The organism is Sulfitobacter faviae (genome assembly GCF_029870955.1).
GTDB lineage: Bacteria > Pseudomonadota > Alphaproteobacteria > Rhodobacterales > Rhodobacteraceae > Sulfitobacter > Sulfitobacter faviae.
In genome coordinates, this window is record NZ_PGFQ01000001.1 from 169,383 (window position 1) to 618,998 (window position 449,616).

Consider the following 449,616-nt stretch of genomic DNA (forward strand, 5'->3'; position numbering starts at 1 on the left):
GAACCGCCGCGCCCGTAGTGGCATTGAGACGGCAATCTAGCCACCCATCAGACCCCGAAGGGAGCCCGCCATGACAATCCAAGTCGGTCACGACAGTGCCAAGACACGGAAAACCCTCTCCGTTGGCAGCCAGAACGTCGCCTATTACTCCATCCCCGCCGCCGAAGCGGCTGGTCTGGGCGACTTCTCCAAACTGCCAGCGGCGTTGAAAGTCGTTCTGGAAAACATGCTGCGTTTTGAAGACGGCAAGACCGTCACCCAAGACGACATCAAGGCTTTCGCCGAATGGGCGACCAAGGGCGGCAAGAACCCGCGTGAGATCGCCTACCGTCCGGCCCGCGTGCTGATGCAGGACTTCACCGGCGTGCCGGCGGTGGTCGACCTTGCCGCGATGCGCGACGGTCTGGTGGCGCTTGGTGGCGACGCCGACAAGATCAACCCGCTGAACCCCGTCGACCTCGTCATCGACCACTCGGTCATGATCGACGAGTTTGGCAACCCGCGCGCCTTCCAGATGAACGTGGACCGCGAATATGAGCGCAACATCGAGCGCTATACCTTCCTCAAGTGGGGTCAGAAGGCGTTTAACAACTTCCGCGTTGTGCCCCCGGCACCGGCATCTGCCACCAGGTGAACCTTGAGTACCTCAGCCAGACCGTTTGGACCGACAAGGACCAGAATGGCGAGGAAGTGGCCTACCCCGACACGCTGGTGGGCACCGACAGCCACACCACCATGGTCAACGGCGCCGCCGTTCTGGGCTGGGGCGTCGGCGGGATCGAGGCCGAGGCCGCGATGCTGGGTCAGCCGATCTCCATGCTGATCCCCGAGGTCGTGGGCTTTGAGCTGACGGGCCGCATGATGGAAGGCACCACCGGCACGGACCTCGTGCTGAAAGTGGTCGAAATGCTGCGCGAGAAGGGCGTGGTCGGCAAGTTCGTGGAATTCTACGGTGACGGCCTCGACCACCTGCCGCTGGCGGACCGCGCGACCATCGCCAACATGGCGCCTGAGTACGGTGCCACCTGTGGCTTCTTCCCGATCGACGACGAGACGCTGCGCTATCTGACCAACACCGGCCGTGACAAGGATCGCGTGGCGCTGGTCAAAGCCTATGCGCAGGAAAACGGCATGTGGCGCGATGCGGATTACGCACCGGTCTACACCGACACGCTGAGCCTCGACATGGGCACCATCGTGCCTGCGATCTCGGGCCCCAAACGTCCGCAGGACTACATCGCACTCGACAAGGCGCACACCGCTTTCGCCGAATACGTCAAAGGCATCCGCGAAGGCAAAGACACCTCCGCGAACTCCGAAATCCGTTGGGAAGGCGAAGGCGGCCAGCCCGAGCCGCAGGAAATCCCCGGTGACGAGGGCCACCACAACCGCGGCTATGTGATGACCGACGATGGCCATTACCAGCTGCATGACGGCTCCATCGTGATCGCCTCGATCACCTCCTGCACCAACACCTCGAACCCCTATGTCATGATCGGCGCGGGCCTCGTGGCGCGCAAGGCGCGTGAACTGGGCCTGACGCGCAAGCCTTGGGTCAAGACATCGCTGGCACCGGGCTCGCAGGTTGTGTCGCATTACCTTGAGGCCGCGGGCCTGCAAGACGATTTGGACGCCATCGGCTTCAACCTCGTCGGCTACGGCTGCACCACCTGCATCGGCAACTCCGGCCCGCTGGAAGCGCCGATCAGCAAGGCGATCAACGACTATGACCTGATCGGCACCTCGGTGCTCTCTGGCAACCGCAACTTCGAGGGCCGCATCAGCCCCGACGTGCGCGCCAACTACCTCGCCTCCCCGCCCCTCGTGGTGGCCTATGCGCTGGTAGGTGACATGAACCACGACCTGACAAACAGCCCGCTGGGTCAGGATAAGAACGGCAATGACGTCTACCTGAAAGACATCTGGCCCTCGACGCAGGAAGTCGCCGAACTGGTCGAACAGACCGTGACGCGCGAAGCCTTCCAAGAGAAATACGCCGATGTCTTCAAGGGCGACGAAAAGTGGCAGGCGGTCGAGACCACCGACAGCAAGACCTACGATTGGCCGCCGCAGTCGACCTACGTGCAGAACCCGCCCTACTTCCAAGGCATGTCGCCTGAGCCGGGCACCATCTCGAACATCGAAGGCGCGAAAGTGCTGGCGGTACTGGGTGACATGATCACCACCGACCACATCTCGCCTGCCGGTTCCTTTAAGGAAACCACGCCCGCGGGTCAGTATCTGACCGAGCGTCAGGTGCCGGTGCGGGAGTTCAACTCCTACGGTTCGCGTCGTGGCAACCACGAGGTCATGATGCGCGGCACCTTCGCCAACATCCGCATCAAGAACGAGATGCTGGACGGCGTTGAAGGCGGCTACACCAAGGGCCCCGATGGCGAGCAGACCTCGATCTTCGATGCCGCAATGGCGCATCAGGAGAACGGCACCCCGCTGGTGATCTTCGGTGGTGAACAGTACGGTGCGGGCTCCTCGCGCGACTGGGCCGCGAAGGGCACCGCCCTCTTGGGCGTGAAGGCCGTGATCGCCGAGAGCTTTGAGCGTATCCACCGCTCCAACCTCGTTGGCATGGGCGTCATCCCCTTCGAGTTCACCGGCGGCGACACCCGCAAATCTCTGGGCCTCACCGGGGATGAGACCGTCTCCATCGAAGGGCTCGACACCATCAAGCCGCTGCAGGAAGTGCCCTGCAAGATCACCATGGCGGATGGCAGCACCAAGGACATCACCCTGAAGTGCCGCATCGATACCGCAATTGAGATCGAATACATCGAGCACGGCGGCGTGCTGCACTACGTGCTGCGCAATCTGGCGAAATCGGCCTAAGCGCCAAACGCCACTGCGACACAATTCAAGGAGCGGCCCCTGCGGGCCGCTCCTTTTTCTTTGCCTCAGGGCCTTGAGCGGGAACCTGCCCGCGCATCACGGGTTGCCTTTCTAAGACGATCGCGTTCGAGGAAGGCACAGCAATGATAGCAGGTTACGCGCTAGGCGCTTTGGGCGCGGTGATCCTTGTTATCGTCCTGCTGGATTTTCTCTATACCGCCATCGGCGCGGCCCCTGTGGCGCCCCTGTCGGAACGGGTGGCGCGGGCGGCGTTTTCTCTCTTCACCAAACTCATGCCCAAGGGAAACGCCCGGCACCGCCTGTCCGGCCCGGTGGTGATGACGACCATCGCGGTGACTTGGATCGTGCTCGTCTCCCTCGGCTGGACCTTGGTGTTTCAGATGAGCCGTGAGGCGGTGGTGATGTCGGACAATGCAGAGCCTGCGGGTTTTGTCCGCGACTCCGCCTTTGTCGGCCATCTGCTTTCGACCCTCGGCGGCGGGCCGCTGCAAACGCAAAGCCCCTTCTGGCTGGCGATGTCGGTGCTTGTCGGGGTCAATGGGATGGTGATCCTCACCCTTTCGGTCAGTTTCGTGCTGTCGACCACCACCACCGTCGCGCAAGCGCGGGGGCTTTTGAGCAAGGCATCGATGTTCGCGGCGGACAGCGATGAGATGAACACGATCATCATGCCCGCCCTCGCCGATCTGGTGTCGAACCTCAATGCGATGCAATTCGCGCTTTACTACAGCGCCGAACACCCCGCCCGTCGGGTGCCCGCAGGAATGGTAGAACTGGCCGAGCGGGTCGCCCCTACCCCGAACAGATGCGCCGCCTGCGCATCGCGCTTGAGCCGCTGCCCGGTTTCACCGCACCCGAGGGCCGCTTGGACCAACTGACCAACGCCCAATTCGTCGACCGCCTGCGCGAATGGGCGCGGCCCTATTCGCTCTGACCCCGAGGAACAGAAGACCGGGAATTCCCGTTGATCCGAAGCACCTCGTGAAAGGAGATACCATGAGCCCGAAAATCACCGTTCTGTTCTATTCCACCTATGGGACCAACCACGCCATCGCTGAGCGAGCCGCCCGTGCCGCCGAAGAGGCAGGCGCCGAGGTCCGACTGCGCCGCTGCGCCGAGACCGCCCCGCAGGCCGTTGTCGATGGCCAAGACGCGTGGCGTGCCCAATTGGACAAGATGCAAGACATCCCCGAGGCCAAACCCGAGGACATGGAATGGGCCGATGGCTATTTCATCTCGGCCCCCACCCGCTTTGGCGTCGCCGCCAGCCAATTCCGCGCTTTTATCGACACGCTGGGGCCGCTCTGGCAGTCAGGGGCGCTGGCCAATAAGGCGATCACGGCGACCACTTCGGCGCAGAACCCGCACGGCGGGCAGGAAACGACGCTTCAGTCGATCTATGTCACCGCGATGCACTGGGGTGCGATTATCGTGCCGCCGGGCTATGCCGATGGCGTCAAATTCGAGGATGGCGGCAACCCCTACGGATACTCCTGCGAACCCGGCCCGCTGAGTGAGACTGGCAAGAAATCCATCGCCTATCAGGCGAAACGTTTGGTTGAATACGCTGCCAAAATCAGCGGGTGATCGCATCCCGCAGCGCCGGGAGGAACCGCTGTTCGTAATCGCTGCCGACCAGCGGCCCGGCAAAGCGGAACAACACCGTGCCGTCCCCGTCGACGATGAAGGTTTCCGGCGGGGCGGTCACGCCCCAATCAATCGCCACGCGCCCCTGCGGGTCGAAACCGACCCCGGCAAAGGGGCTTTCTTCGTCTTCGAGATAGGCAGTCGCGTTCTTCTCGGTATCCTTGAAATTGACGCCGATGATGTTCATTCCCTCGGCCTGCATCTCAAGCAGTTTGGGGTGTTCGGCACGGCAGGGCGGGCACCAGCTGGCCCAGAAGTTCACCAAGCTCACTTGCCCACCTCGCAGCATGTCATCTGTGGCCTGCGGATAGCCGGGCAGCGTGTCTGCGGGCATGGCAGGCGCCTGTTGCCCCACCAGCGTTGAGGGCAGCCCCTCGGGATCGTCGCGGTACATGCCCACGGCGGCCAGTGCGACGAAGGCGGCAAAGATCACCGGTGGTGCGATCATCATGGGTGAGAGTTTAGCCACGGCGTCCGGCCTCCTGCTCTGTCTCTTCCAAAGCCCGGCGCGCCGCGCGGCCGCGCCAGAGGGTCAAGCCGATCAGAGCCGCCAGTAGCAGCAGGGATACGGCATAGGCCGAGAGCACCTCGGCCGCGTATTTTCCAAGATCCGGCATCACGCCCCCTGTTCATCCGCGCCCTGAGCGCCGCCGTTCGGCGCAGGCGAATTTCGGTACCCGTGCGGTAGACCACCAGCGCCAGAAACAGCAGGCCAAAGCCCAGCATCGCCAGCACCAGCGGGTAAAAGAAAACATCCGCCACGCTGCGGTTGCCCGTGGCCACGGGGATCGAGGTGCCTTGATGCAACCCTTGGTTCCAGAATTGCACCGCATAGCGCGACAGCACGGCAAAGACCGATCCGACAAGGCAGAGAACCGAGGTCAGATCGGCAGCGGTGTCCGGATCCTCCACCGCCTGCCACAGCGCGATATAACCCAGATAGAAGAGGAAAAGGATCAGGAAGGACGTAAGCCTCGGATCCCATGCCCACCATGTCCCCCACATCGGCTGGCCCCAGATCGCCCCCGTCACCAGCGCGATCAGCGTCATCACCAGCCCCACGGGGGCCGCGGCCTTGGCCGCCAATGCGCTGACGTGGTGACGGCGGATCAGCCAAATGAGCGAGGCCACCAGCATCATGAACCACGCATTGATCGCCATCAGGGCGGCGGGCACATGCAGGTAGATGATTTTGACCGTGCTGCCTTGCCGCGCGTCATCAGGCGTGCCGAAGAACCCCCAGAGCAAGCCCACGCTCACGAAGGCCGCCGCCAGCACCCAAAGCGCAGGTTGCACGCGCTGCGAAAGCGCAAGGAATTTAACCGGGTTTGCGTATTGCCAAAGGGACATGCAGACTACCTATCGCGCGGTTGGGTGGTGCTCAATGCACGATTTTTCGGGGTCATCGCAACCCCATCCGTAGCACGGCGGCTGCGGCAAATGGCATCAAGGCCACCACGGCCAGCGTCAGCCCCGCCAGCATCAAAAGCGGCGTCGTGGCCTCCAAGCCCGCCGCCCCGCGCCGGGCGACTTCGGCCCGAAAATCAGCGTCGGAATGTAGAGCGGCAGCACGAGTAGCGACAGCAGCAACCCGCCGCGTTTGATCCCCACCGTCAGCGCCGCGCCGAACATGCCGATGACCGACAGCGCAGGCGTGCCGAGCGCCAGCGAGACCAGCAGCCACAGATGACCGGGCGCCGCGAGTTGCAGCATCACCCCAGAAAGGGCGCCGCCAGAACCAGCGGCAGCCCGGTGGTCAACCAATGCGCCAAAGCCTTGACCGCCAGCGCCCCTTCCAGCGGCAGCGGGGCGGTCAGCAGCAGCTCCAACGAGCCGTCTTCGAGATCGAGCGCCAGCAGACGGTCGAGCGACAGAAGACAGGCCAAAAGCGCCCCGAGCCAAAGCACACCGGGCGCAATCGCGCGCAGCAGCGTGGCCTCTGGCCCGACGCTGAAGGGCACCAGCATCGTCACGATCAGAAAGAACGCCAAACCAAGGCCAAAGCCCCCGCCCGCCCGGAGCGCTAAACGCAGGTCTCGCAGCAGCAACGCCTTCATAGGAAGGCCGCATCGCTTGCGCCAAGATCGGCATCGGGGGCCGCGCGGTAGGCGCTGATGTCGAGCATGCGCGCCTCCACCCCCAGATCGATATGCGTGGCCATGAGGGCCGATCCGCCCGCCGCCAAATGCCCGCGCAGGACAGCGCCGAACAGCGCCACCGCATCCGCGTCGAGCGAGACCGTCGGCTCGTCCAAGACCCAGATCGGCCGCCCCGTCACCAAGAGCCGCGCCAAGCCCAAACGGCGCTTCTGCCCGGCGGAAAGGGTCGCGGCCAAACGGTCCGCCAAAGGGCGCAGCGCATAGCCATCAAGTGCTGCGGAAATGCCAGTGTTGCCAAAGACCTGCGCCCAAAAGCTCAGGTTCTCGCGGACGGTTAGCATGGATTTCAGCCCATCCGCATGGGCGGCATAGGCGACCCGGTCCTCCGCCCCCTCGATCTGCCCCGTGAGCGGCGCTTGCAGCCCGGCGATACAGCGCAGCAGCGTCGTCTTTCCGGCCCCGTTCGGGCCGCGCAGCACCAAGGCCTCCCCCGCCGCCAGCGCGAAGGACAGGCCCGAGAGCACGGGCACCCCGCCGCGTGCGACGCTAAGGTTGCTGACTTGCACTGGCCGCGCCGCTCCGCCCTTAGACCGGCAAGAGAGCCAGCGCGATGCGCCGCCCCTCGCTCAGCAGAATGTTGTAGGTGCGGCAAGCGGCGGGAGAGGACATGACCTCGACCCCCAGCCCGGCCTCTTCCAAGGTCTCACGCAGGTCATCGGGGATATGCGCCACCTCCGACCCGGTGCCGAGGAAGACGACATCCACTTTGCCCGCCAGCGCCAGCACTGGCGCGGGATCGGCCAGACCGCCCCAGCCGGTGATGCCCTCAGGGCCGATCACCTGCGCACCCTCGACAACCTCTCCGTCGATGCGGAAAAAGCCGGGGCCGTAGCCGTCGATCGGTTTGGCGTCGGTATAGGTGATCTCGTTCAATCGCATGTCACGTCCCTCACAGGCTCAGATACTCCACAGCGGCAGGCCGAGGATAGCCGATGCGGCGATGACGATATAGGCCACTGCGCGAAAAAGCCGCTCTCGCTTTGGGTCAAATAGCCGCGCCCCGATGATATTGGCGATAACATTCGGCACCCCGGCCAAGAGGCCCAGCCACAGCACCGGCCTGACCACCTGCCCCGTCGCCGCCAGCATGGCAAAAAGCATCAGGTCGAGCCCCAGAAGATAGAGCAAAAAATTCGCCCGGATCACCGCAGCGGGCCTGCGGCTTGCCATATAGAGCAGGATCACCGGCGGCCCGGCGATGCCCGCAAAACCGGTCATAAAGCCACCCAGAGCGCCGGTGGCCGTCACCAGCTTCGCGCCAAGTGGGCCGTGATAGCGCCAGCCCGCAAGCAGCTGCGCCAGAAGCCCCAGCACCACGCCCGAGACTATCCAGCCGAACCCTTCGGGCGAGATCAGCGACAGCCCCAGAGCCCAAGCGGCATCCCGATCAGCACGCCGAGGAGCAGCCGCCCCACTTCGCGGGGCGCGCCTTCGCGCAGGGCATCGGGGAGGTTTGGCAGGGGGCCGATCAATTCGGCAGCGGTGAGAAACAGAATCGCTTCGACCGGGGAGAGGACAGAGGCCGCGACGGGCATGATGATCATGGCGGAGCCGAAACCGGCGAAGCCGCGCACCAGCCCCGCCACCATCACGGCCAGCGCAAGCCATGCCACCCCGGGGGTGGCGATGGCCTGCGCCAGCAGGTCAGGCATCAATATTGGCGAATTGCGTGCCCGCGCCCGCGTCGGGCTTGGACCAGTCGCGCTTCACGCCAAGGTAGAGCACCACGTTCTTGGCCACATAGACCGAAGAATAGGTGCCCACGATCACGCCCCATGTGATGGCAAAGACGAAGGCCCGGATCACGTCGCCGCCCAAGATCAGCAACGCGATCAGCGCCAGCAAGGTGGTGCCCGAGGTCATCAACGTACGGCTCAGCGTCTCGTTCACGCTGAGGTTCATCACATCGCGCAGGGGCCGCTTTTTGTATTTGCGCAGGTTCTCCCGCAGGCGGTCAAAGATCACCACGGTGTCGTTGATCGAATAGCCGATGATGGTCAGGATCGCCGCCACGACTGGCAGGTCGAAACGGATCTGCAGGAGCGAGAACAGCCCGATGGTCAGCACCACGTCGTGGAACAGCGCCACCACCGCGCCGACCGAGAATTGCCATTCGAACCGCAGCCAGATGTAGATCAGGATCGCCGCCAGCGCCCCGCCCACGGCAAGGAAGGCGGTCTGGATCAGCTCACCCGAGACCTTGGGCCCCACGGATTCGACAGAGGTGAACTTGATATCGGGGGCGACGCTTTGCAGTGCCGCTTCGATGGTTTCGATCGTGTCGGTGGTCGCCGCCTGCTGCCCTTCTTGGGCCTGCACGCGGATCATCGCCACATGGCGGTCCGCGCCGAAACCGGGGTCAAAGACCTCGGAGATGGTCACGTCGCCCAGCTCCAGCGGGGCCAACGCATCGCGGTAAGCGCCTACGTCGACGGCTTGGGAGCTTTCGGTCCGCAGGGTGGTGCCGCCCCGGAAGTCGATGCCGAAGTTCAGACCCATCACGCTCCAAGCGATCAGGGACAGGACCATCAACACCACCGAGGCGCCAAAGGTGATCTTGGCATAGCCGAAGAAATCGAAGTTCGTATTGTCGGGTACCAGCTTCAGTCGCATGTCAAACCTCGATTGTCTTGGGACGGCGGCGTTCAAACCAGATCACCACCAGCAAGCGGGTGACGAAGAAGGCGGTGAAAACCGATGTGACGATGCCCAGCCCCAGCGTGACGGCAAAGCCGCGCACCGGGCCAGAGCCGAGAGCGAAGAGGATGACCGCCACGATGAAAGTCGTGATATTGGCATCCAGAATGGCGCTGAGCGCGCGCTCATACCCCAGTGAGATTGCCCGCGCAGCGCCTTTGGCATTGCGTTGCTCCTCGCGGATACGCTCGAAAATCAGCACGTTGGCGTCAACGGCCATGCCGACGGTCAGCACGATCCCGGCGATGCCCGGCAGCGTCAGCGTGGCCCCGATCAGGCTCAAAAGGCCAAAGATCAGCCCGACGTTGATAAGCAGCGCTATATTGGCGAAAAAGCCGAACAGCCCGTAGGACGCCCACATGAAGAACAGCACGGCGACGAAGGCGACCATGGTCGCGATCTTGCCTGCGTCGATGCTGTCTTGGCCCAGTTCCGGGCCAATGGTGCGCTCTTCGACAAAGCTCAGCCCCGCGGGCAGGGCGCCCGCGCGCAGCAGCACGGCAAGGTTGGTGCTTTCCTCAACCGAGAAGCGCCCGGTGATGATGCCCGACCCGCCGGGAATATGGCTCTGGATCGTCGGCGCGCTGATGACTTCATCGTCGAGCACGATGGCGAAGGGAGAGCCGATGTTCTCAGCCGTGTAATCGCCGAACTTGCGTGCGCCGGAGGTGTCAAAACGGAAGGACACGGCAGGCGCGCCGTTCTGGTCAAAGCTTGGCTGCGCGTCGACCAATTGCTCGCCGGTGACGACGGGGGCGGTCTCGATTGTGTAGAAGACGCCTTCTTCATCCGCCGCGGGCAGGATGGCGTTGCCAATGCCGGGGTTGTCGTTCTCATTCGAGCCGCGGTTGACCACCGGGTTGAAGGTCAGCTGCGCCGTGGTGCCGATGATGGCTTTCAACTCGGCCGCTGAGCCGATGCCGGGGACTTGGATCAGGATGCGGTCCGCCCCCTGACGTTGAATCGTCGGCTCACGGGTGCCGACCTCGTCGATGCGGCGCCGCACGATTTCGAGGCTCTGCTGCATGGTGCGTTCGTCGGTCGCCTGTTTTTCGGCATCCGACAGGGTGATGGTGATGATGCCATCGGCCCCGCTCACGTCGATGTCGCTGCCGCCTGCGCCGGTCACGGTGGTCACGGGGCGGGCCAGATCACGGGTGATCTGCAGCGCCTCGGCCATTTTCGACGGATCGTTCAGACGGACCCGCAACTCCCCCGCTGGCGCCTCTTGCCGGCGCACCGGTGTCAGGCTGCGCAGAGCGTCGCGCACCTCGGGCCATTGCGCTTCCATGCGCGAGGCATAGACATCGGCCAGTTGCACTTCGGCCAGTAGATGCGCACCGCCGCGCAGGTCAAGGCCAAGGTTCACCAGCCCCGAGGGCATCCATTCGGGCCAAAGCGCGCGCTGCGCTTCCAGTTCGGGCGTGCTGCCCTGAACCTCGATGGCCGCAACGGCGTCATTGTGCTTTTCGACAGGAGCGTAAAAGGCATTGGGAAGCGCCAGCCAAAGCCCTGCCAGACAGGTCAGGACAATGACAATCCGCTTCCACAGATCAATCTGTAGCATAGTTCCGCCTTTGGGTTGCGGCCTCGGGGTAGGGTTTATTTCGCCGGTTCGGTCTTGGAGACCACGGTGGCGATGGTGGCCTGCACCACGCGAATTTTCACGCCTTCGGCGATTTCCACCTCAATCTCACCATCGTCTTTGACCTTGGAGACCTTGCCGATGATGCCGCCTTGGGTCACGACCTGATCGCCCCGGCGCAGACCGGCCACCATGGCCTGATGTTCCTTCGCCTTCTTCTGCTGCGGGCGGATGAGCAGAAAATACATGATCGCGAAGATCAGGATCAGCGGCACGAATTGCTGGATGCCTTCCATGGGGGTCGTCCTTTTCGATGGGTATTGGGCCGCAAAATGGGCCTTGAGAATTTGGCCAGAACCTATGCGCGGTGGCAGCGGGGTGCAAGGTGGAAAGCCGATGCCGCCTGCCCGCCCGCACGGGGCCAATCGCCGCATGGTTGCGGCCCCTACCCCCGCACCGCACATTAAGGCATAAGGCAGCAAAACCGACTCACCCGATCTTGAGGACAAACCCATGCACGACATCCGCGCCATCCGCGACAATCCCGAGGCTTTTGACGCCGCTCTTGCCCGCCGGGGCGAGGCGGCGATGTCGCAGGCGGTGCTGTCCCTTGATGCCGCGCGCCGCGCCAAGATCGCCGCCGCCGAGAGCGCCAAGGCCGAGCAGAACAAGGCCAGCAAGGAAGTCGGCGCCGCCAAAGGCCGTGGGGATGAGGCCGAGTTCGAGCGCCTGCGCGCGCTGGTCAGCGACAAAAAGGCCGAAGTCGCCGCAATGAACGCCGAGGCGCAGGAGTTGGACGCGAAGCTGACCGACATGCTCGCCCGCATCCCCAACAACCCCGCCGATGACGTGCCTCAAGGCGATGATGAGAACGACAATGTCGAGGTGAAAAGCTGGGGCGAGAAGCCCGCCTTCGATTTCAAACCGGTCGAGCATTACGAGATCAAAGGCGTCAAACCCGGCATGGATTTCGAGACCGCCGCCAAGACTTCGGGCGCGCGTTTCGTCATGCTGAAAGGTGCCGTGGCGCGGGTGCACCGCGCGCTGGCGCAGTTCATGATTGACACCCATGTCGACGAGAACGGCCTGACAGAGGTGAACTCCCCCGTGCTGGTGCGCGACGAGGCGATGTATGGCACCGACAAACTGCCGAAATTCGGCGAGGACAGCTATCAGACCACGGATGGCTGGTGGCTGGTGCCGACCTCTGAAGTGCCGCTGACCTATTCGGTGGGCGGCGACACGCTGGAGCAAAGCGCCCTGCCGATCCGTCTCACCGCCCATACGCTCTGCTTCCGTTCCGAGGCCGGCAGCGCGGGCCGCGACACCGCTGGGATGCTGCGTCAGCACCAGTTCGAGAAAGTCGAGATGGTTTCGATCACCCACCCGGATGAGAGCGACGCCGAACAGCAGCGCATGGTGGCTTGCGCCGAGGGCATCCTCGAGAAGCTCGGCGTGCCCTACCGGACGGTGATCCTCTGCACCGGCGACATGGGGTTCGGCGCGCGGCGGACCTATGACATCGAAGCCTGGGTGCCGGGGCAGGATTGCTACCGCGAGATCTCCTCGGTCTCCACCACCGGCGATTTTCAGGCGCGGCGCATGAACGCGCGGTTCAAACCCGAGGGCGGCGGCAAGCCGCAGTTCGTGCATACGCTGAATGGCTCGGGGCTGGCGGTTGGGCGTTGCCTGATTGCGGTGCTGGAAAATGGCCAGCAGGCGGATGGCTCGGTGAAGCTGCCCGAGGCGCTTGCGCCCTATCTGGGGGGAAGACGACCCTCACTGCGGAAGGTGTGCTCGCCTAAGGGTCAGCCACCGCTAGGCCCGATCCGCCCCGCAGGGGTCGGGCCATCGCCTGCCCGCCCCGCCCCGCCGGGGGCGTGCCAGATTATGTTGGACGCACCTTTGGTGCGACCTTGGTTGCCGTGGCGCGCGGGCGCTCTAGGATCAGCTGTAACGCAACAGCCAATCCCGCGAGGCCGACCTTGCCCAAATCCTCCCGCACTCTGATCGCCGTGCTTGCCCTGCTGCTCAGCATCGCCTTCGCAATCTCGCCCTTTTTCGTTCCCAGCTTCTCGGGCTTTGATCCGAACCAATTCCCCATTCCGCAGGACAACCCGCCCGCGCAGCCTGCGGGCTATGCCTTTTCCATCTGGGGGGTGATTTACCTGTGGCTGATCGCGGGCCTTGGCTATGGCCTGCTGCGCGCGCCGCGGGATGGGCAGTGGCACGACATGCGCGTGCCGCTCTGCCTGTCGCTCGCCGTGGGGACCACATGGCTCGCCGTGGCCACCATGAGCCCGGTCTGGGCCGCGATACTGATCTGGATCATGCTGATCACCGCCCTCGTCGCCCTATTCCTCGCCCCGGTCGAAGACCCGCTCTGGGCCGCCGCGCCGGTGGGGCTCTACGCGGGCTGGCTATCTGCCGCCTCCTGCGTGTCGCTGGCACTGCTGGCCGCGGGATACGGCTATTTGGAAGAGCAGACAGCAGCGGTGGTCTTTGTCGGACTGGCGATTGCAATCGGCGCCATCGTCCAGACCGCTCTGGGGCGGACACCGACCTATGGCATCGCGGTGATCTGGGGGCTGGTGGGCGTGGTCGTGACCAATTGGGGCGAGACGCCCTTGGTCGCCTATCTGGCGCTCGGGGGCAGCGTCATCGTGGCGCTGCCCACCGTCAGGGCGTTTCGGCGCGGCTGAGCGCGCTTAGTCCTTGCGGCGACCGTCGGTGTGTTTGCGCAGCTTCGACGGTGCCGCTTTCTTGCGGTTCTTATAGGGGTTGGCGTCGGACTGGCCGCGCATCCACAGACGGATCGGCGTGCCGGGCATATCGAAATCCAACCGCAAGCCGTTGACCAGATAGCGCGTGTAGCTGTCCGGCACCTTGTCGGGATGGCTGCACATCACCACGAAGCCTGGCGGGCGGGTCTTGGCTTGGGTCATATAGCGCAGCTTGATGCGCTTGCCCTGCGGCGCGGGGGGCGGATGCGCCTCCATCATGCCCGAGAGCCAGCGGTTCAGCTGCGCGGTGGTCACCCGGCGGTTCCAGACCTCATAGGCGCGCATGATCGCGGCCTGAAGCCGGTCGAGGCCCCTGCCCGTCTTGGCCGACACGGTGATCAGCGGCGCTCCGCGCAACTGCGGCAAAAGCCGCTCGAAGCTCTCCTTAAGATCGCGCAGCTTCTCCTGCCGGTTCTCTTCGATGTCCCATTTGTTCACGGCGACGACCACGGCACGGCCCTCACGCTCGGCCAGATCGGCGATGCGCAGGTCTTGCTGCTCGAACGGGATTTCGGCGTCGAGCAGAAGCACCACAACCTCGGCGAATTTTACCGCGCGCAGACCGTCACTGACGCTGAGTTTTTCCAGCTTCTCCTGCACCTTGGCCTTTTTGCGCATGCCCGCGGTGTCGAAAATGCGCATCGGCACAGGCTCACCATCCGGCCCGGCCCATTCGGTGGTCAGCGAGATCGCATCGCGGGTGATCCCGGCCTCTGGGCCGGTCAGCAGACGGTCCTCACCCAGAATCTGGTTAATCAGCGTGGATTTGCCCGCATTGGGGCGGCCTACTACGGCGACCTGTAGCGGCTTGGCGCGGGTCGGCATCGGCAGGGATTCGGCTTCGAGATCGGCGTCATCCTCAGGCAGGTCCACATCCGTCTCGGGCGCGTCTTGGGTGGCACGTTCGGCATATTCATCCGCCAGCGGCATCAGTGCGGTGTAAAGATCGGTCAGCCCCTCACCATGTTCGGCGGACATGCGAATAGGCTCACCCAGACCCAGCGAATAGGCCTCGATCATTCCGGCGTCGGCGGCCTTGCCCTCCCCTTGTTGCCCGCGAGAATCACATGGGCGGATTTCTTGCGCAGGATCTCGGCAAAGACCATGTCAGAGGGGGTCACGCCGACGCGTGCGTCGATCATGAAGAGACAGACATCGGCCATGTCCACCGCACGTTCGGTCAGGCGGCGCATCCGGCCTTGCAGGCTATCGTCGGTGACCTCTTCCAGCCCCGCGGTGTCGATCACGGTAAAGCGCAGGTCGGCCAGTTTGGCCGCGCCTTCGCGCAGGTCGCGGGTCACGCCGGGCTGGTCATCGACCAGCGCCAGGCGCTTGCCGACAAGGCGGTTGAACAGCGTGGATTTCCCGACATTGGGACGGCCCACGATGGCAAGGGTAAAGGACATAATTCAGGCTCCGGGCCCCGGTTGGGCCAGTTCAGACACGCGCCTTAGCCTATTTGCGGCCTAACGGAAAGCGTGCAATTGCCCCTTGGTGGAGACGACATAAAGCGTGCCGCCCGCCACGACCGGGGCGGTGGTTGCCCCGCCGGGGATTTGGGTGGTGCCCGTCAGCCCGCCGCTCACGGGGTCAAAGCTGCGCAGCACCCCGTCGTTGGAGGCCACGATCACGCGCCCCCGGCGATGATCGGGCCGTAATGGGCCACCACTTCGGATTGCTTCTTGGGCTTGTCCTTGACGAAATTCGGCAGCGGCGTGCCCCAGATGCGGCGACCCGTGCTGGCGTCGAGCCGGACCAGTTCGTTCAGGTCCGTGACTGCAAAGACAGAATCGCCCGCAGGCCAAACCGGCCCAATCGCCCCGTCACGTGCGACCCACTTACGGTCGCCGCTGTTGACATCCAGCGCGGCCAGACGGCCCGAATGATTGCCCACATAGACGGTCCCGTTCGAGACCACAGGCGCGCTTGTCACATCGCCCACAAAGCTCAGCGCGCGGCCCGGACGTTTGCCCAGAACGGAGGTCGACCACCGTTCAAGCCCGCCTTGGCGGAACAGCCCCTGCACCTCGCCCGAGCCGAAGGCAAAGATCGCCAGATCGCTGGTGACGGCGGGCGCAGGCGCGCCCAGCACATTGCTGAGGCTGGTCACAGCGCCGGTCTGCCACTGGATGCGGCCAGTGGTTTTGTCGAGCGCCCAGCCGGTATCGTCGCCCGCCGTGAGATAGACCAGATCGCCCGAGACGGTCGGCGTGCCCGAACCGGTGGCGTCAAGGTCTTGGGTCCAGCGCACGCCGCCGGTTGTCACGTCGAGCGCGGCCAAAACGCCAAAGCCCACGGAGACATAGAGCGTTTCCCCATCCACGGCGAGGCCGCCGCCGGTGGCTTGGCCTTCGCGGTCGGATGCGGGGGTGAGGTCACGGGTCCAGAGCGTTTGGCCCGAGGTCGAGGTCGCGGTGACCTGCGCCCCGGCGTCGAGCGTGAAGACACGCCCGCCCGCCACCACCGGATCGGCGGTAATACGTTGTTTGCGGCTGTCGCCCGCGCCAATATCGGCGCTCCAGACCGGCTGCAACGCGGTCCGCAGCGCGGGATGGCTGATGCGGGTCGCGGCGGTGCCGATGCTATGGGTCCAATTGGCGTTGTTCACCGTGCCGCCCAGAGCGATGGCGCGGCTGGCATTCTCTGGCACGGGACCGGTGGCCGCGTCAAAGGCAGGGTCTTGCACGCCGGGGTTTTGCAACACCGCGCGCACGTCTTCGCGTTTGCCCGGCAGATAGGTTTGCTCATCCGCGCAGGCCGTCAGCAACAGCGCGGCACCGATGGCCCCCGCCACGCCCAGACCCCGCAGACCCGCTTGCCCGGGTTCGGTTTCGCGATGCTTCGTCATGGACCTGCTCACTTTCTGTCTTTCCTCAACCTTCACGCCCCCGCCATTTTTGGCGGGTGGATATGTGTCAGTCACCCGTTGCTTCGGGGATCTCCAGCGCGGCCTCTGCGGCGGCGCCCTCATCACCCGGTTCTTCACCCAGGGCCACAATCACCTGAAGGGCGCGTTGTTGCAAGTCCGGGGTGGTTTCCGCATCGGAGAGAATGGACTGGTAGCGCGCCACGGCCTTGTCGGTCTCACCCTCTTGGATGTCGATCAGGGCCAGTTGCTCTTCGGCCAACAGGCGCAGCGGGGCACCGGGCTGGGCCAGCGCTTCGAGCGCTTGACGCCGCTCGGCCACGGGCACAGATTGGCCCTGAAGGGTCACGATCTTGAAATGCGCCAAGGCCCGGTAGATCGGCGCGAGGTCACCGTCGAGCGCCACGGCATCAAGCTGCTCCACAGCGGCATCGGTCTCACCCGCTTCGGCCAGCGCATCGGCGCGCATGAAGTTCAGCACGGCGCGGGCACCGGGGCCATCGGCCTCGATCGGGGCGAGCGCTTCGGCGCGGGCATTGCTGGCATCCGCTTCGAGCGCGGCAAGCATCGCATCCCCCAGAGCTTCGGCCTCGGCCCGCTCCTGTGCTTTGCTGTATTCGTTCCACGCGGCACCACCAACGATGGCCACCACGGCCAGCACGGCGATCCAACCGTAGCGGCGCAGGTAGCCGTATAGCCGGTCGCGGCGGACCTCTTCGTTCACTTCGTCAATAAAACTGTCGGTATCGCTCATCGCGCCCTGCCCCCGGCCTGATTTTGCCCCTCTTACCGCGCGTGGCCAGCCAAGCCAAGACCCAGCGAACCGCAGCGCCTTTTCGCCGACCGCTTGGCCCGGGGGCGCGTCACGCTAGGTCTGGGGCAGAATGCAGCGAAAGGAGACGACGATGAAAGCGATTGCACTGGCGGCAGGTGTCGTGATGGCGGCCATGCCCGCATTGGCGCAGGATTTGGTGGCCAAGGTCTCACCCCATGACGTGCCCACGACGATGGACCGGCTGGAAAGCGCGGTTGAGGCGGCAGGGGCCGAGGTCTTTGCCCGGGTCGATCACGCCGCCGGGGCCGAAAAGGTCGAGATGGAATTGCGCCCGACGCAGCTTTTGATCTTTGGCAACCCAAAGCTCGGCACCCCCGCGATGCAAGATGCCCAGACCGCCGGGCTGGACCTGCCGATGCGGGTGCTGGTCTACGCCGATGGCGAGGGGGCCGTGCATGTGACCTATGCCGCGCCTGAAACGCTGGTCACCGCCCACGGCCTGCCCGAAGAGGCGGAATATCTCACCAAGATGACCAAGGCGCTGGACAATCTCACCGCCAAGGCGATCGGCGAGGAATAACGCCCTCTCCCCGCCCGGCCTCTTAGGATTTGGGCGGGGTGTTCTGCGCCTTGATCAGGTTTTCCAGATCGGTCAGCCGCGACATGACCTCATCGCGGTAGGTGTTGGTCTGCTCGTTGCTTTCCTCATGATGCGCGTCTTGCATCGAGTTCACGATCAGACCGACCAACAGGTTCACCACTGCGAAGGTGGTGACCATGATAAAGGGCACGAAGAACATCCAGGCATAGGGATAGACCTCCATCACCGGGCGCACGATGCCCATAGACCACGACTCGAGCGTCATGATCTGAAACAGCGAATAGCCCGACTGGCCCAGCGTGCCGAACCACTGCGGGAAATCCGCGCCAAAGAGTTTGGTGGCCATGACGGAGGCGATGTAAAAGATCACCCCCATCAGCAAAAAGACCGACCCCATGCCGGGCAGCGCGTTGACCAACCCCTCCACCACGCGGCGCAGCGAGGGCGCGACCGAGACGACGCGCAGCAGCCGCAGGATGCGCAGGGCCCGCAGAACGCTGAGCCCTTGGGTGGCCGGGATCAGCGAGATCGCGACGATGACGAAGTCAAAGATGCTCCACCCGCGTTTGAAGAAATCAAACCCGCGCCCGAAAAGCTTGATCGCAATTTCGATGACGAAAATGGCAAGACAAATACGGTCCAGAAGCAGGATCAGCGGCCCGACCTGCCCCATCACCTCGTCCGAGGTTTCAAGCCCCAAGATCACGGCGTTAAAGAGAATCACGCCCAGAATGAAATTCTGGAACGAAGGGCGGTCGGCCAGCCGGGCGGCGCGGGCGCGCAGCGAGGTCTGCGAGGGGGTCGAAAGATCGGTCATGGCGGTAGATATCATGCGCCGCCCCGCACAGTGCAAGAGCAGATCGCCCGCAAATGCACCCCTCGGCGGCAATGCCCCGCCTGCCTGCCGAAACAGAAGGCGGGGCCAGCTTCTCCGTCTACTCTTCTTCCGCCTGCTGACGCTGCCAAAGCTGGGCATAGCGCCCACCTTGGGCGAGCAGCACCTCATGACTGCCCTGTTCAATGATCTCGCCCTTCTCCAACACGACGATGCGGTCGGCCTCGGCGATGGTCGAGAGGCGGTGGGCGATGGTCAGCACCGTGCGCCCTTGGCCCGCGCGGCGCAGCGCATCTTGGATCTCATGCTCCGTCTCGCTGTCGAGCGCGCTTGTCGCCTCATCCAACAACAGGATCGGCGGGTCTTTCAGCAGGGTCCGCGCGATGCCCACGCGCTGTTTCTCACCGCCCGAAAGCTTTAGCCCCCGTTCGCCGACCATGGTCTTATAGCCCTGCGGCAGTGCCATGATAAAATCGTGGATCTGTGCTGCGCGCGCGGCGTCTTCGACCTCTTCCTGCGTCGCCCCATCGCGGCCATAGGCGATGTTGTAGCCAATGGTGTCGTTAAACAGCACCGTATCCTGCGGCACCACGCCAATCGCCATATGCAGCGAATGCTGGGTCACGTCGCGCACGTCGTGCCCGTCGATCTTGAGCGCCCCGCCCGCGACATCGTAGAAGCGGAACAACAGCCGCCCGATGGTGGATTTGCCCGAGCCGGTCGAGCCGACGATCGCCACCGTCTCTCCGGGGCGCGCCTCAAGCGAGATGCCTTTGAGGATTTCGCGGTCGGTGTCATAGGCAAAGCGCACGTTTTCAAGCGTCACATGGCCGCCCGTCACCTTGAGATCCGGCGCGTTTGGCTTGTCGTCAATCTCGGCCGGTTGTTCGAGCAGGCCGAACATCTGCCCCATGTCCACCAGCGCCTGACGAATCTCACGGTAAACGGTGCCAAGGAAGTTCAGCGGCACGGTCAGCTGGATCATGTAGGAGTTCACCATGACGAAGTCGCCGACGCTCAGCTCGCCGCTTTGCACGCCCATCGCCGCCATGACCATGACCCCCACGAGCCCCGCGGTGATGATCAGGGCTTGGCCAAAGTTCAGGAAGGCCAGCGAATAGTTCGTCTTGATCGCCGCGTTCTCATAATCGGCCATCGCGGCGTCATAGCGCGCGGCCTCGCGCCCCTCTGCGCCAAAGTATTTCACCGTTTCATAGTTCAGCAGACTGTCGATCGCCTTTTGGTTGGCGTCGGTATCGCTGTCATTCATCTGCCGCCGCAGGCGCACGCGCCATTCGGTGACGGCAAAGGTGAACCAGACGTAGAGCGCAATGGTCACCGCCACGACCGCCAGATACCAGACGTCAAAGAGCACGGCGAGGATCACGCCCACGAGGATCAGCTCAAGGATCAGCGGCCCGATGGAGAAGAGCAGAAAGCGCAGCAGAAAGTCGACACCTTTGACCCCCCGCTCGATGATCCGGCTGAGCCCCCGGTCTTGCGGGTGATGTGATAGCGCATCGAGAGTTTGTGGATGTGCTGGAAGGTCTCAAGCGCCAGCATCCGCAGGGCGCGCTGCCCGACGCGTGCAAACACCGCATCGCGGACCTGTTGAAAGCCCACCCCCATCAGCCGCGCCATGCCGTAAGCCACGGTCAGACCAATCGCGCCAAGCGCCAGCATCGGCGCGCCCTCGCCCGCCAGCGCATCCACCGCGTCGCGGTAGAAGAACGGCGTGGCGACGATGATCAGCTTCGACACCAGCAGCGCCAGCATGGCCAGAACCACCCGGCGTTTCACCCATGGCATATCCTTGGGCCAGAGGTAGGGCGCGACCTTGCGCAGCACCAGAAAGCCCGACTGCCGCTCGGCGGCGTCGATCATCTCGGCCTCTGTGGGGATGCGTTCGGGCTTGGGCGTCTTGCGGTCGCGCCGCCGCGCGGCGTTAGATTGGTCTGTATCGGCTGGCATGGGAATTCCTGAAGTGATTACAGGCTACATAGGCCCCATGGCCTTGGGTTGCCAGTACCGGGCGGCGCACAGCCGCTCTGCGCGCTGCGAATGCCGCCCCGGTTTTGGCCGCTTAGATCACTCCGATGCCGGGTCTTCGGGCAGGTCGAAAACCTGTCCGGGGTAGATCAGATCGGGGTCGCGGATATTCGCGCTATTGGCCTCGAAAACCTTCACATAGAGCAGAGGATCACCATAGCGCGTGCGCGTGATTGCCCAGAGTGTATCGCCTTTTTGCACCGTCACCGCGCTGAGCGGGCCGGTCAGCCCCTCGGTGGCGGCGGCCAGCACCTCGGGGATTCGCGTTTGAAGGGGGTCTCTACCCGGCTGGTCACATCGCCGCCGCGGGAAAGCTCATCTACGCGCAGGGTATAGACGCCCTCATCGACATTGGGCAGATCACCCCGCCAGCGGCCCTCTTGATCGACCGGCAGGCTGATCACGGCGTTGTTGTTCAGATAGACGCGCACTTCGCGGGTGTCCGGCTGGGCACGGCCCGCCAGTTGCACATCGCCCTGATCGGAGTAACCGATGGTGTCGAGCGCCACATTGGTCATCACCTGCGGCGGCGCGGTGTCAAGCCGTTCGACCCCTTCGGCGGTGGATTTCAACACCGGCGCGGGCGCGGGCGGCTTCGCCGGTGCGGCGATGGTGTCGGGCTCCTCCGCAGGGGCGGGGTTCGTGGGCTCGGGCGCCGATGGGCTGCGGTCGGCGAGGTTCGGGGCCTCGGTCGCGGCGGCGGGCGGTGTTTGCGCGAGGGTGGCGTCTCTCTCAGTAGTTCCCGTCTCTGCCAGCGGGGTGGCTTGAGATGGCGCCTCACCGTCAGCGTTTGGCGCGGCGGTGTCGCCCTCATCGGTGCCGGTTTCCGCCACCGGCGTCGCTTGAGAAGGCGTGGCGCTGGTGCCTGCCCCCTGATCGGCGGCTCCGTCTTGGTCCCGCGGCGCGGCGTTCACGTCTTCAGCCGTACCCGTTCCCGCCATTGGTGTGGTTTGGGCCGGAGCGGTGCTGGTATCTTCGCCCTGCTCGGCGGCATCGTCTTGCTCTACCGTCGCGGCGCTCACGTCTTCGGCGCTGCCCGTTCCGGCCATTGGCGTCGCTTGGGACGGCGCGGTGTTGCTATCCGCGCTCTGCCCGGCGGCACTGGTTTGATCCAACGCCGCCGCGCTTTCGTCCTCCGCGGTGCCTGTTTCGGCCATCGGCATCGCTTGAGAGGGTTGCTCCGACGTTCTGCTCTCTACGTCAGCGGTCCCGGTATCGGAGAGCGGGGTGGCCTGAGCGGGGGCGGAGCCGACCTCCTCTTCGGCGATAGCCGGGTCTTGCTCTCTCGATGCGATTTCGTCCACCGTGTCAGCCCCCTCTGAAGTCGACTGGTCTCGGTCCGCCTCGACGTCTTGCGCGTCCGCATTGTCGGTCGCAGCGCGCTCCGCCTCTGCTGTGGCCGTTCCGGCCAGAGGGGTCGCCTGCTCCGCCTGCGCAGCGGCTGGGTTTTGACCCGTCGCTGCCGCGCTCTCCTCTTCAGCGTCGTTCGTAGTTGCCGGGATCGGCTCTTCCATCGTGGTCTCAGAGGTTTCAGGCTCCGCCGTATCAACCGACTGTGTGGCCCCCTCCTCAACCGACGCAACCGGGCTTTCCTCCGGCGCGATATCGGCCTCCGCCAACTGCACCGGCGCTGCGCGAGGGGTGAGAATAATCTCCTCTTCCGAAGCAAGCTCTGCCGCGCCGTCCTGGCCCAAAAGCGTCAGCACATGGCCCTTGCCATCGGGCGGGATCATGGCGAGGGTCGCGAATTTCCCGGCCCCATCGGCGGTAGCGCGGGCCACCTCTTCGCCATCCTTCAACACGGCCACGGTGCTGCCGGGCGCCGCGCGGCCCGCGATCACCGTCATCCCGTCGCTTTCGCGGCGCACTTCGTCAAAGGCCGGGGCCTGCGGCACCGCCTCGGGCTCCGTCGCCGCCTCACCCTCGGGGCCGACCGAGACACCTTTCACAGCATCTGGCACCAGCGTGGCATTCTCAAGGGTGGCATCGCGTTCGGGGAGCACGGCCACCGTCTCAGAGGCTGCCTCCTCCGGCGCGCCGCGCTTGCTGCCGATCCAAGCGCCAAGCGCCAGCACCGCCGCCGCAAAGGCGCCCGCCGCCATCGCCCCCATGCCGCCAAACCGGCCAAATCCCTTGAACATTCTCTACTTCCCCTGTGGTTGAGCCTTTTTAGCAAGCAGGCTAACAGGGGTCAAAAGCGCAGACGATCCGCGCCGAATTTTCCTAATCAACAGGACACTTTACCATGCAACATTCTGTCTGTGTCTATTGCGGCTCCCGCCCCGGCGACGACGAAGCCTTCACCCAAGACGCCGAAACACTGGGCCGCGGTCTGGCCGAGGCCGGGCTGCGGCTGGTCTATGGCGCGGGCGATGTCGGGCTGATGGGCAGCGTTGCGCGCGCCGCCCAAACGGCAGGCGGCGACACCTTCGGCGTGATCCCCGCGCATCTCGTGGCATGGGAAGTCGGCAAGACCGATCTGACCCGCTATATCGTGACCGAAACGATGCATGAGCGCAAAAAGGTGATGTTCATGAACTGCGATGCCGTGGCGGTCCTGCCCGGCGGCGCGGGGTCATTGGATGAGCTTTTCGAGGTGCTGACATGGCGCCAATTGGGCCTGCATGAAAAGCCTATTTTCCTTGTGAACACAAACGGATACTGGGATCCCTTCATGTCGCTGATGAACCATGTCGTGGCCCATGGCTTTGCCGATGCGACGCTGCTGGATTACGTCACCGTAGTGCCGGATGCCGATGCCGCTCTCAGCGCTCTGCGCCGCGCCTTGTCCTGACGGAAGGTGCTGACGGAATAGACCGCCAGCGCGCACCAGATCAGCACGAAGGCCTGCACATGCCAGCCCGTGAAGGGCTCGCGAAACAGGACCACGGCGCAGAAAAACTGCAAGGTCGGGTTGATGTAGCTCAGCAATCCGGCCGTCGCCATCGACAGCCGCCGTGCCGCATAGCTGAACAGGATCAGCGGCGTTGCGGTGATCGGCCCGGCGAGTATCAGCAGCGCCGTATCGCGGAAGGAGGCCCGAAGGCCCCCGCCCCATTGTCACCCGTTTGCCACAGCACGAGCACCGCAAGGGGCGATAACAGCAGCACCTCAGCGGTGACGGAGACGACCGGCCCCACCGCCAACCTCTTTTTCGCCAGCCCATAAAGCCCAAAAGACGCCGCCAACGCCATGGCGAGCCAAGGCGCAGTGCCCAAGCCATAGGTGAGCAGCGAGACCGCGACCGTCACCAGCCCCACCGCGAAAAGCTGTACGGGGCTCAGCCGCTCGGCAAAGACCAGACGGCCCAGCAGGACCGAGACCAGCGGGAAGATGTAATAGCCCAAGGCCGCCTCCGTCGCCTGCCCGCTCTGAACCGCCCAGATGAAGAGGTACCAATTCGTCGCGATCACCAGCGCCGCGAAAGCAAGCAGGCCGAAGGCCCGCGGCCCGACCATCGCGTCAAGGATCGCGCGCAGCCGCCGCTGCACCGCCAGCACGATCACGAAGAACACCAGTGACCAGAGGGTGCGATGGGCCAGCACCTCGGCGGCGGGCACATGCGACAGCATTTTGTAGAAGATAGACGACAATCCCCAGATACAGCAGGCCGCGATCATAGCGGCGAAACCCTTGGTGGTGTCGGTCATGGGAAATCCTTGGCGCGGTAGACTGCTTCCTTGTGAAGGCAATCAATTCCCGCGCCAAGGGAAAAGTCAGGCTTGGGCCAATTCCCCGGCCACGATCTTTTCAATCTCGTCGATGGGGTGGTTGGTCAGGGTCTTGGGGATTTCCCCTACCACCTTGCTCTGCACCTCTTTGTGGAGGTCATCGCGCAGGTCGCCCAGCACTGCCGGAGGGGCCACCAAGACGATCCGATCAAAGCGGCCCTTATGGGCCAGTTTGTAAAGGATGTCCGACAAGTCTTTGGCGAAGCGCTCTTTTTCCAGCTCATGCCAATCCGTGTCGTCAAAGGCAGAACGGTGCCCGCTCGGACCATCGCTCATCCGGCCGGGGCGGTTGGCGGCTTGCTCCCGCGCCGGTAGGTTCTCCTGCTCCTCCTTGCGCACGACCTGAAGATAGGGGTCTTCGCCGTCCGTGTAGTTTTGCAGGAAAAGGGCCTTTTCGCCATCCGCGATCAGCACCCATGTGTCTTGGCTGAGTTTGGTCATGAAGGCTCTCCATGGTTGCGTTTGTCTTCGCCGGTGACGCGGGTCACGCCGTCTTCGCCCTTTTCGGCGCGGCGCATGGCGTCTTGGGTGCCAACGTCCTTTTGCAGATCACCCCCGGCGCGGCCACCTTGGTCTGGCGTCTCGGTATCGGAGAGGAATTTTTCCGTCTCCTTGCTACCGTCGTTGGATCGCTTCCGCTCGGCCATGTTGTCCTCCTTTTTTTGTCGTGAAGTCTCAGGAGAAAAACATCCGCGAAGGGTCTTGGGTTCCAACGAAAAACCCCGCAGCAGGCTGCGGGGTTTCTGTCTTGTTCGGGCTAGCCGTAAGGCCGCACCGTCATATCACAGACGCTAGGCGACGTTGTCCCAGTTCACCCAGCCTGCGGCGTAGCCGTGGGCGTCGGTGACTGGGAGAGCGCCACACGCATCAGGCGCGAGCGGCTCTCGCACGCGCCGCCGCTAGATCACAGGCGCGACGCGACGTTGTCCCAGTTCACCCAGCCTGCGGCGTAGCCGTGGGCGTCGGTGACTGGGAGAGCGCCACACGCATCAGGCGCGAGCGGCTCTCGCACGCGCCGCCCCTAGATCACAGACGCGACGCGACATTGTCCCAGTTCACAAGGTTGTCGAGGAAGTTCGACAGGTAGTCGGGGCGCGCGTTGCGGAAGTCGATGTAGTAGGAATGCTCCCACACGTCACAGCCGAGCAGCGCAGTCTGGTCAAAGCAGAGCGGGTTCACGCCGTTCTCGGTCTTGGTGACCTTCAGGCTGCCGTCTTTGTCTTTCACCAGCCATGCCCAGCCGGAGCCGAACTGGCCTGCGCCCGCGGCCTTGAACTCATCCTTGAACTTGTCGACGGAACCAAAGCTCTCGGTGATCGCCTTTTCCAGCTCACCGGGCATCTTGTTGTCTTCGGGGCTCATCATTTCCCAGAACTGGTTGTGGTTCCACAGCTGAGAGATGTTGTTGAAGATGCCGGACTGGGCCACGGCGTTCGGGTCATAGGTGCCCTTGATGATCTCTTCGAGGTCTTGCCCTCCCACTCGGTGCCCTCGATCGCCTTGTTGCCGTTGGTGACATAGGCGTTGTGGTGCTTGTCGTGGTGGTATTCCAGCGTTTCCTTGGACATGCCCTTGGATGCAAGCGCGTCGTGGGCATAGGGGAGATCGGGAAGTTCAAAAGCCATTTCTGGGCCTCCTCGTTTGGAAATTTCGCTGCGGCCACTTGATGGGGATCAAGCGGCAACGTCAAGGTCAACGTCTGCAAATCACATCCGTTCCGAGAGAAATAGTCAGTTTTTCTCCCGACTTACGCCGTTTGGAAATGGCCGACCGCGCTGCCGGGCTGGGCCGCGACGCAGAGCTGGTCGAACATATACTGCGCCACCGAGCGAAAGCAGATCACCTCAAAGGCGCCATCGTCCCGCAGCCAAAAGGCGGCGGGCACCTGCCCCATCCGCGTGCGGCGGAACATGCCGGGGGTGAATTGATCCGGGGCGAGGTCGACGGGGGCGAGCTTGGCCAGCACCTCCCGCGCATGGGGGCCTTCGACACGAAACGCCGCCCGCGCGCCAGAGACATCCATGGCGGTGGTATGGGTATCCTCGAAGGCCGCATGCAGCCGCGCCAGCACCTCGGGCACCTGCGCGTGGGGGCAAAAGAGCAGCAATTCATCGGGCGACATCCAAGCGGCCCCAGCATCCCCGGCGAAGCGGCATTGCCCCCGCTCGGGGCGCTCCACCCCGGTGAGTTTCTTGGTCACCTTGCGCAGAGAGGGCGTGTCAAGGTCACCGCGCATGGTGATCATGCCCATGGGTGCCACTTCGGAAATCACAGCGATACCAGCGTCATAGCGGGCGTTCTTCAATGCGCTTACGGGTTCAGACATTCTGTTTCTCCCCTTTGGGATCATAAAACACCGGATCGACGATCCGCGCCTCATAGGTCTTGCCATCGGTGCCGGGGAAGGTCAGCACCTCGCCCATCCGGTCCGGTCCATGCAGCACCAGCCCCATGGCGATGCCCCGGTCCAGCGTTGGGGAGTGATAGGAGGAGGTCACCCGCCCCTGCATCACCTTCTGGCCGTTCTCGTTCTCTCCTTCGCCAAGCGCATAGGCCCCATCCGGCAGGGTGCTGCCATCTGTGGTCTCAAGCCCCACGAGTTTCCAGCGGGTCGGGTCTTGCATATGGCTGCGCTCTTGCGCGCGTTTGCCAAGATAGTCGTCTTTCTTTTTCGAGATCGCCCAGTTCAGGCCAAGGTCTTGAGGGATCACCGTGCCGTCGGTCTCATCCCCGATCATGATAAAGCCCTTTTCGGCGCGCAGGATGTGCAGACATTCCGTGCCATAGGGCATCACGCCCAAATCATGCCCGGCGATCAGCAGCGCGTCCCAAAAGGCTTGCCCCTGTCCGGCCTCAACGGCGATCTCATAGCTCAACTCGCCTGAGAAAGAGATGCGGAAGACGCGGACCTTGAAGCCGCCCAATTCGCCCTCGGTCCACTCCATGAAGCCAAGCGCCTCGCGGCTCAGATCCATCCCGCCGAGTTTCTCCAGACATTTCCGCGCATTGAGGCCGACCACGGCCACCTGCGCGTAATGTTCGGTGGCGTTGACCACATGCACTTTCCAATCCCACCACTCGGTCTGGAGCCATTCCTCCATATGGGCATGGATGCTGTCGGCCCCGCCGGTGGTCGTGTGGCAGAGGAAGGTCTGCTCATCCAGCCGCGCCACAACGCCATCGTCGATCAGGAAACCATTCTCGTTGCACATCAGCCCGTAACGGCATTTGCCGGGTTTCAGCGTCGACATCATATTGGTGTACATCATGTCGAGGAACCGCGCCGCATCCGGGCCGCGCACGATCAGCTTGCCAAGGGTCGAGGCATCCAGCAGGCCGAGGTTCTGGCGCGTGTTCGTCACCTCACGCATCACCGCGTCATGGGTGCTTTCGCCGTCTCGCGCATAGGCGTAGGGCCGCCGCCACTGGCCGACCGGCTCCCAGACCGCGCCATTGGCTTCGTGCCAGTCATGTAGCGGGCTGCGGCGGATCGGCTGGAAGGTATCGCCCCGCGCCGCCCCCGCAATCGCGCCCATCGAGATCGGGTGATAAGGCGGGCGGAAGGTGGTGGTGCCGACGCTGGGGATCTCTGCATCCAACGCCCCGGCGAGCGTGGCCAGCCCGTTGATATTGCTAAGCTTCCCCTGATCCGTTGCCATGCCGAGCGTGGTATAGCGTTTGGCATGTTCGACCGAGACAAAGCCCTCTTGCGCCGCCAGCCGCACGTCCGAGACCTTTACGTCGTTCTGGTAGTCGACAAAGGTCTTCTCGCGCAGTTTGACGCTGGCGCCCTGTGGCATTTGCCAGACCGGCATCATCGGCGCTTCTTCGCGCCGGGCCGCCGTGGGCCCGGTCAGATCGCGCGGCAGTTTGAAGCCGAGCGATGTCGCCACCCCATCTGCGGCGGCATGGGCGTCATGCAGCACGTCGTCGAGGGCAAAGACCCCGGCTGCCGCCCCCGCTGGCGTCACGAAACCATGGCCGTCTGCCCCGGTGGGCGGGTGGTCCTGATCGGGGCGGAAACAGGCTTTTGCCCCATCCCACGTCAACTTGCCGCCGCAGTGCGACCACAGGTGCACCACCGGCGACCAGCCGCCCGACATCGCCACCGCATCGCAGGCGATCTCTTCCAACACGGCCCCTTCGCCTGCCTGCGAACAGACGGCCACACCGGTCACCCGCTTGCCCCCTTGAACCGAGGATACCGCATGGCCCATGACCACCCGAATGCCAAGCGCGCGGGCTTCGGCCACCAATTCGCTGTCTTGCGGCAAGACGCGGGCATCCAGCACGGCGGGCACATCAAGCCCCGCCTGTTTCAGCGCAATCGCCGTGAGATAGGCGTTGTCATTATTCGTCACCACCACGGTGCGGTCACCGGGTGAGACCCCGTAATTCGCCACATAGTCGCGCATGGCCGAGGCTAGCATCACGCCCGGCACGTCATTGCCCGCAAAGCTCAGCGGCCGTTCGATCGCGCCGGTGGCGGTGATCACATGGGCCGCCCGCACGCGCCAAAGCCGATGACGTGGGCCTGCGCTCTGGGGCGCATGATCCCGCAGCCGTTCATAGCCCAGCACATAGCCGTGATCGTAAACCCCTGCCCCCATGGTCCGGTCGCGCAGGTCCACATTCTCCATGCCGCGCAAATGGTCGAGCGTTTGGGCGATCCAGTCCTCCACCGGCGCATCGTCGACCGTGCCGCCGTCAACCGGCGCCCGCCCGCCCCAATGGGCCGACTGCTCCATCACGATGACACGCGCACCGCTCAGGCCCGCGGCCAAAGCAGCCTGAAGCCCCGCGACACCGCCGCCGATGACCAGCACATCGCAGAAGGCGTGGAAGTGTTCATAGGTGTCGGCATCTGCCGCCTTGGGCGCTTTGCCCAGACCGGCGGAATGGCGGATGATCGGCTCATAGAGATGCTTCCACAGCGGGCGCGGATGCATGAACATTTTGTAGTAGAAGCCCGCGGGCAGAAAGCGGCTGAGGTGTTTGTTGATCGCGCCCACGTCGAACTCAAGGCTCGGCCAGTGGTTCTGGCTTTCCGCGGCCAACCCCTCGTAAAGTTCGGTCGTGGTGACGCGGGCATTGGGCTCGAAATGCCCCTCTTGGCCAAGACCGACCAAACCGTTGGGCTCTTCGGGGCCGGAGGTCACGATGCCGCGCGGGCGGTGGTATTTGAACGAACGCCCGACCAGCACCTGATCATTGGCCAAGAGCGCCGAGGCCAGCGTGTCCCCCTCATAGCCGCGCATCTGCTTGCCGTTGAAGGTAAAGCTCAGCGGTTTGCTTTTGTTCAGCAGGCGGCCGCCTGTGGCCAGTCTTGTGCTCATCGTGGAAAACCTTGCGGGCTGAGGATGGGGTGAATACCGGGGCGAGAAACGAGGTCGGGGGTTAACTGGCGCGCTGCCACTGCCAATCAGGATGGCGTTTGCGGATCGCCTCAACGATGTGATCCGGCGGGGCAAGGGTCTGTGCAGGATAGCTGCCAAAGACTTCGAGCGTGGCGGTATCGCGGGCCATGTGGAACCACTTGCCGCAGCCATAGACATGCCGCCAACGCTCAAGATGCACGCCTTTGGGGTTTTCGCGCATGAAAAGGTAGCGCTCGAAATCCTCTTCGGAGCCGCCGGGGCCGATGCGTTTCAAATGCGCCTCCCCGCCGCCGTGAAACTCCGTCTCTTCGGCGGTAACATGGCAGCAAGGACAGGTGAGGATCAGCATGGGCAGGCTCCTGCGCGGGTAGAGAACGGCAAAACGCCGCCCCGGCGCGACAGCGCGGAGCGGCGTGAATCGTGAAAAGGCGACGCTGCGCGCGTGGCCGAGGGGGTTTTACTCGGTCGGGGTTGCGGCCTCATCGACGGCATCCGCTGTGCCTTCGGCAGCGCCCTCAATGGTCTCGCCAGTGCTTTCGGCTGCGCCTTCGATATTAACGTTGACGTCATTCGCGCCATCGAGGTCACCGCCCGCGAAGAGGAAATAGGCCAGCAAAGCCACCACGACGACGACCGCGCCCACGATGAAAGCAAGGCCGCTGCTGCCGCCGCGATCCGTCGTGGTCGTGGTTGTGGTGGTGTTGGTATGATCGACGTGATCCGTGCGGTTGTGATCCGGGGTTGCCATTGTTCAGCTCCGTTATATTCAATGTCTGAACGGGTAACCCCGTGCCGGGCACTGGCGTTCCCCCCGCGCTGAGCAGCGGCGAATTGTGGCCGATCCACATCATCAATGCGCCACCCCGGCGGCCACGGATTCGTCGATAAAGCGGCCTTCGGCGAAACGCTCAAGCCCGAAGGCGTCGGTCAGGGGCGAATGCCCCTTGGCCATCAACTCCGCAAAGCCCCAGCCCGAACCGGGGATCGCTTTGAAGCCGCCCGTGCCCCAGCCGCCATTGATAAACACCCCCTCGACCGGGGTCTTGCTGAGGATCGGAGAGCGGTCGCCGGTGACATCCACGATGCCGCCCCATTGCCGCAGCATCTTGAGCCGCGAGATCATCGGGAAGGTCTCGACCAGCGCGCGCACCGTCTCTTCGATATGGTGAAAGCTGCCGCGTTGGGTGTAGTTGTTATGCCCGTCCGTGCCGCCGCCGATGACCATCTCGCCCTTGTCGGACTGGCTCATATAGCCGTGCACCGTATTGGCCATGACGACGACATCCATACAGGGTTTGACCGGCTCCGAGACCAGCGCCTGCAAGGCCACGCTTTCGATCGGCAGACGAAAGCCCGCCATATTCGCCAGCTGGCCCGAATGCCCGGCCACGACGATCCCCAGCTTGTCGCAGTCGATAGCGCCGCGTGTGGTGCTGACGCCAGTCACCTTGCCGCCCGTCTGGCGCACGCCGGTCACCTCGCATTTCTGGATGATGTCCATGCCCATATCTGAGCAGGCCCGCGCATAGCCCCAAGCCACCGCGTCATGCCGCGCGGTGCCGCCGCGGGCCTGCCAAAGCCCGCCCAGCACCGGGTAGCGCGGCCCGTCGATGTTGATGATCGGCACCAGTTGTTTGACCCGGTCCGGCCCGATGAACTCGGTCTGTACGCCTTGCAGGGCGTTGGCATGGGCCGTGCGTTTGTAGCCGCGCACCTCATGCTCGGTCTGCGCCAGCATGATGACACCACGGGGGCTGAACATGACGTTGTAGTTCAGGTCTTGGCTCATCGTCTCGTAAAGACTGCGCGCCTTTTCGTAGATCGCAGCCGAAGGGTCTTGCAGGTAGTTCGAGCGGATGATCGTCGTGTTGCGCCCGGTGTTGCCGCCGCCAAGCCAGCCCTTCTCCAGCACCGCGACATTGGTGATGCCGAAGTTCTTGCCCAGGTAATAGGCCGTCGCCAGCCCATGCCCGCCCGCGCCCACGATGATCACGTCATAGCGCTTTTTCGGCTGCGCATCCCGCCATGCGCGGGTCCAGCCCGTATGATGGCGCATCGCCTCTCGGGCCACTGCGAAAACGGAGTATTTCTTCATCACGTCACTTCCCGGCAAGGATTCGGGCCGCGCGGGCGGCTGTGCTCAGTTCTGAGCCTAGGAGCAGATATACGAAATGACCACCACGGCATTTGGACGCGGTTTTGCGACATGCGGCGCGATTGGTGAAAAATGCCGCAGGGCACGCGGCATTTGCGGGCTTTTGTCGGGGCCGGTCAAAGGTTAGGTAGAGGCCATGATATTTTGGTTTCTCTCTGGCGCGATGGCGCTTGTCGTGGGCGGTCTTTTGGCGCGGGCCGCTTGGCGCGGCGCGGATACGCCTCTGCCCGCTCAGGCGGACTATGATCTCAAGGTTTACCGCGACCAGTTGGATGAGGTCGAGCGCGATGTGGCACGCGGCATTGTCCCCGAGGCCGACGCCGCCCGCATCCGGACCGAGATTTCGCGCCGCATCCTCGCGGCCGATGCCGCCCGCGACGGTGGCCCTCAAACCGCTTCGCGCCCCGCGCCCTTGGTGCTGATCGCCGGGGTCGTAGCCTTGGGCGCCGGGTCTTTGGCGCTTTATTGGCATCTGGGGCAGCCCGGCTATGGCGATCTGGCCCTCGCCGACCGCATCGCCTTTGCCGAGGATATGCGCCGCAACCGGCCCAGCCAGCAAAGCGCGGTGGAGAGCCTGCCCCCCAGCCCCGCCACCGAAGGGCTGAGCGCCGATTACCTCGCCTTGATGCAACAGCTGCGCGCCACGGTCAAAGACCGACCCGAAGATCTGCAAGGGCAAACCCTTCTGGCGCAGAACGAAGCCCGCATCGGCAATTTCGCCGCCGCCGCCGAGGCGCAGGCCAATGTGCTGCGTCTCAAAGGCGCCGACCGCACCTCCAAGGATATCGCGGATTATGCCGAACTCTTGGTGCTGGCAGCGGGCGGCTATGTCTCGCCCGAGGCGGAAACCGCCCTGCGCGAGGTGTTGAACCGCGATGAGCAGGATGGCCGGGCGCGCTATTACCTCGGCCTGATGATGGTGCAGACCGGGCGGCCCGATGTGGGCTTTCGCATCTGGGATGCGCTGCTGCGGCGCGGGCCTGCCGATGCCCCGTGGATCGAACCGATCCGCGCGCAGATCGCTCAGGTCGCCGCCCTTGCCGGGGTGAATTACGAGATGCCGCAGATTGGCACTGGCACCCCGCGCGCGGCCCTTCGGCCGAAGACATCGAAGCCGCCTCGGAGATGAGCGCGGATGACCGGATGGAGATGATCGGCGGCATGGTCGCGGGGCTGTCGGACCGTCTGGCCAGCGAAGGCGGCCCGCCGCAGGACTGGGCGCGGCTGATCACGTCGCTAGGGGTCTTGGGCGATACCGATCAGGCCCGAGCGGTCTATGACAATGCGCTCGAGGTCTTCTCGGGCGACAATGCGGCGCTGGACATGATCCGCAGCGCCGGAGAACGCGCAGGGGTGGCAGGATGATTTACGACGAAACCGCAGATTTCATCGCCGCCCTGCCCCGATGCAGGCGCTGATCGGGCTGGACTTGGGTGAAAAGACCATCGGCGTGGCGGTGAGCGATAGTTTCCAATCCGTCGCCACCCCGCTGGAAACCGTGCGCCGCAAGAAGTTCGGCGTCGATGCCGCGCGGCTGACCGAGATCATCGCCGAACGCCGGATCGGCGGGCTGGTTCTGGGGTTGCCGCGCAATATGGATGGCACCGAGGGGCCGCGCTGCCAGTCGACCCGCGCCTTTGCGCGCAACTTCGACCGGCTCAGCCCGCTGCCGATCACCTATTGGGATGAGCGCCTGTCGACCGTGGCCGCCGAACGCGCGCTTCTTGAGGCCGACACCACCCGCAAACGCCGCGCCGAGGTCATCGACCATGTGGCGGCGGGCTATATCCTTCAGGGGCTTCTGGATCGTTTGCAGGTGATGCGCCGTGACTAAAAAGGTTTGGCAACGCGATGAGGTCGAAAGCCCCTGCATCAACATCTGCGTGGTGCATCCCGAAAGCCGTCTCTGCACCGGCTGTCTGCGTTCGATCGACGAGATTGGCCGCTGGTCCGCGATGAGCGCCGAGGAACGCCGCGCCATCATGGCGGAACTGCCCTCACGCGAGAGCGCCCATGCGAAACGGCGCGGGGGCCGCGCGGCGCGGCTGGCCCGGCGGCGCGACTAGGGCGGGCTCAGGCGCCGCGGCGCTGGACGATCTGGTTCAGGAAAATAAGGGCCGCTTCGCCGTTTGTGACATCCTGATACCCCACCGGGGCCGCGTTGTAGTTGGCGGCAGGCACAGCGGCGCGGGCGAAGGTCAGGCTGGTCTCACGGGTGAACATCCCATCGAAACGAAACGCCCGACGGCCCCGGCGCGCAGGTTTCCAATAAGCGAGGTCGCTGCCCTGCCCTTTGAGAATGATCGCTTTGGTCCCGCTTCGGCGCATCTCGTCACGTCCCTTGGTTCGGATGATTCTGCGTTTGTTATGGCATTTAGCCCGCGGTTTGTGTCGAGATTACGGCAATTTAGTGAACATTGTCCGAAATTGGGCAAAAAGAGCCGTATTTCGGCAGGAGTAAGGTCAAAAACGGGACGCCTCAGCCCCAAAGCGCCTTTCTGAGCATATTCAGCGCCACCAGTACGAGGAAGACGGCAAAGACCCGCCGCAGCGGTTTGGGGTCCATCGCATGGGCCAGCCGCACGCCCCAAGGCGCGGTGATCAGCGTCATCGCCACGACAATTCCAAAGGCTGCGAGGTTGACCGCGCCGAGGGTCAGCGGCGGGCGGTTCTGGCCGATGTCGACAAACAGAAAGGCAATCACCGAAGGCACAGCGATCAAGAGGCCAAAGCCCGCCGCCGTGGCCACAGCCTTGTGAATGGGCCGCCCGTGCAATGTCATCAGCGGCACGCCAAAGCTGCCGCCGCCGATCCCCATGAGCACCGACAGAAAGCCCACCATCGGCGACAGGAGCGCGCGTTTGAGGCCGCGCGGCATGGTCTCCCCCAAGCGCCACTCGCTCCGTCCAAAGCCGAGGTAGAGACCCACGCAAAGCGCCAGCCCGCCAAAGATCACCTGTAGCGTCTGGGTCCGCAATTGCGACACCAGCAGCACGCCCAGTATGGCCCCCAGCATGATCCCGGTGCCCAAGTGCGCAGAATCTCCCAATCCACCGCGCCCTTCTTGTTGTGCGCATGAACCGAACGCGCCGAGGTGACGATGATCGTCGCCAGAGAGGTCGCAAGGCAAATCTGCATCAACTGCGGCCCGCCGTAGCCCAGCGATTGCAGCACATAAAAGAACGCCGGGACCAAGACGATGCCCCCGCCGACGCCCAAAAGCCCTGCCAAAATCCCGGCAAAACCGCCGATCAGGGCGAGCAGCACCAGCATCGGCAATAGATCGTTCAATTCTGGCATGAGCCCCTCCCCGGCTGTCTTTGGCTCTATCAAGCCGTTTCGCGCGAAGGGTTCAAGGCGATAACGCCGGGGTTGCACTTTGCCCAAGGCCGGTTAGGTTGCCCGCGACTGTGGGCCCCAAGCGCACCGACCGTTTGCCGCCTGCCCCATATGGCCCCGGCCATCCCATCCGAAAGGACATCTCGTGCTACGTTCAGCGCTCATTCTCGGGTTGCTGGGGCTGGTCGGCCCCTTCGCCATTGATATGTATCTGCCCGCCATGCCTGCCATCGCCGCCAGCTATGGCGCCTCTGAGACGGCGGTTCAGGCGACGATCACCGCCTATTTCATCGCCTTTGGGCTGGGGCAGCTTTTCTACGGCCCTTGGGCCGATCAGGCGGGGCGCAAACTGCCGATCATGGTCGGGCTCGCGCTGTTTCTGGTCGCCTCTTTCGGGGCGGCCTTCGCCCCTTCGATGGCGGCGCTGACCGGTTGGCGCGCCCTGCAAGGGCTGGGTGGCGCGGTGCTGATGGTGGTGCCCCGCGCGATCATCCGCGACCAATATACCGGGACACAGGCGACGCGCTTGATGGCGATGTTGATGTTGGTGATCTCGATCTCGCCCATGCTGGCCCCGCTGGCGGGCAGCGCGGTTCTGGCCTTGGCCGATTGGCGCGCAATATTCATCGCCCTTGGCGTTCTGGCGGTTGCCGCGCTGGCCCTCACCGCCACCGCCCAGCCCGAGACCTTGCCCGCAGAGCGCCGCGTTCGGATCAACCCGCGCAGCCTTTGGCGCGGGGCGAAAGTGCTACTGAGCGATCCGATCTTCATGGGCTGACCTTTATCGGCGGCTTCGCCATGGGGTCTTTCTTTGTCTTCATTGCCTTCGCCCCCTTCGTCTATACCGGGCAATACGGGCTGGGGCCGACGGGCTTCTCGCTGGCCTTCGCGGTCAATGCGGTGGGCTTCTTCTCGGCCTCGCAATTGGCGGGATGGCTGGGCGAACGCTGGGGCATGCGCAGCCTCGTGCGGCGTGGCGTCGCGGGCTTCGTGCTCTTCTCCGCCGCGATCTTTGCCACCGCGTTGGTTACCGAGCCGGGCCTCTATGTGGTGATGGCGGGTCTGTTCTGCGCCAATGCCTGCCTTGGCGTGGTGGTGCCGACGGTGATGGTCGTGGCGCTGGACGACCACGGCGATATCGCGGGGCTGGCCTCGTCCTTGGGCGGCACCTTGCAGATGGTGGCCGGGGGCCTTTCCATCGCGCTGGCCGGGCCGTTTTTCGACGGCAGCGTCACGCCGATGTTGGGGGCCATCGCGGCCTGCGGTCTGGTGGCGGCCCTGCTCACATTGGCGCTGCTGCGGCCCCGCCCTGTGGCTGAACCCAGCGTCTGACCCTACCCCGCCGCGGCCACATCCTGCGCCGCGGCGACTTCGGCCAAAGCAGCCTCGACCAGTTCTGTACCCGCGCCGGGCTTATGCGCCCCTTCGGAAAGGATACGCCGCCACTGCCGCGCACCGGGCCGCCCGGCGAAAAGCCCCAGCATATGCCGGGTGATCTGCCCCAGCCGCCCGCCGTCCGCCAAATGGGCCTCGATATAGGGCAACATCCCCTGCACCGCCGCCTCAGCACTGCTGTCGCCGCCCTGCCCATAGATGCGCCGGTCTGCCGTGGCGAGGATATCCGCAGGCGCGTGGTAGGCGCTGCGCCCCACCATGACGCCGTCGAGCCCCGCATCGAGAAAGGCTTCGGCCTGATCGAGCGAGGTGATCCCGCCATTGACCGAGATGTGCAGGTTCGGGAACAGCCCCTTCATTCGGTGGACGAGGTCATAATCCAACGGCGGAATATCGCGGTTTTCCTTGGGGCTTAGCCCCTGCAACCAGGCCTTGCGCGCATGGATCGTCACACGGGTGCAGCCCGCCGCTACGATCCGCGACAGGAACTCGGGCAGGATCTCTTCGGGGTTCTGATCGTCCACCCCGATGCGGCATTTCACCGTCACCTCGACATCGCAGGCCGCGCGCATCGCGTCGACGCAATCGGCCACCAGCCCCGGTTGCTGCATCAAAACGGCCCCGAATGCGCCCGATTGCACCCGGTCAGAGGGGCAGCCGCAATTAAGGTTAATCTCATCATAGCCCGCCGCGGCCCCCAACCGCGCCGCCTGCGCCAGCTCTTGCGGGTCTGACCCGCCCAGTTGCAATGCAACCGGATGTTCCGCAGGGTCGTGATCTAGCAGATGCAACGCGCCGCCACGCACCAAGGCGGGGGCGGTCACCATCTCGGTGTAAAGCAGGGTCTCGCGGCTGAGCAGACGGTGGAGGTAGCGGCAATGGCGGTCGGTCCAATCCATCATGGGTGCCACGCTCAGGCGCGCGGCGCGGTAAACCTCGGCGTGAGTGAGTTTTTGGTCGCGCATGCGGCGGGCTCCGTCTTTGGGTCACGGCCTTCTGCACGCCTTTGCGGGGGTGGCGCAAGCTGTTCTTGTGCCACCCCCGCCCCGCGCGGGATGTCGCGGAGGCGGGCGCGCCGCGTTACATCGCTGTCGCCGTTTCCGTCTGCGCCAGAATGCCCAACCGCGTGAAGGCCCGTTCGAGGTCGCGGTCACCGAAAGGTTTTTGCACCACGGCGCAGCGGCCCAGCGCTTCGGCAGCGGGCACTTCCGCTTGGCCGGTGGCAAAGATGATGGGCATATCGGGATGCGATGCCCGGACCCGGGTCGCCACTTCTTCGCCTGAGATATCTGGCAGGCCCACGTCGATCAGCAGCGCGTCGTACGCGCCAGCCTGCAGCCTGTCCAAGGTCTCCTGCCCCGAGGCGGTTTCCGTGACTTCGGTGCCAAGCCCGCTGAGGATATCCGCCAGATCGAGCCGGATCAGCGCGTCGTCTTCGCACAGCAGCACATGACGGGGCCGGTCGGGCTGTTCCTGCGCCGGAGTCTCGGTCTTGGTCGAGGCGACCGGAGCCGACGACAGCGCATCGCGCACCTTGATCGCCAAAGCGTCTTTGGTGAAGGGTTTGGCAAGGAACTGCACCCCGGCGTCGACCCGGCCATCGCGCACGATCGCATCGCGCGAATAGCCCGAGATGAACAGGATCGGCAGATCGGGCCGCTCGGCCTGAAGGGTTTCGGCCATCTCGCGGCTGCTGAACTCGCCGGGCATGACGACATCCGATATCACAAGGTCGAAGTCCGGCGCTTGCCGCGCTGATTTGAGCGCCGCCGCGGGGTCTTCTGCGGTGCGCACGCTATAGCCCAAATCCGTCAGCAAGGCGGCGGTGGCATCGCGCACCTCGGCGTCGTCTTCGACCAGCAGCACGGTCTCACTCCCGCCTGCGATCTCGGATGGGTCGTGCCACTGCAATGGCTCCGCCGCCGTCTCGGCCCGCGGCAGCAGCAGCGTCACCGTCGTGCCCGCGCCGGGGCGGCTGGCGATGGTCACCCGCCCGCCCGATTGCCGCGCGAAGCCATAGACGGTGGACAGGCCCAGCCCGGTGCCCTTGCCCACGGGTTTGGTGGTAAAGAAAGGGTCAAAGACCTTGGCCAGCGTCTCGGCCGGGATGCCGGGCCCGTGGTCGCTGATTATGACCTCAACGTAGTCGCCCGCCACCATGTCAGGCTCACCAAAAAGCTCTTCGGGGCCGACGTGCCGGTTTTCGACAGCGATCTTCAGCTTGCCGCGCCCCTCCATCGCGTCGCGCGAATTGATCACAAGGTTCAGCACCGCGTTCTGGGTGCTGGCCGCATCGGCATAGGCGGGCCAGAGGGCCTCGGGCGTGTCGATCTCGACCTCCATCCCCTCGCCCAAGGCGCTGCGCATGATGTCGTCGATATCCCGCAGCAGATCGCGCAGGTCGATCGAGCGGGGCTGCAACGGTTGCCGGCGGCTGAAGGCGAGCAGTTGCGAAGAGAGCGAGGCACCGCGCTCCACCGCGCGCATCGCCGCATCGATCCGCACCCGCGCAGGCGAATCCGCGGCGATCTCGCGCGCGGCCATGGTCAGGCTGCCGGTCATCACCTGCAACAGATTGTTGAAGTCATGGGCGATGCCACCGGCAAGATTGCCCACCGCCTCGACCCGCTGGCTCTGCGCCAATCGGTCATGCAACTCTTCCAGTTCGCGGTTGCGTTTCTCGACACGCTCTTCCAACGTCGTATTCAGATCGGCCAACTGGCGCGACAGTTCTTTTTGTTCGTGAATGTCGGAATTCGTGCCGACCCAACGCATCAAAGCGCCTTGGTCGTCCCGAATTGGTGCGCCCCGCACCAGATGCCAGCAATAGGCCCCATCGGCCCGCCGCAGGCGAAACTCGGTCGCATAGACCGTACCGGTCTCTACCGCATGGGCCCAAGTCGCAATCGCCTCTGCGCGGTCGTCGGGGTGAATGATCGTCGGCCAAGCGTCGCCCACCAGACTGCCCGGTTCCGCGCCCGAAAAGGCGTAGACCTGATCGCTGATCCAATCGAGCCGCCCATCGGCGGTGGCGGTCCAGACATGAACCGGCATGGTATGGGCCATGGTGCGGAACCGCTCCTCGGCCTCGCTCAGCCGGGTTTCGGCAAGCTTATGGGCGGTCACGTCATGGCCTTGGATCATGATCCCGATCGTCTCGCCATGGACGTTGTCGAGCGGTTGGAACACGAAATCCACCACGACACGCTCCGCCGGACCATCGGCGCTGCGCCGCACCCATGCCTCGGCTCCATGTTGGCTGACGGCCTCCCCGGTCCGGTAAACTTCGTCGAGCATTTCGAAGAAGCCTTGGCCCGCGATCTCGGGCAGCGCCTCGCGGACGGGTTTGCCGATGAGGTCCCGTTGGCCAACCAGTTGCATATAGGCGGCGTTGACCGTGCGGAAGACGTGGTTCGGCCCCATGAGGGTGACCATGAAGTTCGGCGCCTGTTCGAAGATCATCTTGAAAAGGCTTATGCCGGTATCAAGCTCTAGGTTCTGCTGCGTCACCTCATGTGCACGGCGCATCACGGCGGCATGGGCAGAGCCCGTTCGCTCTTCGCCGGGGGTTTCTGCGATATAGGCTTCGGTCACATCCTGCGTGTGTTGCAAAAGGAATTCCACCTCCCCTTCCGGGCCCAGGATCGGCGTATGGGTCGCACTCCAATAGCGGTCTTCGGTCGTGCCGTCGGCCGTGTCGATCGGATAGGGAATGACCGGCAGGTGATCGGTGGTGCCGTCGCGAAACACCCGTTCGAAAGACGCCCGCAACATTCGCCCCGACTCGCTTTCGGGGTCCGAGGGGAACTCTTCGAACAGGACTTTCCCGATAAGCCGTTCCAACTGGCGGTCCGTGACCTGCAGATAGGCGTCATTGGCCCAGACCACCCGAAGCTCACTGTCCAACAATACGAAAGGCGACGGCGCTGCTTGGAGGATTCTTTCAAAGTCGTGGTTCATCTTGGGGGGTCTTCTATCCAATAGAAAGTGCTGATCGACAGGCCGAGGGCGCAAGGACGCCCGCAGCTGACAAGCGGTGCCCGCCACGCGGGGCGGATTTCGAATGCGGGTCTACATGGTATCCTATCTCGGAACTGCCGGGTTTGGGCAATGGCGCCGCTGCGTTTTAAACGCGTTTCGGGCATAGTTAGCGCGCAATCTACCGAGTGCCAGAAATTCGCGCATATTTTGCATGGCCTTGCACTCCGCGCTGAGTTTGCGATGAATGGGGTGGCAGCGATGGGCCGCCCCGGCTGGCCGCGCGGCCGATCGACCATTGCGCTAGCCTATTTCACCCCCGCCCTTCGCCAAAGCCATTCAGGACCCCCGCATGACATTCCGCTTCATCCACGCGTCCGACCTGCATATCGGGCGCAAATTCGCGAATATTCCGCAAGCGCCTGACGGCAATATCCGGGGGCGCCTGATGGAAGCGCGGCATGGCGCCATTGCCAAACTGGCCCAGGCCGCGCGGGGACACGGGGCGGCGCATGTGCTCTTGGCGGGCGATACATTCGACACCGCGACACCCTCGGCCAGCGTGCTGCGGCAGGCGCTCACCGCCATGGGCGAGGCGGCGGAGGTGACATGGTGGCTCCTGCCCGGCAACCACGACAACCTGCGCGATGCCGAACCCCTGTGGGAGGTCATCGCCCGGGATGCGCCGCCCAATCTGCGTGCCCTTACCGAAAACGCCCCGGTCGAAATGGCCGAGGGGGTCAGCCTGCTGCCCTGCCCCGTCGCCTTTCGCGCAGGCGCCAGTGACCCAAGCGCCCCGCTGGACCGGATGCACAGCCCCGAAGGCCATATGCGCATCGGCCTTGCCCATGGCGGGGTCACCGATTTCACCGACAGCGGAGAGGCCATCGCGCCGGACCGGGACCAGCGCGCGCGGCTTGACTACCTCGCCCTTGGCGATTGGCACGGACGGATGGCCGTCTCTGACCGGGTGCACTACTGCGGCACGCCCGAGCAGGACCGGTTCAAACACGGGCGCCGTGGCGTCTGCCTTGCGGTCGAAATCGCAGGCCCCGGCGCGCGCCCCAAGATCGAAGGAGTCGAGACCGGCAGTTTCCTGTGGTCTGAGGCCGAGGTCACACTGCATCCCCGGCAAGATGTCGCGGCGGCTTTGCAGACGCTCTTGCCCGAGACAGGCCGCCGGGACCACCTCCTGCGCGTCAAGGCGGGAGGCTGGGCAAGCCTTCCCGATCGCGCGGCGCTGGCCCACGCGGCCCAAGCCTGCGCCCCCGATTTTGCCCATTTCGAACTGCTGACGGACGGATTGGGCACGCAGTATGAGGCCGCGGACCTTGATGAGATCGACCGCGGCGGCGCGCTGCGCATGGCGGCGGAAACCTTGGTGAACGAGGCGCAGTCCGAGACCCTTCCCCCATCCGACCGTGACGTGGCCGCCGATGCGCTGGCCCGGCTTCACGCCTATGTGCAGGGGGCAAAAACATGAAAATCCGCGCCATCACCCTCAACAACGTCCGCCGTTTCACCGACCCCGCGCAGGTCACCGGGATCGGCGATGGGATCAATGTCCTGAGCGAGCCGAACGAGCACGGCAAATCCACCCTCTTCGACGCGATACAGGCGCTGTTCTTCAAACCCTTCGGTTCGCGCGACAAAGAGGTCTCGGCCCTGCGCCCCCATGCGGGCGGCGCGCCCGAGGTGACCATCGAGGTCGAGACCGAGGCGGGCCGTTTTGCCCTGCACAAACGCTGGTTTCAAAAGCCCCTCGCCACCGTGCACCGCGAGGGCAAGCTGATCGCGCAGGCGGATGAGGCCGAAGCATGGATCGCGCAGCTTTTGGGCGGCGATGCGGGCGGCCCCTCGGGGCTGATCTGGGTGCGGCAGGGGATGACCGCGCTGACCGGCGGCTCGACCAAGGAAGAGAAACTGGCGCTGGAAGCGCGGCGCGATCTGATGACCTCGGTCGGGGCCGAGGTGGAAGCGATGACCGGCGGGCGGCGCATGGACAAGGCGCTGGCGCAATGCCGCGAAGAGTTGGCCCAATACGCCACCAGCACCGGACGCCCCCGCACCGGCGGGCCGTGGAAAGAGGCGCAGGATCAGGTCGAGGCGCTGACGGCCGCGCGCGATCAATTAGCCGCGACCGCACGCGCGTTGCAAGACGCTTTGGCCGAACGCCAGCGCGCGCGGCGCGCCTTGGCCGAGCTGGAAGCGCCCGAGGTGGTCGCCGAACGCCGCGAGAAACTGGAGGCCGCCCGCGCCGCCCATGCAGCCGCGACCCGCCACGCAGAAGAGATGGAGGCGCTTGACCGGGCCGTGGAACTGGCCCGCCTCAACGCCGATAATGCCACATCGCGTCTCAACAACTACCGCGCCGGAGAGGCCGAGCAAAAGGCCGCTCGCCGCGCCGAGGCCGCAGCACGCGAAGCGGCGGAAGCGGCCCGCGCCGCCCTGTCAGACCGCCGCGCCACGTTGGAGGCCGCAGAGGCCGCCGCCGCCGAGGCCCGGACGGCGCTCAAAGCCGCCGAGGATGACCACCGCCACGCCCTCCGCGCCCGTGCGGCCCGCGATGGTGCTGACCGGCGCCAAGCGCTCGAAGCGCGTATCAAAGAAGCCGAAGATGCCCGCCGCCGGATGGAGTCCGCAGCTGCCGCCGCCAAATCCGGCCCGGACGCCGCGGCGCTGCAACGGTTGGAAAGGCTATCCGCCGAACTCTCCGCCAGCCGCGCCGCCCGCGATGCGGCAGCCCCGCAGGTGACAGTCCGCTACGCCCCCAATCAATCGGGCGCCATCCACGGCAATGACGGCCCCTTGGCCGATGGCATCCCCTGCCCCTGCCACGTCGCACCACCCTGCGGATCGACGGGATCGGCGATCTGGAGATCGAGCCCGGCGCGGGGGGCGGCGAGGACGGCTCGGTCGACGCCGCCACGACCCGGTTGCAAACCGCCCTTGACGAGATCGGCGCGGCGGATCTGGCGCAGGCCCGTGCCGCCGGGGCGGCGCGGGTCGAGGCCGCGGCGCGGCAGGGAGAGGCGAAAGCCGTGCTCGCCAGCCTCGCCCCCGATGGGATCGACGCGCTGCACCAAGCCCTCGCCGCCATTCCTGCGCCGGAAGAGGTCTCGGGCGCACCCGATCTCGCGCAGGCCGAAGACGCGCTGCAAACCGCGCAGGCCGCACATGAGCGCCGCCGCATCGCGCGTGAGACTACCGCCGAGGCGCTGGCCGATGCCAAGGCCGATGCGGCGGGCAAAGAGGCGCAGCTTGGCTCGCTCACCGACCGGTTGCAGCGCGCCGAGGCGCAGCAGGCCAAGCTGGGCGACGTCACAGAAAAGGACCTCGCCGCCCAAACCGTCACCACCGCCGCCGCGCTGGAGGCCGCCCGCCTCGCCCATGCAGAGAAGGCCAAGGACGCGCCGGATGCGGCCAGCCTTCAGGCCGCGCTCACCCGCGCGGAATCGGTCGAGACGCAGGCCCGAGAAGAGATCGCCCGCCTGCACCCCCTGCTCGCCCGGCTGAGCGAACGCATCACCCGCGCCTCTGGCGACGCGGTGGAGGAACGGCTGGCCGAGACCGAAGACCAATTGCAAGCCGCCGAAGCGGCCCTTGCCCGGATCGCCCATGAGGTCGCGGTGCTGACCCGGCTGCAAGAGGCTTTGCAGGACGCAAGGAACGAGGCGCGAGAGCGCTATTTCACCCCCATCGTCAAGGAACTGAAACCGCTGCTGCAACTGCTTTGGCCCGATGCGGAACTGACATGGGGCGAGGAATCGCTCCTGCCCCATGCGCTGATCCGCGAGGGCCGGGAAGAGCCGATCGAGGTGCTTTCGGGCGGCACGCAGGAACAAGTGGCTCTGCTGGTGCGACTGGCCTTCGCGCGGATGCTCGCCCGGGCGGGGCGTATCGCGCCGGTGATCTTGGACGACGCGCTGGTCTTTACCGATGACGACCGGATCGAGCGGATGTTCGACGCGCTGCACCGGCAAGCGGGGGATATGCAGATCATCGTCCTGACCTGCCGCCAACGCGCCTTTCGCGCCCTTGGCGGGCAGGCTTTGCGTCTGCAAGCGGTGGTCCCCTAGCCGCGAATGAACTTTTCCCCCCGTTCGGCGTTAGCCTCCTGACGTATGCGCAGGGCATCTGGGGGAAGACATTGAACGATATCGCCGCGATCAGACGGCTGCTGGAGGTGCTGGTTCTGATCGCCCTCTTCGTGACGGCCTATTTCGCTAAGGACTTGCTGCTGCCGATCCTGCTGGGCTTCCTCCTTGCGCTGACGCTCAGCCCGCTGATCCGCTCTTTCGAGAAATTCGGCATCTCCGCCCCATTGGGTGCCGTGCTGCTGATTGGCTGTGTCGGGCTGATCATCTTTGTTCTGGCTGGCCTGTCGGCGGGCACCGTGGCGACTTGGTCCGACGAAATTCCCACCATGGGCAACGAGATACGCCGCAAGCTCCAAGGCTGGGCGCAAACGGTCGAGGATGTCCGCTCGGCCACTGAACAGGTCGAACAGATCGGCACCGAGAATGGCAGCGGGAGGCCCGAAGAGGTGGTGGTCAAACAGCCCGGCTTGCTGGACAACGCCATGAACACCGGCGCGCGCATCGGGGGCACCGTGGCGGTCGCCTTGGTCTTGGCGCTGTTCCTGCTTGCCTCGGGCGATCTGTTCTACCTCAAGCTCGTGCAGTCCTTTCAGACCTTCACCGGCAAGAAACGCGCCTTGAAAGCGGTCTATGACGTAGAGCGCCGCGTCTCGCGCTACCTGCTGACCATCACCATCATCAACGCAGGTTTAGGCATTTCGGTGGGGCTCTACCTCTTCGCGCTTGGACTGCCCGTACCTTACGTCTGGGGCTTGGCGGCGTTTTTGCTGAACTTCCTGCCCTATATCGGCGGGGTGATCGGCGCGGTGCTGGTGGGGGCCTATGCCATCGCGACATTCGACAGTGTCGGCTATGCCATCCTCGCCCCGCTTGGCTATCAGATCCTCACCGGGATCGAGGGACAGTTCATCACCCCCTACCTCGTCGGGCGGCGGTTGGAGTTGAACACCGTGGCGGTGTTCCTCACCGTGGTCTTCTGGGGCTGGCTTTGGGGGATTGCGGGCGCGCTCGTGGCGGTGCCCTTCCTCGTGGTTTTCAAGGTGATCTGTGAGAACGTGACCGCGCTCAACATGATCGGGCATTTTCTGGATAAATCCGCCCCCGATGTGGCGGCAACCGCGGCGGATGAACCCGCCGCGGAAAAGCCCGGTGGCTAGGGCCGCTTATCCCGCGAGGGACGGCAGCCAAAGCACGATTTGCGGGAAAGCGACCAAGAGGCCGATGGTGACCGCGTCGGCGATGAAGAAGGGCGTCACGCCGCGGAACACATCCTGCACGCTGAGGTCGGGGCGCACGCCCGCGACGACAAAGCAGTTCAGGCCAATGGGCGGGGTGATCAGACAGAACTCCGCCATCTTCACCACCAGAATGCCAAACCAGATCGCGCACATCGGACCCGACATGCCAAAGGCGCTGTCGGCGGCCGAGACCATCTCGCCCCCGTTGAGTGCCATGACCGCCGGATAGACCACCGGCAGCGTCAGCAGCAGCATCCCGATGGCGTCCATGAACATGCCCAGCACGGCGTAGGCCAAGAGGATGCAGATCAGGATCAGCATCGGCGAGGTTTCGAGCGAGGAAATCCAGTCGGCGAAGGCACCGGGCAGATCGGCGAAGCCAAGGAAGCGCACATAGATCAGCACGCCCCAGATGATGGTGAAGATCATCACCGTCAGCTTCGCGGTCTCCAGCAGCGCGTCCTTCAACTCGGCCAGCCGCATGCCACGGAAGACGGCCATGCAGAAGACGATAAAGGCGCCCACGGCCCCGCCCTCGGTCGGGGTGCCCCAAGCGTCGCCGAAGGGGTTGTAGACGAAAAAGATGATGATCACGACCACGGCGACAATCGGCATCGCAGCGGGGAGCGAGGCAAAACGCTCGCCCCATGTAAAGCCGCGCACCGGCGGGCCGACGCTTTTCCAGATCATCGCGATGCCGATGATCAACACCGCATAGACCACCGCCGAGAAGGCACCGGGCACGAAGCCCGCCAGCAGCAGCTTGCCGACGTCCTGCTCAACGATGATGGCATAGATCACAAGGATCGCCGAAGGCGGGATCAGCGAGGCCAGCGTGCCCCCTGCCGCCACGACACCGGCTGCGAATTGCTTGTTATAGCCGATCTTGAGCATTTCGGGGATGGCGATACGGGCAAAGACCGCCGCCGTCGCGACCGACGCGCCAGACACCGCCGCAAAGCCTGCGGTGGCGAAAACGGTCGAGACCGCCAAACCGCCCGGCACCCAAGCGAACCAACGTTTCGCCGCCTCGAAGATCGCCTTGGTCAGACCCGCGTAATAGGCGAGAAAACCGATCAGGATGAAGGTCGGGATGAGCGAGAGGGTCTGGCTCGATACCTTAGAGTGCGGCACTTGGCCTGCGGTCTTGATCGCCACGGTCAGCGCCCAGCCAAGCTGGTCCCACTCCATGCCCTTCTTGGCCCAGAAAATCCAGATCAGGCCAACAAGCCCCGCCATGGCCGCGGCAAAGGCCACCCGCATGCCAAGCACCACCATGACGAGCATACCGCCCGAGACCCAAAGGCCGATTTCAATAGGATCCATCAGTCACGTCCATCCAGTTGTTCGGCCTCGGCCATTGCTTGTTCCGCCGCCGATTGCACCAGCGGCACGGCCACGGGGCGTTCCAGCCCCAGCACCAAGGCCCGGCCATAGCCCCAAATCTGCAGGCAAAGCCGCAAAGAGATCACGACGAAAGCCAGCGGCACCACCAGTTTGCTGGGCCAGATCGGCAGGCCGATGTCGATCGAACTGTCACGGCTCCACATCGGGGCGTTCATGTCAAAGCTGCGGTCGAAATGCGCCCAAGCGCCCCATGTCAGCGCCAGCATCAGCAAAAGGATCAGCACCACCGACAGCAGTTCCGCCGCCCAAAGCGCGCGGCCCTTCAGCTGGCCGATCAGGATGTCCATGCGCACATGACCGCCCATGCGTTGGGTATAGGCGATGCCCATGATGGCGATGAAAGGCATCGCCGCTTCGATCCAGTCGACATAGCCCGCCAGTGGCGTGGAAAAGAACTTGCGCCCCCCACGGACCAGACGGCCAGTATCATCAGTGAGAAAACGGCAAGCCCCGAGATCAGGGCAAAGAAGGTTTCCAGCTTCAGCAGGCCCCGGTCGAGGCGGCTGAGGAGGCTGCTGTCCTCCAGCACGGCGGATGATCCGGCCATCGGCTCTCCTTTTCAGAAAGTCTGTTTGTTGCGTTTTGGAACTCGAAAGGGCCGCGCGGTCAATCCGCACGGCCCTCACAGTCATGCCCGGCTGGGCTTAGTTCGAGGCGCGCTCTTTTTCCAGCGTCTCCATCACGAGGTCATAAAGTTCCTGACCCGGGATGCCCTGCGCTTCCATGTTTTCGATCCATGCTTCGCGCGCGGGATCGGCCGCTTTCTCTTTGAACTCGGCGATGACTTCGGGGAATACTCAACCTTCTCCACGCCTTTTTCTTCGAGAACGGAATCCCATTTCTCCAGCAGTTCCGCATAGTTGGCGAGGTAGTGATCCAGCGCCTCATCGACCGAGCTGTCAAGCGCTTCACGCTCTTCGTCGCTCAGCATTTCATAGGCGTCGATGTTCACCACGACAGGGCAGTTCACGGTGCCGGGGTTGAGGTTCGCGGTCCACCAGTCGGCCTTGTTGATGGTGCCAAAGGACAGATGCGCGTGCTGGGCGAAGGCCACGGTGTCAACGACACCCGATTCCATCGCGTTATAGGCTTCGGTCGCGGTCACCGATGTGGGCACGGCGCCGACGGCTTCAAAGGCTTTGCCCAGACCGCCGGTGGCGCGGACACGCATGCCGTCGAAATCTTCGAGCGTGGTGCGCGGATCGCCGGTGCCGACAAGGTTGTACTGCGGCATGGGCGAGGTCATCAGCATTTTCGCGTTCCACTGCGCCATCTCCTCGGCGACGGCGGGGTGGTCATAGACCGCTTTGGAAACCGCGACTTCCTCTTCAAGGTTGCTCACCCCCAGAAACGGCAGTTCCAGCACGGTGATCGCGCGGTTCTTATCGGCGTGGTAGCCGGCGCAGAACTGGGCCATCTCGAAAGCGCCGATGGAGATACCATCGAGGTTTTCGCGGTTCTTGGACAGGCCGCCGTAGCTGACGTTGATGGTGAATTCGCCGTCGGTCTTCTCAGAGACCAGTTCGGCAATCTTTTCCACATGTTCGGTGAAGGCGCGGCGCTTGCCCCAGACCGAGGCGTTCCATTCGGTCGCGGCAGCTTCGCTTACAAACGCGACAGTCAGCGCACAGGCGGCGGCACCGCTCAGCAGATTTTTCATGATGGCTCTCTCCCATAGTTGCCGCCCTTGGGTGGGCGGATTGGCGCACAGGCTACCCCGCGGGGCTGGCCTGCCAACCCCGTCATGCCGCGCAAATACGACAGCTGCAAGACAGTTGCGCCAAGTTTGACTGGCAAGGCTTTGAAAAACCGCGCCAATCACCGGGGAAGAACGGAAAATTTACAGAAATCACCCCAATCGGGAAAAACCTTTACAGGCAAGCCCTTGTAATCCAGTTGCTTATTCCCTTCTTTTCACGGGCCGCTATGATCCGGCTGAGGAGGACGCCACGGCCACCGGGTTAGACCCGCGCCCCGTGGTGATGCGAACATCAAGGGAGGAACCACCATGTCCGACGCCACCGCCAAGACCTATCCGCCATCCGCCGACATGGCCGCCCGGGCCCATGTGGACGCCCAGACCTATGACAAGATGTACCAAGCATCGGTCACCGACACCGATGGGTTCTGGCGCGAACAGGCGCAGCGGATCGACTGGATCAAACCCTTCACCCAAGTGCGCGACGTGAACTTCGACCTCGGGTCGGTCAGCATCAATTGGTTCGCGGATGGCGAGCTGAACGTCAGCGCCAATTGCATCGACCGCCATCTTGAGTCGCGCGGCGATCAGACCGCGATCATCTGGGAGCCGGACAGCCCCGAAGATGAGGCCAAACATATCAGCTACCGCGAGCTCCACAGCGCCACCTGCCGCATGGCCAATGTGCTGCGTGATCTCGGCGTGGGCAAAGGCGACCGCGTGATCATCTATATGCCGATGATCCCCGAAGCCGCCTATGCCATGCTGGCCTGCGCGCGGATCGGGGCGATTCACTCGATCGTTTTCGCCGGCTTCTCGCCCGATGCCCTCGCCGCGCGAGTGAATGGCTGCGAGGCGAAGGTGGTGATCACCGCGGATGAGGCCCCGCGCGGTGGCAAGGCCACACCGCTTAAGGCCAATGCCGACAAGGCGCTGGCGCAATGCGATGCCAGCGTTCAATGCCTCGTGGTGCGCCGCACGGGCGGTGACGTGGCATGGGACGATGCGCGCGACCGCGATTACAACGCACTGATCAAGGATGCCGCCGAGACCTGCGAAGCGGAGGCGATGGGCGCCGAAGACCCGCTTTTCATCCTCTACACCTCAGGCTCCACCGGTCAGCCCAAGGGCGTGGTCCATACCACCGGCGGCTATATCACCTATGCGGCGCTGACCCATGAGGTGACGTTCGATTACCACGACGGCGACATTTACTGGTGCACGGCGGATGTAGGCTGGGTCACCGGGCACAGCTATATCGTCTATGGCCCGCTGGCCAATGGCGCCACCACGCTGATGTTCGAAGGCGTGCCCACCTACCCGGATGCCAGCCGGTTCTGGCAGGTCTGCGAAAAGCATAAAGTCACGCAGTTCTACACCGCCCCCACCGCGATCCGCGCGCTGATGGGGCAAGGCAATGACTATGTGACGAAAAGCGATCTGTCCTCTCTGCGCATCCTTGGCACCGTGGGCGAGCCGATCAACCCAGAGGCGTGGAACTGGTATCACGAGGTCGTCGGCCAGAACCGTTGCCCCATTGTCGACACGTGGTGGCAGACCGAGACCGGCGGCCATCTGATGACCCCCCTGCCCGGCGCGCATGACATGAAACCGGGGGCCGCGATGAAGCCCTTCTTCGGCGTCAAACCGGTGGTGCTGGACCCGACATCGGGTCAAGAGATCGACGGCAACCCCGCCGAGGGCGTGCTCTGCATCGCCGACAGCTGGCCGGGGCAGATGCGCACCGTCTGGGGCGATCACGAAAGGTTCGAAAAGACCTATTTCGCCGATTATCCGGGCTATTACTTCACCGGGGATGGCTGCAAACGCGATGCCGATGGCGACTACTGGATCACGGGCCGCGTTGACGATGTGATCAACGTCTCGGGCCACCGCATGGGCACCGCCGAGGTGGAAAGCGCCCTCGTCGCCCATGACAAAGTGGCCGAAGCCGCCGTGGTCGGCTACCCGCATGACGTCAAAGGCCAAGGCATCTATTGCTATGTCACCTTGATGAGCGGGGAGGAGCCTTCCGAAGAGTTGCGGGCCGAGTTGCGCAATTGGGTTCGGCAAGAGATCGGCCCCATCGCCTCGCCCGATCTGATCCAATGGGCACCGGGCCTGCCGAAAACACGTTCGGGCAAGATCATGCGCCGCATTCTGCGCAAGATCGCCGAGGATGATTACGGCGCATTGGGCGACACCTCGACGCTGGCGGACCCCGGCGTGGTGGACGATCTGATCGGCAACCGCATGAACCGCTGACACCCTGCGCGGCGCGGGCGGCTACCTGCCCCCGCCGCGTTGCATGAGAAAGAGAGACATGGACCAAACAGCCCCCCAAGTGCCGCCCCCGCCTCCGCTGCGGAATGCGACGCCGCCCTGCAAGATATCCTCGCCGCGCCCAAGGATGGCGCCGTGATCGAAGAACTTTGCTTTCGCCCTGACTATGGGGAGCGGGATTTCCGTGATGAACTGGATCTGACCGTGGCCCAAGGCATCCTTGGCGAACGTTGGACCGAGAAACCTTGGCTGACCCTGCCTGACGGCAGCCCCGATCCGCGGATACAGGTCTCCATCCTGCCCAAACGCGTGATGGATCTTTGCTGGCGCGACCGCGCAAACACGCCGCACCCCGGCGATACGATGATCGTGGACATGGACCTTGGCCATGAGAACCTGCCCGTCGGCACGCGCCTTCAAGCCGGGTCTGCGGTGCTGGAGGTGAGCGACAAGTTCAACACCGGCTGCATCAAATGGCGCGACCGCTATGGCCAAGACAGCCTGCGGTGGATCAACCGAAAGGAAAACCGCCCGCATCGGCTGCGCGGCGTTCTGTGCAAAATCGTGCAAGACGGCACCGTTCGCCGTGGGGACCGGCTGACCAAGCTCTGACGCCTCTCATATACACATGGGCCGCCCCCAAGGGACGGCCCGGTTCGTTATTTGAAACGTTTTCGCGTGGGGTTACCCTTCGACGCGCTGCAGGTTGATCTCACCCACGCCCACGGCAAAGTTCACGCCGGTCTGGGTGTTCACGCTCAGCGGCTGAAGCGCCAAGGTGTTCTCGGAACCACCCGTCATCAGGTTGGCCCCCGCGCCGACACCAACGGTCGCCTCGGCGGAAACGCCTTTGTAGCTGCCGTTCAGCCCGCCTTCGGAATATTCCTGCTCGGTCGGGGCCAGCACCAGCCATGACATCTGGCCATTCTCGGTCTTGCCGATATCGACGCCCCAGCGGTTGATCTCGCCCACATAGGTCTCATCTTCGAGACCTTCTTGAATGGGGTTGAAGGTGCAGGTCAGCTCACGGGTGGAGCCGAAAACGAAGCCAGTGCCCTCGCCCACATCGCAAGACAGGGAGCCGATCTCGACGTGGTCGACGGTCTCATTGTCATCGGCCATCGCGGTGGAGCCGAAGGCGGTGGCGCTCAGAAGGGCCGCGCCGAGGGTGAGTTTGCTTGCATGCATCATCTTAGTCACTTTCCGGCGCGACGAGATGCGCCTTTTCTGCTGTGAACGGCATTCGGGTGCCTTGGACAGACGGCGCAGACCTCCTGCGCCGCCCCTTTCAGACAGCCAGCATCGACACCAATTGGGGCCGATGATGCCTCTCATCGCTGGCCCAACGCCGGGCCTTGGCGGCGGTTCCTCGGCCCAACCGCGGGCGCGAAAATCCGCGCAAGGGGCCGATGCGCAACGCCCCGGCACCGCTGGACAAATCAGCCGCCACATGGCACCGCTTGTCGCTATGAGTGATGATCTGATCCCCTTCTCGCCCGACAGCGGCGATGCCCCGGCGCTGCGCCGTGCCTTCGGGCGTTTCGGCACCGGCGTGACCGTGGTGACCGTAAAAACCGCCCAAGGCCCCTTGGGGATGACTGCGAATTCCTTCGCCTCGGTCTCGCTCGACCCGCCTTTGGTGCTGTGGTCGCCTGCGATCTCTTCCAAACGGCACGACAGTTTCACCTCGGCGGCGTCCTTTTGCATCCACGTCCTCGGCGCGGATCAGGAGGATTTGGCCCAGCGTTTCGCAAGCCAAGGCCATGATTTCTCTGGTTTCGATTGGACGGAGGACGCCGCCGGCGTGCCCACTTTCGCAGGCTGCCTCGCCCGGTTTCACTGCGCGACCTATGCCGTGCATCCGGCGGGCGATCATTCGCTGATCTTGGGCCATGTGCAACAGGTCGCCCTGCGCGAGGATGGCGCGGCGGGCCTGATGTTCGACCAAGGCCGTTACGGCCACTTCACCCCCGCGACGACAGCTAAGAAAAAGGGCGCCCCGTAAGGCGCCCCTTTCAATTAGTAGTCCCGCTCGAAGAAGATGCCGATGCTGCTGTCGCCGTCCGAGCCCAAGGTGCCCTTGGCCGTCAGGCTTTCGGTGATATCGAGGTTGAGCGACACCTCCCCCGTGCCATCCGAGGCCGCCGTCACATCGGTATAGATGTTGTCGGTCAGATATTTCCCCAGCCTCAGCGCGGTCTCGCCATCCTCGGTGGTGGTCACGTCCAGATCGTCGAGGCCAAAGCCCTCACGCAGGTTGCCGATCACCCCGTCGCCGCCGCGCCCTGCGAGAGTCGCTACCGCACTGGCCAATTGCAGCGCCTGAAAGGCCGAGATTTCCGAGATGTTGCGCCCAAAGAGGAGTTGCGACAGCACCTCGTCCTGCGGCGCGGCGGGGGTGGATTCAAAAGTGACTTCGGGCTCATTCGCCGGGCCGCTTACGATGACACGCACCTCCCCCGCTTCGGTATCGGTCGAGGTGACGAACCGGATATAGGGGATGAAATCACCCTGAAACTGGACCGACCCTTCGTCGAGCAAAAAGCGTTTACCCAGAATATCGAGCCGCCCGCGGATCAACTCGAACCGCCCGGCCGAGATGATGCGGTTGGTCGTGCCGCTGAGGTTCAGCGCGCCGCCCAGTTCCGCATCCAGCCCGCGGCCCCGGACGTAAATCCGGTTCGGCGCGTTGAGTTGCAGGTCCAGCCCGAACCCGCGGCCGGACGCCTCCGCCGCAGGATCATCCCCGGCCTCGGCCCCCTCCAACCCGGCCTTGCGGCGGGTCGCCAGCACATCGGCGGGCGCGTTGACATGGGTGATCTGCGGGATGTCCCCGATTGAGGTCAGACCCGTTGCGGGCACCTGAATATTCGTCTCGCCCGCGTTGATCACCCCGGTGATCTGCGCCCCCCCGCTCAAGGGACCGGCAAGCCGCAGATCGCCGTTCAGCGTGGTGCTGTAAAGGCTCGGGTCCGCATAGACGAGGTTGCGCAGGGTCACGTTGATATCCGCAGGCAAGGCCGGTGTCAGGGTGATCGCCCCCGCCACGCGCAGCGCTCCGCCATCGACGGCCTGACCGGTCACATTGAGCTGCGCCCGGTTACCCCCAAGCTGAACATCCGCGTCGATCCCCCGCAGCGCCACCCGCAGGTTCGGCGCGGTGAAGGTCGCGCCGCTGGTGGTGATCTGACCGCTGACCGACGACAGTGCCGCCGGGCCGTTGATCTGCAAATCAAAGCGCGCCTGCCCCTGCAAATTGCGCGGGGCAAGGAAGGGGCGCGACAGACCAAGCGGCGCATTGCCCGCGATATCGAGGTTCAGCGTCCCATCGGGGTTCACCAGCCCTGCCACGGTCGCCTGCGTGCCTGCGGGGCCATTGGCATTGGTGTCGATGCGCCAGGCCTCCCCCTCGCGCCGGGCCGAGCCTGCGACGCTGAGCGGGCCGTTCACCTGTTCCACCAAGGCGCCGATGTCAGGCATGTTCAGCTGGAAATCGACCGCCGCATTGGGGCCGGTGACCAAGCCTTCGACCGTCGCCCGCGCGCCATAGGGGCCGCTGGCGCTGGCATCGAGGAGCACGCCGTTCTCGGTCTGACGCGCCACGCCGTTGGCGGCGAAAGAGCCCGAGACACTGGGCACCAGCGGGTTCACGTTGGGCACCGAGACATCGAACCGCAGAGAGACCTCTCCGGTCACCAGCCCTTCGACCATGGCGCTGCTGCCGTAGGGCCCATCGGCGCTGACATCCACGGCGATTCCGTCATCGGACTGACGGATGTCGCCCGTGGCCGAAAGCGGACCGTTCACACCGGGCGCGAGGGGGCTGACGTCGGGCACTGAGAGGTCAAAGCTGAGCGCCATATTCGGGCCGGTGACCAGCCCTTCAACCACGGCGCTGCTGCCGTAGGGGCCACGCGCGGCGACATCCACGGCAATGCCGCTCTCCTGCTGGCGCACCGTGCCTTGGGCCGCCAGCGGCCCGTTCGCCCCGGGGGCCAGCGGGCTGACATCCGGCAAGGTCAGGTCAAAGCGCAGCGCCATGTCAGGCCCCGTCGCCAAGCCTTCGACCGCGACGCGGCTGTCGTAGGGGCCATTGGCAATGGTATCGACGACAAACCCCTGTTCGGTCTGCTCAAGCGTGCCCCTGGCCGCGACCCCGCCGTTGATCTGCGGGACGAGGGGTTGGATATCGGGTAGTGACAGGTCAAAGGCCACATCGACGCGCGGTGTGACCAGCCCTTCGACCGAGGCCTGCGCCTCCAACGGGCCGCTGGCTTCGGTGTCGATCTCCCACCCCTGCGGCGTCTGGCGCAATGCGCCTTTGGCGGTGACCGGGCCGGTGATATCCGCCTCGGGCAGGAAATCTTCGATCCGGGGGATATCGGCGGTGAAGTCGATCTGCGCGTCCTCGCCCGTGGCCAAGCCCGAGACGGTCAGCGCCGCGTCATAGGGGCCATCGGTGACCGCGTCGACAACCCATCCGCGCGGCTCTTGCACCGCTGTCGCTTTGACCGCGATGGGGCCTTCGTATTGCGGCAGCACCAGCCCAACATCGGCGAGCGTGAAGTCCAAGGCCGCGCGGCTGTCTTCGCTGCGCAGCTCGACATCGCCGGTCAGGTCCAGCGCATCGTTCTTCAACTCAAGATCGCGCAGGAAAGTCCCCGTCTCGTTGCGTTTCGCCACCATGCTAAGGCTGGTCCGCCCCGCGAGAACCGCATCGGCCTGTTCGATCCCGATCTCAAGGTCATCGGTGCCCCCGGCAATGGCCAGATCGAACATGCCGCCCAAAGGCGTGACCGTGCCGTTCAGCGCCAGCGCCGTGGCACCCGCGATATCGCGACCCGCCAGCGCGGAAAAGCGACTGATATCTTGGGCTTCGAGCGTCATCTTCAACTGGGTGAGCAGCCCGGTGTCGACCCCGTCGATCGCGGCTTCGCCGGTCAGGCCATAGTCTTCGCCCGATAGGGTCAGCCCGTTGATCTCAATCGGTTCACCTTCGACAAAGCGGATCTCGGCGCTGCCGGTGATCGCATCGCCGATGGCCTCGGCACTTGCCGGATCAGTCAGCGTCAGCCCCTCGGTGGCAAAGGTCACGTCGCCGAGGAATTGCCCCAGACTGCCAAGGTTGCCTTCGAGAATACCGTCGAGCGCCAGTTGCGTCTGCGCGATTTGCAGCGCGCCCGTGTCCAGCCCGGTGATGTCGAAGGCGCTGTCGAAACGGTCGCCATCAGCGGCATCGTAATCCACCCGCAGGGTCACGGCCTCGACCCGCGTGCCCTCACCCGAGATCGGCAGAAGGGTCGAGGTGCCATCGGGGTTTGCGATCCGGCCTGAGATGTCGATCAGCGTCGGCCATTTCTCTTGGTTCAAGGTGACCTGCCCCTGCAGATCGACGGAGTTCGCGGCAAGGGCAAAGCTGCTGACCTCAACCGCACCGTTGCTTTCCAGAAGTGCATCCAGCGCCAGCCGCACGTCCTCGCCGAAGAAGTCGCGGTAGCGCGGGGCGAGCAGCGCAGTGATGTCGCCGCCGATATCGGCTTGAATGCGGCGGTCCGGTGTATCGCTGGCACGGCGCGGGGCCTGCGTGCCAAGGGTCACCTGCCCCGCCAAACGCTCTTGCCCATCGGTGGCGATGGTCACATCGGTCGCGAAATCATCCAGCGGCCCTGCCCCTTCGACGGTCATCTGCACCGAAGGCTGCCCCGGCAGGTTCAGCAATTTCGAGGCGATGCCTTCGGGGTCTTCGGTCAGGTTCAACAAGAGGTCCAGCACGTTTTCGGTGCGGTCAAAATCGGCCTGAATGTCGAACTCGCCCCGTTTGCCATCGGTGCGGCGGGCCTGAAAGTCGACGATGCCGACCGTATCGGTCAGCCGCGCATTGGCGCTTACCGAAAGCTGCGCCGCCTCGCCCAAGATCGGCTCGCCCAGGTTGATCTCATCCACCGAGAAATCCGCGATTTCGATGGAGACAGGCAGATCGGGCAAGGCAAAGGGTTTGGCCTCGGCATCGGGCAGATCGACTTCGTTGCTGACCGGCAGGCGCTCGACATCGAGCCGTCCGGCGGTGAGTTGCTCCACCTCCAACCGTCCGCGCAGCAGGGCCGAACGGTTCCAATCCAGCACCACGTCATCAAGCGTCAGCCAAATGCCATCGTCATCCGCAATCGTCATCCGGTCAAAGGAGGCCTCCGAACTCAGCGCCCCTGCGAATCCGTCGATGCTGACGGTTCGGCCCGCGCCGCTCAACGCGTCTTGAATGGTCCGGGTGAGAAAGCCCTTGTCGTCATCCTGTGCGGCAGCCGGTGTGAGGCATGCCAGATAGACAAGGCTGGCGGTGAGGATCTGCAAAAACTGTCGCATTAAAACGCCTGTCCAATCCCGATATAGACTTGGAAATCTTCATCCACTTCCGGCCCCGATGTGGGCACGGCCACGTCCAGCCGGATCGGCCCGATGCCCGTGGCATAGCGCAGCCCCAGACCTGCGCCCGAGTGCCAAGTGCCTGATCCGTCGTAGAATTCTTCCGACCCGATATAGCCCGCATCGGCAAAGCCCACGACGCCGATCTTCTCGGTCAGGGCCACGCGCGCCTCTGCCGATAGCCCGACAAAGCTGCGCCCGCCCACGGTGTCGCCGCTCGGCAGCTCAACCCCAAGCGTTTGATAGGGTTGCCCGCGCACGCTGCCGCCCCCGCCGGAGTAAAAGAGGTAATCCGCAGGCGCTTCCGACAGGTCCGGCCCCGCGACTGAACCAAGCTGCCCCCGAAAGGCCAGCGTCACCGGGCGCTCCGTCCCGAAGCTGCGGTAGTAGCGCGCATCAAGATAGCTGCGCAGCCCGCTTTCAGACCCCGACAGAGCGACAAAGGGCGTGAGGCTGGCGTCGATGTAATAGCCATCGGTCGCGTCCAACTCATTGTCGCGGTAGTCGAACTCGGCCCCAGCGGCAGGGTCAGAAGGGTGTATTGGTTGGTGCCGAAGGCATCCTCGGTCTCAGCCACACGCAGGCCGAGGCCCGCGGAATAGGTGCGGTTCTGGTTGGCAATCCGCTCGATCCCCGCCTCCAGATCCAACTGGCGGGAAAAGTAATTCACCTCGTCCAGCTGTTCCAACGTGGCCAGCGCGTAGAAATCGGTGTCTTCGTTAAAGGTCGCCGGACGTTCGAACCGGGCAGAGAGCGTATAGTCTTCGCCCCCCGAATTGCCGCCGATCCCTTCGATCTCAGCCGAGAGGCGCAGACGTTCGGCCCCGCCCAGCAGATTGCGGTGCAGCCAGAAAGTGCTCAGCGTCAGCCCTTCGAGCGAGGACAGTTCCGCACCAAAGCCAAAGCGCCGCTTGGGCGCTTCGGTCACCTGCGCGGTGATGGGCAGCGTGTCGTTAGGACCAATGCGATCCGCTTCGATGAGCGCCACGGCGTCGAACGCGCCGGTGCGGCGCAGCCGTTCGGTGGCCAGTTCCAACTCTTCGGGCGAGAAGACCTCCCCATGTGGCAGCCCTGCGATTTCGATCAGCCGCGCGGTGCGCACGTCTTCGTTGCCGGTCACAGTCAGCGCGCCAAAGCGCAGCTTTGGCCCCGGGGCCAGCCGCAGGGCGGCGTCGATCTGGCGCTCACGGTGTTTGGCCACAAGGTCTTGATCTGCCAATGCCGCTTTCGCGTGGCCCACGTCACGCCAACCGCTGACCCCGGCCGAGACGGTTTCCTTCAGCACGCCAAGGCTCGCGGTCTCCCCCGCGGCAAATCCGTCCGGCAACTCGGTGCCCGGTGCTACGGGCGCGATGCGGGTCGCGCCAAAGCGGAACTTCGGCCCCGGGTCTACCGTGATCACGGCCCGGTCGATGCGGCGCGGCGGTTGCACAGGGGGAATCGCGGCGGCATCGACGCCATCCAAGGTGATCTTGAGCGTCGGCCCGAAATACCCGTTGTCGTAAAGCAGCGCCAAAAGCCGCCCATAATCGGCCTGCGCCGCGGCAACCAATTCCTGCGGCGTGGCAGGCTCGGCATCCTCATCGGTTTGCTCGGCCAGCAAGGACCCATCGCGCAGGGTGGCATAGAGGTCCGAATCCGCCGCGATGCCGGTGATGGCCAGTTCCGCGGCCTGTGCCGCAGCCCCCCGCCAAGAAGTAGTCCAAGAGCGAGACAAAGCGCCGCCCCTTGAGTCTGCCCTTGTTGCGCCACGCGCTACCCTCCTTGCGTTCGTCACCCCGGTTTTCGCGCCGGTTCTCCTTTGCCCGCCCAAACGGGCCTTATTCTTAGCAACCGTTAAACGGCATTGCCGACTTGGCTGCAAACACTCTGCCGGGGGAATCGCGCGATGAGAACGGCCTGCCCCGCCCCGTGCAGGTGTCACGCGCGGAATCGGCAAGATACCGCGCAGCAAGAGTGTAGGCTGACCACGGCCCGAGACGAGGGCAAAAACGTTTTTTCTTTCAGGGGGTCCGACCATTGCTCTGCATTGCAAAGCATGGTGGTGCGGTCGGAGAGACTCGAACTCTCACGGGTGTTACCCCACAGCGACCTCAACGCTGCGCGTCTACCATTCCGCCACGACCGCACGCCATGGTTGGTGGGCGGGGTTTAGCCAAAGACCAAGGGCTTGTGAAGAGGCAATCAGCAAATTTTTTCAATGCGTTTCAGAAAGCGGGTTCAGCCCCCGATTTTCCGCAGCCGCAACCCCGATCACAATCCCCTTACCGCCCTGCAATCTGACGGCTCAGCCGTTGAAAGCGCGCGTTCGGCGGGCCATCTGTGACGCAAGCAAGAAGGAACACGCCATGCCCGCAGATACCGCCACCCCCACAGATACCCCCACCGTACAGATCGACATCGTATCGGATGTGATGTGCCCTTGGTGTATCGTGGGCTACAAGCAACTTGAGCAAGCGCTCGGCGCGGTTGGCGTCGGCGCTTTCTTGCGTTGGCACCCCTTTGAATTGAACCCGCAGATGCCAGCCGAAGGCCAGAACATGGCCGAACATCTGGCCGAGAAATACGGCTCCACCCCTACCCAATCGGTCGAGAATCGCAAACGGCTGACGCAGATGGGCCAAGATTTGGGCTTTACCTTCAATTTTTCCGACGACACGCGGATGCAAAACACCTTTGCCGCGCATCAACTGCTGACATGGGCGCAGGTCCAAGGGCTGCAACACCCGCTGAAGATGGCCCTGTTCGACGCGCATTTCACCCAAGGGCGCAATGTGAACGATACCGATGTGCTTGCCGATGTGGCGGCCTCCGTCGGGTTGGACCGGGATGAGGCGCTGGAGGTGCTCCGCAGCCGCAGCTTTGCCGAACAGACCCGCGAAGCGCAGCAATTCTGGACTTCGCGCGGCATCTCTGGCGTGCCGTCGATGATTTTCGAGGGCAAATACCTGATCACCGGAGCGCAGGGAGCTGAAAACTACGCCCAACTCCTGCGCAAGGTCTTGGAGGAACGCGACGCCGCCGCCTGACCGGCGCCTCTGGCGGTGCGGCGCGGGTCTTGCTAAGGCATCCCCATGGTTGAATGGATCATCACCGACGGCTTGACCGATTACCGCAGCGCCGAGGCGTGGATGGAGGCGCGTGCCACCGCCATCGCCGCCGGCGAGGCCGAGGAATGCATCTGGCTGGTCGAACATCCCCCGCTCTACACCGCCGGCACCTCGGCGCGGGCCGAAGACCTAACGGAGCCTGACCGCTTTCCTGTCTACCCCACCCGGCGCGGCGGGCAGTATACCTATCACGGGCCGGGCCAGCGTGTCGCCTATGTCATGCTCAACGTCGCCGCCCGGGGCGCGATGTGCGCTGTTTCGTGCGCCAGCTCGAAAATTGGGTCATTGCCACATTGGATCAGTTCAACCTGCGCGGCGAAATCCGCCCCGGTCGCGTCGGCGTTTGGGTGCAACGGCCCGAGAAACCCGCCCAGCCCGATGGCAGCCCCGCAGAAGACAAGATCGCCGCCATTGGAATCAGGCTGCGCAAATGGGTCAGCTTCCACGGCATCAGCATCAATGTGGAGCCTGACCTCAGCCATTTTGGCGGCATCGTCCCCTGCGGCATCACGAACCACGGCGTGACCTCACTGGTCGATCTGGGCCTGCCCGTCACGATGGACGATGTCGATCTCGCCCTGCGCGCCACCTTTGATGAGGTCTTTGCCAGCGCCCCCACAGGCAGTTGCGACATCACCCCCTAACAGCAGCAAAGCACGCGCCAAGCACCCCAAAGGCCGGATTTTACGGCGATCGCCACAGCGCAAAAAATACCCACCCTGCGACCATCGCGCCCATTGCCCCCGCGAGACGGTCGCTCTAAAACGGGCGCGACACCGCATGTGCCGCCTATGGCGCCATGTGTCCAATTCATTTGCAGGAGGCACCGCATGGCAGACGCAGCCATTCACGGCCAAGATCATCACGACGACCGGGGGTTCTTTACCCGGTGGTTCATGTCCACCAACCACAAAGATATCGGTATTCTGTACCTTATCGTCTCGGCCTTGGTCGGTCTTATTTCGGTGGCATTCACCGTCTACATGCGCCTCGAGCTCATGGATCCGGGCGTTCAATACATGTGTATGGAAGGCGCGCGTTTCATCGCGGATAGCTCTGCCGCCTGTACGCCAAACGGCCACCTGTGGAACGTGCTGATCACCGGCCACGGCATCCTGATGATGTTCTTCGTCGTGATTCCCGCGCTCTTCGGCGGTTTCGGCAACTACTTCATGCCGCTGCAAATCGGCGCGCCGGACATGGCCTTCCCGCGGATGAACAACCTCAGCTTCTGGCTCTATGTCGCGGGCACCACCCTCGCGGTTTGCTCGCTGCTGACACCCGGCGGCAACGGCCAGCTCGGCTCCGGCGTGGGCTGGGTGCTCTACCCGCCGCTTTCGGTCCGCGAAGCGGGCATGTCGATGGACTTCGCGATCTTCGCGGTGCACGTCTCCGGCGCTTCCTCGATCCTCGGCGCGATCAACATGATCACCACCTTCCTGAACATGCGTGCCCCCGGCATGACCCTGTTCAAAGTGCCGCTCTTCGCTTGGTCGATCTTCGTTACAAGCTGGCTGATCCTCCTGTCCCTGCCGGTTTTGGCGGGCGCGATCACCATGCTCTTGATGGACCGCAACTTCGGCTTCGCCTTCTTCGACCCCGCAGGCGGTGGTGACCCGATCCTCTACCAGCACATCCTGTGGTTCTTCGGCCACCCCGAAGTCTACATCATCATCCTGCCGGGCTTCGGCATCATCTCCCACGTCATCGCGACCTTCTCGCGCAAACCGGTCTTCGGCTACCTGCCGATGGTCTGGGCGATCATCGCGATCGGCGCATTGGGCTTCGTCGTCTGGGCGCACCACATGTACACCGTGGGCATGACCCTGAACCAGCAGGCCTACTTCATGCTGGCCACCATGGTCATCGCGGTGCCAACGGGGGTGAAGGTCTTCAGCTGGATCGCCACCATGTGGGGCGGCTCCATCGAGTTCAAAACCCCGATGCTCTGGGCCTTCGGCTTCCTGTTCCTCTTCACCGTCGGTGGCGTCACCGGCATCGTGCTGAGCCAGGCCGCCGTGGACCGCGCCTACCATGACACCTACTACGTCGTGGCGCACTTCCACTACGTGATGTCGCTCGGCGCCGTCTTCGCCATCTTCGCGGGCATCTACTTCTACCTGCCCAAGATGACGGGCCGCATGTACCCTGAATGGGCCGGCAAGCTGCACTTCTGGGCGATGTTCATCGGTGCAAACCTGACCTTCTTCCCGCAGCACTTCCTGGGCCGTCAGGGCATGCCGCGCCGCTACATCGACTACCCTGAGGCATTCGCCTACTGGAACCAGTGGTCCTCGATCGGCGCCTTCCTCAGCTTTGCCTCCTTCCTCTTCTTCTTCGGGGTGATGGCCTACACGCTGACCCGCGGCGCACGCTCCACCGCAAACAACCCGTGGAACGAATTCGCGGATACGCTGGAATGGACCCTGCCCAGCCCGCCGCCCGAACACACGTTCGAGCAGCTTCCGAAACAGGAAGACTGGGACAAGCAGCACAGCCACTAAGTTGACCCAAACCACAAAGGCCCCGCTCTCCCGCGGGGCCTTTTCTTTTGCCCCCACTCCTCTGACAGCCGCCCCCTCCCCCTCCAACTTCATCCTTTCTCAAATACCCTCGGGGGTCCGGGGCAGAGCCCCCGCCTTACGCAAATTTTTCCACCAGAAACCACATTTCCCTCTTGAAGCCCCCCGCCCCAATAGGTATCTCGCCCTCACCAGACGGTAAGCGGGCGTAGCTCAGGGGTAGAGCATAACCTTGCCAAGGTTAGGGTCGGGCGTTCGAATCGCCTCGCCCGCTCCATCTGGACTTCACAGGGTCGCATCTTCGGATGCGGCCCTTTGTGTTTTTCGGCCCCCAAAACCACCGCGAAAAAAATTTCCCCGCGACGCTTAGATCGCTTCATTTCCCCCTTGCAGCCCCCTGCGGGAATGGGTATTCCCCCCTCACCAACCGGATGCGGGCGTAGCTCAGGGGTAGAGCATAACCTTGCCAAGGTTAGGGTCGGGCGTTCGAATCGCCTCGCCCGCTCCAGGTTGATCCTACCACCCCGTAGGAAACGCAAAGCCGCCCTTCGGGGCGGCTTTTGTGTATCTAGCCGCAGAAAAAAACGCCCCATGATGAACACGGGGCGTAAGGTACGGAACGAGGGACAGTAGGTGGCCGGCAGGCGTTCCGGGCCTGCGGTCACCCTTAAATTTAGGAAGCCTTGGCCGTTTTCAAAGGGGCCGGGCCCGGCCGCCCCGCCCCTTGCTCGGATTTAAGCCAGTTCTTGCCGATTCTCAGCCGCCCACCCGGCTGGCATAAAGCGCGATGGCCGCCGCGTTAGAGACGTTGAGCGAGCCGAATCCGCCCGCCGCATCGATCCGCACCAGTGCGTCTACGGTCTCGCGGGTCTTCTCACGCAGCCCAGGCCCCTCGGCCCCCAGAACAAGCGCCACGGGGCGGTCACGGCGGCCCTCTACGGCCTCCTCGATGGTCTGCGTGGCCTCGCCATCGAGCCCCAGCACCAGATAGCCCATCTCCTGCAGGGCGCGGATCGCATCGGCAAGGTTGCGGACCCTCAGATAGGGCTGCCGCTCCAGCGCGCCGCTGGCGGTTTTTGCCAGCGCCCCGGTCTCGGGCGCGGAATGATGTTTGGTGCCGATGACCGCCGAGGCGCCAAGCACTTCGGCAGAGCGAAGAATCGCACCAACGTTATGCGGATCGGTCACCCGGTCGAGCAGCAAGAGCCGCGGCGCGGAAGCACCGATGGCCACATCTTCCAACCGGCCCCAGTTCAGCGGCTTCACCTCCAGAACGGCACCTTGGTGGACCGAGTTCGGATCGAGCGGCGGGCGGAACTTGCGCGGGTCCACGACCTGCGGCGTGATTCCCGCCTCGGCGATGGCCTCTTCCAGCTTCGCCTGCGCGTTCGGCGTGACCATCAACTGCAATTTTTCACGCCGCGGGTTCATCAACGCATCGCGGACCGCATGCAGGCCGAACAGCCAGACCGTCTGCGCCGCTTCGGCCTTCTTGTCCTGCTCTTTTTGCACGACCCATTTGGGTTTCTTCATCTCTTTATCCTTTCGTGCGATTTCCCCAAGATTTCTCAGGAATTCGCCTTGACGCTTCTTTGGCTCGCTTGTAATCACGCCCCCACGTCAGGTGCAATGCACCGGGACAAAGTGGGCGACAGGCCGCAAGGTGTGGCAGGGGACTGTAACTCCCTCGCGGAGACGCACGCCTGGTTCGATTCCAGGGTCGCCCACCACTTTCTCCCCCCTATTTTCAGACATCGTAACATGCTGGCGCCGAGCGGATGGCCACCGATCGATCCCCCGGATCGATCCTGCGCGGGATAGCCATGTGGCAGGGCCCGCCTGCGGCTCCCTCGCGGAGACGCACGCCTGGTTCGATTCCAGGGTCGCCCACCACTTTCTCCCCCTCGCGATAGTTCGTATGCGCAGTTAAGGCGCGTTCGTGGCGACCGATCAAAGCCGGGCCCGAAGGCTATCACGGGATCAGCACACCGCTCCGCAAAAAACCCTCAATCGCCATTCCCAAATCGTCGTAAACCAGTTGAACCCGAACCCTCTCAACCGACCCGAGGTCAAACACCAGGTAAGGCTGCGGATCCCCCTCCAGAGCCGCATTCGGCGTCGGCAATGAATCGTGGCAGGGCGGCATCGGCAGATTCCGCATCGGCGCGTCGTTCACCGCGATTGCCATGGCGGCCAGCCCGCAGCGCCAGCTCCACAGGTGGGTCACATAGAGGAAGTCTCGCCCATCATACTCTCGCACGGCGATCCAATTCCCGCGGGTGGCGTTCAGGATCGGACGCACCTCTGCGGCGGTGGTGAAACGGCCCGTGGGCGTCTGGTCTTCGGCGACCAAGCCGGGGGGCACGGCATCCATGTAGAACGCAGGCGGCGGGGCCGCGGGCGCCGCCGGGCTGGCCGGGGCTGCGGGGCGTGCCGGAGCCTGCACCGTCATCGGCGCATCCGGTCGGCCTACCCCGTCCGAAGGCGCAGAGTGGCCGCCCAAGCTGATCACGATCACGGCAAAGACAAAATCGAACATTCGAACCCCTTTCGCAGGCCGCTCAAATTGCTGGCTTTTGCCGACAGAGCCCTGCCCCTATACTGGTCGAAAACCAAAGGCCGCAGTTAAGTATGACACGCAATTCGCGTATCCCGCAAATTTTCAACGTCGTCATTGTGGGCCAAGAGGGGCGGCTGGCCTATGAGGCGCTGCTCTTCGCCGCCTCCCTGCGCCATTCCTGCCCGGAGTTCCAAGGTCGTTTGCTGATCGCCGAGCCGCAGCCCGGCCCGCTTTGGGACAGTGACCCGCGCATCACCGACAGCGCGCTGCGCGAGGCGCTGAACGAGCTTGGGGCGGAGTTCGTCCCCTTTGACAATCAGCATTTCGGCAGCACCTACCCCAATGGCAATAAGATCGAGATGCTCAGCGCCCTGCCCGCGGGCGAACCCTTTGTTTTCTTTGACACCGATACGCTGATCACCGGCGATCTGTCGGCGGTGCCGTTTGATTTCAACCGCCCCTCGGCCTCTCTCAAACGCGAGGGGACATGGCCCGAGCCGCAGCTATACGGGCCGGGCTATAGCGCATTGTGGAAGTCGCTTTACGACAAGTTCGGCCTCGACTTCGCCAGCAGCCTCGACCTGAGCCAACCGGATGAATATTGGCGGCGTTATCTCTATTTTAACGCAGGGTTCTTCTACTACCGCTGTCCGCAGGAATTCGGCGATCTCTTTCTGCGCTACGCGCTGGCGGTGCGCGACGCTCCTCCGGTCGAGCTTTGCGCGCAGAGCTTTGACCCTTGGCTCGACCAAATCGTGCTGCCGCTGGTGATCCACGCCCTTGGCGGCGGGCGGGGCACCCTGCCTTCTGGGCTGTTGGATGGCACGGTCTCCTGCCACTATCGTTTTCTGCCCCTGCTCTACGCGCGGGAGAGCGATCATGCCATCGAGGTGCTAGAGGCCATCACCGCCCCCAACCGAATGAAAAAGCTGCTCAAGCAGCGCGATGCGATCAAGCGGATGGTCTATCAGGGCCGCGGGGCCAAGGTGCGCGCGCTTTTCGATCAAGACAACCTGCCGCGCCGCGAACAGGCGATCCGCAACCGGATCAAATCAAACGGTTTCTGGATGCGCTGAGCCCCGCCTGCCCCGTTGTCTGGACGGGTCTTTGCGCCTAGGCTGCGCGGGAACCATTTTCTGAGAGGACAGACCAATGGCCGACAGCCCCACCCCACATTTCGACACGCTGCAAATTCACGCAGGCGCCAGCCCCGACCCGGCCACCGGCGCGCGGCAGACGCCGATCTATCAGACCACGGCCTATGTCTTTCGCGATGCCGATCACGCGGCGGCTTTGTTCAACCTTGAGGAAGTCGGCTATATCTATTCGCGCCTGACCAACCCCACCAACGCGGTCCTGCAAGAGCGTATTGCCACGCTCGAAGGCGGCGTCGGTGCGGTCTGCTGCTCATCGGGTCATGCGGCGCAGATCATGGCGCTGTTCCCGCTGATGGGGCCGGGCAAGAATATCGTCGCCTCTACCCGTCTCTATGGCGGCACGGTCACGCAGTTCAGCCATACGATCAAACGCTTTGGCTGGTCCTGCAAATTCGTCGACTTCGACGATCCGCAGGCCGTGGCCGATACGATCGACGACGACACCCGCGCGGTCTTTGGTGAGGCCATCGCCAACCCCGGCGGCTATATCATGGATGTGCGCGCCATTGCGGATGTAGCCGATGCGGCGGGCATTCCGCTCATCATCGACAACACCAGCGCCACGCCCTACCTCTGCCGCCCTATTGAACACGGCGCGACGCTGGTGGTGCATTCGACCACAAAATACCTCACCGGCAATGGCACCGTCATGGGCGGCTGCGTCGTGGATTCGGGCAAGTTCGACTGGTCTGCCAATGACAAATTCCCCTCCCTCAGCCAGCCTGAGGAAGCCTATCACGGCATGAAGTTCCACGAGACCTTCGGCCCCATGGCCTTCACCTTCCACGGCATCGCCATCGGGCTGCGCGATCTGGGGATGACGATGAACCCACAGGCGGCGCATTACACGCTCATGGGGATCGAAACCCTGTCGCTGCGCATGGAGCGGCATGTGCAGAACGCGGTGAAGGTGGCCGAATGGCTCGAACAGGACGACCGGGTTGAGTATGTGACCTATGCCGGGCTGGAATCCTCGCCCTATCATGAGCGGATGCAAAAGGTCTGTCCCAAGGGCGCGGGCGGGCTTTTCACCTTTGCGGTCAAGGGCGGCTATGACGCCTGTGTGAAACTGGTCAACAGCCTTGAGATCTTTAGCCATGTGGCGAACTTGGGCGATACGCGCTCGCTGATCATTCACTCGGCCTCTACCACCCACCGGCAACTGACGGCAGAGCAGCAGGAAGCGGCGGGGGCCGGTCCGGGTGTCGTGCGCATCTCCATCGGGACGGAGGACGCCGACGATCTGATCGCCGATCTCGATCAGGCACTGGCCAAAGCGACCAGCTAAACCACCTTCCCCCGCCGATCACCTCGGCGGGGGTTTTCCATCCGCGGCAGCTTACTGCCCCGGGGCAATCGCAAAGGTCATCGACACCTGCGCCCGCACCTCGACCTCGCCTTCGGCCACGGCGCTGTCCATCGCCATCCCCATACGGGCGGATTCAAACATCTTGGGCTGCGCGTGGGAGTTTTCGGTCATGCGGATCAGCGTGCCGAGCTCCACCCCTGCCGCCTCGGCCAACTGCCGCGCGCGTTCGGTGGCATCCGCAACGGCGGCCTTGCGTGCCTCGGCCAGCGCATCTTTCGGGTCTTGAAGTCCGAAGTCCAACCCGTTGAAATCATTCGCACCCTCGTCGATCACCGCATCCATCATCGCGCCCAAGCGGTCCAGATCACGCACTTTGACCGTCACGGAGTTGCCCGCCTGATAACCGGTGATGCGCGGCGGCTGGCCGTTCTCATTCGCGCGGCGGTCATGCAGCGGGCGCAGGTAGAAACGGCTGGTCTGGCGGTCCTTCGCCGCGACGCCCTGCGCGTCGAGCTGGGTCAGGATCGCGCTCACGGCGGCATTCACCCCGTCCATCGCGGCCTTGGCGGTTTCGGCCTCTTCGGTCACGCCCAGAGTGATCGTCGCCATGTCGGGCGCGGCGGCGATGCTGCCTTGGCCGGTGACGATAATCCCCTCTTCCGGTCCCTGCTGGGCCGAGACCAATCCGGCCCCCGCCATCCACGCCAGCGCCACCCAATTCATCAGTCGCATGTTCGTTCCTTTCCGTGCATCAATGCGCCGCCATTTGCCCATCGCGGCCCGGTTCTGACAAGCACCCGCACGGTGCGCACCCTTCCCTTGGGCGAACTCCTGCTCTATCCTTCGCGATGACTGCGGCGCGTCTGTAAGTGCGCCCGACCCCATGCTAAAGTCGACCGCGATGAAGCCGAATTTTACCCTCTCCCTGTCGTTCGACGGCATTCGTTTGCTCCACCGCACATCGGGCGGATGGCAGCTTGTTGGTGAAGTGGCGCTCGACAGCGCCGATCTGGCGGCGGAACTGGCGGTCTTGCGCAAAACCGCCACGGCGTTGGAGCCCGGCGGGCTGCGCAGCCTGCTGTTGATCCCCGACGCGCAGATCAAATACCTTACCCTCGACACGCCGGATATGGACCCCGCCGCCCGCCGTGCGGCAGCGGCAGAGGCGCTGGAGGGGGCCACGCCCTATCCGGTTTCCGATCTGGTGTTCGATGTGCATGCCGATGGCGGGCAGAGCCATGTGGCCGCCGTGGCCCGCGAGACCTTGGACGAAGCCGAAGCCTTCGCCGTGGAGCATCGTTTCCACCCGGTCAGCTTTGCCGCCGCCCCGGCCAGTGAAAGCTTCGATGGCGCGCCGCACTTCGGCATGACGAAAGCCGCGTCAGACCTGCTGGAACCCGGCGAAACCGTGGAGCCTGAGACGGCCCCATCGTGATTTCCGGCGTGATGAACGCGCCCGAAGGGCCGGTCGTGGACACGGATGAGACGCCCCCCGTGGCCGAGCCTGAACTTGCCGCTACACCGGAAGAGACCCCGCCGCCGGTAGAGGAAGACCTGCCGGAGTTGGGGTCGACCGAGGACGCTTCGGAAGCCTCCCCCTCGTTGGAGCCAACCCCCGAAGACACGCCACCGCCCTTGGACGAAGACCTGCCCGCCTTGGACGCTGCGACGGAAACGGAGGCGACGGAAGACCCGGCAGAGGCCGAGCTGGCCCCACTCCAGAGGAAACCCCACCGCCGTTGGCAGAAGACCTGCCCGCGTTGGAGCCCCCGCGCCAAGCGAGGAACCGGAAGAGACGGAGGCGGACGCGCCGCCCGCCCCCACGGGCAGCGTTGCGGCATCCGCAGCCCCCCTTGCGGCGGCGGCCAGCACGCAGACCGCGCCGCAGCCCGAGCCTTCGCGCAAGGTTGATTTCTCGGCAACGCCCTCGCGCAGCGCCCCTGCCGCCGGTTTCGCAAGCCGCCGTGGCGGATCAGACAACGCGCCCAGCCTTGGCGGCGCGAGCCGGGAGGCACCCCCGCCCCCCCCCGCCTGCCGCCAAAGCGGAACCGACGCCCGCGCCCGCCCCCAGCACAGCCTCCCTGCCCGTCGGCGCACCTTCGCCCGCCGCGGCCCCGCTTGCGCCGCAGATGCCCGTCGAACCGGCCACCGCCGCCGCCGCCGCGACGGAAGCCGCAGCCCCCCAGCCCGACAGCAGCTCGCTGACGCCCGAGACGACCACCTCGACCGGCACCTTCCTCAGCCGCCGCAAACCCAAAGCGTCGAAAGACCGCCGGACCGCCCCTGCCAGCCCCGCCGCGGCCACCCCGACATCAGAGGCCGAGCGGATGACCGTTTTCGGCGCGCGCCGCCGGAACGAAGTCGGCGGCAAGCCGCGTTTCCTTGGCCTGATCCTGACAGCGGCGCTTTTGGTCTTCTTGGCCGGTGTCGCGGCTTGGGCCTCGATCTTCCTCGACGAGGGCAGCGCGCTTTCGCGGCTCTTTGGCGACCGCAGCCCGCGCAGCACAGCCGAAGCCTTGGCCCCTGCGGAAACCCCTGAGGTCGAAAATGACATCGCCGTTTTGCCCCCCGAACCGGCAGAGCCTGACGCGATAGAAACCGCCGCCTTGGACGCTGGTCTGACCGACGAAGACGGTGCCGTCCTCGACGCGCTGCGCGACCCTGAGCCGCGCCCCCTGTCAGAGATGACCGAGGCCGAGATCGACGCCAAATATGCCACCACCGGCATCTGGGCCCGCGCCCCGGACGTGCCCCCGGCCCCGGCAGCGGCGATTGATATCGACGATCTCTACCTCACCAGCATCGACCCGATCAGCAGCACGACAGACGCCGTGGCCCTGCCGCCCGCCGATGGGTTCGGCACCGACATCGCCCCCGGCGCGGTCAGCTCTCCGGCGGCGGCGGGCACGCGCTTTGCGCTGGACGCGCGCGGCTTGGTCAAACCCACGGCGCAGGGGGCGCTCAGCCCCGATGGCCATTTGGTTTACCTCGGACGCCCCGCCGTGCAGCCCCCGCCACTCTGACCCGGCCCGAAGCCGAACCGGCCGAGCCCGAGGTCGACAGCGCCTTGGCCGAGGTCCGGCCCCGTCTGCGCCCCGACGATTTGGCAGAGACGACCGAACGCGCCCAGCTTGGCGGGCTGACACGGTCCGAATTGGCCGATCTGCGCCCGCAACTGCGGCCCAAATCCGTTCAAGAAATCGCTCAGGAAGCGCTCGCCGCTGCCACGCCTGAGCCCGAGGTCGCCCCCATCGACACCAGTGGCGCGGTCGCCGCCGCCCTCGCCACGCCGCCCGCAATCCAAAACGCGACGAAACAGGCCACAACCCAGTCGCGCCGCCCCGATACCCGGCCCCGCAATTTCGACCGGATCGTGAAACGCGCCGCCCGCCGGGCCGCGCCTGCACAGGTCGCGAGCGTGGCACCCAAGGCCGTGCAGCCGCGTTTCCCCTCGAAGACCTCCGTGGCGAAACAGGCCACGGTGAAGAATGCGATCAACCTGCGCGACGTCAATCTGATCGGCGTCTATGGCAAGCCCTCGAACCGCCGCGCTCTGGTTCGGCTCAGCAACGGGCGTTATCAAAAGGTTGAGGTCGGCGACCGGATCGACGGGGGCCGCGTCTCGGCCATCGGCGATAGCGAGCTGCGCTATGTGCGCCGGGGTCGGAATGTCGTGCTGAAGATGCCGAACTAGGTTTCAACACAAAAAAGGGACGCCGCAGCGCCCCTTTTTCCCTCCCCCGGATGTACTTCTGATTAGGTGGCCTCAAGCTCGCCATTGTCGATCTGCTCTTGCTCGATCGATTCAAAGAGCGCCTTGAAGTTGCCCTCACCGAAACCATCGTCGCCCTTGCGTTCGATGAACTCAAAGAAGATCGGCCCGATCACGGTTTTCGAGAAAATCTGCAACAGGATGCGCGTCTCGCCGCCGTCGACCACACCTTCGCCGTCGATCAGGATGCCGTGTTTCTGCATGCGGTCCAGCGGCTCTTCGTGGCCGGTCACCCGCTCTTTCGACATCTTGTAATAGGTCTCAGGCGGCCCGGGCATGAACTTCAGCCCATTGTCGGCAATCGCATCGGTGGCGTCATAGATGTTGCGCGCACCAACGGCGATATGCTGGATGCCCTCACCGTTGTATTTCTTGAGATAGGCCACGATCTGCCCGGTTTCGCCTCGGTCTTCGTTGATCGGGATGCGAATGCGCCCGCAGGGCGAGGTCAGCGCGCGGCTGGTGAGCCCCGTATATTTGCCCTCAATGTCGAAGAAGCGGATTTCGCGGAAGTTGAACAGGTCGCCGTAGAACTTGAACCAGACGTCCATATTGCCCTTGTGCACGTTGTGCGTCAGGTGGTCGAGGTAGTAGAACCCCACGCCCTCGGGTTTCGACTTGGCGATCCAGTCGTATTCCCAATTGTAGGGCGAGGTATCGTAATATTGGTCGACGAAATAGATCAGCGAGCCGCCGATGCCCATGATCGCGGGCACGTCGAGCACCTTGCCATCGCCCTTATATTCCTCGGCCCCATTGGCCACCGCGTGCGCCAGCGCCTTTTGCGCATCCACGACGCGCCAGCCCATGGAGGGGGCGCAGGGGCCGTGCTCTTCGACAAAACGCGCGGCAAAGCTCTCGGGGTCGTGGTTCAAGACGTAGGTGATGTCGCCCTGCTGCCAAAGCTCGATCTTCTTGGTCTTGTGGTTGGCGACATGGGCATAGCCCATTTTGGTGAAGACATCGCGCAGCGCCTGCGGGTCGGGGCTGGCAAATTCGACAAACTCGAAACCATCGGTGCCGGCGGGGTTCTCTGCCGTGATCTGCGATTTCGGGGCGTCATGCGGGAAAGGGCCCATGTCAGTCTCCTCTGCTTTGGGATTTGCCCCAGTCTACGCCGCAACCGCCGCGCGAATTGCGCGTATCGCAGCATTCAACTGGTCAATTTCGCACAAGCGACGCATACTACCTCCAAACCATGCGGAGATCGCGCATCATGCTCGATGAGATCGACAGGCGGCTGCTAACGGCGCTGCAAAAGAACGCCCACCTCACGGCGCAGGAGTTGGGACAAGAGCTGAACCTCTCCCCCAGCCAAGCGGGGCGCAGGCGTCAGCGGTTGGAGGTCGAAGGCTACATTCGCGGCTATCACGCGCGGCTTGATCCGGTGCGGATGGGGCTGAACGTGCAGGGCTTCGTGCAGGTCCATCTGGGCACCCACGGGCCGGAACATTCGGCAAGCTTTGCCCGGCTCATGGCCACCCGTCCCGAGATTGTGAGCGCATGGACGATGACGGGGGATGCGGACTACCTCCTGAGGGTCTATTGTGACGATCTGCCGAGCCTGAACAGGCTCATCCACGACGTTCTTCTGCCCCATCAGGCCGTGAGCCGGGTGCATAGCCAGATTGTCATGGATCAACTGAAACAGGACGGGCCATTGCCCACCTGACTCTGAAAGAGGACCGCAATGGAAGGTTTCCTGTTCCAAGCCTCCGTCTATCTGGCCGCCGCGGTGATTGCCGTGCCCATCGCCGCGCGATTGGGGCTGGGGTCGGTGTTGGGCTATCTGGCGGCGGGCATTCTGATCGGGCCGGTGCTGGGCCTCGTCGGGTCCGAGACGAAGGACGTGCAGCATTTCGCGGAATTCGGCGTTGTGATGATGCTCTTCCTGATCGGGTTGGAGTTGGAGCCGCGCGCGCTCTGGGACATGCGCCACCGTCTGCTGGGCTTGGGGGGCTTGCAAGTGCTGCTGTCGACGGCGGCACTCATGGCCATCGCCATGGCTTACGACCAGCCGTGGCGCGTGGCGCTGGCAATCGGGCTGACGCTGGCGCTGTCCTCGACGGCCATCGTGTTGCAAACCCTTTCGGAAAAGGGGCTGATGCGGACCCAAGGGGGCGCTCCGTCTTCTCTGTCCTGCTGACGCAGGATATCGCAGTGATCCCCATCCTCGCCTTCCTGCCGCTGCTGGCCACGGGCATTCCGGGCGGGCTTTTGCCCGATGGGTCCATCTCGCTCGACCCTGAGGCGGTGGAGAATGCCCATCACGGGGCCGAGGGCAGCCACGCAGGCGACGTCGCCCATGCCGCGCAGACCTTCGTGCAAAGCCTGCCGGGCTGGGGCGTTACGCTGGTTACTATCGGAGCGGTCGCCGCGATCATCCTCGTGGGCATCTACCTGACCCGTCCGGTGTTCCGCTACATCCACCTCGCCAAGCTGCGCGAGATGTACACCGCGCTGGCGCTGCTGATCGTGGTGGGGATTTCCTCGCTGATGACCGTGGTCGGTCTGTCGCCCGCGCTCGGCGCCTTTCTGGCGGGCGTGGTGCTTGCCAGCAGCGAGTTCCGCCATGAGTTGGAAACCGACCTCGAACCTTTTAAGGGGCTGCTCTTGGGGCTGTTTTTCATCACCGTGGGGGCGGGCATCAACTTTGTCCTGCTGTTCGAAAAACCGCTGATCCTGATCTGCATGGCGCTGTTGGTCATCATCGTCAAAGCGCTGATCCTGATGGTACTGGGCCGCCTCTTCCGCCTCAAAGGCCGCGACGGTTGGCTTTTCACGCTGGCGCTGGCGCAGGCCGGGGAATTTGGTTTTGTGCTGGTCAGCTTTTCCCTCGCCACCGGCGTCATGCCCGACCCGATTGGCGAGACGCTTTTGCTGGTCGTGGCCCTAACCATGCTGATCACGCCGCTGCTTTTCATCCTGCACGACCTGATCAGCCGACGCCTTGACGACGGCGGCCCCGTCATCGCCGATGAGATCGACAGCAGCGGCCCGGTGATCATCGCGGGCGTCGGTCGCTTTGGCCAGATGGTGAACCGGATGGTCCAAGCCAGCGGATTTCAAACCGTCGTGCTGGACCACAACCCCGAGACCATCGCCGTCATGCGGCGCTTTGGCTTCAAGGGGTTTCTGGGCGATCCGACGCGGCCCGACATCCTGCGCAAAGCGGGGCTGCAAGACGCCAGCGTCTTGGTGGTGGCCCTTGATGACCCGAAATCGGCAGTCACTCTCATCTCCTACGCGCGGAAAGAGAACCCGAACCTGCATATCGTCAGCCGCGCGCGCGACCGGGAGGAGGTCTACCGCCACTATCAGGCCGGGTCGAATGACATCGTGCGCGAAATGTTCGACAGCTCGCTTCGGGCCGGGCGCTATGTGTTGGAAAACATGGGGCTTTCAGATTTCGAGGCGAATGAGGCACAAAAGCTTTTCTACGCCCACGACCGGGTCTCGGTCCGGGAATTGGCGGCGCTTTGGCGGCCCGATGTGCCGCCCTCGCAAAACGCCGCCTATGTGGCCCGGGCGAAGGAGTTGCAGAAGGATTTGGAGACCGCCTTTCTCAATCTTGGCGAAGACAAGGGCAAGGAAAGCGCCTGAACCGGGCAGCCCTTTGGGGGGCCGCCAGCACAGCCCTATGCGTCGCTGACGCCCGCTTCGGCGAAGGTGGCCATGCCCGCGTGACAGGCAAGCGCGGTCTTGAGGATGCCAATCGCCAAGCCCGCGCCAGAGCCTTCCCCCAGACGCAGGTTCAACTCCAGCAGCGGCTCCTTGTCCAACGCGCCCAAGAGCCGCCGGTGACCACTTTCCGCGCTGAGATGCCCCGCGACGCAGTGATCCAGCGCGCCGGGTGCCGTGCGCGCGAGGCTGAGCGCGGCGGCACAGCAGATGAAACCGTCGAGGATCACCGGGATGCGCAAGGCCCGCGCCCGCGCCAGTGCTCCGGCCATCGCGGCCAATTCCCGCCCCCCGAGGCGGCGCAGGGCCTCTAGCCCATCGCCCTTGTCCGCATGCAGGGCGACCCCCTCGGCCACGACCTCGGTCTTCAGTGACAGGCCCGCGTCATCCACCCCGGTGCCGCGTCCGGTCCAAAACTCCGCCCCGCCGCCCAAAAGCGCCGTGGCAAGTGCCGCCGCCGAGGTGGTGTTGGCGATGCCCATCTCACCCACGACAAGCAGATCGGCCTCGGGATTGACCGCCTCCCAGCCCGCCCGCAGCGCCTCGACGAATTCGTCTTCCGCCATCGCGGGCGCGACGGTGAAATCCTGGGTGGGCCTGTCCAAGGACAGCGGCACCACGTCGAGGCTCGCGCCATTGACCCGTGCGATCTGGTTAATCGCCGCCCCGCCCTGTTCGAAGTTCGACACCATCTGCGCCGTCACCTCTGCCGGGAAGGCCGAGACGCCCCGCGCGGCGACCCCGTGGTTGCCTGCAAACACGATGATCTGGGGCGCGGCGATCTCGGCCCGCGCCCCGCCGCGCCAGCCGCGATACCAGACGGCGAGATCCTCCAACCGGCCAAGCGCGCCGGGGGGTTTGGTCAGCATGGCGTCATGCGACCGCGCCTCTGCCATCGCCGCGTCGTCGCAGGCGGGCATCGCACGCAGCAGGCTGCGAAATTCGGTAAGACTGGCGAAAGACGTGTTCATATGCGGCCCTTTGCGGATTGATATTCAATCGTTTCTAGCCTTAGCCTGTCGGCGCTGAAAGTGCCGAAGGGGCGAAATAATGGCCATTCCCGACATCACCGCCCTGAGGCAGGCCTTCCGGCCCCGCGACATCGCCGTGGCCTTTGCCTTGCTGACCCGCCTGCCCCTGCCGCATTTCCATTTCCCGACCGAGCCGCACCGCCCCCGGCCCGCAGCGCTTGGGCCTATCCGCTGGTCGGGATCGTGCTGGCGCTGATTGCCGGGGCCGTCGGTGTGGCGCTGACGCGCTTAGGCGCGACGCCGCCGCTGGTCGCCGCCTTCGTGCTGCTGACACTCGTGATGCTAAGCGGGGCGATGCATGAGGATGGCCTCGCCGATTGCGCCGATGGGTTCTGGGGCGGCTGGACCCGCGAAAAGCGCCTGAAGATCATGAAAGACAGCGTGATCGGCACCTATGGCGTTGTGGCGCTGGTGCTGTCGCTTTTGCTGCGTTGGTATCTCATCAGCGAATTGATCACAGATGAGGCGCTGATCTGGGCGCTGGTCGTCGCCTCCTGCGCATCGCGGGCGGCGATGGTCTGGGTGATGGACAGCCTGCCCACCGCCCGCCGCGATGGGCTGTCTGACCGCACGGGCCGCCCCGGGGAATTGGCGACGGCGGTGGCGGTGCTGATCGGCGTGGTCGTGATCGTGCTGGCGCCGGATTATTCCGCATGGCGCTTGGCGCTTTTGGCGCTGCTTGCCGCATTGGTGGTCCGCCAGATCGCCAAACGCAAGATCGGCGGACAGACCGGCGATGTCTTGGGCGCGACCCAACAGGTGACCGAAATCGCCCTGCTGACTGGTTGCCAGATGATGGCCTACGGCTGGCAGGCCATTCCATAAAAAAACCGCGCCCCCGGAAGGGACGCGGCCTTATCTTAAATTGTGCCCCGCTTAAGCGGCCACACGGCTTTCCAGCACATCGCCGACCTGCTTTGCGGCAGCGAGTTCATCGCCGCCCGATACGGCGGCCACTTCACGGGTCAGGCGCTCAAGCGCTGCTTCGTAAAGCTGACGCTCGGAATAGCTCTGCTCGCGCTGGTCGTCGGTGCGGTGCAGGTCGCGCACGACCTCGGCAATGGCAATCAGATCGCCGGAGTTGATCTTTTGCTCATACTCCTGCGCGCGGCGGGACCACATGGCGCGCTTAACCTTGGCCTTGCCCTTGAGCGTCTTCATCGCGTGGTTGATTACATCGGGCGTCGACAGGGCGCGCATGCCGATTTCGGTCGCCTTATGGGTCGGCACCCGCAGGGTCATCTTGTCTTTTTCAAAGGAAATTACGAAGAGCTCCAGCGCGATGCCGGCAACTTCCTGCTCCTCAATCGAGACGATCTGCCCCACGCCATGCGCAGGGTAGACGACGAATTCATTGGGGCGGAAATCAAGCTTTTTCGATTTGGTCATATAGATCGCTCCTTGGCGCGCGGGGGAATCCCCGCCATTAACTCAGACACCTGAACAGCACGTAAAACGCATGCGAAGCGCAGCCTGAGCGGTCTGCGTTCGGGTGCGTTTGAGTTAGAAATGTGAGGTCAACCTTGGCAGCAGGGTCGAAACATTATCAGGCTCGTGTGTTACAGCTTGAAGACACTATAGCACAGAATCACGCCTTTCGGAAGCGCCCCCGAGCCGCCATCGGCGGTTTCCCGGTCAATTCAGCGGGTTAACACCTAAAGTTGAGGTCACAGAGGCGCAACAAAGCGCGAATCGCCGTGCCTTAGCCGCCCTCGCCCGGTTTTTCCGAGAAGAGCTCCATCTTGCCCTCTTTGCCATCCATCTCTTCCGCTTCGGGCAGCGGGTCTTTCTTGGTGATGATGACAGGCCAAAGTTCGGAATACTTGCGGTTGAACTCCACCCATTTCTCCATATCCGGCTCGGTGTCCGGACGGATCGCATCGGCGGGGCACTCAGGCTCGCAAACGCCGCAATCGATGCATTCATCGGGGTGGATCACCAGCATGTTCTCGCCTTCATAGAAGCAGTCCACCGGGCACACTTCGACGCAGTCGGTGTATTTGCAAGCGATGCAGGCGTCATTCACAATATAGGTCATGCGGAAACTCTGGCTGGATATGTGAGGGACTAGCTAAACCGGAGCGCGGGATCATTCAAGGTGGCGCGCCTTAGAAAGATCAAGCTGCCTGCGGTCGCGCTTGGTCGGGCGGCCCTTTCCCTCAAAACCGGGATTTTCGGGCTGTCTGTCCTTTGATTTGGGCTGCGGCGGGGACAGATCGGTGTAGAGCGTCTGCGCTTCGGGGGCCGGGCCGCGGCGATGGCCGATCGCCTCGATGCGGATCACCCGCACATGGTTGCCTTGCGGAAAGGTTAGCACATCGCCGGGGCCGACGTTGCTGGCGCGTTTCTGCGTCGGCGTGCCGTTGATCCGAACCGCGCCGCCCGCCACCTGCGCGGCAGCGAGCGAACGGGTCTTGAAAAAGCGGGCGTGCCACAGCCATTTGTCCAGCCGCAGTTTCGCGCCCGCCTCCACTTACTTGTCGTCCTTCAGCCCCATCAGCGCGGCGGCAAAGGGGTTGTCAGGGTCGATCTGCTTTTCCTTGCGCGGAGGACGGGCCGAGAAGTTCTGCGACTTGCCGCCTTTGTCACCGCCGGGCTTGCGCCCCTTGCCCTTGGCAGGTTTGCCACGCGGCTTGCCCTGCCCTTGGTTGCGATCCCCGCCGCGACGGTTGCCACCGCCATTGCCACGCGGGCTCCGGGCCCATGTGAAGATGTAATAGGTCTCCATCTCCGGCCCGGCGACATCGGCGTCGGGCGCGGTGCCCTGCGGGATTTCTTCCGCTGGCACTTCGGGGATGTTGGTGTCGACCTCAGGCTCTTCGGAGGCCACATCGGCCATGGGCGCGATGCCATCGTCGGGCATCTGCGCCACATCCGCAGGGCGGTCATCGGGGTTAGTCTCATCCGAAGGGGTTTCGATGATACCGCCTGCAGGTTCATCGGCGGCGACATCCATGATCGGCTTGTCGGCCGCGTCGTCACCGGGCAGATCGCTGTCAATTTTCTCGGGCACCACGGTATCGGCGGAGGGGGCCATCGCGTCATGGCTGCCGTCTTTGGGCATCACCACATCGACGGGTTTCACCTTGGTCCGCTCATCCTTCTCGGCCTTGTAGCCCAGACCTTCCATCAGGTCGGCGAATTGCTCAAGCGTCATGCCGGTGATCGACAGCATGTCAGGCTTGGCCTCGAACCCACCGCGCGAATCTTCGGCCCGCAGCATATCGGCGAGACGTTCCAGCATGTCGATGCGGATCGCGCGTTTGCCGGCGTTGCGGTAGCCCGACATGGTGTCGGCCCCGGCGGGTGCCTCGGCTTCAACCGGAATGGTCACCAGACCGGGAGGGGGGATTCAGGGAATTCGTTCAGCCCTTTGGCCAGCGACCAGAGCACCAGACGCAACCGCGTCGGCGCGGGTTTGAGCATTAGCGGCATAAAGATGGTAAACTGGCCGAACCGGATGCCATGTTTGCGCAGCGCACCGCGGGCGTCTTGATCCAGCGCCTTCACATCCTCGGCCACTTGGGCGCGGGGCAGAATGCCGAAATTCTCAACCAGTTGGAAGGCAAAGCCACGGGCCAGCCCAGTCAACGTGTCATCCTTGCTCAGCCCCAGAAGCGGCTCGAACAGGGCCGCGACCTTGCGGTCGATGAAGTGCTGGAGGCGGCGTTTCACCTTCTCGGCCACTTCAGGCCCGGCGATATCGTCGACAAAGACTTCGACCTGCGGCTTCAGCGCGTCGCTGCCAGCGGTCAGTTTGCCCACCGCAGCGCTGCCCCACATGAGGCCGCCCTGTTCGGTGAAGTCAATCTCGGTGTCCGGGGCGTTGTAGAACCGGTCGGCGCGCAGATGGAACTGCGGAGCCAAGGCCTGCAATGCGGCGGTTTTCACCGTTTTGTCTTCAGCCGCACCCGCGCCCTTGTCCACCCGAAAGCGGAACCCGTCCAGCTTGCCTACAAATTCACCTTCAACGGTGACTTCACCGGTCTCGTTTACATCGGCCACCATGGCTTCCTTCTGTCCAAGCCGGCGCAGCAATACACTTGTGCGCCGATCTACAAATCTTTGAGTCAAACGCTCATGCAGAGCGTCCGACAAGCGGTCTTCTACGACACGCGTCGTGTCGCGCCAATGGCTTTCGTCCTTTGTCCAGCCCTTGCGCTGCGCAACGTAGGTCCATGTGCGAATAAACGCGAGTCGTTTGGACAACGCATCAATGTCGCCATCGGTTCGATCAATTCGTTTGATTTGTCGTGCGAGCCAATCATCGGGGATATATCCGCGCTGGTGCAGATCGTTGAAAATGGTCTCGAGCAGCCCCGCATGTTCCGCATGGCTGATGCCGCGGAAATCGGGAATGCGGCAGACATCCCACAGGAGCCGCACCGAAGCGCCATCCGTGGCCCGGGCAAACACCTCATCCACCTGCGCCAGCGCCTTGAGTGCCCTCAGATCGTCGGATTCCCGCGCCCTGACCAGCCGCTCGTCTTCGGGCGGCATTTCCAAGGTCCTGATCAGGCGGTCAATGCTGCCGAATTGCAAAGCGTGGTTGCGCCAGTTGATCTTGTTCTGCGGGGTAAAGTTGTGATCCATGATCGCGCGGGCAACGTGATCGTCCAGCGCAGGCGCGTCCCCGGTGGTGCCAAAGGTGCCAGATTTGAACCCGCGCCCTGCCCGGCCCGCGATCTGCGCCAGTTCATTCGGGGCCAAGGGCCGCATCCGCCGCCCGTCGAATTTGCTGAGCGCCGAGAAGGCCACATGATCGACGTCAAGGTTCAACCCCATGCCGATGGCATCGGTGGCGACCAGATAGTCGACCTCTCCGTTCTGATACATCGCCACCTGCGCGTTGCGCGTGCGCGGAGAGAGTGCGCCCATAACCACCGCCGCACCGCCCTTTTGGCGGCGGATGAGCTCGGCGATGGCATATACATTCTCAACCGAAAAGCCGACGATTGCGCTGCGCGGCTTCATCCTGCTTATCTTTTTCTGACCTGCATAGATCAATTCGCTCATCCGGTCGCGGCGCATGAAATCGACCCCCGGAACCAGCGCCGCGATGGTGCCGCGCATGGTGTCGGCCCCCATGAACAGCGTCTCATGCAGGCCCCGCGCGCGCAGCAGACGGTCGGTAAAGACATGGCCACGCTCGGGATCGGCGCAGAGCTGGATCTCGTCGATGGCCACGAAATCCGCACCCATCTCCTGCGGCATCGCCTCGACAGTGCACACCCAATACTGCGTGCGCGGTGGCACGATCCGCTCTTCGCCCGTGACCAGCGCCACCACCGAGGGACCGCGCGCCTTGACGATCCGGTCATATACCTCACGCGCCAAAAGCCGCAGCGGCAGGCCGATTACCCCGGTCCGATGGGCCAGCATCCGTTCGATTGCATAGGTCGTCTTGCCGGTATTTGTCGGGCCGAGAACGGCCACGACGCGCTTGTTGCCTGCCACCTGTCTATCCTTGAATTAAAGCTCGCGCCCGATGCCGTCCCGGCGCAGCCCTTCAAGGGCCGCGCGGGCGTCTTCGTGATGCGGGTTGAGGGCGAGCGTCTTGCGGTAAAGTGCGGCCGCGCGGCCCAGATCTCCGAACTCCTGTATCATCACGGCAAGGCCGAAGATCGCATTGTAATTGTCGGGGTTCAGCGCCAGCGTCCGCTCTAGATCATCCAGCGCGGGGCCATAGAGATCGGCCCCGTAATAGGCCTGCGCCCGGGCATGGAACCCTTCGGCGAATCCGGGGGCGTGATCGGTCAGCGCGGTCAAATGCTCGATCGCCAAACGTGCATCGCCATCCGCCATCGCCTCCCGCCCCCGCGTCAGCAGCAAATCCATCGCAGCCGAACCGGAGCGCTGCCAATGCGCCTCGATCTCATGGGCGATTCTGGGGGCCTCCTCCGCCGGGGCCTCGCGCAGCTTTTGCATCAGCTCGGGCGGGGCCTTCTCGGCCACGGCCATGCCCGCAAGCAACACAAAGCTACCAACTGCCGCAACGGTATGTTTGAGGTTGACGGGTATGATGCGCATAACAAAACTGAATGTAACAGGCTGCCGCCGCAATTCCAGACGTAGCGGGGCCAAATGCCAAAAAAGGGCGAGCGATGAGCGATATTGTGAACGAAGCGGTAGTGGTGCTGAACGAAAAGCTGGCCGGCAGCGATTTTGACGGCACGGCCAAGTTCGACATCGAAGGTGAAGGCACCGTGATGATGGACGAAAACGGCGCCCGCGCGGCGGACGAAGAGGCCGACGTGACGCTGAGCGCGGATGCCGAAACCTTCCAGTCCATCCTCGAAGGCGACACCAACCCCACATCCGCATTCATGACCGGCAAGCTCAAGATCGACGGCGACATGGGCATGGCGATGAAGCTCGCCGCTGTTCTCGGCTGATGCATCTGGACCCGGCCCCGCTCTACACCGATATCGCCCCCGGCCCCGATGGGGGCCAAGCCCATTGGGCTGAGACATCGGATGGCAAGCGGATCAGGCTGGGTCATTGGCCCTGCGCAGGCGCGCGGGGCACGGTGCTGCTCTTCCCGGGGCGGACTGAATATATCGAAAAATACGGGCTTTGCGCCGCCGATTTCGCGCGGCGCGGCCTTGCCACCATGGCGATCGACTGGCGCGGTCAGGGTCTGTCGGACCGGCTGTTGCCAGATACCCGCATCGGCCATGTGGATGTGTTCAGCGACTATCAAAAAGACGTTGCCGCCATGCTGCGCGCCGCGCGCAGCCTGAACCTGCCGCGCCCCTATTTCCTGCTGGCCCATTCCATGGGCGGCTGCATCGGCCTGCGTGCCGTGATGGAAGGGCTGCCGGTGCAGGCCGTCGCCTTCACCGGCCCGATGTGGGGCATCTATGTCGTCCCGCATCTGCGCGCGCTGGCGTGGTCCTTGGCGCAATTCATGCCCCGCGTCGGACAGGGCCACCGCTTGCCGCCGGGCACCAAGATCGAAGCCTACCCTGCCATCGCCCCTTTCGAGGACAACCTGCTGACCACCGATCCGCAGATGTACGACATGATGCGCGATCAACTGGCCGCCCACCCGGAGCTAAGCCTCGGCGGCCCGAGCTTCGTCTGGCTGCGCGAGGCACTGGCCGAGACGAAACACCTCGCCGGACGCTCCGCGCCCAACATTCCCTGTATCACCTACCTTGGCAGCAACGAGCGTATCGTCGCCACCGACCGCGTCCACAAGCGCATGGCGCAGTGGAAAGGCGGGCGGCTTGAGATCGTACCGGGCGGCGAGCATGAGGTGCTGTTGGAGAGGCCCGAGTTGCGCAAGCCGATCTTCGACGGGCTGGAAAAGCTCTATCTGGGCAATATCACCGGTTAACCCCGCGCCTTAACCCCGCGCCCGCGTCATTTTCCTGTGCAATCGGCCCGCGCCGCCTAGATTGCTTGGGATGACACGCGACCCCGTCCTCAGCTTCACCGAAAACGGCATCTACTGCGCCGCTGGTGACTTCTACATCGACCCTTGGCGCCCCGTCGCCCGGGCGCTGATCACCCATGGCCACGCCGACCATGCCCGTGACGGCATGGGCAGCTATCTGGCTACCCATGCCGCGCTCCCGGTGATGCGCCACCGGTTGGGCGAGATCGCCATCGAGGGCATCGCCTATGGCGAGACGCGCCAGATCGGCGGGGCCACGGTCTCTTTCCACCCCGCGGGCCATGTCCCCGGCAGCGCGCAGATCCGGGTGGAGGTCGGTGGCGAGGTCTGGGTTGCCTCGGGTGACTACAAGGTGATCGACGATGGCATGTCCGAGGCTTTCGAGCCGGTCCGCTGCCACCATTTCATTACTGAGAGCACCTTTGGCCTGCCGGTCTTCCGCTGGGCCCCACAGGCCGAGGTGGCCGCACAGATCAACGACTGGTGGGCGAGCTGCAAGGCGGCGGGCAAGACTGCCTTCCTCGGGGCCTATTCGCTGGGCAAAGCACAGCGGCTCCTGTCGATGCTCGACTCCGAAATCGGGCCGATCCTGACCCATACGGCGGTGGAGAACACCAACGAGGTGCTGCGCGGCCAAGGCATCGCGCTACCCGAGACCACGCTGGTCACGCCCGAACTGGCGCCTAAAGAACATCCCGGCGCGCTGGTGCTGGCCCCGCCCTCGGCACTTGGCAGCCAATGGGCGCGGCGGTTCGGCGCGCAGGAGAGCGCCTTCGCCTCGGGCTGGATGACGCTGCGCGGGGTGCGCAGGCGGCGTGCGGGGGACCGGGGGTTTGTCATTTCGGACCATGCGGATTGGCATGGGCTGCTCTGGGCGATCCGCGAGACCGGGGCGGAAAACATATATGTCACGCATGGTTACACGGATATCTTCACGCGATACCTGAACGATCAGGGCTGGAACGCCGAAGTCGTGCCCACCCAGTTCGAAGGCGACGGGGGCGACAGCGAATGAAGGATTTTGCCGCGCTTTTCAACGCCGTCGACCAGACCACCAAGACCACGGTGAAAGTGGCCGCGCTGGCCGAATATTTCACTACGGCCGCCGAGGGTGACCGCCTCTGGACCGTCGCGCTCTTCTCGGGCCGCCGCCCGAAACGCGCCGTGACAATCACGCGCCTGCGCGAATGGGCTTCCGAGGCCTCCGGCGTGCCGCTGTGGCTTTTCGAGGATAGCTACGCCATCGTCGGCGATCTGGCCGAGACCATCGCGCTGGTCCTGCCACCGGTGGAGAGCGAGGACACCGGCACGCTCACCTCGTGGATCAACGCCCTGCGCGGGTTGAAAGACGTCGACGACGCCGCGCGCAAGGAATTCGTGCTGTCGGCGTGGCAGCAACTCGGCGGCACCGAACGGTTCCTCTTTAACAAGCTCATCACCGGCGGCTTTCGCATCGGCATCAGCCAGAAGCTGATGACCCGCGCCCTCTCGCGCGCCACCGGGCGGCCCGAGGCGGAGATGGCGCACCGTCTGATGGGCAATTGGCACCCCGACGACGTCACATGGCACAGCCTGATCGAGGCCGAAGACGCCAGCGCCGACGCCTCGCGCCCCTACCCCTTCTACCTCGCCTATGCGCTGGAGGACGGGCCGGAAGGCTTGGGCGAACCTGAGGACTGGCGGGCGGAGTGGAAATGGGACGGCATCCGGGGCCAGCTCATCCTGCGCGACGGCGACTATTTCGTCTGGTCGCGCGGCGAGGAGTTGATGACGGACCGTTTCCCCGAATTGGCCCGCGCCGCCGATCACCTGCCCCCGGGCACGGTGCTCGACGGCGAATTGCTGGTATGGCAGGCGGGCGCGGAATTCCCCTCCTCCTTCAATGCTTTGCAAGCCCGCATCGGACGCAAAACGGTGCCGAAGAAGCTGCTGACGGAAGCCCCTGTCGTGCTGCACGCCTACGACCTGCTGGAATGGCAGGGCGAAGACATCCGCGACCGCCCCTTTGCCGAGCGCCGCGCCCTGCTGGAAGAGGCCGCCGCCGATCTGTCTGAAGACGCACCCGTGCGCCTCTCGCCCCAACACCAGTTCACCGACTGGGCCGAATTGGCCACCCTGCGCGAAACGGCGCGTGAGGCGCAGGCCGAGGGGCTGATGCTGAAACGCGCGGACAGCCCCTATCTTTCGGGCCGCAAGAAGGGCGACTGGTGGAAATGGAAGCTCGACCCGCTGACCATCGACGCGGTGATGATCTACGCGCAATCAGGCTCGGGCCGCCGCGCGAACCTCTTTACCGATTTCACCTTCGCGGTCTGGAACGGCAACGATCTGGTGCCCTTCACCAAGGCCTACTCCGGCCTCACCGATGCCGAGTTCCGCCAGATCACCGCATGGGTGCGCAAGAACACGCAGCAGCGCTTCGGCCCCGTGCGGCAGGTTACGCCGCACCACGTCTTCGAGATCGCCTTCGAGGGCATCCAGCCCAGCCCGCGCCATAAATCCGGCGTCGCCCTGCGCTTTCCGCGGATGCTGCGCTGGCGCAAGGACAAGCCCCTGCAAGAGGCCAACACCCTCGACGATCTGAAAGAAATGCTGCGCATCTACGGATAGGTTGTTCCGGCCCGCCCGGAGGCATAGATGTGACGAAACGCAAATGAGGTACACCGATGTTTCAGCTTCCCTTCCCGCTTCACGATGCCAACGCCAGCGCCGGGGGCAAAGACCTTGGCGATCTGCCGGAATGGGATCTGAGCGATCTCTACACCAGTGAAGACGCGCCCGAATTGAAACGCGACCTCGACTGGCTGGAGGAAGCCTGCGCCAGCTTCGCCGCCGATTACGAAGGCAATCTGGCCACGCTGGATGCCAAGGGTCTGCTCGACTGCGTGCTGCGCAACGAGAAAATCAATCAGGTCGCCGGGCGCATCATGTCCTTCGCGGGCCTACGCTACTACCAGCAGACCACCGACGCGGGCCGGGCCAAGTTCATGTCCGACATGCAGGAGAAAATCACAGACTACACCACGCCGCTGGTCTTCTTCACGCTGGAGCTCAACAAGCTGCCCGACGATCACCTCGCCAAACTGCTGGATGAGAACCCCGACCTCGCGCGCTACAAGCCCGTCTTCGACCGCATCCGCGCGATGAAGCCCTACCAACTGTCGGACGAGATGGAGAAGTTCCTGCATGACCTTGGCGTCGTCGGCGACGCATGGGAGCGGATGTTCGACGAGACCATCGCCGGGCTGGAGTTCGAGGTCGATGGCGAGACGCTCAACATCGAAGGCACGCTGAACCTGCTGACCGACCCCGACCGCGCCAAGCGCGAGGCGGGTGCGCGGGAACTGGCCAATGTGCTGGGCCGCAACATCCGCACCTTCGCCCGGGTGCACAACACGCAAGTGAAGGAGAAAGAGGTCATCGACCGCTGGCGCGGTATGGAGACGCCGCAGACGGGCCGTCACCTCAGCAACCACGTGGAGCCCGAGGTCGTCGAGGCGCTGCGTAACGCGGTGGTCGAAGCCTATCCGAAGCTGAGCCACCGGTATTATGAGCTCAAGCGCAAGTGGCTGGGCCTTGACGTGATGCAGGTCTGGGACCGCAACGCGCCGCTGCCGATGGAAGACCCCAAGGTGGTCGACTGGGCACAGGCCGAAGCGACCGTGATGGAGGCCTACAACGCCTTCGATCCGCGCATGGGCGAATTGGCCAAGCCGTTCTTTACCAAGGGCTGGATCGACGCGGGCGTGAAGCCGGGCAAGGCGCCCGGGGCCTTCGCGCATCCCACCGTGACGGACGTGCACCCCTACGTGATGCTGAACTACCTCGGCAAACCGCGCGACGTGATGACGCTCGCGCATGAGCTGGGCCACGGCGTGCACCAGGTGCTGGCCGCCGATCAGGGCGAAATGCTGTCTTCAACGCCGCTGACACTGGCCGAAACCGCTTCGGTCTTCGGCGAGATGCTGACCTTCCGCAAGATGCTCGACAAGGCCCAGACCCAAGCCGAGCGCAAGGTGCTGCTGGCCGGCAAGGTCGAGGACATGATCAACACGGTCGTGCGCCAGATCGCCTTTTATGACTTCGAGTGCAAACTGCACGAAGCGCGCCGCGGCGGGGAGCTGACACCCGACGACATCAACGCGCTGTGGATGAGCGTTCAGGCCGAGAGCCTCGGGCCGGCATTCGAGTACATGGAGGGCTACGAGACCTTCTGGGCCTATATCCCGCATTTCGTGCATTCGCCCTTCTACGTCTATGCCTATGCCTTTGGCGACGGCCTCGTGAACGCGCTCTACGCTGTCTACGCGGAAGGCGAAGAAGGCTTTGAAGAGAAGTATTTCGACATGCTGAAAGCGGGCGGATCGAAGCACCACAAAGAACTGCTCGCCCCCTTTGGCCTTGATGCCAGCGACCCGGCATTCTGGGACAAGGGCCTGTCGATGATCTCTGACATGATCGACGAATTGGAAGCGATGGAGGACTGATGTCCCGCGCCGAGCGCATGAAAGAAAGGTTCGCCCCCTTCTTTGTCTGGATTCAGCGGCGGGTGCCGCCCGGATTTAGATTTGCGCTCGGCCTGCTGCTCATCTGTGGCGGCATCCTCGGGTTCTTGCCGATCCTCGGCTTCTGGATGCTGCCGCTTGGCCTCATGGTGGCGGCGATGGATGTGCGGCTATTTCGGCGCTGGCGCTCTCTTCGCCGCAGACGGCGGGCAGAACGGCCTTGAGGTCACTTCAATTGGCTGTCTTTCGAGCCCCGCCGATTGATCCCACCGCGCATCTGCGCCTGCCCGTCTCGTTCCCGCACGCAGTCGATACAAAGCTTTACCCCCGGCAGCGCCATGCGCCGCGCCTCTGGAATCGGCTCTTCGCATTCCGCGCAATGGGTGCGGCTCTCGCCCACCGGCGCGCGGCGCGCTTTCAGCCGCGCCAATTCGTCGGAAATGGAGGCTTCGATCTGCTCGCTCACCGCGCCATCGCGCGTCCATCCGCCTGCCATGTTGCGCCCTCCTCATGCGGTTCACTTCATAGATATGGGGCGCAGCGGCGGCTTGTCACGGCTTCACCCGGGATATGTCCCCCGCCCCAAGGGTTATTAAATGGGGTCGCGCAGACAAAAAAACACCCCCAAAAGGGGGTGCAGTTGCTAGGCATTGGGCTGTGAGTCAAGCAGCACGCAGGGTCGTATCTCCTCCATTCAAGCGGTTTAGCAGAGTGGACAGGGTGACGGCGCTTTGAATGAGCCGTCGGCGAAGCTCTTGTCGCTGGCCGGCAGGGCGCAGCGGAACGTTGGTGCGCAGGTAGACCCTTTGCGGCATGGCGGCGGGATGGCAGGTATAGGTCACTTCAACCATCGCCTCGACCCGGCCAAAGTCGCGGGCATACTGTACACTGTGAAATCGGGCGTCGCAGATGGTAAGTGTGACGGGGCATTCATCGGACGGGTGACCAAGGGTGACGGGATCATAGCTGCGTTTGCGGCGGAGAATGTCACCTGCATTGAGGGACGTGATGGGGCCGAGTGTTTCTGGCGCGGTGGAGCGGCTTGGCATATCTGATCCTCTTCCTAATCGTCTGGTCGCTTATCTTCCCTTTCTATGGGCCTTTGCGTTCCCTGAGGTGCCGCTTTTGCCCAACCTGTATACATGTTGTCGGGCCCAATTGTGGCGTAAATGTGGCAACAACTTGCCGACAATGGGGCAAACGTATAATTCGCCAAACTTTTTTCACATTTCCTATGCGAAGGGGAGGTTTACCTCTCCTTTTCGACCTCTAGCAGCCAGTTCTCCTGAAGCTGGGTTTCGATCGCTTCAGGGAAATGACTGCGCACCAAGGCGATGGCTTCCGCAGCGGGCATTCCGGCCCCAATCAGCAACCATGCCGCGATCAGCCCACTGCGCCCCGCGCCGTATTGGCAGGAAAGGGCAACCGTCTCTCCCGCCTCTAGCGCCGCCTCGAAACGCACCCGGTGTGCAGGCCATTCGGCTAGGAATCTGTCGCAAGGGACGTTGAAATCTTCGATCGGCGCGAAGGAGAGCCTTAAACCAAGAGACTGTGAAGTCTTTAAAATCAGGGGAAAAGCTCCGTCAGGAAGCTCGACCTCCTCGGTAAGAACCAACAACTCACGCGCCCCAGCCGCGCGCAGGCCTTCCAAGGTTTCCCGCATCTGTTGAGGATCGAGGTAAGCGCTGCCATCCACATGGGTCAACAGCCCCGGAAAACCCGTCATCGCCAGATGCCCGCCGCGGGGGTGGGGATAACGGCGCGTATCGAGGTCGCTTCAGGATCGAAAAAAGGCACATCACGAGACATAAAAACATCCATAGAATTTGAGTAACGGCAACGTCACCTGTATACATGTTAAATAGGTAAAATCGAATAGACGAAGGATGCCGGGCAATGTCTAACCAAGTCAAATCCAGCGCGGCGATTGCAGAGGCGCTTCGGACGGACATCTGCCTGAACCGCAATATCGCCGACGGCATGCTGCATGAGGTGGCCCTCGCCCAGCGTTTCGGCGTGTCCCGCACGCCCATCCGGCAAGCGTTGCAACGTTTGGCCTACGAACGCATGATCGCCGTGAAGTCCGGCGTGGGGTCTGTCGTGACCCCTTTGGACGCGCCCATGCGCGCGGATGACATACGCGCGGCTGGGGCGATCATCGAAGCTGCTGGCAAATGTGCAGTGCTCTCCCCCGCCCCACCGGCGCATTTCATGTCACTCGCCGGGATACTGGGCATGATGGACCTCGCCCCGCTGGACAATGCCGAGGCCTTTTTCGACATCCGCGCCCGGCTTTTGAACGCCCTATCGGAAATGATCGAGAACCCGATCCTCAGCGACGCCTTTCGCGCGGCCTATTGGCGGCTGATCAGGTGGTCCCTGCGTGATTTCGACACCGCGCCGGAACCTCAGATCGCGCATCTGCGGACGGTGCTGCAAGCCGCTGCCCGGGCGATGCAGTCGGGCACGATCGCCGCCTGTTTTGAAGAAGTCGCAAGGCTCGAAAGCCAGCTCATCGAACCCCAAATTTAATAGAGAAAAGCCCCGCTCCATAGAAGCGGGGCCCTCTGCATCATCGGGATCAGCCGTTAGCTGGCCGCCAACATGCCCTTTTCCTTCGCCAAGTCGCGCATCCGCTTTTGCAGCTTCTCGAAGGCCCGCACTTCGATCTGGCGGATCCGCTCGCGGCTGACATCGTATTGCGCCGAGAGGTCTTCCAGCGTGACTGTCTCGTCCGACAGGCGACGCTGGGTCAGAATGTCCTTCTCGCGCTCGTTCAGCACGTCCAAAGCCTCTGCCAGCATCTCACGCCGGGTTTCCAGCTCGTCACGCTCGGCATAGTCGCCGGCTTGGTCGGCGTCTTCATCCTCCAACCAATCTTGCCACTGCATCGTGCCTTCGCCTTCGGACCCGACAGTCGCGTTGAGCGAGGCATCCCCGCCCGACATCCGCCGGTTCATGGAGACGACCTCATCCTCGGTCACGCCGAGTTGCGTCGCGATCTCTTTCACGTTTTCGGGGCGCAGATCGCCCTCTTCCAGCGCGCCAATCTTGTTCTTGGCCTTACGCAGGTTGAAGAACAGCTTTTTCTGACCCGAGGTCGTGCCGAGCTTAACCAGCGACCACGACCGCAGAATATATTCCTGAATGGAGGCGCGGATCCACCACATCGCATAGGTGGCAAGGCGGAAGCCCTTCTCTGGATCGAAACGTTTCACCGCCTGCATCAGGCCGACGTTCGCCTCCGAGATCACCTCGGACTGCGGCAATCCATAGCCGCGGTAGCCCATCGCGATCTTCGCCGCGAGGCGCAGGTGAGAGGTAACCATCTTATGCGCAGCTTCGGTGTCTTGCTCTTCGACCCAGCGTTTGGCCAGCATGTATTCTTCCTCAGGCTCCAGCAGCGGGAACTTGCGGATCTCTTGCATATAGCGGTTCAGCCCGCCTTCGGGCGTTGGTGCGGGCAGATTTGCATAATTTGCCATGTCTTGTCCCTTTCCCCAGTTTAATCGGGGCCTATGTTATTTCGCTTAACATGCAATATGGGCGGCCCCCTTCGTGCTTTCAAGACAGAAGCATTCACGCTTTTGTTCATGTCTGCACAGTTTCTGTGAACAAAACGTAACCGATCCTTAGGCGGTTCCGCGGGGTGGCGGGGTCACGCCGATGGGGCGGTGGGGCCGTCGCGCAGCAGGTCCAGCAGGGCGGCCATATCGGGCGGCAGCGGTGCTTCGAAACGCAGGTTCTCACCAGTCACCGGATGTTCGAACCCCAGAACGGCGGCGTGCAGCGCTTGGCGGGGGAAGGCGCGGATTGCTTCGGCGGTGGCCTCAGGCAAGGCCGACTTGGCCAGCTTGCGCCGCCCGCCATAGGTGGCATCCCCCACCAGCCCATGGCCCGCGTGGGACATATGCACGCGGATTTGGTGCGTGCGACCCGTCTCAAGCCAGCATTCCAGCAGCGCCAGCCCGGGCGGGGTGCCGAAACGCTCGACCGTGCGGGCGCGGGTCACCGCGTGCCGCCCGCCTTGAAACAGCACCGCCTGCCGCTGGCGGTCGGTCTTGTGCCGCGCCAGTTGGGTGGTCATCCGCAGGATATTCCCCGCCTCGAAGGACGCGCCTTTGACGCCCCGCAGGCGCGGGTCATTGGCATCCGGCACCCCATAGACGAGGGTCTGGTAATAACGCTCTACGGTATGTTTCTCGAACTGGGCCGCCAGCCCGTGATGCGCAGCATCAGATTTGGCGACGACGAGCAGGCCGGTGGTATCCTTGTCAATCCGGTGCACGATGCCGGGCCGCTTCATTCCGCCCACGCCTGAGAGGTCATCACCGCAATGCGCCAGCAATGCATTAACGAGGGTGCCGGAAGGCGAGCCGGGCGCAGGATGCACCACCATGCCCGCAGGTTTGTCGATCACGATCAGATCGTCGTCCTCGAACACCACCGACAGCGGGATGTCCTCGGGCAGGATGTGGCTTTCCGCCGCTTCTTCAACCGTGATCTGCACCGCCTGCCCTTCGGCGACTTTGGCGCGGGGGTCTTGGACCACGACACCGTCGAGCGTCACCGCGCCCTCGGTGATCAAACGGCCCAAACGGGTGCGCGACAGGTTCGCTTCCTCTGGCACATCGCGGGCCAGCGCCTTATCAAGACGGGCGGGCGGGCTATCGTTCAGAATGAAATCAATGCGGCGGTGAGACATGGACACGGACAACCCTGATGAACCGACGAACCTGCGGTTTCTGCGGCGGATGGTGACGGTCTTGACCGTCGTGATGATTGGCGGGGTTCTAGTGCTGATCTTCGTGCTTGTCACCCGCCTGAGCGATCAGGGCCCGACCATGCCGCGCAGCATCACCCTGCCCGATGGCAGCAGCGCCCAAGCGTTCACGCAAGGCCGCGGCTGGTATGCGGTGGTGACGGATGCGGATGAGATCCTGATCTTTGACCAGTTGACCGGCGCATTGCGCCAGACGGTCGTGATCGAGTGATCAGCCGCGGATCGTCTTGGCGAAGGTCGAATAGATCGGCTCGTTCGCGCAGATGATCTCACCATGTTGCAGGATGTTGCGCTCAGGGCGGATCGGCTCGACAAGGCCACCGGCCTCTTTAACGATCAACATGCCCGCGGCCACATCCCAAGGCTTCAGACGACGCTCCCAGAAGCCATCGTAACGGCCCGAGGCGACATAGGCCAGATCGAGCGATGCCGCGCCCCAGCGGCGCACACCGGCGCAGACGGGCAGCAAGCGGCCCAAATCCTTGAGCGTTTCAGGCAGATCGGCACGGCCCCCGAAAGGCAGCCCTGTGGCAAAGATCGACTCGATCATACGGTGACGGCCAGAAACCCGCAGGCGGCCTTCGTTCATCCAAGCGCCGGTGCCCTTCTCGGCAAAGAACATCTCGTCTTTGGCAGGGTCAAAAACCACACCGGCGACGATCTCGCCCTTATGCTCCAGCGCGATAGAGATGGCCCAATGCGGCAGACCGTGCAGAAAGTTCGTCGTGCCATCCAGCGGGTCGACGATCCAGCGACGGGTCGGGTCTTGGCCCTCTTCCTCGCCCCCCTCTTCGGCCAGCCAGCCATAGGTCGGGCGCGCGCCCATCAGGTCGTCTTTGATAATCTTCTCGGCGCCAATGTCGGCTTTGGTCACGAAATCGCCCGCACCCTTGACCGAGACCTGAAGGTTCTCGACCTCGCGGAAATCCTTGACCAATGCACGCCCCGCTTTGCGTGCCGCCTTGATCATGATGTTGAGATTCGCACTGCCGATCATTGTTCGCGCCCTTTGATGGATAAGGCGGGACGTATAGGGCGCAAGAGCGCAATTGCCAAGGGGCAGAAACCTGCACCGCTTATTGATTCTTGCGCACCTCACGGGTTGCATTCAGGGCGCGAGGGAACACCTTGGACGCTGTAGCAACCAGCACGAAGGAAACCCCATGTCCGACCAGATGCAGAGAATCGTCCTCGCCTCCCGCCCCGATGGCGCACCGACGCCCGAGAACTTCCGCCTAGAAAGCGCGGATATCCCGCAGCCGGGCGATGGCGAAATTCTGGTCGAAGTGCATTACATGTCGCTCGACCCATACATGCGGGGCCGGATGGACGATGCGAAATCCTATGCCGAACCTGTGCCGATCGGCGGGCTGATGGAAGGCGGCAGCGTGGGCAAGGTGATCGCCTCGAATGACCCAAGCTTTGCCGAGGGCGATTTTGCCTTTGGCGCCTTCGGCTGGGCCACCCATGGCGTCGCCCCGGCGAAACAGTGTCAGAAGGTCGATGCCGAAGGCGTGCCGATCACCGCCTCCCTCGGCGTGCTGGGCATGCCCGGCCTGACCGGTTGGTACGGTTTGAACGACATCGGCCAGCCGAAAGAAGGCGAGACCCTCGTCGTGGCCGCGGCCACCGGCCCCGTCGGCTCGATCGTGGGGCAATTGGCCAAGGCCAAAGGGCTGCGCACCGTGGGCATCGCAGGCGGCGCCGAGAAATGCGAGATCGCCACCCGCGATTTCGGCTTTGACGTCTGCCTTGATCACCGCGCCTATGACGATGCCAAATCCCTGCGCGCCGCCCTGAAAGAGGCCGCGCCGGATGGCATTGATATCTATTACGAAAACGTCGGCGGCAAGGTGCTGGACGCGGTGCTGCCGCTGATGAACCCCCATGGCCGGATCCCGCTTTGCGGCATGATCGCGTGGTATAACGCGGGCGCGCTGGGTGCCGATGCCGAAGGCGCTGGCCTCACCGCGCCGCGGCTGTGGCGCACGATTTTGGTGAACTTCCTCACCGTGCGCGGCTTCATCATCTCGAACCACTGGGACCAGATGCCGAAGTTCCAGCGCGAAGTGGCGCCGATGGTCGCCGATGGCCGCGTGAAGGTGAAAGAGGACATCACCGAAGGGCTGGAGAATGCACCGCAGGCCTTCATCGACATGCTGAATGGCGGGAACACGGGCAAGGCCATCGTTAAGGTGAAGTAAGCTTTGGAATGCGTCGTTCGGCCTTGTAGAACGGCGCGTTCACCCACCCGGCCCGGCGTCAAGCCGCAGACGCCGGGCCATCGCCTGCCCGTCCTCCGGGTAGGCGATGGCCCTCGGTACCCCGCTTAGGCCCGCTGCAACTTCCGCGCCTCCTGCCCGGCCAGCTTTAGCAACTCATCCATGAACGGCTTGCCCAGATCATCCCGCCGCACTGCCGCATAAAGCCGTCGCGTGATCCCCTCGGACGTCAAAGGCCGCGTCACGTAATCGGAGGAGTATTTCACCTCCCGCACCACCCAATCCGGCAGGACCGAGACCCCGCGGTTGGACGCCACCAGCAACAGGATTACCGCCGTCAGTTCCACCTGCCGGATCGTCGCAGGCTCGACCTTGGCGGGGATCAACAACTGGCTGAACACGTCCAGCCGGGTCCGCTCCACTGGATAGGTAATCAGCGTCTCCCCGCGAAAATCAGCCGCCTCGACAAAGGGCTTCTCCGCCAAAGGGTGGTTCTGCGAGGCCACGAAAACTGGATTGTAATCAAAGAGTTCGACAAATTCGACGCCCGGCAATTCCTCAGGGTCCGAGGAGACCACCAAATCAACCTCTTCCCGCAAAAGCGCGGGCAGCGCGTCGAAGGCGAGACCGGGGCGGATATCGACGTCCACATCCGGCCAATGGCGGCGGAACTGCTCCAACACTGGGAAGAGCCACTCGAAACAGGCATGACATTCGATCGCAATGTGCATCCGCCCCGTGCTGCCCGCCCGCAGGCCCGAAAACTCGTCCTGCAAGGCTTCGACCTGCGGCAAGACCTGCTGCGCGAGCTTTAACAACCGCTGCCCGGCAGGCGACAGCTTCAACGGTTTCGAGCGCCGCACAAAGAGTTCGACCCCCGCCTGATCCTCCAACCCCTTCACCTGATGACTCAACGCCGATTGCGTGATATTCATCTGATCCGCCGCGCGGGCCAAGCCGCCCGCCTCGTGGATGGCCTTGATTGTGCGCAGGTGACGGAACTCAATGTGCATTTGAGGCATTACTCATGTTCAAGATGAATGTTATGAGTTTGTCTCACAAGCCTAGATGTGAGACAAGACGTGAAACCGCCAAAAGGATCTCTCAATGACCACGCCTGCCGTTTCCTTCGAAGTCTTCCCGCCCCGCACCGTCGGCGCGGCGTTCAAACTGTGGGATGCGGCGCAGGCATTGGCCCCGCTGGCGCCGCGCTTCTTTTCCGTCACCTACGGCGCGGGCGGCACCACGCGCGATCTCACCCATGATTCGGCGCATGTGCTGCACCGCACCTCGGGCCTGCCCGTCGCAGGCCACCTGACCTGCGTCGGCGCCAGCCGGGCGGAGACGCTCGACGTGGCCGATAAATTCGCCGAAGCGGGCATCAAAGACATCGTCGCCCTGCGCGGCGACCCGCAAGCGGGCACCGACAAGTTCGTACCCCACCCCGAAGGCTTCGCCGACAGCTGCGAGCTGATCGAGGCGCTGGCGAAAACCGGCAAATTCACAATCCGCGTCGGCGCCTACCCCGACCCGCACCCCGAGGCGGCGGATCAGCAGGCCAATATCGACTGGCTGAAACGCAAGTTCGACGCGGGCGCGGATGAGGCGCTGACCCAGTTCTTCTTTGAGGCGGAGACCTTCCTGCGTTTCCGCGACGCCTGCGTAAAAGCGGGCATCGACAAGCCGATCACGCCGGGCATCCTGCCGGTGGTGAACTGGACTTCAGCCCGTAAATTCGCCGTCAAATGCGGCACGCCGGTCCCGGAATGGGTCGACCAAGCCTATGAGGCCGCGATCCGCGATGACCGGCACGATCTGCTGGCCCAAGCCATGTGCACCGAACTGTGCAGCGAGTTGATCGACGAAGGCGTGGATGCGCTGCATTTCTACACGCTCAACCGCGCGGAACTCACCCGCGATGTCTGCCGCGCCATCGGTGTGACCCCGCAGGTCGATCTCTCGGACGTCGCGTAAGCGCTGTCCCTCCGGCAGGGGGGCTTGCCCCTGCCCCGCGCGGGCGTATCCTCCGGCGAAATTCACTTGCCGGAGAAGACCATGCCCCGCATCGCCCAAAGCCCTGCTGACCTTTTGTCCCAATCCGAAGCGCTCAAGCTTTCGGGGCTGGAGTTCATGCAGGCCATTCTCGACGGCACCAACCCCGGGCCGCCCATCGGCCAGACCATGGGCTATGCGCTGCATTCGGTCGAAGAGGGCCGCATCGTCTTTCGCGGCGCACCGAGCTTTGCCATGACAAACCCGATGGGCACGGTGCACGGCGGCTGGTACGGGACGCTGCTCGATTCAGCGATGGCCTGCGCGGTGATGACGAAAATCCCCCGCGGCTCGGTCTATACCACTTTGGAATACAAGATAAATATCCTGCGCGGCCTGCCTTTGGGGATGGAGATCGACTGTATCGGGGTGACCGATCACGTGGGCCGTTCGACCGGTGTCGCACATGGCGAGATTCGCGGCGTCGAGGATGGCAAACACTACGCCACAGGTTCCACCACTTGCATCGTGATGAAGCTGGCCTAAGCCCATTCACGAAGAACCCCGGCGCGGAAAGCTCCACGCCGGGGTCCAAGAATTCAACTTAAGCGTTAACCGTCTAAATTAGTCCCAGAAGCCTTCGTCAACGCCGGGCAGTGCTTCGAGTTCTTCTTCGCTCAGACGCGTGACATAGGCGTAGGTCTGGTCATCGACGGCCACGAGGTTCACATCGGGTGTCGAGATCATGACGTGTTTGTCACCGATATCGAGGAAACCGCCCACTTCGGCCACGATGCCGACCATCTGACCGTTTTTGGACAGAACGATGTCTTCGATCTCACCGATCTCGTTCCAGTCGGCGCCGATTTCATTATAGGCCGTATTGGGGCTCCATTCGTCGCCGGCTTCGTTGAGGGTGTAGATCTCACCGCCAGTGATATCGCGCGAGCGGATCAGATCGCCGCGCATTTCGTTCATCTGCATGCTGTCGACGTTGGAATAGTCGGTCATATGCGTTTCAGCGAAAGCGGCGGTGCCTGCGAGTGTCAGGGCAAAGGTGCTGGCTGTAAGCGTTTTCATGTCTCTCTCCTCTTCGTTATTTTCTATGGTCACAACGAAAGCTCGGACAGAACGTTCCAGAAAATCTAAAATTTACGATGGGTTACGGTGCCAGCGCGCTGGCAGCATCATGCGGCGCGCCGCGCAACCCAGCCGTTCGCCCCAGGGCGCAGATAGAATGAAATTGGGGGGGGTGGTACCACCTCCTGGTCTCGAACCAGGGACCTCTTGATCCACAATCAAGCGCTCTAACCAACTGAGCTAAGGCGGCACTGGGGCGGATTTAGCGCCCGTGGCGGAGGAATGCAAGACCTCAAAGTCAGAAGAAATGCCGGTTTCCGTCAGATTTTTCGCGCGCCCGGTGTCATCGGCACTCCTGCGGGAAACGCGGGTGGATGACGCGGCGATTCCGCCCGCGGTCTCCAAGCTGCGCGTCGCGGCAATCTCCCGATCCGCCAGACCGGCACCCCACCCTCTTGCAGAACGGTGATGACCCATCCGCCACCTAAGGCCAACGCGCCCCCTCTGCCCTGCGTCGCAACCCGCCAAGATATCTTGCCTTTCCGCCCATGCCGCGCTAGCGATAAGCCCCACCAAACCGGAGGCTCCCATGGGCATCGACACCGAACGCGACATCGAAGCAAACCTGCAAATCGGCCCGACAGACAAGGGCATGGTCCGCCTTTTCGTCGAAGGCGGCGGCGTTGAAATTCCGATGGATTTCACCCCGGAAGAAGCCCGCGAAATCGCGGAAGAGATTATGGCCGCCGCAAACCGCGCGGGCAAACAAAAGCGCTAAGCCGCCTAAAAGCGGGTTCGCCACGCCTTAGGGATATGCGCGAACAACCTCCGTCCCCCTTTCAAGACCAGTTCGGCGCCATGTCGGGATCGCGTAGACGATGCAGGCGCCGGGCGGCATGGGTCGCGAATTTCTGCACCATCACCTTGCGCCGGGCGGGCGCAAGCTTGGTCTCATCGCACATCCTCACAATCTCGGCCCCATAGGCGTCACCGATGATGAGGCCGCTTTCCTCGGGCAGCAGTTCTACCGGGAAATCACTGTCCACGGCCCAAAAGAACCGGTCGGCCCATTCCAAATAGCCCTCCCATTTTGCGTCGCCCATGAAGTCGGCGCGACTGGATTTGCATTCGACGATCCAAATCTCCCCCTTCGGGCCAAGCGCCATCACGTCGACCCGCAAACCGCGCGTCGGCACAAGCTCCTCGACCGAGGCGAACCCAAGATCGGCCAGATGCCGCATCACCCCCCGCGCCAGTAATTGGCCGGGTTGGAGCTGTCGTATGTCATTCTCCATCATGGCGACAAATATGAACATTTGATGAACATCCACAAGGGGCAGCACCGGAAAGTTTGGTAATTTCCCCGCGACCCCCTATCTTCACCCCAGCAAAGCGAGGGAGGCCCATGGCACAACGCGAACCGATGAGTGAGACGCAGGCGCGCGGGGTGCGTTACGCCCGTGAATTGGAGGGCCATCTGACATGGCTCGATACATTCTCGGGCACAGCGCTTGGCGTTCTGGCCGTGGCCTCGGGCATTTACACCTATCTTGGCGTCTCGTCGCTGCTGGATGACAACGGCGCCATGTCGGCCTTTGCCGCGATCGCCTATTCGGTGGCGGTCTCGGTAGGGATTTTCGTCTTCTGGTCCTATCTGCTGAGGCTCTTCCCCGCTGTGCGCACCACGCGCGCGCGGATGGGGCTTTTGGGGGCCATGGGGCTCGGCTCCGTCGCGATCATCGCGATGTCAAGCTGGCTGAACGCCGCCGCGCTCGCCGGATCGGCGGCGGTGGAGCAGCATCTGGCCGAGACGGTGCAAGATTACCAAGGCGCGTTGGAGCGCACACACGAGATTGCCTTGTCCGCTCAAGGGCTTGAGCGGGACGTGGCGCGGGTCAGACAGAGCTTTGAGGACCTGAGCGAGCAAGAGGCGGCTGGCAGCCTGTCGGGCCTTGCGGGGCGCGGCGCGGTGTTCCGGGTGCTGCGGCAGAAATCGGCGGAACTGGGCGCGCTGGAGGCGCAGATCGCCACCCAGACCCCGCTGGTGAATGACGCCTTCGCCGAGGGGAACCAGATCCTCAGCCGGATGCGCGCCCTGACGGTAGAGCCCGGCCCGGTTCAGGCGCGCTCGGTCGAGTTTTCCGAACAGGCCGTGCGGCTTGCAGGTCTGATCACCCGGCTACGGCAGCTTTCCGTGGCCCCGCTGGTGGAACGCGCAGCGCAGGATTTGGCGGCCTCCGTCGTGCTGCCTGAGCTTGACGGCAGCAACGAAGAACAACGCGGCGCGCAAGGGGCGACAATCACCTCGGTTCTTGAGGTGCTGGCACAGCGTGCAGCGACATTGGAGCGCGCGGCGCAGGATGTGCAGGCCATGCCACCCGCTGCCGACACGACCTATACGCCGATCTCCAGCGCCGATGCGGTGATCCTCTACGCGCGCAATTTCGTGCCCTCCTGGGCCGGGGCCATCGCGATTGACCTGTTGCCCGCCGTTCTGGTGCTGATCCTCTCCATCACACAAGGGGCGATCCGCTCCGGCCGTGAAGGGGCCGCGGTCGAAGACACGCTGACCCTTGCAGAACTGCGCGCCGCGCTGGCCGCCGTGCGTGATGTTGATGTGGCGATGCAGGAAAGCCCCGCCCACAAACGCCCCGCCGCCGAAGCGCCGCGCGCGGATGCGACCGATGAACCGGCCCCCGGCCCCGTCACATCGATCAAAAGCACATGAGCGAGGAGACCCACCGGAGGCCGAAGCCCCCACCGGAAGCCGATTGTCGGGCGGGTGCTGATCGGCGTACTGATCTTTCAACTTGGCCTTGCGGTGCTGCTGTTCTGGGGGATTTGGGCGCAGGGCTGCGCCTGCCGGGCTTCGGCCCGCGCGCCCCGGAACTGACCGAGCCGATCCGCCCCGGCGACCAGACCCGGCGCTTCCGCCCGAACGCGCGCCAACCCCCGGCCAGCCGATGCCCGAGACCGCCCTGCCCGACCGGCTGGTGCTCACCCCCGTCTCGGGCGGGCGGGCGGCGCTGCTGGAAGGGGCCATCGAGGCAGGCGATGCGGAGCGGATCGTCAAACAGTTGAGCGAACTGACCCCCACGCCCGAGGAAATCTACCTCAATTCCCCCGGCGGATCGGTCCGCGACGCTTTGGAACTGGGCCGCTATCTTCGGCGCGAAGAGCTGAACACCGCACTGCGGGAGGGGGACATCTGCTATTCCGCCTGCCCCTATCTGCTGGCCGCCGGCGCGGCACGGGCGGTGCCCGAGAGCGCCTCGGTCGGGGTGCATCAGCATTACTTTGGCGAAAGCACGATCCTGCCCGCCTTTGTCGCCGTGGAGGACATCCAGCGCGGCCAAGGTGAGGTGATGCAATACCTCGATGATATGGGCATTGATCCGATGGTGATGCAGCATGCGCTGGTCACGCCACCCGATGAAATCTATGTGCTGCTGCCCGAAGAATTGCGCCGCTACGGCTTTATCCCCGCCGAAGATTGAACGGGGCAGAGAAGTTTTGCAAATCCACTTCCGCCCCCTTGCCGCAGCCCCACTTGGCCCCTACATCGGGGGTCGACGGGTTCTGCCCTGTTCGTGAACGTTACATTCCAGTGGCCTTAAGCAAATCCGAGGGAGCTGGCTCTGTCCGAGCCCTGGTTCGGTTACCTGGCGCCCACCTGTACATACAGGTCCTCGGGAATATAAAACAGCAGCGGCAGGCGCGGTTCCCGTCACTTTCCCAAGACATCAATGTGGTAGATGGCCCCCTCGGGGCCACTTTCCCGCGCGTTTAGAACGCTTCGGGGCGCGCCTCGCGGGCCATATGGTCAAGTACGGCGTTGACAAAGCTCGGCTCGCGCCCATCGGGGAAGAAGGCATGGGCCACGTCGACATATTCCTTGATCACCACGCGCGGCGGCGTGTCGTCATGGCGGAACTCGGCCCCGGCGGCGCGGAACAGCGCGCGCAGGGTCGGGTCGATCCGGGCAATGGCCCATTTGGCGACGATGGCGCGGTTGGCCATCTGGTCGATTGGCGCTTGATAGTTCACCGCATCTTCAAGCACGCGAGAGAAGTGGTCGACATCCCCCTCCTGCATCTCATCGCCCTCATAGACGGCACCGAAACGGTGGTCGATGAATTCGTGACGCACGACATCGACCGTCTGCGCGGAATGCTCCATCTGGAACAGCGCCTGCACGGCATAGAGCCGCGAGGCCGACTTCATCTTACGTTTCTGGTTGCCCGAAGGCCCGTTGCTGGTCATGCGATGTTTGATCCATCCGTGTCGCCGGCCATCAAAGTGTCCTGCCCGAATGGCTTGAACCCGATGCCCTTGCTCTGGCGGCCCCATTTACGAGCGAGCGCGATAAGATGCAAGGCCGCAGCGGCCGCGCCGCCACCTTTGTTTTGCCCCTCGGGGTCGGCGCGCACTTCGGCCTGTTGTTTGTTCTCGACCGTGAGGATGCCATTGCCGATGCAAAGCCCTTGCAAGCCAAGCAGTTGCAAGGCACGGCTGCTGTCATTGCAGACGGTCTCATAATGCGTGGTCTCACCGCGGATGACGCACCCAAGCGCGACATAGCCGTCGAAATGGCTGCCCCGGTCGGAAATGCCGATGGCGGTGGGAATCTCCAACGCGCCGGGCATTTCGATCACCTCGTAACTGGCGCCCGCAGCCTCCAACTCGGCCTTGGCGCCGGTTAGAAGGCCGTTCGCAATGTCCGAGTAATAGGGCGAGACGACGATCAGCAGTTTCACCGGTTCGTCAAAGCTGGGGCGCGGCAGGATGGTATGCTCTTCGGCGGATGCCATGGCGATTACTCCGTAGTGATGGGCCGGGTGCCCACGATTTCCAACGCATAGGCGTCGAGGCCCAGATAGCGCGTGTCTGGATTGTCGGTCAGCAGGACCAGTTCATGCAGCCCCATTGTCGAGAGGATCTGCGCGCCAAGCCCAGTGCGTTTGATCGTGCGCGGGCGGTCGTCATCCTCTGGGTCGAGTTTGAGGCGCGGATAAGGATCGCGGAAGAGCACCACGGCCCCTCGCCCCTCTTCGGCGATGATCTGCATGGCACGGGGCAACTCATCCGCCGGGCTGGGGCCGAGCCCGAGAATATCTTCCAGCGCGTTGATCGCATGGGTGCGGATCAGCACCGGCTCGGGGGTTGAGATGTCGCCCTTGGTCAGCACCACATGGTCGGTGCCGGTGATTTGGTCGGAGAACACCCGCATCTGCCAGTCGCCGCCATAGGCGGAGGTCACGGTGCGGCTGTCGCGCTCCACCAGCAGGTTGTCGTGCTTGTGGCGGTAGGTGATGAGATCGCTGATCGTCCCGATCTTGAGCCCATGCGCGGCGGCGAATTCCACCAGATCGGGCAGACGGGCCATTTCGCCGTCGTCCTTCATGATCTCGCAGATCACGCCCGAAGGGTGCAGCCCCGCGAGGCGCGAAATATCGACCGCCGCTTCGGTATGGCCTGCCCGCACCAGCACGCCACCATCGCGGGCGCGCAGGGGGAAGACATGGCCGGGGGTGGCAATATCTGCCGAACCGGATTGTTCCGAGATCGCCACGGCCACGGTCAGCGCACGGTCGGCGGCAGAGATGCCGGTGCTGACACCTTCCCGCGCTTCGATGCTGACGGTAAAGGCCGTCTCATGCCGCGAGGAATTGTTCACCGCCATCATTGGCAGGCCGAGGTGATCGACCCGCTCCGCCGTCATCGGCAGACAGATCAGCCCGCGCCCATGGGTCGCCATGAAGTTGATCGCCGCAGCATCGGCAAACTCAGCCGGGATCACCAGATCGCCTTCGTTCTCGCGGTCCTCATGATCCACCAGAATGAACATGCGACCTTGGCGGGCGTCTTCGATGATCTCTTCGATGGGCGAGATCGCATCGCTCAGCCCTGTCTCGACCGGTCCGGGTTTGTCAAATTGCATCGGCTGCTTCCATCTATCTGTTGCCCGGCTCTTAGCCTGACCCGCGCCGCTTGGCCAGAGCGCGCCCCGAAGGGCGCAGCGTCACATCTCGTTCAGGCGTGCCACGTAACGGGCCAGCGTGTCGATTTCGAGGTTCACCAGATCGCCGACGCCTGCATCGCCCCACGTCGTCACCTCCTTGGTATGCGGGATGAAGTTGATGCCGAAATCGCAGCCATCGACATCATTCACCGTCAGCGAGGTGCCGTTCAGCGCCACCGAGCCTTTGGGCGCGATGAACCGCGCCAGATCCTCGGGCGCGCGCAGGGTCACGCGGGTGCTGTCGCCCTCGTCTTTCATCTCAATGATCTCAGCCACGCCATCGACATGGCCCGAGACGATATGCCCGCCCAACTCGTCACCCACCTTCAAGGCGCGTTCAAGGTTCACGCGTTTGCCCTCGCGCCAGTGCTGGCCGAGGTTTGTCTTAGCCACGGTCTCGGCGCTGATCTGCACCTCATACCAATCCGCGCCCAGCCCCACGACGGTCAGGCAGACGCCGTCGCTGGCGATGGAGGCGCCCATGTCGATGCCTCTGGTGTCATAGCCGGTCTGGATGCGCGCGCGCAGGTCGCCTTCCTGCTCCAGCTTGGTCACGGTGCCAACGTCTGTGATAATGCCGGTGAACATGGGGTAGGCTCCTTTGCTGGTTCCGCGCAGTGGTAAACCCGGTCACCGCCACAGGCAAGAGCGGGTGACGCCACATTGTCGCCCCTATTATATGGTGGTTGAAGGGCAAATGCCCACCGAAGGACCAGAATGACCGTGACCGCCGCCCCGACCAGAACCTTCCTGTTCCTGCAAGGACCGCATGGCCCTTTCTTTAACAGTCTGGGCAAGATGCTGCGCCGTGCGGGGGCCGAGGTCTGGCGGGTGGGCTTCAACGCGGGCGACCGGGCCTTTTGGTTTCACCCGTCGACATACATCCCCTATCGCGGCAGGGTCGAGGATTGGCCGCGCGTCTTTGCCAGCCTGCTGGACGACAAGCAGGTCACCGACATCGTGCTTTACGGCGACACCCGCCCCATCCATGCCGAAGCGGTGGCCGAGGCAAAGCGCCGTGGCATCACCGTCCATGTCTTCGAGGAAGGCTATATGCGGCCCTATTGGGTCACCTATGAGCGCGGCGGATCGAACGGCAACTCTCGGCTGATGGAGATGACCATTCCCCAGATGCAGGCCGCGCTCGCCCGCTCAGACATGGAAGCCCCCCTGCCCCCCGGCCATTGGGGCGACATGCGCCACCACATCTTTTACGGCGCGCTTTACCATTGGTTCGTGATGTTCCGAAACGGCGATTACCGCAATTTCAAACCCCACCGCAGCCTGCCGGTGACCAAGGAATTCCGCCTCTACCTCAAGCGGCTCGTGCTGATGCCGGTGCTGGCCGCCGACCGCCTGCTGGCCACGCTGAAGATCCGGCTGGGCGGCTTTCCCTATCATCTGGCGCTGCTGCAACTGGAGCATGATTCCTCCTTCCAGAAACATTCGCCCTTCAACACGATGGCCGATTTCCTTGAACTGGTGATCGAAGGTTTCGCCAAGGGCGCGCCGCAGCATCACCACCTCGTCATCAAGGCGCATCCGCTGGAGGATGGCCGCGTGCCGGTGCGGCGCGATGTCAAACGGCTGGCCCGCGCGCATGGGGTTTCCGACCGTGTGCATTTCGTGCGCGGCGGCAAGCTGGCACAGCTTCTCAATGACACCCGCAGTGCTGTCACGGTGAATTCCACCGCCGGGCAACAGGTGCTTTGGCGCGGCATCCCCCTCAAGGTCTTTGGCCGCGCGGTCTATTCCCAGCCTGAGTTTGTCTCGGACCAGCCGCTGCCGGAATTCTTTGCCACCGCCAACCGCCCCGACAACCGCGCCTATAAGGATTACCGCCGCTATCTGCTTGAAACCTCTCAGGTTCCGGGCGGTTTCTATGCCGCGCGCGGGCGGCGGCAATTGCTGCGCCAAGTGGTCGATATGATGCTCGCCGCCGAGGATCCCTATAACGCGCTGGAACAGGGCACCGCGGCCCCTCGGCAACAGTTGCGGGTCGTCACCTGAGTTAACCCATTCCGCCCTGTAGATTTTTTCGCTAGGCTGCGCTAAGTTGCAAAGTAATACGTCAAGACAATTGGCGATTTCGAGGCAGATATTTCAGGTCGAGGAGACCGGGCAGTGAAATCCGTATCTTTCCGGTGGGCGCGCCCCATCGCAGCGCTGGCGGCGGTGGCCGTCGTCTCATCATGTGGTTTGCCGCAGGTCGGGCCGAACAAACGGCAAATCTACGCAGGCTCTGTTCAGCGCGAGGGCGATGCCTTTGTCGTCAGCGTGAATGACCGTGTGACCCGCGCCACCGCCGTGGCCCCGGCGCTTGGCTTTTCGGAAAGCTTCAAGAATGCGGGCCGGGTCGGTTCCGACACGATCCAGCCGGGCGATATCCTTGGCATCACGGTTTATGAAAACGTGGACGATCCGCTTCTCGGCGTCGAAGGCGCCCCAGCCACCATGCTGGAAGAGGTGCAGGTCGACGGCGCGGGCTTTATCTTTATCCCCTACGCGGGCCGCATTCGCGCTGCGGGCAACACGCCCGAAGCGATCCGCCGCATCATCACCAACAAGCTGGGCGAGCAAACCCCCGACCCGCAGGTCGAAGTGCGCCGCGCCGCCGGTGACGGCTCGACCGTCTCGCTCATCGGTTCCATCGGGGCGCAGGGCGTCTACCCGATCGAGCGCCCCACCCGTACGCTGGCCGCCATGCTGGCACGCGCGGGCGGTGTGACCATCATCCCCGAAATCGCGCAGGTCACCGTGATCCGCGGCGGGCAGCGCGGCAAGATTTGGTTCCAAGACCTTTATGACCACCCCGAGCTCGACATTGCCCTGCGCCCGGGCGACCGGATTTTGGTCGAGGAAGACACCCGTTCTTTCACCGCGCTTGGCGCCACCGGCGGGCAGGCCCGCGTGCCCTTTGAATCGCAAAACCTCTCGCTCTTGGAAGGCATCGCGCAGGTGGGCGGTCTCAGCCCCCTCTCGGCCGACCCCACGGGCGTCTTCGTGTTCCGCAATGAGCCTGAGGAAGTCGCCGAACAGGTGCTGGGCCGCAGCGATCTGACCGGTGCGCAGCGCATGGTCTATGTGACCGACCTGACCAAACCCAACGGCATGTTCATGGCCCGCGATTTCGTGATCCGCGACGGCGACACGATCTATGTGACCGAAGCGCCCTTCACCCAGTGGAGCAAGGTAATCTCGGCCATCACCGGCACGGCGGGTTCGGCGGATAGCATCACCTCGCTGACCGAATGATCCACCCCGGTGGCATTCGAAGCTGACCCATACCAATACCCCGCCGCCGGTCCCGAAAGGAGCCGGCGGCTTTTCGTATATAACGGTGGATTTCTGACGCAGCGCCGCCTGCGGCGCATCCTGCAACTGTCGGGCCATTCCCTGCGCCTTGGCCTGCCCGGGCCGGATGATGCGGTGGCGGTCTGGGGTAACTCCCCCACCGCGCATCGCGGACTGGCCGTGGCGGCCAAACGCGGCGTGCCGGTGATCCGGGTGGAGGACGCATGGCTGCGCTCGCTCCACCCCGGTCGCGCGGGCGAGCCGCCCTTGGGCCTGCTGATCGACAGCCGGGGGGCGCATTTCGACCCCGCCCAGCCCTCAGACCTCGAAGAGCTACTGGCCCATCACCCGCTGGACAACACCGCCCTTCTGGACCGCGCCCGGGGCGGCATGGCGCAGATGGCCGAGGCGCATCTGACGAAATATGCGGGCTTTGACCCCGACCTGCCTGCGCCGGAGCCGGGCTATGTGCTGGTGATCGACCAAACCCGCGGCGACGCCTCGGTCACCGCTTCGGGCGCGGATCGTGCGCGGTTTCTGGAAATGCTCGTCTTCGCGCAAGAGGAACACCCCGGCGCGCGGGTCATCATCAAGAGCCACCCCGAGACCGCACAGGGCTACCGCGCCGGGCATTACGGCCCCGAGGATACCAACGAGCGGATCACCCTGCTGACCAATTCCATCAGCCCTTGGGCACTGTTCGAAGGGGCGGTGGGTGTCTACACCGTCTCATCGCAAATGGGGTTCGAGGCGATCTTTGCCGGTCACAGGCCGCGCGTCTTCGGCCAGCCCTTCTATGCCGGTTGGGGGCTGACGGAGGATGAATTCCCCGTCCAACGCCGCCAGCGCCGCCTTAGCCGCGCGCAACTTTTCGCCGCCGCGATGATCCTCTATCCGACGTGGTACGACCCCTATCGCGACGAACTCGGCAGTTTCGAGACGGCCCTTACCGCCCTCGCCGCGCAGGCCCGCGCGTGGCGAGAGGATCATCGCGGCTGGGACGCATGGGGCATGCGCCTGTGGAAGCGCCGCCCCCTGCAACAGTTCTTCGGAACGACCACGCCCCTTCGCTTTCGCAAAGGCGCGGCAGAAGCCCCCAAGCCGCCCCGCCGCGCCATGGTCTGGGCCAGCAAGGCCGAGGTCGCGCCCCAAGATGCGCTGCGGGTCGAGGACGGGTTTCTGCGCTCGCGCGGGCTGGGGGCCGAACTGGTCCCGCCCCTGTCGCTGGTCTGTGACGATCTGGGCATTTACTACGATCCCCAAGGACCGAGCCGGTTGGAGAAATGGATCGCGAAACGCGCAGACTTGCGCCCCGATCAACTGGCCCGCGCCCGCGCGCTGATCGCGGCGCTCACCGGGGCGGGCCTCAGCAAATACAACCTCGGCGGTGCCGCGCCCGACCTGCCGCCGGGGCGGCGCATCCTTGTCCCCGGACAGGTCGAAGACGACGCCTCCATCCTCACCGGCACGGGCGATGTGTGCAGCAATGCGGCCCTGCTGGCCGCCGCCCGCGCCGCAAACCCGGATGCCGTGATCCTCTACAAACCCCACCCCGATGTCGAAGCGGGCCTGCGCAAAGGCGCGACGGAGGCGGGCGAGGCCGATCTGATCCTGCATCACGCCGACCCGGTGGCGCTTCTCAGCCAAGTCGACGCGGTTTGGACCATGACCTCCCTCTTGGGGTTCGAAGCGCTCCTCCGCCGGGTCCCGGTGGTGACCTTGGGCGCGCCCTTCTACGCAGGCTGGGGGCTGACGGAAGACCGGGGCGATGTCCCGCCCCGCCGCCGCGCGACACCGACGCTCGAAGGGCTTATTCATGCCGCGCTCATCGATTACCCGCGCTACCGCGACCCGGTCAGCGGCTTGCCCTGCCCCGTCGAAGTGGTGGTCGAACGGCTGGCCACGGGCCGTCTGCCCCGCGCCGGGCTGGGCAACCGAATGCTGTCGAAGCTCCAAGGGGTCTTTGCCAGCCAGAGCCACCTCTGGCGGCGATAGCGCTTAACCGGCTGCGTTGCGCCGCCAGATGTGCAGAAGGTCCGGCCCAATCTGCTGACTGGATTGCAGCGCAAAGCGCGGGGCCTCGGCCAGCCGCGACAGGCCAAGCGCCCCGATGCCGGGCAGACCTTCGGCCCCGATCACCAGCCCGGCGGTGAACCCCACCAGCCGGTCGACCAAATCCGCCTCGATGAGCGAGGCGGCCAAGGCGCTCCCCCCCTCGCAGAAGATCCTTGTGAGACCATGCGCCGCCAATTGCCGCATCACATCCTGCGGGTCCAACTGCGCCCCGCGTGCGGCACAGGGCAGCAGTGTCGCCCCAAGATCGGCCCAGGCTTTGACCAAAGCCGGATCGGCATCCGCACCGTGGCAGAGGATCAAAGGCACCTCAGCCGCCGTGCGCGCCAGTTGCCCCATCAACGGCAGGTCGAGCCTGCGCGAGACGACGACGCGCGCCGGTTGCTGGGCAAGCCCGAGACCACGCACCGTCAGGCTTGGGTCGTCCTTGCGGGCGGTGCCCGCCCCGACCATCACCGCGTCATGGCGGCTGCGCATGGCATGGGTCAGCCGCCGCGCGGGGGCGTCGGTGATCCACTGACTTTCGCCCGTGCCGGTGGCGATCCGCCCGTCAAAGGAATTGGCCAGTTTCAGCGTGAGCATCGGGCGCCCCAGATCGGTGCGGCAGAAAAAACCGGCGTTATCCGCGCGGGCCGCATCTTCGTGCAGCCCGACCGAGACCTCGATCCCGGCATCTTGCAACATCGCGATGCCGCGCCCGTTGACCCGCGCGTCGTCATCTTGGGTCGCGATCACCACGCGGGCCACGCCTGCGTCGATCAGCGCCTGCGCACAGGGCGGCGTTTTGCCGTGGTGGGAGCAGGGTTCAAGCGTAACATAGACCGTCGCCCCCCGCGCCGCCGCACCGGCCTGCGCCAGCGCCTGCGGCTCGGCATGGGGGCGCCCGCCCGGCTGGGTCCAACCGCGCCCGACGATCCGCGTGCCTTGCACGATGACACAGCCCACCGCCGGGTTGGGCCAGACATTGCCCTGCCCGCGCCGCCCCAAGGACAGCGCCAGCGCCATATACCGCGCGTCGCTCACCCGCTCGCCGGTCACTCTTCCGGCAGGGCGTCGGGCCGCAGTTCCTGAACGAATTTGTCGAAATCGTCCGCGGCTTGGAAGTTCTTGTAAACAGAGGCGAAACGCACATAGGCCACGGTGTCGATCCGGGCCAGCGCCTCCATTACGATCTCACCGATATGTTTTGAGCTGATGTCGGTCTCGCCCATGCTTTCCAACCGGCGCACGATGCCCGAGATCATCTGATCGATACGTTCGGGATCAATGGGGCGTTTCTGCATGGAGATACGGATCGAGCGTTCCAGCTTGTCGCGGTCAAAATCCTCGCGCTTGCCGGAGGTTTTGATGACCACAAGGTCGCGCAGTTGCACCCGTTCATAGGTGGTGAAGCGGCCCCCGCAGGCCGGGCAGAACCGTCTGCGCCGGATCGAGACGTGATCCTCGGCCGGGCGGCTGTCTTTCACTTGGGTGTCGATATTTCCGCAAAACGGGCAGCGCATCGGCCGTCCCCCTCTTCATCCTGCCTCACTTGTGGGGCGCGCGGCCCTCTTGTCAAAACTTATAGGGGAGCCGCGAGGTTTTGGGTAGAGAAGATTTCCACAGCTATATCTTGCGTTCAAATATGTGTCATGGACCCAACGGCATGCCCCTGCGTTGGTCAGCGAAGGCTATAAACGGAGCATGTTATGACCAAGACACTTTTCCTGACCGGCGCCTCCAGCGGGATCGGCGCCGCCACCGCCCGCGCCGCCGCGAAAGCGGGCTGGAACATCGGCCTGTTTGCCCGCAGCGAAGACAAGCTGAACGACCTCGCCGCCGAGATTGGCGACCAAGCACTCGTGCTGGTGGGCGACGCTACCGACTACGACGCGCAGAAACAAGCGATCGACAAACTGGCCGATCACTTCGGACAGGTCGATGCCGCCTTTGCCAATGCCGGGCGCGGCACCAGCCCAGCGGGGACAGAGAATGGCGACCCGCAGGATTGGAAAGCGATGGTCGACCTCAACATCATGGGCGCACTCTATACCGCTCATGCCGCCATGCCGCATCTGCGCAAGACCACGGGGCAATATGTCGTCACCGGCTCTGCCGCCGGGCGGCGGCATATCCAAGGGTCGATCTACGGGGCGACCAAGTGGTTTATCCACGGCTACGCAGGTAACTTGGCGGATGAGATGGCCGAATGGGGTGGCCGCTGCATGGTGGTCTCACCCGGCATGGTCGACACCGCCTTTTTCGACGAGGCCAAACCCGACAAGTTGCAGCCTGAGGATGTGGCAGATGCGGTGATGCATGCGCTCGAAGCGCCCGCGCGGGCGGCGGTGCGTGAAATTCACCTGATGCCGACAGGGTGACCCCTGCCCGGTCCGGCGTCAGTCGGGCCGGAAATGCGCCGCGATGCGCCGCTCATGCGGGGCGTCGCGATGCTCGAACAAGTAGATGCCTTGCCAAGTCCCCAACATCATCCGCCCCCGCGCGACGGGGATGCTAAGGCTGACCGGCAGGACCGAGGCTTTGATATGCGCAGGCATATCATCCGGCCCTTCCATCAGATGCGTGAGATAGCGCATTTCTGGCGCATCGGCGGGCGGCACCAGCCGGGCGAAATAGGCCAAAAGGTCGCACTGCACATCCGGGTCTGCGTTCTCTTGGATCAGCAAAGAGGCCGAGGTGTGCTGCACCAAGAGCGTCAGCAGCCCGTCCCCCTGCCCCGCAATCCAGCGGGCCACGTCATTCGTGAACTCGTAGAGCGCCTGACCGCGGGTTTGAATGGTAAAGACTGTCTGCATCTCAGCAGGCCCCCCAGTGCTGCGCCTCAGCGTCCCAACATTGGCCAGCCGCCTCTTTCGCGTCGCTTATGGCAAAGAGGCCCAGTTCCGTTGACCCCCTGTCGCAAGAAAGCGAGGCGATCTCGCGCCCATTCTCGCGCACCGTCACCCCGCCATCGCTGACCTGATCGAGTTTGTCGAAAGAGCTATGGACCTCATATGTAAAAGCGCCATTCCGAAAGGTCGTGCTCTCCCAGATGGCGCGACTTATGCCCGGCCAAGGCTGATGCGCCACCTCCGTGATCGGGGCGCTCAGGATCAGATCGGGCGCGTCAGCCGGGCCGAAGCGGTAGATCACCTCTTCCCCGTCGAGGCAGACCTCCAACTGTTTTGCCCCTTGATCAATCGTACAGGTTAGAACCGTGGCGCTGCGCTGATGGCAGTGGGCAAGGGCTTGGCTGATGCCAAGGGTCAGAAACAGGCTGGCGAGCAGAAAACGCATGAGAAAAATCCGTCGTAACAATACCCGCAGAATAAGCCCGCCACCGCGTGAAAACAACGGCTTCCCCGGTTCAGAAATCCCGCAACTCAATTATGCGATCCAGACAGAACTGCCGCGCATGGTGGCTGGGCAGGTTCTCTCCCGCGCGGTTGATCGTGACGGAATAGGACTGCCCCCTGTCGCCGCTCGCCCGCTCAGGATTGGTGGTGTAAACGACGCCAGTGCGGCCCACGCCGCTCACCGACGGGCCGCGGGGGTTTTGATATAAAGCCGCTCCCCGCGCGGAAGGCCCAGAACGTCCTGCGCAAACTCCGCTGCGGCGCACCAGATGTGACGCGCGCCTGCGCCGTGGTCTTCGATCACCTCGAACTCCTGCGCGGTAAGTGGCACGACGATCAGCCGGTTCTCGGCCCGGTAGGCCTGTGCGGCGGCTTGCAGCGGCAGCATAAGGCAAAGAAGGGTAAGGACAGTTTTGCGCATCATGGGAACCTTCTTGGGATACCCCCTTGATGTAAGCGGCGCGGGCGGCAGGTCAAAGACCCGCCCCGCAAAAGAAAACGCGGCCACCGGGGCCGCGTTTTGGTTTATTGATCAAGGAAGCTGCGCAGCTTGCGCGAGCGGCTCGGATGTTTGAGCTTGCGCAATGCTTTGGCTTCGATCTGTCGAATACGTTCGCGCGTGACCGAGAATTGCTGGCCGACCTCTTCGAGCGTGTGGTCGGTGTTCATGCCGATGCCGAAACGCATCCGCAGCACGCGTTCCTCGCGCGGGGTGAGCGAGGACAGCACCCGCGTCGTGGTCTCCTTGAGGTTTTCCTGAATGGCACTGTCGAGCGGCAGCACGGCATTCTTGTCCTCGATGAAATCGCCCAGCTGGCTGTCTTCCTCGTCGCCGATGGGCGTCTCAAGGCTGATCGGCTCCTTGGCGATCTTCATCACCTTGCGGACCTTTTCGAGCGGCATTTGCAGCTTCTCGGCCAGTTCCTCCGGCGTCGGCTCGCGGCCAATCTCGTGCAGCATCTGGCGACCGGTCCGGACCAGCTTGTTGATCGTCTCGATCATATGCACCGGGATGCGGATGGTGCGCGCTTGGTCAGCAATCGAGCGAGTGATCGCCTGACGAATCCACCATGTCGCGTAGGTGGAGAACTTGTAGCCGCGGCGATACTCGAACTTATCGACAGCCTTCATCAGGCCGATGTTGCCTTCCTGAATGAGATCAAGGAATTGCAGACCGCGGTTCGTGTATTTCTTCGCGATGGAGATCACGAGGCGCAGGTTCGCCTCGACCATTTCTTTCTTGGCCTGACGGGCTTCTTTCTCACCCTTCTGGACCTGCTGCACGATGCGGCGGAATTCAGAGATATCCAGACCGACATATTGGCCAACCTGCGCCATGTCGGCGCGCAGTTCTTCGACCTTTTCGGAGGAGCGTTCGATGAACATCTGCCAGCCACGGCCCGACTTCTCGGCCATCCGCTCCATCCAGTTGGGATCAAGCTCATAGCCGCGATAATTGTCGACGAATTCCTTGCGGTTGATGCGCGCCTGATCGGCGAGCTTCACCATGGCGCTGTCGATCTGCATGATGCGGCGGTTAATGCCGTAAAGCTGGTCGATCAGCGCTTCGATACGGTTGTTGTGCAGGTGCAGGTCGTTCACCAAAAGCACGATTTCCGACCGCAGCTTCTGATAGGTCTCTTCCTGTTCCTTGGTGAAAGAGCCGTCTTCGTTCAGCGTGGCCGAGATGCGGCTGTCCTGCATCGCGCTGAGCTTTTCATAGTCATCCGCGATGATGTCGAGCGCTTCCAGAACCTGCGGCTTCAGCGCCGCTTCCATGGCCGCAAGGCTCATGTTGGCCTGTTCGTCCTCGTCGTCGTCGTCATCCGACGAGATCGGATTGCCGTCGGCGTCATACTCGGGCTTGGACTCTTCGGTCTTGGTCTCGGCCCCGGCGGCAGGGGCGACGACCGGAGAGGTCTCCTCCTCATCGCCCATCTGCGTGCCAAAGGTGGCTTCAAGGTCGATTACATCGCGCAGCAGAATGTCTTCAGACAGAAGTTCGTCGCGCCAGATGGTGATCGCCTGGAAGGTCAGCGGGCTTTCGCAAAGGCCCGCAATCATGGTGTTGCGGCCAGCTTCGATCCGCTTGGCGATGGCGATCTCGCCCTCGCGGCTCAAAAGCTCCACGCTGCCCATTTCGCGCAGGTACATGCGCACCGGGTCATCGGTGCGGTCAAGCTTCTCGGAGGTGCCGGAGGACAGCGCCACATCGCGGTTGGACTCAGTGGTCGCAACCTCGGTCGAGCCTTTGTTCTCTTCCTCTTCGGCTTCCTCGTCTTCGATGATGTTGATGCCCATCTCCGAGAGCATCGACATCACGTCTTCGATCTGTTCCGAGCTGACCTGATCGGGCGGCAGCACCGTGTTCAGCTGATCGTAGGTGATATAGCCCTTCTCCCGGGCCTCACCGATCATCTTCTTCACGGCGGCTTGGCTCATGTCGAGCGAGTGGCCGGCCTCTGAATCGTTGCTCTTTGCGTCGTCATTCGTATCTTTGGCAGCCATCTCATGCTCCTTCAGCGCGTCAGCGCGAATCATCCGCAGACGATTCGGTTTTCCGAATCATGCGGGGTTATGGGTGATTCTTAAACCCGTTGCCCAGCATTTTCAAAAAGTCCTGCAAATGGGCCACGCCGATGCTCATCCGCGGCCCTTTGACTTGTCATATTTAATCGCTCCCAACAGCGCGTCCAATGCGCTGCGCTCATCGCGGTCCATCGTCATGCCGTTGTCGCCCACGTCGAATTCCCCGTTGCTTTCTTCCTGTGCGCTGCGGCGGGCAAGATCGGCAGCACGGGCCGCTTCGCTCAAGCGCCAGGTGACCCCCTCATCCGCCGGGCCGCTGAGGTCTTCGACGGCTTCGGCGATCTCTTCGTTCAGCCCACGGGCGGCATCCAGTTTGGCCAGTTCCTCGGCCACGGTTAGGCGGGTCATGTCCACGTTGCCGGGATTGCGGATGCAGGGCGTGATGGCAACGTGGCGTTGCCCCTTCATATTTTCAAGTGTCTCCCAGCCGAGGGAATAGGAAATCTCCTCGCGCAGCGTCTCTTCGCCCGCATGGCCAAAGCGCAGCAGCAGATCGCGCAGCCGCGCGTGATCAGGGTCATCGCAGCGCATCGCCTCCAACCCGGTCTCGAAGGTCTCGATCAACTGCGGACAATCGACAAGGGCCACGAGGATCACCGCCTCGCGCAGATGCATGCCCACCTGCTCATCGCTCATCGCCACAAGGGCCGATGCTTTGGTGCTGGCCAGCGGGGCCAGCGGCGCGCCCCAAGCAGCGCCCTTGCCGCCTTTGCCCTTGCCCGACGCTTTGCCCCCGACGGGGCGGAATTCGGGCCGTTTCTTTTGCGGGCGGAACAGTTCCCACCGCAGGTCCTTGATCTCTTGCCCATAATGGCTGCGGATCGACGGGTCGCGGATCAGCTTGATCTTTTCGCGCAGGCTTTTGTCCAGCGCGGCCTTGCGTTCGGGGCTGTCGAAAACCTTGCCTTCGGTCTCACGCTGCCACAGCAGGCGCACCATGGGCAGGGCATTGTCCAAGAGCTTCTGCAAGGCCCCCGCCCCTGCGCGCGCAGCAGATCGTCGGGGTCCTGCCCCTCGGGCATGACCGCGAAACGCAGGCTCTGCCCGGCCTCCAACAGCGGTAGCGCCAGATCGATCAGCCGCAGCGCCGCGCGTTGGCCCGCCGCATCGCCATCCAGCGTGATGATCGGCTCAGGCGCGATACGCCACAACATCTGCAATTGGTTCTCGGTGATCGCGGTGCCCAAGGGGGCCACCGCACCTTCGAACCCCGCCCCATGCAGGGCGATCACATCCATATAGCCTTCGGCCACGATCAGCGGCTGCCCCCGCCCTGCGGCGGCGCGGGCGTGTTTGACGTTATAAAGGCTGCGGCCCTTGTCGAAGAGTTCGGTCTCGGGCGAGTTGAGGTATTTCGCCTTATCCTCGGGGTCCATCGCGCGACCGCCAAAGGCAATCGCCCGGCCCCGCGCATCGCGGATCGGGAACATGATGCGCCCCCGGAACGTGTCATAGGGCTTGCCGCCTTTGGAGGAGGGTTTCGCCAGCCCCGCGCCGAGGATCAACTCATCCGCCACGCCCTTTGACTTGAGCGCATCCCAAAGCCCCTGCCAACTGTTCGGGGCGAAACCAATCTCCCAATGGGCCTGCGCCTGTTCCGACAATCCGCGCTTGGCCAGATAATCGCGCGCCGCCCCCGCCGCCCCGGTGCGCAGTTGCAGGCGGAACCATTGCACCGCTTGCTCCATCACCTCGGCCAGTTGCGTGCGCTTGTCGGCCTTTGCCTGCGCGCGGGGGTCTTGCTTCGGGATCGGCATGCCGACTTCGCGGGCGATGATCTCCACCGCTTCCATGAAGCTCACATTCTCGGTCTCGCGCACGAAAGAGATTGCATCCCCCTTCGCGTGGCAGCCAAAGCAGTAGTAGAATCCTTTGCGATCATCGACGTGAAAGCTGGCGGATTTTTCCTGATGGAAGGGGCACGGCGCCCACATGTCGCCCTTGCCCTGATTGGACTTTCGGTTGTCCCAAATGACCTTGCGCCCCACCACCTGAGACAGGCTGGCGCGGTCACGCAGTTCTTCCAAAAATCCGGGGGGCAGGCTCATGGCTTCATATACCGGCTGGGCCAGTTCAGAGTCCAGAGGAGGCGGCGCGGCAGCGGGCGGTAAAACGCCCCTTTTGCCGGGCAGCGCCCCCTGCCCGGCACGGCGTTGGTCAGCCTATTGGGCGAGGCACATTTCTTTCCACGCGGCGGCGAGATCGTTCTTTTTAACGTCGCGCATCTTCATCTCGTAAACCCAAGGGGTCACCAGCGGGATCGCGGTGTTAAAGCTTTCGGGCCATGTTGCCTTGGCCTTCACGGCGGCGGGGACTTGGCGCTCTTTCACGCGGTCGAGGCGGGCCTGCTGCACGGCGGCGACCACGGCGGCCTGATGCATGCAGCTCGTCTCTTTCTTCGAGGCCGCCAGCGCCGGGCCCGAGACCGCCATGCTGATCGCGGCCAATGCGGCGAAAATCGTTTTGTTCATGTCTATGCTCCGTTGTTTGCCTAACGGGGATTCGGGCCCCTGCCGGACAACCTAGCGCCGCGATGCCACCGCTTCCATAGCGCGGCGCAACTCCTGCACCAAAGTGGCGGCCATCGACCGATAGACCATCAACAAGAAGCCGGTGTCGGTGCGGGTGATCGCGCCGGGCATGTCGCGCAAGGGGCTGCGCAGAGTCTGACCGGGTTTGAAGGCCGCCGCGCGCAGGTCCACCGGGGCCAGCCGCGCCAGCACATCTTCGGCCCCCGGCCCCTGCAACTCCGCCACTGCCCATCCGTCCGAGACATCGACAAGGGCTGCATGTTCCGCCAGCGCCTCATCCGGTGCGGGCCCGACAAGCAGCGCCTCTTCCCGGCCAAACCAAAGGCATCGGACATCGCCCTTAGCGGTGCTCTGAAGCGGCTCCGGCAGGGCAACCCCATGGGCGGCCTCTAGCGTGTCCGACAGGCCAGCCGGATCAAACACGCCCAGCACGGTCAACTGGCCCAGATCGCGGGCCGCCATCGTCATGTCACTGATGTGCAGCGGGAGCAGATCGCCAAAGGGTGTTTGCGCTTTCAATTCAACCACGGGTCCGCCCTCCTTCAGGGTCCACAAAGACCGGGTCGCAGATCTCCACCTCCGCCTCGATTTCGCGCAGATGGTCGACCATGCGCATCACTTCCCCATGCCGTGCGCGGCCCCGGGTGACGAAGCCCAGCCCGATAAAAGTGCCAACATCTGGCGAAAAGCCGACCGAGGTCGTATGGCCTTGCGCATTCTCGCGGCTGGCCTCGGCCCCGGCCTCGAACAGAAACGCCCCTGCCGTAAGTTGTTTCACCGCGCCGACGGGCCGCAGCCCGACCAGTTGCGCGCGGTTTGGGTCGCGCAGGCCGGGGCGTTCGGACATGGTCTTGCCGATGCAATCCTTAGCATCCGACAGCATCCGCCCCATGCCGATATCCTCTGCCGTGGCGCGGCCGTCGATCTCTGCATGGGTGATATGGCCCTTTTCCAACCGCAGCACGTTGAGCGCCTCCATCCCATAGGCGCCGCCCTCCAACGCCTCGGCCCGCGCGACCAGCAGGTCGAACAGCGCCGCGCCATAGCGCGCGGGTGCGGCGATCTCATAGGCATGTTCGCCGGAGAAGGAGATGCGGAACAGCCGTGCCGCCACCCCGCCGAGCCGCACATCGCCGCAGGCCATGAAGGGGAAGCTCTCATTGTTGATCGGCTGCTCCAGCAGCCCGTTCAGCAATTCACGAGACTTCGGCCCTGCCACGGCGAATTGCGCCCATTGTTCGGTGACCGAAGACAGATGCACCTGCCATTCGGGGTGCAGACATTGCGTGACGAATTCCAGATGGCGCATCACCTCACCGGCAGCGCCGGTGGTGGTGGTCATCAGGTAATGCGCCTCGCTCAAGCGCGCGCAGGTGCCATCGTCCATGACGAAACCATCCTCGCGCAGCATCAGACCATAGCGCACCCTACCGACCTTCAAGGTGCTGAACTTGTTCGTATAAACCAGATCGAGCAGCTTGGCCGCATCCGGCCCCTGAATGTCCATTTTGCCTAAGGTCGAGACATCGCAGATGCCCACCGTCTTGCGGACAAAGCCGATCTCGCGGTCGCAGGACTGACGCCAATTGCGCTCCTGCCCGCGCGGGAAATAACTGGGGCGATACCACAGCCCCGCCTCCACCATCGGGGCGTTCATGGCAAGGCTGGCCGCGTGGCTGGTGGTCAGCCGTTCGGGCGCAAAGCCCTTGCCCTGCCCGCCCGCGCCCATCGCTGCAATCGCAACCGGGGTATAGGGCGGGCGGAAGGTGGTCGTCCCCGTCTCGGCAATGCCGCGCCCGGTGGCATCGGCCAGCACCGCCAGCGCCGCCACGTTGGAGTTCTTGCCCTGATCGGGGGCCATGCCTTGGGTCGTGTAGCGCTTCATATGCTCGACCGAGCGGAAGCTCTCTGCCGCCGCCTGCTGCACGTCCTTCACACAGACATCGTTCTGGAAATCCAGCCACGCGCGGCCCTTGCCCGGCACTGCCCAAAGCGGGGCAAGGCGGTAGGGCGCGTCATCGGCTTGCGGCAGATCGATGGGCACTGGCTTGCGGCCCAAAGCCGCCAGCGCGTCCCCTGCCGCCGCCACACCCGCCGCAAGGCAGCCGTGGGTCGAGAAACTGCCGTTGCAGGCCCCCGCCGCATGCATCCCCGGCACCACGCCGGGGGTCGGTACAAAGGCGTGGATCTCGGGCGACCACGTCGGTCGCCCGTTCATATGGCAGGTGAGATGCAGCGATGGGTTCCAACCGCCCGACATGGCCAGACAATCGGCCTGTATCTTATGCACGCCCCCGGCGGTGCGGATCGACACCGCCTCCAACTCCTTGCCGCCCGAGGTGTTGCAGACCACCGCCCCGCTCAGCACCGGGAAATCCGCGCCATCGCGGCTGATCCCCTCGCGACTGTCGATCAGTGCGGCCACATGCACGCCTGCCGCGGCCAGATCGCGGGCCGTGCGATGGGCGTCGTCGTTATTGCCGAAAACCGCGACCTGCTTGCCCGGCGCCACGCCCCAACGGTTGAGATAGGCGCGCACCGCGCCCGCGGTCATAATGCCCGGGCGGTCGTTGTTGGCGAAGGCCACGGGGCGCTCCAAAGCACCTGCCGCGAGGATGGATTGCTTGGCTGCGATGCGCCAGAAACACTCAAGCGGCGCGCCCTCGCCCCGCCGTGCGCGGTGTTGGTTGACCCGTTCCAACGCGCCGAACATGCCGCCGTCATAGGCGCCGGTCACCGTCGTGCGCGGCATCAGCCGCACATTGTCCATCGCCGCGAGTTCCGCGACCACGCCCACCGCCCATGCATGGCCCAGCTCACCTTCGACACGCTCGTTCTCGGCATTCAGCCGCCCGCCCATCAGCGCATCTTCGTCGGCGAGGATCACATCCGCCCCCGCCCGCGCCGCCACCAGCGCCGCCATCAGACCCGCCGGGCCTGCGCCGATCACCAAGAGATCGCAAAAGGCATAGGCTTTCTCATAGGCGTCCGCATTGGGCTGGCGGCTCAGCCGCCCGAGCCCTGCGGCACGGCGGATCACCGGCTCATAGACGCGCCGCCAAAAATTGCGCGGCCACATGAAGGTCTTGTAATAGAACCCCGCCCCGAGGAACGGCGACGCCAGATCGTTCACCGCCATGAGGTCAAGATCGAGGCTCGGCCAAGCGTTTTGGCTGCGCACCTGCAAACCTTCGTAAATCTCTTGCATGGTGGCGCGGACATTGGGCTCTGACGCGGGGCCGACGCCGGTGGTCACCAGCGCGTTCGGCTCTTCGCTGCCCGCGCTCAGCACCCCGCGCGGGCGGTGGTATTTGAACGACCGCCCCATCAGCCGCTGCCCATTCGCCAGCATGGCCGAGGCGACCGTATCGCCCGCAAAGCCCCCGTAGCGCCGCCCGTCGAAGGTAAAGCTGACCGGCGTCTCCCGGTCGATCAATCCGCGCCCTGCAATCCTCATGCCATGGCCCTTTTCACATCCGATGCCAATTCCACCGCCCGCACCGCATGGGTCACCGTATCGCGGGTGACGACAAGCCACGCCCCGCAGCCGGTCTCATGCTGCCACAGGTCGCGGGTCTCTCCCGCAGGGTTGTCGCGCAGGTGCAGATAGGCGTCCCAGTCCTCATCCGAGGCATCGGGCGCAGGCCGGGCCAAGGCGATGGCATCGCCGCGATAATAGAACTCCCGCCGATCCCGGCTGCCGCAGATGGGGCATTCAATCCGCATATTGGCCCTCCCTCAGTGCAAGTTGTGCTGAGACCCGGTGGCCTCTTCATCCATCAGGCCTTCGCCCGAACGGAACCGGTCGAGCCTGAAGCCCGCCGCCGTCTCATGGGGCTGCCCGGTGGCCATCAAATGCGCCAGCGCATAGCCCGAGGCAGGCACCGCCTTGAAGCCGCCGTAGCACCAGCCGCAGTCGACGAACAAACCCTCGGTCTCGGTCTTGTCGATGATCGGGCTGCCATCGGGCGTCATGTCCATGATCCCACCCCAAGAGCGCAGCACGCGGGCCTTGCCGATCATCGGCATCAGGGTCATCCCCGCCTCCATCACATGTTCCATCATCGGCAGGTTGCCGCGCTGCGCGTAGGAGGCATAGAAATCCAGATCGCCACCAAAGACCAAACCGCCCTTGTCGGACTGGCTGATATAGAAGTGCCCCATGCCAAAGCTGATCACATGGTCGATCACGGGCTTTAACCCTTCGGAGACGAAGGCCTGCAAAACATGGCTCTCAATCGGCAGGCGCATCCCGGCCATCGCCGCCACCTGCCCCGAGCGCCCTGCCGTGACGATCGCCACCTTCTTGGCCCGGATCGCCCCGCGCGTGGTCTGCACGCCGCGCACGCGGCCGTTCTCGATGTCGATGCCGGTGACTTCGCATTGTTGGATCAGATCGACGCCGCGCTGGTCCGCGCCGCGCGCATAGCCCCAAGCCACCGCATCGTGGCGCGCGGTGCCCCCGCGCCGGTGCAGCAACCCGCCGTGGATGGGAAAGCGCCCGTTGTCGTAATCCAGATAGGGCAGCAGTTTGCGCAGGCCGTCGCGGTCGAGCAGTTCCGCATCGTCGCCTTGGTTGATCATCGCATTGCCGCGCCGGGCCGAGGCATCGCGCTGCGCGTCGGAGTGAAACAGGGTGATCACGCCGCGCTGGCTGAACATCACGTTATAGTTCAACTCCTCCGACAGCCCCTCCCAGAGTTTCAGCGAATGGCTGTAGAACTCGGAATTGCCGGGCAGAAAGTAATTGCCGCGCACGACGGTCGTGTTGCGCCCGACGTTCCCCCGCCGAGGTAGCCTTTTTCAAGCACCGCGATATTCGTCATGCCGTGGTTCTTGGCGAGGTAGTAAGCCGTGCTCAACCCATGCCCGCCGCCGCCGATGATCACCGCGTCATATTCCGCTTGCGGCTCTGGATCGCGCCATTGCGCCGTCCAACCCCGATTGCCGGTCAAGCCTTCGCGCAACACCCGCAGTCCTGAAAATCGCATCTTTCGCCTCCCCCGGTCTTGGCGCAGTCAAGCAACTTGGGGCGCAAGTATCAATGACCGAAAACGCCTCTCGCTCCCCCTCGGCCCCCAGACGGCAAAAAGGGGCGCAGGACGCCCCTTTTTCGGTCACTTCAAGAGAGGCGATACGCCCCTCAAAGCCCCTTGGCGTGATAGCTCGCCGCGACCTTTTCGATTGAGACGAGATAGGCCGCCGTGCGCAGATCATCGACATCGTCGCGGCTGTGCCAGACATGGGCCATCGCCTCATAGGCCGTGCGCATCGTGTCATCGAGACCGGAGCGGACCAATTCCAACTCCCCCGCACCGCGCAGGTACTTCTCTTTGAAGTCGGGGCTCAGCGTCCAGCCAAGGTCCTTATCCGCGCTCAGCCGCTCAAGCTCATCCACCACCAGTTGGTGACGTGATTCCTCGGCACGGCGCTGCATGCGGCCAAAGCGGATGTGGCTGAGGTTCTTGACCCACTCGAAGTAAGAGACCGTCACACCGCCTGCGTTGGCATACATATCAGGCACGATCACCGTGCCCTTCTTGCGCAGCACCTCATCCGCCCCGGCGGTCACCGGACCGTTCGCGGCTTCGATGATCAGGGGCGCTTGGATACGCTCGGCATTGGTGAGGTTGATCACCCCCTCCAGCGCGGCGGGGATCAGGATATCGCAATCCGCTTCCAGAAACTTGGCGCCATCCTCTTCGAACTTCGCATCGGCATAGCCTTTGATCGTGCCATGCCTTTCGATCCACTTATGCACCGCCTCGACGTTCAGCCCGTCTTCGCTGTGCAGCGCACCGTCGCGTTCGATGATCGCGGTGATCTTCGCGCCATCTTCTTCGCTGAGGAACTTGGCGGCGTGATAGCCCACGTTGCCGAGACCCTGAATGATGACCCGCTTGCCGTCGAGCTTGCCGGAAAGGCCCGCTTTCTTCAGGCCCTCGGGATCGCGGAAGAAGGCTTGCAGCGCATATTGCACGCCCCGGCCTGTCGCCTCGGTCCGGCCTTGGATGCCGCCCGCGTTGATCGGCTTGCCGGTGACACAGGCCACACCGTTGATGTCGGTGGTGTTCATGCGTTTGTACTGGTCCGCGATCCAAGCCATCTCACGCTCGCCGGTGCCCATGTCGGGGGCGGGCACGTTCTGCGCGGGGTGGATCATGTCGCGTTTGATCAGCTCATAGGCGAAACGCCGGGTGATCAGTTCAAGCTCATGTTCATCGTATTCGCGCGGATCGATGCAGAGCCCGCCTTTGGAGCCGCCAAAGGGCGCTTCTACCAGCGCGCATTTATAGGTCATCAGCGCGGCCAGCGCTTCGACCTCGTTCTGGTTCACGGCCATGGAATAGCGGATACCGCCCTTCACAGGCTCCATATGTTCGGAATGGACCGAACGGTAGCCGGTGAACGTATGCATCCGGCCCCGCAGACGCACGCCGAAACGCACCGTGTAGGTGGCGTTGCAAACGCGGATTTTCTCTTCGAGACCGGGCGGCAAATCCATTAGCGCGACCGCGCGATTGAACATCAGGTCCACACTGTCGCGGAAACTCGGCTCATTGGCTGGATTCATCGGTCTCTCCTCTTCTTGTCCGGTCGCGGTCCCTTTGTTTGCGGGCGCGACTCATCTGGCTGCCCTAGGGGCATGCAGTCGCACCGTAGGACGCCTCATAGCGGGGCGCGACCCAATTCCTCGCGATTTGCGAAACTTTATCAACCGTGGGTAGGGGCGGCCCGCGCCACCCTCCCCGCCCGGTGGAAATCGGCCGAAAATGCCCCCGAAAACCGGCCCCAAGCGCCGCCTATTGCCCCAGACGCGCCAAACTCTGGACACTTTCCCGCAGCACAACAGGGCAAGGCAAATGCCGCCCATTCCCTTTGGCGCCCGCAGGACGCCACAGGAAGAGAGGTTGATGACAATGCGCGATAGCACTCACAGTTCGGAAAATCCCCCGCAGCCCCTGCCCGCGCTGCTGCGCCGCTTCGCGCGCGAAGAAGACGGGCTGGTCACGGTCTTTGCCATTCTGATGATCCTGCTGATGATCCTCATGGGGGCATCGGCGTGGACCTGATGCGCCATGAACGCGAACGCGCGAGGGTGCAGGCCGTGGCTGACCGCGCCGTGCTGGCGGCGGCGGACCTTGACCAAACGCTCAGCCCCGAGGCCGTGGCCCGCGATTATTTCGACAAGGCGGGGCTGGCCGAATATGTATCCAGCGTGACGGTCGACGAAGGGTTGAACTACCGCCGCGTCACCGTCGATGCCTCGCGCACGCTCAACACGATGTTCATGAGCAAGTTCGGCCAAGACCGGCTGCATGTCCCTGCCAAATCCACGGCGGAGGAAAAGGTGAACAAGGTCGAGATTTCCATGGTGCTCGATATCTCCGGCTCCATGCGGGAGAACGGCAAAATGGCCAACCTCCATGACGCGAGCGATGCCTTCATCGACACCGTGCTGAAGCCCGAAAACGCGGACCTGATCTCAATCTCCGTCGTGCCCTATACCGCGCAGGTCAACGTCGGGAAGGACATCATGGATGAGTTGAACGTCACCCAGCTGCATTCCTTCTCCCATTGCGTTGATTTCGACGACAGCGAGTTTGACCTCACCGCCATCAGCCAGACCCGCAGCTATGAGCATATGCAGCACTTCGAGGCGGGCTATAGCTGGAACGGTTATCACCGCGACAACACCGGCCGTTATGACAACATCTACAACCCCGGCTGCCCGAAGCAGGATTACGAAGAAGTCGCGCCCTATTCGCAGAACGCCGCCGCGCTGAAAGCCCGGATTTCCAATTTCCAGCCCCGCGCGAACACCGCCATTCATCTGGGCATGAAATGGGGCGTGGCGCTGCTCGACCCGTCCTTCCGCGCGATCAATCAAGCCATCGGCGGCGATGCGGCTTTCCAAGGGCGCCCGGCTGACTACGGCGATATCGACACGCTGAAAACGGTGATCCTGATGACCGACGGGGTGAACGTGACCACCCGCCGGATCAACCGCCAAGTCTATGCCAACCGGGACCACTACCGCCATTGGAGCGATTACCCCTTCTACTGGTGGCTGAACCGCAATGTCCGCTCAAGCGAGCGTCACCGCTGGTATTGGACGAAATACAGCGCATCGCAGGCCGATACCCTGCTCGACAACATCTGCGATGCGGCCAAGGCCAAGGGCATCGTAATCTGGTCGATCGGCTTTGAAGTGACCGACCATGGTGCATCGGTGATGAAGAACTGCGCCTCCTCCGACAGCCATTTCTTCCGCGTCGAAGGGGTGGAAATCGTCAGCGCATTCGAGGCCATCGCCCGCCAGATCAACCAGTTGAGGCTGACGCAATGATACAGCGCTACATCAAAGCATGGCGCCGGTTTCGGGGCGATGAAGATGGCTCGGCCATGTTGATGGAATTCGCCATCCTGTCGCCGCTCCTGTTCGGCTGCCTGCTCATGTCTGTTGAGATGAGCTTTTACGCCATCCGCCACATGTTCCTTGACCGGGGGCTCGACATGACGGTGCGCTACATCCGGCTGAACACCAATACCCCGATGACGCATCAGACCATCAAGGACAAAATCTGCGAGGCCGCGATCTTTTTGGATGACTGTGAAGAGACCCTGCGCCTTGAGATGATCCGCGTGGACCCGCGCAATTTCGCCAGTTTCGACCAGTCGCCCGATTGCGTCGACACTTCCGAAGACCCCAGACCGGTGCGCGGCTGGACCCTTGGGGTCGAGCATCAATTGATGCTGCTGCGCGCCTGCGCGCGGTTTGAGCCCTTCTTTCCGACCACCGGCCTTGGCTATGCCCTTGAGAAAGACGGCGCAGGCCGTGTTTCCATGGTCTCAAGCGCGGCCTTCGTACAGGAGCCGAATTAATGCGCGCTCTCCGCAGTTTGCTGGCCCAGTTCAAAGGGCGCGAAGACGGCTCCATCGCCGTTGAGACGGTGATCATGTTGCCGCTGATGTTCTGGGCCTATTTGGCCATGTATTCGACCTTTGACACCTTCCGGATGTACAACCTTAACCAGACGGCGGCCTATACCGTAGGCGATGCCATCTCGCGCGAGACGCAGGCGATTGACGCGGATTATCTGCGCGGGATGCAACAGCTTTTCGAGTATCTCACCCGCGGCACCGGGCAAACGGCCCTTCGGGTCAGCTCAATCTGGTATGATCAGGCAAACGACCGCTACCACGCGGATTGGTCGCAGGTGCGCGGAACGGTCCAGCCATTGACCAGCGACGATGTGCGCAATTGGCATGACAAGCTGCCCGTCATGCCCAACAACGAACGCGTCACGCTGGTTGAGACATGGCGTGACTTCGAGCCGCTGTTCAAAACCGGGTTGGAGCGGCGCGACATTCACAACTTCGTCTTCACCCGCCCGCGCTATGCGCCACGCACGGTCTGGTCGGACGGTTAAGCGGCCTCACGCTCGGCCAGTTTGGCGCGGATGATCTCGGCGATGAGCTTGGTTTCATTGGCCGGGGTCATGCCGCCCACGCCGATCCGGCGGCCAAGGCTCCACCACAGGCCCAAGCGCCAGCCTCGCGCCACGCGGCGGTTGGTCTTGAGCAGGAAACCGTTCGAGGGTTTGACCGCAAACGCACCCTGATCAATGCGCGCGATCTCGTCCATGCGGACGATCACCCGGCCATCTGCATCGCGCAGCGCCTCTTCGGTCAGTTCCACCGCGCTGGCGGTGGCGCGGCGCATCACCTCGGCAATCGCGATAAAGCCCAGCCCCATCAATACCAGCACGGTCTGCCAGACCGGATCGGGCGAGCGGGTTAGCGCGGAGTAGATCAGCAACAGCCCCAGCCCCGCCAGTGACAACAGCCCCACCGCCCGCCGCGCGGGTGACGCCTTGGCCGTGGCCAGCACGGTTTCCGCGCCGCTGTGGATGCTGTGAGGGGTATCGGTCATGGGCCGGGCTTTCTAAGAGGCAAGAGGTCGGTTAACGCCGCCCCCTGCCGGGGTCATTCGCCCTCGGCCTAGCCCGCCGTCCGGCAAAGGGCAAGACCGGGCAGCGGCGGCGCCCGGCCAGCTCACCGTTCGGGCTTGCCGTCGCGTTTGCCTTTCTTGCGCGGCGGCCCCGCTTCCAGCCGCTGTTGCAACTTGTCGGCATAGTCTTGACGGGCGGCGGCATCCATCGCGCTGACCTCGGCCAACCAAGCGTCATGGGCGACCTGCTGAACACCCGCGGCGGCCTGCCCTTGGGCGGCGAGCACCGCGGCGGCCACATCCGCCTGAAACGGCTCGGCCCGAAGCGCGGCAAGCATTTCGTCGTAAAGCGCGCGCCGCGCTTCCCGGTCGAGGTGATGCGCCTTGCCGCTGGCGCGCATTTTGCCGTGCAACCCGCGCCGCGCCTCTGGCGGCAGCGCCTGCACATAGGGCGAGGCATAGCTGCGCAACCCCGGCAAATCACCCCCGCCATGCGGCCCCGGCCCGCCGTGACGCCACATCGCCCCGCCAAGCGCGCCGAGGATCATCACGTTCAGCGCAAGCGACAGGCCAAGGGCCACCCGCATGAGGCGCCTGCGCCGCGGTGTCGGATCCTGTGTCATCTCAACTTTCCTCCATGTCCCAGCCAAATCCACCGAATTCGCTGCCCGTGTCAGCCGCCGTGAGGTCCGAGGTCTCGGTCTCCCATGTGCCGGTCACGAACTGCCCGGCCAAATCCGGCATGCCCTCGGGCGGTGCCACGCCGACCCAAACCCCGACAGCCGCGGCAGTGGCAAGACCGCTCAGCCCCGCCGCACCGCCCAAAAGTTGCCAGAGCGCTTGATGCCACGGCTGGCGCGGCGCTTTGGGCATATGCGCTTCGGCATCGGCCAGAACGCGCGCCTGCAAACCGGCCGAGACCTGTGGCGGATTGGCCCGTGCTGCGGCAAAGAAATCTTCCAGATCGTCGACGTCACTCATTTTCAAACCCCAATGCGTCCCGTTGTGCCGACAGTTGCGCGGCCAATGCCCGTTTGCCCCGCGCGGTCAGGCTTTCCACCGCTTCGACCCCGATGCCCAGCACCTCGGCGATCTCGGGATTGGCCATACCGTCGATATGGCGCAACACCACCGCTTGCCGCTGGCGGTCGGGCAAAGTGGCCAGCGCCTGTTGCAGCGCGTCCACACGGGCGGCCTGCTGCATCTGCTGCGCGGCACCGGGGGTCGGATCGGCAGGTTCCGCCACATCATCGAGCCCGGACACCCCCGCCCCCGGCGGCGCAGACGATCGGTGCAGAGGTTAGCCACGACACGGTAGAGCCAAGTGGTCACCTTGGCTTCGCCCCTGCGCCACTTCGGCGCCTGACGCCAAAGCCGCAGCATCGCCTCTTGGGCCACATCCTCGGCCTCGGCCCGGTCACCGAGCACCCGCAGCGCATGGCCGTGGAGGCGCGGCACCAGCCGCGCGGTCAGCAACCGCGCCGCCGCCGCATCGCCATTGGCATAGCGTTGCAACAACTCGGCATCCGCATCTTGCTGCGCGTTGGGCAAATCCTGCATCCCGTCCATGGCTAAGGTCCGGGCGCGCCATGATCAAGCGCGCCCGAGGCTTCATTTAATCGCGCTGCGGCTTGTCATGGTCCATTTTGTCACCCTTGTGGTGCCGTTTGCCATGCATTTTTTTCGCCGCTTCGAACTCTTCGGCGCTGACGCTGCCGTTGCCGTCTTTGTCCAGACGCTCGAACATCTTGGCCGGATCGTGGCGCTGCGTCATCTCTTCCATCGAGAGTTTGCCGTCGTCATTGGCGTCCATACGCTCGATCATGCGGGCGCCCTTGTCACCGCCCTTATGACCGTGCTTGCCGCCCTCTTTGCCGCCGCGCTTGCCACCGTGTTTATCGCCCATGGCTTCCAATTCGGAAGCGTCGAGGCTGCCGTTGCCATCGGTGTCGAAACGCTCAACCATCTTGGCGGCGCGATCGGCGCGGCGTGCATCGCCTGCGGCCTTCAGCTCTTCGCCGGTCACGAAACCGTCGCCATCGGCATCAACCTTGGCAAAACGCGCCTCGGCATGGGCCTGAAACTCTGCCTGCGTGATCGCACCGTTGCCATCTGCGTCAAGCTGCTGGAACCGGTCCTGCCCGCTTGGCTGGGCGGTGGCGGCCACGGCACCCACGGCCAACAATCCGCTGAGGGCTGCGATCTTCATATTGGTACGAATGGTCATCTTGATACTCCTCGTTTTTTAAAGATCGTCTCACGCTTTTGCGCCGCGATCACAGGGTCAAACGGCGGGGCCCGAAACTTCCGTCGCAGGTTTTCAAACTTTTTTCGAGAAAATCGGCCAAGCCCCACCCTGCGCGACATGGCGCCGCAACGGCAACCTCCGGTCTTTTCATTTCACGCCCCAGACTGCATCTATCCCTCAACCAGAGGATCGCCCCATGTCACAAACCCAGCAATTGTCCCCCGACACCGCAGAGACCGACGCCAGCGAAGAGCGGCCCCGCCTGCCTGCCATGCTGCGCGGCTGGCGTGGCAAATGCCCCTCCTGCGGGGGCGGAGAGCTGCTGCATGGCTATCTGAAGGTAAACGACGACTGCGCGGTCTGCCGTCAGGAGTTCCACCACCACCGCGCCGATGACGGCCCGGCCTATCTGACGATTCTGTTGGTCGGTCACCTTTTGGCACCGGGGCTGCACATCGCCTATGTTGTCTGGCGGCCCGAACCTCTGACCCTGTTCACCATTTTTGCGGTTGGCTGCACGGCGCTGTCGCTTTACCTTCTGCCCAGACTGAAGGGGGCCATGATCGGCTTTCAATGGGCCAAAAGGATGGGCGGCTTCGGCCGGTCAAGCTAAGGCGGCCTGCCCTTCGGCCCCTGACTGCCGGAGCGCTACCGCATGACCATCGACAAGACCAAAATCCGCAACGCCGCCACGGTGATCGTGCTGCGCGACCGCCATGAGACCCCGCATATCCTGATGGGCCAACGCGGGGCCAAGGCGGCCTTCATGCCGAATAAATTCGTCTTTCCCGGCGGGGCGGTGGACGCGGGTGATGCCGATGTGCCCCTTGCCGCACCGGTGAACGCGCTTTGCCACGGCAGGCTCTGCGATGATGCCGAGCCGTCGCTCGCCCATGCCATCGCCGTTGCCGCCATTCGTGAACTTTGGGAAGAGACCGGTCTGGTGCTGGGCCGCAAGGGCGCATGGCAGGGGATGTGCCGCCCGACTGGCAGAGCTTTGCCGCCACGGGCCATTTGCCCGATGCCTCTGCCCTGCAATTCGTGTTTCGCGCCCTGACCCCGCCGGGCCGCCCACGCCGCTTCGACGCGCGGTTCTTTCTGGTGGATGCCGACGACATCGCCAGCGACCCCGATGATTTCGATGCCGCCTGTGATGAGCTGTCACATCTGCAATGGGTGCCGCTGAGCCGGGCGCGGTCTTTCGACATGCCCTTCATCACCGAGGTCGTATTGGCCGAGGTCGCCGCCCGGGCGCGCGACACCAGCCCGCCTGCCTCGGTCCCGTTTTTCAAGAACAACGACGAAGAAAGCCTGTTCCTGCGTCTGCATGGCCGCCCGATGACGGGCTAGGTCACCAAAACCAGCATCAGGATCGAGACCGCCAGCACCGCCATGCCAGCCCACTCCCGGCGCGAAATTCGCTCGCGAAAGAACAGGGTCGTGGCCGCGATGCTCAGCATCAGTTCCACCTGCCCCAAGGCTTTCACATAGGCCGCGTTTTGCAAGGTGAAGGCGATGAACCAACAGAGCGACCCGCCCATCGAGGTCAGACCGATCCAAACCGCCACCCGCCGCGCGGCCCAGACCCGGCGCATTTGCCCCGGTTCGCGCAGGCGCAGCCAAAGGGCCATGATCAGCGTCTGCATCAGCACCACCGCCGCCAGCGTCACCCCTGCCCGCAACAGCGGATCGCCCGAGGCCACGGCGAGCGAGGCGCCGCGATAACAGACCGCCGAGATCGCGAAGAGAAAACCCGAGGCGATGCCCAGCCCCGCCGCACGGTTGCGCAGATCGCTAAGGCGCAGCCCCTGCGCCTCGGCCCCGCCGGACAGAAGCAGCAGCCCCAGCACGCCAAGGGCGATGGCCGCAAAGCCCGCGCCCGAGACGCCCTCGCCCAGCACGATCCAGCCCATCAGAACGGTCTGAATCACCTCGGTCTTCTTGAAAGTGATGCCCACGGCGAAATTGCGCTGCTTGAACAACAGCACCACGCAGACCGTCGCCATGATCTGCGCCGTGCCGCCCATCGCCCCGTACAGCCAGAAGCCCGCCCCAAGCGGCGGCACCCCCTGCCCGCTCAGCGCCAGATAGAGCGGCAGCAACAGCGCCACGAAGGGCGCGGAATAGAGAAACCGCGAAAAGGTCGCCCCGCCTGCCGAAAGCGTATCGGTCGCCAGATGTTTTTGCAGCATGAAGCGCCCGGTCTGAAAGACGGCGGCGGCGAGGGTGACGAGGATCCACAGATCGGGGGCGAAAGCACTGTCCATAACAGCCTATAGGCCGAAGGCGGGCGGCAGGGCCAGTGCCTTAGGGTCTCATCTCTAGGGCCCCGAGGTCATAGCCGTTGAAGGCCAAGATCTCCTGCGCGGCGGCGATCCGGTCCGCCCCGCCTGTCGCCTGACGGTCGAGGATCCAGCCATATCCGCCATCGGGGCTGCCGATGACCGCCGTGCGGAAGCCTTCGTCGACCCAAAGCACCCAGAAAGGCCGCTCGGCCCCGCCGACGGCGGCTCGCATCATGTAACGGCCCGGCCCCTCTGCGCTCAGCGCCCAAAGGGTGCGGGTGTTGCGGCATCCGGCGCTGTCGCAGGTCTGGCGCTGTTCGATCAGGGTCGGCCCTTCCGGCGCGAAGGTCACGGCCTTCAGGTCGGCGTCACCGGGGAATGCCGCCCGGACCTGCCACTCGCCGCCAAAACGCGCCGCGTCATAGCGGCTGGTGGCCCCGATCAAAGCCTCCGCATCGCGAAACCCGGTCTGCGCGGGCGGCGCCTCGCCGCCGCTACACGCCGCGAGGGCGCCCAACAGCAGCAACATGCCCCCCCGCCGCGCCAAATGCATCCCGAAGCGGGCCATCAATAGGGCATCGGATGGGCTTTATGCGCCGCGTCGAGATCGGCCATCACCTCATCGCTCAAGGTCAGCTCCGCCCCGCCAAGCGCCACGTCAAGCTGCTCAAGGCTGGTCGCGCCAAAGATGACCGAGCCCATGAAGGGCCGTGTCGCACACCATGCCAGCGCCATCTGCACCGGATCGAGCCCATGTTTCTCAGCTACATTGAGATAGGCCGCGACCGCCTCAAAGGCGCGGGGGGTGACCCGACCGCCCAGATCTTCGTTCAGCGACAGGCGCGACCCGGCGGGGATCTTCCCGCCCTGATATTTCCCGGTCAGCAACCCCGCGGCCAGCGGAGAGAAGGCCAGCATGTCAATCTGCTCATTGACGCAGGTCTCGGACACATCGGTATCGGCCAGTCGGCACATCAGCGAATATTCGTTCTGCACCGAGATCGGGCGCGGCCCGCCCACCCGTTCGGCCACGGCGGCCCATTGGGTCAGCCCCCAAGCGCTTTCGTTGCTAAGGCCGAAGGCGCGGATCGTCCCGCGTTCGACCTCACGTTGCAGCACGCCAAGCGTGTCTTCCATATGCGCAATGGTCTCGGCCCGGTTCTGGTTCGACGGGTCGTAGTGCCAATTCTTGCGGAACATATAGCTGCCGCGGTTGGGCCAGTGGAATTGATAAAGGTCGATGTAATCCGTCTGCAAGCGCTTCAGCGAACCTTCGATGGCGCCGGGGATCGTGTCGGAGGAAATCGGCGCACCCTCGCGGGCGTGCTGCATCCCCTCGCCGGAGTGTTTGCTGGCCAGAACCACCTCGTCCCGCCGCTTGTCGCGGGCGAACCACTGGCCGATGATCTCTTCCGTCCGGCCAATCGTCTCGGCGCTGATCGGGTTCACGGGGTACATCTCGGCGGTGTCGATGAAGTTGATCCCGGCCTCCAGCGCGCGGTCGATCTGCGCATGGCCCTCCTCGGCGGTGTTCTGGGTGCCCCATGTCATGGAGCCCAAACAGAAATGCGAGACCTCGATATCGCTAGAGCCGAGCTTTTTCATCTTCATCTTTTGGTCCTCGCTTGTGTTTTGCCCGCAACCTAGCCGCCTGCCCGGCCTTCGCAAGGGCAATTGGCCCGCGCCGATCCTAGCACCCCGACAAAAGCGCGGCCTCGGTGCTTTCGGCCTTCCGTTTGGGCAGCAATGGACGCAATCTGCGCCCATGCGCCTGCTCATATCCTTCGCCGCCCTGTTCTTCTCGGTCATCCTTCTGCAACTCTCCACCGGGGGTGTGGGGCCGATCGACGTGTTGTCAGGCGCGCAGCTTGGGTTCAGCCGACAGGAAATCGGTATGCTCGGCTCGGCCCATTTTCTGGGGTTCTTCATCGGCTGCTGGTGGGCGCCTCGGTTGATGGGCAGCGTCGGCCACAGCCGCGCCTTTGCCGCCTTCACCGCCGCCGGATCAATCGGCCTGATGGCGCATATGATGGTGGTGGACCCTTACGCATGGGGGCTGATGCGTGTCGCGTCAGGCATGTGCGTGGCGGGCTGCTATACGGTGATCGAAGCATGGATGCAGGCCAAGGTCACCAATGAGACCCGCGGGCGCACCATGGGCGTTTACCGGGTGGTGGACATGAGCGGCTCGCTCGCCGCGCAGTTGATCGTGGGCGTGCTCGCCCCGGCGTCTTACGTCTCTTACAACCTGCTGGCCATCGGCTGCTGTGCTGCCCTCTTGCCGCTGACGCTGACCAAGGTCCGCCCGCCCGAAACGCCCAGCCAGCCACGGCTGCGCCCACGCCTCGCCTTTGACCGCTCACCGCTGGCGGCGGCGGGGGTCATCGTGGCCGCCGTCTCCAGCGCGTCTTTCCGCATGGTCGGGCCGATCTACGGTCAAGAAGTCGGCCTCAGCGCGCCGCAAATCGCGTGGTTCCTTGCCGCCTTCGTGCTGGGCGGTGCGCTTGCGCAATACCCCATGGGGATGCTGGCCGATAAGTTCGACCGCCGCTGGGTGCTGATCTGGCTCTCGGTCGCTGCGATGGGCGGCTGTGCGGTCACCGTGATGGGCGCGGGCTATGGCACGGCGGGGATCATGCTCTCGGCCGGGCTTTTCGGCGCCACGACCTTTCCGATCTATTCGGTCTCTGCCGCCCATGCCCATGACTTTGCCAGTTCCGACGAGCGGGTAGAGCTTTCCGCCGCCCTGATGTTCTTTTTCGCTCTGGGTGCCATCGGCGCGCCCTATCTCGCCTCGGTCCTGATCGACAATTTCGGCGCGGCGGCGCTTTTCGCGATGATCGCGGCGGCGCATGGGGGTTGGTGGTCTTTGGCCTTGCCCGGATGCGCGCGCGCCCCACCTTGGCCGAGCGGACGCCCTACGTCTACGCGCCACGGACCAGCTTTCTCATCGGGCGGCTCTTGGGCCGCGCGCGGGACCGCGACTGACCGGTCCCGTCTTTTGCTGGAACTGGCGCAGCCCTTGCGATAAGGCTGCGCCAAGCACGGGAATATTTATATGACACGCCACCTCATCACCTCCGCCATCCCCTATATCAACGGGATCAAACATCTGGGTAACCTCGTGGGCAGCCAGCTGCCTGCGGACCTCTACGCGCGCTATCAGCGTGGCCGGGGGCAGGATGTTCTGTTCCTCTGCGCCACGGACGAGCACGGCACCCCCGCCGAGCTTGCCGCCGCGAAAGCGGGCAAACCGGTCGATGAATATTGCGCCGAGATGTATGAAACACAGGCCCGCATCGCCGAAGGGTTCGGCCTGTCCTTCGATCACTTTGGCCGCTCGTCCAGCCCGCAGAACCGCAAGCTCACGCAGCATTTCGCAGGCGCGCTGGCCGACCGCGGGCTGATCGAAGAGGTCTCCCAACGGCAGATTTATTCGCCGACCGACGGGCGCTTCCTGCCCGACCGCTATGTCGAGGGCACCTGCCCCAACTGCGGCTTCGAGGATGCGCGCGGCGATCAATGCGACAATTGCACCAAGCAACTCGACCCCGAGGACCTGATCAACCCGCGCTCGACGATCTCGGGCGCCACTGATCTGGAGATGCGCGAGACGAAGCACCTGTTCCTCAAGCAAAGCCAACTCAAGGACGAGCTCGACGCTTGGATCGACAGCAAGACCGACTGGCCCGTGCTGACCACCTCCATCGCCAAGAAATGGCTGCATGACGGCGACGGGCTGCAAGACCGTGGCATCACCCGCGACCTGAGCTGGGGCGTGCCGGTGAAACGCGGCGATCAGGATTGGCCGGGCATGGAAGGCAAGGTCTTTTACGTCTGGTTCGACGCGCCCATCGAATACATCGCCTGCGCGCAGGAATGGGTCGATGCGGGCAAAGGCGTCGATTGGGAAAGCTGGTGGCGCACCGACCGCGGCGCCGAAGACGTGCGCTACACCCAGTTCATGGGCAAGGACAATGTCCCCTTCCACACGCTCAGCTTCCCCGCCACGATCAAGGGCTCGGGCGAGCCGTGGAAGCTGGTGGATTACATCAAGTCCTTCAATTACCTCAATTATGACGGCGGTCAGTTCTCCACCTCGCGTGGGCGCGGCGTCTTCATGGATCAGGCGTTGGAAATCCTGCCGGCGGATTACTGGCGCTGGTGGCTCTTGAGCCATGCGCCTGAGACCTCGGATGCCGAATTCACTTGGGAAAATTTCCAAGCCTCGGTGAACAAGGATTTGGCCGACGTACTGGGCAATTTCGTCAGCCGGATCACCAAGTTCTGCCGCTCCAAATTCGGCGAAGCGGTGCCCGAGGCCGGCGAATACGGCGAGGCGGAACAGGCGCTGATCGAAGACATCACCGCCCGCGTCGCCCGTTACGAGACGCTGATGGAGGCGATGGAGGTCCGCAAGTCCGCCGCCGAACTGCGCGGCATCTGGGCGGCGGGCAACGAATATCTGCAAGCCCAAGCGCCTTGGACCACCTTCAAGACCGACCCCGACCGCGCGGCGGCGCAGGTGCGGCTGGCGCTGAACCTGATCCCGCTCTACGCCGTGCTTTCCGCACCCTTCATCCCCACGGCCTCGGCCTCGATGCTGGCGGCGATGAAGGTCGAAGACATGCCCTGGCCCGACGATGTGCCCGCGGCCTTGGGCAAGCTTGCCCCCGGCCACGGCTTTGAAGTGCCCGAAGTGCTTTTTGCCAAGATCAGCGATGAGGACCGCGAAAGCTGGGCCGAACGTTTCGCCGGTAAGCGCGACTGATCAGAAATGTAGGAACAGCGGCGCGGGTTGTGCGCCGCTGTTTCGTTCTACGGCGAAGGCGCTCGGCTAACCGCTCCGCGCGCGCTTTCCGCCTGAGACCGCGCGCACCGGCCCCACGCCATTCGCCGCCGCTTCGACACCCCGAAACCGGACGCCATGCCGCCGCCCCTCGGGATCCCGCTCCGCCGTGAGCCAGCCGTGGACAATGCGGGCCGTCTCTTCCCCCGGGTGCATCTGAAAGCCGCCCTGCGGCGCCAGCCCCTCAAGCGCCTGCGCCCAAAGCGTGCCGATCTCAGCCCCATCGCAGAGCCGCGGCCCGAACAGATCGCTGATATGCTGCCCGATCAGGCAATCCCCCAGCCCATAGGTGACACCGCAGGCCGCCTCATTGGCATGGCAAACGCGCCCATCGGGAGAGAATACCACGTCGATTTCGGCCATATCGGCCTTGACCGGGGATAGGATGGCCTCACCCGCGGCCCCCTTCCCGCCCGCGGGGCCGGGAGAGGGCACAAGCGCTCCGCGAAGCCCTCCCTTGGGCCGACCATCAAGGTTCTGCCTAAACATGCGCCGCTCTGCCGCGAAAACGATGGAGATGAGCGGGAGTTGCCCTGAGGTAAGGCTGTCCTCCCCAGCAGCGGTATCTCCGTCTGACATGCTCACCCTCTCACGCGGCCCGTCGAGCCTTGCCGCGCCGCACCACCCAACGGAGCCCAGCATCCGAGCAACATAGCCCCGCAGGCAAAAAACCATGCGCCGTAAGAGGTTAAACGATCGCCCTCCTTTCCCTGAACCTGCCATCTGCCGCCTCTACCTCGTCCCGCCCCACTGCCGACCTTGGGAGAGGATTAGCGGCAAGGTCTTACCACGGAGTTAAAAAATGTAGGCACAGTGTGAACTTGCGAGAGACTTATTTTCGCCCTATTCCGACAGCAATTAACCAAGTGTTAATATCAGATAGGATAAAGATGTTCCGGGTCGCCCATACAATTCATCACGATCACGACCTCGGGCTCGTGCTGCTTGCAGCACTTCTTTGTATCTTCGGCAGCTGGGTGGTGGCACGGCTCTATCGGCATGTGCTTGAACAGCCGCGTCGCCAGGCGTTGATCTGGTGCTATCTGACCGCGATGACAGCGGGGGTGACGATCTGGTGCACCCATTTCATCGCGATCCTTGCCTATCAGCTCGACGCGCCGGCGACGTTCCATTTCTCGCTCACCTTCCTGTCGCTGATCATCGCCATCGTCGGCTCGATCTTGGGCGTCGTCATCGCCGGGCTGCTCAAATCCCGACGGGCCACGGTTCTGGGCGGGACGATCTTTGGGCTGGCGATTTCGGCCATGCATTACACCGGCATGGTGGCCTATCGCGTGCAGGGCGCGATCCATTGGGACATGGGGTATCTGACCGCCTCCGTCATCATCGCGGTCGTCCTTGCAACCCTCGCGCTTGGCGCAGCGGGCCGTGGGGGCAAGGGCAGCGTGGTGTGGATGACCGCGCTTTTGGCGATGGCGATCATCCTGCTCCATTTCACCGGCATGGCTGCTTTTCAGGTCACCCCGCTGGCCGCGCAGCCGCTTTACGCCAACCCAGTTGAATATAGATTAATCGCGCTGATCATCGCCGGCACCGCCGCCATCATCGCGCTGGCCGCGCTCTTTAGCTATGTTGTCGAAAACCGCACTCGCAACGAAAGCGTCGAGGAACTGCGAAAGGCCCGCGATGCCGCCGAAAGTGCCAGCCGGGCGAAATCGGAATTCATGAGCGTGCTCAGCCACGAATTGCGCACCCCGCTGACCATCGTGATCGGCTACGCCAGCTTCCTGTCGGAACTCAAACGCCACAACCTCGCCAAGCTGGGCCCTGAGGAGCATCCCGGGTCCGAGCATTTCAGCAAAATGGGTGATCAGGCGGAACTCTACGGCCAGCGCATCAAATTCGCGGGCGGGCAATTGTTGACCATTATCAACGACATCCTCGACTATACGAATATGGAGTTGAACGACCTCGCGCTCGACAAGACGGCCTTCGACACCCGCGCGCTTTTGGAGGAAGTGGTCGAAGAGCACCACGGCGCCGCGCATGACAAGACCGCTACGCTGCATATCGACACCCCGCCGCTCACCGTCACCGCTGACCGCCGCCGCAGCCTGCAACTGCTGGGCCATATCGTCGGCAATGCGCTGAAATTCTCTAAGGCGCGGGACATCTATCTGCGCGCGCGCCTGCACGCGGGCGGGTTTGTTTTCGAGGTCGAAGACAATGGCGTCGGCATCGCCGCGCAGGATTTGGACCGCATTTTCGAGGCTTTCACCCAGATCGAAGACGCCGATGACCGCGCCGAGGGCGGCACCGGGCTGGGGCTGGCGATCTGCAAGAAACTGGCCCTTGCCCATGGCGGCGACATCACGGTCAAAAGCACGCTTGGTCAGGGCACGACCTTTACCGTCTTCATCCCCGGCGCCACGCAATTGGCAGAGCCTGCGACGCTGGCCCAAGCAAGCTAAGCCTTTGAAAACAGTGGTGCGGGCGGTGGGACTCGAACCCACACGGGGCTACGCCCCAACAGATTTTAAGTCTGGTATGTCTACCATTCCATCACGCCCGCATCGGGGCGCACAATAAGCATCACGCGGGCGGTGTAAATGGGCGAATGCCCCCGGCCCCATGGTTCTGGCACGATGCTTCAGGCCGTATCGGCCAGCATGGTTTCCTTCACCGCCTCCATCGCCACATAGGTCGAGGTGCTGGCCACATGCGGCAGGGTTGAAATCACCTCCCCCAGAAAGCGACGATATTCTGACATGTTCCGCGTGCGCACCTTGATCAGATAGTCGAAATGGCTCGCGATCATATGGGCCTGTTCGATCTCTGGCACCTTAGCCACGGCAAGGTTGAAGGCCCGCAAGGCCGCCTCGCGCGTGTCGTTCAGGCGCACCTCGACAAAGGCGACATGATCCAGCCCCAGCCGGATCGGGTCCAAAAGGGCGCGATAGCCAAGGATCACGCCGCTTTCCTCCAACCGGCGCAGACGCGCTTGGGTGGGGGATTTCGACAGGCCGATGCGGCGGGCAAGATCGGTGATGCTGATGCGCCCGTCCTCGGCCAACACCGATAGAATCGCGCTGTCGAACCGGTCCAGATTGAAAAGTTCATTTGACATGCGGTGACCCTCTCGTTCAGTCCCAACGACTATCATGACAGACATATTAAGTCGATTAGCCTGCTCAACATGCGGTATTCTGGTCCAAACATCAACTGGAGCTTGCCATGGCCCTCGATCACGCCCCCGCCCTTCGCCAAACCATCGACGCGCGCACCTATGCTGAGCCTGACGCGCTGCTGACCGAGCTCAAGGCGCAGGCCGATCTTTCGCCCGAGGACCGCGCCAAGATCACCGCCGATGCTGCGGGTCTGGTGCGTGACATCCGCGGCACCTCGGCCCCCGGCATGATGGAAGTCTTCCTTGCCGAATATGGCCTCAGCACCGAGGAAGGCGTGGCGCTGATGTGTCTCGCCGAGGCGCTGCTGCGCGTGCCGGATGCCGAGACCATCGATGCGCTGATCGAAGACAAGATCGCCCCGTCGGACTGGGGCCGCCACATGGGGCATTCGACCTCGAGCCTTGTCAACGCCTCGACATGGGCGCTGATGCTGACGGGCCGCGTGCTGGATGATGACCAGCCCGGCCCGGTGCGCCACCTGCGGGCGGCGATCAAACGTCTGGGGGAGCCGGTGATCCGCACCGCCGTCAGCCGCGCCATGCGCGAGATGGGCCGCCAGTTCGTGCTGGGCGAGGACATTCAGGCCGCGATGAAACGCGCCCGCGGCATGGAGAAGAAGGGCTTCACCTATAGCTACGACATGCTGGGCGAAGCCGCGCGGACCGAGGCCGATGCCAAACGCTATCACCTCAGCTATTCCCGCGCGATCTCGGCCATTGCAGATGCCTGCACCCATGACGACATCCGCAAGAACCCCGGCATTTCGGTCAAGCTCTCGGCCCTGCACCCGCGTTACGAGTTGGCGCAGGAAGAGGCCGTGATGCGCGATTTGGTGCCACGCCTCCGGGCGCTGGCGCTCTTGGCGAAATCGGCTGGCATGGGCCTCAACATCGATGCCGAGGAGGCCGACCGTTTGGCACTCTCGCTCGAGGTGATCGACACGGTGATGGGCGAGCCCGCGCTGGCCGGTTGGGACGGTTTCGGCGTGGTCGTGCAGGCCTACGGCCCGCGCGCCGGCGTGGTGATCGACACGCTTTATGACATGGCGCAGCGTCATGACCGCCGCATCATGGTGCGGCTGGTCAAGGGCGCCTATTGGGACACCGAGATCAAGCAAGCGCAGGTTGAGGGGATCGACGGTTTCCCGGTCTTCACCCGCAAGGCGGCCACGGATGTCAGCTACATCGCCAATGCCCGCAAACTCTTGGGCATGACCGACCGCATCTACCCGCAGTTCGCCACCCATAACGCCCATACCGTCGCCGCCGTGCTGCATATGGCCGACGACCCCGAGGCCTACGAGTTCCAGCGCCTGCATGGCATGGGCGAGACGCTGCATGACATCGTTATGCAGAAACACGGCACCCGCTGCCGCATCTACGCTCCCGTCGGCGCGCACCGCGATCTGCTGGCCTATCTCGTCCGGCGTCTGCTGGAGAACGGCGCGAACTCCAGCTTCGTGAACCAGATCGTTGACGAGGACGTGCCGCCAGAAGTCGTGGCCGCCGACCCCTTCGACCAACTTCAGGACAACGCCCCAACGATCCCGAAAGGGCCAGAGGTGTTCCAACCGCAGCGCGCCAATGCGCGGGGCTTCGATCTGGCGCATACTCCAACCCTCGCCGCGATCGAAGAAGCCCGCGCCCCCTTCGCGGACGCCACATGGGAAGCCGCACCGCTGCTGGCGGGCGAAGCTGCGCCCGAGGCGGATGAAACCGTCGCCAATCCCACCGGGGGTGCCTCTCCCGGCACGGTGCGCCCTGCTTCCGAGGCCGATGTGGCCACGGCGCTCGACAATGCCGCGCCTTGGGACGCCTCGCTGAACACCCGCCGCGCCACGCTTCTGCGCGCCGCCGACATGTTCGAGGACCGCTATGGCGAGATCTTTGCCATCCTTGCCCGCGAAGCCGGTAAGCAACTGCCCGACTGCGTGGCCGAGCTGCGCGAGGCGGTGGATTTCCTGCGCTACTACGCCGGTCAGGCCACCAACGAGCCGCCCGCGGACATCTTCACCTGCATCTCGCCGTGGAACTTCCCGCTGGCGATCTTCTGCGGGCAGGTCACGGCAGCATTGGCCGCAGGCAATGCCGTACTGGCCAAACCGGCCGAACAAACCCCGCTGATCGCACAGCTTGCCGTCAAGGTGCTGCACGAGGCCGGCGTGCCGCGCGCGGCGCTGCAACTGCTGCCGGGCGGCGGCGAGGTGGGCGCGGCACTCACGGGCGACGCCCGCGTCAACGGCGTGGCCTTCACCGGCTCCACCGCCACCGCCCTGCGCATCCGCGCCAACATGGCCGAACACTGCGCCCCCGGCACCCCGCTGATTGCCGAGACCGGCGGTCTTAACGCCATGATCGTCGACAGCACCGCCCTGCCCGAGCAGGCCGTGCAGGCGATCGTCGAAAGCGCCTTCCAGTCCGCGGGCCAGCGCTGCTCCGCCGTGCGCTGCCTCTACGTGCAAGAGGACATCGCCGAGGACCTGATCACCATGCTCAAGGGCGCAATGCAGGCGCTGCGCATGGGCGATCCGTGGCATCTGTCGACCGACGTGGGCCCCGTCATCGATAATGCCGCGCGCCAGACCATCGTCGATCATGTCGAGGCCGCCCGCGCGGAGGGCCGGCTGATCGCCGAATTGAAAGCGCCCGAAGGCGGCACTTTCGTCGGCCCCGCGATCCTGCGGGTGAACGGCATCAGCGACATGAAGCGGGAAATCTTCGGCCCCGTGCTGCATGTGGCGACCTTCAAGAGCCATGAGCTCGACGCCGTGATCGACGCGATCAATGCAACCGGCTACGGCCTCACCTTCGGCCTGCACACGCGGATCGACGACCGGGTGCAGCATGTCTCGGAGCGGATCGAGGCGGGCAATATCTATGTGAACCGCAACCAGATCGGCGCCATCGTCGGCAGCCAGCCCTTCGGTGGCGAGGGGCTTTCGGGCACCGGGCCGAAGGCGGGCGGGCCGAACTATCTGGAGCGTTTCGCGGCGCCCGACCATCAGGAGGCCGCGGGCACATGGGACAACGCGCAGCAGAGCCTGCCCGACCTCCCCGCGCATCCCTCCACCGTGCTTGAAACCCAGTCGATGCCCGGGCCGACCGGCGAGAGCAACCGCCTCTCCACTCTGCCCCGCCCCGCGCTTCTCTGCATGGGACCGGGGGCCGAGGCGGCCACGGCGCAGGCCAAGGCCGTGCGCGCCCTCGGCGGTGTCGCGGTTGAGGCCACAGGCCGCATCGACCCCGAAGGGCTCACCACCGGCCCGGCCTATGGCGGCGTGCTCTGGTGGGGCGATGAGGAGACGGCGCGGCAGATCGACAAGGCGCTGGCGGCCCGCGAGGGGGCGATCATCCCGCTTCTGCGCGGCAAGCCCGACACCGCGCGCGTCCGCGCCGAGCGCCATGTCTGTGTTGACACCACCGCCTCGGGCGGCAATGCACAGCTCTTGGGAATGATGGCCTGAACGGGCCGCGCAATGAGGGGAGCGCCATGCTGACGAACCGCGATATCGAAGAGTTGACGCAGTTTCGCAGGGCGCTCCACCAATACCCCGAGATCTCGGGCGAGGAAGTGGAGACCGCCCGAACCATCGCGGCGGAACTGGAAAAGCTCGCGCCTACGCGCATCCTCACCGGCCTTGGCGGGAATGGGGTGGCGGCGGTTTTCGATAGCGGCAACCCCGGCCCCACGGTGCTCTTCCGCGCGGAACTCGACGCCCTGCCGATCCCCGAGGAACATGACATTCCTTGGGTCTCTAAGGTGCCGGGCAAGTCCCACGTCTGCGGCCACGACGGTCATATGACCATGCTCTTGGCGCTCGGTCGGATGATCGGGCGCCGCCCCGTCGCAAAGGGCCGCGTGGTGCTGATGTTCCAACCGGCCGAGGAGGACGGCAGCGGCGCGCGGGCGGTGGTGAACGACCCCACCTATGCCGAGATCGCTGCCGATTACGCCTTTGCCATCCATGTCGAGCCGGGCCGCCCCTTTGGCCATGTCGACACCGCGCCCGCGCTGATCAACTGCGCCTCGAAAGGCATCTCCATCGCCCTGCACGGCAAGACCGCCCATGCCGCCAGCCCCGAGGATGGCACCTCCCCCGCCCTTGCGCTGGCCGAGTTGATCCCGGCGCTGCAAGCGCTCGGCCCCGGCGGGCCGCTTGACGATGACTTCCGTCTCGTCACCCTCACCCATCTGCGCATGGGCGAGCCGACCTTTGGCGTCGCCCCTGGCGAAGCGGCGCTCTATGCCACCCTGCGCAGCACCCGCGACGATGCGCTGGCCGAGATCGAAGTGGCCCTGCACGCCGAAGTCGCCCGCGTGACCGAGGCCCATGGGCTGACGGCAGCTTTCGCGGAATCAGACCATTTCGCCGCCTCCATCAACCACCCCGAAGCCTACGCGATCGCCGCCGCGGCGATGGACGCGCTTGGCGTGTCGCACGGGCAGAAAAACTTGCCGATGCGCGCCTCCGAGGATTTCGGCCTGTTCGGGCGCGATGCCAAGGCCGCGATGCTCTGCCTTGGCCCCGGCGAGGGCTACGCCGCCCTGCACAATCCCGATTACGATTTCCCCGATGATCTGATCCCCTTAGGCGCCGGTATTTTTGAGCGGATCGCACGGGATTTGCTCGGTTCCGCTTGACAGAAGCCCCCGCGGGCGCAGCTAAGGGCATGACGATCCCCCGCGCCGCTTGACGCTGCGGACGACTTGGCAAAGGCTGGCCCGCATGTTCCCGATCCGCGATCACAACCCCTCGGGCCGAACGCCCTTCGTCACCTATGGGCTGATGGCGCTCAACATTGGGGTGTTCCTGTCGTCCCTGTCGCTGATGGCGGATGAGCGCGCCTTGGCCGAGTTTTACTACAGCTACGCCCTGCTGCCCGCGCGGCTGAGCCATGGGGAGGGGTATTTCGGCCTCATCACCTCGCAATTTCTGCATGGCGGCTGGATGCATCTGGCGGGTAACATGCTGTTTTTGTGGATATTCGGCGACAATGTCGAAGATGAGATGGGCCATGGGCGCTATCTGCTGTTCTACCTTGCCTGCGGCATCGCCGCGGGTCTGGGCCAAGTCGTGACAGAACCGCTCTCATGGGTGCCTATGGTCGGGGCCTCGGGCGCGATTGCGGGGGTGATGGGAGGCTACCTGCTGCTCTTCCCCCGTGCCAAGGTCGACATTCTGGTGATCTTTATCGTGTTTTTCCGCATCTTCGCGATCCCGGCGTGGATCATGCTGGGCCTGTGGTTCGGCATGCAATTCATTGGCGGGATCGGGGCCACGCCGGGCACCGGCGGGGTGGCCTATTGGGCCCATGCGGGCGGGTTCATCGCGGGGCTGCTGCTGACCTTGCCGCTCTGGCTGCGGCGGGGCGGCTTTGCCTTTTGGCGGCAAACCCACGGCCATCCGCCCCATGCCGCCGCAGACTATGACCTGAGCGAAAGTCGCATTCCGAAAGTGAGACGCAAATGACCGAAACCTCCGAAACCCGCCGCGCCTCTTGCCACTGCGGGGCCGTGGTGATCGAAGCGCTGTTTCCGCGCGGTCTGGCCTCGGCCGCGCGCTGCACCTGCTCCTTTTGCCGCCGCCGCGGCGCCGCCACGGTAACGGCTCCGGTCGAGACGGTGACCGTGTTGAAAGGGGCCGAGAACCTCACGCTCTACACTTGGGGCACGCATACGGCGCAGCACTATTTCTGTAAGACCTGCGGCATCTACACCCACCACCGCCGCCGCTCGAACCCCGATGAATGCGGCGTGAACCTTGGTGCGATCGAAGGGGTCCTGCCTTGGGAGATGGAGCCGCTGCCCTATAGCGATGGCATCAACCACCCTTCGGACCGCGACCCCGGTTAGAGGCTGGAAATCACCCCCTGCATCCGGGCCAGCAACCCCGGTTGTGGCGCGGCTTGTTCGCGGCGCTGCTCCACGCTTTCGTGCAGCCGCTCGGACGGGTCCGCGCCCACCACCCGGCGGCGGCGGGTCACCAGCATCTTGCCATAGCCGCGCCAGCGCCCGATGGAGGGCGCGGCGGGATCTTGATCGAACCGCGTGGCCCAACCTGCGGGCAGTGGCAGGCCGCTTTCCTCCATCCGCGACAGCAGCCAGACCAGCGGGATATTGGCCAAGGGGCGCGCGGCCTCATGCCCGCCCAACTGGCCGCCCACGTCGCCATGGGTGCCGGGGAACCAGACCTGCTCAAGCCGCCCGTCATAGCCCTCGGGCGTGGTCCATAGCACCGGGGCATAGGCGACGCGGGTCTCGTTCAGGGCCAGCGCCTGAAAGCCGTTCTTCACGTTGCGGCTCAGGTCGTGGTTGTGGAACATATGCAGCGGCTGCGAGAACCGCCAGAACAGCGGCGCGTTGAGTCCCAGCGACTTGACCGTATCCCAAACGCCAATCGCCTCGATCTCAACCTCGGGGTGGCAGTTGGCCCGGGCAAAGAGTTCGCCCGCCTTACTCAGATGATGCGCCTCATAATGGCGGTAAACATCGCGGATGTTACGCTCTGTCGCCACCTCGGCGCGCAGAAGCCCCACCCGGTCGATCACCCCGGCGAGGGAGCGTACCGCATAGCCGCCGCGCGAATAGCCCAGCAGGAAAATCCGATCTCCGGGTCGGTAGCGCGAGGCGAGATATCCATAGGCGCGGCGGATTTGCCGGTTGATCCCGCGGCCCAAGATCACATCCATAGCGCTGCGCCAATCGCGCCATTGCAGCCCCGGCTCGTAATAGATCGACAGGGCGCTGCCCATCTCGCGGCAGAGGCCATAGGCAATGCCCGCATTGGTCTCGCGCCCCAGTTCGAGCGAGGACATGGTCCCGTCGAGGATGATAACATGGGTCACCGCCCCCCGGCGCGGGCCGAAGTCGCTTTCAGGCCGCCGCCAGAACCGCCCGAAGAGCCGTTGGAACAGGGTTTTACTCGGCTGCGATTGCGGCACCTTGCAGCATCTCCCAGACCCGGTGCGGGGTGAACGGCATATCTGCCTGCCGCACGCCGCGTTCCCACAGGGCATCTTGCACCGCATTCGACACCGCCGCCAAGGCGCCAACGGTGCCCGCCTCCCCGCAGCCCTTCATGCCCATGACATTGGCCGTGGAGGGCACCGGTTCGGAGGTGAAGGAGATCATCGGCAGATCGGCCGCGCGGGGCATGGCGTAATCCATGAAGGTGGCGGTCAAAAGCTGGCCGTCCTCGTCATAGACCACCCGCTCCTGCACCGCTTGGCCAATGCCCTGCGCCACACCGCCATGGACTTGCCCCTCGGCCAGCATCGGGTTGATCAGATTGCCGAAATCGTCGACCACCGTGTAACGGTCGAGCGTCACCACCCCGGTTTCGGGGTCGATCACCACCTCGGCCACATGCGCCCCGTTGGGATAGCTGCGCCCCGGCAGGCTGGCGCGTTCGTGATGGCTCAGCAGATCGTCCCGGCCCTTGGCGCGGGCCATCTCGGCCACCTCAAGCATGGTCGGGCTGATGTTCGACCCTTCCGCGCGAAAGCGTTCGTCGTCAAAGGTGATATCCGCAGCAGCGACGCCCAACTCTTCGGCCAGAAAGGCGGTGAAGACTTCGGTGATCTTCGCCACTGTGGCCAAGGTCGCCGTATTCTGCGTGGTGACCGAGCGCGAACCGCCGGTGCCGCCACCCTTCTTGATCAGATCGCTGTCGCCCTGCACCACGTCGATCCGCTCGGCGGGGATGCCAGTCTGATCCGAGAGGAACTGCGCATAGACCGTCTCATGCCCCTGCCCATTGCTTTGGGTGCCGACATAGATCGTCACCCGGCCATCGCCCTCGAAAACCACTTTGGCCCCTTCGGAGGGATCGCCCAAAATGCTCTCGATATAGTAACACAGCCCCTGACCGCGCAGCAGGCCGCGCTTGGCATCCGCCGCCCGGCGCGCGGCAAAACCGTCGCGGTCGGCCTCTTGCCCCACACGGGCCAGCAGCCGCGCGAAATCGCCCACGTCGTAAAGCTCGCCCGTGGCAGTGGTATAGGGGAATTGCTCAGGCTTGATGAAGTTGATCCGCCGCAACTCCCACGGATCGACGCCCAACTCACGCGCCGCACGGTCCATCAGCCGCTCCAGCACATAGATCGCTTCGGGCCGTCCGGCCCCACGGTAGGCGTCGACCTGCACGGTGTTGGTGTAGAACCCTTCGACATGCAGATAGGTGTCTTGCACGTCATAGACGCCCATCAAGACCTTGGAGAAGAGCTGCGACTGGATCGGCTGGCCGAACTGGCTGTTATAAGCCCCAAGGTTGCAGCGTGTATCGACACGGTAGGCGGTGATCTTGTGGTTTTCGTCAAAGGCAAACTCGGCCCAAGACAACAGATCGCGCCCCCCGTTGTCGGTGAGCATGGCTTCGGTCCGCTCCGACATCCAGCGCACCGGACGGCCCAGCGCCCGCGCGGCTTGGGCCACGCAGAAATACTCCGGGTAGGTCATCGCCTTCATGCCGAACCCACCGCCCACATCGGGATTGGTCACGCGCACCGCGTCTTCGGGCAGGCCGAAGGCTTTGGTCAGAAACCCCTTATGCGCCCAGACGCCCTGCCCGCCCAGCGCCACATGCAACCGGCCCTCTGTCCATTCGGCATAGCAGCCACGCGGCTCCATGGAGTTGACGATGATACGATTATCCCCCACCTCCAGCTTGACGCGATGGGCGGCCTTGGCAAAAGCCGCCTCGACCTTGGCCTCATCGCCCATATGCCAGTCAAAGGCGCGGTTGTCGGGGGCCTCTGCATGCAGGGTCTCACCGCCCTGGGCGACATCCATCTTGGCGGGCAGATCGTCAGCGTCGAAAAGGATCATCTCCGCCGCGTCGCGGGCCTGTTGCAAACTCTCGGCCACCACCAGCGCCACCGGCTCGCCCACATAGCGCACGCGGTCCTTGGCCAGCATCGGACGCAGCGGTGCCGCCCCTTTGCTGCCATCACGGTTGTCGACGACCGTATGCGGCAGGGCGATATTCAGTCCCGCCGCCTCCAGATCGGCGCAGGTCAGCACCAGATGCACGCCATCCGCCGCGCGGGCATCGTCTACGTCCAACTCAGTGATCACCCCATGGGCCACGGGCGCGCGGAAAAAAACGCCATGCAGCGCCTCGGCGGGGCGATATCATCAACATAGCGGCCCGCACCGGTCAGGAAGCGGTGGTCTTCCACCCGTTTGACCGGCTGGCTTTTCCCGAACTTTTCCATCTGACACCGCCCTTGCTGCCCTGCCTCTTTCAGCGCAACAGTAGCGGGCGCGCCGCCAGTGTCCAGAGGCTCAGGCCGCCTTGCGGGTAAGCGCGCCTTCAAGGCTTGAGACCAGTGTCACCCCTGCCAACCCATAGCCGTTGAAGGCGGTCGACATGGCGATGGAATAGGCCCCCATGCCGCCGAACAAGAGGTAATCCCCGGTTTGCGCATCTTCGGGCAGCGGCAGCCCATCGGGCAGACGGTCCAGCGAATCGCAGGTCGGGCCGAAGACCACGCGCGGCTTGGCTGCCCCCTGACGCCGCATGCCATCGGGGCCGACCACATCGACAAGCCCCGAAAGCCCCATGTCGCGCAGATCAGGCAGCCCGCCATAGATACCATCGTTCAGAAAGACAGTCCGCCCGTCGTTGCGCATCCCCTTGATGCGGGTGGCCAACACGGCGGCATCGGCCACCATCGCACGGCCCGGCTCGCAGAGCAGCGCAGGCGCACCCGCGCCAAAGCTCTCGGCCAGCGCCGCTTTGACGGCGGCAAAGACGGCTCGGTGGTCCGGCGCGTCAAACCCACGGTCCACGGCGAAGCCCCCGCCGATGTTCAGCCGGTCGATCGAGACACCGGCCATGCGCAGAATATCCGCCGCCGCATGGACATATTGCACCCAAGCCTGCGGATCGTTGCACTGCGTGCCGGGGTGGAAACACATCGACGGCGTGAACCCCATCTCGACAACCGCGCGCAACAGCACCGCCGCCTCTTCAGGGACCGCGCCGAATTTTGAGCCGAAGTCATAGGCCGCGCCCTTCACCGGCAAGGCAAAGCGCACCGCCACCTCATTGTCGCGCGGCACGTCGCGCAGCTTGGCCAGTTCCGACATGTCGTCGACCGACCAGCTATAGACCCGCGCCGCGATCCCGGCCTCCACCTCGGAGGTCGAGCGCACGGGGTTGTTGTAATGCAGCACCGCCTGCGGGCAGACCGCCCGCACCGCCGCCATCTCTGCCGGAGAGGCGACATCGAAGGTGGTGATCCCTGCCGCGACAAGGTTCGACAGCACCTCCGCCCGGTCGTTCGCCTTGATCGCATAGGTCACCAGCCCGTCGAAATCCGCCTGAAACCGCCGCGCGGTGGCTTGCAGCACCGAAGGGGCCAGAAACAACGCCGGCGCGTCGGGGCGGTGTTTCGCCAGATAGGCTGTGGGCGTGTCGGAAAGGGGAGTGATATGCTGCATGGGGGCCTCTTCACTGCTTTTCCCCAGTGAAGCGCGAATTTTGGTCGATTCATCGTGTCATACCGCCTAAAGTGATGCGAACTTTGGGCGAAGTGACAGCATGACGGCACAACTTGACGATACCGACCGCGCTTTGATCGCGGCGCTGCAATCCAATGCTCGCCAGCCGGTCGCCGATCTGGCGCGCGGCCTTGGCCTTGCCCGCACCACCGTTCAAGCCCGGCTGGAACGGTTGGAACGCGGCGGCGCCATCCTCGGCTATACGCTGCGTTTGGGCGAAGCGGCCCGCGCGCCGCTACATGCCACGGCGCTGGTCAATATCGAGCTGCGCGCAGGCCCCGCGGTTTTAGCGCGGCTGCGCAGCCTGCCTGCGGTGCAGGTGGTGCATACCACCTCGGGCCGCTTTGACCTACTGGTGCAGATCGCGGCGCAAACCACGCAGGAGTTGGACGAGACCCTCGACCGCATTGGCGAGACGCGCGGCGTCAAGGGCAGTGAGAGCCTGATCCACCTCAGCACCAAGATCGACCGCAGCGGCTGAGCCCTGCCCCCGCGCCTCAAGCCCCTGTCAGGGGTCTTTCCCTTACCGCGCCAGAGCGCTAAACGGGGCGCAACAAAAGGGATCATGACCATGGCACTCGAAAAGACCTTCAACGCCGCCGAGGCGGAAAGCCGCATCTACGCCGATTGGGAGACCAAGGGCGCGTTCAAAGCGGGCGCGAATGCGCAGCGGGACGCGCATTTCTCGGTGATGATCCCGCCGCCGAATGTCACCGGCTCGCTGCACATGGGCCATGCCTTCAACAACACGCTACAGGATATCCTCGTGCGCTGGCACCGGATGCAGGGTTTCGACACGCTGTGGCAGCCGGGTCAGGACCACGCGGGGATTGCCACGCAGATGGTGGTGGAACGCGAATTGGCCGCCACCGGCCAGCCCGGCCGCCGCGAGCTGGGCCGCGAGGCTTTCACCGCCAAGGTCTGGGAGCAAAAGCAGAAATCCGGCGGCACGATCATCGACCAGCTGCGCCGTCTGGGTGCCTCCTGCGACTGGTCGCGCAACGCCTTCACCATGTCCGGCGCGCCCGGCGCCCCGAGGGCGAGGAAGGCAACTTCCACGATGCCGTGATCAAGGTCTTCGTGGACATGTACAACAAGGGGCTGATCTACCGCGGCAAGCGGCTGGTCAACTGGGATCCGCATTTCGAGACCGCGATCTCCGACCTCGAGGTCGAGAGCACCGAGGTCGACGGCCACATGTGGCACTTCAAATACCCCCTCGCGGGCGGTGAAACCTATACCTATGTGGAGAAGGACGAAGACGGCAACGTGCTCTTCGAGGAAGAGCGCGACTATATTTCCATCGCCACCACCCGGCCCGAGACCATGCTGGGCGACGGTGCTGTTGCAGTTCATCCATCAGATGCGCGTTACGCCTCAATCGTCGGTAAACTTTGCGAAATTCCCGTTGGCCCGAAAGAGCAGCGCCGCCTCATTCCGATCATCACCGACGAATATCCGGACAAGAACTTCGGCTCGGGCGCGGTGAAGATCACCGGTGCGCATGACTTCAACGACTACGGCGTCGCCAAGCGCAACAACATCCCGCTCTACGCGCTGATGGACACCCAAGGCCGGATGCGCGCCGATGGCTTGCCCTACGATCAGGCCGCCGCCCGCGCGCAGGCCATCGCCGAGGGCTCCGAAGCCGCGCCCGAGGACGCAACCGAGATCAACCTGGTTCCGGAAGCCTACCGTGGCCTCGATCGTTTCGAGGCCCGCAAGCGCGTGGTCGAAGACGTGACAGCCGAAGGCCTCGCCGTGATGACCGAGGCGACCGATCCCCGCCTTGGCCGCGCCGCCAAGAAGGCCCCGTCGAGCCCGGCGAGGGCGGCGAGATGCGCACCGAGGAAGAGAACCTCGTGCCGCTAGTGGAGGCCAAGAAGATCATGCAGCCCTTCGGCGACCGCTCCAAGGTGGTGATCGAGCCGATGCTGACCGACCAGTGGTTCGTCGCCACCGACAAGATCGTGCAGCCCGCCATCGACGCCGTGCGCTCGGGAGAAGTGACGATCCTGCCCGAACAGGACCGCAAGGTGTATTTCCATTGGCTTGAGAACATCGAGCCGTGGTGCATTTCGCGTCAGCTTTGGTGGGGCCATCAGATCCCGGTGTGGTTCGACGACGAGGGCAACGAATATTGCGCCCCCACCGAGGAAGAGGCGCAGGCCATGGCGCCGGGCAAGACCCTGCGCCGCGATCCCGACGTGCTCGACACGTGGTTCTCCTCCGGCCTCTGGCCCATCGGCACGCTGGGCTGGCCCGAGCAGACGGCGGAGCTGGAAAAATACTTCCCCACCTCCGTGCTGGTCACCGGCTTCGACATCATCTTCTTCTGGGTCGCCCGGATGATGATGATGCAATATGCCGTGGTCGACCAAAAACCCTTCGACACCGTCTATGTCCACGCGCTGGTGCGCGACGAGAAGGGCAAGAAGATGTCGAAAAGCTTGGGCAATGTGCTCGATCCGCTGGAGCTGATCGACGACTACGGCGCCGACGCCGTGCGCTTCACCCTGACCTCGATGGCGGCGATGGGGCGCGATCTGAAGCTCTCGACGCAGCGCATCGCGGGCTACCGCAACTTCGGCACCAAGCTGTGGAACGCGCATCGCTTTGCCGAGATGAACGGCGTGTTTGAGGCCATGCCCGCCGCCTTGCCGCAGCCCACCGCCACGCTGAACAAGTGGATCGTGGGCGAGACCGCCCGGGTGCGCGAGGAGGTCGATGCCGCACTCGGCAACTTCCGCTTCAACGACGCGGCCAACGCGCTCTACGCCTTTGTTTGGGGCAAGGTCTGCGACTGGTATGTGGAGCTGTCGAAGCCTCTGTTGCAGGACGACGCGCCCGAGGCTGCGGAAACCCGTGCGACCATGGCTTGGGTGCTGGAGCAATGCCTGATCCTGCTTCACCCGATCATGCCCTTCATCACCGAGGAGCTCTGGCAGACCACCGCCAAGCGCGATGAGCTTCTGGCCCTCACCGATTGGCCCGCCTACACCACTGCCGATCTGCTCGATGCCGACGCGGACCGGGAGCTCAATTGGGTGATCGGCCTCATCGAGAGCATCCGCTCGGCGCGCCAGCAGATGCACGTGCCCGCCGGGCTGAAAGTGCCGATGCTGGTGACAGAGATGGACGAGGCAGCACAAGGGGCATGGGACCGCAACGAGGTGATGATCAAGCGTCTGGCGCGGGTTGAGAGCCTCGAGAAGGCCGACAGCTTCCCCAAGGGCACCGTCTCGATCGCGGCCCCGGGGGCGAGCTTCGGCCTGCCCTTGGCCGGCCTCATCGACATCGACGCCGAGAAGGCGCGTCTGCAGAAATCGCTCGACAAGCTGGGCAAGGAGATCGGTGGGCTGAAGGGGCGTTTGAACAACCCCAAGTTCGCCGCCTCCGCGCCGGAAGAGGTGGTGGCCGAAGCGCAGGCGAACCTCGCGGCGCGTCAGGAAGAGGCGGACCAATTGCAGGCGGCACTGGACCGGTTGGCGGAACTGGGCTGAGACCAACAAAGCCGGGCAGCGCCAGACCGCGGGATGGCGCTGCATAGGGGGCAGTTGGGCAGTTTATCTCCGCCGCGTTTACGCCAAGTTCGCAGGAATGCACTTCGATTGCAAAAGAGCCAGCCCGGGGGCGGTCTGGCGCTGCCCGGCGGCCTTGCGGCCTTGTTTCCGGGCTGTAGCGAGACGGGCAATCGGCGTGCTAGCCGGGGAGTGCCAGACCGCGGGTTGGCGCATCTAACGCGCCAGTTGGGCAATTTATCCCCGCAGCACTTACGCCAAGCTCACAGGACAGCACTTCGGTTGCAAAAGCGCCAGCCCGTTCGGGCGGTCTGGCGCTGCCCGGCGGCCTGCGGCCTTGATTCCGGGCTGTCAGGCGCAAGGCCAATGCCGCGCTTGCCGTCCTACTTAAACACCGCAGGCCGCTTGCCGAACTCCGCCGCGATCACCTCCATCTGCTCGGGCTTGCCCAACAGCGCCGCCTGCTCGCGCGACTCGGCCTCAAGCACATCCAAATCCGACGCCCCCGACTCCGCATAGCCAATCAACCGTTTCGCCGCCTTCACCGCGTTCGGCCCCTTCCCCGCGATCACCTGCGCCAGCTCCAACGCCGCCGCCTGCGGGTCTTCGGCGACCTCGGTCACCAGCCCCCAACGCTCGGCCTGCGTGGCCTCCACGGGCGCGGCGGTATAGGTCAACCGCCGCAACACGTCCGAGCGCACCAGCCGCGGCAGCAGCACCATACCGCCCATATCCGGCACGATGCCCCATTTCATCTCCATCACCGCGAGCTTCGTATCCGGCGCGGCAATCCGAATATCTGCCCCAAGCGCCAGCTGCATCCCGGCGCCGAAAACCACCCCATGCAGCGCCGCGATCACCGGGATTTCCAAACGGTGCCAAACCATCGACACCTCTTGCCATTTGTTCGTCGAGCCCTCGCCATGGCTGCGGGGCATGATCAGCGCCTCAACATCCTGCCCCAGCATCCCCGACAGCCCGCCAATATCAATGCCCGCGCAAAAGCCTTTGCCCTCGCCCGAGAGCAACACCACCCGGGCGTCCGAGGCCGCAACCTCCTGCCCTGCCGCGATGATCGCCTCGATCATCTCATCATCCACCGCGTTCATCTTGTCGGCGCGGGTGAGGGTGACATGGGCGATATGGTCTTCGATCCGGGTGGTGACGCGGGGCATGGCTGTTCTCCTGAATGTTTGGCGCAGTTCACCGCAGATCACCGCGCGGCACCAGCAAAACGTGGCGGCAGGTGCTGCGGCACTTGCCCTCTCACGGGCCCGCCCCTACACCTTGGCGCATGACATATGCACGCCTCACCCCCTCGCCCAACGCCTGCCCGCCAATGTCCCCTTCGTGGGCCCCGAAGCGCAGGAGCGCGTCCTTGGCCGCCCCTTCAAAGCGCGGCTTGGCGCCAATGAAAACGTCTTTGGCCCCTCGCCCCGCGCCATCGCGGCCATGGCAGAGACCGAGATGTGGAAATATGGCGATTCTGAAAGCATGGAGTTGCGCGCGGCGCTGGCCGAACTGCACGGCATCGCGCCCGAGAACATCATCGTCGGCGAAGGGATCGACGGGCTGCTGGGCTATCTCGTCCGTCTGCTGGTGGGCGAAGGCGATGCGGTGGTGACCTCCGAAGGCGCCTACCCGACCTTCAACTACCACGTCACGGGCTTTGGCGGCGTGCTGCACAGGGTGCCCTACCGCGACGATCACGAAGACCCGGCGGCGCTTTTCACCAAGGCGGCGGAGGTGGATGCCAAGCTGGTCTACCTCGCCAACCCCGACAACCCGATGGGCACTTGGCATGAGGGCGCGGCACTGGCACGCGCGCTCGACGACCTGCCCCAAGGCAGCCTGCTGTTGCTGGATGAAGCCTATATCGAATGCGCCCCCGAGGGCACCGCACCCGAACTTTCCGCCGATGACCCGCGGGTGATCCGGATGCGGACCTTCTCCAAAGCCTACGGCCTTGCCGGGGCGCGGATCGGCTATGCCATCGCCGCGCCCGAGTTGATCACCGCCTTTCACAAGGTCCGCAATCACTTTGGCCTGAACCGCGCGGCGCAGGCGGGGGCTTTGGCGGCGGTGCAGGATCAGAGCTACCTGAAAGAGGTTCAGACCAAGATCGCCGAAGCCCGCCGCCGGATCGCCCAAATCGCCGAAGAAAACGGGCTCAGCACCCTCCCCTCTGCCGCCAATTTCGTCGCGGTCGACTGTGGCCGCGATGGCGCTTTCGCCAAGGCGGTGCTCGACGCGCTGGTGGCGCGGGGGATCTTCGTGCGCATGCCCTTTGCCGCCCCGCAAAACCGCTGCATCCGCATCAGTTGCAGCACGGCGGAGGAGCTGGATCACTTCGCCGCCGCCTTGCCCGAGGCCTTAGCGGACGCGCGCGGGGCTTAAGCCCCGCCGATCACCTCCGCCGCCGCCTGCAAGGCGCCCGGCCCGTGGTCGATCTTCAGCGCCGAAAGCCCGGCTTCGATCCCGCCAAGCAGCCCCATGATCATATGGCCATTCACATGGCCCATATGGCCAAGGCGGAAGAACCCGTGCCACGCAGGTTCCCCCGGCAGGGCCATGCCCAGACCCACGCCCAGTGTGAGCCCCAAATTGCCCTGCACCCAATCGCGCAACTCGGTCGCATGGGGCGCTTGCAGCCGCAGCGCGGTGACGGCATGGCTGCGCAGGGCGCGGTCTTCGATGTTGAACCGCAGGCTGCCCTCAGCCGACCACGCCTCACAGGCCGCCCAGACCGCCCGGGCCAGCGTTTCATGGCGCTGCCAGACCTGCTCGATCCCTTCTTCATGGATGATATCGAGGGCGGCGCGCAGGCCGTAGAGGTGATGCGTCGGCGCCGTGCCGCCGTGGTATTGATAAAACTCCTGCGCATGGGCGCGCGGCGACCAGTCCCAATAGCGGCTCACGCGGGGCAGACGCGCACGGGCTTCCTCGGCCCGGTCGTTGAAAAAGACGAAGGCCATGCCCGGCGGCACCATCAGCCCTTTTTGCGAAGCGGTGACCATGACATCAACGCCCCAAGCGTCCATCTCAAAGCGCTCACAGCCCAATGACGCGATGCAATCGGCCATCAAGAGCGCGGGGTGGCCCGCCTCATCCAACAGGCGGCGCAGGCCCGGCACATCGTTGCGGACCGAGCTTGAGGTGTCCACATGCACCGCCATCACCGCCTTGATTTGGTGGCCGCTGTCGGCCTTCAGGCGTTCGGCCACCTGTGCGAGGTCGACGGGCGCGTTGCGGCCAAAGTCGAGGATATCCACCTCCGCCCCCAGCCCCGTCGCCATTTCGGCCCAGCCATGGCCGAAACGCCCCGTGGCCAGCACCAACACCCGGTCGCCGGGGGCTATGACATTGCTCAGCGCGGCTTCCCAAGCGCCGTGGCCGTTGCTGATATACATCGCCACATGACGATCTGTACGCGCCACGCGCTTCAGGTCAGCGGCCAGTGCAGGCATCATCTCGACCAACTCGCCTTCATAGATATTGGGGGCCGCGCGGTGCATCGCGCTCAGCACCGCGTCGGGCATGACCGAGGGGCCGGGAATGGCGAGGTACGAACGACCGGGGGCGAGTTTATTCTGCTTTATCATGATATTGGCTGCCGTTTTGAAAATGCGTGACCGGGGGACGGTCGCGCGCAGCTTACTGCCCGGCAGGCCGGGGTCAACACGCGATCGGACCTTAGGTAAGGCGCGCCCCCGCGCCGCCCTTCCACGCGCGCAGGCCACCCCCTGCCCGCCTTGCGCGCCCTGCGCGATGCCTTGCCCTGCCTGCGCGGCTTTCGTACACGGGATCAGACTGCCCAAAAGGATCAGGCACCGGTATGAATGATGACAGTTACACCTCCGCGCAGTTGATGCGCTGGCTTTGGCGGGACTATCTAAAGAAACACACCGGTCTGATGGCCATCGCGGTGATCTTCATGATCATCGAAGGCTCCACCTTGGGCGTGCTGGCCAAACTGATGGAGCCGATGTTTGACCGCGTCTTCGTCGGCGGCGACCGTGGGGCGCTGGTCTGGGTCGGTCTGGTGCTGGTGGCGATCTTTGCGCTGCGGGCGCTCGCCACGGTGGTGCAAAAGGTGCTGCTGACCCGCGTGGCACAGCGCACGGCGGCGGATCTGCGCATCGACCTGCTTGACCGGATGATGCAGCAAGACGGCGCCTTTCACCAAAGCCACCCGCCCGGCTTTCTGGTGCAACGCGTGCAATCGGATGTGAATGCGGTCAGCGATGTCTGGCGTGCGGTGATCACCGGCGCGGGGCGCGATCTGGTGGGGCTGGTGATCCTCATGGGCGTGGCCATCGCGATTGACCCGATCTGGGCGCTTCTGGCAATGGTCGGCGTGCCGCTGATGGTGCTGCCCGCCGCCATCGCCCAGCGTTTCGTCCGCGCCCGCTCGCGCGAGGCGCGCGATATCGGAGCCAGCCTCTCGACCCGGCTGGACGAGGTTTTCCACGGCATCGTACAAATCAAGCTCAACGCGCTGGAGGACTACCAGGCCCGCCAGTACCGCGAGTTGACCCGCACCTTTATCCGCACCGAAGTCCGTGCCGCCTTTGGCAACTCTGCGATCCCAGCGATGATCGACATCATGTCGGGCATCGGCTTCATGGCCGTGATCGTCTATGGCGGTTCCGAGATCATCGCGGGCAACAAAACCATTGGCGAGTTCATGACCTTCTTCACCTCGCTGGGGTTCATGTTCTCCCCCTGCGGCGTCTCGGGGCGATCAGCGGCCTATGGCAGATGGCCGCCGCCGCGCTGGAACGGATCAAAGAGCTGCTCGACGCGCCCCTGCACCTGCGCAGCCCGGACAAAGCGCAGGCCGCGCCCGATGGCCCGCCCGATGTGACCCTGACAGATGTCTCGCTCTCCTATGGTGACACGAAGGTGTTGAACGGCTTGGACCTGACCGCGAAAGCGGGCCAGACGACCGCACTGGTCGGGGCCTCGGGGGCGGGGAAATCGACCATCTTCAACCTGCTCACCCGGCTGGTGGACCCGCAAAGCGGCAGCGTGCGGATCGGCGGGGTCGACACCAGCGCGATGACCATACCGGACCTGCGCGGCCTCTTCTCTGTCGTGACGCAAGAGGCGCTCTTGTTCGATGAAACCCTGCGCGAAAACATCGTGCTGGGCCGCGAGAATGTCACCGATGAAGAGCTCGACCGGGTGCTGAAAGCCGCCCATGTGGCGGACTTCCTGCCGCAGTTGGAACAGGGGCTGGAAACCCGCGTGGGCCCACGCGGCTCAGCCCTGTCGGGCGGGCAGCGCCAGCGCGTGGTGATCGCCCGCGCCCTGCTGCGCGACACGCCGATCCTGCTGTTGGATGAGGCCACCAGCGCCTTGGACGCGCAATCGGAACAGGTCGTGCAGGATGCGCTTGATCGCCTCGCCAAGGGCCGCACCACCATCGTCATCGCACACCGGCTGTCGACCATCCGCAGCGCGGATAAGATCGTGGTGATGGACCGGGGCCGCGTCACCGATGAGGGCACCCATGACGAGCTGATGGAACGCGGCGGCATCTATGCCGACCTCTACCGCCTGCAATATCGAGACGGAAAGACCGTATCGGATGCCCGCGGCCTCAGCGCCCTCTCCGCGAAGAAACGCCGCGAAAGGGCGCGCCAGCCCAATCTGCTCCAGCGGATCGGGGCGGCGTTCTTTAATTGAATGCGCGGGGCGTGGGCAAACCCGCGCCCCTTTCACGAACGCCGGTAGCTTTCGGCGAGCGCCTCGGGGCTGGCCCCCATCGCATAGCGCGCCAGCGTCCAGAGGTTGCGCCCCCCGCGCCGCAGCCAGCCCTGACGGCGGTATTTCTCGGCACTGGTCACGGCGACGCCATTGAGCCGGGTCAAGCGGCCGCGCAGGGCGCGGGCGAGCGCCACATCCTCCATCAGCGGTTGATCGGGATAGCCGCCCACCGCGTCATAAAGCGCGCGGGGCAAAAGCAAACCCTGATCGCCATAGGGCAAGCCAAGAGCGCTGCGCAGGTTCGCCCAGCCCGCCACCAAACGCGGCGCCAAACCGCGCTGATCGAAGCGCAGGCGAAACCACCCCGCGCCTTCGGCTCTGTGCGCCATGTGATCCTGCACCGCATCGCTCCAGCCCGGGGCCAGCACCGTGTCGGCGTGCAGCACCAAGAGCCACGCGCCCTGCGCCGCGTCGCAGCCACGCCGCAACTGCCCGCCCCGCGAAGGCGCGCCCGAGACGACCTCAGCCCCCCAGCCTTCGGCCAGCGCGCGCGTGCCATCCGTGGAGCCGCCATCGCTCAAGATCACCTCGCGGATCAGCCCGGCCTGCAAGCCTTCGACGAGCGCGGCGAGACAAGCGGGCAGCCCCGTGGCCGCGTTGAGACTGGGAATGACGACAGAGATCGGCGCGCGCATGGTTGCCCCTTTTGGATGGCTTTGACAGGTTATATGTCATGGCCAGCAATCAAAGGACACCCGCATGACCCCGCGCCGCATTCTGCGCCTCTCCGGCCCCGACACCCGCGACTTTCTGCAAGGAATCGTGACCAATGACGTCGGCAAACTGGACCAAGGCCCGATCTATGCCGCCCTGCTGACGCCGCAGGGCAAATATATGGCCGATTTCTTTCTGATCGCCGAGGGCGAAGGCGTTCTGCTGGACGTGGATGAGAGCCTTGGCGATATGCTGACCCAGCGGCTGTCGATGTATAAACTGCGCGCAAAGGTAACAATCGCGCCCACCGATCTGCACCTGCACCGCGGCACCGGGCCTGCGCCCGACGACGCCTTAGCCGATCCGCGGCATCCCGAAATCGGCTGGCGCGCCTATCGCGACACCCCGCAAACCGAGGACGCGACCGATTGGGACGCCCTGCGCGTGGCCCATCTGATCCCCGAGACGGGGATCGAACTCACCCCCGATACCTTTATCCTTGAGGCGGGGTTCGATCGGATCAACGGGTTGGATTTCCGCAAAGGCTGCTATGTCGGCCAAGAGGTGACCGCCCGGATGAAACACAAGACCGAGTTGCGCAAAGGGCTGACCCGGGTCGAGGTCAGCGGCAGCGCCGCCCCCGGCACGGCAATCACGGCAGAGGGGAAACCCGCAGGCACGCTCTACACCCAAGCGGGCGGCCAGGCTTTGGCGCATCTGCGGTTCGACCGTGCCAAAGGCCCGATGCAGGCCGAAGGCGCAGAGGTCACTTGGCCCGGCCCTGCGACCTAAGCACCGCGCGACGCTAAAAGGCCCCCACGAAACAAAAAGCCCCGGCAAAGCCGGGGCTGATCTCCTTTACCAAAGATGACGTTGCGTCAAGCGCGTTCGACATATTCCATGGTTTCCGTGTTCACGACGATGTCTTCGTCTTGGCCCACGAAGGGCGGCACGGTGATCTTCACACCGTTGTCGAGCACGGCAGGTTTAAAGGAATTCGCCGCCGTTTGGCCCTTCACCACCGGCTCGGTTTCGGCCACTTTGCAGGTCACCTTCTGCGGCAGGGAGGCGTTCAGCGCCTCTTCCTCGTGATATTCGACCACGATCATCATGCCGTCCTGCAAGAAGGGGCGACGCTCGCCCAAAAGCTCGGCAGGCAGTTGCACCTGCTCATAGGTTTCGGTGTCCATCACCACCAGCATACCGTCGTCTTCATACAGAAATTGCTGGTCTTTTTGCTCCAAACGCACGCGCTCGACCTTGTCGGCGGAACGGAAGCGTTCGTTCAATTTGGAGCCGTTGCGCAGGTTGCGCATCTCGACTTGGGCAAAGGCGCCGCCCTTGCCGGGCTTCACGTGATCGACCTTCACAGCCGCCCAGAGGCCACCGTTATGTTCAAGGACGTTTCCGGGGCGGATCTCGTTTCCGTTAATCTTGGGCATGTGACAAAACCACGACATAAGGTTGATGATATGATGTTCGGGTCTATATCGGGAGGGATGGTCCCCTGCAAGCAGGCGTTATTCTCTGCTGCCACACCAACTAGATATGCGCAAGCTGCATGGGAGATATGCTAAATAGAGGTATCCGAATCAAAAGATATCCGTCATAAGGGCCTCCACGCCCGAATGACAAGAGCAAGAATAATCGAAAGGACGACGAGATGAAAGATTTCGTTGATGGCACCGCTTTCAACAACGAGCAAGGCAACCGCGCACGCAAGCTCTTTGCTGCTGTGGTGCTAGCTGCTTTGGATGACGCAATTGCCGATGACAAGAAATATGGCAACGGCCCGGAACAGATCGCCCGCTGGGCCCGCTCGCGCGATGGCCGCGAGGTTCTGAGCTGTGCCGGTATCGACCCCAACGAGCGGGTCGTCGAAGGTTTGATGGAATTCGTCGGCAAAGGCGTGCGGACATCCGTCGCCCTGTCGCGTGAAGAATCCGAGCGCCGCAATGCCGCGCTTCAGGCCGAAGCCGCCTAAGAGATATTCGCCAAGCGGCGCAATTGACGCAGCCTTCGGGCTGCGTTTTTTTGTGTCTGCCCCTCGGCGATGGGCTTTCCCCTGCCCCTGATTTGCGCCAATTTGCGCGAAACCAAGGGCGAGCAGACATGACCAAAGCCATCATGATCCAAGGCACCGGCAGCAATGTCGGCAAGTCGATGATCGTCGCCGGATTGATCCGCGCCTGCACCCGGCGTGGCCTGCGTGTGCGCCCTTTCAAACCGCAGAACATGTCCAACAACGCCGCCGTCACCGAAGACGGGGGCGAGATTGGCCGCGCGCAGGCGTTGCAGGCCCGCGCGGCGGGCGTGGCCCCGCATACGGATATGAACCCGGTGCTGCTGAAACCCCAAAGCGCCACGGGCGCGCAGGTGGTGGTGCAAGGCAAGATCGCAGGCCAGCAAGAGGCACGGGAATTTGGCCGCAACAAAGCCAGCCTGATGCCCGCGGTGCTGCAATCCTTTCACCGTTTGGCCGAAAGCTGCGACCTAATCGTGATCGAGGGTGCGGGCTCTCCGGCTGAGACGAACCTGCGAGCCGGCGACATCGCCAATATGGGCTTTGCACGCGCCGCCGGGGTGTCGGTGGTGCTGATGGGCGATATCGACCGCGGCGGGGTGATCGCGCAGATCGTCGGCACACAGGCCGTGCTCTCCCCCGAGGATAACGCGCTAATCCGCGGCTTTGCGGTGAACAAATTCCGCGGTGACCGCAGCCTCTTTGACGCAGGGCGCGATGACATCGCCGCGCGTACCGGCTGGCCGAGCCTTGGGGTGATCCCCTGGTTCGACGCCGCCCACCGCCTGCCCGCCGAAGACGTGATGGACCTGCCCGCCCGCGCCCGTTCAGGCGGTTCGGGCTGCGTTATCGCCGTGCCGCGCCTGCCCCGGATCGCCAATTTCGATGACCTCGACCCATTGGCCGCCGAGCCGGGCGTCGACCTGCGGATGATCATGCCGGGCAGCCCCCTGCCCGCTGACGCCGATCTGGTACTGATGGTCGGCAGTAAATCCACGATCTCCGACCTCGAAGCCTTCCGGGCCGAGGGGTGGGACATCGACCTTGCCGCCCATATCCGGCGCGGCGGCCATGTGCTGGGGCTTTGCGGTGGCTATCAGATGCTGGGCAAGACTATCACCGATCCGCAGGGGATCGAAGGCCCGGCGGCGCGGGTGGCCGGGCTGGGGCATTTGGACGTCGAAACCACGATGGCCCCGCTGAAACATCTGTCGGAAAAGTCCGGCCAGCACCCAGCCAGCGGCACCGCCCTCACCGGCTATGAGATCCATATCGGAGAGACCACCGGCCCCGACTGCGCCCGCGCGTGGCTGACTTTCGACGGCACGCCCGAGGGCGCGGCCTCCCCTTCGGGCCGGGTTCAGGGCTGCTATATGCATGGGATTTTCAGCTCGGATGCCTTCCGCCGTGCCTATCTTGGCGGCTTCGGCGTCTCCTCATCGCTGGACTTTGAATCCGGCGTCGAAGAGGCGCTGGACGCGCTGGCCGATCATGTCGAGACCTATATGGATGTCGACCTGTTCCTCTCCCTCGCGGCAGAGGTCTAGGCTGGAGAGCGCGCAGCCCTCCAGCCCAACGCTTAAAACTCGACGACCGCGCGGATCGATTCACCCTTGTGCATCAGATCGAAGCCTTCGTTGATCTGATCCAAAGTCAGTTTGTGGGTGATCATCGGGTCGATCTCGATCTTGCCGTTCATGTACCAGTCGACGATCTTGGGGACATCCGTCCGCCCCTTGGCCCCGCCAAAGGCGGTGCCGCGCCAGACCCGACCGGTGACCAGCTGGAAAGGCCGCGTCGAAATCTCGGCCCCCGCGGGTGCCACGCCGATGATGATGCTCTCGCCCCAGCCCTTATGCGCGCATTCCAGCGCGTCGCGCATGACTTTGGTGTTGCCAGTCGCGTCAAAGGAGTAATCGGCGCCGCCCTTGGTCAGTTCAACCAGATGCCCGACCAGATCGCCGTCAACTTTCGTGGGGTTCACGAAATCGGTCATGCCGAAGTAACGCGCGGCAACTTCCTTGTCGTCATTGAGGTCGACGCCCACGATCTGATCCGCCCCGGCCATGCGCAGGCCCTGAATGACGTTCAGACCGATGCCGCCCAACCCAAAGACCACGCAACGCGCGCCCAGCTCGACCTTAGCAGTGTTGATCACCGCCCCGATGCCCGTGGTGACGCCACAGCCGATGTAGCAAATCTTGTCAAAAGGCGCGTCCTTGCGCACCTTGGCCAGCGCGATTTCGGGCACCACGGTGTGGTTGGCGAAGGTCGAACAGCCCATGTAGTGGTGGATCGGCGTGCCATCCAGCATGGAGAACCGCGTCGTGCCGTCGGGTAGCTTGCCTTGGCCTTGGGTCACGCGGATCGCCTGACACAGGTTGGTCTTGCCGCTCAAGCAATATTCACACTCCCGGCATTCTGGCGTGTAGAGCGGGATGACGTGATCGCCCGGCTCCAGCGTGGTGACGCCCTCGCCCACTTCCAGCACGACGCCCGCCCCCTCATGGCCGAGGATGGCGGGGAAGATGCCTTCGGGATCGTCGCCCGAGCGGGTGAACTCATCGGTATGGCACAGGCCGGTCGCCTTGATCTCGACCAAGACCTCGCCCCGTTTCGGGCCTTCGAGGTTCACCTCCATGATTTCAAGCGGTTTGCCGGCTTCCACGGCAACGGCGGCACGGGTTCTCATCATGGGTCTCTCCTTCGGGTGTGATCTCTGCTGCTTTATGAAGCACGCATGCGGCAAATGTCCAACGCAGAAAACGCCGCTCTGATCGCCTCAACCGGTGATCGGCGCGTCGGATTTGATCTGCCGTAGGATCACATTCGTCGTGGCCGAATTCACCGCCGGATGCAGGAACAGAAAGCTCTCCAAAAAGGCGTTATAGGCGTCGATATCGCGACACAGCACGCGCAGGTGATAATCTGCTTGGCCCGTGGTGGCGAAACATTCCGTCACCTCTGTCCGGCTTTGGATCGCCCGGATGAAACTGGCGAGGGCCGAGGCGTCATGCCGGGTCAGATGCACATGCACCATCGCCTCGAACCCCAGCCCCATCGCCTTGGGGTCGACCACGGCGGCGTAGCGTTTGATCACCCCCGCCTGCTCCAACGCCTTGACCCGCCGCCAGCAGGCGGAGGCGGAAATGTTCAGCTTTTCTGCCAGTTGTGCGTTGGGCAGGCGCGAATCCTGCTGGAGCAGGAAGACAAGCTGTCGGTCAGTCGCGTCCATTTCATTCATCGGGTAAATCTTTCACTCAGCGGAGTACCTGCGGATAATTTATCCGCGCATCCGCGACAAAGCCAGCAGAATGGGTGCAAAAATTCGCGCATCCTGCGGTATACTTCCCAGTGAGGAGACCCCCATGACAGAACAACCGCGCGAATTTACCACTTATAAACTTGATGACCGCTATGATCAGTCCGAAGGCCGCGTCTTTCTGACCGGGACGCAGGCGCTGGTGCGCATCATGCTAGATCAGGCCCGGCGTGATCGCGCGGCTGGGTTGAATACCGCCGGGTTCGTCTCGGGCTACCGTGGCTCGCCTCTGGGCGGGCTCGATCTGGAATACTGGCGCATCAAGGACCGCGTGGCCGAGGCGGGGGTGAAGTTCCTTCCGGCGGTGAACGAAGACCTCGGCGCCACCGCGGTCTTGGGCGCGCAGCAGGCGCATCTCGACCCGCAGGCCGAGGTCGAGGGCGTCTTCTCCATGTGGTACGGCAAGGGGCCGGGGGTGGACCGCTCGGGCGACGCGCTGAAACACGGAAACGCCTATGGCTCCGCGCCCAAGGGCGGCGTGCTGGTGGTGGCGGGCGACGACCACGGCTGCGTGTCGTCGTCGATGCCGCACCAGTCCGACGTGGGCTTCATGTCGTGGTTCATGCCGACGCTGAACCCGGCTTCCGTCGCCGAATACCAAGCCTTCGGCGAATACGGCATCGCGCTGTCGCGTTTCTCGGGCACATGGGTCGGCTTCAAGGCGATCTCGGAAACCGTGGAGAGCGGCGCCTCGGTCGAACTCACGCCCGACCGTGTGTTCAAGCAACCTGACTACACCGCCCCCCAGGGCGGGCTGCATGTGCGCTTGGGCGATCTCCCCTCCCCCGAGATCGAGACGCGACTGCACCACAAGCTCGACGCGGTGCAGGCCTTCATGCGCGCCAACCCGATCGACCGGCATATCTACGAGACGCAGGACGCCTCCTTCGGCATCGTCACCACTGGCAAGGGCCATCTCGACACGATGGAGGCACTTCGGCTTCTGGACCTTGATGAGGCCGCCTGCCGCCGTCTGGGCATCGATATCTACAAGATCGGCATGGTTTGGCCGCTGGCGCTGGACGATGCGCTCGACTTCGTGAAGGGCAAACGCGAAGTGCTTGTGATCGAAGAGAAACGCGGCATCATCGAAAGCCAGTTCAAGGAGGCCTTCTACGACTGGCCCGGCTCGAAACCGGCGCGGATGGTCGGCAAACATGACGAGAACCTCGAAGAACTGGTGCCCTGGACCGGGGAGCTGTCGCCGCTGAAGCTGGTGCCGATCATCGCAGCACGTCTCGACGCCTTCTTCCCCGAAGAGAAGCTGCTCGAAAAAGCCCGCGCCCTGACCGACCAGCCGCCGGTGCTGCTGAACGTCGAGGGCGCCACCCGCACCCCCTATTTCTGCTCCGGCTGCCCGCATAACTCCTCCACCAAGCTGCCGGAGGGGTCGAAGGCGAACTCCGGCATCGGCTGCCATGTCATGGCCTCGTGGATGGACCGCGAGACGGCGGGTTTTGCCCAGATGGGCGGCGAAGGCGTGCCGTGGATCGCGACTTCGATGTTTAACGGGAACAAGCACGTCTTCCAGAACCTTGGCGAGGGCACTTGGTATCACTCCGGCTCCTTGGCGATCCGGCAGGCGGTCGCGGCGAAGACCAACATCACCTACAAGATCCTCTACAACGACGCAGTGGCGATGACCGGCGGCCAGCCGGTGGACGGCCCCGTTTCCGTCGCCGCCATCGCGCAGGCCTGCCGCGCCGAGGGCGTGGAGCGGATCGCGCTGGTCTCGGACCGGCCCGAACTGCTGCCCAAGGGCGACTTCCCGGAGGGCACCACCTTCGATCACCGCGGCGATCTTGACCGCGTGCAACGCGAGCTGCGCGAGATCCCGGGCGTCACCGTGCTGATCTACGAACAGACCTGCGCCACCGAGAAACGCCGCAAGCGCAAACGCGGGCTGATGGACGACCCGAAGAAATTCGTGATGATCAACGATCTGGTCTGCGAAGGCTGCGGCGATTGCAGTCTCGAGTCGAACTGCCTGAGCGTCGAGCCCAAGAAGACCGAGTTCGGCACCAAACGGCAGATCAACCAGTCCACCTGCAACAAGGATTACTCCTGCCTTAACGGCTTCTGCCCGTCCTTCGTCACCGTCGAGGGCGGCAGCCGCCGCAAGCGCTCGGGCGCGGGGCTGGACGTGGCGGGTCTGTCGGCGCAGCTTCCGATGCCGGAGTTGCCCAAGCTCGACCAACCCTTCAACCTGCTGGTGACCGGCGTCGGCGGCACCGGCGTGGTGACCGTGGGCGCGCTCATCACCATGGCGGCGCATCTCGAGGGGCTGGGCTCCAGCGTGCTCGACTTCACCGGCTTTGCGCAGAAATTCGGCACCGTGCTGGGCTATGTCCGTCTGGCGAAACGGCCCGGGGAGGTGCATCAGGTGCGCATCGATCAGGGCGGCGCCGACGCGGTGATTGGCTGCGACATGGTGGTGAGTTCCGCGCCCAAAGCCTCGGCGCATTACCGGCGCGGGACGCAGATCGTGCTGAACCGTGCCGAGATGCCCACCGGTGATCTGGTGCTGAACCGCGACGCCGACCTGCGCATCGACGACCGCGAGGCGGTGATCGCGCAGGCCGTGGGGGCCGAGAACCTCGCCGCCTTCGACGCCAACGTCATGGCCGAGAAGCTGATGGGCGACGCGGTCTTTGCCAACGTGATGATGCTCGGTTTCGCTTGGCAGAAGGGTCTCGTGCCGGTCTCGCTCACAGCACTTGAGCAGGCAATCGAATTGAACGGCGTGGTGCCCGACAAGAACCGCGCCGCCTTTGGCTTTGGCAGGGTCATGGCGGGCAACCCGCAGGCGATCGAGGCGCATTTCGCCCCCGCGCCCGCGCCCGACGACAGTGTCGAAGGCCTGATCGCGCGGCGGATGGAATTCCTCACCGGCTACCAGAACGCCGCCTACGCCCAGCGCTACAAGGACAAGCTCGACGCGCTGGCGGGCAAGCTGCCCGAGGGCGCCGACGACCTGATGCGCGCGGCGGCGAAATCGCTGTTCAAGCTGATGGCCTATAAGGACGAATACGAGGTCGCGCGCCTGCACCGTCAAAGCGGTTTCGAGGAGCGTATCGCCGATACTTTCGAGGGCGACTACAAGGTGCATTATCACCTTGCCCCGCCCGCTTGGCCCACCGGCACGGATGGTCGCGGACGCCCCAACAAGCGAAAGTTCGGCCCCTGGATGGGCCGCGCCTTCGACCTTCTGGCGGCGATGAAACCGCTGCGCGGCACATGGGCCGACCCGTTCAGCTACGGTGCCGACCGCAAGCTCGAGGTCGGTCTGATCGGCTGGTACGAGGAGGTCATGGCAAAGGCCCCCGCCCTGCCACATGACGCGGCGCTGGCGGTGCTTTCCGCGCCGATGGAAATCCGCGGCTACGGCCCCGTGAAAGAGGCCGCAGCCGAGAAAGTGCAGGCCGAGGTGGCCGCGCGCCTAGGCTAAAAGCGTCGTCGAGAAATCACCGCGCAGCCCGGCTTCGAGCAATTCGAGGTCGGGCGAGCAATCGCTATATTGCGCCACCATGCCCGGCGGGATGACGAAGGCATCGCCTGCCTCCAATTTGCGCGGCTCCTGCCCTTCGGCGTTCAGGGTCATGCTGCCTTCCATGACGAAGCTGAAGTGAATGTCGGCGTCGTGCTTCGCGGGCGGCGGCATGCCGCCGTCGAAACGCGCCACCTGAATGCCGGCCACGCCCTTGGTGCCCTTGGTGATCCCGGTGTCGCGCGCGACGAAGCCGGGGATGCGGAAGGGCTGCCACTCGGCCCCCTCCTTCACGTGATGCACGAAGGTCTGGCCGTCCCATTCGCGGGCAGGGTCGCCTTTGCCGTTGGGCAGGGTCATCTCGTGGTCGATGGTGGTGACATGTTCCGCAGGCACGCCGATCTCGATCACCTCGATCGAGGGCGAGGCTTCAACCACACGATGACGGATGCCGGGTGGCTGGGTCACGCAATCGCCGGCATGGAGCCGGATCACATCGCCCTGATCCTCGTAAAGCACATCAACCCAGCCCCGGTAGCAATAGATCAGTTGGAAGCCAACGGTGTGGTAATGGACCATGTCCGGCACCGGGCCGCCATCGGGGATGCGGATGTGGCTGGCGATGATCGAGCCGCCGAGGCGCGACGGGATGAGATCGCGGTAGTGCATCCCCGCGCGGCCGATCACCCATGGGGCCTCATCCGCCAGCCGCCGCACGGCGAACTCATGCTGTGTCTCGGGCTGGTCCACGCGCGGGCTACGCGGCAGGATCTTGATCTTCGTGCCATTGGGTGCGGTGAGTTCCCGCTGCCCTTCTGCGATGCTGTCGGGCGCATCGGTCAGCAGGCGCAGATGCCCCGGTGCCACATCCGCCCCCGTTCAAGCCTCACTTGCACCCCATGGCCCGAAAAACTTGCCACCGAAGGATCATCCGCGGGAAAGATCGTCTCAAGCCGCATGCCCAGCACTTTGGTGAAGAAAGGCAAATCCTCCCTAAGCTCCCGCGTGGGCAACAAGAATTCCGCCAAAACATCATCGGGCAAACGCATTTAACTGATCCTCTTCACGTATCGCGCCGCAGTTGAGCGCGCGACAAGCAAAGCGTCAACTGGGGGTTACGCACCACAGCCGATAAAGTTCCCCCGACCGCTCATTTTCGACCAGCGAGTCGCAGCGCAAAATTCGCGCGATCACAAGAACCGCAAATTCTCGCCCCGATTTCGCACCCTCACGCGCCCAATAGCGCCTGAAAGCCTGCACAATTTCCACGCAATCACCTCCCGCAATGCGGGAAAGAAAGGGGCCATGGCCATCTCTCTTCGCCAATTCAATGGTTTCGCGAGGCTTCAAAATATGGTTAATAATTTATGCAACGGCACAAGGTATTGGTGCAGAAGCGTCACAATTTCGCCGGGTTTATAGGACTAGATGTGAACAGTTTATAAAGACACCCGGACTGCCCGTCTGCCCCACGAAAGAGGTGCCAAAAATGAAAATTCTTGCTGTCGACGATGACCCATTTATCCGCGAATTGCTGCCCGTTGTTTTCCGCGAAGCCGATTACCCCCATTTGACATTGGCCGCCTCCGGCGCTGCCGCTCTGGAACTGCTCGAAACCACCAAAGAACATTTCGACTGCCTGCTCTTGGACATCGAGATGCCCGAGATGGACGGCATCACCCTATGCCGCCGCATTCGCACGCTGGAAGCCTATCAAGACACGCCGATCCTGATGGTGACCTCGCGCGCCGACGCGACCGCGATCGAAAGCGCCTTTGCCGCCGGGGCCAACGACTATGTGACCAAACCTTTCGACGTGAAGGACATCGCAACCCGCGTGCATATCGCCGAGCGCATGCTGGAGAACACCCAGCGCGCCCCGCGCCTTGATCCGCAGCATTTGAAAGACGTGGGCGAGCCCGGCGTCCACGATTTTGCGCTGGCCGATCCTGTGCATATCAATGGGGTCGATCAATTGGTGCTGCCCTTCTCCTTGGGCAATTACCTGTCGCAGCTTTCACGCCAACACCTTGATATCTGTCAGGTCTTCGCGGCCAAGATCGAACATATCGATGAGCTTTACGCGACCTGCAACACCGCCGAATTCGCCCGCGCCATCGCCGCTGCGGCCGAGGCCATCGCGCGCGTGGTCGATTGCCCACAACTGCTGATGACCCATAACGGATCTGGCACGCTTCTGTGCATCGCGACAGGTGACAGCCTGCCCGCTTGGCCCGAGATCGAGGTGCTCATCCAAGGGGAGCTGGACGGCATGGACCTGCGCCATGACGACAACAGCCCGATGACGGTGATGCTCTCCGTCGGTGGCCCGATCCAGCCTAATGCGAGCCGCACTCAGCGGGTCAGAAAGACATTCGACCGCGCCATTCGCCGCGTGGCGATGCGGCAGAAGGTCAAGCTCGACACCCCCCGACCGAGAAACCCTCCGTCTCCGCCGCCCATTGACGGCAAGGCAATCGCCTCAAGAAAAACCCGCCTCATGGGCGGGTTTTCGCATTCAGTTGATGGGGAATTGCACCAAACAGCGTTCGGCGATGCGGCGGTAATCCTCAAGCGTGTCGGGCACGCTGCGCCGATCACGCATCACCTCCATCGCAGCGCGTTTCTGCGCCCAAGTTCCCTCAACATGGCGGTCGAGAATGCGCACGGTCACGCCCAGCATCACATTCTTCTCTCCCTCGCCAATCAGTTCCGCCGCGGATAGTGCCACAGCCGTCAGCGCCAGCGTATTGGCGCAGCGCAGCGCCGCGGCTTCGCGCCCCTCATAGACCCGCGTGCCCGCCTCAGCCGCGCCAGAAGAGGCCACGAGCGAAGAGATCAACAAAACGGAACAGACGGCTGCTGTCAGAACGAAGCGGCGCGCCACCTCAAAAGACCTTGAAGGTCATCGTGGTCAAAGACCGCTCAATGCCTTCGATGTCCAACAGATTGTCATTGATGTAGACGCCCACATCTTCGCCCTTGGGAATATAAAGCTTCATCAACAGGTCATATTCGCCTGAGGTGGAATAAAGTTCGGAATGGATTTCGCGCAGGGCGATCTCTTCGGCCACACGATAGGTCGTGCCCGGTCGGCAGCGGATCTGGATGAATACGCAGGTGGTCATGTCGCGCCTCTTTCTGGGATTTGGTTCAAGCTGACATATGGGCCCTGCCCCCGCAATCCCCCATCGCGCTGTCCCTGTCTAAAGGCGTTTCACCGCTTGGGCTTGGCGCGGCGGCAGGCCCTGTTATAAGGGCGCAGCAATTGCCTTCGGAGATGCCCCATGCGTCGCAGCACCCTGACCCGCACCACTGCCGAAACCGACATCACGGTCGAGATCAACCTCGACGGCACCGGCAGCTATGACAATGAAACCGGCGTCGGCTTCTTTGACCATATGCTCGACCAGCTGTCGCGCCACTCGCTGATCGACATCAAGGTGCGTGCCAAGGGCGATCTACACATCGACGACCACCACACCGTCGAAGATGTGGGCATCACGCTGGGCCAAGCACTGACCCAAGCGCTCGGCGACAAACGCGGCATCCGCCGCTACGGATCCTGCCTGCTGGCGATGGACGACGCACAAATCCGCTGCGCGCTCGATCTCTCCGCGCGGCCCTTTCTGATCTGGAACGTGGATTTCCCCACCAGCAGCATCGGCAAGTTCGACACTGAACTGGTCCGCGAGTTCTTCCAAGCGCTCAGCACCCACGGCGGCATCACCCTACATGTCGACGCGCTCCACGGGTTCAACAGCCACCACATCGCCGAAGCCGCTTTCAAATCCGTCGCCCGGGCCCTGCGCGAAGCGGTCGAGACCGACCCGCGCAAAGCGGACGCCATCCCCTCCACCAAGGGTGCCTTGTGAACCGATGCTGACAGCAATTATCGACTACGAATCCGGCAACCTGCACTCCGCCCATAAAGCCTTCGAGCGTATGGCCCGCGAGCATGACGCTGGCGAAGTCATGGTGACCTCGGATGCCGAGGTTGTGGCCCGCGCTGACCGTCTGGTTCTTCCCGGCGATGGCGCTTTCCCGGCCTGTATGGCTGCCCTGAAAGGGGCCGGCGGCCTCTATGACGCGATGGTCGAGACGGTCGAGGAAAAAGGCCGCCCCTTCCTCGGCATCTGCGTCGGCATGCAACTGATGGCCAGCATGGGCCGCGAATATGAAGACACCCCCGGTCTGGGCTGGATCGGTGGCGAGGTGACCCAGATCACGCCGAAAGACCCGAAGCTCAAAGTCCCCCATATGGGCTGGAACGACTTGGTGATCGATCACGACCACGCTGTCTTCACCGGGCTGCAAACCGGTGATCACACCTATTTCGTGCACAGCTACCACATGGCCGTCGCCGACCCCGCCGAACGTCTGGCCCATGTCGAATACGGCGGCGAAGTCACGGCGATCATCGGCCGGGACACGATGCTGGGCATGCAGTTTCACCCGGAGAAAAGCCAAACCACCGGCCTGCGGCTGATCTCGAACTTCCTGACTTGGGCGCCTTAACCCATGCCGCGTCTATTGAAACGTCGGAAGGTATTTAAGAAAGGATGAAGATGAAGAAAGACCCTCTTCAACTTCATCCTTTTACAAATACCTCTGCGCTGCGCTTTCCTCACGCAAAACGCAATGAAGGCGCGAAGGTCTGGCCCCGCGCCTTCCGACCTTGGCAGAAGTGAACTGCCCTTACTTGATGCGCGCCCAGGTCTGTTTCGAGCAGATCAGCCCGCCCGCGACGCAGCCCGAGAGTTTCAGCGAGTTGCCTGAGACATTCATCTTCCCGATGTAGATTTTGCCGTTTGACGGGCGCCAAACCTTACCGGCGTATTTGCCGCCGCCCTGAGGCTTCATGTCGATGACGAGTGTTTTGCCGATATTGGGGGATTTATATTCGCCGCTGCCGTTGAAGGTGCGCGCGATGGTGCCGCAGATCGCCCCGCCGCAGGGGGCCATTTTCACATGGGCATAGGCGCCGTCATCCACTTGGGTTTTCCACGTACCGACCGCCGGATCCGCGGCATGGGCGGCGCCGCTCAGGCCAAGGCCCAGAAGGGCCGCTGCAAAAAGCTGTTTCATGATCTCTCCTCCCGATCTGGCTTTAGTGTTAGCCACAACTTTCAATCGGGCAAGACTGACCTCGGGTCGCGTTGCAAAATCCCTGGCGACGTGCAAAAGGAAAGCGACTTCTCTAACAAGGGCCCGGCCATGATCCTTTACCCCGCTATCGATCTCAAAGACGGTCAGGCCGTGCGCCTTGTGCATGGCGACATGGACCGCGCCACCGTTTTCAACGACGATCCCGCCGCACAGGCGCTTAGCTTTGTCGAAGCGGGCTGTGATTGGCTGCATCTCGTGGACCTTAATGGCGCTTTTGCCGGGACCCCGGTGAACGCCGCGCCAGTGGAGGCGATTTTGAAAGCCTGCAAGGTGCCTGCGCAATTGGGCGGTGGCATTCGCGATATGGCGACGATAGAGAGTTGGCTGGATAAGGGGCTCGCGCGTGTCATTCTGGGCACCGTGGCGGTTGAGAACCCCGAACTGGTCCGCGAGGCGGCGCGCGCCTTTCCCGGGCAGGTAGCGGTAGGAATCGACGCGCGGAACGGCAAGGTCGCGACCAAGGGTTGGGCCACAGAGACCGATGTGATGGCCACCGACCTCGCGAAATCCTTTGAGGATGCGGGCGTCGCCGCGATCATCTACACTGACATCATGCGCGATGGCGCGATGGGCGGGCCGAATGTGGAAGCGACAGCCGATCTGGCGCGGGCTGTCTCGATCCCGGTGATTGCCTCGGGCGGGGTGTCATCGCTCGAAGACTTAAGCGCGTTGCGGGACACCGGGGTCATCGAGGGCGCGATCTCGGGGCGCGCGCTTTATGATGGCGCGATTGATCTGACCGACGCCATGAAGATGTTGAAGGGCTGAGCCATGCTAAAGACCCGCATCATCCCTTGTCTCGACGTGGCCGATGGCCGCGTGGTGAAGGGTGTGAACTTCGTCGGCCTGCGTGATGCGGGCGACCCGGTGGATGCCGCGATTGCCTATGATGCGGCGGGGGCGGATGAGCTTTGCTTTCTCGACATCCACGCCACCCATGAAAACCGCGGCACGATGTTCGATCTGGTCACCCGGACCGCCGAGCATTGCTATATCCCGCTGACCGTCGGCGGCGGCGTGCGGACCGTGGCGGATGTGCGGGCCTTGCTGTTGGCAGGGGCTGACAAGGTCAGCTTTAACTCCGCCGCTGTGGCGAACCCGGATGTGATCGCCGAAGCGGCGGATCACTTTGGCAGCCAGTGCATCGTCTGCGCGATTGACGCCAAGACCGTAAGCCTCGGCAAATGGGAGATTTTCACCCATGGCGGGCGCAAGCCCACGGGCATCGACGCCGTGGAGTTCGCCCGCACCGTGGCCGCCAAGGGCGCAGGTGAAATTCTGCTGACTTCCATGGACCGTGATGGCACCAAACAGGGGTTCAACCTGCCCCTGACCCGCGCCATTTCGGATGCCGTGTCGGTGCCCGTGATCGCCTCTGGCGGGGTCGGCAATTTGGATCACCTTGTCGATGGGGTGATCGAAGGTGGCGCTTCGGCGGTGCTGGCAGCCTCCATCTTTCACTTTGGCGAATATACCGTGCAGGAGGCCAAACAGCATATGGCCGCCGCTGGCATTCCAATGAGGCTTTCATGACACTTGATGACCTATACGCCACCATTCTGAGCCGCAAAAGCGCCGATCCTTCAAGCAGTTGGACCGCGCAACTGCTGGCCAAAGGGCCAGAAAAATGCGCTGAAAAGTTCGGCGAAGAGGCGGTCGAGGCAATCATCGAGGCGGTAAAAGATGACCGCAAAGGTCTGACCTCCGAAGCTGCGGATGTGCTCTACCACCTGTTGGTGATGCTGGCGGCGCGGGATGTGCCGCTGAGCGATGTGCTGGATGAGTTGGCGCGGCGGCAATCGACCTCCGGCATCGCCGAAAAGGCCGCGCGGAAATAATCAGCCCATAAGGCGCGGGATTTCCACCTTGGGGCAGCGGTCCTGGATCACGTCCACGCCGCGTGCCTCGGCCTTGGCCGCAGCTTCGGCATTGGTGATGCCCATTTGCATCCAGATGGTCTCAAGCTCGGGGAAAGCCTCCAGCGCTTCGTCCACGACGGGGGGCACATCCTCGGAGCGGCGGAAAATATCGACCATTTGCACCGGCGGGTCGATCTCGGCCAGAGTGGCGACGATGGTCTCGCCAAAGACTTCCTTGCCCGCGTGCACCGGGTTTACCGGCACCACGTCATACCCTTTTTGGGCAAGGTATTCAGCGACATAGTGGCTGGGCCGCGCCGGATTGGGGGAAACACCGACCACCGCAATGCGGCGGGTGCGGGTGAGAACGTCTTTGATCAATGCATCTGTCATAGGCTGAACTTAAGCGCCTCCGCGCGGGTTTCAACGGCTTAATGACGTGGCGTAAAGCCTGCCACCCCCTGCCCGCGATTGGCAAGGCCGCGGCGATTGCATAGGCTCGCCCCAAAGGGCCGCCTGTGGAGGAACCGGGCAGCACCGCGAACCATCATCACCGGGAGCATAGGATGATCGATCAGACCTTGGATATGAACAATCTCGAAATGTCGGAGAAGGCCAAGCCGCTGCTGGCGGCGGTCATCAAGCACATCCGCGAGAATGTCGATCCGATCACTGAGGAGTTCTTTCGCCTTGGCGAAGGCCGCGCCGACCGCTGGTCCTATGCGCCCGGTCAGTTGGAATTGCTCGACGGGGCCAAGCAAAAAGCGCGGGAGGCTGGGCTGTGGAACTTTTTCCTGCCCAATGCCGAAACCGGTGAAGGGCTGGCGAACCTCGATTACGCCTATATCGCCGCCGAATTGGGCAAAAGCCCGCTGGCGCCGGAAAGCCTGAACTGCTCCGCCCCGGATACCGGCAATATGGAGGTGTTGGAACGCGTCGGCACGCCCGAGCAGAAAGAGCGCTGGCTGAAGCCACTGCTCGCGGGTGAAATCCGCTCGGCCTTTGCCATGACGGAGCCTGATGTCGCCTCTTCGGATGCGCGCAACATCTCGACGAGCGCGGTGCTGGATGGCGACGATTGGGTGATCAACGGCGAGAAGTTCTATATCTCGGGCGCGGGCGATCCGCGTTGCAAGATCATGATCGTCATGGTGAAAACCTCACCCGAGGCCGAGACTTTCCGCCAGCAGAGCCAGATCCTCGTGCCGATGGACACGCCGGGGGTGGAAATCCTCGGCCCGATGCATGTCTTTGGCCATGACGACGCGCCGCATGGGCATATGCATATCCGTTTTTCCGATGTGCGCGTGCCGCGTGAAAACGTGCTTTGGGGCGAAGGGCGTGGCTTCGAGATCAGTCAGGTGCGGCTTGGGCCGGGGCGGATTCACCACTGCATGCGCTCTATTGGTGCGGCGGAAAAGGCGCTGGACCTGATGATCGAACGTGGGCTCGGGCGCGAGGCTTTTGGCAAGAAGATCATCGACCTCGGCAAGAATATGGAAACGATCAGCCGCGCGCGGATCGACATCGAAGCCATGCGGCTGATGGTGTTGAAAGCGGCCAAGGCGATGGATGTCTTGGGCAATAAAGAGGCGCGCATCTGGGTCAGCATGATCAAGGCGCTGGTGCCGGAAAAGGCCTGCGAGATCATCGACGCCTCCATGCAGGTGCATGGGGCCACGGGGATGAGCCAGTGGAGCCCGCTTTCGGGCATGTACACATGGCAGCGCGCGCTGCGCTTTGCCGATGGGCCGGATGAGGTGCACCATCAGGTGATCGCCCGGGCCGAGGTGAAGGCCTTTCAGGCGTCGAACGCGCGCGGCTCTGGCAGCGACAGCTGATATGGAGCTCGCGGGCCGCGTCATCGTCATCACCGGGGCCGCCAGCGGCATCGGGCGGGCACTGGCGCTGCGCTTTGCTAGGGAAGCGCCTGCGCATATCGTCTGCGTGGATATCGACAGCGCGGGGGCCGAGGCGACGGCGGCTGAGGTCGGCGGCACGGCCTTCCGCGTCGATGTCGCGCGGGAGGCGGAGATCGCCGCGCTGATCGACAGCGTCGAGCGTGACATCGGGCCGATTGATCTTTTCTGCTCCAACGCCGGTATCTCGGTCGAGGGCGGCGTCGAAGTCCCGGATGCCGACTGGCAGCGCATTTGGGAGATTAACGTGATGAGCCATGTGCGCGCAGCACGGCATCTGGTGCCGCTGATGCGGACCCGCGGGGGTGGCTATCTGCTCAACACCGCCTCAGCGGCGGGGCTGCTCAATCAGGTCGGCGCTGCGCCCTATGGGGTGACAAAACACGCCGCCGTCGGCCTCGCCGAATGGCTGGCGATGAGCTATGGCGACGACGGGATCAAGGTCTCTGTGCTTTGCCCGCAGGCGGTCCGGACCGAGATGATGCGCGGGCTAGAGGATCATGTCGCCGCGATTGACGGCATGTTGGAGCCTGAACCGGTGGCCGAAGCCTGCGTGCAGGCGATCCGCGATGAGGTCTTTCTGGTGCTGCCGCATCCGCAGGTGCGCGACTATATGCGAGGGAAGGCGCAGGATTATGACCGCTGGATCGGCGGAATGCGCAAGCTGAACCGGCGGTTTGGGGCGGCGAAAGAGAGCTAGCGGCCCTTAGCTCTCCCCTTGGGCCGGATCGGGCGCAGCAGCCCCTCCTGCGCCACGCTCGCCACCAACTGCCCGTTTTGATTGTAGATCATCCCACGGTTGAACCCCCGCGCCCCGCCGGTGAACGGCGCGTCGAGCGCATAAAGGTGCCATTCGTCAAAGCGGATCGGCGCGTGAAACCACATGGCGTGGTCAAGGCTGGCCGTCATCACCTTGCCCTGAAACCACGTCAGCCCATGGGGCCGCAGAGAGGAGCCGAGCAGGTTCATGTCCGAGGCATAGGCAAGCAGAGCGTGCTGCATCACCGGGTTCTGCCCTTCGGCGGCCCCCATGCGGAACCACAGATAGTTGCGGTCGCTCACTTTTTCCGGCGTCATGAAATCGCGCGGCTCAACCTCACGGATCTCAATGGGGCGCTCGCGCAGGAAGTCCCCACGGTATTTCTCGGGCAGCTTCTCGGCAAAAGCCTCGCGCAATTCGGGCCGGTCCGGCCAGTTCTCAGGGGCCGAGACCTGCGGCATCTCATGTTGCCAATCGAACCCCTCTTCTTCGACCTGAAAAGAGGCGGAGAGGTTCAGGATCTGCTTGCCATGCTGGATCGCCACCACACGCCGGGTCGTGAAACTGCCCCCGTCGCGGGCGCGGTCAACCTGATAGATTACCGGAATTTTCGGGTCGCCGGGCCGGATGAAATAGGCATGGAGCGAATGGCAGGCCCGGTCTGGCACGGTGCGGTAAGCCGCCATCAGCGCCTGCGCGATGACATGACCGCCGAAAATCCGCATCGAGGTCTCACCCCCAGCACCCGTGCCCCGAAACAGATCGACCTCAAGCTGTTCGATATCCAACAGATCAAGCAATTGCCGCGCAGCATTGGTCATGGGTCATCCTTTCGGGCCGGGGTATTTCGGCCCTAGCAACAGGTTTTCACCGCAAAGCTCAAGCGCCAAACGCCCCGCCGCCCGCTTAGCGGTCGCGATCCAGCGCCTCCAGCCCGTGGCGCGCAAAAATTGGGACATATTGCCCTAATTTCAACCCGTATTCGGGGTTTGAAGCGTTGCCCTCCAAGGCGCGTTTCAACACGCCTTGGATGATCGCCGCCATGCGGAAAAAGCAAAAGGCGAGGTAATAGCCGAAATTGTCGATGCCCTTCAGCCCGCGCCTGCGGCAATAGGCGGCGATGAATTCGGCATCGGTGGGCAGGCCAAGCGCCTTGCGGTCCACCCCGGCCAAGCCGCGCCCCTCGGCCCCCACGGGCATCTGCCACTGCATGATGACGGCGGCGAGATCGGCAACGGGATGGCCGATGGTCGATAGTTCCCAATCCAGAACCGCACGGCAGGCGGTCCCATGGGTGTCGAAGATCATATTGTCGATCCGGTAATCGCCATGCACCAACGTCCGCTGCCCGTCGTCCTCGGGCAGCTCCGCGCTGAGGCGCTGCATGAGCCTATCCATATCCGGCTGCGGCTCGGTCTCCGACGCGCGGTATTGTTTCGACCAGCGCGCCACCTGCCGCTCGAAATAGTTACCCGGCGGGCCATAGTCTGACAGCCCCGCCGCGTCGATATCGACCTCATGCAGCGCAGCCAGCACGCCATTCATCTCATCCATGACCGCGCCACGCTCTGCCGGGGTAAGCTCTGGCAGCGTGGGGTCGTTGAAGTTGCGCCCTGGGACATGGTCCATGACATAGAACATCGAGCCGATGACGCTCTCGTCTTCGCAAAGCAGATGCATCCGCGCGACAGGCACCTGACTGCCCGCCAAAGCCTTCTGCACCCGAAACTCCCGATCCACCGCATGGGCCGATTTCAATAGCACCCCCGGGGTTTGCGGCGCAGCACATAGTCATGCGCCGGGGTCGAAAGCAGGAATGTCGGGTTGGATTGCCCGGCCTGAAACTTCGTGACCTCCAGCGGCCCGGCAAAGCCCGGCAGGTTCGCCTCCAACCAGCGGCAAACGGCGTCCTCATTCAGAGTTTGGGTATCCGTGCTCACTGTGCGAACTCCGCTGCCAACCTTGCGCCAGCGGCGCGATACTCCGCCTCGATACGGTCCACCAGGTCGGCCGCGCCGCCGATCTCTTTGACAGCGCCAATCCCCTGCCCCGCGCCCCAAATTTCCTTCCACGCCTTGGGTTTGGACGACCCCGAGCCAAAATTCATCGAAGAGGCATCCGCCGATGGCAGATTGTCCGGGTCGAGCCCCGCCGCCACGATCGAGGGGCGCAGATAGTTGCCCGACACCCCGGTGAAGAGCGACGAGGTCACAATGTCATCCGCCCCGCCCGAGACGATCATATCCTTGTAGCCCGGCACGGCGTTCGCCTCTCGCGTGGCGATGAAGGCCGAGCCCATATAGCCCAAATCGGCCCCCATGGCGCGGGCCGCCAGCAGCCCCTCGCCCGTGGCCAAGGCGCCGGAAAGCAGGAGCGGCCCGTCGAACCATTCGCGGATTTCGCGGATCAGCGCGAAGGGCGATTGCGGCCCCGCATGGCCCCCGGCCCCCGCGGCCACGGCAATCAAACCATCCGCGCCCTTTTCGATCGCCTTGCGCGCGAAACGGTTGTTGATGACGTCATGCAGCGTCACGCCGCCACAGGAATGTGCGGCCTCGTTCACCTCGACCCGCGCGCCAAGCGAGGTGATCCAGATCGGCACCTTATGTTTGACGCAGATCTCAAGATCACGCTCCAAACGCGCGTTCGACCGATGCACGATCTGGTTCACCGCGAAAGGGGCTGCGGGCCGGTCGGGGTTCTCTTGATTGTGCTTGTCCAAGGCTTCGGTGATCTGGGTCAGCCAAGCATCCAACAAGGGCGGCTCGCCCTCTGCCTCCCGCGCGTTCAGCGCCGGGAAAGACCCGACGATCCCCGCCTTGCACTGCGCGATGACAAGCTCGGGCCCCGAGAGGATGAACATCGGCGAGGCGACCAGCGGCAGGCGCAGGCCGCGCAGAGCTTGGGGTAGATGGCTGTCGTCACGCATATGGGGTCTCCGTTCGGGGTCTATCGCTCGGCATCACAGTGCCTTTTCAAATATATTCGGTCCCGACATCACATTGATGCCGCCGCTGACCGGGATCACGGCCCCGGTGACATAGGCGCCGCCGCGTCCGCAGAGAAACAGCATGCAGCCCGCGATATCTTCATCCCGCCCAACACGGCCAAGCGGGACATCCTGCCCCACCGCGGCCCGCGTCTTCTCATCGCCCGTGGCGAATGCCGTCATGCGCGAGACGAAGGGCCCCGGCGCCAATGCGTTCACGGTGATCCGCTCCCCGGCCAATTCCTTGGCGAGGATTTTGCTCAGGTGAATGACCGCCGCCTTGGACGCGGCATAGCTATAGGCGCCGTCGCCCATCTCGCGCTCCCCCATGACCGACCCGACATTAACGATCCGCGCGGGATCATCCGCCGTGGCCACGGCGCTGAGAAGCGGCAATAGCTTTTGCGTAAGATCGAAGAGCCCGGCGACATTGACACCCATGACCTTATCCCAAGCCCGGTAAGGGAACTGCCCCAAAGGCGCACCCCAAGTCATCCCCGCGTTGTTCATCAAGATATGCAGCTGATCGCTGCGCGCCTGAACCTCAGCCACGAACGCATCCACACCAGCCTCAGTCCCTACATCGCCCGCAAACCCTTCGGCGCTGCCCCGGGCGCCAAGCGCATTCAGCTCATCGGCCACAGCCGCGCAGGCCTCTCCGTTCCGGCTGGCTAAAAGGACCCGCGCCCCGGCCCGCACCAAAGCCTCCGCCGCCATCCGCCCGATGCCCGTGGCCCCGCCGGTAATCAAAGCGGTCTTTCCCTCCAAGCCAAAGAGCGTATCGATATCCATGCCCCGCCTCCCAACGTCGACTGTTGCCGCTACTGTGACAGGGCTTCGGGCAGCGTCAAGCGGATGCCAAAGGCAGGCCCCGGTAACCGGGCGTCATATGGTTCTTGCTGGTCGGGAGATTACCCCCTCAAACGCAAAACCGCCGCAGCTTTGAGCTGCGGCGGTTTTGTTATTCTGATCATCGTAGAGAGATACTGTTTTGCTCTAGGAACTTATTAGGTTTGGCGATGACCTACTCTCCCACGTCTTAAGACGCAGTACCATCGGCGCTACGGCACTTAACGGCTGGGTTCGGGATGGGACCAGGTGTTTTGCTCGCGCTATGATCACCAAACCGAATAAATTCCTAGCAGCGCTCTGCGCAGCAGAGCGGCGGCGGGAGGCAGGGTATCCGAAGGATGCCCGTTCCCGCTCCGTCTCCATTGGAGCGCAAAGCGTGTTTGTCCAAGTCATGTACGACTGATTGTATGTGTATGCTTTTGATCAGTTTAAGCAGTCTTGCTTCTACTGGATCAAATCAAGCCTATCGAGCAATTAGTACCAGTCAACTGAACGTATTACTACGCTTACATCTCTGGCCTATCGACGTGGTGGTCTACCACGGCTCTCAGGGATACCTTGTTTTGAGGGGGCTTCCCGCTTAGATGCCTTCAGCGGTTATCCTGTCCGATCATAGCTACCCAGCACTGCTATTGGCATAACAACTGGTCCACCAGTGGATCGTTCACCCCGGTCCTCTCGTACTAGGGGCAACTCCTCTCAAGTATCCTACACCCACGGAAGATAGGGACCGAACTGTCTCACGACGTTCTAAACCCAGCTCACGTACCTCTTTAAACGGCGAACAGCCGTACCCTTGGGACCTGCTCCAGCCCCAGGATGAGATGAGCCGACATCGAGGTGCCAAACACTGCCGTCGATATGGACTCTTGGGCAGTATCAGCCTGTTATCCCCGGCGTACCTTTTATCCGTTGAGCGATGGCCCTCCCACTTGGGACCACCGGATCACTATGGCCGTCTTTCGACTCTGCTCGACTTGTCAGTCTCGCAGTCAGGCTGGCTTCTGCCATTGCACTCAACGAGCGATTTCCGACCGCTCTGAGCCAACCTTCGCGCGCCTCCGTTACGATTTAGGAGGCGACCGCCCCAGTCAAACTACCCGCCACACAGGGTCCCGGAACCGGATAACGGTCCGCGGTTAGACATCAAGCAGAACAAGGGTGGTATCTCAAGGGAGGCTCCACCGAGACTGGCGTCTCGGTTTCAAAGCCCACCACCTATCCTGCACATGTTCGGCCTAATGCCAGTGTGAAGCTGTAGTAAAGGTGCACGGGGTCTTTCCGTCTAACCGCGGGTAACCGGCATCTTGACCGGTAATTCAATTTCGCTGAGTCTATGTTGGAGACAGCGGGGAAGTCGTTACGCCATTCGTGCAGGTCGGAACTTACCCGACAAGGAATTTCGCTACCTTAGGACCGTTATAGTTACGGCCGCCGTTTACCTGGGCTTCAATTCAGAGCTCTCACTCCTCCTTTTAACCTTCAGGCACCGGGCAGGCGTCAGACCCTATACGTCGTCTTGCGACTTCGCAGAGCCCTGTGTTTTTAATAAACAGTCGCCACCCCCTGGTTTGTGCCCCCAGCCCCTAGTTGCCTAGGAACCGGGCCTCCTTCTCGCGAACTTACGGAGGTATTTTGCCGAGTTCCTTCAACATAGTTCTCTCAAGCGCCTTGGTATTCTCTACCTGTCCACCTGTGTCGGTTTAGGGTACGATCTGATGATGGAGCTATTTCCAGGGACCGCTCAGCAGCCCATCCAATCCGATAAGGATGAACTACCTCTGCGATCCGTCACTTCCATCTGGCCCAGGAATATTAACCTGGTTCCCATCGACTACGCCTTTCGGCCTCGCCTTAGGGGTCGGCTTACCCTGCTCAGATTAGCTTTAAGCAGGAACCCTTGGACTTTCGGCGAGAGTGTCTCTCACACTCTTTGTCGCTACTCATGTCATCATTCTCACTAGTGATCTCTCCACCGGATCGCTCACGCGCCGGCTTCACAGAAAGCTCCTTGTGTCCAATACGTCCCGAGGGACGATAAGGACACATGGAACTATGTCACACTACGCTCTGCTACCATGCAATAAATGCATCCTCGGCTTCGGCTCATGGCTTGAGCCCCGTTACATCTTCGCCGCAAGACAACTTATTTAGACCAGTGAGCTGTTACGCTATCTTTAAAGGATGGCTGCTTCTAAGCCAACCTCCTGGTTGTTTTGGTCGTCTCACCTGCTTTCCCACTTAGCCATGAATTAGGGGCCTTAGCCGGAGGTCAGGGTTGTTTCCCTCTCCACGACGGACGTTAGCATTCGCCGTGTGTCTGCCATCCAGTACTCCTCGGTATTCGGAGTTTGGTTAGGATCAGTAAGCCTGTGGGGCCCCATTACCCATCCAGTGCTCTACCCCGAGGGTATTCGGATGACGCTCTACCTAAATAGATTTCGCAGAGAACCAGCTATCTCCGAGTTTGATTGGCCTTTCACCCCTAGGCACAGCTCATCCCGATCTTTTTCAACAGATGTGGGTTCGGTCCTCCAATAAGTGTTACCTTATCTTCAACCTGGCCATGCCTAGATCACTCGGTTTCGGGTCTGATCCCACGAACTCGACGCCCTATTAAGACTCGCTTTCGCTGCGCCTACACCTAACGGCTTAAGCTTGCTCGTGAGACCAAGTCGATGACCCATTATACAAAAGGTACGCTGTCACATCGCAAGGATGCTCCAACTGATTGTAGGCGTTCGGTTTCAGGTACTGTTTCACTCCCCTCGTCGGGGTGCTTTTCACCTTTCCCTCACGGTACTGGTTCACTATCGGTCAGTAAGGAGTACTTAGCCTTCGAAGGTGGTCCTCCGATCTTCAGACAGGATTTCACGTGTCCCGCCCTACTTAATACGTCCAATCATGCTTCTTATACGGGACTATCACCCACTTTGGTTGCGCATTCCAACGCATTCTAATCACACTCATGGCTCGGCTGGTCCCCGTTCGCTCGCCGCTACTAGGGGAGTATCAATTGATTTCCTTTCCTCCGGGTACTTAGATGTTTCAGTTCCCCGGGTTTGCCTTTTTAAGCCTATATATTCAGCCTAAAAATACCTGGTCTTACACCCTGATAATCACTTCGCTGGCGACCACCCAGTGTTTTGATCGAAGATCAAAATGTACCGACCAAAGGTCGGCACGGAGTGTTCATTGCGAAGCAATAACAGAGTATAATCAGGTGGGTTGCCCCATTCAGAAATCCATGGATCAAAGCTTATTCTCAGCTCCCCATGGCTTATCGCAGAGTATCACGTCTTTCATCGCCTCTTACTGCCAAGGCATTCACCAAACGCCCTTTTCGCGCTTGATTTGATCCAGAAAAAGCAAGACTTAGCGCCTCGCGCGAAGATCAGAAGCTGGTAAGAAACTGACCCTCTTATTCTGCATCAAAAGCATACTTTACCCGCCCAGACTGTCGTCTGGACAATGAGCGATGCAGATAGCTGCCGTCCGTGCAGGAGGCAGCGTCACCGCTCTGGTTAGTGTACTTGACTTGGACAACATATTCGTTTCAGCCGCGATATGCTTGAAAGACCGAGGAAACAGCCCGTCAAACACCGGCCCCGAAGGGCAGCAACTGAGATCATCCCCTCACGCGGGGCGATCAAACATGTTGTTAGTATCTCTCTTTACGATGTCAATCACGTGCATCCGAAGGATGTCACGCTACCGTCTGTGAAACAGACGTTCAAACACACGATATGTGCTTGAAGGTATGTTCCATATACCACCCTAGGAGGGGTGGTGGGTCGAGGAGGACTTGAACCTCCGACCTCACGCTTATCAGGCGTGCGCTCTAACCACCTGAGCTACCGACCCAGCTGATTTGCCGAAGGCAAATCGGCGTCGCCCGTCAGGGCATTCCGAAGGAATGTCCCGGGAGGGCCAGCGTGGTTAAGCTGGTCTCGATGGGCTGATTGCTGCCCTTCTCGCACGTCCGTTGGACGGGCAACCAGGGCGACGCCTTTTGCTTTGCAAAAGGCTTGGTGGAGCCTAGGAGGATCGAACTCCTGACCTCCTGAATGCAAATCAGGCGCTCTCCCAGCTGAGCTAAGGCCCCAAACTATTGAGACCCACGCGTTCAGCGCAGGACCTATTTCTGAAGAGATATGAGGACGGCTCGGTTCTATATATTGACCGGCTTTGTTTGCCGATCTGCTAAGTGTTCCACGAGTTGAGCGAGGCTCAACTGGCTAGGAACATCCTTAGAAAGGAGGTGATCCAGCCGCAGGTTCCCCTACGGCTACCTTGTTACGACTTCACCCCAGTCGCTGATCCTACCGTGGTCCGCTGCCCCCAAAAGGTTAGCGCACGGCCGTCGGGTAGAACCAACTCCCATGGTGTGACGGGCGGTGTGTACAAGGCCCGGGAACGTATTCACCGTGGCATGCTGTTCCACGATTACTAGCGATTCCGACTTCATGGGGTCGAGTTGCAGACCCCAATCCGAACTGAGACAGCTTTTGGGGATTAACCCATTGTCACTGCCATTGTAGCACGTGTGTAGCCCAACCCGTAAGGGCCATGAGGACTTGACGTCATCCACACCTTCCTCCCGCTTATCACGGGCAGTTTCCTTAGAGTGCCCAGCCGAACTGCTGGCAACTAAGGATGTGGGTTGCGCTCGTTGCCGGACTTAACCGAACATCTCACGACACGAGCTGACGACAGCCATGCAGCACCTGTCACTGCGTCCCCGAAGGGAACGTCCGATCTCTCGGAGTGGCACAGGATGTCAAGGGTTGGTAAGGTTCTGCGCGTTGCTTCGAATTAAACCACATGCTCCACCGCTTGTGCGGGCCCCCGTCAATTCCTTTGAGTTTTAATCTTGCGACCGTACTCCCCAGGCGGAATGCTTAATCCGTTAGGTGTGTCACCGAACAGTATACTGCCCGACGACTGGCATTCATCGTTTACGGTGTGGACTACCAGGGTATCTAATCCTGTTTGCTCCCCACACTTTCGCACCTCAGCGTCAGTATCGAGCCAGTGAGCCGCCTTCGCCACTGGTGTTCCTCCAAATATCTACGAATTTCACCTCTACACTTGGAATTCCACTCACCTCTCTCGAACTCTAGACTGATAGTTTTGGAGGCAGTTCCGGGGTTGAGCCCCGGGATTTCACCCCCAACTTTCCAATCCGCCTACGCGCGCTTTACGCCCAGTAATTCCGAACAACGCTAACCCCCTCCGTATTACCGCGGCTGCTGGCACGGAGTTAGCCGGGGTTTCTTTACCAGGTACTGTCATTATCATCCCTGGCGAAAGTGCTTTACGATCCTAAGACCTTCATCACACACGCGGCATGGCTAGATCAGGCTTGCGCCCATTGTCTAAGATTCCCCACTGCTGCCTCCCGTAGGAGTCTGGGCCGTGTCTCAGTCCCAGTGTTGCTGATCATCCTCTAAAACCAGCTATAGATCGTAGACTTGGTAGGCCATTACCCCACCAACTATCTAATCTAACGCGGGCCGATCCTTCTCCGATAAATCTTTCCCCCGAAGGGCGTATGCGGTATTACTCACCGTTTCCAGTGGCTATTCCGCAGAGAAGGGCACGTTCCCACGCGTTACTAACCCGTCCGCCGCTAGACCCGAAGGTCTCGCTCGACTTGCATGTGTTAGGCCTGCCGCCAGCGTTCGTTCTGAGCCAGGATCAAACTCTCAAGTTGAAACGCATTACTGCGTATCCTTGACGTCGAACCTCTGCACATCGACCTGCATCCATTACTGAAAGATGCAGACCATTCTCTGTTTGTTGTGCTTCAGCTACAAAGTAGCGAAAGCCGTCCAAACAGTGAAGCTGACACTCTATCATCGGCCGAGGCCTAAGAGCGCGATATACAGACGTTGATCCATCGAATGAACCAAACCGCCCACATATCTCTTCAGATATCAAATTTTCAAACAGCGTTGAGACAAAAGAAACTGAGATGCGCCCTAACTTCTTGGCGCGCCCCGCCTCTAATACCTCGAATTCTTATCCGCCTCGTGATCCGAACCACCGCGTCTCCGCTGCCGTCCGCCCCGTCTGGCGCCCCAGCGGTGCGTCTCAGCGCCGCCGGTAGAGGGGTTCTAAGGTTAGTGGGGCAAAGCCGCAAGCAGAAATTTGAGAAAAGATGAGATTTCGAGGAACTTTTCGGCAAGATGCTGAAATGGCGTGCTAATTTCCCGCATCTAACGCGCGGGAGCTGGCCCCCCTGCCCTATCTAAGCCGATACCCTCACTGCCGGCCCATGAATCGACCGCGATTCACGGGATCACAGGGCAAAATCGGCGACTCGCGGCGCAGGCCCTACCCCTCCCCTGCATCCTCCTCCGCCCGACTGAGCGGAAGCGGCTCTTTGAAGGTGAGCGTGCGGTAAGGGAAAGGAATCTCCAGTCCAGCCTCGTCCAGCGCCCGTTTCACCGCGGTCACCACCTCATCCCGAGAGCGGCGCTGCTCGACCGGGGCTGAGCCTGTCCACCAAGTCACCTCGAAGTTGATGGAGGACTCCCCGAACTCCTGCGCAAAAACCTGAATCGGATGCTCCCCTGCTCTACCGTCTCGCAGCGCGCGACGGCCTCGGAGATCACTGCCCGCGCCTCACCCAGATCGACATCATAGGCCACCCCGCAGATCACGGTTTGCCGACGGTGCTTTTGATCCGTGCGCACATAGACGGGGTTCTTGAAAAGCATCGCATTGGGCACGATCACCAGTTGCCCGTCTGTCTGGCGGATATGACTTTCCCTGATGGCGATATGGGTGACCTTGCCCTCGATCCCCTCGCATTCGATATGATCCCCCATGCGCATCTCACGGCGAAAGAGGATGATGATCCCGGCGAGGAAATTCTCAAAGACGTCCTTGAAAGCGAAGCCAATGGCGACCGACCCGATGCCGAGCCCCGCCAGAATGCTGGCAGGTGTGAGGCCGGGAAAGACGATCACGGCCGCGATCATGATGCCAAAGACCCAGATGAGGATAGATGTCAAAAGGGTAAAGAGGTCGTGAAGGCTCGGGCGCAGCTTGGTGCGGGACAAGGTTCTACTGACCAGCGACCGCCCAAGCGCGGCAATGGCCCAGGTCAATATCAATACGAGGGTTGCGACAGCGATCTGTGGCAAGAGTGCGATTGCATCTCGCGCCATCTCCATGATCTGGCGCCACATGATCCTGACTGGCTCCACCCTGCCCCTCCTCTGGCTGTTTGGTAGATTGCCGCAAAACCCATGCTGCGGCGAGTGTTAATTGCGCGCCCCTCAACGCGCCACCACTGGCCGTGTGATGATCGGGGGCTAGCTTAGGGCAAGGTTTAATCTGTTTGGAAAGGAGCCCGGCGCACCCGGCGTGACACTATGGACATCATTCGCATCATCATCGCTATCCTACTGCCCCCTCTTGGGGTGTTCTTGCAGGAAGGTCTGGGAAAGCACTTCTGGATTAACATTCTCCTGACCTTGCTGGGCTACCTGCCCGGGATCGTCCATGCGCTCTATATCATCATCAAAAGGTGATGGCGCGGGCAGCAGCCCGAATAGAAAAAGCGCGCCTCCGGTAAGAGGCGCGCTTTTGCAATCAATCAGATAGTTTGTCCTTGGCGTCACCGACACCCTTTTGCACTTTGCCCTCGGCCTGATCGGCCTGACCTTCGTGCTTCAGGTCTTCGTTGCCTGTGGCATCGCCAGCTTCTTCTTTCAGCTTGCCACCGATGTCTTTCGCCTTGCCTTTTGCTTGGTCGTCATTTGCCATGGTTGCTCTCCTCTATCTAGGTAGGGGAACAACGTTGGGCAGGAGGCGCGGGTTCCGTTGCGGGTGAGGGAAATCACGCGCTGATGGTGGCGAGGGTGTGGTCTGTTTGATTTGGTCTGAAATGGTGCCCGGGGGCGGGAAATACTTTTCCTTCAAGATGGGCATTGGGACGTTGTAGCGTCATCGTCCTATGCCTATGGTCCCAGAAAAACTGAGGTCCAAAATGCTGACAGGCACCATCCGCTCGCAAATCGATCAAATCTGGAACGCCTTCTGGTCCGGTGGCGTCTCAAACCCGCTTTCAGTAATCGAACAGCTGACATTTCTGATGTTTATTAAGCGGTTAGATGACCTGCAAACGGTCGAGGAGCGAAAGGCCGAAGATCTGGGCATTCCAATGCAGCGCAGCATCTTCCCAGAGGGCGCAAACGACAAGGGCGAACCGTTCGAGAACCTACGCTGGTCGCGCTTCAAGCATTTTGAAGCTCGGGAGATGATGAGGATCGTGGACGAGCACGTCTTTCCGTTCCTGCGGGCCCTAGGTGAAGAGGGCTCGTCCTACGGCACCCACATGAAAGACGCGCGATTGGGTTTCTCCAACCCCAACCTGTTGGCCAAGGTCGTTCAGATGCTCGACGAGATTCCGATGGAGGACCGCGACACCAAGGGCGACGTTTACGAATACATGCTTGGCAAGATCGCCAGCGCCGGCCAGAACGGCCAGTTCCGCACGCCGCGCCACATAATTGAATTGATGGTTAATCTGATGGCGCCCACGCCCACTGACGTGATCTGTGACCCTGCTGCGGGCACCAGCGGTTTCTTGGTCGCCGCGGCCGAGTATCTGCGCACGCACCACCCCAAATGCTGCGCAACACCGAAAGCCGTGACCACTTTCACAACCAGATGTTTCACGGATTTGACTTCGATGCGACCATGCTTCGGATCGGCGCCATGAACATGACACTGCACGTGACCTGCCCCCACTGGTCCCTCGTTCATGACGAGAGCCTGCGGGTTTGATTTTGATAGTCGTCGGTTTCGGGCTTGGCAAGCGCGCCGGGCGCGGAGCCCTCAAATTGCTCAAGCGTCCGGCGCGCTTCGGCCGGTGTTTTGTTCCCGAGCGATGAGTGCGGCCTGACGGTGTTGTAATCGTAACGCCAGAGCGCCAGCTTCCGGCGGGCGTCGTCCAGGGTGTCAAATATCTCCTCGTTCAGCAGTTCGTCGCGCATGCTGCCGTTGAATGACTCGATAAAGGCGTTCTGCTGCGGCTTCCCTGGGTCGATATAGTGCCACGGAATTGCGTTCTGATCGGCCCACCTCAGAATGGCCCGGCTCGTGAACTCCGTCCCCCTCGCCATTGTCTCTCGGACCAATGGCGTTCCAATGGCTCGATCGCTGACTATGCATCCGGGTTTACCGTAGATCCGCACCAACGCATCCAGCTCACGCGCAACACGCGCGCCGGAGATGCTGGTGTCAGCAATCAGGCACAGGTTTTCGCGGCTGCAATCGTCTATCACTGCCAGGATGCGGAGTTTCCGGGATGGGCCGAAGCTGTCAGCCAGGAAGTCCAGAGACCAGCGCGCATTGGGATACGCAGCCTCCGGCATCGGGGAGCGCGTTCCACGGGCCCGCTTGCGGCCGCGCCGCCGCTTCACTGACAGCCCTTCTTCCCGGTAGAGCCGATACAGTTTCTTGTGGTTCATTCTCATGCCCTTGCGCTCAAGCAACACGCCAATCCGGCGGTAGCCGAACCGGCGCCGCTTTCCGGCGATCTCCTGCATCTCCTTGCGGATCTCAGGGCAGTCCGGCGGGCGTTCGCGCCGGACTGTCTTTGGGTCGACACCAACAAGCCGACAGGCCCGGCGCTGCGAGATGCCGTGATCCCGCATCGCCCTGAGCGCCGCCTCTCGCCGCTTGGTCAGCGTCGTCAGTTCTTTCCCAGAAGATCCTTCAGAACCACATTGTCCAGCATCGTATCGGCCAGCAGCCGCTTCAGCTTGGCGTTCTCGTCCTCCAGCGCCTTCAGCCTCGCGGCCTCCGACACCTCCATGCCGCCATACTTGGACTTCAGCTTGTAGAAAGTTGCCGGGCTGAGCCCGTGCCTGCGGCACACCTCCGCCGTCGGCATGCCTGCCTCTTGCTCCTTGATCATCCCAATAATCTGCGCCTCGGTAAAACGGCTTTTCCGCATTCGTCTGCTCCTTCAGGGTTGGGCAGACTCTACATCATGGTGAGGGATTTCGCGGGGGGCAGGTCACACGGGATCGAGAACCCCGACATCTCTTATCGCGATAGCCTTGCCGAGGAGCACGGCGAGGACGCAGGGCGCTATTCCCTTATCCTCGCCAACCCGCCCTTTGCCGGTTCACTGGACTATGACACGACGGCAAAGGACCTGCTGAAGGTCGTCAAAACAAAAAAAACCGAGCTGCTGTTCATGGGTCTTTTCTTGCACCTGATGCGCACTGGCGGACGGGCGGCTGTGGTTGTGCCGGATGGCGTGCTGTTCGGCTCCTCTAAGGCCCACAAAGACATCCGCGGCATGCTGGTCGAGGATCACAAACTCGACGCGATCATCAAGATGCCCTCAGGCGTGTTCCGTCCCTATGCCGGAGTGTCCTGCGCCATTGTGGTGTTCACAAAGACTGGACCTGTCGCGTTTTTGTGCCGCCCCACGTGCTCGTTTAGGCCACTTTCCTTTCGAAAGCGACCGGGCTTTTCCAACCCAGTGCTGAGTGCCGCCTTCGCGGATTGTAGAAGCCGTTGATGTATTGGAAGATGGCCAGCTCTGCTTCTCTTCGCGTATGCCATGGTCTCCGCCAGATCAGCCTTGATCGTCTTGAAGAAGGTCTCGACGGCAGAGTTGTCATAACAATTGCCCTTGCCGCTCATCGATACCATGAACCCATGGTGGCGCAGAAGCTTCTGGTAGTCGTGCGAACAATATTGCGACCCACGGTCGGTGTGATGGATGCAGCCCTTGGGCGGCTGCCGCAGCGCAACAGCCATTTTCAATGCCCGGATTGCCAGGTCGCGCTTCATCCGGTTGCTCACCGCCCAACCGATCACCCGGCGTGAATGCAGATCGAGGATAACCGCGAGATACAACCACCCTTCACGGGTCCACACATAGCTGATGTCACCTGCCCACTTCTGATTGGGTCCCTCCGCCTGGAAGTCACGGTTCAGCAGGTTGGGCGCAATGTTGAAGGCGTGATTACTATCCGTTGTCACCTTGTATCTCTTCGATCTCTCGACCCGTATGCCATTCTCACGCATCAATCTGCCAACCCGACGATGGCCGACATTCAAGCCCAGCTCTTTCAATTCTTCCGTCATCCTCGGTCGTCCATAGCTGCCCAAGCTTAGACGGGATTGCTCCTTGATGTGGGCCAGCACGACCATGTCAGTCCTCTGTCTTTGGCTGGCAGGGCGGTTGCGATAGGCGCGCAGGCCGCGTGAGCTGACACCCAGCACGTCACACATCCGCTTGGCGCAGAAGGCGTGACGGTGTTCTTCGATGAACCGAAACCTCATGGCTTTTGCCCCGCGAAGAACTGCGTTGCCTTTTTTAGAATCTCCCTCTCCTCCTTGAGAATGCGGTTCTCTCGCCGAAGCCGTTCATTCTCCCGGGCAAGTTCCAAGTCCTTGTCAGGCACCACATTGGTGTCACGATGCGCCGTCACCCACTTGTTCAGCGTCGATAAGCCAATACCCAAATCTGAGGCAACTTGCCTGCGTGTCAGCCCGCTTGTCAGCGCGATCCGCACCGCATCAGCGCGGAATTCGTCCGTGCGTTTCGTTCCCATAGTTCGTCTCCTTTGCTGCAATAAATGCTATCAAAGGAGCGGCATCAAACCGTGACACGTCCAGCACGTGTTGTCGCCTGCGTCCGCCTTTAGCCAGTTGAGCATTTCCTCCCGCGAGCTGGCGTTGTAGCTGCCGTCGATATGGCGAACTTCGGTGCTTAGATGACGGTCGTCGTCGATCAGGTCGTTGCTAACGTATTCGTCGACAACCTGCGTGAACTCATCTTCGATGATCTCGGATTTCTTGATGCTTTGGCAGAAGGCCAGAGCGCGCTTCATGGGGCGCGGGTCAAACTCCAAATCCTTCGCGAGGTCGCTTTTCGTCAGCGCCTTATAGCACCCGATGATTTTCGTCGCGTCATCCAGTGTCAGCTCTGGGCCGTCCTTGAGGCGGTTTTGGATGGTTTGAGAGACCAAGCCTTCGTCAACAGCAAGTACGACGACCTTGTAGTCTGTGAGAAGCTGGTTCTCCACCGCCCAACCAAAGCCACGATGGAAGAGGTCTTTGCCGAACTTGGTTTCGTCATCCATCGACGCCAAGCGGGCGTCGTAGTCGTCTGCCTTACGCTTGGCCGTATCAGCAAAGATACGAGGCGTCGCGGTCATATAGAGGCGCTTCTTTGCCGCGACATAGTCGTTGTCGTGGATGCGAACAAAGTTGCTGTCGTCCTCATCCTTCAGTGTAACGCCTGTGGTTCGGTGTGCCTCGTCGCAGATCACCAAATCGAACTCTGGTAGTTCGTGGTTCTTTTGGGCGCGCGTAAGAACGTCAATCGAATGGTAGGTCGAGAAGACTACCGTCATCTGATCTGAGGGTGCGGATAGGACCTGACGAGCAAGTTTTTCAGGGTCTGTCGTCGCCGGGAAGGCCAGATCATGCACGTTTAGATCAAGACTGTCAGCGTCAGTTCTTCGCCCCACCTTCGAGTCAGAACAGGCAGAAAATGCCGTGAACACGTCTTCGCTGTCGTTCTTCCATTCCCGGACGGTTTGGGACATCAGCGCAAGCGATGGAACCATGAAAAGAACGCGCTTTCCCGACCCTGCCAGAGTTTCCGCAATTCGTAGGCCTGTGAAGGTCTTGCCCGTACCGCACGCCATGATCAGCTTGCCGCGATCTGCGGCTTCCAGCCCTGCCTGCACTTCACGCAATGCGTCTTGCTGGTGATCTCGCAGTTGTTTCTTGGGTGCTAAACTAACTGTGCCAGAACGAATAAACTGGGACCAATCAATGCGGCTTGCCTCAAGTTCGGCAACGCTAATGCGGTTCCAATCCTTTGAAAGTTTACCCAGCGTTTCCCGCGTGTTGCGGCCTAACTCTTTAAGAGTTGTATCCGCGATGACCAATCGGGTGAACAGATCATTGGATGCCGCCGAAATGAAACTGTCTATATCGGATTTCTGAATGCTGTGATTGGGCGCGTAGAACTTGCACTGAATCGCCGCATAGCCTGACCCGTCAGACAGCGTTCCAACAAGATCGATACCGGTGTCCGCGTTGCTCCAGCCTTGAGACGTCGCCCAATCGGCGAACGGCTCAACCTTTGAATAGTACTGACGTTGAGTGTCGTCGTTTTCCATAAATACCCGAACAAGGCGTTCAAAATAGTCGCCCTTTTCGCGTTCGGTCCGCGCTGACGCGCGATACTCATCCAAAATGTCTTGTAGAAGCACCTGCAGCGACCTCAGCTTATTGATTTTGTTGTTATGGCTATTCGCCTTACCGTAACCCTAGCGTGCGTTGGGCGGACCGTCTAGCAAACCGAGACAGCGGGCGAAATGAGTGCCGCCGAAAACTACAGACGGCGAACCGTACATAGAGCTGTACATAGCAACAATCGGCACACCGCCTAGGTTGTTGTTTTTTATAGCGTATTCTATGATGAATGGTGCCCGGGGGCGGAATCGAACCACCGACACGAGGATTTTCAATCCACTGCTCTACCCCTGAGCTACCCGGGCACGGGTCACCTCTTTCGAGGTCGGGTGAGCGGGTTCTAGGACCTGTGGCGCGGGGTGTCCAGCCCCATTTTGCCCTGAAACCCACTTCTTTTCAAAAAACGCAAATTTTCCTGTGTTAATGGGGCTTTGCGGGGCGGTCTTGTGCCGCTTCGGCGGCGTCGATGGCGGCTTCCACGTCTTCGGGGTCGCGCGAGGGGACGGCGTAGCTGCCGTTGAACCAGCGGCCCAGATCGATGTCGGCGCAGCGGCGCGAGCAGAAGGGGCGATGCGCCTTGACGGTTTCGGCTTTGCAGATCGGGCAGCTCATTGGCCTGCCCCTGTCAGCACCTCCGCCAGCACCGGGCGGGCGCGTTTGCGTTGCAGCTCGTAATGGCCCAGAGGCGTCCAGCCGACCAGCGTCGTATCCACATCGTCGGCGCGGAAAGCGGCGCGCAGGGCGCTTTCAAACGTCCGGCGGTCCTTCTTGGGCATGGGCGCAAGGTCGAGCGTGATCTGCCCGCCCAACCCGCGCAGACGCAGGGCACGCGGCAGCGCTTTGGCACAGGCCATATTGGCCTTCACCCCGGCGGCGAGCGAGGCATCGTTGCCGGTGTTCACATCGACCGCAACCAGCGCACGTGTCGGCTCCACAAAGATCGACGCGCCGCCGCCGAGCGGCACCTGCGCCGAGGCCACGCGGTCGAGCTCTTCCAGAACGCCGTGGTCGTCAAAACCACCGACCTCGGTCACCACCTCGGCGGGCGCGGTCCAATCGCGCCAAGCGAGCAGATGCGGGCCATCGCCTTCGCTCAGCACCTCCATCTGTTGCGCGTCATCATTGGCCACGGTATCCGCCAAGCTGAGCATATTGGCGATATCCTCGGCGATATCCTCCGCATCGGCACCGGCGCAGGAGGACCGCAGGATCAAGCCCAGATCGGCCCCGCCCGCCACCTCATGGGCGATTTCGAGCAGCCGGTCGCGCTCTTCCTCGTCCTTGATGCTGCGCGAGATGTTCAGCCCCGGCGCATCCGGCGTCACGATGGCATAGCGCGACTTAAAGAGCAGCTTATTGGTCACCGGGATCGCCTTGCCCGGCTCGGCATGGCCCGAGACCTGCACGAGAATCGTCTGACCCGGGGCCAGCCCCTTGATCTGACGCAGGAACGCCGGGCCATCGGGGGTCTTGAGGAACATGCCCCCCTGCCCCTTCACCGGACGATCCGCAATCGCGCGGTAAACGGTGCCGACGCGCGGCCCGTCACTGTCGATCAGAAAATCATCCAGCTTGCCGTCCACCATCAGGGCGGCGGCCTCGATATCACCGAGATGGTCGAGAATAATCGTACGGCCCTTCATGGCGTCCTTCCGTCAAATGGGTAACCTGCGGCTTGCAGCAGGTTCGCAGCCTCGGCCAATGGCAGGCCGACGATTGCAGTGAATGAGCCGCTAATCCATGGGATCAGCGCGCCCGCGGGGCCTTGGATACCATAGCCGCCCGCCTTGCCGCGCCAATCGCCGGTGGCGAGGTAACGGCGAATTTCGGGCTCGGACAGAGATTTCATCTTCACATTGCTCTGCACATCACGCTGCCAGAGCTTTTCGCCGCGCTTCACGGCGACGGCGGTGACCACCTTATGCCGACGGCCCGACATCAGCCGCAAAAAGGCTTCGGCCTCGGCCTCATCCTCGGGCTTGCCGAGGATGCGCCGGCCAAGCGCCACGGTGGTATCGGCGCAAAGCACGATATCCTCCGCCCCCGCGGGCACCGCCGCCACTTTCTCGCGCGCCATTCGGGCGCAATAGGGGCGCGGCAGCTCGGCCTTATGGGGGGTCTCGTCGATGTCGGGGGCGCGAATGGCATCGGGGGTCACGCCGATCTGGGCCAAAAGCTCCAACCGGCGCGGCGATCCTGATCCAAGAATGAATTGCATCTTATGGGCCTCTTTGCCTGAGGCCGGCGGCCCGGTCGGGGCCGCGCACGGCCCCGCCTGCGCCGCGCAACGCGCGAACGCGGTGCCGCTTACTTGAAGCGATAGTTGATCCGACCCTTGGTCAAATCATAGGGTGTCATTTCCACCTGAACCTTGTCGCCAGCCAGAACACGGATGCGGTTTTTCCGCATCTTGCCTGCCGTATGCGCGATGATCTCATGGCCGTTTTCCAGCTCGACCCGAAACGTCGCGTTAGGCAGGAGTTCCTTCACGACACCGGGAAATTCGAGCGTATCTTCCTTGGCCATGGTCTCTCCTTGAGCACAAAACCCTCCAAAACGAGGGCGCAGGCTTAAATGGGCGCATTTTTGCGCTTTTTCAAGGGGGATTCAGCGCAAAGCGACGTTTATCGCCTTTCCGTCGCGGCCAATCTGGTCTTGCCAGTCCCTTCGGTTAAGCACGATGCCATCCGCGCGCACCTCGGCGACCTGCGCCAAATCGGCGTCCGCCACGGTCCAGCCGGGGGCGTTAACCTCGCGCATGCCCAAAATCCCCGTGGGCGGGAAGCCGCGATCCGGGGGGCAGAAAATCCCGCCCGCGCCATAGGATTGCCCCAAAGCCTCGGACCAATCGGCCTTGCCTACGACCGAGGACATGGCGGTGATGCACTGATTCTCAAGCGCCCGCGCCATGGAGCCGATGCGCACCCGCCAATAGCCCGCGAGCGTTTCGGTCACACTGGGCACGCAGATCACATCACATTCCGCCAGCGCACGGCCCAGCAGGGGAAACTCGCTGTCATAGCAGATGAGAATCCCGATCTTGCCAATGGCCGTGTCAAAGACCTGAAGCGCATTGCCCCGATCACACCCCATTCCTCGCGCTCGAAACGGGTCATGATCTGCTTGTCCTGCACGCCGATCTGCCCCGTGGGCGTGATCAGCCGGGCACGGTTGACCGGGCGGCTCTCAGTCGCTGCGGGGCCTGAGCCGGCCACGATATGCACGTTATGCTCGGCGGCGAGTTTCACATGCAGCCGTTCCGCCTCCTCAAGCTTGTCCGACACCGCAAAGAGCGACCGTTCCAAATCGCCCGCCACCTCGGCCCCGTCGAGCGTCGCCAGTTCCATCGCCGCATATTCAGGAAAAACCAGCAGTTCCGCCCCCTGCACTGCCGCCTCGGCGACCCAATGGGCCAGTTTGTCTTCGTATTGCGCCCATGATGTCAGAACATCGAGCGGATAGGCGGCTGTGGCGATCTTCATTTGAATGGCTCCTAGTTTCCGCGCAGTCTGCGCAGCTTTACCGATGGCTTCAAGACCGGCAGCACCGCTTTCGTGGAACCGCCCGAGAGGCTGCCGCTCGCTTGGGCAAAGGCTTGACCTGACCCGCGCGGGGTTTCACAAGATCCGAAAGAGATGGGACCATATGCTGAACAAGGGCATCACCCTGCGGGGCATCGAAGTGTTTGAGGCGCTGGCGCGGAGCGGGTCGGTGGCGCAGGCGGCCGAGGCCACGGGGCTCAGCCAGCCCGCCGTCAGCCAGCAGATGCGCAACCTCGAAGCGGCCATCGGCGCGGAACTGGTCGACCACACCCGCCGCCCCATGCGATTGACCCCAGCCGGGCAGATGTTCCTGCGCCGGGCCGAACAGGCGCTCAGCGAATTGCGCCAAGCGCAGAGCGAAGTCACGGTGATGGATTTGGCCCATCTGGAGGCGCTGAACCTCGGCGTGATCGACGATTTCGACGATGACCTGACCCCGCGCCTTGCCACGATCCTTGGCGACAGCCTGACCGGCTGCCGCTTTCGGATGATCACCGCGGGCAGCAATGAATTGGCCGGGGCACTGCGCGACAAAAGCCTGCATATGGCACTCTCGGCGCAGATCGACGAACCGATGGCGGGGGTTCTGGAATATCCGCTGGCCCGCGATCCGTTTATCCTCGTCACCCCCGCGGGCACCTCTGCCGATCCCGACGCCCTGCTGCGCGGCGCCACCGATCTGCCCTTCCTGCGCTATGCCGCCGATCAGTTGATCGCGCGGCAGATCGAGGCGCATCTTGCATCAGAGAGACACAACCTGCCCGCCCGTTTCGAGATTGGCAGCCATCTGGCCCTGATGGCCATGGTGGCCCGCGGCATCGGCTGGGCGATGACCACGCCCTTGGGATACATGCGCGCCGCCCGTTTTCACGACCGCCTCGCCGCGCACCCCCTGCCCGCGGCGGCACAGGCCCAACCGCCTGCGCGCACCATCTCTCTCTTCGCGGGCGCGGAATGGTCCGGCCCCGTGCCGCGCGACATCGCCCAGACCCTGCGGCAGTTGATGCAGACCCATATGATCGCCCCCGCCATCGCGCAATTGCCCTGGCTGGCCGACGGCTTTCACCTGCTTGAAGACATGGACCCTATCGGAGAATAATGCCCCATGACCAAGATCGTGATCCTCACCGGCGCGGGCATCTCTGCCGAAAGCGGGCTTGAGACCTTCCGCGCCTCAGATGGCCTCTGGGCGCAGCACCGGGTCGAAGACGTGGCGACGCCCGAAGGTTTCGCCCGCAACCCCAAACTGGTGGTCGACTTCTACAACGCCCGCCGCGCGCAGGCCGCCGAAGTGGCCCCCAACGCTGCGCACCGCGCCCTTGCCCGGCTGGAGGCCGAGTTGCACGGCGAGGTGGTGGTGATTACCCAAAACGTCGACGATCTGCACGAACAGGGCGGGTCGCAGCAGGTCATGCATATGCATGGCGCGCTCAAAGGCGCGCTCTGCGCCGCTTGCGATCACCGCTGGCCCGCGCCCATGGTCATGGCACCGGGCGATCCCTGCCCCGCCTGCGGTGCCCCCGCCGCGCGGCCCGATATCGTCTGGTTCGGTGAAATGCCTTATGAGATGGACGCGCTTTTCGATCATCTGGCCGAGGCGGATATCTTCGCCGCCATCGGCACATCGGGCAATGTCTACCCCGCTGCCGGTTTCGTCGCCGAGGCCCGCCGTGCCGGGGCGCATACGATTGAGTTCAACCTCGAACGCTCCGCCGTGGGCAATCAGTTCGCCGAACATCGCATCGGGCCTGCCAGCCAGACAGTGCCGGAATGGGTGGCCGAAGTGCTTGAGGCGCGCCGCTAACCACCGGCGCGCCACAGGCCGTCAGCGCGGTTCGCTGCGCAGCCCTTTGTAGATCGTGTAACACATCACCAGCATCAGAATCGCGAAGGGCACCCCCGTCGCGGTGACCCCGGCCTGCAACGCCGACAGCCCGCCGCCGATCAGCAGCACGATGGCGATCAACCCTTCGACAATGCACCAGAAGATGCGCTGCGGCACCGGGGCGTCAATCTTGCCCCCCGCCGTGATCGTATCGACAACCAGCGACCCCGAATCCGATGAGGTGACGAAAAACACCAACGCCAGAAGGATCGCGATGGTCGACGCGATCTTGGTAAAGGGAAGCTCATTCAGCATCCCGAAGAGCGAGAGTTCCGGCGAATAGCTGTCGATCACATTGGCCTTGACCAGCGATGTCTCAGGGCTGGCAAGGATCTGATCGATCGCGATGCCGCCAAAGACGCCCATCCAGATGAAGATGATCAGCGACGGGATCAGCAACACGCAGATAAAGAACTCCCGCACCGTGCGCCCGCGCGAGACGCGCGCGATGAACATGCCCACGAAAGGCGCCCAAGAGACCCACCACGCCCAATAGAACGCGGTCCAGCCTTCGCGGTAGGAATCATCCTCCCGTCCGAAGGGATTGGAGAGCGGGATGATCTCTTGCGTATAGGCCAACAGACCGGTCCAAAACCCGTCGAGCCCCACCAGCGTCGGGCCGACGAAAAGCACGAAGAGGAAGAATAGGACCGCCACGATCATGTTCACCTCCGACAGGATCTTCACCCCGCCATCCAGCCCGCGCCAGACCGACACCAGCGCCACGGCGGTCACCAAGAGAATGATGATCACCTGCACATTGGTCGAAATCTCAAGCCCGAAAGCGAAGTTGAACCCTGCATTGGCCTGCTGCGCGCCAAGGCCAAGCGATGTGGCAAGACCAAAGAGCGTCGCGAAAACCGCCAGAATATCAATGATATGCCCCGGCCAGCCCCAGACCCGGTCACCCAGCAGGGGGTAGAAACAAGACCGGATCGAAAAGGGCAGCCCCTTGTTATAGGTGAAGAGCGCCAAGGCTAGCGCCATGATCGCATAGACCGCCCAACCGTGCAGCCCCCAGTGATAAAAGGTCGCCGCAAGACCCATGGCGCGGGCAGCCTCCACATTCTCGGGAATGATCGAGCCATCCTCGGCAATCGGTAGGGGCACCCCAACGGGCCGGAGACGTTCATATGATACACCGGTTCGAGCACCCCAAAGAACAACAGGCCAATCCCCATGCCCGCGGCAAAAAGCATAGCGAACCACGCCAGATAGGAATATTCCGGCACGGCCTCTTGCCCGCCGAGCCTGACCTTTGAAATCGGCATGAAAATCAGCGCAATGCAGAACAGAACGAAGATGTTCACGATGATCATGAACAGCCAATCCAGCTTGGTCGTGGCGAAATCGCGAACGGCGAGGAAGACCACCCCGGCCTGATCCGGGAAGAGCATGGTCAGCAGCACAAAGGCCACCGCCGTCAGGCCCGAGACCATGAAGACCGGGTTGTGAATATCAAAACCCAACGGGCCGAGGGATCCGTCGATATTGTCTTGGCCGACCTCGAAATCAGTCTCAATCTCATTCATATCGGGTGGCGTAGTGGAACTGGGCGTGCCGGGTGTGGGGTCGGTCATGGAGTCTCCGATCTTGATGCACTGTCTGAACCCCGCTCGGCAGGTAGCATGGCCAGAACAACAATTGTCGGAAGATCAATTAGCGCGCCTTTCCAAGGTTTCCCGAATAAAAACATGCCCCTGCGCAAGAAAATTACCCCGAGCCGCCACGGCCCTAGCCCCTGATAGGCCGGAAACCCTAACAAAACCCTAAACCCAAAACGAAAAAGGCCCCGATCCTTTCGGATCGAGGCCCCAATCTCTATGCGATAAGCCTTAGCTCAGCACATCGGCTGTCGCGCTGGATTTCGCGATGGCCTTTTTGATTTTCAACGCGTTGTCGGACAGTTCAACGTCTTTGGCTTTTGCCAGGAACTTGTCCAGACCACCACGGTGGTCAACGCTGCGCAGGGCTGCGGCAGAGATGCGCAGCTTGAACGCGCGGCCCAGTGCTTCGGACTGCAACGACACGTCGTTGAGGTTCGGCAGGAACCGACGGCGTGTACGGTTGTTGGCGTGGCTTACGTTGTTGCCCGTCATCGGGCCTTTTCCGGTCAATTCGCAACGGCGCGACATGGGTTCATCCTTTTGCTGTTGTGTCTTTCCAGCGATCCGGAAACACACATAACGTGGGGGCCGCGCAGAGCCGACCCTGAATTGGTTCGCTGGCTTTAAGGGGAATCGCGCTAGCCGTCAACCCGGTGCGCGGGACTTGGCCATATTTCCTGCGCCCGCCGCCGATCGCGTCAAGCATAGCTGCCCCGCCCTGCCCCGGCTACGCTGGTTTTTGCCATCGGGGCCAGAGTTTCCTTTGCATCCCCCCGGCGGATTTGCGATGCAGACGCATGACCATACAGATGCGCGCCCTCTTCGTTCACCTTTTCACTGCCACCGGAGCAGTGCTGGCCATGCTCGCCATGCTCGCCGCCGTGGAAGAGAAATGGGACCTCATGTTCCTATGGCTGGTGATCGCCTTTTTCGTCGATGGCATCGACGGGCCGCTGGCGCGCAAATATGATGTGAAGACCAACGCGCCTGAGTTCGATGGCGTCTTGATGGATCTGATCATCGATTATCTGACTTACGTCTTCATCCCGGCCTTCGCGCTCTTTACCTCGGGGCTGATGGATGGCTGGAGCGGTTGGGCGATGATCATCATCATCACCTTCGCCAGCGTCATGTATTTCTCTGACACGCGCATGAAAACAAAGGATAATTCCTTTAAGGGCTTCCCCGGCTGCTGGAACATGCTGGTGCTGGTGCTCTTTGCCTTGCAGCCCGAATGGTGGATCAGCCTGATCGTGGTCACGATCCTTGCCGCAGCGATGTTTCTGCCGATCAAATTCGTCCACCCCGTCCGGACCGAGCGGTGGCGCCCCGTGACGCTGCCCATGGCGCTGGCTTGGACCTTCTTTGCGGGCTGGTCCGCTTGGGTGAACTTCCACCCCGAAAGCTGGGCGCATTGGGGTCTGGTGATCACCTCGGTCTACCTGATCTGCGCCGGTGCCGCGCAGCAGTTGATCCCGTCGGGCGACGACTAAACCCGCCATTGCTCCTCAAATCAACAGCCCCGCCGCGCCTTCATGTCGCAGCAGGGCGACCTTGGTCTCCACCCCGCCCGCGCCGCTGAAACCGGTGAGCCCCTTGGCACCCATGACGCGGTGGCAGGGGATGAGGATCGGAATCGGATTGCCGCCACAGGCCCCGCCCACGGCCTGCGCTGGCACGCCGAGGTCACGGGCGATCTCGCCGTAGGTGCGGGTGTGGCCGAAGGGAATGGCCGCAATGGCGGCGCAAACCGCGCGCTGGAAATCGCTGCCGGTGACGCGCAGCGGCAGGTCAAATTGCTGGCGCTGGCCTGTGGCGTATTCGTTCAGTTGGCGCAGTGCGGTGTCAAGCAGCTCCGAGCGCTGCTGGCGTGCCGCCTGCCCCCAGCCGAGCGCCGTGATCGCGCCATCCTCTTCAGTGACGATCAGATCGCCGAAGGGCGTGGAGAGGGAAGCTTGTTTCATCACTCTACTCTGCGCCAGAATTCACGCCTGCGAAAGAGCGCTGAGGGCATCGCCCTCCCTGGGGGCGATACGCCCTATCTGGCGGGCAGATAGGTGCGTGACAAGCTGACCAAGCAATGCGCGCAAACGCTGCAAAATCGCCCCCCGGGGGAGGGAGGGCGATGCCCGTGGTTCCCACGGGCGGGGCATTGGCGACCTGACAAACGAAAACGGGCGCCGGTTTTCCCGACGCCCGTTTTATCAGTCTCTTAGAAAGCCTCAGGCTTCCGCCAACGCCTCACGCACTGCCTCATCACAGCGCCCGCAGACGCCGGGATATTCATGTGTGCCGACATCCGGCAGCACCTTCCAGCAGCGCTCGCATTTCGCGCCCTCGGCCTTTTCAAAAACCACGGCCACGCCGTCGGTCTCGGGCATGCGGAACGCCTCGGCAGGTGCCGGATCGCCGGTCACGGTGATGTCTGAGGTGATGCTGACATCCTCGAAGGACACGCTCTCCAGCGCCTCGCGCTGCGCCGCGTCCTCGACATGTACCACGGGGGCCGCCTCGAGCGACGCGCCGATCACCTTCTCGGTCCGCTGCACTTCGAGCGCTGCGGTCACCACCCGGCGCGCGGCGCGGACCTTGGCCCATTTCGCCGCCAGTTCCGGGTTCAACCATGCTTCGGGCGTCTCGGGCATGTCGACCAGATGCACCGAGGAGTCGTCGCCCGGGAAGCGTTCCAGCCAGACTTCTTCCATGGTGAAGACCAGCACCGGGGCCAGCCATGTGGTCAGACGGTGGAAGAGGATATCCAGCACCGTGCGCGCGGCACGGCGGCGCAGGGTGTCGCCATCGCAGTAAAGCGCGTCCTTGCGGATATCGAAGTAAAAGGCCGAGAGATCGACCGTGGCAAAGGTGAAGACCGCTTGGAACACGCCTTGGAAGTCGAAACGCGCGAAACCGTCGCGCACGACCTTGTCGAGTTCCGCCACCCGGTGCAGCACCCACTGCTCCAGTTCCGGCATCTCTGCCGGGTCCACGCGGTCCGCCTCGGAGAAGTCACTCAGCGCGCCCAGCATGTAGCGCATGGTGTTGCGCAAGCGGCGATAGCTGTCGGCCACGCCTTTGAGGATCTCATCCCCGATGCGCTGGTCGGCGGTGTAATCGGTCTGCGCCACCCAGAGCCGCAGGATATCCGCGCCATATTGCTGCACGATCTTCTCGGGCACGATGGTGTTTCCGATGGACTTGGACATCTTCATGCCCTTGGCATCCAGCGTGAAGCCATGGGTCACCACGTTGCGATAGGGCGCGCGGCCCGTGGTGCCGACGGATTGCAAGAGCGAGGAATGGAACCAGCCACGGTGCTGGTCGGTGCCTTCCATGTAGACATCGGCGATGCCGTCCTCGGTACCGTCCTCGCGGTCGCGCAGGGTGAAGGCATGGGTCGAACCGCTGTCGAACCAGACGTCGAGGATGTCGGTCACCTGATCGAATTCCGTCGGGTCGACGATGCCCGAAAGGAACCGCTCCTTGGCGCCATCGGCATACCAGGCGTCCGCGCCTTCGGCCTCGAAAGCCTCCACGATGCGCTGGTTCACTTCCTCGTTGCGCAGCAGGAAGTTCTCGTCCGTGGGCGCCACGCCCTTGCGCACGAAGCAGGTCAGCGGCACGCCCCAGGCGCGCTGGCGGCTCAGCACCCAGTCGGGCCGCGCCTCCATCATCGAATGCAGGCGGTTGCGCCCGGATTTCGGCACCCAGTTGACCTTGTCGATGCAAGTGAGCGCACGCTCGCGGATGGTTGTGCCGTTTTGATCCAGACCGTCGCCCACCTCCTTGTCGATGGCGGCGAACCACTGCGGCGTGTTGCGGTAGATCACCGGCGCCTTGGAGCGCCAGCTATGCGGATAGCTGTGCTTGATCTTACCGCGCGCCAGCAACCCGCCGACCTCCACGAGCTTGTCGATGATGGCGGCATTGGCGTTGCCCTCCTTGCCGTTGGGCTTAAGGATCGCCTTGCCGCCGAAGAACGGCAGATCGTCGCGGAAACGGCCGTCTTCCATGACGTTGTAGGTGATAACCTGCGGCAGCATGCCGAGATCGCGGTAGAGCTCGTATTCCTCCAGACCGTGGGACGGCGCGCAATGCACGAAGCCGGTGCCCTCGTCCGAGGTGACGAAATCGGCGGCACGGAAATCGCGCAGATCGTCCCATTCGCCGTTTGCGCCTTCGGCACCGGCCAGCGGGTGACGCAATTTCAGCCCTTTTAGCTGATCGGTCGGGACCTCCCGAAGACGAACCCAATGCTCGTCGCCAAGCCGCGCTTTGGAAAACACATCAGCCGCCAAATCATCAGCGAGAAGATACCGGTCGCCCACGTTTGCCCAGCATTCGTCCGGCGTACCGGTGACCTCGTAAAGACCATAAGAGATGCCCTCGCCGTAGACCACGGCCTTGTTGCTTGGCATTGTCCAAGGTGTCGTTGTCCAGATTACAACGTATGAGTTAAGCAGATCATCGGTATTCGACTGCTTTTCTGCAATGTTGTCTTTCGACGCATCGCTCAGCTCTTGGTTTGTCACCTCAAACTTCACCCAGACGGTATGGCTTTCCTTGTCGTGATACTCGACCTCGGCCTCGGCCAGCGCGGTCTTCTCGACAGGCGACCACATCACGGGCTTGGAGCCTTGGTAGAGCGTGCCGTTCATCAGGAACTTCATGAATTCCTCGGCGATCACCCGCTCGGCGTGGAAATCCATTGTGAGATAGGGATTTTCCCAGTTGCCGGTGATGCCAAGGCGCTTGAACTCCTCGCGCTGCACGTCGACCCATTTGGCGGCGAAGTCGCGGCATTCAGCGCGGAACTCGTTGACCGGGACCTGATCCTTGTCGCGGCCCTTCTTGCGGTACTGCTCTTCGATCTTCCACTCGATCGGCAGGCCGTGGCAATCCCAACCGGGGATGTAGCGCGCGTCATAGCCCATCATCTGGTGGGAGCGCACGATCATGTCCTTGATCGTCTTGTTCAGCGCATGGCCGATGTGCAGGTTGCCGTTGGCGTAAGGCGGGCCGTCATGCAGAGTGAAAGGCTCCCGCCCCTCCTTCTCGCGCAGGCGGTCATAGACGCCGATCTTCTCCCAGCGTTCCAGCCAGCCGGGTTCGCGCTTGGGCAGTCCGGCGCGCATGGGGAAATCGGTTTTGGGCAGGTTCAGCGTGGCTTTGTAGTCGGGGGTCTCGGCGCACATGGGGGGCGTCCTTTAGGCATTTGGGGGTTATTCAATCTCGGTCGGTGCGAATGGCTCAAGCACCTCGGCCCGGCGTCTCAATTGCTTAGAGCGCCGGGAATATAATTCGAATAATGATCGCGGTGAGGCGTGTCATGGGCCCGCTTATAAACAGCCCCCCTGCCCCGACAAGCCCCGGAAGACGCGCGACAATCGGGGCTGAAAACACTGCCACAGTCGCCGCCCGACGGACTTAACATTTTTTATGATCCCCGGCCTTCGCTTGAATTTTTCGGCGAAAACAGCATCATAAGGTATTCGACAAAGCTTTATTACCGCGGACTCCGTTTTGGGGAAACCGCGACAATTCTAATGGGCAGAAAGACCTGCGTGTGACCATCAAAGACACCTTTTATCACGATATGGCCGTAAAACCGTCGGGCATGGTCGACCACCTAAGCGGCGCGCAATGGGCCAAGCTTGCCCCGCTGATGACCCAACACGAGCGTTTCACGCCCGGAACCGTGATCAGTCGCAGGGGGATTTTCTGGATCACAGCCTGTTGCTGCTCGATGGGTTGATCGCCCGCAGCGTGCCGCGCGGACAGCGTGCCCGCAGCACCTTCGTCGCTCTCCAATTCCCCGGTGAGTTTGTCGATCTGCACGCCTTCCCGCTGAAACAACTCGACCATGATGTGATCTCGCTGACCGATACCCATGTCGCCATCATCTCGCATGAGCCGCTGCGCGAGTTGCTCAATGGCGATGTCGAGATGGCCCGGAAACTCTGGCTGATGACCTTGGTCGATGCCTCCATCCACCGCCATTGGGTGATGCGCAACAGCGCCATGCGCGCGCTGGCGCGGGTGGCGAATTTCCTGAGCGAATTCGATGCCCGCATGACCGCCGCCTATGGGATGGAGCGTCAGAGCCTGCCCTTCAGCCTGCGCCAGACCGATATCGCCGATGCCACCGGCCTCACCTCCGTCCATGTCAGCCGCACCCTGCGTGAGCTGCGCGAGCATGGCTGCTGCGCCGTGACGGGCGGCAAACTGCTGATCCACGACCGCGCGGGGCTGCATAAAGTGGGCCAGTTCGAGCCTGCCTACCTCTATATGCCCCGAGCCGAAGCGGCGCTTTAGCCCGCCTCTGCCAGAGGCTGCGGCGCACCTTCCACCTGCAAAGCAACCGCCGGATAGGTTTTACGCGGCAGCGCGACATCCCTCTGCGCCCGGGCCGCGTGATAGAGCCGTTCGAACTTCGTCACCATCGCCTGCGCATCAAAGAGCCGTGCCACACGGGCGCGGGGCACTTCGGCGGGAATATCGCGCGCCTGTAGCAAGGCCTGCGCCAAGGCAGCCGCGCCATCCCCCGCCGCGATGACACCCGCCTCGCCAAGCACCTCCTCAACCGCGCCATGCGGGGTCGCGGCAACAGGCAGGCCCGTCGCCATCGCCTCCACCGCGGCAAGGCCAAAGGGTTCCTCCCACTGCGGGGTGAAGAGCGCCACCGAGGCCCGCCCATAGGCCGCCCCAAGCGCCGCCGTTTCCAGGTGCCCGACATAGGCCACATCGCCATAAAGATGCGGTCTTACCATATCGTTAAAGTAATCCTGATGCTCGACCACCCCGTAGATGCGCAGGGGCACCCCTGCGATCTGCGCCGCCTCTGCCGCCAGATGGGTGCCCTTGGTCGGGGTGATCCGCCCCGCCCAAACGGCGCTGCCATCCCCCGGCCCGCCTTGGGGCCATTCGTCAAGGTCGATCCCGTTGTGCACCACATGCGACGTGTCGGGCGCGCCCTCGGGCCACCAGATGCCGCGTTGCCGGGCCGAGACGACAGAGGACAGATGCCATGGCGCCGCCCCATCCATCAGCGCAGCGCGCAGCACTTTGAAGGGCGGAATATGCAGCGAGGTCACCATCGGCAGCCGCTCCGCCCGCGACAGGCGCGGCAGGAAGCGGTGCAGCGCGTTGTTGTGCACCACGTCAAAGCCACCCTCCAGCAAGAGCCGCGCAGCGCGGGCATAGCAGGCGTCGAGGTGGTCGTTCAGCGCGTCGGTGCCGTGAAAGTCATGCCATGGAAAACGCGCGTCGTAATGCGCGTCACAGATCGGCAGCAGCTTCACCCCCGGCGGCAGGCTCGCCGCGCTGTCCTCGCTGGCCAATAGGGTCACCTCATGCCCGCGTTCGGCCAAGATTCGGGCAAGACCGTGGGTAAACGCCTCCATCCCGCCCTTGAAGGGGCGGCGATGGGATGGCGAATATGGCCGACGATGGCGATGCGCCGGGTCATTCCGCCGCGATCCGCTCTTCGCCGCGCAGATAGCGCAGCACCCGCGCGGTATTGGCGTAAGGCTGATCCGACTGCTGCTCGCAAAGCGCGAAGTCATCCGCATCCGGCTCGCGCAGCTGCACCAGCGCGTCACCGTCGCTCCCCACCAGCCCCATCAGGCGAAAGGCGGTGAGCCAGTGGTTCATGGTGCGGTGACCCCATTTGTCGGCGAAAATCTCGGTATTGCGCAGGATCGACGGGATGTGATGGATCGGCGGCATGCAATGCGGGTGATGCTGGTGAAACACCTTCGCCCCCTTCGCCCAGTGGATCGGCACGCCGCGTTCGTCCAACTCTCGGCCAAAGTCGGTATCCTCACCTCCGTAGCCGGTGAAACGCTCGTCAAACCCGCCGGAGCGGTCCCAATCTTCGCGGTGGATGGCAAAGTTGAGCGACCAGAAACAACGGTAGTCGTTGCAGCGTTTCAGCCCCTCGGCGGGCGGCCCCTGACGGTCGGAATGGCGCACGGCGACGGCTTCCAGTTTGGGATAGCTCCAACCTTCGGTGGCCGTGCCTGCAGGCAGGTAGTTGACCTCGCCCATGATCAACCCGTTGCCCGGCACCGCATAGCCCATATAGTCGGCGATCAGCTCCGGCGCCGGGATGCAATCCACGTCGAGAAAGACCAGACAGTCGCCCGTGGCCTCTGCCGCGACGGTATTGCGCGCGCGTGAGAGGGGCAATTCGCTGCCCGTCACCTGAACCTGCCGGATCGGGAAATCGGTCTGCGGCAGGTCGTCGTAAAGCCTATCCTGCATGACCCCGATCACCAGTTCATCCGGCTGCCGGGTCTGACGGGTCAGGCCAAGGATCACATTGCGCAGATGCGCCGCCCGCCCCCGCGCGAGCGTCAGCGCGCTAACTGTGGTATTCTCAGGCACGGATGGGGTGAACGACGTCATGTAAGTCTCCGGTATCTTTGGGTGTTTCTAATAGCAGCTGGTCGGTCAGGCCGATCAGCCAATTGGCCGTCTCTACGGCGGCATCCTCATTGACCAAGGCCCGTTGCAGGGCCGGGTCATGGGCATCGAAGGTGTCTTGAATCGCGCAGCGCCATGCCGCGGCGGAAGACGGAAAATGCGGCAGGTGATGCGCCGCCCCCGCCCGCGCCAGCGCCTCGGCCTTTTCGACCTGTTCGTCGAAATAGCGCCACTCCGGCACGGCGAGCCACGGGGTCTCTGCCGCGAGGATCTGGTGGCAGGTGGTGTTCCCGGTCGAGGCCACGACCATATCCGCCGCCGCCAGATAATCCGCCGCGTTATCGACCCAGCCGTGATGGCGCAGGTTGGCGGGTTCGGTCGCATGCCAATCACGCGCCATGCGCCCGATGGTGATGAAAGCCGTCTCGGGCATCGCCCGCGCCGCGATGCCGAAGGGGGCGGAGGCGAACCCCGTGCCGCCCCCGCCCGACATGACCAGCACCATGCGCTGCTCTGGCCCGACGCCAAGCCTCTCGCGCAACCTGTCCCGCCGCGCGGGATCGGGGCGTTTCACATCGACGCCCAAGCCCCCGGCGAAATGCGTCTTGGCCATATGCCGCGCGGGCCAGTCCGGCTGCGCCAGCGCCTTGGCGGCGGGACAAAGCAACCCGACCGCCCCGTCATAGGCCGCCCGATGCCCCGGATCGCCGCGCTGACCGTGTTGCAGCACCTTCACATGCGGCACCGAACAGATCCGCGCAAGCTGCGCCACCTCAGCCGAGACATCGCTGATCATCAGCACCGGATTGGCGCTGGCGAACCAAGCGGCCAGTTGTGCCATGGCCTGCCGGATGCCGGGCCAGCCAAGCGGCGCGCAATGCACCATATCCGGCGCGCTGGTGGTGTCGTTGATGTCCTCGGCCCCGGTCGCCTCGAAAAGTGATGGCAGGGTGATGACCTCCACCGCCCGGGTGAAGGTGGGGAAAATGTCCGGTTTCGCGCAGAAGACGGTCACCGGCTGGCTCTCGGGCAGCGCGTTGACGACCGCCGCGCAGCGCTCCGCATGGCCGCGGCCCTGATGGTGGACGAAGTAACCGATGGGCCGCGTCATTGCGCCACCATCTTCACCGGCGGTTCCATCGCGTTGAGGGCGAAGCCGAAGGTTTCCAACCCCTCTAAGACCCCAGCCGCATGGGCCGCGCGGGCGTGGTAGAGCCGTTTGCCGCTTAGGCGTTCGCGCAGCCCGTCCATCGCATTGCCGACCAAGATGCCCCGACCCGGGCCATCCTCCACCGCCTGCAACATGTCGAAATCATTGCCACTGTCCCCGGCCACCACAACCCGGTCCATCGGCATGCCCAACCGCCGCGCGGCGGCACAGACGGCAGGCCCCTTGCCCGCCGCCAAGGGCAGAACATCGATCAGCCGCCCATGCGAAGCCACGATCTGCGCCGCAGCACCGCGCCGCGCCAGATGCCGCTCCAACCGGCGCGCCGTGCGCATGTCGCCGAAACCGCTGAGCTTCCACCGCCGCTGCTCGACCGGCGCTTGCCAGTTAAAGCCGAAGTCCTTCAGCGCCCGCTCCACCCCGGCCCGGTCCCATCCGGCGTCAAGCTTTTGGGCAAAACGCTCATCCAGACACAGCCGCCCCTCGGCATCGGGCAGGTAGACCTCGGTGCCGACAGAGGTGATAAAGACGCGCGGGCTGGGTAGGTTCCAATCGCGCAGGATGCGGCGGGCTTCCGGCAGGCTGCGGCCCGTGGCGACGGCAAAAAGCGGGCGGTCGCGGGCGATCCATGCGTTGAAGAGGGCTGCGGAAGGTGCACAGCCCGTCAGCGTGTTGTCGATATCGCTGGCAAGCAAGACCGGCGCAGGCGTCGTCACTGGCGCGGCGTGGCGGATATCTTCGCAGATGTGCTGCACGTCCTCGGCCCATTTCGACCAGTCGTAGCGCCCGACATGGGCGCGCCCGGCCTCAGATGCCTCGGCCCAGAATGCGCGATCGTCCAACAGCTTCAACAGCGCCGCTTCAATCGCATCCATGTCACGCGGCGGCACACACAGACCATGGCCAAGGTCCGCCACGATATCGGCAGGCCCGCCTTCGCGCGTGGCCACCACCGGCAGGCCATGCGATGCCGCCTCCAACATGGTCAGGCCAAAGGGCTCATGCAGTGCGAGGTTAACAAAAACCCCACCGGTCTGCGCCGCGCGGTCATAGAGGGCCGCCACATCGCCCTGCGTATGGCTCGGCGGCAGCGCCACTTTGCCGCGCAGTTCCGGCACCTCCAACGTCTGGCGCAGGCGGATCAGCTCCGCGCGGGCCTCTGCATTCGCCTGAAGCGCATCGCCATGCTGGCCGGCAAGGATCACAAGGTTCGCCCGCGCCTGCAAAGCGGGGCTTTGCGCATAGACCCGCGCCAGGGTCGCAAGGTTCTTGCGGGCCACGGGGCGCGCCACGGCAAGCAGCGTCGGGCGGTCGGGGTCGCTTAACTGATCGGCCAAAAGCGCACGGCCCGCCCCCGCCTCAGCCGGGCGGCGCAGCGACACGCCCGGAGAGACGCGGTGCACCCGCGCCTGCGCATCCGCCCCATAGGCCGCGACCTGCACCTCGGCCTCATCGCGCGAAGAGAGCACCACCGCATCGGCCTCCAACAGCGCGCGGCGCTCCGCCGCCACGCGCGGGGCATCCACCTTAGCCCCTGACTTGCTCAAAGCCAGCGAATGGGGGGTATAGATCACCGGAATGCCGAACCGCGACCGCGCCGCCAGCGCCAATTGCGCCGCATCGGCGAAATGCGCGTGGATCACATCCGGCAGCCGTTTGGCCTGCGCCAAGTCCTCAAGAAACGCCTCAACCAGCGCGGGGATTTCCGCGGCGAGGTTTTCCTTGCTCAGATACCCCCGCTCCGCCGTCCAAAGCCGCCGGATCGACAGGCTGCGGCTGACCTGCTGCTCGGTCTGGGCATGCACGGCCCCAAGGCTCGGTTCATCGAAAGCACGGGTCACGATCTGCACCGCATCCACATCGCCCCGCGCCGCCTGCGCGCGGGCCGCCCCAAGATATAGGCGATGTGACCGCCGGTATCTTCGGTCACGCCATAGTTGACAGACGGCGCCGTGAGGCAGCCCCCGAGGGCAATGTGACAAATGAACATGAATGGGTCTCCTTATGGAGGGGTGACCCCCCTCACGGGCCATCCGTTCCGATAACAAATGTTAATGCATACATCGCTGGACAGCGCGGTTGGACGTCCTAGCTGCCTGCCATTGAACCCCGCCTCTCTCCCCCCAATCAGAGCCGTCGTGATGCCCTCAGAAATCCCCCGCGCTACCTGTTCATCGGCGGGCTGCACCGCTCTGGCACCTCGCTGGTCAACCGCTTGGCCAATGCCCTGCCCGGCGCGGGCGGCATCACCGGATCGGCGGCGCCCGAGAATGAGGGGGCCTACCTGCAAGGGGCCATTCCCCATACGGCGCAATCCGGGCGGCCCATGCATTTCGCGACCAACCCTGAGGAACATCTGACCGAGGCGCATCCGCTCAACAGTTTGGAGACGAAGACCCGGCTGGCGCAGGACTGGGCGCCGTGGTTCGCCCCGGACCTGCACTGGCGGGTCGAGAAGTCGCCGGTGAACCTGACCCGCATGCGGCTGATGCAGCAACTCTTTCCCATGTCGCAATTCATCGTGGTCCTGCGCCACCCCGAGGCCGTCGCCGGCTCGGTCGCGTCATGGGTCGATGCCCCGGCGCAGGCGTTGATCGATCATTGGATCGCGGCGCAAGCCCAGATGCTGGATGACCTGCCCTATCTGCATGCGGTGATGGTTCTGCGCTACGAGGATATCGTCGCCGACGCCCCCCGCGCCCTGCGCCGGATCGCGCGTTTCGTCGACTTGCCTGAGGCGGCATTGCCCGAAGGCATCGCGGATGGAAACCAGACCTACGCCGGAGCTACGCAGATGACGAAGGCACAGGCGGCTGAGGCCGCGCGATGGGGCTATGCCCCCGGGTTGCAGGTCTCGCCTTGGCCCGGTCTGGTCCAGCACCCGCTGCGCGCCGTGCGCGAAGCGGTCGAGGCAGCCTGATCGGTCAGCCCTCGCCGAGCACCCCGGTCAGCGCGCGTTTAATGATGCCCCGCACCCCGGGGCGTTTTTCGCGGGCAAAGGGCAGCGGGCGGCAAACCTCGATCGCGGCCACGCCGACCCGCGCGGTCAGCGCCCCGTTCACCAGCCCCTCGCCGAAACGGCGGCTCAGCTTGGCGACGATGGACCCGCCCAAGAGCGGCTCGATCAGATCATCCCCCACGGCCACGGCGCCCGTCGCCACCAGATGCGACAGCACCGCGCGGGTCAGCCGCCACGAGCCGAAAAAGCCTGAGCGCCCGCCGTAGATTTCGGCGATGCATCGGATCATACGCAGGTTGCTGCTGAGGGCGGCGGCAACATCGGCCAGCGCCAGAGGCACCAGCGCGGTCACGGCGGCGACCTGCCGGGCTGCGGCCTCGACCTCGCGGGTGGCGGCACGGTCCAGCGGGGCCAGAACCTCGCTCTCAGCCAGCCCCAGAAGCGCTTCGGCATCGAATTGATCGCCCCGCAGCTCCGTCAGCCGGTCGCGGCCCCAGCGGGTATCCTCACGGTGTTTGTAAAGCGCCTCAAGCCGGTCCGTGACGCTGCGCGCGGCGGTCAGATCGCCCTGCGCCAGCGCTTCGCCCGCGTCATGGCGCAGCCCGTCGAGCCGCGCGAGCCGTCCAAAGGCCGCCATTTCGCGCAGCGACAGCAACAAGAGGACCAGCAGAAACGCCCCGATCAGCAACGTCATCGCCCAGCCCAGCAACGGGTAGCGCGCCATCAGGTCGGTGACGAAAGTCCAAGCCGCGATCGACACCAGCGCGGTGACCAATGCCCCCGCCAGCGCCCAGAACAGCCGTACCAAGCGCGACGGCTTGCGCGCGGCAAGCCGGGCGGCGATCTGCATCGCTTGGCCCTTGGGCGGTGGAGCCTCGACGTCCAACTCGGGCACGGCGGGCGCATCGGCGACCGAGGGCTGCGGCTTGGTGTCTTCCTCAAGGTCGAACAGGATCGGTCCGCGGGCCATTAGGCAGCCTCCCTTTGCCAGTGCAATGTCAAATCGGGCAGCCCTTCGTCATTGGCGCTGCCATCGCTGCGCGCGGTCTCGGCAAACCCGTGTTGGCGGTAGAAGGCGATAGCCCGCGCATTGGCCTGAAAGGTCCAGCAGGTCAGCGACTTATGCCGTGTCTTTAACGCGCCCAGAAGGGCCGAGCCGATGCCCTGCCCCCGGGCCGATTGCGCCACGAATAACGCGTCCAATGCGCCGCCCTCACAAGCCGCGAAACCGGCCACGCGGCCCTCCCGCTCGGCCACCGTGACCCAGCCCCGGGCGATCATCGCATCCGCATGGGCGATATCCTCGGCACCGGTATGAATGCGCGGCAACCAGGCTGTATCGCGGGCGAAATCGCTCATGATCCCGCCCACGGCGCCTGCGTCGAGAGGCTGCGCCGGGCGCAGGGTGGCGGGGCCTGTCACAACCGCGCTCAAAGCCGGTCCCCAATCAGGAATTCCGCCGCGCGGTCGAGCCGGATATGCGGCGGCCCATCGCCGGGCCGCAGGTCCAACACCGCAGGGGCAAAGCGCATGATCTGATAATCCGCCCCCAGCCATTCCTGCGCGCCCTGCCGCGCGGGGGTCAGCAGGTGCGCCGGATCTTCGGGCAGTTCACCGGGATAGAAGGCTGCCTGCCGCCCGCGCGTCTCATCCTCGTTCAAAAGCGTGCCGCGCACCACGTCGAGCGGCTCTCCCCCATGGGTCATCACGTCTTCGGTCGTGGCGCGCAGGCTGGCGATGGCCATGGCCCGCGTGCCCGCGCCCGCATATTGCGCCCGGTCCCGCGCCTCACGGATCAGCGCCTGCATGATCCCGCTCAGCCGGGGATGCTGGCTGTGGTGCAGATGGTCGGCCTTGGTCGCGGCAAAGAGGATTTTCTCGACCCGTTTGCCCCGCAGGAGGGTGGTCAGAAAGTTATTCGTTCCCGGCCGGAACGCGCCCAGAATATCGGCCATGGCGCCGCGCAGGTCTTCGACCGCCTGCGGCCCTTGGTGGATCGCGCCAAGGGCGTCAACCAGCACCACTTGCCGGTCGATCCGCGAAAAGTGATCGCGGAAGAAGGGCTGCACCACCTGTTTCTTATAGGCCTCGAACCGCCGCGCCATTTCGCGGATCAGCGATTTGCGCGGCGCGCCTTCCGATCCCGGCAGCGGCGCAAAGGTCAGCACCGGTGAGCCTGCAAGGTCACCGGGCAGCAGGAACCGCCCCGGCGTGCAATCGGAATAGCCATTGGCACGGGCGGTTTGCAGATAGTCGGCAAAGCTGTCGGCAAGCCTGCGGGCGGTGGTCTCCTCCAACTCGGCATGGGGATCGGTCTGCTCGGCCAGTGCGCGGTAGCCCGCCGCCTCTTCACGCGACGCAATGCGTTCAATGACCTGCGCCGACCATTCGGCGTAGGAGATATCCATCAACGCCAGATCCAGCAGCCATTCGCCGGGGTAATCCACGATATCCAGATGCAGGGTGCGCGGCCCTTGAAAGCCCGCCAGCAACCCATTGGGCCGCACCTTGAGCGAGAGCCGCAGTTCCGAAATCGCCCGCGTGCTCTCGGGCCAATGAGGCGTCTTCCCGGTCAGCGCGGCAAGGTGGGTCTCATACTCGAACCGGGGCACGGTATCGTCGGGCTGGGGCTGCAGAAACGCCGCCTCGATCCGCCCCTCAGAGGCCGCGAGCAGCCCCGGCATCCGCCCCCGGTCCAGCAGGTTGGCCACCAGCGAGGTGATGAAGACCGTCTTGCCCGAACGCGCAAGCCCCGTGACCCCAAGCCGGATCACCGGCTCGAAAAACGTCTCGCCCACCGTGTCGGTGACATTCTCAAACTGCCGCCAAATCCCGTCGGCAATGCCTGTGATACCCAAAGCTGCGCCCGTCCTTCTTTCTTTGGCCTCAACATAGGGCCGGCAGGCAGGGATTGCCAGAAGCGCCCGCCCGCGCTAAGGCCCCGGTCATGCCCAGATATGCCCTGAAAATCGAATACCACGGCGCGCCCTTCAACGGCTGGCAGCGTCAGGTTGACCAGCCCACGGTGCAAGGCGCAATCGAAGCCGCTTTGGCCAAGCTGGAACCCGGTGACCACACCATCGCCGCCGCCGGGCGCACCGATACCGGGGTGCATGGGCTGGCGCAGGTCGCGCATTGCGACATGGCCCGCGATTGGTCGCCCTTCCGGCTGGGCGAGGCGCTGAACTACCACCTTAAGCCGCAGCCCATCGCGATCACCGATTGCGTGCTGGCGCCCGAGGATTTTCACGCCCGCTTTTCGGCGCTTGAGCGGCGCTACCACTTCCGCATTCTCAGCCGCCGTGCCCCGGCGGTGCATCAAGCGGGGCTGGTCTGGCAGATCAAACACCGCCTAGATGTCGCGGCCATGCAGGCGGCGGCGGATATTTTGGTGGGCAAACATGATTTCACCACCTTCCGCTCGACCGTTTGTCAGGCGGAAAGCCCGGTGAAAACACTCGACCGGTTACAGGTCTCGCAGGTCGAGACCATGGTCGGGACGGAGTATCATTTCGACGTGCGCGCGCGGTCCTTCCTGCACAATCAGGTGCGCAGTTTCGTCGGTTCGCTGGAGCGGGTCGGCGCGGGGTCTTGGAGCGTGGCGGATATGGGTGCAGCACTTGCGGCGAAGGATCGGGCCGCCTGCGGGCCGGTCTGCCCGCCGCAGGGGTTATACTTGGCGCATGTGAGCTATCCGGTGGACCCGTTCGGCAAGGCGTGACGAGGACCATCGCCTGCCCGCGGGGTGGCGATGCTTCAGTCGGTTCATGCCACTTTATCGTGCAGCCTCGGGGCGCGTTGCCCAGAGGACACCGCCCTTGGCGAGTTCGCCTCCCCGACCGGGCGGGCAGGCGATGGTCCGGCGTCTTCAGCTTGATTCCGGACCTATAAGCCCTCTTACGGCAGAGGCGTCCACGTCCCGTGGAATTTACCCTCTTCGCTGATCCGCTCAAACCCATGCGCACCAAAGAAATCGCGCTGCGCTTGGATCATATTCGCCGTGCCCCGCGCCCGGCGCATGCTGTCATACCACGCCAGCGCCGCCGACAGCGCGGGCAGCGCGACACCGAGCAGAGCGCCCGCCGCCACCACCCGGCGCAACGCCGGAATGCTTTCTTCCAAGCGTTTGCGCATGGCGGGGGCGAGGATCAGATGCCCGCCGGGCAATTCGCCCCGGAAGGCATCGGCAAATTCGTCCAACAACGCCGAGCGGATGATGCAGCCTGCCCGCCAAATCTCAGAAATACGCGCCATGTCGAGCGACCAGTCAAACTCCTCCGACGCCGCCGACAGGATGCGAAAGCCCTGCGCGTGGCCGATGATCCGCCCCGCCAAAAGCGCCATCTCAAGATCCGCCACCTCGGGCAGCGGCGCGTCCTGCACGCCTTCGGGTAACAGCGGCTCGGCCATTTCGCGCACAGCCTTCTCGCTCGACCATCCGCGCGCGCCGACGGCGGCTTCGATGGTATTGGCCGATTGCCCCATCTTGAGCGCTTCGATCAAGGTCCAACGCCCGGTGCCCTTTTGCCCGGCCTGATCGCGGATCACATCGACCATCGGCGTCCCGGTCTGGGTGTCGACCGACAAAAGCGCCGCGGCCGAGACTTCGATCAGATAGGAGTTCAGCGGCCCTTTGCGCCAATCGGCAAAGAGGTTGCCAATTTCCACCGCGCCCTGCCCGCCGGCATCGCGCAGCAGGCCGTAGACTTCGGCGATCATCTGCATGTCGGCATATTCGATGCCGTTATGCACCGTTTTGACAAAATGCCCCGCCCCGTCGGGGCCGAGATGCGCCACGCAAGGCGTGCCCTCGAATTGCGCGGCAATCTTCTCGGCCATCGGTTTGAACTGGGTCCAAGAATGCGCGCTGCCGCCGACCATCATCGACGGACCATTGCGCGCCCCGGCCTCGCCACCCGACACGCCCATGCCGACGAAATGCAGCCCCGTGCCTTCGAGTTCGGCACTGCGGCGGCGGGTGTCGTGGAAATCGGCGTTGCCGCCGTCGATCAAAGTGTCGCCCTCATCCAGCAGCGGTTTGATCGCCTCGATCATCGCATCGACCGGCGCGCCGGAGGGGATCATGAAAAGAATGCTGCGCGGGCGGGCGATGGCGGCGACGAACTCCTCAAGCTGCTCAGCCCCGATCAGGCGCTCGGCCAGCGGTCCGGCCTCATCAAGGAACGGCGCGATCCAATCGGCCTCGCGGTTGCTCACCGCCACAGTAAATCCATTATCGGCCAAGTTCAGCGCCAGTGCCGAGCCCATGGTGCCCAGACCGTATACCCCGATATCGGCGCCTGCGCCCTGTGCCGCGCCCCGTCCGCCTGCGTGCCAGTTGCCATAACGATCATGCCTCATTTCTAGCCTGTCATACTGCCAAGCCCGCCCATCCGGCAGGCCGCAGTTTGATTTGCGTTCGGGAAGACTATATAATGTGCGGATAACAAGAAAAACACCCGACCGAGGCATAGTTCTGTAATGACACAAGTATTTAGACGCGCATGGGAGGATATGGTCCTTCCTATTTTTAAACGTCCCCGCCGTGTGCAGGTTGCCGCCCTGTGCTACCGCGACACCGAGGCGGGTAAAAAGGTCCTGCTGATCACCAGCCGCGACACGGGCCGCTGGATTTTGCCCAAGGGCTGGCCGATCGACGGGTTGGACGGCGCCGGAGCCGCCTTGCAAGAAGCATGGGAAGAGGCCGGGGTGACGAAAGCCGATATCGAATCCGATCCGATGGGTATTTTCGACTATGACAAGGGCCTCGGCGAAGGATTGACCGTGCCCGTGACCACACAGGTCTACCTCACCCGCGTGCGCGATCTGAGCGAGGAATACCCCGAAGCGGGCATGCGCAAACGCGCGTGGTTCACCCCGCAAGAGGCATCGGAACTCGTGGATGAGCCTGATCTTAAAGCAATCTTATCCGCCTTCCATTAAGCCCCTTCGGCACCGGGCCGCTGTCCGGTGCCATATCCCCCCTGCCCCATTGCCGCCCCTGCCCGTTTCGGGATGTTACAATTTTGTGACAGGGTGACTTGCGCCCTCGGTAGCCTTATGTCACCCCCCTGAACGTTAGGATCGGAGATCATACAGGAATGGCAACGGAACCGCAGGGCAGCCAGTGGAAGACACTGGACAAGGACCTCAACCGCATTTCGCAAGTCGAACTGGCCGCGACCTATGTCGCCCGCCCCCTCGTGGCGCCGGGCATCGCGCTGGCCTTTATCGTGGTGGCAGGTGCCGTTGCGGCGGTAATCTTCGGGCAACAGCCCTCCAGCTTTGTCGTGATCGCCGCGGCGGTCTTTGGCGCCTATATGGCGGTGAACATCGGCGCGAATGACGTGGCCAACAACATGGGCCCCGCCGTGGGGGCTAATGCGCTGACCATGGGCGGCGCCATCGTTATCGCGGCCTTGTGCGAATCCGCCGGGGCCTTGCTGGCGGGGGCGATGTCGTCTCGACCATTTCCAAGGGCATCATCGACCCGGCGAGTGTCGCGGACACGCGCATCTTCATATGGGCGATGATGGCGGCGCTGGTCTCCTCCGCGCTCTGGGTCAACCTTGCCACATGGGTCGGCGCGCCGGTCTCGACCACCCATTCGGTCGTCGGCGGGGTCATGGGCGCGGGGATCGCGGCAGCGGGCCTTGGCGCGGTGAACTGGAGCTCGATGAGCATGATCGCCGCAAGCTGGGTGATCTCGCCCGTATTGGGCGGCGCCGTAGCGGCGATGTTCTTGGCCTTTATCAAGGCGCGCATCCTCTACCAAGATGACAAGATCGCCGCTTCGCGCACTTGGGTGCCGGTGCTGGTGGGGCTAATGGCCGGGGTCTTTGCCGCCTATCTGGCGCTCAAGGGTCTCAAAAAGATCATCAGCATCGATATGCCGGTCGCCCTGATCATCGGGCTTGTAACCGGGCTGGTGGTCTATGCCATCTCCGCCCCGCTGATCCGGCGCGCCTCGGAAGGGATGGAGAACCGCAACCGCTCGGTCAAAACGCTCTTTGGCCTGCCGCTGGTCCTCTCTGCCGCGCTGCTCAGCTTTGCCCATGGGGCCAACGACGTGGCCAATGCGGTCGGCCCGCTGGCGGCAATCGTCCATGCGACCGAGTTCGGCGGTTTCGAGGATAAGGTGAGCATTCCCACATGGGTGATGATCATCGGGGCCTTCGGCATCTCCTTCGGTCTGTTCCTGTTCGGGCCGAAACTGATCCGCATGGTCGGCAGCCAGATCACCAAACTGAACCCGATGCGCGCCTATTGCGTGGCGCTTTCGGCGGCGATCACGGTGATCGTGGCAAGCTGGCTCGGCCTGCCTGTGTCCTCCACCCATATCGCTGTGGGCGGGGTCTTTGGCGTGGGCTTTTACCGTGAATGGCATATGGAGCGCCGCCTGCGCCGGATCGGGGCCAAGACCGGTGAGGTCAAGCGTATCGCCAAGGAAGAGCGCCGCCGCCGCAAGCTGGTGCGCCGCTCGCATTTCATGACCATCGTCGCGGCTTGGGTGATCACCGTGCCCGCAGCAGCGCTGCTCTCTGGCATCGTCTTTTGGGTGCTGAACGCCTTCGTAAACTAAGGTCAGGCGCGGGCGCGCCTCACCCCTCTTGCCGGTCCTGCCCTGCCGCCATTTCGGCCCGCAGGGCGGTGACCGGCAAATGCGGCAGCCCTTCATCCGCAAGCTCTGCCCAGCCCATCACCCGCAGCACCATATCCGTCACCGGCGTCGCGCGGCCAAGCGCCCTTGCGCGGCGCTGCACCTCGCCTTGGAGCGCGTCGATCTCGGTCGGGCGGCGGGCGGCGAGGTCTTGCGCCATGGAGGTCCGTGCCTGCGGGTCGATCTGCAACATGGTGGCGGCGACGCGGGTAAAAATCAGCGTCGGCAGGCGCAGGAGTGTCGGCACCAGCCGCGCCGGGATCGGCGTGGTCATGGCGGGGCGGATCTTGTCGGCGCGCAGGACCGCCAGCGCCTCGGCCCATTGATCGGCCATCAGACGCCGCCACGCCCGATCCTGCAACTGCGCTTGGAGCGGCAAGCCGCTCAGCGCATTCAGGGCGTTGTTGAGGTTCATCAGAAACTTGCCCCATTGCAGGGCGGTGATATCGGCGCGTTCCTCTACCTTCAGGTCCGGCAGCGAGAGGCGCGCGGCCAGATCAGCCGGGCCCGCCTCGATCACCAGATCGCCCGAGCTTGCCCGGTGATAGCAGCCCTGCCCCATGGCCACGACGTTGAACGGCACCAGCCCCGCGCGCAGATCATGCTGCGGCAGGTGCCGGGCCAAGGCCGCGCGGTTGCCCATGCCGTTTTGCAGGCTGATGACCTGCACGCCCGGCGCGCTGTGGTGGGCGATCAGCCGGGCCATGTCTTCGGTGTCGCGCGATTTGACCGTGACCAGCACGATATCGGCATCGCGCAGGCAGGTCTCATCCCCCGCAAGGTTCAGATCATCCGGCGAGAGGTAGCGCGCCATGCCGCCGAAATCCGTCAGGGTCAGCCCATGGGTGCGGATTTCGGCCTGAATGCGGGGCCGCGCCAGCAGGGTCACAGCATGGCCCGCCCCGGCCAGCAGCCCGCCGACAAAGCAGCCCACCGCCCCCGCGCCCGCAACAACGATGCGGGGGCCGTCGCTCATGCGCCCAGACACCAGCGCATGACGGCTTTCTGCGCGTGCAGACGGTTCTCGGCCTCGTCAAAGATCACCGAATGCGGCCCATCCATGACCGAGCTTGTCGCCTCGTCATCGCGGTGCGCGGGCAGGCAATGCATGAAAAGCGCATCCGGCTTCGCCAGCGCCATCAGCGCATCGTTCACCTGATAGCCGCGCAGCTGATTGTGCCGCCGCTCCCGCGCCGATTGCGGATCATGCATGCTGACCCAAGTGTCGGTGACCACCAGATCGGCGCCCTCCACGGCCTTCTGGGGGTCGCGCTCGGTGGTATAAAGCCCGTCGAGCGCGCGCTCGGGGTCGAGCGGCTCAGGCCCGGTGAAGACAAGATCGAAGTCGAACTGCTTGGCCGCATGGGCGAAACTGGCAAAGACGTTGTTGCCGTCGCCCGACCAGACCACCTTGCGCCCTTTGATCGGGCCGCGGTGTTCTTCAAAGGTCTGAATGTCGGCCATGATCTGACAGGGATGCGTGCGGTTGGTCAGCCCGTTGATCACCGGAACGGAGGCATATTCCGCCATCTCCAGCAGGGTCTGCTCCTCAAAAGTGCGGATCATGATCATATCGACATAGCGCGACAGCACGCGGGCGGTGTCGGCGATGGTCTCCCCATGGCCAAGCTGCATATCGGCGCCCGAAAGCACCATCGTCTGCCCGCCCATCTGACGCACGCCCACGTCGAAGGAGACACGCGTCCGGGTCGAGGGTTTCTCAAAAATCAGCGCGACCATGTGATCTTTCAACGGCTGGTCATCATCCGGCGCGCCGCGCGGGCGGCCATTGCGCGCGGCTTTCATGGCGGCGGCATTGTCGATGATCTGCCGCAGATCGGCGGGGTCGGTTTGGTGGATATCGAGGAAATGGTTCATCTGTCGTCTCTGTCTTGCGGGGTCCAAGGCCACGGCCTTGAAAGCCCGAGGAATGTTTTGGGGTGAATGGCGCTCAGGCCGGGGTCAGGTCACGCGCGATGGCGTCAAGGCGGGTCACCGCCTCGGCAATCTCATCGTCGGAAATGGTCAGCGGCGGCAGCAGGCGGATCACATTGTCGGCGGCGGGCACGGTGATCAGCTCATGGGCATAGCCCGAGGTGACCACATCGGCATTCGCCACTTTGCATTTCAGCCCCAGCATCAGCCCCGCGCCGCGCACCTCTTCAAAGACCTCCGGGTGCTCAGCAACCAGCCCTTCGAGACGTTGACGCAGCAGCCCCGCCTTGCGGCTCACCTCGGCCAGAAAGGCCGCGTCGGCCACCACATCCAGCACGGCGCAGCCCACGGCACAGCCCAGCGGGTTGCCACCATAGGTCGAGCCATGGGTGCCTGCGGTCATGCCCGAGGCCGCCTTTTCCGTGGCCAGCACCGCGCCCAGCGGAAAGCCCCCGCCGATGCCCTTGGCGACCATCATGATGTCGGGGGTGATCCCGGCCCATTCATGGGCAAAGAGCCGCCCGGTCCGGCCCACGCCGCATTGCACCTCATCGCAAATCAGCAAAAGCCCATGGGCGTCGCAAAGCGCGCGCATCTGTTGCAACTCGGCATCCGGCACGGCGCGGATACCGCCTTCGCCCTGTACCGGCTCAACCATGATGGCGGCGGTCTTGTCGGTGATGGCGGCCTCAAGTGCGGCGCTGTCGCCAAGGTTGAGATGCACGAAACCCGGCAGTTGCGGGCCGAAGCCTTTGGTCATCTTCTCAGACCCCGCCGCCGCGATCCCGGCGGAAGAGCGGCCGTGAAAGGCCCCGTTGAAGGCGATGATCTCGACCCGCTCGGGCTGGCCCGCCTCATAGAAATACTTGCGCGCCATCTTCACCGCCAATTCGCAGGCCTCGGTCCCCGAATTGCAAAAGAAGGCTGTGTCGGCAAAGGTCTCGGCCACCAGCCGGTCGGCCAGCGCCTCTTGCTGCGGAATGTGGTAGAGGTTCGAGGTATGCCACAGCGCCTGCGCCTGATCGGTCAGCGCCTTCACCAGCGCCGGATGCGCATGGCCAAGCGCATTTACCGCGATCCCCGCGCCCAGATCAAGAAAACGTCGCCCATCCGCCTCGATCAGCCAAGTGCCTTCGCCTTTGACGAAGGTCAAAGGAGCGCGATTATAGGTTGGCAGAACGGAAGGGATCATCTGTTTGTCCTTGAAAGAGGGCCGTGTCACGCCGGTAAAAGGGCATGGGGCTGGCGCAGGGTCAATGGGATTTGCTTGTTTTTGAAAGGATGCAGCACGCAGGCTGCGAGATCAGGTCATCACGCCGCCCCAAAGGGGGCACCATGTTATCGGACGAAGCGTCGTCGGATGGAATATGCGGCAGATTTGATCATGGCTCTTGCATAGCCGCCCTTCATCCCCCACGTAAAGCCCCAATCGCAGCGCCCCGTGCCCAGAGGGCATCGGCGCTTGCACCTGCGGCCCCAGAAGATAAAATGGGGGCCGATACACTGACAAAGCGGTCCGGGCTAGGGGGCCGCTTTTTAACTGGGGAACCCCGTATGTCCTGGACTGATGAGCGCGTAGAGACACTGAAAAAGATGTGGGGCGAAGGCCAGTCCGCCAGCCAGATCGCGAAGGAACTGGGTGGGGTGACGCGCAACGCCGTGATCGGCAAGGTGCACCGTCTGGGCCTGTCGAACCGCACCGCGGGCGCGCCTGCCGCCGCGGCGGCGGCGACTGCCAAGCCGGAACCCAAGGCCAAGCCCGCAGCCCCCAAGGCCGAGGCAAAGGCAAAGCCCGCCGCCAAAGCCGCGCCCGAGCCGGAGGCCGAAGCCGCCCCCGCGCCCGAAGCCGAAGAGCCCGCCGCAGCCCCGGCACCCAAGCCCAACCTGCCCGCGCGCAAGCAGATCATCCCCGCAGGCCAACCCCTGCCGCCGCAGCCGTCGGCGAATGAGATCAGCCCCGAGGCGCTTGCCAAGGTCAGCGAAGTTGAGAAGAAGGCCAAGAAGATCGGCCTGATGGAACTGACCGAACGCACCTGCAAATGGCCCGTGGGCGACCCGGCGACCGATGATTTCTGGTTCTGCGGCCTGCCCGTGCAGCAGGGCAAACCCTATTGCGAGGCCCATGTCGGCGTCGCCTTCCAACCGATGAGCGCCCGGCGCGACCGCCGCCGCTAAGACCGGCGGGATAAAATGAAAAAAGGCGGGCGGGCCTGAGTGCCCTGCCCGCCTTTTTCTTTGCCTCAGGTCAAGATCAGCGCAGCTTCGGCGGCTTCGCCGGATCGCTGCCCGGGGCCATCCGGGGCGTGTTCTGCAAAGGCTCCATCTGTGGCAGGTCAAACCGCAGGCCGACGCGGGCCAGCTTCTCGACCACCGCGTCATTGGGGCCGAAGAAGCCGACATCCATCGCCCCCGCCTCGATCCCCGAAAAGGTCAGCGCCTCGGACGCCGCGCGCACCAGCGCGTCTTGCGCGCGGGGATCGCGCCGACGAAGGCCAGCAGATGCCCGCGCCCGCCGCCGCTGTATTCGACACCGACAAGGAAGGCCCCTGCCGCCATGCCCGTGGCCGTGGCGAGCTTTGCGTCAATCGCGGCGATCAGCGTCTCAGGCAAGCCCTGCGGCGGGAACACACGGTCGATGCCCGCCTCCACCTCGCCCGGCGCATGGGCCAATGTGCTGCGCAGCCAGTCCATCGCCTCGGCAGGCAGCAGGATCTCGGACGGGGCCACGCCGATGTTCACCGCCATGCCCAAGGGCTGCCCCTCCAACATCGCGGCAATCGCACGCCCCGAGAGCGCCACATAAGGAGATGCCTCCCCCACATGGGCCGAGAGCCGCGCCGCGCGGTCGAAGACCATGACATAGCTGTCGTCAAGCAGCACCGGGCTGATCTGATCGCCCTGCGGCTCATCCTCAAGCAACATGAACAGCTCGACATCCGCGATACGCTCGTAAAAACGCAGCCGCGCCGCGTCGTCGTCAGGGGCGGAGGTCATCGCAGCATGGGCTTGGTCGAGCGGGGTCGGCTCGGTCTTGGGGTCAGTTTGGCGGTCGGTCATTCATCACCTCGGACACGGCGGCGCGCAGACGGGGCAAGACCTCTTCCGCGAACCAGGGATTCTTGTTCAACCATCCGGTATTGCGCCACGACGGATGAGGCAAGGCAAAGACCCCCGGTGGATGATCCCGCCAGCCCGCCACGGCCTCGGTCACATTGCGAAATCCGGGGAGGTGATATTTCATCGCATAGGCCCCAATCAACACCGTCAGCCGCAGATCGGGCAGCATCTCCAGCACCGGTTTGCGCCAAGTCTGCGCACAGATACGCGGCGGTGGCAGGTCGCTGCCCTTGGCGTCATAGCCCGGAAAGCAAAAGCCCATCGGCACGATGGCGACCCTGTCGCGGTCATAGAATGTCGCCTCATCTAGCCCCAGCCAGTCGCGCAGGCGGGTGCCGGACATATCCCAAAACGGCTTGCCCGCCTCATGCACCCGCTTGCCGGGCGCTTGGCTGGCGATCAGCAGCCGCGCGCCGGGTTTAAACCAGACGATGGGCCGCGGGCGATGCTGGGTGGCGGTCACGGCGAAACGCTCGGCACAAAGGCGGCAGGCCGCCAGATCATCTCGGATATCCTTCATGAGCAGGAGATAAGCGATAGGGCCAAAAGATAAAGGGCGGCGAGCCGTCACTTCGACAATTATCGAAATAAACCTTGCATCGCGCTGACGTTTCGATATTTCTAGAATCATGAAACAAGAATCCTCAACCCCCGCACTCACCCTTGCCGCCAGCAGCTTTGCGGCGCTTGGATCGGAACAACGCCTTCTGGTGCTGCGCACGCTGGTGCGCGCCGGATCAGAGGGGCTGAACATCGGCACGCTGGGCGAACGCACCGGCGTGACCGGCTCGACCCTGACACATCATCTGAAACTTTTGGCCTCTGCCGGTCTGGTGAAACAGGAAAAACAAGGCCGCAGCACCATCTGCGCCGCCGTCGCCTATGAAGAAGTGCAAGCCTTGGCGAATTTCCTGCTGACCGAATGCTGCGCGGACGCAATCGACGGCTGCACGGAGCATACCCATGGCTGATACCACACAAACCCTCCCCGCGTTGCACCGCTTGGCCTTTCTGAAAGGCGCTTGGGGCATCACGCTGGCGCTCTTGGCGCTGATTGCGCTGCTGGATCCGCCGCAGGTCATGCCAACAGTCATTTTCGCGTCCGAGGCGCTTTTGCACACCGCGCCCTTCATCGCCTTCGCGGTGCTGGCCGTGGCCTATCTCAAAGCCAGCGGAGCCGAGAGCCTGCTTGCCCGCGCGTTCGAGGGCAACCCGGCACGGATGGTGGTAATGGCAGCGGCGCTTGGCGGCCTGTCCCCCTTTTGCAGCTGCGAGGTGATCCCCTTCATCGCCGCGCTGCTGGCGGTCGGCGCCCCGCTCGGCGCGGTGATGGCCTTTTGGCTGGCCTCCCCGCTGATGGACCCGGCGATGTTCGCGATCACCTCGGGCACGCTCGGCTTCGACTTCGCCTTGGCGAAAACCATCGCGGCGCTTGGCGTCGGCATGTTCGGGGGTTTCACCGTCATGGCCCTGTCCCGCACGCCGATTTTCAACGCCCCCCTGCGCCCGCAGCCTGCGAAAAGCAGCTGCTGTTCTTCGGCCAAACCCTTTTCCGGCGCGCCGGTCTGGAAGTTCTGGCAAGAGGCCGAGCGCCGCGCGAGCTTTGCCGACACGGCACTGACCAATGCGCTGTTCCTCGTCAAATGGTTGACCCTCGCCTATGTGGTCGAAGCCCTCATGCTGACCTATGTGCCCGCGGAATGGATTGCCAATGTCTTGGGCGGCACCGGGATCATGCCGATCATTCTGGGCGCATTCGTCGGCGCGCCGGCCTACCTGAATGGCTATGCCGCCGTGCCCCTGATCGACGCGCTGCTGGCGCAAGGGATGACCCAAGGCGCGGCCATGTCCTTTGTCGTGGCGGGCGGGGTAAGCTGCATTCCGGCGGCCATCGCGGTCTGGGCACTAGTGAAACCGCATGTCTTCGCCGCCTATATCGGCTTTGCCTTCGTCGGAGCGATCTTTGCGGGTGTGATCTGGCAGTTGGTGGCGTGACCGAATCAAACTGACGACCCGAATGCGGGGGCGGGAGAAATGCCGCCCCCTTTTTTCGTTTCGACTGTTACTGAGGCGAGGGCAGATGCCGCCCACGCCGAGAGGCCGGGTAGCGAGGCGCTCGCGACTTACGCCGCCGCGCGCTCCCCATCTGGCTTGTCAGAAGCCTCATCCCCAATCGGCCCCTCGCCATTCACCATATCTTTGACAGCCATCCCATGGGGCAATTCCTTCCCCGTACCATTGCCCAAGGGCATATCGATATAGAAGGTCGTGCCGGGGCCATCGTTCTTGAAATAGTCGATCTGCCCGCCCAAGGCTTCGATGATCCGTTTGGAGATGTTCATCCCCAGCCCGGTGCCGCCAACGGCCCGCTGGTCCGAGGAATCGATTTGCGAGAATTCATCAAAGACCTTCTCGCGCTCGGATTCGGCAAGGCCGATCCCCTCGTCGATCACGCTGATCCGCACCTTGTCGCCAAGGTTGACCGAGGTGACCTTGACCGTCGACCCGGCGGGCGAGAATTTGGCCGCGTTCGACAGAAGGTTGGACATCACCTGTTGCAGGCGTTTCTCGTCCGTAGCGATCCCTGCAGGCTCCGACGGTTTGGCATAGCGCAGCGTCACGCCAAGATTGCCTGCAAAGGATTGGTTCAACTCAATCGCATCTTCGATGATGGTCTGCACCTCAAGCGGTTCGATATCAAAGCTGATCTTGCCCGCCTCGAACTTTTGCAGGTCGAGAATCTCGTTAATGATCGACGTCAGCCGCGCCGAATTGCGCTGTGCGATCTTTAGAACTTTCTCCATCTGCGGGGTCATTTCGCCCAAAACCCCGGCGCAGGCCATATCAAGCGACCCTTTGATCGAGGTCATCGGCGTGCGCAGCTCATGGCTGATGGTCGAGACGAATTCAGTCTTCACCTTGAACGCGATCTTGGTTTTCTCATGCTCGACCTTGAGTTCTTCAAGCTGGCGCAGATTGGTGCGGTACATCTTCAGGAAGATGCGAGAGCAATCGACGATAAAATAGAGGACGAAGACCACGGTGAACAACTGGGTCCAAAGCTCGGATTCGATGCTCGCCCCCGTGCGCACGATATCCCAGATCGGGATGAAGAGGAATGTCGCGCCATAGATCGCAAGCCGCAGCATCAGCACCGGCAGGATATGGTGGTTGTTCATCGAGGCGAAGAGCGCCGCGGCAAAAAGGAAGAACAGCGGCAGGAAATGCGTCGTCGCCCCCTGCTGAAGCGCGATCCCAAGGGCGAAATAGCTGATCACCCCGGCGCTCAGCACCGTGCCGATATAGATGCGGTTCATGAACAAACGCGCCAAACGTGGGCTGCGCCCCCGCCAGCGGGTGATGCGCAGGAAAAGCAGATAGTCAAAAGTCTCAGAAATCGCGATCAGGATCACGGTCGAGATCGACAGCCACAGATCGTAATAGAACGCAGACAGGAAAATGGCCGCCGCAAAGATCATCTGCCGCTGCCAGAAAAGGTTAACACCGACTTGGGAGTAGTCCCGCATCTGCTGTACCTTTGTCGCGTCTGCCAGATGCGGCGTTTGAATCGGGCCGTATGTTACTTTTTCCTGCGACATCGCTCTCGTTTTCTTCGGTCGGCTGCTCGAATGCCGGCATTCTGCCGACAAACGCCCTTAACATGTTGCATTTAGGCATCGAAGCACATGTTAGACGCGATCATCTTCCCTTCTACACCCGGAAATGGGACATAAGTATGGCCATTTCATGCAACTAGAGGTTAGCCTCTTGATAAGAGGTATTTTTACAGCGAATTTTCGAGGTCCAACATGAGTCTGCAAGGACGGAGCTTCAGTGGAAAATCTTGGCAGGATGTTCTTCCCGAACTGACGCCACAGGACGCTAAGGCGCTGGAAGTAAAGAACAACCGCTTTCCGCGAAAGCTGCTTGGCAGCAAATCGACAGAGACTGATCCCTATAGCCCCGAAGCCCTTGCGCGGGCCAACCCCTATATGCGTGCCACAACTTTGTCATTTTTGAACATGCATCAGCACGGGGAATTATTCGTTAACTTCCTCCGGGCGCGGCGCCGAATCTTCATCGACGACAAGCAATGGGATCTCCCTCAGGTTGATGGGATGGAGTTTGACCAATACGACACGCCCCGCGCGCGTTGGATCGTTTTGCATGAATATGGGGAGGTCATGGGCGGCGTGCGCCTAATGCCCACCACCTCGACCTGCGCGCAATACAGCTACATGCTGCGTGATGCGCAACTGGGGATGCTGCCGGACATTCCGCAGGACGTGCTGTTTTTCAAAGCGCCCGTGCGCGACGACATCTGGGAAGCCACCCGCCTGTTCCTGACCAGCGCAGTCCCCGCCCAACGCCGCATTGCCGTGCAACGTATGCTGATGAACCAGATGGCCGGTGCCGCCTATGCCATGGGCGCAAGCCATGTTCTGGGCATCGTGCCCGCCACCTTCAGCCGCTGGATGACCCGGCTCGGCTTGATGAGCGCCGTGCCCGTGGGCCCGGTGCAAAACATCGACGGAGACCGCACGCAGGCGGCCTTGATGAACGTCAGCTACATCGGCGAGATGGCCCCGACCGAGAGCACCCACACGCTGCACTGACCCCCGCGCGGGCGCGGGCCGATATGCCCTTCCCTTATGCCCCCTCCCCCGCAGGATACCCGTCCTGCGGGCAGCAGGTTTTACCGTTACCAAACAGCCCCTCACGGCGCCCTGCCCCAGCGAACGCCCGCGTTTCGACATATTGTGGTCAAATTCCGTGAATAAACGGTTAAGATACCTCTGATACCAGAGGCGCCGCGACGCCCCGCTTAGCACCAACCGGAGCAGCGAATGCTGGAATTTGAAAATGTGTCCAAGTCCTTTTGGACGGGATCGCAGCACAAGGTCATTCTTGACCGGGTGTCTTTTCGCGTGGAGCTTGGCAACTCCTTGGGCATTCTGGCCCCCAACGGCACCGGCAAAACGACCCTGATCAACATGATGGCCGGGCTAGAAAAACCCGACGAAGGTGAGATCAGGCGCGGCTGTAACATCTCGTTTCCTTTGGGTTTTATGGGCGGGGTGGTCAACAAGGTCTCAGCCATGGAGAACGCCCGCTATATCGCGCGGCTCTATGGGCTTGACCCCGATTACGTGGAAAGCTTTTGCCGCTGGCTCTGCGGTTTGGGGGAATATTTCGACCAGCCGCTCGGCACCTATTCCGCCGGGATGCGGGCGCGTTTCTCATTCGCGCTGATGTTGGCGCTGGATTTTGATATCTATCTGATTGACGAAGGCATGCCCGGCACGACAGACGTGGAATTCAACCGCAAGGCGGGTGATATTCTGAAAGAACGGCTGCGGACCACCACGATCATCATCGTCTCGCATCAGGCCCATACGCTTGAGAAATTTGCCCGCTCCGCCGCTGTCCTTTTGGACGGCAAGCTACATATGTTCGACACCTTGGAAGAAGCGAAACAGCTCTATGACTACGAAACCCAAGGCTAGAAAATTCCGCATCCGCAAGGCGCCGCCCCCCTCGGGCAGCAGCACCGCGCCGAGCAGCACCGAGAAGGCGCAAGCGGGCCAGACGGACGCCGAAAAGGCCGCGCGCAAGGCCAAGCTGCGCGCCGTCGCCGATGCGACCGAGGTGGAACCCTCGCACAGCAAGGAAGCCTTGGAACATGCTGCGCGCAGCGGCAAAGCCCCCCACTCCGAAAGCGCCCGCTCGGGCGAGGTGTCTTCCGCCAATGAAGTCTCAGCCGAGCAGGACATTGACGCGATCCGCCGCGAGGGGCTGACAGGCCGCCAATTGCGCATGGCGCGTCGCGTAGCGCAGAAACACGGGCTGGCGCCGACCTCGGATTTCGACGCGGTGCGCCTTTTGCGCGCCAAGGGGATCGACCCGTTTCAACGGTCCAACATGCTGGAACTCGTGGTCCCGCAATCGGGCGATCCGGCGGACAGCGGCCTGCCCGCCACCCGCGGCCAGCCCGGCGATCCAAAGGTGCAACTGCCCCAGACCACGCCCCGCGGCCCGCGCGGTCTGCCCTCGACCGATGTCAGCCCCGCCGAACGTCGACAGCGCGAGATCTCGGACATTCAGCGCGACATCACCCGCCGCCGCCGCCGCAAAGCGGCCATGCTGCTGGTCCGGCTGGCCTTTTTCGTCATGCTGCCGACCATCGCCGCGGGTTATTATTTCTACAAAATCGCCACACCGATGTATGCCACCGAAAGCCAGTTTCTGATCATTCAGAACGAGGGTGGCGGCGGCTCCAGCCCCTTTGGCGGGCTGCTGCCCACGCAATTCGCCAATAGCGCCGACAGCATCGCCACGCAGGCCTATCTGCAATCGAAAGACGCGATGCTGCGGCTCGACGAAGACGCAGGGTTTCGCGCCCATTTCGCCGACCCTGAGATCGACGCCATCCAACGGCTTTCGGAAAACCCCAGCAACGAAGAAGCCTATAAGTCCTACAAGAAGAACGTCAAAATCGGTTACGACCCGACCGAAGGCGTGATCCGGATGGAGGTGATCGCCGCCGATCCCGAGGTCTCGGAAGAATTCTCGAAACGTCTGCTGACCTATGCCGAAGAGCGGGTGAATGACCTGAGCAAGCAAAAGCGCGAAGACGGCATGCGCGACGCGCTGGAGGGTTATGAAACGGCGCTGGAGAACCGCCGCGCAGCGCAGGAGGCGCTGATCAAATTGCAGGTCGACAACAACGTCGACCCCGAGGCGATGATCGCCTCGATCCGCACGCAGATCACCAATTACGAGACCCTGTTGATCGAAAAGGAACTTGAACTCGCCGCCCTGCTCGACAACCAGCGCCCGAACCAAGCCAAGGTCGATGGCGCGCGCGGGGATGTGCGACGGCTACGCGAGCAGCTCACCAAACTGCGTGAGCGGATGACCGCCGCCAACGAAGGCGAAAACTCGCTGGCGCAACAGGCGGTCGCCGCCCAGCTTGCGCAGGCCGATCTGGCCTCTGCCGACATGGTGCTGCAAAGCGCGCAAACCGCAATGGAACAGGCCCGAACCGAGGCCGGGCGGCAGGTTCGCTACCTCACCGTGGCGGTCAACCCCGTGGCCCCGGACGAGGCGACCTACCCCCGCAAGTTCGAAAACACGATATTGGCTTTCCTTATCTTTGCAGGCATCTACCTGATGTTGTCTCTGACAGCGTCCATTCTAAGAGAACAGGTAACTTCATGACCCAGCTGCGCATTGGCAATCTGACCGTCGGCAATGATCGTCCCCTCACCGTGATCGCTGGCCCCTGCCAGTTGGAGAGCGAAGACCACGCGCAGATGGTCGCGGGGTGTTGAAAGAGGCATGTGACGCCGCAGGCGCGCAGTTCATCTTCAAGGGCAGCTATGACAAGGCCAACCGCACCTCCCTCTCGGGCAAACGCGGTTTGGGCATCGAAAAGGGGCTGCAAGTCCTGCAATCTGTGGCCCGCGCCAATGAAGTGCCGGTGCTGACGGATGTGCATAATGAGGCGCAATGCGCGCAGGCCGGTGACGTGGTCGACGTGTTGCAAATCCCCGCCTTCCTCTGCCGCCAAACCGACCTGCTGCTCGCCGCCGGGGAGACCGGAAAGGCGGTGAACGTGAAGAAGGGTCAGTTCCTCGCCCCTTGGGAAATGCAGAACATCGTCGACAAGATCGAAAGCACCGGGAACCGCAACATCCTGCTGACCGAACGCGGCACCACCTTTGGCTACAACACGCTGGTTGCCGACATGCGCAGCCTGCCGCAGATGGCTCAGACCGGCTACCCGGTGGTGATGGACGCGACCCATTCCGTCGCCCAGCCCGGCGGCAAGGGCGGCTCTTCGGGCGGCCAGCGTGAGTTTGCCCCGGTCATGGCCCGCGGTGCTGCCGCCATCGGCGTTGCGGCGATCTTCATGGAAACCCACGAAGACCCCGACCGCGCGCCTAGCGACGGGCCCAATATGATCTACCTCGACCAGATGCCGGGGCTGATCAACCTGCTGATGCAATTCGACGCGCTGGCCAAAAGCCATCCGCTGACTTTCTAAATTTATCTTAAAAAGCGAGTATTTGACGTGAGTAAACCGGCCTCCACCGTGACCCCGAACACTTGGGAATTTCTGCGCGATGCGATGATCACCCCGACAGGTTTTCGCGAATATGACGCGCGTTGGAAATACCCCGATGACATTAACCTGCCCGGCATCACCGCCCTTGGCCTTGGGCTTGGCACGCAGATGCATGCGCGTGGGATTGAGCCTGTCATCGCCGTGGGCAATGACTATCGCGACTATTCGCTCTCGATCAAAAACGCGCTGATGCTGGGGCTGATGCAGGCCGGGATCACGGTCAAGGATATCGGCCCGGCGCTTTCCCCAATGGCCTATTTCGCTCAGTTCCACCTCGATGCCCCCGCCGTTGCCATGGTCACGGCGAGCCACAACCCGAACGGCTGGACCGGCGTCAAAATGGGCTTCCAACGCCCCCTGACCCACGGCCCCGACGAGATGGCCGAACTGCGCGACATCGTCCTGAATGGCCGTGGTGAACGGCGTCCGGGCGGGGCCTACGAGTTCGTCGAGGGCGTGCGCGAAGCCTATCTGGATGACCTTGTCGGTGACTTCAAGATGACCCGCAAACTGAAGGTCGTCTGCGCCACCGGCAATGGCACCGCATCGGCCTTCGCGCCCGAATTGTTCCGCCGCTTGGGGGTCGAGGTCGTCGATAGCCACAACACGCTCGACTACACCTTCCCCCATTACAACCCGAACCCCGAAGCCATGGAGATGCTACATGACATGGCTGACAGCGTCCGCGCCTCCGGCGCTGATCTGGCGCTCGGTTTCGACGGTGACGGGGACCGCTGCGGCGTGGTGGATGACGAGGGCGAAGAGATCTTCGCCGATAAGATGGGTGTCATCATGGCCCGCGATCTGGCCAAACTGCACCCAACCAGCACCTTCGTCGCGGATGTGAAATCCACCGGGCTCTTCGCCTCGGACCCTGAGTTGCAGAAGCACGGGGCCAAGGCGGACTATTGGAAAACCGGCCACAGCCACATGAAACGCCGTGTCAAAGAACTGGGCGCGCTGGCGGGCTTCGAAAAGTCCGGCCACTATTTCTTGGCCGAGCCGATTGGCCGGGGCTATGACTGCGGCATGCGCGTCGCGGTGGAAATCTGCAAGTTGATGGACCGCAACCCCGACAAATCCATGTCGGACCTGCGCCGCGCCCTGCCCCAGACCTATTCGACGCCCACCATGTCGCCCTATGCCTCGGACACCGAGAAATACGCCATCCTCGACCGGATCGTGCAAAAGCTCACCGCCAAGGCCGAGGCCGGGGACAAGATCGGCGGCCGCGCGATTGCCGAGGTCATTACCGTCAATGGCGCGCGCGTCATGCTGGACAACGGCGGCTGGGGCCTCGTGCGGGCTTCCTCCAACACGCCGAACCTCGTCGTGGTCTGCGAAAGCCCCGAATCTGACGCGGAAATGCGCGCGATCTTCGCTGATATCGATGCGGTGATCCGCACAGAGCCGGGCGTGGGCGATTACGATCAATCGATCTAATCGCCAGTTACGGCACCAGAACGACAAAGGCCCGGGGCATCGCCACCGGGCCTTTTTTCTTTGAACTAGAAGGTCTTACTTCAGCGCCGCTTCGCAGAAGGCGCGGATGCGTTCGGCATCCTTCATCCCCGGCGCGCTCTCAACCCCCGAAGAGACATCAACCTGTCGCGCCCCGGTGAGGGCAATCGCCTCCCCCACATTCTCGGCGTTCAGCCCCCCGGCGAGCATCCAAGGCTTCGGCCAGCGCCGCCCGGCGATTAGCCGCCAGTCAAAGGCCAGCCCGTTGCCCCCCGGCAGCACGGCATCCTTGGGTGGTTTGGCATCGAGCAAAAGCTGATCCGCGACGGTGACATAGTCGTTCAGCAGCGCCAGATCATCGCGATCGGCCACGCCGACGGCTTTCATCACCGGCAGTCCATAGCGCGCCTTGACCTCGGCCACCCGCGCCGGGCTTTCGCTGCCGTGCAGCTGTAGCATGTCCAGAAAGGGCACCGCGGCCAGCAGCGCATCCAGCGCCGCATCGTCGGCATTGACGGTCAGCGCGACCTTGCAAATGCCGTCAGGCACCGCCTCGGTCATATGCGCCGCGGCCTCCAGCGACAGATGGCGGGGGGATTTTTCGAAAAAGACGAACCCCAGCGTGCGTGCGCCCGCCAGAAGGGCGGCGGGCACATCGGCAGGGTCGGTCAGACCGCAGATTTTTACGTTAACGTTCTCAGGCATGGGTGGGGTTTAGCCTGCTTCGTCGAGCAGCGCCAGCACCTCATCCTTGCCCTGATGCTTCTCTTCCTTGAGGCGGATCACCTCACGCTCCAACCGGCGCCGCTCGCGTGCCTGCCGCGCCAGTTCGGCCCGGTGGCCGTGTTCGCGGATCCATTCCCAAACGAAGCCCACCAAAAGCCCTACGATGATCCCGCCAAGGATCACGATAAAGAGCGGCAGTTCGATAGAGGGGTTCACGGCAAACCAACCTGAAATCTCGGTCGGAAGCACTTGAAGTGTCACGATGTTCCGGTTCGCCAGAGCAACGGAAACCAGCGCAATCGCGAAAAGCGCGATGCAGGCATAACGAATGTAACGCATCAGCTTTTCCCGTTCAGCCGGTCACGCAAGAGCTTGCCCGTCTTGAAGAAGGGCACATGCTTTTCTTCGACATTCACCGTCTCACCGGTGCGCGGGTTGCGCCCCACTCGGGCATCGCGTTTCTTAACGGAAAAAGCACCGAAGCCGCGCAATTCGACCCGGTCCCCACGCGCCATGGCGCCCGTGATCTCATCAAAGACCGTGTTTACGATCCGCTCAACATCACGTTGATAAAGATGCGGATTGTCGTCAGCGATCTTCTGGATCAGTTCCGACCGGATCATGGCACGTCCCCCGAGAATTTATTGATGTCTTACCCGACTATAGGAAATAACGCCCCACACGGGAAGGTGTTCCACCAGCGCCGCGATAGATTTTTCGCAGCGAAACCCCTGTTATTTCGGCCCTTTTCCGCCGCCTGCCGCCGCTGAAGGCCAAGGCGCGTAGGGATTGGGCATAAGGGCTAAAACCCGCTTCGCGATTCGACCCCGCCCCCGGAACAGCAAAAGGCCCCGCATGTCGCCATGCGGGGCCTTCGCTAAGGTCACATATTCAACGTGGAATATGCTTACTCGTCGTCGCCTTTCAGCGCCGCACCAAGGATGTCGCCCAAGCTCGCGCCGGAGTCGGAGGAACCGTACTGCTGTACCGCCTCTTTCTCTTCCGCGATCTCGCGTGCCTTGATGGAGACGCCCAGACGGTGTGCTTTCGCGTCGACGTTGGTGATGCGCACGTCGACCTTGTCACCGACCGAGAAACGCTCGGGCGCTGTTCGGCACGGTCACGGCTGAGGTCGGAACGACGGATGAAGCTCTTCATGCCTTCGTATTCGACTTCGATGCCGCCATCTTCGATGGAGGTCACGGTCACGGTCACGATCGAGCCGCGCTTCACGCCGCCCACGGCTTCGGCGAACTTGTCACCGCCGACGTTCTTGATCGACAGCGAGATGCGCTCCTTCTCGACGTCCACTTCGGAGACAACGGCCTGAACCACGTCACCTTTGCGGTAGTCTTGGATGGCTTCTTCGCCGCGCTGGTCCCAGCTGAGGTCGGAGAGGTGAACCATGCCGTCGATGTCACCGGGCAGGCCAACGAACAGACCGAATTCGGTGATGTTCTTGACTTCGCCTTCGACCTCGGTGCCCTCGGGGTGGGTCTCAGCAAAGACTTCCCATGGGTTGCGCATGGTCTGCTTCAGACCAAGGGAAACGCGACGTTTGGCGCTGTCGATTTCCAGAACCATGACTTCGACTTCTTGCGAAGTGGAGACGATCTTGCCGGGGTGCACGTTCTTCTTGGTCCAGGACATCTCGGAGACGTGGACCAGACCTTCGACACCGGGCTCCAGCTCGACGAATGCGCCGTAGTCGGTGATGTTGGTCACGCGGCCGCTGTGCACGGAACCCAGCGGGTATTTCGCGCCAACCAGATCCCACGGATCTTCCTGCAGCTGCTTCATGCCGAGGCTGATGCGGTGGGTCTCTTTGTTGATCTTGATGACCTGAACCTTGATGGTCTCGCCGATCGACAGGATCTCGGACGGGTGGTTCACGCGGCGCCATGCCATGTCGGTGACGTGCAGCAGGCCGTCGACACCACCAAGGTCAACAAACGCACCGTATTCGGTGATATTCTTGACCACACCATCGACGGTCTGACCTTCGGTCAGGTTGCCAATGACTTCGGCACGCTGTTCGGCGCGGGACTCTTCGAGGATCGCACGGCGCGATACAACGATGTTGCCACGACGGCGGTCCATCTTGAGGATTTGGAACGGCTGCTTGAGACCCATGAGCGGGCCTGCGTCGCGCACGGGGCGCACATCGACTTGGGAGCCGGGCAGGAATGCAACTGCGCCGCCGAGGTCGACGGTGAAGCCACCTTTGACACGGCCAAAGATCGCGCCTTCGACACGCTCTTCTGCGGCATAGGCTTTTTCCAGACGATCCCAGGCTTCCTCACGGCGGGCCATTTCGCGGCTGATGACGGCTTCGCCACGCGCGTTTTCGACTTGGCGAAGGAAAACTTCGACTTCGTCGCCAACTTCGATTTTGGGGGATTCGCCGGGATCAGCAAATTCTTTCAGCTCAACGCGGCCTTCCATTTTGTAGCCGACGTCGATGATGGCTTGGCCCGCTTCGACAGCGATCACCTTGCCTTTGACGACTGTGCCCTCTTGGGGCGTGTCCATTTCAAAGCTTTCGTTAAGAAGCGCTTCGAATTCGTCCATTGCTTTAGTCATGTAGCTTTTCGTATCCTTATCAAATGTTTCTGGCCGCGCGGTTGTCTCCGCCGGTCTGGAGTTGCAATTGGTCGTTGTGGTGGCACCGTGCCGTTCTTGTCAGAGAAGCTCCGACATAAAAGCACAGCGGTTGACCCGCAGCCGAACGCAAACAAAAGAGGGCCGGTTAGTACCGACCCTGCCCGCTATATCGCGTCCGAAGCTGTAACCGCCCCTTAGACAAGGCGCGTATAGGCGAATTTTGACGCTCCTGCAAGGGCTATGGCGTGCTGGCCGGGGATATGCGGGGTTCTGCCGGGCAAGGGTTCCATAGCACGCCCGGGGATAGAGGGCACCACAACTGATCAGGGCCATCGCGGCGCTGCAACCTCTTCATAGCGATCTGCACGGCCTCCGCCGCGGTAAGCCTGCCGCTCACCCGCCCCAGCCCGCGCCCAGCCCCGGCGCGGGTTTCGGCGGATCGGCAAGATCGCCTTCGGCAAGGTCACTGCCTTGATAGCTGGCAAGGTCCTCAACAAACTCCCACAGACGCAAGAAAGTATAGTCGACCTTCCCCAACGCCTCCGCCACGGCGGCGGGGTTCGACCGGTCCAAGGCGCATAGCGCGCGCATGTTCTCATTCATCATCGGCTTGATATCCTGCGCGCATTCCTCGGTGAACCGCCGTAGAACGCTTCGCAGTTCAGACCGTTTTTGCTCCTGCGTGGCCACGCCCAGTTGCAGCGCGGTCTTGTGAAGCGCGTGAAAGGCGGAACGCCTCAGCGTGCTTTGCGAGAGTTCATCCTTGGCGATATAGTCACTACAGCCGCCGCGCAGCGCTTCGATTGCGACGTCGCTCTGCTCCGTCCCGGTGACCATCACCGTGGCCACACCGCCGTTGCGCGGGTGGGCGCGGATCATCTGCAAGCCGCGCAGGCCATCCCCATCGGGCAGGTTGTAGTCCAGCAAGATGAGGTCAAACGCCCCCTCATCCAACTGCTGAGCAAGGGCGGCGACGCTCTCTGCCTCGGTCAAAGAAACCGGAAAGTCCAAGCCACCGCAGAGCCGTTTGATCCGCATCCGATCAAAGCGCTGGTCATCGACGATCAGGATACGCGCCGCCGCCAAAGGCCCCGCCGCGCCATCCGCCCTATCGCCTGCACCGCTTCCGCGCCTTGCCACGCTCATCAGCCGTCCCCCTGCTTTGCCTCGGCATTTAGACCCACGGAGCCTAACAAATGGTTAACCCGCCCCTATTCGCCGCCAGCCTTGCAGAGGAATGTTGCGGTGGCGCGGCGGGGCCGCTACATGAGCCGCCATGAGTGATACAACACGCCCCCGCCGCAACTTCTATGGCCGCCTCAAAGGCAAAGCGCTGAAGAAGTCGCAAAAGACCTATATTGACGAAGACCTCGACGCATTGTCGCCGGGGGCCGTCGATTGGGAGAGCAATCCCGACCGTAGGCCCCTCGACCTCGATACGCTGTTTGGCGGGCGCAAGGTCTGGCTGGAAATCGGCTTTGGCGGCGGTGAGCATCTGGTGCATCAGGCCGGGCAGAACCCCGATGTGGGCATCATCGGCTGCGAGCCCTATATCAACGGCGTCGCGATGTTGCTGGGCAAAATCCGGCGCGCGGGCGTGGACAACCTCGCCATTCATCCCGGTGACGTGCGCGATATGTTCGACGTGCTGCCCGAAGCCTCCATCGACCGGGCGTTCCTGCTTTATCCCGATCCTTGGCCGAAAACCCGTCACCACCGCCGCCGTTTTGTCACGCCCGAGCATCTGGAGCCCTTGGCCCGCGTGTTGAAACCCGGCGCGATCTTCCGCGTGGCGACGGATATCGAAGACTACGTTCGCCAGACGCTCGAACAGGTGCCGCAGCATGGGTTTGATTGGCTGGCCGAAGGGCCTGACGATTGGCGCGCGCCTTGGGATGACTGGATTTCGACCCGCTATGAGCAAAAGGCGCTGCGCGAAGGGCGCACCCCGCATTACCTGACCTTTCGCAAACGCTAAGTATTTGCAGCTGATACCACCCCGTTTCCAATCCATCGCACGCGCGGCGATGGACGCTGCCGCCCGCCTGCGATAATAGGAACCTTGAGCAGATCAGAGGTACCTCATGTCCAGTCACGGCAGCCCCATTCCCATGTCATCGCGCGCCTGCGGGCCGCTTAGCGGCACCGCCGAAGTGCCCGGCGACAAGTCGATCTCGCACCGCAGCCTGATCCTTGGCGCTATGGCTGTGGGCGAGACCACGATCACCGGGCTTTTGGAGGGGCAAGACGTGCTCGACACCGCCAAAGCCATGCGCGCTTTCGGGGCCGAGGTGGTCGACCACGGCGGCGGTTCCTATTCCGTGCATGGCGTGGGCGTCGGCGGCTTTGCCGAGCCGGACAATGTGATCGATTGCGGCAATTCCGGCACTGGTGTGCGGCTGTTGATGGGGGCGATGGCGACCTCTCCGATCAGCGTGACCTTCACGGGCGATGCCAGCCTCAACAGCCGCCCGATGGCGCGGGTGACCGATCCGCTGGCGCTGTTTGGCACGCAATCCGTGGGCCGCGCCGGGGGCCGCCTGCCGATGACACTGGTCGGCGCCGCCGAGCCTGTGCCGGTGCGCTACACCGTGCCCGTGCCTTCCGCGCAGGTGAAATCCGCGGTGCTGCTGGCGGGGCTGAATGCGCCGGGCAAAACCGTGGTGATCGAGGCCGAAGCCACCCGCGACCATACCGAACGGATGCTGGCGGGCTTTGGCGCCGAGATCACGGTTGAAGAGACCGACGAGGGCCGCGTCATCACCCTGACCGGCCAGCCCGAGTTGAAGCCGCAGCATATCGACGTGCCGCGCGACCCCTCCTCCGCCGCTTTCCCGGTTTGCGCCGCGCTGATCGTGCCCGGCTCGGACGTGCTGGTGCCGGGCATCGGGTTGAACCCGACCCGCGCAGGGCTGTTCACCACCCTGCGCGAAATGGGCGCGGATCTGACGTATGAAAACGAACGTACCGAGGGCGGCGAGCCTGTGGCCGACCTGCGCGCAAAGTTCTCGCCCAACCTCAAGGGGATCGAAGTCCCCCCGAACGTGCGGCGAGCATGATCGACGAATACCCCGTGCTCTCTGTCGTTGCAGCCTGTGCGACGGGCGAGACCGTGATGCGCGGCGTCAAGGAACTCCGCGTCAAGGAAAGCGACCGGATCGAGGCCATGGCCAGCGGCCTGCGCGCCAATGGGGTCGCGGTCGAAGACGGGCCGGATTGGTGGACTGTCAAAGGGCTGGGCCATGGCAATATCCCCGGGGGTGCGACCTGCCAAAGCCATCTCGACCACCGTATCGCCATGTCGTTCCTGATCCTTGGCATGGTCGCACAACAGCCGGTGCAGGTGGACGATGGCGGGCCCATCGCCACCTCCTTCCCGATTTTCGAGCCGCTGATGGCCTCTTTGGGTGCACAGGTCGAACGGTTGCCTGCGTGACAGGCAACCGGCTGATCTGGCTCAGCCTTTGCGCTGCACTGGCCTTTGCAGCCCTTGCGGGCTTTGCCGAGACAGATCTGCGCGCGGCGGGCATGGGCGTCTTGGACGGGCGGCTTCTGGGCTATGATCTGCCCGGGGCGCGCGCCTATCTGTCAGCACTCAGCCCCGAACAGACGGCGCTGTATCTCGGCCAGTTCCGGCTGGCCGACACCGCGTTTCCTGCCCTCTTGGCGCTTGCCCTGCTGCTGTGGTTCCGGCGCTGGTCGTCGGGCGGGCTGCGGCTGGGGCTGACGCTGGCCGTGGCACTATATCTGGGGGCGGATTACACCGAAAACATGCTGATCGGGCGGCTGGTCGAATTGGGGCCGGACCGGATCACCGCACAGGCCGTCGCAACGGCGAGCCTGTTCACAAAGGCGAAATGGGTGATACTGGCGGGCTGTTTCACGGCGGCCCTGCTGCTTGGCCTACGGGCCCGGAACAAAAGGAATTTGCAATGACAGATAACAGAACCAACGGCATCACCGTTGCCATCGACGGCCCCGCCGCTGCGGGCAAAGGCACCGTGGCCAAGGCGGTGGCGGCGCATTTCGGCTTTGCGCATCTCGACACCGGGCTTTTGTACCGCGCGGTCGCGGCCAAGACCCTCACCGGGATGGACCCCGAGGAAGCGGCCCAGACCCTCGCCCCCGTCGATCTGGAAGACCCTACTCTGCGCAGCCCCGAGGTGGCCCAAGAGGCCAGCAAAGTGGCGGTGATCCCCGCAGTGCGTGCCGCCCTTGTGCGGTTCCAGCGCAGCTTTGCCACCCGCGCGGGCGGCGCGGTGCTCGACGGGCGCGACATCGGCACGGTGATCTGCCCCGACGCGCCGGTCAAACTCTTCATCACCGCCAGCCCCGAAGTGCGCGCACAGCGCCGTTTCGCCGAACTGTCGGGCAAGGGGATCGAGACCAGCTATGAAGATGTGTTGGAAGATGTACGCCAGCGCGACCTGCGCGACATGAGCCGGGACCAAGCGCCGCTGAAACCCGCCGAGGACGCCAAACAGATCGACACAACGGAAATGGCGATCGAAGATGCGGTGGCCGCCGCCGTGGCCTTGGTCGAGGCGAAACGGGGCTAACCCCGCTGCGAAAAGGGTGGGCGCTGTCGCCCACCCCCTCAATACTTACACAGCCGTTTTCAACTGATCGACCAGATCGCGGCGCTCCCAGCTGAAACCGCCATCCGCGTCGGGCGCGCGGCCAAAGTGGCCATAGGCCGCCGTGCGCTGGTAGATCGGCTTGTTCAACTGCAAATGCTCACGAATGCCGCGCGGGGTCAGGTCAATGATCTGGCGGATCGCCTTTTCGATCGCCGCGTCATGCACGTCACCGGTGCCATGGGTGTCGCAATAGATCGACAGCGGCTCGCTCACGCCAATCGCATAGCTCAACTGGATGGTGCATTTGTTCGCCAGCCCTGCCGCCACGACGTTCTTGGCCAGATAGCGCGCCACATAGGCCGCCGAACGGTCGACCTTGGTTGGGTCTTTGCCCGAGAACGCGCCGCCGCCATGCGGTGCGGCCCCGCCATAGGTATCGACGATGATCTTGCGCCCGGTGAGGCCCGCGTCGCCATCCGGCCCGCCGATCACGAAAACGCCGGTGGGGTTCACGTGCCAGACGGTGTCGGCGTCGATCCACCCCTCGGGCAGCACCTCACGGATATAGGGCTCCACGATCTCGCGGATATCGGCGCTGGTCTGGCTTTCGCTCTCATGCTGCGTCGACAGCACGATGGAGCTTACGCCCACCGGTTTGCCGTTCTCGTAACGCACCGAGAGTTGGCTTTTCGCATCGGGCCGCAGGGTCGGCTCGGTCCCGTCTTTGCGCACCTCGGCCAGACGGCGCAGGATCGCATGGGCGTAGTGGATCGGCGCGGGCATCAACTCGGGCGTCTCATCGGTGGCAAAACCGAACATGATGCCCTGATCGCCTGCGCCCTCTTCCTTGCCATCGGAGGCATCGACGCCTTGGGCGATATGCGCCGACTGCGGGTGCAGCAGATTGGTGATCTCACATGTCGCGTGGTGGAACTCATCCTGCTCGTAACCGATGTCTTTGATGCAGGCGCGGGCGATATCCTCGACACCCGCCAGATATTCATCGAGCTTGGTCTTGTTGGCCAGCCCGACCTCGCCCCGATCACGACGCGGTTGGTGGTGGCAAAGGTTTCGGCGGCGACCCGCGCTTCGGGTTCCTCGCTGATGAAAGCGTCGAGGATGGCATCGGAAATCCGGTCGCAGACCTTATCCGGGTGCCCCTCGGAAACGGATTCCGAAGTGAAAGTATAGTTCTGACGGGACATGTAGTGCTCCAATAAAAATTACGCACCACGTCAGGAAGCCGTTGTGGTGCTCTCCCAACGGCTTAGACAACCGCTGGTGGATGGTCAATCGGCATTCCCGGGCTGCGACGGCGGGCCACGGCAAGCCCGGCAAGGCAGAGGGTCAGAAGCAGGATCAAAGGCAAATCACCGCTGCGGCTGTAGAGCGTGGGCGCCAGTGGCGCCGGCAGCGGCGCGTCGATGAAGCCTGCGGAATTGAGCGGCAGCGAAGCGATCACCCGCCCCTGCGGGTCAATCATCGCCGAGATCCCGGTATTGGCCGCCCGGGCCATGGGCAACCCCTGCTCGATCGCGCGCATCCGCGCTTGGGCCAGATGCTGGCGCGGGCCTGCGGCCTTGCCGAACCATGCGTCATTGGTGACCTGCATCAGGAAAGCGGGCCGCGCTGGCGCGGCGTTCACGTCATGGGCAAAGACGGCCTCGTAGCAAATCAACGGCAATGCGGCGCCGAGCGGCCCCAGATCCAAAACCTGCGCGCCCGGCCCGCTGGAAAAACCGTTCCCCTCCTGCGCGGCGAGGCCGTGGATCCCGAAACGCGCCATCAGATCGCCCAAAGGCATATATTCGCCAAAGGGCACGAGGTGATGTTTGTCATAAAGCTGATCGACCGCGCCGCCTTCGTCCAACACAACAAGCGAGTTGTAATAGCGCATGTTCGACCGACGCTGCACGCCCAGCACCACCGGCACGTCCGAGGCTGCGCCGATCTCATCCAAGGCGCTCCCCGCCATGTCCAACGACCATGGGATCGCGGTCTCGGGCCAGATCACCAGATCGGGGGCGGCGCCTTTGTCCTGCGGCGCGGCGGCGGTGTAGTCGAGCTGGCGGGAGAAATAGAATTCAAAGGTATCGGGGTTCCACTTGTCGCGTTGCGCGGCATTGGGCTGCACCAAACGCACCACGTTCTCGGTCAGCACCGCGGGCGTCGCTTGCGGGGGCAGCAGCAACAGCAGCACCGTCGAGAAGGCCAACGCCCCCTGCCCCAACCGCAGGCTCAAAGGGCCGCGCAGCAGCAAGATCGCGGCGATGGCGAATAGCCAGAGGTTCAGCGCATAGGGGCCGACCCAAGCAAGGCCCTGCCCCGCCATCACGCCGACCAGTCCTTGAGCGGGCATGGCCCATGGAAAGCCCGTGAAAATATAGGCCCGCAGCAGTTCCACCGCCGCCCAAGTCAGCGCCAGCGCTAGCTCACGCTTCGGCGCGATCCAACGGGCGAGGCCAAAGGCCAGCCCCCAGAACAGCGCCATGCCAGCGGCCAGCAGGATCAGCGCAAAAGGCGCCATCCACCCATGCCGCGCCACATCGACCATGAAGGGCGAGACGATCCACTGCAGCGCATGCAGGAAATAGCCAAAGCCAAAGCCCCAGCCCAAAAGCGCCGCGCGCATTGGCCCGCCAGATTGCGCGCGAAACAGCCAAAACGCCGCCACCAGCCCGGCAAAGAGCAGAATAGGCAGTTCATAAGGCGCTTGCCCGAAGGCTGCGATGGCCCCGGCGAGGGGGCCAGCAGCAACCGGCCCCGCATCGCCAGCCGTTGCCTCATCCCCGGCCCCTTGGGTGCGGACCCGCAACCGTTTGATGCGGCGCGGGTCGGCGTCGATCACCTCGAACTCCGGCCCATCGGGGTGCAAGACCACCTCGCCCCGCGCAGGCACGCGGCCCGACAGCATGAAGACCAAGCCGCCAAGCGTGTCGATCTCTTCTTCGTCGACGGTTTCATGATCGGTCAGGGAATGGCCAATCTCAGCCTCAAAATCCCCAGCGGGGTCTTGGCGAGTGCCAGATAAGTGCCGGGCTTTTCGACCGTCCAATAGGTGCCCTCGTCGACGTCATGTTCGTCTTCGATCTCACCTATGACCTGTTCGATCAGGTCTTCGATGGTCACCAGCCCGTCGACACCGCCATATTCGTCGATCACCAGCGCCATATGCCGCCGCTCGGCCTGCATTTTGGTGAGCAGCACGCCGATGGTCATCGACGGCGGCACATAGACCAAGGGCCGCAGCAGGGTGCGCAGATCGAACTTGGTGTTTTTGCCGTTGAAACCGTGGTTTAGCGCCAGGTCTTTGAGGTGGACCATGCCCACGGGCGTATCGAGCGTGCCATCATAGACCGGCAGGCGGGTCATCCCGCTTTCCTTGAAGACCGAGACCAGCTCATCCAGCGTGGCGCTGACCGGCACGGCGGTGATATCCGCCTTTGGGATCGCCACGTCATCGACCCGCATCCGGCGCAGGTTCATCATGCCATGGCCCGTGGGCCGCTCGGCCTCTGCCGAGGTCTCTGGCGTGTCGTCCTCGCTGTCCGATGGGCTTAGCGCCTCGAACACCCGAGAAAAGAAATTACCGGTGCGCATCGCGCCATCATCCGGCTGCTCATGTCTGTCTTCATCTGTCAGCGCGCTCTGCGCCGCGTCAGATGATCCGTCTGTATCGCCCATTGGGTCCCGTCTGTGTTACAAAGCCCCTCAAGGCCCATTTTCCTTATATGGGTCATCATAACCCATTTTGCCAAGTATTTCGCGCTCCAACCCCTCCATCAACGTCGCGTCGGGGTCATTTTCATGGTCATAGCCCAGAAGATGCAACAGCCCGTGCACGATTAAATGGGTCACATGGGCATCTAATGGCTTCTCCGCCGCCGCGGCTTCGGCGGCGCAGGTCTCGAAAGCCAAGGCGATGTCGCCCAGTTCGAGCATCCCGTCAATGCCGGGGGCGACAGGCAGCGGATCGCCGCCCGGGGTGACCGCGCCGCGTTCCTCCGCAGGCCAGCTCAGCACATTGGTCGCCCGCGCTTTGCCGCGAAAGTCTTCGTTCAGCGCGGCGATGCGGCTGTCGTTGCAGGCCAGCAGGGTCATCTCAGCGGCTTCGGCATCAAGGCCGAGATGGCCCAGAGTAGCCCGCGCCGCGGCATGGGCGCGCGCCTCAAGGTCGACCGCCGCCCAGCGGTCGTCTTCGATCACGATGGCGAAATCTTCCAGCATCACGTCAAGCGGCACCGCTATCGGCCTCATATGCTTCGATAATCGCGGCGACCAGCGGATGGCGCACCACGTCCTTGGACGAGAAGTAGTTGAAGCTGATGCTGGGAATTTGCTTGAGCAAGCGCTCCGCATCCTGAAGCCCCGACTGCACCCCGCGCGGCAGGTCGATCTGGGTTCGGTCGCCGGTGATCACCATGCGAGAGTTCTGCCCCAGCCGGGTCAGGAACATCTTCATCTGCATCGAGGTGGCGTTTTGCGCTTCGTCCAGCACCACGAAAGCGTTCGACAGCGTGCGGCCCCGCATGAAGGCCAGCGGCGCGATCTCGATGCGCTTTTCCTCCAGCAGTTTGGCCAATTGCTTGCTCGGCAAAAAGTCGTTCAGCGCGTCGTAGAGCGGCTGCATATAGGGGTCGACCTTGTCTTTCATGTCGCCCGGCAGGTAGCCCAGCTTCTCGCCCGCCTCGACCGCGGGGCGGCTGAGGATGATCCGATCCACATGGCCGCCGATGAACATCGACACGCCCACGGCGACAGCCAGATAGGTCTTGCCGGTGCCCGCAGGGCCGATGCCAAAAGCCAGTTCGTTGTCGAAGAGCGATTGCACATAGGCTTTCTGCGCATCGGTGCGCGGCTCCACCCGTTTTTTGCGGGTCTGGATCTCGATCGCGTCCGAGATCGGCATCTCCAACTGGTCGCCCTGACGCACGCCGGTGCCCGCGCCGGAGTTGCCCATGCGCAGCAGCCCGTCCACATCCGCAGGTTCAACCGCGCGGCCACTTTCCAGCCGGACATAGAGTGCATTGAGCAGGCTCTCGGCCTTCTCAACAGCCTCGCCCTCGCCCAGAATTTGCAAGTGGTTGCCACGCCTTATGATCTGCACCTCAAGCGATTTTTCGATGGCCGCCAGATGCGCGTCATAGGCGCCGCAGAGGTCGATCAAAAGGCGGTTGTCGGGAAATTCCACCACCCGTTCGGCCGCGGTTTCCGGTGTCATCAGATCAGTTGAAGGCAATGCGCGTATCCTTTGTGAAGCACTAAATGTTGAAATAGTCAGACCAGATCGATTTACCAACCCGTCGCGACAAAAAGGGCCGAAGCGCAACGCGCTCCGGCCCGGGGTCTGTGATATGGCCCGCCAAGGTCAGTTCGGGTCTTTGATGTTGGAGCCACCCTTGAAGTGGCCCGCGGTATGTGTCGGTGGCGCCACGCCCGAGCAGACCGGCTTGCCGAATTTATCGAGCCGCGCCGAAAGATAGCCCTCGACCCCGTCGTCGATGATCCAGTGGTCGCAACCGTTGGGATCGACCCAGATGCCCGCCTGAAGGTTGCTCAGGTGCTTTTTGTCGATGCCCCGGTCAAAGGTCTTGTCCGAAGGGTAGCCCCGGCCCAGACCGCCTTCGTAATCGGTACAGGCCGAAAGGCCGACGGCACAGGCTGTGACCATGAGAAGTTTCGTCTTAATCACTTTTACGGTCCCTTCAGCGAATGCAGATGATTTCGACACGGCGGTTCTTGGCCATGTTCGCAGCGGAATTGTTCGGCACGGCGGGCATCCGTTCGCCATAGCCCCGCACATCGGCGATCTTGGCACCCACTTGATTGGCGATGCGCGCCACGGCATTGGCCCGGTTGTAGGACAGGCGCATGTTATAGGCGTCCGACGCGCGGCTGTCGGTATGGCCGGTGATGATGTAGGACACCGCCCCGGTCGATTGGAAGAAGTTCGCCAGACGCGCACGACCTTGCGGCGAGATGCTGTATTTGTCGGTGGCAAAGAACTGATCCGCCTCCATCACGCCGCAGACATCGCCGCGGCGGCACACCGGAATGCCCTGCCGGGTGACATGGGGGGTCATATAGCCCTCGGCCCCGTCATCCATAACCCAATGTTCACAGCCATCCGGGTCGACCCAGATGGTCGGCGTGTAAACGCCCTTGTCACGGCCCTGTTGCGAGGGTGTCTGCGCATCGACCGAGGTGCTGGCCACGGTCAGCGCCGCTGCCATCGTCAGGCTGGCCATGGCGCGCAGTGCTTTGGAAATAGTGGGTCCCACAGCGTTTGTCCTATTCTAATTTCTGGTTCTTATCTTTGGCAAATGCGACCCCTCCCCGGACCCGCGCCTTTTGAGTATAGGGTCAGGTTAGGTAAAAACGGTCTCGCTGTGAAGCTGTGAAATCAACATTTTGTGGCCGAACCTTAGCGGCTTACAACGAATCCGCCGCGGGGTAGCGGCAAAAGGGCTTCGGAGCGCGGCCATTTCACCCTGCCCCGATCCGCCGAAAACGGGCCATTGAAGACGGCTTGGCGACAATCCCACGCAAGCACCTGGGATTGTTCGCAAACACCGGCCCCTGCCATTGAATCTTCTTGAAAACCGCACCTTTAGACCTAAACCTCTTTCCATCGGATCGCGAGGGTGGGACTTCGCGCGGCTTTGCCGATCTTGATTGCTGCAATGAGAACTGGGGGACCAACTTATGATGAGAACGCTACTCGCCACCGCCGTCACCGGCCTGCTTGCCCTGCCCGCTTTCGCGGGGGTGTGAAATACGCCTATCACAACCAAGGTGTGGCCCATCCCACGGGCAATGTGATCCACGTCAGCTGCTACCGTGGCCCGTGGAACGACGTGATCTGGGACCGGCCAAACTCGGTCTTCGTGGATAGCCTCGTGGCCGTGGGCTATGACTTTGCCACCGCCCATGCCGTGGCAGAACGGGTCTGCCGGGATCACACACTCGTCGGCAACCCCGAGGGGCTGAAAGCGACGATGAAGCGGATCTTTGCGGATGCCGCATCGCACCGCAAACACAACTACTGACAAGCCAAGGGTGCGCGGCGACGCGCACCCGTTGCAGACCCTTTGGGGCTGCGGATCAGACCAGAACGGCGGCCAGAGAGTTCGTCTTGGCCTCGGTCACCCGCACGCGCTGGATGTCACCGATCTGCGCTGTGCTATCCTCGATATGCACCGCATGCAGATACTCCGACTTGCCCAGCATCTGACCGGGTAGACGGCCCTTCTTCTCAACCAGAACCGAGACTTCGCGCCCCACCATCGACTGCTGGATTTCCTGCTGGTGCTGGGTGATCAGCCCTTGCAGACGCTGCAACCGGTCATCGGCCACGGCTGGATCGACCAGCGGACGTTCGGCGGCCGGCGTGCCGGGGCGGGTCGAGTATTTGAAGGAATAGGCATAGCCGTAGCGCACCTGCCGGACGAGCTCCATCGTGGCCTCGAAATCCGCTTCGGTTTCTTCCGGGAAGCCGACGATGAAATCACCCGACAGCACGATGTCGGGCCGTGCTTCGCGGATGCGCTCGAGCAGCTTGAGGTAGCTCTCGGCGGTGTGGCTGCGGTTCATCCGTTTCAGGATATGGTCGCTGCCCGACTGCACCGGCAGATGCAGATAGGGCATCAGTTCGGGCACCTCGCCATGGGCCGCGATCAGGTCATCGCCCATGTCGTTGGGGTGGCTGGTGGTGTAGCGGATACGCTCCAGCCCGTCGATCTTGGCCAGCGCACGGATCAACCCGGCGAGCGTCATGCCGCCGTGGTAGGCGTTGACGTTCTGACCCAGCAAGGTGACCTCGCGCACGCCGCGCTCGACCAGATCGCGCGCCTCGTCCAACACCTTCTCGGCGGGGCGGGAGACTTCGGCGCCGCGGGTATAGGGCACCACGCAGAAGGCGCAGAACTTGTCGCAGCCCTCTTGCACGGTCAGGAAGGCGGCGGGGGCGCGTTTCGCCTTGGGGCGGCCCTTGAGGTGGTCGAATTTGTCTTCCGCCGGGAAATCGGTGTCGAGCGCGCTTTGCCCGCCCTGCACCTTCGCCTCCATCTCGGGCAGACGGTGGTAGCTTTGCGGGCCAACCACCAGATCGACGGCAGGCTGGCGGCGCATGATCTCTTCGCCCTCGGCTTGGGCCACACAGCCCGCCACGCCGATCTTCAGATCGGGCCGCGCGTCTTTCAGCGGTTTCAGACGGCCCAGTTCGGAATAGACCTTCTCCGCCGCCTTCTCGCGAATGTGGCAGGTGTTGAGCAGGATCATATCCGCGTCATCGGCGCGGTCGGTGGTGACATAGCCTTGCCCGCCCAGGCTCTCGGCCATGCGTTCGCTGTCATAGACGTTCATCTGGCAACCATAGGTCTTGATGAACAGCTTTTTCGGTTGGGTCATGGCGGGCATCCAAGGGTTTTGACGGATTTCGGGCAGATGGCGTCGTCTAACAGCGGTGGCCGCGTCTTGCAATGCACCCGGAATTGGCCGACTTTACCGGCGGCAAATTCCAGCGGGGGCCTATGCGGTATCGCGATCTCGACCAGCTTATCCAAGAGGGCCGCACGGCGTTGAACACAGGCCCTATCGCCATGATCTTGGTCGAGGATAAGGTTGAGGTCGACACCACCCTGCGTCACCACCAACAGGCGGGGTTCGACAGCGTCGTGGCGCTGATGCCCCCGGTTTCGACCTGCCCCGCGACTTAGAGGAAAGCGTGCTGCGGGTCGACTATGACGCCACCGCCGAAGCCGCGTTGGAGCGGGCAGTGAACCGCATGATCGCGGCGGTGCCGGGGCAATGGATTTATTACTGCTACAACGCCGAATATCTGTTCCACCCCTTCAGCGAGACACGCAACGTCAAGGAATTGCTGGCCTTTCATAGCGAAGAGCGGCGCGATGCCATGCTGGGCTATGTGGTGGACCTCTATGCGCTGGACCTTAAGCAATACCCCGATGCCGTTTCACTCGATCAGGCGCATTTGGACCGATCGGGCTATTACGCGCTGGCGCGCAAGGATGCGGCCCGGCAGGGGCACCCCAAGGAACGGCAGCTTGATTTCTTTGGCGGGCTGCGCTGGCGGTTCGAGGAACATGTGCCGCTGCAAAGCCGCAAGATCGACCGTATTCCGCTGTTTCGCGCCAAACCGGGGCTGAAGCTGCGCGGCGACCACACGCTCAACGACGAGGAATACAACACCTACGCCTGCGAGTGGCATCACAACGTCACGGCGGCGATCTGCTCGTTCCGCACGGCCAAGGCGCTGAAGCGCAATCCCGGCAGCCGCTATGACATCCCCACATTCCAATGGCACAACTCCGAACCGTTCGAGTGGCATTCCCGGCAGTTGATGGATCTGGGTTTGATGGAGCCGGGGCAGTGGTTTTGACAGGCTCCCCCTTTTAACTGACCCGCCCGGTGGCACACCGGGCATCGCCCTCCCTCCCCCCGGAGGGCGATCTTGCAACGTTTCGGTGGACGGGCCAGTCAGGGTCCAGAATGACTGTCCCTACATCACGCAAGCGCTCATCGCCCCCCAGGGAGGGCGACACCCTCAGCGCATGGCGGCTAACATTTTCGATGCCCGGACAAGACGCCGCCGGTATCCGCTACCCTCACCGTTCAGCCCGCAACCGCCCAAAACCCGCGCCCGTCCAAAACCTCCTTGCACTCACCTGCCATGCACCTATGACGGAAGACAGCCTGAACGGGAGGGTCCGATGGCCGTCAACTTGCTCGATACATTCATCAAACCGATGCACCGCGAGGGCATCAAATTCGTGGCGATCTTCGCCGCTGTCACGCTGGTGCTCTTTGCCATCGAAGAAGTCCTCGGCTGGATCGGCGTCGGCCTGACGATCTGGTGCTACTACTTCTTCCGCGACCCCGAGCGCGTCACCCCCGACCGGCCCGACCTGATCGTCAGCCCTGCCGACGGAATCGTCTCACTCATCGAGCCTGCGGTGCCGCCCGCCGAACTGGGGATGCCGGATGTGCCGCTGACCCGCGTCAGCGTCTTCATGAGCGTCTTTAACTGCCACATCAACCGCGCCCCCGTCGCGGGCAAGGTGCAGGCCGTGGCCTACCGGCCGGGCAAGTTCTTCAACGCCTCGCTCGACAAGGCCAGCGCCGACAATGAGCGCAACAGCCTGTGCATCCGCATGGGCGACGGGCGCGACATTGCCGTGGTGCAGATCGCGGGCCTTGTGGCGCGGCGCATCGTCTGTTTCGTGAAATCCGGCGACGGGCTTGAGGCCGGCGAACGCTTCGGCTTGATCCGCTTCGGCTCGCGGCTAGATGTTTACCTGCCCGAAGGCGTCGACCCGATGGTGCGCATCGGGCAGACCATGGTCGCCGGGGAAACCGTGCTGGCCGAGTTGAAACAGCCGGTCATAGAGACCGCCCCGCTTTAGGAAAGACCCCATGCGCCCCCTTCTGAAAAGACCGGCGCAGACCTTGCGCTGATCCAGCTTCTGCCCAATGCGCTGACGATCACCGCGATTTGCGCAGGGCTTTCGGCGATCCGCTTTGGGGTGCAGGGCAACTACGTGCTGGCGGTGCAGCTGATCCTTTTGGCCTGCGTGCTGGATGGGTTGGACGGGCGGCTTGCGCGGCTCTTGCGGTCTTCCAGCCCGATGGGGGCGGAATTGGACTCGCTGGCCGATTTTTTGAACTTCGGCGTGGCCCCGCCGCTGATCCTCTATTTCTGGGCGCTGCAAGACATGCGCAGCGCGGCTTGGATTTCCGTGCTCGTCTACGCGGTCTGCTGCGTGGTGCGGCTGGCGCGGTTCAACGTCAACGACAAGGCCGAAGCCGCCAAGGCCAAGAACGGCGATGCGGTGGGCGAATCCGGCTCCTTCTTCACCGGCATCCCCTCACCCGCAGGCGCGCTTTTGGTGCTCTTGCCGATGACCCTGTCCTTTGCCTTTCACAACCGGCCCATTCTGCCGGATTGGATGATCTGCCTGCATATGGTGCTGATCGGTTTTCTGATGATCAGCCGCATCCCCACATGGTCTTTCAAAACCACCAAAGTCTCCCGACGTCATGTGAAATACCTGCTGGTAGGCGTGGCAATTTTCGCCGCCGCCCTGGCCACCTACGCTTGGACCACGCTCGTCGTGCTCTGCTTGGCCTATATCGGCATGGTGATCTGGGGGCTTTTGAGAGCACGGAAAACGAGTTTAACCAAAAGGAATTGAAATGGACATCAAGGCGGTCGAGACATCCTATGCCCGTTGGGCACCGATCTACGACAAGACCTTCGGCGCGCTGACCAGCGGCGGTCGCCGCCATGTCGTGGCCCATATCAACAAGGGCAGCGGCTCTGTCCTCGAAGTGGGGGTCGGCACCGGCCTGTCCCTGCCCCACTACGCGCCGCATCTCTCCGTCACGGGCATCGATTTCAGCGATGAAATGCTTGCCAAGGCCCGCCAGCGCGTCACCCGCGAAGGGCTGCAACATGTAGCTGACCTGCGCCAGATGGACGCGCGCGACCTCGACTTCCCCGATGCCAGTTTCGACACGATCGCCGCGATGCATGTGCTGTCCGTGGTGCCCGAGCCAGAGCGGGTGATGGAGGAAATCGCCCGCGTGCTGAAACCCGGCGGTCAGGTGGTCATCGCCAACCATTTCATGCGCACCACGGGGCTGCTGGGCTTTCTGGAAAAAGTCTCGGCCCCCTTTGCGAATACGCTCGGCTGGCATTCGGATTTCGAGATGGAAACCGTGCTGCAACAAGATGCGCTGGAGGTCGAGGACGAACGCGCCCTGCCGCCAATGGGCATGATGACCTTCCTGGTGTTGCGAAAACGCGGCTGATCACGCAGGCGGCAGGGCCTGCCCCGCCGGTTCAGGTCTTCCGGCGCAGCCGGATCACCACATCGACCGAGGCAATCTCGGCCCCTCGGGCGCGTCGGGAAGCTGCGCGATCACCAACTCTTCCGAGGGCGCATCGGTCAGCTTGCTGTCGTCTTCCCAAAAGAAATGCGGGTGATCGTGGGTGTTGGTGTCGAAATAGCTTTTCGAGCCATCCACGGTCACCTCCTGCAACAGCCCCGCATCGCAGAACGCCCGCAGCGTGTTGTAGACCGTGGCCAGCGACACGGCCTCGCCCTGCCCCTTCGCAGCCTCGAACAGGCTTTCGGCGGTGACGTGACGGTCTTGCCCATCGCCTACCAGAAGACTTGCCAGCGTGACACGTTGGCGCGTGGGGCGCAGCCCGGCCTGAGCCAACCAGCGCGTTCCGACCTCTTGTACCTCTGCGGACATCAGTTCCCTGCCTTTCAGGGTCATATAAAGGAGGAAATCCCCGGTTTTCAATTGAAAACCTCGCACCAATCGTCGCAGCGTCCCTGCCGCGCCCTTGCGGCACGCGGCGGCGGGTGCTAAACGGGGCCGGATGTTATAACAGAGCAGCAGGAGAGCCGCAGGATGGCCGACTACCCCACGAGTTTCGACAAGGAAGATCTGCTGAAATGCGCCCGCGGCGAGCTTTTTGGCCCCGGCAACGCACAGCTTCCCGCCCCGCCGATGCTCATGATGGACCGGATCACCGATGTCTCGGCCGATGGCGGCGCCCATGGCAAGGGCCATATCACCGCCGAGTTCGACATCACCCCGGACCTGTGGTTCTTTGAGTGCCACTTCCCCGGCAATCCGATCATGCCCGGCTGCCTCGGCCTCGACGGTCTGTGGCAGCTCACCGGCTTCAACCTCGGCTGGCGCGGCTGGCAGGGGCGCGGCTATGCGCTTGGCGTGGGCGAGGTGAAGCTCACCGGCATGGTGCGTCCGGACCGCAAGATGCTGACCTATAAGATTGATTTCACCAAGGCGATCCAAACCCGCCGCCTGACCATGGGCGTGGCCGACGGCATCGTCGAAGCCGATGGTGAGGTGATCTATCAGGTGAAAGACATGAAAGTCGCCCTTAGCGAGAGCTGAAGCGCTGCGACTTTACGGATATGAAAAGGGGGCCACACGGCCCCCTTTGGCATTGTCGCTCAAAGCGTCTGCATTTCCTGAACCTTACCGTCATGACGCCCGGTCACTGCGGCCTCGGCCAGCACGGCTGCCACATCGGCACGATGCGCCTCGCCCTTCTGATCGACACCCTCGCCCAGATTGACCGCATTGGTCTTGGGGTCATCGGTCAGCGCCACGGGCCGCAGGATCGAATGGGTCAGGCCAGAGGCTTGCAGATGTTCATCCGCCGCCTGTTTCGCCTTGAGGTAATGGGTCATCTCATGATCCTCCGGCGGGTTGTCAGCGCCCACGGAACTCAGCATTACAAAGCGGTCGACCTCGGCCTCGCGGGCCAGATCGACCAGACGCTGCGCGCCTTCGCGGTCGACCTTCTCAGTCATCTCCGGCCCCGTGCTGCCGCCCGACCCGGCGGCGAAAACAACGGCGTCGACACCGTCGCACACGCCCGTTTGCAGGTTGGTCAGATCGCCTTTCCGCTCTTCGGTGCCCTCGGGCAGAACAGAGGTATCGGAGCCGTCGCGCACCAGTGCGATGGGCTCGGCCCCGCGGTCTTTCAATTCACTGACGAGCAGACGCCCGGTTTTGCCGGTCGCACCGGCGACAAGTACTTTCATGGTCATATGGAACCTCTCCGAATTTAGTTTGATACGGGCGAGCGGCATTTCGCGCCGCCCGCCCTTTGCCGGTTACGACGGCAGGAAAATCGACTTGGCGTTGACGAACTCTTTCATGCCAAAGCCGCCGTGTTCGCGCCCATAGCCGGAATTCTTCACCCCGCCGAAGGGCATATTCGGATCGGCGGCGCCAAAGTTGTTGATCCGCACCATGCCGGTGTCGAACTCATCCCGCGCAAGGCGCAGGGCGTGTTCTTCATCCGTGCAGAAGATGCCGCCGCCCAGACCATAGCGGCTGTCATTGGCAATGCGCATCGCGTCTTCGTCATCCTTCGCCCGGATGATCGAGGCGACGGGGCCGAAGATCTCATCGTCATAGGCTGGCATGCCCGGCTTGACCTCGGCCAGTACGGTTGCGGGATAATAGGCACCCGTGCGGTCGGGCACTTCGCCACCGCAGAGCACCTTGGCCCCCTTCTCAACACTCTCTTTCACCTGATCGCGGACGGATTCGAACTGCTCTTGGCTCGACAGCGGCCCGAGCTTGGTGTCTTCGTCCATCGGATCGCCCATCGGGATCGCCTTCATCGCATCGACATAGGCGCTCACGAAAGCGTCGTAATTCTTCTCGGTCACAATGAAACGCTTGGCCGAGACGCAGGTCTGGCCGTTGTTATAAAGCCGCCCCATGGTCGAGAATTTCACCGCCGTTTCGATATCGGCGTCGTCCAGCACGAGATAGGCGTCGTTCGAGCCCAGTTCGAGCACGGATTTCTTCAGATGTTTCGCGGCCTCGGACCCGATATGGCTGCCCGCGCTGTCAGAGCCGGTCATGGTCACGCCGCGCACCAGCTTATGGCCGATCAGCTTGTCGGAGGTATCGTGGTCGATGATGATAACGTTAAACAGGTCTTTGGGCAGGCCCGCTTCTTCGCAAAGCTCTTTCAAACGCAAGCCGCTGCCGGTGCAGATTTCCGCGTGTTTCAGGACGCAGCCGTTGCCGGTCATCAGGTTCGCGGCCAGCACGCGCACGGGCTGGTAGAGGGGGAAGTTCCACGGCTGGATCTGATAGATCACGCCGATGGGCTGATAGGTCACCACACCGCGCTTCTTGCCGCCGGCGTGTTTGCGCTCTTCGTCCTTCAGCATTTCGGGGCCGTTCTCGGCGGTGTATTCAAAGATCTGCGCGCAGAGTTCGACCTCGGTCAGCCCGTCTTTGTAGAGCTTGCCGACCTCTCGGGTCATCAATTCCGACAGGCTTTCCTTATTCTCGCGCAGCTTCTCGGCGATCTTTTTCAGATAGGGCGCGCGTTCTTCATGGGTCAGCTTGCGCCATTCCTTGAACGCCTCATGCGTGGCCTCGACCGCTTGGGTCGCTTCGGTTTCGGACATCACGTCATAGGTGTCGAGCACCTCTTCAGTGGCGGGATTTACCGTATTGATCTTGGGCATTCTAATCTCCTTTATGTCTCGTGAAGCCAACACCGCCTGCCATTGCCCCGTTCCATCACAGAACCTTGACCGCGACCTTCGCGCGCAGAGGATCGGCAAACCGCTTGCGCCGTATGGGCGTGCTGGCATACACCGGGGCTGCCAAAACAAAGGAGTGCTGCGCATGCGCCGCGTCGTCGTCACAGGGTTGGGGATTGTCTCATCCATCGGAAACAACGCCGAAGAAGTGCTCGAAGCACTGAAAAACGGCACCTCCGGGATCGAAGCCAGCCCGGAGATGGCCGAACACGGGTTCCGCAGCCGCGTCGCCGGGACGCTGAAGATCAATCTGGCCGATCACATCGACAAGCGGACCTTGCGTTTCATGGGGCCGGGCGCGGGCTATGCCTATGTCGCCATGGATCAGGCGATCAAGGATGCGGGCCTCGACGAGGCGCAGATCAGCAATCCGCGCACCGGTCTGGTGGCAGGCTCCGGCGGGCCGTCGACCTCCGCCATGTTCGCCGCGCATAACATCGTGAAGGACACCGGGGCCACCAAGCGCATCGGGCCCTTCGCCGTGCCCAAGTGCATGTCTTCGACCGTCAGTGCGAACCTTTCGACCGCCTTCAAGATCAAGGGCATCAACTATTCCATCACCTCGGCCTGCTCCACCTCGCTACATTGCATCGGCAACGCGGCCGAGCAGATCATGCTGGGCAAGCAGGACGTGATGTTTGCCGGCGGCGGCGAGGAGTTGGACTGGACGCTCAGCTGCCTCTTCGACGCGATGGGGGCGATGTCCTCGAAGTACAACGACGCGCCCGAGACGGCGAGCCGCGCCTTCGACGCGGACCGCGACGGTTTCGTGATCTCCGGCGGCGGCGGCATGCTGGTGCTGGAAGACCTCGACCACGCGCTGGCGCGCGGTGCGAAAATCTACGCCGAGGTGACCGGCTATGCCGCCACCAGCGACGGCCATGACATGGTCGCCCCTTCCGGCGAGGGCGGCGAGCGCGCCATGCGACTGGCGCTGGAGACCCTGCCCGAGGGCCGCAAGGTTGGCTACATCAACGCCCATGGCACCTCGACCCCGGTGGGCGATGTGGGCGAGATCGAGGCCGTGCGCCGCGTCTTCGGTCAGGGCAACACCCCGCCTGTCAGCTCCACCAAGTCGATGACTGGCCATGCACAAGGCGCTGCCGGCGCGCTGGAGGCGATCTTCTCGCTCCTGATGCTCGACAACGATTTCATCGCCAAGTCAATCAACGTGCAGAACCTCGACCCCGCGCTCGATCCGTCCGAGATCGCGCTGGAGCGGGTCGACAACGCGGGTCTCGACTCGGTGATGACGAACTCCTTCGGGTTCGGCGGCACCAACGGGTCGATGATCCTGTCGAAGTACCAAGGCTGAGGGTTGGGCATGTCTGGATTGCTTGCAGGAAAACGCGGCCTCGTCATGGGTGTGGCCAATGAACGCTCCATCGCCTGGGGCATCGCCAAGGCGATGGCCGAGGCCGGGGCGGAACTGGCCTTTACCTATCAGGGCGAGGCCTTTGGCAAGCGGCTGGAGCCGCTGGCGCAGAGCGTCGGCTCGGACTTCATGGTCGATGTGGACGTGACCGACGATGCCTCGCTCGACCGCGCCTTCGAGGAGCTGGGCGCGCGTTGGCCCACCATCGACTTCGTCGTGCATGCCATTGCTTTCTCGGACAAATCCGAACTGACGGGGCGGTTCTTGAACACCAGCCGGGCGAACTTCAAAAACTCGATGGACATCTCGGCCTATTCCTTCATCGACGTGGCGCGCCGCGCGCATCCGCTGATGGTCGAGAACGGCGGCACGCTGATGACGCTGACCTACATGGGGTCGAACCGGGTGACGCCGAACTACAACGTGATGGGCGTGGCCAAGGCGGCGCTGGAAAGTGCGACGCGTTATCTGGCGAATGATCTGGGGCCGGAAGGCATCCGCGTGAACGCGATTTCGCCGGGGCCGATGAAGACGCTGGCAGGGGCAGCCATCGGCGGGGCGCGCAAGACCTACAAGCACACGGATCAGAACGCGCCGCTGCGCTCGAACGCGACGCTCGAGGCTGTGGGCGGCACGGCGGTCTATCTGGCATCCGACGCAGGCGCCTGCACGACGGGTGAGATCATCCGCGTGGATGGTGGTTTCCACGTGCTGGGGATGCCGCAGGCGGAGCATCTTTAACGAAGCACGAGGGCCATCGCCTGCCCGCGGGTGGGCGCTGGCAACGGCTGGACCTTGCCACTTTATGGTTCAGCCGTGACGTGACTTCGCCAAGTCGCGTCCAGCCTCACCAAATCGCCTACCCGTCCGGGCGGGCAGGCGATGGCCCGGCGCCTGCGGCTTGATTCCGGGCCAAGTGGCAGCCTCTACCGCAACGCCTCGGTCTGCCAGAGCCAAATCTTCATCCCGCCATGCGCAATCGCCGGCCCCTGCCCCTTCCAAGGCAGCCCGGTCGCCTTCGCAAGCGGCGGCTCCGAGGTCACGAGCCCGACACGCCAGCCACGGAACCGCGCCTTCAGCGTCTCGCCCAGCGTCCCGTAGAGCGGATAAAGCAACTTCTTGTTCCCGATCCGCCCGCCGTAGGGCGGGTTCACAATCACCAGCCCCGGCGGGCCTTCGGGCGGCTGCACCTCCCCTGCCCCGTGGCAGGCGAAGTGACACCACGCCCCCACCCCGGCACGGTCGGCATTGGCCGTGCTCATGCGGATCGCGCCCGCGTCCCGGTCAGAGCCGTGGAACCGCACAGCAGGCTCGACCTCCGCCCCGGCAGCGCGCATCTCTTCCCACGCCCCGGCATCGAAACTCGCCAGATCCTCGAAGGCGAAGCGCCGCGAGCGCCCGGGCTTCAACCCCGCCGCGATCTCGGCGGCCTCGATCAGGAACGTCCCCGAGCCGCACATCGGGTCGACCACCGGCTCACCCGGCACATAGCCGCAAGACCGCAGCATCAGTGCCGCCATGTTCTCGCGCATCGGCGCCTTGCCCACGGCCTCCTTGTGGCCGCGCTTGTGCAGCGCCTCGCCGGAGGTATCGAGGCTGAAGGTCACCTGATTGTCGTGAATGCGCACCTTCAGCACCAGCGCGGCCTCGGCATCGACAGTGATGCCATGTCTCTCGCGCAGCGCCGTCTCCACCCGCTGGGCTGCCGCCCCGGCATGGTAGATCTTCGAGGCCTTGGTTGTCACCTGTACCTTCACCGGCACATCGGCCCGCAGCACGTCGCCGAAGGGAAACTTGCGGCAGCGTTTGTCCAACTGCGCCAGATGGAAGGCCATGAAACCGCCGATCCGCGCCAGCACCCGTGCGGCGCCGCGCAGCTCCAGATTGGCGCGCCAGACCTCGGGCCAGCCGCCCTGAACGGTCACGCCACCGGGCTGGGCCTGCGCTGCTGCAAAACCTTTTTCCTGCGCTTCGGCGCAGAGCAAATCCTCAAGCCCGGGCGGGCAGACAAGGAAAATCTCGAATGTATCTGGGGTATCTGGGGTATCCATGGCCCCTGCATAAGCGCCAATGCGCGGGCGTGCGAGGGGAAAAGACGCCGGAGACGTCTTTGGGGCGGGCCGGGGGAAGCCCCCGGCCACCGATATCAGGCCGCCGGAGCGATCTTGACCAGTTCGATGTCGAACTGCAGGTCTTTGCCCGCCAGCGGGTGGTTGGCGTCGAGCGTGACGGTGGTCTCGTCAACCTCAACCACGGTCACCGGCAGCGCCTGACCTTCGGGCGTCTGCATCTGCAGCTGCGTGCCGGGATCGAGCGGGATGTCCGCCGGGATGCCCTCGCGCGGCACGGCCTGCCGCATCTCGGGATTCACGGGGCCGTAGGCCTCTTCGCTGGGCACTTGAACGACCTTCTTGTCGCCCTCGGTCATGCCGGGCAGCGCGCTGTCGAGGCCGGGGATGATCTGGCCCGAGCCCACAACGAACTCCAGCGGGTCACGGCCCTCGGAGCTGTCGAATGTGGTGCCGTCTTTCAACGTGCCGGTATAGTGAATCTGTACTGTGTCGCCGGATTTGACCTCAGCCATCGGGTGTCTCCAATCTGTAGGGGGAAAAAGGGAAGGAGGCCGCGTATCTGCGCGGGTGCTCCAAATTCCGCGACAGCATGAAGATTGTGACCCCGAGAGTAAACCCCCCGTCCGGGTCGATCGCGGAATTCGCCCCTTTTCGCCGCCGCGCCTGCGTGCCACTCTGCCGCGACACGGAAAGGGAGAGCCTGTCAGATGCCCATCACCACCTGCGTTTTCGACGCCTATGGAACCCTCTTCGACGTGGCCGCCGCCGCCCGTGAGGCCGCAGCCGAACCCGCTTTTGCCGCCATCGCCGAGACTTGGCCGGAACTGGCAGAACACTGGCGCCTCAAGCAGTTGCAGTATTCATGGCTGCGGGCGGTGACCGGGGCGCATGACGATTTCTGGCAAGTCACCCAAGAGGGGCTGGATTGGACGCTGGAGAAGATGAACCTCGCCGATGACCCCGCCTTACGCGCACGCCTGCTGGCGCTTTACTGGGAGCTTCGCGCCTATGACGAGGTGCCCGCCATGCTGCGCGCGCTGAAAGACGGGGGCCTGAACACTGCGATCCTGTCCAACGGCGCCCCCGCGATGCTGGACGGGGCGGTGCAATCGGCGGGAATCGGTGAACTTTTGGATGTCTCGCTTTCGGTCGAAAGCGTCGGCGTCTTCAAACCGCATGCGTCGGTCTATGACCTTGTCGGAGAACACTTCCGTTGTGCCAAGGACGAGGTGCTGTTCGTGTCCTCCAACGGCTGGGATGCGGCGGCGGCAACGGGCTATGGGTTCACCACCGCATGGGTGAACCGGGGCGGCGATCCGGTGGACCGGCTGCCGTGGAAACCCGCGCATCAGTTGCGCGAGCTGAGCGGCATTCCCGCATTGGCGGGGCTCTGATGCCGCGTTTCACCACCTCCGACGGGCTGTCGCTGCATTACACGGATGAGGGCAGTGGCTTGCCGATCCTTTGCCTTGCCGGTCTCACCCGCACCGGCGTGGATTTCGACTACCTCGCCCCGCATTTGGCCGACCACCGGCTGATCCGCATGGACTACCGCGGGCGGGGCCACTCGGATTTCGACGCGAATTGGCGGAATTACACGCTCTCGGTGGAATGCCGCGACGTGTTGGAATTGCTGGCGCATCTGGATTTGGAACAGGTCGCCCTCATCGGCACCTCGCGTGGCGGGCTGAATGCCATGGCGCTGGCGATGATCGCTCATGATCACCTTTCGGGCGTGGCGCTGAATGACGTGGGCCCCGCGCTTGACCCCAAGGGCGTTGAATTCATCATGGGCTATCTGGGCCGCAACCCCGCCGCCAAAACCTATGAAGAAGCCGCCGCCGCCATGGCCCGCGCCTTCCCCGAGTTTCACGGCGTGCCCGAGAGCCGCTGGCTTGAGGAGGTCAAACGTCACTACAGGGCGACCGACGATGGGCTGAAAATCACCTATGATCCGCATCTGCGCGATGCCGTGGCCGCCGCAGGCCAGCAGGCTGTTGACCTGTGGCCGTTCTTCGATGCGCTGCAAGGGTTGCCGCTGGTCACGATCCGCGGAGCCAATTCCACCCTGTTCAGCCGCGAGACGCTGATGCAAATGCAGGCCCGCCGCCCCGATATGATCGTGGCCGACGTGCCGGACCGCGGCCATGTGCCCTTTCTCGACGAACCCCAAGCGCTTGCCGCGCTGCACGAATGGATAGGACAAATCAAATGAACATCGACATGATCCGCGCCGCCGCCGACCGCGCCAAGGGCCATGTGCGGCGCACGCCGCTCTTGAACTCCCCCTTTCTGGACGAGATTGCGGGCCGCCGGGTCTGGGTCAAACCCGAATGTTTGCAGCATACCGGCAGCTTCAAGTTCCGCGGGGCGTGGTCGGCCCTGTCGGCCCTGCCGAGCGCGCAGCGCGCCAAGGGTGTCATCGCCTATTCCAGCGGCAACCATGCCCAAGGCGTGGCGCTGACGGCCAAGATGCACGGCGCGCCTGCCGTGATCGTCATGCCCGAAGACAGCCCGCGGCTGAAAATCGCCAACACCCGCGCCTATGGCGCCGAGGTGGTGCTCTATGACCGCGCGAATGAGAGCCGCGAGGAGATCGGCGCCGGTTTGGCCGAGGAACGCGGGCTCACGCTGATCAAACCCTATGACGAGCCGCAGGTGATCGCCGGGCAAGGCACCACGGGGCTGGAAATCGCACAGCAGGCCGCCGAGGCCGGGATCGAAGAGGCCCAGGTGATCGTCTGCTGCGGCGGCGGTGGACTGACCTCCGGCATCGCGCTGGCGCTGGAGGCCGAGGCGCCGGGGTTCCGCGTGCGCCCGGCGGAGCCCGAGGGTTTCGACGATGCGGCCCGGTCACTGGTTTCCGGCCAGATCGAGCGGAATGCGAAGGCGCTCGGCTCGATCTGCGACGCCATCGTGACGCCTGCGCCGGGGGAGCTGACCTTTCCGATCATGCAGCGGTTGGTGGGGCCGGGGCTGGTGGTGAGCGACGATGAGGCGTTGCAGGCGATGGGGCATGCGTTCAACCGGTTGAAGGTTGTGGCTGAGCCGGGCGGTGCCGTGGCGCTTGCCGCGGCGCTGTTCCGGGGCGGAGAGATTGAAGGGGACGATGTGATCGTCACCATCTCCGGCGGGAACGTTGATGCGGATATGTTCGCCCACGCGCTGCAGACGCTGGGGTAGCGATTAGGGCAGCGCCGGCCCGCGGGGTGGTGCTGAAAGCGCCGCCCCAGGGGGGCGGGTCGGCGCTGCCCGGCCTACGGCCGGGCGGGGCATTTCTGAAGCCGAGACGCTTTGACCTCCGCCACCCGCACGATATGCTGCACCCTCAACGCCGCCCAAAGGAGACCCCCATGCAGATTTTCGACACCGGCGAGGTGCAGCTGCACTACCGTGTCGACGGCCCCGAGGACGGCGCGCCCGTGGTCTTCGCCAACTCGCTCGGCACCGACATGCGCCTGTGGGACCCGATCCTGCCGCTGCTCGCGCCCGGTCTGCGCATCATCCGCTTCGACAAACGCGGCCACGGCCTGTCGTCCTGCCCGCCCGCGCCCTATTCCATGGGCTCGCTTATCACCGACACCGAACGCCTGCTCGACCACCTTCAGGTGCGCGATTGCGTCTTCGTCGGCCTCTCGATCGGCGGGATGATCGCGCAGGGCCTTGCGGTCAAACGGCTCGACATGATCCGCGCGCTGGTGCTGAGCAACACCGCCACCAAGATCGGCAACCGCGACATCTGGGATGCGCGGATCGCGGAGGTCGAAAAGGGCGGCATCGAAAGCCTTGCCGATGCGGTGATGGAGCGTTGGTTCTCGACCGGGTTCCGCGCCACGCCGGAACTGGCGCTCTGGCGCAACATGCTGACGCGGCAGCCCGACGCGGGCTATGCGGGCTGTTCGGCGGCGATTTCGCACAGTGATTTCATGACGCCGACCTCCGGCCTGCGCCTGCCCGCGCTTGGCATCGCAGGGTCGGAAGACGGCTCAACCCCGCCGGATTTGGTGCGCGAGTTGATGGACCTGATCCCTGCCTCGAAATTCAAATTGATCCGCCGCGCGGGCCATCTGCCCTGTGTCGAGCAGCCGCAGGAATACGCCGAAACGCTGAACGATTTCCTCGCCAGTGTCGGACATATCCCGAAGGCGCAGGGCTGATCGTGGCGGCAGGTGTCTCTGGCGGCAAGCGGGCCATGCGCCCGCAACGCCTGCCGCATTCGCGCCCTATCGCGACGTTCACTCTTGCCTTCGCCCCCTGCGCGGACCAAATCTGACCGAATGCCGCTGCCACTGATCTTTATCCTTGTGACGGTGATGATCGATGCCATGGGCGTCGGTCTGATCCTGCCCGTCATGCCCGACCTGATCCGCGAAGTTCGCGGCGGTGGGCTGAGCGATGCGGCCCTTTGGGGCGGCGTGCTGGCCACGGGCTTTGCTGCGATGCAATTTCTCTTCGGCCCGGTGCTGGGGGGCTCTCCGACCGTTTTGGCCGCCGCCCGATCCTGCTGCTGGCGCTGATCGTGATGACGGTGGACTATGGCGTGATGGCACTCGCGGGCAGCATTTGGCTGCTGCTGATCGGGCGGCTCGTGGGGGGCATCACGGCGGCCACCCATGCCACGGCCTCGGCCTATATGGCCGATATCTCTCCGGCGCAGGACCGCGCGGCGCGTTTCGGGCTGATCGGTGCAGCCTTTGGCGCGGGCTTTGTTCTGGGGCCGCTGATGGGCGGCGTCTTGGGCGAATATGGCACCCGCGCGCCCTTTTGGGCGGCGGCGCTGCTGGCGGCGGGCAATGCGGCGCTCGGCTGGGCCGTGCTGCGCGAAACCCTGCCCCCGACGCAACGCCGCGCTTTCGACTGGCGGCGGGCCAATCCGCTGGGCGCGTTGCGCGCCCTTGGCCGACTGCCCGAGGTTGGCAGGCTGCTCGCGGTCTATTTCATCTACCATGTGGGCTTTGCCGCCTATCCCGCGGTCTGGGCCTATTTCGGGGTCGAGCGTTTTGGCTGGTCGCCGACGATGATCGGCCTGTCACTGGGCCTTTTCGGCGTGTTGATGGCGCTTGTCCAAGGCGTCTTGATCGGCCCCGTGATCCGCCGCTTGGGCGCGCGCGCCACGGTGATCTTGGGCCACATCTTTGCCCTTGCCGCCTTTGCCGCGCTGACCGTGCTGACCTCGGGCACTTGGGCGCTGATCATGACCCCGCTCGCCGCGCTGGCCGGGGTGATCCCGCCCGCGCTTCAAGGCATCATGTCGGCCCGCGTCAGCGCCGATGCCCAAGGGGAGCTGCATGGCGCGCTCAGTTCCTCCACCGCGCTGGCGATGATCCTCTCACCGCTGACGATGACGGCGGTCTTTGCCTATTTCACCGCACCGGAAGCTGCGCTTTACCTGCCCGGCGCGCCCTTCCTACTGGCGCTTTTGCTGACCCTTGGCGGCTTGGCGATCTTTGCCAGCCGCCCTACCCCCACGTCACAAGGTGAAACTTCCCCGCAGTAGGCCCATTCCCCGTCTTGCGCCACCGGCCCATCCGCGTCAGGCTGGCGAAAATTGAAAGAAAGGGACAGGCCATTGCAAACCATCAAAGCCGCCGTCTGCCATGCCTTTGACACACCGCTAAGCGTCGAAGACATCCGCATCAAGGCACCGCAATCGGGTGAGGTTGAAGTGACCTTGGATGCCGTGGCGATCTGCCATTCCGACATTCTGTTTGCCGAAGGCGGCTGGGGTGGCACCCTGCCCGCCGTCTATGGGCATGAGGCCGCAGGTCGGGTCAGCGCGGTGGGGCCGAATGTGCAGGGTCTGGCCGAAGGCGACAGCGTGGTGGTCACCCTGATCCGCGCCTGTGGCAGCTGCCCCAACTGCGCCTCGGGCCAGCCGACGATCTGCGAAACCCCGCAAGCGCCCGAAGGGCCGCTGCAAACGGCGGAGGGCGCACCGCTCGTTCAGGCCATGAACACCGGCGGTTTCGCCGAGAAGGTCGTCGTCGATCGGTCGCAGGTCGTGAAAATCTCGCATGACATCCCCAAAGACGCCGCCTGCCTGATCGCCTGCGGCGTGATCACCGGCGTCGGCGCCGTGGTCAATGCGGCGGGCCTGCGAGCGGGACAAGACGTGGTGGTGATCGGCGCGGGCGGGGTCGGCCTCAACGCGATCCAAGGGGCGCGCATCGCGGGCGCGCGGCGGATCGTGGCGGTCGACATGACCGAAGAAAAACTCGCCATCGCCCGCGAATTCGGCGCGACCGACACTGTGCTCGCCACCGAGGCGAAGCCGTGGCGCGCGGCCTTCAAGGCCATGGGGCGCGGGGCGGATGCCGTGATCGTCACCGTGGGCGCGATCCCCGCCTATGAGACCGCGCCGCGCTACCTTGCCGCCGGGGGCCGGGTGATCATGGTCGGCATGCCCCACAGCGGGGCCGAGGCCAGCTATGAACCAGTGGTCCTCGCCGCCCTAGGGCAAGGCATGGTCGGCTCCAAAATGGGCGATGTGGTGATCCAGCGCGACATTCCGTGGATGGTCGACCTCTATCTTCAGGGCCGCCTGCAACTCGACAGCCTGATCTCTGGCCGCTGGCAGCTGGATCAGATCAACGAGGCGATTGCCGACACCAAGACCGGCGCCGCGCGGCGCAATGTGATCGTCTTCGACCGGTCCTAAATCGGCCCCGAGGCGGGCGGACGCTACGGCAGATCGCCGATCAGAAGGGCGCGAAAATCATTTACATTGGTCCCGGTGGGGCCAGTGTGAAACAGCGCATCAATCGCCTCGAAGGCCCCAAAAGCATCGTTGCGCTGCAAAGCGCCGCGCGGGTCCACCCCCGCCGCGCGCATCGCAGCCGCCGTGCCCGCCTCGACAAAGGCGCCCGCGTTATCCTCTGACCCGTCGATACCATCAGTATCGGCGGCCAAGGCCGTGATCCCATCCTGCCCTTCGAGCGCCAGCGCGAGGGACAGCGCAAACTCACTATTCCGCCCGCCGCGGCCCTTGTGGCGCAGGGTGACCGTCGTCTCACCACCTGAAAGGAGCACCAGCGGGGCGGGATGGGGAAAACCGCTTTCCTGCGCCTGCCGCGCGAGGGCCGCATGGACCAACGCCACCTCCCGCGCCTCGCCCTCAATCGCGTCCGACAGTATCCACGCGTTCACCCCCCGCGCCTGCGCGGCCTTGGCCGCGGCGGCAAGCGACAGACCGGCAGAGGCAATGACATGGGTCTGCGTAGTGCTTGGCGCGTCCTGCAACGGTTGCGCGGCGGCCTCTTGCAGAAAAGCCATACAGCGCTCCGGCAGTTCCAACCCCCGCGCGGCCACCTCTTCCAACACCCCCCTCGCAGTACGCCGCCCCGGCACTGTGGGGCCAGAGGCCACGGCCCCCGGATCATCCCCCGGCACATCCGAGACGACAAGGCTCACCATCCGCGCGGGATGGGCCAGTTCCGCCAGACGTCCGCCGTTGACCGTGCTGAACTGCTTGCGGATGTCGTTCATGACAGAGATCGGCGCGCCCGAGGCCAAGAGCGCCGCGTTCAACGCCTGCAAATCCTTTAGCGTCAGCCCCTCTGGCGGGGCGGGCAAAAGCGATGAGCCGCCGCCGCAGATCAGCGCGATCACCTGATCCTCCGGCGCCAGACCTTGCACCGCTTCCTGCAAGGCGCGGGCAGCCTCGATCCCGGCCTGATCGGGCACCGGGTGGGCGGCCTCCAGCACCTTGATCCGCTGACAAGGCGCGCCATAGCCGTAGCGGGTGACCACAACACCGTCATAGGGATGCGGCCAGATGGCCTCGAACGCCTGCGCCAATTGCGCCGCCCCTTTGCCCGCACCGATCACCACCGTGCGCCCTTTGGGCGGCGGCGGCAGCTGGTCTTTCAGGATCAAATGCGGATCGGCGGCGGCGACGGCGGTGTCGAACAATTCGGCCAAGAACTGGCGTTTCGGGTCATTGAGGTTGGACATAGGGCACTCCGACTGCTGCGGCGATCATGGCGGCCCGGTGCCTGCTGTCAATCCGGCAGGGGGCGTTCGTGTTGGACAAACAGGCAGTTGCGCGCGCCCAGCAGGCCAAAGTCGGGGTCGCTGCACAGGCCCAAGGGCATCGCCGCGCGCCATTTGCTGTGCCGCCCCCCTGCGTTGAAGGCGGCGAGGAAGCTGTCATCCAGCATCCACTGGTTCTGCTGCGCCACGCCCCCCGTGATGAAGACCCCGCCGCGCGCGCCCATGACCAAGCCCAGATCCCCGGCGACCCCGCCAAGATACTGCACCATCAAAGCAACCGCGCGACAGGCGCTCGCGTCCCCCCGGCCTTGGCCGCCGCGAAAATCGCCGCCGCCCCCTCCAAATGCGCCGCCTCGCCCCGCGCGGAGGCGATGGCGCGATACCAATAGGGCATGCCGGTGCCCGACAGGATCGCCTCGGCCTCGACCGCTAGCGCTTCACCCATCTGCACCTCGGGCCAAAGCGCGATCAGGGCTTCGAAATAGGCCACTTCCTCGGCGCTATGGGGGTGAGCCGCAGATGCCCGCCTTCGCCCGGCACCGCCGTGGGCCGCGCGCCCTGCCAGACCAGAGACCCGACGCCAAGGCCCGTCCCCGGGCCGATGATCACCCGCGCCCCTGGTTGCGGATCGGGCCCGCCCTGAAGATAGGTCACTTTCTCCGCATCCAGCGTGGCCAAGGACCAAGCCGCCGCCTCGAAATCATTGAGCAACAGCACTTTGGCGGGGCCCAAACCGCAGGCCCGCGCCAGATCATCCCGCGAGATGCTGCGCGCCGCATTGGTCATGCGCACCTGCCCGTCGACAACCACCCCGGCCACCGCCATGGCGACCCCTTCGGGCGGGCGGCCCATCTCGGCACAAAGCGTCGCGCAGGCGTCGGGCAAAGTGGTCAGCCCGTCGGTGGGATGGGTGCGGCGTTCTACCACCGCCCCGCCGGGTCCACCGCCGCGAGGCGCAGATTGGTGCCGCCGATGTCCCTACCAAATACCACATGTGCCTGCCCTGCTGCCCTTGATACCGGTGCAAGATGGCCCGCACGCGCGGCCAAGGTCAAACAACAAAACCCGAAAGCCGAGGCTTCCGGGTTTCGCGTCTGACTGCTGTCCGTTTGGATCAATCAGGGGCGATCGGCACCGATGCTGCATCGTCGCCTTCAATGGCGTTTTCCTCGTCGACGATCACTTCTTCTTCCGCCTCGGGCGCGGTGGCGACTTCCTCGCCCGTCCAATAGACGATGATCCCGACGCCAAAGATCACCACAAGCGCCATGCCGATCAGGGGCCATTTATGACGGCTTTCCTGCTTTTTGAGGTTCGTGTCTGGTGGACTCATGATCCGCTCCCTTTCGCTGTCTTCGGGCTGTGCCGCGCAGCACTTCGCGCGGTCCTCGTTACCGGGCCAACCCGGCAGGCCGCGCCAAAGTTCCCGAAAAGAGAAGGTTTCACAAAAGCGCCATCACCGCTGCCATGGCGCGACGGTAACCCGCCACGATCCGATCCCGCTGCCGGTGCCGCCCGCCCGTCACTGCATGGCGGCCCGCTGACCACAGATCGGTTACCACCCGGTCCTTGGCGGCAAAGGCCAGACCGTCGAGCAATTGGTCGGGCCGCAGCGCGCAGAGCGCCGGGTCTTGGCTGTCGATCGCCACAAGATCGGCCCATTCGCCCACGGCAATCTCGCCCCGGCCCCGGCCAAGCGCCTGCGCCCCGCCACGCGCCGCGCCCGTGTAAAGCGCCGCCCCGACCGAACCTTCGCCCGCCACCATCACGTTGCGTGCCAAATCCCGCAGACGTTGGGAATATTCCAGCGTGCGCAATTCCTCGGTCAGCGAAATCAACACATTGGAATCCGATCCGATGCCAAACCGCCCCCCGGCGGCAAGGTAGCCCGGCCCGTTGAACGGCCCATCGCCTAAATTGGCCTCCGTCACCGGGCAAAGCCCTGCCACCGCGCCGCTGCGGGCCATGGCAGCGGTCTCACCTTCCGTCATATGGGTAGCGTGGATCAGGCACCAGTTCTCGGCGACCTCGGCATTGGCCAGCAACCACTCGACCGGGCGCGCGCCAAGCCAAGCGGAGATATCCGCGACCTCTTTGGGCTGTTCGGCGATGTGGATATGGACCGGCACATCGGGATGGGCGGCCAGCACCTCTGCCAATTCCGCCGGGGCGGTGGCGCGCAGCGAATGGGGCGCGATGCCGACGCGGCAATCGGGGGCAGGTCCCGCACCGCCCGCTGCGCCTGCTCAACCAGCGCGCCGAAGCGCGCCACCCCATTGCCAAACCGCGCCTGCCCCGCCTGCAAGGGCTGCTGCCCCGCCCCGCCATAGGTATAAAGCACCGGCAGATGGGTCAGCCCGATCCCCGTCTGTGCCGCCGCCGCCGCGATCCGGGCCGATAGCTCCCCCAGATCGTCATAGGGCGTGCCGTCGGGCTGGTGGTGGAGGTAGTGAAACTCTCCCACGCTGGCGAAACCGGCCTCTTGCATCTCTAGGAAGACGAAGGCCGCGATGGCTTCGATATGCGCGGGCGTCAGATGGGCGGTGAAGCGATACATCAAATCGCGCCATGTCCAGAAACTGTCCTTCCCGGCCAAGCGCGTCTCGGTCATCCCGGCCATGGCGCGTTGGAAGCTGTGGCTGTGCAGATTGGCCAGCGCGGGCAGCAGGGTGTCGACACGGGCGTCATCGGCCTGCGGTGCCTGCCCGGTCTCCACCTGTGTCACCCGCCCATCAGCCACCGTGATCCGAACGTCACGCGCCCATCCCTGCGGCAGTTTTGCATGTGTAGCGAAAATCATTTGACGGCCCTCTACTTCTTTATGTATAGACATATAGCAAATAAAACCGATGTAGAAAAGCGAAACCTTAGGAGGAGGCGATAGGATGACAACGCAGGATCGGGTCTTGGTCGACCTCGCGGCGGCGACGATGGATGGCCCACAGCCCTATGGTTTGATCGAAGATGCGGCGATCGCGATTGCCGAGGGCCAGATCGCATGGGTCGGCCCGCGCGGTGATCTGCCGCAAGGCTACCGCGCCCTGCCCGCCGAATCGCTGGGCCAGCGCCTCGTCACCCCCGGGCTGATCGATTGCCACACCCATATCGTGCACGGCGGCGACCGCGCGCGAGAGTTCGAGATGCGGCTGGAGGGGGCCAGCTATGAGGAAATCGCCCGCGCCGGGGGCGGCATCGTCTCAACCGTCACCGCCACCCGCGCCGCCGATGAGGCAGAGTTGCTGGCCGATGCCCTGCGCCGCGTCGACGTGCTGATCGCCGAAGGGGTCACGGCCATCGAAGTCAAATCCGGCTACGGTCTGGATATCGAGACCGAGCTGCGCATGTTGCGCACCGCCCGCGCCATTGGCCAGCAGCGCCCGATCCGCGTCTCCACCACCTTTCTCGGCGCCCATGCGGTGCCTGCCGAATACGCAGGCCGCGCGGATGCCTATATCGACGATGTCTGCCTCCCCGCCCTGCGTGCCGCCCATGCCGAAGGGCTGGTCGATGCGGTCGACGGGTTCTGCGAGGGCATCGCCTTTCAGCCCGCCCAGATCGCCCGGGTCTTTGACCTGGCGCGGGAATTGGGCCTGCCGGTGAAACTCCATGCCGAGCAATTGTCGAACTTGGGCGGCGCGCGGCTCGCGGCTTCCTATGGCGCGCTCTCGGCGGATCATATCGAATACCTTGATGAGAGCGGCGTGATCGCGATGGCCGAGGCGGGCAGCGTGGCCGTTCTACTGCCCGGTGCCTTCTATACATTGCGCGAGACCCAAGCGCCGCCCATCGACCTGCTGCGCCGACATGGCGTGCCAATGGCACTGGCGACGGATATCAACCCCGGCTCCTCGCCGCTGAACTCGCTGCTGCTGACGCTCAACATGGGCTGCACCCTGTTCCGCTTGACGCCGGAAGAGGCGCTGCGCGGCGCAACGCAGCACGCGGCCCGCGCGCTCGGGCTGGCGGATTGCGGCATGATCCGCCCCGGCCTGCGCGCCGACTTCGCCGTTTGGGACATTAAACACCCGGCCGAGCTTGCCTATCGCATCGGCTTCAACCCGCTTCACTCCCGCATTTTCGGAGGCCAATCGTGACCACCCTGACCCTCACCCCCGGCGCGGCCACATTGGACGATCTGGCCCGCATCTACCGCGAAGAGGCATCGGTGCGGCTCGCCCCCGCCTGCCGCCCCGCGATCGAAGAGGCCCATGCCCGCATCGCGCGGGCCGTGGCGGGGGAGGATGCCGTTTACGGCGTGAACACCGGTTTCGGCAAGCTCGCCTCGGTCAAGATCGCGGCGGAGGATACGGCGGCGCTGCAACGCAACCTGATCCTGTCGCATTGCTGCGGTGTCGGCCCCGCGATCCCGCGCGGCCATGCACGGCTGCTGATGGCGCTGAAACTGCTGAGCCTCGGGCGCGGTGCCTCGGGCGTGCGGCTGGCGGTCGTGGACCTGATCGAAGCCATGCTGGCGCGTGGCGTGACCCCGGTGATCCCGGCGCAAGGGTCGGTCGGGGCCTCGGGCGATCTGGCCCCCTTGGCGCATATGGCCGCCGTGATGATGGGCCATGGCGAGGCGGAGTTCGAGGGCCACGTCATGACGGGTGGCGCGGCGCTGGCCGCCGCAGGCCTGACCCCGTTGGAGTTCGGCCCCAAGGAAGGGCTGGCGCTAATCAACGGCACGCAATTCTCCACCGCTTTCGCGCTGGCGGGGCTCTTCGACGCATGGCAGGCCGCGAACTCGGCGCTGGTGATCTCAGCCCTGTCGACGGATGCGATCATGGGGTCCACCGCGCCCCTACAACCGGAAATCCATGCCCTGCGCGGCCATCGCGGCCAGATCGAAGCGGGCGAGACCATGCGCGCCCTGCTCGAGGGTTCGGAGATCCGCGAAAGCCATGTGGCGAATGATGCCCGCGTCCAAGACCCTTACTGCATCCGCTGCCAGCCGCAGGTGACGGGGCGGCGATGGACGTGCTGCGTATGGCCGCCGCCACGCTGGAGGTCGAAGCCAATGCCGCCACCGACAACCCGCTGGTGCTGACGGGCGCGGACCTCATCGTCTCGGGCGGGAATTTCCATGCCGAGCCGGTGGGTTTCGCCGCCGATATGATCGCCCTCGCCCTGGCCGAGATCGGCGCCATCGCGCAGCGCCGGGTGGCGCTGATCGTCGATCCGGTGCTCAGCTTCAACCTGCCGCCTTTCCTGACGCCGACGCCCGGCCTCAACAGCGGCTATATGATCGCCGAAGTCACCACCGCCGCGTTGATGAGCGAGAACAAGCATCTCGCCAACCCCTGCGTCACCGACAGCACGCCGACCTCGGCCAACCAAGAAGATCACGTCAGCATGGCCGCCCATGGCGCAAGGCGGCTGGGGCAGATGGTCGAGAACCTGAACCGCATCCTCGGGGTGGAACTGCTCTGCGCCGCGCAGGGCATCGACTTTCGCGCGCCGCTGGCCACCAGCGAGACCTTGCAGCGGGTGGTCGCGCGGGTCCGCGAAGAGGTCGCGACACTGGAGGAAGACCGCTACCTCGCCCCCGATCTGGAACGCGCGGCACGGATGGTAGCGGGCGGTGAGATCACCCGTGCCGCCGCCTGCGACATGCCGGGGCTTTCCACATGACCCCCGCTGAGATCACACCCGTCGAGATCACCCGCGGCGACAGCCCCATCGTGCTCGGCCTGCCCCACACCGGGACTGACCTGCCCGAGGCCATCCGGCGCGACCTGAACCCCCGCGGGCGGGAACTGGCGGATACCGATTGGCATATCGACCGGCTCTACGACGGGTTGCTGCCCGGCGCGACCACGGTCCGCGCGACCTTCCACCGCTATGTCATCGACGCCAACCGCGACCCATCGGGCGCATCGCTATATCCGGGGCAGAACACCACCGGGCTGGTGCCGCTGACGGATTTCGACGGGCAGGACATCTGGACCACCCCGCCCGACGCAGCCGAGGTCGAGGCCCGCCGCGTGGCATACCACGCGCCCTATCACGCAGCGCTCAAGGCCGAACTGGCCCGCGTCCGCGACCTGCATGGGGTCGCGATCCTTTATGACTGTCACTCGATCCGCTCGCTCATCCCCTTCCTCTTTGACGGCCCGCTGCCCGATTTCAACATCGGCACGAACCTCGGCGCCACCTGCGCGCCTGCGATCGAAGCCGCCGTCGCCGAGATCTGCGCCGCCGCAGCCGGCTACACCGCCGTCAGCAACGGGCGCTTCAAAGGCGGCTGGACCACGCGCCACTATGGCCGCCCTGCCGAAGGGCTCCACGCGATCCAGATGGAACTGGCGCAAAGCAGCTACCTCGGCGCCGAGGCGCCGCCTTGGCCCTATGACCCCGACAAGGCCGCGCGGCTGCGCGTCCATCTGACCGATATCCTGACAACTCTGGCCGCACTGGCCCCTACCCTGAAAGGCACAGCATGAGCGATCCGCGCAAGAACACCCGTGACGTCTATCCCGCCACCGGCACCGAGCTTTCGGCGAAAAGCTGGCTGACCGAAGCGCCCCTGCGGATGCTGATGAACAACCTGCACCCCGACGTGGCCGAAAACCCGCATGAGCTGGTCGTTTACGGCGGCATCGGGCGCGCGGCGCGGACGTGGGAGGACTATGACCAGATCGTCGCCTCCCTGCGCGCGCTGGAAGAAGACCAGACGCTGCTGGTGCAATCAGGCAAGCCCGTGGGCGTCTTCCAAACCCATAAGGACGCGCCCCGCGTGTTGATCGCCAACTCCAACCTCGTGCCGCATTGGGCGAATTGGGACCATTTCAACGAACTCGATAAGAAGGGTCTGGCGATGTACGGCCAGATGACCGCCGGATCGTGGATCTACATCGGCAGTCAAGGCATCGTGCAGGGCACTTATGAGACCTTCGTCGAGGCGGGCCGCCAGCACTATGGTGGCGACCTCAAGGGCAAATGGATCCTCACCGGGGGCTTGGGCGGCATGGGCGGCGCGCAGCCCTTGGCGGCGGTCATGGCCGGTGCCTGCTGTCTGGCGGTGGAGTGCAATCCCGACAGCATCGATTTCCGCCTGCGCACCCGCTACGTCGACGAGAAGACCGACAGCCTTGATGAGGCGCTGACGATGATCGAGCGCTGGACTGCCGCGGGCGAAGCGAAGTCCGTGGCGCTTCTGGGCAATGCGGCAGATGTCTTTCCCGAACTGGTGAAACGCGGGGTCCGCCCCGATATCGTGACCGACCAGACCTCGGCCCATGACCCCGTGAACGGCTACCTGCCGCAGGGCTGGACGATGGGCGAATGGCGCGAGAAACGTGAGAGCGATCCCAAAGCGGTCGAAAAAGCCGCCCGGGCCTCGATGAAGGTGCAGGTGCAGGCGATGGTCGATTTCCACGCCGCGGGCATCCCCACGGTCGACTATGGCAATAACATCCGCCAGATGGCGCTGGAGGAAGGGTTGCAGAACGCTTTCGACTTCCCCGGCTTCGTGCCCGCCTATATCCGCCCGCTGTTCTGCCGCGGCATCGGCCCCTTCCGCTGGGCGGCGCTGTCGGGCGATCCTGAGGATATCTACAAGACCGACGCCAAGGTTAAGGAGATCCTCTCTGAGGACACCCATCTGCACAACTGGCTCGACATGGCGCGGGAGCGTATCTCTTTCCAAGGGCTGCCCGCACGGATTTGCTGGGTGGGCTTAGGCGTGCGCCACAAGCTGGGGCTGGCCTTCAATGAGATGGTCCGCAATGGCGAACTCAGCGCCCCGGTGGTGATTGGCCGCGATCACCTCGACAGCGGCTCCGTCGCCTCGCCCAACCGCGAGACGGAGGCAATGAAGGACGGCTCTGACGCCGTGTCGGACTGGCCGCTGCTGAACGCGCTTTTGAACACCGCCTCGGGGGCGACTTGGGTGTCGCTGCACCACGGCGGCGGGGTCGGCATGGGCTTCTCGCAGCACTCGGGCATGGTGATCTGCTGTGACGGCTCCGAGGACGCCGACCGCCGGATCGAGCGGGTGCTGTGGAACGACCCGGCGACGGGCGTGATGCGCCATGCGGATGCGGGCTATGACGAAGCACGCGATTGCGCCCGCGAACATGGGCTGAACCTGCCGGGTATCCTTTAAGGGTTGCACGCCGCCGCCCACCCGCGGCGGCGGCAGCTTAATAGCGCGTGGTCAGGCGGTGGCCGGGGCGGTAGGACAGCCGCACATAGGTCACCGCCTGCCCCTCCCACCACGTCGACCGCTCGACGGTAAAGACCGGATCGCCCAAGCCGCAGGCGAGGTATTCGCTCAGCCGCTGATCGGCCAAACCGGCGGAAAGGCTGATCTCCACATCCGAAAAGGGAATGGCCGAGATCAGCCATTCGTTCGGCCCGACCTCGGTGAAACTCTCCTCCCGCGCCTGCGGCAGGGTGGCGAGGTTGATCCAACGGTCCTCAAATTGATAGGGATCGCCATCGGCGTAATGCATGCAGACCAGATGCAATGCCTCGCTCCCCGCGCCCAGTTTGAGCCGGGCGCGCAGCCAGTCGGGCGCAGGCTCGACCCGGTGGCTCACCCGCGAATACCGGTAGTCGGCGCCCTTCTCTTCGATCTCGGCCCGGACCAGCGGAATGTCGAAACGCGCCTGCCGCAGCGGGGCCATGCGCACCCGCGTCCCCGCCTTGCGCCGCCGCTCAATGAAACCCTCTTCGGCCAATTCGCGCATGGCGCGGTTGACCGTCGCCCGGGCGCAGCCATAGGTCTCGGCCAGATCGACCTCATTGGGCACAAGGCTGCCCAACGGCCATTCGCCCTTGGTGATCTTTGACAGGATGTCGGTCTTCACATCCCGGTAGGTGACTTTCATAGGGCGGCCTGCTGCGATCATGACTGTTTTACCAAGCATTACACTAGATTAATCCCCAGCCCAAGCGCCCCCGCGCGCCCGGCCCAGAGGGAAACCGCCGGAGCCGGGCGCGGGTCTTGCCTCCCGCCGCATTTGCTGGAAAATTACGTGCCACCTGCCCCTCAGCCAGAAAGGCCGCCCATGCGCGTTCAGCCCCCGAAGATCCGCACTGCCGCTTTGCTCTTGAGCCTTGGCCTGCTCGCCGCCTGCGGTGGCAAACAGACCGAAGTCGTCGCGGTTCCGGCGGATGAGGTGGAGTGTATGGCCCGCGCGATGTATTTCGAATCCAACCGCTCCAGCCGCGACGGAATGGTGGCCGTGGGCACGGTGGTGCTGAACCGCGTCCACTCCGACGCCTTTCCTAACACGGTCTGCGGCGTGGTCGGCCAGCCCAATCAATTCGCCCCCGGCGTGATGACGAAACCGATGACCGACCGCGGCGCCCCGTTGGCCCGCGCCACGGCGCTGGCGGTGCTTCAGGGGAGCGGCACCCGAAGGTCACCCGCGCCAAATTCTTTCACGCGGCGTGGTACAATGCAAACTACAACAACATGCACTATGTGGTGACCGCAGGCGGCAATGCCTTTTACGAAAAGCGCCGCGCCCATCTTGTGACCGCGCCCAATCCGCTGCCGCCGCTCGAAGGGATCACCCCGCACTGAGGGTCACAGAACCCCGCGGGCGATCAGGATCAGCACGAGGTAACGCCCGCCCTTGGCGAAGCTGACGATCAGCAGAAACCGCCAAAGTGGTTCGCGCAACATGCCCGCGGCCAAGGTCAGCGGATCGCCGATGATCGGCACCCAACTGGCCAGCAGGCTCCAATAGCCCCACCGCCGATACCAGCCAGAGGCGCGGGCCATCTGCTTGGCCGAAAAGGGAAACCAGCGGTGATCGGCGAAATGACTAAGGTAGCGGCCCAGCCACCAGTTCAGCAGCGATCCGAGCACATTCCCCAGCGTCGCCACCAGCCACAGAAGCGCCGTGGCATGAGCGCCCGACCACATCAGCCCCAATAGCACCGCTTCGGATTGCGCGGGGATCAGGGTGGCCGCCAGCAGCGCCGCGAAGAACAGGCTCAGCAGGGCCAGCATGTCGGCGACAAAAGTGGGCAAAGACGGCAGGGCATGGCGCGTCAGTAATGACGCCGCGCCCACAGGGCAAGCCGCGCTTTGGAACAGCGCGCAGGCTTATTTGGTCAGGATCAACTTGCCCGCCCGCGTGATGCGCAGCGTATAGGTCTGGCCGTCCAAGACGATATTCGCGGTCGAGCCATTGGGCACCAAGGCGCGGGCATCATGCACAGCCTCTTGGGCCGGTTGAGCGGCGGGCGATGGATCGGGCAGTTTTTGCATCAGGCTCATGCCATCTCTCCCATTTGGCGGGCGCGTTGCAGATCGATGAGATGCTCCAGCCCGAAACCGTCGCAGGCTGCGGCATCGTTGCTGCCAAGCGCGATGTCGCGCCAGCTGTTGTTGGATGGGGTCTGTAGCCGGGCATGGGCCATTGGCTCGGGCGTGGTCACGGGTGTCCTCACGGGGCGGGCTCCTTTCCATTGACATCCGGGCTTCCGACGCGCGGTGGCTTGGACGGTTTCGGCGTAAAGTCGTTCATACCCCGGCGAAAAGCCCGGGCTCCCTTAACGGCTACTTAATCCGATTATTTTAGTCAAGTATAGAAACCCCGGCCCTCCCGCGTTATTCCGCGTCGATCTTCTGAATGGCGCTAAAGCCTTCGAACCGCGGTGCACCCTCATGCAGCTTGCGGGTCTGCCCCGCCCGCGCATGGGCGGCGCGAAAGGCATCGCTGGTGGTCCAAGCCCGAAAATGCGCCTCGCTCTCCCAAACGGTGTGAGAGGCATAGAGGATCGTCCCCTCCGCCTCGGGCCCTTTAAGCATGTGGAAGGAGACGAAGCCTTCGCTCTCCTTCAGGTGGCTTTCGCGGTTCAGCCAAAGCGCTTCGAAAGCGGCGGCATTCTCGGGCAAGACGGTGAAACGGTTCATGGCAAGATACATGGGCCTGTCCTTTACTTCTTGATTAGGGCGTTGCAGGGGTCGTCGTGCTCAGCGGGCGGGATGAGACGGGTCTCATCGAAAGGCACCGCGGTCTCGGCCTCTACAAAGCCGATGGCATGGGTCGTGACCTCGGGAGCGGCTTGGGCGATGAGGGCGGGAATGCCCCAATCGGTGCGGGCGTGGCCATTGCCGGTGATCACTGCCACGGGCGGGCCGTGGACTTTGAGCGCATCGAGCGCGGCGCGGGCGAAGGTGGCGTCGCGGTAGCGCTGCACGGCGACCATCCCGCCCATCATCTCGCGCGGCATGGCTTCGCAATGGGCAGCGAATTGCAACTCTACCCGCGCGGCCTGCTGATCCTCCGGCAAGGGCTGGTCAAGGCCGAAGCGCGCCGCCTCAGGCCCGAAGAGCGCGGCTGCCCCCTCGCGGTACACGCGCTGCACCGCCTCACGCGGGGCGGCGGCACCGATAATGCGGGCGTCTCCCAAAGCGTCAAAGATCGGGGCATAGATATCGAAGTGCTGCCACCCGCTCGCCGCCCAAGCCTGCGCAATCTGGCTGCGATCGGCGTCGGCCTTTGCCGCCTCTTCGGCGGTGAGCATCTCGAACACGACGGCAGTGGGGCGGAGCGCCTCTAGGGCAGCGGCCTGTTCGAGATGGGCATGGGGATTGTCATGCACCTCGCCAAAGATCACGATCTCGGCGGGGGTGTCAGCCTTCGCGGGCAGCGCCAGCCAGAGCAGCAGCGCGGCGCAAAGGCGCTTCGCGCTCACGATTTGCGCTCATCCGTGTCATTTTTGATCTCGGGGTCGTTGTAATCGTTGGGGTCAAAGTCTTCGGGGTCGAACGGGTCTTCGTCTTCGGCGATGCCGCTGACATGGGTGGTGCCGCTTTCCTCGTCAAAGACCAGCCCGTAGTTCGCCTTGCCCTCGCTTTTGTAGCGCCGAAACTCGTGGATGCCTGCGTAGACGAAAACCAGCGTGATCGGCAGCAGAATCAGAAATGCGATAACTTGGGCGTCCATGAACGCGCTCCTTTGAATGCTTGTCGGGGCCTGTCTCACCATAGGGGCGCGGGTGGAGGACACTGCGCGCGCGGTGATCCGGCCAAAGATCTTAACGGTCGCTGCGCCAATTGCGCGGCCTGACCAGATGCGGCCCTATCTGAACCGCCTTGTGAGAGAAAGCATTAATCCGCGCAGTTTGTTCCGCAAGCTCTATTTCGCAGGCCCTTGTTTTATTGCGTTCCACCGGCCCTTCGGCCCTCGCAGCCCCGCTCGTTTGACCCATGCGCAGCACCGGCAGCATCGCACAATCGCCTATAAAACAAGCACAAACGCGCAGGCTTAGGCAGCCGTTCCGCAAAAAGGGACGCGTTACAAAAGCTTCGTCAAACTTAAACATTCGTGACATTCACCGCTGCGATAGCTCGCCCCGCAAACCCCGGGGACTTATGCTCGTCATTTCTGAACTGACCAAAACATTCGGCGCGAACACAGCGGTGGCCCGCGCCAACCTAGAGGTCGACAAGCCGCAGATGATCGGAATCATCGGGCGCTCCGGCGCGGGGAAATCTACCCTGCTGCGGATGCTCAACCGGCTGACCGATGCCTCCTCGGGGCAGATCCTGTTTCAAGGGCGCGATGTGACCGCCCTGCGCGGCGCGGCCCGGCGCGGCTGGCAGGCGGAATGCGCGATGATCTTTCAGCAGTTCAACCTCGTCCCGCGAATGGATGTGGTATCGAACGTGCTGCATGGCACGCTCAACCGTCGCTCGACGCTGAGCAGCATCTTCAACCTCTACCCCGATGCCGACATCACCCGCGCCATCGAAATCCTCGACCGGCTGGGCATCGCACAGCACGCGCCCAAACGGGCCGAGGCGCTTTCTGGTGGGCAGCAACAGCGCGTCGCCATCGCCCGCGCCCTGATGCAGGACCCGCAGATCATTCTGGCGGATGAACCCATCGCCAGCCTCGACCCGATGAACGCGCAGGTGGTGATGCAATCGCTGCGCCGCATTCACGAGGAAGATGGCCGCATGGTCATCGCCAACCTTCACACGCTGGATACCGCGCGCCGCTACTGCGACCGCGTGGTGGGGATGCGCGACGGCAAGATCGTCTTTGACGGCACGCCCGAACAGCTGACCACCGGCATGGCCCGCGAAATCTACGGTGCGGACAGCAGCTTTTCCGAAGCCGCCACCTCAACCGAGATCGAAACGCTGGACAAAGTGCCAGCCTGACACGACCCGCCCCAAAGGGCATTTTTTGCAAACGGAGACGACACAATGAAAAAGCTCATCGCCGCCGCCTTGGCAACCACGGCCCTCACCGGCACCGCCATGGCCCAAAGTGCCGAGATCGACGAATTCCGCATCGGCATCCTCGGCGGGGAAAACGCGCAGGACCGGATGAACTCCTACGAATGCCTGCGCGGCTACACCGAAGAGCGCCTTGGCGTTCCGGCCAAACTCTTTGCCCCGGCCGACTATAACGGCGTGATCCAAGGTCTGCTGGGCGGCACGCTCGACATGGCATGGCTGGGCGCCTCGGCCTATGCCGCCGTGCATCTGCAAGACCCCGAAGCGGTCGAGCCGGTGCTGGTCAAGATCAACCTCGACGGCTCCTACGGCTATCACTCCATCGGCTTTGCGCGCAAAGACGCGGGCATCGAGAGCCTCGAAGACATGCAGGGCAAGGTCTTTGGCTTTGGCGATCCGAACTCCACCTCCGGCTACCTGATCCCCTCCATCGAAATCCCCCAGACCACTGGTGCCACGATGGAATCCGGCGACTACTTCGGCGAAGTGAAATTCACCGGCGGCCATGAGCAGACCATCGTCGCGGTCAACAACGGTGACGTCGACGGCGGCGTGACATGGGCCGACGGTCAGGGCAACTGGGAAGACGGCTACAACTCCGGCGCGCTGCGCAAAGCCGTGGACGCGGGCCTCGTCGACATGAACGATCTGGTGGAAATCTGGCGCTCCAAGCCGATCCCCGAAGGCCCGGTTGTGCTGCGCAAGGCCCTGCCTGAAGAGGTCAAGGCGACGATGACCCAACTGGTGGATGAACTGCACGAGATGGACGCCGATTGCGCCTACGGTGTGGCCGCGGGCGAGAGCCTTGGTTTCGATCCGATCGCGCATGACGCCTATGTTTCCATCGTCGAAGCGCGCAAGGCGAAATCCAACTGATCGCAGCGATTACAAGACATCTGGCAGGTCCCGACAACGATTGTCGGGGCCTGTCGTCATAGGGGGACGACAGATGCACCAGACCACCACCGCACCAGATATCACGGCGGATTACCTTGCCCAGACCCGACAAAAGCGGGTGATGAACATGATCCTGCTGGTCGTTTTCCTGGCCCTGCTGATCGGCGGTTTTGGCACCGCCAATGCCCGCAACGCAGGCGGGTTCTGGAACGGGCTGCCCAATATCTTTGACTTCCCCGCCGATGTGCTGGGCGAGGCTTGGGAGCGTATCCATCTGCTGCCCGGCTATTTCGTGAAATACCTCCCCTCTCTGATCGAGACGGTGAACATCGCCGGGGCCGCCACGCTGATCGGTGCGCTGCTGGCCTTCTTCGCTGCCCTTCTGGCCACCCGCGGCCTTGCCCCGGCCCCGTGGCTCGTAGCGCCGCTGCGCCGCCTTCTGGACGTGCTGCGCGCGGTGCCTGAGATCGTCGTCGCGCTGGTGCTGATCTTCTTGCTGGGCGGCGGCCCGGTGCCTGCGATGATCGCCATCGCGCTGCATACCGTGGGCGCGCTCGGCAAGCTTTTCTCCGAGGTGAATGAAAACGCCTCTCTCAAACCTGTCGACGGCCTTGCCTCTGTCGGGGCGGGCTGGCTGCAACGCATGGTGCTGGGCGTCGTGCCGCAGGTCGCGCCCAACTACCTTTCCTACGCGCTGCTGCGGTTCGAGATCAACATCCGCGCCTCGGCCATCCTCGGCTTCGTCGGCGCAGGCGGCATCGGCTATGACCTGCGCAACACGATGTCTTGGGGTCAAGGTAAATTCGACGAGGCGGCGGCGATCTTTCTGCTGCTCTTCGGCACCATCATCATCGTCGACCAAGTCTCAAGCCATTTCCGCGATCGGCTGACCCATGGCCGCGCCTATAAGGACAAGGGAGCCATCCTGTGACCGACCTTACCGCTTCCACCCTCCCCGCTCAGCAGGTCGCCAGCCGTAGCTTCCGGCGCAAACGCATGGCGAGCCTTGCCGCCCCGGTGCTGATCCTTGCCTATCTCACTTACGTCTTCTTTGCCTTCGACGTGGCCGGTCTGGGTGACCGCATCAATGTGTCGAACATGAAGACGCTGGTGGCCGACAGCTATAGCTACAAAACCCATGTCGCCCGCGACAACCGCAACGGCGAGATGGAGATCGCCATCGAAGGCGAGCGCAAGGGCCGCTATGCCCCCGGCACCGCCCCCGATTGGGTCACCTTGGGCGAGACGACCCGCGTCGAGTTGGGCAACGGCCATACCGTCGAACTGGGGCCAGAGGTGCGCTATGACGTGCCGGGCTACGGGCTGATCACCGCCACGCCGGGGCGCAGCGGCGTTAATGCCACCCTGCCCGATGGCCCCTTGCCCGCGTGGATCAACGCCTCGAAAAACCGTCTTGCCGTGACCACGGAGGCAGGCCGCCTGACGATCACCCGCAACCGCGCCGAGGTCTTCCGCTATTTCAACGGGTGGGAGCTGTTCTTCTTCACGCTCGACAGCCCCTACTACGGCATGTCCCCGCTTGAGCTGCTGCGCAGCGGTGAATACGGCGCGATCTGGCAGGACTTTTGGACCAACAAGATGTGGCGTCACGGCGATGTGGCTTGGGCGCTGGTCGAGACCGTTCTCATGGCCTTCCTCGGCACCTTTGGCGCGGCGATGATCGCCCTGCCGCTGGGGTTTCTTGCGGCCAAGAACTTCTCTCCGCTCGGCGCGCTGCGCTTTGCCGCGCGGCGGCTCTTTGACTTCCTGCGCGGGGTCGATGGGCTGATCTGGACCATCGTCCTGTCCCGTGCCTTTGGCCCCGGCCCGCTCACCGGCTCGCTGGCGATCCTGCTGACCGATACCGGCACCTTCGGCAAAATCTTTTCCGAGGCGCTGGAGAATGTGGACGACAAGCAGATCGAGGGCATCGCCTCTACCGGGGCCACCCCCGTGCAGCGCTACCGCTTTGGCGTGATCCCGCAGATCACCCCGGTTCTGCTGAGCCAAGTCCTCTACTATCTGGAGTCCAACACCCGCTCTGCCACCATCATCGGCGCGATCACCGGCGGCGGCATCGGTCTTTTGCTGACCCAAGCGATCATCACCCAGAAAGACTGGGAAGAGGTGAGCTATTACATCGTGCTGATCATTCTGATGGTCGTGGCGATGGACAGCTTCTCGGGCTGGCTGCGCCGCAAACTGATCGCGGGCAATGAGGCGGGCCACTGATGGCGCGTCTCAAACCCGATGCGCCCTTCCTTCACCCGGACTGCGAAGTGACTGACACGCAGTTCGGGCGCTATGTCGAGATCGGGCGCGCCACGCGCCTCGCCCATTCCGAGATCGGGGATTACTCCTATTGCGACCGCTGGTGCGACATCGCCAACACGCAAGTCGGCAAGTTCAGCAATATCGCCGCCAGCGTGCGCATCGGGGCCACCGATCACCCGATGGAAAAGGCCAGCCTGCACCACTTCCACTACCGCGCCGGGGATTACTTCGACGAGGCCGAGGATGACGCCGACTGGTTCGCCTTCCGCCGCAGCCGCCGCACGGTGATTGGCCATGACACATGGTTGGGCCACGGCGCGCAGGTCCGGCCCGAGGTGACCATCGGCCACGGCGCGGTGGTGGCGGGCGGAGCCATCGTCACCCGCGATGTCGCCCCCTATATGATCGTCGCCGGCATCCCCGCCAAGCCGCTGCGCCGCCGCTTTTCCGAAAGCATCGCCGCGCGGATAGAGGAATTGGCGTGGTGGGATTGGCCCCATGATCGGCTGCAAGCATCGCTCAAGGACTTCCAAACGCTATCCGCCGAAGCGTTTTTGGAGAAATACGGCTAGTCGCCGGGGTTGAGCGTCAGCGTCACCCGGTCACCCGCGAACCAAGTCACCCCGTATTCCACCGGCACGCCCTCGGGGTCCACGTTGATCCCCGCCGAGCGCAGGATCGGCGCGCCTTCGGACAGCCGCAGATGCAGCGCCTGCGTGGCAGTGGCAAGCTTCGCCGTCAGCCGGGTCGAGGCGCGGGTGTAATCCGCCACCCCGCCCTGCGCCAAGGCGGTGGTGACGGAACGGCTGGCCTCAAGCGCCGCCAACAGATCGGGAAACCGCGCGGCGGGAAAGATGCTGCGGAAGATCGCGATGGGCTGCTCATCGGCCAGCGACAGCCCCTCATAGACATGCACCTGCGCCTCGCCCTCCAGCCCCAACTGCGCGGCCTCATGGGCCGAGGCGGCGCGTGTCTCCAAGGTCAAGACCTCCTTGGCTGGCACCCGCCCCGCCGCCGCGAGGTTTTGGTGAAAGCGCACCCGTTTGCCGATGGGATAATCCGTGGGCCGCTGCGCCACGAAGACCCCCGCCCCCCGGCGGCTATAGGTCAGCCCGCTCTCGTTCATGTCGCTGATCGCGCGGCGCACCGTGTGCCGGTTGACCCCAAAGCGCGCCGCCAATTGCGCCTCGGTCGGGAGCCGGTCACCGGGGGCGTATTTCCCCGTGGCGATGTCATGGGTCAGGGCGGCGGTAATGGTTTTCCAGATCGCAGTACGGGCCATGTCGCAGAAGTTTCACATATCCAAGCTTGCGCCAGCGGAAGGCCAGCGGCTAATACTTGTCTAGTTGTATAGTAAATTAGACAAATGCACAAGGTGTCTAGATGACGGTTGAAACCAAGGAAAAGACCCGCGACAGGCAGGCGTGGATGGGCCTGCTCGCACGGGCCGAGGCCCGCGATCTCGCCCGGCTTTGGGAGGGCTTCGGCCCCCTGCCCGCCCATGAGGTGCTCCGCGCGCCTGAGATCGGCGGCGTCATGCTGCGGGGCCGGATGGGCGCTGTGGGCGATGCCTTCAACATGGGTGAGATGTCAGTCACGCGCTGTTCGGTCCGGCTGACGGATGGGCCAGACGGGCACGCCTATGTGCAGGGCCGCAGCCGCGACAAGGCGCTGCAAGCAGCCCTTGCCGACGCGCTGATGCAGGGTGATGCGGCGGATGAGGTCCGCGCGAAACTGCTCGACCCGCTGGCCGAGATCGAGGGCCAGCGCCGCGCCAGCCGTGCCGCCAAGGCCGCCGCCACCAAGGTCGACTTTTTCACCATGGTCAGAGGAGAAGACTGATGCAGACCCTATCGCTGACAGGTGGGTTTCGCGACGCGCCCAAAGACGCCGCTTTTGCCTTTCGCGCGGTGATGAACGCCATGGCCAAACCGGGGGAGATCAACAGCGTGACCGGGGCCGAACCGCCTGCGGGTCTCTCCACCGCCGCCGGGGTTGTCCTGCTGACGCTCTGCGACCCCGAAACGCCGCTCTACCTCGCGCCCGGCTTCGACCGGCCCGAAGTGCGCGACTGGATCACCTTCCACACCGGCGCGCCCTTCGCCCCCGCAACTGCGGCGCAATTCGCCTTGGGCGCTTGGGACGATCTGCCGCGCGGCGACTTCCCCCTCGGGACCGCCGCCTACCCCGACCGCTCTGCCACGCTGATCGTCGAGGTGGATGATCTGCACGGCGATGGCGCGACCCTCTCCGGCCCCGGCATCAAAGACAGCGCGGCATTGTCTCTGCCCGAGCGCGCCGCCTTCCAACAAAACGCGGCGCTCTTCCCGCGTGGGCTGGATTTCATTTTCACCTGCGGCGACCGTCTGGCGGCGCTGCCCCGAAGCACAAAGGTGTCCTGATGTATGTAGCGGTAAAAGGCGGCGAGCGGGCGATCGACAACGCCCACGCATGGCTCGCCGAAGAGCGGCGCGGTGACGCAAAGGTGCCCGAACTCAGCGTCGCGCAGATTCGCGAGCAGATGACGCTGGCGGTGAACCGGGTGATGGCCGAAGGCTCACTCTATGATCCCGACCTCGCTGCGCTGGCGATCAAACAGGCGCGGGGCGATCTGATCGAAGCGGTGTTTCTCATCCGCGCCTATCGCACCACCCTGCCGCGTTTCGGGGCCTCGCGCCCGATGGACACCGGAACCATGGCCTGCGACCGCCGCGTCTCGGCCACCTTCAAGGACGCGCCGGGCGGGCAGGTCTTGGGGCCGACCTTCGACTACACGCACCGGCTGCTGGATTTCAAACTCGCCGCCGATGGTGAGGTGCCCCCGGCCCCCGAAGCGCCCGAGGCCGAACCGCCCGCGGAGACGCCGCACATCATGGAATTCCTCGACCGCGAAGGGTTGATGCAGCGCGACACGGACAGCAAGACCCCGCCGCGCGACCTGACCCGCGAGCCGCTGGAACTCCCCGCCACGCGCGACCTGCGCCTGCAAGCGCTGACCCGTGGCGACGAGGGCTTTGTTCTCGGCATGGCCTACTCCACGCAACGCGGCTATGCGCGCAACCACGCTTTCGTCGCGGAACTGCGCATCGGCAAAGTCGCGGTCGAAATGGATATTCCCGAACTGGGTTTCGCCATTGAGATCGGCGAGGTCGAGCTGACCGAATGTGAGACGGTGAACCAATTTGCAGGCTCCAAGACCGAGCCGCCGCAGTTCACCCGCGGCTATGGGCTGGTCTTCGGCATGTCCGAGCGCAAGGCGATCTCCATGGCGCTGGTAGACCGGGCCTTGCGTTGGGAGGAGTTGGGCGAAGACAACCTCGGCGCGCCGGCGCAGGACGCGGAATTCGTGCTCTATCACGCCGACAACATTCAGGCGACGGGGTTCTTGGAGCATATCAAACTGCCCCATTACGTCGACTTCCAATCCGAACTCGAACTGATCCGCAAACTGCGCCGCGAGGCGACAGCCGCGGCGCAAGACGCAGCACGGGAGGCCGCGGAATGAACCTTGCGATGACACAGAGTGACCAAGACAGGCATGAGGACCGGGGCATGAACGACTACAATTTTGCCTATCTGGACGAGCAGACCAAACGGATGATCCGCCGCGCGATCCTGAAAGGGCTGGCGATCCCGGGCTATCAGGTGCCCTTTGCCAGCCGCGAGATGCCGATGCCTTACGGCTGGGGCACTGGCGGGGTGCAAGTCTCTGCCGCGGTGCTGACGCCCGAGGATACCTTCAAGGTGATCGACCAAGGGGCCGATGACACGACCAACGCCGTCTCGATCCGCCGCTTTTTTCAAAAGACCGCCAGTGTCGCCGTGACCGAAGCCACGACCGAGGCCAGCGTCATCCAAACCCGCCACCGCATCCCCGAAGCCACGCTGCGCGAGGATCAGGTGCTGGTCTATCAGGTGCCGATCCCCGAACCGCTGCGCTTTCTTGAGCCTTCGGAGGTCGAGACCCGCAAAATGCACGAGCTGGAGGAATACGGGCTGATGCATGTGAAACTTTACGAAGACATCGCCCAGCACGGCGCGATTGCCACGGCCTATGCCTATCCGGTCAAGGTCGAGGGGCGCTACGTGATGGACCCATCGCCGATCCCGAAATTCGACAATCCGAAACTGGAAATGGCCGCGATCCAACTCTTCGGCGCGGGGCGCGAGCAGCGGATCTATGCGCTGCCGCCCTATACGCAGGTCGTCTCGCTGGATTTTGAGGACCACCCCTTTGAGGCGAGCAAGGCCGACCATCCTTGCGGCCTCTGCGGGGCCGAGGACAGCTATCTGGATGAGTTGATCGTCGATGATGCAGGTGGGCGTTTGTTCATGTGCTCCGACACCGATTATTGCGCGGCCCGTCAGGCCGCCGGGCATCGCGGCGCGGATGCGGCACCTGTGGTGGAGGGCATGGCATGACCCCCTTGTTGCAAGTGGAAAACATCGCGAAATTCTATGGTGCGCGGATCGGCTGCACCGATGTCAGCTTTGACCTCTTCCCCGGCGAAGTCATGGGGATCGTCGGGGAAAGCGGCTCGGGCAAGTCGACGCTGCTGAACACGCTGGCGGGGCATCTGACGCCGGATCGCGGGGCGGTGCGTTTCGACACCCGCGCCGACGGGCTGCGCGACACGGTGACGATGAGCGAGCCGGAGCGCCGGATGCTGTCGCGCACCGATTGGGCCTTTGTCCACCAGCACGCCCGCGACGGGCTGCGCATGAACGTCAGCGCAGGCGGCAATGTCGGTGAGCGGCTGATGGCCGTGGGCGCGCGGCACTACGGCGACATCCGCGCCAGCGCCACCGATTGGCTGGGCCGGGTTGAGATCAACGAAGACCGGATCGACGACCGGCCTTCGGCCTTCTCTGGCGGGATGCAGCAGCGTTTGCAGATCGCCCGAAACCTTGTGACCGGACCGCGGCTGGTCTTCATGGACGAACCCACAGGCGGGCTGGACGTGAGCGTTCAGGCGCGGCTGCTCGACCTGCTGCGCGGGCTTGTGCGCGAGATGGGGCTGAGCGCCATCATCGTGACCCATGATCTGGCGGTGGTGCGGCTCTTGGCGGATCGGTTGATGGTGATGAAAGACGGCCATGTGGTGGAAACCGGCCTGACCGATCAGGTGCTCGACGACCCGCAGCACGGCTATACGCAGCTTTTGGTCTCTAGCGTGCTACAGGTGTGAACATGCAAAGAAAACCATTCAATTTCAGAATTATACCGAGCAAGGCTAAACCATGATACGCGTGGAAAATGTAAGCAAATCCTTCACCCTGCACAATCAGGGCGCTGCGGTGATCCCGGTGATGCGCGGCGGTGAGTTGACCGTGGCGCGGGGCGAATGCGTGGCGCTGACTGGCGCTTCGGGCGCCGGGAAATCGACGCTGATGCGGATGATCTATGGCAACTACCTGACCGCCTCGGGCCGGATCATGGTGGGCGATCTGGATGTCGCCCAAGCTGCCCCACGCGAGATACTGGAGCTGCGCCGTCATGTGCTGGGCTATGTCAGCCAGTTCCTGCGCGTCGTGCCACGGGTAGCAACGCTGGATGTGGTAGCCGAGCCGCTGCGCGCGGTGGGCAGCAGTGAGGCCGAGGCACGGGCCCGCGCCGAAGAATTGCTGGCACAACTCAACATCCCCGAACGGCTTTGGCAGCTCAGCCCCACGACCTTTTCCGGCGGGGAGCAGCAGCGGGTGAACATCGCGCGCGGCTTTGCGCATCCCTACCCCGTCCTGCTGCTGGACGAGCCGACGGCGAGCCTTGATGCCACCAACCGCGCCACGGTGCTGGCGCTGATCGAAGAGGCCAAAGCCCGCGGCACGGCGATCTTGGGCATCTTCCATGACGAAGCCGCCCGCGACCAAATCTGCGACCGCGAAGTGGACGTGACCCGCTTCACCCCCGGATTGGCGGCATGAGCGGGCGTTTCATCGCGGTTGTGGGGCCGTCGGGCGTGGGCAAGGACAGCGTGATGGCAGCGCTTGCCGAGGCGCAGCCCGACCTCTTCCTCGCCCGCCGCGCCATCACCCGGCCCAGCGAAGCGGGCGGCGAAGACTTCGACGGGATCGAAGAGGACACGTTCCTGCGGCTGGAGGCCGAAGGCGCCTTTGCCCTCAGCTGGGCCGCGCATGGGCTGCGCTACGGCATTCCCATCGCGGTCGATATGGCGCTGGCCGAGGGGCGCGACGTGCTGGCCAACCTCTCGCGCGCGGTGCTGACCGAAGCGAAGCTCAGGTTTGACCGGTTCGAGGTGCTGTCGCTCACCGCCGCGCCCGAAGTGCTGGCCGCGCGGCTGCGGGGCCGTGGGCGCGAGAGTGAAGCGGAAATCACCGCCCGACTGGCCCGCGCCGAACGGGCCTTGCCCGACCATATCGCCGCCATCGAGATCGACAACTCCGGCCCGCTGAAGCAGACCGTGGCACAGGCGCTGGCGGCGTTTTATCCCGAAAGGGCCGCGCGGTGAACCTCATGGAACATACCGTCTTCGGCCTGCCCCACCAGTGTCAGGCTGTCCAGCACGAAGGGCTGCGGCAGATGCGGCGTGATATAGGGGGCGAGCGCTGCGGTGACCTGCGGCAGATCGGCCTTGGGCAGTTTGCCGGTCAGGGTGATGTGAAAGCGGAACGCCTCCATCACATAAGGATAGCCCCATTGGCTGAGGTTGGCCTCCTGCTCTGGGGTCAGATTGGCCTGACGCCTGCGGGCCAGATCGGCCTCGGTCGGCGGCGCGCGGAAAGTATCGAGGCCGCGCACCACCTCGGCGGCAATCGCGTTGAGCGCGGCGGTGTCCCCCTCGGGCGTCAGCGCCAGAAACCGGCCCAGCGGGGTCAGCGCCAGCCCGTCCAGCGTGACCGGCGCAAGCCGCTTGCAAAGCGTCTTGAACTCGGTCAACACCCCGTCAGCCGTGGTGCCTTCGGCCAGCACGAACGGCGGCTTGACCGTCGCGTGCAGCCCGTATTTGCGCGGCGTTTCGGTCAGGGCGGCCACGTCCAGCCCCGCGACCTCAGGATGCGCCACGGCACGCCCGCGCGCCAAATCCCACCCCAGCCAAGCGGCCCCAGCCTCGGCCAATGCGCCCTGTGGCGTGTAATAGATCGCGTAGCGGTCGAACTTCATTCATCTTCTCCCTGCATCCATGGATGCGCAACAAGCGTGACCTTCACATGACAAAAGAAACCATTCTCGCCAATGCCAAAATTATCCTGCCCGATGCGGTGATCCCCGGCAGCGTGGTGCTGCGCGACGGGGTGATCGCCGAGATCGCCGAAGGCACCGCCCTGCCCAAAGGGGCGATCGATTGCGAAGGCCGCTACGTCGCCCCCGGGCTGGTGGAGCTGCATACCGACAACCTAGAGCGCCACATGAAGCCGCGGCCCAAGGTCGACTGGCCGCACCGTGCCGCTATCATCGCCCATGACCGCGAACTGGCGGGCACCGGGATCACCACGGTTTTCGACGCGATCCGGGTGGGGTCGATCCTGTCGGACGAAGGGCGCAAACGTTACGGAAAATACGCCCGCGACATGGCCGATGAGATCCTGATGATGCGCGACAGCGGGGCGCTGGCGATCAGCCACCACATCCACCTGCGCGCCGAGATCTGTTCCGAAACGCTGGAGGAGGAACTGGCCGAGTTTGGCCCCGACGATAAGGTCGGCATCGTCAGCCTGATGGATCACACCCCCGGCCAGCGGCAATTCCGCGACGTGCAAAAATTCGAGGATTACGTCTGCGGCAAGAACGGCCTGCCGCGGGAGGATTTCGGCGATTACGTCACCTTCCTACATGGGTTGCAGGACCGGCTTGGCGCGAAACATGAAGCGGCCGCGGTGGCGGCGGCGGCGCGCTATGGCGCGGCGCTGGCCAGCCATGACGACACCACCGCCGCACAGGTCGCGACCAGCCATGCCCATGGCGTGCGGCTGGCCGAATTCCCCACCACCCGCGAAGCGGCAGAGGCGTGCCATGCCCAAGACATCGCCACGATCATGGGCGCGCCGAACCTCGTGCGCGGCGGCTCACATTCGGGCAATGTCGCGGCCAAGGAACTGGCGGAACTGGACCTGCTCGATATCCTGTCGTCCGACTATGTGCCCGCAGCCCTTTTGCTGGGCGCAGTGCAACTGGGCAACCTATGGGGCGACATGGCACGCGGGCTCGCCACCGTGACCCGCACGCCCTCGCATCACGCAGGGTTGACCGACCGGGGCGAGATCGCCCTGGGCGCGCGGGCCGATCTGATCCTCTTTGACATCATGAAAGACGCGCCGATTTTGCGCGCGGTCTATGCCATGGGCAACCGCGTGGCGTAACCGCGCCCTGCCCCCTGCGCATCCGCCGGTCCCGGCGGGTGCCCCTCCCACCTATTTGCGCAAAAACCCGCCCCTTGTACGAATGTGGCTTTTTGCCCTCGTCTTGTCCCTCCATAAGGCTAGGTTAAACAAACCTGCATCTTGCAGTAATAATTTAGCCGGTCATCATGGCCGACAAGTTTGAGGAAAATGGTGCGAGAAGCATTCAGATTGGCGAGTGATCGCCTTGGCCAGATCGTCGAAGATGCGGCCAGCGAAGTTTACCTGTTTTCAGTCGAAGATTTCACCTTCACCCTCGCCAATCGCGGCGCGCGGGAGAACCTTGGCTATTCGATGGATGAGCTGCGCGGCATGGCGGCTTGGGACATCAAGCCCGAACTCTCGCGCGAGGCCTTTCTGGAACTCGTCCAACCGCTGCTGAGCGGTGAGAAGACGATGTTGGAATATGAGACGATCCACCAACGCAAGGACGGGTCGCGCTATAACGTGCTGACCCATCTGCAATTGATCGTGACTGAGAATGACACGGTCCTCTACGCGGCCATTCAGGACATTACGAAACAAAAAGAGGCCAACGCGGCGCTGACCAAGGTCTCGGCCCGGCTGGACGCCATCCTGAGCAACACGACGATGGCCATCTTCATGATGGACGACAAACAGCAATGCGTTTTCATGAACCGCGCCGCAGAAGAGCTGACCGGCTATCGGTTCGAGGAAACCGCAGGCCGACCGTTGCATGATGTGATCCACCACACCCATCCCGACGGGCGGCATTTCCCCATCGAAGACTGCGCCATCGACCGGGCCTTTCCCGAGAACCACCAGACCCAAGGGGAAGAGACCTTTGTCCATAAGGACGGCAGCTTCTACCCCGTGGGCTTCACCGCCTCCCCGATGAAGGACGAGACCGGCAAGACCGTGGGCACGGTGATCGAGGTGCGCGACCTGCGCGAAGAACTGCGCGCCCGCAATGCCGAGATCGAGTTCAACAACGCGCTGAAAACCAAGATCGAAGAGGCCATGGCCGAGCGGGACCGGCTTGAGGCGCAATTGGTGCAGGCGCAAAAGATGGAAGCCGTGGGCCAGTTGACCGGCGGCATCGCGCATGACTTCAACAACTTGCTGCAAGTGGTGGGCAGCAACCTGCAACTCTTGTCGAAAGAACTGCCCGAAGGCGACGCCAAGCGGCGGTTCGTCGACAATGCCATGGCAGGCGTGTCGCGCGGGGCCAAGCTCACCGCGCAGTTGCTGGCCTTTGGGCGGCAGCAGCCCTTGGAGCCGAAACCGCAGAACCTTGGCCGATTGGTGCGGGGCATGGACGACATGCTGCGCCGCACGCTTGGCGAAGGGATCGAGGTCGAGACGGTAATCTCGGGGGCCTGTGGAACTGTCTTGTCGACCCGGCGCAGTTGGAGAACGTGATCCTGAACCTCGCCATCAACGCGCGCGATGCAATGGCCCATCACGGCAAGCTGACGATCGAAGTGGGCAATGCCGCGCTGGACGATGCCTATACGCAGAACCATCCGAACGTGGCGCCGGGCCAATATGTCATGCTGGCGATCACCGACACCGGCGCGGGCATCCCGCCCGAGATCATGGAAAAGGTCTTTGACCCCTTCTTCACCACCAAGGAGACCGGCGAGGGCACGGGGCTGGGCCTTAGCATGGTCTACGGTTTCGTCAAACAATCCGGCGGGCACATCAAGCTCTACAGCGAAGAGAAGCAAGGCACGACCGTGCGGGTCTACCTGCCGCGCACACAGCGCAAGGAGGAAAGCGCCCCGCTGCCCGCCACCACCGACACGCCCACCGGCAGTGGCGAGGTGATCCTTGTGGTCGAAGACGATGCCGCCGTGCGTGAGACTGCCGTCGATCAACTGCGCGATCTTGGCTATGGCGTGCTCACCGCCGAGAATGCGGACAGCGCGCTGGCGATCGTCAAAAGCGGGGTGCAGATCAACCTGCTGTTCACCGATGTGGTCATGCCCGGCAAAATCCGTAGCCCCGAGCTTGCCCGCGAGGCCAAGGCGCATCTGCCGAATGTCGGCGTGCTCTTCACCTCGGGCTATACGCAGAACGCCATCGTTCATGCCGGACGGCTCGACGAAGGGGTCGATCTGCTGAGCAAACCCTACACCCGCGAACGGCTGGCGCTGAAAATCCATGAAATCCTCTCGCGCCAAACCAGTGCCGACACCGCCCAGCCAGCGGCGGAGGCCGCGCCGAGCACCGATGACGCGCCGAAGGTGCTGTTGGTCGAAGACGATGCGCTGATCTGCATGGCCACGGCGGATATGCTCGCTGATCTGGGCTATGTCGTGACCGAGGCCGACAGCGTCGCCGCCGCGGAACGCAGCCTTCAGGCAGAACGGTTTGATGTCATGTTCACCGACCTTGGCCTGCCCGATGGCTCCGGCATGGAACTGGTGCAGCATGTGACGCAGCTGCGCCCCGAGATCGCCGTGATCATCGCCTCGGGCGCCGATCCGCGGGAATATGCCGAAGGCGATGCAGAGGCGGGTCGCTATGTCAGCTTGATGAAACCCTATGACGAACATTCGTTGAAACGGGCGTTGGAGCAGTGCAAGGCGGCGGCGGAATAAGGCGGCTAGGATCAGCCCGGTTTTCGATCTATGAGAAAGAAAACAAAAGAGAGGCAGATCATGCGCAGCATTACATTCGCAGCCGTTTCCACCGCCATGTTCATCGCCGGTTGCGCGGGCGTGGCCAGTGACCGCGTCATGGTGCACCGCACCGGGCCGGATGAGCTTTTAAAACTGCGGTCCGGGCCGGGTTTGGACTTCGGGATCATCATGGGGCTGCCCGACGGCACCATCCTGAACCGCCGCGATTGCGTGACCGAGATCGGGCAGTTGTGGTGCCGCGTCTCCTTGGCCGATGCGCCTGAGGTGCAGGGCTATGTCTCGGCGGATTATATCTCTGACATCTGATTTATGAACTCGGGTGGCCCGTTTGCCGGGCCGCCGCCCCCGACGGGCGCGGCTCTAGGGCCGCGCTGCCGCGTCCCAAGTCGATTTTCGCGCGCCTTGCTCTATCTCAGCCCTTCACACCCTTTTTCGAAGTCGCTGAAATATCTCAAGAGTAAGGAAAACCATGTGCCGCTTCCTCGCCTATATCGGACCTGAACTGCCAATCGAGTCGCTGCTCCTTGCGCCTGAGAACAGCCTGCTGAACCAAAGCCTCGATCCGGAACTGCACCCAAGCCTTCAACTGGCCGGATGGGGGTTCGCCGCCTGGAGCGACCATCTGCTGCATCCCGAAGCACCGCTGCGCTACCACCGGCCCAAGGCCGCCTTTCACGACGACAACGCCAAATCGGTGATCCCTAGCCTACAGGCGCACACGCTGCTGTCGCATATCCGCGCGGCCTCTTATGACGCCAGCGTGGTGCAGGCCGATGAGAACTGCCACCCATTCTCCTTTGACCATACGCCGTGGATCATCGCCCAGAACGGCGCCCTGCCCCATTGGCGGCAGTTGCAGCGTGAACTCCTACCCCATTGCAAGGATCGCTACCTCACCCAGATGCGCGGCACGACGGATACGGAATTCCTTTATGTGCTGCTGCTGTCCCTGCTGGAGGGCGACAGCGACGAGGACGTGCAGCGCGGGTTTGAAAAACTGTTGCAGGTGATCTGCAAGGCTGCCCGCGACCTCGACCTCGCCGCGCTCACAAAGCTCAAGATCGCGCTGGTCAGCAGGGAGCGGATCATCGGCGTGAACTTTGGCTGCGGCCATGAGGGGGAGACGGATGTCACGGGCGATTGGCAAAAGCTGCGGGATGAGGGCCTGCCCCTGTCGATGCTGCTTGAGCCGATCTACCTGCTCACCGGGGCGAATTTTCAGGACTATGCGAACACCTATGACATCGACGCCTGCCCCGAAGGGGGGGCCACCTCGGCCATCCTCGCGTCGGAACCGCTGACCGAAAACGCGGAGGAATGGCTGAAGATCGAATTCGGCGAGATCGTATTTCTGGAGCGGAAGGACGGGCTGATCCGCAAAACGGTCCGCAAGCTCGACGTGTAACCGCCATTTAACAGGAGCCTTTATGGCAGATCGCTTCCAGAATTTTGCCGACCTCTCCGCTGAGATGAACGCGGGCGTCGATTACCGCATCCGGGCCGAGGACCGCGGCAGCGCGGTCGTCATTCTGGCCCCGCATGGCGGCACGATCGAACCCGAGACGGGCCTGATCGCCGAGGCCATCGCGGGGCGCGACCTGTCGCTCTATGTCTTCGAGGCGCTAAAGCCCGGGGCGCATGGGGATTTTCACATCACCTCGCACCGTTTCGATGAGCCGCAGGCGCTGGCGCTTGTCGGCAGCGCCGAGGGGGCCGTCGCCGTACATGGCCGCAAGGACGATGGCACAGAAACCGTATGGCTCGGCGGGCGGGACAAGGCGATGCGCGATGCCATCGGCGCCGCCCTGCGCAAAGCGGGCTTCGGGGCAGAGGTGAACACCGCCCTGCCCGGCCTACATGAGACGAACATCTGCAACCGCACCGGCAAGGGCGCGGGGGTCCAGCTTGAACTGCCCCGGTCGCTGAGGCGCCATCTGGCAGAGGATGCGGATTTGCTTGAAAGGTTCAGCCGGGCGGTGCGTGCCGCGCTTTAGCCGGATGTAGCAGGCCCGGCTGGCGGGCCTGCCGAGGGGGATTAGCCCTTTTTCTGGAACAGGATCACCAGCAGCGCCAAAAGCGACGAGCCCAGCATCAAGAGCAGCGACACGGCGTTCAGCAGCGGGGTCGACCCCTCTTTCAGCCGGTCGAACATGGCGATGGTCAGCGGCGCGTCGGAGCCCACGAGCATCAGCGTGGTGTTGAAGTTCTCAAAGCTCATCAAAAACGCCACCACCACGGCACCGACCATCGCAGGCGCAAGGAACGGCAGCGTGATCGTGCGCACCGCTGTCAGACGGTCCGCGCCAAGGTTCAGCGCCGCCTCTTCCAAGGTCCGGTCGAATTTCTGCAACCGGGCCGAGATCACCAGCGTGGCGATGGTGGTGATAAAGCTGAACTGCCCGAGGATCACCAAAAGCAGACCGGGGCGCAACGCCTGTATGTCGATCTGCGCCAAGTCCCAAACACCATTGGCCAGCGTCGAAGAGAACACCAGCACCGAGATGCCCAAGACGATGCCGGGGATCACCAGCGGCAGCAGCATCAGCACATAGAGGAACCCCTTGCCACGGAACTCATAACGGTTGAACAAAAAGGCGTTGGTCGTGCCCACGCAGACGGAAAGCACCGCCACGCAAAGCGCCACAAAGGCCGAGGTGCCGACCGCGCGCAGAATGCCGCGTTCGTGAAAGACGCCGATCTGCGGACGCTCCTCGCCAAAGAACCAATTCCATGTGAACCCCTCCCACGGAAGAGAGGGGAACTGGCTGTCGTTGAAGGCAAAGACCGCCACCACGGTCAGCGGCAGGGCCAGATAGAGAAAGAACAGCGCCACATAGCCACCATAGACAATGCGAAAGCTGCGCGATTGCGGGATTGTCGGGATCATTGGATCACCCCATCGTTTCCTTGAGGGTCCGGCCCGTCAGCCAGAGCATCCCCCAGACGATCACCGAAGACAGCACCAAAAGCATAAAGCCAAAGGCGGCGCCCAGCTCCCAATTGGAGCGCACGATGAACTGGTTATAGATCATTTCGGTGAACCACAGACTGTCCTTGCCGCCCAGCATCGTCGGCGTCAGGTAGTTGCCCAAGCTCAGCATGAAGACCACGATACAGCCCGACACGATGCCGGGCATCGCATGGGGGATGATGATCTCACGCAAGACGGAAAGCCCGCTGCCGCCCAGATCATAGCCCGCCTCGATCACGCTGTCGTCGAGGCTTTCCAGCGTGGTGACAAGCGGCACCACCATGAAGAGCATAGAGGTATAGACCAGCCCCACCATCATCGTGGCATCCGTATAAAGCAACTCGACCGGACGGTCCGCCAGCCCCACCCATTGCAACAGGTTCGAGACGAGACCCGTCTCGCGCAGCAGGATCATCCAGCCAAAGGTGCGCACCAGTTCGGAGACGTAAAACGGGATCAGGCAGAGCAGGAACAACACCTGCTGCAAGCGCCCCTTCGCCATTTTGGCGATGTAATAGGCCACCGGAAAGGCGATCAGCAGCGTCAGCGCGGTGGCCAGCACGGACATCACCGCCGTGCGCCAGAAGGTGCGCAAGTAAAGTGGCTCGGTCAGCGCCTTTTCATATTGCACCAGACTGGTTTCATAGACGCCGAAACTGATCCGCTCGCGCAGCGAAATCAGCAGCATGTCGATATGCGGGATGATGATCAAAAGCCCCAGCCACAGCACCAAGGGCGTCAGCAGCAAGTAGAATGTCAGTCGAGATTGGCTGCGCATCACGCGACCCCAAAGCAGGTCGCCTGCCCCGCGCCCCAGCCGATATGGACCACGTCGCCGCGTTTCAGGCTTGAGAACTCTCCCGATTGCGGCAGCGTGACTTCGAGCGTCTCACCCACATCATCCTGCACCAAGACGCGGGAAGCCGCGCCATTGAACAACAGGCTGGTGACGGTGCCCTTTAGCTGATTGTCGAACCCCGACAGCGCATCGGCACTGGCAGCCAGCCGAATGGATTCGGGCCGCACGAAAATCTCGGCCTTTGCCCCTTGGACAAGGCCCGCGCCGGTGGCGCGCATGGCAAGCCCGCTGTCGGTGCGCAATTGCAGGGCGTCGCCCTCCACCCGTTCGATCCGGCCTTTCCAGCGGTTCGACTCTCCGATGAAACCGGCGACGAAGGGCGTTTCGGGGCGGTAGTAGAGATCTTGCCCCCGGCCCACCTGCTCGAACTGGCCATTGCTCATCACCGCGATCTGGTCAGACATCACGAGCGCTTCGGATTGGTCGTGGGTGATATAGACGAATGTCGTATCAAAGGCGGCTTGCAGGGCCTTTAGCTCAACCTTCATATGCTCGCGCAGCTTGAGGTCCAGCGCCCCCAGCGGCTCATCCAGTAGCAGCACGTCAGGCTCCAGCACCATGCAGCGCGCGATGGCGACCCGTTGCTTCTGCCCGCCCGAAAGCTCATCCGCCTTGCGCGCGCCGATGCCCGGCAGGCCGATCCGGTCTAGCGCCTCATCGACTTTGCGCGCAATCTCGGCCTTGGGCATGCCGCGACGGCGCAGCCCGTAGCCGATGTTTTCGGCAATCGTCATCATCGGGAAAAGCGCCAGATGTTGGAACACCATGTTCACCGGGCGCTTGTTCGGCGGCGTATCGAGCACTGAGCCGCCCTTGATCCGAATGTCACCAGAGGTGGGGTCGAGAAACCCCGCGATCATCCGCATGATTGTTGTTTTGCCGCAGCCCGAAGGCCCGAGGATGGAGAAGAAACTGCCGGGCGGCACCGTGAAGGAGACGTTGTTAACAGCGGTGGTATCGCCGAACCGCTTAACGAGGTCGACGCATTCCAGATCTGGGGTCATGTGAATTCCGTATAAAGATGCGACACCCCCAATATGAGGGTGCCGCTCGTAGGGTCAGTTATCAGTTGGCAGCTTGGACGCGGTCCAGCACTTCGCCTTCGATGGTTTCCAGACCGGCGGGCACCGGCGGATACCATTTGATATTGTCGACGGCTTCTTGCGGGAAGCTGTTCTGATACTTGGCTTTCAGGCTGTCTTCGGCAAACTCATCCGCGCCTGCGGAGGCGGTGAAGTTACCCGCCGCTGCGGTGATCATCGCCGCGATTTCCGGCTGCATGACGAAGTTGATCCATTCATAGGCCACATCGTCGGCCTGCCCTTTGGCGGGCAGAACGAAGGTGTCGATCCAGCCCAGCGCACCCGAGGCCGGGGCCACGAAGGTAATGTCGGCGTTGTCGTCGTTCAGCTTCCAGCCGCCGGTATCCCATGCCATGGAGGCGGTCACCTCGCCCGAGCGCAGCAGGTTCATCAGCTCATCGCCGCCACCCCAGTAGGTTTTGACGTTCTCTTTGCATTCGATCAGCTTCTCTTCGACCTTGCCCATGATCTCAGCATATTTCGCTTCGTCGTCATAGGCGGCAAAGGGGTCTTCACCCATGGCGAAGGCGAAACCGATGAGCGTCGGGCGCTTCAGGCGGTAGGACACTTTGCCTGCCACTTCGGGCGCGCAGAGGTCGGTGTAATCCTTGACGGTGTCACCCGCTTCGGCGGTGTTCATCACCAGACCGGAGGTGCCCCAGACATGCGGCACGCCATAGACATCGCCGTTCACGGTGGTGTTGGCCATGGTCGCGTCGAGCATGGAGGGGATGAAAAGCTCTTTGTTCAGCTTGGAGACATCGATCGGCTTGTAGATGCCGAATTCCATCTGCGGCCCCATGATGCGGTCTTGCGAAGGCTGGGCGAGGTCGAAACCACCGCCGCCCGTGGCGCGCAGCTTGGCGATCATCTCTTCGTTGTTGGATTTCGTGACTTCGACGGTATGGCCGGTCTCTTCTTCGAATTTCGCGACCACGTCCTCAGGTGCGTAGCCGCCCCATGTCAAAAGGCGCAGCGTGTCGGCTTGGGCCACGGAGGCGAGCCCCGCCAGCATGGTGCCAGCCAGCAGAATGGTTCTTGTCATGGGAAATCCTCTTTCTAGTGTACTCATTGTCGGCAGAATGCGCGCGTTAGACCAGTTGGTCAATTTATACTTCGGCGCATCGCGGCTCCTTGTGGCCTGAGAGTGCAAAAGATTTGTGACAATGGCGGAAAATGCCGTTTGTTTTGGCAGGGTTGCTATCGGCGGAAGCGGTCATGGGCCGGACGGCTGACGAGGCCGCCTGCGCTTTCGGGGGCAAAGGGAATTGCACCTCTTCGCGGTCCGAGCCGCCCCTTCTAACAAGGTGATCCACGGCCCCGCACCCGTGCTGCCACCCACTTCCTTTACCCAAAAGACACAGGCAGCCCCCCGCCAAAATCATGCCTCTTGAGATTCCTGACAGTTTCTATAAGGAATCGCCGCAACGCCGTCCGGGGGTGCTTTTCCGGGTCCGGGCCGTTTGAGTAAGGGGAAATTTGATGAAGCCGACACATGCATTTGCTTGCCTTGCCGCGGGGATGATTCCCGCCGCGGGCCAAGCGCAGAGCACTAACGACGAAGCCTTTCTGGGGACCATCGTTCTTGAGATGCCAGCCGTTCCGGGGATGGAAGACGATGACATCTCCATCTCCAGCGAAGGGCTGGCGCTGAGCAATCCTGCGGACCTGTCCGAACTTTTCGTAGCCGAGCCGACCATCGCGGTGGGCAGTTCGATCCCGATGTCGCAAAAGGTCTATGTCAACGGGATCGAGGAGAACAACCTCGCCATTTCCATCGACGGCGCGCGGCAGAACAACAAGGTGTTCCACCACAACACCACCACGCTGATCGACCCCGCCCTGCTGAAAGCCGCCCGCGTCGACCCCGGCGTGGCCCCCGCCGATGCGGGCCCCGGCGCCTTGGGCGGCGCGCTGGCCTATGAGACCAAGGATGCGAGCGATCTGCTGGCCCCGGACGAGAGTTTTGGCGGGCGCTACAAGCTGGAATACGACAGCAACGGCGACATCTTCTCGAACAGCCTGTCGGTCTATGGCCGCGAAGGCGGGTTTGAATACCTCGGCTTTGCAAAGGTCGCCGAAGGCGGGCTGCGCGAAGATGGCAATGGCGACGAGATCATCGGTTCGGGCACTGACCTGCTTAGCGGGCTGGGCAAACTGGCCTATGAAGCGCAGAGCGGCGACCGGGTCGAGCTGTCGTACGAACGGGTGGTCGACGATGAAATCCGCCCCTACCGGGCGAACCTCGGTGCCATCATCGGGGGCCGCCCGCTTCCTGCGGACCGCCCCTATGATCTGGAGCGCACCAATATCGTCCTGAGCTACAGTGACACCACGCCCACAGCGATGTGGAACCCCACCGCACGGCTGGCCTATAGCGGGACCAAACTGGTTAACGACGAGTCGGCGCTGTCGACCAATTCGATCACCAGCGGTGAGACCGTGAGCCTGAGCGGCGAATTCTCAAACCGTTTCGCACTGAGTTGGGGTGAGTTGAACGCAGGTCTCGACTTTTACTCCGATGAGGCCGATCTGGACTATCGCGACCTCTCCTCCGGCGCGCGTGAAGCGGCCACGGAGAAACTCAGCAACATCGGTCTTTTCGCCCAAGCGCGGATAGAGCCCACGCCCAATGCGCGTCTGTCCTTCGGCGCGCGGGCCGATTTTCAGGATTTCGAGGGCACCGATGGCTCCTCGCAGTCTGAATCGGGCCTCTCGGGCAATATCTCGGGCGAATATGACCTCTCGGACGATCTGACGATCAGCGCGGGCTATTCCCACGTCTGGGGCGGTCTGGAACTGGCCGAGAACTATATCCTCAACCCCGCATGGAACTATGGTTCCGGCATCGAAGAAGTCACCGCCGATAACCTCTACCTTGCCGCGAATTACACCATGGGCGCATGGGTCGTCGACGGTAAGCTTTTCGCCACCAACATCGACAACGCCCGCGCTGCCAGCTATCGCGGTGGCCCGGCCTTCACGGCGGATGTGCAATCGCGCGGCTTTGAACTGGGTCTTGGCACCGCATGGGAAGACGGTTTCTTCCGCGCCGGTTTTGCCCGCATCGACACCGAGATTGATGGCCGCGCGGCCGACTCCTACTATGGCAACTACCTGACCATGCCGATGGGGGATTTCCTGACCTTCCAAGTGGCGCATCGTTTGAACAACGGGGTTCTCTTGGGTGGCGATGTGCAGGTGGCCTTCGACTTTGACGATACTTATGACGCCGCCACAGGCGGCAGCGGGCCGGAGTTGGACGGCTACACGATCGCCAATGTCTTTGCCGAATACACGCCCAAGCGGATGGACAACCTGACCCTGCGCGCCGAGGTAAACAACCTCTTTGATGAGCAATACAGCAGCCGCGCCACCTATGGCCAAGAGTTCGTGGGCGAAGTGGAGCCGCTGACCGAACCCGGCCGCTCCATCCGCCTCAGCGCCGAGATCATCTTCTGATCAGAGGCTAGGCTTGGTCGAGCCCCGGTTCGGCCTTTTACCCGGCGCCCATTGCGGCGCCGGGATTTTCTGTGAAGGGGCGGCCTATTCGACCGTCCAAACCATGTTCTTTTCTGTTTCCCGGAAGGCAAAAGTTTCAAGATGCCGGTCAATGACACTATGCAGCGCAGGCACCATCTCGGGATCGTCGAGCGTCGCCGTGACGGTGAGGCCCTTGCTGTCCGCCGTCATATAGGCCGTGCCCATCTCGAAAGCGGCCCAGCCCTTTTCGCTGTCGTAAGATGTCTCGATCTTATGGCCGAAATGCTTGCACAGCTGCTGCAAGTATTTCGAGCCGTTCTCGGTTTGGTAAAATCCTGTGGTCGTCGGCATGGCGCTCTCTCCGGATGCATTTTCTGCCTTAGTCCTAAGCCGGGCCATGGAAATGGTAAACACCGGCCCGGCTTCCCCTCCCCCCTGATGAAAGAGTTACCGCTATGATCAAACCCCTTGCCCTTTTGGCCCTGCTTTTCGCCACGCCCACGCTGGCCGAGACCGTGACGGTCGACACCGCCCGCGGCCCTGCCGAAGCGCCGCTCACCCCCGCCACGGTGGCGGTCTACGATCTGGCGGCCTTCGACAGCCTCACCGCGCTCGGCGTCACACCGCAGGGCTTGGTGCGCCCGGTCTATCTGCCCTACCTCGAAGAGACGGCAGAGGGGACCGAGGTCATCGGCTCCCTTTTCGAGCCGGATTACGAGGCGCTTTTTGCCCTGAACCCCGACCTGATCATCGCCGGGGGCGCAGCACCGAACAGGTGCCGGAACTGGCGCGGATCGCGCCCACCTTGGACATGACCATTTGGCAAGACACCATCGGCGAAGGGCTGGCCCGGCTGGAGGCATACGGCAAGGTTTTCGACAAAGAGGAAGAGGCCGCAGCCCTGACGGCGGCTTTTGAGGATAAGCTCGCCCAGACCAAAGAGGCGCTGGCGGGCAAGGGCCGCGCGCTTATCGTGATGACCAATGGGCCGAAGATCAGCGCCTATGGCATCGGCGGGCGGTTTGGCTGGCTGCATGAGGCGCTTGGCCTGCCCGAAGCGGTGCAGGATGTCGAGATGGCCAACCACGGTGAGGCGATCAGCTTTGAATTCATTCGCGAGGCCAACCCCGACATCCTGCTGGTGATCGACCGGATGGCGGCCATCGGTCAGGAAAGCGAAGGCGCGCGTGCGACGCTCGACAACGCATTGGTGCATGAGACGACCGCATGGAAAACCGGCCAAGTCGTGCACCTAAGCGCCGCGCCCATCTACATCGCAGGCGGCGGCATCCAGTCGATGACCCGCACGCTGGATGAGATCAACGCCGCCCTGACGGAGCAGTAAGCCTGTGGCGTTTGCCCTTGCCTGTCTCCTCGTGATCCTGTCTGTCGCCTCGCTTTTCGTCGGGGTGATCGACCTGTCTTGGGCGGCGCTTTGGTCTGATCCGGCGGCCTTGGAGCTGCTGGTGGTCAGCCGCGCGCCGCGCACCATCGCCGTGGTGATCTCGGGCGGGGCTTTGGCGGTGAGTGGGGCCATCATGCAGATGCTGGTGCGCAACCGTTTCGTCGAACCGATGACCGCGGGCACGGGCCAAGGCGCAGCGCTTGGCATTCTTTTGGTCACCCTCTTCGCGCCGGGGGCCTCTATCTTCGTCAAGATGGTCCTCGCCTCCCTCACCGCCCTTGCGGCGGGCGCGGGGTTTCTGGCCATCGTGCAGCGCCTGCCCCCAACCCAGCCCCTGCTGGTGGCGCTGGTGGGGCTGATCTACGGCGGCATCCTTGGGGCGGCGGTCACCTTCATCGCCTATCAGGCGGACCTGCTGCAATATGTCGAGATCTGGATGAACGGTGAGTTCTCCGGCGTGTTGCAGGGCCGGTATGAGTTGCTTTGGCTGGTGGCGCTGGTGGCGGCGCTGACCTATCTCGCCGCCGATCAATTCGCGATCATCGGCATGGGCCGCACGGCCAGCATCAACCTTGGCCTGAACTATGGGCAGACGATGGTGCTGGGGCTGCTGGCAATTTCCATCGTTACCGCCCTGACCGTGGTGACAGTGGGGCTGATCCCCTTTGTCGGGCTGGTCGTGCCCAATATCGTGGCCCGGCTGGCAGGCGACAATCTGAGGCGGAGCCTGCCGCTCACCGGGATGACCGGCGCGGGACTTGTGCTGCTGTGCGACATTCTCGGGCGGCTGATCCGCTATCCTTATGAGATCCCCGTGGGCACGGTATTCGGCGTGGTGGGTGCGCTGCTGTTCCTGTGGTTGCTGCATGGGCCGAAACGCCATGTATCCTAAGCGTCTTTGGTGGCTTCTGGCGCTGCTGGGCCTTTGCATCGCGCTCTACCTCGGGCTGGGGGCGCGGGGAACTGGGGCTTTGTCCTATCGTTTCGCGCCAATAAATTGATCGCCCTGCTGCTGGTCGCCGTCTCGATCTCGACCGCCACGGTGCTGTTCCAGACCATCACCCGCAATCACATTCTGACGCCTTCGGTCATGGGGTTCGATGCGCTCTATCTGCTGACCCTGACGGTGCTGATCTTCGTGCTCGGCGGCCAGACCTTTACCCAACTGCCCGAGATCGCGCAGTTCCTCGTGAACAGCCTCCTGCTGATGGGGGCCGCCTTAGCGCTTTTCGGCACGCTCTTGCGCCGCGGCGGACATGATCTGTTTCGCATGATCCTGACGGGCATTATCTTTGCCGGGCTGTTCCGGTCGGTCTCAAGCTTTCTGCAACGGGTCATCGACCCCAATGAATTCATGGTCGTACAGGCCAATGCCTTTGCCCGTTTTGGCCGGGTCGACACGCCCCTTCTCACCCTCGCCACCCTCTTGACCGGCGGCGCGCTGGTCGCCGCTTGGCGGATGCGCCAGCGGCTTGATGTGCTGTCGCTGGGCGATGAAAGCGCCGTCAACCTCGGCGAAGACCCGGAGCGCGGCATGTTCCAAGTGCTGGTGCTCGTGTCGATCCTCGTCTCAGTCTCGACCGCGCTGGTGGGGCCGATGGCCTTTCTCGGCCTCTTGGTGGTCAGCGTGGCGCGACAGATCACCCCGGTGATGTTTCATAGCGTCATGCTACCCTCGGCGGGACTGGTCTCGGCCATCACGCTGGTCGGCGGGCAGATGGTGCAGGAGCGCGCCCTGCGCTCCTCGACCCCGCTTGTCGTCATCGTCGATGTGCTTGGCGGCCTTGTCTTTCTAATCCTGCTGCTGCGGAGGAAACCCAGATGATCATCATCCGTGACCTGAACCACGACCGGGACGGCAAGCCGACCCTGCGCGAGATCGATCTGACCTTGCAGAGCGGCGGGATCACGGCGCTGATCGGCCCCAACGGGGCGGGGAAATCGACGCTTTTGTCACTAATCGCCCGGCTGATCCCGCTTCAGCACGGGCAGATCATGGTCGATGACCTGCAAATCGGCGCCTGCGCGAACGACGCATTGGCCCGACGCTTGGCCATTCTGCCCCAAACCAGCGATGCGGCCCCCCTGCTGACGGTTCGCGAGTTGGTGAGCTTTGGCCGCTACCCCTACCACAAGGGCCGCCCGAGCGCGGAAGACCGCGAAAAGGTAGAGGCGGCACTGGCGGCTTTCGACCTTGCCCCCCTCGCCGAGCGCCGCCTCGATACGCTGTCAGGCGGTCAACGCCAGCGCGCGCAGGTGGCCATGACCTTTGCGCAGGAGACCGATTATATCCTGCTCGACGAGCCGCTGAACAACCTCGACATCGCGGCCTCGCGCGGCTTGATGCACACATTACAAGACCTCGCCCGCACCCATGGCAGGACCATCGTGATCGTGCTGCACGATATCAATTACGCCGCCGCCTATGCCGATCAGATCGTGGCGATGAAGGACGGACGGATCACGCATCACGGCGCAGCGCGCGAGGTCGTGACGGATGCGATGCTTTCGGAGGTTTATGGGACTTCGGCGCGGGTGCATCGAATTGGGGAGAAGGTTGTGGTGGCTGTTTGAGGGGGGGTGTTTGAGAGGGGGGCTGTTCAGGGGGCGATTGGCCGGGGGTTCCCCTCCCCCCTACTGCCCCCTCCACTTCCGCTTTCAGCCGCTGCGCTGCCCCGCCGGGGGCAGCCCCCCACACTGCGATCCAGAGATAGAAGATGGGTGTCAGGAACAGCGTAAGAACCGTGACAAAGCCTAGGCCGCCGACGATCACCCAACCGACGGCAATGCGGGCCTGGGTCCCTGCGCCCGAGGTCAGGATCAATGGCAGGCCGACAAAGACGGTGGAGACCATCGTCATCATCACAGGCCGAATGCGCAGGCGCAGCGCGCTTCGGATGGCGCTGTCGATATTACCCCCTGCTTCGCGCAGTTGGTTGGCGAATTCGACGATCAGGATGCCGTTCTTGGCCATTACCCCGATCAGCATCACACGGCCGATCTGGCTGAAGTAGTTCAGCGAGCCATCCGTGATGGAGATCGCCAGCAAAGCAGCGGCAAGGCCAAAGGGCACTGTCATTATGATAATGACCCCGCTGGCGAAGCTTTCGAACTGGGCCGCGAGCACCAGCAGAACCACGATCAGCGCGACGCCGAAGACCATGTAGATCCCGCCTTGGCTATCACTCAGCGTCGCTGCCTCTCCGGCAAAGGTGATCCCCAGCCCCTCGGGCAGCACTTCTTTCGACAGGGCCAGCACCCGGTCCATCGCCGTGGAGAGGTCAACACCTTCACCTAGGTTCGCCTGCAAGGAGACGGTCAAGGCACCGCCCAAAGGCTTGATCTGCGCCTCGCTCACCACCATGTCGAGCGTGGCGACCGAGGAAAGCGGCACATAGACACCGTTCTCGAGGCGGATGGGCATGGTGGCGATATCCGATGGATCGTCGATCGGTTGCCCACCGGGGACGACATTCACGTCAACCTCGACATCATCGGAAAAGACGCTGACCGCCACATCGCCTTGCACCATGGCACGCACGACCGAAGAGACATCGGAGCCGTCAAGCCCCATATCGCCCGCCGCGCTGTCATCCACCGTCACCTCCAACTGGGCATTGACACTGTTGTTGGACAGTTGCGGGTTCACGAAAGTGTCATCCTGTGCCATCGCCGCCACGAGCCTGCCTGCCGCCTCAGTCACATTGGCAAGGTTCGTCCCGGTCACGGCAAAGCTCAGCCCCCCGCCCGCGCCACGGATGTTGAGACTGTTGGTCGACCGCGCGCTGACCTCCACACCGGGGATCGAGGCCAGCTGACCACTGATCTGGCCAATCAACTCTTGCTGGGTAAAGTCACGCTCGGCCCAATCCGGCAGGCGCACGACAATAAAGGCGCTGGTGCCGCCGCCGCCGCCGCCGCCGATGATGCTTTGCACCGTCTCGATCTGCCCTCTCTCGCGACGGGGAGCGAGGATATCTTCGACAAGCGCGACCTGCGTATCGAGGTAATCGGTGGTCGTGTCAGAGGCGCCGCGCGCCTGCACGAGGAAGAAGCGCCGGCCCTCTACCGGCGTGACGGCGGACGGCAGGGTCATCGCGGCCCCCATCGCGATCATGGCAAAGCCGATCGCGACCGATAGAACCAGCAGCGGCGTGCGGATGGCCAAATCCATCACCCGGTCAAAGCCGCGCACCAAGACGCCCGGTGCGGCACCGTCGGCGCTGGTCAGCGTCTTGCCGGGGTCGAGCAGAGCGAAAAGCACAGGCGCAAGCGTGAGCTCGGTGATCGATGACAGGGTGACAGCAAAGGCCAGCACGAAGCCGAATTCGGAAAAGACGCCCCCCGCCTGCCCCGGCAGGAAGGAGATCGGGATGATAACGGCGGCGAGCGTCGCGGTGGTGGAGATCACGGCGAAGAACACCTCAATCGTGCCCGAGGCCGCAGCGGCGAAGCCCCCCATGCCGGACTTGCGCTTGCGCATGATATTCTCATCCACCACGATGGCATCGTCCACGACCATCCCCGTCGCCAGAACCAGCGCTTCCGCCCCAAAGGCGCGTCACCTCAGCGGGCAAGCCGAATGCGACGCTATAGGCGCCAGCGATGATAAACAGGGAGAAAACGGCGTCGGATAATTCTCTCAATTTCTTCTTTGCTCCTAAACAGCGCGGCAAATGGGCTTCATGCGTCTGCCAACTGCGCGTTTTGCAAAGGCGCCTCCCCAAGCGGGCGGTACGTTGTACTCCGGTCAGTTTGGAATTGTGCGAGTTTTGGCGGTGTAGAGGGACCCTGTCATGCTGGTGCTCCTCCTGATACGGAGGGGAAAGAACATTCCGTCGCTCAAAGATGAGATTTTATTCGCGGGAGAATGCGTCGGCGGACAAACCCATAAAGGCCGCAGCGCGTCGCCCTCGCGGGACCGCCCTGATATTTGCAGTCGATTTGATCCAGCGCAAAGACCACGCTACCCCGCCCCTCTAAACCAGTGCCATGGAACAGATACAGATGCTCGAGGCTCTCGGCCTCTTCGACGCGCGCGTGCCGCGCTACACCTCCTATCCCACCGCGGCGGCTTTCACCCCCGCGGTCGGCGCCGCGTTTCAGGGCTCAGCGCTTGACGCGTTGGACCCCGGCGCGCCGGTCTCGGTCTATGTTCACATCCCCTTTTGCGAGCGGCTGTGCTATTTCTGCGCCTGCCACACGCAGGGCACCAAGACGCTCAGCCCTGTCGAGCGCTATATCGAAGCTCTTGAGGCCGAGCTTGAGCTTCTGCGCGCTGCGATGCCTGCGGGCATGCGGATGGGGCGGATGCATTGGGGTGGCGGGACACCGACCATCCTACCGCCCGCCCTCATCGACCGCCTGAACCGCGCCCTTCATCAGCGCTTCACCCCGACCGAGGATTTCGAGTTCTCCGTCGAGATCGACCCCACCCAGATCGACCCCGCCAAAATCGCGGCCCTGCGCGCTGCGGGCCTCACACGGGCCTCTATCGGCATTCAGGATTTCGACCCTGAGGTGCAGCAGGCCATCGGGCGCCTTCAGTCCTTCGAGGTCACGCGCCGCTGTGTCGATCAGTTGCGCGCCGAGGGGGTCACCTCGCTAAATACCGACTTGGTTTACGGCCTGCCTCATCAGACCATGGCGCGGCTGGAGGATACGATCGACAAAACCCTGTCACTTGCGCCGGATCGCGTGGCGCTTTTCGGCTATGCGCATGTGCCCTGGGTCGCGAAACGGCAGAAACTCATCCGCGAGGCGACACTGCCCGACGCGGTCGCACGCTATCACTTCGCCGAGAAGGCCGCGGCACGCTTCGCCGCTTCGGGCATGGAGGCAATCGGCATTGATCATTTCGCCACGCCGCAGGATGGGCTGACCCAAGCAAAAAACAACCGCCGCCTGCGCCGGAATTTCCAAGGCTACACCGATGACAATTGCCAAACCCTGATCGGCCTCGGCGCCTCGTCAATCTCGCGTTTTCCGGGGGCTACGTACAGAACGCCCCCGCGACGGCGGCCTACACCGCGCGCATCGCGGCTGGCGACCTGCCCGGTACGCGCGGCTACGCCTTGAACGACGCGGACCGCCTGACCGCGCGGGCGATCGAATGTCTGATGTGCGACTTCACCCTTGACCTGAACGCCTTGGCAGAAACCTTCGGCGCGCGGGCCTTCGATCTCGCACCCGATTTAAAGGCCATCGCGACCCGCTACACCCCATTCGTGCGCTTGTCCGGAACGCGCCTCGACATCCTGCCCGAAGGTCGCGCCCTGACCCGCATGATCGCATCACTGCTGGACCGGGAGGTGCCGGCAGGCATGCGCTATTCGCAAGCTTCCTGAGCTATGACCGGCTCGCCCGAGGCGCGGGCCGTTCGGACACTGACAAGCTGACGGCAGACCGATCGGCGCGCGCCTCGCCGACCGTGGCGGACCGCTGTGACCCTTGGGAACAAAGCGCGCGCGGGCCGGTTTCTTCCCAGTATTGGATTGGGAAAGAAAATGTCTTCATCGAAATCGAAGGACGAAATCTGGGGCGAGTGGCGCGATCTGGTCAACATGGCACCGGCGGAGCTTGAGGACTGGCTGGAGACCGAGGACTCCAAGTCCGTGGGCGACAGCGGAACCGGTGAAAGCACCGGGCACAAATCCGGCCGCCGGATCGTCAAGATCAAACGCACCAATAAGGACGACCTGACCGACGATCAGTGGGATCACATGGCGACCGTCGTCGGCTATATCAAACGACATCTCTCCCAAGGCGGGCCGAAGGATGGCGTTGAAGACTCGAAATGGCGCTATTCGCTGATGAATTGGGGCCATGATCCTTTGAAAGGCGATAGCTGACGCACTGCGCCTTGCCCGAGAGATAAGGGGATGGACCTTTGATCGGGCTTCGACATTGGCGAAGGCGCGCAGACAGTTGCGTTTCTTCGCATCTCAAGCGTCGATATCTTTCGCCCTCTATGGCCTGCGATCCGCGCATCGCAGAACTGGTTGCGGGGCGCAGCGAACCTGCCGCATCTACCATCTTCCCATATCTTCGACCTCGCAAGACCGAAGCGGCCCGCCGTATTGGTCCCTAAGAGCCACCCAACAGCGAACCCCATTCTCGACAATGCCGTAGTGTGCTGCCACAAAGTCACCCAAAGGCAGTCCCGCACCTGTTTCGCCGGGAGATCGTTCGCCTTGCGCTTGGAGGAGGAAAAACCATGAATGCGTTGAGACAAACTATTTGCGCGGCATTGGCCCTGGGGCTTGTGGGGGGCGCCGCAAGCGCCGAGACCCGTGTGACCTATAAGTCGGCCAAATCGGGCTCGTCCTACTATCAAATGGGCGTGGAGCTTGCCGAGGCTATGAAAGCGGGCAGCGGCGGAGACATCTCGGTTACCGTGGAAGAGAGCCAAGGATCGGTTCAAAACGTCATGGAAGTCCGCGCGCGCGGGGCCGACTATGTCTTTACCACCCCGCCCTCGCTCGTTGGTCTGGCCCAGAACGGCAAGGCCATGTTTGAAGGCAAGACCGCACCTGCTTTCGATGAGATTCGCGCGCTTTTCCCGATCCCATCGCTGACCATGCATTTCGTGATGTCTCAGGACAGCGGCGCCAACGCGCTCGCGGATCTGGAAGGCAAGAGCATCCTGCTGGGCAAAGGGTCTTTCGGCGCGACCGAAGGTGCGAAGTATCTGGATATGTTCGGGCTGGCAGACAGTGTGGAGATCGCTGATGCGGAATTGAGCAACGCCGTGGCCGCTTTGAAGAACGGGCAGATCGACGGCTTTGTCACCGCGGGTTCATTCCCGGCGCCAAACGTCGTCGAAGCCGCCGCTTCGACCCCCGTGACCGTGGTCCCGTTGTCGGACGAGCAGATCACCCAATCCAAACGGACCCGCATTGTCATTCCGGCGGGCACCTATGCGGGCCAAGAGCAGGATGTGACCACAACGTCCCTGCCCGTCGCCGCTTTCACGACAACCAAGATGGACGATGAAACGGCTTATCAGCTGACCAAGACCTATTGGGAAAACAAGGCCAAGATGGCCGATACATCGCCTTGGTGGGGCAATGTCACGCCTGAGTTGATGGCCAATATCACCACTGAACTGCACCCCGGCGCGCTGCGCTATTACGAAGAAGCCGGGATCGCGACAGAGACCTCGCAATAAAAGGATGCGCGGCGCGGGTATTCCGCGCCGCGCTTGCCCAGCCAAAGCCGGACCCCCATAGATGACAAACCTCCCCGAAAGCCGACTGGCGGCGAGTTTCTGGATCGCGCTGGCCATCGCGCTGGTCAGCTATCACTTGGCTTTGGTGTTTTCGGGTCTGGTGCCGAACCTGATCAGCAGGCCGCTGCATATGGCCTTCATCCTGCCCTTCGCTTTGGTCTTTGACGCGCAGACGCCGCTGCGGCGGATCACTGGCAGCATCTTGGCGGCATTGGGCATCGCCGCAGCGCTTTGGGTGGCCTTCAACAGCGATGCGCTTGGCGATCAATATGGGTTCATCGAAAGCAACTTCCAGCTCGCCGTGGCGGTGACCCTGCTCTTGGTGGTGCTGGAAACGGCGCGGCGCGTGATCGGTTGGCCCTTGCCACTGGTCGCGGCAATCGCCCTGCTCTATGGCCTGTTCGGGCAGCATATTCCTGGCGAGTTCGGCCATTCCGGCACGCCAATAGAAAGCTATTTCGGAACACTGACCATCGCCGAGGGCGGCATCTGGGGAACGCTCACCGGTGTCTCGGTCTCCGTCGTGGCGATCTTTGTCATCTTCGGCGCAGTTCTGAACGCTGGCGAAGCGGGGCAAGGCTTCATGAATGTCGCCGCCGCCGCGGCGGGGCGGCTGAAAGGCGGCGCGGCGAAGGTGTCTGTTTTGTCGTCGGCGCTCTTTGGGTCAATCTCCGGCTCGGCCTCCGCAAATGTCGCTTCCACCGGCGCGATCACCCTGCCCGCAATGACCAAGCTCGGCTATCCCAAACGCCTCGCCGCCGCGGTCGAGGCCGTGGCCTCCTCAGGCGGACAGATCATGCCGCCCCTGATGGGCGCGGGCGCCTTCGTGATGGTCGAGCTGACCGGCGTGCCCTACACCGGCATCATGGCTGCCGCCGCGCTTCCGGCGGTGCTTTACTTCGTGGCGGTCTGGGTTGGCATTAACGCCTACGCGCAGCGCTTCGCCCTCAAAGGTATTGCAGAAGCGGATCGCCCCACATTGCGCGACGTGGTTGTCACATCGCTCTTCTTCCTCGTCCCCTTCTCGGTCCTGCTATGGGGGATGTTCGTCGCGCAGTTCACGCCGGAATATGCGGCGGCTATGGCGATCCTCGCAGCGGCGCTGCTCTTGTTCTTCAACGCGCGGCTCACTTTCGAGCCGCGCCAGATCGCCACGCGAATAGCAAGTGCAGTTCTCAATGCCGCGCGGCAGGTTGCCCTGATCGCCTCTATCATTCTTTGCGCCTCAGTCATCATCGGTGTCCTGTCGATCACCGGGCTCGGCGTGAAAATCACCTCTCTCATTCTGGCGGGGTCCGGGGGCTTCTTTGGCCGTCCCTGCTGCTCACGGCGCTTGCCTGCCTCATCCTGGGCATGGAAGTGCCCACCACGGCGGCCTATGTGATCTGCGTCTCCGTCGCCGGGCCTGCGCTCATCGAACTGGGTCTTTCGCCGCTTCAAGCGCATCTCTTTGTCTTTTGGTTCGCGCTTCTCTCGACAATCACGCCCCCGGTCTGCGGCGCTGTTTTTATCGCCGCGGGGATGATTGGCGAGAATTGGTTGAAGGTCGCTCTGACAGCGATGGCGCTTGGCATTGGGCTCTACATCATTCCACTGGGTATGGTCGCGAACCCGGATATGCTGAGCCTTTCGGACGCCCCATTGGCAGCACTCTTGGCGGCTGGTCGTGTCGCATTGGGGTTGACCCTGCTATCATACGGTTTGATCGGAGCGCGACGGCCCTTGCCAACGCTCGCGCTTTGCGCAGGTGGACTGGCTGTTGTGTTTTCTGGCCTGTGGATTTGAGCGCGCGGCGTTAGAAGCGGGCGATTAGTCTTGTGATATCAGATAGCGCGTCGTGAAGTATCAAGGCCAGCATTAGAATCATTTGAGCGCAAATGGTGCAAAACCCTTCGAGCGTCCGTCCCACTAACGCTCAACCGTGGGTTTCCCTGCGGCTGGTATCAATTCCTTATCCCTACGGGGAGGCTGGGAGATTCGGTTGAAACGGTACGCCCAAGATTTTTATCTAAGGCGTACGCAAAAACTATCTCAGTTCGATTCACCCGCTTGAGGCGTCACTTAATAGCATCCTCAGGCAACAATGCTTCAGGCATATTCTGATAGCACACGGGGCGAAGGAAGCGCCGGATCGACAGGGTGCCCACCGAAGTTGCGCCAAAGTTGGTAGAGGCGGGATATGGCCCACCATGTACCATGCTATTGGCCACTTCGACGCCGGTTGGGAAGCCGTTGATTAGCAGACGCCCGGCTTTGCGCTCGATGATCGGCATAAGACGCCGCGCCGCGTCGGTGTCCGCGTCATCCATTTGCAGCGTGATCGTAAGCTGGCCGTCCAGCCCTTTTGCCAGCGCTTCCATTTCTTCAATGGAACCGGTCCGAACAACGAGGCCAAGGGGGCCGAAAACCTCCTCTCCCAACTCATGATCTTGCAGATACGCTTCGGTATCCGTCTCATAAAGGTTGGGCAGTGCTTTGCGGCCTTCGCTTTCGGTCGACAGACGCGCCTGCACCGCATTGCGCCGATCAAACCGGTCCTTTCCGTCGCGGTAAGCCTGCGCGATGCCATCGGTGAGCATCACCTGCGCGGGCGCGTCTTTTAGCGCTGTCGCTGCAGCTTCGACGAAGCTGTCGCCCTCAGCGCCTTTCGGCACGACTGCTATGCCCGGATTGGTGCAGAACTGCCCTGCACCCATGGTCAGCGATCCCGCCCAGCCTTCACCAAGCGCGGCACCGCGGGCTTTGATGGCCTCGGGCAAAACGAACATGGGGTTCACAGAGCCCAGCTCGCCGAAAAATGGGATCGGCTCGGGACGGGCCGCGCAGAGGTCGAACAAAGCGCGCCCGCCCCCCAGCGAGCCGGTGAAGCCCACGGCCTTGATCAGCGGGTGCTGCACCAGAGCCTGCCCAACCTCGCGGTTGCCGCCTTGGATGAGGGAGAACACACCTTTGGGCATATCGCATTTTTCGATTGCCGCATGCACGGCCTCGGCCACGATCTCGCCCGTGCCGGGATGGGCGGAATGGCCTTTTACGACAACCGGGCACCCTGCGGCCAGCGCCGCGGCGGTGTCGCCACCTGCGGCGGAGAAGGCAAGCGGGAAGTTGGAGGCGCCGAAGACCGCGATTGGCCCAATCGGGCGCTGAACCATGCGCAGGTCGGGGCGTGGCAGGGGCTGACGGTCGGGAAGGGCCGGGTCGTGCCGGGCATCGAGGTAGTCACCCTTGAGGATATGATCGGCAAAAAGCCTCAGCTGCCCCGTGGTGCGACCGCGTTCGCCATTCAGACGGGCTTCGGGCAGGCCCGTTTCACGGGTGCCAATATCGGTGATCGCCTCGGCGCGAGCTTCGATCTCATCGGCAATGGTGTTCAGGAATGCAGCGCGTGTTTCGCGGCTGCTATAGCCAAAAGTCCAGAAGGCATCTTCCGCCGCCGCGCAGGCCTGATCGACGAGCGCCGTTGTCCCGACGCTGAAATCATGCGCCGGACCGTTTGCGGGTTCGGAGGCAAAGGTCTGGTCAGAGCCGATCCATGTGCCGGCGATCAGATGTTTACCATGCGGGGTAAAGCTCATGCTGCTGTCTCCTTTTGCGAATTGCGGACCATCTTGCAGGCGATTTCAAACGCGGCGCGGGTGGCCCCGACATCGGCATTGCCTTGGCCTGCAATGTCGAATGCCGTGCCATGTGCGGGGGTGGTCACCGGAACAGGCAGCCCGCCTTGAACCGTCACACCGCGGTCGAATCCAAGTAGTTTGAGCGCGATCTGGCCTTGGTCGTGATACATCGTGACGACGGCGTCGATCTCGCCGCGCGTGACTTTTAGGAACACCGTGTCGGACGGCAGCGGGCCTGTAACGGCCATCTGACCGCCTGCCATGTGCCGCACCGCAGGTTCGATCACGTCAATCTCCTCCCGGCCAAAGTTGCCGCCGTCTCCGGCATGGGGGTTGAGCGCGGCCACGGCGATGCGCGGTCTGGCGTGGCCGGCTTGACGCAGGGTGCGGTCGATCAGGCGGGTGGCTTCTTGGATGCGGTCGGGGGTGATGGTGTCGGCCACGTCCCGCAGGGCGATATGGCTGGTGACCCGGCTGGTCCACATGTCGTCGAGCGTGTTAAGTTCCGAAATATAGTTCGTCACGCCCAGCTTCTCGGCGATGTAGTGCAACTCATCCGAATGACCGATCCCGGCCATATGCATCGAAGCCTTGTTAAAGGGCGCGAAGACAATCGCGTCGATCACCCCTTCCTGAACAAAGGCGAGCGCTTGGTCGAGGACTTGGAGCGTAGACCGGCCCGAGGCTTCGGTGCTTTGGCCAATAACGACATCTCCGGGCGCGATGGTCTGCATCTCATGCAATGCGACTGGCGCGGTCTCGGTCCAATCCTGTGCAGCCGCATCGACCGCCGTCATCGCATGATCGCATCCGGCTTGGCGCTGGCCCGTCTCAAAGACATGGCGGTCGCCGATCAGCAGGATCTGCGCCTGATCGCAGCAGTCATCGGCCAGCAGCCGGGCGACAAGTTCCGGCCCGATGCCGCTGGGGTCACCGGGGATAACTCCAATTCTTGGCGTCATGTTCACTCCGTTTCTGTATTCTGGTCTTTGGCTTTGCCGTCTTCCTGCAAAGCATTTTTCGTATTCGTAACTGCCGAGGCGAGGTGATGGCGCAGTGCCTCGGAGGTGGCTTTGGCGTCGCGCCGCGATAGCGCGTCAACGATGGCACGGTGTTCGGCCAAGGTCTGGCCGCGGCCCGATTGACGTTGCGAGGACTGAAACCGCGCCCGCCACAGCCGCGCGTTGAACTTGAGGTGCGTATCTGTTGATTGTCACTGAGAACTGACCCGGTATTTTCACCGAGATTTGACCCACCCTCAGTTATGCGTCGTGGTCTATGATGCGGTCAATGTTTTGGCCTCCTTTGCAGTTTTCTTTGCTGCCTCAGAACTGACCTTGAAGCGGTAGCTGTCGTTTCCGGTTTCGAGGATGTGGCAGCGGTGGGTAAGCCGATCCAAGAGAGCGGTGGTCATCTTTGCATCCCCGAAGACCTGCGCCCATTCTGAGAAGCTAAGGTTGGTGGTGATGATCACACTGGTGCGCTCATAGAGCTTACTGAGCAGATGGAAGAGCAGCGCCCCGCCAGATGAACTGAACGGCAGGTAGCCGAGTTCGTCCAAAATGACCAAGTCGACCTTCGTCAGCGTCTCAGCCAGTTTCCCTGCCTTTCCAAGCGCCTTCTCCTGTTCCAACGCATTGACCAATTCTACGGTCGAGAAGAAGCGGACCTTGCGCCTGTGGTGCTCAATCGCTTGGACGCCAATTGCAGTGGCCGTGTGGCTCTTGCCCGTTCCGGGACCGCCGATCAAAACGACATTTTCGGCCGCTTCGATAAACTCGCATCGATGTAGCTGCCGCACTGTCGCTTCGTTGACCTCACTCGATGCAAAGTCGAAGCCCGTCAGATCCTTGTATGCGGGGAAGCGGGCGACTTTCGTGTGGTAGGCGATAGACCGTACCTCGCGTTCGGCGATCTCAGCCTTGAGCAGCTGTGACAGCATTGGTGTGGCAGCTTCGAACGCTGGCGCGCCCTGGGCGACCAAGTCTTCAATCGCATTTGCCATGCCGTACAGCTTGAGACTGCGTAGCATGATCACGATAGAAGCTCCTGCTGGGTCATGACGCATGGCGCTTCTCCTTAGTCTGTCGCAACCCGTCATAGCGATCGACGTTGGCCTCTGGCGTTGACTGCAATGCCAGTGCGTCCGGCGGATCGACCTCGGGGTGATCTGTCGGTCTGCGGTCGATCAATCGATGCAACAGGTTCAGGATGTGCGTCTTGGTGGGGACGCCCGCTTCAAGTGCCAGCTCCACTGCGCACAAAACGTCATCTTCGTTGTGCTGAAGGACCAGAGACAGAATGTCGACCATCTCTCGGTCACCGCCTTCTTTACGCAGCATGTGATCCTGAAGTTGCCGGAAGGCATCCGGCATCTCCGTGAACGGCGCACCATTGCGTAAGGCACCTGGTTTGCGTTGGATGACAGCGAGATAGTGACGCCACTCATAGATGACCTTGCCGGGCTTGCGATGAGATCGCTCGATGATCCGCGCATGCTCGCAAACCGTTTGCCCTTCAGCGACCACGACCAGCCGTTCGGGATAAACATGCAAACTGACACGTCGGTTCGCGAAGCTGGCGGGAACGCTGTAGCGATTGCGTTCGAACGTGATCAGGCATGTGGGTGACACACGCTTACTGTGTTCGATAAAGCCATCGAATGCCGGCGGCAGTGCCATCAGCGTGGGCTTCTCGGCCTCCCACACGTCAGCGATGGACCCCGGCAAAGCCTTGTGCGGTGTCTCTGCCCAAAGGGCGATACAGCGATCTTCAAGCCATTGGTTCAGCTCGTCCAGATCGGCAAAGACCGGCATGACTTGCCACATGCGGTTGCGCGCATCCTGCACGTTCTTCTCAACCTGGCCTTTCTCCCAACCTGCGGCTGGATTGCAGAACTCGGGCTCAAACACGTAGTGGCTGGCCATAGCCTTGAAGCGTGCATTGACGTCCCGCTGCTTGCCTCTGCCCACACGATCAACGGCGGTCTTCATATTGTCATAGATCCCGCGACCAGGCACGCCGCCGAAGACGCGGAATGCATGCCAGTGGGCGTCAAACAGCATCTCGTGCGTTTGCAGCGGGTAGGCCCGCACCAAGAAAGCGCGGCTGTGTGACAGTTTGATATGCGCGACCTGAAGTTTGGCGCGCTCACCGCCAATGTTGGCCCAGTCCTCGCTCCAATCGAATTGGAAGGCTTCGCCGGGCGCGAACACCAAAGGCACGTAGGTGCCGCGCCCCGTCGTCTGTTCCGCTCGATGCCGATCTTCACGCCATGCCCGGGCGAAAGCTGCTACGCGTTCATAGGAGCCATCATATCCCAGCTTCACCAGATCAGCATGCATTTGCTTCACTGTCCGCCGCTCTTTGCGTGACTTCCGCGTCTGGATTAAAAGCCAGGCTGACAGCCGATCCGAATAGGGATCCAGCTTGCTTGGACGCTTGGGCGTCTTGAACTGCGGTTCCACCGCACCTTCACGCAGATACTTCTTTATCGTGTTCCGAGACAAACCCGTCCGCCGGGCAATCTCCCTGATTGGCATCTTGTCACGCAATGCCCAGCGTCGAATGACACTCAAAAATCCCATGTCGATCACTCCAAATCCCCCAACCAAAACCGTCGGGGAAGTGTGTTCACATGGGTCAATTCTCAGTGACAATTTATGGGGCTACCGGGTCAGTTCTCAGTGACAATCAACAAGGGCATCCAGGAATCGGGAGTGTGGACCAGTGTGGGCACGCAACTGTGCACCAGTTTGTGCACGTGCACAGGTGGCTCGGACTCTGGCCGGGGCCTTGCCAATAAAATCAACCACTTAGGGGAAATTGGCTCCGGCGGTAGGGATCGAACCTACGACCAATTGATTAACAGTCAACTGCTCTACCGCTGAGCTACGCCGGAATGCCTATGTCTGTCTTTCGGGCAACGCCCTCGGACAGCGGCTCTTTAACGCGGGCGGTCCGGGGTGCGCAAGAGCAATTGGCCGATTGAAGCGATTTTTTTTCGATTATCTGCAAACGCCCGTGAAATGCGTCCCTCGCTACGGTTCCCTACGGGGCTCAGCATCACAGGTCCGTGACACATCCCCTCCTCCGGCGCTTAGGGCTGGACGGGTTGCGCGGGCTGCGGTTGAAACTGGGCTCATATGAACAACTCAATGTCCTGAAAGGGAAAACATGACCTTCCTCTCCCCCTACCAGCCGCAGATACTCTCGCTTTTCCGCATCATGTCGGGGCTCTTGGTGCTGCAACATGGCACGACCAAGGTCCTTAGCTTTCCAGCCGGGCCGATGAACGGCGTGTCGATCGCCTCGATGGGTGGAATAGCGGGCGTGATCGAATTGGTCTTTGGCGTCTTGCTGGTGATCGGCCTGTTCTCGCGCCTGTCAGCCTTTATCCTGAGCGGCTTGACGGCGGTTGCCTATTTCATCGCGCATATGCCGCAGGGGTTCTTTCCGCTGCTGAATGGCGGTGAACTGGCGGCGCTTTACAGCTTTGGCTTTCTCTACCTCGCAGCCGCCGGGCCGGGGCCGTGGTCGGTCGACGCGATGCGCGGGCAAGGCTGAAAACAAAACGGCATGGCCCTGGAACGGGCCATGCCAAACTCACAGGGGTAGCGGCCCTGATCAGAAACCCGCCGCCTGCCCGTCTTTGCGCGGATCGGACCCGGCGGAATATCCGCCCTCGGGCAAGCGCTGCACCAGCTGCGCGCCGCCGAAGCCGAACGCGTTGTCCGGCGCTTCGACATGAACGACATGGCCCAGATCGCGCAGCCCTTGCAAAAGCTCGGGCGCCATCGCAGGCTCGCAAGCCACTTCCAGCCCTGACAGAATGCGCCAGCGCGGCGCATCGGCGGCGACCTGAACGTCCTGCCCCAAAGCTGCGTACGCAGCAACAGTTGCATATGACCTTGGGCCTGAATCGGGCCGCCCATCATGCCATAGGCCATCAGGGGCTGGCCGTCCTTCATCGCGAAGCCGGGGATGATCGTATGGAAGGGCCGCTTGCCCCCCGCCACGATATTCTGATGCCCCGGCTCGGTGGTGAAGCCAAAGCCGCGGTTCTGCATCGACACGCCCGTCCCCGGCACCACCACGCCCGAGCCGAAGCCTGCGTAGTTCGACTGGATGAAGCTGACCATCATGCCCGAGGCATCCGCCGTGCTCATCAGAACCGTGCCGCCTTGCTTGGGCGCGCCCGCGCCAAAGTCCTGCGCCTTCTCGGTCGAGATCAGCGCGGCGCGGGACTTGAGGTATGCGGGATCGAGCAGCGCCTTTTCGTCGACCTCCGTCATGGCCGTGCGATCCGCCACATAGGCATGCAAATCACTATAGGCGAGTTTGCAGGCTTCGATCTGCAAATGCACCGCCATCAGGTCGTCTGCGCCATGCGCGCGGATGTCGCTATGCTCCAGGATGCCGAGCGCCATCAGCGCGGCGATCCCCTGCCCGTTTGGCGGAATTTCATGCAGCTCTACATCGTCGAAGCTCTGGCTGATCGTGCCGCACCATTCGGGCTTATTGGCCGCCAGATCCGCCATGGTCATCGCGCCGCCATTGGCCTTGGCATGGGCCACGATCTCTTCGGCAATCTCCCCCTCATAAAAGGCGCGGCCATTGGTCTCGGCGATCAGCCTCAGGGTGCGGGCCGCGCCGGGATTGCGGAACCGCTCCCCCGCTTTTGGGGCGCGGCCCTCCGGCAGGAAGGTCTCGGCAAAGCCCGGCTGTTTGCCCAGAACCTCGGCCCCGCGCGCCCAGAGTGTCGCGATGGTGGGCGAGACGAGGAAGCCCTCTTCGGCATAGCGGATCGCCGGGGCCAGCACCGTCGCCAGATCAAGCTTGCCGAACTTCTCCATCAATTCGACCCAAGCGCTGACCGCGCCCGGCACGGTGACACTGTCCCAGCCATGCTCGACCATGCCATCGGGGAACCGCTCAGGCGACCAAGCGGCAGGCGCGCGGCCCGAGGCATTGAGCCCGTGCAGCTTCTCCCCGTCCCACAGGATGCAGAAAGCGTCAGAACCCAGCCCGTTGCCCGTAGGCTCCACCACCGTTAGCGCCGCGGCGGTGGCGATCGCCGCATCCACCGCATTGCCCCCTGCTGCATCATCAAGAGACCGGCCTGCGTGGCCAAGGGCTGAGAGGTCGCGACAACGTTGTCGGCAACCACAGGAGATCGGTGGGACGGGTAAATGGGATCGTGACGAAACATGGCTGTCCTTTGCTTGGGTAAGGCCAGCGGCGCGGTCAAACCGGCCGCCTGCGGCATTGCCGGCAAAGTGAACGTGAATGCATCTGCATGCAACTGCCCAGCGGGAGAATTCGGCGGGGATAACGTGCTTGTTGGCGGCTTTGTTACCCGCCGCTGCCCGCGGAGCTGCGCGCCTTGAGGCGGAGCATCTTGCGGTGGTGGCGGAAGCTCCGCTCGCAATGGCCCGGGGTAAAGACCATGACCCAAAGCGCCCAAAGAACGCTCTCCTCCCGGTATTGCCACGCCCTTGCACAGAGCGACTGATCGGCATCGGAGAAGATGCAATTATGCAGGATGCGAGACCAGTCTCTTACGTTAACCAACATCTGGAACCTCCCTTTCGCTGAGCGATGATGCGTCTCGCCGCCATCGCCAAGGATCTGGTCCCCCGGATGTTTAGAATGCTGGCCGAAAATTCTGCCGAGAATAAGGCGGAGGGCTGGTGAGACCGTGCCGGGCAAATGTTACAAAGTTGCAAAGCGGGGGTACGCTGGGGGCGCATGCGATGACGGCCCAGATGGGGGCGGTGCTGTCGTGCAGGTGTGGGTGGCGGAGACGAAGGGATTCGAACCCTCGAGACCCTTCCGGGCCTACTCCCTTAGCAGGGGAGCAGCATGTGATTTATCGTATGATTTTGTTTGAAACTGCCGCCGTTTGCGCCTGTCGATGCTATAAAGGGGTTATCGGAGGCTGGTCGAGAGCGATCTGAGCGGCATCAGGATGTCTCCACGTCACTTGGCCCCGGATCTTTTGGATCTGGGGCTTTTTTTTGCGTTCAAATGTACGCTGGGCAACTCCCCTTGCTTATAGTATGAAAATCGTATGAAGTACGTTGACATAAGACCGACACGTGCTACCTCTTGATTATCAAGAAAGAGGGAATAGAGATGGCTCATTACCAGATGCAACAGCTTGAGACGACCTCCGCGATTATTACCGCCAACCTCATTGTGCTTGGCGGTGACCTCTTCGAGATCCTGTTGACCATCGCCGCCGCAGTTGGTGCGCAATGACGGCCGACAAGCTGACCGTCTACACTCTCCCCGGCGATCGCTCAGAGATGTGGAATGACGGGCTCGAGGGAGAGCTGCGCAAGACATACCTCAAGCGGATGGACATCATCGGCGAGATCCTCCGGAGATATGACCTGCACATCGATGACCTTGCCTATGTTGACCCCGGCGATTTCACAGAGCCCAAGGTGCGGCCGCATGACTTCTGTGGCGCTGACGATGTCGCGCTCGCCCAAGCAACAGCGGAAATCCACGGCTATCTCGCCGGCAAGGCGCTGCTGTTCTCCTGTGATGGCACGCTTGAGATGCTCTGCAAATCTGTCCGCTCATTCCTGCGCATCTCCAAGCCTGTTCAGGATGCCCTGTCAAAGCACGTCGAGGAGAATGTGCGCCGGAGCCACCCCGGCCCCCTGCCGCTCGACAAAGACAAAGACCTCAAGAATTTCCTGGGCGGCTCATCTGGCCCTCTTCCTCTCGCTGGTCCACGCTCAACACATGAGATCGATGAGATCTTTGCGCGCGTCCATGCACGGGCGCCTTGGCTAAGTCATGCGACTAAACGGATCTGGCGACATGCGCGCGGCCGGGCGGCGGCGGGTGTTGTCGGATACTCCGCGCCTCCCTTCATGCTCTGGGGTCCGGGCGGCACGGGTAAGACGGAGCTGGCGGCCATCATTGCTGAAGAGGCCGGGGCACCATCTTTGGAAATGGACGCCGGGGTCGGATCTGCGGCTTTCCGGATCACGGGCGTGGAGAGCGGCTTTTCAACGCGCCAGATCGGCGAGCCCCTGCGGCTCATCGCTGAGCGCGGTATCGCCAACCCGATCATCACGATCAACGAGGTCGAGAAAGCCATGGGCGGCGTGAACACAACAAACGGGCTCAACACATCCATGATCTCGGCGCTCTTGCCGATGCTCGAGCCGTCCACCGCGGCCAGCTTTCGCTGCCCGGCCTCTGGCTTGATTTGCGATATGTCGCGGATCAGCTGGATGATGACCGGCAACGCCATCCACATGTTGCCCGCGCCCTTCTTGACCCGGATCGAGGTGATCGAGGTGCCAGGCTTGAGCCTCGAGGACTATCTCCAAGCCGCCGATATCCTATGCCCCGACGATCCTGATGTTAAAAGCCTCGTCGGCCGCTTTGTGATGGATGCACACCAAAAACCCGGGTTTAGCTTGCGCAATATCATCCGTGTCATCGAACGGCTGATCCCCACAAAAGAGGGTTATCTTCTTCATTGAGCGTTAATCTCGGCCACCTTACGGCAGCGCGCCCAACCGCTGACCGCGTGAGCATGCACACGGCCGAGATCACAGACATTGCTGTCAAGGCGACTTTTGTATGGTCCAGCTAAGGCTGGGCACCAGACCAGCACCTCCGGCGCTCAATACTCAGCCTCCATAACCAAACCGCGTCCTGCCGGCGCGACAGCCAATCTAATAGCCCTGCCGGTTCTCTTTTCGCCGCTTCAAGAACTGCTCATGCGGCTCCCACGCGCAGCATTCCTCGCGTGAAGCGTCTGCCAACTGATCTAGCCGTTTTCCTGCGCGTCTGCCGCGAGCCGTCGAGACACGAATGCCTGTTCTGCCCGGCGCACAGCTTAACCGTCCATATCTTTCTTTGGAGATGTAACTTAGACATACCCAAGTTGCTCCGCCAGCTACTTCTTGGAGGAAGTCCGTGCTCGATGACCAGCGGCAACCGCGTGGCGCATCACCTTGATATACTTCTCAGTTTAATCTCCACGCACGTTCGCAGAATTGATCGTGTGGGTAGTCTGATTGAGGTTGGTCGAGATGTCCTGCAACTGTCTCGGGATACCTCGCGACATGGAATGGCTAGGCAACCGCTGTCGGGATTCAGGCCCCAAAACCTGAGATCTGACACGATCGGAGGGCGATCTCGCGGCTTTCGTCTGAAATTCGCGAAATATCTTATCCGCAAAATTGTCGTCCACCTCAAAATCGGCTTCGAACGGGATCGAGGTGGGGAAATCGATGAAAAATGCGGAGATATCCCTCCTCTCTACCGAAGCAGTAGGACTGTGATGATGAGGGCCATAATGCCCCGGATGCTCAACGAAAGGACCCTACGCTTACGGCTGAGTGCGACTATTCCGGCGACTACGCGTTATGTGACACGAGCGTAGTTGGGTCTTTACATCGTGTGGTGCCGGACGCAAAGCGCGGCTCTTAGCTCGTCGGGGTACAGCCGCGTACCCGTCTAAAGAGTTCGAGAACGACATGTTCTACTACACCACCATACCTTATGTCGTATGCCCCGAAAATCCGTCTGCGGTAATCAAACCACGCTTTTGGGCTGAGCGCTGTATTATATCGCTTGATATTGTCTGTTTTCGTGTTATTCATGCGGTATGAAAAACACTTCTGGAGAGCTCGACATGAATGACATTGGCGACGAACTTCCCATCTATGCTCAGAATCTGCAGCGCATTCTGCGCGAACGGAACCTCCAGCAATCCGAAGTGGCCGAAGCGTCTGGACTCAAGCGAGATGGCTTTGGCCGCTATTACCATGGCAAGACCAAGCCTCCCGCGAAGAAGTTAATTGCGATTGCGGCAGCGCTGAAGGTCAAGCCATCCGACATCGATCCTGAAAGTGTATCGCTCGACAACATCGAAGCCGAGCATTCAGCTGATGAATTTGCCTATCAGATGACGCCCGCAATGAGCCGCAGGCCCGGCTATCTGACGCTACGTGTCAACGTCGAGCTTCCAGCTGGAATGGCAGTGCGAATAGCTGAAACGATCGAGAAACAGCTCAACGCCGAGCAATATGAAAATAAAATGGATGCGAGCCTACTCGAGATGCAGATGAACAGAGGGTTTGATGACTAAAGCGCAACGGACACCCTATCTCGTCAAAGTCCCGCGCCGCGATGCGTGGCATATCAGAGATGGCAAGTATCGACGCTCGACGGGCGAGACTTCGAAGGCCGCAGCGACGCGCGTCCTGCTCGGGTATATCGAGAACAAAGGCGGCAAGATTTCCACGTCGGAGCCGGAGACCATTGCCGAAGTCATCGACTATTGGGTCGAGGTTAAGAAGCCGGGGATGCTGGAGAACGGTCAGTGGAATAAGAAATGGCGTTTTGTGGTCAATACGATCAAGCGCCATGCTTCTGATGCCCCACTCGTCGATGCTGGCTTCGCATGGTCGCGAAAATACATTTCCGGCCGTCGTGCGGAAGGGGTCGGAGGCCCAACGATCCGGCAGGAACTGTCGACGATCAGGGCCGCATGGAAGCTCTGTTGCGACCACGAGTTGCTGTCGATGAGTCCGAAAAAGTTCGATTTACCTGCGCAGAGCAAACCGCGCGAGCGGTGGTTGACGCGCCACGAAGCGGCACAGCTGATTGATGCATGCCAAAAGCCGCATACTAAACTGTTCGTGGAACTGGCCCTCGCGACGGCAGGTCGACACGGCGCTTTATTGGAGCTTCAGTGGAGCCAAGTGCATTTTGAAAAAGGGCAGATTGATTTACGCGTGAGCCCCGATGATCACGAAGAGAAAGAGCGCGGTCAGCGCAAACGCCGGGCCCGGGTCCCCATCTCAGACAGAGTCGTGGACATCCTCCGCGAGGCTCGAGAACGGACCGCAGGTGATCATGTGATTGAATATCACGGTGGGTCAATCCGGTCGTGCCGCGACGGCGTAAAAGCTGCCGCAGATCGCGCGGGTATCCCTGGCGTCATCACGCCGCACATCTTGCGCCACACAGCCGCGACTTGGATGTGCCAGTCCGGGATCGACTTGTGGCAGGTCGCCGGCTTCCTCGGACATAGCTCAACGAAAATGGTTGAGCAGACATACGGACATCACTGCCCTGATCATATGTCAGCTGCGCGAGACGCCTTGGAAGGTCCGCGCGACGCTGGCTGATCGTTATGCACATCGCTTAATAAGCGCTACCGGAGGATTCACCAACAGTGAAAGAGCTAATTGCTGAAGTAGATGGCGATCTTCCCGACTTTGATCTCGGTGAACTGACCTCTGAACCCGCGTCCTTCTGCGCAATTTTGTCTGGTTCCTGTGCGGAGCCGATTTGGGCGCGCCAGAACGCCGACGCCTCATAAGGATGGAAGTACGAGGAGTTCGTGAAAAAACTTAGAAACTATTTTCTAAAAATCTTCAGACCAAGCCAGACGTTGTCCTCTAACATCTTTTTCATCGCCGATTGCCGGCCATGTTCTCGCTACCAGGGTTAGCGCCGGGAGCAAATCATCGAATCCTAACTCAAAGGCCCGCTCGGCCATTCGTTCTGGGCGCTTATCAGTAAGACGTCTGGCAAAGTGCAAAGGAACACTAAGGACATCGGGTGCCAACACCACGCAGTACCCCGCAACCGGGGCCTCTGGGAACGCTTCCGCGGTATCTGTCGCGAACGGCACTCGGAGACCTTTGAACTTGAAAAAACTGTTTCCTGAGTCGGAAAGCGCTTTCATCGCAGCCGAGCACGTGGACATGATTCAGGCAATAGCGGCAATTTTCCTTGATAAAAACGAATCGCTGAGCCGAGCTCGCGTTTAATCATAGGTTCACGAACGTCGCGACCGCCCGTTCCCTGAACTTGCTTCGTTCGACAACTATCCATAGGACTCTAAACGCTTCAATCCCCTAGAAGGGTTCGACGAGGTTCTTGGGACTGACCTTAGCGGAGAACTGTTAGACGATAGTCTTTCCCCGTTATCCACGAAAAGAAGCGCGGGCAGAGTCATAGCTATGAAAACCATAGAAAAACCTCGGACCTGTCACCGTTTCGCGCGAAATGGACTGTTCCCTTCGGGAAACAGGTAGTTGGCCAATATTGTCGGCTCCCAGTCATTGGAGTGCCGACATGATCACGGAACTGAAATCCGTCAGGGATATCTGGAAGAAGATGCCGAGCGAACATCACGGGCGCGTCTTCCTCGAAGAAATGATCTGGCCCACCGGCCGGTATTGCCCACACTGCGGCAGTGTGCGGTCTGTGGCGCTTCGATGTCAATCTGCGCGTGCCGGACTGTATCAATGTTCCGAGCACGAATGTCGTCGTCAATTCACCGTCACCACAAGAACGCCAATGCACTCGACCAAACTGGATCTTCGGGTGTGGATTGCCGCGATTTTTCTCGTGCTGACATCAAGCAAGGGGATCTCCTCGGTCGTCATGTCACGAATCCTGGGCGTGAATCAGAAAACTGCTTGGAAACTCGGTCATGCAATCCGCGAACTGATGGACGACAGAGAGGGGATCGCCAGTCCGTTGAGCGGAACAGTTGAAGTCGATGAAGCCTTTGTCGGAGGGGCCCCCAAGTTCAAGAAAGGGGTCAAAAACAAGAGGGGGCGTGGCACCAAGAAACCTATCGTGCTTGTCGCCGCTGACCGCAACGGTCAAGCCAAGGCGACCTTGGTTCCGAATGCCCAAGGCGCAACGCTCGGCCCGATCATGACAGAATGGATGGACACACAGTCTATTCTGATGACTGATGGCAATAGGGCCTATCGCAAAATTGGCAAAGCATTTGCTGCACATCATAGGGTCAATCACGGTGCCCGACAGTATTCCCGCCCCAGCCTCGGGGCGCACATCAATACGGTGGAAGCCGTCAATTCTCAGGTCCAGCGCGCCCTTGTCGGGGTCTATCATCGCCTTGGACGAAAGCACCTTCAGCGATATATCGACGAGATCCTCTGGCGCTGGAACCATCGTCAGCCAGTTGTGAAAGTCCGGCGAAAATCAACGAAGTCAGGCACCAGGACCGTCACAGCCACGACTTGGAAGCCGTTACCTGTCGTCGAACAGATGCGCGGGCTTCTCTGCATCGCGATTGGGCGGCAAATGCGCCGCACGCCTGAATGGGGATTGAGCTGGCCATGAAATAGGCTGATGCCTTAACGGCAGCAACGAGCCCACATTGACCGAGTGAGGGGCGGAGTTCTTCGCAGTTGCAGCATGGGCTGCGCCTGCAAGAGCGGCCCACAGCTGACCTTAGCAGGGTCGGCAGCGAACGTCTCCTTGGAAGACAATTCAACACATCAAAAGTGCGGATGTTGTCCTCCCAAAATGGACGACGCCTCAATGAGCCGTCAGATGTATGTGTGTTGCTTCTTCTGTCATCGTAACACTGGTCCGACGAAAGTCGCGGTTTAGTGCAGAGCCGTCGAAGAGCGGGATGCCCGTTTTCATGACTCGCGGCACTATTCGTAGGTAGATTTCGTCCAATTCTCCACTGGCCATGGCAGATTGCGCGGCGCTTGCCTCGCCGATGATCATAATGTCACGCTCGCCGCAGGCTTTGCGGGCAGCCGCCAAGGCCGCATCGAAGTTCGGAAGGAAATCGATTGAAATGCGTCCGTTTCCAGTTGGTTCTATCGAAGGGGGATATGCGCTAATGACGAATATGGGAACCTGATACTCATAGTTGTCGGCATACCAGTTTGGGTCGCTGGCCATTTCGAATGATGCACGACTCATTACAACAGCACCGGTGCGCAAGACCAAAGGCGCAATCAAACCGGCATGGTGCATTTCCTCGACGGGAAAGATGCTGCTGCCATTCTCATCAGCCCAAAAGCCGTCAATCGACATTCCCACGTCTAAGACAACAGCACTCATTCTGCGATCCCCCTTGAAGCCCTTTATCCACTCGGTTCAGAGTAACAGTCATTGAGCCGCTCGCAACTGACGTCGACTTTGTTCGCTCAGTCGACGTTGCTGTAGAACGCAGCAAACGACCGCTTCTCGCCCTCCCTGCCGCCGCCCTTCGCTGGCGCGGCACAGATTGAGCAGTCGCAGCTAACGAAAGGAATGTCCGCTGAGCCGCCATACGAGTAAGAGGCCGGCCCCGGCTTCTTTTTGTGGATAATTGGGTAGTCTTTTCGCTGGCACAGTGCTGGGCTGATATCGCCGAAAGCAGCGAAACGGACACTATTCGCAAGCTCAACCACCAGGGCGGGATGGTCGGCAGGAGGACCCGGGTGCAAACACTGTGCTCGGCACACGTCCGATCTTCAAGCTTGGTCTGAAACATGAACCCAGCCTAGTCCGATGCCGCGATTGGCCCTCAAACCGGGCATTGCCCGCACTCAACTGATCTTAACAAAAAGATGAACCGCACTATCATTGTGGATACAGTGCAGATTGACCTACCCCCCCGAAATTCGGACACTGACTTAAGCTACTACCAAAGCACAACGCGCTGAACATCCGGAGGGGGAGCCCCGTGGGATAGATCAATCGCGCCCTGCCAGACCTCTTTTGCCCGCAAAATAGGCGTTTCGCGCGCTGTGATGGCTCTCCCGTCCGGCAGGTGCAGCGGAGCGTTCCAGTCCTGATCGGTGAGATCGCGCCATTCAACGTTGAGATGCACCTCTGCATGGCGAAAGAGGCTGCGCAAGGCGTGCGGTGGCAAGGTGGCACCAAGGGCGGTCTCGGTATCGAGGTTCTCGGCAATAGGCTGCGACATTCCGGTGCGTACGGCCTCGAGCAGATGTGCAAAGAACCGGGCGTGGTAGCAGATATGGGCCACGATCTGAGCGCAGGTCCAGCCGTCGCGAAGGGCGGGGCCCGAAAGTTCAGCATCGCTCAACTCGTTGAGCTTGCGCGCGAAATAAGCAGTGCCGCGACGGGCCTGTAGAAGATCACCATGCGGCGCCGCCTCGGCATCATAGCGGGCTCCGCCACCTTGGCGGGCGCGCAACGCGTTACGGGCGGCGGTGTCTTCCGGGGTCATTTGCCGTCGACCATTCTACGCATGAAATTCAGGCGTTCGATGATCGGAGCGTCGGAGAAACCGAACAGGTCGAACTGCGTCTCGGCCTGCAGCGACCAGCTGACCCAGGAGGGCACGACGAAGATGTCACCTTTCTCCAGCTTGCGAGTCTCGCCGCCCAGAACCACCGTCCCCGAGCCTTCGAAGACTTGGAAGACCGAAGAACCAACCTCCTGCCGCAAGGGCGTTTCGGTGCCTGCTCGCAGCCGGTGAAACTCGCAGCGGATCGTCGGCATCACGTCGCCGCCGGTGGTAGGATTGGTGTAGCGCACCGCCGCGTGGCCGAGGCTCACCGTGGCGGGCTGGCCCTCGTCCTCAAGCAGCAGCTGTTCGGTCAGGGCGCGGTCGGTGTGCTCCCAGCGGTAGGCGCCGATCGGCGAAGATACCGTATCTTGCAGGCCCGACAGCGGGCGCAGACCCGGATGGCCCCACAGCCGCTCGCCTTGGCTGTAGTTTGGGGTGGCATTGTCGGTGACACGCTCCGCGCCGAACTCGAAAAAACCCACATCCATCTGCTGGCTGAACGGAATATCCAGCCCATCAATCCAAGCCATCGGCTCAGTAGCGACGTTGTGATGTCCGTGGAAAGCCCAACCCGGCGTCAGCAGCAGGTCGCCGCGCGACATGCGCACCGGGTCGCCGTTGACGACGGTCCAGACGCCCTCGCCCTCGACCACGAAGCGGAAAGCGTTCTGCGAATGGCGGTGCTCGGGGGCGTTCTCACCAGGCAGGAGATACTGGATCGCGCACCAGAGCGTCGGCGTGCAATATGCGTGCGGGGCGAGGCCGGGGTTGGCCAGCCCGATGGCGCGGCGCTCGCCGCCGCGTCCGACCGGCACCAGGTCACCGGATTGCTCGGCCATAGGCAACAGATCGGCCCACCTCCAAACGTAAGGCACCGCTTTGGGTTTGGGGTGTTGCGGCATGAGGCCGGCGGTCTGGGTCCAGAGCGGGTTCATGTGGTTCCGCTTGAAGCCCTCATAGAGCGCGCGCAGTTCCACGGTATCCTCGGGTTGCATGGCGTTGTCCATCATGGGTCTCCTTGTTGGCTAGGCAGCGTCGGGTTGGTTCGGCGGCGCGGCATTAGTGAAGGCGGGGAGCTGGTCGAGCTCCGCGAAGATACGCGCGATGGTGGGCCAACGGTCTAGCGCGATGTCGAAGCGCTTGTTGTTCCAGACCTGCGCGTAGAGACAGATATCGGCCAGCGTCAGTTGATCGCCGTGAGAATAGCGCCCGGTCTCAGGACTGTCGGCCAATGTCGCTTCCAGCGCGTCGAAGGTGAGCGTAACCCAATGGGTGAACCATTTCTTCTGGGCCGCCTCATCTGCACCGAATTCGTCGCGGAGGTAAAACAGCACCCGCAGGTTGTTCAGTGGATGCACCTCGAGCGCCAACATCTGTGCCAGCGCCCGCACCCGTGCCCGGCCATCAGGATCGACCGGCAAAAGCGCTGGCTCAGGGTGGGTCTCCTCAAGCCATTCAATGATGGCCAGCGACTGTGTCAGGTGGCTGCCGTCTTCGCGCTCCAGTGTCGGAACAAGACCCTGCCGGTTACGGTCGAGGTATTCCGGCGTTCGAGTTTCGCCGTCCCGCAAGACGTAAGGCACGTAGTCGTAATCCAGTCCCTTGAGGTTCAGCGCGGCGCGCAGCCGGGTTGAAGTTGAAGATCGGAAGAAGTTGTGAAGCCGCAGGGACATGAGAGCCTTTCCTTGTCTGAGGTGACGCGGGGGGCCGACGGCCCCCGCATTGGTTCAGGCGCGCGGACCGATCGGGGTTTCGATGGCGCCCAGGCCTTCGATCTCCACCCGGCAGGTATCGCCTTCGACCAGCGGGCCGACACCGGCGGGGGTGCCGGTCATGATCAGATCGCCAGGCCGCAGCTCCATCGAATGGGACAGGATCGAGATCACCTCGGGCACCGACCAGATCAGGTCAGCCAGATCGGCGTCCTGCTTGATCTCGCCGTTGACTGTCAGCCGGATCGAACCCTTGGAAGGATGGCCGACATGTGCGACCGGATACACTGGGCCGATCACTGCAGAGCGGTCAAAGGCTTTACCCCAGTCCCAAGGGCGCCCCTTCTCACGCGCTTCCAGCTGCAGATCGCGGCGGGTCAGGTCGTTGCCGACGGCATAGCCCCAGACGTGATCGAGCGCGTTTTCTTCGGCAATGTTCTTGCCCCCCCGCCGATCACGACGACCAGCTCGGCCTCGTAGTGAAAGTTCTCTGTCTGGGGCGGATAGGCTACCGTCTCCCCGGTATCGACCACCGCATCGGCGGGCTTAGTGAAGAAGAATGGCGGATCGCGGTCCGGGTCCTTGCCCATCTCGACAGCGTGGGCGGCGTAGTTGCGCCCAACACAGAAGATACGGCGCACCGGCAGGCGGTCATCGCTCCCGTGAACGGCCACGTCAGCACTCTCGGGCGGGGTGAAGACAAAAGACATTTAGTTTCCTTTTCTAAGTTTGAGGGCCTTTTCAGCCCTGTCCATTTTCCGTTAGCGCGGGGAGTCATTGCGCTCCGCCCGAGCGGTGATCCAGAGCAGAGCAAGCACTGCAAAACCTGCCGCGTTGATCCACAACGTATGTGCTCCGCCGATACCCGGCGGCAGCAGGAGCGCTACCCCGGCGAGGCCAATGAGAGCTCTGCGCCCCTGCCCTGCCGGGCCGTGGAACCAGCCAACAAAGGCCGCCGAAATCGCGTAGACCCCTAAGACAGCGCTCGTGACGGCAATGGCGATCTCCATTGGATCACCGATCAACAAGAGCGCTGGCGAGAAGACAAAGAGGAAAGGCACGATATAGGCAGTCCAGCCGAAGCGCATAGATTCCCAAGCCGTGGCCATGGGCGAGGCCTTGGCGATGGCAGCGGCAAAGAAGGCGCCGATGCCGATAGGCGGGGTTACCATCGACATCATGCCGAGGTAGAAGATGAACAGATGCGCCGCGATGGGCTCGACCCCCGACTGAACCAGAGAGGGCGCGATCAGCACGGCGAGCAGCAGATAAACCCCCACCGTGGGCATCCCCATGCCGAGGATCAGACAGACTAAGGCCGAGATCAGCAGCAACACAAAGACATTGCCCTGCCCCAGATCTACCAGCGCGAAGGTCGCGGCAAAGCCCAGACCGGTGACGTTCAACACGCCGATGATAAAGCCCGCCGCCGCCGAAATCATGATGATCTGGGTGATCGACTTGCCCGCCTCGACAGACGCTGCCCAGAGGTCACGCAGCACCATGCGGGTCTCTCCGTAGCCCACGGTCAGCCCAATCACGAGTGCCGCCGCCCCGCCCCAAAGCGCAGAGGTTTCGGCCGGTTGGTTGAACCAGAAAAGCGCCGTAACGATGGCCGCGAAGGGCAGGATGAAGACCCAGCCGCGTGATAGGACAGTGGCGGTTGTCGGGGCGTCGCTGAGGTCGAGCGGCTTGATGTCCTGTTTCGCCGCCTGTAGGTCGGCCTGCACGAATAGCGCCACGTAATAAAGCAGCGCCGGCACGATAGCGGCGACGACAATCTCGGAATAGGGTTTCTGAAGGATGTCAGCCATCAGGAAAGCCACGGCCCCCATCACTGGCGGCGCGATCTGGCCGCCGGTGGACGCAACCGCTTCAACAGCGCCAGCGGTGGTACGACGAAAGCCGGACTGTATCATCAGCTTGATGGTGACCACGCCAGTGGCGACGATGTTGGACACCACCACGCCTGAGATCGAGCCAAAGAGGCCGGACGCGACAATCGAGATTTTGGCCGCGCCGCCACGCTTGTGTCCCATGGTCGACATGGCGATATCATTGAAAAAGTCCGCCCCGCCGGAGCGCAGCAGCAACTGGCCGAAGAAGACGAAGGCCACAACCACGGTGGCCGCGACGTTGAGCGTGAGGCCGAGCAAGCCGTTCGGGTCGAAGGCCAAATAGACCGCCAGCCGCTGTGGCGCGACCTCGCGGGTTTGCAGTGCCCCGGGCACCAGATGACCGATCATGCCATACCCGACGATTACGAGGACCACGATCACCAGAGTCCAGCCCACCGAGCGGCGCAGGCCTTCAAGCACTAGAAAAAACAGCGCTCCGCCAACCAGCAGCGCGTCCCAAGGCAATGACATCGCCTGCGATACGAGGCTCGGATAGGCCAGCATCACGTAGAGTGAGAGGCCAAGCCCTGTAACTGAGAGCAGCCAATCGAGTGCCGTGGCGCCTCCCGAGCGCGCGCGTTCCTTGTTCTCGCCAGTAACAAGGAAGATGATCGCCAAGCTCAACCCAAGCACCAACGCCAGGAATTGCTCAGTGTAGTAGGAATACCCCATGCGCGACGGCAAGCTCGCGGCCTGTGCCATCGCAGCGATGGTCAGAGTGCCGGCCAGAGCGCTGACAACGATGTTCTTTACGCACAAGGCCTTCGGAGAAGTCACGTCCTGTTCCACAGCATTCCCTTTCGATTGAAGGACGGGGCGGCAAGGACGCCCCGTCATTGCGTCACTGGTCCGAGGTCATCTCGACACCGCGGTCCTCAAAGAAAGCCACCGCGCCAGGGTGATAATCGACGCCGGGAAACTCTTTAAAAGCTGTCTCGAGGTTGAGTGCATTGAGCGGCGGATAGGCAGCGCCGATGGCCTCGCGCTCGTCGAACAGCACCGCCAGTAGCGATTGCACCTGCTCGTCGGAGACATGCGCGCCTGCGACAAGAACGTTGTCCCAAGTCACGAACATCATCGGCTCGGCCACGCCAACGCGGACCGGAGCCGGCGTGACTTCGGAAAAGTAGAACGCGGGCCGCACCTCGCGGATTTCCGCCAGCGTTTCGTCATTGGCCGCGATCCCGAGGAAGCGCACGCCGCCCACCGAGGCGTCGACCTCGGCCACCTTGGGGCCACCCACAGCGAAAAAGGCGCTATCAACGCGCCCCGATGCCATGTCGTCGGAGCCGCGGATCAGTTCCGGGACCGGCACCTGTTCGACATCGTCCCAGCCGATACCTCCAGCGGCAAGGATGGCCGAAATATGCGACCGCGCGATTGGAAAGGCATCCCAGCCGGAAGGCACGCTGCGGCCTTCGAGGTCCGCGACCGAGGTCAGCCCCGAGCTTTCCTTGACGTAGAGGCCCACCGGAAACGGGTTGATCCGCGCCACAATACGCAGGTTGGGCATCGCGGCGGTGTAATCGCCCGAGCCCTGAACCGCGGTGATCACATCATTTACATCATTGAGCGAAAACTCGGCCAGTGCCTCGTTCACCGCCTGCATCATCTGCGCATTGCCGCCATAGGGCTGCACGACAAGGCGCATCCCGGCGCTCTTGCGCGCCTCGCCTGAGATGACCGAGGCCATGGTATTCCAGACCGAGCCCTGCGGCGGTGTGGAGAAGGATTGCACCTGCGCCTGCACGGCGGGGGCAAGCCCCGTGGCCAGCAGCGCAGCGGCGGCGAGTGTCTTAAGCAGTGTCATGTAAGTTCCTCCCATTGAACTGTGAATCAAGCGGTTTCCGGTTTGCGGATCAGCGCCTGACGGTCGATCTTGCCGGTGCCCGTCTTGGGCAGATGGGGCAGATAGTCGAAGAGACGCGGTGCCTTGTAAGGTGTCAGATGCGTCTTGATGTGATCGCGCAGCCGCTGTGACTGCGCCTCGTTGCCCGTGCCTCCCTGCACGAGGCTGACGATGGCGCGCAGCGCGGTGCGCTTGTCGTCCAGTTGCTCGGCCAAGACTGCGCATTCATTAACATCGGGGTGTTCGTTCAAGCAGCGCTCGACCTCGAGCGGCCAGACCCATTGACCGGAGACCTTAACCAGATCATCGGCGCGGCCTTGGAAATAATAGAAGCCGTCCTTCTCGACGAAGCGGTCACCGGTGTGTATCCAGTCGCCGCGCATGGTATCGCGAGTCTTGTCGGGCCGGTTCCAATAGGTCGGCGCGGAGGAATGGCCGCGCACAAACATGACGCCCTCCTCGCCCGGCTGGGCGGGCCTGCCCTCGGGCGTCTCAAGTCGGATTTCATAACCCGGTACCCGCGCGCCGGCAGCACCCAAACGGTGATCGTCGAGCCGGTTGCTGAGGTAGATATGGAGCATTTCGGTGGAGCCCAGCCCTTCGGTGGGGCCGTGGCCGACCTTGCCTTCCCACGCAGTATAGACGTCTTCCGACAGGATCTCTGCCGCCGACATCGACTGCCGCAGCGAGGTGAGGTCCCGGCTGTCGATATCAGGCGCACGGCACAGCGCGGTATAGAGCGTCGGCAGGCCGAAAAGCACCGTAGGCCGGTAGGTCTCGATGGCCTTCAACACCGCCTCGGGGCGGGGCTGGTCTGGGACCAGCAGTGTGGTCGCACCGACGGCAAAGGGGAAGACTAGAGAGTTGCCGAAGCCATAGGCGAAATAGGCCTTAGGCACCGAATAACATATATCGTCTTGGCTCAACTTCAGCACATGCGCGCCGAAGCTGTCGTGGATATAGGCCGCGTCGTGATGCAGATGGACGATGCCCTTGGGCCGCCCGGTCGAGCCCGAGGAATACATCCAGAATGCCATGTCATCGGGGCCAGTGTCCGTGGCGTCGAGAACCGTGTCACTGCCATCGAGAAAGCTCTCCGCCTCAATCGACTTGGCAAGGTCGGCACTCCCATTGGCGATGACCAGCCTGTCCAATTCGGTGCCTGCCAGCGTCTCATCATTGAACACCTCGTCCAGTTGCGCCTCGACTAGCGCAATGCGCGCGCCGCTGTCCTTCAGGAAGTAATTCAGCACGTCAGGCTTGGTCTGGATGTTCAGAAGCACCGGAACTAGGCCCGCCCGGACCGCCCCGTAAAAGGCCGCCGGATAGATCGGTGTATCATCAAGAAAAAAGGCAATCCGTTCGCCGCGCGTCAGTCCCGCGCGGGTAAAAGCATGCCCCCACCGCGCCGCCTCGGCAATCAATTCACGATAGCTGAGGCTGCCGTTCGGACCGGTCACGGCGGTCTTATCGGGGTTGCGCGCGAGGTTCTGCCACAGAATGTCCGAGCAGTTGCGATGCTGCGCTTTATCAAAACCGATCTCTTGCGCGCCCGCCGCATTCAGAGCGACCGGATCGGTGAGCGGGGTCTTGGGGTTCGATCCCTGTGACATGGTGTTTTCCTCCCTCGGCCGGAGCCCCAGGTGGGGACTGCGCAGGCCGTGATGTTCCTACGTTAAATGAAGGGGCCGAGCCGTTAGTCCGCCATGGTCCGTTTGGCGGCATAGTCCGCGGCGAATTGCGGCGCGATCTTGCGCAGCCGCTCTTCGGTCATTCGCCCGGACCGCATCAGGTAGTCGAAAGCAAAATCCATCGGGGCTAGCTGCATCTTCTGGCCGAAACTGTCGTACCATTCTGCCGAGGTATTGGCCGCATTGACGATCTTACGCGCGATGGGCTGGCGGTGGTCTTGGTAACTGGCGAGCGCCGTTTCTAAGTCCGGTTCCGTCGCCAGGGCCTGCACCAAGGCAATGGCGTCTTCGAGCGCCAGCCGGGTTCCCGACCCGATCGAGAAATGCGCGGTATGCACTGCATCTCCCAACAAGGCATACTTCCCGGCAACCCAATTCTCGCACCAAAGCCGGGGGAACTGCCGCCACATCGACTTGTTGGTGATAAGCTTGGTACCCTTCAACACGTCCGAGAAAAGCGCGGCGCAGCGTTCGGCGCCTTCTTCCTCGGTCATCTCGCCGAATCCAGCCTTACGATAGGTTGCTGCCTCGCATTCAACGATGAAAGTGCTGCGGTCGGGAGTGAAGCGGTAATGGTGGGCGTTCATCGGGCCGTGTTCAGTTTCGATGAAAGTCTGGGTCAGTGTGTCGAATGGGATTCGCGCGCCAAACCACGCGAAGTGATTGTCGAAATAGTCGATCTTTGGCCCGAAACTCTCCTCGAAGGCGCGCCGCACCAGCGAGTTCAGCCCATCAGCGCCGATAACAAGATCGGCCTCCAGTTCCTCCACTTCCGTAATTTGGGTATCGAAGCGGATGGGAATGCCGAGGGCACGCGCCCGCTCAGTCAGGATCTGGATCAGGTTCAACCGGCCGATGGCAGTAAAGCCCACCCCATCCAAGGTCACCGAACCATCGGGCAGGTTCAACGTCATGTTTTGCCAGCGCTCCATATGCGGCGCCACTAGGTCATGGGTCTCGGGGTCATCGGCCTTGAGAAACTCTAGCGCCTGATCGGAAAAGACCACGCCGAAGCCAAAGGTGGCACCTTCTGGGTTTTGCTCGGTAACCCGGATACGCAGCTGCGGCATCAAACGGCGCAGCAGGATCGCGGTGTAAAGGCCCGCGGGCCCAGCACCCAGAATCTCTACGGTGGAAAGCTTTGTCATAGGTCCTCCCAAATCTCCTCGACCTTTTTCGAGGATTACCGTACATTTTTAAATTATACAATTGATTTCACAATAAGGAACAAACAGATGGCTGCGGCGCAAGACTTCGACATCACATTCGGCGACTGCGATCCTGCCGGAATTGTCTTTTATCCCAATGCATTTCGATGGATGGATGCAGGCTTTCACACCCTTCTTAGACCTGCCGGGGGCCACGCGACCCTTTGCCGAAATCTGCAAGCTGTGGGGCTGGGCTTGGTCGATGCCTCTGCTGAGTTCCGCCATCCGATGCGCGATGGGGATCGCCTCTCGTTGCGAATCACAATCACCGAATGGTCACACCGGACGTTCACTCTGAACTATGACGGCATTGTTGAGGGCAAGCGGGCTTTCCGAGGTCGCGAAGTGCGCTGCCTTTTCAGTCGGACCGAAAGCGGTATTGTGGCCGCTGACGTCGCGCCGCTGCGCGCGCTATTGGAGATTGAAAATGTCTGACGAAACTGCACACGGTCAAGGATTAAAGTCCCTGGATACAGCCCTCAGAGTGCTGTCCTATCTAGCTGATCAGGGTGGACCGCAGACGCTGTCCGACATTGGCCGAGGCTGCGGCATGCCGCCCAGCAAGGTGCATCGGTATCTTGCTTCTTTCGTAGGCGCGGGGCTGGTACAGCAACAGGGGCGTTCAGGGCAGTACGATCTTGGGCCAGGGGCGCTGCAGCTCGGTTTGGCGGCCCTGGCCCGGCACGACTTTGTCAACACCGCCGCTGATGGGCTGGCCGGACTGTCCGCCGACACCGGCATGACTGTGCTACTGTCGGTCTGGGCCAATCAAGGGGCAACCGTGGTCCGGTGGGAGCGCGGCGCAGCCCCAACGGACACTTCGATGGGTCTGGGGACCACCCTGCCTCTGCTCACATCGGCCACGGGACGCGTATTTTTAGCATGGGGCCCTCCCCGCGCCATCGCTCCAGTGCGCGACACCCAGCTGCGTCGATTGATGCGACAGCCCAATCTGTTGCTCGATATAGAACCGTCGAGGTCTAGCGTTGCCGCAATGGCAGAGCGTACCCGCGCGCGCGGTTTTGCGTCGGTAGAAGGCCGCTTCATCCCCGGCCTCGTTGCGGCTGCAGCACCCATCCTCGATTGGCAGAACGAAGCCCAAGCTTCTGTCACCCTTGTCGGTACCGACCCGGGCGCCATTGCCGAGGGTACCACGCAAACCGACTTTCTGCTGACCTACTGCGCGTCGAAATCCGCTGTCCGCGCGAATTCCCCAGCCTAGGATGGGATAGGTGCTGTTTACCCAACTTAATATTTTCCCAGCTTACCGAAATTGTGAAGCAGAAAGAAGACACGAAGCTTGCTGCCCTTCCTGGATCGGCACCTCGCCTGCCTCGGCCCATCATCGCCTTTTAACAAACATCATGCACAAGGCCAGCATCGAGCTGTAGCGCGCGATCAACGCATGAATTGGGGGTCAACGCCACACAGGCATGACCGGTCAGATCAGCTAAGGTGGACAGGCTCAGATCAATCCCCTCCGGTGCAATGCGCTCGGATTTCCGGTTCAACGGTTGATGTTGTCCATACTTGTCGAAGGCGATCATCGCGATCAGTTGCGGCTCTGCCCAGCCGCGCGGAATGACGTGGAACGGAAGCCGGCGGTTGGCTGATCTTCTCGCAAGCTCGGCAGGTGAACTTCTAACGGACCGTCTGGATCACCTTCCACTGGAGTGGGATGACCTCCAGTGTCTCCGAAATATCCCCGCCCATTTTGATGATCCGGTCTGAACCACAGCAGGTGCAGCTGGTTGGGACCTCTACCACCACACGCTCGCGCGGTAGATGGGCGGGAAAGGGTTTGCGCACGGGCTTGCGTCGTGTAAAGGCACGCTCGGTGCTGGCCTTGTCCGCAGCCTGTTCAGCTGCCAGCGCCTCCTCGGTTGCGGCCGCCCTTTACGGCACCTGACCAACGGCGGCGACGGCCGGTATCAGAGACAGACAGAACTTGAATACGGGGGTGTCTTCGTGTGCGTCCATAAGGACACTCGATAAACGACCTCACGGCCCAACAGTCAGACGGCCCTCGACGGAGGTTTAATTTTTTTCGGAGCCAAGCCGAAGAACCTTAAGAACCATTATAAAGCCAGTTTGCTATGTAAAGCATCCCGCCAGAATCTTGGATCGAGGGTTTTCCCACTGATCGTTTAACAATTAATTTAGCCTCGATTGCATTATTAAACGACCACGCACCACCCCGCCTCCAGGGTGGCGCAGCACCAATCAGGGCAGAAGGTCTGGCTGCAACGCGTAGACTCTCGTCTGCGAAGGGTAGTCAGGAAGCTGCACCTTTTTCTGAAGGTGACGCCCATCACCCGGAAGCAGCGCTCCTGAGGCTTTGGCGATCTTGACCATCAGACTCGGCGCATGGTCGCCACATACTTCACGGTTCCAGGCTTCGGGCAGGACATAGTAGAGCCAAGCGCCATCCGGCTGCTGTACGCGATATCCGCAGCGATCCCGGACCACGAAATCCTCGCTTTTCTGACCGACCTTATTTGGATCCTTGCGGATGATCCGCTCGAAACGAGCCGCGCCATGAGCCTCAAAGAAATACTTGAGATCCCGGAGAGCATTCAGTTCGTCTTCGGACTTTCCTCCTCCACGGTGGGACTTCCAGCCCTCAAAGCAGGCCGTGGTCGCCTTGAGAATGCTGCTGCTCTGCATTGGCAAGATCCCAAGCTCTGCGGCAAGAATGCCTGCCGCACCGGCTAGCGCAAAACGCTCGGCTACACGCCGCACCTGCGGATCGTCAGCGACGTTGGTTAAGCTGGGTACGATTTCTTCACGAAGAGCCCGAGCTCGCCCAATCAGATGATCCTGATCGTTGACGAGCTCGGCCACGAATGCGCGTCCGGCATGGCCGTAATGTGTCTTTGCGATCGAAGACATCCTATCCGCCAATTCTCCGGGATGGGCAAAGGGGCGTAGGTCTCAAAGCTTACGCCCGGCTCAATCTCAATGGGAATATCCACCATGCGCACTGCAAGACCTCCGGTCATCCGTGTCTTGCCGCGCCCCTTGTCGATCTGGTGTGCCGAAGTATTTTCGCCCGAAGACACGACCAGGGCTTTCCATTGCACAGTACCCGCGCCGGTGCCATCCTTTTTGGCCCGAGCCTTGCCGTGGCCGTTGGCAAGCATGTAGTAGAGCTCGGCCGCCATTTCGGGGCGACGAGCGTCAACTCGTCGAGCGGAAGCAAGATGTCGTTGTGATCGGCGATCAGTGCCTCCGCTCCGTTATCAGTCATCCGCCAGTTGCGCACGAACCCATCATTCCCGCCTCCGCCCCAGACAGAACCCGCGATGGTAAGCAATGTGGTCTTCCCCCGGGAGGATTGGCCCCAAAAATGGAAACCGCCACCGGACATATTGAGGGGCCGCAGCAGCGGTGCGGCAAATGCGACACAGAGGGCAAAAGCGACCCGGCTGTTCGGCTCCGCGAGGCGCGCAAGCTCGTGCCACTTTTCGATACTGCCGGCAGAGGTAAGATAGTGCGACCGCCCACCAAGATCGAGAACGACATTCCGGCTTTCAGCTTCAGATACGATCATGCCGTCGGGATGCGCAAACGCCTTGTCAGTCCAGCCCACACGCCTTGTCACTTCGATGATCTTGCTCATCTGTGCATAGCCGATGTATTCAGCTAAGGCCCGACGACCGGCCAACTGCTGCGGCACGACGAAGCCAGCCTCGGCCAAGAGTTCGCGCATTTCTCGTCCGTCTCCCGCAAGCAAGGAAGCGGGAATGCTGAGCGTGTCCCAGTCACCAGCCGGCGTGCGGAATGCGACGAGGTATCCCCACCCTCCACGTGTGCCTGCCGCTCGGGTGCGGCCAAGCACCACAAGCGGTGACCCTGCATAGACCTTCACTGGCTCTCCATAACGATCAAATTCGGTCTTGATGATCCCGACTTCAGTGAGTTCGAAAACCTCCGGCAGCTCCGCGACAAAAGAGAACCGGTCCCAGATTTCGTGATAAACGGGATTATCCGGGAGGTTCGGCCTGATACTCAGGTCCCTGACCGCCGTGGGTCGCTCGAGCCGAGCAGCAAACTGCGGTTCGCTCAAACCGGCATCAATGGCGTCGGCAATGTCATAGCCCGTGACATCGATGGCACTCATGTCTTCTGCCAACTTTGCGATATCCAGCACCCGGATACGGGCATCAATCCCGGTCAGAATGCGTGCAAGCTCCTCCGTGGCCTTGGTCCCGGCATTATCATTGTCCGGAAGGATGAACACATCCCGTCCGGCCAGCGGTGTGAAATCGGTTTTGGCCAGCGCGTTAGAGCCACCCATCCAAGTCACGCTGGAGAAGCCGCGGAAATTGGCGGTGGCATCGGCACACTTCTCACCTTCGGAGATCAGGACTGGCAAATCAGGGTTTGCCAGCAGATCCGCAAGGCGATAGAGCGGACGGTCTTCAGGCAGCCCCTTACAAACCCAGCTCATCTGCCCCGCGCCGTTGCGCCAGACCGTGGCAGGCCGGAGGATCTTTCCTGCATCGGTCTGATAGCGCGCGATCAGACACGCGAGAGTCGCATCTGCATTGCGGTACTCGTAGACGGCGACTGGCAATTCGCCCTGCCAGCGCAAGTCCGGCTGCGGAAATGGGAAGGGAATGCTGCGGACATGCGTCATATCGTCGGAGATGGCGCTTGCCGGCAGTGGGCGCAGGCTAGGAGGAGAAATTGCGTTCATGCGTTCACCCCCAAGATATCGGCCAGTTCACGTGCGGCCTCGATCTGGCTTTTGCAATGCAGGTAGGCGTAGAAGGAGATGATGTCGCCACCGGCATCATCAGTTGCGAAATCCGCCCAAGCACCGGTCCTGACATTGATGCCGAAAGACCCGATGGACTTGTCCACCCGGGTGGGATTCAAGGCCATCAGGTTACTGCCGCTCATACGCGTGTGGGGCAACCAGCGCTCGGCCAGAGACCTGATCTGTGAATGGGCGGCACTTTTGACTTCAGCAAAGATATCGCACTTGTGCGGTTTGGGCTTGGGCTTGGGCTTGGGCTTGGGGCGGTGTACGCCGATTTCGGAAGGATGCATCCAGGCACTCCATTTTATGCGACGTTCTTGTCGCCGAGATTGAGTTATGAGACAGTGCCAGAAGAGACCTGCGGGGCGGGCGAAAGCGTGGAAACTGGTGCCCGTCCTGCACCCTGACTTTTGTCTTTGTCGTGAAGACAATATTAGAGATAACGACGAAATTTTCTATCCCGCCGCCATCTGGTTTATGTGGATAAACTTTCTGCCCGCAGAGAATTTAACTACAACACATTGATATTGTTAAATTATTTTTCAGGACCCCATTCAAGCCGACCGTTGGTTCCGGTGAATGAAAATCCCACATTTCCCACAACTCCCACCGGAAAGACCGGGTGATAAGCCTCGTGAAGGCTTCAACCTGTAGAGCAAAAGACAGCGGCTATCCCGGCTAAATGTGGGAATGTGGGAAGCGATCCGTGCAGAACGTGCCGCTCGCGATCCTAGCAATCCCCCGGTCAATGCATTTTTCGAGTGAAGTTTCGGTTGGGCAGTTGCCATGAAGGAAGCGTGCATCAAAGCGGATCGGAGGTCGCGAGATGGACGCAGCGCCGGAATCCGTCCGACGTGACATCCTGAAACCCGAGTCCAGACGGATGTCCAACTCCACGCTTCGCTAGTGTTTCCGCGACCATGCACTAACATTCAGACTGGACTACCCAATGGGGGTACACCACCAGACAGATGTTTCTCTGGAGATACCATTAGTGGCTGCCCTTGCCTATGTATCATGGCTGGGCAGTAGGTCAGAACTACTGGACGATCATTCCATATCAGCGGCGCCGAGCCATTGAGCGTTGCTCGCGAATGCTGCATGAAGCAGTTTTCGAATCGCAATTTTCGTTTTTGCCACGCGGCCTTCAATCCGCAAGTTTCTGGCGTGCTACAGTAAGCTACACTGTGCTAGCTACCCTAATTCACTCGGTAAATTCCACCCGCACCGCATCTGTATGCTGGCCGAGCGCGGGCACGTCGCCTAGTTCAGGTACTTGACCGTCGGACACCGCACCGGGTGCAAGCATCTTAATCGGTCCTGTGGGACTGCCCACTTCAACAAAGCGGATTTGCGGATGCGCGGCCAGATCGTCCATCGTACTGACCCGCCCGTAGGCGATGCGCGCAGCCTCCAATTTGGCCACCATCTGATCGCGGGGCACTTGTTCGAATACCCGGCGAATGATCGCGTCCAGCTCGGCGCGATGCGCAACCCTATGAGAATTACTATTAAAGCGCGGATCCTGCGGTAGGTCCGCCAGCCCTAGAATGTCGGCACAGAAAACACGCCATTCTCGCTCGTTCTGAATGGAGAATAGCACATCTTTGCCGTCCGCGAGCGTGTAGGCCCCGTAGGGCGCGATAGTCGGATGGTTCAGACCGCTGCGCACAGGCTCCTTGCTGCCATAGACGTATTGAAGATAGGGCACGTTCATCCAGTCAGTCAGCGCATGAAACAACGATATCGACAAGTGCCGACCTTGCCCCGTGACGCCGCGCCCGATCAAGGCTTGGAGCACCGCCTGATAGGCCGTCATGCCCGCTGCTATATCACAGACCGACACCCCCACACGGGTTAGCCCGTCCTTGGTGCCGGTGATCTGGGACAGTCCGCTTTCAGCCTGCACCAGAAGGTCGTAGGCCTTAAGGTCTTTCAGCGGCCCCTCTTCGCCATAGCCCGAGATCGCCACCGTGATCAGGCGCGGATACCGTTTGCGCAGTACGGCCTGATCAAAGCCAAGACGGGCGATAGCGCCCGGCGCAAGATTCTGAATAAATACATCAGCGTCGGCCAGCATGCGATCCATCAGCGCCTTGTCATCGGCGTCGCAAAGATCGAGACAAACTGACTCCTTGCCACGATTAAGCCAGACAAAATAGGCGCTTTCGCCATGTACCAAATGATCATAGCCGCGAGCGAAATCGCCCTCGGGGCGCTCAACCTTGATGACACGCGCACCCGCCTCCGCAAGACGACTTGACGCATAAGGCGCGGCGACGGCCTGTTCGACCGAAACCACCAAAAGCCCATCCAGATCACCCGCCATTTTGTCGTCCTCTTCTTCATTCAGCGCGATGATGCCTGAATATACGCGCGCCCGGAAATAGCCGAAAGGCGGGGGGGGCATAGGAGAGAGCTATACCTTGCAGGTCTAGCGGCGAAACCGCCGACCCGTTAGCCTACAGCGGTCAATCCTGATACCGGAGTGCCTCAGATGCCCGCGCCGATCGACCGTATAAACTTGCCCCTCTTTGTCCCTGCCGACCGCCCCGATCGCTTCGCCAAGGCCGCTGTCGCAGGCCCGGATGCGGTGCTCGTCGATCTGGAGGACGCGGTCGCCCCCATGGCACGCACGTCGGCCCGCGCAAATCTGACCGAGGCGCTGATTGCCATTGACGCCCCTATCTTTCTTCGCATCAACGCCGCCGGAACCGAATGGTTCGATGCCGATCTTGCCGCGGCTGCCACGTTGCCCCTTGCCGCCGTGGTGCTGGCGAAGGCTGAATCAGCCGACGCCTGCGCCCATGTCGCGCGTAAGACGGAAATGCCGGTGATCGCGTTGATCGAAACGGCGCGCGGGGTCGCCTCGTTGACCGAGATCGCGAGCGCATCTGCGCGTATGGCCTTTGGGTCAATCGATTATGCCGCCGATCTGGGGATGGGACACACGCGCAACTCGCTAATGGCAGCGCGATCCGCGCTGGTGCTGGCCGCTCGGGTGGCGGGCCAGCCTGCCCCGCTGGACGGCGTCACTACCGCCACCCGAGACGACGTCCTGATTGAGGCGGACTGCCGCCACGCGGTTGAAATGGGGTTGACGGGCAAGCTGATCATCCACCCCGCGCAGCTTGCCCCGGCGCGGCGCGGCTTTGCGCCCTCTGATGATGAAGTGGCATGGGCCCGCCGGGTTGTCGCAGCGGCAATAGAAGCTAACGGCAGTGCAGCGGCACAACTGGGTGGCGCCATGATCGACGCTCCGGTCATTATCCGTGCGCAGCAGATCCTGGCCCGAAGCGAACTTGCCGCATGAGCGCGCGCATTCTGGAGGCCGATCTGATTACTAGCATCACTGATGCGCTTCAGTATATCTCATACTATCACCCGCCCGATTTTATCACCGCCATGGCCGACGCCTACACCCGCGAACAAAGCCCGTCCGCCAAGGCCGCAATCGCGCAAATCCTGATCAATTCGCGGATGTGCGCCACAGGGCATCGCCCAATTTGTCAGGATACCGGCATCGCCAATGTCTTTGTCGAGATCGGCGTCGAGGCGCGTACCAACTGGACGCGCCCGCTACAGGATATGATCGACGACGCCGTGCGCGCCGCGTGGCGTGTCGAGACGAACCCCTTGCGCGCATCCGTCATCGTTGATCCGCTGGAGGCTCGGCGCAATAGCGGCGACAATACCCCCGCTATGGTGCAGGTCCAGATGGTCGAGGGCGACGCTGTGCATGTCACCGTCTCAGCCAAGGGCGGCGGCTCGGAAAACAAGACTCAGTTCGCGGTGCTGAACCCTTCGGCCAGCGTAGGGGACTGGGTCGTGGACCGTGTCGCGCAAATGGGCGCGGGCTGGTGCCCACCGGGGATTCTAGGCATCGGAGTCGGCGGCAGCGTGGACAAGGCGATGACAATTGCTAAGGCCGCGCTGAACGAGCCGATTGACATCACAGAGCTACGCGAACGTGGGCCATCGACGCGGACCGAGGAAATGCGGCTAGAGATACTGAACCGCGTCAACGCGCTGGGCATTGGCGCGCAGGGTTTGGGCGGTCTCACCACCGTGCTGGACGTCAAGATCGCGACTTATCCCACCCATGCTGCTTCGATGCCCGTCGCGTTGATCCCCAACTGCGCCGCCACCCGGCATGTTGATTTTACGCTGACCGGCGATGGTCCTGCCCTGTTTACTCCGCCGGATTTGTCGCTGTGGCCACAGATCGACGGCCAGGGGCCGGTCGGGCGGCGATTGTCGCTCGACGATCTAAGCGAAGATGTGCTGGCAGAATTGAAGTCCGGCGAGACGCTCTTGCTGTCAGGCACGCTTTATACGGGTCGCGATGCCGCGCATAAACGCATGGTTGACACCTTGCGCGCAGGTGGCGACCTTCCCCTCGACCTAAATGGGCGTGCGCTGTACTATGTGGGTCCTGTCGATGCCATCCCCGGCGAAATCATCGGCCCCGCCGGTCCCACCACATCGACCCGCATGGACGAATTCACCGACGAAGTGCTGGCCGCGACCGGCCTCAAGATCATGATCGGCAAGGCGGAACGCGGAGCCGAGGCGATAGAAGCAATTCGCCGTCACGGCGCGGTCTACATGATTGCCGTGGGCGGCGCGGCCTATCTAGTGGCCCAGTCGATCAAGGCGGCGCGCGTTGTGGCGTATGACGATTTAGGAATGGAAGCGATCCGCGAGTTCACGGTTTTGGACATGCCGGTGACCGTTGCCGTCGACAAAACCGGCACCTCAATTCATGAGACAGGCCCGCGTCAATGGACGCGGGCCTGAATGTAGACCTAGATAGGATGGAAATTAGATGGTCCGTCCGCCATCAACCTCCAGCACAACGCCTGTGATGAAATCGGCATCACCCGATGCAAGATAAAGCGTTGCATTGGCGATATCACGCGCCTCTGACAGACGCCCCATCGGCACGGTAGCGATGAATTTTTTACGATTTTCAGGCGTGTCTTCCATACCCATGAACTGCTCCAGCAGACCGGTGGCGCCCATGACGGGCGCCACGCAATTGACGCGGATGTTATCCGGTGCCAGTTCCACCGCCAGCGATTTGGTCATCAGATTGACCGCGCCTTTGGATGAATTGTACCACGTCAAGCCGGGGCGCGGGCGGATGCCCGCGACTGAGCCGATATTGATCATTACACCGCCGTTTTGGCTACGCCATACCGGCACGCAGGCCTTGGTCATGTGGAAAATCGACAGGACGTTGATGTCATAAATCTTTCGGAATGTCGCCTCGTCCGTCTCCATCAGCGGGCTGTTCTTGTTGGTCCATCCCGCGTTGTTGATCACGATATCCAGCTGCCCGAACGCCTCGGTTGTTTGCTTGACTGCCGCCGCCACCTGCGCGCCGTCCGCCACGTCGCAGCCGATCGCGATAGCCCCATCGCCCAGACTGGCGGCAACATCACGCGCGCCTCGCTCGTTCAGGTCAACGATAGCAACCTTGGCGCCCTCGGCCACAAACAGTTCGGCAATCCCCTTGCCAAAACCCGACGCAGCACCCGTTACCAGCGCTACTTTACCTAAAAGTTTCATCGTTCTATCCTTAGTCGTGTTTATTAATGATCGTTTTGATCTGTGAAAACTCCAGCAGCGCCGCGAACCCTTTCTCGCGGCCATGCCCGGATTTGCGCACACCCCCAAACGGCAGTTCGATACCGCCGCCCGCGCCGAAACCATTGATATAGACCTGACCGCCGCGCAGCTTTTTGGCGACACGCTGTTGACGCGCGCCTTCGCGGGTCCAGACTGATGCCATCAGGCCATATTCCGTATCGTTGGCGATGCGGATCGCGTCCGCCTCATCCTTGAACGTCATTACGCACAGAACGGGGCCGAACACCTCTTCTTGCCCGATCTTGGATTGCGGATCGACCGGTCCGAACAACGCGGGAGCCACGTAATATCCCCCTTGGGCGCCCCTTCCCGCACCGTGCCTCGTGCGATTAGCGGAGCGTCGGCACCCTCGATATAGGCCTCGACCCGCTTTTTCTGCTTAGCCGAGATGACGGGGCCAAGGGCTGCCTCTTCCGAGACGTCGGACGCTACTAACGCTTCGAAACGGTCTTTCAGGCCTGCGACAACTTTGTCGTAGACGCCTTCCTGAACCAAAATGCGCGACCCGGCCGAGCAGGTCTGCCCCGCGTTGGCGATGATCCCGCCCACAAGAAACGGCAGTGCCGCATCTATATCAGCATCCTCAAATACGATTTGCGGAGATTTGCCGCCCAGTTCTAGCGTGCAAGGGATATAGTTTTTAGCAGCGGCGATCTGGATCATCTGGCCCACTTCCGGCGAGCCGGTAAAGGCGATGAAATCCACGCCGGGGTGCTCGGACAGGGCCCTGCCCGCCACGTCGCCACGCCCAGTGACCACATTAATCGCACCATCCGGGAAGCCGACTTCACCCGCCAGCTCTGCCAAGCGCAGGCAAGTCAGGCACGCATCTTCAGCTGGTTTCAAGACAGTGGAATTGCCTATCGCCAGCGCAGGCGCTAGCGCACGGGCAAACATCTGCGACGGATAGTTCCACGGGATAATGCAGGCGATTACGCCATAAGGCTCACGTGTGACCTGAACGTTGTAGCCCTTCATGAACGGGATCACCTCGCCGTGAACCTTGTCGGCCGCGCCGCCGTAGAATTCGAAATAACGCGCGCACGCTGCCATATCGGCGCGCGCCTGTTTCAACGGCTTACCATTGTCGCGGGATTCCAACTGTGCCAGCGACTCGGCCTCTTCCAGTATGCGGAGGCTGAACTTCAGCATTAGACGCCCGCGCTCGGCAGCCGTAAGCTGACCCCAGGCGCCAGTGTCAAACGCCTCGCGGGCCGCCATGACGGCCGCGTCCACATCGTTTGGCTGCGCAGCTGCAATGGTCGTGAAAACCTCGCCGTCCAAGGGCGAGCGCACATCCATTTCGTCGCCTGATGCGGCCGGCACCCATTTGCCTGCAATAAGGTTCAGCGGTTTGGGTAGGCAGATTTCGGTCGGCATCATGCTGTCTCCTTCTTTTCGTCAAGCGACCCTTCTGCGACCGCGCCCCGTTCGATGACAAAGGTCAGGCTAGCAAAGCCGCGCAACAGGGACGGATTCGATTCAGTAATAATTAGCGTTACGTTCGGATCTGTATCGCGCAGGTCTCGCAGCGCGTCCGCATAGCGTTTGGCCAATGCGGGCGCGAGCCCCTGAAAAGGTTCATCCAGCATGATTAGTTTCGTGCCCAGCATCAGCGCCCGCCCAAGCGCCACCATCTTGCCCTGCCCGCCGGACACGTTCCCGGCGGGACGATCTCCCATTACCTTTAGTTCCGGCAGAATGTGGTAAACGCGATCAAGGCGCGATTGAGTGGTTTGCGCATCCAGCTTGGCGACTTGCGCAGGCAGCAGGATGTTTTCTTCGACCGTAAAGGCCGAAAACAGACGCCGATCCTCGGGCGCATAGCCGATACCAAGGGCAGGACGTTTGGCTGGTGCAATGTCGGTAATGTTCTGCCCGTCAAAACGAATTTCGCCGATAACATTAGTGAATCCCATGACCGAGCGCAGCAGTGTCGTCTTGCCCGCGCCGTTGCGGCCAATCAGAGCAACGGTGCCAGAGGCCGGTATAGTGAAATTCAGACCGCGCAAAATGGGGATTTTTCCGATTGACGCATTAGCATTATGAAAACTTAACATTAGACAACCTCCCCGATCACATCACGGATCACATCGGGGTGCTCCAACACTTCGGCAGGCGATCCGCGCATTTCGATCTTACCCATGTTCCACACGGCAACCTCGTCGGCATACTGCTCGACGATGCCCATATCATGCTCGACAAACACGGCGGTGACTTCTGCCTCGCTCAAGGCATTTACTAGAATTTCCATCACCTCGAACTTCTCAGAGCTGGCGACGCCGGATGTCGGCTCGTCCATCAACAGCAGCTTGGGCTTCAGGGCCAAGGCCACAGCAATGTCAATCAGCTTGCGCTGACCCTCCGACAACTCATCCACCTGACGGTGTGCAACATCGGTACAATTAATCATGTCCAAAAGGTGCATCATCTCGGACCGCTGGCGCGTGTCTTTCAACGCGCGGATCGGATTGCGGAGCTGGTCACGCGCAGCGGCAGCAATGAGTAGATTTTCCAGCGCTGTATGTTCGGTGAACAACTGAGGAATTTGAAATGCGCGCGCAACACCGCGCCGCGTAATCTGTCGAGGCGACAAGGGTGTAACGTCGTAACCTTCGAAATACACTTTGCCCTTGGCCGGTTTCAGCCAGCCAGTGCAAATGTTCAAAAAGGTAGTCTTGCCCGCGCCGTTGGGTCCGATGATGGCAAGGTTCTTGCCCGCGTCGATCTGCAACGAGATATTGTCGGCGGCTACGACCCCGCCAAAGCGGATTTCCAACCCTTTGGTTTCAAGTAGATGGGTCATTCGCCATCCTCCTTCGTTCCAGCGATGCGGTCGATCAAACTGTTATAGATTCCGGCGATGCCGCCCGGCGCAAAGAGAATGATGATCAGTAGGAAACCACCCAGCACCATCTGCCATACATCCCCCGCAAAGGCCGAGGCATAGGTCCGCACGATTTCATAAATCGCAGCCCCTACCAAGGCCCCCGGCACCGATCCGGCGCCACCGAGGACGGCAATGAACACCATCTCGCCCGAGCGGATCCAATAGGCGTATTCCGGCGTCACAACACCCTGAACCAACCCCATCAAAATGCCGCCGGTGCCGCATAGCATGGCAGACAGCACATACCCATTCATCATTACGCGTTGAGGTGACATGCCCAGATATTGCAAACGTGTTTCGTTCGTTTTGAGGGTGCGGAACAGCTGTCCGGCGGGTGACTCCAGCCAGCGCATCGAAAACCAGCCAAGGCCAATCGCCAGCGCTAGCGAAAGGTAGAACATAAGAAGCTCATATGCGCCACGCTCCATTTCGAACCAGAAAACGGTGGGACGTGGCAAACGCATTCCGTCCGCGCCGCCGGTGTAGTGGTAGAACTTTTCCAGGATCGACCAGAAGATCATGGAAAATGCGAGGTTGAGCATCGCAAAGAAGATAAAGCGATAGCGTGCCACGAATAGGCCCACAAGAATGCCCGACAGAACCGCCGCCAGCACGCCCAACAAGAAAACGACAATCAGATCGGCACCGGGCATGAGCATGAGGGTAAACGCGCCGCCATATGCCGCGATCGCAAAAAACAGCGCATGACCGAATGATACCTGACCGCTGCGTAACAGGACGGTGATGCCCATGACGGCGATGCCCTTGGCCAGCGCCAGCGTCAGCAGCACCTGCAATGTCTGCGCCACGAACGGAACCAGTGCCAGCAGGAGCAGCAAGATTGCGGGGATAATGATACGGATTGACATTATCTAGCTCCCTTCAAATCTTGCGAGCCGAAGGGCTGCCAAACAGCCCCTCGGGGCGAACCAGCAGCACGGCAACCATAATTAAATATGGAACCAGCACCTGCGTCTCGGGCCATACATAGACGGCGAAAGAGCGGCCGAGACCAATCAGCAGTGCAGTCAGCGCCGCGCCTTCAATTTGGCCTAGTCCGGCGGTTGCGACCACCGCAAAGCTAAGCACGATCATATCCGCGCCGATCCCCGGCAGAATGGAAGTGGTCGGCGAAGCCAGCGCCCCACCGAGGCCTGCAAGGCCCGCGCCCACGATAAAGGTCAGAAGAAACACCTTATCGGCGTCAATGCCGATCGCCTGCGCAGCTTCGCGGTCCTCTGTCGTGGCCAAAATCAGCTTGCCTGCCACCGTGCGGCGCAGGAAAAAGCGGAGCCCCAAAAGAAGGGCGATCGCGACCATAGGCAGCAAGATTAGCTGATAAACTGTGTAGTTGACCGAAAACGCCCGGACATTCCCCATCAGTTGTAGCGCGGTCGATTGAAATATCGGCTGCGTGCCCCAAATCAGACGCTGAACATCTTCGAGGATCATGAAGATCGCGAAGGTAACCAACAGTTGTAGCACTTCGGGTTTGTGATAAATGCGCCTAAGCAGCAGCCACTCCAGTGGGCCTCCCAGTACTACGCCGATCAGGACGGCCGAGACCAGCATGCAAGGAAACGCAAAGATTGGCGGCAACCCAGCCGCAAGAACGAATGTAGTTAGCGAGGCCGTCAGATAAGCGCCCATCGCATACAGCGAGCCATGCGCGACATTGAGAATTCGCATTACGCCAAAGATCAGCGTCAAGCCGACGGCAACAATAAAGACGAGAGCGGCATAGGCGATACCGTCGAACAAAGCGAGCAGGAACAGGGTTAGGTTCATTGGGGTCCACACTGTTTGGGGCGGAGTTTGTACGGCAGTAATCGGGTAGACACCGCCAAAAAGATGAGATCGAAGACAAGGGTAAACGGGGCCATCGACTGGCGAGGGCCCCGTCTCCGAACAAATCCGAGATCAGTTCCCGAATGTTTCTACGGTTAGGCTATCGGCCCAACCCGGCTGAAGGGTGCCAACCCAAGCGACCGACTCCTCGCCCACGGGTGTCGTCAGTTCCGCACCGTCAAAGATCATCATGTTCTCAAGCGTTGCAAAAGGAAGGTCGCCGTTTTGAACCGACGTGCCCATCAACTGTGCCTCAATGCCCTGATGATCCTCACGCAGCGTCACCGGACGACCCAGACCCTGGAATTCCAACCCGGCCATCGCCTCAATCACCTGATCCTCATTGGGCCAGTTGCCGCCATTCGCCTCGGCAGCCTTGTCATAGGCGGCTTGAATTGCGGCCATACCTTGGCTCATATGAAAAACAGGGTAGATCGCCTTTGCACCGGTCTTCTCTTCGAATTTCGTCATAAACGCTTGGAAGTCAGCGTCGCCGCGACGTTCGGGGTGATCCCAATAGTGATCGCCACGCGCACCAACGATATGGCCGGCAGGAAGGGCCGATCCAAGACGCTCAAGCGAACTTTCGGCCAGCGGCAGAACGAATGTCGATGTATTCGTCAGACCCCGCTGCGAAGCTTGCTGAACGAATGTGTCCAGATCGCCGCCCCAACTTGTCGACAGGATAACATCAGGCTGAAGGGCTTGAAGGCGCGAGATTTCAGTCGAAAAGTCAGCCGAGCCGAACTTGGGAAAGAACTCACCGACTACTTCGACATCGGGACGCAGGGCCGTTAGTGCAGCACTGAAGATATCCCAGCTGTCACGGCCCCAAGCATAGTCCTGATTTACAACTGCGATAGTTTTAAAGTCAGGCTTTGTCTTGAGCAGATAGGCGACTGCGGCGAGCATTTCGGTACCGGCATGCGCACCCGAACGGAACACGTATTTATAGTCGTCTTCTTCAAAGATTTTTTGCGTACCGCAATCCCACATGATGTTGATGACTTTGAGATCTTCAGCCAGCGGTGCAAGTGTTTTACAGTTGCCCGACGAAATCGCCGCGAGCATGACATCGGCTCCACCTTCGACAATACGGCGGTATTCGGACGTCAGAACCTCGGTGCCCGCGCCCTCATCAATGAAGGTCAATTCAACAGGAACCCCCTGAATACCACCCGCGGCATTGATGTCCTCGACCAGAATTTCGGCCGCTGCTTTAGCTGGCACGCCAAAAACTGAAGCGGGACCGGTCAGAAAGGACGTAACGCCAACCTGTATTTTCTCGGGCTTATCCTGCGCAAATGCCGCAAGCGGCAGCAGAGCACTAGCTGCTGTAGCCATAACTAGTTTTTTCATTGATTTCTCTCCCCTTCTTTTGTTTTGGACCGCCTTGGCCTGACCAGTGCGGTCCGATGGCCGATCAGCGGATGGCGATCGGATTGATAATCATTTGAACAGCACCCTGGATGCGGGCCTGACCCATTACGAATAGAAATTCATGGACCCCGTCTGCAGCCAGTTCGCGGGTGTCCATATTCTCTAAGATATAGATTCCATGTTCGGGTTGCAGGATCTGGTGCGCGCGAAAGGCCTCCCCTTCTTTTTCGGCTGGCACAACCTCCATGCCCCAGGTGTCTGCGCCAACGGCCATAACGCCGAGCGAAGCAAGATATTCCGCACCGCTGACACCAAGACCTGGCTCGGCACTGCCAAACCGCGCGGGATCGGCATCATCTCCGTCCAGCAGGTTCATCCAGTTGGAATTGAAAAGTACGATATCACCCTCTCCGATGCTCACACCCTGCGCCTCGGCGGCGGCCTTTACGTCTTCCTCAGTATAGGGCGTGCCAGAAGCGACCATTTCCACATCAAAATGCTTGGCCATGTCCAGCATGACACCGCGCCCTACAAGGCCCGGCAATTTTTCCAGACCCAGCTTGCTTAGACCTGCGGCCCCGGCAAACTCATCGTCGGTATGGCCGTTGTAATACATGTGGTCGACGCCTGCGTGGCCCAAACCGTCAATCTGCGAACCGATGCCTAACCAGCCCATGAAAATGTCATCGTTGTAAGTGAAGGCATTTTCGCCCAAGCCGCTGGTCGACACCTGATTGGGCTGGAGCACCGTGACCGATAGCGAGCGCGGCGCAAACGCGGGAGTATCGGGGCCAACGACCATGCCAAGACTATAGACCTTCCCCGTTGTCACGAGCTCCGCTGCAGATTTGACCCGTTCAGGCGTCATAGTGTTGGCGGCACCCAACTCATCCTCCGCGCCCCACGGCGATTCAGTCCAATCAGGTTTGGTATTGTCTTGCGCAACAGCAGCCGCACCGACGCAGCTGATCATCGCCGCAAGGGCGGTTGTTCGTGTAAAAGACATAGTCTTGCCTCCTCCCAAAGTGTGACTGAGGGAAGCATATGCGTCATCGCGAGGGGATCGCTAATAGTTTGTACCTTTACTGGTTAAAGCCAATGCCTATCCCTTGTGGCGCACAAGTCTCTTCTGCATTAAGCTTAACAAGTGCAAAACTAATTGGTTGGCCAACAGAGGCGCGCATGGCGCGATATTGGGGAAAGGTTACTATGAAAATCACAGCAGCCGTGCTGATACGCGAGGGAACTACCGAAAATTTTGCCGTCGAGGCCCCTCTGGAGGTGCGCGAGGTCGATCTTGCACCGCCAGGCCGGGGCGAGGTTCTGATCCGCGTCGGCGCGGCCGGCGTCTGTCATTCGGACCTATCGGTCATTAACGGTACCCGCCTGCGCCCCCTGCCGATGGTTCTGGGCCACGAGGCCTCAGGCTATGTCGAGCAGCTCGGCGAAGGCGTCGATGACCTGAAGGTCGGCGATCATGTCGCATGCATTTTCGCACCCGGCTGTCGTCAATGTACCCCCTGCGCGGAGGGCCGCCCCGCTCTATGCGAGCGCGCTGCCAGGCATCATGGCGTTGGCGAACTGATGACCGGTGCGCGGCGGCTGTCAATGGGGGCCAACCGATCAATCACCACGTCGGCGTTTCCGCCTTTGCCAGCCACGCAGTGTTGGACCGTCGCTCGCTGGTCAAGGTCGACCACGATGTTCCAACCTACGTTTCGGCCCTGTTTTCCTGTGCAATGCTGACCGGTGCGGGCGCTGTGTTCAACACCGCACGCATCTTACCGGGCCAGACAGTGGCCGTGATCGGTCTAGGCGGCGTCGGTCTCTCGGCTGTCCTTGGTGCCGCAGCGGCAGGCGCGGGTCGGGTCGTCGCGATTGATCCGTTGGAATCTAAAATGGAAGCGGCGCGCAGCATGGGCGCAACCGATTGCATTAAGGCGGACGGCGACACCATTCAGGCAGTGCGCGATTTGACCAATGGCGGCGTTGATTGCGCCATCGAACTAGCCGGTTCCGTCAAGGCGCTGGAGACAGCGTATGAAATAACCCGCCGCGGAGGCCTGACCGTCACCGCCGGACTCCCCGATCCCAACCAGCACATGGCCCTACCTGCGCTGAAACTGGTCGCCGAGGAACGAACCCTGAAGGGCAGCTATATCGGATCGTGCGTACCGCAGCGCGATCTGCCCCGCATGTTCGCTCTGTATAAACAGGGCAAACTGCCGGTCGAAAAAATGCTCAGCCACCGGGTACGCCTAGATGATATCAACTTGGCTATGGACCGTCTAAACGATGGCACTGCGATCCGCCAGATTGTAGATTTTGACTGAGGGTTCTCCGGACTAAATCTTGACTAGTTCTTAGGCCTTTCCTTCAGCTGTTTTAATATAATCAAGTGGTCTCCTATGGATATCCGTCAGCTTCGCTACTTTATTGTCATAGCCGAGTCCCCATCACTTTCGGTTGCGGCCAACATTCTGGGCGTTGCGCAGCCGTCACTGTCGCAGAACGTTGTACGTATGGAAGAAGAACTGGGCTTGCGTCTGGTCGAGCGCAGCCCGCGAGGCACGGTCCTCACCGATGATGGAACGCTATTGTTGAAGCATGCTCGCACTGTCTGCGCCGCGTTCGAAGATTGCTTGGACGAGTTGCGTGAGGCAAGCGGCGCGCTGCGTGGCAAGGTGGGCTTTGGCATGCCGCCCTCTGTGTCGATGGTCATGGCCGTTCCAATGGCGGAAACGGTCCGGGTGGAATTTCCCGATTTGCGGTTACAGGCGATCGAAGCGATGAGCGGTTATATCAAAACGTGGATTGAAGATGGCACCGTTGATATCGGATTTATTTACGACCTGGCCAATGCCGATCATTTTCGCACCACCCATGTTCTCAACGAAAGACTGTTTTTCTTCTCGGCGTCGGATGCCTGGCCCCTTGATACACCGCCCGGAACGCCCGTGCGCTTGCGCGACCTGCAAAAACTGGAACTGATCCTGCCCAGCCCATCCCATGGCCTCCGTAAGACAATCGAAAGTTACGCCCAGCCCCGAGGCGTCCAATTAGATGTGACCATTGAAATGGACGCGATGACCCAGATCAAGGAACTGGTGGCACGCGGGTCAGGCCACACCATATTTGCCCCGGCCGCCGCGCATGATTTCGTTGTACGCGGAGAGTTGGTAAAGGCCCCAATCCAAGACCCGGAAATGGTGCGCCCAGTCTACCTGGCGACCAATCCTGCTCGTAAAAGCAGCCGCGCTTGCCAAGCCATCGCTCAGGTCACTTTAGATGTCGCGCGTGACCTCGTACAGCGTGGTATTTGGGAGGGAGAACTACAGACATAAGCCGCTTCTATAGACGCCAGAGGCCAAAGCTATTGGCCGAACCACATTCATTGCGGCACATATAGCGCAACAGATTTGGCGAGGTAGCTCTATGACACCCTTTCACCCAGCAGCCGAGTATCAGGACATCCGCGATGGAATCGCGGCGGTATGCGCCGAATTTCCCGGCTCGTACTGGCGCGATCTGGACGCCCGCCGCGCCTACCCTGATGAATTTGTGCAGACTCTGAACTGCAAAGGATATCTTGGCGCTATGATCCCAGAGAAATATGGAGGCCTTGGCCTGCCCCTTACGGCCAGCGCCGTCATCCTGGAGGAAATTCATCGCAGCGGTGGCAATGCGGCAGCCTGCCATGCACAGATGTACACCATGGGCACTGTGCTGCGCCACGGCAACGATGCACAAAAACAGCAGTATTTGCCCGGCATTGCGGACGGTTCGATGCGGCTGCAAGCCTTCGGCGTAACGGAACCGACCAGCGGCACCGATACAATGTCGCTTAAAACTACTGCTAAGCGCGATGGAGACGATTACATCGTCACGGGGCAAAAGATCTGGATCTCTCGCGCCGAACATTCCGATTTGATGGTGCTGCTGGCCCGCACCACTCCGGTTGATAAGGTCGAGAAGAAAACCGATGGCCTGTCGGTCTTCCTGATTGATCTGCGCGAGCTACGGGGAAACGGCGTAGAAATTCGGCCAATCCGAACGATGATCAACCACGCCACGACTGAGATCTTTTTCGACAACGCGCGCATTCCCGCCTCGGCCCTTATCGGCGAGGAAGGGAAGGGGTTTCGTTATATCTTGTCTGGCATGAATTCCGAGCGAATTTTGATAGCCGCCGAATGCATTGGCGACGCTAAGTGGTTCCTTGAAAAAGGCTCAAATTATGCGCGCGAGCGTGTAGTTTTTGGCAAACCCATCGGGACCAACCAAGGTGTGCAATTCCCGCTGGCGCGCGCTCACGCGCACATGATGGCCGCCGAAGCCATCGTTTATCGCGCTGCTGCAATGTATGATGCGGGGGAGAATCCGGGTGTCGAGGCGAACACCGCCAAGATGCTGGCTGCCGATGCTAGCTGGGAGGCCGCCGAAGCCTGCCTGCAAACCCACGGCGGTTTCGGCTTTGCCGAGGAATATGACATTGAGCGCAAATTCCGCGAGGCGCGGCTGTATCAAGTAGCTCCTATCTCGACAAACCTAATCCTGTGCTTCATCGCCGAGCGCGTTTTGGGCCTGCCAAAGTCCTACGGCGCATGAGCGGCCTGAATGCGCTTCTTGATCTGGCCGAGCTGCCCGACGCGCAGATTCCCCAAACGACCCTAAACACCGCTCGGCTCTCGTTGATGGACTGGCTGATGTGTGGGCGTGCGGGCGTGGACGAACCCGTGTCAGAGATCTTGCGCAGCATGGCCGACCACGAGGGCGGCGCACCGCAATCCGCCATTTTCGGCGGTGGCCGCGCACCTGCGCGCATGGCAGCCTTGATCAATGGCGCCACCTCCCACGCGCTGGATTATGACGACACGCATTTCGCTCATGTCGGGCATCTGTCGGTGGGCATTTATCCTGCAGCGCTAGCGGTGGGTGAGGCCGGAAACCTTAGCGCCGAAGCCGTCTGCGCCGCATTTGCAATCGGCGGTGAGGCGGCGATCCGAGTCGGGCTAGCGCTTGGCCGTGCGCATTACGAGCGAGGATTTCACCAGACCGCTACTGCTGGGGCTTTCGGCGCAACGGTCGCCGCCGGGCGGCTAATGGGACTGACGCGCACCCAGATGCGAACCGCCATCGGCCTGTGTGCCACCCGCGCCACCGGCCTGCGCTGTCAGTTTGGTACAATGGGCAAGCCCTATAACGCGGGCATTGCCGCCGCTGCGGGTGTGGAGTGCGCTCAACTGGCTAAGGCCGGAATTACCGCTCCAGACGACGGTCTATTCGGGCAAAACGGCTATCTCGCTACCCATAGCGACGCGCCGGGCGACATCGCTATGGTTCACGATGTTTGGCTGCTGGATGAAATGAAGTACAAGCTGCACGCCTGCTGCCACGGCACCCATGCCATGATAGAGGCGCTGAAGGGCCACGATATTGGTAGCGTCAGAGCCCTGCACCTGCGCACCAATCCCAGATGGTTGACCGTGTGCGATATCAAGACCCCTCGCAGCGGACTGGAGGTAAAATTCAGCTATGCTTGGCTGGCCGGCATGGCCCTTCGCGGGGATTCCACTGGCAGCGACAGGGCGTACACGACCTCGCTGGCTAATGATCCTGATCTTGCGACATTCGCCCAATGTGTGAAGGTCTCCGGCGACAGCGCCCTGACAGACATGCAAGCCGCAGGCGAAATTCAGATGCAGAATGGCAGCATTCAGGCTTTCGCCTACGACATGGCCACGCCAATTCCCATCAGCGATTTGACAATAAGTTTGCGCAGTAAAGCGCGCGCGCTGCTGGGACCGACCGGCGACGAACTCTGCGATGCGCTGGCGTCGCTTGACGGGAAGATGGCCCACGGTCTGGCAGCTTATCTGGAGCATCGTGCATGACCGACTATTCTAATTGGATCGGTCGAAAAACCCTGCATACCGAAACTCTAACTCCGCGCCTCATAGCCGAGTTTCGCGTGACGTTGGACGGCGTATTGGCCCCCTGGCCGTGCCCCCCGGTGTCGAATTCTGTCTTGCTCCGGACATCTGTACGCCGGACCTTCTCGGTCGTGACGGCCATCCTCGCACCGGGATCTACCTGCCGGACCTGCCTCTACCTCGCCGGATGTGGGCCGGTGGTCAGATCAAACGCGTTGCCCCTTTGTCAGAAGGCGAAACCATTACTAAGATCTCGACCATCGAAAACGTCACGTTCAAGACAGGCCGCAGCGGGCGTCTGGGCTTTGTTACCCTGCGCAACCTATATCAAGTAGACGCCAAGACTCGCATAGAGGAGCGGCAAGACATCGTCTATCGCGAAGACCCCAACCCTGGCGCGCCTCTGCCTGCTCCGCCACAAGCAGATCCATGGCTAGATGCCGAGACCCGCGATATCACCACGAGTCCAACGCTACTTTTTCGGTACTCTGCGCTTACATTTAACGGCCATCGCATTCATTATGACGCGCCCTATGCGCGCGAGGTCGAAGGCTATGACGGCCTTGTCGTGCATGGCCCGATGCAGGCAATCTGGATGCAAAACTTGGCTACTATGCTGTTGGGTCATGCGCCTACGCTCTTTGAATACCGCGGGACAGCTCCGTTGACCTGCCGCCAACCGGTGCGTGTAGAAGCCAGGTCAGGCCCAAGAGGACTGGCTCTGCGGGTGCGCCGCACCGGCGACAACATCGTTACTATGCAGGGCACTGCAACCGTCTAAGATTAGGGACCATAGACTAAAGCCAACGAGAACGCGTTATTCGTGCGAAAGTCATCTAAGCTAGGCCGGATTATTCGACGGCAAACACAACTCAACCTTCCGAGGACCTAATGGACCCATTCGAATTCAACACCACAAAGTCAATTGTTTTTCGCCCCAGCGCCTCAGCTGAACTAGCCGATATTTCGGGTTCGCTGTTAGGCGCAAACGTGCTCTTCATCACCGATCCCGGGCTGCGCAAATTGGGATTGTGCAACAACGCGCTGGCCTCGCTTGAAGCAGCGGGCATCGCCGTGACTGTGTTCGATCAGGTAGAACCGGATCCGTCACAAGCTACACTGAAGGCGGCGCTTGCGGCCGGGGATGCGGCAGAGGTTACCGGCGTCGTCGGTTTTGGCGGCGGCTCATCTTTGGATATTGCAAAAGTTGCCGCGCTGCTCCTGGGTTCACGCGAGGATCTGGACAAGGCTTGGGGCGTTGGAGTGGCCAAAGGGCCCCGCATGCCACTGGTGTTGATCCCGACCACCTCCGGCACTGGCAGCGAAGTCACACCTGTCTCTATCATCACCGTCGGCACCGAGGAAAAACGCGGCATTTCCAGCCCAATATTGCTGCCCGACATCGCCATTCTCGACGCTGAACTTACCCTAGACCTACCTTCTGCGATCACCGCTGCAACCGGTGTGGACGCGATCGTCCATGCGATCGAAGCCTACGCCTCGGCCAATTGTAACAACAATCCCCTAAGCAAGGCTCTCGCGCGCGAGGCCCTGCGCCTTCTGGGGGCGAACATCGAAACCGTCGTCGCCGAACCCGGCAACGTCGAGGCTCGCGGGGCGATGTTACTGGGCTCCATGCTGGCCGGGCAGGCGTTTGCTAATTCTCCAGTCGCCTCGGTGCATGCTCTGGCCTATCCGATCGGCGGCACTTTCCACGTGCCCCACGGCCTGTCCAACGCGTTGGTTCTGCCGCATGTCTTGCGGTTCAACGCTCCGGTCGCCTACGCGACCTATGCCGAAATCGCAGCCGACGCCTTTCCGCACCTTGCCGAAGTCGAAGGTGCAAAGGACCGCTGTGCCGCCTTGATCGACGCGCTGGCTGGCCTGTCAAACCGTCTGGGTCTGCAGACCCGTCTTCGCGAGGTCGGTATCCCCAAGTCCGCGCTAGAGAAAATGGCCGCTGACGCAATGCTTCAGACCCGGCTGCTAGTGAATAACCCACGTGCAATGTCTGAACAGGATGTATTGAAGATCTACGAGGCCGCATGGTAGCCGCTCCTACCCGCACGTCCCGCGCCAAGTATCCCATCTTTCGATCGCTTACGACGCGCTGGAATGACAATGATGTTTATGGGCACATGAACAATGTGGTGCATTATTCGCTATTCGACACGGCAGTAAACGGCTGGCTGATCGAAGAGGGACTGATGGATCCGAAAACCAGTGACACCATCGGACTGGTCGTGGAGACCGGATGCAGGTATTTCGGCGAAATGGGTTTTCCCGATACGGTGCATGCTGGCATCAGGGTGGCCCATACAGGATCATCTTCGGTCCGGTTCGAAATCGGTCTGTTTCGTAACGACGAGCAGACGGTCACAGCCGAGGGGTTTTTCGTCCATGTTTATGTAGACCGCTATACCCGCCGTCCCAGCCCGATTGTCGGCGCCCGCCGTGTCGCTTTTGAGGCACTTATGGTCTAGGGTCAGGATGCATTGATTTTCGCTACGTTGCGTGGTTCACGGCTCGGAAAACGGAGCGGTGACATGAGCGACCTTTACTGGCAGAGCGACGAGCAGATGGCCAAGCTTTCCCCTTTCTTCCCGAATGTCCGTCGTCAGGGTTTCTGGAACCAATGGCGGCCTAAACTAAGAGAGAGTTTGGCTCATCTGGTTGGTTTGATTATGCGGCGTGCTGTCGGTGATGCAAGCGTCGCGCTTCGAGTGTCTTTCGTTTGATCCTTTCCCTTTGCTGTAGAGTGGCTGTGTCACATCCGAAGTAGACGTCGGCGGGTGTGACGTTGTTCAGGCCCTCGTGGTAACGCTGATGGTTGTAATGATCGACGAAGGCTTCGATTTGCGCTTCGAGGTCACCCGGCAGGAAGTAATTTTCAAGCAAGATGCGGTTCTTCAATGTCTGGTGCCACCGCTCAATCTTGCCCTGCGTTTGGGGACGATACGGCGCACCGCGCGAGTGCTTCATGCCCTTGTCTTGCAGCCATTCAGCCAGGTCCCCTGAGACGTAACTGGATCCGTTGGCGCTGAGTAGACGTGGCTTGTGAACAACATGAACTTGGTCGCAGCCAGACGCCTGCAATGCGAGATCCAGTGTATCGGTAACGTCTTCGGCCTGCATGTTAGTTCAGAGCTTCAACGCCCGCTTCCGGGATGAGTTGCTCAATGGCGAGGTGTTCACCACATTGCGCGAGGCTCAAATCCTGATCGAACGGTGGCGTCGCCACTACAATACGGTCAGGCCGCACAGCGCCTTGGGCTACCGACCGCCTGCGCCCAAAAGCATCGTCCCGATAGACCAAAGGCCAACCATGCACTAACATTCAAACTGGACCACCCAATGGGGGCACACCAGGCTTCATCGGTCGCGAAATCAGCCCAAGCGCCCGTCTTGACATTAATACCGAAAGACCCAATGGACTTGTCCACGCGGGTGGGATTCAAGGCCATCAGGTTGCTGCCGCTCATACGCGTGCGAGGCAACCAGCGCTCTGCCAGTGACTTGATTTGCGAAAGGGCAGCATTGTTGACTTCGGCAAAGATATTGCGCTGGTACGGACCCCGGGGCTTGGGGCGGCGTACGCCGATCTCGGAAGGATGCATCTTGGCACTCCAATTTATGCGACGTGCTTGTCGCCAAGGTTGAGTTGTGAGACAGTGCCAGAAGAGACCTGCGGGGCGGGCGAAAGCGTGGAAACTGGTGCCCGTCCTGCACCCTGACTTTTGTCTTGTGGTAAAGACAATATTAGAGACAATGACGAAACTTCCTATCCCGCCACCATCTGGTTTATGTGGATAAACTCTCCAGCTACGCTGAGCCCCCGCCAAGCTATTGAAATGCCCATTTTTTTAACTCCCATTTGGGAATGAGGCGTTAGCTCCGAGAAGTGGTAATCCCACATCCCCCCACAATCCCACAGGAAAGACCGGGTGATAAGCCTCGCGAAGGCTTCAACTTATAAAGTATTAGGCAGCGGCTATCTCAGAAAAATGTGGGAATGTGGGATGCGATCCGTGTGGAACGTGCCACCCGCGATCCTAATATTCTCCGTGGTCATTACGTTTTTCGAGTAAAGATTCGGTTAGGCTCAGGACTCATAGCCAGTAGATGACAGTAGCGGCGAGAGCGATGGCTGAGAGGAAGACCTTTGGGCATCGGTCGTAGCGGGTGGCAACGCGCCGCCAGTCCTTGAGTCTACCGAACATGATCTCGATCCGGTTGCGGCGTTTGTAGCGGCGCTTGTCATACTTCACCGTCGCCTTTCTCTGTTTTCGTCCGGGGATGCAGGCGCGTATCCCCTTGTCTTTTAGTGCTTCTCGGAACCAATCGGCGTCGTAGCCGCGATCTCCGAGCAGCCAATCGACATCCGGAAGACTATCGCAAAGCGCCCGCGCACCTATGTAGTCGCTCACCTGTCCTGCCGTTACGAACAGGTTGAGTGGGCGCCCCCGGCTATCGCAGATTGCATGAAGTTTGGTATTCATGCCGCCTTTGGTTCGTCCAATCAGACGTCCACGCCCCCCTTTTTGACGCCCAAACTGGACGCTGTGCGATGAGCCTTCAGGTAGGTAGCATCGATCATCACGGTATTCTTTTCGCTGTGCTCGGCGGCCAGTCCTACCATCATCTGTGCGAAGATGCCTTTATCGCTCCAACGCTTCCAGCGGTTATAGAGCGTCTTGTGGGGGCCATACTCCTTAGGCGCATCTCGCCATCGCAAACCATTGCGATTGATGAAAATAATCCCGCTTAAAACCCGCCGATCATCGACACGTGGTTTGCCATGGGATTTCGGAAAGTAGGGCTCCAGCCGCGCCATCTGCGCATCGCTCAGCCAGAAAAGATCAGACATATCACCGCTCCGTTTTTGGACGGTGAATCATGCGGCTCCACGATAATCAATGGGTCCTGAGCCTAGGCAGTTGCCATGAACGCAGCCTGCATCAAAGCAGATTTAGGCTCACCGGACAGACGGAGCGTCGGAATTCCTCCGACCATTGCTCCTAGCGTGATGTTACTCGCGGCGGACCGGATGCTTTCGACGGGCCGAGCTGTTCGGCGGTCTGAGTTGCAGGCGGCCTCCCGTTTCACTAGACACCCATGCGGCTTGTGTGTTGGCCTTAATAAATTGGGGCGGCGAGCACCATGCAATCCTTAAGCCCCCGGAGGCGAGCTAAGGTGTCCGGTTGAAATGGAGGCCAGTTCAAAGATACGGGAAGCGCGCTTTCTATCGAACTAAGGATAGCCGCGCTATTCTTCTTTGCAGTTTGTAAACCTTCAATACCAGTGAGCGCAGGCCAATGACGCTGCCACAATAATCCCATTGGAGTTGCGACTTTCGTGAATTCGTTACGCAGCAATGTTAGGCGGGATTCTAGGCTAAATCCCCATATTGATTTCTGCCTTCCGCAACGCCGACCACTTTGTTTCGCTCAGTGGTTCCCCAAGCGCCTTGCGGCTTTAGTGAGAAAATGCACAACAATTCCGACGATGACACCCCAGAACGCGGCGCCGATTCCAAAAAGACTGGCGCCAGATGCGGTAAACATGAAGGTCAGAATGCCGGCCTGAGGATCGTCCGAGTTTAACGTATCAAGGGTGAACTTCATGATCGGCTGCAGTAGGGCAAGACCCGCCAACAATGCGATGAGCGCAGAGGGTAGGATGATCAAAAGGTCGATGATACTTCCCGAAAACAGGCCGCCGAGGCAGAAAAACACGCCGCAGGAGATGCCCGCGACATAACGGCGGCTCGGGTCGGGGTGGCTGTCTGGCCCCGCACAGAATGCTGCTGTGATTGACGCCAACGCCGTCGTGATACCGCCCATTAGCGCTGCGATGACGGATACCATAGCCCCCGCGATCAAGATGGGGTTGGCCGATATCCCATACCCATTCGCCCGCAAAATCGCCATTCCCGGAAGATACTGACCACTGAGCGTGGTGATCAGCAAAGGCAGCGCGAGACTGAGCATGGCTTGGGTGGAGAACTGAGGCGCTACGAACTCTGGACTGGCGAATGTGGCCTCTAATCGGCCAATCGAGGCATCGTAGAAGACCGCGCTTACCAACATGGCCGCGATTAACAGAATAAGCATCGCATAGCGGGGAAGAAGCGTGGTGCCGAGGGCGAAAACGAGGACGAGCACGGCCACAGCTGCAGGATCCGTTGCGAGCCCTCCCGCAGCCCTGAGGCCAAACCCGAACAATATGCCTGCCATCATCCCATTCGTCACCGAGGCAGGCAGAAAGCTCACCAGCCGTTCAAAAACCCCTGTGATCCCGATCAACAGCAACGTAGCGGCGACGACCAGATAGGCGCCCACCATTTCCGCAAGTGACATCGATTGGCCTAGGCCGAGCAAAAGCACGGTGCCCGGCGCCGACCATGCCATTGCCAAGGGCATGCGGTACCAAAGGCTCAACCCGATGCTCGAGATGCCTGCGGCAAGCGAAATCGCAAAGACCCACGAAGAGAAGCTGTCTTTTGAGACACCCATTGCCTCTGCCGCGCTGAGATAGATGAGCAAAGGACCAGCATAGGAGACCAGAACAGCCAAGAACCCCGCCCCTATAGCGGAGCCCGACAGATCACCCAAACCGGGCCGAGGGCTGTGCGCCACATCAGACATATTGCCCCTTTCGATGAGTCCCGTCACCGCGATAGCTTAGGCAACCACAGCATCTAAATTGGCGACCTTATCTAAAGCCTCTACAAAGAAGGGACGAAACCCTTCTGGGTGCTCGCTCATAGGGAAATGTCCAAGCTCATCCATAACGGACAGGGTCGCACCCGGAATTGCCTTTGCAGTACGCGCGGCATCCTCTGGGGTACAGGTCAGATCATAGGCTCCGACGATGATATGCACCGGCGTGCGGTCTGTATCGATCTGCGGCAATCGCGCGATGAGACTGTCGTCCTTGGTGTAAAAGCTCAGGTCGCCGCGGAATACGCCGGGGCCACTTTGCATGAACATCCAAAGCGTATTCGCTCGCTCCGCCGACGGCGCATAGGGGGAGATATTGGCCGAGACCAATGCGGCACCCATCTCTCCGCCATGGGCATCGGGGCGGTGGAACCAGTCAATGTCGTACCACGCAGGCTGGAAATCTGAGGCTTCGATGGCGATGAAACCGCTGAACTTTTCAGGATGCAGAGCGGCAAGCTGCAATGCAATACGCCCCCCCATTGAACAGCCCGCAAGGATAGGACGATCCAGCCCCAGCCCCTCGATCAACGTGAGGATCGTTTCGATATATGCTTCGGTGGTGAGGAGGTATTCCTCGGTTTCGAACCCTTCGGGCGGCAAGGATTTCCCGTGCCAGGGCATGTCAAATGCGATTAATCGGTTTGCAGCGGTAATTTCGGCATCGTTGAGCAGATGGCGCCATTGCCGCGTATCAGCTCCCGCTGTGTGTAGGCAAAGTACAGGGCGGCCCTGTCCGGCTTCTTCAAAATAGATGCGTCGGGCGGCGCCTGCGACCTCAATGGTAACGTAGCGGCCAGTGATCGGTTCGATGCTCATGCTGTGACGCCCTCCTGCGCACGTGGGATGCCTAGAACTTCCTTAAAGAAACGAAGATTTTTCACGAGACACAGGATGTCGCCATCAATTCGCCCCCGTCCTATCTTCACCAGACCGAAAATGTCATGAAATCCCGGCTCGGGCCGCGCCTGCCAGAATTTATCCAATGCTTCCGCGTCGGTGCGAAGCGCGAAGCGCCAAGGGGTTTTCCGGCTCGGGCCTTCTTCGATCCGGGCAATCTGTCCCTTGTCGAAGGACAGGTAGTATTCGTCGCCATCCACTTCGATGAGGACAGTTTCAGAGAAGAGCAGCCCGAGCTGCAAAAGATGCGGCGACGTCGCAAGTGTGGCCTGAATACGCTTAAAATTCTCGATCACCTGAGCCTCCCATACATTCGCAGGATGCAAGCTTGGTGCCATGATCACCCCTTTGCGCGCCATGCCACCGGAGGTATGGGGTAATACTTTAAAACAGGTACCTCCGCTCAGCGCGCTCCGCGCTGTGCGGTATCACTCAATACCAAGACAGGCATTGGGCAAAGCAGCTCGATCGCGGATGCTCGGTCCGATGGGGACGCACTGCACGCGCAGATCGCTCCTAGACTGCCAGGAGGAGGAAACCATGGGCATCGTTAATCAAGACAACATCACCGCCGTCGTGACAGAGAGCCTCGGAAAGCACGGGGATATTACCGGCCGTGAGCGCGAAATTGCAGCATCAATGATCAAGCACCTGCACGGTTTCATTAAGGATGTGAAACTCCAGCACCACGAGTTCCTCGCCGCTTGCGACTACCTCGCGCGCGCGGGCAAGCTGTGCGATGACAACCGGCAGGAATTCATCCTGCTGGGCGACATCTTGGGTCTCGAAGTCCTTGTCGACATGATGACTAACCCGGTCGAAGGCAAAGAGAGTGAATCCACTGTGCTCGGCCCCTTCTATCGCGAGAACCCACCGGTTCTGCCCAAGGGCGCATCGATCATTCAAAAACACTTTGAAAACGAAGAAACCGTCTTTTTCGAAGGTCACATCAAAGACGAAAATGGCAATGGCATCGCCGGCGTGACGCTCGACGTATGGGAAGACGCGCCCAACGGTATTTACGAGAATCTTGACCCCGACCAACCGGAATACAACCTGCGGGGCCGTTTCGAGACGGATGAGAACGGTCATTACGCCTTCATCGCCGTGCGTCCGGTCCCCTACCCCATTCCCGATGATGAAACCGCCGGCGAGTTGCTGCGCTTTATGGGCCACCACCCGAACCGCCCCGGCCATATGCACTTCATGATCTCAAAAGATGGCTATCGACCGCTAATCAGCCAGATCTACGATGCTGACAGTGCGTGGCTTGACGATGACAGTGTCTTTGCCGTGAAAGAAAGCCTGATCGGAAAGTTCAACCCCGCTAGCCAAGACTTGGGCACGGATCTGCATTTCGAGTTCGATTTTGTCCTCAAAGAAGGTGCGGTTTCGCAGGCCGTGGCCGCCGAGTAATCTTTCACACCTCCCTGTGAACTGGCCCCCGTGCTTCGGGGGCCTTTTTTTGTGGGTGGGGATCACATATCATCAGCCTTCGGGGGAGCGTCACAATGAATTTCAAGCAGCTCAGCTACTTTATCGCCGTGGCGGAGGAGCTTCATTTTGGCCGCGCCGCAGAGCGTCTGGACATGGCGCAGCCGCCTTTGAGCCGCCAGATTAAGCAATTGGAAGAAGACCTCGGCGCGGTGCTTTTCAATCGGGGTCGAAGTTCCATCAGCCTGACACAGGCCGGTGAACGGCTCCTTCATCGCGGCAAATCGATCATCGCTCAGTTGGATGATACGCGGTTGGAGTTGCGCCGCCTCGGCCAAGGGGCAGAAGGCAGATTACGGATTGGTTTCGTCGGGTCGGCGACCTATGGGATTTTGCCCAATATTATCAGGTCCTACCGCGCCAACTACCCTGACGTTAACCTCAGCCTCATCCCCATGAACAACGCGGATCTTCAACGTGCTCTGGTGTCGCGCGAATTGGACGTGGTGTTTGCCCGGCCCACTCTTAGAGACCCGGAGTTTCTCTCGAAGCATCTTGCCGAGGAAAAACTGATCCTCGCCCTCCCTGATGTCGTCGATACCGGAGGGCGCACGGTTGCCCGGCTTGAAAGATTGATGACCCACAACCTCATTTTATACCCAGAACGGCCCCGCCCAAGCTATGCCGATATGGTCCTCAATGCGGTCAAGGAGGCAGGCTTTGAAGCGCCTCTCAGGTTGTGGTGCATGGATTTGCAGACAGCCCTCAGCCTCGTGGCCGTAGGCGAAGGGGTCTGCATCGTGCCTCAGTCCGTCTCAAGCGCACCGCGCAAGGGCATGAAGTTTCTCAAAATCGAACCCGAAATTGCGCGCACCGAGTTGTCAGTAAATTACCGGCTCGATGATCAGGGGGTTCATGTCAAAAACTTCGTCAATGTCGCCCAAAAGGTTGCCAGACACAGCCCTCTGAAGAAGTAGGTTGAGGCCAGCCCCGTCGTAAGCCCAGGCCTGCCCCCTGCATCACACGCCAAGCCAAGTATGCTGAACCTCTTCGTCTGCCCTGATCTCGGCTGAGGTGCCGGACCAAACGATCTGTCCCTTTCCAACGACCACGACATCGTCCGCCAATGATGTGGCAAACCCAAAGTTCTGCTCGACAATGACCATCGACAGACCGGCGTCTCGCAGTTCTTGCAGCTTATCATGTAACAGTTTGACGATGATCGGCGCCAACCCTTCGGTCGGCTCATCGAGTATCAGGAGTTTCGGGTTCATCAGCAGACCGCGCGCAATCGCCAGCATCTGTTGCTCACCGCCCGATAACTGAGCACCGCCGTTATCCATGCGTTCTTCGAGCCGGGGGAAAACCTCCAGCACGCGCTCCATTGTCCATTCGGCCTCCGGCCCACCGAACCGCTTGGCCGCAAGCTCGAGGTTTTCGCGCACTGTCAGAGACGGAAAAATATCGCGCGTTTCAGGGACATAGGCGATCCCGGCCTTGGCAATATCAAAAGGCTGGGCGGCAATCGGTTTGCCATCAAAAACGATGTCTCCTGACTTTAGCGGCAGCAGCCCCATGATCGTCTTTAACGTTGTGGACTTGCCTGCTCCGTTGCGCCCGAGCACGGCCAGTACCCGGCCCCGCTGCGCGCTTAACGAAACACCATAGAGAACCTGAGTCTCACCATAGCCGGACTCGACAGCATTGAGTTCAAGCATCTTCCCAACTCCCCAGATAAATCTCTTTTAACATACGCGATCCCCGCGCCTCTTCCGGCAGACCGTCAAAGACCATCTCGCCGTAGTTCAGCACGGTGATCGTATCCGCAACGTCGAACGCCAAATCCATGTCGTGCTCAATAATGAGCATCGTCAGATCACGAGGCAAATTATTGAGCAGATCGTGAAATCCTTTGGCCATCTCCGGCCCCACGCCGCTGGTGGGTTCATCCATCAACAGCACGAGCGGCCGCGTGGCTAGCGCTACGCCGACTTCAAGCTGCCTTCGCACCCCGTAGCTGATTTCTGACACTCTAGCATCGAGATAGGGCAGTACATTAACCTGTTCGGCAACTTCTGCGACAATCTCGCGGACCTCCGGTTTTGCAAGGCTGTCTGAGAACAGGCGCGTCGCGTGCCCGGTATGAACTGCCGCGGCCAGCCCCAGATTGTCCCGGACGGTCAGCCCATCGAAAAGTGTATTTTTCTGGTAGCTGCGCGACAGACCGCGACGAACCCGTTTGGCAACCGGCAGCGTGGTTACATCCTCGCCCGCAAGATGAATGCTCCCGCTGCTCGGGGTCAGTTCACCGACCAGCTGATTGAATAACGTCGTTTTACCTGCGCCGTTTGGGCCGAGGATCACCCGACGTTCGCCGCGCTCCAGCTTCAGGGACACATCCCGCGTCACATGGACTGCACCGAAACTCTTGTTAAGATTACGTGTCTCAAGCATCGCTTACAGTCTCCCGTGTCACGTGATTGTGCGGTATCTTCGTGTCTCGGCGGTTTTGCCAGATAACCCAGCGCCCCTCGAGCCAACCATAGATCCCATTTGCCCGGCTCATCACCACAGCGATGAGGACAACGCCCACCACAAGGTGCCAATAGGTGGTGACAGCGCTCAGTTCATGCTTGAGCAAGACAAAGGCTACGGCGCCCACCAGTGGACCCACCAAGGTGCCTAATCCACCGAGTATAACCACAACAAGCGCCTCGCCTGACACGGTCCAGCCAAGCAGGCCGGGCGAGATATACATGATATGCTGAGCCGTCAGCGCCCCTGCGAGGCCGGCAATCATGCCCGACAGACCGAAGACGTCCGCCTTAACCCGCCAGACCGTCAGCCCAAGCGCCCGCATGCGTTGTTCGTTATGCATGACGCCCGTCAGCGAACGGCCAAGACCCGACCGCAAGATCAGGACCGACATCAAGTAAACCCCTGCTAGCATCGCCAGACAGAACAAGGCAAAGCTGCGGCTGTCGTTAAGGTCAACGCCGATTATGCTGAGGTCGAGACGCGAGATGCCGCCCAGCCCGTCGTCCCCCCAAAGAGGGGCGCTTCGAAGATATAGGAATAGGCCATCTGACCGAAAGCAAGCGTGGCCATGATGAAGTAAATCCCATGGCTGCGCGAACAAACCGCACCAATCACCCAAGCAGCCGCGCCCGTAATGACAATCGCCACGCCCATGGCCATCAACGGTGTCGCCCCAAATTGGGTGGAAAGAAGCGTGAAGGCGTAGGCCCCACCCCATCAGAGCGCCATGGCAAAGCGAAACCATACCGCCAAAGCCCGCGACGATATCGAGCGCCAGAACAAGCATGGCAAGGATCAAAATCTCGGTCAGGACCTCAAGGCCGAAATACTCTGCGGCAAAGGCCTGAAACAGCGCGCCGCCCAAGAGCATGAGCAAGACTATGTAGCGAAGCGTATTGTGGCTGAACATCAGCTTATCCTTTCGCTGGGAAGAGGCCCGGCTTGATCACGAGGACCGCAGCCAAGAGCGCGTAAATGAGAACGGAGGCCAGCTGCGGGGCGAGCACAGCGCCAAAAGTCTGGACGCAGCCATAGATCAGTGACCCGGCGATAGCGCCTTTAAGCGAGCCAAGCCACCGATCACGATCACGATCAACGTCGGGATCAGAATTTGCAGCCCCATATCAGGTGTGACACTCAGCAACGGTGCGGCCACCGCCCCTGCCAAGCCTGCGAGCGCACAGCCGACGCAGAAAACAATGAAAAACAGCCGCTCAACGTTTATCCCCAAGCAGGCGGCCATCACGTCGTTATCGACCCCGCTCGGATCATCGCACCAATTTGTGTGCGCCGCAGGACAAAACCCAAGGCGGCCAAGACTGCAAAACCAAGGACGATGATGAAGAGCCGATACGTCGGGTATTCCACCCCAAGAAGCGCCGTGCGCCCTTGGAAAATGTCGGGCACCGCAATGCCAAGAGCCAGATCGCCCCAGAAGATGCGCGTGAGGTCGAGCAGTGCGAAGATCAATCCAAAGGTGACCAGAACTTGCGCCATCGGACCGGATTTGCGCATTCGTTTGATCAATCCTGAATACAGCAGCATGCCGACCCGGCGACCGCAACCGGCGCGAGGAAAAACCAGCCAGTAGCCACCTACCGCCGCGAGGGATGCTGCGAAATAGGCACCAACCGCGTAGAGCGATCCGTGCGCGAGATTCACGAAATGCATCAGCCCAAGATGACAGTCAGGCCGATGGAAAGAAGAAACAATAGCATGGAAAGCTGCAACGCATTCAGCGCCTGAAGTATCCAAAAGCCAAGGTCGTGTGACATGAGATGCCCTCTTTGTTGGAAAGAGCCGGCGCACCGGTGCGGCCGGGCTACTGGCATTAGTTTGAAACGGGAGCCATCTCACAGCCGTTGGCTGGGTCCGCTTCTGCGGGAAGCTTTGCCAACACCTTTTGCGTCTGCCCGCCATCGCCTGCGACCGTTTCATAGACATAGATCGGCTGACGATATTGTTTCCAGCCAAGCAGGCCGGGCGAGATATACATGATATGCTGAGCCGTCAGCGCCCCTGCGAGGCCGGCAATCATGCCCGACAGACCGAAGACGTCCGCCTTAACCCGCCAGACCGTCAGCCCAAGCGCCCGCATGCGTTGTTCGTTATGCATGACGCCCGTCAGCGAACGGCCAAGACCCGACCGCAAGATCAGGACCGACATCAAGTAAACCCCTGCTAGCATCGCCAGACAGAACAAGGCAAAGCTGCGGCTGTCGTTAAGGTCAACGCCGATTATGCTGAGGTCGAGACGCGAGATGCCGCCCAGCCCGTCGTCCCCCCAAAGAGGGGCGCTTCGAAGATATAGGAATAGGCCATCTGACCGAAAGCAAGCGTGGCCATGATGAAGTAAATCCCATGGCTGCGCGAACAAACCGCACCAATCACCCAAGCAGCCGCGCCCGTAATGACAATCGCCACGCCCATGGCCATCAACGGTGTCGCCCCAAATTGGGTGGAAAGAAGCGTGAAGGCGTAGGCCCCCACCCCCATCAGAGCGCCATGGCAAAGCGAAACCATACCGCCAAAGCCCGCGACGATATCGAGCGCCAGAACAAGCATGGCAAGGATCAAAATCTCGGTCAGGACCTCAAGGCCGAAATACTCTGCGGCAAAGGCCTGAAACAGCGCGCCGCCCAAGAGCATGAGCAAGACTATGTAGCGAAGCGTATTGTGGCTGAACATCAGCTTATCCTTTCGCTGGGAAGAGGCCCACCGGCTTGATCACGAGGACCGCAGCCAAGAGCGCGTAAATGAGAACGGAGGCCAGCTGCGGGGCGAGCACAGCGCCAAAAGTCTGGACGCAGCCATAGATCAGTGACCCGGCGATAGCGCCTTTAAGCGAGCCAAGCCCACCGATCACGATCACGATCAACGTCGGGATCAGAATTTGCAGCCCCATATCAGGTGTGACACTCAGCAACGGTGCGGCCACCGCCCCTGCCAAGCCTGCGAGCGCACAGCCGACGCAGAAAACAATGAAAAACAGCCGCTCAACGTTTATCCCCAAGCAGGCGGCCATCACGTCGTTATCGACCCCCGCTCGGATCATCGCACCAATTTGTGTGCGCCGCAGGACAAAACCCAAGGCGGCCAAGACTGCAAAACCAAGGACGATGATGAAGAGCCGATACGTCGGGTATTCCACCCCAAGAAGCGCCGTGCGCCCTTGGAAAATGTCGGGCACCGCAATGCCAAGAGCCAGATCGCCCCAGAAGATGCGCGTGAGGTCGAGCAGTGCGAAGATCAATCCAAAGGTGACCAGAACTTGCGCCATCGGACCGGATTTGCGCATTCGTTTGATCAATCCTGAATACAGCAGCATGCCGACCCCGGCGACCGCAACCGGCGCGAGGAAAAAACCCAGCCAGTAGCCACCTACCGCCGCGAGGGATGCTGCGAAATAGGCACCAACCGCGTAGAGCGATCCGTGCGCGAGATTCACGAAATGCATCAGCCCAAAGATGACAGTCAGGCCGATGGAAAGAAGAAACAATAGCATGGAAAGCTGCAACGCATTCAGCGCCTGAAGTATCCAAAAGCCAAGGTCGTGTGACATGAGATGCCCTCTTTGTTGGAAAGAGCCGGCCGCACCGGTGCGGCCGGGCTACTGGCATTAGTTTGAAACGGGAGCCATCTCACAGCCGTTGGCTGGGTCCGCTTCTGCGGGAAGCTTTGCCAACACCTTTTGCGTCTGCCCGCCATCGCCTGCGACCGTTTCATAGACATAGATCGGCTGAACGATATTGTTGGTCGCGGGATCGATCGAAAGCGTCCCCGCGGGCCGTCAAACTTGACCTTGCGCAAGGCGGTGGCAAGGTTTCACGATCCGTCGCGCCGGCCTTTGTCGCCTCGATCAGCGCGCGGGCTGCGTCATAGCCATGCACGGCAAACTCTGAGGGCGCGCGGCCAGTCTTTTCTTTGAAGGCCGATACGAAAGCAGCATTCTCGGGGCTGTCGATTGTCGGCGCATAGTGGAGTGCGGTGATCACCCCTTCGGCGGCAGGACCTTCGGCATTCACATAAAGCGGAGACGTCAGAAAGCCGGAACCGTAAAGCGGAAGGTCCGCTTTCAGGCCAAAGCTGTCGTATTGTTTCACAAAAGAGATCGCCTCCCCGCCCGCGTAGAAGACGAACACCGCGTCAGCGCCGCTGGATTTCGCTTGGGCCAGATAGGGACCAAAATCCTGCGTTTTCTGGAACGGCGTATATTCCTGCCCGACGATCTCTCCGCCCGCTGCGGTGAATGTCTCGGTAAACCCGCCTATCATCTGCCGACCGGCAGCATAGTCGGGTGCTAGAGTATAGACCTTGCGGATGCCTTGCTCAAACATCCATTTCCCCATCGGACGATTCACCTGCCCGTTGGAGAAAGACATGCGCGTGATATAGGGCGAACAATTGACCCCGGTGGCCTCGTCATTGCCTGCGTTGGCGACGATCAGCGGAACGCCTGCCCCATGCACCATGTCACGCACCGCGCCCAGCACGCCGGAGCTTACGATGCCCATCATCACATCGACCTTGTCCTGAAGGATCAGCTTCTTTGCTTTGCCCAAAGCGACCGGGGGTTTCACCTCGGTATCCTCGCTCACGATCTCAAAGGTAGCATCGGTTTCCGAGCCAAACTTTTCGATTCCAAGGTTGAAGCCTGTCTCAATCTCATTGCCAAGCGAGGCGTAGACCCCCGAAAACGGCAGCAGCATACCGACTTTTAAATCCTCCGCCGCGGCAGGCACAGCCAGACCGGTAGCGAGCCCAAGGGCTGCCAGAATAGTACGTTTCATTATGTTCTCCTCCAGTTGAACTCAGACCCCCTCAGGGCCTAACCAAGATCGCCTCCGCCCACCGGCATCGTAACGCCGGTGATGTAGGACGCGTCATCCGACGCCAGGAACAAGATCGGACCTGCCTGTTCGTCGAGTGTTCCGTATCGTTTCATAAAGGAGGACTGGATCGTCTGGTCGACGATGGTCTGATACCAGTCCTCCCGTTGTTCCTCCTCGGCATTCGGGTTGCGCGGCACGATGCGCGCTGGCGCTTCGGTGCCACCAGGCGCTGTTGCCACCACGCGAATGCTCCGCTCAGCCATCTCCCACGCGAGGTTCGCGGTAATCGCGTTCACCCCCCCTTTGGCGGCGCCGTAAGGCACACGGTTGAGCCCGCGTGTCGCAATGGATGATACGTTGACGATCACGCCGCTCTCGCGGTGCAGCATGTGGTCAATCGCTGCGCGGCAGCAAAACAGGGTCGGGAAAGCGAGCGACGCACCTCTGCTTCGATCTGTTTCGGCTCGTAATGCTCATAGGGTTTGGCCCAGATGGTCCCGCCCACGTTGTTGATCAGGATGTCGATTTGCCCCCACAGATCGACGGCCTTTTGCATGGCCTTTTCGCAGCCGCTCCATGTTTCGAGGTTAACACTGATCGCTTCGGCCTCTCCTCCGGCGCTGCGGATCGCCTTGACCACCTCTTTGCGGGCGGGGGATCGGTCCACGATCAAGACCCGTGCGCCCTCTGCCGCGGCGCGCTCTGCCACGGATCGACCGATGCCCTGCGCCGCACCGGTGACAACCATAACCTTGCCTGCGAAACGCGTGCTCATGCGGCTTCTGCCGAAGTTTCCGTCGGGTTGAACTTTTCATAATGAAAGTTCGCCGGCGTCACGCCTAACGTGTCGAAATGCGCCCGAACGGCATCCACCATCGGAGGCGGGCCGCACAGGTAGACGTCGCAATCTCCGCCGCAGAGGTCTTCCGCCGAGAGGTGATCAGTCACGAAACCTTTCCGATCATGCGCCTCATCCTCCGCCGCGAGGACGGTCACAACCGTGACATTGCCGATCTTCTCAGCCAGCGCGTTGACCCGGTCCAATTCGACCAAATCGGCAGCACGGGTCACCGCGTAGTAAAGCTTGATCGGCTGATCGGCACCCTGCTCGGCCAGTTGCTCCAGCATCGAAAGGAAAGGCGCGAGGCCGGTACCGCCCGCCAGCCAAAGCTGGCTGCGTTCGATCGGGCGCAAATAGAATGCCCCCATCGGACCGGTGAGCGTAACCTGATCGCCCACCTTGGCCTGCGCGCCAAGATAGCTGCTCATCACCCCTCCGGGCAAATTGCGGATTAGGAAGGTCGCCTCATCACTGCCCTGAGCGGAAGAAAAAGAATACGAGCGGTGCCCCATTCTCGGCCTGTAGTTTCCAGTTGCCGTCGTAGGTGTAGGTCGACGAGCCGCGCAGCACTTCGAGCCCTTCGTCGGCCTGATCCACGATCATGTCGATCATCTTGCGCGCATCGCCGAGGTAATCCTCCAGTGGTTGGACGTCTTCGCTCAGCGAGCCGAACAGGAACCCGCGATAGTTTTCGAACTTTGCCACTTTGGTAAGGTCGTGGCTGCCGTCTGTGTTGAACTGCTCTGGGTAGCCCGCACCCTTGGGTCTTTGACCTTCAAAAGCTTGCCAGTGTTTGAAAAGGTCCAACCATGGAAGGGGCAAGTGAATGTCTTTTGGTTGCGACGCTTAAAGCGGCAAAGCTGCGCTCCGCGGTGCGAACAGGCGTTGACCAACGCGTGCAGCTCGCCCTCCTTGTCCGGGTGATGACAACCGGCGTGCGCCCCATCGTAAGGGTGAAATAGTCGCCCGGATTCGGGATCTGGCTTTCATGCGCCATGTAGATCCAGTTACCTTCGAAGATATGTTTGATCTCCAGTTCGAACATATCTTCATCGGTGAAGATATTCCGACGACAGCGGAACACACCGTTCTCCGGATCATCTTGGATCGCGCCATCAAGACGCGATTGGAACTCATCGAGATTGGATTGCGTGAACATTTCGTCCTCCTCCTAAATGCCGCTGCTCGTCCCAGAGCGTATCGGCTGGTTTTTTGTTCCCCCCCGGCCAGCAATCAGCTGGCGACGGCTTTCATGCTGCGCCGCTCACAGCGTCTGAAAGCAGCGATCTTGTCAGGGTCGAGTGTGACGCCGATGCCCGGGCCGGACGGGATTTCGACACAGAAGTCTCGGTAGATGAGCGGTTCTGCGAGGATCTCGTCCGTCAGCAGCAAAGGCCCGAAAAACTCGGTACCCCAGTGTAGGGTCTCGATCGTCGAAAAGAGTTGCAGCGCGGCTGCGGTTCCCAATCCAGTTTCGAGCATGGTGCCGCCATAAAGCCCAAGCCCTGCGGCCTGGCCGATGGCGACGACCTCCGAGGCACGCTTTAGCCCGCCTGATTGAGCAACTTTCACGGCGAAAACATCAGCACAGCTCTTGCGGACGGCCATCAAAGCGTCCTCTGGGCCGTTTAGGGCCTCATCAGCCATGACGGCGATCTCATAGCTTTTGGTCAGTTCGGCCATCGCGTGGCGATAGCGTGCGGCAACAGGTTGCTCGACCAATTCGCAGCCCGCATCCTGCAATCCCTTCAGCCCCAACGCGCCTCTTGCAACGACCAAGCCGTGTTGACGTCCACCCGTACGCTTGCCGCGTCACCTACGGCCTGTTTGATCCGCGCTACATGCGCGACATCCTCCTGCACGGACCGTTTGCCAATTTTCAGCTTAAAGATGTTGTGGCGCCGGGTTTCGATCATTTCCTGCGCTTCGGCGATATCCGTATCGGAATTGCCAGAAGCCAAGGTCCAAGCGACCGTTTGCCCAGCCCGTCCACAGCGCGATTTCGACCGCGGCTTTGGCGATCGGTTGTCCTTCACCAGCTTGTCGATCAACTGGATCGCCCCGTTCACATCGTCAGCCTTACGCCCCAGCAAGAGTGGAGTGATATAGGTATCGATCGCAGATTGGATACCCTCGGGCTCTCGGCCCCATAGCTCAACCCGCCGATGGTCGTGCCCTCGCCGATCCCTTCCGAACCGTCGGAGAATTTGACCCGAACCAAGACAGCGGTCTGCGTCCGCATCGTCGCCATCGAGACACATGTCCTCGGATGGTGGGGATGTCGAGGATCATTGTCTCGATCTGGTCGATCTTCGTCATGTGGTTCACCGCATCCGCAAGTTTTCATCTGCAGTAGAGAATGCCCGTCGAATTCGGTTTCTGTCGATGATGGGTGGGGTCTTAGGTGATACCCTGCGATGTCAGGCAGAGCGCCGAGCCCAGGTAGCTGCCACTTTGCGAATAGCCGAAGGCACCGTCAGAAACCGAAAGCACCCGCGTCAATCTTACGGGCGGGTGCTCAACAAACGCTCTAAAGGCCGTGGCTTACTTCGCATGAAAGATAAAGGACCGCATTGAGATCGACCAAGATCGATACTGTCGGTCATGAACAACAATTCATCGCGATTATCCGATGCGCCCGCGATTGTTAGCGCGGGTAAGTAATGGTCCACACTGGGGTGGCTTCGGTAAGAAGAGTGCCCAGCTTATCGCGATCTGCCAGCGTATCGAAGTCACGCTCGATCAAACGACCGGTGACCAGATCATCGAACTCCAGCGCAAATGCCTCGGGCCTTCCCTCAAAGCTCAGCCGCCGCAGGTTATGGACGATGTTGCCAGAACCGAGAATGAGCATGCCACGGTTTCGCAGGTCGGAAAGCGCTTGACCGATCTCGAGTTGATGCGCCAACCCTGCCCCATATCGATAGAGACCTGAAAGACAGGAACATCCGCTTCGGGTAGAGGTATTTCAGAACCGCCAGGCGCCATGGTCAGCCCCCAAGTGTCGTCTTCCTCGGCCCGGTGGCTTGCGAGGAGAGAGACAACTTCGCGCGCGAGTTCCGGATGGCCCTGTGCCGGGTATCGCTCGGCATAGAGCGCTTCGGGAAAGCCATTGAAGTCGTGGATTGTCGCGGGAAGGCGGAGACATCAACTAGTGTCGTTCCACGGGTCATCCAATGGGCCGATACCACGAGGATCGCGTTGCCGTGGAAGCCCTGCCCCAAAGTGGCCCAAGCCTGGCTGAAAGGCCCTCCGTGATGGCGTGCATGGGGCTGCCATGGCCGAGAAAGACAACCGGCATTCTTTGAGTAGGTGCGAAGCGATCGCGCAGGCTATGCAAGCTATGGGTCCGCATAATGACGTCTCCTCGGTTGGCCGATCACCCATCATCGGTGATCCGGGAGGGTTCAGCAGAATTGCCCAAGGCACGGTCAATCACCGGCAGGCGCAGGCATAGCCCCGGCCCCCAGCGCAATCACGACTTGAACAACCGCCCAGAACAGCGGGAATTCCCAGCCACCACCTTCGTTAAGAAGGTCCAGCCGAACCCGGCATGCCCAGACCGATCAAAGATGGCAATCAACGGCAAAGAAATAAGGCGCACGGCAATACCAGCGATCAACAAAAGTCCACCGCCAAGTTCAGCGAGGATGGTCAGGTAGGCAAAGAAGCCGGGAAGCCCAAGGCTTTCAAAGAAGGCAACGGTGCCGGGAATAGTAAAAAGGCTCACTTTCATCCATCCGTGAGCGAGAAAAAGAACACCACTGGAGAGACGAAGCGCCAGTGCGGCGATGTCGGTATTGGACTGCGTTGTCATTCGTATGTTTCCTTAGGGAGGGAGACCACATGCAAGCGGCCTGCTGTTTATGTGGCCCTACATACAGCTTGCCTAGCTCGTCCGAAATGGCGATGATATGGAATAACTGTCCATAAAATGTTCTGAATGAGATGGATCTGTTTGATCAATTGCGCGCCTTCGTGGCCACTGCCCGAAATGGGTCGTTCACGGCGGCTGCTGAGGAGTTAGGCACGTCCAACCGCCTGACGTCAAAATATGTGGCCGAGCTTGAACAGCGGCTCGGAGTTCGATTGCTGCAAAGGACAACGCGGCAGGTGGGTCTTTCCCCGGCGGGGGAAACCTTGCTGGCACGTGTCCCCGCTGCTGGACGGGATTGACGACCTACTGGAAGAGGTTTCGCAAGGGTCCGAAAACCTTTCCGGCCCGCTGCGCATCACCGCGCCAGTCACTTTTGGAGAGATTTACGTGGCCGGTATGCTGGCACGTTTCGGCGCGAAGTATCCAGACGTAACCATCGACCTGCGGCTGAGCGATGCCTATGCCGACCTCGCAGCAGACGGGATCGACCTTGCCCTGCGCATCGGCCATTTTGATCTATCGTCTATGAAGGTCCGCCGTCTGACCAGCTTTGAGAGCATGCTTGTCGCCAGCCCTGCCTTTCTGGCCCAGAGCCCCGATATCTTAAAGCCGGAAGACTTGGCTGAGGTCAGCTGCATCGTCGATACGAACCGACGCTTGCCGCGCCGTTGGCATTTCAAACGGGCAGCCGAGAAACGGGTCGTGCATGTCAAAGGACGGTTTCAGGTGAACTCAGCTCATGCGGCGGCAGAGCTCGCATGCCAAGGGCTTGGGGTCGCCTATATCCCCAGCTTCGCGGTGAGTGACGCCCTTGAGCGCGGTGCGCTGGTGCCCCCTCTTCCGGGTTGGACGGGGGAAAAAGGGATGTGGCGGCGGTCTATCTCGAAGGCCGTGCCCTTCCGCGCAAGGTACGGACGCTGATCGACTTTATCGTGGCCGATCTGCGCGAAACTTCGTTTTAAGCCCAACCGACCAGAACGCTGCTCCCTCCAGGATCACCCGAGAACACGTGCGATTCCGGCCTGCACCTTCAGCAACGCGGGAAGATAACTTTCGATTAACTCCGCCGGGTCCGGCTGCGTTGCCGCCATCCCGGTGTTAAGAGCCGCAACCACGGTACCCTTGCTGTTGAGCACCGGCACCGCGAGCGATCGCAGGCTTATCTCGACCTCCTGATCGACCATCGCATAGCCACGCTCCCCCGCTGACTGCACTTGCATCATGATCTCATCCGGATCCGTCAAGCTGAACCGGGTGCGCGGAGAGAGGTTCGACGCCTCAATAATCCGGCGTGCTTCCGCCTCCGGTATCGCGCCCAACAACACGCGTCCCATAGACGTGCTATGCGCTGGAAGGCGCGACCCAGGCATCAAACCAATAGACATGACACGCCGCTGCGATGCCCGAGCGAGATAAACAATTTCGGTCTCGTCAAGGATGGCGACCGAGCAACTTTGGCCGATCTGTTCGGTCAGCTGATCCAGCCACGGCTGCACAACCTGCGGCAGTTGCAAACCACCAATGGCCCCTGTGCCAAGGCGCAGGCAGCGATGTGTCAGAGTAAAGAACTTCCCGTCATAGGCAGCGTAGCCTTCGGCATGGAGCGTCAACAGGCAGCGGCGTGAGGTGGCACGGTCAAGCCCAGTCAGCGCGGCGACCTCGCTAATAGACAGCTTGGGGCGCTGCGCGTCGAAACATTCGATCACCCTAAGTCCCTTGGCGAGAGAAGAGATTGTACTGCTGGATTTGTTCGTCATGCGTACAGAAGATTACACTCAACGAACAAATGTCAATATACGCACAAATTACTGGTTCCGCATTTCTGTGAACGCTAGACCCTCTGCAACATGAGGAGACCAGCAATGGACAAAACATTTCCTACTGTGGCTGACGCCGTGGCCGACATCCTGGATGGGGCGACGGTGATGATTGGGGGGTTTGGCGGCTCTGGCGCGCCGATCGAACTGATCCACGCTCTTATCGACCGCTTCCGCGCCACCGGCAGCCCCGCAGCGATCACCGTCATCAACAACAACGCGGGCAACGGCTATTGCGGGATCGCGGCGATGATCAAAGCGGGCATGGTTCGCAAGATGATCTGCTCGTTCCCGCGCAGTTCCAACGCCGAAGCCTTCAATGAAAAGTACCTCGCGGGCGAGATCGAGTTGGACCTGGTCCCGCAGGGCACATTGGCCGAGCGCATCCGCGCCGCCGGTGCCGGCATCCCCGCCTTCTACACGCCGACCTCTTTCGGCACGGAACTTGCCGAAGGCAAACCGATCGAAGAATTCGACGGCAAGATGTATGTCCGCGAAAGATGGCTGAAGGCAGATTACGCGCTAATCAAGGGTCAGGACGGTGACCATACCGGCAACCTGACCTACCGCATGGCGGGCCGCAACTTTAACCCGCTGATGGCCATGGCGGCGGCAAAAACCATCGCGCAGGTTAGCGTGCTGGGCGCGCCCGGCAGCATAGACCCACAAGAGGTCATCACCCCGGGGATCTTCGTCGACGCAATCGTGGAAGTGACAGAACCTCAACAAGAAGAAGTGCTTGTGCGCACGGGAGCGATTTACTGATGGCGGAGTTTAACATCATGCAAGACAAGCTCTCGAACGCACAGATCGCATGGCGCGCGGCGCAGGACATTGAAGACGGGTCTTACGTCAACCTCGGCATCGGCTTCCCCGAAATGATCGCCAAATTCCAGCCCGAGGGCCGCGACGTGACCTATCACACCGAAAACGGGGTTTTGGGTTTCGGTCAGGCCCCGAAAGAGGGTGAAGAGGATTGGGATCTGATCAACGCTGGCAAGAAGCCGATCACGCTCAAGCCCGGTGCCGCGTTTTTCCACCACGCCGACAGTTTCGCGATGGTCCGCGGCGGGCATCTCGATCTCGCCGTGCTGGGGGCCTATCAGGTAGCTCAGAATGGCGATCTGGCGAATTGGCGCGTCGGCACCAAGGGCGTGCCTGCCGTGGGCGGCGCGATGGATCTTGTGCATGGTGCCAAACGGGTGGCCGTGGTCACCGATCATGTCACCAAGGATGGCGGCCCGAAACTGGTCGAACGCTGCACCTTCCCGCTCACTGGCTTGGGATGTGTCACCCAAGTCTATACCTCGCTCGCGGTGATCGACATCAAGGGCGGCAGGTTCATCCTGCGGGAGAAAGTGCCGGGGCTCAGCATGGACGCTCTACAGGCCGTCACCGGGGCCACGTTGCACATTGAAGGCGATGTTGCCGATCTTATCGTACCGGAGGAACTGGCATGATCGACGTCTATATCTGTGATTACATCCGCACCCCCATTGGCCGATATGGCGGGGCGCTGTCCTCTGTCCGGGCCGATGATCTGGGCGCTGTGCCCCTCAAGGCGCTGATCGAACGCAACCCCTCTTTGGACCCTGCGGCAATTGACGAAGTTATCTTTGGCTGCGCCAATCAGGCAGGCGAGGACAACCGCAACGTCGCGCGCATGTCACTGTTGCTGGCGGGCTACCCTGAGACCGTCCCCGGCACCACGATGAACCGGCTCTGCGGATCTGGTATGGACGCGGTGATCACCGCGGCGCGGGCGATCAAGGCTGGAGAGGCCGAATTGATCGTTGCGGGCGGGGTTGAGAGCATGTCGCGCGCACCCTTCGTAATGCCCAAGGCCGAGACCGCCTTTTCACGGAACAACGAAGTCTTTGACACCACCATCGGCTGGCGTTTCGTCAACAAATTGATGAAGGCGCAATACGGCGTCGATTCAATGCCTGAAACCGCGGAGAACGTGGCGGAGGATTTTGACGTTAACCGTGCAGATCAAGATGCCTTCGCCCTGCGGTCCCAGCAAAAAGCAGGTGCCGCGATGGCAAGCGGGCGTCTGGCGCAAGAGATCGTGCCTGTCTCTATCCCACAGCGCCGGGGTGATCCTATCCTTGTGTCAGAAGATGAACATCCCCGCCCTTCGACCACCTTGGAAGCGCTGCAAAAGCTTAAATCCTTTGTCAAAGCGGATGGTACGGTGACGGCGGGCAATGCCTCCGGCGTCAATGATGGTGCGGCGGCATTGATCCTCGCCACGAAAGAAGCCGCAGAGAAACATGGGCTGACCCCTATTGCCAAAGTCCTCGGCGGCGCGACGGCCGGGGTCGCACCGCGCATCATGGGCTTTGGTCCTGCGCCTGCGTCCAAAAAGCTGATGGCGCGGCTCGGGCTTAAGCAAGATGATTTCAGTGTCATCGAACTGAACGAGGCTTTCGCGTCACAGGGCCTTGCCACCTTACGTGATTTGGGCATCCCAGACGACGATCCACGGGTGAACCCCAACGGCGGCGCAATCAGTCTTGGACATCCGCTTGGCATGTCCGGCGCAAGGATCACCGGCACGGCCATGCTGGAGTTGGAACCCGGTGGAAGGTCCCTTTCTACGATGTGTATCGGTGTCGGCCAAGGGATCGCCATCGCACTGGAGGCCCTCTGAGCTCTTCGGCAGGTGACATGTTAATCGCTCCCAATCAGATGCGAAAATGCCTAACCAGATAGCTCCAGCCACGGCTCCGCGCTTGAAAGTGAGGGGAGAGGAGTGCCTGGCCGTACCTTATGCAACTCGTCATTCGTTCAGCATTTGCAGGCCAAAACTCCCTAGCGCGGGATAAAAGGGTGCGGAAAACTCTTTCAATAGCGCGGATTTGGCGCCGTCAAAACCGAATTTAAGATCGTACTGACGATCTCTTCCTTGAGCTTTCTTTGCCCCTCTTGGGAGACGATCTCATCCCCAAAAACCCGGGTGAAGGTAGGTTCGTTGGACACGTTAAAAAAGCACAGGGCGCTTATTTTCCAATGTAGTCGAAGGGGATCGATATCCGAGCGAAACAGCTTCATCTCGCGTCCACGCTCGAGGATTTCTTTTAACTGATCAACCGCCGGCGTGTTGCCTGATCGAATGGTTTCCGAGGCGGTCAGATGTATGCCTCGATGAATGTTCTCAATCATCACCAAGCGGATGAAATCTTCGTTGTCGCGGTGGTGTGAAAAGGTAAATTTGACCAGCTTTGAGAGAGCTTCAACAGGGTCGAGGTTCTCAAGTTCAAGGGCCCTCTCGCCTTCTCGCACATCGTTGTAGGCCTGTTCGAGTACTTCGCGATAGAGGCTCTCTTTGTCTTTGAAGTAGTAAAAAATCATCCGCTTGGACGTTTTTGTCTTCTCCGCGATGTCCTGCACCCGCGCGCCTGACAAGCCGTGGGCGGCGAACTCCGCTCGTGCCACGCGAAGGATATCCGCTTTAACGGCTTCGGGGTCTTGCTTCCATGAAGTGCGCTGACGACTCGTTGATGTTTTGGCGGATGTGGTCATGCGTAACTCCCTAACGGTCCGACCAGCATAGCACAATTAACTGCTTGGTACATATCTGTTGACACACAATTAACCACATGGTTCATTACGGACATTCCAGCGTGCCGGGAGGATTCGCTGGATGTATCGGAGGTAACGAATGTCGTCGCAGATCAAAAAGCAGACCAAGCACTCGCAAGACGACGGATCTGCCGATTTGTTGATCGGACTGGTGGGCCGAGGCATTCAACAGTCCCGCACTCCAAGGATGCACATGGCCGAGGGAGCTGCCCAAGGGCATCGCATTCTCTACCAAATTCTTGATGCCGATGCTTTTCCGCGAGGGGAGGCACCGCTGGAAAAAATCGTCGGCGCCGCTGAGCTTTGCGGCTTTGCCGGGTTGAACGTGACCTTTCCTTATAAAATCGACGTCATGGCCTTCTTGGACGAGTTATCTCCGAACGCCCGCGCTATTGGGGCAGTCAACACCGTGGTCTTTCGCAACGGGCGTCGCATAGGTCACAACACTGACAAATGGGGGTTCGAAGAAGGCTTCCGTCGGAACTTGCCGGACGCGAAGATGGGCCATGTTCTGCAAATTGGCGCGGGCGGCGCAGGGGTTGCTGTCGCTCATGCGCTCCTGTCCCTTGGCGCCGCTCGCTTGACGATCACTGACACGAACGCGGCGCGCGCCGCAGCTTTGGTAACGCAGCTTTCCCAAAATGCTGGTGCCGCGCAGGTCGATGCCATCGGTCTCGACCAACTATCGGAGATAGCTCCTACAGGTGTCGTAAACGCGACCCCCATGGGGATGGCGAAGCTGCCGGGCTCGGCCTACCCGGTCGAATTGCTGCATCCCGATTTATGGGTCGCCGATATTGTCTATTTCCCGCTTGAAACCGAGCTGCTTGCCGCCGCGCGCGCGGCGGGATGCCGGGTTTTGCTGGGCTCCGGAATGGCCGTCTATCAGGCCGTGCGGGCCTATGAACTCTTTACCGGGCGCAAGCCCGACCCGATGCGGATGAAAGCTACATTCGACTCTTTCATCTCATGAGACTTGCCGCGCAGGCGGCGACCGAACGCAAAATGGAGGATAGCATGCGTTTCAATTTTACCACCCTTACCACGGCCACGGCGCTCGCCCTTGGCCTTGCCGCCGCCGGCGCACAGGCTCAGACCCTGCGCATTGCCCATGTTGATCCCGATGAGTGGACCGGCTCCAAGAAAGGCGCAGCGGCCCAGATTTTCCGCAACATCGTCGAAGGCGAGACTGATCTGGAAGTTGAAATCTTCCCGGCGGGTGCTTTGGGTAACGAAGACGAACTGGTCGGTCAGGTTCAGGAAGGCCTTCTGCAAATGGCCATCGTATCGGGGGCCATGTCCAAAGCCTGCCCCGCGGCCTCGGTTCTCGACATCCCCTACACGTTCTCTTCTGCAACCGTCGCTTGGGAGGTGCTTGACGGGGAATTCGGTGAAGCACTGTCTGAGCACTGTCTTGAGCAGACCGGCATGCGGACCTTGGCCTATGGTGAAACCGGCTTTCGCAATTTTACCAACAACGTGCGCGAAATCCGTACCCCAGCCGATATGGAAGGCTTGAAATTTCGGGTACAACCGATCCCACTCTATCTTGAGATGGTCAGCGGCTTGGGCGGCGAACCGACCCCGATCGCATGGACGGAACTGCCGAATGCGTTGTCCACCGGTGTGGTTGACGGGCAAGAGAACCCGGTCGGCGTCATCTACAATAACGGTCTGCATCAGTTGCAGAAATACATGACTCTTGATGGTCACGTTTACGCGGCAGACTTTATCGTCGTCAGCGATGAATTCTTCCAGACCCTGACCGCCCCCCAGCAAGACGTCGTGACCCGCGCCGCCATCGTGGCCGGCAATATGGGCCGCTCAATCCAGCAATGGACAACGGCGCAGGGCGTGCTTTCGGTTCAGGAAGAAGGCATGCAGGTCTATTCGCCCACCGCAGAAGAACTGGCCATGTTTGCCGAGAAAGCGCAGCCAGCAGTGGTTGAGTTCCTGCGCGGCGAATTGGGCGAGAACGCCACTTGGATCGATGAGCTCCAATCGGCAGTGGCAGCAACACAATAAGCTGCTCCTACAGCCAGGCCGTCTTCGGCCTGGCTACACCATACCAACCGCGGAGGAGCCTGGGTCATGGACAGACTGAATAGAATAGTTGCTCAAGTCTTCGGCTGGGGAGCCGGGCTTTCGATGATGCTGGTGTTTGCTATCATCTTCATCAATTCCCTACGGCGCTACACCGTGGGCCAGTCGTTCCAATGGGGCGAGGAGCTGCCGGTCTATCTAGCTGCCTATGGCGTGATGTTCGGCATCTCAATGGCCTATATGCAAGACCGCCATATCCGCTTCACGATCCTAATCGATTTTCTGAGCGACCAGCGCAAGACACTGATGTTCGCGCTCAGTGATCTTGTGATGATGGTGACCGGAGTGCTGCTGGTCCTTTCTGGTCTCGCCTTTCTCGAACGTCGCGGCAACACGATGTCCTCTGGCATGTTCGGTCTGGCACGCTGGCTGGAAAAGAGCACAGGGATCGAGGCCTTTGCCGCGCTCGGCACCCTTGGCGTCTACCAGTTTTCGCTGATCCTTGGCGGCGCAATGATCACATTTGCGGCGGTTCTGAAATTCGTCGAGCGCCTGATCGCGCTTCGGGGGAACTGAAATGGTCTATATCATCCTTATCGCAGGGCTTCTCATCGGTGTGCCGATTGCCTTCGCGATCCTCGCCTCTTTGAGCTATTTCATGGCGGTGGGTGAAGCCCCCTACGCGCTGCGCATCGTCGCGACCGAACTGTTCAACGGGCTGAACTCCTACCCGTTGCTGGCCATTCCGCTTTTTGTGCTGGCTGGCGAATTGATGAACGAGAGCGGTATTACCGGACGGATCATCGCTTTTGCCAACGTTCTTGTAGGTCGGATGCGCGCCGGGCTTGCGATGGTCAACATCTGGGCCTCGGTCATCTTCGCGGGTCTGTCTGGCTCCGCTGTCGCCGACACCTCTGCCATCGGCCGGGTATTTATCCCCGAAATGGAAAAACATGGCTATGACCGTGCCTATGCGGCGGCGCTGACAGCGGCCTCGTCGGTTATCGGACCGATTATTCCCCTTCGATACCGGTCATCATCTATGCGTTAATCGTAACAGGGGTCTCGGTCCCCGCCCTGTTCATGGCCGGCGTGATCCCCGGATTGCTACTGGCCGTCTTTCTCTCCGCTTACGTCATGCTGACGGTTGATATGACCAAGATCCGTCAGGCGGCAGACGACATGCCTGACGCGCAACCGGCCCAAGAGGCGCTGCTTGGGGGCATCTTGCCTCTGCTGATGCCCGTTTTTGTTGTGGGATCGATCCTGCTTGGCGTGGTGACACCCACAGAGGCCGCCAGCTTTGCGGTCGCCTATGCGTTGGTTGTAGGCCTTTTTGTCTATCGCAAGATTGCGCTTAAACGCCTTCCTATCATCTTTACCGAAGCCATGCGCGATAGCGCCGTGATCCTAATCATCATCGCGGCGGTTTCAGCAGCCAACTGGCTGTTGGCCTACAACCGTGTACCAAACATGTTGACCGATTGGGTGTTGGGCAATGTTGACAGCAAGACCACGTTCTTGATCGCCGTCATCCTCCTGTTTCTCTTTGTCGGTCTCTTCCTCGAAGGCATCGCGGCGATGCTGGTGCTCGTGCCGATCCTCCACCCTATCGCCGTAAGTCTGGGCATTGATCCGGTTCACTTCGGCATTCTGGTGATCTTCAACCTGATGATCGGCCTGATTACCCCCCTCTGGGCCTCTGCCTGTTTGTGGCAGAGGGAATCGCGGGCGTCGGCATGGCGCGCATGGTCAAGGCAATCCTGCCGTTCTTTCTGGTCGAGGTACTGGTCCTGCTGGTTCTTACATTCGTGCCGCAGACAGTGACCTGGCTGCCGCAAACCCTGGGGTATTGAGATGAAAACTTCCATCGCAACAGTGTCCATATCCGGCAATTTCCCGGAGAAACTCGAAGCCATTGCAGCTGCCGGTTTTGATGGTATCGAAATCTTCGAACAGGATTTTATCGCCCATGACGGGGACCCCAAAGAAGTGGGCGACATGATCCGCGCCATGGGTCTCGAGATCACCCTCTTTCAGCCATTCCGAGATTTCGAAGGTTTGCCAGAACCGCACCGGGCAAAGGTTTTTGATCGGGTAGAACGCAAGTTTGACCTGATGCAAGACCTTGGCACAGACCTTGTTCTTATCTGTTCGAGCTGCCACCCGGAGGCTCTTGGTGGCATCGACCGGTCTGCGGCGGACTTCAACGAGCTCGGCGACAGGGCGGCCAAGCGCGGCCTGCGGGTCGGCTATGAGGCGCTGGCGTGGGGGCGGCACGTCAATGACCACCGGGACGCATGGGAAATTGTGCGCCGCGCCGATCACGGCTCGGTTGGCCTGATCCTCGACAGTTTTCACACGCTGGCGCGCAGGATTGATCCGGAAACCATTCGCCGCATTCCCGGCGACAAGATCTTCTTTGTACAACTCGCCGATGCCCCTGCAATTGACATGGACCTGCTCTATTGGTCGCGCCACTTTCGCAATATGCCGGGGGAAGGTGATCTGGATGTAACCGGCTTCATGAAGGCGGTCATGGCCACCGGGTATACGGGGCCAATTTCACTGGAGATCTTCAACGATCAGTTCCGCGGCGGCCACCCCAAGACCATCGCAAAGGACGGCTATCGATCGTTAGTCGCTTTGATGGACGACGTGCGGCGTGAAGAACCAGCGACGACGCCGACAACTCCCGCTCTGCCAAAACGCTCGAAGGTCGAAGGGGTGTCCTTCGTCGAGTTCGCCGCCCGGGGCGCAGAAGCCGATACCCTGGAGCGATTGCTCGAAACGCTCGGCTTCACTCTCTCCGGCACCCATATCGCCAAAAAGCTGTCCCTTTGGACCCAAGGCGATATACGGATCGTGGTGAACCGGGAGACCACCGGCTATGCCAGCAGCGCCTATACGACCCACGGCACAACCGTCTGCGACATCGGCATTTCTGTCGATGCGGCGACTGAGACCGTAAGCCGTGCCAAGGCGCTTGGTGCCGCGCCCTTTCATCAGCCGATTGGCCCCGGTGAGTTGGATATACCGGCCATTCGCGGGCTAAGCGGCAGTGTCTTGCATTTCATCGACCAAACCAGCGGACTGAATGATGTCTGGTCGGTCGAGTTCAACCAGACCGACGCCGAGCAGACACATGCGGGCCTGACAAGCATCGATCACATTGCCCAGACCATGAGCTATGACGAAATGCTCAGTTGGTCTTTGTTTTATACCACGCTGTTCGACATGGAAAAATCTCCGATGGTCGATGTGGTAGACCCCGACGGGCTGGTGCGCAGCCAAGCTTTGGAAACTCGAGATGGCGCGTTTCGCATCACGCTTAATGGCGCAGAAACTCATCGCACCATGGCAGGCAACTTCCTTGCCGATAGCTTTGGCGCCTCCGTGCAGCACATCGCACTGGCGAGCGAAGACATTTTTGCCACCAGCAGCGCGATGCGGGCCAAAGGATTCGAGCCACTGCCAATATCGGACAACTATTACGCCGACCTCGTCGCGCGGTTCGATCTGGATGCCGACATGCTCAGCGCCCTGAAGGCAGGGAACATACTCTATGATGAGGATGCAAAAGGGGCGTTCTTTCAGTTCTACTCGCGTCCTTATGCAGGGGGCATGTTCTTTGAAATCGTCGAGCGTCGTGGCGGATACGCGGGCTACGGCGCCCCCAATGCCCCCTTTAGAATTGCCGCTCAGAAACGCCTGATGCGCCCGAAAGGAATGCCAAAGATATGACCGACAAACATGACGCTGGAATGAAGGTGCGCCGCGCGGTGCTGGGAGATGCCCATGTGGACCGTGCTCTGGCGGCCGGGACGGAGTTTGACAGCGCCTTTCAGACACTGATCACCGAAGCGGCCTGGGGGACGGTCTGGGCTTCTGATGCGATCACGCGGCGAGAGCGGTCCATGATCACACTTGCGCTCTTGGCCGCGACCAAGAACTTCGCCGAAATCCCGATGCATATCCGCGCGACCGCCAATACCGGCGCCACGCGACAGGACGTGATCGAGGTGTTCCAGCATGTCGCTATCTACGCCGGAGTGCCCACCGCGAACCACGCGATCGCGCTGGCCAAACAGACCTATGCGGAAATGGAGGAGGAACAATCATGAGTAATGGGGACCTCATCCAACGTGACCGCTTGTGGCATCCGCCTGCCCTTACGCCCGATTACAAAACCAGTGTCGCGCGCTCGCCGCGCCATGCGCTTTTGTCGCTGCAAAACTCGGACAGCGAGCTAACCGGACCGACCTTTGGGCAGAACGACATTGCAGAAATCGACAATGATCTAATCCTGAACTACGCCAAAACAGGAGACCCTATTGGGGAGCGCATTATCGTGCATGGCCGCGTTCTGGACGAAAACGCGCGTCCGGTTCCGAACACCCTTGTCGAGATCTGGCAGGCGAACGCAGGCGGCCGCTATCGGCACAAGAAAGATAGTTATCTCGCACCGATTGACCCGAACTTTGGCGGGTGCGGTCGCACGCTGACCGATGACAATGGAAACTATGTCTTCCGCACCGTCAAACCCGGCGCCTACCCATGGCGGAACTGGGTCAACAATTGGCGGCCGGCCCATATCCATTTCTCAGTATTCGGGACCGCTTTCGCGCAGCGCCTGATCACCCAAATGTACTTTGAGGGCGACCCTCTCATCGCCAAATGCCCGATTGTGCAATCCATTCCGGAACAACGCGCCGTTGATCAGCTTGTCGCCGCATTGGATCTAAACGCCTCCCTGCCGCTCGATAGCATTGCCTATAAATTCGACATTGTGCTTCGGGGACGCCGCTCGACCTTCTTCGAAAACCGGCCAGAAGGGAACTAATCATGGTGCAAGCACTCGACTACCTCAAGGAAACCGCATCTCAGACGGCTGGGCCCTATGTTCACATCGGGCTCGTTCCCGGCGACGCCGGCTTCGATATCTACGACCACGAACTGGGGCGGGACATTGCTGGCCCGAAGGCTGCAGGCACACGTATCACCGTCACCGGGACGGTAACCGACGGCACCGGCGCGCCGGTTAAGGACATTTTGATTGAGGTCTGGCAGGCAAATGCTGCAGGCATCTATCCCGGAAAGGGCAAGGTTGAAGACGGCTTTCGCGGTTGGGGGAGGGTCACGCCCGATTTCGAGACCGGGGTATTCAGCTTTGAGACCGTGAAGCCCGGCAAGGTGACGGGGCCCGATGCCCGGCCAATGGCTCCGCACCTCAATCTCTGGCTGGTAGCGCGTGGCATCAATGTCGGGCTCAACACGAGAATGTACTTCGGTGACGAGGACGAGGCCAACGCGGCTGACCCAGTCCTCACCCTGATTGAGCAGCCCCTACGTCGTGAGACGCTGATCGCGCGCGCCGATGGCAATACCTATCACTTCGACATTCGCCTACAGGGCGAGGGCGAAACCGTATTCTTCGATCTATGAGGCCCCTATGACCAACCCGTGTATCATCTGCGTGGCACTCACCGGGTCCCTGCCGACGAAGGACAACAACCCGGCAGTGCCGATCACCATTTCCGAACAGATCGAAAGTGCTCAGGAGGCCTTTGAGGCGGGCGCCTCGATCGCCCATTGCCACGTGCGCGACGATCACGGTCGCCCCACCTCAGACCCGGACCGTTTTGCGCGACTGAAAGAAGGTCTGGAACAGCAATGCCCGGGCATGATCGTCCAACTTTCAACCGGGGGACGCTCTGGCGCGGGTAAGGAGCGCGGCGGTATGCTATCGTTGTCGCCGGACATGGCTTCGCTGTCAGTAGGGTCGAACAATTTTCCAACGCGCGTCTATGAAAACAGTCCCGACTTGGTCGACTGGCTGGCCTTGGAAATGATCGCCCATGATGTCAAACCCGAGATCGAAGCCTTTGACCTTGGTCATATCGTACAAGCCACCCGCATGGCCCAAGATGGTCGGTTGAAGGGGCCCCTTTATGTACAGTTTGTCATGGGTGTGAAAAATGCGATGCCTGCGGACGAGCCGATTTTTGACTTCTACATCGAAACACTCAAACGTCTGGCACCGGACGCCCAATGGTGCGCCGCCGGTATCGGCCCTGCACAGTTGACCATCAACGAATGGTCTATCGCCAAAGGCGGCCACACCCGGACCGGCCTGGAAGACAATGTCCGGCTGGACCGCGATAGGCTCGCGCCCTCCAACGCCGCATTGGTCAAGCGGGCCGTCGCACTTTGCAAGAAATACGAGCGACCTGTCGCGACTTGGCAAGAGGCGCGGGAGATATTGGGGCTGAAGACGAGAGAGAGTGCTGCGCCAAAGTCCGCCTCTGCCGCCACCCCATGATGTTCGCCACCCTCAACGGGATAGCACACCACTATCGCTATCGGCCCGGAACCGGCGTGCCTGTGGTGTTTCTGAACTCACTTGGTACGGACTTCCGGATCTGGGACAAAGTCATTGACCGGCTGCCGTCACAAACGCCAGTGCTTTGCCTTGATAAGCGCGGCCATGGGCTGAGCGACGATGGGCCAATTACGATGGACCAGCTCATCGACGATGTTGCTGCCCTTGCTCTGCACCTTGACCTGCCTCCTGCCCTGATCTGTGGTGTATCCGTTGGCGGCCAAATCGCTCAAGGTTTTGCCGCTGCTTATCCGGCGCAGGTGAGCGCGCTCATGCTATGTTGCACCGGAGCCAAGATCGGTGACGCGGGAAGCTGGAATGCGCGCATTGAAAGCGTTGGGAAGTCCGGTATCGCTGCGCTCTCGGACGCCATTCTTGAACGCTGGTTCAGCCCAAACTTTCACGCGACACGATCGGCCGAATGGGCAGGCTACCGCAATATGCTGGCCCGCACATCTGCTCCTGGCTATAGCGGCGTTTGCGCCGCAATCAGAGACAGTGACCTCACGACGCGAGCTGGGGCGATCACGGTGCCGACAGTTTGCATCGCCGGAAGTGAAGACCGCGCGACCCCGCCGGAACTCGTCAGGGCGTTGGCGCAGATCATACCGGACGCCTCCTATCGCCTCGTGCCCGGCTGTGGTCATCTACCCTGCATTGAAAACCCCAAGGTTGTCTCAGATTTGCTGGAAGACCTGATGGAAAAGATTTCATGACCTCCCCTTTCGAGCATCCCTGGTTGAGCGGGTTATTTGGCGACGCAGAGGCCACGGAGATTTGGGGCCCCACGCGGCAGATGACGCATATGATCGCCTTCGAGAGAGCCTATACGCAGGGGCTGTGCAAAGTCGGCACTATTTCTGAAGATACCGCGAAAGAAGTCGCGCGTACTTTCGACGATTTCCAACCCGATATGGAAGCACTTCGTTCTGCGACAGCGCGTGACGGGGTGGTTGTTCCCGAACTCGTCCGGCAGATCAGGGGGTCCGCGGGTTCTCATGGTGAAGCCATACATAGCGGCGCGACTTCGCAGGATGTGATTGATACCGCTTTGGTCCTGACTTTGAAGGACTACAGTAACCTTCTGAAGCGGCGCCTTTTGGAACTGACGGAAGCAATAGACGCTTTGTCGGCGCGGTTCGGGAGCCGGAGGATCATGGGGCGCACCCGGATGCAGGCGGCGATGCCCATTGCGGCACGAGAGCGGTTCGTAACATGGTCTCAGCCTTTAGACGACCATCGTCAGCGGCTCACGCAGACCAGGCCCCGCGTCGAGCGGCTTCAACTTGGGGGCGCAGCCGGAGATCGGGCAGCTTTGCCCCATGCTGAATCTCTCGGGGCTGAAGTGGCTTTACGGCTCGGTCTCGCGAACCCGCCAAAGGCATGGCATGCAATGCGCGACGCGGTGGTCGACTACGCTGGGCTGCTGTCGCTGATCAGTGGAACGCTTGGCAAAATGGGACAAGATATTTGCCTCATGGCGCAACAAGGCGTCGACGAAATCACGTTGGACAACGCAGGGGGCTCTTCCGCGATGCCCCACAAACAAAATCCCGTTCTGGCTGAATTGCTTGTGACGCTCGCCCGGTTCAATGCCACTCAGGTGTCGGCCATGCATCAAGGGCTGGTTCACGAGCAGGAACGTTCCGGCGCGGCTTGGGCGTTGGAATGGATGGTTCTTCCGCAAATGGCTCAAGCAACCGCACGCAGCTTGGCCGCATCAATCGCAATTTGCCAGGCGATCTCCCACGTTGGCTCAAAGGACATCAGATGAGTTCCCAAACGATCCATATACTCAACGGCCCGAACCTGAACCTGCTGGGCACCAGACAGCCCGAGGTTTATGGGCGGGATACCCTGAACGATGTCGAAACGCTCTGCCGACGCGTTGCCACCGAGTATGATCTGGCCATTCTGTTTCGCCAAAGCAATCATGAGGGTGAGCTCGTAGAGATGATCCATGAAGCAAGAACCGAGGGGATGGGCGTCGTCATCAACCCAGCCGCCTATACCCATACCTCAATTGCTATTCGCGATGCCTTAGCGAGTTGTGAAATCCCGATTTACGAGGTCCATATTTCGAACGTTCACCGTCGGGAAGCCTTCCGACATCACTCCTTCGTATCGGATGTGGCGACCGGCGTCATAGCGGGGTTAGGGATCGAAGGCTATGCTGCGGCTATTCGCGCAATCTCAGGACCAAGAACAAAAAAGCTTCGTTGAATGGAGTTTTAGCCCCCACCGAGATTTGGAATCTGACATAAGTTACGATTTGCAGTAATCGAAAATGCCCTCCCTGAAATTGTTTTTGACGAAGAACCCTCACGCAGCATATGTTTGTAGATAACCATCATCTGTCAGCTCTTCCGCTCTCTGCAGTGAAGCCTGCGTCTTCCAGCTGTTCCCTATCTGGCAGGTCGCGTAACGATTCCAGGTGAAACGCGATTAGGAACTGCTCTGTAGTCACATAAGTCAACGGCGCGCCTCGCCTTGGCGAGCGCGGCCCCGACCCAATCAGATCTCGCGCATGCAAACGCCCGATCACGTCGCGGCTGATCGCCTTCCCGATGATCTGGGCGGCGTTGATCCTTTACTCGTATTCGATGCTGCAACAGATGCGGCGGAGCCGTCCTGCCAAGAGCGTTCGGTAAATATCACAATTGACGATTGCTATAAGTTTCGCACACTAGACTTTGGTTTCGTCTATCTAATTTCCAAAAAGCGCGGTGGCGTCCTTGGTCGACAAGGTATCAGGGCCCACGACCAATGCGACGTTTCCTAGGACGTGATACCGCCTCAATCGATACGATAATCAGACAACAGCGTCTATATGGACGCAGGCGTGCTCCCCGGTATCAGGAAAACGCCTTCAGCCCTCATGCCGGGAAACCCCTTCGATCAAGGGGTTATGGCGGAGACGAAGGGATTCGAACCCTCGAGACCCTTCCGGGCCTACTCCCTTAGCAGGGGAGCGCCTTCGACCACTCGGCCACGTCTCCGTCGACCCGTCTAAAGAGGTCGCGCCCGAGGGGCAAGGCGAAATTCGTGGGAAATTCTGCATTTCTTGCGGTGGGTTTCTTTTTCCGCCCGCTGATCCGGCGCGCTGAGACGGAATGCTGCGGGATCAACTGTGCTGCTGTGCAGAAGCAGCCATCCCAGCAGCCCCAACGACTGGCATTTCCCGGCCATTTGGTGCGGTTGTAGCAACTTACACGGCAGCGTGAATAACTTGTGAAATGGTGCGAGGGATTAAGTAACCGTTTGTTTAGGTGAATAAAAACAAACCCCCACCTTCGTTCAAACAAGCAAAACGCCTCGCCCTACTCCCAATCTCGCAACCGCGGCGAAACTTTCGCGGCGGAGCGCCCGTTACTTCACCACAAACGATGACATCGCAATGACGCGATTTAACAGAAACCTGAAGGAACACGCTATGAAACTCATCATGACCACCGCCGCCGCCGCTTTGATCTCGACCGCTGCCGTTGCCGACAACTCCACCCGTCACAACGACATTTTCCTCGACACTTCGGTGAACGCTGACGCAAGCGACGTCTATGGCAACAATGACCGTATGCGGAACCCGCATGCCTCGACCAAGGCAAACGACATCATGCTGAACACCGCCGACACCGACAAGAACCGCGACACCGTGATGAGCACGCGCAACGCCCTGCGCAGCCCCGGTGAAGGCTATGTCTACGGTGGCTTTGGCCCGGGCAACGACAGCAAGTAAGCTGTTGCCCTAACGAACAAAAAGCCCGGCAGCGCGCGCTGCCGGGCTTTTTACGTGGGCGGAGGCCTTGCCCCCTGCCCCGCTGATCAGGTGTTGAACAGAAAGTGCAGCACGTCGCCGTCTTTGACGATATAGCCCTTGCCCTCGGCCCGCATCTTGCCCGCTTCTTTCGCAGGGCCCTCGCCGCCGAGGCTAACGAAATCATCATAGGCAATGGTCTCGGCGCGGATGAAACCCTTTTCGAAATCACCGTGGATGACCCCCGCCGCCTTGGGCGCGGAGGTGCCGGATTTGATGGTCCAAGCGCGCGCTTCTTTGGGGCCGACGGTGAAATAGGTCTCTAGGTGCAAAAGCTCATAGCCCGCGCGGATCAACCGGTCGAGCCCGGCTTCCTTCAGACCCATTTCTTCGAGGAACATCTCAGCCTCTTCGGCTTCGAGCTGGCTGATCTCCTCTTCGATCTGGGCCGAGATCACGACATGGGAATTGCCCTGTGCGGCGGCCATCTCGGCGACCTTCGCGGAATGTTCATTGCCCTCGGCGGCCTCGGATTCGCCCACGTTGCAGACATAGAGCACCGGTTTGGTGGTCAGCAGTTGCAGCATGCGCCAAGCCTTGGCGTCATCTTCATCAACCTCGACAACGCGGGCGGGCTTGCCGTCTTCCAGCGCTTCCAACGCCATGCGCATCAGACGCTCTTGCTGGACCGCTTCCTTGTCACCGCCACGCACTTTGCGGACGATGTTTTGCAAACGTTTTTCGATGCTTTCGATGTCGGCGAGCATCAGTTCGGTGTCGATGGTTTCGGCATCGGCCACGGGGTCAACGCGGCCTTCGACATGGGTCACGTCGCCGTCATCAAAACAGCGCAGCACATGGGCGATGGCGTCGACTTCGCGGATGTTGGCGAGGAACTGGTTGCCCAGACCTTCACCCTTGGACGCGCCTTTCACCAGTCCGGCGATATCGACGAAGGTCATGCGCGTGGGGATGATGCTTTTCGAACTGGCGATCTCGGCCAGCTTGTCGAGCCGCGCGTCGGGCACCGCCACCTCGCCGACATTGGGCTCGATGGTGCAGAACGGAAAATTCGCCGCCTGTGCCGCTGCGGTGCGGGTCAGCGCGTTGAAAAGGGTCGATTTGCCGACGTTCGGCAGACCGACGATGCCCATTTTGAAACCCATGACGATACCCCTATAAAAGCTGCGCGTGTGTTAGGGGTAAGGGCCGCAAAGCGCAAGACTCAGCGCGCGCGTCGGTCCTGATGCGCCTGATAGATCAGGATCCAAGCCAGCAGGATGAACATCGGATGCGTCAACCCGCCCGAGAAGATGATCGCAGGCAACCAGATCAGGAAGACCACGATAGACAGGATCGGCCGTCCGATCAGCAGGATCGACAGCGGCGGCAGGAAAAGGGCGAGTACATAATTCATGGCCCATGAGATAGGATGCTTTGCGCAAAATGGAAGGGCGCTGCGTGCCATAGGCGCCCACGGGAGGCGAATTTTGCCGCCCTCTGCCCCGCGGTGGATTGATTTTCACCGCGACATTCGGCATTGCCGAGGAAAGCACCAAATGAGGCAAGCCACATGACCCGTATCGACGCCAAATTCGAAGACCTCCGCGCCCGCGGCAAAAAGGCGTTTGTCTCCTATGTGATGGCGGGCGACCCGGATTTCGACCGTTCGCTGGAAATCGTGCGCGGCCTGCCCGCTGCCGGGGTCGACATCATCGAACTTGGCCTGCCCTTCACCGATCCGATGGCCGATGGCCCGACGATCCAGCTTGCCGGTCAACGCGCCCTCGAAGGGGGCATGACGCTGAACCGCACGTTGGAAATGGTCCGCGCCTTCCGCGAAAATGACGACACGACCCCGATCGTGCTGATGGGCTATTACAACCCGATCTATTCCATGGGCGTCGAGACGTTTCTGAAAGAGGCCAAAGACGCCGGGATCGACGGGTTGATCGTGGTCGACCTGCCGCCCGAAGAAGACCTCGAGCTTTGCCTGCCCGCGCAGGACGCCGGGTTGAACTTCATCCGCCTCGCCACCCCACGACAGACGACAAGCGCCTGCCGCGCGTGGTGCAGAACACCTCCGGCTTCGTCTATTATGTCTCGATCACCGGCATCACCGGCTCGGCCGAGGCGAATGCCGCGGATGTCTCGCCCGAGGTGGCGCGCATCCAAAAGGCCAGCGGCCTGCCCGTCATCGTGGGCTTTGGCGTGAACACGCCCGAGAAAGCCCGCGCCATCGCCGAAGTGGCCGACGGTGTTGTGATCGGTTCGGCCATCGTCAGCCGGATCGCCAATGGCGACAGCGCAGAAGATGTGCTGGGCTTTGTGAAATCACTGGCCGACGGGGCGCATTCAGCGTAAACCCCTCGCCTCTGCAAACGACCCCAAGCCCGCGCTGCCCCACTGGCCGCGCGGGCTTTTTCGTCGCCGCAGCCTTCCCAATTGCCAAGCCCCCACCAGTTGCTACCAAAAGTTAACCCATTCAGCACAGGTGGCCCATGCCCGTCATCACCAGCATCGACGATCTCAAACGTATCTACAAACGCCGCGTCCCGCAGATGTTCTACGACTACGCGGAATCGGGCAGCTGGACCGAGCAGACTTTCCGTGAGAATTGCAGCGACTTTGACCAAATCCGCCTGCGCCAGAGGGTCGCCGTGGATATGTCGGGGCGCAGCACGGCGACGCAGATGATCGGCGAGGACGTGGCCATGCCGGTGGCCCTCGCCCCCGTGGGCCTGACGGGGATGCAATGTGCCGACGGGGAAATCAAGGCCGCGCGCGCAGCCGAAGCCTTTGGCGTGCCCTTTACCCTGTCGACCATGTCCATCAACTCTATCGAAGACGTGGCAGAGGCGACGACGAAACCCTTTTGGTTTCAACTCTATACCATGCGCGACCAGGACTATGTCAGCCGCCTGATCCAGCGCGCGAAGGACGCGAACTGTTCGGCCCTCGTCATCACGCTTGATCTGCAAATCCTCGGACAGCGCCACAAAGACCTGAAGAACGGCCTCTCCGCCCCGCCCAAACTGACGGTAAAGACGCTCGCCAACCTTGCCACCAAATGGGGCTGGGGGCGCGAGATGCTGGGCGCGAAGCGGCGGCATTTCGGCAATATCGTGGGCCATGTGCATGGGGTCACCGACAACGCCGACCTTGGTGCTTGGACGGCGGAACAGTTCGACCCTTCTCTCGATTGGGACAAGATCGCCAAGATCAAAGAACAATGGGGCGGCAAGGTCATCCTCAAGGGCATTCTGGATGCCGAGGATGCGCGCATGGCGCTGAAAGTCGGGGCCGATGCGATCATCGTGAGCAACCACGGCGGGCGGCAGCTCGATGGGGCGCTAAGCTCGATCCGCATGCTGCCAGAGATCCTCGATGCGGTGGGCGACCAGATCGAAGTGCATCTCGATGGCGGTATCCGCTCGGGTCAAGACGTGCTCAAAGCCATGGCTATGGGGGCCAAGGGCACCTACATCGGGCGCGCCTTCATCTATGGGCTGGGCGCGATGGGCCAGCCGGGCGTGACCCGCGCGCTGGAGGTGATCCACCGCGAGTTGGATCTGACCATGGCGCTTTGCGGAGAGACGCAGATTGCCAACCTCGGGCGGCACAACCTGCTGATCCCGCGCAACTTCGGCGGTGACTGGCAGGAACGCCCGCGCGATCCGGGCACATGCTGATCTTTCTCAGCCGCAACCTTACCTTTCTCGCCACGCCAAAAACCGGGACCACCGCTGTCGAAATGGCGCTAAAACCCGAGGCCGAGATCATCTTTTCGCGGGGCCGCAAACATCTGACTGCCCTGCGCTATCGGCGGCGCGTCCTGCCCTTTTTGCAGGAAACCTTCTCGGCCTCCCCCGAGGCTTTGGCGGTGATGCGTAACCCTGTCGAGCAAATCCGAAGCTGGTATCGCTACCGCAGCCAGCCCCGGCTGGATGGCAAACCGCTCAGCACCAAGGGGCTGAGTTTCGAGGACTTCGCGCTTGAAGTGATTTCCGACACGCCCCCGCCCCGCGCGCAGATCGGCAGCCAGTTTTCCTTTCTGACCTCTGACCATGGCAACCTGCTGGTCGAGCACCTCTTCGCCTATGAACGCCAACCGGCCTTTCGCGATTTTCTGGCCGAAAGACTGGGGCGGGAGGTCAAGCTCAAGCCCAAGAACGTCTCCCCCGATCTGCCCGCGCCCCTGTCGCAGGAGGTCGAATCCCGCCTGCGCGCCGCACGCGCCAAGGAGTTCGCCCTCTATGACCGGCTCATGGCGGCGGACGGCTATCTGCAGACGCCGCAGGAATAGCGCCGCCCCCGCCCTTTTGCCCTTTCCAGCCGGGCAAAACCGGTCTATACGCGCGGCTTCACGCGGGAATACAGCCTTGGAGGATTCCCGCCCTAACAAATTTGGAGACTAAAATGGCCGGAGAGATTCCTGATCTTGAAGCCCAGGTACGCGCGGGGACAGGCAAGGGCGCCGCTCGCCAAGCACGTCGTGACGGCATGGTTCCTGGTATCGTATTTGGTGGCGACAAAGAGCCGCTGCCGATCAACATCCCCTTCAACAAGCTGCTAACCAAGCTGCGCGCAGGCCGCTTCAAAGCGACCCTGTTCAACCTCAAGGTTGAAGGCCACGACGACGTTCGTGTGATCTGCCGCGACGTTCAGCGCCACGTTGTCAAGGACCTGCCCACGCACATCGACCTGATGCGCCTCAAGCGGACCACCAAGATCAACCTGTTCATCAACGTCGACGTCAAAGGCGAAGAAGAATGCCCCGGCCTGAAAAAGGGTGGCGTGCTCACTCTGGTCCGCCCGGAAGTTGAACTGGTCGTCACCGCCGCGGACATCCCCGAGCATGTGACCGTCGACATCTCCGGCCTCGAAATCGGCGACAGCGCGACCATCAGCCGCGTCGACCTGCCCGAAGGTGTGAAACCCACGATCGACCGCGACTTCGTCGTCGCAACGATCTCTGCACCTGCTGGTCTGGCCGCGTCGGATGACGACGATGACGACACGGCAGCGGACGAAGTGCCGACAACCGAAATGGGCCCGCCCGACGGTGAATGATAGCGCGCCGCAAGGCTGTGCTGAAACGGGGTCGCATCACGCGGCCCCGTTTTGCGTTTGGGGCCCGATTTCTTTCAAAGAAATCGCCCCGGAATTTTCAAAAAATTCCGGCGACCTTGGGGACATTCTACCGCCCCGCTTGTTAAGATAGGCGAAACCAAAGGAGACCTCGCCCATGAAACTGATCGTCGGCCTCGGCAATCCGGGCGCGAAATATGCCCGCAACCGTCACAACATCGGCTTCATGGCGCTGGACCGCATTGCCGAAGATCACGGGTTTTCTGCGTGGAAGGGCAAGTTTCAGGGCAGCGTCAGCGAGGGGCGTTTCGGCTCTGACCGGGCGGTGCTGCTCAAGCCCGAAACCTTTATGAACAACTCCGGCCAGTCGGTTCAGGCGGCGATGAAGTTCTACAAGATCGACCCCGCTGATGTGATTGTTTTTCATGACGAATTGGACCTCGCCCCCGGCAAGGTCAAATGCAAGACCGGCGGCGGCCATGCAGGCCACAACGGGCTGCGTTCGATCCACGCGCATATCGGGGCGGACTATGACCGCGTGCGCATGGGCATCGGCCATCCCGGCCATAAGGACGCGGTGGCGGGCTATGTGCTGCGCGACTTTCCCAAAGCAGACGAAGGTTGGCTGGACGATGTGCTGCGCGGTGTCTCGGACGGGGCGGCGGATCTTGCACGAGGCGACACCGGGCGGTTCATGAATGCCGTGGCGCTGCGCGTGGCCCCGCCCCGCTCGGGCACCGGCAGCAAGGGGCCTAAGAAACCCACCGAAGCCCAGCCCAAGCCCGCCCCCAGCAAACCCGAGCCGGAGGCAGAGCCCCAATCGCCGCTGCAAAAGCTGATGGACCGCTTCCGCTGACGCTTTCGGCCTCACGCCCCTACTGGCGCCCCTGCTGACGTCCCTCCTGACGCAATGTCGGGCTGGCCCCCGCCCCCGCGTCGTGGTTCACTGCGGGCCAACAGGGGGGATATCATGCGTACATTCGGAAAATGGCTCGGCCGGGTCTTGCTGGCGCTTTTGCTGGCGGCCATCGTCATCGGCCTTTGGAAGCGGGAAGAGATCGAACGGCTCTTGGCGGTGAACTCGCTCTTCTCCGAAGAGAAGATCGTCCACAACTTCAGCCATATGGACGGCGCTTTCCTCTCCGCCCCCGTTTCGCGCGGAGACGGGCTGACGACCGAGCTTCCCTATGGCCCCGAAACCGAACTGCCCGAGGCGGTGGACGACTGGATCGCGGCCCGTGACGTGACCGCGCTGGTGGTGCTGAAAGACGGTGCCATCGTCTATGAGAACTACTTCAAAGGCACCGGCCCCGAGGACCGCCGCATCAGCTGGTCGGTGGCGAAAAGCTATCTTTCGGCGCTCGTTGGCATCCTGCTGGAGGAGGGCCAGATCGCATCCCTCGACGATCCGGTGACCAAATATGCCCCCAGCCTGAAGGGCAGCGCCTATGACGGGGCCAGCCTGCGCAACGTGCTGCATATGGCCAGCGGCGTCACCTTTGACGAAGATTATCTAGACTACGATTCGGACATCAACCGCATGGGCCGGGTGGTGGCGCTTGGTGGCAAGCTCGACGATTTCACCGCCGAATTGTCCGAGACCTTCACCGCGCCGGGCAGCCAGTGGCAATATGTGTCGATCGACACCCATGTGATCGGCATGGTGGTGCGCGGTGCCACCGGGCGCAGCGTGCCTGAGTTGTTGAGCGAGAAGGTCATCGCGCCCTTGGGGCTGGAACATGCGCCCTATTACATCGTCGATGGCTCCGGCACCGCCTTCGTGCTCGGGGGCCTTAATATGACAACGCGCGACTATGCCCGTTTCGGCCAGATGTTCGCCCAAGGTGGGGAATGGAACGGCCAGCAAATCGTGCCCGAAGACTGGGTAACAGAATCGACCAGCCCCACCGCCCCCACCGCCGAGGGCCGCATCGGCTATGGCTACCAATGGTGGATCCCGCAGGGCGCGCCCGAGGGGGAATATATGGCGCGCGGCATCTATGGGCAGTACATCTATGTCGACGGCGCCCGCGATGTGGTCATCGCCACCAATGCCGCCGACCGTAAATTCCGTGAGGCCGGGGTGGCGGAACAGAACATCGAGATTTTCCGCCAGATCGCGGCCTCACTCGATGAGGAAAGCTGAGACAGAAAGGAAGCCATGACCCCAGAGGACAGCATCAACGTTCTGAACCAGCCCCTCGCCATCTGCGGGACCGATCCGGTCACGGGCTTTTTCCGCGATGGCCATTGCAACACCTGCGCGCAGGATCAGGGCAGCCATACGGTCTGCGCGGTGATGACGGCGGAGTTTCTGGCCTATTCAAAATATGTCGGCAATGACCTCAGCACCCCGCGCCCCGAGTTCGGCTTTGCCGGGCTGAAGCCGGGCGACGCATGGTGCCTTTGTGCCGCGCGGTTCCTGCAAGCCGCGGATGAGGGCTGTGCCCCGCGGGTGCATCTGGCCGCCACGCATCTGCGCGCGCTCGATATCGTGCCGCTGGAGGTACTGCGCGACCATGCCATCGACCCTAAGTGAGGATTAACCATGCGCCTGCGCCTCTTGCCCCTCCTGCTGCTTCTGCCCGTCACCGCTTGGGCGGAAACCACGCTCCGCCCCGCCGATAGTGCCCGGTTAGAGACCTTCGACGCCGCCTTTGGCGATGCCATGATGCAAGCGCTGAACGGGGGCGACGCGGGGGATGTGGCGATCTTGACCCGCGCCCTCTCTGGGCAGCCTCAGGTCGCATTCTCCGCCGATTTGCAGGGCGATTGGTCTTGCCGCACGATCAAGCTGGGCGGGATCAGCCCGCTTGTGGCCTATAGCCCGTTCAAATGCCGCTTTACCGCCAGCAATCGCGGTTTCACCTTTGCAAAACTCACCGGATCACAGCTTACCAAGGGCGAGATTACCCTGCGCGAAGGCCGCGCGATCTATGCCGGGGTGGGCTATGTGCGGGGCGAAACGCCGCCCGATTATGCCGATCTACCCGAAGATTTCACCTCAGGCGGCAAAGTGCAAAGCGACGTGGCCGTGTTCCAGCGGGTCAGCCCCACCCGCGCGCGGCTGTTGTTCCCGTCACCCGCAGTGGAAAGCGATTTCGATATTCTGGAACTGACGCGCTGAGCCGCCACGCCGCCCTTAGGCCGCGTGGCAGAGTTGCAGTTTCGACTTGGGACGCGGCATCAGGGAATCGTCCATCAAGTCTTCGATAAAGGTGCTGAGAAGCTGGGTCCGCCCGGTCACGCCCGCCTTGCGGTAAATCGCATTGGTCTGCGCCTTCACGGTCCCTTCGGACGTGCCCCGCATCTCAGCAATATCGCGTGTATTCAAACCCTTGGTGAGGAAAATCGCCACGTCCCGCTCTGCCGGGGTGAGGTGCCATTCGCGAAAGTGTTCTTCGAGCACATCGGCGAATTCCACCGTACAATGACGCAGCGCCGTCTCTGCCCGCTCGGCCCGCTGGAGGCTCATCCGCAGTGCCATCCAGCCCAGAACGACCCCGAGAATCAGACCCAAAACCTGAACGCCCTTGTTCGGCCCAATGTCAGCCAGCGGGGTGCCGAAAAGCGTCACGCCGCGCCCCTCCAGTGCAAAAACGAGCACGAAATAGACAGTGGCGTTGAACTGTAGAGCGGCGATAACCCACAGTGCGATCTTTTTCTTATTATTCATGGTGAAGCCTTGCCTTGGTGTTCGCCGTATTTAACCGCGGCGCACCGAAGTGCAAGGGATGGCGGGCATGCGCCTTGATCAACCCTTAGTGATTTGGCACCCGCCCCGGGGGCGAGTGCATTCTCTTGAGGCCAGTTCAGGGTTGCTTGACTGGCCGGAAGACTGTTTTCCCGCAATACCTTAGCAGGCATCGAGCCGATATCAGCGCGGGAAACGGTTCACTTTCTCGGCGTCTTGCGCGGCGGGGAAGACGGTGACGGTCACGTCGGATGTGTCTTCTGCGCGGAAGGTGCCGCTGTTGAAGATGTCCAGTTTCACATTGTCGACCGCGTCGTTGCGGCTGGCGTAGGAAACGCCTGCATCAGCTTTGTCGTTATAGCCGATTTGCTGGCCTTCCATGCCCTGTGCGAAAACGGCGGAGCCTGCTGTGGCAAGGATCAGGGCGGTGGTTGCGAGTGTCTTTTTCATGTCGTGTCCTTTCGGGAGAAAGTTAGGGTCGCGCAGTGATCAGCGCGGGAAACGGTTGACCGAAGCGTCGCTCTGCGCGGTCGGGAAGACGGTGATGGTCACGTCGGAGAGGTCTTCGGCGCGCAGGATACCGTCTTGGAAGATTTCCAGCTTGGTCTCATCCACGGCTTCGCTGCGGCTGGAGTAGGAAACGCCATTGTCGGTCTTGTCGTTATAGCCGATGCGCTGGCCTTCCATGCCTTGAGCGAAAGCAGCAGTGCTTGCGGTGGCGAGGATCAGTGCGGTTGTTGCGAGTGTCTTTTTCATCGTTTTAGCCTTTCGGGGGAGAAAGTTAGGGGGAGGAGCCGTGGCCCGCGTTTAGCGGACGAAACGGCCATCTTCTTGTGCGTCTTGCGTGGTGACGAATACGGTCGCTGTTGCCTCGGCAGGTGTTTCGGCGCGCAGGTCGTCAAAGCTCAGAGCGTCGGAAGTGACGTTGCGTGTCGAATAGGCGGCGTCTGCGTTATCTGCGGTATAGCCGACCTGCTGGCCTTCCATGCCCTGTGCGAAAGCGGCTGTGCCTGCGGTGGCAAGGATCAGTGCGGCGGTTGCGAATGCGTTTTTCATGTCGTGTTCCTTTCAGTCCCGGGTTGGGTTGCGAGCTGCTCATCGGTGACGCGGCGTCGTTGGGATGACAGAGAAAAGGGCATTCGAGTGGGGATTGGCTATCTGCCCCGGGTTTAAATCGTCCGATCTAAACCCCTGTAAGAGCGTCATAAACTTTGGTTTACGAAGCCAATCGGGCGCGAAAAACGGGGGTGGATTGCCTTAGCGTCAAGCCTGCAAGGGCGAAACGGGGTTTCGCGGGCAGGCGCGCGGGCTGCAACGAAAGGCTAGCCGGTCTTTTCGCGATGTGAAAGTTTTTTCGCGCTTTTTCAGCAAACAACTTTGGCCCCTGCCCAAAGTTTATGCGCAAATCACGTACCGCGCGTTGTCACATAAAAAACGGGCCCGCGTTTTCACGCGGACCCGTCTAACTCGACTCGGATTCGGATGGGAATTTAGGCGAATTCACCCATGTCGAAGTCCAATGCGCGGGCAACGGTGAAGATGTCCTTGTCGCCACGGCCACACATATTCATCACCAGCAGGTGATCCTTGGGCAGCTCCGGCGCGATCTTCAGCACATGGGCCAGCGCGTGGCTCGGCTCCAGCGCCGGGATGATCCCTTCAAGCGCGCAGCACAGCTGGAACGCCTCCAGCGCCTCGCGGTCGGTGATCGAGACATATTGCGCACGGCCGATGTCATGCAGCCAGGAATGCTCAGGGCCAATGCCGGGATAGTCGAGCCCGGCAGAGATCGAATAACCTTCGAGGATCTGCCCGTCGTCGTCCTGCAAAAGGTAGGTGCGGTTGCCATGCAGCACGCCCGGACGCCCACCGGTGAGCGAGGCGCAATGCTCCATCTTCTCGTCCACGCCCTTGCCGCCGGCCTCGACGCCGATGATGTTGACCGATTTGTCGTCGAGGAAGGGGTAGAACAGCCCCATGGCGTTAGAGCCGCCACCGATGGCCGCGATCACCGTGTCGGGCAGACGGCCCTCGGCCTCTTCCATCTGGGTGCGGACTTCCTTGCCGATGATCGACTGGAAGTCGCGAACCATCGCCGGATAGGGGTGCGGCCCGGCCACGGTGCCGATGCAGTAGAAAGTGTCGCGCACGTTGGTCACCCAGTCGCGCAGCGCGTCGTTCATCGCGTCCTTCAGCGTGCCGCGCCCGGAGGTCACCGGGACCACCTCGGCGCCCAAAAGGCGCATGCGGAAGACGTTGGGGGCCTGCCGCTCCACATCATGCGCGCCCATGTAGACCACGCATTTCAGGCCGAACTTGGCGCAGACCGTCGCCGTGGCCACACCGTGCTGGCCCGCCCCGGTCTCGGCGATGATGCGTTTCTTGCCCATGCGGCGGGCGAGGATGATTTGCCCCAGCACGTTGTTGATCTTATGCGCGCCGGTGTGGTTCAACTCGTCGCGCTTCATATAGACCTTGGCACCGCCCAGATGCTCGGTCAGCCGTTCGGCATGATAGAGCGGGCTGGGGCGGCCAACGTAATGGGTCCAGAGGTCGTGCATCTCGGCCCAGAAACTGTCGTCGGTCTTGGCCTTCTCATATTGCTCTTCCAGCTCAAGAATGAGCGGCATCAGCGTTTCCGAGACAAAGCGCCCGCCGAAATCGCCGAAACGGCCCTGTTCGTCGGGGCCGGTCATGAAGCTGTTGAAAAGATCGTTGGCCATTGCGCCTCTCCTAGAATGTCGCGTCAGCCTTACCGCAGCCCGCCCGGCTACGCCACCATGAGTTTCGTCATGCGGCGGCAGGGGGCGGCGGGGGGCGCCTAGTCGAACAGTTTGAACAACTCGCGTCTGACCGCATTCTCCAACTCATCCTTCACGATATCCTCGGTCGAGCGGTTGTCGTCGGGTGCGATGTTCAATTCCTCCTGTATTTTCTGGCGCACAACATCCTCGGCTCGCTGCTTTTCCTCGGCAAAGTTCAGGTCGATCGCGGCGCGCAGATCGGCCTTGATCTCAGGGTCGGCCCAAGGCCCCCTAATCCGCACCGGCACCGCCAGCCCACCGCGCGACGCATTGACGCGCAGCGCCTTGGGCGTGACCGTATAGTCCAGCCTCTGCGCCCCCAGATCGACCTGCCCTGCCCCCGTCGCGTTGAAGTTCGGCAGCAGCATCAGCAGATCGTCGTTGCGCAAAACGCCCTTGGCGATGTCGAATGTCGCTTGGACGGAATCGAACACCGTGCTGCCGCCTTCGGCATCGACCGAGCCAAGCAGCGCGTCCAAGTCGATCCCCGCAATCGTGCCGCGCCCCATGGTCAGCGCGCCAGAGCCGCTGAGCGAGCGCATGATCGCGTCAATGGACTGCCCCACCCGAGGAACGACAGTTCGGCATCGCCCGCCCCGGTAAAGCGCGTCACCCCGGCGGTATCCTCCAGCAGGTCGCGCATCTGCACGTTCTGCGCTTGCAGCTTGCCGCCCACGGACAGGCCATCGCGGTTGTTCATCACAAACTCCCCCGCAACCTTGCCGCCATAGGTGTTCATATCCTGTAGATCAAAGACCATTCGTGCGCGCTCATTGCGCAGCACGGCGCGGGTGGGGCCAAGGTCGAGCTGCCCCAAATCAATGCTTTCCGCGCTCAGCGCGATGTTCCCGTCAAAGGCGGCGAGCCAGTCGGCGTTGATCTCTTGCCGTGACCAGCCCTCTGTCTCCGCCGTGACGGTGCTGTCGGCGCCTGCGGCCTGTTCGCTTTCCTCGGACAGGGCCGAGAGGTCCAGCGCCCCGGTCCGCAGGTTTGCGGTGATCCGCGGCGTGCCGTTCAGGGCCAAATCGGCCTGCCCGGTCAGGCTGTTGCCGCCCAAATCCACCGTGAGATTGCGCAGCGACAGACGCCGATCCGCCGTCAGGGTCAGCCCAGAGCGCAGATCGACCGACCGGCCCAAACCGCGCGGCAGCGTCACAGTGCCCGCGCCGAGCGACGCCAGAAACCGCGCCGTATCGGGGCTGTCTATGCGGATATCCCCCGCCAGCGCCCCGTTGAGCGCGCCGCGCCCGTCGAACAGGGCTTCACCCCCGCCCGTCGCAACCTCCGCCCGCAGCGGCTGCACGCCGCCCTCCAGAAAATCCGCAAATCCTTCGATCCGCGCGGCAAGCTTAACCGGCTCGCTCGCTGGCGCCATGCTGACGGTGATCTCCGCCGCCCCGCCCCGTTCGGGCCAGTCCAGCGCCAGATTGACACCATCATAGCGCAGCAAGTCCGCCCCTTCGGCGTCATAGATCAGCGTGGCATCGGTCACCGTCAGCTTCTGAATGCTCAGCGGGCGGCGGCTGGCGCTCGGCGCGCTCTCGGTCTCGATCCGCGCGCCGCTGGCGCTATCGGTGAACTGCCAGCTTGCGCGCCCATCAAGACGTTGCTCTAACCGGATCACCGGGCTTTGCGCCGCGATATTGGTGATGCGTATCTCACCGCGCAAAAGCGCGCCCGCGTCCACCCCAATCGCGGCATTGGCCGCCGTCAGCAGCGCGCCCTTATCGGTCCAATCGGCATTGCCGACCTCAAGCCCGCCTGCGGTCACCCCCAGCACCGGCCAGAGCGTCACGCCCACATCGCCGGTGATCGACACCTCCCGCCCGGTCATCCGGCTGAGTTGCTCACTGGCGATCCGCGCGATCCGTTCGCCGGGCAGCAGGAACAGCGCCCCCAGCATGATCACGACGATCAGCAACAGCGCGCCGATGACCCGTATAATCCATCTCATGGCTCTCTCCTCCTGCCCGGCGGCTCTTTCCCCGCTCATCCGCTTGCCTTATAGCGCAAGCCATGAGCACAAACCCACCCAATCTGCGCCCCGACCTCGCCCCGCAGGCGAAGATCAGCGATCCCGCCCGCCCCGGCCAGCCGACCATCGGCATGGTCAGCCTCGGCTGTCCCAAGGCATTGGTCGATTCCGAACGCATCCTGACCCGGCTTCGCGCCGAGGGCTATGGCGTTTCGCCCGATTACGCGGGCGCCGATGCGGTGATCGTGAACACCTGCGGCTTTCTCGACAGCGCCAAGGCCGAAAGCCTTGATGCCATCGGCGAGGCGCTCACGGAAAACGGCAAGGTCATCGTCACCGGCTGCCTCGGGGCCGAGCCGGATTATATCCGCGAACATCACCCTCGCATCCTCGCCGTCACGGGCCCGCATCAATACGAACAGGTGCTCGACGCGGTGCATGGCGCGGTGCCGCCCGCGCCCGATCCCTTCATCGACCTCCTGCCCGCGCAGCAGGTCTCGCTCACCCCACGGCACTACAGCTACCTCAAGATTTCCGAGGGCTGTAACCACAAGTGCAAGTTCTGCATCATCCCTGACATGCGGGGCCGCCTACAATCGCGCCCGGCCCATGCGGTGATGCGCGAGGCCGAGCGGCTGGTCAATAATGGCGTCAAGGAACTGCTGGTCATCAGCCAAGACACCTCCGCCTACGGGGTCGACATCAAACATGCCGAAGACCGCGGCCACCGTGCCCATATCACCGATCTGGCCCGTGATCTCGGGTCGCTCGGCGCCTGGGTGCGGCTGCACTACGTCTACCCCTACCCGCATGTGCGCAAGTTGATCCCGCTCATGGCCGAAGGCCTCGTACTGCCCTACCTCGACATCCCCTTCCAGCACGCGCATCCGGACGTGCTGAAACGCATGGCCCGCCCCGCCGCCGCGTCGAAAACACTGGACGAGATCGCCGCATGGCGCGACACCTGCCCCGACATCACCCTGCGCTCAACCTTCATCGTCGGCTACCCGGGTGAGACTGAGGAGGAATTCCAGACCCTGCTCGATTGGCTGGACGAGGCGCAGCTCGACCGGGTCGGCTGCTTCCAATACGAAAACGTCGAAGGCGCGCGGTCGAACGCGCTGCCGGATCATGTGGCGCCTGAGATCAAACAAGACCGTTGGGAGCGCTTCATGGAAAAGGCGCAAGCGATTTCAGAGGCCAAGCTCGCCGCCAAGGTCGGCAAACGCCTCGACGTGATCGTGGATGAGATCGACGAAGACGCCGCCACCTGCCGCACCAAATCCGACGCGCCCGAGATCGACGGTAATCTCTTCATTGACGAGGATTTCCAGAACCTCAAGGTCGGCGATATCGTCACCGTCGAAGTCGAAGAGGCGGGCGAATACGACCTTTGGGGACGTCAGATCACCTGACGCCCCGCGGGCTGCTCTCAGGCGTAGGCGCCTGCCGAATAGGTCAGCTCATAGCTGTGGCTATAAAGCTCGAAGACGATGCCGAACGGGTCTTCGACATAGACCATGCGGTAGGGTTTCTCGCCCGGGAAATATTCCCGCACCGGCATCCGCTGCTTGCCGCCCGCCGCGATGATCCGCTCCAGCAGACCTTCGACATCGGGGTCTTGGATGGCGAAGTGGAAGGTGCCGTGGCGCTTATGCTCCAGCTTTTCTTCGGGGGCGTAGTTGCCGGGGAACTCGAAGATTTCGATCCCGATGCCATCCGCTGTCGCCAAATGGGCGATGCGCAGCGATCCCCAGCCGGGGCCGAAGACATCGGTGCACATGACGCCGATGGCGGTGTCTTCTTCCACCGCTTCGGTGGGCTGCATCACGACATAGAACCCGAGAACTTCGGAATAGAACTTCACGGCGGCGTCGAGGTCCGGCACGGACAGGCCGATGTGGGAAAAGGTACGGGGGGTGGTCATATGCGGTCTCCTGTTTGCGTTGAGGTTGAGATAGACAGGCGCACCCCACATGTGAAATTATCAAATCTCATCGAAATCATAACGAACCGTTTGCCATGCTGAACGCCACCTGGCTTGAGACCTTCACCACCCTTTGCGAGACCGGCCATTTCACCCGCACGGCGCAGCGGCTCAACATGACCCAGCCGGGGGTGTCGCAGCATCTGCGCAAGCTGGAAGACCAATTGGGACAGCCGCTGATCGCGCGCGAGGGCAAAAGTTTCACCCTGACCCCGGCGGGCGAAGCGCTGTTTGAAACCGGCCTTGCCCGCCGCCGCGAAGAGCAGCGCCTGCGCGAACGCATCGCGACCGACCTGCCCGACCGGGGCGTGGTGCATATCGCCTGCTCCGGCAGTTTCGCCATGCTGCTTCAGCCGCTGCTGCTGGAGTGGATGGCCCAAGCGCCCGACCTCTCCCTCCATCTCGAAGCCGCCCCCCAAGCCACAATCCGCGCCGGGCTGCTCGATGGGCGGTTTGATCTGGGCGTGCTGGCCGATGACCCGGCCCATGCAAGGCTAGAGGCCCGGCATCTGGGGCGCGAGGAACTTTGCCTCGTGCTGCCGGTTAATGCATTGGAACAGATAGAAAGTTTTGCCGATCTCGAAAGCCGGGGCTTCATCGCTCATCCCGATGGCTTCGCCTATGCCGACGATCTGCTCCAGTTAAATTTCCCGGACAGCTATCCGGGGGCCGACCGGATGCGCCTGCGTGGCTATGTGAACCAGATCGGCCAGATCCCGGCGGCGGTGGCGCGGGGCGTGGGCTATACGCTTTTGCCCCGCAGCGGGGTCGAAACCTTTGCCGCCAAGGACCGGCTCAGGCTGCTGCCTCTGCCCAAGCGGCGTTGGCATGACCTCTGGCTCGCCTCCCGGCGCGGGCGGCCCCTGCCCGCGCGGATGGTGAAGACGGCGGACCTGATCGCAGAGGCGGCGGAACAGCTACGATAGCGCACGCATCACAGATATTGCGGAACAAAACACCCCCGCTACTAGATATACCACCATGGAAGGGCGAGATTGCGGAGAGACTTGAACATGTTCCCTTTCTGTTCTATATGTAGAACGCAGTAGCAGAGGAATGACCACATGTCTTTTCAACCTCAGTTTCCCGGCATCTTCGACCTTGAGCAGCAAGGTCGCCCGCCCCGTGGCAGCGATAGCGCGCAGCCCAAACAGGCCGACCGCCGCATGCCCGCGACCGAAAAACAGATGCAATACGCCCAGTCCCTCGCCAAGCGAACGGGCGAAGAGCTTCCCAAAGGCATCGAAGCGGATCGCGCGGCGGTCTCGGAATGGATCGACGCCCATAAACCGCAAGCGTTGGAGGGGCCCTTTGCCGCCTACCCGTCCGCCAAACAGGTCGCTTTTGCCGAACGCATCGCGCGGTTGAAACGCCGCGATGTCCCGCAGGAGTGTTTTCGCGACAAAACCCTGATGTCGCGCTGGATCGACGGCAACAAACCGCGCTGATCCATCGGGCCCTGCGCTTTACCTTTCGTCACCCATGGCAGGGTGCGGTTTCGCTGCTACCTTTCTGTCATGGGCTATCCGACCTCCATCGCTGAGACTTTGGCCGACGGCACCGTGCATGTGCTGAGCCTTGGCTTCGCCATTCCCGCCAGCATCCTTTTGATGATCCATGCCGCCGGGCAAGAGGGGCAATTGACCGCCACGGCGATCTACGCAGGCTGCATCCTTGCCTCTTTCACTGCATCTGCCGTCTACCACCTGCTGCCCTTCGACCGCAGCCGCGCCTTTCTGGGCCGGGTCGATCATGCGGCGATCTACTTTAAGATCGCGGGCACTTATACGCCGCTGGTGATGGTGATCGGCTCTGGCTTTGCCTATGGCATCCTTGGCGTGGTCTGGGCGCTGGCGGTGATCGGCGCGGTGGCCAAGCTCTGGTTCTGGCGCACCGATGCGCGCGGATCACTCGCGCTCTACCTCGGCATGGGCTGGCTCTCGGTGCTGCTGATCTACCCGATGTGGCACAATCTGCCGGGAGCGGCACTGGCGCTGGTGGCCGCGGGCGGGCTGACCTATTCGGCGGGTACCTTGGTCTATGCCCATCCCGGGATGCGCTATCAAAACGCGATCTGGCATGTCTTCGTGCTGGTCGCCACGGCCTGTTTCTTTGCCGCCATCGCGCTCAGCCTTTAGCCCGCGGCCTCATCCAGATAGGCCCGCACGCAGGTCTGCACATGGCGAAAACGGTCGCCGCCCAGATGTTTGCCACCGTACCAGCGGGTGACGACGATCAGATGATCGGTCAGCCCCTCGCGCTCCAACATTCGCAAGATCACCATGCCCGCGCCGGATTCGCCATCGTCGCCTTTGAGCGGGCCGCCATCCGACAGGAGCACCGCCCAAGTGTTATGCGTGGCCTTCGCGTAGGATTTGTCGCGTTTGAGGTCTTTCAACGCGGCATCCACCTCGGCCCGGTCACGCGCAGGGCAGCCCGACACCGCATATTTCGACCCGCGGTCGTTCAGCACCTGCCCCAGTTTGCGCAAAGCGTTACAGCCCCGCCATTGTGCGCCGCACGATATCGATCCGGGCGTTATTGGGCGGATGGGTGCCAAGGAAACGGTCGCCGGGGTCGGGAATGCGGGTAAAGAACTCGGCGCCGCGCAGCGGGTCATAGCCCGCCCGCGCGGTGATGATCGTGCCAAGGGCGTCGGCCTCAAGCTCGAAATCCTTGGAATAACGCCGCGCGCCGACCTCTGCGCCCAATTCCTGCGCCGTGCGCACGGCATTGGCATCGCCCCCGCTGAGCGTGGCGAGACCGGCAAAGATCACCGCCCCCGCCATGGCGTTTTGCTGCTGCCGTTCAATATGGCCCGCGATGTGATGCGCGGCCTCATGGCCCAAGACGAAGGCAAGCTCATCCTCGTTGCGGGCATCGCCGATCAGCGCGAGCGTAAAGGCCACGATCGGGCGGCCATTTTCATCCAGCGTTTGAAAGGCGTTGGCCGGTTGACCGGGGCGGTCGTCGACCACGATATTGAAATCACAGTTCATCCCCGTCGTCCGGTTGCGACACTCCCGTTCGGCCACGGGTTCAAGCGTGCGGACCACCTGAACAAAGCTCCGCGCCGCCGCGCTCGCGCTCAGCCGCGAGCTCGCCTGCCCCGTGGTCTGCGGCCTGTCGGCCGGGATCGGCCCTGTTTGGATCGGTGCCACCTCACAGGCAGAAAGCAGGGCGATGACGGCAAATGCGCCAAGGGCATTAAACAATTTCACGGCTGATCCTCGCTCGGGGCTCCTTGAGCCACCTGTCTATCATGACGCCCTGCCGCCGCCACCCCCGTTCACGGCGCTTTGACACCCCACGGCGGTCTTGCGCTTGGCGTCACAAACCCTGTCTTGCACTCGTGAGCACATACCCTGTCTTGCGCGCGCGAGCACAAAGCCTGTCTTGCGCTCGCGAGCACAAAGCCTAATGTGCCCTCATGTTTACCATCGAGCATGAATTTGACGCCACCGTCATCACCCTGATCGACGAATCCGACGCCCCCCTGCGCGAGGACGTCACCGTCTCTGCCTTTGCGGGACAAATCACGATCGAGCAATGGGACGCCCGAACCGACCGTGTGGCCAAGATCACCCTGTCCCCCGCAGCTGAGCGATCTGACGGCGGCACTGAACCTGCCCGAGGGCATCTACCGAAGCAATTCCTGAGGATCGTCACATGGCCACCGGCACAGACATCAAGACCTATTTCAACGGCGCATGGCACGACGGCGATCTGCCCACCATCAGGGCCGCCGATCACGGCGCATGGCTGGGCACCACCGTTTTCGACGGGGCGCGGCTGTTCGACGGGCTGGCCCCCGATCTTGAGGCGCATTGCGCGCGGATCAACCGCTCAGCCCGCGCGCTGATGATCACCCCCACGGTCGAGACCGAGGATATGATTGAGATGTGCCGCGAGGGGCTGAAGAGCTATTCGCGCGATCAGGCGGTCTATATCCGCCCGATGTATTGGGCGCTGGCGGGTGACGAGCTCGGGATCGTGCCGCGCGAAGGGGCCACCGGCTTTGCCATCAGCCTTGAGGCCATTCCCATGGCCCCGCCCGAGGCCGCGACCACCCTCACCCGCACCCGCTTCCGCCGCCCGGTACTGGAGGATAACGTGGTCAATGCCAAGGCGGGCTGTCTCTACCCCAACAACGCCCGCATGATGGTCGAGGCGCGCGCCAAAGGGTTTGGCAACGCCCTGGTGGCCGATGCCATGGGCAATGTCGCCGAAAGCGCCAGCGCCAACGTCTTCATGGTCAAGGATGGTGAGGTTTTCACCCCCATCCCCAACGGCACCTTCCTTGCCGGGATCACCCGTGCGCGGCATATGTCGAACATGCGCGAGGCGGGGATGAAGGTGCATGAGACCGTCCTGAGCTTTGACGATTTCCACGCCGCCGATGAGGTCTTTCTGTCGGGCAATATGATGAAGGTCACGCCTGTCAGCGCCTTTGACGAGACGCAATATGGCACCGGGGACAACCAGAACCCGGTCACGCGCCGGGTGCGTGAAATGTATTGGGATTGGGCCGCAAGTCAGCGCGGCTGAAGGCCCGGACGGCAGCGGCGCGCAAAAGCAATTGCCAGCGCCGCCCGCCCGCGCCATGATCGCACCGCACCGGGAGGAGGTGCGGAGAGAGGGTTTGATGCGGAAATTCCTAGTGGTGTTGGACGATAGCACCGAATGTTTGAATGCCATGCGTTTCGCCGCCCTGCGCGCGGCGCGCACGGGGGCGGCGTGGCCGTGCTTTCGGTGATCCCGCCCGAAGAGTTCAACCATTGGATCGGCGTTGGCGACCTGATGCGCGAAGAGGCCCGCGAACGGATCGAGGTGCATTTCGAGGTCTTCGCCAAATGGATGCGCGACAAACAGGGCGTCGACCCTGAGCTGATCATCCGCGAGGGCGAACCGACGGATGAGATCATCCAGCAGCTGTCCGACGACCCCGACATCGGCGTTCTGGTGCTCGGCGCCAGCGGCGACCGCAAGAAAGGCCCCGGCCCGCTGGTCACGCAATTGTCGCGCTCTGCCGGTGCCCTGCCCGTGCCGATCACCATCGTGCCCGGCGATCTGAGCAAGGAACGGCTCGAAGCGATCACCTAAGCGCTCTGCCGCCCGCCTAATGCCCGGCGCCACAATTTAGAACGGTTCTAAACCTTGACTTGCCGCCCGCGCAGGCGCATATCAGGAGCCACGCCGAAAGCGAGGTACACCCCATGTTCATCCAGACCGAATCCACTCCGAACCCCGCAACGCTCAAGTTCCTGCCGGGTCAGACCGTGCTGGAGATGGGCACCGCTGATTTCCCCTCCCCCGAAGCCGGGGCAACCTCCCCGCTGGCCCAACGGCTCTTTGCGGTCGAGGGCGTGACCGGCGTGTTCTTCGGCACTGATTTCGTCACCGTGACCAAGCAAGACGCGGTGGAATGGGACCATGTGAAACCCGCCCTGCTCGGCGCCATCATGGAGCATTTCCAGTCCGGCGAGCCGGTCATGGCCTCTGACCACCAGCCCACATCCGGCCACGCCGCGCATGACGGCGAAGACGGTGAAATCGTCGGCCAGATCAAAGAGTTGCTGGACAGCCGCGTGCGCCCCGCCGTGGCCCAAGACGGCGGCGACATTACCTTTCACGGATTTGAGCGTGGCGTCGTCTATCTGCATATGCAGGGTGCCTGCGCCGGTTGCCCCTCTTCGACCCTGACGTTGAAAATGGGCATCGAGAACCTGCTGCGCCACTACATCCCCGAGGTCACAGAGGTGCGCCCGGTTGCCTGAGCATGGCGCAAGCGGGCCGCTGATTCTGGCCTTTGACACATCGGCCGCGCATTGCGCGGCCGCTTTGCTGTCGGGCGATCGGATCTTGGCCTCCCGCACTGAGCTGATGACCAAGGGTCAGGCCGAGCGGATCATGGTCCTTTGCGAGGAATTGTTGAGCGAGGCCGGGCTGGCCTATGCCGACCTCACCGCGCTTGGCGTCGGCATCGGACCGGGCAATTTCACCGGCATCCGCATCGCCGTTTCTGCCGCCCGTGGGCTGGCGCTTGGTCTTGGCATCCCGGCAGTCGGTGTCGATGCCTTCGACGCGCTGCGCGAAGGCCATGACGGCCCCTGCGCCTGTGCGGTGGATGCCCGCCGCGATCAGGTATTCCTGCAAGGCTTTGACAACCCCGGCATTTCCGCGCCCGCGCTTCATGATGCCACAGCCCTCCCGGCCTTCACCGGCCCGCTGATCGGCGCGGGCGGAGAGCCGCCAGCGATGCCTGTGGCCGAAGCCATCGCCCGCATCGCCGCGCGCCGTTTTGCCAGCAATCTGCCGCGGCCTGCGCCGCTTTACCTGCGCCCCGCCGATGCCGCCCCCGCCCGCGACGCCGCCCCGGTGCTGCTGCCGTGACACCGGCGGCCCTCGCCGCGCTCCATGCTGCGGCCTTCACCCAGGACAGGCCGTGGCAAGAGGCGGAGTTCGCAGGCCTGCTCGACAGCCCCTTCGTGCAGCTTTTCACCCGCCCGGGCGGCTTTGCCCTGACCCGCACCATCGCGGGCGAATCCGAATTGCTGACCCTTGCCGTGGACCCTGCGCAGCAACGCCGGGGGCTGGGCCGGGCCCTGTTGCGCGACTGGCTGGCGGCCCTGCCCGCCGACTGCGAAAGTGCCTTTCTCGAAGTCGCTGCCGATAATCTGCCCGCCCGCGCGCTCTATGCGGATCAAGGTTTTGCCCAAATCGCCACCCGCCGTGCCTATTACGCACGCAGCGGCGTTCCACCCGTAGATGCCTGCATCCTGCAACGCGTCTTGACCCATGGTCACGCTGGCGATCCGGGCGGCTTGCCCTCAAAAAGCGGTTGACCCTACCCCCGCCTGCGCCCTAGATTATACTTGATCACATGATCCACAAACGCCGTGGCGGCAGCATCTGATTGACCGCCCGACACCACAACCCGGGAGACACCAAATGACCCTCATGACGAAATTCCTCGGCGCTGCTGCGGGCCTCGCGCTTACCGCGGGCGCGGCAGCGGCTGAACCGGCGCTGATCTTCGACCTCGGCGGTAAGTTCGACAAGAGCTTCAACGAAGCGGCCTTCAACGGTGCCTCCCGCTGGGCCGAAGAAACCGGCGGCAAATTCGCCGAGATCGAGATGCAGTCCGAAGCGCAGCGTGAGCAGGCCCTGCGCCGCTTCGCCGAATCCGGTGCCAACCCGATCATCACCATGGGCTTCGCCATGGCCGATCCGCTGGCCACCGTCGCGCCCGACTATCCCGACACCAAGTTCGCCGTGATCGACGTGAACTGGCTCGACCTGCCCAACGTGCGTCAGGTCAGCTTTGCCGAACATGAAGGCTCCTACCTCGTCGGCGTCATGGCCGCGATGGCCTCCGAGAGCGACACCGTGGGCTTCGTCGGTGGCATGGACGTGCCGCTCATTCGCCACTTCGGCTGCGGCTATGCCCAAGGCGTCAAGGCGACCAACCCCGACGCCACTGTCATCGCCAACATGACCGGCACCACCCCCGCCGCGTGGAACGACCCGGTGAAGGGTTCCGAGATCACCAAGGCCCAGATCAACCAAGGCGCTGACGTGGTCTATGCCGCCGCGGGCGGCACCGGCGTGGGCGTGCTGCAAACCGCCGCCGACGAAGGCATCTTGTCGATCGGCGTGGACAGCAACCAGAACCACCTGCACCCGGGCAAGGTCCTGACTTCCATGCTGAAACGCGTCGATGTCGCCGTCTATGACGCGATGATGGCGGGCGAAGACCTCGAGGTCGGCGAAGTCGTGACCCTTGGCCTTGCCGAAGAAGGTGTTGGCGTTGCCATCGACGAGCATAACCAAGATCTCGTGACCGAAGAGATGAAGGCCGCTGTCGACGACGCGCGCCAGAAGATCATCGACGGCGAGATCAAAGTGGTCTCCTACTACGAGAACGACAGCTGCCCGGCACTGGACTTCTGAGCCCGATTTATCCACAATCGACCCCCGGGGCCGCGCCGATCATCGGCGCGGCCCCTTTTAAAACCCCACAGCGTGACCGGGGCAGCGATGGACCAACGCCAGATCAAGGGCTGCAACGCCCGCAGGACCTTTTGACATGACCGATACCGCCCCCGCGATCGAACTCAAGGGCATCTCCAAGGCCTTCGGCCCGGTACAGGCCAACAAAGATATCTCCATCCGCGTCATGCCGGGCACGATCCACGGCATCATCGGCGAGAACGGCGCCGGTAAATCGACGCTGATGTCGATCCTCTACGGCTTCTACAAGGCCGACGCGGGCGAGATATACATCGGTGGCCGCAAGACCGAGATCCCCGACAGCCAGGCCGCCATCGCCGCCGGCATCGGCATGGTGTTCCAGCACTTCAAGCTGGTCGAAAACTTCACCGTGCTCGAAAACATCATCCTTGGTGCCGAGGATGGCCGCCTCTTGAAGCCCTCGCTGTCGAAGGCGCGCAAGACGCTGATCGAACTGTCGAAGGACTACGGCCTCAACGTCGACCCCGATGCGCAGATTCAGGACATCGGCGTGGGCATGCAGCAGCGTGTGGAAATTCTGAAAGCGCTCTACCGGCAGGCCGATATCCTCATCCTCGACGAGCCCACCGGCGTGCTGACCCCGGCCGAGGCCGACCAGCTCTTCCGCATTCTCGGGCGTCTGCGCTCCGAAGGCAAAACCATCATCCTGATCACCCACAAGCTGCGCGAGATCATGGAGATCACCGACACCGTGTCGGTCATGCGCCGCGGCCAGATGACCGCCACCGTGAAAACCGCCGAGACCTCGCCCCAGGAACTGGCCGAGCTGATGGTCGGGCGCAAGGTGCTCTTGCGCGTCAACAAAGAGCCCGCCACCCCGGGCGACGTGATCCTCGACATCAAGGGCCTGCGGGTGGTCGACGACAAGGGCGTCGAGCGGCTGCGCGGGATCGACCTGCAGATTCGCGCCGGCGAAGTGCTGGGCCTTGCGGGCGTTGCGGGCAACGGCCAATCGGAACTTTTGGAAGTGCTGGGCGGCTATGCCGACGGCACCGGCAGTGTCACGCTCAACGGCACCCCGCTGGACCTCTCGGGCAAGAAAAGCGACGGCCAGTCGCGCCGCGCGCGCGGCGTGGCCCATGTGCCCGAAGACCGCCAGCGCGAAGGTCTGATCATGGATTTTCAGGCTTGGGAGAACAACGTCTTCGGCTACCACCACGACGACCGTTTCAACAGCGGCATGCTGATGGACCACGCGGCGATCCGCGCCGATGCCGAGGACAAGATGGCCCGTTTCGACGTGCGCCCGCCCGACCCGACGCTGGCCGCCAAGAATTTCTCGGGCGGCAACCAGCAGAAGATCGTTCTGGCGCGCGAGATCGAGCGCAACCCCGACCTTCTGCTCATCGGCCAGCCCACCCGTGGTGTCGACATCGGCGCGATCGAATTTATCCACGAGCAGATCATCGCCCTGCGCGATCAGGGCAAGGCGATCCTGCTGGTCTCGGTCGAGCTTGAGGAAATTCTCGCCCTGTCGGACCGCATCGCGGTGATGTTCGACGGGCAGATCATGGGCGAACGCGCCGCCGATCAGACCGACGAAAAGGAGCTTGGGCTGCTGATGGCAGGCATCACCGATACCGAGAACGAACACAGCGTGGCCGAGGTCGAGGCCAATCTCGCCCGGGCGGGCGGCGACGCGCGCAAGGAGGTCTGAGATGGACGTGATGCCGAAATGGGCCGAGGTGATCCTCGTGCCGCTGATCTCTCTCCTGCTGGCCGCCGTGCTCTCGGCGCTGGTGATCCTGTCGATCGGCGAAGACCCGGTCGCGGCGGTGAACCTCATGGTCAAGGGCGCGCTCGGCTCGACCTATGGCTGGGGCTACACGCTCTACTACGCCACCAACTTCATCTTCACTGGTCTTGCCGTCGCCGTGGCCTTCCACGCGCGGCTGTTCAACATCGGCGGTGAAGGTCAAGCGATGCTCGGCGGCCTCGGTGTGGCGCTGGCCGCGCTCTACATCCCCTGGCCGCATTGGACGCTGGCACTGATCGGTTGCGGCGTCATGGCCGGTCTTCTGGGCGCGGTCTGGGCCGCGATCCCCGGCTGGCTACAGGCCAAGCGCGGTTCCCACGTCGTGATTACCACGATCATGTTCAACTTCATCGCCGCGGCGCTGCTGAACTACGTTCTGGTGAACCTTATGCGCCCGCCGGGCAGCATGGACCCGGCCAGCGCCCGCTTCCCCGAGGCCGTGCATCTGCCGACCCTGCACGAACTCCTTGCCCCCCTTGGCATCGCCTTCTCCAAATCCGCACCCGCCAACGTCTCGCTGCTGGTGGCCGTCGGCGCATGTGTGGCGATCTGGATGCTGATCTGGCGCACCCGTCTGGGCTATGAAATCCGCGCCTACGGCCATTCGCAGCCGGCGGCGAAATACGCGGGCATCTCGCCCGTGCGCATCACCATGATCACGATGATTATCTCGGGCGCGCTGGCGGGGCTGATGGCGATCAACAACGTCATGGGCGAAAGCGAACGTCTGGTGCTGAACGCGACCGAGGGCGCGGGCTTTATCGGCATCGCCGTGGCGCTGATGGGCCGCTCGCACCCGGTGGGCGTCTTCTTTGCCGCCCTGCTCTTCGGCTTCCTCTACCAAGGCGGCGCGGAACTGGCGCTCTGGACCTCGATCCCGCGCGAGTTGATCGTCGTGATCCAGGCGCTCGTGATCCTCTTCACCGGCGCGCTCGACAACATGGTGCGGATGCCGCTGGAGCGTCTCTTCTTGATGTTCCGCCGCCCCGGCCCGCCCAAACCCGGCCCCCGCAGCGCCCAGTCGGAGAGCGCGGAATGAGCCCCTATACCCCCTGAGAAAGCGGGTCTGACCTATGGACTACATCACGCTCATCCAATTGCTCGACAGCACCGTGCGGCTGGCCACGCCGCTGCTTCTGGCCTGTCTTGCCGGTCTTTTCTCCGAACGCGCAGGCGTCTTCGACATCGGGCTCGAGGGCAAGATGCTGGCCGCGGCCTTCTTCTCGGCGGCGCTGGCCTCGCTCACCGGCTCGGTCTGGCTGGGTCTGGCGGCGGGCATCGCCTCCTCGCTGGCGCTGAGCGCCGTGCATGGCCTCGCCTCGATCACCTTCCGCGGCAACCAGCTGATTTCAGGCGTGGCGATCAACTTCCTCGCCGCGGGCATGACTGTGCTGATCGCGCAGGACTGGTTCGCCCAAGGGGGCCGCACGCCCTCGCTCTTCGGCGGCGCGCGGTTCGAGCCGATCACCCTACCCTTCGCTGAGGCGATGGAGAGCGTGCCGATCATCGGCCCGCTCTACGAAGAGCTGATCTCGGGCCATTCGATCCTCGTCTATGCCGCCTTCCTCGCCGTGCCGCTGACGTGGTGGATCCTGTTCCGCACCCGCTTCGGCCTGCGCCTGCGCGCCGTGGGCGAGAACCCCGCCGCCGTCGACACCGCCGGTGTCTCGGTCGTGGGTCTGCGCTATGCCGCCGTGGCCATCGCGGGCCTGCTCTGCGGCGTGGCGGGCGCCTACCTCAGCACCGCGCTGCAGGCGGGTTTCGTCAAGGACATGTCCGCGGGCCGCGGCTTCATCGCACTGGCCGCGCTGATCTTCGCCAAGTGGCGGCCCTGGTACGCGCTCTGGGCGACGCTGCTCTTCGGCCTCTTCGGCGCGCTCGAAACGCGACCGGACGTGATCCAATCGGTCATCGGCATCAAGGTGCAGGGCCAGCTTCTGGGCGCCCTTCCCTACCTGATGACCGTGGTGATCCTCGCCGGTTTTGTCGGAAAAGCGATCCCGCCGCGCGCGGGTGGCGAGCCCTATGTGAAAGAACGCTGACACTTCCTTCCGGCCCTTGCACCCGAGGGCCGGATCGGCGCAACCTGTCAAAGTGGTCGCCTCACCGCGACAAGCTATGTTGAACTGCGCGGCCGTTCGGGGCTAGGAAACGTCATGCAAATCTACCTGCCCATTGCCGAAGTATCGGTCAACGCCTTCCTCCTTTTGGGATTGGGCGGCATCGTGGGCATCCTGTCGGGCATGTTCGGCGTCGGCGGCGGGTTTCTGATCACGCCGCTGCTGTTCTTTGTCGGCATCCCGCCCGCCGTGGCGGTGGCGACCTCGACCAATCAAATCGTGGCCTCCTCCTTCTCGGCGCTTCTGGCGCATCTCAAGCGAAAGACGGTCGATTTCCGAATGGGCTGGGTGCTGCTGGCCGGGGGCCTGATCGGCTCCGGCATCGGCATGTTCATCTTCAACTACCTGAAATCGCTCGGCCAAGTCGATCTGCTGGTGACGCTTTGCTATGTCGTCTTCCTTGGCATTATCGGCGGGCTGATGTTCGTGGAATCGCTCCGCGCCATCCGCCGCACCCGCAAGGGGGCCGGGTCAAACGCAAGAAACACTATTGGGTGCATGGGCTGCCGTTCAAAATTCGCTTTCGGGTTTCGGGCCTTTATATCTCAGTAATCCCGCCGGTGCTGGTGGGCGCGGCGGTCGGGATGCTCTCGGCGATCATGGGCGTGGGCGGCGGTTTCATCATGGTGCCTGCGATGATCTACCTGCTCGGCATGCCAACCAAAGTCGTGATCGGCACCTCGCTGTTGCAGATCATCTTCGTCACCGGCTTCACCACCATGCTCCATGCCACCACCAACCAGACGGTTGACATCGTGCTGGCGGTGCTGCTGCTGGTGGGCGGTGTGCTCGGCGCGCAGGTGGGCACGCGGATCGGCGTGCGGATGCAGGCCGAACAGCTCCGCATCCTGCTCGCGGTGCTGGTCTTGGCGGTCTGCGGCAAGCTGGCGCTCGACCTGTTGCTGGAACCGGCGGAACTCTATTCTCTCAGCCCGGTGGCCGCGGAATGATGCGCGCGCTGGTCGCCTTCCTTGGCCTGTGTTTCACGGCCCTGACCGCCACGGCGGAAGAGGAAATCGTGCTTGGCCTCAGCCAGGCCGAAGTCTCCATCACCACCAATTTCGACGGGTCCGAGATCCTCGTCTACGGGGCCGTCAAACGCGAAACCCCGATCCCCGATGGCGCGCCGCTCGAAGTGGTCATCACCGTCTCCGGCCCCTCGGCCCCGGTCATGGTGCGCCGGAAAGAGCGGCGCTTTGGCATCTGGGTGAACACCGCCGCGGTTGAGGTCGACCGCGCGCCGAGCTTCTACGCCGTGGTCACCTCTGGCCCGCTGGCCGAGGTGCTCAAACGCATCGAAGACCTGCGCCACCGCATTTCCATCCCCCGCGCCATCCGGTCGGTCGGCGCCCCGATGGAGATCGCGGACCCCACCCAATTCACCGACGCGCTGATCCGCGTGCGTAAGGATGCGAACCTGTACCAGGTTATCGAAGACGGGGTGAAGGTGGATGAACAGACCCTCTTCCGCGCCGCCGTCGCCCTGCCCGCCTCGCTCACCGAAGGGGCCTATGACACGCGGATTTTCCTCACGCGCGGCGGCGATGTGGTAGCGCAGTATGAGACGATCATCGACGTGCGCAAAGTCGGGATGGAGCGTTGGCTATTCAACCTTGCCCATCAACAGGCGTTTCTTTACGGGCTGCTGTCGCTCTTCATCGCAGTTGCGGCGGGCTGGGGCGCTTCGGCCGTCTTCGGCCTCATGCGCCGCTAAGCCGCGCCATCCTCGGTCGCCTCAAGCGTCAGCGCCGCCGCTGGCGCGGCCCGCAGATCATCCACCCGCAGCGGCCCCGAAGGCTTGCTGAGCCGGTTGCGCACCACCCAGATCAGACGTTCCTGAGCGCGCGTAATCGCCACATAGGCGAGCCGTTTCCACAGGGGCTGCCCCGCCTCGCTCCGCCCCATCCGCGCGGCGGCATAGAGATCGGGGGCAAAGACCTGCACATTCTCCCACTGGCTGCCTTGGGCCTTGTGGATCGTCACCGCCGCCCCGTGCAGAAAGGTCGCCCCCATGCGGGCGGCGAAGGGGATGAAGGGCTCTTCCTCATCCGGCTTTTCGATCTTCACGATCGAGGCGGCACTCACCTGCGGGTCTTCGGCGCCGATCACATGCAAGCGGCTGAAGCCGGGCTTGCGCCCCTCGCCCAGATAGACCACCTGCGCGCCCTTGATCAGGCCCCGTGCCTCAAGATCCAGCCGTTTCTTGCGGTGTTTCAGCGGCAGTTCGATCCCGTCGCAGATCAGCGGCTCACCGGCCAGCAACGCATCCTCCGGCGCGCCATGCACGCTGCGGAACGCATTGATGAGCCGGATGCGCGTCGCGTTGCGCCAGACCAGCACCGGGCTGCGCGCCATGAGATCGACTTCGACCCGCTGGCCCCAGACCACGCGGTCGTCCTTGCGCGCCGCGTCTTCGATCATCCGCTCAAAGTCATGAAACTCCAACTGCGGATCGGCCAGCGCATGGGCGAGATCGAGGATCGGGTTGTCGGCCTCTTGCCGGTGGATGCGGTTGAGGTTCAACACGCGCTTTTCGGGCAGTTTCTCGAAGACCATCGTGCCCGACTGCCCCACCGGTGCCAACTGCGCCGGGTCGCCGAACAACAGCAGCGTCGGGAAGATCTCTTTCAAATCCTCGAACTGCTTGTCGTCCAGCATCGAACTTTCGTCGACAAAGCCGATGTCCAATGGCTCTTCCCGCCGCTTCCAGCCGGTGATGAAATCACTGCCCCTGAGCCCCGCCGCCGCCAGCGCACCGGGCACGGACTTGTTGTTCGCGAAAAACGCCGCCGCGCGGTCCAGCGCCATTTCACTGAGGCCCTCGATCTCGGGCTTCTCGCCGTTGCCGGTCAGCCATTCGGCGATGCGCTCGTATTCAGGGTGATAGACCGGCGTATAGAGAATGCGGTGGATCGTCGTCGCAGGCACCCCGCGCAACCGCAGCACGCTCGCCGCCTTGTTGGTGGGCGCGAGGATCGCCAAGGTCCGCTTCTCGCGCTTCTTGCGCGATTCGTAATCGCCCGACACGATCTCGACCCCGGCCCCTTCCAGCGCGCGGTAAAGCTCGGCCAGCAGCAGGGTTTTGCCCGATCCGGCCTTGCCGGTCACCGCCATCACCTGATCCGGCCCGCCCGCAGGCGGCATCAAAAGCGAGTCGTCCAGATCGATGCCCGCAGAGCGCAGCATATCGGCCACCTTGTCATGGGCGGCGGCTTGGTCTTCGGAATAGGTGAGCGCGGTAGATGTCATTGGGCGACCCTAAATGAGCCCGCGCCGGGGGCCAGATGGCTTTGCCCCGCGCGCCTGCGATTCATGTGGATTATCCGCCTCAGACGACGATCAGCCCCCGGCTCAGCGCGCGGGCGACCGCATGGGTGGTGTTGGACGCCCCCAGTTTGAAGCGGGCGCTTTCCACATAGGCCCGCAGCGTATGTTCCGAGATCGACAGACGGTCAGCCACCTGCGCGCGGCTATAGCCCACCGCCAGCAGGGTCATCGCATCCACCTCGCGCGGGGAGAGCGCCTGCACCGCACCCGGCGCCCGCTCCGGGGCCAGCGCCAACGCCTTTTCATTGAAACAATGGGCCGCCCAGATCAGATCGCGCCGGTGCCGCGCGGTGAAAGCGGCCCAAACCCGATCGGTGCAACTGTGGTTCGTGGTGAAAAGCGCGAATTGCCCATGCGGCCCCCGGATCGGAACCGAGAACCCCTGATCGCCAACCCCATGGTCCAAAGCATCCCGGCGAAACTGCCGCGCCGCGCGAGAGGACCAATCGAGGTCTTTCCAATCCACCGGCTCGAACCGGCGATAGCAGCCCGCGACCACGGGATCGATGCGCAGGTAGTTATGCGCCTGATAGCGCTCAGACCAGAGCGCGCCATAGGTGCCGCAGCCATATTGCACCCCCGCCGTGTCGACCCAGTGATAGACGACGTGCAGAATGCCATAGTGATCGCGCAGATCTTTGCAGGCCTGCCCAAGGGCGGGCTGGCCATCAGCCTGCGCCAGCCTTTCCCAAATCCGTTCCAGATGCGGCTCTATCCTCATGCGTCCGGCCCATGGCCCTTTCGCGTTGCAAGGACATCTCAGCCAGAGCGATCAGCGCCGCGTCGTCCAACTGTTCCGCCGTGCGCGGCAGTTGGTTCGCCATGGCAAAAGCCCTGAGATCGGCCAAAACGTCCAATATCCAATCATCTCGCATGAGGGTCGCCCAGCTTTGGTTAATGGCAGATTAATACAACCATAGCATGTACGAAATTTTGCACCATCCGCGCTTTCTGCCCCCCATAAATAGCGGGGCTTCGGGCGCTAAGCCTCTGTTTCGACAGGGTGCCACGCAAAACCCCCGCAGCCGAAGCCACGGGGGTCTCATCTTAGCCGATCCGTGTCGCTTAGTCGCGGGCGACCAGCGTGTCTTCCAGCGTGCGCAGCCCGGTCGTCGGGGCTTGGACCAGTACCGACATATTGCCCGGCTTATGCTCATTACGCATCATCTTCATATGCGCCTCGGGCAGATCGGCCCAGCTAAAGACCTCGGACATGCAGGGGTCGAGCCGCCGCTCCATCATCAGCTTGTTGGCCGCACTCGCCTGTTTGAGGTGGGCAAAGTGGCTGCCCTGCAAGCGCTTCTGGTGCATCCACATGTAGCGCACGTCGAAGGTCAGGTTGAACCCGCTTGTGCCAGCGCAGATAACCACCATGCCGCCCTTTTTCACGACAAAGGTTGAGACCGGGAAGGTCGCTTCGCCGGGGTGCTCGAAGACCATGTCGACATTCACGCCCTTGCCGGTGATGTCCCAGATCGCCTTGCCGAATTTGCGCGCTTCCTTGAACCACTCGGCATATTCCGGCGTGTTCACGGTGGGCAATTGGCCCCAGCAGTTGAAGTCCTTGCGGTTCAGCACGCCCTTGGCGCCCAGATCCATCACGAACTGGCGCTTGCTCTCGTCGCTGATCACGCCGATCGCATTTGCGCCCGCGGTGTTGATAAGCTGGATCGCATAGGAGCCGAGGCCACCGGAAGCGCCCCAGACCAACACGTTCTGGCCGGGCTTCAGGTCATGCGGCTCATGGCCAAAGAGCATCCGATAGGCGGTCGCCAGCGTCAGCGTGTAGCAGGCGCTTTCTTCCCATGTCAGGTGCTTGGGCCGCGGCATCAGCTGCTGGCTCTGCACCCGGGTGAACTGCGCGAAAGAGCCGTCGGGCGTCTCGTAGCCCCAGATCCGCTGGCTGGGAGAATACATCGGGTCGCCGCCGTTGCATTCCTCGTCGTCGCCATCGTCTTGGTTGCAGTGGATCACCACCTCGTCGCCGACCTTCCAGCGGGTCACCTTGTCGCCCACCGCCCAGACGATGCCCGAGGCATCGGAGCCCGCGATGTGGTAAGGCTCGCCATGGCCGTCAAAGGGGCTGATCGGCACGCCGCGCGCGGCCCAGACACCATTGTAGTTGATGCCCGCCGCCATCACGAGGACCAGCACGTCTTGGCTGTCGAGCCTGGGCACGTCGACCACCTCTTGCAGCATCGCGCTGTCCGGGTCGCCGTGCCGTTCGCGGCGGATCGCCCAAGCATACATCTGTTTCGGGACATGCCCCATCGGGGGCATCTCGCCCACTTCATAGAGGTCCTTTTGCGGGGCGTCATATTCGGCGTGTTTCGTATCCAGTGCCATGTGGGCCTCCTGCCGGTGATCGGTGTCTACAAGGTCTGTGCCGCACCGCAGAATCGCGGCGGCTCCCTTTCGGGATATGATCCGCCGCGCAACAATGCAACCCCTAGATACCGCCGTTTGTAATTTTATGACCCAGCAGTCGCAGCAATTTCTGCCGCAGGTGCAGCATCCTCCGAGGGGAAATGTGCAATGGAATTAGCGTAGAAGGCCAAAACAGGCCCCTGCCCCTCGACGATCTCCAGCCCCTCTGGGCCTTCGGAAATGACGCTACGTTTCTTCAGCCGCGCGACAGCGCGGGCGACCCGTTCGGGCAGGACGTCCGGCTTCGGCACCCGGTTGCGCGGTGGCATTTTCTCCAAAGTGGCGGCCACTTCGGCCAGCAGATCGGCCTCCTTCATCGGGCGCGCGGCCTGCAACATCACCCGCGCAATCAGCGGCACGGTCAGCACCGGCATCGCCTGCGCGATCCGGTCCATCAACATCTCGGACAACTCCGAGACCGGCACCCCGGCCCCGGTGCGACGCAACGACAGCGGATCGCCAAAAGTCACCGCCGCCGTGCCAAAACGCGTGTCGCGCCCGCGCAGCCGCCGCCACATCTTGCGCAGCACGAAGCCCACAACAACCGTGATCCGCGCTCCGAAACGCCGGTCTCCGCGCTGCCCGGCGGCGATCAATACGCGGTCTTCCAGCACCCGGTCATAGTTAATCGCCACGGGCACAAAGATGATGTCGCGCGCGCCCTCGGGGTCGAAGCCATCCACGACATAGGACAAAAGCCCGACCTTCGGCGGCTGCAAGGCCCCGGTCAGGCTCAACCCACCCTCGGGGTAGAAGGCCTGTGTCACCCCGCCCGTCGTGGCCATCTGGACATAGCGCGCCAAGACCTTGCGATAGAGCGCCCCGCGCGACCGGCGGCGGATGAAGTAAGCCCCCATGGAGCGGATCAGCGTGCTCAGCGGCCAAACCCGCGCCCATTCCCCCACCGCATAGCTCAGCGCCGAAGACCGCGCGGCGAGATAGGTCACCAGCATGTAATCCATGTTCGACCGGTGGTTCATGATAAAGACCACCGTGGCATCCCGCGGCAGCGCGGCGAATGTCGTCTCGTTACTCACCGCCGTCTCTACCCGGTAGACCGTATTGGTCAACAGCCGCGCCAAGCGGATGCCGAAACTGAAATAGGCGAAGGCCGAAAACCGCGGCACGATCTCACGCGCATATTCCCGCGCCTTTTGAAAGGCCACGTTTTCCGGCACGCCGTTGCTGCGGGCATAGTTGACGATTTCTTGGCTGACCTCCGGATCATAGATCAGTCGCTGGATCATGTCGTGCCGCCGCGCCAGTTTGAAGGGCTCAATGGGCCGCGTCAGCCGCTTGTTCAACCGCGCCACCGCCCGTTCGAGCCGCCGGCGAAAGAACCAACGCACCGAAGGCAGCAGAAAATGGCTCAGCGCCGTGACGGCTGCGAAAACCACGATGAGGATGAACAGCCAAAGGGGCAATTGCACAGTCTGCGTCATGGCTTAACCCTTACAGCGCAGGGGCGAGAGGACAATATTTATCTGTTTCCCGCCCGCCCAAGCGGCCCGAGTGATGCCGCAACGCAGCGAATTGACAGAGGCATATTATTTCCCGTATCAACATCATGACGCAACTTTATTGCCACCCAGATTCATGAGGCCACGATGACCCAACCGCAGAAAGACCGCCCCTGGCTCATTCGCACCTATGCGGGCCACTCCACCGCCGCCGCGTCCAACGCGCTTTACCGCTCGAACCTCGAGCGCGGGCAGACCGGGCTTTCCGTGGCCTTCGACCTGCCGACCCAAACCGGCTATGACAGCGACCATGTGCTCAGCCGTGGCGAGGTGGGCAAAGTAGGCGTGCCGGTGAACCACCTCGGCGATATGCGCGCGCTGTTTGACGGCATCCCGCTGGAACAGATGAACACCTCGATGACGACCAACGCCACCGCCCCTTGGCTGCTGGCGCTCTATATCGCGGTGGCCGAGGAACAGGGCGCGGATGTCTCAAAGCTGCAAGGCACGGTGCAAAACGACCTGATCAAGGAATACCTCAGCCGCGGCACCTACATCTGCCCGCCCGCGCCATCGCTCAAGATGATCGCGGATGTGGCCGAATTCTGCTATACGAATGTCCCGAAATGGAACCCGATGAACGTCTGTTCCTACCACCTGCAAGAGGCAGGCGCGACGCCGGAACAGGAATTGGCATTCGCTCTGGCCACCGCCACTGCTGTGCTCGACGCGCTGAAACCCCGCGTCCCGGCAGAGGATTTCCCGAAATTGGTGGGCCGCATTTCCTTCTTCGTGAACGCAGGCATCCGTTTCGTCACCGAGATGTGCAAAATGCGCGCCTTTGTAGACCTTTGGGACGAGATTTGCCGCGCGCGCTATGGGGTTGAAGACCCAAAATTCCGTCGTTTCCGCTATGGGGTGCAGGTCAATTCGCTGGGGCTGACCGAACAACAGCCCGAGAATAACGTCTACCGTATTCTCATCGAAATGCTGGCCGTGACCCTGTCGAAAAAAGCCCGCGCCCGCGCCGTGCAATTGCCCGCATGGAACGAAGCTCTCGGCCTGCCCCGCCCCTGGGATCAACAATGGTCGATGCGGATGCAGCAGATCATGGCCCATGAAACGGATCTTTTGGAATTCGACGATCTATTCGACGGCAACCCGGCGGTCGATGCCAAGGTCGAATTGCTGAAAGAAGGCGCGCGGGCCGAATTGGCGAATCTCGACGGGATGGGCGGCGCGATTTCCGCGATCGATTACATGAAAGGACGTTTGGTCGAAAGCAATGCCGACCGGCTGCGGCGTATCGAAAGCGGCGAAACCGTCGTGGTGGGCGTCAATAAATGGCAGCAAGGCGCGCCCTCGCCCCTGATGACCGGCGCGGGCGATATCATGCAATCCGACCCCGGCGCCGAGGCCGACCAGCTCGCACGGCTCGACGCATGGCGCAGCGCGCGCGACGCGGGTGCCGTGAAACAGGCGCTGGCCGATCTGCGCGCCGCGGCGCAGGGGAGCGAGAACATCATGCCCGCCTCCATCGCCGCCGCGAAAGCCGGGGTGACGACCGGCGAATGGGCCGCGCAGATGCGCGCCGTTCACGGGGAATATCGTGGCCCCACAGGGGTTTCCGCAGGCCAGTCTAACAAGACCGAAGGTTTGGACGACCTGCGCGATGCGGTAGACGCGGTCAGCGACAGATTGGGCCGCAGGCTGAAATTCCTCGTCGGCAAACCAGGGCTCGACGGCCACTCAAACGGGGCGGAACAGATCGCCGTCCGCGCCCGCGATTGCGGCATGGACATCAGCTATGAAGGCATCCGTCTGACCCCTGCGGAGATCGTCGAAGCAGCACAAACGGAAGCCGCCCATGTGGTCGGCCTGTCGATCCTCTCGGGTTCTCACGTGCCCTTGGTCGAAGACCTAATGAAACGCATGGCCGAGGCCGGGTTGACCCATATTCCCGTCATCGTCGGCGGCATCATTCCCGAGGCCGACGCCACCCGTTTGCGCGCCGCCGGGGTGGCGCAGGTCTATACGCCGAAGGACTTCGAATTGAACGTCATCATGCAGGATATTATTACGCTTGCCGATCCCAAAGCGGTGGCGGCGGAATAGGCTGACACAAAATACATCGTGCAATTAACCTATTGGCGCTATAATTCCCTCTACCAGCACAATCTGGAAAGGAAATATCAGATATGGAAAAAGACCTGAAATCCATGGGCCGTAAGGAACTGGAGAAACTTCTGTCGGATGTCAAAAAGGCCTTGCAGGCCGCACAGGCGCGCGAACGCCGCGCCGCCCGCAAGGCGGCGCAAAAGGCAGCGGCGGAATATGGCTTTTCCCTGAATGAGTTAGCTGATGAGGCCCCCGCGCCCAAGAAGGCCAAGAAGCCGCGCAAAGCCTCCGCCGGTCCGAAATCGAAACCCCAGTTCGCCAATCCGGAAAACCCGTCCCAGACTTGGACTGGAAAAGGCCGCCAGCCAAATTGGTTCCGCGCCCAAGTAGAGAATGGTGCCGATCCGGAAACGATGCGGGTTTAATACTTCCCGAAATACGGGAATTTCGCGCCGGTTGAATAGCAATTCACCGGCGCTTTTTTATTGCTAACGGAAATGTGAATTCGATAGTCACCGCCCGCACGGCGCCGAGCGGAAGTTTACGTCACGCCCCCTGCCCCACCGCAGCCCTTGTGAAGCCCGCCTTGCGCGGGCAAAATGCGCCAAACATCAGGAGACAGAAATGACCGTCCATATTGGCGCAAAACCCGGCGATATCGCCGAAACCGTATTGATGCCCGGCGACCCCTACCGCGCGAAATGGGCGGCGGAGACCTTTCTCGAAGGGGCCGAACTGGTCAACGAAGTGCGCGGTATGCTCGGCTTTACCGGCACATGGCGCGGCAACCGGGTGACGATCCAAGGCTCGGGCATGGGCATGCCGTCGCTGTCGATCTACGCCAATGAGTTGATGACCGAATATGGCGCGCAGACCCTGATCCGCATCGGCTCTTGTGGCGGCATGCAATCCCATGTCGGCATCCGCGACGTGATCATCGCCATGACGGCCAGCACCATCACCTCGCCCTCCTCCGGCATTTTCCGCGAATTGAACTACGCCCCCTGCGCCGATTACGGCCTTTTAAGCGCTGCTGTCGCTGCCGCCGAAAAGCTGGAGGCCGAGACCCATGTAGGCGGGATCTATTCCTCGGATGTTTTCTATGCGGAGCGCCCCGATCTCGATGAGCAGATGGTGCGCCATGGCATCCTCGGTGTCGAGATGGAGGCAGCGGAGCTTTACACGCTGGCCGCGCGGCACAAGCGGCGTGCCTTGGCGGTGTTGACGGTGAGCGATCATTTGCAGACCGGCGAGGCGCTGCCCTCGGAGGATCGCGAAAAGAGTTTTGGCGATATGGTCGAGATTGCGCTGGAGGCGGCCTTTGCCTGAGTGCGGCGCCTGCTGAAAGGGCGGGGTTGGTATTTGAAAAAGGATGAAGGGGCGCGGCGGGGGTCGCGCCTTTTTTCGTGGCTTGGCGGGTGGTGTGAGCGGTGGGGTGCTTCGTTGGTTGGCGCTCGCGTGTGGGGAGAGTGCGGAAGGTATTTGGGAAAGGATGAAGGGAGGGGGTGTGGTGCGTCTTTCAGGCGTGTTGGCCGGCGAGGCGGCCGGAGTAGAGGCAGCCACCTAAGAAGGTGCCTTCGAGGGCGTTGTAGCCGTGGTAGCCGCCGCCGCCGAAGCCGCAGACCTCTCCGGCTGCGAAGAGGCCGGGGAGGATGGTGCCCGCAGGCGTGAGCACGCGGCCTTGGGTGTCGCTGTGTAATCCGCCGAGGGATTTGCGGGTGAGGATGTTGAGGCGCACAGCGATGAGCGGGCCGTTGGCCGGATCGAGAATGGCGTGGGGTTTGGCGGTGCGGATCAAGCGGTCGCCACGGTAGTTGCGGGCGCCGCGGATCGCGGTGATCTGGGCGTCTTTGGCGAAGGGGTTGCCCAACTGGCCATCGCGGGCTGCGATTTGGGCGCGGATGTGCTCTAGGGCGACGGGGGTCTCGGGTGTGAGGGCGTTCATGCGGGTAACGAGGGTTTTCAAGTCCTCGGCGACGATGAAGTCCGCGCCTTTTTCTTTGAAGACCTCGACTGCGGCGGTTGCCCCCTTGCCGAGCCGTGCTTTCAGGACTTCGCCCCATTTGCCGGAGGTGAGATCGGGGTTCTGTTCGGATCCCGAGAGGGCGAATTCCTTTTCGATGATCTTTTGCGTCAGGATGAACCAGCTGTGTTCGCCTGCTTGCAGGATGCGTTTGAGGGTCGAGAGCGTGTCGAAGCCGGGCAGGCAGGGTGCTTCCATCCGGTCGCCGCGCGCGTCGAACCACATTGAGGACGGTCCGGGCAGTATGCGGATGCCGTGGTTGGGCCAGATCGGATCCCAGTTTTGCACGCCTTCGCAATAGTGCCACATGCGGTCTTCGTTGATGAGCCCTGCCCCGGCTTCGGCGGCGATGGCGTGCATCTTGCCGTCGACGTAGTCGGGCACGCCGCTGACCATCTGGCGCGGCGCGGGGCCGAGGCGGTCTTTGGGCCAGTGTTGCCGCACCAAATCGTGGTTGGCGCCGATGCCGCCGGTGGTGAGGATGACGGCCTCGGCGGTATGCTCAAAGTCGCCGGTGACATTTCGCGATGTGCTTTGACCGCGCGGGGCGTCGCTGTCTTCCAGCACCTCGCCCGCCACGCCGGTGACCGCGCCATCCGTTGTGATCAGCCGGGTGGCGCGGTGGCGGAAGGCGAGGCGCAGTTTGCCCGCTGCCGCGTATTCCTGCATCAGCCGCGCGAAAGGGGCGACGACGCCGGTGCCGGTGCCCCAAGTGATATGAAATCGCGGGACAGAGTTGCCGTGGCCATGGGCCCCTGCCCCGCCGCGCTCGGCCCAGCCGACGACCGGGAACCAGCGCAGGCCGATCTGGTGCAGCCAAGCGCGCATGTCGCCTGCCGCCCAGTCGATGAACCCTTCCGCGAGTTTGCGGGGATTGGCGTCTTCGGGGCGGTCGAACTGCGCCGAGCCCATCCAGTCGCGATAGGCGAGTTCCGCGCTGTCGCGGATGCCCATGCGGCGCTGTTCGAGTGTGTCGACCATGAAGAGACCGCCGAGCGACCAATAGGCCTGCCCGCCGAGGCTTTGCGGGCCTTCTTGGTCCATGAGCAGCACACGGCGACCGCGCAGCACGGCCTCATGGGCGGCAACCATGCCGGCCAGACCCGCCCCACGACGATCACATCTGCTTTGAAACGCTCACCCATTGCTGCCTCCCCTGTTTCGGCAAGCTTGCGGTGGGTTGGGGGCAAAAGCAAGTCACAGACGCGGGGTGTCGAGCCCTTTGAGGCAGCGGTCGGGTGGGCCTTCGCTGCGGTAGGCTTCGGCCCCGCAGGCGACGCAGTGGTATTTGCGTAGCGCGCCTTTGTCCCCGCCCGGTCTTCGCGCCAGCGGCAGTCGCGCGTGGGCGCGTTGCGACGGGCAAAGATCAGCACGATCACAAAGACGATAACGATGACAAAGGGCAGGATCATGGGAAAAACCAAAGGCCCGGCGCTTGGCCGGGCCTTCCTGTCGGATTGGGTAGATTAGACGGTGCGCTCGACCATCAGTTTCTTGATGTTGGCGATCGCCGCCGCCGGGTTCAGCCCCTTGGGGCAGGTCTTGGCGCAGTTCATGATCGTGTGGCAGCGGTAGAGCTTGAACGGGTCTTCCAGGTCATCAAGACGCTCGCCCGTCGCCTCGTCCCGGCTGTCGATGATCCAGCGGTAGGCGTGCAGCAGGGCCGCTGGCCCGAGGTAGCGGTCGCCGTTCCACCAGTAGCTGGGGCAGGAAGTCGAGCAGCAGGCGCACATGATGCACTCATACAGACCATCGAGCTTGGCGCGGTCGTCGATCGACTGTTTCCACTCCTTGCGCGGCTCGGGCGTGTCGGTCTCCAGCCATGGTTGGATGCTGGCGTGCTGGGCGTAGAAGTGGGTCAGATCGGGGATCAGGTCCTTGACCACCGGCATATGCGGCAGCGGGTAGATCTTCACCACGCCGTTGATCTCTTCCATGCCGTAAGTGCAGGCCAGCGTGTTGATCCCGTCGATGTTCATCGCACAAGAGCCGCAGATGCCCTCGCGGCAGGAGCGGCGGAAGGTCAGCGTCGGGTCGATCTCGTTCTTGATCTTGATCAGCGCGTCGAGAATCATCGGCCCGCAATCGTCCATATCGACGAAATAGGTGTCGAGCGCCGGGTTCTTCCCGTCATCGGGGTTCCAGCGGTAGATATGGAACTCGCGCAGGTTGGTCGCCCCTTCGGGCTTGGGCCATGTCTTGCCGCTGGTCATGCGGGAGTTTTTCGGAAGCGTCAGTTGAACCATTATGCGTCTCCTAAAGCGTCAGACCGGCTGCGGGCGCGGCGGCCAGCAAGCAGGTACGGGTCTCGGGGCGCGACAGGATGGTGCGCACGGTGCCCGCTGTTGTGTCATCCACGCCAACCACGGTGGCGCGGGCCAATTCGCGCAGCTCCAGCGCGTCGGCATTGTCGATGATGCAATCGGTGAAGGGGGTGATCAGCTCTTTCGGCACCTGCGGGAAACGGGTGGCCAGAACCTCGGTCACCACGCCTTTGGAGGTCTGGCGGGCGGTGTCATCCACCGCCTGCTGAACCTCCACACAGGCCGAAAGGCCGAGCAGGGTGGCCGCGATGAGTGCTGTGCGGACCATCAATACACCCGTGCCTTGGGGGCGATCTTCTTCATGTCGATGCCGCCTTCATCCTCTTTGGTCAGCGGATCAAGGTGCACGGCGCGGTAGGTCAGCTTGGCATCGTTACCGTCGAACCACGCCAGCGAATGTTTGCGCCATTCGTCGTCGTTCCGATCAGGGTAATCCTCATGCGCATGCGCGCCGCGGCTCTCTTTCCGCGCGGCGGCGGCGGTGATCGTGGCGGTGGCGTTGGGCATCAGGTTGGTCAGCTCCAGCGTCTCCATCAGGTCGGAGTTCCACACGAGGCTGCGGTCGGTGACATGCAGATCGTTCAGCTTGTCGGCCACGTCGATCATCTTCTTGCGGCCTTCCTCCAGCGTCTTGTCGGTGCGGAAGACGGCGGCATCGGCCTGCATGGTCTTTTGCATCTCAAGGCGCAGTTCGGCTGTCGGCGTGCCGCCCTTGGCATTGCGCAGACCGTCGAAGCGATCGAAGGCCTTCTCGACCGATTTGAGGTTCGGCGCGGGTACCGGGCTGTCGGCGTCGACGATCTTGGCGGCGCGGATCGCAGCGGCGCGGCCAAAGACCACGAGGTCGATGAGCGAGTTGGAGCCCAGACGGTTCGCCCCATGTACCGAGGCACAGCCCGCCTCGCCCACGGCCATCAGGCCGGTTGCGATGGCGTCGGGGTTGTCCGCAGT

402 protein-coding genes, 11 tRNA genes, 3 rRNA genes, 1 other RNA gene, 63 pseudogenes and 1 riboswitch (1 of these 481 cut by a window edge) are annotated in these 449,616 nt (G+C 62.5%); of the genes and pseudogenes, 219 read left to right on the forward strand and 261 right to left on the reverse strand.

What is annotated here, in order from left to right:
* Window positions 1-70 precede the first annotated feature (70 nt).
* From acnA to CUR85_RS00945, 3 genes and pseudogenes are all read left to right on the forward strand, one after another.
* Window positions 71-2,844 (forward strand): annotated as a pseudogene (gene acnA, locus CUR85_RS00935) (aconitate hydratase AcnA).
* 143 nt (window positions 2,845-2,987) lie between these two features.
* Window positions 2,988-3,743 (forward strand): hypothetical protein, encoded by a 756-nt coding sequence (locus tag CUR85_RS00940; protein ID WP_280321087.1) that lies wholly within the window; start codon window positions 2,988-2,990, stop codon window positions 3,741-3,743.
* A gap of 118 nt (window positions 3,744-3,861) precedes the next feature.
* Window positions 3,862-4,452: an NAD(P)H-dependent oxidoreductase gene (locus CUR85_RS00945; RefSeq protein WP_067266377.1), complete on the forward strand. Its 591-nt coding sequence runs from the start codon at window positions 3,862-3,864 to the stop codon at window positions 4,450-4,452.
* On the opposite strand, the gene CUR85_RS00950 is transcribed toward CUR85_RS00945, so the two are convergent.
* The 11 genes and pseudogenes from CUR85_RS00950 to yajC all read right to left on the reverse strand — a co-directional run bounded on the left by CUR85_RS00950 (window position 4,442) and on the right by yajC (window position 11,249).
* Entirely contained in the window at window positions 4,442-4,960 is a 519-nt protein-coding gene (locus tag CUR85_RS00950; protein WP_067266465.1) for a DsbE family thiol:disulfide interchange protein, read from the reverse strand. The two genes, CUR85_RS00945 and CUR85_RS00950, sit on opposite strands and share 11 nt — an antisense overlap.
* Window positions 4,961-4,973: 13 nt before the next feature.
* A complete protein-coding gene (ccmD, locus tag CUR85_RS00955) occupies window positions 4,974-5,129 on the reverse strand; it encodes a heme exporter protein CcmD (protein WP_067266382.1) in 156 nt (51 codons plus the stop codon).
* Between the two features lie 13 nt (window positions 5,130-5,142).
* Window positions 5,143-5,862: pseudogene (gene ccmC, locus CUR85_RS00960) on the reverse strand (heme ABC transporter permease CcmC); the annotation flags it as partial.
* Window positions 5,863-5,914: 52 nt separating this feature from the next.
* Window positions 5,915-6,569 (reverse strand): annotated as a pseudogene (ccmB, locus tag CUR85_RS00965) (heme exporter protein CcmB).
* On the reverse strand, window positions 6,566-7,177 hold the full coding sequence (ccmA, locus tag CUR85_RS00970) for a heme ABC exporter ATP-binding protein CcmA (protein ID WP_067266393.1): 612 nt from the start codon (window positions 7,175-7,177) through the stop codon (window positions 6,566-6,568). The pseudogene ccmB and the gene ccmA overlap by 4 nt, the downstream one beginning before the upstream one ends.
* A 19-nt stretch (window positions 7,178-7,196) precedes the next feature.
* On the reverse strand, window positions 7,197-7,550 hold the full coding sequence (locus tag CUR85_RS00975) for an Mth938-like domain-containing protein (protein ID WP_067266397.1): 354 nt from the start codon (window positions 7,548-7,550) through the stop codon (window positions 7,197-7,199).
* An 18-nt stretch (window positions 7,551-7,568) separates the two neighbouring features.
* Entirely contained in the window at window positions 7,569-7,985 is a 417-nt protein-coding gene (locus CUR85_RS00980; RefSeq protein ID WP_280321095.1) for a TSUP family transporter, read from the reverse strand.
* 38 nt (window positions 7,986-8,023) lie between these two features.
* Window positions 8,024-8,323: a TSUP family transporter gene (locus CUR85_RS00985; protein ID WP_280321097.1), complete on the reverse strand. Its 300-nt coding sequence runs from the start codon at window positions 8,321-8,323 to the stop codon at window positions 8,024-8,026.
* The gene (gene secF / locus CUR85_RS00990) at window positions 8,316-9,284 is read right to left on the reverse strand and encodes a protein translocase subunit SecF (RefSeq protein ID WP_067266400.1); all 969 of its coding nucleotides are present in this window, start codon (window positions 9,282-9,284) and stop codon (window positions 8,316-8,318) included. The genes CUR85_RS00985 and secF overlap by 8 nt, the downstream gene beginning before the upstream one ends.
* Before the next feature lies 1 nt (window position 9,285).
* Entirely contained in the window at window positions 9,286-10,935 is a 1,650-nt protein-coding gene (gene secD, locus CUR85_RS00995; RefSeq protein ID WP_067266402.1) for a protein translocase subunit SecD, read from the reverse strand.
* Window positions 10,936-10,970: 35 nt separating this feature from the next.
* Window positions 10,971-11,249, reverse strand: a complete 279-nt coding sequence (gene yajC / locus CUR85_RS01000; protein ID WP_067266404.1) for a preprotein translocase subunit YajC — start codon at window positions 11,247-11,249, stop codon at window positions 10,971-10,973.
* 217 nt (window positions 11,250-11,466) lie between these two features.
* Between yajC and serS the strand changes: the two are divergent.
* Together serS and CUR85_RS01010 are read left to right on the forward strand one after the other, a co-directional pair.
* Window positions 11,467-12,758: pseudogene (gene serS / locus CUR85_RS01005) on the forward strand (serine--tRNA ligase).
* A 180-nt stretch (window positions 12,759-12,938) separates the two neighbouring features.
* Window positions 12,939-13,655: a hypothetical protein gene (locus CUR85_RS01010; protein WP_067266409.1), complete on the forward strand. Its 717-nt coding sequence runs from the start codon at window positions 12,939-12,941 to the stop codon at window positions 13,653-13,655.
* A 6-nt stretch (window positions 13,656-13,661) separates the two neighbouring features.
* Here the strand turns inward: CUR85_RS01010 and der are convergent.
* The 3 genes and pseudogenes from der to CUR85_RS01025 form a co-directional block, all read right to left on the reverse strand.
* Window positions 13,662-15,142: pseudogene (gene der, locus CUR85_RS01015) on the reverse strand (ribosome biogenesis GTPase Der).
* A gap of 60 nt (window positions 15,143-15,202) precedes the next feature.
* Window positions 15,203-16,584, reverse strand: a pseudogene (locus CUR85_RS01020) (PQQ-like beta-propeller repeat protein).
* A 67-nt stretch (window positions 16,585-16,651) separates the two neighbouring features.
* Complete coding sequence (locus CUR85_RS01025; protein WP_067266416.1) at window positions 16,652-17,356, reverse strand: tetratricopeptide repeat protein; 705 nt, start codon at window positions 17,354-17,356, stop codon at window positions 16,652-16,654.
* A gap of 151 nt (window positions 17,357-17,507) precedes the next feature.
* Here CUR85_RS01025 and CUR85_RS01030 point away from each other — a divergent pair, with 151 nt between their 5' ends.
* Window positions 17,508-17,957 (forward strand): DUF302 domain-containing protein, encoded by a 450-nt coding sequence (locus CUR85_RS01030; RefSeq protein WP_231886381.1) that lies wholly within the window; start codon window positions 17,508-17,510, stop codon window positions 17,955-17,957.
* A 22-nt stretch (window positions 17,958-17,979) separates the two neighbouring features.
* Here CUR85_RS01030 and CUR85_RS01035 read toward each other — a convergent pair whose 3' ends face one another.
* From CUR85_RS01035 to CUR85_RS01050, 4 genes and pseudogenes are all read right to left on the reverse strand, one after another.
* Complete coding sequence (locus CUR85_RS01035) at window positions 17,980-18,810, reverse strand: ion transporter (RefSeq protein WP_231886382.1); 831 nt, start codon at window positions 18,808-18,810, stop codon at window positions 17,980-17,982.
* A gap of 103 nt (window positions 18,811-18,913) precedes the next feature.
* Window positions 18,914-20,697 (reverse strand): annotated as a pseudogene (locus CUR85_RS01040) (ABCB family ABC transporter ATP-binding protein/permease).
* A 204-nt stretch (window positions 20,698-20,901) separates the two neighbouring features.
* A complete protein-coding gene (locus CUR85_RS01045; RefSeq protein WP_280321107.1) occupies window positions 20,902-21,114 on the reverse strand; it encodes a LysM peptidoglycan-binding domain-containing protein in 213 nt (70 codons plus the stop codon).
* Complete coding sequence (locus CUR85_RS01050; protein ID WP_280321110.1) at window positions 21,087-23,003, reverse strand: hypothetical protein; 1,917 nt, start codon at window positions 23,001-23,003, stop codon at window positions 21,087-21,089. The genes CUR85_RS01045 and CUR85_RS01050 overlap by 28 nt, the downstream gene beginning before the upstream one ends.
* A gap of 104 nt (window positions 23,004-23,107) precedes the next feature.
* On the opposite strand from CUR85_RS01050, the gene CUR85_RS01055 reads away from it, so the two are divergent.
* Window positions 23,108-23,656, forward strand: a complete 549-nt coding sequence (locus CUR85_RS01055) for an LOG family protein (protein ID WP_067266428.1) — start codon at window positions 23,108-23,110, stop codon at window positions 23,654-23,656.
* Here CUR85_RS01055 and CUR85_RS20015 read toward each other — a convergent pair.
* The 10 genes and pseudogenes from CUR85_RS20015 to CUR85_RS01100 all read right to left on the reverse strand — a co-directional run bounded on the left by CUR85_RS20015 (window position 23,593) and on the right by CUR85_RS01100 (window position 32,066).
* A complete protein-coding gene (locus CUR85_RS20015) occupies window positions 23,593-23,880 on the reverse strand; it encodes an EamA family transporter (RefSeq protein WP_343245466.1) in 288 nt (95 codons plus the stop codon). The two genes, CUR85_RS01055 and CUR85_RS20015, sit on opposite strands and share 64 nt — an antisense overlap.
* Window positions 23,874-24,512, reverse strand: a complete 639-nt coding sequence (gene rarD / locus CUR85_RS01060; RefSeq protein ID WP_343245396.1) for an EamA family transporter RarD — start codon at window positions 24,510-24,512, stop codon at window positions 23,874-23,876. The genes CUR85_RS20015 and rarD overlap by 7 nt, the downstream gene beginning before the upstream one ends.
* Before the next feature lie 66 nt (window positions 24,513-24,578).
* Window positions 24,579-25,034 carry a host attachment family protein gene (locus CUR85_RS01065; protein WP_067266436.1) on the reverse strand — a complete coding sequence of 152 codons (456 nt, stop codon included), beginning with the start codon at window positions 25,032-25,034 and terminating at the stop codon, window positions 24,579-24,581.
* Window positions 25,031-25,240 carry a hypothetical protein gene (locus CUR85_RS01070; protein WP_067266439.1) on the reverse strand — a complete coding sequence of 70 codons (210 nt, stop codon included), beginning with the start codon at window positions 25,238-25,240 and terminating at the stop codon, window positions 25,031-25,033. Before CUR85_RS01070 ends, CUR85_RS01065 begins: the two co-directional genes overlap by 4 nt.
* A 379-nt stretch (window positions 25,241-25,619) precedes the next feature.
* Window positions 25,620-26,218 (reverse strand): annotated as a pseudogene (locus CUR85_RS01075) (superoxide dismutase).
* A 122-nt stretch (window positions 26,219-26,340) separates the two neighbouring features.
* On the reverse strand, window positions 26,341-26,919 hold the full coding sequence (locus CUR85_RS01080; RefSeq protein WP_067266443.1) for a sarcosine oxidase subunit gamma: 579 nt from the start codon (window positions 26,917-26,919) through the stop codon (window positions 26,341-26,343).
* Complete coding sequence (locus CUR85_RS01085; RefSeq protein WP_067266448.1) at window positions 26,912-29,929, reverse strand: sarcosine oxidase subunit alpha family protein; 3,018 nt, start codon at window positions 29,927-29,929, stop codon at window positions 26,912-26,914. The genes CUR85_RS01080 and CUR85_RS01085 overlap by 8 nt, the downstream gene beginning before the upstream one ends.
* 61 nt (window positions 29,930-29,990) lie before the next feature.
* Window positions 29,991-30,320, reverse strand: a complete 330-nt coding sequence (locus tag CUR85_RS01090) for a sarcosine oxidase subunit delta (protein ID WP_067266451.1) — start codon at window positions 30,318-30,320, stop codon at window positions 29,991-29,993.
* Between the two features lie 108 nt (window positions 30,321-30,428).
* Window positions 30,429-30,719, reverse strand: coding sequence for a hypothetical protein (locus CUR85_RS01095; protein ID WP_067266453.1), 291 nt, complete (start codon window positions 30,717-30,719; stop codon window positions 30,429-30,431).
* 102 nt (window positions 30,720-30,821) lie between these two features.
* The gene (locus tag CUR85_RS01100) at window positions 30,822-32,066 is read right to left on the reverse strand and encodes a sarcosine oxidase subunit beta family protein (protein WP_067266456.1); all 1,245 of its coding nucleotides are present in this window, start codon (window positions 32,064-32,066) and stop codon (window positions 30,822-30,824) included.
* 196 nt (window positions 32,067-32,262) lie between these two features.
* Between CUR85_RS01100 and ccmI the strand changes: the two are divergent.
* From ccmI to CUR85_RS01115, 3 genes and pseudogenes are all read left to right on the forward strand, one after another.
* Window positions 32,263-33,491: pseudogene (ccmI, locus tag CUR85_RS01105) on the forward strand (c-type cytochrome biogenesis protein CcmI).
* A pseudogene (gene ruvX / locus CUR85_RS01110) lies at window positions 33,488-33,960 on the forward strand (Holliday junction resolvase RuvX). The pseudogenes ccmI and ruvX overlap by 4 nt, the downstream one beginning before the upstream one ends.
* Complete coding sequence (locus tag CUR85_RS01115; RefSeq protein WP_067264719.1) at window positions 33,953-34,192, forward strand: DUF1289 domain-containing protein; 240 nt, start codon at window positions 33,953-33,955, stop codon at window positions 34,190-34,192. The pseudogene ruvX and the gene CUR85_RS01115 overlap by 8 nt, the downstream one beginning before the upstream one ends.
* Before the next feature lie 7 nt (window positions 34,193-34,199).
* Here CUR85_RS01115 and CUR85_RS01120 read toward each other — a convergent pair whose 3' ends face one another.
* Both CUR85_RS01120 and CUR85_RS01125 read right to left on the reverse strand, forming a co-directional pair.
* On the reverse strand, window positions 34,200-34,454 hold the full coding sequence (locus CUR85_RS01120) for a hypothetical protein (protein WP_067264716.1): 255 nt from the start codon (window positions 34,452-34,454) through the stop codon (window positions 34,200-34,202).
* Between the two features lie 151 nt (window positions 34,455-34,605).
* Window positions 34,606-35,426 (reverse strand): annotated as a pseudogene (locus tag CUR85_RS01125) (sulfite exporter TauE/SafE family protein).
* 259 nt (window positions 35,427-35,685) lie between these two features.
* Between CUR85_RS01125 and CUR85_RS01130 the strand changes: the two are divergent.
* Window positions 35,686-36,797, forward strand: a pseudogene (locus CUR85_RS01130) (multidrug effflux MFS transporter).
* A gap of 2 nt (window positions 36,798-36,799) precedes the next feature.
* Here CUR85_RS01130 and dusA read toward each other — a convergent pair.
* Complete coding sequence (gene dusA, locus CUR85_RS01135) at window positions 36,800-37,825, reverse strand: tRNA dihydrouridine(20/20a) synthase DusA (RefSeq protein WP_067264710.1); 1,026 nt, start codon at window positions 37,823-37,825, stop codon at window positions 36,800-36,802.
* Window positions 37,826-37,940: 115 nt separating this feature from the next.
* Window positions 37,941-40,820 carry a hybrid sensor histidine kinase/response regulator gene (locus CUR85_RS01140; RefSeq protein ID WP_209273849.1) on the reverse strand — a complete coding sequence of 960 codons (2,880 nt, stop codon included), beginning with the start codon at window positions 40,818-40,820 and terminating at the stop codon, window positions 37,941-37,943.
* 370 nt (window positions 40,821-41,190) lie between these two features.
* Here CUR85_RS01140 and CUR85_RS01145 point away from each other — a divergent pair, with 370 nt between their 5' ends.
* From CUR85_RS01145 to CUR85_RS01155, 3 genes are all read left to right on the forward strand, one after another.
* Window positions 41,191-42,321 carry a metallophosphoesterase family protein gene (locus CUR85_RS01145; protein ID WP_067260501.1) on the forward strand — a complete coding sequence of 377 codons (1,131 nt, stop codon included), beginning with the start codon at window positions 41,191-41,193 and terminating at the stop codon, window positions 42,319-42,321.
* Entirely contained in the window at window positions 42,318-44,354 is a 2,037-nt protein-coding gene (locus CUR85_RS01150; protein WP_280321125.1) for an AAA family ATPase, read from the forward strand. Before CUR85_RS01145 ends, CUR85_RS01150 begins: the two co-directional genes overlap by 4 nt.
* A gap of 634 nt (window positions 44,355-44,988) precedes the next feature.
* Window positions 44,989-46,095, forward strand: coding sequence for an AI-2E family transporter (locus CUR85_RS01155; RefSeq protein WP_231886248.1), 1,107 nt, complete (start codon window positions 44,989-44,991; stop codon window positions 46,093-46,095).
* 6 nt (window positions 46,096-46,101) lie between these two features.
* Here CUR85_RS01155 and CUR85_RS01160 read toward each other — a convergent pair whose 3' ends face one another.
* From CUR85_RS01160 to CUR85_RS01170, 3 genes and pseudogenes are all read right to left on the reverse strand, one after another.
* A complete protein-coding gene (locus CUR85_RS01160) occupies window positions 46,102-47,502 on the reverse strand; it encodes a TRAP transporter large permease (protein WP_067260509.1) in 1,401 nt (466 codons plus the stop codon).
* Window positions 47,502-48,130: pseudogene (locus tag CUR85_RS01165) on the reverse strand (TRAP transporter small permease subunit). The gene CUR85_RS01160 and the pseudogene CUR85_RS01165 overlap by 1 nt, the downstream one beginning before the upstream one ends.
* Before the next feature lie 97 nt (window positions 48,131-48,227).
* Window positions 48,228-49,243, reverse strand: a pseudogene (locus CUR85_RS01170) (C4-dicarboxylate TRAP transporter substrate-binding protein).
* Window positions 49,244-49,591: 348 nt separating this feature from the next.
* Between CUR85_RS01170 and acs the strand changes: the two are divergent.
* On the forward strand, window positions 49,592-51,547 hold the full coding sequence (gene acs / locus CUR85_RS01175; RefSeq protein ID WP_067260519.1) for an acetate--CoA ligase: 1,956 nt from the start codon (window positions 49,592-49,594) through the stop codon (window positions 51,545-51,547).
* A gap of 117 nt (window positions 51,548-51,664) precedes the next feature.
* Window positions 51,665-52,177: an MOSC domain-containing protein gene (locus CUR85_RS01180; protein WP_280322843.1), complete on the forward strand. Its 513-nt coding sequence runs from the start codon at window positions 51,665-51,667 to the stop codon at window positions 52,175-52,177.
* A 72-nt stretch (window positions 52,178-52,249) separates the two neighbouring features.
* Here CUR85_RS01180 and CUR85_RS01185 read toward each other — a convergent pair whose 3' ends face one another.
* Window positions 52,250-52,756, reverse strand: a complete 507-nt coding sequence (locus CUR85_RS01185; RefSeq protein WP_082851898.1) for a DUF992 domain-containing protein — start codon at window positions 52,754-52,756, stop codon at window positions 52,250-52,252.
* Window positions 52,757-53,033: 277 nt separating this feature from the next.
* Here CUR85_RS01185 and CUR85_RS01190 point away from each other — a divergent pair, with 277 nt between their 5' ends.
* Window positions 53,034-53,570, forward strand: coding sequence for a flavin reductase family protein (locus CUR85_RS01190; RefSeq protein ID WP_280322845.1), 537 nt, complete (start codon window positions 53,034-53,036; stop codon window positions 53,568-53,570).
* 14 nt (window positions 53,571-53,584) lie between these two features.
* On the opposite strand, the gene CUR85_RS01195 is transcribed toward CUR85_RS01190, so the two are convergent.
* From CUR85_RS01195 to CUR85_RS01210, 4 genes are all read right to left on the reverse strand, one after another.
* Window positions 53,585-57,925, reverse strand: a complete 4,341-nt coding sequence (locus CUR85_RS01195) for a translocation/assembly module TamB domain-containing protein (RefSeq protein ID WP_067260525.1) — start codon at window positions 57,923-57,925, stop codon at window positions 53,585-53,587.
* Entirely contained in the window at window positions 57,925-58,449 is a 525-nt protein-coding gene (locus CUR85_RS01200; protein WP_280322846.1) for an autotransporter assembly complex protein TamA, read from the reverse strand. Before CUR85_RS01200 ends, CUR85_RS01195 begins: the two co-directional genes overlap by 1 nt.
* A complete protein-coding gene (locus tag CUR85_RS20020) occupies window positions 58,341-59,702 on the reverse strand; it encodes an autotransporter assembly complex protein TamA (protein ID WP_280321135.1) in 1,362 nt (453 codons plus the stop codon). The genes CUR85_RS01200 and CUR85_RS20020 overlap by 109 nt, the downstream gene beginning before the upstream one ends.
* Window positions 59,703-60,027: 325 nt before the next feature.
* Window positions 60,028-60,113: transfer RNA gene (locus CUR85_RS01210), tRNA-Leu, on the reverse strand.
* Window positions 60,114-60,333: 220 nt separating this feature from the next.
* Here CUR85_RS01210 and CUR85_RS01215 point away from each other — a divergent pair.
* The 5 genes and pseudogenes from CUR85_RS01215 (at window position 60,334) to CUR85_RS01235 (ending at window position 64,125) form a co-directional block, all read left to right on the forward strand.
* Complete coding sequence (locus CUR85_RS01215) at window positions 60,334-61,014, forward strand: DsbA family oxidoreductase (RefSeq protein ID WP_067261248.1); 681 nt, start codon at window positions 60,334-60,336, stop codon at window positions 61,012-61,014.
* 45 nt (window positions 61,015-61,059) lie between these two features.
* A pseudogene (gene lipB / locus CUR85_RS01220) lies at window positions 61,060-61,739 on the forward strand (lipoyl(octanoyl) transferase LipB).
* Between the two features lie 186 nt (window positions 61,740-61,925).
* Entirely contained in the window at window positions 61,926-63,599 is a 1,674-nt protein-coding gene (gene ctaD / locus CUR85_RS01225; protein ID WP_067261244.1) for a cytochrome c oxidase subunit I, read from the forward strand.
* Between the two features lie 220 nt (window positions 63,600-63,819).
* A tRNA-Gly gene (locus tag CUR85_RS01230) sits at window positions 63,820-63,894 on the forward strand.
* A 156-nt stretch (window positions 63,895-64,050) separates the two neighbouring features.
* Window positions 64,051-64,125 (forward strand) — tRNA-Gly (locus CUR85_RS01235).
* A gap of 248 nt (window positions 64,126-64,373) precedes the next feature.
* On the opposite strand, the gene rlmB is transcribed toward CUR85_RS01235, so the two are convergent.
* Window positions 64,374-65,150 carry a 23S rRNA (guanosine(2251)-2'-O)-methyltransferase RlmB gene (rlmB, locus tag CUR85_RS01240; protein WP_067261243.1) on the reverse strand — a complete coding sequence of 259 codons (777 nt, stop codon included), beginning with the start codon at window positions 65,148-65,150 and terminating at the stop codon, window positions 64,374-64,376.
* Between the two features lie 113 nt (window positions 65,151-65,263).
* Between rlmB and CUR85_RS01245 the strand changes: the two genes are divergently transcribed.
* Window positions 65,264-65,347, forward strand: a tRNA-Tyr gene (locus tag CUR85_RS01245).
* Window positions 65,348-65,589: 242 nt separating this feature from the next.
* Here CUR85_RS01245 and CUR85_RS01250 read toward each other — a convergent pair.
* Window positions 65,590-66,156 carry a hypothetical protein gene (locus CUR85_RS01250; protein WP_169306071.1) on the reverse strand — a complete coding sequence of 189 codons (567 nt, stop codon included), beginning with the start codon at window positions 66,154-66,156 and terminating at the stop codon, window positions 65,590-65,592.
* A gap of 92 nt (window positions 66,157-66,248) precedes the next feature.
* Here CUR85_RS01250 and CUR85_RS01255 point away from each other — a divergent pair, with 92 nt between their 5' ends.
* Both CUR85_RS01255 and CUR85_RS01260 read left to right on the forward strand, forming a co-directional pair.
* Window positions 66,249-67,253 (forward strand): ligand-gated ion channel, encoded by a 1,005-nt coding sequence (locus tag CUR85_RS01255; RefSeq protein ID WP_067261241.1) that lies wholly within the window; start codon window positions 66,249-66,251, stop codon window positions 67,251-67,253.
* A gap of 76 nt (window positions 67,254-67,329) precedes the next feature.
* Window positions 67,330-68,622: an O-acetylhomoserine aminocarboxypropyltransferase/cysteine synthase family protein gene (locus tag CUR85_RS01260; protein WP_067261239.1), complete on the forward strand. Its 1,293-nt coding sequence runs from the start codon at window positions 67,330-67,332 to the stop codon at window positions 68,620-68,622.
* Between the two features lie 51 nt (window positions 68,623-68,673).
* Here CUR85_RS01260 and CUR85_RS01265 read toward each other — a convergent pair whose 3' ends face one another.
* Entirely contained in the window at window positions 68,674-69,375 is a 702-nt protein-coding gene (locus CUR85_RS01265; RefSeq protein WP_067261238.1) for an SIMPL domain-containing protein, read from the reverse strand.
* Between the two features lie 151 nt (window positions 69,376-69,526).
* Between CUR85_RS01265 and CUR85_RS01270 the strand changes: the two genes are divergently transcribed.
* The 4 genes from CUR85_RS01270 to CUR85_RS01285 all read left to right on the forward strand — a co-directional run bounded on the left by CUR85_RS01270 (window position 69,527) and on the right by CUR85_RS01285 (window position 72,337).
* The gene (locus CUR85_RS01270) at window positions 69,527-70,078 is read left to right on the forward strand and encodes a hypothetical protein (RefSeq protein ID WP_280321146.1); all 552 of its coding nucleotides are present in this window, start codon (window positions 69,527-69,529) and stop codon (window positions 70,076-70,078) included.
* Between the two features lie 11 nt (window positions 70,079-70,089).
* On the forward strand, window positions 70,090-70,554 hold the full coding sequence (locus CUR85_RS01275) for a hypothetical protein (protein WP_280321148.1): 465 nt from the start codon (window positions 70,090-70,092) through the stop codon (window positions 70,552-70,554).
* A gap of 218 nt (window positions 70,555-70,772) precedes the next feature.
* Window positions 70,773-71,666 (forward strand): hypothetical protein, encoded by an 894-nt coding sequence (locus CUR85_RS01280; protein ID WP_280321150.1) that lies wholly within the window; start codon window positions 70,773-70,775, stop codon window positions 71,664-71,666.
* Window positions 71,667-71,710: 44 nt separating this feature from the next.
* The gene (locus tag CUR85_RS01285) at window positions 71,711-72,337 is read left to right on the forward strand and encodes a hypothetical protein (RefSeq protein WP_280321152.1); all 627 of its coding nucleotides are present in this window, start codon (window positions 71,711-71,713) and stop codon (window positions 72,335-72,337) included.
* Window positions 72,338-72,399: 62 nt separating this feature from the next.
* Here the strand turns inward: CUR85_RS01285 and hppD are convergent, their stop codons facing one another.
* On the reverse strand, window positions 72,400-73,494 hold the full coding sequence (gene hppD, locus CUR85_RS01290) for a 4-hydroxyphenylpyruvate dioxygenase (protein WP_067262490.1): 1,095 nt from the start codon (window positions 73,492-73,494) through the stop codon (window positions 72,400-72,402).
* 137 nt (window positions 73,495-73,631) lie between these two features.
* Between hppD and CUR85_RS01295 the strand changes: the two genes are divergently transcribed.
* Window positions 73,632-74,087, forward strand: a complete 456-nt coding sequence (locus CUR85_RS01295; RefSeq protein ID WP_067262495.1) for an Lrp/AsnC family transcriptional regulator — start codon at window positions 73,632-73,634, stop codon at window positions 74,085-74,087.
* Window positions 74,088-74,105: 18 nt separating this feature from the next.
* Window positions 74,106-76,018 (forward strand): annotated as a pseudogene (locus CUR85_RS01300) (monovalent cation:proton antiporter-2 (CPA2) family protein).
* Window positions 76,019-76,053: 35 nt separating this feature from the next.
* Here the strand turns inward: CUR85_RS01300 and cobT are convergent.
* Entirely contained in the window at window positions 76,054-77,067 is a 1,014-nt protein-coding gene (cobT, locus tag CUR85_RS01305) for a nicotinate-nucleotide--dimethylbenzimidazole phosphoribosyltransferase (RefSeq protein WP_067262485.1), read from the reverse strand.
* 79 nt (window positions 77,068-77,146) lie between these two features.
* On the opposite strand from cobT, the gene CUR85_RS01310 reads away from it, so the two are divergent.
* Together CUR85_RS01310 and cobS are read left to right on the forward strand one after the other, a co-directional pair.
* Window positions 77,147-77,323, forward strand: coding sequence for a hypothetical protein (locus tag CUR85_RS01310; protein ID WP_280322896.1), 177 nt, complete (start codon window positions 77,147-77,149; stop codon window positions 77,321-77,323).
* Complete coding sequence (cobS, locus tag CUR85_RS01315; RefSeq protein ID WP_485129814.1) at window positions 77,311-77,952, forward strand: adenosylcobinamide-GDP ribazoletransferase; 642 nt, start codon at window positions 77,311-77,313, stop codon at window positions 77,950-77,952. Before CUR85_RS01310 ends, cobS begins: the two co-directional genes overlap by 13 nt.
* Window positions 77,953-78,003: 51 nt before the next feature.
* Here the strand turns inward: cobS and CUR85_RS01320 are convergent, their stop codons facing one another.
* From CUR85_RS01320 to CUR85_RS01340, 5 genes and pseudogenes are all read right to left on the reverse strand, one after another.
* Window positions 78,004-78,516: a CarD family transcriptional regulator gene (locus tag CUR85_RS01320; RefSeq protein WP_007120274.1), complete on the reverse strand. Its 513-nt coding sequence runs from the start codon at window positions 78,514-78,516 to the stop codon at window positions 78,004-78,006.
* A gap of 313 nt (window positions 78,517-78,829) precedes the next feature.
* Window positions 78,830-79,165, reverse strand: coding sequence for a ferredoxin FdxA (gene fdxA, locus CUR85_RS01325; protein ID WP_067262482.1), 336 nt, complete (start codon window positions 79,163-79,165; stop codon window positions 78,830-78,832).
* 51 nt (window positions 79,166-79,216) lie between these two features.
* Complete coding sequence (locus tag CUR85_RS01330) at window positions 79,217-79,600, reverse strand: RNA-binding S4 domain-containing protein (protein ID WP_067262480.1); 384 nt, start codon at window positions 79,598-79,600, stop codon at window positions 79,217-79,219.
* Window positions 79,601-82,584 (reverse strand): annotated as a pseudogene (locus tag CUR85_RS01335) (helicase-related protein).
* Between the two features lie 15 nt (window positions 82,585-82,599).
* Window positions 82,600-83,157, reverse strand: coding sequence for a tetratricopeptide repeat protein (locus CUR85_RS01340; protein WP_067262476.1), 558 nt, complete (start codon window positions 83,155-83,157; stop codon window positions 82,600-82,602).
* A gap of 74 nt (window positions 83,158-83,231) precedes the next feature.
* Between CUR85_RS01340 and CUR85_RS01345 the strand changes: the two genes are divergently transcribed.
* The 6 genes from CUR85_RS01345 (at window position 83,232) to CUR85_RS01370 (ending at window position 89,258) form a co-directional block, all read left to right on the forward strand.
* Window positions 83,232-83,522: an SCP2 sterol-binding domain-containing protein gene (locus tag CUR85_RS01345; protein ID WP_067262473.1), complete on the forward strand. Its 291-nt coding sequence runs from the start codon at window positions 83,232-83,234 to the stop codon at window positions 83,520-83,522.
* On the forward strand, window positions 83,522-84,469 hold the full coding sequence (locus tag CUR85_RS01350) for an alpha/beta fold hydrolase (protein ID WP_067262467.1): 948 nt from the start codon (window positions 83,522-83,524) through the stop codon (window positions 84,467-84,469). Before CUR85_RS01345 ends, CUR85_RS01350 begins: the two co-directional genes overlap by 1 nt.
* A gap of 70 nt (window positions 84,470-84,539) precedes the next feature.
* Window positions 84,540-85,544, forward strand: coding sequence for a ligase-associated DNA damage response exonuclease (locus CUR85_RS01355; RefSeq protein ID WP_067262464.1), 1,005 nt, complete (start codon window positions 84,540-84,542; stop codon window positions 85,542-85,544).
* Window positions 85,541-87,139, forward strand: a complete 1,599-nt coding sequence (locus CUR85_RS01360; RefSeq protein WP_067262461.1) for an ATP-dependent DNA ligase — start codon at window positions 85,541-85,543, stop codon at window positions 87,137-87,139. Before CUR85_RS01355 ends, CUR85_RS01360 begins: the two co-directional genes overlap by 4 nt.
* Before the next feature lie 56 nt (window positions 87,140-87,195).
* Window positions 87,196-89,016, forward strand: coding sequence for a M3 family oligoendopeptidase (locus tag CUR85_RS01365; protein ID WP_067262459.1), 1,821 nt, complete (start codon window positions 87,196-87,198; stop codon window positions 89,014-89,016).
* A 17-nt stretch (window positions 89,017-89,033) separates the two neighbouring features.
* On the forward strand, window positions 89,034-89,258 hold the full coding sequence (locus tag CUR85_RS01370) for a hypothetical protein (RefSeq protein ID WP_280321184.1): 225 nt from the start codon (window positions 89,034-89,036) through the stop codon (window positions 89,256-89,258).
* Window positions 89,259-89,260: 2 nt separating this feature from the next.
* Here CUR85_RS01370 and CUR85_RS01375 read toward each other — a convergent pair whose 3' ends face one another.
* From CUR85_RS01375 to CUR85_RS01385, 3 genes are all read right to left on the reverse strand, one after another.
* Entirely contained in the window at window positions 89,261-89,530 is a 270-nt protein-coding gene (locus tag CUR85_RS01375) for a DksA/TraR family C4-type zinc finger protein (RefSeq protein WP_067262455.1), read from the reverse strand.
* A gap of 166 nt (window positions 89,531-89,696) precedes the next feature.
* Window positions 89,697-90,083 carry a hypothetical protein gene (locus tag CUR85_RS01380; RefSeq protein WP_136720437.1) on the reverse strand — a complete coding sequence of 129 codons (387 nt, stop codon included), beginning with the start codon at window positions 90,081-90,083 and terminating at the stop codon, window positions 89,697-89,699.
* Between the two features lie 200 nt (window positions 90,084-90,283).
* Window positions 90,284-90,760 (reverse strand): protein-tyrosine phosphatase family protein, encoded by a 477-nt coding sequence (locus CUR85_RS01385; RefSeq protein WP_280321188.1) that lies wholly within the window; start codon window positions 90,758-90,760, stop codon window positions 90,284-90,286.
* A 170-nt stretch (window positions 90,761-90,930) separates the two neighbouring features.
* On the opposite strand from CUR85_RS01385, the gene CUR85_RS01390 reads away from it, so the two are divergent.
* Complete coding sequence (locus tag CUR85_RS01390; protein ID WP_067262447.1) at window positions 90,931-91,566, forward strand: GntR family transcriptional regulator; 636 nt, start codon at window positions 90,931-90,933, stop codon at window positions 91,564-91,566.
* 56 nt (window positions 91,567-91,622) lie between these two features.
* Here CUR85_RS01390 and rpoH read toward each other — a convergent pair whose 3' ends face one another.
* Window positions 91,623-92,519, reverse strand: coding sequence for an RNA polymerase sigma factor RpoH (gene rpoH / locus CUR85_RS01395; protein WP_067262445.1), 897 nt, complete (start codon window positions 92,517-92,519; stop codon window positions 91,623-91,625).
* Window positions 92,520-92,692: 173 nt separating this feature from the next.
* Window positions 92,693-93,739 carry an RluA family pseudouridine synthase gene (locus tag CUR85_RS01400; RefSeq protein WP_136720443.1) on the reverse strand — a complete coding sequence of 349 codons (1,047 nt, stop codon included), beginning with the start codon at window positions 93,737-93,739 and terminating at the stop codon, window positions 92,693-92,695.
* Between CUR85_RS01400 and CUR85_RS01405 the strand changes: the two genes are divergently transcribed.
* Complete coding sequence (locus tag CUR85_RS01405) at window positions 93,738-94,028, forward strand: DUF6476 family protein (RefSeq protein ID WP_067264838.1); 291 nt, start codon at window positions 93,738-93,740, stop codon at window positions 94,026-94,028. The two genes, CUR85_RS01400 and CUR85_RS01405, sit on opposite strands and share 2 nt — an antisense overlap.
* Here CUR85_RS01405 and CUR85_RS01410 read toward each other — a convergent pair whose 3' ends face one another.
* The gene (locus CUR85_RS01410) at window positions 94,029-94,814 is read right to left on the reverse strand and encodes an inositol monophosphatase family protein (protein WP_067264836.1); all 786 of its coding nucleotides are present in this window, start codon (window positions 94,812-94,814) and stop codon (window positions 94,029-94,031) included. It lies immediately after the preceding gene.
* 166 nt (window positions 94,815-94,980) lie between these two features.
* On the opposite strand from CUR85_RS01410, the gene CUR85_RS01415 reads away from it, so the two are divergent.
* Entirely contained in the window at window positions 94,981-96,021 is a 1,041-nt protein-coding gene (locus tag CUR85_RS01415; RefSeq protein ID WP_067264833.1) for an NADP-dependent oxidoreductase, read from the forward strand.
* Between the two features lie 125 nt (window positions 96,022-96,146).
* Here the strand turns inward: CUR85_RS01415 and CUR85_RS01420 are convergent, their stop codons facing one another.
* Window positions 96,147-97,052, reverse strand: a complete 906-nt coding sequence (locus CUR85_RS01420; protein WP_067264831.1) for a LysR family transcriptional regulator — start codon at window positions 97,050-97,052, stop codon at window positions 96,147-96,149.
* Window positions 97,053-97,146: 94 nt separating this feature from the next.
* Here CUR85_RS01420 and CUR85_RS01425 point away from each other — a divergent pair, with 94 nt between their 5' ends.
* The gene (locus CUR85_RS01425; RefSeq protein ID WP_067264828.1) at window positions 97,147-98,013 is read left to right on the forward strand and encodes a methylenetetrahydrofolate reductase; all 867 of its coding nucleotides are present in this window, start codon (window positions 97,147-97,149) and stop codon (window positions 98,011-98,013) included.
* An 81-nt stretch (window positions 98,014-98,094) separates the two neighbouring features.
* Complete coding sequence (locus CUR85_RS01430; RefSeq protein ID WP_067264826.1) at window positions 98,095-98,577, forward strand: PaaI family thioesterase; 483 nt, start codon at window positions 98,095-98,097, stop codon at window positions 98,575-98,577.
* A gap of 78 nt (window positions 98,578-98,655) precedes the next feature.
* Here the strand turns inward: CUR85_RS01430 and CUR85_RS01435 are convergent, their stop codons facing one another.
* Complete coding sequence (locus tag CUR85_RS01435; RefSeq protein ID WP_067264824.1) at window positions 98,656-99,111, reverse strand: PRC-barrel domain-containing protein; 456 nt, start codon at window positions 99,109-99,111, stop codon at window positions 98,656-98,658.
* Window positions 99,112-99,284: 173 nt separating this feature from the next.
* A tRNA-His gene (locus CUR85_RS01440) sits at window positions 99,285-99,361 on the reverse strand.
* A gap of 339 nt (window positions 99,362-99,700) precedes the next feature.
* On the opposite strand from CUR85_RS01440, the gene CUR85_RS01445 reads away from it, so the two are divergent.
* Window positions 99,701-99,889: a DUF6324 family protein gene (locus CUR85_RS01445; protein ID WP_067264821.1), complete on the forward strand. Its 189-nt coding sequence runs from the start codon at window positions 99,701-99,703 to the stop codon at window positions 99,887-99,889.
* A gap of 61 nt (window positions 99,890-99,950) precedes the next feature.
* Here the strand turns inward: CUR85_RS01445 and CUR85_RS01450 are convergent, their stop codons facing one another.
* Entirely contained in the window at window positions 99,951-100,427 is a 477-nt protein-coding gene (locus tag CUR85_RS01450; RefSeq protein WP_231886367.1) for an MmcB family DNA repair protein, read from the reverse strand.
* A gap of 89 nt (window positions 100,428-100,516) precedes the next feature.
* On the opposite strand from CUR85_RS01450, the gene CUR85_RS01455 reads away from it, so the two are divergent.
* From CUR85_RS01455 to ssrS, 3 genes are all read left to right on the forward strand, one after another.
* Entirely contained in the window at window positions 100,517-101,839 is a 1,323-nt protein-coding gene (locus CUR85_RS01455; RefSeq protein ID WP_067264819.1) for a hypothetical protein, read from the forward strand.
* A gap of 235 nt (window positions 101,840-102,074) precedes the next feature.
* A complete protein-coding gene (locus tag CUR85_RS01460) occupies window positions 102,075-102,608 on the forward strand; it encodes a COG3904 family protein (RefSeq protein ID WP_280321202.1) in 534 nt (177 codons plus the stop codon).
* A gap of 76 nt (window positions 102,609-102,684) precedes the next feature.
* Window positions 102,685-102,839: non-coding RNA, 6S RNA (gene ssrS, locus CUR85_RS01465), on the forward strand.
* Between the two features lie 58 nt (window positions 102,840-102,897).
* Here ssrS and nusB read toward each other — a convergent pair.
* The 4 genes from nusB to CUR85_RS01485 all read right to left on the reverse strand — a co-directional run bounded on the left by nusB (window position 102,898) and on the right by CUR85_RS01485 (window position 105,721).
* Entirely contained in the window at window positions 102,898-103,374 is a 477-nt protein-coding gene (gene nusB / locus CUR85_RS01470) for a transcription antitermination factor NusB (RefSeq protein ID WP_067264814.1), read from the reverse strand.
* The gene (locus tag CUR85_RS01475) at window positions 103,371-103,922 is read right to left on the reverse strand and encodes a 6,7-dimethyl-8-ribityllumazine synthase (protein WP_067264812.1); all 552 of its coding nucleotides are present in this window, start codon (window positions 103,920-103,922) and stop codon (window positions 103,371-103,373) included. Before CUR85_RS01475 ends, nusB begins: the two co-directional genes overlap by 4 nt.
* A gap of 5 nt (window positions 103,923-103,927) precedes the next feature.
* Window positions 103,928-105,052, reverse strand: coding sequence for a 3,4-dihydroxy-2-butanone-4-phosphate synthase (gene ribB / locus CUR85_RS01480; protein ID WP_067264809.1), 1,125 nt, complete (start codon window positions 105,050-105,052; stop codon window positions 103,928-103,930).
* A gap of 81 nt (window positions 105,053-105,133) precedes the next feature.
* Window positions 105,134-105,721, reverse strand: a complete 588-nt coding sequence (locus CUR85_RS01485; protein ID WP_067264807.1) for a riboflavin synthase — start codon at window positions 105,719-105,721, stop codon at window positions 105,134-105,136.
* Between the two features lie 129 nt (window positions 105,722-105,850).
* Between CUR85_RS01485 and CUR85_RS01490 the strand changes: the two genes are divergently transcribed.
* The 3 genes from CUR85_RS01490 to CUR85_RS01500 all read left to right on the forward strand — a co-directional run bounded on the left by CUR85_RS01490 (window position 105,851) and on the right by CUR85_RS01500 (window position 110,422).
* Complete coding sequence (locus CUR85_RS01490; protein WP_280321208.1) at window positions 105,851-107,143, forward strand: capsule biosynthesis protein; 1,293 nt, start codon at window positions 105,851-105,853, stop codon at window positions 107,141-107,143.
* A gap of 114 nt (window positions 107,144-107,257) precedes the next feature.
* A complete protein-coding gene (locus CUR85_RS01495) occupies window positions 107,258-108,388 on the forward strand; it encodes a polysaccharide biosynthesis/export family protein (protein ID WP_197470901.1) in 1,131 nt (376 codons plus the stop codon).
* Window positions 108,389-108,397: 9 nt separating this feature from the next.
* On the forward strand, window positions 108,398-110,422 hold the full coding sequence (locus tag CUR85_RS01500) for a capsular polysaccharide biosynthesis protein (RefSeq protein WP_209273864.1): 2,025 nt from the start codon (window positions 108,398-108,400) through the stop codon (window positions 110,420-110,422).
* Window positions 110,423-110,425: 3 nt separating this feature from the next.
* Here CUR85_RS01500 and ribD read toward each other — a convergent pair whose 3' ends face one another.
* Both ribD and nrdR read right to left on the reverse strand, forming a co-directional pair.
* Entirely contained in the window at window positions 110,426-111,505 is a 1,080-nt protein-coding gene (gene ribD, locus CUR85_RS01505) for a bifunctional diaminohydroxyphosphoribosylaminopyrimidine deaminase/5-amino-6-(5-phosphoribosylamino)uracil reductase RibD (protein ID WP_067264854.1), read from the reverse strand.
* A gap of 29 nt (window positions 111,506-111,534) precedes the next feature.
* The gene (gene nrdR, locus CUR85_RS01510; protein ID WP_067264800.1) at window positions 111,535-112,002 is read right to left on the reverse strand and encodes a transcriptional regulator NrdR; all 468 of its coding nucleotides are present in this window, start codon (window positions 112,000-112,002) and stop codon (window positions 111,535-111,537) included.
* Between the two features lie 186 nt (window positions 112,003-112,188).
* Between nrdR and CUR85_RS01515 the strand changes: the two genes are divergently transcribed.
* On the forward strand, window positions 112,189-112,860 hold the full coding sequence (locus CUR85_RS01515; protein ID WP_067264795.1) for an SDR family oxidoreductase: 672 nt from the start codon (window positions 112,189-112,191) through the stop codon (window positions 112,858-112,860).
* Between the two features lie 18 nt (window positions 112,861-112,878).
* Here the strand turns inward: CUR85_RS01515 and CUR85_RS01520 are convergent, their stop codons facing one another.
* The 12 genes and pseudogenes from CUR85_RS01520 to CUR85_RS01575 form a co-directional block, all read right to left on the reverse strand.
* Entirely contained in the window at window positions 112,879-113,295 is a 417-nt protein-coding gene (locus CUR85_RS01520) for a secondary thiamine-phosphate synthase enzyme YjbQ (RefSeq protein ID WP_067264792.1), read from the reverse strand.
* 1 nt (window position 113,296) lies between these two features.
* Complete coding sequence (locus CUR85_RS01525; RefSeq protein ID WP_067264791.1) at window positions 113,297-113,776, reverse strand: hypothetical protein; 480 nt, start codon at window positions 113,774-113,776, stop codon at window positions 113,297-113,299.
* A 70-nt stretch (window positions 113,777-113,846) separates the two neighbouring features.
* On the reverse strand, window positions 113,847-114,008 hold the full coding sequence (locus CUR85_RS01530) for a hypothetical protein (RefSeq protein WP_280321220.1): 162 nt from the start codon (window positions 114,006-114,008) through the stop codon (window positions 113,847-113,849).
* A gap of 5 nt (window positions 114,009-114,013) precedes the next feature.
* Window positions 114,014-114,223 (reverse strand): hypothetical protein, encoded by a 210-nt coding sequence (locus CUR85_RS01535; protein WP_280321222.1) that lies wholly within the window; start codon window positions 114,221-114,223, stop codon window positions 114,014-114,016.
* A gap of 137 nt (window positions 114,224-114,360) precedes the next feature.
* On the reverse strand, window positions 114,361-116,343 hold the full coding sequence (gene rpoD, locus CUR85_RS01540; RefSeq protein WP_067264850.1) for an RNA polymerase sigma factor RpoD: 1,983 nt from the start codon (window positions 116,341-116,343) through the stop codon (window positions 114,361-114,363).
* 135 nt (window positions 116,344-116,478) lie between these two features.
* Window positions 116,479-118,472: pseudogene (gene dnaG / locus CUR85_RS01545) on the reverse strand (DNA primase).
* A 114-nt stretch (window positions 118,473-118,586) separates the two neighbouring features.
* On the reverse strand, window positions 118,587-118,895 hold the full coding sequence (locus tag CUR85_RS01550; protein ID WP_209219329.1) for a hypothetical protein: 309 nt from the start codon (window positions 118,893-118,895) through the stop codon (window positions 118,587-118,589).
* A 51-nt stretch (window positions 118,896-118,946) separates the two neighbouring features.
* The gene (locus tag CUR85_RS01555; RefSeq protein WP_067264784.1) at window positions 118,947-119,483 is read right to left on the reverse strand and encodes a sarcosine oxidase subunit gamma; all 537 of its coding nucleotides are present in this window, start codon (window positions 119,481-119,483) and stop codon (window positions 118,947-118,949) included.
* Complete coding sequence (locus CUR85_RS01560; protein ID WP_067264782.1) at window positions 119,476-122,412, reverse strand: sarcosine oxidase subunit alpha family protein; 2,937 nt, start codon at window positions 122,410-122,412, stop codon at window positions 119,476-119,478. The genes CUR85_RS01555 and CUR85_RS01560 overlap by 8 nt, the downstream gene beginning before the upstream one ends.
* On the reverse strand, window positions 122,409-122,681 hold the full coding sequence (locus CUR85_RS01565) for a sarcosine oxidase subunit delta (protein ID WP_067264779.1): 273 nt from the start codon (window positions 122,679-122,681) through the stop codon (window positions 122,409-122,411). The genes CUR85_RS01560 and CUR85_RS01565 overlap by 4 nt, the downstream gene beginning before the upstream one ends.
* A 12-nt stretch (window positions 122,682-122,693) precedes the next feature.
* Window positions 122,694-123,946, reverse strand: a pseudogene (locus CUR85_RS01570) (sarcosine oxidase subunit beta family protein).
* A 152-nt stretch (window positions 123,947-124,098) separates the two neighbouring features.
* Window positions 124,099-125,529 carry a Glu/Leu/Phe/Val family dehydrogenase gene (locus CUR85_RS01575; RefSeq protein ID WP_067264775.1) on the reverse strand — a complete coding sequence of 477 codons (1,431 nt, stop codon included), beginning with the start codon at window positions 125,527-125,529 and terminating at the stop codon, window positions 124,099-124,101.
* 346 nt (window positions 125,530-125,875) lie between these two features.
* Here CUR85_RS01575 and CUR85_RS01580 point away from each other — a divergent pair, with 346 nt between their 5' ends.
* The 4 genes from CUR85_RS01580 to CUR85_RS01595 are packed head-to-tail and all read left to right on the forward strand — an operon-like array spanning window position 125,876 to window position 128,389.
* Complete coding sequence (locus CUR85_RS01580) at window positions 125,876-126,028, forward strand: hypothetical protein (protein WP_280321233.1); 153 nt, start codon at window positions 125,876-125,878, stop codon at window positions 126,026-126,028.
* Window positions 126,028-127,305, forward strand: a complete 1,278-nt coding sequence (locus CUR85_RS01585; protein ID WP_280321235.1) for a vWA domain-containing protein — start codon at window positions 126,028-126,030, stop codon at window positions 127,303-127,305. The genes CUR85_RS01580 and CUR85_RS01585 overlap by 1 nt, the downstream gene beginning before the upstream one ends.
* Complete coding sequence (locus CUR85_RS01590) at window positions 127,302-127,841, forward strand: TadE/TadG family type IV pilus assembly protein (protein WP_067264772.1); 540 nt, start codon at window positions 127,302-127,304, stop codon at window positions 127,839-127,841. Before CUR85_RS01585 ends, CUR85_RS01590 begins: the two co-directional genes overlap by 4 nt.
* Window positions 127,841-128,389, forward strand: a complete 549-nt coding sequence (locus tag CUR85_RS01595) for a TadE/TadG family type IV pilus assembly protein (RefSeq protein WP_067264770.1) — start codon at window positions 127,841-127,843, stop codon at window positions 128,387-128,389. The genes CUR85_RS01590 and CUR85_RS01595 overlap by 1 nt, the downstream gene beginning before the upstream one ends.
* On the opposite strand, the gene CUR85_RS01600 is transcribed toward CUR85_RS01595, so the two are convergent.
* The 5 genes and pseudogenes from CUR85_RS01600 to CUR85_RS01620 all read right to left on the reverse strand — a co-directional run bounded on the left by CUR85_RS01600 (window position 128,386) and on the right by CUR85_RS01620 (window position 131,137).
* Complete coding sequence (locus CUR85_RS01600; protein WP_067264764.1) at window positions 128,386-128,892, reverse strand: hypothetical protein; 507 nt, start codon at window positions 128,890-128,892, stop codon at window positions 128,386-128,388. The genes CUR85_RS01595 and CUR85_RS01600 overlap by 4 nt on opposite strands.
* A 122-nt stretch (window positions 128,893-129,014) precedes the next feature.
* Window positions 129,015-129,533, reverse strand: coding sequence for a periplasmic heavy metal sensor (locus tag CUR85_RS01605; protein ID WP_067264761.1), 519 nt, complete (start codon window positions 129,531-129,533; stop codon window positions 129,015-129,017).
* Window position 129,534: 1 nt separating this feature from the next.
* A complete protein-coding gene (locus tag CUR85_RS01610) occupies window positions 129,535-129,891 on the reverse strand; it encodes a hypothetical protein (protein ID WP_067264757.1) in 357 nt (118 codons plus the stop codon).
* Window positions 129,884-130,479: pseudogene (locus CUR85_RS01615) on the reverse strand (RNA polymerase sigma factor). The gene CUR85_RS01610 and the pseudogene CUR85_RS01615 overlap by 8 nt, the downstream one beginning before the upstream one ends.
* A 46-nt stretch (window positions 130,480-130,525) precedes the next feature.
* A complete protein-coding gene (locus CUR85_RS01620) occupies window positions 130,526-131,137 on the reverse strand; it encodes a calcium sensor EFh (RefSeq protein ID WP_067264749.1) in 612 nt (203 codons plus the stop codon).
* A 217-nt stretch (window positions 131,138-131,354) separates the two neighbouring features.
* On the opposite strand from CUR85_RS01620, the gene CUR85_RS01625 reads away from it, so the two are divergent.
* Both CUR85_RS01625 and CUR85_RS01630 read left to right on the forward strand, forming a co-directional pair.
* Entirely contained in the window at window positions 131,355-131,771 is a 417-nt protein-coding gene (locus tag CUR85_RS01625; protein ID WP_067264746.1) for a DUF983 domain-containing protein, read from the forward strand.
* Between the two features lie 42 nt (window positions 131,772-131,813).
* Window positions 131,814-132,508: pseudogene (locus CUR85_RS01630) on the forward strand (NUDIX hydrolase).
* Here the strand turns inward: CUR85_RS01630 and CUR85_RS01635 are convergent.
* The 3 genes from CUR85_RS01635 to CUR85_RS01645 are packed head-to-tail and all read right to left on the reverse strand — an operon-like array spanning window position 132,505 to window position 135,054.
* Entirely contained in the window at window positions 132,505-133,425 is a 921-nt protein-coding gene (locus tag CUR85_RS01635) for a DMT family transporter (protein ID WP_067264741.1), read from the reverse strand. The pseudogene CUR85_RS01630 and the gene CUR85_RS01635 sit on opposite strands and share 4 nt — an antisense overlap.
* 40 nt (window positions 133,426-133,465) lie before the next feature.
* Complete coding sequence (locus CUR85_RS01640) at window positions 133,466-133,972, reverse strand: lipocalin family protein (protein ID WP_082852069.1); 507 nt, start codon at window positions 133,970-133,972, stop codon at window positions 133,466-133,468.
* A 38-nt stretch (window positions 133,973-134,010) separates the two neighbouring features.
* The gene (locus tag CUR85_RS01645; RefSeq protein WP_067267477.1) at window positions 134,011-135,054 is read right to left on the reverse strand and encodes an aldo/keto reductase; all 1,044 of its coding nucleotides are present in this window, start codon (window positions 135,052-135,054) and stop codon (window positions 134,011-134,013) included.
* Between the two features lie 154 nt (window positions 135,055-135,208).
* Between CUR85_RS01645 and CUR85_RS01650 the strand changes: the two are divergent.
* A pseudogene (locus CUR85_RS01650) lies at window positions 135,209-136,431 on the forward strand (MFS transporter).
* 70 nt (window positions 136,432-136,501) lie between these two features.
* On the forward strand, window positions 136,502-138,214 hold the full coding sequence (metG, locus tag CUR85_RS01655) for a methionine--tRNA ligase (RefSeq protein ID WP_067267481.1): 1,713 nt from the start codon (window positions 136,502-136,504) through the stop codon (window positions 138,212-138,214).
* A 66-nt stretch (window positions 138,215-138,280) separates the two neighbouring features.
* Here metG and CUR85_RS01660 read toward each other — a convergent pair whose 3' ends face one another.
* Entirely contained in the window at window positions 138,281-138,727 is a 447-nt protein-coding gene (locus CUR85_RS01660) for a PAS domain-containing protein (protein ID WP_067267482.1), read from the reverse strand.
* A 455-nt stretch (window positions 138,728-139,182) separates the two neighbouring features.
* Here CUR85_RS01660 and CUR85_RS01665 point away from each other — a divergent pair, with 455 nt between their 5' ends.
* Window positions 139,183-140,724 carry an MHYT domain-containing protein gene (locus CUR85_RS01665; RefSeq protein ID WP_067267483.1) on the forward strand — a complete coding sequence of 514 codons (1,542 nt, stop codon included), beginning with the start codon at window positions 139,183-139,185 and terminating at the stop codon, window positions 140,722-140,724.
* 14 nt (window positions 140,725-140,738) lie between these two features.
* On the opposite strand, the gene CUR85_RS01670 is transcribed toward CUR85_RS01665, so the two are convergent.
* Window positions 140,739-140,825: transfer RNA gene (locus CUR85_RS01670), tRNA-Leu, on the reverse strand.
* A gap of 78 nt (window positions 140,826-140,903) precedes the next feature.
* Window positions 140,904-141,380 carry an Lrp/AsnC family transcriptional regulator gene (locus CUR85_RS01675; protein ID WP_067267484.1) on the reverse strand — a complete coding sequence of 159 codons (477 nt, stop codon included), beginning with the start codon at window positions 141,378-141,380 and terminating at the stop codon, window positions 140,904-140,906.
* A gap of 107 nt (window positions 141,381-141,487) precedes the next feature.
* Here CUR85_RS01675 and putA point away from each other — a divergent pair, with 107 nt between their 5' ends.
* The 4 genes from putA (at window position 141,488) to CUR85_RS01695 (ending at window position 147,294) form a co-directional block, all read left to right on the forward strand.
* Complete coding sequence (gene putA / locus CUR85_RS01680; RefSeq protein ID WP_067267486.1) at window positions 141,488-144,904, forward strand: bifunctional proline dehydrogenase/L-glutamate gamma-semialdehyde dehydrogenase PutA; 3,417 nt, start codon at window positions 141,488-141,490, stop codon at window positions 144,902-144,904.
* 26 nt (window positions 144,905-144,930) lie between these two features.
* Window positions 144,931-146,082, forward strand: coding sequence for an amidohydrolase (locus tag CUR85_RS01685; RefSeq protein WP_067267487.1), 1,152 nt, complete (start codon window positions 144,931-144,933; stop codon window positions 146,080-146,082).
* Between the two features lie 85 nt (window positions 146,083-146,167).
* Window positions 146,168-146,911 carry a rhomboid family intramembrane serine protease gene (locus CUR85_RS01690; RefSeq protein ID WP_067267488.1) on the forward strand — a complete coding sequence of 248 codons (744 nt, stop codon included), beginning with the start codon at window positions 146,168-146,170 and terminating at the stop codon, window positions 146,909-146,911.
* Window positions 146,908-147,294: a GFA family protein gene (locus CUR85_RS01695; protein ID WP_067267489.1), complete on the forward strand. Its 387-nt coding sequence runs from the start codon at window positions 146,908-146,910 to the stop codon at window positions 147,292-147,294. Before CUR85_RS01690 ends, CUR85_RS01695 begins: the two co-directional genes overlap by 4 nt.
* On the opposite strand, the gene CUR85_RS01700 is transcribed toward CUR85_RS01695, so the two are convergent.
* The 3 genes and pseudogenes from CUR85_RS01700 to CUR85_RS01710 all read right to left on the reverse strand — a co-directional run bounded on the left by CUR85_RS01700 (window position 147,291) and on the right by CUR85_RS01710 (window position 151,887).
* Window positions 147,291-148,382, reverse strand: a complete 1,092-nt coding sequence (locus CUR85_RS01700) for a DUF2235 domain-containing protein (RefSeq protein ID WP_067267491.1) — start codon at window positions 148,380-148,382, stop codon at window positions 147,291-147,293. The two genes, CUR85_RS01695 and CUR85_RS01700, sit on opposite strands and share 4 nt — an antisense overlap.
* Window positions 148,360-150,656: pseudogene (locus tag CUR85_RS01705) on the reverse strand (xanthine dehydrogenase family protein molybdopterin-binding subunit). The gene CUR85_RS01700 and the pseudogene CUR85_RS01705 overlap by 23 nt, the downstream one beginning before the upstream one ends.
* Window positions 150,657-150,726: 70 nt before the next feature.
* Window positions 150,727-151,887: a type III PLP-dependent enzyme gene (locus CUR85_RS01710; protein WP_067267495.1), complete on the reverse strand. Its 1,161-nt coding sequence runs from the start codon at window positions 151,885-151,887 to the stop codon at window positions 150,727-150,729.
* 100 nt (window positions 151,888-151,987) lie between these two features.
* Here CUR85_RS01710 and CUR85_RS01715 point away from each other — a divergent pair, with 100 nt between their 5' ends.
* Together CUR85_RS01715 and CUR85_RS01720 are read left to right on the forward strand one after the other, a co-directional pair.
* On the forward strand, window positions 151,988-152,428 hold the full coding sequence (locus CUR85_RS01715; RefSeq protein WP_067267498.1) for an Lrp/AsnC family transcriptional regulator: 441 nt from the start codon (window positions 151,988-151,990) through the stop codon (window positions 152,426-152,428).
* Between the two features lie 90 nt (window positions 152,429-152,518).
* A pseudogene (locus tag CUR85_RS01720) lies at window positions 152,519-155,450 on the forward strand (valine--tRNA ligase).
* 401 nt (window positions 155,451-155,851) lie between these two features.
* On the opposite strand, the gene CUR85_RS01725 reads toward CUR85_RS01720, so the two are convergent.
* The gene (locus CUR85_RS01725) at window positions 155,852-156,643 is read right to left on the reverse strand and encodes a crotonase/enoyl-CoA hydratase family protein (protein ID WP_067264668.1); all 792 of its coding nucleotides are present in this window, start codon (window positions 156,641-156,643) and stop codon (window positions 155,852-155,854) included.
* Between CUR85_RS01725 and CUR85_RS01730 the strand changes: the two genes are divergently transcribed.
* On the forward strand, window positions 156,642-157,865 hold the full coding sequence (locus CUR85_RS01730) for a pyridoxal phosphate-dependent aminotransferase (protein ID WP_280321257.1): 1,224 nt from the start codon (window positions 156,642-156,644) through the stop codon (window positions 157,863-157,865). The genes CUR85_RS01725 and CUR85_RS01730 overlap by 2 nt on opposite strands.
* On the opposite strand, the gene CUR85_RS01735 is transcribed toward CUR85_RS01730, so the two are convergent.
* Complete coding sequence (locus CUR85_RS01735; protein WP_067265146.1) at window positions 157,862-159,070, reverse strand: pyridoxal-phosphate-dependent aminotransferase family protein; 1,209 nt, start codon at window positions 159,068-159,070, stop codon at window positions 157,862-157,864. The genes CUR85_RS01730 and CUR85_RS01735 overlap by 4 nt on opposite strands.
* A 233-nt stretch (window positions 159,071-159,303) precedes the next feature.
* Here CUR85_RS01735 and CUR85_RS01740 point away from each other — a divergent pair.
* Window positions 159,304-161,159: pseudogene (locus CUR85_RS01740) on the forward strand (ABC transporter ATP-binding protein).
* Between the two features lie 32 nt (window positions 161,160-161,191).
* Here CUR85_RS01740 and CUR85_RS01745 read toward each other — a convergent pair.
* Window positions 161,192-161,875: a TIGR04283 family arsenosugar biosynthesis glycosyltransferase gene (locus tag CUR85_RS01745; RefSeq protein ID WP_067265152.1), complete on the reverse strand. Its 684-nt coding sequence runs from the start codon at window positions 161,873-161,875 to the stop codon at window positions 161,192-161,194.
* Between the two features lie 64 nt (window positions 161,876-161,939).
* Between CUR85_RS01745 and ygfZ the strand changes: the two genes are divergently transcribed.
* On the forward strand, window positions 161,940-162,686 hold the full coding sequence (gene ygfZ / locus CUR85_RS01750) for a CAF17-like 4Fe-4S cluster assembly/insertion protein YgfZ (RefSeq protein ID WP_067265154.1): 747 nt from the start codon (window positions 161,940-161,942) through the stop codon (window positions 162,684-162,686).
* 86 nt (window positions 162,687-162,772) lie between these two features.
* On the opposite strand, the gene efp is transcribed toward ygfZ, so the two are convergent.
* On the reverse strand, window positions 162,773-163,336 hold the full coding sequence (gene efp / locus CUR85_RS01755) for an elongation factor P (RefSeq protein WP_067265157.1): 564 nt from the start codon (window positions 163,334-163,336) through the stop codon (window positions 162,773-162,775).
* A 221-nt stretch (window positions 163,337-163,557) separates the two neighbouring features.
* Between efp and CUR85_RS01760 the strand changes: the two genes are divergently transcribed.
* Both CUR85_RS01760 and CUR85_RS01765 read left to right on the forward strand, forming a co-directional pair.
* Window positions 163,558-163,878 carry a DUF6280 family protein gene (locus tag CUR85_RS01760; RefSeq protein ID WP_007120494.1) on the forward strand — a complete coding sequence of 107 codons (321 nt, stop codon included), beginning with the start codon at window positions 163,558-163,560 and terminating at the stop codon, window positions 163,876-163,878.
* A gap of 128 nt (window positions 163,879-164,006) precedes the next feature.
* Complete coding sequence (locus tag CUR85_RS01765; protein ID WP_067265160.1) at window positions 164,007-165,464, forward strand: cobyric acid synthase; 1,458 nt, start codon at window positions 164,007-164,009, stop codon at window positions 165,462-165,464.
* Window positions 165,465-165,496: 32 nt separating this feature from the next.
* On the opposite strand, the gene CUR85_RS01770 is transcribed toward CUR85_RS01765, so the two are convergent.
* Together CUR85_RS01770 and CUR85_RS01775 are read right to left on the reverse strand one after the other, a co-directional pair.
* Complete coding sequence (locus tag CUR85_RS01770; RefSeq protein WP_067265210.1) at window positions 165,497-166,609, reverse strand: S-(hydroxymethyl)glutathione dehydrogenase/class III alcohol dehydrogenase; 1,113 nt, start codon at window positions 166,607-166,609, stop codon at window positions 165,497-165,499.
* Window positions 166,610-166,699: 90 nt separating this feature from the next.
* Window positions 166,700-167,161: an Lrp/AsnC family transcriptional regulator gene (locus CUR85_RS01775; RefSeq protein ID WP_067265165.1), complete on the reverse strand. Its 462-nt coding sequence runs from the start codon at window positions 167,159-167,161 to the stop codon at window positions 166,700-166,702.
* Window positions 167,162-167,285: 124 nt separating this feature from the next.
* On the opposite strand from CUR85_RS01775, the gene CUR85_RS01780 reads away from it, so the two are divergent.
* Window positions 167,286-170,687 (forward strand): indolepyruvate ferredoxin oxidoreductase family protein, encoded by a 3,402-nt coding sequence (locus CUR85_RS01780; RefSeq protein ID WP_067265167.1) that lies wholly within the window; start codon window positions 167,286-167,288, stop codon window positions 170,685-170,687.
* Here the strand turns inward: CUR85_RS01780 and CUR85_RS01785 are convergent.
* A pseudogene (locus tag CUR85_RS01785) lies at window positions 170,679-171,775 on the reverse strand (cupin domain-containing protein). The gene CUR85_RS01780 and the pseudogene CUR85_RS01785 sit on opposite strands and share 9 nt — an antisense overlap.
* Window positions 171,776-172,215: 440 nt before the next feature.
* Here CUR85_RS01785 and CUR85_RS01790 point away from each other — a divergent pair.
* Window positions 172,216-173,451: a response regulator gene (locus CUR85_RS01790; RefSeq protein WP_280321273.1), complete on the forward strand. Its 1,236-nt coding sequence runs from the start codon at window positions 172,216-172,218 to the stop codon at window positions 173,449-173,451.
* Window positions 173,452-173,614: 163 nt separating this feature from the next.
* On the opposite strand, the gene CUR85_RS01795 is transcribed toward CUR85_RS01790, so the two are convergent.
* Window positions 173,615-173,854 carry an Lrp/AsnC family transcriptional regulator gene (locus CUR85_RS01795; RefSeq protein WP_007120503.1) on the reverse strand — a complete coding sequence of 80 codons (240 nt, stop codon included), beginning with the start codon at window positions 173,852-173,854 and terminating at the stop codon, window positions 173,615-173,617.
* A 159-nt stretch (window positions 173,855-174,013) separates the two neighbouring features.
* Between CUR85_RS01795 and hisB the strand changes: the two genes are divergently transcribed.
* Together hisB and hisH are read left to right on the forward strand one after the other, a co-directional pair.
* Window positions 174,014-174,601, forward strand: a complete 588-nt coding sequence (hisB, locus tag CUR85_RS01800) for an imidazoleglycerol-phosphate dehydratase HisB (protein ID WP_067265185.1) — start codon at window positions 174,014-174,016, stop codon at window positions 174,599-174,601.
* Window positions 174,602-174,605: 4 nt separating this feature from the next.
* Entirely contained in the window at window positions 174,606-175,244 is a 639-nt protein-coding gene (gene hisH, locus CUR85_RS01805; RefSeq protein WP_067265187.1) for an imidazole glycerol phosphate synthase subunit HisH, read from the forward strand.
* A 180-nt stretch (window positions 175,245-175,424) separates the two neighbouring features.
* Here hisH and CUR85_RS01810 read toward each other — a convergent pair whose 3' ends face one another.
* Window positions 175,425-175,814: a DUF2147 domain-containing protein gene (locus CUR85_RS01810; RefSeq protein WP_067265188.1), complete on the reverse strand. Its 390-nt coding sequence runs from the start codon at window positions 175,812-175,814 to the stop codon at window positions 175,425-175,427.
* A 129-nt stretch (window positions 175,815-175,943) separates the two neighbouring features.
* Here CUR85_RS01810 and hisA point away from each other — a divergent pair, with 129 nt between their 5' ends.
* From hisA to CUR85_RS01825, 3 genes are read left to right on the forward strand one after another with little or no spacing between them, the layout of a single operon-like run.
* Window positions 175,944-176,663 (forward strand): 1-(5-phosphoribosyl)-5-[(5-phosphoribosylamino)methylideneamino]imidazole-4-carboxamide isomerase, encoded by a 720-nt coding sequence (gene hisA, locus CUR85_RS01815; RefSeq protein ID WP_067265190.1) that lies wholly within the window; start codon window positions 175,944-175,946, stop codon window positions 176,661-176,663.
* A 3-nt stretch (window positions 176,664-176,666) separates the two neighbouring features.
* The gene (gene hisF / locus CUR85_RS01820; RefSeq protein WP_280321282.1) at window positions 176,667-177,428 is read left to right on the forward strand and encodes an imidazole glycerol phosphate synthase subunit HisF; all 762 of its coding nucleotides are present in this window, start codon (window positions 176,667-176,669) and stop codon (window positions 177,426-177,428) included.
* A complete protein-coding gene (locus CUR85_RS01825) occupies window positions 177,425-177,733 on the forward strand; it encodes a phosphoribosyl-ATP diphosphatase (RefSeq protein ID WP_067265194.1) in 309 nt (102 codons plus the stop codon). Before hisF ends, CUR85_RS01825 begins: the two co-directional genes overlap by 4 nt.
* Here CUR85_RS01825 and CUR85_RS01830 read toward each other — a convergent pair whose 3' ends face one another.
* Window positions 177,734-178,147, reverse strand: coding sequence for a CoA-binding protein (locus CUR85_RS01830; RefSeq protein ID WP_067265196.1), 414 nt, complete (start codon window positions 178,145-178,147; stop codon window positions 177,734-177,736).
* A gap of 173 nt (window positions 178,148-178,320) precedes the next feature.
* Here CUR85_RS01830 and CUR85_RS01835 point away from each other — a divergent pair, with 173 nt between their 5' ends.
* Together CUR85_RS01835 and CUR85_RS01840 are read left to right on the forward strand one after the other, a co-directional pair.
* Window positions 178,321-179,595, forward strand: coding sequence for an acyl-CoA dehydrogenase family protein (locus tag CUR85_RS01835; RefSeq protein WP_394376216.1), 1,275 nt, complete (start codon window positions 178,321-178,323; stop codon window positions 179,593-179,595).
* Between the two features lies 1 nt (window position 179,596).
* The gene (locus tag CUR85_RS01840; RefSeq protein ID WP_067265198.1) at window positions 179,597-180,373 is read left to right on the forward strand and encodes an SDR family oxidoreductase; all 777 of its coding nucleotides are present in this window, start codon (window positions 179,597-179,599) and stop codon (window positions 180,371-180,373) included.
* On the opposite strand, the gene CUR85_RS01845 is transcribed toward CUR85_RS01840, so the two are convergent.
* The 12 genes and pseudogenes from CUR85_RS01845 to CUR85_RS20025 all read right to left on the reverse strand — a co-directional run.
* A complete protein-coding gene (locus CUR85_RS01845; protein ID WP_280321286.1) occupies window positions 180,370-181,254 on the reverse strand; it encodes an acyl-CoA thioesterase in 885 nt (294 codons plus the stop codon). The two genes, CUR85_RS01840 and CUR85_RS01845, sit on opposite strands and share 4 nt — an antisense overlap.
* An 85-nt stretch (window positions 181,255-181,339) precedes the next feature.
* Window positions 181,340-182,373 (reverse strand): annotated as a pseudogene (locus tag CUR85_RS01850) (phosphotransferase family protein).
* Entirely contained in the window at window positions 182,370-183,362 is a 993-nt protein-coding gene (locus CUR85_RS01855) for an NAD(P)H-dependent flavin oxidoreductase (protein WP_067265206.1), read from the reverse strand. Before CUR85_RS01855 ends, CUR85_RS01850 begins: the two are co-directional and overlap by 4 nt.
* A gap of 33 nt (window positions 183,363-183,395) precedes the next feature.
* Window positions 183,396-184,214, reverse strand: a complete 819-nt coding sequence (locus CUR85_RS01860) for an SDR family oxidoreductase (protein WP_067265209.1) — start codon at window positions 184,212-184,214, stop codon at window positions 183,396-183,398.
* A 219-nt stretch (window positions 184,215-184,433) separates the two neighbouring features.
* Window positions 184,434-184,548 (reverse strand): 5S ribosomal RNA (gene rrf / locus CUR85_RS01865).
* A gap of 179 nt (window positions 184,549-184,727) precedes the next feature.
* Window positions 184,728-187,629 (reverse strand): 23S ribosomal RNA (locus CUR85_RS01870).
* Between the two features lie 432 nt (window positions 187,630-188,061).
* Window positions 188,062-188,138, reverse strand: a tRNA-Ile gene (locus CUR85_RS01875).
* A 165-nt stretch (window positions 188,139-188,303) separates the two neighbouring features.
* Window positions 188,304-188,379: transfer RNA gene (locus CUR85_RS01880), tRNA-Ala, on the reverse strand.
* Window positions 188,380-188,528: 149 nt separating this feature from the next.
* A 16S ribosomal RNA gene (locus tag CUR85_RS01885) occupies window positions 188,529-189,990 on the reverse strand.
* The 16S, 23S and 5S rRNA genes sit together here with 2 tRNA genes alongside, the layout of an rRNA operon.
* 623 nt (window positions 189,991-190,613) lie before the next feature.
* Window positions 190,614-190,793 carry a hypothetical protein gene (locus CUR85_RS01890; protein WP_280321291.1) on the reverse strand — a complete coding sequence of 60 codons (180 nt, stop codon included), beginning with the start codon at window positions 190,791-190,793 and terminating at the stop codon, window positions 190,614-190,616.
* Window positions 190,790-191,344, reverse strand: coding sequence for a mechanosensitive ion channel family protein (locus CUR85_RS01895; protein WP_280321293.1), 555 nt, complete (start codon window positions 191,342-191,344; stop codon window positions 190,790-190,792). Before CUR85_RS01895 ends, CUR85_RS01890 begins: the two co-directional genes overlap by 4 nt.
* A gap of 42 nt (window positions 191,345-191,386) precedes the next feature.
* Window positions 191,387-191,473 (reverse strand): annotated as a pseudogene (locus CUR85_RS20025) (mechanosensitive ion channel family protein); the annotation flags it as partial.
* Between the two features lie 186 nt (window positions 191,474-191,659).
* On the opposite strand from CUR85_RS20025, the gene CUR85_RS01900 reads away from it, so the two are divergent.
* Window positions 191,660-191,818: a YqaE/Pmp3 family membrane protein gene (locus CUR85_RS01900; protein ID WP_082852043.1), complete on the forward strand. Its 159-nt coding sequence runs from the start codon at window positions 191,660-191,662 to the stop codon at window positions 191,816-191,818.
* Between the two features lie 61 nt (window positions 191,819-191,879).
* Here CUR85_RS01900 and CUR85_RS01905 read toward each other — a convergent pair whose 3' ends face one another.
* A complete protein-coding gene (locus CUR85_RS01905; protein ID WP_082852044.1) occupies window positions 191,880-192,053 on the reverse strand; it encodes a CsbD family protein in 174 nt (57 codons plus the stop codon).
* A gap of 223 nt (window positions 192,054-192,276) precedes the next feature.
* On the opposite strand from CUR85_RS01905, the gene CUR85_RS01910 reads away from it, so the two are divergent.
* Window positions 192,277-193,011: a type I restriction-modification system subunit M gene (locus CUR85_RS01910; RefSeq protein WP_343245397.1), complete on the forward strand. Its 735-nt coding sequence runs from the start codon at window positions 192,277-192,279 to the stop codon at window positions 193,009-193,011.
* Window positions 193,012-193,051: 40 nt separating this feature from the next.
* Here CUR85_RS01910 and CUR85_RS01915 read toward each other — a convergent pair.
* Window positions 193,052-194,250 (reverse strand): IS3 family transposase gene (locus CUR85_RS01915; protein ID WP_280321297.1). Its coding sequence is split into 2 segments (ribosomal slippage): window positions 193,052-194,001 and window positions 194,001-194,250, totalling 1,200 coding nucleotides; the frame shifts between segments, so codons are not numbered across the junction.
* A 66-nt stretch (window positions 194,251-194,316) separates the two neighbouring features.
* Here CUR85_RS01915 and CUR85_RS01920 point away from each other — a divergent pair.
* Window positions 194,317-194,709 (forward strand): annotated as a pseudogene (locus tag CUR85_RS01920) (HsdM family class I SAM-dependent methyltransferase); the annotation flags it as partial.
* 34 nt (window positions 194,710-194,743) lie between these two features.
* Here CUR85_RS01920 and CUR85_RS01925 read toward each other — a convergent pair.
* The 8 genes and pseudogenes from CUR85_RS01925 to CUR85_RS01960 form a co-directional block, all read right to left on the reverse strand.
* Window positions 194,744-195,868 (reverse strand): annotated as a pseudogene (locus tag CUR85_RS01925) (IS3 family transposase).
* A 30-nt stretch (window positions 195,869-195,898) separates the two neighbouring features.
* Window positions 195,899-197,449, reverse strand: coding sequence for a restriction endonuclease (locus tag CUR85_RS01930; RefSeq protein ID WP_197471021.1), 1,551 nt, complete (start codon window positions 197,447-197,449; stop codon window positions 195,899-195,901).
* A 306-nt stretch (window positions 197,450-197,755) separates the two neighbouring features.
* Window positions 197,756-197,830 (reverse strand) — tRNA-Phe (locus tag CUR85_RS01935).
* A 115-nt stretch (window positions 197,831-197,945) separates the two neighbouring features.
* On the reverse strand, window positions 197,946-198,137 hold the full coding sequence (locus tag CUR85_RS01940; protein WP_067268003.1) for a DNA gyrase inhibitor YacG: 192 nt from the start codon (window positions 198,135-198,137) through the stop codon (window positions 197,946-197,948).
* On the reverse strand, window positions 198,134-199,168 hold the full coding sequence (locus CUR85_RS01945) for a ribonuclease E/G (RefSeq protein ID WP_067268004.1): 1,035 nt from the start codon (window positions 199,166-199,168) through the stop codon (window positions 198,134-198,136). The genes CUR85_RS01940 and CUR85_RS01945 overlap by 4 nt, the downstream gene beginning before the upstream one ends.
* Window positions 199,165-199,743 carry a Maf family protein gene (locus CUR85_RS01950; RefSeq protein ID WP_067268006.1) on the reverse strand — a complete coding sequence of 193 codons (579 nt, stop codon included), beginning with the start codon at window positions 199,741-199,743 and terminating at the stop codon, window positions 199,165-199,167. Before CUR85_RS01950 ends, CUR85_RS01945 begins: the two co-directional genes overlap by 4 nt.
* A gap of 89 nt (window positions 199,744-199,832) precedes the next feature.
* Window positions 199,833-200,051, reverse strand: coding sequence for a translation initiation factor IF-1 (infA, locus tag CUR85_RS01955; RefSeq protein WP_005978431.1), 219 nt, complete (start codon window positions 200,049-200,051; stop codon window positions 199,833-199,835).
* An 81-nt stretch (window positions 200,052-200,132) separates the two neighbouring features.
* Window positions 200,133-201,007, reverse strand: a pseudogene (locus CUR85_RS01960) (carbon-nitrogen hydrolase family protein).
* 163 nt (window positions 201,008-201,170) lie between these two features.
* Here CUR85_RS01960 and CUR85_RS01965 point away from each other — a divergent pair.
* Both CUR85_RS01965 and CUR85_RS01970 read left to right on the forward strand, forming a co-directional pair.
* Window positions 201,171-202,166: a LysR family transcriptional regulator gene (locus CUR85_RS01965; RefSeq protein WP_209273862.1), complete on the forward strand. Its 996-nt coding sequence runs from the start codon at window positions 201,171-201,173 to the stop codon at window positions 202,164-202,166.
* A 6-nt stretch (window positions 202,167-202,172) separates the two neighbouring features.
* Complete coding sequence (locus CUR85_RS01970; protein WP_067268011.1) at window positions 202,173-202,871, forward strand: NAD-dependent deacylase; 699 nt, start codon at window positions 202,173-202,175, stop codon at window positions 202,869-202,871.
* A gap of 21 nt (window positions 202,872-202,892) precedes the next feature.
* Here the strand turns inward: CUR85_RS01970 and CUR85_RS01975 are convergent.
* Together CUR85_RS01975 and rpmB are read right to left on the reverse strand one after the other, a co-directional pair.
* Window positions 202,893-204,532 (reverse strand): annotated as a pseudogene (locus tag CUR85_RS01975) (BCCT family transporter).
* A gap of 255 nt (window positions 204,533-204,787) precedes the next feature.
* Window positions 204,788-205,087: a 50S ribosomal protein L28 gene (gene rpmB, locus CUR85_RS01980; RefSeq protein ID WP_067268014.1), complete on the reverse strand. Its 300-nt coding sequence runs from the start codon at window positions 205,085-205,087 to the stop codon at window positions 204,788-204,790.
* A gap of 269 nt (window positions 205,088-205,356) precedes the next feature.
* Between rpmB and CUR85_RS01985 the strand changes: the two genes are divergently transcribed.
* Window positions 205,357-206,052 (forward strand): CDP-alcohol phosphatidyltransferase family protein, encoded by a 696-nt coding sequence (locus CUR85_RS01985; RefSeq protein WP_067268016.1) that lies wholly within the window; start codon window positions 205,357-205,359, stop codon window positions 206,050-206,052.
* Between the two features lie 15 nt (window positions 206,053-206,067).
* On the opposite strand, the gene CUR85_RS01990 is transcribed toward CUR85_RS01985, so the two are convergent.
* Both CUR85_RS01990 and ileS read right to left on the reverse strand, forming a co-directional pair.
* Window positions 206,068-206,523 (reverse strand): methylated-DNA--[protein]-cysteine S-methyltransferase, encoded by a 456-nt coding sequence (locus CUR85_RS01990; RefSeq protein ID WP_067268018.1) that lies wholly within the window; start codon window positions 206,521-206,523, stop codon window positions 206,068-206,070.
* A gap of 258 nt (window positions 206,524-206,781) precedes the next feature.
* Window positions 206,782-209,751, reverse strand: a complete 2,970-nt coding sequence (ileS, locus tag CUR85_RS01995; RefSeq protein ID WP_067268020.1) for an isoleucine--tRNA ligase — start codon at window positions 209,749-209,751, stop codon at window positions 206,782-206,784.
* A 371-nt stretch (window positions 209,752-210,122) separates the two neighbouring features.
* Between ileS and CUR85_RS02000 the strand changes: the two genes are divergently transcribed.
* Both CUR85_RS02000 and CUR85_RS02005 read left to right on the forward strand, forming a co-directional pair.
* Window positions 210,123-210,311: a hypothetical protein gene (locus CUR85_RS02000; RefSeq protein WP_280321321.1), complete on the forward strand. Its 189-nt coding sequence runs from the start codon at window positions 210,123-210,125 to the stop codon at window positions 210,309-210,311.
* Window positions 210,293-210,871 carry a Crp/Fnr family transcriptional regulator gene (locus CUR85_RS02005; RefSeq protein ID WP_280321323.1) on the forward strand — a complete coding sequence of 193 codons (579 nt, stop codon included), beginning with the start codon at window positions 210,293-210,295 and terminating at the stop codon, window positions 210,869-210,871. Before CUR85_RS02000 ends, CUR85_RS02005 begins: the two co-directional genes overlap by 19 nt.
* Here CUR85_RS02005 and CUR85_RS02010 read toward each other — a convergent pair.
* The 5 genes from CUR85_RS02010 to CUR85_RS02030 form a co-directional block, all read right to left on the reverse strand.
* Entirely contained in the window at window positions 210,868-211,926 is a 1,059-nt protein-coding gene (locus tag CUR85_RS02010; RefSeq protein ID WP_280321326.1) for a glycosyltransferase, read from the reverse strand. The genes CUR85_RS02005 and CUR85_RS02010 overlap by 4 nt on opposite strands.
* Window positions 211,927-212,020: 94 nt before the next feature.
* Window positions 212,021-212,965: a glycosyltransferase family 2 protein gene (locus CUR85_RS02015; protein ID WP_067268024.1), complete on the reverse strand. Its 945-nt coding sequence runs from the start codon at window positions 212,963-212,965 to the stop codon at window positions 212,021-212,023.
* The gene (locus CUR85_RS02020; protein ID WP_067268026.1) at window positions 212,937-214,094 is read right to left on the reverse strand and encodes a glycosyltransferase; all 1,158 of its coding nucleotides are present in this window, start codon (window positions 214,092-214,094) and stop codon (window positions 212,937-212,939) included. The genes CUR85_RS02015 and CUR85_RS02020 overlap by 29 nt, the downstream gene beginning before the upstream one ends.
* Window positions 214,091-215,992 (reverse strand): HAD-IIB family hydrolase, encoded by a 1,902-nt coding sequence (locus CUR85_RS02025; protein WP_280321334.1) that lies wholly within the window; start codon window positions 215,990-215,992, stop codon window positions 214,091-214,093. The genes CUR85_RS02020 and CUR85_RS02025 overlap by 4 nt, the downstream gene beginning before the upstream one ends.
* Complete coding sequence (locus tag CUR85_RS02030; RefSeq protein WP_280321336.1) at window positions 215,989-216,141, reverse strand: hypothetical protein; 153 nt, start codon at window positions 216,139-216,141, stop codon at window positions 215,989-215,991. Before CUR85_RS02030 ends, CUR85_RS02025 begins: the two co-directional genes overlap by 4 nt.
* 183 nt (window positions 216,142-216,324) lie before the next feature.
* Here CUR85_RS02030 and CUR85_RS02035 point away from each other — a divergent pair, with 183 nt between their 5' ends.
* On the forward strand, window positions 216,325-217,071 hold the full coding sequence (locus CUR85_RS02035; protein ID WP_280322850.1) for a sulfotransferase family protein: 747 nt from the start codon (window positions 216,325-216,327) through the stop codon (window positions 217,069-217,071).
* Between the two features lie 4 nt (window positions 217,072-217,075).
* Here CUR85_RS02035 and CUR85_RS02040 read toward each other — a convergent pair whose 3' ends face one another.
* Genes CUR85_RS02040 through CUR85_RS02050 form a run of 3 tightly spaced genes read right to left on the reverse strand, consistent with a single transcriptional unit; the run spans window position 217,076 to window position 219,968 of the window.
* Entirely contained in the window at window positions 217,076-218,080 is a 1,005-nt protein-coding gene (locus CUR85_RS02040; protein WP_067268031.1) for a YcjF family protein, read from the reverse strand.
* A complete protein-coding gene (locus tag CUR85_RS02045; RefSeq protein ID WP_231886446.1) occupies window positions 218,080-218,544 on the reverse strand; it encodes a GNAT family N-acetyltransferase in 465 nt (154 codons plus the stop codon). The genes CUR85_RS02040 and CUR85_RS02045 overlap by 1 nt, the downstream gene beginning before the upstream one ends.
* Entirely contained in the window at window positions 218,541-219,968 is a 1,428-nt protein-coding gene (locus CUR85_RS02050) for a YcjX family GTP-binding protein (RefSeq protein WP_067261215.1), read from the reverse strand. The genes CUR85_RS02045 and CUR85_RS02050 overlap by 4 nt, the downstream gene beginning before the upstream one ends.
* 89 nt (window positions 219,969-220,057) lie before the next feature.
* Between CUR85_RS02050 and truA the strand changes: the two genes are divergently transcribed.
* Complete coding sequence (truA, locus tag CUR85_RS02055; RefSeq protein ID WP_067261216.1) at window positions 220,058-220,831, forward strand: tRNA pseudouridine(38-40) synthase TruA; 774 nt, start codon at window positions 220,058-220,060, stop codon at window positions 220,829-220,831.
* 176 nt (window positions 220,832-221,007) lie between these two features.
* Here truA and gndA read toward each other — a convergent pair whose 3' ends face one another.
* Window positions 221,008-222,471, reverse strand: a complete 1,464-nt coding sequence (gene gndA / locus CUR85_RS02060; RefSeq protein WP_425520104.1) for an NADP-dependent phosphogluconate dehydrogenase — start codon at window positions 222,469-222,471, stop codon at window positions 221,008-221,010.
* A gap of 153 nt (window positions 222,472-222,624) precedes the next feature.
* Between gndA and CUR85_RS02065 the strand changes: the two genes are divergently transcribed.
* Window positions 222,625-223,053, forward strand: coding sequence for an NUDIX hydrolase (locus CUR85_RS02065; protein ID WP_231886276.1), 429 nt, complete (start codon window positions 222,625-222,627; stop codon window positions 223,051-223,053).
* Window positions 223,054-223,211: 158 nt separating this feature from the next.
* A pseudogene (locus CUR85_RS02070) lies at window positions 223,212-224,692 on the forward strand (inorganic phosphate transporter).
* Between the two features lie 19 nt (window positions 224,693-224,711).
* Here the strand turns inward: CUR85_RS02070 and CUR85_RS02075 are convergent.
* The 3 genes from CUR85_RS02075 to CUR85_RS02085 form a co-directional block, all read right to left on the reverse strand.
* Window positions 224,712-225,746, reverse strand: a complete 1,035-nt coding sequence (locus CUR85_RS02075; RefSeq protein WP_067261452.1) for a 2-dehydropantoate 2-reductase — start codon at window positions 225,744-225,746, stop codon at window positions 224,712-224,714.
* Window positions 225,743-226,648 carry an ornithine carbamoyltransferase gene (gene argF / locus CUR85_RS02080; protein ID WP_067261450.1) on the reverse strand — a complete coding sequence of 302 codons (906 nt, stop codon included), beginning with the start codon at window positions 226,646-226,648 and terminating at the stop codon, window positions 225,743-225,745. Before argF ends, CUR85_RS02075 begins: the two co-directional genes overlap by 4 nt.
* Before the next feature lie 73 nt (window positions 226,649-226,721).
* Window positions 226,722-227,897 carry an aspartate aminotransferase family protein gene (locus CUR85_RS02085; RefSeq protein WP_067261448.1) on the reverse strand — a complete coding sequence of 392 codons (1,176 nt, stop codon included), beginning with the start codon at window positions 227,895-227,897 and terminating at the stop codon, window positions 226,722-226,724.
* Window positions 227,898-228,259: 362 nt separating this feature from the next.
* On the opposite strand from CUR85_RS02085, the gene CUR85_RS02090 reads away from it, so the two are divergent.
* The gene (locus CUR85_RS02090) at window positions 228,260-228,880 is read left to right on the forward strand and encodes a GcrA family cell cycle regulator (RefSeq protein ID WP_067261447.1); all 621 of its coding nucleotides are present in this window, start codon (window positions 228,260-228,262) and stop codon (window positions 228,878-228,880) included.
* Between the two features lie 76 nt (window positions 228,881-228,956).
* On the opposite strand, the pseudogene CUR85_RS02095 reads toward CUR85_RS02090, so the two are convergent.
* Window positions 228,957-229,762 (reverse strand): annotated as a pseudogene (locus CUR85_RS02095) (SseB family protein).
* Window positions 229,743-230,342 carry a uracil-DNA glycosylase family protein gene (locus CUR85_RS02100; RefSeq protein WP_136720430.1) on the reverse strand — a complete coding sequence of 200 codons (600 nt, stop codon included), beginning with the start codon at window positions 230,340-230,342 and terminating at the stop codon, window positions 229,743-229,745. The pseudogene CUR85_RS02095 and the gene CUR85_RS02100 overlap by 20 nt, the downstream one beginning before the upstream one ends.
* Window positions 230,343-230,451: 109 nt before the next feature.
* On the opposite strand from CUR85_RS02100, the gene CUR85_RS02105 reads away from it, so the two are divergent.
* The gene (locus CUR85_RS02105) at window positions 230,452-230,793 is read left to right on the forward strand and encodes an ArsR/SmtB family transcription factor (protein ID WP_067261442.1); all 342 of its coding nucleotides are present in this window, start codon (window positions 230,452-230,454) and stop codon (window positions 230,791-230,793) included.
* A complete protein-coding gene (locus CUR85_RS02110) occupies window positions 230,786-231,817 on the forward strand; it encodes a permease (protein WP_067261440.1) in 1,032 nt (343 codons plus the stop codon). Before CUR85_RS02105 ends, CUR85_RS02110 begins: the two co-directional genes overlap by 8 nt.
* Window positions 231,818-231,945: 128 nt before the next feature.
* Here the strand turns inward: CUR85_RS02110 and CUR85_RS02115 are convergent, their stop codons facing one another.
* Window positions 231,946-233,349, reverse strand: coding sequence for a sensor histidine kinase (locus tag CUR85_RS02115; RefSeq protein ID WP_231886275.1), 1,404 nt, complete (start codon window positions 233,347-233,349; stop codon window positions 231,946-231,948).
* A 495-nt stretch (window positions 233,350-233,844) separates the two neighbouring features.
* On the opposite strand from CUR85_RS02115, the gene CUR85_RS02120 reads away from it, so the two are divergent.
* From CUR85_RS02120 to CUR85_RS02140, 5 genes and pseudogenes are all read left to right on the forward strand, one after another.
* Window positions 233,845-234,438 (forward strand): acyl-homoserine-lactone synthase, encoded by a 594-nt coding sequence (locus tag CUR85_RS02120; protein ID WP_271693841.1) that lies wholly within the window; start codon window positions 233,845-233,847, stop codon window positions 234,436-234,438.
* 231 nt (window positions 234,439-234,669) lie between these two features.
* A complete protein-coding gene (locus tag CUR85_RS02125; RefSeq protein ID WP_067261436.1) occupies window positions 234,670-235,329 on the forward strand; it encodes an ABC transporter ATP-binding protein in 660 nt (219 codons plus the stop codon).
* Entirely contained in the window at window positions 235,307-237,043 is a 1,737-nt protein-coding gene (locus CUR85_RS02130; RefSeq protein ID WP_067261435.1) for a KpsE/RkpR family capsule polysaccharide export protein, read from the forward strand. The genes CUR85_RS02125 and CUR85_RS02130 overlap by 23 nt, the downstream gene beginning before the upstream one ends.
* Window positions 237,040-237,872 (forward strand): annotated as a pseudogene (kdsA, locus tag CUR85_RS02135) (3-deoxy-8-phosphooctulonate synthase). Before CUR85_RS02130 ends, kdsA begins: the two are co-directional and overlap by 4 nt.
* Window positions 237,873-237,899: 27 nt before the next feature.
* Window positions 237,900-239,396, forward strand: a complete 1,497-nt coding sequence (locus CUR85_RS02140) for a phosphomannomutase/phosphoglucomutase (protein ID WP_067261431.1) — start codon at window positions 237,900-237,902, stop codon at window positions 239,394-239,396.
* Between the two features lie 75 nt (window positions 239,397-239,471).
* On the opposite strand, the gene CUR85_RS02145 is transcribed toward CUR85_RS02140, so the two are convergent.
* The 5 genes and pseudogenes from CUR85_RS02145 to CUR85_RS02165 all read right to left on the reverse strand — a co-directional run bounded on the left by CUR85_RS02145 (window position 239,472) and on the right by CUR85_RS02165 (window position 243,890).
* Complete coding sequence (locus CUR85_RS02145) at window positions 239,472-240,119, reverse strand: phosphoribosylanthranilate isomerase (RefSeq protein ID WP_067261430.1); 648 nt, start codon at window positions 240,117-240,119, stop codon at window positions 239,472-239,474.
* A gap of 9 nt (window positions 240,120-240,128) precedes the next feature.
* Entirely contained in the window at window positions 240,129-240,479 is a 351-nt protein-coding gene (locus tag CUR85_RS02150; RefSeq protein WP_067261428.1) for a lipopolysaccharide assembly protein LapA domain-containing protein, read from the reverse strand.
* Window positions 240,479-240,763 (reverse strand): integration host factor subunit beta, encoded by a 285-nt coding sequence (gene ihfB, locus CUR85_RS02155; protein WP_067261426.1) that lies wholly within the window; start codon window positions 240,761-240,763, stop codon window positions 240,479-240,481. The genes CUR85_RS02150 and ihfB overlap by 1 nt, the downstream gene beginning before the upstream one ends.
* A 284-nt stretch (window positions 240,764-241,047) precedes the next feature.
* Window positions 241,048-242,711: pseudogene (gene rpsA, locus CUR85_RS02160) on the reverse strand (30S ribosomal protein S1).
* Window positions 242,712-243,137: 426 nt separating this feature from the next.
* Window positions 243,138-243,890: a response regulator gene (locus tag CUR85_RS02165; protein WP_067261422.1), complete on the reverse strand. Its 753-nt coding sequence runs from the start codon at window positions 243,888-243,890 to the stop codon at window positions 243,138-243,140.
* Between the two features lie 130 nt (window positions 243,891-244,020).
* Here CUR85_RS02165 and trmB point away from each other — a divergent pair, with 130 nt between their 5' ends.
* The 4 genes and pseudogenes from trmB to CUR85_RS02185 all read left to right on the forward strand — a co-directional run bounded on the left by trmB (window position 244,021) and on the right by CUR85_RS02185 (window position 247,303).
* Window positions 244,021-244,722 carry a tRNA (guanosine(46)-N7)-methyltransferase TrmB gene (gene trmB / locus CUR85_RS02170; RefSeq protein ID WP_067261420.1) on the forward strand — a complete coding sequence of 234 codons (702 nt, stop codon included), beginning with the start codon at window positions 244,021-244,023 and terminating at the stop codon, window positions 244,720-244,722.
* A gap of 106 nt (window positions 244,723-244,828) precedes the next feature.
* Window positions 244,829-246,180: pseudogene (gene aroA / locus CUR85_RS02175) on the forward strand (3-phosphoshikimate 1-carboxyvinyltransferase).
* Complete coding sequence (locus CUR85_RS02180) at window positions 246,177-246,680, forward strand: hypothetical protein (protein WP_067261417.1); 504 nt, start codon at window positions 246,177-246,179, stop codon at window positions 246,678-246,680. Before aroA ends, CUR85_RS02180 begins: the two are co-directional and overlap by 4 nt.
* The gene (locus CUR85_RS02185; protein ID WP_067261415.1) at window positions 246,677-247,303 is read left to right on the forward strand and encodes a (d)CMP kinase; all 627 of its coding nucleotides are present in this window, start codon (window positions 246,677-246,679) and stop codon (window positions 247,301-247,303) included. The genes CUR85_RS02180 and CUR85_RS02185 overlap by 4 nt, the downstream gene beginning before the upstream one ends.
* Before the next feature lie 45 nt (window positions 247,304-247,348).
* Here CUR85_RS02185 and metK read toward each other — a convergent pair.
* The 7 genes and pseudogenes from metK to CUR85_RS02220 form a co-directional block, all read right to left on the reverse strand.
* Window positions 247,349-248,529 (reverse strand): annotated as a pseudogene (metK, locus tag CUR85_RS02190) (methionine adenosyltransferase).
* A 4-nt stretch (window positions 248,530-248,533) separates the two neighbouring features.
* Window positions 248,534-248,582: riboswitch (SAM-SAH riboswitch) on the reverse strand.
* Between the two features lie 9 nt (window positions 248,583-248,591).
* Window positions 248,592-250,139: an apolipoprotein N-acyltransferase gene (gene lnt / locus CUR85_RS02195; protein ID WP_280322852.1), complete on the reverse strand. Its 1,548-nt coding sequence runs from the start codon at window positions 250,137-250,139 to the stop codon at window positions 248,592-248,594.
* Window positions 250,116-251,008 (reverse strand): annotated as a pseudogene (locus CUR85_RS02200) (hemolysin family protein); the annotation flags it as partial. The gene lnt and the pseudogene CUR85_RS02200, both read right to left, overlap by 24 nt.
* A gap of 27 nt (window positions 251,009-251,035) precedes the next feature.
* Entirely contained in the window at window positions 251,036-251,581 is a 546-nt protein-coding gene (gene ybeY, locus CUR85_RS02205; protein WP_394376178.1) for an rRNA maturation RNase YbeY, read from the reverse strand.
* Window positions 251,556-252,545, reverse strand: coding sequence for a PhoH family protein (locus tag CUR85_RS02210; RefSeq protein WP_067261409.1), 990 nt, complete (start codon window positions 252,543-252,545; stop codon window positions 251,556-251,558). Before CUR85_RS02210 ends, ybeY begins: the two co-directional genes overlap by 26 nt.
* 147 nt (window positions 252,546-252,692) lie before the next feature.
* A complete protein-coding gene (locus tag CUR85_RS02215; RefSeq protein WP_197470808.1) occupies window positions 252,693-253,016 on the reverse strand; it encodes a hypothetical protein in 324 nt (107 codons plus the stop codon).
* Between the two features lie 13 nt (window positions 253,017-253,029).
* Window positions 253,030-253,572, reverse strand: a complete 543-nt coding sequence (locus tag CUR85_RS02220; RefSeq protein WP_394376182.1) for an OmpA family protein — start codon at window positions 253,570-253,572, stop codon at window positions 253,030-253,032.
* 522 nt (window positions 253,573-254,094) lie between these two features.
* Here CUR85_RS02220 and CUR85_RS02225 point away from each other — a divergent pair.
* Entirely contained in the window at window positions 254,095-254,373 is a 279-nt protein-coding gene (locus tag CUR85_RS02225; protein ID WP_276155032.1) for a hypothetical protein, read from the forward strand.
* Window positions 254,374-254,428: 55 nt separating this feature from the next.
* Here the strand turns inward: CUR85_RS02225 and miaB are convergent, their stop codons facing one another.
* Complete coding sequence (gene miaB / locus CUR85_RS02230; RefSeq protein ID WP_067261470.1) at window positions 254,429-255,733, reverse strand: tRNA (N6-isopentenyl adenosine(37)-C2)-methylthiotransferase MiaB; 1,305 nt, start codon at window positions 255,731-255,733, stop codon at window positions 254,429-254,431.
* Between the two features lie 122 nt (window positions 255,734-255,855).
* On the opposite strand from miaB, the pseudogene CUR85_RS02235 reads away from it, so the two are divergent.
* The 4 genes and pseudogenes from CUR85_RS02235 to CUR85_RS02250 all read left to right on the forward strand — a co-directional run bounded on the left by CUR85_RS02235 (window position 255,856) and on the right by CUR85_RS02250 (window position 259,156).
* A pseudogene (locus CUR85_RS02235) lies at window positions 255,856-256,724 on the forward strand (hypothetical protein).
* A gap of 331 nt (window positions 256,725-257,055) precedes the next feature.
* Window positions 257,056-257,748, forward strand: coding sequence for a phosphatidylserine decarboxylase (locus CUR85_RS02240; RefSeq protein ID WP_067261406.1), 693 nt, complete (start codon window positions 257,056-257,058; stop codon window positions 257,746-257,748).
* A 48-nt stretch (window positions 257,749-257,796) separates the two neighbouring features.
* Window positions 257,797-258,537 (forward strand): CDP-diacylglycerol--serine O-phosphatidyltransferase, encoded by a 741-nt coding sequence (gene pssA, locus CUR85_RS02245; RefSeq protein ID WP_280322853.1) that lies wholly within the window; start codon window positions 257,797-257,799, stop codon window positions 258,535-258,537.
* Between the two features lies 1 nt (window position 258,538).
* A complete protein-coding gene (locus CUR85_RS02250; RefSeq protein WP_067261403.1) occupies window positions 258,539-259,156 on the forward strand; it encodes a class I SAM-dependent methyltransferase in 618 nt (205 codons plus the stop codon).
* 31 nt (window positions 259,157-259,187) lie between these two features.
* Here the strand turns inward: CUR85_RS02250 and irrA are convergent.
* Window positions 259,188-259,606, reverse strand: a pseudogene (gene irrA / locus CUR85_RS02255) (iron response transcriptional regulator IrrA).
* 162 nt (window positions 259,607-259,768) lie between these two features.
* Here irrA and fabA point away from each other — a divergent pair.
* Window positions 259,769-260,278: a bifunctional 3-hydroxydecanoyl-ACP dehydratase/trans-2-decenoyl-ACP isomerase gene (gene fabA / locus CUR85_RS02260; protein WP_067261401.1), complete on the forward strand. Its 510-nt coding sequence runs from the start codon at window positions 259,769-259,771 to the stop codon at window positions 260,276-260,278.
* A gap of 59 nt (window positions 260,279-260,337) precedes the next feature.
* On the opposite strand, the gene CUR85_RS02265 is transcribed toward fabA, so the two are convergent.
* Both CUR85_RS02265 and CUR85_RS02270 read right to left on the reverse strand, forming a co-directional pair.
* A complete protein-coding gene (locus CUR85_RS02265; RefSeq protein WP_394376179.1) occupies window positions 260,338-260,940 on the reverse strand; it encodes an SDR family oxidoreductase in 603 nt (200 codons plus the stop codon).
* Window positions 260,941-261,006: 66 nt separating this feature from the next.
* Window positions 261,007-262,386, reverse strand: a complete 1,380-nt coding sequence (locus tag CUR85_RS02270) for an NAD-dependent succinate-semialdehyde dehydrogenase (protein ID WP_067261396.1) — start codon at window positions 262,384-262,386, stop codon at window positions 261,007-261,009.
* Between the two features lie 163 nt (window positions 262,387-262,549).
* Between CUR85_RS02270 and fabB the strand changes: the two genes are divergently transcribed.
* Both fabB and CUR85_RS02280 read left to right on the forward strand, forming a co-directional pair.
* Window positions 262,550-263,779 (forward strand): beta-ketoacyl-ACP synthase I, encoded by a 1,230-nt coding sequence (fabB, locus tag CUR85_RS02275; protein WP_067261394.1) that lies wholly within the window; start codon window positions 262,550-262,552, stop codon window positions 263,777-263,779.
* 9 nt (window positions 263,780-263,788) lie between these two features.
* Complete coding sequence (locus tag CUR85_RS02280; RefSeq protein ID WP_067261392.1) at window positions 263,789-264,580, forward strand: enoyl-ACP reductase FabI; 792 nt, start codon at window positions 263,789-263,791, stop codon at window positions 264,578-264,580.
* Window positions 264,581-264,765: 185 nt separating this feature from the next.
* On the opposite strand, the gene CUR85_RS02285 is transcribed toward CUR85_RS02280, so the two are convergent.
* Together CUR85_RS02285 and CUR85_RS02290 are read right to left on the reverse strand one after the other, a co-directional pair.
* Window positions 264,766-265,890: a THUMP domain-containing class I SAM-dependent RNA methyltransferase gene (locus CUR85_RS02285; protein WP_067261390.1), complete on the reverse strand. Its 1,125-nt coding sequence runs from the start codon at window positions 265,888-265,890 to the stop codon at window positions 264,766-264,768.
* Window positions 265,891-265,985: 95 nt separating this feature from the next.
* Window positions 265,986-266,423 (reverse strand): FKBP-type peptidyl-prolyl cis-trans isomerase, encoded by a 438-nt coding sequence (locus CUR85_RS02290; protein ID WP_067261388.1) that lies wholly within the window; start codon window positions 266,421-266,423, stop codon window positions 265,986-265,988.
* Window positions 266,424-266,618: 195 nt separating this feature from the next.
* Between CUR85_RS02290 and CUR85_RS02295 the strand changes: the two genes are divergently transcribed.
* The 6 genes and pseudogenes from CUR85_RS02295 to CUR85_RS02320 all read left to right on the forward strand — a co-directional run bounded on the left by CUR85_RS02295 (window position 266,619) and on the right by CUR85_RS02320 (window position 272,569).
* Window positions 266,619-267,305 (forward strand): haloacid dehalogenase type II, encoded by a 687-nt coding sequence (locus CUR85_RS02295; RefSeq protein WP_067261386.1) that lies wholly within the window; start codon window positions 266,619-266,621, stop codon window positions 267,303-267,305.
* Window positions 267,305-268,126 carry an alpha/beta fold hydrolase gene (locus tag CUR85_RS02300; RefSeq protein WP_067261384.1) on the forward strand — a complete coding sequence of 274 codons (822 nt, stop codon included), beginning with the start codon at window positions 267,305-267,307 and terminating at the stop codon, window positions 268,124-268,126. Before CUR85_RS02295 ends, CUR85_RS02300 begins: the two co-directional genes overlap by 1 nt.
* The gene (locus tag CUR85_RS02305; protein ID WP_067261383.1) at window positions 268,123-269,094 is read left to right on the forward strand and encodes a threonine ammonia-lyase; all 972 of its coding nucleotides are present in this window, start codon (window positions 268,123-268,125) and stop codon (window positions 269,092-269,094) included. Before CUR85_RS02300 ends, CUR85_RS02305 begins: the two co-directional genes overlap by 4 nt.
* Before the next feature lie 170 nt (window positions 269,095-269,264).
* On the forward strand, window positions 269,265-270,068 hold the full coding sequence (gene pcaD / locus CUR85_RS02310) for a 3-oxoadipate enol-lactonase (protein ID WP_067261381.1): 804 nt from the start codon (window positions 269,265-269,267) through the stop codon (window positions 270,066-270,068).
* A 120-nt stretch (window positions 270,069-270,188) separates the two neighbouring features.
* Window positions 270,189-271,408: pseudogene (locus CUR85_RS02315) on the forward strand (TCR/Tet family MFS transporter).
* Between the two features lie 72 nt (window positions 271,409-271,480).
* Window positions 271,481-272,569 (forward strand): zinc-binding dehydrogenase, encoded by a 1,089-nt coding sequence (locus CUR85_RS02320; protein WP_067261378.1) that lies wholly within the window; start codon window positions 271,481-271,483, stop codon window positions 272,567-272,569.
* A 23-nt stretch (window positions 272,570-272,592) separates the two neighbouring features.
* Here the strand turns inward: CUR85_RS02320 and CUR85_RS02325 are convergent, their stop codons facing one another.
* The 6 genes and pseudogenes from CUR85_RS02325 to CUR85_RS02350 all read right to left on the reverse strand — a co-directional run bounded on the left by CUR85_RS02325 (window position 272,593) and on the right by CUR85_RS02350 (window position 276,703).
* Complete coding sequence (locus tag CUR85_RS02325; RefSeq protein WP_067261377.1) at window positions 272,593-273,864, reverse strand: glycerate kinase type-2 family protein; 1,272 nt, start codon at window positions 273,862-273,864, stop codon at window positions 272,593-272,595.
* 47 nt (window positions 273,865-273,911) lie between these two features.
* A complete protein-coding gene (locus CUR85_RS02330; protein ID WP_280321387.1) occupies window positions 273,912-274,172 on the reverse strand; it encodes a glucokinase in 261 nt (86 codons plus the stop codon).
* On the reverse strand, window positions 274,172-274,393 hold the full coding sequence (locus tag CUR85_RS02335; protein WP_280321389.1) for a hypothetical protein: 222 nt from the start codon (window positions 274,391-274,393) through the stop codon (window positions 274,172-274,174). The genes CUR85_RS02330 and CUR85_RS02335 overlap by 1 nt, the downstream gene beginning before the upstream one ends.
* The gene (locus CUR85_RS02340) at window positions 274,372-274,830 is read right to left on the reverse strand and encodes a glucokinase (RefSeq protein WP_280321391.1); all 459 of its coding nucleotides are present in this window, start codon (window positions 274,828-274,830) and stop codon (window positions 274,372-274,374) included. Before CUR85_RS02340 ends, CUR85_RS02335 begins: the two co-directional genes overlap by 22 nt.
* Before the next feature lie 187 nt (window positions 274,831-275,017).
* Window positions 275,018-275,236 carry a hypothetical protein gene (locus CUR85_RS02345; protein ID WP_067261373.1) on the reverse strand — a complete coding sequence of 73 codons (219 nt, stop codon included), beginning with the start codon at window positions 275,234-275,236 and terminating at the stop codon, window positions 275,018-275,020.
* Window positions 275,237-275,345: 109 nt separating this feature from the next.
* Window positions 275,346-276,703: pseudogene (locus tag CUR85_RS02350) on the reverse strand (formimidoylglutamate deiminase).
* A gap of 85 nt (window positions 276,704-276,788) precedes the next feature.
* Between CUR85_RS02350 and hutI the strand changes: the two are divergent.
* The 4 genes and pseudogenes from hutI (at window position 276,789) to hutU (ending at window position 282,007) form a co-directional block, all read left to right on the forward strand.
* On the forward strand, window positions 276,789-277,997 hold the full coding sequence (gene hutI, locus CUR85_RS02355; RefSeq protein ID WP_067261365.1) for an imidazolonepropionase: 1,209 nt from the start codon (window positions 276,789-276,791) through the stop codon (window positions 277,995-277,997).
* Window positions 277,994-279,531, forward strand: a pseudogene (gene hutH, locus CUR85_RS02360) (histidine ammonia-lyase). Before hutI ends, hutH begins: the two are co-directional and overlap by 4 nt.
* An 11-nt stretch (window positions 279,532-279,542) precedes the next feature.
* Window positions 279,543-280,343: an N-formylglutamate deformylase gene (hutG, locus tag CUR85_RS02365; protein ID WP_067261465.1), complete on the forward strand. Its 801-nt coding sequence runs from the start codon at window positions 279,543-279,545 to the stop codon at window positions 280,341-280,343.
* Window positions 280,340-282,007: a urocanate hydratase gene (gene hutU, locus CUR85_RS02370; protein ID WP_067261362.1), complete on the forward strand. Its 1,668-nt coding sequence runs from the start codon at window positions 280,340-280,342 to the stop codon at window positions 282,005-282,007. The genes hutG and hutU overlap by 4 nt, the downstream gene beginning before the upstream one ends.
* Window positions 282,008-282,044: 37 nt before the next feature.
* Here the strand turns inward: hutU and CUR85_RS02375 are convergent, their stop codons facing one another.
* Entirely contained in the window at window positions 282,045-282,734 is a 690-nt protein-coding gene (locus CUR85_RS02375; protein WP_067261360.1) for a histidine utilization transcriptional repressor HutC, read from the reverse strand.
* A 180-nt stretch (window positions 282,735-282,914) separates the two neighbouring features.
* Here CUR85_RS02375 and CUR85_RS02380 point away from each other — a divergent pair.
* Window positions 282,915-283,435, forward strand: a pseudogene (locus CUR85_RS02380) (cell wall hydrolase).
* A gap of 3 nt (window positions 283,436-283,438) precedes the next feature.
* Here the strand turns inward: CUR85_RS02380 and CUR85_RS02385 are convergent.
* The 6 genes from CUR85_RS02385 to CUR85_RS02410 form a co-directional block, all read right to left on the reverse strand.
* The gene (locus tag CUR85_RS02385; protein ID WP_067261463.1) at window positions 283,439-283,867 is read right to left on the reverse strand and encodes a YqaA family protein; all 429 of its coding nucleotides are present in this window, start codon (window positions 283,865-283,867) and stop codon (window positions 283,439-283,441) included.
* A gap of 96 nt (window positions 283,868-283,963) precedes the next feature.
* Window positions 283,964-284,128: a hemin uptake protein HemP gene (locus CUR85_RS02390; RefSeq protein WP_082851946.1), complete on the reverse strand. Its 165-nt coding sequence runs from the start codon at window positions 284,126-284,128 to the stop codon at window positions 283,964-283,966.
* Between the two features lie 5 nt (window positions 284,129-284,133).
* Window positions 284,134-284,310, reverse strand: a complete 177-nt coding sequence (locus CUR85_RS02395) for a hypothetical protein (protein WP_156505605.1) — start codon at window positions 284,308-284,310, stop codon at window positions 284,134-284,136.
* Between the two features lie 160 nt (window positions 284,311-284,470).
* Window positions 284,471-284,788, reverse strand: a complete 318-nt coding sequence (hmuQ, locus tag CUR85_RS02400; RefSeq protein ID WP_067261356.1) for a heme-degrading protein HmuQ — start codon at window positions 284,786-284,788, stop codon at window positions 284,471-284,473.
* A gap of 11 nt (window positions 284,789-284,799) precedes the next feature.
* Window positions 284,800-285,564 carry a ChaN family lipoprotein gene (locus CUR85_RS02405; protein ID WP_136720425.1) on the reverse strand — a complete coding sequence of 255 codons (765 nt, stop codon included), beginning with the start codon at window positions 285,562-285,564 and terminating at the stop codon, window positions 284,800-284,802.
* Complete coding sequence (locus tag CUR85_RS02410) at window positions 285,558-285,812, reverse strand: hypothetical protein (RefSeq protein WP_067261355.1); 255 nt, start codon at window positions 285,810-285,812, stop codon at window positions 285,558-285,560. Before CUR85_RS02410 ends, CUR85_RS02405 begins: the two co-directional genes overlap by 7 nt.
* A 428-nt stretch (window positions 285,813-286,240) precedes the next feature.
* Between CUR85_RS02410 and phnC the strand changes: the two genes are divergently transcribed.
* The 5 genes from phnC (at window position 286,241) to CUR85_RS02435 (ending at window position 290,856) form a co-directional block, all read left to right on the forward strand.
* Window positions 286,241-287,035, forward strand: coding sequence for a phosphonate ABC transporter ATP-binding protein (gene phnC / locus CUR85_RS02415; RefSeq protein WP_067261353.1), 795 nt, complete (start codon window positions 286,241-286,243; stop codon window positions 287,033-287,035).
* Window positions 287,036-287,080: 45 nt separating this feature from the next.
* Window positions 287,081-287,989, forward strand: a complete 909-nt coding sequence (phnD, locus tag CUR85_RS02420) for a phosphonate ABC transporter substrate-binding protein (protein WP_067261351.1) — start codon at window positions 287,081-287,083, stop codon at window positions 287,987-287,989.
* Between the two features lie 73 nt (window positions 287,990-288,062).
* On the forward strand, window positions 288,063-288,941 hold the full coding sequence (gene phnE / locus CUR85_RS02425; protein ID WP_067261349.1) for a phosphonate ABC transporter, permease protein PhnE: 879 nt from the start codon (window positions 288,063-288,065) through the stop codon (window positions 288,939-288,941).
* Between the two features lie 65 nt (window positions 288,942-289,006).
* The gene (phnE, locus tag CUR85_RS02430; RefSeq protein WP_082851945.1) at window positions 289,007-290,242 is read left to right on the forward strand and encodes a phosphonate ABC transporter, permease protein PhnE; all 1,236 of its coding nucleotides are present in this window, start codon (window positions 289,007-289,009) and stop codon (window positions 290,240-290,242) included.
* Window positions 290,242-290,856, forward strand: a complete 615-nt coding sequence (locus tag CUR85_RS02435; RefSeq protein ID WP_067261346.1) for an LbetaH domain-containing protein — start codon at window positions 290,242-290,244, stop codon at window positions 290,854-290,856. The genes phnE (CUR85_RS02430) and CUR85_RS02435 overlap by 1 nt, the downstream gene beginning before the upstream one ends.
* Here CUR85_RS02435 and phnF read toward each other — a convergent pair.
* The gene (gene phnF, locus CUR85_RS02440) at window positions 290,853-291,566 is read right to left on the reverse strand and encodes a phosphonate metabolism transcriptional regulator PhnF (RefSeq protein WP_067261345.1); all 714 of its coding nucleotides are present in this window, start codon (window positions 291,564-291,566) and stop codon (window positions 290,853-290,855) included. The two genes, CUR85_RS02435 and phnF, sit on opposite strands and share 4 nt — an antisense overlap.
* Before the next feature lie 101 nt (window positions 291,567-291,667).
* Between phnF and phnG the strand changes: the two genes are divergently transcribed.
* The 7 genes from phnG to phnN are packed head-to-tail and all read left to right on the forward strand — an operon-like array spanning window position 291,668 to window position 296,754.
* Window positions 291,668-292,126 carry a phosphonate C-P lyase system protein PhnG gene (gene phnG / locus CUR85_RS02445; protein WP_067261343.1) on the forward strand — a complete coding sequence of 153 codons (459 nt, stop codon included), beginning with the start codon at window positions 291,668-291,670 and terminating at the stop codon, window positions 292,124-292,126.
* Window positions 292,126-292,686, forward strand: a complete 561-nt coding sequence (phnH, locus tag CUR85_RS02450; RefSeq protein WP_067261341.1) for a phosphonate C-P lyase system protein PhnH — start codon at window positions 292,126-292,128, stop codon at window positions 292,684-292,686. Before phnG ends, phnH begins: the two co-directional genes overlap by 1 nt.
* On the forward strand, window positions 292,686-293,789 hold the full coding sequence (locus CUR85_RS02455; RefSeq protein WP_067261339.1) for a carbon-phosphorus lyase complex subunit: 1,104 nt from the start codon (window positions 292,686-292,688) through the stop codon (window positions 293,787-293,789). Before phnH ends, CUR85_RS02455 begins: the two co-directional genes overlap by 1 nt.
* A gap of 47 nt (window positions 293,790-293,836) precedes the next feature.
* A complete protein-coding gene (locus CUR85_RS02460; RefSeq protein ID WP_067261460.1) occupies window positions 293,837-294,706 on the forward strand; it encodes an alpha-D-ribose 1-methylphosphonate 5-phosphate C-P-lyase PhnJ in 870 nt (289 codons plus the stop codon).
* A complete protein-coding gene (phnK, locus tag CUR85_RS02465) occupies window positions 294,703-295,473 on the forward strand; it encodes a phosphonate C-P lyase system protein PhnK (RefSeq protein ID WP_067261337.1) in 771 nt (256 codons plus the stop codon). Before CUR85_RS02460 ends, phnK begins: the two co-directional genes overlap by 4 nt.
* A 52-nt stretch (window positions 295,474-295,525) precedes the next feature.
* Window positions 295,526-296,209 carry a phosphonate C-P lyase system protein PhnL gene (phnL, locus tag CUR85_RS02470; protein ID WP_067261335.1) on the forward strand — a complete coding sequence of 228 codons (684 nt, stop codon included), beginning with the start codon at window positions 295,526-295,528 and terminating at the stop codon, window positions 296,207-296,209.
* Entirely contained in the window at window positions 296,206-296,754 is a 549-nt protein-coding gene (gene phnN, locus CUR85_RS02475; protein WP_067261333.1) for a phosphonate metabolism protein/1,5-bisphosphokinase (PRPP-forming) PhnN, read from the forward strand. The genes phnL and phnN overlap by 4 nt, the downstream gene beginning before the upstream one ends.
* Here the strand turns inward: phnN and CUR85_RS02480 are convergent.
* Window positions 296,730-297,407, reverse strand: coding sequence for a DUF1045 domain-containing protein (locus tag CUR85_RS02480; RefSeq protein WP_067261332.1), 678 nt, complete (start codon window positions 297,405-297,407; stop codon window positions 296,730-296,732). The genes phnN and CUR85_RS02480 overlap by 25 nt on opposite strands.
* Before the next feature lie 47 nt (window positions 297,408-297,454).
* On the opposite strand from CUR85_RS02480, the gene CUR85_RS02485 reads away from it, so the two are divergent.
* The 6 genes from CUR85_RS02485 to CUR85_RS02510 all read left to right on the forward strand — a co-directional run bounded on the left by CUR85_RS02485 (window position 297,455) and on the right by CUR85_RS02510 (window position 303,245).
* On the forward strand, window positions 297,455-298,603 hold the full coding sequence (locus CUR85_RS02485; RefSeq protein WP_067261459.1) for an alpha-D-ribose 1-methylphosphonate 5-triphosphate diphosphatase: 1,149 nt from the start codon (window positions 297,455-297,457) through the stop codon (window positions 298,601-298,603).
* Between the two features lie 210 nt (window positions 298,604-298,813).
* Window positions 298,814-300,025, forward strand: a complete 1,212-nt coding sequence (locus tag CUR85_RS02490; protein ID WP_280321408.1) for a PAS domain S-box protein — start codon at window positions 298,814-298,816, stop codon at window positions 300,023-300,025.
* Window positions 300,022-301,209, forward strand: a complete 1,188-nt coding sequence (locus tag CUR85_RS02495; protein ID WP_280322855.1) for a response regulator — start codon at window positions 300,022-300,024, stop codon at window positions 301,207-301,209. The genes CUR85_RS02490 and CUR85_RS02495 overlap by 4 nt, the downstream gene beginning before the upstream one ends.
* A 60-nt stretch (window positions 301,210-301,269) precedes the next feature.
* A complete protein-coding gene (locus CUR85_RS02500) occupies window positions 301,270-301,557 on the forward strand; it encodes an SH3 domain-containing protein (RefSeq protein ID WP_067261325.1) in 288 nt (95 codons plus the stop codon).
* A 163-nt stretch (window positions 301,558-301,720) separates the two neighbouring features.
* Entirely contained in the window at window positions 301,721-302,656 is a 936-nt protein-coding gene (locus CUR85_RS02505) for a class II glutamine amidotransferase (RefSeq protein ID WP_280321412.1), read from the forward strand.
* Window positions 302,657-302,678: 22 nt separating this feature from the next.
* Window positions 302,679-303,245, forward strand: coding sequence for a poly-gamma-glutamate hydrolase family protein (locus CUR85_RS02510; RefSeq protein WP_067261322.1), 567 nt, complete (start codon window positions 302,679-302,681; stop codon window positions 303,243-303,245).
* A gap of 41 nt (window positions 303,246-303,286) precedes the next feature.
* Here the strand turns inward: CUR85_RS02510 and CUR85_RS02515 are convergent, their stop codons facing one another.
* From CUR85_RS02515 to CUR85_RS02530, 4 genes are all read right to left on the reverse strand, one after another.
* A complete protein-coding gene (locus tag CUR85_RS02515) occupies window positions 303,287-304,138 on the reverse strand; it encodes an ABC transporter permease (protein ID WP_067261320.1) in 852 nt (283 codons plus the stop codon).
* A gap of 4 nt (window positions 304,139-304,142) precedes the next feature.
* Window positions 304,143-305,000, reverse strand: coding sequence for an ABC transporter permease (locus CUR85_RS02520; protein WP_067261318.1), 858 nt, complete (start codon window positions 304,998-305,000; stop codon window positions 304,143-304,145).
* Window positions 305,000-306,085, reverse strand: coding sequence for an ABC transporter ATP-binding protein (locus CUR85_RS02525; protein ID WP_067261317.1), 1,086 nt, complete (start codon window positions 306,083-306,085; stop codon window positions 305,000-305,002). The genes CUR85_RS02520 and CUR85_RS02525 overlap by 1 nt, the downstream gene beginning before the upstream one ends.
* Window positions 306,086-306,146: 61 nt before the next feature.
* Entirely contained in the window at window positions 306,147-307,208 is a 1,062-nt protein-coding gene (locus tag CUR85_RS02530) for an extracellular solute-binding protein (protein WP_136720422.1), read from the reverse strand.
* 437 nt (window positions 307,209-307,645) lie between these two features.
* Between CUR85_RS02530 and CUR85_RS02535 the strand changes: the two genes are divergently transcribed.
* Entirely contained in the window at window positions 307,646-309,625 is a 1,980-nt protein-coding gene (locus CUR85_RS02535; protein WP_067261315.1) for a TonB-dependent receptor domain-containing protein, read from the forward strand.
* An 84-nt stretch (window positions 309,626-309,709) separates the two neighbouring features.
* Here the strand turns inward: CUR85_RS02535 and CUR85_RS02540 are convergent, their stop codons facing one another.
* Window positions 309,710-309,997 carry a DUF2218 domain-containing protein gene (locus CUR85_RS02540; protein WP_067261313.1) on the reverse strand — a complete coding sequence of 96 codons (288 nt, stop codon included), beginning with the start codon at window positions 309,995-309,997 and terminating at the stop codon, window positions 309,710-309,712.
* Window positions 309,998-310,101: 104 nt separating this feature from the next.
* On the opposite strand from CUR85_RS02540, the pseudogene CUR85_RS02545 reads away from it, so the two are divergent.
* The 4 genes and pseudogenes from CUR85_RS02545 (at window position 310,102) to CUR85_RS02560 (ending at window position 313,625) form a co-directional block, all read left to right on the forward strand.
* A pseudogene (locus CUR85_RS02545) lies at window positions 310,102-310,991 on the forward strand (siderophore ABC transporter substrate-binding protein).
* 4 nt (window positions 310,992-310,995) lie between these two features.
* A complete protein-coding gene (locus CUR85_RS02550; protein WP_067261310.1) occupies window positions 310,996-311,943 on the forward strand; it encodes an ABC transporter permease in 948 nt (315 codons plus the stop codon).
* Between the two features lie 105 nt (window positions 311,944-312,048).
* A complete protein-coding gene (locus CUR85_RS02555) occupies window positions 312,049-312,876 on the forward strand; it encodes an iron chelate uptake ABC transporter family permease subunit (protein ID WP_280321425.1) in 828 nt (275 codons plus the stop codon).
* Window positions 312,873-313,625, forward strand: coding sequence for an iron ABC transporter ATP-binding protein (locus CUR85_RS02560; protein WP_067261307.1), 753 nt, complete (start codon window positions 312,873-312,875; stop codon window positions 313,623-313,625). Before CUR85_RS02555 ends, CUR85_RS02560 begins: the two co-directional genes overlap by 4 nt.
* Here the strand turns inward: CUR85_RS02560 and CUR85_RS02565 are convergent.
* Window positions 313,513-315,567, reverse strand: coding sequence for an efflux RND transporter permease subunit (locus tag CUR85_RS02565; RefSeq protein WP_425520105.1), 2,055 nt, complete (start codon window positions 315,565-315,567; stop codon window positions 313,513-313,515). The two genes, CUR85_RS02560 and CUR85_RS02565, sit on opposite strands and share 113 nt — an antisense overlap.
* A 476-nt stretch (window positions 315,568-316,043) precedes the next feature.
* On the opposite strand from CUR85_RS02565, the pseudogene hemN reads away from it, so the two are divergent.
* The 5 genes and pseudogenes from hemN to CUR85_RS02590 all read left to right on the forward strand — a co-directional run bounded on the left by hemN (window position 316,044) and on the right by CUR85_RS02590 (window position 321,066).
* Window positions 316,044-317,398, forward strand: a pseudogene (gene hemN, locus CUR85_RS02570) (oxygen-independent coproporphyrinogen III oxidase).
* 159 nt (window positions 317,399-317,557) lie between these two features.
* Complete coding sequence (locus CUR85_RS02575) at window positions 317,558-317,902, forward strand: DUF3140 domain-containing protein (RefSeq protein WP_067263901.1); 345 nt, start codon at window positions 317,558-317,560, stop codon at window positions 317,900-317,902.
* A 365-nt stretch (window positions 317,903-318,267) separates the two neighbouring features.
* The gene (locus CUR85_RS02580) at window positions 318,268-319,221 is read left to right on the forward strand and encodes a TAXI family TRAP transporter solute-binding subunit (RefSeq protein WP_067263903.1); all 954 of its coding nucleotides are present in this window, start codon (window positions 318,268-318,270) and stop codon (window positions 319,219-319,221) included.
* 61 nt (window positions 319,222-319,282) lie between these two features.
* On the forward strand, window positions 319,283-320,665 hold the full coding sequence (locus tag CUR85_RS02585) for a TRAP transporter permease (RefSeq protein WP_280321436.1): 1,383 nt from the start codon (window positions 319,283-319,285) through the stop codon (window positions 320,663-320,665).
* Window positions 320,635-321,066, forward strand: coding sequence for a TRAP transporter large permease subunit (locus CUR85_RS02590; protein WP_280321438.1), 432 nt, complete (start codon window positions 320,635-320,637; stop codon window positions 321,064-321,066). The genes CUR85_RS02585 and CUR85_RS02590 overlap by 31 nt, the downstream gene beginning before the upstream one ends.
* A gap of 272 nt (window positions 321,067-321,338) precedes the next feature.
* Here the strand turns inward: CUR85_RS02590 and CUR85_RS02595 are convergent, their stop codons facing one another.
* The 6 genes and pseudogenes from CUR85_RS02595 to CUR85_RS02620 all read right to left on the reverse strand — a co-directional run bounded on the left by CUR85_RS02595 (window position 321,339) and on the right by CUR85_RS02620 (window position 326,799).
* The gene (locus CUR85_RS02595; protein ID WP_067263908.1) at window positions 321,339-322,856 is read right to left on the reverse strand and encodes an aldehyde dehydrogenase (NADP(+)); all 1,518 of its coding nucleotides are present in this window, start codon (window positions 322,854-322,856) and stop codon (window positions 321,339-321,341) included.
* Window positions 322,853-323,860, reverse strand: coding sequence for a 4-hydroxythreonine-4-phosphate dehydrogenase PdxA (locus tag CUR85_RS02600; protein ID WP_067263911.1), 1,008 nt, complete (start codon window positions 323,858-323,860; stop codon window positions 322,853-322,855). The genes CUR85_RS02595 and CUR85_RS02600 overlap by 4 nt, the downstream gene beginning before the upstream one ends.
* A gap of 2 nt (window positions 323,861-323,862) precedes the next feature.
* Window positions 323,863-324,087, reverse strand: a pseudogene (locus tag CUR85_RS02605) (FCD domain-containing protein); the annotation flags it as partial.
* A gap of 87 nt (window positions 324,088-324,174) precedes the next feature.
* Complete coding sequence (istB, locus tag CUR85_RS02610; protein ID WP_067266994.1) at window positions 324,175-324,966, reverse strand: IS21-like element helper ATPase IstB; 792 nt, start codon at window positions 324,964-324,966, stop codon at window positions 324,175-324,177.
* Entirely contained in the window at window positions 324,956-326,485 is a 1,530-nt protein-coding gene (istA, locus tag CUR85_RS02615) for an IS21 family transposase (protein WP_136720741.1), read from the reverse strand. The genes istB and istA overlap by 11 nt, the downstream gene beginning before the upstream one ends.
* A gap of 239 nt (window positions 326,486-326,724) precedes the next feature.
* Window positions 326,725-326,799: transfer RNA gene (locus CUR85_RS02620), tRNA-Asn, on the reverse strand.
* 275 nt (window positions 326,800-327,074) lie between these two features.
* Here CUR85_RS02620 and CUR85_RS02625 point away from each other — a divergent pair.
* Window positions 327,075-327,464 carry a DoxX family protein gene (locus tag CUR85_RS02625; RefSeq protein ID WP_067261701.1) on the forward strand — a complete coding sequence of 130 codons (390 nt, stop codon included), beginning with the start codon at window positions 327,075-327,077 and terminating at the stop codon, window positions 327,462-327,464.
* 60 nt (window positions 327,465-327,524) lie between these two features.
* Here CUR85_RS02625 and CUR85_RS02630 read toward each other — a convergent pair.
* Both CUR85_RS02630 and CUR85_RS02635 read right to left on the reverse strand, forming a co-directional pair.
* Window positions 327,525-329,109: pseudogene (locus tag CUR85_RS02630) on the reverse strand (gamma-glutamyltransferase family protein).
* Window positions 329,110-329,252: 143 nt separating this feature from the next.
* Complete coding sequence (locus CUR85_RS02635) at window positions 329,253-329,474, reverse strand: hypothetical protein (protein ID WP_067261697.1); 222 nt, start codon at window positions 329,472-329,474, stop codon at window positions 329,253-329,255.
* A 561-nt stretch (window positions 329,475-330,035) separates the two neighbouring features.
* Between CUR85_RS02635 and CUR85_RS02640 the strand changes: the two genes are divergently transcribed.
* The 5 genes from CUR85_RS02640 (at window position 330,036) to CUR85_RS02660 (ending at window position 334,263) form a co-directional block, all read left to right on the forward strand.
* Entirely contained in the window at window positions 330,036-330,161 is a 126-nt protein-coding gene (locus tag CUR85_RS02640; protein WP_276153550.1) for a hypothetical protein, read from the forward strand.
* Window positions 330,158-331,408 carry an AAA family ATPase gene (locus CUR85_RS02645; protein WP_276153551.1) on the forward strand — a complete coding sequence of 417 codons (1,251 nt, stop codon included), beginning with the start codon at window positions 330,158-330,160 and terminating at the stop codon, window positions 331,406-331,408. The genes CUR85_RS02640 and CUR85_RS02645 overlap by 4 nt, the downstream gene beginning before the upstream one ends.
* A gap of 1,133 nt (window positions 331,409-332,541) precedes the next feature.
* Window positions 332,542-333,024, forward strand: coding sequence for a helix-turn-helix domain-containing protein (locus CUR85_RS02650; RefSeq protein ID WP_280321458.1), 483 nt, complete (start codon window positions 332,542-332,544; stop codon window positions 333,022-333,024).
* Window positions 333,017-334,069, forward strand: coding sequence for a tyrosine-type recombinase/integrase (locus CUR85_RS02655; RefSeq protein ID WP_276153553.1), 1,053 nt, complete (start codon window positions 333,017-333,019; stop codon window positions 334,067-334,069). The genes CUR85_RS02650 and CUR85_RS02655 overlap by 8 nt, the downstream gene beginning before the upstream one ends.
* Window positions 334,070-334,116: 47 nt before the next feature.
* Window positions 334,117-334,263 (forward strand): hypothetical protein, encoded by a 147-nt coding sequence (locus tag CUR85_RS02660; RefSeq protein WP_280321462.1) that lies wholly within the window; start codon window positions 334,117-334,119, stop codon window positions 334,261-334,263.
* Window positions 334,264-334,308: 45 nt separating this feature from the next.
* Here the strand turns inward: CUR85_RS02660 and CUR85_RS02665 are convergent, their stop codons facing one another.
* Window positions 334,309-334,632 (reverse strand): hypothetical protein, encoded by a 324-nt coding sequence (locus CUR85_RS02665; protein WP_280321464.1) that lies wholly within the window; start codon window positions 334,630-334,632, stop codon window positions 334,309-334,311.
* A gap of 392 nt (window positions 334,633-335,024) precedes the next feature.
* On the opposite strand from CUR85_RS02665, the gene CUR85_RS02670 reads away from it, so the two are divergent.
* Window positions 335,025-336,047, forward strand: a complete 1,023-nt coding sequence (locus CUR85_RS02670) for an IS1595 family transposase (RefSeq protein WP_276153554.1) — start codon at window positions 335,025-335,027, stop codon at window positions 336,045-336,047.
* A gap of 198 nt (window positions 336,048-336,245) precedes the next feature.
* On the opposite strand, the gene CUR85_RS02675 is transcribed toward CUR85_RS02670, so the two are convergent.
* The 9 genes and pseudogenes from CUR85_RS02675 to CUR85_RS02715 all read right to left on the reverse strand — a co-directional run bounded on the left by CUR85_RS02675 (window position 336,246) and on the right by CUR85_RS02715 (window position 346,263).
* Window positions 336,246-336,785 (reverse strand): dihydrofolate reductase family protein, encoded by a 540-nt coding sequence (locus CUR85_RS02675; protein WP_276153555.1) that lies wholly within the window; start codon window positions 336,783-336,785, stop codon window positions 336,246-336,248.
* Window positions 336,786-337,350: 565 nt separating this feature from the next.
* On the reverse strand, window positions 337,351-337,902 hold the full coding sequence (locus tag CUR85_RS02680; protein ID WP_276153556.1) for a maleylpyruvate isomerase N-terminal domain-containing protein: 552 nt from the start codon (window positions 337,900-337,902) through the stop codon (window positions 337,351-337,353).
* Window positions 337,899-338,975: a cupin domain-containing protein gene (locus CUR85_RS02685; RefSeq protein ID WP_276153557.1), complete on the reverse strand. Its 1,077-nt coding sequence runs from the start codon at window positions 338,973-338,975 to the stop codon at window positions 337,899-337,901. Before CUR85_RS02685 ends, CUR85_RS02680 begins: the two co-directional genes overlap by 4 nt.
* A gap of 15 nt (window positions 338,976-338,990) precedes the next feature.
* Window positions 338,991-339,638 carry a maleylacetoacetate isomerase gene (maiA, locus tag CUR85_RS02690; protein ID WP_276153558.1) on the reverse strand — a complete coding sequence of 216 codons (648 nt, stop codon included), beginning with the start codon at window positions 339,636-339,638 and terminating at the stop codon, window positions 338,991-338,993.
* A 54-nt stretch (window positions 339,639-339,692) separates the two neighbouring features.
* A pseudogene (locus CUR85_RS02695) lies at window positions 339,693-340,387 on the reverse strand (fumarylacetoacetate hydrolase family protein).
* Between the two features lie 51 nt (window positions 340,388-340,438).
* Window positions 340,439-342,352: a TRAP transporter permease gene (locus tag CUR85_RS02700; protein WP_280321469.1), complete on the reverse strand. Its 1,914-nt coding sequence runs from the start codon at window positions 342,350-342,352 to the stop codon at window positions 340,439-340,441.
* 64 nt (window positions 342,353-342,416) lie between these two features.
* On the reverse strand, window positions 342,417-343,385 hold the full coding sequence (locus tag CUR85_RS02705) for a TAXI family TRAP transporter solute-binding subunit (protein ID WP_276153561.1): 969 nt from the start codon (window positions 343,383-343,385) through the stop codon (window positions 342,417-342,419).
* A gap of 26 nt (window positions 343,386-343,411) precedes the next feature.
* Window positions 343,412-345,037 carry a benzoate-CoA ligase family protein gene (locus tag CUR85_RS02710; protein ID WP_276153562.1) on the reverse strand — a complete coding sequence of 542 codons (1,626 nt, stop codon included), beginning with the start codon at window positions 345,035-345,037 and terminating at the stop codon, window positions 343,412-343,414.
* A gap of 83 nt (window positions 345,038-345,120) precedes the next feature.
* Complete coding sequence (locus tag CUR85_RS02715) at window positions 345,121-346,263, reverse strand: FAD-dependent monooxygenase (RefSeq protein WP_276153563.1); 1,143 nt, start codon at window positions 346,261-346,263, stop codon at window positions 345,121-345,123.
* 87 nt (window positions 346,264-346,350) lie between these two features.
* Here CUR85_RS02715 and CUR85_RS02720 point away from each other — a divergent pair, with 87 nt between their 5' ends.
* Window positions 346,351-346,758, forward strand: a complete 408-nt coding sequence (locus CUR85_RS02720; protein WP_276153564.1) for an acyl-CoA thioesterase — start codon at window positions 346,351-346,353, stop codon at window positions 346,756-346,758.
* Window positions 346,751-347,545: an IclR family transcriptional regulator gene (locus tag CUR85_RS02725; protein WP_276153565.1), complete on the forward strand. Its 795-nt coding sequence runs from the start codon at window positions 346,751-346,753 to the stop codon at window positions 347,543-347,545. The genes CUR85_RS02720 and CUR85_RS02725 overlap by 8 nt, the downstream gene beginning before the upstream one ends.
* 190 nt (window positions 347,546-347,735) lie before the next feature.
* On the opposite strand, the pseudogene CUR85_RS02730 reads toward CUR85_RS02725, so the two are convergent.
* The 5 genes and pseudogenes from CUR85_RS02730 to CUR85_RS02750 form a co-directional block, all read right to left on the reverse strand.
* Window positions 347,736-348,216, reverse strand: a pseudogene (locus tag CUR85_RS02730) (IS66 family transposase zinc-finger binding domain-containing protein); the annotation flags it as partial.
* Between the two features lie 330 nt (window positions 348,217-348,546).
* Window positions 348,547-349,167 (reverse strand): hypothetical protein, encoded by a 621-nt coding sequence (locus CUR85_RS02735; RefSeq protein ID WP_280321477.1) that lies wholly within the window; start codon window positions 349,165-349,167, stop codon window positions 348,547-348,549.
* A 154-nt stretch (window positions 349,168-349,321) separates the two neighbouring features.
* Window positions 349,322-351,025: a DUF927 domain-containing protein gene (locus CUR85_RS02740; RefSeq protein ID WP_280321479.1), complete on the reverse strand. Its 1,704-nt coding sequence runs from the start codon at window positions 351,023-351,025 to the stop codon at window positions 349,322-349,324.
* On the reverse strand, window positions 351,022-351,381 hold the full coding sequence (locus tag CUR85_RS02745) for a hypothetical protein (RefSeq protein ID WP_276153567.1): 360 nt from the start codon (window positions 351,379-351,381) through the stop codon (window positions 351,022-351,024). The genes CUR85_RS02740 and CUR85_RS02745 overlap by 4 nt, the downstream gene beginning before the upstream one ends.
* A 914-nt stretch (window positions 351,382-352,295) precedes the next feature.
* Window positions 352,296-353,420, reverse strand: a complete 1,125-nt coding sequence (locus CUR85_RS02750) for a CaiB/BaiF CoA transferase family protein (protein WP_276153568.1) — start codon at window positions 353,418-353,420, stop codon at window positions 352,296-352,298.
* Between the two features lie 168 nt (window positions 353,421-353,588).
* Between CUR85_RS02750 and CUR85_RS02755 the strand changes: the two genes are divergently transcribed.
* Window positions 353,589-354,404, forward strand: a complete 816-nt coding sequence (locus CUR85_RS02755; protein ID WP_276153569.1) for an HpcH/HpaI aldolase/citrate lyase family protein — start codon at window positions 353,589-353,591, stop codon at window positions 354,402-354,404.
* Entirely contained in the window at window positions 354,401-355,891 is a 1,491-nt protein-coding gene (locus CUR85_RS02760; protein WP_276153570.1) for a fumarate hydratase, read from the forward strand. The genes CUR85_RS02755 and CUR85_RS02760 overlap by 4 nt, the downstream gene beginning before the upstream one ends.
* Window positions 355,892-355,915: 24 nt before the next feature.
* On the opposite strand, the gene CUR85_RS02765 is transcribed toward CUR85_RS02760, so the two are convergent.
* The 8 genes and pseudogenes from CUR85_RS02765 to CUR85_RS02800 all read right to left on the reverse strand — a co-directional run bounded on the left by CUR85_RS02765 (window position 355,916) and on the right by CUR85_RS02800 (window position 363,870).
* The gene (locus CUR85_RS02765) at window positions 355,916-356,665 is read right to left on the reverse strand and encodes an SDR family oxidoreductase (RefSeq protein ID WP_276153571.1); all 750 of its coding nucleotides are present in this window, start codon (window positions 356,663-356,665) and stop codon (window positions 355,916-355,918) included.
* Between the two features lie 10 nt (window positions 356,666-356,675).
* Window positions 356,676-358,126, reverse strand: a pseudogene (locus CUR85_RS02770) (aldehyde dehydrogenase family protein).
* Window positions 358,126-358,806, reverse strand: coding sequence for an ABC transporter ATP-binding protein (locus tag CUR85_RS02775; protein WP_276153572.1), 681 nt, complete (start codon window positions 358,804-358,806; stop codon window positions 358,126-358,128). Before CUR85_RS02775 ends, CUR85_RS02770 begins: the two are co-directional and overlap by 1 nt.
* Window positions 358,806-359,552, reverse strand: a complete 747-nt coding sequence (locus CUR85_RS02780; protein WP_276153573.1) for an ABC transporter ATP-binding protein — start codon at window positions 359,550-359,552, stop codon at window positions 358,806-358,808. The genes CUR85_RS02775 and CUR85_RS02780 overlap by 1 nt, the downstream gene beginning before the upstream one ends.
* Window positions 359,549-360,505, reverse strand: a complete 957-nt coding sequence (locus CUR85_RS02785) for a branched-chain amino acid ABC transporter permease (RefSeq protein ID WP_276153574.1) — start codon at window positions 360,503-360,505, stop codon at window positions 359,549-359,551. Before CUR85_RS02785 ends, CUR85_RS02780 begins: the two co-directional genes overlap by 4 nt.
* Window positions 360,506-360,518: 13 nt before the next feature.
* Window positions 360,519-361,424, reverse strand: a complete 906-nt coding sequence (locus tag CUR85_RS02790; RefSeq protein ID WP_276153575.1) for a branched-chain amino acid ABC transporter permease — start codon at window positions 361,422-361,424, stop codon at window positions 360,519-360,521.
* 132 nt (window positions 361,425-361,556) lie between these two features.
* Window positions 361,557-362,843: an ABC transporter substrate-binding protein gene (locus CUR85_RS02795; protein WP_280321489.1), complete on the reverse strand. Its 1,287-nt coding sequence runs from the start codon at window positions 362,841-362,843 to the stop codon at window positions 361,557-361,559.
* 64 nt (window positions 362,844-362,907) lie between these two features.
* Entirely contained in the window at window positions 362,908-363,870 is a 963-nt protein-coding gene (locus tag CUR85_RS02800) for a cyclase family protein (RefSeq protein WP_276153577.1), read from the reverse strand.
* Window positions 363,871-364,073: 203 nt separating this feature from the next.
* Between CUR85_RS02800 and CUR85_RS02805 the strand changes: the two genes are divergently transcribed.
* The 8 genes from CUR85_RS02805 (at window position 364,074) to CUR85_RS02840 (ending at window position 371,280) form a co-directional block, all read left to right on the forward strand.
* The gene (locus CUR85_RS02805) at window positions 364,074-364,610 is read left to right on the forward strand and encodes an alcohol dehydrogenase catalytic domain-containing protein (RefSeq protein WP_280321491.1); all 537 of its coding nucleotides are present in this window, start codon (window positions 364,074-364,076) and stop codon (window positions 364,608-364,610) included.
* Entirely contained in the window at window positions 364,532-365,197 is a 666-nt protein-coding gene (locus tag CUR85_RS02810) for a zinc-binding dehydrogenase (RefSeq protein WP_280321494.1), read from the forward strand. The genes CUR85_RS02805 and CUR85_RS02810 overlap by 79 nt, the downstream gene beginning before the upstream one ends.
* 75 nt (window positions 365,198-365,272) lie before the next feature.
* Window positions 365,273-366,208, forward strand: coding sequence for a LysR family transcriptional regulator (locus tag CUR85_RS02815; RefSeq protein WP_276153579.1), 936 nt, complete (start codon window positions 365,273-365,275; stop codon window positions 366,206-366,208).
* Between the two features lie 91 nt (window positions 366,209-366,299).
* Entirely contained in the window at window positions 366,300-367,472 is a 1,173-nt protein-coding gene (locus CUR85_RS02820; RefSeq protein WP_276153580.1) for an acyl-CoA dehydrogenase family protein, read from the forward strand.
* On the forward strand, window positions 367,469-368,758 hold the full coding sequence (locus CUR85_RS02825; protein WP_276153581.1) for an MmgE/PrpD family protein: 1,290 nt from the start codon (window positions 367,469-367,471) through the stop codon (window positions 368,756-368,758). Before CUR85_RS02820 ends, CUR85_RS02825 begins: the two co-directional genes overlap by 4 nt.
* 109 nt (window positions 368,759-368,867) lie before the next feature.
* Window positions 368,868-369,578 (forward strand): HTD2 family dehydratase, encoded by a 711-nt coding sequence (locus CUR85_RS02830; protein ID WP_280321499.1) that lies wholly within the window; start codon window positions 368,868-368,870, stop codon window positions 369,576-369,578.
* Window positions 369,579-369,688: 110 nt separating this feature from the next.
* Window positions 369,689-370,849, forward strand: coding sequence for an iron-containing alcohol dehydrogenase (locus CUR85_RS02835; protein ID WP_276153583.1), 1,161 nt, complete (start codon window positions 369,689-369,691; stop codon window positions 370,847-370,849).
* Window positions 370,843-371,280 carry an acyl-CoA thioesterase gene (locus tag CUR85_RS02840; RefSeq protein WP_276153584.1) on the forward strand — a complete coding sequence of 146 codons (438 nt, stop codon included), beginning with the start codon at window positions 370,843-370,845 and terminating at the stop codon, window positions 371,278-371,280. The genes CUR85_RS02835 and CUR85_RS02840 overlap by 7 nt, the downstream gene beginning before the upstream one ends.
* Before the next feature lie 199 nt (window positions 371,281-371,479).
* On the opposite strand, the pseudogene CUR85_RS02845 reads toward CUR85_RS02840, so the two are convergent.
* A pseudogene (locus tag CUR85_RS02845) lies at window positions 371,480-371,938 on the reverse strand (transposase); the annotation flags it as partial.
* Between the two features lies 1 nt (window position 371,939).
* Between CUR85_RS02845 and CUR85_RS02850 the strand changes: the two are divergent.
* Window positions 371,940-372,131 (forward strand): annotated as a pseudogene (locus CUR85_RS02850) (integrase core domain-containing protein); the annotation flags it as partial.
* Between the two features lie 775 nt (window positions 372,132-372,906).
* Here CUR85_RS02850 and CUR85_RS02855 read toward each other — a convergent pair.
* From CUR85_RS02855 to CUR85_RS02870, 4 genes are all read right to left on the reverse strand, one after another.
* A protein-coding gene (locus CUR85_RS02855; protein ID WP_280321503.1) for an IS5 family transposase occupies window positions 372,907-373,664 on the reverse strand; the annotation gives its coding sequence in 2 pieces (ribosomal slippage) (window positions 372,907-373,343 and window positions 373,343-373,664; 759 coding nt in all).
* A 580-nt stretch (window positions 373,665-374,244) separates the two neighbouring features.
* Window positions 374,245-375,444: a benzoate/H(+) symporter BenE family transporter gene (locus CUR85_RS02860; protein ID WP_276153378.1), complete on the reverse strand. Its 1,200-nt coding sequence runs from the start codon at window positions 375,442-375,444 to the stop codon at window positions 374,245-374,247.
* Between the two features lie 36 nt (window positions 375,445-375,480).
* Complete coding sequence (locus tag CUR85_RS02865; RefSeq protein ID WP_276153379.1) at window positions 375,481-376,338, reverse strand: alpha/beta fold hydrolase; 858 nt, start codon at window positions 376,336-376,338, stop codon at window positions 375,481-375,483.
* Entirely contained in the window at window positions 376,335-376,757 is a 423-nt protein-coding gene (locus tag CUR85_RS02870) for a hypothetical protein (protein WP_276153380.1), read from the reverse strand. The genes CUR85_RS02865 and CUR85_RS02870 overlap by 4 nt, the downstream gene beginning before the upstream one ends.
* A gap of 202 nt (window positions 376,758-376,959) precedes the next feature.
* Between CUR85_RS02870 and CUR85_RS02875 the strand changes: the two genes are divergently transcribed.
* Both CUR85_RS02875 and CUR85_RS02880 read left to right on the forward strand, forming a co-directional pair.
* Window positions 376,960-377,835 (forward strand): dioxygenase family protein, encoded by an 876-nt coding sequence (locus CUR85_RS02875; RefSeq protein ID WP_276153412.1) that lies wholly within the window; start codon window positions 376,960-376,962, stop codon window positions 377,833-377,835.
* A 95-nt stretch (window positions 377,836-377,930) separates the two neighbouring features.
* Entirely contained in the window at window positions 377,931-378,830 is a 900-nt protein-coding gene (locus CUR85_RS02880) for a LysR family transcriptional regulator (RefSeq protein ID WP_276153381.1), read from the forward strand.
* Window positions 378,831-378,872: 42 nt separating this feature from the next.
* Here CUR85_RS02880 and CUR85_RS02885 read toward each other — a convergent pair whose 3' ends face one another.
* The 18 genes and pseudogenes from CUR85_RS02885 to CUR85_RS02975 all read right to left on the reverse strand — a co-directional run bounded on the left by CUR85_RS02885 (window position 378,873) and on the right by CUR85_RS02975 (window position 389,881).
* On the reverse strand, window positions 378,873-379,571 hold the full coding sequence (locus CUR85_RS02885; protein WP_276153382.1) for an ABC transporter ATP-binding protein: 699 nt from the start codon (window positions 379,569-379,571) through the stop codon (window positions 378,873-378,875).
* Window positions 379,564-380,307, reverse strand: coding sequence for an ABC transporter ATP-binding protein (locus tag CUR85_RS02890; RefSeq protein ID WP_276153383.1), 744 nt, complete (start codon window positions 380,305-380,307; stop codon window positions 379,564-379,566). The genes CUR85_RS02885 and CUR85_RS02890 overlap by 8 nt, the downstream gene beginning before the upstream one ends.
* Window positions 380,300-381,301 carry a branched-chain amino acid ABC transporter permease gene (locus CUR85_RS02895; protein WP_280321511.1) on the reverse strand — a complete coding sequence of 334 codons (1,002 nt, stop codon included), beginning with the start codon at window positions 381,299-381,301 and terminating at the stop codon, window positions 380,300-380,302. Before CUR85_RS02895 ends, CUR85_RS02890 begins: the two co-directional genes overlap by 8 nt.
* 126 nt (window positions 381,302-381,427) lie before the next feature.
* Window positions 381,428-381,634 (reverse strand): ABC transporter permease subunit, encoded by a 207-nt coding sequence (locus CUR85_RS02900; protein WP_280321513.1) that lies wholly within the window; start codon window positions 381,632-381,634, stop codon window positions 381,428-381,430.
* Complete coding sequence (locus tag CUR85_RS02905) at window positions 381,634-382,062, reverse strand: ABC transporter permease subunit (protein ID WP_280321515.1); 429 nt, start codon at window positions 382,060-382,062, stop codon at window positions 381,634-381,636. The genes CUR85_RS02900 and CUR85_RS02905 overlap by 1 nt, the downstream gene beginning before the upstream one ends.
* Before the next feature lie 160 nt (window positions 382,063-382,222).
* A complete protein-coding gene (locus CUR85_RS02910; protein ID WP_280321517.1) occupies window positions 382,223-382,558 on the reverse strand; it encodes an ABC transporter permease subunit in 336 nt (111 codons plus the stop codon).
* 71 nt (window positions 382,559-382,629) lie between these two features.
* Entirely contained in the window at window positions 382,630-383,079 is a 450-nt protein-coding gene (locus CUR85_RS02915; protein ID WP_280321520.1) for an ABC transporter permease subunit, read from the reverse strand.
* A gap of 4 nt (window positions 383,080-383,083) precedes the next feature.
* Window positions 383,084-383,908, reverse strand: coding sequence for a branched-chain amino acid ABC transporter permease (locus CUR85_RS02920; protein WP_280321522.1), 825 nt, complete (start codon window positions 383,906-383,908; stop codon window positions 383,084-383,086).
* A gap of 205 nt (window positions 383,909-384,113) precedes the next feature.
* Window positions 384,114-385,181, reverse strand: a complete 1,068-nt coding sequence (locus CUR85_RS02925) for an ABC transporter substrate-binding protein (protein ID WP_280321525.1) — start codon at window positions 385,179-385,181, stop codon at window positions 384,114-384,116.
* 38 nt (window positions 385,182-385,219) lie between these two features.
* Window positions 385,220-385,998: pseudogene (benD, locus tag CUR85_RS20030) on the reverse strand (benzoate diol dehydrogenase BenD).
* The gene (locus CUR85_RS02940; protein ID WP_280321532.1) at window positions 385,995-386,576 is read right to left on the reverse strand and encodes an FAD-binding oxidoreductase; all 582 of its coding nucleotides are present in this window, start codon (window positions 386,574-386,576) and stop codon (window positions 385,995-385,997) included. The pseudogene benD and the gene CUR85_RS02940 overlap by 4 nt, the downstream one beginning before the upstream one ends.
* Window positions 386,533-386,871 (reverse strand): hypothetical protein, encoded by a 339-nt coding sequence (locus tag CUR85_RS02945; RefSeq protein WP_280322897.1) that lies wholly within the window; start codon window positions 386,869-386,871, stop codon window positions 386,533-386,535. Before CUR85_RS02945 ends, CUR85_RS02940 begins: the two co-directional genes overlap by 44 nt.
* 14 nt (window positions 386,872-386,885) lie before the next feature.
* Window positions 386,886-386,957: pseudogene (locus CUR85_RS02950) on the reverse strand (hypothetical protein); the annotation flags it as partial.
* Window positions 386,958-387,297: 340 nt separating this feature from the next.
* Entirely contained in the window at window positions 387,298-387,822 is a 525-nt protein-coding gene (locus tag CUR85_RS02955; RefSeq protein ID WP_280321534.1) for an enolase C-terminal domain-like protein, read from the reverse strand.
* Window positions 387,813-388,157: an enolase C-terminal domain-like protein gene (locus tag CUR85_RS02960; protein ID WP_280321536.1), complete on the reverse strand. Its 345-nt coding sequence runs from the start codon at window positions 388,155-388,157 to the stop codon at window positions 387,813-387,815. The genes CUR85_RS02955 and CUR85_RS02960 overlap by 10 nt, the downstream gene beginning before the upstream one ends.
* A complete protein-coding gene (locus CUR85_RS20035; RefSeq protein WP_343245398.1) occupies window positions 388,130-388,411 on the reverse strand; it encodes a hypothetical protein in 282 nt (93 codons plus the stop codon). Before CUR85_RS20035 ends, CUR85_RS02960 begins: the two co-directional genes overlap by 28 nt.
* Before the next feature lie 197 nt (window positions 388,412-388,608).
* Window positions 388,609-389,422 (reverse strand): annotated as a pseudogene (gene ygiD / locus CUR85_RS02970) (4,5-DOPA-extradiol-dioxygenase).
* Window positions 389,423-389,539: 117 nt separating this feature from the next.
* Window positions 389,540-389,881 carry a DoxX family protein gene (locus CUR85_RS02975; protein WP_343245399.1) on the reverse strand — a complete coding sequence of 114 codons (342 nt, stop codon included), beginning with the start codon at window positions 389,879-389,881 and terminating at the stop codon, window positions 389,540-389,542.
* 131 nt (window positions 389,882-390,012) lie between these two features.
* Between CUR85_RS02975 and CUR85_RS20040 the strand changes: the two genes are divergently transcribed.
* A complete protein-coding gene (locus CUR85_RS20040) occupies window positions 390,013-390,240 on the forward strand; it encodes a LysR family transcriptional regulator (protein ID WP_343245400.1) in 228 nt (75 codons plus the stop codon).
* On the forward strand, window positions 390,215-390,862 hold the full coding sequence (locus tag CUR85_RS02980) for a substrate binding domain-containing protein (RefSeq protein ID WP_343245401.1): 648 nt from the start codon (window positions 390,215-390,217) through the stop codon (window positions 390,860-390,862). Before CUR85_RS20040 ends, CUR85_RS02980 begins: the two co-directional genes overlap by 26 nt.
* A gap of 74 nt (window positions 390,863-390,936) precedes the next feature.
* Here CUR85_RS02980 and CUR85_RS02985 read toward each other — a convergent pair whose 3' ends face one another.
* On the reverse strand, window positions 390,937-391,698 hold the full coding sequence (locus tag CUR85_RS02985) for an IclR family transcriptional regulator domain-containing protein (protein WP_276153394.1): 762 nt from the start codon (window positions 391,696-391,698) through the stop codon (window positions 390,937-390,939).
* A gap of 105 nt (window positions 391,699-391,803) precedes the next feature.
* Between CUR85_RS02985 and CUR85_RS02990 the strand changes: the two genes are divergently transcribed.
* From CUR85_RS02990 to pcaF, 3 genes are read left to right on the forward strand one after another with little or no spacing between them, the layout of a single operon-like run.
* Window positions 391,804-392,523, forward strand: coding sequence for a 3-oxoacid CoA-transferase subunit A (locus CUR85_RS02990; protein WP_276153395.1), 720 nt, complete (start codon window positions 391,804-391,806; stop codon window positions 392,521-392,523).
* 17 nt (window positions 392,524-392,540) lie between these two features.
* Window positions 392,541-393,218: a 3-oxoacid CoA-transferase subunit B gene (locus CUR85_RS02995; protein ID WP_276154261.1), complete on the forward strand. Its 678-nt coding sequence runs from the start codon at window positions 392,541-392,543 to the stop codon at window positions 393,216-393,218.
* Window positions 393,215-394,414, forward strand: coding sequence for a 3-oxoadipyl-CoA thiolase (gene pcaF / locus CUR85_RS03000; protein ID WP_276153397.1), 1,200 nt, complete (start codon window positions 393,215-393,217; stop codon window positions 394,412-394,414). Before CUR85_RS02995 ends, pcaF begins: the two co-directional genes overlap by 4 nt.
* Before the next feature lie 194 nt (window positions 394,415-394,608).
* Here pcaF and CUR85_RS03005 read toward each other — a convergent pair whose 3' ends face one another.
* Window positions 394,609-395,286 carry a TetR/AcrR family transcriptional regulator gene (locus CUR85_RS03005; RefSeq protein WP_276153398.1) on the reverse strand — a complete coding sequence of 226 codons (678 nt, stop codon included), beginning with the start codon at window positions 395,284-395,286 and terminating at the stop codon, window positions 394,609-394,611.
* A 139-nt stretch (window positions 395,287-395,425) separates the two neighbouring features.
* On the opposite strand from CUR85_RS03005, the gene CUR85_RS03010 reads away from it, so the two are divergent.
* The 12 genes and pseudogenes from CUR85_RS03010 to aroQ all read left to right on the forward strand — a co-directional run bounded on the left by CUR85_RS03010 (window position 395,426) and on the right by aroQ (window position 405,994).
* A complete protein-coding gene (locus CUR85_RS03010) occupies window positions 395,426-396,319 on the forward strand; it encodes a shikimate dehydrogenase (protein WP_276153399.1) in 894 nt (297 codons plus the stop codon).
* Between the two features lie 44 nt (window positions 396,320-396,363).
* Complete coding sequence (locus CUR85_RS03015; protein WP_276153400.1) at window positions 396,364-397,371, forward strand: DctP family TRAP transporter solute-binding subunit; 1,008 nt, start codon at window positions 396,364-396,366, stop codon at window positions 397,369-397,371.
* A 66-nt stretch (window positions 397,372-397,437) separates the two neighbouring features.
* On the forward strand, window positions 397,438-397,965 hold the full coding sequence (locus tag CUR85_RS03020; RefSeq protein ID WP_276153401.1) for a TRAP transporter small permease: 528 nt from the start codon (window positions 397,438-397,440) through the stop codon (window positions 397,963-397,965).
* Between the two features lies 1 nt (window position 397,966).
* Window positions 397,967-399,245 (forward strand): annotated as a pseudogene (locus CUR85_RS03025) (TRAP transporter large permease).
* 1 nt (window position 399,246) lies between these two features.
* Window positions 399,247-401,133: a bifunctional sugar phosphate isomerase/epimerase/4-hydroxyphenylpyruvate dioxygenase family protein gene (locus tag CUR85_RS03030; protein ID WP_276153403.1), complete on the forward strand. Its 1,887-nt coding sequence runs from the start codon at window positions 399,247-399,249 to the stop codon at window positions 401,131-401,133.
* On the forward strand, window positions 401,130-401,513 hold the full coding sequence (gene pcaC, locus CUR85_RS03035) for a 4-carboxymuconolactone decarboxylase (protein ID WP_259986570.1): 384 nt from the start codon (window positions 401,130-401,132) through the stop codon (window positions 401,511-401,513). The genes CUR85_RS03030 and pcaC overlap by 4 nt, the downstream gene beginning before the upstream one ends.
* Window positions 401,510-402,232: a protocatechuate 3,4-dioxygenase subunit beta gene (pcaH, locus tag CUR85_RS03040; protein WP_259986568.1), complete on the forward strand. Its 723-nt coding sequence runs from the start codon at window positions 401,510-401,512 to the stop codon at window positions 402,230-402,232. The genes pcaC and pcaH overlap by 4 nt, the downstream gene beginning before the upstream one ends.
* A gap of 2 nt (window positions 402,233-402,234) precedes the next feature.
* Window positions 402,235-402,834: a protocatechuate 3,4-dioxygenase subunit alpha gene (gene pcaG / locus CUR85_RS03045; RefSeq protein WP_259986567.1), complete on the forward strand. Its 600-nt coding sequence runs from the start codon at window positions 402,235-402,237 to the stop codon at window positions 402,832-402,834.
* Window positions 402,835-402,841: 7 nt separating this feature from the next.
* A complete protein-coding gene (locus CUR85_RS03050) occupies window positions 402,842-403,711 on the forward strand; it encodes a 3-oxoadipate:acetyl-CoA acetyltransferase (RefSeq protein ID WP_276153404.1) in 870 nt (289 codons plus the stop codon).
* Window positions 403,708-404,487 carry a 3-oxoadipate enol-lactonase gene (gene pcaD, locus CUR85_RS03055; RefSeq protein ID WP_276153405.1) on the forward strand — a complete coding sequence of 260 codons (780 nt, stop codon included), beginning with the start codon at window positions 403,708-403,710 and terminating at the stop codon, window positions 404,485-404,487. Before CUR85_RS03050 ends, pcaD (CUR85_RS03055) begins: the two co-directional genes overlap by 4 nt.
* Window positions 404,484-405,545, forward strand: coding sequence for a 3-carboxy-cis,cis-muconate cycloisomerase (locus CUR85_RS03060; protein ID WP_276153406.1), 1,062 nt, complete (start codon window positions 404,484-404,486; stop codon window positions 405,543-405,545). The genes pcaD (CUR85_RS03055) and CUR85_RS03060 overlap by 4 nt, the downstream gene beginning before the upstream one ends.
* A complete protein-coding gene (aroQ, locus tag CUR85_RS03065; protein ID WP_276153407.1) occupies window positions 405,542-405,994 on the forward strand; it encodes a type II 3-dehydroquinate dehydratase in 453 nt (150 codons plus the stop codon). Before CUR85_RS03060 ends, aroQ begins: the two co-directional genes overlap by 4 nt.
* Window positions 405,995-406,121: 127 nt before the next feature.
* Here aroQ and CUR85_RS03070 read toward each other — a convergent pair.
* Window positions 406,122-406,343: pseudogene (locus tag CUR85_RS03070) on the reverse strand (SMC-Scp complex subunit ScpB); the annotation flags it as partial.
* 337 nt (window positions 406,344-406,680) lie between these two features.
* Window positions 406,681-406,770: transfer RNA gene (locus CUR85_RS03075), tRNA-Ser, on the reverse strand.
* A gap of 434 nt (window positions 406,771-407,204) precedes the next feature.
* Here CUR85_RS03075 and CUR85_RS03080 point away from each other — a divergent pair.
* A complete protein-coding gene (locus CUR85_RS03080; RefSeq protein WP_067261696.1) occupies window positions 407,205-407,507 on the forward strand; it encodes a hypothetical protein in 303 nt (100 codons plus the stop codon).
* A gap of 86 nt (window positions 407,508-407,593) precedes the next feature.
* Here the strand turns inward: CUR85_RS03080 and ychF are convergent, their stop codons facing one another.
* Window positions 407,594-408,691 (reverse strand): redox-regulated ATPase YchF, encoded by a 1,098-nt coding sequence (ychF, locus tag CUR85_RS03085; RefSeq protein WP_067261694.1) that lies wholly within the window; start codon window positions 408,689-408,691, stop codon window positions 407,594-407,596.
* A gap of 59 nt (window positions 408,692-408,750) precedes the next feature.
* Window positions 408,751-408,942, reverse strand: coding sequence for a hypothetical protein (locus CUR85_RS03090; protein ID WP_067261693.1), 192 nt, complete (start codon window positions 408,940-408,942; stop codon window positions 408,751-408,753).
* 156 nt (window positions 408,943-409,098) lie between these two features.
* Between CUR85_RS03090 and trpA the strand changes: the two are divergent.
* From trpA to CUR85_RS03130, 8 genes and pseudogenes are all read left to right on the forward strand, one after another.
* A pseudogene (gene trpA / locus CUR85_RS03095) lies at window positions 409,099-409,889 on the forward strand (tryptophan synthase subunit alpha).
* A 137-nt stretch (window positions 409,890-410,026) separates the two neighbouring features.
* The gene (locus CUR85_RS03100; RefSeq protein WP_067261685.1) at window positions 410,027-411,217 is read left to right on the forward strand and encodes an alpha-hydroxy acid oxidase; all 1,191 of its coding nucleotides are present in this window, start codon (window positions 410,027-410,029) and stop codon (window positions 411,215-411,217) included.
* Window positions 411,211-411,831, forward strand: a complete 621-nt coding sequence (locus tag CUR85_RS03105; RefSeq protein ID WP_067261683.1) for a hypothetical protein — start codon at window positions 411,211-411,213, stop codon at window positions 411,829-411,831. The genes CUR85_RS03100 and CUR85_RS03105 overlap by 7 nt, the downstream gene beginning before the upstream one ends.
* Before the next feature lie 113 nt (window positions 411,832-411,944).
* The gene (locus CUR85_RS03110; protein WP_067261682.1) at window positions 411,945-412,598 is read left to right on the forward strand and encodes a 50S ribosomal protein L25/general stress protein Ctc; all 654 of its coding nucleotides are present in this window, start codon (window positions 411,945-411,947) and stop codon (window positions 412,596-412,598) included.
* A 175-nt stretch (window positions 412,599-412,773) separates the two neighbouring features.
* Window positions 412,774-413,472, forward strand: a complete 699-nt coding sequence (gene pth / locus CUR85_RS03115; RefSeq protein ID WP_136720417.1) for an aminoacyl-tRNA hydrolase — start codon at window positions 412,774-412,776, stop codon at window positions 413,470-413,472.
* Window positions 413,473-413,586: 114 nt separating this feature from the next.
* The gene (locus tag CUR85_RS03120; RefSeq protein ID WP_067263232.1) at window positions 413,587-414,762 is read left to right on the forward strand and encodes a serine hydrolase domain-containing protein; all 1,176 of its coding nucleotides are present in this window, start codon (window positions 413,587-413,589) and stop codon (window positions 414,760-414,762) included.
* A gap of 15 nt (window positions 414,763-414,777) precedes the next feature.
* Entirely contained in the window at window positions 414,778-415,155 is a 378-nt protein-coding gene (locus tag CUR85_RS03125) for a DUF2237 family protein (protein ID WP_067263230.1), read from the forward strand.
* A 9-nt stretch (window positions 415,156-415,164) separates the two neighbouring features.
* Window positions 415,165-415,743, forward strand: coding sequence for a DUF4893 domain-containing protein (locus CUR85_RS03130; protein WP_067263228.1), 579 nt, complete (start codon window positions 415,165-415,167; stop codon window positions 415,741-415,743).
* Window positions 415,744-415,758: 15 nt separating this feature from the next.
* Here the strand turns inward: CUR85_RS03130 and CUR85_RS03135 are convergent, their stop codons facing one another.
* The 7 genes from CUR85_RS03135 to CUR85_RS03165 form a co-directional block, all read right to left on the reverse strand.
* A complete protein-coding gene (locus tag CUR85_RS03135; protein WP_067263225.1) occupies window positions 415,759-416,292 on the reverse strand; it encodes a helix-turn-helix transcriptional regulator in 534 nt (177 codons plus the stop codon).
* A gap of 201 nt (window positions 416,293-416,493) precedes the next feature.
* The gene (locus CUR85_RS03140; RefSeq protein WP_067263223.1) at window positions 416,494-416,760 is read right to left on the reverse strand and encodes a hypothetical protein; all 267 of its coding nucleotides are present in this window, start codon (window positions 416,758-416,760) and stop codon (window positions 416,494-416,496) included.
* Between the two features lie 39 nt (window positions 416,761-416,799).
* Window positions 416,800-417,066, reverse strand: a complete 267-nt coding sequence (locus CUR85_RS03145) for a hypothetical protein (RefSeq protein WP_067263221.1) — start codon at window positions 417,064-417,066, stop codon at window positions 416,800-416,802.
* A 51-nt stretch (window positions 417,067-417,117) separates the two neighbouring features.
* On the reverse strand, window positions 417,118-417,366 hold the full coding sequence (locus CUR85_RS03150; RefSeq protein WP_067263219.1) for a hypothetical protein: 249 nt from the start codon (window positions 417,364-417,366) through the stop codon (window positions 417,118-417,120).
* Window positions 417,367-417,800: 434 nt separating this feature from the next.
* Entirely contained in the window at window positions 417,801-419,033 is a 1,233-nt protein-coding gene (gene trpB / locus CUR85_RS03155) for a tryptophan synthase subunit beta (RefSeq protein ID WP_067263216.1), read from the reverse strand.
* Between the two features lie 98 nt (window positions 419,034-419,131).
* Window positions 419,132-419,656, reverse strand: coding sequence for an AsmA-like C-terminal region-containing protein (locus CUR85_RS03160; RefSeq protein ID WP_280321649.1), 525 nt, complete (start codon window positions 419,654-419,656; stop codon window positions 419,132-419,134).
* Window positions 419,626-421,068 carry an AsmA family protein gene (locus CUR85_RS03165; protein WP_280321651.1) on the reverse strand — a complete coding sequence of 481 codons (1,443 nt, stop codon included), beginning with the start codon at window positions 421,066-421,068 and terminating at the stop codon, window positions 419,626-419,628. Before CUR85_RS03165 ends, CUR85_RS03160 begins: the two co-directional genes overlap by 31 nt.
* 62 nt (window positions 421,069-421,130) lie before the next feature.
* On the opposite strand from CUR85_RS03165, the gene rimO reads away from it, so the two are divergent.
* Complete coding sequence (gene rimO, locus CUR85_RS03170) at window positions 421,131-422,504, forward strand: 30S ribosomal protein S12 methylthiotransferase RimO (RefSeq protein ID WP_067261543.1); 1,374 nt, start codon at window positions 421,131-421,133, stop codon at window positions 422,502-422,504.
* A 17-nt stretch (window positions 422,505-422,521) separates the two neighbouring features.
* Here the strand turns inward: rimO and CUR85_RS03175 are convergent, their stop codons facing one another.
* The gene (locus tag CUR85_RS03175) at window positions 422,522-423,016 is read right to left on the reverse strand and encodes a lactoylglutathione lyase family protein (RefSeq protein ID WP_067261541.1); all 495 of its coding nucleotides are present in this window, start codon (window positions 423,014-423,016) and stop codon (window positions 422,522-422,524) included.
* A 95-nt stretch (window positions 423,017-423,111) separates the two neighbouring features.
* On the opposite strand from CUR85_RS03175, the gene CUR85_RS03180 reads away from it, so the two are divergent.
* The 3 genes from CUR85_RS03180 (at window position 423,112) to trhA (ending at window position 425,214) form a co-directional block, all read left to right on the forward strand.
* Window positions 423,112-424,002 carry a LysR family transcriptional regulator gene (locus CUR85_RS03180; protein WP_067261540.1) on the forward strand — a complete coding sequence of 297 codons (891 nt, stop codon included), beginning with the start codon at window positions 423,112-423,114 and terminating at the stop codon, window positions 424,000-424,002.
* 138 nt (window positions 424,003-424,140) lie between these two features.
* Window positions 424,141-424,524, forward strand: a complete 384-nt coding sequence (locus CUR85_RS03185) for a hypothetical protein (RefSeq protein ID WP_082851951.1) — start codon at window positions 424,141-424,143, stop codon at window positions 424,522-424,524.
* Between the two features lie 69 nt (window positions 424,525-424,593).
* A complete protein-coding gene (gene trhA, locus CUR85_RS03190) occupies window positions 424,594-425,214 on the forward strand; it encodes a PAQR family membrane homeostasis protein TrhA (protein ID WP_067261538.1) in 621 nt (206 codons plus the stop codon).
* Here the strand turns inward: trhA and CUR85_RS03195 are convergent.
* Together CUR85_RS03195 and CUR85_RS03200 are read right to left on the reverse strand one after the other, a co-directional pair.
* Entirely contained in the window at window positions 425,211-425,567 is a 357-nt protein-coding gene (locus tag CUR85_RS03195) for a YigZ family protein (RefSeq protein ID WP_067261536.1), read from the reverse strand. The genes trhA and CUR85_RS03195 overlap by 4 nt on opposite strands.
* A gap of 4 nt (window positions 425,568-425,571) precedes the next feature.
* Window positions 425,572-426,297: a M48 family metalloprotease gene (locus tag CUR85_RS03200; RefSeq protein ID WP_067261535.1), complete on the reverse strand. Its 726-nt coding sequence runs from the start codon at window positions 426,295-426,297 to the stop codon at window positions 425,572-425,574.
* 209 nt (window positions 426,298-426,506) lie between these two features.
* Here CUR85_RS03200 and CUR85_RS03205 point away from each other — a divergent pair.
* From CUR85_RS03205 to CUR85_RS03260, 12 genes and pseudogenes are all read left to right on the forward strand, one after another.
* Window positions 426,507-426,735 (forward strand): annotated as a pseudogene (locus tag CUR85_RS03205) (hypothetical protein).
* 10 nt (window positions 426,736-426,745) lie between these two features.
* A complete protein-coding gene (locus CUR85_RS03210) occupies window positions 426,746-427,624 on the forward strand; it encodes a branched-chain amino acid aminotransferase (protein WP_280321656.1) in 879 nt (292 codons plus the stop codon).
* 97 nt (window positions 427,625-427,721) lie between these two features.
* Window positions 427,722-428,179 (forward strand): annotated as a pseudogene (locus tag CUR85_RS03215) (universal stress protein).
* Between the two features lie 113 nt (window positions 428,180-428,292).
* Window positions 428,293-428,853, forward strand: coding sequence for a NifU family protein (locus CUR85_RS03220; protein WP_067261530.1), 561 nt, complete (start codon window positions 428,293-428,295; stop codon window positions 428,851-428,853).
* Entirely contained in the window at window positions 428,846-429,469 is a 624-nt protein-coding gene (tsaB, locus tag CUR85_RS03225; RefSeq protein ID WP_136720414.1) for a tRNA (adenosine(37)-N6)-threonylcarbamoyltransferase complex dimerization subunit type 1 TsaB, read from the forward strand. The genes CUR85_RS03220 and tsaB overlap by 8 nt, the downstream gene beginning before the upstream one ends.
* Window positions 429,466-429,921, forward strand: coding sequence for a GNAT family N-acetyltransferase (locus CUR85_RS03230; protein ID WP_067263583.1), 456 nt, complete (start codon window positions 429,466-429,468; stop codon window positions 429,919-429,921). Before tsaB ends, CUR85_RS03230 begins: the two co-directional genes overlap by 4 nt.
* A gap of 106 nt (window positions 429,922-430,027) precedes the next feature.
* Window positions 430,028-431,029, forward strand: coding sequence for a BMP family lipoprotein (locus tag CUR85_RS03235; RefSeq protein WP_067263570.1), 1,002 nt, complete (start codon window positions 430,028-430,030; stop codon window positions 431,027-431,029).
* 136 nt (window positions 431,030-431,165) lie between these two features.
* A complete protein-coding gene (locus tag CUR85_RS03240) occupies window positions 431,166-432,767 on the forward strand; it encodes an ABC transporter ATP-binding protein (RefSeq protein ID WP_067263575.1) in 1,602 nt (533 codons plus the stop codon).
* 1 nt (window position 432,768) lies between these two features.
* Window positions 432,769-433,905 (forward strand): ABC transporter permease, encoded by a 1,137-nt coding sequence (locus CUR85_RS03245; protein WP_136720413.1) that lies wholly within the window; start codon window positions 432,769-432,771, stop codon window positions 433,903-433,905.
* Between the two features lie 34 nt (window positions 433,906-433,939).
* Window positions 433,940-434,908: an ABC transporter permease gene (locus CUR85_RS03250; RefSeq protein ID WP_067261873.1), complete on the forward strand. Its 969-nt coding sequence runs from the start codon at window positions 433,940-433,942 to the stop codon at window positions 434,906-434,908.
* Window positions 434,909-435,022: 114 nt separating this feature from the next.
* Window positions 435,023-435,936, forward strand: a pseudogene (locus CUR85_RS03255) (sulfite exporter TauE/SafE family protein).
* Complete coding sequence (locus CUR85_RS03260; protein ID WP_067261875.1) at window positions 435,933-436,700, forward strand: TIGR02186 family protein; 768 nt, start codon at window positions 435,933-435,935, stop codon at window positions 436,698-436,700. The pseudogene CUR85_RS03255 and the gene CUR85_RS03260 overlap by 4 nt, the downstream one beginning before the upstream one ends.
* Here CUR85_RS03260 and CUR85_RS03265 read toward each other — a convergent pair.
* The 5 genes from CUR85_RS03265 to CUR85_RS03285 all read right to left on the reverse strand — a co-directional run bounded on the left by CUR85_RS03265 (window position 436,697) and on the right by CUR85_RS03285 (window position 442,182).
* Window positions 436,697-438,235 carry an ATP-dependent DNA helicase gene (locus CUR85_RS03265; protein ID WP_067261876.1) on the reverse strand — a complete coding sequence of 513 codons (1,539 nt, stop codon included), beginning with the start codon at window positions 438,233-438,235 and terminating at the stop codon, window positions 436,697-436,699. The two genes, CUR85_RS03260 and CUR85_RS03265, sit on opposite strands and share 4 nt — an antisense overlap.
* Before the next feature lie 79 nt (window positions 438,236-438,314).
* Entirely contained in the window at window positions 438,315-439,034 is a 720-nt protein-coding gene (locus CUR85_RS03270) for a helix-turn-helix transcriptional regulator (RefSeq protein ID WP_067261877.1), read from the reverse strand.
* On the reverse strand, window positions 438,982-439,188 hold the full coding sequence (locus CUR85_RS03275) for a hypothetical protein (protein ID WP_082851964.1): 207 nt from the start codon (window positions 439,186-439,188) through the stop codon (window positions 438,982-438,984). Before CUR85_RS03275 ends, CUR85_RS03270 begins: the two co-directional genes overlap by 53 nt.
* 190 nt (window positions 439,189-439,378) lie before the next feature.
* The gene (ccrA, locus tag CUR85_RS03280) at window positions 439,379-440,659 is read right to left on the reverse strand and encodes a crotonyl-CoA carboxylase/reductase (RefSeq protein ID WP_067261878.1); all 1,281 of its coding nucleotides are present in this window, start codon (window positions 440,657-440,659) and stop codon (window positions 439,379-439,381) included.
* Between the two features lie 125 nt (window positions 440,660-440,784).
* Complete coding sequence (locus CUR85_RS03285; RefSeq protein WP_067261879.1) at window positions 440,785-442,182, reverse strand: 1-acyl-sn-glycerol-3-phosphate acyltransferase; 1,398 nt, start codon at window positions 442,180-442,182, stop codon at window positions 440,785-440,787.
* A gap of 165 nt (window positions 442,183-442,347) precedes the next feature.
* On the opposite strand from CUR85_RS03285, the gene CUR85_RS03290 reads away from it, so the two are divergent.
* The 3 genes from CUR85_RS03290 to deoD all read left to right on the forward strand — a co-directional run bounded on the left by CUR85_RS03290 (window position 442,348) and on the right by deoD (window position 445,647).
* Complete coding sequence (locus CUR85_RS03290; RefSeq protein WP_067261880.1) at window positions 442,348-444,315, forward strand: protein meaA; 1,968 nt, start codon at window positions 442,348-442,350, stop codon at window positions 444,313-444,315.
* 83 nt (window positions 444,316-444,398) lie between these two features.
* The gene (locus tag CUR85_RS03295) at window positions 444,399-444,743 is read left to right on the forward strand and encodes an H-NS histone family protein (RefSeq protein WP_067261882.1); all 345 of its coding nucleotides are present in this window, start codon (window positions 444,399-444,401) and stop codon (window positions 444,741-444,743) included.
* 199 nt (window positions 444,744-444,942) lie between these two features.
* On the forward strand, window positions 444,943-445,647 hold the full coding sequence (gene deoD / locus CUR85_RS03300; protein ID WP_067261885.1) for a purine-nucleoside phosphorylase: 705 nt from the start codon (window positions 444,943-444,945) through the stop codon (window positions 445,645-445,647).
* A 190-nt stretch (window positions 445,648-445,837) separates the two neighbouring features.
* Here the strand turns inward: deoD and CUR85_RS03305 are convergent, their stop codons facing one another.
* The 4 genes from CUR85_RS03305 to sdhA form a co-directional block, all read right to left on the reverse strand.
* Window positions 445,838-447,433 carry an FAD-binding dehydrogenase gene (locus CUR85_RS03305; protein WP_425520107.1) on the reverse strand — a complete coding sequence of 532 codons (1,596 nt, stop codon included), beginning with the start codon at window positions 447,431-447,433 and terminating at the stop codon, window positions 445,838-445,840.
* A 374-nt stretch (window positions 447,434-447,807) separates the two neighbouring features.
* On the reverse strand, window positions 447,808-448,587 hold the full coding sequence (locus tag CUR85_RS03310) for a succinate dehydrogenase iron-sulfur subunit (RefSeq protein ID WP_067261891.1): 780 nt from the start codon (window positions 448,585-448,587) through the stop codon (window positions 447,808-447,810).
* 10 nt (window positions 448,588-448,597) lie between these two features.
* On the reverse strand, window positions 448,598-448,933 hold the full coding sequence (locus CUR85_RS03315) for a hypothetical protein (RefSeq protein WP_067261893.1): 336 nt from the start codon (window positions 448,931-448,933) through the stop codon (window positions 448,598-448,600).
* On the reverse strand, window positions 448,933-449,616 hold the 3' portion of the coding sequence (sdhA, locus tag CUR85_RS03320; RefSeq protein WP_067261894.1) for a succinate dehydrogenase flavoprotein subunit. It continues 1,122 nt past the right edge of the window; only the last 684 of its 1,806 coding nucleotides appear in the window; its start codon lies beyond the right edge, outside the window; its stop codon occupies window positions 448,933-448,935. The genes CUR85_RS03315 and sdhA overlap by 1 nt, the downstream gene beginning before the upstream one ends.

What these genes read in the sequence shown, in the direction of transcription:
- CUR85_RS03165 (WP_280321651.1), bottom strand. Translation starts at nt 421,068, where the DNA reads ATGAGATGGATTATACGGGTCATCGGCGCGCTGTTGCTGATCGTCGTG.
- dusA (WP_067264710.1), bottom strand. Translation starts at nt 37,825, where the DNA reads ATGCGCGACCAAAAACTCACTCACGCCGAGGTTTACCGCGCCGCGCGC.
- CUR85_RS03120 (WP_067263232.1), top strand. Translation starts at nt 413,587, where the DNA reads ATGCGTACATTCGGAAAATGGCTCGGCCGGGTCTTGCTGGCGCTTTTG.
- CUR85_RS20040 (WP_343245400.1), top strand. Translation starts at nt 390,013, where the DNA reads ATGGATCTGTTTGATCAATTGCGCGCCTTCGTGGCCACTGCCCGAAAT.
- cobT (WP_067262485.1), bottom strand. Translation starts at nt 77,067, where the DNA reads ATGAACACGTCTTTCGCCAGTCTTACCGAATTTCGCAGCCTGCTGCGT.
- CUR85_RS02505 (WP_280321412.1), top strand. Translation starts at nt 301,721, where the DNA reads ATGTGCCGCTTCCTCGCCTATATCGGACCTGAACTGCCAATCGAGTCG.
- CUR85_RS01420 (WP_067264831.1), bottom strand. Translation starts at nt 97,052, where the DNA reads ATGCACATTGAGTTCCGTCACCTGCGCACAATCAAGGCCATCCACGAG.
- CUR85_RS03100 (WP_067261685.1), top strand. Translation starts at nt 410,027, where the DNA reads ATGCCCGTCATCACCAGCATCGACGATCTCAAACGTATCTACAAACGC.
- CUR85_RS02875 (WP_276153412.1), top strand. Translation starts at nt 376,960, where the DNA reads ATGGGCATCGTTAATCAAGACAACATCACCGCCGTCGTGACAGAGAGC.
- CUR85_RS01380 (WP_136720437.1), bottom strand. Translation starts at nt 90,083, where the DNA reads ATGCCAAGCCGCTCCACCGCGCCAGAAACACTCGGCCCCATCACGTCC.
- secF (WP_067266400.1), bottom strand. Translation starts at nt 9,284, where the DNA reads ATGCGACTGAAGCTGGTACCCGACAATACGAACTTCGATTTCTTCGGC.
- CUR85_RS01065 (WP_067266436.1), bottom strand. Translation starts at nt 25,034, where the DNA reads ATGACCAAACTCAGCCAAGACACATGGGTGCTGATCGCGGATGGCGAA.
- CUR85_RS01735 (WP_067265146.1), bottom strand. Translation starts at nt 159,070, where the DNA reads ATGATAAAGCAGAATAAACTCGCCCCCGGTCGTTCGTACCTCGCCATT.
- CUR85_RS01945 (WP_067268004.1), bottom strand. Translation starts at nt 199,168, where the DNA reads ATGAAGGGCCGTACGATTATTCTCGACCATCTCGGTGATATCGAGGCC.
- CUR85_RS01910 (WP_343245397.1), top strand. Translation starts at nt 192,277, where the DNA reads ATGCTGACAGGCACCATCCGCTCGCAAATCGATCAAATCTGGAACGCC.
- CUR85_RS02780 (WP_276153573.1), bottom strand. Translation starts at nt 359,552, where the DNA reads ATGACCCATCTACTTGAAACCAAAGGGTTGGAAATCCGCTTTGGCGGG.
- CUR85_RS03135 (WP_067263225.1), bottom strand. Translation starts at nt 416,292, where the DNA reads ATGAATAATAAGAAAAAGATCGCACTGTGGGTTATCGCCGCTCTACAG.
- CUR85_RS01905 (WP_082852044.1), bottom strand. Translation starts at nt 192,053, where the DNA reads ATGGCAAATGACGACCAAGCAAAAGGCAAGGCGAAAGACATCGGTGGC.
- CUR85_RS02895 (WP_280321511.1), bottom strand. Translation starts at nt 381,301, where the DNA reads ATGTTCAGCCACAATACGCTTCGCTACATAGTCTTGCTCATGCTCTTG.
- CUR85_RS02325 (WP_067261377.1), bottom strand. Translation starts at nt 273,864, where the DNA reads ATGTCCAACCTCAATGACCCGAAACGCCAGTTCTTGGCCGAATTGTTC.
- aroQ (WP_276153407.1), top strand. Translation starts at nt 405,542, where the DNA reads ATGAGTTCCCAAACGATCCATATACTCAACGGCCCGAACCTGAACCTG.
- ileS (WP_067268020.1), bottom strand. Translation starts at nt 209,751, where the DNA reads ATGTGCGCCGAGACCCCCGACTACAAAGCCACGCTGAACCTGCCCAAA.
- CUR85_RS02090 (WP_067261447.1), top strand. Translation starts at nt 228,260, where the DNA reads ATGTCCTGGACTGATGAGCGCGTAGAGACACTGAAAAAGATGTGGGGC.
- CUR85_RS03260 (WP_067261875.1), top strand. Translation starts at nt 435,933, where the DNA reads ATGATGCGCGCGCTGGTCGCCTTCCTTGGCCTGTGTTTCACGGCCCTG.
- CUR85_RS01600 (WP_067264764.1), bottom strand. Translation starts at nt 128,892, where the DNA reads ATGACCGATACCCCTCACAGCATCCACAGCGGCGCGGAAACCGTGCTG.
- phnL (WP_067261335.1), top strand. Translation starts at nt 295,526, where the DNA reads ATGATACGCGTGGAAAATGTAAGCAAATCCTTCACCCTGCACAATCAG.
- CUR85_RS01940 (WP_067268003.1), bottom strand. Translation starts at nt 198,137, where the DNA reads ATGAGCTGCCCGATCTGCAAAGCCGAAACCGTCAAGGCGCATCGCCCC.
- CUR85_RS01780 (WP_067265167.1), top strand. Translation starts at nt 167,286, where the DNA reads ATGACAGAACAACCGCGCGAATTTACCACTTATAAACTTGATGACCGC.
- CUR85_RS02385 (WP_067261463.1), bottom strand. Translation starts at nt 283,867, where the DNA reads ATGCTGGCCCTGCTGAGCCTGTTCTTCGCGGCGCTGCTGGCGGCCACC.
- CUR85_RS02220 (WP_394376182.1), bottom strand. Translation starts at nt 253,572, where the DNA reads ATGGCCAGCCTGACGATGGCAGCGGCGCTGACCGTGGCCAGCACCTCG.
- CUR85_RS01485 (WP_067264807.1), bottom strand. Translation starts at nt 105,721, where the DNA reads ATGTTCACCGGCATTATCACAGACGTTGGCACCGTGACCAAGCTGGAG.
- CUR85_RS02975 (WP_343245399.1), bottom strand. Translation starts at nt 389,881, where the DNA reads ATGACAACGCAGTCCAATACCGACATCGCCGCACTGGCGCTTCGTCTC.
- CUR85_RS02330 (WP_280321387.1), bottom strand. Translation starts at nt 274,172, where the DNA reads ATGGTGCAGTATCTTGGCGGGGTCGCCGGGGATCTGGGCTTGGTCATG.
- CUR85_RS02635 (WP_067261697.1), bottom strand. Translation starts at nt 329,474, where the DNA reads ATGTTGGTTAACGTAAGAGACTGGTCTCGCATCCTGCATAATTGCATC.
- CUR85_RS01385 (WP_280321188.1), bottom strand. Translation starts at nt 90,760, where the DNA reads ATGACGGGTTTTCCGGGGCTGTTGACCCATGTGGATGGCAGCGCTTAC.
- phnE (WP_067261349.1), top strand. Translation starts at nt 288,063, where the DNA reads ATGCACCAGACCACCACCGCACCAGATATCACGGCGGATTACCTTGCC.
- CUR85_RS01150 (WP_280321125.1), top strand. Translation starts at nt 42,318, where the DNA reads ATGAAAATCCGCGCCATCACCCTCAACAACGTCCGCCGTTTCACCGAC.
- CUR85_RS02015 (WP_067268024.1), bottom strand. Translation starts at nt 212,965, where the DNA reads ATGACGTCGTTCACCCCATCCGTGCCTGAGAATACCACAGTTAGCGCG.
- CUR85_RS02655 (WP_276153553.1), top strand. Translation starts at nt 333,017, where the DNA reads ATGACTAAAGCGCAACGGACACCCTATCTCGTCAAAGTCCCGCGCCGC.
- CUR85_RS01425 (WP_067264828.1), top strand. Translation starts at nt 97,147, where the DNA reads ATGACCACGCCTGCCGTTTCCTTCGAAGTCTTCCCGCCCCGCACCGTC.
- CUR85_RS02295 (WP_067261386.1), top strand. Translation starts at nt 266,619, where the DNA reads ATGCCCATCACCACCTGCGTTTTCGACGCCTATGGAACCCTCTTCGAC.
- CUR85_RS01730 (WP_280321257.1), top strand. Translation starts at nt 156,642, where the DNA reads ATGGCTGTTCTCCTGAATGTTTGGCGCAGTTCACCGCAGATCACCGCG.
- CUR85_RS01090 (WP_067266451.1), bottom strand. Translation starts at nt 30,320, where the DNA reads ATGCTGATCCTCACCTGTCCTTGCTGCCATGTTACCGCCGAAGAGACG.
- CUR85_RS02710 (WP_276153562.1), bottom strand. Translation starts at nt 345,037, where the DNA reads ATGTCACAGGGATCGAACCCCAAGACCCCGCTCACCGATCCGGTCGCT.
- CUR85_RS02760 (WP_276153570.1), top strand. Translation starts at nt 354,401, where the DNA reads ATGAGCGCGCGCATTCTGGAGGCCGATCTGATTACTAGCATCACTGAT.
- CUR85_RS03235 (WP_067263570.1), top strand. Translation starts at nt 430,028, where the DNA reads ATGACCCTCATGACGAAATTCCTCGGCGCTGCTGCGGGCCTCGCGCTT.
- CUR85_RS02745 (WP_276153567.1), bottom strand. Translation starts at nt 351,381, where the DNA reads ATGCATCCTTCCGAAATCGGCGTACACCGCCCCAAGCCCAAGCCCAAG.
- secD (WP_067266402.1), bottom strand. Translation starts at nt 10,935, where the DNA reads ATGCTACAGATTGATCTGTGGAAGCGGATTGTCATTGTCCTGACCTGT.
- CUR85_RS03050 (WP_276153404.1), top strand. Translation starts at nt 402,842, where the DNA reads ATGACCAACCCGTGTATCATCTGCGTGGCACTCACCGGGTCCCTGCCG.
- CUR85_RS03245 (WP_136720413.1), top strand. Translation starts at nt 432,769, where the DNA reads ATGGACGTGATGCCGAAATGGGCCGAGGTGATCCTCGTGCCGCTGATC.
- CUR85_RS02890 (WP_276153383.1), bottom strand. Translation starts at nt 380,307, where the DNA reads ATGCTTGAGACACGTAATCTTAACAAGAGTTTCGGTGCAGTCCATGTG.
- CUR85_RS02250 (WP_067261403.1), top strand. Translation starts at nt 258,539, where the DNA reads ATGGACATCAAGGCGGTCGAGACATCCTATGCCCGTTGGGCACCGATC.
- CUR85_RS01400 (WP_136720443.1), bottom strand. Translation starts at nt 93,739, where the DNA reads ATGTCTCACCGCCGCATTGATTTCATTCTGAACGATAGCCCGCCCGCC.
- CUR85_RS01025 (WP_067266416.1), bottom strand. Translation starts at nt 17,356, where the DNA reads ATGAGCGATACCGACAGTTTTATTGACGAAGTGAACGAAGAGGTCCGC.
- CUR85_RS01610 (WP_067264757.1), bottom strand. Translation starts at nt 129,891, where the DNA reads ATGAGTGACGTCGACGATCTGGAAGATTTCTTTGCCGCAGCACGGGCC.
- CUR85_RS02910 (WP_280321517.1), bottom strand. Translation starts at nt 382,558, where the DNA reads ATGTCGGTCCTGATCTTGCGGTCGGGTCTTGGCCGTTCGCTGACGGGC.
- CUR85_RS02765 (WP_276153571.1), bottom strand. Translation starts at nt 356,665, where the DNA reads ATGAAACTTTTAGGTAAAGTAGCGCTGGTAACGGGTGCTGCGTCGGGT.
- CUR85_RS02280 (WP_067261392.1), top strand. Translation starts at nt 263,789, where the DNA reads ATGTCTGGATTGCTTGCAGGAAAACGCGGCCTCGTCATGGGTGTGGCC.
- CUR85_RS01770 (WP_067265210.1), bottom strand. Translation starts at nt 166,609, where the DNA reads ATGAGAACCCGTGCCGCCGTTGCCGTGGAAGCCGGCAAACCGCTTGAA.
- CUR85_RS03020 (WP_276153401.1), top strand. Translation starts at nt 397,438, where the DNA reads ATGGACAGACTGAATAGAATAGTTGCTCAAGTCTTCGGCTGGGGAGCC.
- acs (WP_067260519.1), top strand. Translation starts at nt 49,592, where the DNA reads ATGTCCGACGCCACCGCCAAGACCTATCCGCCATCCGCCGACATGGCC.
- truA (WP_067261216.1), top strand. Translation starts at nt 220,058, where the DNA reads ATGCCCAGATATGCCCTGAAAATCGAATACCACGGCGCGCCCTTCAAC.
- CUR85_RS02085 (WP_067261448.1), bottom strand. Translation starts at nt 227,897, where the DNA reads ATGATCCCTTCCGTTCTGCCAACCTATAATCGCGCTCCTTTGACCTTC.
- CUR85_RS01260 (WP_067261239.1), top strand. Translation starts at nt 67,330, where the DNA reads ATGGCCGACAGCCCCACCCCACATTTCGACACGCTGCAAATTCACGCA.
- CUR85_RS01185 (WP_082851898.1), bottom strand. Translation starts at nt 52,756, where the DNA reads ATGATGCATGCAAGCAAACTCACCCTCGGCGCGGCCCTTCTGAGCGCC.
- CUR85_RS02595 (WP_067263908.1), bottom strand. Translation starts at nt 322,856, where the DNA reads ATGAGCTTTACCCCGCATGGTAAACATCTGATCGCCGGCACATGGATC.
- CUR85_RS01390 (WP_067262447.1), top strand. Translation starts at nt 90,931, where the DNA reads ATGTCTAACCAAGTCAAATCCAGCGCGGCGATTGCAGAGGCGCTTCGG.
- CUR85_RS02145 (WP_067261430.1), bottom strand. Translation starts at nt 240,119, where the DNA reads ATGCCTGAGAACGTTAACGTAAAAATCTGCGGTCTGACCGACCCTGCC.
- CUR85_RS01190 (WP_280322845.1), top strand. Translation starts at nt 53,034, where the DNA reads ATGAGTGATGATCTGATCCCCTTCTCGCCCGACAGCGGCGATGCCCCG.
- CUR85_RS03185 (WP_082851951.1), top strand. Translation starts at nt 424,141, where the DNA reads ATGTCTTTTCAACCTCAGTTTCCCGGCATCTTCGACCTTGAGCAGCAA.
- phnN (WP_067261333.1), top strand. Translation starts at nt 296,206, where the DNA reads ATGAGCGGGCGTTTCATCGCGGTTGTGGGGCCGTCGGGCGTGGGCAAG.
- phnE (WP_082851945.1), top strand. Translation starts at nt 289,007, where the DNA reads ATGGCGAGCCTTGCCGCCCCGGTGCTGATCCTTGCCTATCTCACTTAC.
- CUR85_RS03010 (WP_276153399.1), top strand. Translation starts at nt 395,426, where the DNA reads ATGTCGTCGCAGATCAAAAAGCAGACCAAGCACTCGCAAGACGACGGA.
- CUR85_RS01195 (WP_067260525.1), bottom strand. Translation starts at nt 57,925, where the DNA reads ATGCGACAGTTTTTGCAGATCCTCACCGCCAGCCTTGTCTATCTGGCA.
- CUR85_RS01450 (WP_231886367.1), bottom strand. Translation starts at nt 100,427, where the DNA reads ATGTTCATATTTGTCGCCATGATGGAGAATGACATACGACAGCTCCAA.
- CUR85_RS01350 (WP_067262467.1), top strand. Translation starts at nt 83,522, where the DNA reads ATGCATCTGGACCCGGCCCCGCTCTACACCGATATCGCCCCCGGCCCC.
- CUR85_RS01930 (WP_197471021.1), bottom strand. Translation starts at nt 197,449, where the DNA reads ATGGAAAACGACGACACTCAACGTCAGTACTATTCAAAGGTTGAGCCG.
- CUR85_RS01535 (WP_280321222.1), bottom strand. Translation starts at nt 114,223, where the DNA reads ATGCTGCCGCTGCAAGCCGCCGCACAGGCCTACCGGGCCGAGAACCGG.
- CUR85_RS02375 (WP_067261360.1), bottom strand. Translation starts at nt 282,734, where the DNA reads ATGAAAGTCACCTACCGGGATGTGAAGACCGACATCCTGTCAAAGATC.
- CUR85_RS01280 (WP_280321150.1), top strand. Translation starts at nt 70,773, where the DNA reads ATGCCCGTCGAACCGGCCACCGCCGCCGCCGCCGCGACGGAAGCCGCA.
- CUR85_RS03295 (WP_067261882.1), top strand. Translation starts at nt 444,399, where the DNA reads ATGGAAAAAGACCTGAAATCCATGGGCCGTAAGGAACTGGAGAAACTT.
- CUR85_RS01435 (WP_067264824.1), bottom strand. Translation starts at nt 99,111, where the DNA reads ATGAAAACGCTTACAGCCAGCACCTTTGCCCTGACACTCGCAGGCACC.
- CUR85_RS02285 (WP_067261390.1), bottom strand. Translation starts at nt 265,890, where the DNA reads ATGGATACCCCAGATACCCCAGATACATTCGAGATTTTCCTTGTCTGC.
- CUR85_RS03160 (WP_280321649.1), bottom strand. Translation starts at nt 419,656, where the DNA reads ATGCGCTCGCTCAGCGGCTCTGGCGCGCTGACCATGGGGCGCGGCACG.
- CUR85_RS01830 (WP_067265196.1), bottom strand. Translation starts at nt 178,147, where the DNA reads ATGACAGATGCATTGATCAAAGACGTTCTCACCCGCACCCGCCGCATT.
- CUR85_RS02480 (WP_067261332.1), bottom strand. Translation starts at nt 297,407, where the DNA reads ATGAAGTTCGACCGCTACGCGATCTATTACACGCCACAGGGCGCATTG.
- CUR85_RS01455 (WP_067264819.1), top strand. Translation starts at nt 100,517, where the DNA reads ATGGCACAACGCGAACCGATGAGTGAGACGCAGGCGCGCGGGGTGCGT.
- CUR85_RS01765 (WP_067265160.1), top strand. Translation starts at nt 164,007, where the DNA reads ATGACCAAAGCCATCATGATCCAAGGCACCGGCAGCAATGTCGGCAAG.
- CUR85_RS01100 (WP_067266456.1), bottom strand. Translation starts at nt 32,066, where the DNA reads ATGAAGAAATACTCCGTTTTCGCAGTGGCCCGAGAGGCGATGCGCCAT.
- CUR85_RS01405 (WP_067264838.1), top strand. Translation starts at nt 93,738, where the DNA reads ATGGACACGGACAACCCTGATGAACCGACGAACCTGCGGTTTCTGCGG.
- CUR85_RS01790 (WP_280321273.1), top strand. Translation starts at nt 172,216, where the DNA reads ATGAAAATTCTTGCTGTCGACGATGACCCATTTATCCGCGAATTGCTG.
- CUR85_RS02775 (WP_276153572.1), bottom strand. Translation starts at nt 358,806, where the DNA reads ATGTTAAGTTTTCATAATGCTAATGCGTCAATCGGAAAAATCCCCATT.
- CUR85_RS01970 (WP_067268011.1), top strand. Translation starts at nt 202,173, where the DNA reads ATGACCAAGATCGTGATCCTCACCGGCGCGGGCATCTCTGCCGAAAGC.
- phnK (WP_067261337.1), top strand. Translation starts at nt 294,703, where the DNA reads ATGACCCCCTTGTTGCAAGTGGAAAACATCGCGAAATTCTATGGTGCG.
- CUR85_RS00985 (WP_280321097.1), bottom strand. Translation starts at nt 8,323, where the DNA reads ATGCCTGACCTGCTGGCGCAGGCCATCGCCACCCCCGGGGTGGCATGG.
- CUR85_RS02880 (WP_276153381.1), top strand. Translation starts at nt 377,931, where the DNA reads ATGAATTTCAAGCAGCTCAGCTACTTTATCGCCGTGGCGGAGGAGCTT.
- CUR85_RS01625 (WP_067264746.1), top strand. Translation starts at nt 131,355, where the DNA reads ATGTCACAAACCCAGCAATTGTCCCCCGACACCGCAGAGACCGACGCC.
- CUR85_RS03285 (WP_067261879.1), bottom strand. Translation starts at nt 442,182, where the DNA reads ATGACGCAGACTGTGCAATTGCCCCTTTGGCTGTTCATCCTCATCGTG.
- CUR85_RS03270 (WP_067261877.1), bottom strand. Translation starts at nt 439,034, where the DNA reads ATGAGGATAGAGCCGCATCTGGAACGGATTTGGGAAAGGCTGGCGCAG.
- CUR85_RS02510 (WP_067261322.1), top strand. Translation starts at nt 302,679, where the DNA reads ATGGCAGATCGCTTCCAGAATTTTGCCGACCTCTCCGCTGAGATGAAC.
- CUR85_RS01275 (WP_280321148.1), top strand. Translation starts at nt 70,090, where the DNA reads ATGAACGCGCCCGAAGGGCCGGTCGTGGACACGGATGAGACGCCCCCC.
- CUR85_RS03175 (WP_067261541.1), bottom strand. Translation starts at nt 423,016, where the DNA reads ATGACCACCCCCCGTACCTTTTCCCACATCGGCCTGTCCGTGCCGGAC.
- CUR85_RS02590 (WP_280321438.1), top strand. Translation starts at nt 320,635, where the DNA reads ATGGAAGTGCCCACCACGGCGGCCTATGTGATCTGCGTCTCCGTCGCC.
- CUR85_RS01265 (WP_067261238.1), bottom strand. Translation starts at nt 69,375, where the DNA reads ATGCGACTGATGAATTGGGTGGCGCTGGCGTGGATGGCGGGGGCCGGA.
- CUR85_RS02665 (WP_280321464.1), bottom strand. Translation starts at nt 334,632, where the DNA reads ATGAAAGCGCTTTCCGACTCAGGAAACAGTTTTTTCAAGTTCAAAGGT.
- phnD (WP_067261351.1), top strand. Translation starts at nt 287,081, where the DNA reads ATGAAAAAGCTCATCGCCGCCGCCTTGGCAACCACGGCCCTCACCGGC.
- CUR85_RS00940 (WP_280321087.1), top strand. Translation starts at nt 2,988, where the DNA reads ATGATAGCAGGTTACGCGCTAGGCGCTTTGGGCGCGGTGATCCTTGTT.
- CUR85_RS02115 (WP_231886275.1), bottom strand. Translation starts at nt 233,349, where the DNA reads ATGCGGGACTACTCCCAAGTCGGTGTTAACCTTTTCTGGCAGCGGCAG.
- CUR85_RS01855 (WP_067265206.1), bottom strand. Translation starts at nt 183,362, where the DNA reads ATGCGTGACGACAGCCATCTACCCCAAGCTCTGCGCGGCCTGCGCCTG.
- CUR85_RS01585 (WP_280321235.1), top strand. Translation starts at nt 126,028, where the DNA reads ATGCGCCATGAACGCGAACGCGCGAGGGTGCAGGCCGTGGCTGACCGC.
- CUR85_RS02410 (WP_067261355.1), bottom strand. Translation starts at nt 285,812, where the DNA reads ATGGACGCCCAAGTTATCGCATTTCTGATTCTGCTGCCGATCACGCTG.
- CUR85_RS01620 (WP_067264749.1), bottom strand. Translation starts at nt 131,137, where the DNA reads ATGACCATTCGTACCAATATGAAGATCGCAGCCCTCAGCGGATTGTTG.
- CUR85_RS01685 (WP_067267487.1), top strand. Translation starts at nt 144,931, where the DNA reads ATGCTGACGAACCGCGATATCGAAGAGTTGACGCAGTTTCGCAGGGCG.
- CUR85_RS02165 (WP_067261422.1), bottom strand. Translation starts at nt 243,890, where the DNA reads ATGAGCGTGGCAAGGCGCGGAAGCGGTGCAGGCGATAGGGCGGATGGC.
- CUR85_RS01560 (WP_067264782.1), bottom strand. Translation starts at nt 122,412, where the DNA reads ATGAGGATTGCAGGGCGCGGATTGATCGACCGGGAGACGCCGGTCAGC.
- trhA (WP_067261538.1), top strand. Translation starts at nt 424,594, where the DNA reads ATGGGCTATCCGACCTCCATCGCTGAGACTTTGGCCGACGGCACCGTG.
- CUR85_RS01320 (WP_007120274.1), bottom strand. Translation starts at nt 78,516, where the DNA reads ATGACCAAATCGAAAAAGCTTGATTTCCGCCCCAATGAATTCGTCGTC.
- CUR85_RS02485 (WP_067261459.1), top strand. Translation starts at nt 297,455, where the DNA reads ATGACAAAAGAAACCATTCTCGCCAATGCCAAAATTATCCTGCCCGAT.
- phnH (WP_067261341.1), top strand. Translation starts at nt 292,126, where the DNA reads ATGCAGACCCTATCGCTGACAGGTGGGTTTCGCGACGCGCCCAAAGAC.
- CUR85_RS01270 (WP_280321146.1), top strand. Translation starts at nt 69,527, where the DNA reads ATGCTAAAGTCGACCGCGATGAAGCCGAATTTTACCCTCTCCCTGTCG.
- CUR85_RS01355 (WP_067262464.1), top strand. Translation starts at nt 84,540, where the DNA reads ATGACACGCGACCCCGTCCTCAGCTTCACCGAAAACGGCATCTACTGC.
- CUR85_RS03150 (WP_067263219.1), bottom strand. Translation starts at nt 417,366, where the DNA reads ATGAAAAACGCATTCGCAACCGCCGCACTGATCCTTGCCACCGCAGGC.
- CUR85_RS01430 (WP_067264826.1), top strand. Translation starts at nt 98,095, where the DNA reads ATGCCCCGCATCGCCCAAAGCCCTGCTGACCTTTTGTCCCAATCCGAA.
- CUR85_RS01550 (WP_209219329.1), bottom strand. Translation starts at nt 118,895, where the DNA reads ATGAACAAAACGATTTTCGCCGCATTGGCCGCGATCAGCATGGCGGTC.
- CUR85_RS01985 (WP_067268016.1), top strand. Translation starts at nt 205,357, where the DNA reads ATGACCATACAGATGCGCGCCCTCTTCGTTCACCTTTTCACTGCCACC.
- phnG (WP_067261343.1), top strand. Translation starts at nt 291,668, where the DNA reads ATGACGGTTGAAACCAAGGAAAAGACCCGCGACAGGCAGGCGTGGATG.
- CUR85_RS00945 (WP_067266377.1), top strand. Translation starts at nt 3,862, where the DNA reads ATGAGCCCGAAAATCACCGTTCTGTTCTATTCCACCTATGGGACCAAC.
- CUR85_RS01590 (WP_067264772.1), top strand. Translation starts at nt 127,302, where the DNA reads ATGATACAGCGCTACATCAAAGCATGGCGCCGGTTTCGGGGCGATGAA.
- CUR85_RS01695 (WP_067267489.1), top strand. Translation starts at nt 146,908, where the DNA reads ATGACCGAAACCTCCGAAACCCGCCGCGCCTCTTGCCACTGCGGGGCC.
- CUR85_RS02435 (WP_067261346.1), top strand. Translation starts at nt 290,242, where the DNA reads ATGGCGCGTCTCAAACCCGATGCGCCCTTCCTTCACCCGGACTGCGAA.
- pcaH (WP_259986568.1), top strand. Translation starts at nt 401,510, where the DNA reads ATGAGTAATGGGGACCTCATCCAACGTGACCGCTTGTGGCATCCGCCT.
- pcaD (WP_067261381.1), top strand. Translation starts at nt 269,265, where the DNA reads ATGCAGATTTTCGACACCGGCGAGGTGCAGCTGCACTACCGTGTCGAC.
- metG (WP_067267481.1), top strand. Translation starts at nt 136,502, where the DNA reads ATGACACGCCACCTCATCACCTCCGCCATCCCCTATATCAACGGGATC.
- CUR85_RS01665 (WP_067267483.1), top strand. Translation starts at nt 139,183, where the DNA reads ATGTTCCGGGTCGCCCATACAATTCATCACGATCACGACCTCGGGCTC.
- hisF (WP_280321282.1), top strand. Translation starts at nt 176,667, where the DNA reads ATGCTAAAGACCCGCATCATCCCTTGTCTCGACGTGGCCGATGGCCGC.
- CUR85_RS01410 (WP_067264836.1), bottom strand. Translation starts at nt 94,814, where the DNA reads ATGATCGGCAGTGCGAATCTCAACATCATGATCAAGGCGGCACGCAAA.
- CUR85_RS01375 (WP_067262455.1), bottom strand. Translation starts at nt 89,530, where the DNA reads ATGGCAGGCGGATGGACGCGCGATGGCGCGGTGAGCGAGCAGATCGAA.
- CUR85_RS03180 (WP_067261540.1), top strand. Translation starts at nt 423,112, where the DNA reads ATGCTGAACGCCACCTGGCTTGAGACCTTCACCACCCTTTGCGAGACC.
- CUR85_RS02900 (WP_280321513.1), bottom strand. Translation starts at nt 381,634, where the DNA reads ATGGCCGCCTGCTTGGGGATAAACGTTGAGCGGCTGTTTTTCATTGTT.
- trmB (WP_067261420.1), top strand. Translation starts at nt 244,021, where the DNA reads ATGAGTGATACAACACGCCCCCGCCGCAACTTCTATGGCCGCCTCAAA.
- CUR85_RS01990 (WP_067268018.1), bottom strand. Translation starts at nt 206,523, where the DNA reads ATGAAACAAGCTTCCCTCTCCACGCCCTTCGGCGATCTGATCGTCACT.
- CUR85_RS01080 (WP_067266443.1), bottom strand. Translation starts at nt 26,919, where the DNA reads ATGTCTGAACCCGTAAGCGCATTGAAGAACGCCCGCTATGACGCTGGT.
- CUR85_RS01215 (WP_067261248.1), top strand. Translation starts at nt 60,334, where the DNA reads ATGCCCGCAGATACCGCCACCCCCACAGATACCCCCACCGTACAGATC.
- maiA (WP_276153558.1), bottom strand. Translation starts at nt 339,638, where the DNA reads ATGTCCCTGCGGCTTCACAACTTCTTCCGATCTTCAACTTCAACCCGG.
- rpmB (WP_067268014.1), bottom strand. Translation starts at nt 205,087, where the DNA reads ATGTCGCGCCGTTGCGAATTGACCGGAAAAGGCCCGATGACGGGCAAC.
- hutU (WP_067261362.1), top strand. Translation starts at nt 280,340, where the DNA reads ATGAGCGATCCGCGCAAGAACACCCGTGACGTCTATCCCGCCACCGGC.
- CUR85_RS03140 (WP_067263223.1), bottom strand. Translation starts at nt 416,760, where the DNA reads ATGAAAAAGACACTCGCAACCACCGCCCTGATCCTTGCCACAGCAGGC.
- CUR85_RS02345 (WP_067261373.1), bottom strand. Translation starts at nt 275,236, where the DNA reads ATGAGTCCACCAGACACGAACCTCAAAAAGCAGGAAAGCCGTCATAAA.
- rarD (WP_343245396.1), bottom strand. Translation starts at nt 24,512, where the DNA reads ATGACCGACACCACCAAGGGTTTCGCCGCTATGATCGCGGCCTGCTGT.
- CUR85_RS02645 (WP_276153551.1), top strand. Translation starts at nt 330,158, where the DNA reads ATGACGGCCGACAAGCTGACCGTCTACACTCTCCCCGGCGATCGCTCA.
- CUR85_RS02820 (WP_276153580.1), top strand. Translation starts at nt 366,300, where the DNA reads ATGACACCCTTTCACCCAGCAGCCGAGTATCAGGACATCCGCGATGGA.
- CUR85_RS01140 (WP_209273849.1), bottom strand. Translation starts at nt 40,820, where the DNA reads ATGAACCACGACTTTGAAAGAATCCTCCAAGCAGCGCCGTCGCCTTTC.
- CUR85_RS03005 (WP_276153398.1), bottom strand. Translation starts at nt 395,286, where the DNA reads ATGACCACATCCGCCAAAACATCAACGAGTCGTCAGCGCACTTCATGG.
- CUR85_RS02580 (WP_067263903.1), top strand. Translation starts at nt 318,268, where the DNA reads ATGAATGCGTTGAGACAAACTATTTGCGCGGCATTGGCCCTGGGGCTT.
- CUR85_RS01635 (WP_067264741.1), bottom strand. Translation starts at nt 133,425, where the DNA reads ATGGACAGTGCTTTCGCCCCCGATCTGTGGATCCTCGTCACCCTCGCC.
- CUR85_RS02575 (WP_067263901.1), top strand. Translation starts at nt 317,558, where the DNA reads ATGTCTTCATCGAAATCGAAGGACGAAATCTGGGGCGAGTGGCGCGAT.
- CUR85_RS02795 (WP_280321489.1), bottom strand. Translation starts at nt 362,843, where the DNA reads ATGAAAAAACTAGTTATGGCTACAGCAGCTAGTGCTCTGCTGCCGCTT.
- CUR85_RS02865 (WP_276153379.1), bottom strand. Translation starts at nt 376,338, where the DNA reads ATGAGCATCGAACCGATCACTGGCCGCTACGTTACCATTGAGGTCGCA.
- CUR85_RS02835 (WP_276153583.1), top strand. Translation starts at nt 369,689, where the DNA reads ATGGACCCATTCGAATTCAACACCACAAAGTCAATTGTTTTTCGCCCC.
- CUR85_RS01760 (WP_007120494.1), top strand. Translation starts at nt 163,558, where the DNA reads ATGAAAGATTTCGTTGATGGCACCGCTTTCAACAACGAGCAAGGCAAC.
- CUR85_RS02870 (WP_276153380.1), bottom strand. Translation starts at nt 376,757, where the DNA reads ATGGCACCAAGCTTGCATCCTGCGAATGTATGGGAGGCTCAGGTGATC.
- nusB (WP_067264814.1), bottom strand. Translation starts at nt 103,374, where the DNA reads ATGACCAGCAACGGGCCTTCGGGCAACCAGAAACGTAAGATGAAGTCG.
- CUR85_RS01030 (WP_231886381.1), top strand. Translation starts at nt 17,508, where the DNA reads ATGAAAGCGATTGCACTGGCGGCAGGTGTCGTGATGGCGGCCATGCCC.
- CUR85_RS02675 (WP_276153555.1), bottom strand. Translation starts at nt 336,785, where the DNA reads ATGAGTGCTGTTGTCTTAGACGTGGGAATGTCGATTGACGGCTTTTGG.
- CUR85_RS01710 (WP_067267495.1), bottom strand. Translation starts at nt 151,887, where the DNA reads ATGCAGCATATCACTCCCCTTTCCGACACGCCCACAGCCTATCTGGCG.
- CUR85_RS02300 (WP_067261384.1), top strand. Translation starts at nt 267,305, where the DNA reads ATGCCGCGTTTCACCACCTCCGACGGGCTGTCGCTGCATTACACGGAT.
- CUR85_RS01310 (WP_280322896.1), top strand. Translation starts at nt 77,147, where the DNA reads ATGGCCATTCCCGACATCACCGCCCTGAGGCAGGCCTTCCGGCCCCGC.
- CUR85_RS01565 (WP_067264779.1), bottom strand. Translation starts at nt 122,681, where the DNA reads ATGCGGATTGAATGCCCCATCTGCGGCAGCCGGGATCGGCGGGAGTTC.
- CUR85_RS01160 (WP_067260509.1), bottom strand. Translation starts at nt 47,502, where the DNA reads ATGGATCCTATTGAAATCGGCCTTTGGGTCTCGGGCGGTATGCTCGTC.
- CUR85_RS03090 (WP_067261693.1), bottom strand. Translation starts at nt 408,942, where the DNA reads ATGAATTATGTACTCGCCCTTTTCCTGCCGCCGCTGTCGATCCTGCTG.
- CUR85_RS02925 (WP_280321525.1), bottom strand. Translation starts at nt 385,181, where the DNA reads ATGAAACGTACTATTCTGGCAGCCCTTGGGCTCGCTACCGGTCTGGCT.
- ctaD (WP_067261244.1), top strand. Translation starts at nt 61,926, where the DNA reads ATGGCAGACGCAGCCATTCACGGCCAAGATCATCACGACGACCGGGGG.
- CUR85_RS02800 (WP_276153577.1), bottom strand. Translation starts at nt 363,870, where the DNA reads ATGTCTTTTACACGAACAACCGCCCTTGCGGCGATGATCAGCTGCGTC.
- CUR85_RS01580 (WP_280321233.1), top strand. Translation starts at nt 125,876, where the DNA reads ATGCGCGATAGCACTCACAGTTCGGAAAATCCCCCGCAGCCCCTGCCC.
- CUR85_RS02270 (WP_067261396.1), bottom strand. Translation starts at nt 262,386, where the DNA reads ATGCCCAAGATCAATACGGTAAATCCCGCCACTGAAGAGGTGCTCGAC.
- CUR85_RS01070 (WP_067266439.1), bottom strand. Translation starts at nt 25,240, where the DNA reads ATGGCCGAGCGGAAGCGATCCAACGACGGTAGCAAGGAGACGGAAAAA.
- CUR85_RS02995 (WP_276154261.1), top strand. Translation starts at nt 392,541, where the DNA reads ATGCAAGACAAGCTCTCGAACGCACAGATCGCATGGCGCGCGGCGCAG.
- hppD (WP_067262490.1), bottom strand. Translation starts at nt 73,494, where the DNA reads ATGGGCCCTTTCCCGCATGACGCCCCGAAATCGCAGATCACGGCAGAG.
- CUR85_RS01675 (WP_067267484.1), bottom strand. Translation starts at nt 141,380, where the DNA reads ATGTCAAATGAACTTTTCAATCTGGACCGGTTCGACAGCGCGATTCTA.
- rlmB (WP_067261243.1), bottom strand. Translation starts at nt 65,150, where the DNA reads ATGAAGAAACCCAAATGGGTCGTGCAAAAAGAGCAGGACAAGAAGGCC.
- hutI (WP_067261365.1), top strand. Translation starts at nt 276,789, where the DNA reads ATGACAACGCAGGATCGGGTCTTGGTCGACCTCGCGGCGGCGACGATG.
- CUR85_RS01525 (WP_067264791.1), bottom strand. Translation starts at nt 113,776, where the DNA reads ATGCGTTTTCTGCTCGCCAGCCTGTTTCTGACCCTTGGCATCAGCCAA.
- CUR85_RS02525 (WP_067261317.1), bottom strand. Translation starts at nt 306,085, where the DNA reads ATGACCCCAGATCTGGAATGCGTCGACCTCGTTAAGCGGTTCGGCGAT.
- CUR85_RS01835 (WP_394376216.1), top strand. Translation starts at nt 178,321, where the DNA reads ATGATCGATCAGACCTTGGATATGAACAATCTCGAAATGTCGGAGAAG.
- CUR85_RS02840 (WP_276153584.1), top strand. Translation starts at nt 370,843, where the DNA reads ATGGTAGCCGCTCCTACCCGCACGTCCCGCGCCAAGTATCCCATCTTT.
- CUR85_RS01295 (WP_067262495.1), top strand. Translation starts at nt 73,632, where the DNA reads ATGCTCGATGAGATCGACAGGCGGCTGCTAACGGCGCTGCAAAAGAAC.
- ygfZ (WP_067265154.1), top strand. Translation starts at nt 161,940, where the DNA reads ATGACCCCGCGCCGCATTCTGCGCCTCTCCGGCCCCGACACCCGCGAC.
- CUR85_RS02150 (WP_067261428.1), bottom strand. Translation starts at nt 240,479, where the DNA reads ATGCGTTACATTCGTTATGCCTGCATCGCGCTTTTCGCGATTGCGCTG.
- CUR85_RS01840 (WP_067265198.1), top strand. Translation starts at nt 179,597, where the DNA reads ATGGAGCTCGCGGGCCGCGTCATCGTCATCACCGGGGCCGCCAGCGGC.
- CUR85_RS02125 (WP_067261436.1), top strand. Translation starts at nt 234,670, where the DNA reads ATGCTGGAATTTGAAAATGTGTCCAAGTCCTTTTGGACGGGATCGCAG.
- nrdR (WP_067264800.1), bottom strand. Translation starts at nt 112,002, where the DNA reads ATGCGCTGCCCGTTTTGCGGAAATATCGACACCCAAGTGAAAGACAGC.
- CUR85_RS03145 (WP_067263221.1), bottom strand. Translation starts at nt 417,066, where the DNA reads ATGAAAAAGACACTCGCAACAACCGCACTGATCCTCGCCACCGCAAGC.
- CUR85_RS02600 (WP_067263911.1), bottom strand. Translation starts at nt 323,860, where the DNA reads ATGACGCCAAGAATTGGAGTTATCCCCGGTGACCCCAGCGGCATCGGG.
- CUR85_RS03220 (WP_067261530.1), top strand. Translation starts at nt 428,293, where the DNA reads ATGTTCATCCAGACCGAATCCACTCCGAACCCCGCAACGCTCAAGTTC.
- CUR85_RS02585 (WP_280321436.1), top strand. Translation starts at nt 319,283, where the DNA reads ATGACAAACCTCCCCGAAAGCCGACTGGCGGCGAGTTTCTGGATCGCG.
- CUR85_RS01475 (WP_067264812.1), bottom strand. Translation starts at nt 103,922, where the DNA reads ATGGCATCCGCCGAAGAGCATACCATCCTGCCGCGCCCCAGCTTTGAC.
- CUR85_RS02065 (WP_231886276.1), top strand. Translation starts at nt 222,625, where the DNA reads ATGGTCCTTCCTATTTTTAAACGTCCCCGCCGTGTGCAGGTTGCCGCC.
- CUR85_RS03305 (WP_425520107.1), bottom strand. Translation starts at nt 447,433, where the DNA reads ATGGTTGCCGCCCATGAGGCCGTGCTGCGCGGTCGCCGTGTGCTGCTC.
- CUR85_RS02030 (WP_280321336.1), bottom strand. Translation starts at nt 216,141, where the DNA reads ATGTTCATTTGTCACATTGCCCTCGGGGGCTGCCTCACGGCGCCGTCT.
- CUR85_RS02535 (WP_067261315.1), top strand. Translation starts at nt 307,646, where the DNA reads ATGAAGCCGACACATGCATTTGCTTGCCTTGCCGCGGGGATGATTCCC.
- CUR85_RS01520 (WP_067264792.1), bottom strand. Translation starts at nt 113,295, where the DNA reads ATGCAGACAGTCTTTACCATTCAAACCCGCGGTCAGGCGCTCTACGAG.
- pth (WP_136720417.1), top strand. Translation starts at nt 412,774, where the DNA reads ATGAAACTGATCGTCGGCCTCGGCAATCCGGGCGCGAAATATGCCCGC.
- efp (WP_067265157.1), bottom strand. Translation starts at nt 163,336, where the DNA reads ATGCCCAAGATTAACGGAAACGAGATCCGCCCCGGAAACGTCCTTGAA.
- CUR85_RS01345 (WP_067262473.1), top strand. Translation starts at nt 83,232, where the DNA reads ATGAGCGATATTGTGAACGAAGCGGTAGTGGTGCTGAACGAAAAGCTG.
- CUR85_RS02685 (WP_276153557.1), bottom strand. Translation starts at nt 338,975, where the DNA reads ATGATGGACAACGCCATGCAACCCGAGGATACCGTGGAACTGCGCGCG.
- CUR85_RS02705 (WP_276153561.1), bottom strand. Translation starts at nt 343,385, where the DNA reads ATGACACTGCTTAAGACACTCGCCGCCGCTGCGCTGCTGGCCACGGGG.
- CUR85_RS01645 (WP_067267477.1), bottom strand. Translation starts at nt 135,054, where the DNA reads ATGAAGATGAAAAAGCTCGGCTCTAGCGATATCGAGGTCTCGCATTTC.
- pcaF (WP_276153397.1), top strand. Translation starts at nt 393,215, where the DNA reads ATGATCGACGTCTATATCTGTGATTACATCCGCACCCCCATTGGCCGA.
- yajC (WP_067266404.1), bottom strand. Translation starts at nt 11,249, where the DNA reads ATGGAAGGCATCCAGCAATTCGTGCCGCTGATCCTGATCTTCGCGATC.
- CUR85_RS02455 (WP_067261339.1), top strand. Translation starts at nt 292,686, where the DNA reads ATGTATGTAGCGGTAAAAGGCGGCGAGCGGGCGATCGACAACGCCCAC.
- hisH (WP_067265187.1), top strand. Translation starts at nt 174,606, where the DNA reads ATGCTGACAGCAATTATCGACTACGAATCCGGCAACCTGCACTCCGCC.
- CUR85_RS00950 (WP_067266465.1), bottom strand. Translation starts at nt 4,960, where the DNA reads ATGATCGCACCACCGGTGATCTTTGCCGCCTTCGTCGCACTGGCCGCC.
- fabB (WP_067261394.1), top strand. Translation starts at nt 262,550, where the DNA reads ATGCGCCGCGTCGTCGTCACAGGGTTGGGGATTGTCTCATCCATCGGA.
- CUR85_RS02785 (WP_276153574.1), bottom strand. Translation starts at nt 360,505, where the DNA reads ATGTCAATCCGTATCATTATCCCCGCAATCTTGCTGCTCCTGCTGGCA.
- CUR85_RS03290 (WP_067261880.1), top strand. Translation starts at nt 442,348, where the DNA reads ATGACCCAACCGCAGAAAGACCGCCCCTGGCTCATTCGCACCTATGCG.
- CUR85_RS01095 (WP_067266453.1), bottom strand. Translation starts at nt 30,719, where the DNA reads ATGGCAACCCCGGATCACAACCGCACGGATCACGTCGATCATACCAAC.
- ihfB (WP_067261426.1), bottom strand. Translation starts at nt 240,763, where the DNA reads ATGATCCGGTCGGAACTGATCCAGAAGATCGCTGACGACAATCCGCAT.
- CUR85_RS02940 (WP_280321532.1), bottom strand. Translation starts at nt 386,576, where the DNA reads ATGGGGCACCGCTCGTATTCTTTTTCTTCCGCTCAGGGCAGTGATGAG.
- CUR85_RS02885 (WP_276153382.1), bottom strand. Translation starts at nt 379,571, where the DNA reads ATGCTTGAACTCAATGCTGTCGAGTCCGGCTATGGTGAGACTCAGGTT.
- CUR85_RS02020 (WP_067268026.1), bottom strand. Translation starts at nt 214,094, where the DNA reads ATGACGCGGCCCATCGGTTACTTCGTCCACCATCAGGGCCGCGGCCAT.
- CUR85_RS02715 (WP_276153563.1), bottom strand. Translation starts at nt 346,263, where the DNA reads ATGACAAAGCTTTCCACCGTAGAGATTCTGGGTGCTGGGCCCGCGGGC.
- CUR85_RS02100 (WP_136720430.1), bottom strand. Translation starts at nt 230,342, where the DNA reads ATGAAGGATATCCGAGATGATCTGGCGGCCTGCCGCCTTTGTGCCGAG.
- CUR85_RS01575 (WP_067264775.1), bottom strand. Translation starts at nt 125,529, where the DNA reads ATGAATCCAGCCAATGAGCCGAGTTTCCGCGACAGTGTGGACCTGATG.
- miaB (WP_067261470.1), bottom strand. Translation starts at nt 255,733, where the DNA reads ATGACCCAACCGAAAAAGCTGTTCATCAAGACCTATGGTTGCCAGATG.
- CUR85_RS02815 (WP_276153579.1), top strand. Translation starts at nt 365,273, where the DNA reads ATGGATATCCGTCAGCTTCGCTACTTTATTGTCATAGCCGAGTCCCCA.
- hmuQ (WP_067261356.1), bottom strand. Translation starts at nt 284,788, where the DNA reads ATGTATCTTGCCATGAACCGTTTCACCGTCTTGCCCGAGAATGCCGCC.
- CUR85_RS01340 (WP_067262476.1), bottom strand. Translation starts at nt 83,157, where the DNA reads ATGCGCATCATACCCGTCAACCTCAAACATACCGTTGCGGCAGTTGGT.
- CUR85_RS02625 (WP_067261701.1), top strand. Translation starts at nt 327,075, where the DNA reads ATGACCTTCCTCTCCCCCTACCAGCCGCAGATACTCTCGCTTTTCCGC.
- CUR85_RS01145 (WP_067260501.1), top strand. Translation starts at nt 41,191, where the DNA reads ATGACATTCCGCTTCATCCACGCGTCCGACCTGCATATCGGGCGCAAA.
- deoD (WP_067261885.1), top strand. Translation starts at nt 444,943, where the DNA reads ATGACCGTCCATATTGGCGCAAAACCCGGCGATATCGCCGAAACCGTA.
- CUR85_RS01605 (WP_067264761.1), bottom strand. Translation starts at nt 129,533, where the DNA reads ATGACACAGGATCCGACACCGCGGCGCAGGCGCCTCATGCGGGTGGCC.
- CUR85_RS01845 (WP_280321286.1), bottom strand. Translation starts at nt 181,254, where the DNA reads ATGACCAATGCTGCGCGGCAATTGCTTGATCTGTTGGATATCGAACAG.
- ybeY (WP_394376178.1), bottom strand. Translation starts at nt 251,581, where the DNA reads ATGAGGCCGATAGCGGTGCCGCTTGACGTGATGCTGGAAGATTTCGCC.
- CUR85_RS02520 (WP_067261318.1), bottom strand. Translation starts at nt 305,000, where the DNA reads ATGCGCAGCCAATCTCGACTGACATTCTACTTGCTGCTGACGCCCTTG.
- CUR85_RS02105 (WP_067261442.1), top strand. Translation starts at nt 230,452, where the DNA reads ATGAAACAAGAATCCTCAACCCCCGCACTCACCCTTGCCGCCAGCAGC.
- ccrA (WP_067261878.1), bottom strand. Translation starts at nt 440,659, where the DNA reads ATGGCACTGGATACGAAACACGCCGAATATGACGCCCCGCAAAAGGAC.
- CUR85_RS02540 (WP_067261313.1), bottom strand. Translation starts at nt 309,997, where the DNA reads ATGCCGACGACCACAGGATTTTACCAAACCGAGAACGGCTCGAAATAC.
- CUR85_RS01950 (WP_067268006.1), bottom strand. Translation starts at nt 199,743, where the DNA reads ATGCAATTCATTCTTGGATCAGGATCGCCGCGCCGGTTGGAGCTTTTG.
- CUR85_RS02740 (WP_280321479.1), bottom strand. Translation starts at nt 351,025, where the DNA reads ATGAACGCAATTTCTCCTCCTAGCCTGCGCCCACTGCCGGCAAGCGCC.
- CUR85_RS01900 (WP_082852043.1), top strand. Translation starts at nt 191,660, where the DNA reads ATGGACATCATTCGCATCATCATCGCTATCCTACTGCCCCCTCTTGGG.
- CUR85_RS01055 (WP_067266428.1), top strand. Translation starts at nt 23,108, where the DNA reads ATGCAACATTCTGTCTGTGTCTATTGCGGCTCCCGCCCCGGCGACGAC.
- CUR85_RS01250 (WP_169306071.1), bottom strand. Translation starts at nt 66,156, where the DNA reads ATGTTCGATTTTGTCTTTGCCGTGATCGTGATCAGCTTGGGCGGCCAC.
- argF (WP_067261450.1), bottom strand. Translation starts at nt 226,648, where the DNA reads ATGAACCATTTCCTCGATATCCACCAAACCGACCCCGCCGATCTGCGG.
- CUR85_RS01120 (WP_067264716.1), bottom strand. Translation starts at nt 34,454, where the DNA reads ATGCGCCGAAGCGGGACCAAAGCGATCATTCTCAAAGGGCAGGGCAGC.
- CUR85_RS01725 (WP_067264668.1), bottom strand. Translation starts at nt 156,643, where the DNA reads ATGCCCCGCGTCACCACCCGGATCGAAGACCATATCGCCCATGTCACC.
- hisB (WP_067265185.1), top strand. Translation starts at nt 174,014, where the DNA reads ATGCGTCGCAGCACCCTGACCCGCACCACTGCCGAAACCGACATCACG.
- CUR85_RS01085 (WP_067266448.1), bottom strand. Translation starts at nt 29,929, where the DNA reads ATGAGCACAAGACTGGCCACAGGCGGCCGCCTGCTGAACAAAAGCAAA.
- CUR85_RS03125 (WP_067263230.1), top strand. Translation starts at nt 414,778, where the DNA reads ATGACCCCAGAGGACAGCATCAACGTTCTGAACCAGCCCCTCGCCATC.
- CUR85_RS02915 (WP_280321520.1), bottom strand. Translation starts at nt 383,079, where the DNA reads ATGTTCAGCCACAATACGCTTCGCTACATAGTCTTGCTCATGCTCTTG.
- CUR85_RS02805 (WP_280321491.1), top strand. Translation starts at nt 364,074, where the DNA reads ATGAAAATCACAGCAGCCGTGCTGATACGCGAGGGAACTACCGAAAAT.
- CUR85_RS00975 (WP_067266397.1), bottom strand. Translation starts at nt 7,550, where the DNA reads ATGCGATTGAACGAGATCACCTATACCGACGCCAAACCGATCGACGGC.
- CUR85_RS01460 (WP_280321202.1), top strand. Translation starts at nt 102,075, where the DNA reads ATGCCCGAGACCGCCCTGCCCGACCGGCTGGTGCTCACCCCCGTCTCG.
- CUR85_RS02825 (WP_276153581.1), top strand. Translation starts at nt 367,469, where the DNA reads ATGAGCGGCCTGAATGCGCTTCTTGATCTGGCCGAGCTGCCCGACGCG.
- CUR85_RS01775 (WP_067265165.1), bottom strand. Translation starts at nt 167,161, where the DNA reads ATGAATGAAATGGACGCGACTGACCGACAGCTTGTCTTCCTGCTCCAG.
- CUR85_RS01640 (WP_082852069.1), bottom strand. Translation starts at nt 133,972, where the DNA reads ATGTTGCTGCTGTTGGGCGCCCTCGCGGCGTGTAGCGGCGGCGAGGCG.
- CUR85_RS02985 (WP_276153394.1), bottom strand. Translation starts at nt 391,698, where the DNA reads ATGACGAACAAATCCAGCAGTACAATCTCTTCTCTCGCCAAGGGACTT.
- CUR85_RS02650 (WP_280321458.1), top strand. Translation starts at nt 332,542, where the DNA reads ATGAAAAACACTTCTGGAGAGCTCGACATGAATGACATTGGCGACGAA.
- pcaG (WP_259986567.1), top strand. Translation starts at nt 402,235, where the DNA reads ATGGTGCAAGCACTCGACTACCTCAAGGAAACCGCATCTCAGACGGCT.
- ribD (WP_067264854.1), bottom strand. Translation starts at nt 111,505, where the DNA reads ATGGCGCTGGCGCTGTCCTTGGGGCGGCGCGGGCAGGGCAATGTCTGG.
- CUR85_RS02210 (WP_067261409.1), bottom strand. Translation starts at nt 252,545, where the DNA reads ATGACACCGGAAACCGCGGCCGAACGGGTGGTGGAATTTCCCGACAAC.
- CUR85_RS02185 (WP_067261415.1), top strand. Translation starts at nt 246,677, where the DNA reads ATGACAGATAACAGAACCAACGGCATCACCGTTGCCATCGACGGCCCC.
- CUR85_RS02290 (WP_067261388.1), bottom strand. Translation starts at nt 266,423, where the DNA reads ATGGCTGAGGTCAAATCCGGCGACACAGTACAGATTCACTATACCGGC.
- ychF (WP_067261694.1), bottom strand. Translation starts at nt 408,691, where the DNA reads ATGGGTTTCAAAATGGGCATCGTCGGTCTGCCGAACGTCGGCAAATCG.
- CUR85_RS02120 (WP_271693841.1), top strand. Translation starts at nt 233,845, where the DNA reads ATGCATCAGCACGGGGAATTATTCGTTAACTTCCTCCGGGCGCGGCGC.
- istB (WP_067266994.1), bottom strand. Translation starts at nt 324,966, where the DNA reads ATGCGTCATGACCCAGCAGGAGCTTCTATCGTGATCATGCTACGCAGT.
- CUR85_RS01795 (WP_007120503.1), bottom strand. Translation starts at nt 173,854, where the DNA reads ATGACCACCTGCGTATTCATCCAGATCCGCTGCCGACCGGGCACGACC.
- CUR85_RS01745 (WP_067265152.1), bottom strand. Translation starts at nt 161,875, where the DNA reads ATGCGCGCGCCGATCTCTGTCGTCATTCCCAGTCTCAACGCGGCCACG.
- pcaC (WP_259986570.1), top strand. Translation starts at nt 401,130, where the DNA reads ATGACCGACAAACATGACGCTGGAATGAAGGTGCGCCGCGCGGTGCTG.
- CUR85_RS02500 (WP_067261325.1), top strand. Translation starts at nt 301,270, where the DNA reads ATGCGCAGCATTACATTCGCAGCCGTTTCCACCGCCATGTTCATCGCC.
- CUR85_RS20035 (WP_343245398.1), bottom strand. Translation starts at nt 388,411, where the DNA reads ATGAAAACTTGCGGATGCGGTGAACCACATGACGAAGATCGACCAGAT.
- ccmD (WP_067266382.1), bottom strand. Translation starts at nt 5,129, where the DNA reads ATGCCGGATCTTGGAAAATACGCGGCCGAGGTGCTCTCGGCCTATGCC.
- CUR85_RS02755 (WP_276153569.1), top strand. Translation starts at nt 353,589, where the DNA reads ATGCCCGCGCCGATCGACCGTATAAACTTGCCCCTCTTTGTCCCTGCC.
- CUR85_RS01415 (WP_067264833.1), top strand. Translation starts at nt 94,981, where the DNA reads ATGTCCGACCAGATGCAGAGAATCGTCCTCGCCTCCCGCCCCGATGGC.
- CUR85_RS03275 (WP_082851964.1), bottom strand. Translation starts at nt 439,188, where the DNA reads ATGCGAGATGATTGGATATTGGACGTTTTGGCCGATCTCAGGGCTTTT.
- phnC (WP_067261353.1), top strand. Translation starts at nt 286,241, where the DNA reads ATGCTCGTCATTTCTGAACTGACCAAAACATTCGGCGCGAACACAGCG.
- hisA (WP_067265190.1), top strand. Translation starts at nt 175,944, where the DNA reads ATGATCCTTTACCCCGCTATCGATCTCAAAGACGGTCAGGCCGTGCGC.
- CUR85_RS01365 (WP_067262459.1), top strand. Translation starts at nt 87,196, where the DNA reads ATGTTTCAGCTTCCCTTCCCGCTTCACGATGCCAACGCCAGCGCCGGG.
- CUR85_RS03030 (WP_276153403.1), top strand. Translation starts at nt 399,247, where the DNA reads ATGAAAACTTCCATCGCAACAGTGTCCATATCCGGCAATTTCCCGGAG.
- CUR85_RS02640 (WP_276153550.1), top strand. Translation starts at nt 330,036, where the DNA reads ATGGCTCATTACCAGATGCAACAGCTTGAGACGACCTCCGCGATTATT.
- CUR85_RS01050 (WP_280321110.1), bottom strand. Translation starts at nt 23,003, where the DNA reads ATGTTCAAGGGATTTGGCCGGTTTGGCGGCATGGGGGCGATGGCGGCG.
- CUR85_RS03110 (WP_067261682.1), top strand. Translation starts at nt 411,945, where the DNA reads ATGGCCGGAGAGATTCCTGATCTTGAAGCCCAGGTACGCGCGGGGACA.
- CUR85_RS03240 (WP_067263575.1), top strand. Translation starts at nt 431,166, where the DNA reads ATGACCGATACCGCCCCCGCGATCGAACTCAAGGGCATCTCCAAGGCC.
- CUR85_RS03130 (WP_067263228.1), top strand. Translation starts at nt 415,165, where the DNA reads ATGCGCCTGCGCCTCTTGCCCCTCCTGCTGCTTCTGCCCGTCACCGCT.
- CUR85_RS03310 (WP_067261891.1), bottom strand. Translation starts at nt 448,587, where the DNA reads ATGGTTCAACTGACGCTTCCGAAAAACTCCCGCATGACCAGCGGCAAG.
- CUR85_RS03210 (WP_280321656.1), top strand. Translation starts at nt 426,746, where the DNA reads ATGGCCACCGGCACAGACATCAAGACCTATTTCAACGGCGCATGGCAC.
- CUR85_RS02305 (WP_067261383.1), top strand. Translation starts at nt 268,123, where the DNA reads ATGAACATCGACATGATCCGCGCCGCCGCCGACCGCGCCAAGGGCCAT.
- fabA (WP_067261401.1), top strand. Translation starts at nt 259,769, where the DNA reads ATGGCCGACTACCCCACGAGTTTCGACAAGGAAGATCTGCTGAAATGC.
- CUR85_RS03080 (WP_067261696.1), top strand. Translation starts at nt 407,205, where the DNA reads ATGAAACTCATCATGACCACCGCCGCCGCCGCTTTGATCTCGACCGCT.
- CUR85_RS01490 (WP_280321208.1), top strand. Translation starts at nt 105,851, where the DNA reads ATGACCGTGACCGCCGCCCCGACCAGAACCTTCCTGTTCCTGCAAGGA.
- putA (WP_067267486.1), top strand. Translation starts at nt 141,488, where the DNA reads ATGGCCCTCGATCACGCCCCCGCCCTTCGCCAAACCATCGACGCGCGC.
- CUR85_RS01825 (WP_067265194.1), top strand. Translation starts at nt 177,425, where the DNA reads ATGACACTTGATGACCTATACGCCACCATTCTGAGCCGCAAAAGCGCC.
- CUR85_RS02530 (WP_136720422.1), bottom strand. Translation starts at nt 307,208, where the DNA reads ATGACAAGAACCATTCTGCTGGCTGGCACCATGCTGGCGGGGCTCGCC.
- pcaD (WP_276153405.1), top strand. Translation starts at nt 403,708, where the DNA reads ATGATGTTCGCCACCCTCAACGGGATAGCACACCACTATCGCTATCGG.
- rimO (WP_067261543.1), top strand. Translation starts at nt 421,131, where the DNA reads ATGAGCACAAACCCACCCAATCTGCGCCCCGACCTCGCCCCGCAGGCG.
- rpoH (WP_067262445.1), bottom strand. Translation starts at nt 92,519, where the DNA reads ATGGCAAATTATGCAAATCTGCCCGCACCAACGCCCGAAGGCGGGCTG.
- CUR85_RS02075 (WP_067261452.1), bottom strand. Translation starts at nt 225,746, where the DNA reads ATGAGCGACGGCCCCCGCATCGTTGTTGCGGGCGCGGGGGCGGTGGGC.
- CUR85_RS01965 (WP_209273862.1), top strand. Translation starts at nt 201,171, where the DNA reads ATGCTGAACAAGGGCATCACCCTGCGGGGCATCGAAGTGTTTGAGGCG.
- CUR85_RS03315 (WP_067261893.1), bottom strand. Translation starts at nt 448,933, where the DNA reads ATGGTCCGCACAGCACTCATCGCGGCCACCCTGCTCGGCCTTTCGGCC.
- CUR85_RS03015 (WP_276153400.1), top strand. Translation starts at nt 396,364, where the DNA reads ATGCGTTTCAATTTTACCACCCTTACCACGGCCACGGCGCTCGCCCTT.
- CUR85_RS03105 (WP_067261683.1), top strand. Translation starts at nt 411,211, where the DNA reads ATGCTGATCTTTCTCAGCCGCAACCTTACCTTTCTCGCCACGCCAAAA.
- CUR85_RS03265 (WP_067261876.1), bottom strand. Translation starts at nt 438,235, where the DNA reads ATGACATCTACCGCGCTCACCTATTCCGAAGACCAAGCCGCCGCCCAT.
- CUR85_RS01860 (WP_067265209.1), bottom strand. Translation starts at nt 184,214, where the DNA reads ATGGATATCGATACGCTCTTTGGCTTGGAGGGAAAGACCGCTTTGATT.
- CUR85_RS02390 (WP_082851946.1), bottom strand. Translation starts at nt 284,128, where the DNA reads ATGCAAAAACTGCCCGATCCATCGCCCGCCGCTCAACCGGCCCAAGAG.
- CUR85_RS02110 (WP_067261440.1), top strand. Translation starts at nt 230,786, where the DNA reads ATGGCTGATACCACACAAACCCTCCCCGCGTTGCACCGCTTGGCCTTT.
- CUR85_RS02130 (WP_067261435.1), top strand. Translation starts at nt 235,307, where the DNA reads ATGACTACGAAACCCAAGGCTAGAAAATTCCGCATCCGCAAGGCGCCG.
- CUR85_RS02790 (WP_276153575.1), bottom strand. Translation starts at nt 361,424, where the DNA reads ATGAACCTAACCCTGTTCCTGCTCGCTTTGTTCGACGGTATCGCCTAT.
- CUR85_RS01515 (WP_067264795.1), top strand. Translation starts at nt 112,189, where the DNA reads ATGACCAAGACACTTTTCCTGACCGGCGCCTCCAGCGGGATCGGCGCC.
- fdxA (WP_067262482.1), bottom strand. Translation starts at nt 79,165, where the DNA reads ATGACCTATATTGTGAATGACGCCTGCATCGCTTGCAAATACACCGAC.
- CUR85_RS01360 (WP_067262461.1), top strand. Translation starts at nt 85,541, where the DNA reads ATGAAGGATTTTGCCGCGCTTTTCAACGCCGTCGACCAGACCACCAAG.
- ribB (WP_067264809.1), bottom strand. Translation starts at nt 105,052, where the DNA reads ATGCAATTTGACAAACCCGGACCGGTCGAGACAGGGCTGAGCGATGCG.
- gndA (WP_425520104.1), bottom strand. Translation starts at nt 222,471, where the DNA reads ATGAGGCATGATCGTTATGGCAACTGGCACGCAGGCGGACGGGGCGCG.
- CUR85_RS02460 (WP_067261460.1), top strand. Translation starts at nt 293,837, where the DNA reads ATGAACGACTACAATTTTGCCTATCTGGACGAGCAGACCAAACGGATG.
- CUR85_RS03250 (WP_067261873.1), top strand. Translation starts at nt 433,940, where the DNA reads ATGGACTACATCACGCTCATCCAATTGCTCGACAGCACCGTGCGGCTG.
- CUR85_RS01715 (WP_067267498.1), top strand. Translation starts at nt 151,988, where the DNA reads ATGACGGCACAACTTGACGATACCGACCGCGCTTTGATCGCGGCGCTG.
- CUR85_RS01810 (WP_067265188.1), bottom strand. Translation starts at nt 175,814, where the DNA reads ATGAAACAGCTTTTTGCAGCGGCCCTTCTGGGCCTTGGCCTGAGCGGC.
- CUR85_RS02040 (WP_067268031.1), bottom strand. Translation starts at nt 218,080, where the DNA reads ATGGCCCGCGGACCGATCCTGTTCGACCTTGAGGAAGACACCAAGCCG.
- CUR85_RS01445 (WP_067264821.1), top strand. Translation starts at nt 99,701, where the DNA reads ATGGGCATCGACACCGAACGCGACATCGAAGCAAACCTGCAAATCGGC.
- CUR85_RS02725 (WP_276153565.1), top strand. Translation starts at nt 346,751, where the DNA reads ATGTCTGACGAAACTGCACACGGTCAAGGATTAAAGTCCCTGGATACA.
- istA (WP_136720741.1), bottom strand. Translation starts at nt 326,485, where the DNA reads ATGGGATTTTTGAGTGTCATTCGACGCTGGGCATTGCGTGACAAGATG.
- CUR85_RS02905 (WP_280321515.1), bottom strand. Translation starts at nt 382,062, where the DNA reads ATGCATTTCGTGAATCTCGCGCACGGATCGCTCTACGCGGTTGGTGCC.
- CUR85_RS02670 (WP_276153554.1), top strand. Translation starts at nt 335,025, where the DNA reads ATGATCACGGAACTGAAATCCGTCAGGGATATCTGGAAGAAGATGCCG.
- CUR85_RS02515 (WP_067261320.1), bottom strand. Translation starts at nt 304,138, where the DNA reads ATGATCCCGACAATCCCGCAATCGCGCAGCTTTCGCATTGTCTATGGT.
- CUR85_RS02990 (WP_276153395.1), top strand. Translation starts at nt 391,804, where the DNA reads ATGGACAAAACATTTCCTACTGTGGCTGACGCCGTGGCCGACATCCTG.
- rpoD (WP_067264850.1), bottom strand. Translation starts at nt 116,343, where the DNA reads ATGGCTGCCAAAGATACGAATGACGACGCAAAGAGCAACGATTCAGAG.
- CUR85_RS02265 (WP_394376179.1), bottom strand. Translation starts at nt 260,940, where the DNA reads ATGACCATGAAAGTACTTGTCGCCGGTGCGACCGGCAAAACCGGGCGT.
- CUR85_RS01690 (WP_067267488.1), top strand. Translation starts at nt 146,168, where the DNA reads ATGTTCCCGATCCGCGATCACAACCCCTCGGGCCGAACGCCCTTCGTC.
- CUR85_RS02560 (WP_067261307.1), top strand. Translation starts at nt 312,873, where the DNA reads ATGATCATCATCCGTGACCTGAACCACGACCGGGACGGCAAGCCGACC.
- CUR85_RS02240 (WP_067261406.1), top strand. Translation starts at nt 257,056, where the DNA reads ATGGCCGTCAACTTGCTCGATACATTCATCAAACCGATGCACCGCGAG.
- CUR85_RS03060 (WP_276153406.1), top strand. Translation starts at nt 404,484, where the DNA reads ATGACCTCCCCTTTCGAGCATCCCTGGTTGAGCGGGTTATTTGGCGAC.
- CUR85_RS02860 (WP_276153378.1), bottom strand. Translation starts at nt 375,444, where the DNA reads ATGTCTGATGTGGCGCACAGCCCTCGGCCCGGTTTGGGTGATCTGTCG.
- CUR85_RS02680 (WP_276153556.1), bottom strand. Translation starts at nt 337,902, where the DNA reads ATGACCCCGGAAGACACCGCCGCCCGTAACGCGTTGCGCGCCCGCCAA.
- CUR85_RS02720 (WP_276153564.1), top strand. Translation starts at nt 346,351, where the DNA reads ATGGCTGCGGCGCAAGACTTCGACATCACATTCGGCGACTGCGATCCT.
- CUR85_RS01595 (WP_067264770.1), top strand. Translation starts at nt 127,841, where the DNA reads ATGCGCGCTCTCCGCAGTTTGCTGGCCCAGTTCAAAGGGCGCGAAGAC.
- CUR85_RS01035 (WP_231886382.1), bottom strand. Translation starts at nt 18,810, where the DNA reads ATGATATCTACCGCCATGACCGATCTTTCGACCCCCTCGCAGACCTCG.
- CUR85_RS02750 (WP_276153568.1), bottom strand. Translation starts at nt 353,420, where the DNA reads ATGGCGGGTGATCTGGATGGGCTTTTGGTGGTTTCGGTCGAACAGGCC.
- phnF (WP_067261345.1), bottom strand. Translation starts at nt 291,566, where the DNA reads ATGGCCCGTACTGCGATCTGGAAAACCATTACCGCCGCCCTGACCCAT.
- CUR85_RS01370 (WP_280321184.1), top strand. Translation starts at nt 89,034, where the DNA reads ATGAAAGAAAGGTTCGCCCCCTTCTTTGTCTGGATTCAGCGGCGGGTG.
- CUR85_RS01255 (WP_067261241.1), top strand. Translation starts at nt 66,249, where the DNA reads ATGACACGCAATTCGCGTATCCCGCAAATTTTCAACGTCGTCATTGTG.
- trpB (WP_067263216.1), bottom strand. Translation starts at nt 419,033, where the DNA reads ATGGCCAACGATCTTTTCAACAGCTTCATGACCGGCCCCGACGAACAG.
- infA (WP_005978431.1), bottom strand. Translation starts at nt 200,051, where the DNA reads ATGGCCAAGGAAGATACGCTCGAATTTCCCGGTGTCGTGAAGGAACTC.